344 protein-coding genes, 13 tRNA genes, 1 other RNA gene, 2 pseudogenes and 1 riboswitch are annotated in these 373105 nt (G+C 66.8%); of the genes and pseudogenes, 158 read left to right on the top strand and 202 right to left on the bottom strand.

Features of this window, described 5'->3' with window-relative positions:
* The 10 genes and pseudogenes from U5A56_RS03295 to U5A56_RS03250 all read right to left on the bottom strand — a co-directional run.
* Positions 1 to 354 (bottom strand): annotated as a pseudogene (locus U5A56_RS03295) (c-type cytochrome biogenesis protein CcsB); the annotation flags it as partial.
* 183 nt (positions 355 to 537) lie between these two features.
* Positions 538 to 1218: a c-type cytochrome gene (locus tag U5A56_RS03290; protein ID WP_321812241.1), complete on the bottom strand. Its 681-nt coding sequence runs from the start codon at positions 1216 to 1218 to the stop codon at positions 538 to 540.
* A 43-nt stretch (positions 1219 to 1261) separates the two neighbouring features.
* On the bottom strand, positions 1262 to 2647 hold the full coding sequence (locus tag U5A56_RS03285) for a cytochrome C (protein ID WP_321920907.1): 1386 nt from the start codon (positions 2645 to 2647) through the stop codon (positions 1262 to 1264).
* A gap of 149 nt (positions 2648 to 2796) precedes the next feature.
* A complete protein-coding gene (locus U5A56_RS03280; protein WP_321920906.1) occupies positions 2797 to 4524 on the bottom strand; it encodes a c-type cytochrome in 1728 nt (575 codons plus the stop codon).
* The gene (locus tag U5A56_RS03275; protein ID WP_321920905.1) at positions 4521 to 5351 is read right to left on the bottom strand and encodes a hypothetical protein; all 831 of its coding nucleotides are present in this window, start codon (positions 5349 to 5351) and stop codon (positions 4521 to 4523) included. The genes U5A56_RS03280 and U5A56_RS03275 overlap by 4 nt, the downstream gene beginning before the upstream one ends.
* Positions 5352 to 5356: 5 nt before the next feature.
* A complete protein-coding gene (locus tag U5A56_RS03270) occupies positions 5357 to 6196 on the bottom strand; it encodes an outer membrane lipoprotein-sorting protein (protein WP_193759870.1) in 840 nt (279 codons plus the stop codon).
* A 61-nt stretch (positions 6197 to 6257) separates the two neighbouring features.
* A complete protein-coding gene (locus tag U5A56_RS03265) occupies positions 6258 to 6761 on the bottom strand; it encodes a hypothetical protein (RefSeq protein WP_044849256.1) in 504 nt (167 codons plus the stop codon).
* A complete protein-coding gene (locus U5A56_RS03260) occupies positions 6758 to 15412 on the bottom strand; it encodes a choice-of-anchor Q domain-containing protein (protein WP_321920904.1) in 8655 nt (2884 codons plus the stop codon). The genes U5A56_RS03265 and U5A56_RS03260 overlap by 4 nt, the downstream gene beginning before the upstream one ends.
* Positions 15413 to 15429: 17 nt before the next feature.
* Positions 15430 to 17079 (bottom strand): multicopper oxidase family protein, encoded by a 1650-nt coding sequence (locus U5A56_RS03255; protein WP_321920903.1) that lies wholly within the window; start codon positions 17077 to 17079, stop codon positions 15430 to 15432.
* A 65-nt stretch (positions 17080 to 17144) separates the two neighbouring features.
* Positions 17145 to 18728: a multicopper oxidase family protein gene (locus U5A56_RS03250; RefSeq protein ID WP_321920902.1), complete on the bottom strand. Its 1584-nt coding sequence runs from the start codon at positions 18726 to 18728 to the stop codon at positions 17145 to 17147.
* Between the two features lie 729 nt (positions 18729 to 19457).
* Here U5A56_RS03250 and U5A56_RS03245 point away from each other — a divergent pair.
* The 5 genes from U5A56_RS03245 (at position 19458) to U5A56_RS03225 (ending at position 28849) form a co-directional block, all read left to right on the top strand.
* A complete protein-coding gene (locus U5A56_RS03245) occupies positions 19458 to 20282 on the top strand; it encodes an IclR family transcriptional regulator (protein ID WP_124487387.1) in 825 nt (274 codons plus the stop codon).
* Between the two features lie 273 nt (positions 20283 to 20555).
* Positions 20556 to 21923 (top strand): MdtA/MuxA family multidrug efflux RND transporter periplasmic adaptor subunit, encoded by a 1368-nt coding sequence (locus U5A56_RS03240; RefSeq protein WP_044848931.1) that lies wholly within the window; start codon positions 20556 to 20558, stop codon positions 21921 to 21923.
* Positions 21924 to 21938: 15 nt separating this feature from the next.
* Complete coding sequence (locus tag U5A56_RS03235; RefSeq protein WP_321920901.1) at positions 21939 to 25052, top strand: MdtB/MuxB family multidrug efflux RND transporter permease subunit; 3114 nt, start codon at positions 21939 to 21941, stop codon at positions 25050 to 25052.
* Between the two features lie 3 nt (positions 25053 to 25055).
* Complete coding sequence (locus U5A56_RS03230) at positions 25056 to 28364, top strand: efflux RND transporter permease subunit (RefSeq protein ID WP_321920900.1); 3309 nt, start codon at positions 25056 to 25058, stop codon at positions 28362 to 28364.
* A gap of 101 nt (positions 28365 to 28465) precedes the next feature.
* Positions 28466 to 28849 (top strand): VOC family protein, encoded by a 384-nt coding sequence (locus U5A56_RS03225; protein WP_321920899.1) that lies wholly within the window; start codon positions 28466 to 28468, stop codon positions 28847 to 28849.
* A gap of 94 nt (positions 28850 to 28943) precedes the next feature.
* Here U5A56_RS03225 and U5A56_RS03220 read toward each other — a convergent pair whose 3' ends face one another.
* Positions 28944 to 30479, bottom strand: coding sequence for an NYN domain-containing protein (locus tag U5A56_RS03220; protein ID WP_321920898.1), 1536 nt, complete (start codon positions 30477 to 30479; stop codon positions 28944 to 28946).
* Positions 30480 to 30731: 252 nt separating this feature from the next.
* On the opposite strand from U5A56_RS03220, the gene U5A56_RS03215 reads away from it, so the two are divergent.
* Positions 30732 to 31361 carry an SDR family oxidoreductase gene (locus U5A56_RS03215; protein WP_124487395.1) on the top strand — a complete coding sequence of 210 codons (630 nt, stop codon included), beginning with the start codon at positions 30732 to 30734 and terminating at the stop codon, positions 31359 to 31361.
* Positions 31362 to 31468: 107 nt separating this feature from the next.
* On the opposite strand, the gene U5A56_RS03210 is transcribed toward U5A56_RS03215, so the two are convergent.
* Positions 31469 to 32020 carry a peroxiredoxin gene (locus tag U5A56_RS03210; RefSeq protein ID WP_321798511.1) on the bottom strand — a complete coding sequence of 184 codons (552 nt, stop codon included), beginning with the start codon at positions 32018 to 32020 and terminating at the stop codon, positions 31469 to 31471.
* 279 nt (positions 32021 to 32299) lie between these two features.
* Between U5A56_RS03210 and cdpA the strand changes: the two genes are divergently transcribed.
* Complete coding sequence (gene cdpA, locus U5A56_RS03205) at positions 32300 to 34039, top strand: cyclic di-GMP phosphodiesterase CdpA (protein ID WP_193759872.1); 1740 nt, start codon at positions 32300 to 32302, stop codon at positions 34037 to 34039.
* Between the two features lie 27 nt (positions 34040 to 34066).
* Complete coding sequence (locus tag U5A56_RS03200; protein ID WP_044849132.1) at positions 34067 to 35578, top strand: HDOD domain-containing protein; 1512 nt, start codon at positions 34067 to 34069, stop codon at positions 35576 to 35578.
* Between the two features lie 78 nt (positions 35579 to 35656).
* Here the strand turns inward: U5A56_RS03200 and U5A56_RS03195 are convergent, their stop codons facing one another.
* The 16 genes from U5A56_RS03195 to hpnI all read right to left on the bottom strand — a co-directional run bounded on the left by U5A56_RS03195 (position 35657) and on the right by hpnI (position 53879).
* Positions 35657 to 36451, bottom strand: coding sequence for an ABC transporter substrate-binding protein (locus U5A56_RS03195; RefSeq protein ID WP_044849131.1), 795 nt, complete (start codon positions 36449 to 36451; stop codon positions 35657 to 35659).
* Positions 36452 to 36805: 354 nt separating this feature from the next.
* Positions 36806 to 37840 carry a succinylglutamate desuccinylase gene (gene astE, locus U5A56_RS03190; protein ID WP_321920914.1) on the bottom strand — a complete coding sequence of 345 codons (1035 nt, stop codon included), beginning with the start codon at positions 37838 to 37840 and terminating at the stop codon, positions 36806 to 36808.
* Positions 37841 to 37847: 7 nt separating this feature from the next.
* Positions 37848 to 39188, bottom strand: a complete 1341-nt coding sequence (gene astB, locus U5A56_RS03185; RefSeq protein WP_044849129.1) for an N-succinylarginine dihydrolase — start codon at positions 39186 to 39188, stop codon at positions 37848 to 37850.
* Positions 39189 to 39202: 14 nt separating this feature from the next.
* A complete protein-coding gene (gene astD / locus U5A56_RS03180; protein WP_321798505.1) occupies positions 39203 to 40666 on the bottom strand; it encodes a succinylglutamate-semialdehyde dehydrogenase in 1464 nt (487 codons plus the stop codon).
* Between the two features lie 7 nt (positions 40667 to 40673).
* Complete coding sequence (astA, locus tag U5A56_RS03175) at positions 40674 to 41705, bottom strand: arginine N-succinyltransferase (protein WP_321920897.1); 1032 nt, start codon at positions 41703 to 41705, stop codon at positions 40674 to 40676.
* Positions 41702 to 42754: an arginine/ornithine succinyltransferase subunit alpha gene (aruF, locus tag U5A56_RS03170; RefSeq protein WP_044849126.1), complete on the bottom strand. Its 1053-nt coding sequence runs from the start codon at positions 42752 to 42754 to the stop codon at positions 41702 to 41704. Before aruF ends, astA begins: the two co-directional genes overlap by 4 nt.
* 30 nt (positions 42755 to 42784) lie before the next feature.
* Positions 42785 to 44017 (bottom strand): aspartate aminotransferase family protein, encoded by a 1233-nt coding sequence (locus U5A56_RS03165; RefSeq protein ID WP_044849125.1) that lies wholly within the window; start codon positions 44015 to 44017, stop codon positions 42785 to 42787.
* 955 nt (positions 44018 to 44972) lie between these two features.
* Positions 44973 to 46016, bottom strand: coding sequence for a GlxA family transcriptional regulator (locus tag U5A56_RS03160; protein WP_059815947.1), 1044 nt, complete (start codon positions 46014 to 46016; stop codon positions 44973 to 44975).
* Positions 46017 to 46035: 19 nt separating this feature from the next.
* Positions 46036 to 46836, bottom strand: a complete 801-nt coding sequence (locus tag U5A56_RS03155) for an ABC transporter ATP-binding protein (protein ID WP_044849123.1) — start codon at positions 46834 to 46836, stop codon at positions 46036 to 46038.
* A gap of 20 nt (positions 46837 to 46856) precedes the next feature.
* Positions 46857 to 47570 carry an ABC transporter permease gene (locus tag U5A56_RS03150; RefSeq protein WP_044849122.1) on the bottom strand — a complete coding sequence of 238 codons (714 nt, stop codon included), beginning with the start codon at positions 47568 to 47570 and terminating at the stop codon, positions 46857 to 46859.
* Positions 47567 to 48256 carry an ABC transporter permease gene (locus tag U5A56_RS03145; protein WP_044849121.1) on the bottom strand — a complete coding sequence of 230 codons (690 nt, stop codon included), beginning with the start codon at positions 48254 to 48256 and terminating at the stop codon, positions 47567 to 47569. Before U5A56_RS03145 ends, U5A56_RS03150 begins: the two co-directional genes overlap by 4 nt.
* 266 nt (positions 48257 to 48522) lie before the next feature.
* Positions 48523 to 49080 carry a hypothetical protein gene (locus U5A56_RS03140; RefSeq protein WP_321920896.1) on the bottom strand — a complete coding sequence of 186 codons (558 nt, stop codon included), beginning with the start codon at positions 49078 to 49080 and terminating at the stop codon, positions 48523 to 48525.
* Between the two features lie 88 nt (positions 49081 to 49168).
* The gene (locus U5A56_RS03135) at positions 49169 to 50209 is read right to left on the bottom strand and encodes a lysylphosphatidylglycerol synthase domain-containing protein (RefSeq protein ID WP_044849119.1); all 1041 of its coding nucleotides are present in this window, start codon (positions 50207 to 50209) and stop codon (positions 49169 to 49171) included.
* Positions 50206 to 51090: a hopanoid biosynthesis-associated protein HpnK gene (gene hpnK / locus U5A56_RS03130; protein WP_321920895.1), complete on the bottom strand. Its 885-nt coding sequence runs from the start codon at positions 51088 to 51090 to the stop codon at positions 50206 to 50208. Before hpnK ends, U5A56_RS03135 begins: the two co-directional genes overlap by 4 nt.
* A 3-nt stretch (positions 51091 to 51093) precedes the next feature.
* Positions 51094 to 52536 (bottom strand): hopanoid biosynthesis associated radical SAM protein HpnJ, encoded by a 1443-nt coding sequence (gene hpnJ, locus U5A56_RS03125; RefSeq protein ID WP_308234889.1) that lies wholly within the window; start codon positions 52534 to 52536, stop codon positions 51094 to 51096.
* A 167-nt stretch (positions 52537 to 52703) separates the two neighbouring features.
* A complete protein-coding gene (gene hpnI / locus U5A56_RS03120) occupies positions 52704 to 53879 on the bottom strand; it encodes a bacteriohopanetetrol glucosamine biosynthesis glycosyltransferase HpnI (protein WP_321812226.1) in 1176 nt (391 codons plus the stop codon).
* Positions 53880 to 54520: 641 nt separating this feature from the next.
* On the opposite strand from hpnI, the gene U5A56_RS03115 reads away from it, so the two are divergent.
* Positions 54521 to 55519 carry an LLM class flavin-dependent oxidoreductase gene (locus U5A56_RS03115; RefSeq protein ID WP_044849136.1) on the top strand — a complete coding sequence of 333 codons (999 nt, stop codon included), beginning with the start codon at positions 54521 to 54523 and terminating at the stop codon, positions 55517 to 55519.
* A 42-nt stretch (positions 55520 to 55561) separates the two neighbouring features.
* On the opposite strand, the gene U5A56_RS03110 is transcribed toward U5A56_RS03115, so the two are convergent.
* Positions 55562 to 56623, bottom strand: coding sequence for an alpha/beta hydrolase (locus tag U5A56_RS03110; protein WP_321920894.1), 1062 nt, complete (start codon positions 56621 to 56623; stop codon positions 55562 to 55564).
* Positions 56624 to 56797: 174 nt separating this feature from the next.
* Between U5A56_RS03110 and pdxY the strand changes: the two genes are divergently transcribed.
* From pdxY to U5A56_RS03095, 3 genes are all read left to right on the top strand, one after another.
* Entirely contained in the window at positions 56798 to 57658 is an 861-nt protein-coding gene (pdxY, locus tag U5A56_RS03105; protein WP_044849114.1) for a pyridoxal kinase PdxY, read from the top strand.
* A 307-nt stretch (positions 57659 to 57965) separates the two neighbouring features.
* Positions 57966 to 60110: a phosphocholine-specific phospholipase C gene (locus U5A56_RS03100; protein WP_321920893.1), complete on the top strand. Its 2145-nt coding sequence runs from the start codon at positions 57966 to 57968 to the stop codon at positions 60108 to 60110.
* 358 nt (positions 60111 to 60468) lie between these two features.
* Positions 60469 to 61617 carry a branched-chain amino acid ABC transporter substrate-binding protein gene (locus U5A56_RS03095; RefSeq protein ID WP_044844737.1) on the top strand — a complete coding sequence of 383 codons (1149 nt, stop codon included), beginning with the start codon at positions 60469 to 60471 and terminating at the stop codon, positions 61615 to 61617.
* Positions 61618 to 61837: 220 nt separating this feature from the next.
* Here U5A56_RS03095 and U5A56_RS03090 read toward each other — a convergent pair whose 3' ends face one another.
* Complete coding sequence (locus U5A56_RS03090; protein ID WP_321920892.1) at positions 61838 to 62599, bottom strand: FadR/GntR family transcriptional regulator; 762 nt, start codon at positions 62597 to 62599, stop codon at positions 61838 to 61840.
* 424 nt (positions 62600 to 63023) lie between these two features.
* On the opposite strand from U5A56_RS03090, the gene gudD reads away from it, so the two are divergent.
* Entirely contained in the window at positions 63024 to 64376 is a 1353-nt protein-coding gene (gene gudD / locus U5A56_RS03085) for a glucarate dehydratase (RefSeq protein ID WP_321920891.1), read from the top strand.
* Positions 64377 to 64446: 70 nt separating this feature from the next.
* Here gudD and U5A56_RS03080 read toward each other — a convergent pair whose 3' ends face one another.
* From U5A56_RS03080 to U5A56_RS03070, 3 genes are all read right to left on the bottom strand, one after another.
* On the bottom strand, positions 64447 to 64911 hold the full coding sequence (locus U5A56_RS03080; protein WP_321920890.1) for a DUF2214 family protein: 465 nt from the start codon (positions 64909 to 64911) through the stop codon (positions 64447 to 64449).
* A 37-nt stretch (positions 64912 to 64948) separates the two neighbouring features.
* Positions 64949 to 65752, bottom strand: a complete 804-nt coding sequence (locus U5A56_RS03075) for a hypothetical protein (protein WP_321920889.1) — start codon at positions 65750 to 65752, stop codon at positions 64949 to 64951.
* 238 nt (positions 65753 to 65990) lie between these two features.
* Positions 65991 to 67055: a glycosyltransferase family 4 protein gene (locus U5A56_RS03070; RefSeq protein ID WP_044844742.1), complete on the bottom strand. Its 1065-nt coding sequence runs from the start codon at positions 67053 to 67055 to the stop codon at positions 65991 to 65993.
* A gap of 563 nt (positions 67056 to 67618) precedes the next feature.
* Between U5A56_RS03070 and U5A56_RS03065 the strand changes: the two genes are divergently transcribed.
* Entirely contained in the window at positions 67619 to 69448 is a 1830-nt protein-coding gene (locus U5A56_RS03065; RefSeq protein ID WP_044844743.1) for an ABC transporter ATP-binding protein, read from the top strand.
* 111 nt (positions 69449 to 69559) lie between these two features.
* On the opposite strand, the gene otsA is transcribed toward U5A56_RS03065, so the two are convergent.
* Entirely contained in the window at positions 69560 to 70936 is a 1377-nt protein-coding gene (gene otsA, locus U5A56_RS03060) for an alpha,alpha-trehalose-phosphate synthase (UDP-forming) (RefSeq protein WP_321798481.1), read from the bottom strand.
* Positions 70933 to 71685 carry a trehalose-phosphatase gene (gene otsB / locus U5A56_RS03055; RefSeq protein WP_321920888.1) on the bottom strand — a complete coding sequence of 251 codons (753 nt, stop codon included), beginning with the start codon at positions 71683 to 71685 and terminating at the stop codon, positions 70933 to 70935. The genes otsA and otsB overlap by 4 nt, the downstream gene beginning before the upstream one ends.
* 283 nt (positions 71686 to 71968) lie before the next feature.
* On the opposite strand from otsB, the gene U5A56_RS03050 reads away from it, so the two are divergent.
* Genes U5A56_RS03050 through U5A56_RS03040 form a run of 3 tightly spaced genes read left to right on the top strand, consistent with a single transcriptional unit; the run spans position 71969 to position 73964 of the window.
* Positions 71969 to 72616, top strand: a complete 648-nt coding sequence (locus U5A56_RS03050; RefSeq protein ID WP_321920887.1) for an SCO family protein — start codon at positions 71969 to 71971, stop codon at positions 72614 to 72616.
* Between the two features lie 24 nt (positions 72617 to 72640).
* The gene (locus tag U5A56_RS03045) at positions 72641 to 73081 is read left to right on the top strand and encodes a copper chaperone PCu(A)C (RefSeq protein ID WP_321920886.1); all 441 of its coding nucleotides are present in this window, start codon (positions 72641 to 72643) and stop codon (positions 73079 to 73081) included.
* A 10-nt stretch (positions 73082 to 73091) separates the two neighbouring features.
* A complete protein-coding gene (locus tag U5A56_RS03040; protein WP_321821519.1) occupies positions 73092 to 73964 on the top strand; it encodes a cytochrome c oxidase assembly protein in 873 nt (290 codons plus the stop codon).
* Positions 73965 to 73978: 14 nt separating this feature from the next.
* Here U5A56_RS03040 and U5A56_RS03035 read toward each other — a convergent pair whose 3' ends face one another.
* On the bottom strand, positions 73979 to 74470 hold the full coding sequence (locus tag U5A56_RS03035; RefSeq protein ID WP_321920885.1) for a GNAT family N-acetyltransferase: 492 nt from the start codon (positions 74468 to 74470) through the stop codon (positions 73979 to 73981).
* Positions 74471 to 74598: 128 nt separating this feature from the next.
* Positions 74599 to 75465: a pirin family protein gene (locus tag U5A56_RS03030; RefSeq protein ID WP_321821521.1), complete on the bottom strand. Its 867-nt coding sequence runs from the start codon at positions 75463 to 75465 to the stop codon at positions 74599 to 74601.
* Positions 75466 to 75575: 110 nt separating this feature from the next.
* On the opposite strand from U5A56_RS03030, the gene U5A56_RS03025 reads away from it, so the two are divergent.
* Positions 75576 to 76493, top strand: coding sequence for a LysR family transcriptional regulator (locus U5A56_RS03025; RefSeq protein ID WP_321920884.1), 918 nt, complete (start codon positions 75576 to 75578; stop codon positions 76491 to 76493).
* A 164-nt stretch (positions 76494 to 76657) separates the two neighbouring features.
* Positions 76658 to 77170 carry a GAF domain-containing protein gene (locus tag U5A56_RS03020; RefSeq protein ID WP_124487423.1) on the top strand — a complete coding sequence of 171 codons (513 nt, stop codon included), beginning with the start codon at positions 76658 to 76660 and terminating at the stop codon, positions 77168 to 77170.
* Positions 77171 to 77297: 127 nt separating this feature from the next.
* On the opposite strand, the gene map is transcribed toward U5A56_RS03020, so the two are convergent.
* Positions 77298 to 78104, bottom strand: a complete 807-nt coding sequence (gene map, locus U5A56_RS03015; RefSeq protein WP_044844753.1) for a type I methionyl aminopeptidase — start codon at positions 78102 to 78104, stop codon at positions 77298 to 77300.
* Positions 78104 to 78343, bottom strand: a complete 240-nt coding sequence (locus U5A56_RS03010; protein ID WP_044844754.1) for a ParD-like family protein — start codon at positions 78341 to 78343, stop codon at positions 78104 to 78106. Before U5A56_RS03010 ends, map begins: the two co-directional genes overlap by 1 nt.
* A 140-nt stretch (positions 78344 to 78483) precedes the next feature.
* On the opposite strand from U5A56_RS03010, the gene U5A56_RS03005 reads away from it, so the two are divergent.
* The 3 genes from U5A56_RS03005 (at position 78484) to U5A56_RS02995 (ending at position 80465) form a co-directional block, all read left to right on the top strand.
* The gene (locus U5A56_RS03005; protein WP_321798465.1) at positions 78484 to 79143 is read left to right on the top strand and encodes a helix-turn-helix domain-containing protein; all 660 of its coding nucleotides are present in this window, start codon (positions 78484 to 78486) and stop codon (positions 79141 to 79143) included.
* The gene (locus U5A56_RS03000; RefSeq protein ID WP_257767772.1) at positions 79140 to 79688 is read left to right on the top strand and encodes a GNAT family N-acetyltransferase; all 549 of its coding nucleotides are present in this window, start codon (positions 79140 to 79142) and stop codon (positions 79686 to 79688) included. Before U5A56_RS03005 ends, U5A56_RS03000 begins: the two co-directional genes overlap by 4 nt.
* Before the next feature lie 288 nt (positions 79689 to 79976).
* The gene (locus U5A56_RS02995; RefSeq protein ID WP_321920883.1) at positions 79977 to 80465 is read left to right on the top strand and encodes a hypothetical protein; all 489 of its coding nucleotides are present in this window, start codon (positions 79977 to 79979) and stop codon (positions 80463 to 80465) included.
* Between the two features lie 73 nt (positions 80466 to 80538).
* Here the strand turns inward: U5A56_RS02995 and U5A56_RS02990 are convergent.
* The 6 genes from U5A56_RS02990 to uvrC form a co-directional block, all read right to left on the bottom strand.
* Positions 80539 to 80612: transfer RNA gene (locus tag U5A56_RS02990), tRNA-Cys, on the bottom strand.
* Between the two features lie 101 nt (positions 80613 to 80713).
* Positions 80714 to 80789: transfer RNA gene (locus U5A56_RS02985), tRNA-Gly, on the bottom strand.
* Positions 80790 to 80840: 51 nt separating this feature from the next.
* Positions 80841 to 80916: transfer RNA gene (locus U5A56_RS02980), tRNA-Gly, on the bottom strand.
* 53 nt (positions 80917 to 80969) lie between these two features.
* A tRNA-Gly gene (locus U5A56_RS02975) sits at positions 80970 to 81045 on the bottom strand.
* Between the two features lie 150 nt (positions 81046 to 81195).
* Entirely contained in the window at positions 81196 to 81783 is a 588-nt protein-coding gene (gene pgsA, locus U5A56_RS02970; RefSeq protein WP_006757520.1) for a CDP-diacylglycerol--glycerol-3-phosphate 3-phosphatidyltransferase, read from the bottom strand.
* A gap of 99 nt (positions 81784 to 81882) precedes the next feature.
* On the bottom strand, positions 81883 to 83925 hold the full coding sequence (uvrC, locus tag U5A56_RS02965) for an excinuclease ABC subunit UvrC (protein WP_321810482.1): 2043 nt from the start codon (positions 83923 to 83925) through the stop codon (positions 81883 to 81885).
* Positions 83926 to 84001: 76 nt separating this feature from the next.
* On the opposite strand from uvrC, the gene earP reads away from it, so the two are divergent.
* The 3 genes from earP to U5A56_RS02950 all read left to right on the top strand — a co-directional run bounded on the left by earP (position 84002) and on the right by U5A56_RS02950 (position 87550).
* Complete coding sequence (earP, locus tag U5A56_RS02960) at positions 84002 to 85198, top strand: elongation factor P maturation arginine rhamnosyltransferase EarP (protein ID WP_321920882.1); 1197 nt, start codon at positions 84002 to 84004, stop codon at positions 85196 to 85198.
* Between the two features lie 138 nt (positions 85199 to 85336).
* Positions 85337 to 85894: an elongation factor P gene (gene efp / locus U5A56_RS02955; RefSeq protein WP_044844759.1), complete on the top strand. Its 558-nt coding sequence runs from the start codon at positions 85337 to 85339 to the stop codon at positions 85892 to 85894.
* 270 nt (positions 85895 to 86164) lie between these two features.
* Entirely contained in the window at positions 86165 to 87550 is a 1386-nt protein-coding gene (locus tag U5A56_RS02950; RefSeq protein ID WP_321920881.1) for a sigma-54 dependent transcriptional regulator, read from the top strand.
* 155 nt (positions 87551 to 87705) lie between these two features.
* On the opposite strand, the gene nagZ is transcribed toward U5A56_RS02950, so the two are convergent.
* The 22 genes from nagZ to U5A56_RS02840 all read right to left on the bottom strand — a co-directional run bounded on the left by nagZ (position 87706) and on the right by U5A56_RS02840 (position 107611).
* Positions 87706 to 88734 carry a beta-N-acetylhexosaminidase gene (gene nagZ, locus U5A56_RS02945; RefSeq protein WP_124521372.1) on the bottom strand — a complete coding sequence of 343 codons (1029 nt, stop codon included), beginning with the start codon at positions 88732 to 88734 and terminating at the stop codon, positions 87706 to 87708.
* Between the two features lie 16 nt (positions 88735 to 88750).
* Positions 88751 to 89188 (bottom strand): holo-ACP synthase, encoded by a 438-nt coding sequence (acpS, locus tag U5A56_RS02940; RefSeq protein ID WP_044844762.1) that lies wholly within the window; start codon positions 89186 to 89188, stop codon positions 88751 to 88753.
* A 69-nt stretch (positions 89189 to 89257) separates the two neighbouring features.
* Positions 89258 to 90034, bottom strand: a complete 777-nt coding sequence (gene pdxJ / locus U5A56_RS02935) for a pyridoxine 5'-phosphate synthase (protein WP_321920880.1) — start codon at positions 90032 to 90034, stop codon at positions 89258 to 89260.
* A complete protein-coding gene (gene recO, locus U5A56_RS02930; RefSeq protein WP_014897645.1) occupies positions 90031 to 90870 on the bottom strand; it encodes a DNA repair protein RecO in 840 nt (279 codons plus the stop codon). The genes pdxJ and recO overlap by 4 nt, the downstream gene beginning before the upstream one ends.
* Complete coding sequence (era, locus tag U5A56_RS02925; RefSeq protein WP_006476493.1) at positions 90857 to 91756, bottom strand: GTPase Era; 900 nt, start codon at positions 91754 to 91756, stop codon at positions 90857 to 90859. Before era ends, recO begins: the two co-directional genes overlap by 14 nt.
* A gap of 60 nt (positions 91757 to 91816) precedes the next feature.
* Positions 91817 to 93112, bottom strand: coding sequence for a ribonuclease III (rnc, locus tag U5A56_RS02920; RefSeq protein ID WP_321920913.1), 1296 nt, complete (start codon positions 93110 to 93112; stop codon positions 91817 to 91819).
* A gap of 153 nt (positions 93113 to 93265) precedes the next feature.
* Entirely contained in the window at positions 93266 to 94159 is an 894-nt protein-coding gene (lepB, locus tag U5A56_RS02915) for a signal peptidase I (protein ID WP_124487453.1), read from the bottom strand.
* Between the two features lie 16 nt (positions 94160 to 94175).
* Positions 94176 to 95969, bottom strand: coding sequence for a translation elongation factor 4 (gene lepA, locus U5A56_RS02910; protein ID WP_321798419.1), 1794 nt, complete (start codon positions 95967 to 95969; stop codon positions 94176 to 94178).
* Positions 95970 to 96192: 223 nt separating this feature from the next.
* The gene (locus tag U5A56_RS02905) at positions 96193 to 96429 is read right to left on the bottom strand and encodes a glutaredoxin family protein (protein WP_321920879.1); all 237 of its coding nucleotides are present in this window, start codon (positions 96427 to 96429) and stop codon (positions 96193 to 96195) included.
* 7 nt (positions 96430 to 96436) lie between these two features.
* Positions 96437 to 97939 carry a DegQ family serine endoprotease gene (locus U5A56_RS02900; RefSeq protein ID WP_321920878.1) on the bottom strand — a complete coding sequence of 501 codons (1503 nt, stop codon included), beginning with the start codon at positions 97937 to 97939 and terminating at the stop codon, positions 96437 to 96439.
* Positions 97940 to 97955: 16 nt separating this feature from the next.
* The gene (locus tag U5A56_RS02895) at positions 97956 to 99008 is read right to left on the bottom strand and encodes a MucB/RseB C-terminal domain-containing protein (protein ID WP_044844769.1); all 1053 of its coding nucleotides are present in this window, start codon (positions 99006 to 99008) and stop codon (positions 97956 to 97958) included.
* Between the two features lie 5 nt (positions 99009 to 99013).
* Positions 99014 to 99631: a sigma-E factor negative regulatory protein gene (locus U5A56_RS02890; RefSeq protein WP_321920912.1), complete on the bottom strand. Its 618-nt coding sequence runs from the start codon at positions 99629 to 99631 to the stop codon at positions 99014 to 99016.
* An 87-nt stretch (positions 99632 to 99718) separates the two neighbouring features.
* Positions 99719 to 100318 (bottom strand): RNA polymerase sigma factor RpoE, encoded by a 600-nt coding sequence (rpoE, locus tag U5A56_RS02885; protein WP_006752490.1) that lies wholly within the window; start codon positions 100316 to 100318, stop codon positions 99719 to 99721.
* A gap of 91 nt (positions 100319 to 100409) precedes the next feature.
* Positions 100410 to 100874 (bottom strand): hypothetical protein, encoded by a 465-nt coding sequence (locus U5A56_RS02880; RefSeq protein WP_321920877.1) that lies wholly within the window; start codon positions 100872 to 100874, stop codon positions 100410 to 100412.
* Between the two features lie 12 nt (positions 100875 to 100886).
* The gene (fabF, locus tag U5A56_RS02875) at positions 100887 to 102119 is read right to left on the bottom strand and encodes a beta-ketoacyl-ACP synthase II (protein WP_044844772.1); all 1233 of its coding nucleotides are present in this window, start codon (positions 102117 to 102119) and stop codon (positions 100887 to 100889) included.
* Between the two features lie 164 nt (positions 102120 to 102283).
* Positions 102284 to 102523: an acyl carrier protein gene (gene acpP, locus U5A56_RS02870; RefSeq protein WP_004197638.1), complete on the bottom strand. Its 240-nt coding sequence runs from the start codon at positions 102521 to 102523 to the stop codon at positions 102284 to 102286.
* A 144-nt stretch (positions 102524 to 102667) separates the two neighbouring features.
* Positions 102668 to 103417 carry a 3-oxoacyl-ACP reductase FabG gene (gene fabG, locus U5A56_RS02865; RefSeq protein WP_044844773.1) on the bottom strand — a complete coding sequence of 250 codons (750 nt, stop codon included), beginning with the start codon at positions 103415 to 103417 and terminating at the stop codon, positions 102668 to 102670.
* A gap of 36 nt (positions 103418 to 103453) precedes the next feature.
* Positions 103454 to 104386 (bottom strand): ACP S-malonyltransferase, encoded by a 933-nt coding sequence (gene fabD, locus U5A56_RS02860; RefSeq protein WP_044844774.1) that lies wholly within the window; start codon positions 104384 to 104386, stop codon positions 103454 to 103456.
* A gap of 85 nt (positions 104387 to 104471) precedes the next feature.
* On the bottom strand, positions 104472 to 105461 hold the full coding sequence (locus tag U5A56_RS02855; protein ID WP_044844775.1) for a beta-ketoacyl-ACP synthase III: 990 nt from the start codon (positions 105459 to 105461) through the stop codon (positions 104472 to 104474).
* Complete coding sequence (gene plsX / locus U5A56_RS02850; protein ID WP_044844776.1) at positions 105462 to 106568, bottom strand: phosphate acyltransferase PlsX; 1107 nt, start codon at positions 106566 to 106568, stop codon at positions 105462 to 105464.
* Between the two features lie 129 nt (positions 106569 to 106697).
* Positions 106698 to 106877 carry a 50S ribosomal protein L32 gene (gene rpmF / locus U5A56_RS02845; protein ID WP_006051932.1) on the bottom strand — a complete coding sequence of 60 codons (180 nt, stop codon included), beginning with the start codon at positions 106875 to 106877 and terminating at the stop codon, positions 106698 to 106700.
* A gap of 98 nt (positions 106878 to 106975) precedes the next feature.
* Complete coding sequence (locus U5A56_RS02840) at positions 106976 to 107611, bottom strand: YceD family protein (RefSeq protein WP_044844777.1); 636 nt, start codon at positions 107609 to 107611, stop codon at positions 106976 to 106978.
* Between the two features lie 265 nt (positions 107612 to 107876).
* Between U5A56_RS02840 and U5A56_RS02835 the strand changes: the two genes are divergently transcribed.
* Together U5A56_RS02835 and U5A56_RS02830 are read left to right on the top strand one after the other, a co-directional pair.
* On the top strand, positions 107877 to 108509 hold the full coding sequence (locus U5A56_RS02835; RefSeq protein WP_124487459.1) for a Maf-like protein: 633 nt from the start codon (positions 107877 to 107879) through the stop codon (positions 108507 to 108509).
* On the top strand, positions 108506 to 109228 hold the full coding sequence (locus tag U5A56_RS02830) for an SAM-dependent methyltransferase (RefSeq protein WP_044844779.1): 723 nt from the start codon (positions 108506 to 108508) through the stop codon (positions 109226 to 109228). Before U5A56_RS02835 ends, U5A56_RS02830 begins: the two co-directional genes overlap by 4 nt.
* 63 nt (positions 109229 to 109291) lie before the next feature.
* Here the strand turns inward: U5A56_RS02830 and U5A56_RS02825 are convergent, their stop codons facing one another.
* From U5A56_RS02825 to U5A56_RS02810, 4 genes are read right to left on the bottom strand one after another with little or no spacing between them, the layout of a single operon-like run.
* Entirely contained in the window at positions 109292 to 110284 is a 993-nt protein-coding gene (locus tag U5A56_RS02825) for a S49 family peptidase (protein ID WP_044844780.1), read from the bottom strand.
* A gap of 12 nt (positions 110285 to 110296) precedes the next feature.
* Positions 110297 to 110707, bottom strand: a complete 411-nt coding sequence (locus U5A56_RS02820) for a Rieske (2Fe-2S) protein (protein ID WP_321810493.1) — start codon at positions 110705 to 110707, stop codon at positions 110297 to 110299.
* Positions 110704 to 111363: an HAD-IA family hydrolase gene (locus U5A56_RS02815; RefSeq protein WP_044844782.1), complete on the bottom strand. Its 660-nt coding sequence runs from the start codon at positions 111361 to 111363 to the stop codon at positions 110704 to 110706. The genes U5A56_RS02820 and U5A56_RS02815 overlap by 4 nt, the downstream gene beginning before the upstream one ends.
* Positions 111364 to 111368: 5 nt before the next feature.
* Positions 111369 to 112373 carry an RluA family pseudouridine synthase gene (locus U5A56_RS02810; RefSeq protein ID WP_044844783.1) on the bottom strand — a complete coding sequence of 335 codons (1005 nt, stop codon included), beginning with the start codon at positions 112371 to 112373 and terminating at the stop codon, positions 111369 to 111371.
* A gap of 724 nt (positions 112374 to 113097) precedes the next feature.
* On the opposite strand from U5A56_RS02810, the gene U5A56_RS02805 reads away from it, so the two are divergent.
* The 6 genes from U5A56_RS02805 to U5A56_RS02780 all read left to right on the top strand — a co-directional run bounded on the left by U5A56_RS02805 (position 113098) and on the right by U5A56_RS02780 (position 120330).
* Positions 113098 to 116250 carry an Rne/Rng family ribonuclease gene (locus tag U5A56_RS02805; RefSeq protein WP_044844784.1) on the top strand — a complete coding sequence of 1051 codons (3153 nt, stop codon included), beginning with the start codon at positions 113098 to 113100 and terminating at the stop codon, positions 116248 to 116250.
* Positions 116251 to 116381: 131 nt separating this feature from the next.
* Positions 116382 to 117494, top strand: coding sequence for a GTP 3',8-cyclase MoaA (gene moaA / locus U5A56_RS02800; protein WP_044844785.1), 1113 nt, complete (start codon positions 116382 to 116384; stop codon positions 117492 to 117494).
* Between the two features lie 28 nt (positions 117495 to 117522).
* A complete protein-coding gene (gene mobA / locus U5A56_RS02795; RefSeq protein WP_044844786.1) occupies positions 117523 to 118140 on the top strand; it encodes a molybdenum cofactor guanylyltransferase MobA in 618 nt (205 codons plus the stop codon).
* Positions 118141 to 118245: 105 nt separating this feature from the next.
* On the top strand, positions 118246 to 119535 hold the full coding sequence (gene glp / locus U5A56_RS02790; protein WP_321920876.1) for a gephyrin-like molybdotransferase Glp: 1290 nt from the start codon (positions 118246 to 118248) through the stop codon (positions 119533 to 119535).
* A 37-nt stretch (positions 119536 to 119572) separates the two neighbouring features.
* Positions 119573 to 119848, top strand: a complete 276-nt coding sequence (locus U5A56_RS02785; RefSeq protein WP_006476519.1) for a hypothetical protein — start codon at positions 119573 to 119575, stop codon at positions 119846 to 119848.
* On the top strand, positions 119845 to 120330 hold the full coding sequence (locus U5A56_RS02780; RefSeq protein WP_044844788.1) for a GNAT family N-acetyltransferase: 486 nt from the start codon (positions 119845 to 119847) through the stop codon (positions 120328 to 120330). Before U5A56_RS02785 ends, U5A56_RS02780 begins: the two co-directional genes overlap by 4 nt.
* A 102-nt stretch (positions 120331 to 120432) precedes the next feature.
* On the opposite strand, the gene U5A56_RS02775 is transcribed toward U5A56_RS02780, so the two are convergent.
* The 5 genes from U5A56_RS02775 to pncB all read right to left on the bottom strand — a co-directional run bounded on the left by U5A56_RS02775 (position 120433) and on the right by pncB (position 126407).
* Positions 120433 to 121911: a DNA recombination protein RmuC gene (locus tag U5A56_RS02775; protein ID WP_044844789.1), complete on the bottom strand. Its 1479-nt coding sequence runs from the start codon at positions 121909 to 121911 to the stop codon at positions 120433 to 120435.
* Complete coding sequence (locus U5A56_RS02770) at positions 121908 to 122897, bottom strand: 2-hydroxyacid dehydrogenase (RefSeq protein ID WP_044844856.1); 990 nt, start codon at positions 122895 to 122897, stop codon at positions 121908 to 121910. The genes U5A56_RS02775 and U5A56_RS02770 overlap by 4 nt, the downstream gene beginning before the upstream one ends.
* Before the next feature lie 81 nt (positions 122898 to 122978).
* Positions 122979 to 124409 (bottom strand): sodium:proton antiporter, encoded by a 1431-nt coding sequence (locus tag U5A56_RS02765; protein WP_321920875.1) that lies wholly within the window; start codon positions 124407 to 124409, stop codon positions 122979 to 122981.
* Positions 124410 to 124461: 52 nt separating this feature from the next.
* Positions 124462 to 125124 carry a lactate utilization protein C gene (locus U5A56_RS02760; RefSeq protein ID WP_321798386.1) on the bottom strand — a complete coding sequence of 221 codons (663 nt, stop codon included), beginning with the start codon at positions 125122 to 125124 and terminating at the stop codon, positions 124462 to 124464.
* Between the two features lie 86 nt (positions 125125 to 125210).
* Positions 125211 to 126407, bottom strand: coding sequence for a nicotinate phosphoribosyltransferase (pncB, locus tag U5A56_RS02755; protein WP_321920874.1), 1197 nt, complete (start codon positions 126405 to 126407; stop codon positions 125211 to 125213).
* Positions 126408 to 126688: 281 nt separating this feature from the next.
* Here pncB and fdxA point away from each other — a divergent pair, with 281 nt between their 5' ends.
* The 8 genes from fdxA to U5A56_RS02715 all read left to right on the top strand — a co-directional run bounded on the left by fdxA (position 126689) and on the right by U5A56_RS02715 (position 131065).
* Entirely contained in the window at positions 126689 to 127012 is a 324-nt protein-coding gene (gene fdxA / locus U5A56_RS02750) for a ferredoxin FdxA (RefSeq protein ID WP_011351384.1), read from the top strand.
* A 105-nt stretch (positions 127013 to 127117) separates the two neighbouring features.
* A tRNA-Asn gene (locus U5A56_RS02745) sits at positions 127118 to 127193 on the top strand.
* Between the two features lie 74 nt (positions 127194 to 127267).
* A tRNA-Asn gene (locus U5A56_RS02740) sits at positions 127268 to 127343 on the top strand.
* 107 nt (positions 127344 to 127450) lie between these two features.
* Positions 127451 to 127936: a CreA family protein gene (locus U5A56_RS02735; protein ID WP_044844793.1), complete on the top strand. Its 486-nt coding sequence runs from the start codon at positions 127451 to 127453 to the stop codon at positions 127934 to 127936.
* A gap of 61 nt (positions 127937 to 127997) precedes the next feature.
* On the top strand, positions 127998 to 128903 hold the full coding sequence (locus U5A56_RS02730; protein ID WP_044844794.1) for an AraC family transcriptional regulator: 906 nt from the start codon (positions 127998 to 128000) through the stop codon (positions 128901 to 128903).
* A gap of 117 nt (positions 128904 to 129020) precedes the next feature.
* A complete protein-coding gene (locus U5A56_RS02725) occupies positions 129021 to 129794 on the top strand; it encodes an AzlC family ABC transporter permease (RefSeq protein WP_321920873.1) in 774 nt (257 codons plus the stop codon).
* Positions 129791 to 130129, top strand: a complete 339-nt coding sequence (locus U5A56_RS02720; protein WP_321920872.1) for an AzlD domain-containing protein — start codon at positions 129791 to 129793, stop codon at positions 130127 to 130129. The genes U5A56_RS02725 and U5A56_RS02720 overlap by 4 nt, the downstream gene beginning before the upstream one ends.
* A gap of 159 nt (positions 130130 to 130288) precedes the next feature.
* A complete protein-coding gene (locus U5A56_RS02715) occupies positions 130289 to 131065 on the top strand; it encodes a DUF4088 family protein (protein WP_044844797.1) in 777 nt (258 codons plus the stop codon).
* A 117-nt stretch (positions 131066 to 131182) separates the two neighbouring features.
* On the opposite strand, the gene U5A56_RS02710 is transcribed toward U5A56_RS02715, so the two are convergent.
* Positions 131183 to 131593 carry a hypothetical protein gene (locus tag U5A56_RS02710; protein ID WP_321798377.1) on the bottom strand — a complete coding sequence of 137 codons (411 nt, stop codon included), beginning with the start codon at positions 131591 to 131593 and terminating at the stop codon, positions 131183 to 131185.
* A 280-nt stretch (positions 131594 to 131873) separates the two neighbouring features.
* Between U5A56_RS02710 and U5A56_RS02705 the strand changes: the two genes are divergently transcribed.
* From U5A56_RS02705 to fumC, 3 genes are all read left to right on the top strand, one after another.
* Complete coding sequence (locus U5A56_RS02705; RefSeq protein WP_006753074.1) at positions 131874 to 132092, top strand: RNA-binding S4 domain-containing protein; 219 nt, start codon at positions 131874 to 131876, stop codon at positions 132090 to 132092.
* Positions 132093 to 132221: 129 nt separating this feature from the next.
* Positions 132222 to 133610 carry a multidrug efflux MATE transporter NorM gene (gene norM, locus U5A56_RS02700; RefSeq protein ID WP_124487478.1) on the top strand — a complete coding sequence of 463 codons (1389 nt, stop codon included), beginning with the start codon at positions 132222 to 132224 and terminating at the stop codon, positions 133608 to 133610.
* A gap of 150 nt (positions 133611 to 133760) precedes the next feature.
* A complete protein-coding gene (fumC, locus tag U5A56_RS02695; protein ID WP_321920871.1) occupies positions 133761 to 135155 on the top strand; it encodes a class II fumarate hydratase in 1395 nt (464 codons plus the stop codon).
* A gap of 57 nt (positions 135156 to 135212) precedes the next feature.
* On the opposite strand, the gene U5A56_RS02690 is transcribed toward fumC, so the two are convergent.
* Complete coding sequence (locus U5A56_RS02690; RefSeq protein ID WP_014897688.1) at positions 135213 to 135725, bottom strand: acyl-CoA thioesterase; 513 nt, start codon at positions 135723 to 135725, stop codon at positions 135213 to 135215.
* Between the two features lie 136 nt (positions 135726 to 135861).
* Positions 135862 to 136002, bottom strand: a complete 141-nt coding sequence (locus U5A56_RS02685; protein WP_185500387.1) for a hypothetical protein — start codon at positions 136000 to 136002, stop codon at positions 135862 to 135864.
* Between the two features lie 178 nt (positions 136003 to 136180).
* On the opposite strand from U5A56_RS02685, the gene U5A56_RS02680 reads away from it, so the two are divergent.
* Positions 136181 to 136888 carry a helix-turn-helix transcriptional regulator gene (locus U5A56_RS02680; protein WP_321920870.1) on the top strand — a complete coding sequence of 236 codons (708 nt, stop codon included), beginning with the start codon at positions 136181 to 136183 and terminating at the stop codon, positions 136886 to 136888.
* Positions 136889 to 137050: 162 nt separating this feature from the next.
* Complete coding sequence (locus U5A56_RS02675; protein WP_321920869.1) at positions 137051 to 139588, top strand: DUF6600 domain-containing protein; 2538 nt, start codon at positions 137051 to 137053, stop codon at positions 139586 to 139588.
* Positions 139589 to 139691: 103 nt separating this feature from the next.
* Here U5A56_RS02675 and U5A56_RS02670 read toward each other — a convergent pair whose 3' ends face one another.
* Positions 139692 to 140663, bottom strand: coding sequence for a thymidylate synthase (locus tag U5A56_RS02670; protein WP_044844804.1), 972 nt, complete (start codon positions 140661 to 140663; stop codon positions 139692 to 139694).
* Positions 140664 to 140705: 42 nt separating this feature from the next.
* Entirely contained in the window at positions 140706 to 142103 is a 1398-nt protein-coding gene (locus U5A56_RS02665; RefSeq protein WP_044844805.1) for a sigma-54 dependent transcriptional regulator, read from the bottom strand.
* Between U5A56_RS02665 and U5A56_RS02660 the strand changes: the two genes are divergently transcribed.
* From U5A56_RS02660 to U5A56_RS02650, 3 genes are all read left to right on the top strand, one after another.
* Positions 142083 to 142481, top strand: a complete 399-nt coding sequence (locus tag U5A56_RS02660) for a hypothetical protein (protein WP_185641329.1) — start codon at positions 142083 to 142085, stop codon at positions 142479 to 142481. The two genes, U5A56_RS02665 and U5A56_RS02660, sit on opposite strands and share 21 nt — an antisense overlap.
* A 123-nt stretch (positions 142482 to 142604) precedes the next feature.
* Positions 142605 to 142931: a hypothetical protein gene (locus U5A56_RS02655; RefSeq protein ID WP_321920868.1), complete on the top strand. Its 327-nt coding sequence runs from the start codon at positions 142605 to 142607 to the stop codon at positions 142929 to 142931.
* A 255-nt stretch (positions 142932 to 143186) separates the two neighbouring features.
* Entirely contained in the window at positions 143187 to 143687 is a 501-nt protein-coding gene (locus tag U5A56_RS02650) for a dihydrofolate reductase (RefSeq protein WP_044844807.1), read from the top strand.
* Between the two features lie 90 nt (positions 143688 to 143777).
* On the opposite strand, the gene pmbA is transcribed toward U5A56_RS02650, so the two are convergent.
* The gene (pmbA, locus tag U5A56_RS02645) at positions 143778 to 145148 is read right to left on the bottom strand and encodes a metalloprotease PmbA (RefSeq protein WP_044844808.1); all 1371 of its coding nucleotides are present in this window, start codon (positions 145146 to 145148) and stop codon (positions 143778 to 143780) included.
* 128 nt (positions 145149 to 145276) lie between these two features.
* On the opposite strand from pmbA, the gene yjgA reads away from it, so the two are divergent.
* A complete protein-coding gene (gene yjgA, locus U5A56_RS02640; RefSeq protein ID WP_311766850.1) occupies positions 145277 to 145882 on the top strand; it encodes a ribosome biogenesis factor YjgA in 606 nt (201 codons plus the stop codon).
* Positions 145866 to 146483, top strand: coding sequence for a molybdopterin adenylyltransferase (gene mog / locus U5A56_RS02635; RefSeq protein ID WP_081259227.1), 618 nt, complete (start codon positions 145866 to 145868; stop codon positions 146481 to 146483). Before yjgA ends, mog begins: the two co-directional genes overlap by 17 nt.
* Before the next feature lie 16 nt (positions 146484 to 146499).
* Here the strand turns inward: mog and orn are convergent, their stop codons facing one another.
* Positions 146500 to 147120: an oligoribonuclease gene (orn, locus tag U5A56_RS02630; protein WP_044844810.1), complete on the bottom strand. Its 621-nt coding sequence runs from the start codon at positions 147118 to 147120 to the stop codon at positions 146500 to 146502.
* 117 nt (positions 147121 to 147237) lie between these two features.
* Here orn and U5A56_RS02625 point away from each other — a divergent pair, with 117 nt between their 5' ends.
* From U5A56_RS02625 to U5A56_RS02615, 3 genes are read left to right on the top strand one after another with little or no spacing between them, the layout of a single operon-like run.
* Complete coding sequence (locus tag U5A56_RS02625) at positions 147238 to 148497, top strand: M48 family metallopeptidase (protein WP_321920867.1); 1260 nt, start codon at positions 147238 to 147240, stop codon at positions 148495 to 148497.
* On the top strand, positions 148494 to 149435 hold the full coding sequence (gene rsgA, locus U5A56_RS02620) for a ribosome small subunit-dependent GTPase A (RefSeq protein WP_040143718.1): 942 nt from the start codon (positions 148494 to 148496) through the stop codon (positions 149433 to 149435). Before U5A56_RS02625 ends, rsgA begins: the two co-directional genes overlap by 4 nt.
* Before the next feature lie 57 nt (positions 149436 to 149492).
* Positions 149493 to 149810 carry a putative signal transducing protein gene (locus U5A56_RS02615; protein WP_044844812.1) on the top strand — a complete coding sequence of 106 codons (318 nt, stop codon included), beginning with the start codon at positions 149493 to 149495 and terminating at the stop codon, positions 149808 to 149810.
* Between the two features lie 75 nt (positions 149811 to 149885).
* Here the strand turns inward: U5A56_RS02615 and U5A56_RS02610 are convergent, their stop codons facing one another.
* The 6 genes from U5A56_RS02610 to rpsP all read right to left on the bottom strand — a co-directional run bounded on the left by U5A56_RS02610 (position 149886) and on the right by rpsP (position 154012).
* The gene (locus U5A56_RS02610; protein ID WP_044844813.1) at positions 149886 to 150824 is read right to left on the bottom strand and encodes a CobD/CbiB family protein; all 939 of its coding nucleotides are present in this window, start codon (positions 150822 to 150824) and stop codon (positions 149886 to 149888) included.
* A gap of 119 nt (positions 150825 to 150943) precedes the next feature.
* A complete protein-coding gene (locus U5A56_RS02605) occupies positions 150944 to 151630 on the bottom strand; it encodes a CoA pyrophosphatase (RefSeq protein WP_044844814.1) in 687 nt (228 codons plus the stop codon).
* An 87-nt stretch (positions 151631 to 151717) separates the two neighbouring features.
* On the bottom strand, positions 151718 to 152110 hold the full coding sequence (rplS, locus tag U5A56_RS02600) for a 50S ribosomal protein L19 (RefSeq protein WP_006486838.1): 393 nt from the start codon (positions 152108 to 152110) through the stop codon (positions 151718 to 151720).
* 133 nt (positions 152111 to 152243) lie between these two features.
* Positions 152244 to 153038 (bottom strand): tRNA (guanosine(37)-N1)-methyltransferase TrmD, encoded by a 795-nt coding sequence (gene trmD / locus U5A56_RS02595; protein WP_124487488.1) that lies wholly within the window; start codon positions 153036 to 153038, stop codon positions 152244 to 152246.
* Positions 153038 to 153715, bottom strand: coding sequence for a ribosome maturation factor RimM (gene rimM / locus U5A56_RS02590; RefSeq protein WP_044844816.1), 678 nt, complete (start codon positions 153713 to 153715; stop codon positions 153038 to 153040). The genes trmD and rimM overlap by 1 nt, the downstream gene beginning before the upstream one ends.
* Positions 153716 to 153757: 42 nt before the next feature.
* Entirely contained in the window at positions 153758 to 154012 is a 255-nt protein-coding gene (gene rpsP, locus U5A56_RS02585) for a 30S ribosomal protein S16 (protein WP_006476550.1), read from the bottom strand.
* 153 nt (positions 154013 to 154165) lie between these two features.
* On the opposite strand from rpsP, the gene U5A56_RS02580 reads away from it, so the two are divergent.
* Positions 154166 to 155305: a PQQ-dependent sugar dehydrogenase gene (locus tag U5A56_RS02580; protein WP_321920911.1), complete on the top strand. Its 1140-nt coding sequence runs from the start codon at positions 154166 to 154168 to the stop codon at positions 155303 to 155305.
* A gap of 111 nt (positions 155306 to 155416) precedes the next feature.
* On the top strand, positions 155417 to 155884 hold the full coding sequence (locus U5A56_RS02575) for an NINE protein (protein WP_044844818.1): 468 nt from the start codon (positions 155417 to 155419) through the stop codon (positions 155882 to 155884).
* Between the two features lie 18 nt (positions 155885 to 155902).
* Here the strand turns inward: U5A56_RS02575 and U5A56_RS02570 are convergent, their stop codons facing one another.
* The gene (locus U5A56_RS02570) at positions 155903 to 157081 is read right to left on the bottom strand and encodes a PA0069 family radical SAM protein (protein ID WP_321920866.1); all 1179 of its coding nucleotides are present in this window, start codon (positions 157079 to 157081) and stop codon (positions 155903 to 155905) included.
* A 91-nt stretch (positions 157082 to 157172) separates the two neighbouring features.
* A complete protein-coding gene (locus U5A56_RS02565; protein WP_044844820.1) occupies positions 157173 to 157661 on the bottom strand; it encodes an Lrp/AsnC ligand binding domain-containing protein in 489 nt (162 codons plus the stop codon).
* A 145-nt stretch (positions 157662 to 157806) separates the two neighbouring features.
* On the opposite strand from U5A56_RS02565, the gene U5A56_RS02560 reads away from it, so the two are divergent.
* The gene (locus U5A56_RS02560) at positions 157807 to 159093 is read left to right on the top strand and encodes a D-amino acid dehydrogenase (RefSeq protein ID WP_124521932.1); all 1287 of its coding nucleotides are present in this window, start codon (positions 157807 to 157809) and stop codon (positions 159091 to 159093) included.
* Between the two features lie 323 nt (positions 159094 to 159416).
* Here the strand turns inward: U5A56_RS02560 and U5A56_RS02555 are convergent, their stop codons facing one another.
* From U5A56_RS02555 to U5A56_RS02535, 5 genes are all read right to left on the bottom strand, one after another.
* Positions 159417 to 160352 (bottom strand): electron transfer flavoprotein subunit alpha/FixB family protein, encoded by a 936-nt coding sequence (locus U5A56_RS02555; RefSeq protein WP_321920865.1) that lies wholly within the window; start codon positions 160350 to 160352, stop codon positions 159417 to 159419.
* 16 nt (positions 160353 to 160368) lie between these two features.
* Positions 160369 to 161118 (bottom strand): electron transfer flavoprotein subunit beta/FixA family protein, encoded by a 750-nt coding sequence (locus U5A56_RS02550; RefSeq protein ID WP_321920864.1) that lies wholly within the window; start codon positions 161116 to 161118, stop codon positions 160369 to 160371.
* A gap of 229 nt (positions 161119 to 161347) precedes the next feature.
* Positions 161348 to 162142, bottom strand: coding sequence for a MetQ/NlpA family ABC transporter substrate-binding protein (locus U5A56_RS02545; protein WP_321920863.1), 795 nt, complete (start codon positions 162140 to 162142; stop codon positions 161348 to 161350).
* Positions 162143 to 162169: 27 nt separating this feature from the next.
* The gene (locus tag U5A56_RS02540; protein ID WP_044844825.1) at positions 162170 to 162823 is read right to left on the bottom strand and encodes a methionine ABC transporter permease; all 654 of its coding nucleotides are present in this window, start codon (positions 162821 to 162823) and stop codon (positions 162170 to 162172) included.
* Positions 162813 to 163847 carry a methionine ABC transporter ATP-binding protein gene (locus U5A56_RS02535; protein ID WP_044844826.1) on the bottom strand — a complete coding sequence of 345 codons (1035 nt, stop codon included), beginning with the start codon at positions 163845 to 163847 and terminating at the stop codon, positions 162813 to 162815. Before U5A56_RS02535 ends, U5A56_RS02540 begins: the two co-directional genes overlap by 11 nt.
* A gap of 216 nt (positions 163848 to 164063) precedes the next feature.
* Between U5A56_RS02535 and U5A56_RS02530 the strand changes: the two genes are divergently transcribed.
* Positions 164064 to 164987 (top strand): alpha/beta hydrolase, encoded by a 924-nt coding sequence (locus U5A56_RS02530; protein WP_321920862.1) that lies wholly within the window; start codon positions 164064 to 164066, stop codon positions 164985 to 164987.
* A gap of 22 nt (positions 164988 to 165009) precedes the next feature.
* Here the strand turns inward: U5A56_RS02530 and U5A56_RS02525 are convergent, their stop codons facing one another.
* Positions 165010 to 165933 (bottom strand): histone deacetylase family protein, encoded by a 924-nt coding sequence (locus U5A56_RS02525; RefSeq protein ID WP_321920861.1) that lies wholly within the window; start codon positions 165931 to 165933, stop codon positions 165010 to 165012.
* Positions 165934 to 165976: 43 nt separating this feature from the next.
* Between U5A56_RS02525 and mltB the strand changes: the two genes are divergently transcribed.
* Positions 165977 to 167326, top strand: a complete 1350-nt coding sequence (gene mltB / locus U5A56_RS02520; RefSeq protein WP_321920860.1) for a lytic murein transglycosylase B — start codon at positions 165977 to 165979, stop codon at positions 167324 to 167326.
* Between the two features lie 76 nt (positions 167327 to 167402).
* Here the strand turns inward: mltB and cysM are convergent, their stop codons facing one another.
* The 16 genes from cysM to gyrA all read right to left on the bottom strand — a co-directional run bounded on the left by cysM (position 167403) and on the right by gyrA (position 185157).
* A complete protein-coding gene (cysM, locus tag U5A56_RS02515; protein WP_044844830.1) occupies positions 167403 to 168305 on the bottom strand; it encodes a cysteine synthase CysM in 903 nt (300 codons plus the stop codon).
* 206 nt (positions 168306 to 168511) lie between these two features.
* Positions 168512 to 168856, bottom strand: a complete 345-nt coding sequence (locus tag U5A56_RS02510; protein WP_044844831.1) for a ComEA family DNA-binding protein — start codon at positions 168854 to 168856, stop codon at positions 168512 to 168514.
* A 74-nt stretch (positions 168857 to 168930) separates the two neighbouring features.
* The gene (rfaD, locus tag U5A56_RS02505; RefSeq protein ID WP_044844832.1) at positions 168931 to 169923 is read right to left on the bottom strand and encodes an ADP-glyceromanno-heptose 6-epimerase; all 993 of its coding nucleotides are present in this window, start codon (positions 169921 to 169923) and stop codon (positions 168931 to 168933) included.
* Between the two features lie 58 nt (positions 169924 to 169981).
* Positions 169982 to 170932, bottom strand: a complete 951-nt coding sequence (gene rfaE1 / locus U5A56_RS02500) for a D-glycero-beta-D-manno-heptose-7-phosphate kinase (RefSeq protein WP_321920859.1) — start codon at positions 170930 to 170932, stop codon at positions 169982 to 169984.
* Positions 170933 to 170939: 7 nt separating this feature from the next.
* On the bottom strand, positions 170940 to 172340 hold the full coding sequence (locus tag U5A56_RS02495) for a UDP-glucose/GDP-mannose dehydrogenase family protein (protein ID WP_321798336.1): 1401 nt from the start codon (positions 172338 to 172340) through the stop codon (positions 170940 to 170942).
* Positions 172341 to 172430: 90 nt separating this feature from the next.
* Entirely contained in the window at positions 172431 to 173603 is a 1173-nt protein-coding gene (lapB, locus tag U5A56_RS02490) for a lipopolysaccharide assembly protein LapB (protein WP_321920858.1), read from the bottom strand.
* A gap of 53 nt (positions 173604 to 173656) precedes the next feature.
* A complete protein-coding gene (locus tag U5A56_RS02485; RefSeq protein WP_044844835.1) occupies positions 173657 to 173950 on the bottom strand; it encodes a lipopolysaccharide assembly protein LapA domain-containing protein in 294 nt (97 codons plus the stop codon).
* Positions 173951 to 174160: 210 nt separating this feature from the next.
* On the bottom strand, positions 174161 to 174484 hold the full coding sequence (locus U5A56_RS02480; RefSeq protein ID WP_034187427.1) for an integration host factor subunit beta: 324 nt from the start codon (positions 174482 to 174484) through the stop codon (positions 174161 to 174163).
* A 22-nt stretch (positions 174485 to 174506) separates the two neighbouring features.
* A complete protein-coding gene (gene rpsA, locus U5A56_RS02475) occupies positions 174507 to 176219 on the bottom strand; it encodes a 30S ribosomal protein S1 (protein ID WP_044844859.1) in 1713 nt (570 codons plus the stop codon).
* A 142-nt stretch (positions 176220 to 176361) separates the two neighbouring features.
* Positions 176362 to 177048, bottom strand: a complete 687-nt coding sequence (gene cmk / locus U5A56_RS02470; RefSeq protein WP_044844836.1) for a (d)CMP kinase — start codon at positions 177046 to 177048, stop codon at positions 176362 to 176364.
* Positions 177049 to 177060: 12 nt separating this feature from the next.
* On the bottom strand, positions 177061 to 178365 hold the full coding sequence (aroA, locus tag U5A56_RS02465; protein WP_044844837.1) for a 3-phosphoshikimate 1-carboxyvinyltransferase: 1305 nt from the start codon (positions 178363 to 178365) through the stop codon (positions 177061 to 177063).
* Positions 178366 to 178385: 20 nt separating this feature from the next.
* Entirely contained in the window at positions 178386 to 179312 is a 927-nt protein-coding gene (locus tag U5A56_RS02460; protein WP_321920857.1) for a prephenate dehydrogenase, read from the bottom strand.
* A 187-nt stretch (positions 179313 to 179499) separates the two neighbouring features.
* Positions 179500 to 180582 carry a prephenate dehydratase gene (pheA, locus tag U5A56_RS02455; RefSeq protein ID WP_044844839.1) on the bottom strand — a complete coding sequence of 361 codons (1083 nt, stop codon included), beginning with the start codon at positions 180580 to 180582 and terminating at the stop codon, positions 179500 to 179502.
* Positions 180583 to 180615: 33 nt separating this feature from the next.
* Positions 180616 to 181698 carry a 3-phosphoserine/phosphohydroxythreonine transaminase gene (gene serC, locus U5A56_RS02450; protein ID WP_321920856.1) on the bottom strand — a complete coding sequence of 361 codons (1083 nt, stop codon included), beginning with the start codon at positions 181696 to 181698 and terminating at the stop codon, positions 180616 to 180618.
* 172 nt (positions 181699 to 181870) lie between these two features.
* A complete protein-coding gene (locus tag U5A56_RS02445; protein ID WP_044844860.1) occupies positions 181871 to 182470 on the bottom strand; it encodes a DUF2059 domain-containing protein in 600 nt (199 codons plus the stop codon).
* Between the two features lie 83 nt (positions 182471 to 182553).
* The gene (gyrA, locus tag U5A56_RS02440; RefSeq protein ID WP_044844841.1) at positions 182554 to 185157 is read right to left on the bottom strand and encodes a DNA gyrase subunit A; all 2604 of its coding nucleotides are present in this window, start codon (positions 185155 to 185157) and stop codon (positions 182554 to 182556) included.
* A 536-nt stretch (positions 185158 to 185693) separates the two neighbouring features.
* On the opposite strand from gyrA, the gene ompA reads away from it, so the two are divergent.
* From ompA to ssrA, 4 genes are all read left to right on the top strand, one after another.
* Positions 185694 to 186365, top strand: coding sequence for an outer membrane protein OmpA (ompA, locus tag U5A56_RS02435; RefSeq protein WP_044844842.1), 672 nt, complete (start codon positions 185694 to 185696; stop codon positions 186363 to 186365).
* A 152-nt stretch (positions 186366 to 186517) separates the two neighbouring features.
* Positions 186518 to 187216 (top strand): bifunctional 2-polyprenyl-6-hydroxyphenol methylase/3-demethylubiquinol 3-O-methyltransferase UbiG, encoded by a 699-nt coding sequence (ubiG, locus tag U5A56_RS02430; RefSeq protein ID WP_321920855.1) that lies wholly within the window; start codon positions 186518 to 186520, stop codon positions 187214 to 187216.
* 13 nt (positions 187217 to 187229) lie between these two features.
* Positions 187230 to 187946, top strand: a complete 717-nt coding sequence (gph, locus tag U5A56_RS02425) for a phosphoglycolate phosphatase (RefSeq protein WP_044844844.1) — start codon at positions 187230 to 187232, stop codon at positions 187944 to 187946.
* Positions 187947 to 187963: 17 nt separating this feature from the next.
* Positions 187964 to 188333, top strand: a transfer-messenger RNA (tmRNA) gene (ssrA, locus tag U5A56_RS02420).
* 270 nt (positions 188334 to 188603) lie between these two features.
* On the opposite strand, the gene U5A56_RS02415 is transcribed toward ssrA, so the two are convergent.
* The 3 genes from U5A56_RS02415 to U5A56_RS02405 all read right to left on the bottom strand — a co-directional run bounded on the left by U5A56_RS02415 (position 188604) and on the right by U5A56_RS02405 (position 190738).
* Positions 188604 to 188957: a DUF4148 domain-containing protein gene (locus U5A56_RS02415; protein WP_321920854.1), complete on the bottom strand. Its 354-nt coding sequence runs from the start codon at positions 188955 to 188957 to the stop codon at positions 188604 to 188606.
* A gap of 303 nt (positions 188958 to 189260) precedes the next feature.
* Entirely contained in the window at positions 189261 to 189530 is a 270-nt protein-coding gene (locus tag U5A56_RS02410) for a hypothetical protein (RefSeq protein ID WP_044844846.1), read from the bottom strand.
* Between the two features lie 101 nt (positions 189531 to 189631).
* Complete coding sequence (locus U5A56_RS02405) at positions 189632 to 190738, bottom strand: substrate-binding domain-containing protein (protein WP_321920853.1); 1107 nt, start codon at positions 190736 to 190738, stop codon at positions 189632 to 189634.
* Positions 190739 to 190868: 130 nt separating this feature from the next.
* Between U5A56_RS02405 and U5A56_RS02400 the strand changes: the two genes are divergently transcribed.
* From U5A56_RS02400 to U5A56_RS02385, 4 genes are read left to right on the top strand one after another with little or no spacing between them, the layout of a single operon-like run.
* Positions 190869 to 191369 carry an NAD(P)H-dependent oxidoreductase subunit E gene (locus tag U5A56_RS02400; protein WP_044844848.1) on the top strand — a complete coding sequence of 167 codons (501 nt, stop codon included), beginning with the start codon at positions 190869 to 190871 and terminating at the stop codon, positions 191367 to 191369.
* Positions 191366 to 192943 carry a formate dehydrogenase beta subunit gene (locus tag U5A56_RS02395; protein WP_044844849.1) on the top strand — a complete coding sequence of 526 codons (1578 nt, stop codon included), beginning with the start codon at positions 191366 to 191368 and terminating at the stop codon, positions 192941 to 192943. Before U5A56_RS02400 ends, U5A56_RS02395 begins: the two co-directional genes overlap by 4 nt.
* Before the next feature lie 17 nt (positions 192944 to 192960).
* Entirely contained in the window at positions 192961 to 195912 is a 2952-nt protein-coding gene (gene fdhF, locus U5A56_RS02390) for a formate dehydrogenase subunit alpha (protein WP_321920852.1), read from the top strand.
* 7 nt (positions 195913 to 195919) lie between these two features.
* Positions 195920 to 196171, top strand: a complete 252-nt coding sequence (locus tag U5A56_RS02385; protein WP_124487818.1) for a formate dehydrogenase subunit delta — start codon at positions 195920 to 195922, stop codon at positions 196169 to 196171.
* An 8-nt stretch (positions 196172 to 196179) separates the two neighbouring features.
* Here the strand turns inward: U5A56_RS02385 and U5A56_RS02380 are convergent, their stop codons facing one another.
* On the bottom strand, positions 196180 to 197844 hold the full coding sequence (locus U5A56_RS02380; RefSeq protein WP_321920851.1) for an FAD-dependent monooxygenase: 1665 nt from the start codon (positions 197842 to 197844) through the stop codon (positions 196180 to 196182).
* Between the two features lie 130 nt (positions 197845 to 197974).
* Between U5A56_RS02380 and U5A56_RS02375 the strand changes: the two genes are divergently transcribed.
* Positions 197975 to 199813 (top strand): tetratricopeptide repeat protein, encoded by a 1839-nt coding sequence (locus tag U5A56_RS02375; RefSeq protein ID WP_415749078.1) that lies wholly within the window; start codon positions 197975 to 197977, stop codon positions 199811 to 199813.
* A gap of 75 nt (positions 199814 to 199888) precedes the next feature.
* Here the strand turns inward: U5A56_RS02375 and U5A56_RS02370 are convergent, their stop codons facing one another.
* Entirely contained in the window at positions 199889 to 201184 is a 1296-nt protein-coding gene (locus U5A56_RS02370; RefSeq protein ID WP_124487816.1) for an MFS transporter, read from the bottom strand.
* Between the two features lie 166 nt (positions 201185 to 201350).
* Between U5A56_RS02370 and U5A56_RS02365 the strand changes: the two genes are divergently transcribed.
* Positions 201351 to 202502, top strand: a complete 1152-nt coding sequence (locus U5A56_RS02365) for a hypothetical protein (protein WP_321920849.1) — start codon at positions 201351 to 201353, stop codon at positions 202500 to 202502.
* A gap of 80 nt (positions 202503 to 202582) precedes the next feature.
* Here U5A56_RS02365 and U5A56_RS02360 read toward each other — a convergent pair whose 3' ends face one another.
* Positions 202583 to 203296, bottom strand: coding sequence for a DUF2968 domain-containing protein (locus U5A56_RS02360; protein ID WP_321920848.1), 714 nt, complete (start codon positions 203294 to 203296; stop codon positions 202583 to 202585).
* 114 nt (positions 203297 to 203410) lie between these two features.
* Complete coding sequence (locus U5A56_RS02355; RefSeq protein ID WP_044849226.1) at positions 203411 to 204595, bottom strand: gamma-glutamyl-gamma-aminobutyrate hydrolase family protein; 1185 nt, start codon at positions 204593 to 204595, stop codon at positions 203411 to 203413.
* 279 nt (positions 204596 to 204874) lie between these two features.
* Between U5A56_RS02355 and U5A56_RS02350 the strand changes: the two genes are divergently transcribed.
* From U5A56_RS02350 to U5A56_RS02315, 8 genes are all read left to right on the top strand, one after another.
* On the top strand, positions 204875 to 205555 hold the full coding sequence (locus U5A56_RS02350; RefSeq protein WP_044849232.1) for a GntR family transcriptional regulator: 681 nt from the start codon (positions 204875 to 204877) through the stop codon (positions 205553 to 205555).
* Positions 205556 to 205562: 7 nt separating this feature from the next.
* Positions 205563 to 206939 (top strand): amidase, encoded by a 1377-nt coding sequence (locus U5A56_RS02345; RefSeq protein WP_321810518.1) that lies wholly within the window; start codon positions 205563 to 205565, stop codon positions 206937 to 206939.
* Positions 206940 to 207088: 149 nt separating this feature from the next.
* On the top strand, positions 207089 to 207601 hold the full coding sequence (locus tag U5A56_RS02340; RefSeq protein ID WP_124487811.1) for a disulfide bond formation protein B: 513 nt from the start codon (positions 207089 to 207091) through the stop codon (positions 207599 to 207601).
* 623 nt (positions 207602 to 208224) lie between these two features.
* Entirely contained in the window at positions 208225 to 209229 is a 1005-nt protein-coding gene (xdhC, locus tag U5A56_RS02335; protein ID WP_124487810.1) for a xanthine dehydrogenase accessory protein XdhC, read from the top strand.
* A gap of 18 nt (positions 209230 to 209247) precedes the next feature.
* The gene (locus U5A56_RS02330; protein ID WP_044849230.1) at positions 209248 to 210273 is read left to right on the top strand and encodes an adenosine deaminase; all 1026 of its coding nucleotides are present in this window, start codon (positions 209248 to 209250) and stop codon (positions 210271 to 210273) included.
* Between the two features lie 27 nt (positions 210274 to 210300).
* Positions 210301 to 210729 (top strand): hypothetical protein, encoded by a 429-nt coding sequence (locus U5A56_RS02325; RefSeq protein WP_321920847.1) that lies wholly within the window; start codon positions 210301 to 210303, stop codon positions 210727 to 210729.
* Positions 210726 to 212042, top strand: a complete 1317-nt coding sequence (guaD, locus tag U5A56_RS02320; protein ID WP_321920846.1) for a guanine deaminase — start codon at positions 210726 to 210728, stop codon at positions 212040 to 212042. The genes U5A56_RS02325 and guaD overlap by 4 nt, the downstream gene beginning before the upstream one ends.
* A gap of 94 nt (positions 212043 to 212136) precedes the next feature.
* Positions 212137 to 212274: riboswitch (yybP-ykoY riboswitch) on the top strand.
* Between the two features lie 78 nt (positions 212275 to 212352).
* Positions 212353 to 212925 carry a TMEM165/GDT1 family protein gene (locus U5A56_RS02315; protein WP_044848551.1) on the top strand — a complete coding sequence of 191 codons (573 nt, stop codon included), beginning with the start codon at positions 212353 to 212355 and terminating at the stop codon, positions 212923 to 212925.
* Positions 212926 to 212977: 52 nt separating this feature from the next.
* Here U5A56_RS02315 and U5A56_RS02310 read toward each other — a convergent pair whose 3' ends face one another.
* The gene (locus tag U5A56_RS02310; RefSeq protein WP_321920845.1) at positions 212978 to 213679 is read right to left on the bottom strand and encodes a DUF4136 domain-containing protein; all 702 of its coding nucleotides are present in this window, start codon (positions 213677 to 213679) and stop codon (positions 212978 to 212980) included.
* Positions 213680 to 213865: 186 nt separating this feature from the next.
* Between U5A56_RS02310 and pepN the strand changes: the two genes are divergently transcribed.
* From pepN to U5A56_RS02275, 7 genes are all read left to right on the top strand, one after another.
* Complete coding sequence (gene pepN / locus U5A56_RS02305) at positions 213866 to 216559, top strand: aminopeptidase N (protein WP_321920844.1); 2694 nt, start codon at positions 213866 to 213868, stop codon at positions 216557 to 216559.
* Positions 216560 to 216846: 287 nt separating this feature from the next.
* Positions 216847 to 217860 (top strand): class 1 fructose-bisphosphatase, encoded by a 1014-nt coding sequence (locus tag U5A56_RS02300; RefSeq protein ID WP_321920843.1) that lies wholly within the window; start codon positions 216847 to 216849, stop codon positions 217858 to 217860.
* Between the two features lie 209 nt (positions 217861 to 218069).
* Positions 218070 to 218145 (top strand) — tRNA-Thr (locus tag U5A56_RS02295).
* Between the two features lie 186 nt (positions 218146 to 218331).
* Positions 218332 to 219141 (top strand): helix-turn-helix transcriptional regulator, encoded by an 810-nt coding sequence (locus U5A56_RS02290; RefSeq protein WP_321920842.1) that lies wholly within the window; start codon positions 218332 to 218334, stop codon positions 219139 to 219141.
* 175 nt (positions 219142 to 219316) lie between these two features.
* The gene (locus U5A56_RS02285; RefSeq protein ID WP_321920841.1) at positions 219317 to 221062 is read left to right on the top strand and encodes an FAD-dependent oxidoreductase; all 1746 of its coding nucleotides are present in this window, start codon (positions 219317 to 219319) and stop codon (positions 221060 to 221062) included.
* Positions 221059 to 221271, top strand: coding sequence for a hypothetical protein (locus U5A56_RS02280; RefSeq protein WP_044848545.1), 213 nt, complete (start codon positions 221059 to 221061; stop codon positions 221269 to 221271). Before U5A56_RS02285 ends, U5A56_RS02280 begins: the two co-directional genes overlap by 4 nt.
* Positions 221272 to 221503: 232 nt before the next feature.
* Entirely contained in the window at positions 221504 to 221758 is a 255-nt protein-coding gene (locus tag U5A56_RS02275) for a GlsB/YeaQ/YmgE family stress response membrane protein (RefSeq protein ID WP_044848544.1), read from the top strand.
* Between the two features lie 82 nt (positions 221759 to 221840).
* Here the strand turns inward: U5A56_RS02275 and U5A56_RS02270 are convergent, their stop codons facing one another.
* The 4 genes from U5A56_RS02270 to U5A56_RS02255 all read right to left on the bottom strand — a co-directional run bounded on the left by U5A56_RS02270 (position 221841) and on the right by U5A56_RS02255 (position 226431).
* A complete protein-coding gene (locus U5A56_RS02270) occupies positions 221841 to 222323 on the bottom strand; it encodes a TlpA family protein disulfide reductase (RefSeq protein ID WP_044848543.1) in 483 nt (160 codons plus the stop codon).
* Positions 222320 to 223579: a sialidase family protein gene (locus U5A56_RS02265; protein ID WP_321920840.1), complete on the bottom strand. Its 1260-nt coding sequence runs from the start codon at positions 223577 to 223579 to the stop codon at positions 222320 to 222322. Before U5A56_RS02265 ends, U5A56_RS02270 begins: the two co-directional genes overlap by 4 nt.
* Positions 223567 to 225915, bottom strand: coding sequence for a TonB-dependent receptor (locus tag U5A56_RS02260; RefSeq protein ID WP_321920839.1), 2349 nt, complete (start codon positions 225913 to 225915; stop codon positions 223567 to 223569). The genes U5A56_RS02265 and U5A56_RS02260 overlap by 13 nt, the downstream gene beginning before the upstream one ends.
* A 126-nt stretch (positions 225916 to 226041) precedes the next feature.
* Positions 226042 to 226431 (bottom strand): DUF2946 domain-containing protein, encoded by a 390-nt coding sequence (locus tag U5A56_RS02255; RefSeq protein WP_321920838.1) that lies wholly within the window; start codon positions 226429 to 226431, stop codon positions 226042 to 226044.
* Positions 226432 to 226629: 198 nt separating this feature from the next.
* Between U5A56_RS02255 and U5A56_RS02250 the strand changes: the two genes are divergently transcribed.
* Both U5A56_RS02250 and U5A56_RS02245 read left to right on the top strand, forming a co-directional pair.
* Positions 226630 to 226776 carry a hypothetical protein gene (locus U5A56_RS02250; protein WP_009690993.1) on the top strand — a complete coding sequence of 49 codons (147 nt, stop codon included), beginning with the start codon at positions 226630 to 226632 and terminating at the stop codon, positions 226774 to 226776.
* A 227-nt stretch (positions 226777 to 227003) separates the two neighbouring features.
* Entirely contained in the window at positions 227004 to 227597 is a 594-nt protein-coding gene (locus tag U5A56_RS02245) for a chorismate mutase (protein WP_321920837.1), read from the top strand.
* Positions 227598 to 227628: 31 nt separating this feature from the next.
* Here the strand turns inward: U5A56_RS02245 and U5A56_RS02240 are convergent, their stop codons facing one another.
* Together U5A56_RS02240 and U5A56_RS02235 are read right to left on the bottom strand one after the other, a co-directional pair.
* On the bottom strand, positions 227629 to 228756 hold the full coding sequence (locus U5A56_RS02240; protein WP_321920836.1) for an exonuclease domain-containing protein: 1128 nt from the start codon (positions 228754 to 228756) through the stop codon (positions 227629 to 227631).
* 161 nt (positions 228757 to 228917) lie between these two features.
* Positions 228918 to 229121: a cold-shock protein gene (locus tag U5A56_RS02235; RefSeq protein WP_006476615.1), complete on the bottom strand. Its 204-nt coding sequence runs from the start codon at positions 229119 to 229121 to the stop codon at positions 228918 to 228920.
* Between the two features lie 392 nt (positions 229122 to 229513).
* Here U5A56_RS02235 and U5A56_RS02230 point away from each other — a divergent pair, with 392 nt between their 5' ends.
* Complete coding sequence (locus U5A56_RS02230; protein WP_044848537.1) at positions 229514 to 229783, top strand: hypothetical protein; 270 nt, start codon at positions 229514 to 229516, stop codon at positions 229781 to 229783.
* A gap of 508 nt (positions 229784 to 230291) precedes the next feature.
* Positions 230292 to 231434, top strand: a complete 1143-nt coding sequence (locus U5A56_RS02225) for a porin (RefSeq protein WP_044848536.1) — start codon at positions 230292 to 230294, stop codon at positions 231432 to 231434.
* Positions 231435 to 231542: 108 nt separating this feature from the next.
* Here the strand turns inward: U5A56_RS02225 and greB are convergent, their stop codons facing one another.
* Positions 231543 to 232106: a transcription elongation factor GreB gene (gene greB / locus U5A56_RS02220; RefSeq protein WP_044848535.1), complete on the bottom strand. Its 564-nt coding sequence runs from the start codon at positions 232104 to 232106 to the stop codon at positions 231543 to 231545.
* A gap of 131 nt (positions 232107 to 232237) precedes the next feature.
* On the opposite strand from greB, the gene U5A56_RS02215 reads away from it, so the two are divergent.
* From U5A56_RS02215 to U5A56_RS02205, 3 genes are all read left to right on the top strand, one after another.
* Positions 232238 to 232314 (top strand) — tRNA-Arg (locus U5A56_RS02215).
* A 67-nt stretch (positions 232315 to 232381) separates the two neighbouring features.
* Positions 232382 to 232458 (top strand) — tRNA-Arg (locus U5A56_RS02210).
* Between the two features lie 61 nt (positions 232459 to 232519).
* Positions 232520 to 232596 (top strand) — tRNA-Arg (locus U5A56_RS02205).
* Positions 232597 to 232792: 196 nt separating this feature from the next.
* On the opposite strand, the gene U5A56_RS02200 is transcribed toward U5A56_RS02205, so the two are convergent.
* The 4 genes from U5A56_RS02200 to U5A56_RS02185 all read right to left on the bottom strand — a co-directional run bounded on the left by U5A56_RS02200 (position 232793) and on the right by U5A56_RS02185 (position 237089).
* Positions 232793 to 235159 carry a RelA/SpoT family protein gene (locus U5A56_RS02200; RefSeq protein WP_044848534.1) on the bottom strand — a complete coding sequence of 789 codons (2367 nt, stop codon included), beginning with the start codon at positions 235157 to 235159 and terminating at the stop codon, positions 232793 to 232795.
* Positions 235160 to 235222: 63 nt separating this feature from the next.
* Entirely contained in the window at positions 235223 to 235426 is a 204-nt protein-coding gene (gene rpoZ, locus U5A56_RS02195; RefSeq protein ID WP_044848533.1) for a DNA-directed RNA polymerase subunit omega, read from the bottom strand.
* Between the two features lie 58 nt (positions 235427 to 235484).
* Positions 235485 to 236159: a guanylate kinase gene (gmk, locus tag U5A56_RS02190; protein WP_044848532.1), complete on the bottom strand. Its 675-nt coding sequence runs from the start codon at positions 236157 to 236159 to the stop codon at positions 235485 to 235487.
* 6 nt (positions 236160 to 236165) lie between these two features.
* Positions 236166 to 237089, bottom strand: coding sequence for a YicC/YloC family endoribonuclease (locus U5A56_RS02185; RefSeq protein WP_044848531.1), 924 nt, complete (start codon positions 237087 to 237089; stop codon positions 236166 to 236168).
* A 175-nt stretch (positions 237090 to 237264) separates the two neighbouring features.
* Here U5A56_RS02185 and rph point away from each other — a divergent pair, with 175 nt between their 5' ends.
* The 9 genes from rph to U5A56_RS02140 all read left to right on the top strand — a co-directional run bounded on the left by rph (position 237265) and on the right by U5A56_RS02140 (position 243624).
* Positions 237265 to 238005 (top strand): ribonuclease PH, encoded by a 741-nt coding sequence (gene rph / locus U5A56_RS02180; RefSeq protein WP_124487793.1) that lies wholly within the window; start codon positions 237265 to 237267, stop codon positions 238003 to 238005.
* Positions 237998 to 238627 carry an RdgB/HAM1 family non-canonical purine NTP pyrophosphatase gene (gene rdgB / locus U5A56_RS02175; protein WP_124487792.1) on the top strand — a complete coding sequence of 210 codons (630 nt, stop codon included), beginning with the start codon at positions 237998 to 238000 and terminating at the stop codon, positions 238625 to 238627. The genes rph and rdgB overlap by 8 nt, the downstream gene beginning before the upstream one ends.
* A gap of 34 nt (positions 238628 to 238661) precedes the next feature.
* Positions 238662 to 239876: a radical SAM family heme chaperone HemW gene (hemW, locus tag U5A56_RS02170; RefSeq protein ID WP_321920835.1), complete on the top strand. Its 1215-nt coding sequence runs from the start codon at positions 238662 to 238664 to the stop codon at positions 239874 to 239876.
* Between the two features lie 42 nt (positions 239877 to 239918).
* Positions 239919 to 240006 (top strand) — tRNA-Ser (locus U5A56_RS02165).
* A gap of 153 nt (positions 240007 to 240159) precedes the next feature.
* The gene (locus U5A56_RS02160; RefSeq protein WP_044848554.1) at positions 240160 to 240561 is read left to right on the top strand and encodes a hypothetical protein; all 402 of its coding nucleotides are present in this window, start codon (positions 240160 to 240162) and stop codon (positions 240559 to 240561) included.
* 161 nt (positions 240562 to 240722) lie between these two features.
* Positions 240723 to 241016 (top strand): hypothetical protein, encoded by a 294-nt coding sequence (locus U5A56_RS02155; RefSeq protein WP_044848553.1) that lies wholly within the window; start codon positions 240723 to 240725, stop codon positions 241014 to 241016.
* A gap of 235 nt (positions 241017 to 241251) precedes the next feature.
* Positions 241252 to 241743, top strand: coding sequence for an energy transducer TonB (locus U5A56_RS02150; protein WP_044848527.1), 492 nt, complete (start codon positions 241252 to 241254; stop codon positions 241741 to 241743).
* A gap of 287 nt (positions 241744 to 242030) precedes the next feature.
* Entirely contained in the window at positions 242031 to 243341 is a 1311-nt protein-coding gene (locus U5A56_RS02145; RefSeq protein WP_321920834.1) for an MFS transporter, read from the top strand.
* A gap of 103 nt (positions 243342 to 243444) precedes the next feature.
* Positions 243445 to 243624: a hypothetical protein gene (locus tag U5A56_RS02140; RefSeq protein ID WP_044849275.1), complete on the top strand. Its 180-nt coding sequence runs from the start codon at positions 243445 to 243447 to the stop codon at positions 243622 to 243624.
* 56 nt (positions 243625 to 243680) lie between these two features.
* Here U5A56_RS02140 and waaC (U5A56_RS02135) read toward each other — a convergent pair whose 3' ends face one another.
* Complete coding sequence (waaC, locus tag U5A56_RS02135) at positions 243681 to 244679, bottom strand: lipopolysaccharide heptosyltransferase I (protein WP_321920833.1); 999 nt, start codon at positions 244677 to 244679, stop codon at positions 243681 to 243683.
* Positions 244680 to 244859: 180 nt separating this feature from the next.
* On the opposite strand from waaC (U5A56_RS02135), the gene U5A56_RS02130 reads away from it, so the two are divergent.
* Positions 244860 to 246413, top strand: a complete 1554-nt coding sequence (locus U5A56_RS02130; protein WP_321920832.1) for a chloride channel protein — start codon at positions 244860 to 244862, stop codon at positions 246411 to 246413.
* Positions 246414 to 246529: 116 nt separating this feature from the next.
* Here U5A56_RS02130 and U5A56_RS02125 read toward each other — a convergent pair whose 3' ends face one another.
* From U5A56_RS02125 to U5A56_RS02105, 5 genes are all read right to left on the bottom strand, one after another.
* Positions 246530 to 246931 carry a YXWGXW repeat-containing protein gene (locus U5A56_RS02125; protein WP_321920831.1) on the bottom strand — a complete coding sequence of 134 codons (402 nt, stop codon included), beginning with the start codon at positions 246929 to 246931 and terminating at the stop codon, positions 246530 to 246532.
* Between the two features lie 157 nt (positions 246932 to 247088).
* Complete coding sequence (gene minE, locus U5A56_RS02120) at positions 247089 to 247343, bottom strand: cell division topological specificity factor MinE (protein ID WP_006486661.1); 255 nt, start codon at positions 247341 to 247343, stop codon at positions 247089 to 247091.
* 12 nt (positions 247344 to 247355) lie between these two features.
* On the bottom strand, positions 247356 to 248171 hold the full coding sequence (gene minD / locus U5A56_RS02115; RefSeq protein ID WP_044849298.1) for a septum site-determining protein MinD: 816 nt from the start codon (positions 248169 to 248171) through the stop codon (positions 247356 to 247358).
* A 59-nt stretch (positions 248172 to 248230) separates the two neighbouring features.
* On the bottom strand, positions 248231 to 248998 hold the full coding sequence (gene minC, locus U5A56_RS02110; RefSeq protein ID WP_124522124.1) for a septum site-determining protein MinC: 768 nt from the start codon (positions 248996 to 248998) through the stop codon (positions 248231 to 248233).
* 166 nt (positions 248999 to 249164) lie between these two features.
* On the bottom strand, positions 249165 to 249818 hold the full coding sequence (locus tag U5A56_RS02105; protein WP_321920830.1) for a GNAT family N-acetyltransferase: 654 nt from the start codon (positions 249816 to 249818) through the stop codon (positions 249165 to 249167).
* A gap of 544 nt (positions 249819 to 250362) precedes the next feature.
* Between U5A56_RS02105 and U5A56_RS02100 the strand changes: the two genes are divergently transcribed.
* Entirely contained in the window at positions 250363 to 251523 is a 1161-nt protein-coding gene (locus tag U5A56_RS02100; RefSeq protein WP_321920829.1) for an alkane 1-monooxygenase, read from the top strand.
* Positions 251520 to 251693 (top strand): hypothetical protein, encoded by a 174-nt coding sequence (locus U5A56_RS02095; RefSeq protein WP_321920828.1) that lies wholly within the window; start codon positions 251520 to 251522, stop codon positions 251691 to 251693. The genes U5A56_RS02100 and U5A56_RS02095 overlap by 4 nt, the downstream gene beginning before the upstream one ends.
* Here the strand turns inward: U5A56_RS02095 and U5A56_RS02090 are convergent.
* The 3 genes from U5A56_RS02090 to serS form a co-directional block, all read right to left on the bottom strand.
* A complete protein-coding gene (locus tag U5A56_RS02090) occupies positions 251671 to 253206 on the bottom strand; it encodes a methyl-accepting chemotaxis protein (RefSeq protein ID WP_321821451.1) in 1536 nt (511 codons plus the stop codon). The two genes, U5A56_RS02095 and U5A56_RS02090, sit on opposite strands and share 23 nt — an antisense overlap.
* 289 nt (positions 253207 to 253495) lie before the next feature.
* Positions 253496 to 253586: transfer RNA gene (locus U5A56_RS02085), tRNA-Ser, on the bottom strand.
* Between the two features lie 131 nt (positions 253587 to 253717).
* Positions 253718 to 255019, bottom strand: a complete 1302-nt coding sequence (gene serS / locus U5A56_RS02080) for a serine--tRNA ligase (protein WP_044849213.1) — start codon at positions 255017 to 255019, stop codon at positions 253718 to 253720.
* Between the two features lie 251 nt (positions 255020 to 255270).
* Here serS and U5A56_RS02075 point away from each other — a divergent pair, with 251 nt between their 5' ends.
* Entirely contained in the window at positions 255271 to 255537 is a 267-nt protein-coding gene (locus U5A56_RS02075; RefSeq protein ID WP_124487783.1) for a DUF2164 domain-containing protein, read from the top strand.
* 43 nt (positions 255538 to 255580) lie between these two features.
* Here U5A56_RS02075 and U5A56_RS02070 read toward each other — a convergent pair whose 3' ends face one another.
* From U5A56_RS02070 to U5A56_RS02060, 3 genes are all read right to left on the bottom strand, one after another.
* Positions 255581 to 256891, bottom strand: coding sequence for a replication-associated recombination protein A (locus tag U5A56_RS02070; RefSeq protein WP_321920827.1), 1311 nt, complete (start codon positions 256889 to 256891; stop codon positions 255581 to 255583).
* Positions 256892 to 257124: 233 nt separating this feature from the next.
* Positions 257125 to 257814 carry an outer membrane lipoprotein chaperone LolA gene (gene lolA / locus U5A56_RS02065; RefSeq protein ID WP_044846204.1) on the bottom strand — a complete coding sequence of 230 codons (690 nt, stop codon included), beginning with the start codon at positions 257812 to 257814 and terminating at the stop codon, positions 257125 to 257127.
* A 46-nt stretch (positions 257815 to 257860) separates the two neighbouring features.
* Positions 257861 to 260170 (bottom strand): DNA translocase FtsK, encoded by a 2310-nt coding sequence (locus tag U5A56_RS02060; RefSeq protein WP_044846205.1) that lies wholly within the window; start codon positions 260168 to 260170, stop codon positions 257861 to 257863.
* Between the two features lie 421 nt (positions 260171 to 260591).
* Between U5A56_RS02060 and trxB the strand changes: the two genes are divergently transcribed.
* The 3 genes from trxB (at position 260592) to U5A56_RS02045 (ending at position 263080) form a co-directional block, all read left to right on the top strand.
* On the top strand, positions 260592 to 261554 hold the full coding sequence (trxB, locus tag U5A56_RS02055; protein ID WP_044846206.1) for a thioredoxin-disulfide reductase: 963 nt from the start codon (positions 260592 to 260594) through the stop codon (positions 261552 to 261554).
* Positions 261555 to 261690: 136 nt separating this feature from the next.
* Positions 261691 to 262470 (top strand): Smr/MutS family protein, encoded by a 780-nt coding sequence (locus tag U5A56_RS02050; protein ID WP_321920826.1) that lies wholly within the window; start codon positions 261691 to 261693, stop codon positions 262468 to 262470.
* The gene (locus tag U5A56_RS02045; protein WP_044846208.1) at positions 262457 to 263080 is read left to right on the top strand and encodes a trimeric intracellular cation channel family protein; all 624 of its coding nucleotides are present in this window, start codon (positions 262457 to 262459) and stop codon (positions 263078 to 263080) included. The genes U5A56_RS02050 and U5A56_RS02045 overlap by 14 nt, the downstream gene beginning before the upstream one ends.
* 88 nt (positions 263081 to 263168) lie before the next feature.
* Here U5A56_RS02045 and U5A56_RS02040 read toward each other — a convergent pair whose 3' ends face one another.
* The 4 genes from U5A56_RS02040 to U5A56_RS02025 form a co-directional block, all read right to left on the bottom strand.
* Positions 263169 to 264287: an ABC transporter ATP-binding protein gene (locus tag U5A56_RS02040; RefSeq protein WP_044846209.1), complete on the bottom strand. Its 1119-nt coding sequence runs from the start codon at positions 264285 to 264287 to the stop codon at positions 263169 to 263171.
* A 110-nt stretch (positions 264288 to 264397) separates the two neighbouring features.
* A complete protein-coding gene (locus U5A56_RS02035) occupies positions 264398 to 265255 on the bottom strand; it encodes a carbohydrate ABC transporter permease (RefSeq protein ID WP_044846210.1) in 858 nt (285 codons plus the stop codon).
* The gene (locus U5A56_RS02030) at positions 265245 to 266183 is read right to left on the bottom strand and encodes a carbohydrate ABC transporter permease (protein WP_044846211.1); all 939 of its coding nucleotides are present in this window, start codon (positions 266181 to 266183) and stop codon (positions 265245 to 265247) included. The genes U5A56_RS02035 and U5A56_RS02030 overlap by 11 nt, the downstream gene beginning before the upstream one ends.
* 138 nt (positions 266184 to 266321) lie before the next feature.
* Entirely contained in the window at positions 266322 to 267569 is a 1248-nt protein-coding gene (locus tag U5A56_RS02025) for an ABC transporter substrate-binding protein (protein WP_124487778.1), read from the bottom strand.
* A 432-nt stretch (positions 267570 to 268001) separates the two neighbouring features.
* On the opposite strand from U5A56_RS02025, the gene zwf reads away from it, so the two are divergent.
* From zwf to U5A56_RS02010, 3 genes are all read left to right on the top strand, one after another.
* Entirely contained in the window at positions 268002 to 269471 is a 1470-nt protein-coding gene (gene zwf, locus U5A56_RS02020) for a glucose-6-phosphate dehydrogenase (protein WP_124487777.1), read from the top strand.
* A gap of 86 nt (positions 269472 to 269557) precedes the next feature.
* Positions 269558 to 270238, top strand: coding sequence for a 6-phosphogluconolactonase (pgl, locus tag U5A56_RS02015; RefSeq protein ID WP_044846214.1), 681 nt, complete (start codon positions 269558 to 269560; stop codon positions 270236 to 270238).
* Positions 270216 to 272144 (top strand): bifunctional transcriptional regulator/glucokinase, encoded by a 1929-nt coding sequence (locus U5A56_RS02010; protein ID WP_124487775.1) that lies wholly within the window; start codon positions 270216 to 270218, stop codon positions 272142 to 272144. The genes pgl and U5A56_RS02010 overlap by 23 nt, the downstream gene beginning before the upstream one ends.
* A gap of 101 nt (positions 272145 to 272245) precedes the next feature.
* On the opposite strand, the gene U5A56_RS02005 is transcribed toward U5A56_RS02010, so the two are convergent.
* The gene (locus U5A56_RS02005; protein ID WP_321920825.1) at positions 272246 to 273463 is read right to left on the bottom strand and encodes a Bcr/CflA family multidrug efflux MFS transporter; all 1218 of its coding nucleotides are present in this window, start codon (positions 273461 to 273463) and stop codon (positions 272246 to 272248) included.
* A 247-nt stretch (positions 273464 to 273710) separates the two neighbouring features.
* Between U5A56_RS02005 and U5A56_RS02000 the strand changes: the two genes are divergently transcribed.
* The 9 genes from U5A56_RS02000 to U5A56_RS01960 all read left to right on the top strand — a co-directional run bounded on the left by U5A56_RS02000 (position 273711) and on the right by U5A56_RS01960 (position 281704).
* Positions 273711 to 274163, top strand: a complete 453-nt coding sequence (locus tag U5A56_RS02000) for a hypothetical protein (RefSeq protein WP_321920824.1) — start codon at positions 273711 to 273713, stop codon at positions 274161 to 274163.
* Between the two features lie 174 nt (positions 274164 to 274337).
* Positions 274338 to 275621, top strand: coding sequence for a glutamate-1-semialdehyde 2,1-aminomutase (hemL, locus tag U5A56_RS01995; protein WP_321920823.1), 1284 nt, complete (start codon positions 274338 to 274340; stop codon positions 275619 to 275621).
* A gap of 15 nt (positions 275622 to 275636) precedes the next feature.
* Entirely contained in the window at positions 275637 to 276758 is a 1122-nt protein-coding gene (gene ribD / locus U5A56_RS01990; protein ID WP_044846221.1) for a bifunctional diaminohydroxyphosphoribosylaminopyrimidine deaminase/5-amino-6-(5-phosphoribosylamino)uracil reductase RibD, read from the top strand.
* 14 nt (positions 276759 to 276772) lie between these two features.
* Positions 276773 to 277402, top strand: a complete 630-nt coding sequence (locus tag U5A56_RS01985) for a riboflavin synthase (RefSeq protein ID WP_044846222.1) — start codon at positions 276773 to 276775, stop codon at positions 277400 to 277402.
* Between the two features lie 183 nt (positions 277403 to 277585).
* Entirely contained in the window at positions 277586 to 278104 is a 519-nt protein-coding gene (locus U5A56_RS01980) for a DUF1993 family protein (protein ID WP_044846223.1), read from the top strand.
* A 187-nt stretch (positions 278105 to 278291) separates the two neighbouring features.
* Positions 278292 to 279434, top strand: coding sequence for a bifunctional 3,4-dihydroxy-2-butanone-4-phosphate synthase/GTP cyclohydrolase II (gene ribBA, locus U5A56_RS01975; protein WP_044846224.1), 1143 nt, complete (start codon positions 278292 to 278294; stop codon positions 279432 to 279434).
* Positions 279435 to 279487: 53 nt separating this feature from the next.
* On the top strand, positions 279488 to 280003 hold the full coding sequence (gene ribH / locus U5A56_RS01970) for a 6,7-dimethyl-8-ribityllumazine synthase (protein WP_040143614.1): 516 nt from the start codon (positions 279488 to 279490) through the stop codon (positions 280001 to 280003).
* On the top strand, positions 280000 to 280437 hold the full coding sequence (nusB, locus tag U5A56_RS01965; protein WP_044846225.1) for a transcription antitermination factor NusB: 438 nt from the start codon (positions 280000 to 280002) through the stop codon (positions 280435 to 280437). The genes ribH and nusB overlap by 4 nt, the downstream gene beginning before the upstream one ends.
* Positions 280438 to 280507: 70 nt before the next feature.
* A complete protein-coding gene (locus U5A56_RS01960; protein WP_044846226.1) occupies positions 280508 to 281704 on the top strand; it encodes a pyridoxal phosphate-dependent aminotransferase in 1197 nt (398 codons plus the stop codon).
* A 116-nt stretch (positions 281705 to 281820) separates the two neighbouring features.
* Here the strand turns inward: U5A56_RS01960 and U5A56_RS01955 are convergent, their stop codons facing one another.
* On the bottom strand, positions 281821 to 282948 hold the full coding sequence (locus U5A56_RS01955; protein WP_044846227.1) for a lytic transglycosylase domain-containing protein: 1128 nt from the start codon (positions 282946 to 282948) through the stop codon (positions 281821 to 281823).
* 597 nt (positions 282949 to 283545) lie between these two features.
* On the opposite strand from U5A56_RS01955, the gene U5A56_RS01950 reads away from it, so the two are divergent.
* Positions 283546 to 285102 (top strand): UbiD family decarboxylase, encoded by a 1557-nt coding sequence (locus U5A56_RS01950; RefSeq protein ID WP_124487762.1) that lies wholly within the window; start codon positions 283546 to 283548, stop codon positions 285100 to 285102.
* A gap of 34 nt (positions 285103 to 285136) precedes the next feature.
* A complete protein-coding gene (locus tag U5A56_RS01945) occupies positions 285137 to 285811 on the top strand; it encodes a LysE family translocator (protein WP_321920822.1) in 675 nt (224 codons plus the stop codon).
* Positions 285812 to 285914: 103 nt separating this feature from the next.
* On the opposite strand, the gene U5A56_RS01940 is transcribed toward U5A56_RS01945, so the two are convergent.
* Positions 285915 to 286208, bottom strand: a complete 294-nt coding sequence (locus U5A56_RS01940; RefSeq protein WP_044846230.1) for a hypothetical protein — start codon at positions 286206 to 286208, stop codon at positions 285915 to 285917.
* Positions 286209 to 286720: 512 nt separating this feature from the next.
* On the opposite strand from U5A56_RS01940, the gene U5A56_RS01935 reads away from it, so the two are divergent.
* Both U5A56_RS01935 and U5A56_RS01930 read left to right on the top strand, forming a co-directional pair.
* Positions 286721 to 287650, top strand: a complete 930-nt coding sequence (locus U5A56_RS01935; protein WP_321812489.1) for a Rossmann-like and DUF2520 domain-containing protein — start codon at positions 286721 to 286723, stop codon at positions 287648 to 287650.
* Between the two features lie 76 nt (positions 287651 to 287726).
* A complete protein-coding gene (locus U5A56_RS01930) occupies positions 287727 to 288290 on the top strand; it encodes a YggT family protein (RefSeq protein ID WP_044846232.1) in 564 nt (187 codons plus the stop codon).
* 14 nt (positions 288291 to 288304) lie between these two features.
* On the opposite strand, the gene U5A56_RS01925 is transcribed toward U5A56_RS01930, so the two are convergent.
* Both U5A56_RS01925 and crcB read right to left on the bottom strand, forming a co-directional pair.
* A complete protein-coding gene (locus U5A56_RS01925; RefSeq protein WP_044846233.1) occupies positions 288305 to 288655 on the bottom strand; it encodes a DUF190 domain-containing protein in 351 nt (116 codons plus the stop codon).
* Between the two features lie 24 nt (positions 288656 to 288679).
* Positions 288680 to 289066 (bottom strand): fluoride efflux transporter CrcB, encoded by a 387-nt coding sequence (gene crcB / locus U5A56_RS01920; RefSeq protein ID WP_044846234.1) that lies wholly within the window; start codon positions 289064 to 289066, stop codon positions 288680 to 288682.
* A gap of 54 nt (positions 289067 to 289120) precedes the next feature.
* Here crcB and U5A56_RS01915 point away from each other — a divergent pair, with 54 nt between their 5' ends.
* On the top strand, positions 289121 to 289339 hold the full coding sequence (locus U5A56_RS01915) for a hypothetical protein (RefSeq protein ID WP_321920821.1): 219 nt from the start codon (positions 289121 to 289123) through the stop codon (positions 289337 to 289339).
* Positions 289340 to 289476: 137 nt separating this feature from the next.
* A complete protein-coding gene (locus U5A56_RS01910; protein ID WP_321920820.1) occupies positions 289477 to 290688 on the top strand; it encodes a S53 family peptidase in 1212 nt (403 codons plus the stop codon).
* A gap of 128 nt (positions 290689 to 290816) precedes the next feature.
* Here U5A56_RS01910 and U5A56_RS01905 read toward each other — a convergent pair whose 3' ends face one another.
* Positions 290817 to 291701: an SIR2 family NAD-dependent protein deacylase gene (locus tag U5A56_RS01905; RefSeq protein WP_321920819.1), complete on the bottom strand. Its 885-nt coding sequence runs from the start codon at positions 291699 to 291701 to the stop codon at positions 290817 to 290819.
* A gap of 79 nt (positions 291702 to 291780) precedes the next feature.
* Positions 291781 to 292386: an NUDIX domain-containing protein gene (locus U5A56_RS01900; RefSeq protein ID WP_321920818.1), complete on the bottom strand. Its 606-nt coding sequence runs from the start codon at positions 292384 to 292386 to the stop codon at positions 291781 to 291783.
* Between the two features lie 81 nt (positions 292387 to 292467).
* Between U5A56_RS01900 and U5A56_RS01895 the strand changes: the two genes are divergently transcribed.
* From U5A56_RS01895 to U5A56_RS01885, 3 genes are all read left to right on the top strand, one after another.
* Complete coding sequence (locus U5A56_RS01895) at positions 292468 to 293223, top strand: DeoR/GlpR family DNA-binding transcription regulator (protein ID WP_321920817.1); 756 nt, start codon at positions 292468 to 292470, stop codon at positions 293221 to 293223.
* 129 nt (positions 293224 to 293352) lie between these two features.
* The gene (locus U5A56_RS01890) at positions 293353 to 293964 is read left to right on the top strand and encodes a chromate transporter (RefSeq protein WP_321821438.1); all 612 of its coding nucleotides are present in this window, start codon (positions 293353 to 293355) and stop codon (positions 293962 to 293964) included.
* Positions 293961 to 294497 (top strand): chromate transporter, encoded by a 537-nt coding sequence (locus tag U5A56_RS01885; protein WP_321920816.1) that lies wholly within the window; start codon positions 293961 to 293963, stop codon positions 294495 to 294497. The genes U5A56_RS01890 and U5A56_RS01885 overlap by 4 nt, the downstream gene beginning before the upstream one ends.
* A gap of 83 nt (positions 294498 to 294580) precedes the next feature.
* Here the strand turns inward: U5A56_RS01885 and U5A56_RS01880 are convergent, their stop codons facing one another.
* The gene (locus U5A56_RS01880) at positions 294581 to 295741 is read right to left on the bottom strand and encodes an enolase C-terminal domain-like protein (RefSeq protein WP_321920815.1); all 1161 of its coding nucleotides are present in this window, start codon (positions 295739 to 295741) and stop codon (positions 294581 to 294583) included.
* Between the two features lie 191 nt (positions 295742 to 295932).
* Here U5A56_RS01880 and U5A56_RS01875 point away from each other — a divergent pair, with 191 nt between their 5' ends.
* The gene (locus U5A56_RS01875; protein WP_321920814.1) at positions 295933 to 296064 is read left to right on the top strand and encodes a hypothetical protein; all 132 of its coding nucleotides are present in this window, start codon (positions 295933 to 295935) and stop codon (positions 296062 to 296064) included.
* 62 nt (positions 296065 to 296126) lie between these two features.
* Here U5A56_RS01875 and U5A56_RS01870 read toward each other — a convergent pair whose 3' ends face one another.
* Positions 296127 to 296471, bottom strand: coding sequence for a cupin domain-containing protein (locus U5A56_RS01870; RefSeq protein WP_027783759.1), 345 nt, complete (start codon positions 296469 to 296471; stop codon positions 296127 to 296129).
* Between the two features lie 304 nt (positions 296472 to 296775).
* Here U5A56_RS01870 and U5A56_RS01865 point away from each other — a divergent pair.
* A tRNA-Gly gene (locus U5A56_RS01865) sits at positions 296776 to 296850 on the top strand.
* 84 nt (positions 296851 to 296934) lie between these two features.
* Positions 296935 to 297060, top strand: a pseudogene (locus U5A56_RS01860) (DUF6538 domain-containing protein); the annotation flags it as partial.
* Here U5A56_RS01860 and U5A56_RS01855 read toward each other — a convergent pair.
* The 4 genes from U5A56_RS01855 to U5A56_RS01840 form a co-directional block, all read right to left on the bottom strand.
* Positions 297036 to 297467: a recombinase family protein gene (locus tag U5A56_RS01855; RefSeq protein WP_321920813.1), complete on the bottom strand. Its 432-nt coding sequence runs from the start codon at positions 297465 to 297467 to the stop codon at positions 297036 to 297038. The pseudogene U5A56_RS01860 and the gene U5A56_RS01855 sit on opposite strands and share 25 nt — an antisense overlap.
* Positions 297468 to 297687: 220 nt before the next feature.
* On the bottom strand, positions 297688 to 298620 hold the full coding sequence (locus U5A56_RS01850; RefSeq protein ID WP_321920812.1) for a DUF4435 domain-containing protein: 933 nt from the start codon (positions 298618 to 298620) through the stop codon (positions 297688 to 297690).
* Positions 298613 to 300187, bottom strand: coding sequence for an AAA family ATPase (locus tag U5A56_RS01845; RefSeq protein ID WP_321920811.1), 1575 nt, complete (start codon positions 300185 to 300187; stop codon positions 298613 to 298615). The genes U5A56_RS01850 and U5A56_RS01845 overlap by 8 nt, the downstream gene beginning before the upstream one ends.
* A gap of 751 nt (positions 300188 to 300938) precedes the next feature.
* Complete coding sequence (locus U5A56_RS01840) at positions 300939 to 301241, bottom strand: hypothetical protein (protein WP_321920810.1); 303 nt, start codon at positions 301239 to 301241, stop codon at positions 300939 to 300941.
* 331 nt (positions 301242 to 301572) lie between these two features.
* Between U5A56_RS01840 and trmB the strand changes: the two genes are divergently transcribed.
* Positions 301573 to 302340 (top strand): tRNA (guanosine(46)-N7)-methyltransferase TrmB, encoded by a 768-nt coding sequence (trmB, locus tag U5A56_RS01835; RefSeq protein ID WP_059605632.1) that lies wholly within the window; start codon positions 301573 to 301575, stop codon positions 302338 to 302340.
* Positions 302341 to 302458: 118 nt separating this feature from the next.
* On the opposite strand, the gene U5A56_RS01830 is transcribed toward trmB, so the two are convergent.
* The 3 genes from U5A56_RS01830 to U5A56_RS01820 all read right to left on the bottom strand — a co-directional run bounded on the left by U5A56_RS01830 (position 302459) and on the right by U5A56_RS01820 (position 304410).
* Positions 302459 to 303289, bottom strand: coding sequence for an undecaprenyl-diphosphate phosphatase (locus U5A56_RS01830; RefSeq protein ID WP_321920809.1), 831 nt, complete (start codon positions 303287 to 303289; stop codon positions 302459 to 302461).
* A 78-nt stretch (positions 303290 to 303367) separates the two neighbouring features.
* The gene (locus tag U5A56_RS01825) at positions 303368 to 303949 is read right to left on the bottom strand and encodes a DUF1439 domain-containing protein (RefSeq protein WP_044846254.1); all 582 of its coding nucleotides are present in this window, start codon (positions 303947 to 303949) and stop codon (positions 303368 to 303370) included.
* Between the two features lie 149 nt (positions 303950 to 304098).
* Positions 304099 to 304410, bottom strand: coding sequence for a YkgJ family cysteine cluster protein (locus tag U5A56_RS01820; RefSeq protein ID WP_044846310.1), 312 nt, complete (start codon positions 304408 to 304410; stop codon positions 304099 to 304101).
* Positions 304411 to 304580: 170 nt separating this feature from the next.
* On the opposite strand from U5A56_RS01820, the gene hemN reads away from it, so the two are divergent.
* The 16 genes from hemN (at position 304581) to ureG (ending at position 319375) form a co-directional block, all read left to right on the top strand.
* Positions 304581 to 305972, top strand: a complete 1392-nt coding sequence (gene hemN / locus U5A56_RS01815; RefSeq protein ID WP_321920808.1) for an oxygen-independent coproporphyrinogen III oxidase — start codon at positions 304581 to 304583, stop codon at positions 305970 to 305972.
* Between the two features lie 72 nt (positions 305973 to 306044).
* Positions 306045 to 306302, top strand: coding sequence for a hypothetical protein (locus tag U5A56_RS01810; protein WP_044846256.1), 258 nt, complete (start codon positions 306045 to 306047; stop codon positions 306300 to 306302).
* A 104-nt stretch (positions 306303 to 306406) separates the two neighbouring features.
* Entirely contained in the window at positions 306407 to 307063 is a 657-nt protein-coding gene (locus U5A56_RS01805) for a protein-L-isoaspartate O-methyltransferase family protein (RefSeq protein ID WP_044846257.1), read from the top strand.
* Between the two features lie 11 nt (positions 307064 to 307074).
* The gene (locus U5A56_RS01800; protein WP_044846258.1) at positions 307075 to 307398 is read left to right on the top strand and encodes a rhodanese-like domain-containing protein; all 324 of its coding nucleotides are present in this window, start codon (positions 307075 to 307077) and stop codon (positions 307396 to 307398) included.
* A gap of 548 nt (positions 307399 to 307946) precedes the next feature.
* Positions 307947 to 309254 (top strand): urea ABC transporter substrate-binding protein, encoded by a 1308-nt coding sequence (gene urtA / locus U5A56_RS01795; RefSeq protein ID WP_321920807.1) that lies wholly within the window; start codon positions 307947 to 307949, stop codon positions 309252 to 309254.
* A 140-nt stretch (positions 309255 to 309394) separates the two neighbouring features.
* Positions 309395 to 311014, top strand: a complete 1620-nt coding sequence (urtB, locus tag U5A56_RS01790; protein ID WP_321920806.1) for an urea ABC transporter permease subunit UrtB — start codon at positions 309395 to 309397, stop codon at positions 311012 to 311014.
* 1 nt (position 311015) lies between these two features.
* Entirely contained in the window at positions 311016 to 312203 is a 1188-nt protein-coding gene (urtC, locus tag U5A56_RS01785) for an urea ABC transporter permease subunit UrtC (RefSeq protein ID WP_044846260.1), read from the top strand.
* On the top strand, positions 312200 to 313057 hold the full coding sequence (gene urtD / locus U5A56_RS01780; RefSeq protein WP_124521602.1) for an urea ABC transporter ATP-binding protein UrtD: 858 nt from the start codon (positions 312200 to 312202) through the stop codon (positions 313055 to 313057). Before urtC ends, urtD begins: the two co-directional genes overlap by 4 nt.
* 4 nt (positions 313058 to 313061) lie before the next feature.
* The gene (urtE, locus tag U5A56_RS01775) at positions 313062 to 313754 is read left to right on the top strand and encodes an urea ABC transporter ATP-binding subunit UrtE (protein ID WP_124521600.1); all 693 of its coding nucleotides are present in this window, start codon (positions 313062 to 313064) and stop codon (positions 313752 to 313754) included.
* A 177-nt stretch (positions 313755 to 313931) separates the two neighbouring features.
* A complete protein-coding gene (locus U5A56_RS01770) occupies positions 313932 to 314807 on the top strand; it encodes an urease accessory protein UreD (protein ID WP_321920805.1) in 876 nt (291 codons plus the stop codon).
* A 236-nt stretch (positions 314808 to 315043) separates the two neighbouring features.
* Positions 315044 to 315346: an urease subunit gamma gene (ureA, locus tag U5A56_RS01765; protein WP_006406310.1), complete on the top strand. Its 303-nt coding sequence runs from the start codon at positions 315044 to 315046 to the stop codon at positions 315344 to 315346.
* 14 nt (positions 315347 to 315360) lie between these two features.
* Positions 315361 to 315666 carry an urease subunit beta gene (locus U5A56_RS01760; protein ID WP_044846264.1) on the top strand — a complete coding sequence of 102 codons (306 nt, stop codon included), beginning with the start codon at positions 315361 to 315363 and terminating at the stop codon, positions 315664 to 315666.
* Positions 315667 to 315694: 28 nt separating this feature from the next.
* Positions 315695 to 317401 (top strand): urease subunit alpha, encoded by a 1707-nt coding sequence (gene ureC / locus U5A56_RS01755; RefSeq protein ID WP_044846265.1) that lies wholly within the window; start codon positions 315695 to 315697, stop codon positions 317399 to 317401.
* Between the two features lie 18 nt (positions 317402 to 317419).
* Positions 317420 to 318046, top strand: coding sequence for an urease accessory protein UreE (gene ureE / locus U5A56_RS01750; protein ID WP_321920804.1), 627 nt, complete (start codon positions 317420 to 317422; stop codon positions 318044 to 318046).
* Positions 318033 to 318713, top strand: a complete 681-nt coding sequence (locus U5A56_RS01745; RefSeq protein WP_321920803.1) for an urease accessory protein UreF — start codon at positions 318033 to 318035, stop codon at positions 318711 to 318713. Before ureE ends, U5A56_RS01745 begins: the two co-directional genes overlap by 14 nt.
* Positions 318714 to 318727: 14 nt before the next feature.
* The gene (gene ureG / locus U5A56_RS01740) at positions 318728 to 319375 is read left to right on the top strand and encodes an urease accessory protein UreG (protein ID WP_044846268.1); all 648 of its coding nucleotides are present in this window, start codon (positions 318728 to 318730) and stop codon (positions 319373 to 319375) included.
* A 61-nt stretch (positions 319376 to 319436) separates the two neighbouring features.
* On the opposite strand, the gene waaA is transcribed toward ureG, so the two are convergent.
* From waaA to U5A56_RS01720, 4 genes are all read right to left on the bottom strand, one after another.
* The gene (waaA, locus tag U5A56_RS01735) at positions 319437 to 320801 is read right to left on the bottom strand and encodes a lipid IV(A) 3-deoxy-D-manno-octulosonic acid transferase (protein WP_321920802.1); all 1365 of its coding nucleotides are present in this window, start codon (positions 320799 to 320801) and stop codon (positions 319437 to 319439) included.
* Between the two features lie 37 nt (positions 320802 to 320838).
* A complete protein-coding gene (locus tag U5A56_RS01730) occupies positions 320839 to 321723 on the bottom strand; it encodes a Kdo hydroxylase family protein (RefSeq protein ID WP_044846270.1) in 885 nt (294 codons plus the stop codon).
* Positions 321724 to 321778: 55 nt separating this feature from the next.
* Entirely contained in the window at positions 321779 to 322774 is a 996-nt protein-coding gene (gene waaC, locus U5A56_RS01725; protein WP_415749077.1) for a lipopolysaccharide heptosyltransferase I, read from the bottom strand.
* A gap of 174 nt (positions 322775 to 322948) precedes the next feature.
* On the bottom strand, positions 322949 to 324343 hold the full coding sequence (locus tag U5A56_RS01720; protein WP_321920801.1) for a phosphomannomutase/phosphoglucomutase: 1395 nt from the start codon (positions 324341 to 324343) through the stop codon (positions 322949 to 322951).
* 242 nt (positions 324344 to 324585) lie between these two features.
* Here U5A56_RS01720 and U5A56_RS01715 point away from each other — a divergent pair, with 242 nt between their 5' ends.
* From U5A56_RS01715 to U5A56_RS01695, 5 genes are read left to right on the top strand one after another with little or no spacing between them, the layout of a single operon-like run.
* Positions 324586 to 325842 carry an oligosaccharide flippase family protein gene (locus U5A56_RS01715; protein ID WP_044846273.1) on the top strand — a complete coding sequence of 419 codons (1257 nt, stop codon included), beginning with the start codon at positions 324586 to 324588 and terminating at the stop codon, positions 325840 to 325842.
* Positions 325839 to 326663: a glycosyltransferase gene (locus U5A56_RS01710; protein WP_044846274.1), complete on the top strand. Its 825-nt coding sequence runs from the start codon at positions 325839 to 325841 to the stop codon at positions 326661 to 326663. The genes U5A56_RS01715 and U5A56_RS01710 overlap by 4 nt, the downstream gene beginning before the upstream one ends.
* A 43-nt stretch (positions 326664 to 326706) precedes the next feature.
* Positions 326707 to 327843, top strand: a complete 1137-nt coding sequence (locus tag U5A56_RS01705; RefSeq protein ID WP_321920800.1) for a glycosyltransferase family 4 protein — start codon at positions 326707 to 326709, stop codon at positions 327841 to 327843.
* Positions 327844 to 327857: 14 nt separating this feature from the next.
* Positions 327858 to 328880, top strand: coding sequence for a UDP-glucose 4-epimerase GalE (gene galE, locus U5A56_RS01700; protein WP_044846276.1), 1023 nt, complete (start codon positions 327858 to 327860; stop codon positions 328878 to 328880).
* A 27-nt stretch (positions 328881 to 328907) separates the two neighbouring features.
* Positions 328908 to 330014 carry a glycosyltransferase gene (locus U5A56_RS01695; RefSeq protein WP_321920799.1) on the top strand — a complete coding sequence of 369 codons (1107 nt, stop codon included), beginning with the start codon at positions 328908 to 328910 and terminating at the stop codon, positions 330012 to 330014.
* Positions 330015 to 330096: 82 nt separating this feature from the next.
* Here U5A56_RS01695 and U5A56_RS01690 read toward each other — a convergent pair whose 3' ends face one another.
* The 4 genes from U5A56_RS01690 to U5A56_RS01675 are packed head-to-tail and all read right to left on the bottom strand — an operon-like array spanning position 330097 to position 335213.
* Positions 330097 to 331980 (bottom strand): nucleoside-diphosphate sugar epimerase/dehydratase, encoded by a 1884-nt coding sequence (locus tag U5A56_RS01690; protein WP_321920798.1) that lies wholly within the window; start codon positions 331978 to 331980, stop codon positions 330097 to 330099.
* Positions 331981 to 331992: 12 nt separating this feature from the next.
* Entirely contained in the window at positions 331993 to 333009 is a 1017-nt protein-coding gene (locus tag U5A56_RS01685; RefSeq protein ID WP_321920797.1) for a glycosyltransferase family 4 protein, read from the bottom strand.
* A 4-nt stretch (positions 333010 to 333013) separates the two neighbouring features.
* Positions 333014 to 333979, bottom strand: coding sequence for an NAD-dependent epimerase/dehydratase family protein (locus U5A56_RS01680; RefSeq protein ID WP_321920796.1), 966 nt, complete (start codon positions 333977 to 333979; stop codon positions 333014 to 333016).
* A 49-nt stretch (positions 333980 to 334028) separates the two neighbouring features.
* Positions 334029 to 335213 carry a glycosyltransferase family 1 protein gene (locus tag U5A56_RS01675; protein ID WP_321920795.1) on the bottom strand — a complete coding sequence of 395 codons (1185 nt, stop codon included), beginning with the start codon at positions 335211 to 335213 and terminating at the stop codon, positions 334029 to 334031.
* A 571-nt stretch (positions 335214 to 335784) separates the two neighbouring features.
* Between U5A56_RS01675 and U5A56_RS01670 the strand changes: the two genes are divergently transcribed.
* From U5A56_RS01670 to U5A56_RS01660, 3 genes are all read left to right on the top strand, one after another.
* Complete coding sequence (locus tag U5A56_RS01670; RefSeq protein ID WP_321920794.1) at positions 335785 to 337233, top strand: mannose-1-phosphate guanylyltransferase/mannose-6-phosphate isomerase; 1449 nt, start codon at positions 335785 to 335787, stop codon at positions 337231 to 337233.
* Between the two features lie 79 nt (positions 337234 to 337312).
* Positions 337313 to 338419, top strand: coding sequence for a glycosyltransferase family 4 protein (locus U5A56_RS01665; RefSeq protein WP_321920793.1), 1107 nt, complete (start codon positions 337313 to 337315; stop codon positions 338417 to 338419).
* Between the two features lie 75 nt (positions 338420 to 338494).
* Positions 338495 to 339367: a Stf0 family sulfotransferase gene (locus U5A56_RS01660; protein WP_321920792.1), complete on the top strand. Its 873-nt coding sequence runs from the start codon at positions 338495 to 338497 to the stop codon at positions 339365 to 339367.
* A gap of 56 nt (positions 339368 to 339423) precedes the next feature.
* Here U5A56_RS01660 and U5A56_RS01655 read toward each other — a convergent pair whose 3' ends face one another.
* From U5A56_RS01655 to rfbB, 14 genes are all read right to left on the bottom strand, one after another.
* A complete protein-coding gene (locus tag U5A56_RS01655; protein ID WP_321920791.1) occupies positions 339424 to 340578 on the bottom strand; it encodes an acyltransferase in 1155 nt (384 codons plus the stop codon).
* A 95-nt stretch (positions 340579 to 340673) separates the two neighbouring features.
* The gene (locus U5A56_RS01650; protein ID WP_321920790.1) at positions 340674 to 342737 is read right to left on the bottom strand and encodes an acyltransferase family protein; all 2064 of its coding nucleotides are present in this window, start codon (positions 342735 to 342737) and stop codon (positions 340674 to 340676) included.
* Positions 342738 to 342810: 73 nt separating this feature from the next.
* On the bottom strand, positions 342811 to 343893 hold the full coding sequence (locus U5A56_RS01645; RefSeq protein WP_321920789.1) for a glycosyltransferase family 4 protein: 1083 nt from the start codon (positions 343891 to 343893) through the stop codon (positions 342811 to 342813).
* 29 nt (positions 343894 to 343922) lie between these two features.
* Positions 343923 to 346145 (bottom strand): glycosyltransferase, encoded by a 2223-nt coding sequence (locus U5A56_RS01640; RefSeq protein WP_321920788.1) that lies wholly within the window; start codon positions 346143 to 346145, stop codon positions 343923 to 343925.
* A gap of 166 nt (positions 346146 to 346311) precedes the next feature.
* Complete coding sequence (locus tag U5A56_RS01635) at positions 346312 to 347373, bottom strand: hypothetical protein (protein WP_321920787.1); 1062 nt, start codon at positions 347371 to 347373, stop codon at positions 346312 to 346314.
* A 141-nt stretch (positions 347374 to 347514) separates the two neighbouring features.
* On the bottom strand, positions 347515 to 348120 hold the full coding sequence (locus U5A56_RS01630; RefSeq protein ID WP_321920786.1) for an acyltransferase: 606 nt from the start codon (positions 348118 to 348120) through the stop codon (positions 347515 to 347517).
* A gap of 31 nt (positions 348121 to 348151) precedes the next feature.
* Positions 348152 to 349534: an ABC transporter ATP-binding protein gene (locus U5A56_RS01625; protein WP_321920785.1), complete on the bottom strand. Its 1383-nt coding sequence runs from the start codon at positions 349532 to 349534 to the stop codon at positions 348152 to 348154.
* Between the two features lie 17 nt (positions 349535 to 349551).
* Positions 349552 to 350364, bottom strand: a complete 813-nt coding sequence (locus U5A56_RS01620) for an ABC transporter permease (protein WP_124529023.1) — start codon at positions 350362 to 350364, stop codon at positions 349552 to 349554.
* 188 nt (positions 350365 to 350552) lie between these two features.
* Positions 350553 to 353963 (bottom strand): glycosyltransferase, encoded by a 3411-nt coding sequence (locus tag U5A56_RS01615; RefSeq protein ID WP_321920784.1) that lies wholly within the window; start codon positions 353961 to 353963, stop codon positions 350553 to 350555.
* 86 nt (positions 353964 to 354049) lie between these two features.
* The gene (locus U5A56_RS01610) at positions 354050 to 354745 is read right to left on the bottom strand and encodes a hypothetical protein (protein WP_321920783.1); all 696 of its coding nucleotides are present in this window, start codon (positions 354743 to 354745) and stop codon (positions 354050 to 354052) included.
* A gap of 173 nt (positions 354746 to 354918) precedes the next feature.
* Positions 354919 to 355818: a dTDP-4-dehydrorhamnose reductase gene (gene rfbD / locus U5A56_RS01605; protein ID WP_415749076.1), complete on the bottom strand. Its 900-nt coding sequence runs from the start codon at positions 355816 to 355818 to the stop codon at positions 354919 to 354921.
* Positions 355811 to 356362 (bottom strand): dTDP-4-dehydrorhamnose 3,5-epimerase, encoded by a 552-nt coding sequence (rfbC, locus tag U5A56_RS01600; protein WP_321920781.1) that lies wholly within the window; start codon positions 356360 to 356362, stop codon positions 355811 to 355813. Before rfbC ends, rfbD begins: the two co-directional genes overlap by 8 nt.
* Positions 356347 to 357240, bottom strand: coding sequence for a glucose-1-phosphate thymidylyltransferase RfbA (gene rfbA, locus U5A56_RS01595; protein WP_321920780.1), 894 nt, complete (start codon positions 357238 to 357240; stop codon positions 356347 to 356349). Before rfbA ends, rfbC begins: the two co-directional genes overlap by 16 nt.
* A gap of 11 nt (positions 357241 to 357251) precedes the next feature.
* On the bottom strand, positions 357252 to 358313 hold the full coding sequence (rfbB, locus tag U5A56_RS01590) for a dTDP-glucose 4,6-dehydratase (protein WP_321920779.1): 1062 nt from the start codon (positions 358311 to 358313) through the stop codon (positions 357252 to 357254).
* A gap of 342 nt (positions 358314 to 358655) precedes the next feature.
* Here rfbB and U5A56_RS01585 point away from each other — a divergent pair, with 342 nt between their 5' ends.
* Positions 358656 to 359495: a symmetrical bis(5'-nucleosyl)-tetraphosphatase gene (locus tag U5A56_RS01585; RefSeq protein WP_321920778.1), complete on the top strand. Its 840-nt coding sequence runs from the start codon at positions 358656 to 358658 to the stop codon at positions 359493 to 359495.
* A gap of 33 nt (positions 359496 to 359528) precedes the next feature.
* Here the strand turns inward: U5A56_RS01585 and U5A56_RS01580 are convergent, their stop codons facing one another.
* From U5A56_RS01580 to U5A56_RS01545, 8 genes are all read right to left on the bottom strand, one after another.
* The gene (locus U5A56_RS01580) at positions 359529 to 360386 is read right to left on the bottom strand and encodes a lysophospholipid acyltransferase family protein (protein WP_044846290.1); all 858 of its coding nucleotides are present in this window, start codon (positions 360384 to 360386) and stop codon (positions 359529 to 359531) included.
* Positions 360387 to 360405: 19 nt separating this feature from the next.
* Positions 360406 to 361692 carry a dihydroorotase gene (locus U5A56_RS01575; protein ID WP_321920777.1) on the bottom strand — a complete coding sequence of 429 codons (1287 nt, stop codon included), beginning with the start codon at positions 361690 to 361692 and terminating at the stop codon, positions 360406 to 360408.
* 52 nt (positions 361693 to 361744) lie between these two features.
* Positions 361745 to 362776, bottom strand: a complete 1032-nt coding sequence (locus U5A56_RS01570) for an aspartate carbamoyltransferase catalytic subunit (RefSeq protein ID WP_044846292.1) — start codon at positions 362774 to 362776, stop codon at positions 361745 to 361747.
* 74 nt (positions 362777 to 362850) lie between these two features.
* On the bottom strand, positions 362851 to 363366 hold the full coding sequence (gene pyrR / locus U5A56_RS01565) for a bifunctional pyr operon transcriptional regulator/uracil phosphoribosyltransferase PyrR (protein WP_321920776.1): 516 nt from the start codon (positions 363364 to 363366) through the stop codon (positions 362851 to 362853).
* Positions 363353 to 363802: a Holliday junction resolvase RuvX gene (ruvX, locus tag U5A56_RS01560; protein ID WP_124488742.1), complete on the bottom strand. Its 450-nt coding sequence runs from the start codon at positions 363800 to 363802 to the stop codon at positions 363353 to 363355. The genes pyrR and ruvX overlap by 14 nt, the downstream gene beginning before the upstream one ends.
* Positions 363799 to 364377 (bottom strand): YqgE/AlgH family protein, encoded by a 579-nt coding sequence (locus U5A56_RS01555; protein ID WP_044846295.1) that lies wholly within the window; start codon positions 364375 to 364377, stop codon positions 363799 to 363801. The genes ruvX and U5A56_RS01555 overlap by 4 nt, the downstream gene beginning before the upstream one ends.
* A gap of 182 nt (positions 364378 to 364559) precedes the next feature.
* Positions 364560 to 365861 carry a hypothetical protein gene (locus U5A56_RS01550; protein ID WP_321920775.1) on the bottom strand — a complete coding sequence of 434 codons (1302 nt, stop codon included), beginning with the start codon at positions 365859 to 365861 and terminating at the stop codon, positions 364560 to 364562.
* Between the two features lie 104 nt (positions 365862 to 365965).
* Positions 365966 to 366136, bottom strand: coding sequence for a rubredoxin (locus tag U5A56_RS01545; protein WP_004186709.1), 171 nt, complete (start codon positions 366134 to 366136; stop codon positions 365966 to 365968).
* Between the two features lie 254 nt (positions 366137 to 366390).
* Between U5A56_RS01545 and U5A56_RS01540 the strand changes: the two genes are divergently transcribed.
* Positions 366391 to 367257: a hydroxymethylpyrimidine/phosphomethylpyrimidine kinase gene (locus tag U5A56_RS01540; protein WP_059466951.1), complete on the top strand. Its 867-nt coding sequence runs from the start codon at positions 366391 to 366393 to the stop codon at positions 367255 to 367257.
* 170 nt (positions 367258 to 367427) lie between these two features.
* Here U5A56_RS01540 and groL read toward each other — a convergent pair whose 3' ends face one another.
* The 8 genes from groL to U5A56_RS01500 form a co-directional block, all read right to left on the bottom strand.
* Positions 367428 to 369068, bottom strand: a complete 1641-nt coding sequence (groL, locus tag U5A56_RS01535) for a chaperonin GroEL (RefSeq protein WP_044846298.1) — start codon at positions 369066 to 369068, stop codon at positions 367428 to 367430.
* Between the two features lie 46 nt (positions 369069 to 369114).
* Positions 369115 to 369408 carry a co-chaperone GroES gene (groES, locus tag U5A56_RS01530; protein ID WP_014897904.1) on the bottom strand — a complete coding sequence of 98 codons (294 nt, stop codon included), beginning with the start codon at positions 369406 to 369408 and terminating at the stop codon, positions 369115 to 369117.
* A 372-nt stretch (positions 369409 to 369780) separates the two neighbouring features.
* Positions 369781 to 370290: an SRPBCC family protein gene (locus tag U5A56_RS01525; RefSeq protein WP_044846299.1), complete on the bottom strand. Its 510-nt coding sequence runs from the start codon at positions 370288 to 370290 to the stop codon at positions 369781 to 369783.
* 33 nt (positions 370291 to 370323) lie between these two features.
* Complete coding sequence (locus U5A56_RS01520; RefSeq protein WP_124522837.1) at positions 370324 to 370956, bottom strand: LolA family protein; 633 nt, start codon at positions 370954 to 370956, stop codon at positions 370324 to 370326.
* A complete protein-coding gene (locus U5A56_RS01515; RefSeq protein WP_124488738.1) occupies positions 370953 to 371366 on the bottom strand; it encodes a quinol oxidase in 414 nt (137 codons plus the stop codon). Before U5A56_RS01515 ends, U5A56_RS01520 begins: the two co-directional genes overlap by 4 nt.
* Positions 371367 to 371394: 28 nt before the next feature.
* Positions 371395 to 372180, bottom strand: a complete 786-nt coding sequence (locus U5A56_RS01510; RefSeq protein ID WP_415749081.1) for an anti-sigma factor family protein — start codon at positions 372178 to 372180, stop codon at positions 371395 to 371397.
* On the bottom strand, positions 372180 to 372695 hold the full coding sequence (locus U5A56_RS01505; RefSeq protein ID WP_044846302.1) for a sigma-70 family RNA polymerase sigma factor: 516 nt from the start codon (positions 372693 to 372695) through the stop codon (positions 372180 to 372182). The genes U5A56_RS01510 and U5A56_RS01505 overlap by 1 nt, the downstream gene beginning before the upstream one ends.
* A 46-nt stretch (positions 372696 to 372741) precedes the next feature.
* Positions 372742 to 373101: a hypothetical protein gene (locus tag U5A56_RS01500; protein ID WP_321920774.1), complete on the bottom strand. Its 360-nt coding sequence runs from the start codon at positions 373099 to 373101 to the stop codon at positions 372742 to 372744.
* Positions 373102 to 373105: the final 4 nt, after the last annotated feature.

The following is a 373105-nucleotide window of genomic DNA, read 5'->3' as shown; positions in this document are numbered from 1 at the left end:
CTTGAGGAAGAACGCCGCATCGGCGCGCGCGAGATCGCCCTGGTAGATCTGGATCGACAGCAGCGACAGCACGGCGATCGACGCCATCATCAGCCGCGCGGGCTTCCAGCGCCAGCCGAGCACGACGAGCGCCGGCACGGTGCCGATCATCACCGCCTTGTCGTAGTCATTCATGTGTTCGTTGTAATGCACGAACGCATAGCCCGCGCCGACCACGAGTGCCAGGGCGAACAGCCAGTCGATGACCGACAGGCGCGCGAGGAACGGACGGTCGTCGCCCGGCCCGCACGCGCGAACCGCGGCCGGCGCGCGAAGTCGTCGAGGCAGCCGATACAGCGACGCGGCAACGGACATCATGCCGCCGCGGGACGATTGAATGGCTTTCATGAGCGTCACCAGGATGGAACCATCGGATGCAAATAAAAAGAGGCGCCCCGCCCCGGGGGAGACGAGACACCTAAACGATCGCCGCCGGCGCCGCTCGTCTGCCCGCCCCGCGGCACCTGCCGCATGTGACGCCGGTTCGGCGCCGGCGGCTCATTGCTCGACCGACGGGCTCGCCGGGCTCGCCGGTGCGTCGGCTTCCGGCGGAAAGGCCTCGACATAGGCCGCGACCGCGCGCATGTCCTGTTCGGTCATGTTCGCGCACACGGACTTCATGATCGCGCCGCGTGGCCGCGTATCGGTTTCCCGGAAAACCCTCAGTTGCTTCATCACGTAGTCCGCGTGCTGGCCGGCGAGCCGTGGGAACCCGGTCATGCCCTCGCCATGCTGGCCATGACATCCGACACAGGCCGACACGCCCTTGTCCGGCAGTCCCGACACGAAGATCGCCTTGCCCGCGTCGAGCAGCAAGCGATCGCCGACCTCGCCGAGCACCGCCGGCTGGCTCGAGAAATAATCGGCGAGCTGCTCGATCTGCGCATCGGTCAGATGCGTGAAACCCCACATGTAGCGCTTCGCATTCGGATCGGCGCGCGCGTGATGCTTGAAGTCGGTCAACTGATCGATGAGGTATTCCTTGCGTTGCCCGGCGAGCTTCGGAAACATCGGCGATACCGACACGCCGTTCGCCCCATGGCAGTTCGAGCACACCTGCAATGCAATGGTCTTGCCCGACACGGCCGGATTGTCGACTTCCCGCGACCGCTCCAGGTCGTGACAACCCGATGCCGCCAGCACCAGCGCAAGCCAAGCGAAATGGGTCACCTTGTTCATGTCAGCGCTCTCCCTGCCGCAATGTCCGTCGCCCCGCCGGGTCTCAGAATGAAGCCAGCCATAGATAGATGAACAGCGTGTCGTTGTCCCTTGCATTGCGTCCGTTGCCGTCGTAGTTGGTCGTCGCGCCGAGGAACTTGGTGAAGTGCGTGTACTGGATACCGATTCGTACGTGCTGATCAGGTATCCAGAATATTTCCGGCGTCCACCCCTGCGTATTCGGATGGAAGTTCGCGCTTGCCGCATAGGCGGCGCTGTCCGCGGTCCCCGTCGTATTGAAGAACGACAGGCTGACGCCGTACTTGGCCTGGTAGATGTACGACGCCTTGAGCCGCAACGAATTCAGGTTCGCGGCCGTGTTGTCGCTCACGACGAAGTTGTTGGGATCGTGAATGTTCTCGCGCACGTAGCGCGCTTGCGCGGTGATCGTATGCGGCTCCAGCAGGTACTGGTACTGCGTGTCGAAACCGTAGTCGCGATAGCGCGTCACGCCCGTGCCGAAGATCGGGAAACTGTTCGGGTCGTTCGGATAGACGTTCACGCTCAGCCCGAACGCGCCGACCATCAGGCTGTGCGGCCCCCATTCGCGCGTCAGCGCGATGCGCGCATACGGGTTGTAGCCGCGCAGATAGACCTGCGGGTGATCCGGGTTGCCCGCGTGGTTGCCCTTGCTCAGGAACGACCAGATGCCGTCGGCCGTGCTGTAGGCGGTCAGCTCCGCATAGACCGTCTTGTTCCAGTACAGGTACCCGCCCATGCCGACGACCTGCATCGCGAGACCGCCCTCGATGATCGGCGTGACCGGAACGCCGGCCACCGGGCTGATCGCGGAGCCGATATACGGATAGCTCCAGGCCGGCGCGGTATTGAATACATCCTGCACGGTCGGGTTGTTGTGCAGCGTCAGGCCGAGGATCAGATCGTTGGCCGGAGACATGATCCGGTCGACGAAGCGAAAGTCGGTGTTGTCCGATGCCCACCAGCCTTTCCATTTTCCGTTGGCATCCTGATGATCGTAGTTCGCATAGGTGAACTGTGCGAAGCCGCCGAGATGGTCGGTGATCTTCCCGGCGAGGAACACGCTCGCGAAGTCGAAGATCGGCAGGCCGTTCTTCGGCGTGACCGGATTGCCGCTGGCGTCGCTGTTGGCTCGCGTCTTGCTCATGTCGGCGACGGCCATCGCCGCGAGCGGAATCGTGCGCTCGCCCAACGTATAACCGTTCAGCTTGAACATGCGCCCGTACGGCGTCAGTTCGGGAAACTGGCCGCCGGCGTGACACGCGACGCAACTTTGCCCGGTCTGGCGCGCGAAGATCGGCAGCGCGTGCCCGACGGACGCCTGCAGCAGCGCGAGCGCCGCGACCACGATCATCCCGCCGCGATGCGCCCAGCGATGACGCGTGTCATGCCCGACAAGAAACGTTGTCATGGCGGTTTCCCTCCTCACGCCGTGTGGCCCGCGCTGCGCCGGAACGTCGCGCGATGCCTTCATTGTGCGAAGCGCCCGCGAGACCCGGCATGGGGAGACTTCCTCCATTCGCGGTCTGATTCCTACTCCATCTCGACGCGCGCGGCCGCTCAGGGAACGATCCAGCCTCCGTCGGCGGCAAGCTTCGCGCGATCCGGCCCGGCGAACCGCACGATATAACCGCCCTTCGACGCGAAGCGCTGCCCGGGCGCGAGCGTCAGGCGCGGGTAGTAGCCGGTCAGGATGCGACGTTCGAGCATGTCCTCGATGCGCTCGACGAGATACTCGCCCACGAACGCATCGACCATGTGACTCAGCGTTTCGGCGAGCAGGCCGCATGCGAGATACGTGTCGGCCTGCACCTGCGGCGCGACCATCGGGATGTGCCGGATCGTGAACCAGCCGAATGCGTAGTCGACGCGCACGCGCCGCCCCTCGGGCAGGTCGAACGGATAGGCGACGCGCGTCACGCCGCGCCAGCGCGTCGGCAGCGGCGTGCTGTCGAGCCCGCCGAGCAGCCCCGACATGAACACCGTGTCCGACGCGGGCGGCACATGCTCGAGCGCCGCGAGGTCGGGCGGCCGCAGCCACAGCACGAGCGCATCGTCGCGCGGCATCCCGTGCAACGCATGTGCGACATCCTCGTGAGGCGCAAGCGCGCGATTCGACACCGCGATGCCGTGCGCCTTCAGCGCGGCGGCCAGCGCCTGGGCGCCCCGCTCGCCGTTGTCGCCCGCGCGATAGACCTGCCTGACCGTCTTCACCGGCCGCGCCGCGGCTTCATCCAGGATGCGCTTCGCGATCAGGTCCGACTCGAGCAGCACGCCGCGCGAAAAGTACACGGAGTAGAAATCGTGATCGGTCTCGACGGGCACCTCGACGTTCGGAAACAGGCACGGCACGGCCTGCTGTTCACAGAAGTCGTGAACGGGCGCCCAGTTCCTGCCGCCGAGCCCCGACACGACGGCCAGCACCGGCTGTCGCGCGAAATACTGCCTGAGCTGCTCATGCCACGTGTCGGGCGGGCCGGTGAGCGACCACACATGAAGCTCCCAGCGCCGATTGACCATGAACATCATTTTTCGCGTCGAGCGCAGCGGCGGCGTCGCGCCGAACGGAAACGCGTTCTTGTCCGCGAAGTAGTGCTGCAGGACGTCGAGCATGCCCGCCCGCTTCACCGGGTCCGCGTCCGGCGTGACGATCGTCGCGAAATGCAGCACCGTGTCGGTCACGCCCGGCAGCCTGCGCCGGTCGAGGCGTTTCAGATAGCGGCTCAACGCTGCCATGTCGGCATCGTCGAGCGCGTACTGCGGCATCAGCCTGCCAAGCGGCCGGCCTTCCGAATCGAGCCCTTCGCGCACGGCCCGCGCGAGCCGGTCTTCCGTGTACGGTTCGCGATCGGTGCGCATGCCGGGCACGTACGGAATGTCGAGATCCTCGCCGGTTTGCGCGCGAGGATGCGCCAGGTAGCGCCACGTGATCGGCGGGATCGTATTGTTGCCTTCCTTCGAGCCGAGGCCGCTGCGCCGGTGGCAATTGATACAGGCGGCAGCGGCGCCGCGCAGACGCACGCCGTCCTGATGCACCGCTTCGAGCGGCGCGCCCGAACCGAGGATGCCGCGCCGGTAGATCGCCTCGCCCGCGTCCGCGTCCGCCGGCTCGGCCGATGCAGATGGTGCAGCGGCCGCGGTCGGCACGGCGGGCGCTGGCTCTTCGCCAATCGCCTGCCCTGCGCTCGCGCCGAGCGCGGCCAGCAGCATCCACCGCGCCAGCCGCCTGCGCGACGAAGGCCGGCACGCCCCCGCGAGGGCGCGCAGCCGCCCCCGGATGCCGTTCATGGCCGTACCGTCGGCCCGCCGACACCGGGCAGTATCGGCCACGCGTTCGCATCGATCGCCACCGGACGGCGTCCGCCCGGCGACGCCGGCCGCGCGAAGATCGCGTCGTCGAGCGGCGGATTCAGCGACACCTTGTCGATGAACAGCGTGTCCTTGGTCGCTGCAGCGGCCGTGCCGCTCTCGATCTTCATCGGGATCTGCAGGCCGTCGACGCGCTTGAAGTTGCTGTAGTTCACTTCCACGGTGATCGGGCCGGCGGGCCCGCGCACCACGCGGTCGGCCTTCACGTCCAGGAACGTATGGCTGTCGATCCACACGTGGCGCATCGCGCCGGACGGCAGCTTCACCGCGAGGCGGTACGCGTCGTGACCGCCGAGCGATTCGACGCCGTCCAGCGCCACGCCGATGCCCTTCGCGTCATGGTCGACCAGCGGCCCGTCGATCACCTGCTCGTCGCGCGCGGACGTCAGCTCGCCCGGCGTATACGGCCGCAGGCTCGCCCCGCTGCTGGCGCCCTGCTTCCAGCCTTCGCGGCCGTCGAACACGCGCACGGCCTTCTGGTTCAGCACGGTGAGTTCGAAGCGCGTCTTGTTCGGCCGCTTCATCGCGAGAATGAACGGCATGTCGCGCACGGGCGCGTTCGGGCTGTCCACATGGCCCGACCAGACCATCGTCTGGATCTTGCGCCATGCATCGGGGCCGCCTCGCGCCGCGATGTTCTTCTCGACGACCTGGTCCGCGGTCAGGCCCTGTCCCGGCAATTGCCCGCACGCGCACAGGGCCGCCATCGCGCAGCCGGCGAGCAACCACGATCCGATTCGTCCCATGGCCGTCACCTCGTCGGGCTGTCCGTCGGGTGGCTCGCCACCCGGGCGACGGTGAGCGGCGGCTTGCCGAACAGCGCGTCGTCGGCCGTCTCGTTGAGCGCGACGTGCTCGATCGTGATCCGGTGCGTCTGCCTGACGCCGCTCACGACGGTCTCGAGCGTGTGCGGCATGACGAGCCCGTTCTCCTTGCGGTAATCGCGATAGAGGATGGCGACGCTATGCGTCTTGCCGTCCAGTACACGCGGTTCGCCGTCGATCTTCAGTTCGAGGAAGCTCGACGCGTCGACCCACAGGCGCCGCGTCGCGCCGTCCTTCATCGTCAGCTTCAACACGTACGCGCGGTGCCCTTCCACCTGCTCGGTGCCGAGCGTCTCGATCGTGGTGCCCTTGTTCGCGTAGTCGATCAGCGGGCCGTCGAGCTCGGCGGACGACGCGGCCGACTTGAGCTGCGCCGGCGTATACGGCTCGACGTCGTTGCGGCCCAGGTACGGCCGCACGAGCCAGCCCTGCGAACCGTCGTACACCTGCAGCGCGGTCTGCTGCTCGAACTGGATCTCGAGCCGGCTCTTGCGCGGACGCTTCAGCGTCAGCGTGAACGGCAGCTTCACGTTCTTCTTGCCGCCCGCATCGAGCTGGCCGGTCATCCTGAGCGTCGACACCGCCCGCCACGCCTGCAACCCGCCGCGCGCCGCGGCATTGCGCGCGGCGATCTGCGCCGCGTCCATGTGCGCGGCCGATGCCGCCTGTGCATTCCCCGCCGCCGAGGCCGCGAAGGCGGCCTGACCGAAAGTCAGAAAGACGGCGGCGCACGCCGCCGAAATCGACTTGAAAAGAAACCGGTTCATGACTGCTCTCCCCGCATGCAGGCCGCCCGTTGCCGATGCGCGACGGCACGCGTTTATGTGATTACTCGACCACCAGCCCGTCGATATGCAGCGAATCGATCAGGACGCTGACCCGTTCGCCGCGCTTGATCGGCCCTCCCTTGTTGGAAAACACCATCCAGTACTCCTGACCGGCTATCAGCTGGCCGGTCTGCCGCAGCGCGCCGATCTGGTCCATGACCGGAATCACGAGCATCGCGTGGCTCGTTTCTCCGTACAGGTAGACGGTCGACTTCGTGTCGGCGAGCAGGCGCGCCTTGTCCGGATCGACCACGCGGTAGCTGAAGCGGATCAGGTTGCCCGACGCGGTGCTGCGCACGTGCAGGTCGTCGATGCCCTTCCCCATCTGGTAATAGGCCTTCGCCTCGCGCGGCAGGCTCACCGGCACGTACGGCGAGCGCCGGTGCGCGGCCTCGGCCGGCGCGTCCTGCCCGGCCGCGGCCGGCCGAGGCAGAACCACCACGGCAACGCACGCGCCGCCCGCGAGCAGCAGCGCCGCTGCCGTGCGCCACGCGGCCCGTTTCACCGCAGCGCCCCGGTGAGCGTGGCGGGTGCCGCCTGCGCCGGAATCGGCGCCGGCGGGCGCGGTGCGGTACCCGGTTGGGTACGGGTCTGCGTCTGCGTGCGATTGCGCGGCGGCGTCTGGGTCGGGGCCTGCAGCAGCACGTTCGACGGCGGCCGCGCGAGCGCCGGAGACTGCGTCAGCGCACCGGCCGGCCGCGGCCGCGCCGCCGGTGCGAGCCGCGGCGCGCCTGCCAGCGGCCGCCGCAACGCCGGCGCCTGGATCTGCGTCAGCGGCTGGAGGCCGTTGAGCAGGCCCTGGATCCCACCGGCGCCCGGCAGCCCGGCGAGCAAACCCGCCACGCCGGCCGGCTGGTTCCCGCCCAACGCCAGCGGATCGGTCGGCCCGCCGCCGAGCAGGCCGCCCAGCAGGCCCGGCGTCACGTACTCGACCGCGCCGATGTCGTAGCCGTTGCCTTGCGGCCGCGGCGTGCCGAAGATGTCGTGATTCGGTGCGCCGCGCCCGGTGGCCGCCCCGATCGCCGGCGATGTGCCCTTGATCGAGTAGTTGCCCATCATCACGTTGTAACCCGCACTGCCCGGCGTGAGCGCCTCGTTGAACAGCGACAGCGGCCCATACGACATGTTGATCCACTGGTTGCCTTCATCGGGCGTGGCCGTCGGCATCAACCCGAACAGCGGATTCGGCAGCACCGCGTCGGCGATCCCGGGCGGCACGGCGAAGCCGTTCCCGCCGGCTTCCGGCGGTACCCGCGACCCGTTGCAGTACTGGCCCACCGTCTGCGGATCCGCCGCGATGTTGGTCGTGGCGTAGCCCGCCGTGCTGGTCATGATCGAATGCTGCGGATTCATCGTCAGCCCGGATTGATGATTGGCAGGCCCGGTGTCGCCCCACGCGCCGATGTCCCAATAGAACGGCGGGGTCGTGCCGCCCGTCACGCAGAAGCCTGTCGACTTCCCCTGCTGGTTCAGGACCGGGTTCAACGTGACCGCGTTCTGCACGCCGGGGATGTTCGGGTTCGGCTGCGAACTCACCGAGATGTAGAACGAGCGGTTTTGCCAGAACAGGTTGTTGGTCAGCACCGGGTTCGAGAACTTCGTGCAGTTCGGCTCATCCGCGGGACACCTGACGTTCCCCCTGAAATTCGCGGGCGGCACGAACGCTGCCAGCAGGTTCTGCGTATGGGATGTCGTCTCCAGCCCGGCCGGCTGCTGCGTCGAGGCCTCGATGAAGCTCGTGCACGTCGAGTCCGCGCTGTTCGGGCTGCTCGTGCATCCCGGCGGCGGCACGTTCGACTGCGACGCGGCCGGCGTATTGAACAGCACGCCCGCCGACGCCGTCGCATCGTTCGCGATCACCGTGTTGTTGATGAAGTCCACGCGCACCGCATCCTGCAGCGACACGCCACCGCCCGACCAGCCGGCCACGTTGTCCGCGATGATGTTGTTGATCACGCGCACCTTGTACCACTTGTTCGGGTTGCCGAGGTTGCGCTGCACGTCCGTGCCGTTGACGCTCTGCAGCCGCAGGCCACCGCCCTTGCCGCTCTCCGCGGTATTGCCCATGATCAGGTTGCCGTCGATCACCAGATCCGGGCCGATGCCGTCGGACAGCTGCGGCGCGCAGTCGACGTCGACGAGGCTGTTCTCGCAGAACGTGCCGTCGGGCGGCACGCCCTGCGCGATGATGCCACCGCCGTACGTCGGCAACGTCGGGTTGTTGCTCTGGTTGAACAGCACCACGTTGTGCGACAGGTCGCCGTTGTAGCTGAACCCGAAGTGCGCGACGCCGCCGCCGTCACCGCTGCTGATGTTGCCGCATACCCAGTTGTAGTTGAACTTGTAGTAGTCGGCGCCCGAGCAGAGCGTCACGCCACCTGCCGACGACGGCGTGGTCGAGTTGATCTCGTCGCCGTACGACGCGTTCCCCGTCACCGCGTTGTGATGAACGTTGACGAACGTGTTGTACATGAACGGCAGCTGCGTCACGCCGTCCGCGGCGATGTTGCCGTCGGGCACTTCCACCTGGCCGACCGTGATGCCGCCCGACAGCGTGCCGGCATTGCCGGTCACCCGGTTGTTCGAGACCTCCGTGTAATGGTTCCAGCCGTGCAGGAAGATCCCGCCGCCCCCCTGCGAGCTGTTGGTGACCGTGATCCCGTCGATGCGCGACGGGTTGCACAGGAAGTTGCTGTAGTTCGGGTTGTTCGGATCCGTCGTGCAGTCGTGCCGCGTCAGCAGCGTGCAGACACCGTTCGCGGTGCAGTTTGCGCTCGGCTTCACGCCCTTGCCCAGCACCGTGATGCCCGCGCCTTCATACGCGCCCAGCAGCGACGGCTCCATCAGCAGCTCGCCCAGGTTGCCGTTCAGCGTACCGTCCCAGCCGACCGTCGGCTCGAACGGAATCGGATCCGCGTGCCCCTGCATCTGCGTCGAGCACTGATAGCTGCCTGACGGATCGTACGGGTTGTTGGTCGGCGAGATCGGCTTCGTCGGGTCGTACGCGGCCGAAATCATCCCGCCGTCCAGCGACGTACCGAACAGGCACGAGATCAGCCTGCGCCACGGATCGAGCTTGCCGGACGGATGCGTGTTCGCGTTGACCGTCACCGACCCGGCGCCGACGCCTTGCAGCCGCACCGGCTTCCACATCACCAGCATCTCGTTGTACGTGCCCGGGCCGACGACGATCATGTCGCCCGCGCTCGCATTGTCGATCGCGGTCTGCAGCGCGTTGCTCGCGCCGTTCTCGCCGCCGACGTAGGTCGGCGTCTTGCCGCCGACCGTCACCGTGATCGCGTCGATCGAGCGCTTGCCGTTTCCGGCCGTGACCACGAGCTCACCGCACTGCGTCGCCGGCGCGCCCATCTGCTGGATCGTGCAGGTCGACGGCGCCGTCAGCCCCGGCAGCGTCGGAATGCTCAGGTCGGGCACGGTGACGACGATCTGCGTGTCGCTCCACGACACGACCGGTGCCTTGACGCCCGCGATCGTGACCGTACCGGTGCCCTGCGTGCCGCCGAAGCCGTAGTGGCGCGTGATGAACTTCTGGTTGAACGGCGCCGTGCTCTGGCTCGGCCCCGTGTACGCGTGGTTCGGCACCTGCTGGTCGCCCAGCGCCTTGATCGTCAGCGTCTTGCCGGGCGCACTGACCCACGGGCCCGCGCCCGCGCCGATCGCATCGCCGGTCACGCTCGAGATTGCCGGCGTCGCATCCGGATACGCGCAGTCGGGCTGGTTGTATCCGTCGGCGAACGCCTGCACCGGCACCACCGGCGTATCCATGTACTGCGTCTGTCCGGGCATGAACGGAATCTCGTAACAGAACTGGCTGTAGGCCGGGTTGTACAGCGGATCGGTCATCATCTTGCCCGGATGATTCGGATCGGGGATCGGGCCCGGGTCGTTCATGCACGTGACCATCATCGTCGGCGCATAACCGGTCGGGTTCGGCGGGTTCACTTCCCAGGTCGAGAAGGTCAGCCCGTTGTAGATGCCCCACTGGTCCGAATAAGTGCGCGAGGTTTCGTTGCCGGAGAAATCCTTGAACGAGACCGGCACGTTCGGCACCGCGAACTTCTCGCCGAACTGCGGCGAATACGGGTCGAACTCCGACGAGAAGTCGTCGAGCATGAAGCCCGTGTAGTGCGCCGCAACGTGCGTCGAGCTGAAGATCCAGAACTTCGCCAGCACCGACTCCTCGTCGGTCAGCATCACCTCCTTGCGATCGCACAGATGCCGCGATGCACCCGCGAACGGCGCGACTTCCTTCGATCCCGGGAACAGGCTGATGTAGTCCGGCACGATGCGCAGTTCGCCGACGCACGGCCAGAACCGCTCGACGCTGCCGGTGTCGCCTTCGCCGTGCGGCGTCGAACCGAGGTCGGTGGTCATGTTCTGTGCGTTGTTCCTGTTGTACGTCGAGTTCACCGCGGCCTGGTCGGGCAGGATGAAGATCGCGCCGATCCCGCCGAACTGCTGCGTCACCGGTGCGATGAAGTTGTCGCCGATCAGGATGTTCTTGTCCTCCTCCTTCACCAGTTCGTAGCCCGGCGGCACGATGATCTCGACCACGTACTTGCCGGCCGGCAGCATCGGCGTGCCGTCGACGGGGTTCTTGCCGACGCAGATCGTGCAGTTCGACGCGACCGGCTTGCCGCTCGCGTCCGTCGCCGTCACGCTCGGGAACTTGTACATCCCGTCATACGGCGCCGGCTGGATCTGGTTGAATACGTGCATGCCGTCGTAGCACTTGAACTGCGCGTTCGCCGGCAATTGCCGATGTTGCGGATCGAGCCAGTTGGTGCTGTTCTTCAGCGTGAAGTAGAACGGGTCGTTCGGATCCTGGCCCGGGCAGTTCATGTTCGGCGTCACGCCGTCCGCGCGGAAGCCCTGCGCCCAGTCGTCCCAGCTCGCCGTCTTGGTCGTGTCCACCAGCGTCAGGTTGGTCGTGCCGTCCGTGGCCGTGCCCTCCTGATACAGGTTCACCGTGACGTTCGGCACGTTGGGCGTCCACTTCGTGTGGATCAGCAGCGTCGGATCGTCGAACGGCCGCGTCGACGCATAGATCACCTCGCCGCGAATCCCGCCGTTCTCGCCCTTCGCGAATGGCGTCTTGCCGAACTCGATGAACGAGTTCTGCCCGGAGAAACCCTGCCATGCCTCCGAGTTCACCCACGGCGGATCGACCCGGCCCGTCGAGCCGCTGCCGGTCGACGTGCAATCCGCGTCCGCGCAGTAGCGCGCGCCCGGCACCCGCAGGTTCGGCGGCACGGGCAAGGTTTCGACCGTGTTCGCGAAATTCCCGGCGATCGTCGAGTTGCCGCTGCCGGGCACGCCGGTGCTGTCGACCGGACCGCCCGCGTCGTACACGACGTGCGTGCCGCTCGACTTGTAGCGCGTCTGGTCGTCGTCCACCACGTACCAGTTGAACAACGGGAACACTTCGTTGAACGGCGCGTAGCCATTGCCGTCCGTGTTGTTGAAGCTCGAGAAGCTGCCGTCGCGGAACCGCAGGTTGGTCGACGCCAGCGCGATGCCGGGATCGTCCGGGTGCGAGATGCCGTCGCCGTGCAGGTCGATGAAGGTCCGCGTATAGAGGTTCGTCTGCCACTGCAGCACGGCGAGATCGCCGACGTCGACCGTCGTGCTCCCGTTGGCCGCAGGCAGCTGGACGGCCTTCGCCAGCCCGTCGACGATCTGGTCGTTCCACTGATCGAAGACCGTGATGCGCGTCGTGCCGCTCGGCAACCCGCTGATCGTGAAGCGGCCCTGGCTGTCGCACTTCGTGAAGCCGTAATCCTCGCCGTCCGGATCGCCGACGCTCACGTAACATTGCGAGAACGCCAGCGAATCGTGCGACCCGCTGCTGTACAGATTCTCGTTCGGCGGACGGCCGTAGTGCAGGTTCGTCACGCGGCCCGTGAGCGTGTTCGGGCACGCGCCGGTGTCGCACAGCCCCGTCTTGGCCGCGTTGGTGCGCCGCGCGTTGATCGTCTTCGGATTCGCGAAGCCGATCGACACGTGATAGCCGGCCGGCCCGAACTCCTGGAAGTACGCGGGCCCGCCGACCTTGATGAACGCGTCATGCGCCTTCTGGCCGTCGAGCGTGTTGGTCTGCAGCCATTCCTCGCCGCGACCGATCCGGTCGGCCGCCGGCGTCGCGATCACGCCGTAGCGGCCCGGCATCAGGTTGGCGATGACCGCCTGGCCGACCAGCGGCGACAGCGTCTTGCCGTCCGATTCGAATTTCGGGCAGGTCGGGATCATGCCGACCAGGCCGTCGGTCGCCGTCGTGATCGGGCACGCATTGAGTCCGGTGAGCGGGTCGATGGTGCCCTGCAGCGAATTCGACAGCGGCATGTTGAACATGTCGTAGGTCATCTGCCCGGTCGGGTCGCCGGTGCCGCCGGCGTCGTCCCAGAGCTTGATCTCGAAGCCGCCGAGGCCCGGCTCGCGCGCGGTGCCGAAACCGTCGGTCCCGCCGCTGACATCCACTTCGCCGTTCAGCGGCGCATCGTCCTCGAACACGAACACCGACAGCTTCGCGGTCTGGTACGGGGTTTCCGTCAGCAGCACGTTGAGCTGTCCGGCTTGGCCCGCCGCGGTCTGCCCGGCCTTCGCGGCCGCGATCTGCGCAGGCGAAATCGGCGCGCCGCCCATGCTGTGGCCGCACTTGCCGGTGCCCGGCGCGAAATCCGCGCCGCTCGGGCCCGACGGGCAGTCGAGCGCGATGCTGAATTGCCGCGTGGTGTTGGCGGGCGGCACGCCGCCGCCATTCACGAACGTGTTGCCCGCGTCGCCCGGCAGGATCGAGATGTAGTAATGCTTGGTCGGATCGAGCGCCACGTATTTCGGATCGACCGGCGTCTGCTGCGAAACGTTGGTGCCGGTGCGGCACGCGCCGTTGCCGACGTCGCACACGGTCGGCAGGTGCGTGTTGGACACCGGGTCGTACACGGTCTGCCCGGATTCGCACGCGACGGTGCCGACACAGCCGGCCGCCACCACCGGCATGTAGCTCGTATGGAAGTTCGTGCCGAGACTCGGCACCGGCAGCGGCGGGCAGTTCGCCGGCCGCGACGTCGCCGAGTTCACCTGGCAGGCCGGATCGATCTGCATCGTGCGGTCTTCCTCGATGATCCAGCGATAGTCGGTGAGCTTGACCATCTTGTTCGGCGCGACCGCATCCGGCGCCATGCTCGGCGCATCCATCACGTTCACGACGAGCCCGCTGCCGGGATTGAAGGTCACGGTCACGGTCCCCGCGTTCGCGCTGGTCTGGTTCTGCGTATTGGTGACCTTGTACTGGAACGACATCGTCTGCGCGGATGCGCCGGCCATCGGCGGCGTCATCGGCATCGCGGTAAACGAGCCGTCCGGATTCAGCGTCACGGTGCCGTTCTTCGCGCTCGACGCGACGATCTGCGCGGTGAGCGGCAGCCCGGCCGGATCGCTCGCGCTGGCGAGCACGCCGGGCGCGCCGATCTGAACCTGCGACGCGATGTTGCTCGAGAAGCTCGCATTGCCCGCCGTGGGAATCGACAGGCACTTGTTGCTCGTGGTGCAGGCGGTCAACGTCACCTTCGCCGTCACCGGCGGCGTGCCGTTCGTCGACTGATAGACGAAGCTGTCGTTCGTCGCGCTGCTCGACAGGTACGTGAAGGTACCGTCCGTGTTCAGCTTCAGCGTGCCGCTGGCAGGCGGCGTCTGGACCTTCACGCCGTAGACGCCGGAGTCGTTCGCGATCACGCCCTTGGCCGGATCCGACACGGCGAGTGTCGTGCCCGGCACGAAGTAGTAGTTCGCGCCCGTGGCGGTCGGCGTTTCGCCGATACCGGCGGTCGCGGACGGCTGCGCGTTGTTGACCGCAATGTAGGCCTGCATCCCGCCGTCGCGCAGATTGTTGGTCGACAGGCTCAGCTCGCGGTCGTACACGGGCATCGCTCCGGCGGCCGGCGCGTTCACCATCACGTCGTAGGTCTTGCCTGCAGCCATGAACACCGAGTTCTGGATGCGCTGCGTGCCGGGCAGCACGTTGCCGTCCTCGGCGACCAGCGCGAACCCGGGTACCGACGGATTGCCGGTTTGCGCGCCGACCACGGCCGGGACGTGCATGCGCAGGCCGGCGTTCACCAGGCGCACCAGCACCTGCCCGGTCGACGGCGGCACGTTCACGCTCGGCCGGAACGCCGACGCGTTCGGGTTGGTGCGATCGAAGGCCACGCCGTTGATCAGGTAATAGCGCGGATCGTAGTTCACCACCGGCGGATAGCAGGTGCCGAACGTGATCGACTTCGAGTCGCCGCACCCGCCGGGCTGACCCGACCACGCGGCAGTTTCGCTGAAGCCCTTGGTCGCGACGGCCGCGGCGACCGCCGCGTTCTGCACCGGATCGATCTCGCTCATCACGAGCGGCACGTCGGCGTCATAGCAGGACGCCGAATTCGGATACGCCAGCTTCGTCGACGCGCACGTCGAGCTGGCAACGGCCGGGCTCTTCACGACCAGCACGCCGTACAGGCCCATCGGCCCCTGGATCGACGGGTGCGTGCCCGACTCCAGCAGATAGGTGCCGGGCTTCAGGTTCGGCCACGTGAGCGTGGTGTGCGATTTCGGATCGGTCGACGCCGGCACCTCGGTCCCGAACGACTCGACGCGCGGCCCTTGCGCGGGCGGCACGAACGACGCCATCGGCGCGGTCGAAGTCGCGGTGACGATCGGCCAGGTCGTGGCGGTCTGCGTCGGATGGACCGGGCTCGGCATGGTCGTCGGCTTGTCGCCGAGACCGCCGCCCAACTGCCCGACGATTACGAGCGAGGTCGGCACGGGCGCCGGCAGGTTGTTCGTCAGGTTGATCTGCAGTTGCCCCGCCGGCACGGTGATCACCACCGGCGACCAGTTCGCGCCGGCGGTCGTGTTCGCGGCCGCGCAGGTGGCATTCACGGCTGGCGCCGCCGCGACGCCGGCCGGCGTGCAGCTGTAGCCCCACATCGGCACGGACTGTCCGTCCGGCATCAACGCCGTGGACGCCTTCGCCGTGAGATTGACGACCGCTTGCGCGAAACATGCCTCGCCTGCCGTCAGCAAGATGGATGCCGCGACCCCCGCCTTGAACAGATCAAGGAACGTCGCCGTGAGCTTGGTGGATCTCATCGCCTTTCTCCCCACCCCTAATTGGATTCGTCGATCGGAAATACCGGAGGATCAACGAGCATCATCATCATCATTCCGCCGGGGAAGATGTTGTTCGTCGTGATCTCGCGCTCGTTATGCGAGTGCCACATGAACGCGAAGCCTGCTTCCGTCGCCGGCGGGTTCAAGATCGTGTTGCTCGGCGGCGAGGTGCCTGTCGGCGCCGTCGCACGCACGGTCGCGTCCGGCCCGAGATACGGACTGCCGCCATACCAGAAGCCGTTCGTCAGGATGTTCGAGTCCGGCAACGTGACCGGCCCGCCGCTGCCGACCTTGCCGAACGGCGCCTTCTCGAGCGCCTTGCCGTGGTCCTGGCACCACTCGTAGTAATTCGGCGCGTCGCGGGGGGCCGGCGGATTCGACGCCGTCGTGTAGTAGCCGTTCGCGTCCGGCACGCAGACTGAGCCGTCGCCCGCGTAGTGCGCGTAGACGTCCCAGTTCAGGCCCTTGCCGGTCCAGTAGAAAATCCCGTCGATCGTGGCGCCGGGCGTCGTGGTGGTCGTGAACAGCAGCGGGCCCGCCGGCAGCCGCGGGTTCGCCGGGTGGTTCGGGTCGGCCGGGCTCAGCAACAGGTTGCCGTCGCGCGCCAGCACGCGCACGTGATTGCCGTGCTCGTGGAACGGATGCTGCCAGCGGCCGGTACCGATGATCCGCAGCAGCACCAGTTCGCCCGGATGCATGTGCGGGTTGCCGTTATACGGCTGGTGCGGGTACTGCGGCGCGTAGTTCGGATCCATGTCGTCCGGCATCGAGCGGCCGTTGACCATGAAATACGCCGGGTGATAAGGCTCGGTCTCGACGGTCATGCAGCCGGTCGGCTTGGTGCACGACGTATTCGCGGCGACCTGCTGCTCCGCCTGCTGATGGATGCGCGGATCCATTTCGGAGAACTGAAAAAGATACTCACGATCGTAGCAGGCGGCGCTGTTGTCGTATGCCGCCACAGCGTTGCGGAAATCGTGCTGGCCGAACGGCCTGCCCGAATCCGGCAGCGCCATGCAGCCCGCCGTATTGACCGCCGTATTCGGCAGCACGATGATCGCGCCGTACAGCCCCATCTCGATCTGCAGGTCGCCCTGCGTGCCGCTGTAGTACGTATGCGTGCCCGGCGTCGCCGCGACGAACGAGTAGGTGACCGTCGCGCCGTGCTGCGCTTCCCGCGCCAGCAGCCCGGCAACGCCGGAGGTGCCGCTGCAGGTCTTGCCGTCCGGGCTCAAGGTGCCCGTGCACACGACGAAGCCGGGAAACAGCATCGACGTGTTGCCGGCCGCCGCCGGCAGGTTGTTGGTGAGCGTCACAGTGATGATGTCGCCCTGCCTGACGATCAGCGTCGGCCCGGGAATCTGCATCGTCGGACAGGTCGCGCCGGTAATCGTCGACGGCGAGAAGACGAGCGGCGTCGCGCTGGTGGCCGCGCAGCCGTAGCCCCATGAATAAACGCTCGTGCCATCGGGCTGGGTGATGCGCGCCTCCTGGGCAGTGAGGTTGAATACCTTGCCGGTGATGCCCGGCGCCGCGGCTTGCGCGTGCATCGACAGCAACGCGGCGAGCGTCGCGACGCCGACGCGCGCGAGCCGTCCGAGACGGGCGAGCGTCGCGGTCCACGCATGATGAGTGATGTGTCCCACGGCTTTTCTCCTAGGGCAGGACTTCCCGGCCGGGCCCGCCCGATGACACGGGCAGGCCCCGGTCTTCAAAGAGTGCAATGCTTCGTGACCGGATCCACCGTGCGGCAGATGTGGACCTCGGTCATCAGGCCGCCGAAGTTTTCCTGATCGTTCGACAGGTGATCGAGGTTCGGCGTGTACAGATAGAAAATCTGGCCCGAGTGGTATTTCGTCTTGTCGCTGGCGTCGAGAATCAGGTCGAGCGACTCGCCGCCGCCGAGCGTGATCGAGTTCGTGTCGTAGGCCAGGTTGTTGCCGGCCATGTCGCGCAGCAGGCGGGCATTGATCGCGACCACGTGCATCGGGATGCCGAGCGATGCCAGCGTCTGGTATTCGGTGACATCGAGATCCGAGATCCGCAACAGCGCCCGGCCGCCGGCCGGAATGTTGATCAGCGTCGACAGCGGTTGCGACGGATGCATCGTGCTGTCCGACGCGGGTGTCGACATCGCCCCTTCGGTCACCGTGTCCGGATAGCTGCGGCCGTTCAGCAGGAAGAACTTGTCCTTCATGTCGGTGAACGGCTCCGGATTGAACGTCATGCCGACGAAGTGGAAGTTCGGATCGAAGCCGTGGATCTGGATCGGATACTCGACGTCGTACGCGGTCGAGCCGTCGCCGTCGTTGTACGCGTAGAGCGACAGCGTTTCCGGCGTGGTCGCCGGAATGTTGGCGTTGGCCGCGCGCACGAGGCCGTTGTTCTGCTTCGGCAGCGGCGTCGAGCACAGAATGTCGTTGCCGCAGCGCGTGCGCAGGTCCGACTGCTGCGTGACCAGCGCCTGGTACAGCGACAGGCCTTTCGGCACCCGGTCCTGGCGCGGCCGCACGTAGATCTGGCCGACCATGCCCATCTGCAAGTGCTCCGGCGGCGTGATGTGGCAGTGCCAGAAATAGGTGCCCGCATCCGGCGCGAGATAGTAGTACGTGAAGCTCGCGCCGATGTTGATCGCGACCGACGCGTCCGGTACGCCGTCATAGAACGACGACGCGTTCGGATAACCGTGGAAGTGCACCGTGTGCCGCTCGAACAGGTCCGGGCGCATGATCATCCCGACGTTCGTGAGCGTGAGGAAGAACTCGTCGTCCTCGTCGATCGCCATCATCGGCGCCGGCTGGTTGCCGTTCATCACGCCGATGTCCATGATCGGCCGCGGATCGACGTGGCCGGTCAGTGCGCCGCCGGCATCCGGATCGGGCGCGAGGCCGACCGCGCCGTTGTAGGTCGGGTCCGTCCTGGGGTCGCCGACGGTGTTGAACACCGACGCGAGCTCCGTGCCGGGCAGCCCGGCCTTGATGTCCGCGAGCCCGGACAGCGGGCCGAACGCGAACAGGTAGGTCTGCACGCCATTGGCCATCGTGGCGTAGCCGTCGCCGCCCGAGATCTGCTGGCACTTGATCGCGCCGTTCACGGCGCCGGTCGACGTGGAATTCTGGCCGGTATAGGTCGGCTTCGTGTAAGCGGGTTCGCCGACCCCGGGCGCCAGCGCGGTCGGGTGGGACGGCGTGGTCGACGGGCACTGGACGCGAAACGACTGGGCAAACGAGGGAACGGCGCACATCAGGAGCAACAGTGCCGCCACACTGCTGCAACACGCGCGGGTACTGAACATATGACCTCCATCCAAGGGGTCCGCCAGCGACACGCGCTGGACATCATGCTCTGCTGCAGACGCAGGCCGCGAAGCTTTCACGGCCCGTACCGGCATTCTGCGGACGCGCGCGCAAGGCCGGGATGGGTCACCCTCCTACTTTTGCATAGGGGGTCCCCGGCGAACGGGAGGCATCATTTGCTGCACGATCGGCGCACACGGCGAGCGCATGCCGGCGGCGCGGCCAGCCGATGATTGAAACGACGGAAACGATGGTCGGGCGCCGAACGACGCGGCGATTCGGGGGAGGATGGCTGGCGACGCGGTAGACTTCGCTGTGGCGCAACCGCGGCGTTCGGGCCCTGGTGGCGGGCTTGCCGGCCTGCGACAGGAAAAGACGGGCAAAAAAAAGCGCCACGGAGACCGTGGCGCTAAAAAAGTTCTAGCCATTCCGAGGGCCGTGCTAGAACCTGAGAGACTGCGCGAAACACCGTTGCCGGTTAAACTCCTGAAACGATGTTTCGAAAACGTGAGACATTCTTTCCGTTTCCGCCCGACAAGTCAAGCGGTATTTGCACCGGTTTGTTCACTTTCCGGCAACGCTCATTTGAGCACTTTCCTAATAAACCAAGGGTGAACCCGTAAAATCGCATCGGATGAACGATTCACCCACGGAACATGCATCTTTTGACAATCATCCTACAATACCAACAAAATGAAATCGAGTTTCGGAAATAGAGAGAATCCCTCGTGTCGACATCTGTAACGCCTCCCGCGCCCCGAGACCGCGAATCGTCGCCGGACGAGATCACCGCGCTCGCGCGCGGCCTCGCCGTGCTGCGCCGCATCGCGGCCGCCGACGCCCCGGTCAGCAACCGCGAGCTGACCGAATTGACGGGCATCCCGAAGCCGACCGTGTCGCGCATCACGGCGACGCTCGTCAGCGCCGGCTTCCTGTTCCAGCTGCCCGACAGCGAGCGCTTCGTGCTGACCGCGTCGGTGCTGGAGCTGAGCCACGGCTTCCTGCGCAACTTCGACATCCGCGCGCGCTCGCGGCCGTTCATGATCGAACTCGCCGAGCGCACGTCGCTGTCGGTGCACCTCGCGGTGCGCGACCGCCTCGACATGGTCGCGATCGACGTGATCCGGCCGCGCTCTGCCGTGCTCGTCACGCGCCTCGAGATCGGCTCGCGGATGGACATCGCGCGCACCGCGGTCGGCCGCGCGTATCTCGCGGCGCTGGAGGACGACGAGCGCCGCACGCTGCTCGACGCGCTGCGCGCGACGGCCGGCGACGACTGGCCGCACGTATCGGCGCGCCTGACCCCCGGCCTCGAGGACGCGATGCGCGCCGGCCACGCGATCGCGATCGGCGAATGGCGCGAAGGGCTGAATGCGGTCGCGGCCGGGTTCGTCGGCCCGTCGGGCCAGCGCTATTCGGTGAACTGCGGCGGCGCATCGAGTCAGTGCCCGCCCGAATGGCTGCAGGAACACGTGGTGCCCGCGCTGCACGAGTGCATCGCGAAAATCACCCGCGAGATCGGCGGCGCGCCGGCCCGGCGCAGCGCCGTGTAATCGATCCGTCATCGCCCCGTCGCGTTCTGTAACGACCGTAACCCGTTGAAAGATAGACGACTGGACTGTAACGGGGACGGGACGTAGGATCATGCCCATCGTCGCGCCGCATTCGCGGCGCGCACCGCTCTTTTCTTTTTCCGCGCAGACCGGAAGGGCCCGGACCGAGCCGGCCTTCCGGCACCGCATGCCCCTGCGCCGCCCAGGCCCGTTTTCCAGCCCGGTTTCGAGCCCGTTTCCCGGCCTGCCGAGCCGTCTTCCTGACAGAACCCGATGGACAATCAACAAAAGCCCACGCCCCCTTCGAAGGATCCCGCCTCCCCCGCCGCGCGCCGCCCGCGCCGCCCGCTGGTGATCGGGACGCTCGCGGTCGTCGTCATCGGCGGCCTGCTGTGGTGGCACCCGTGGAACCGCACGCAGGCCGACGCGCAGGCAGCGGCCAGCGCGGCCTCCGGCGCGAGCGCAGGCGGCGGCCATCGCGGCCGCGGCGGCCCCGCCGCGATGGCGAACGTTCCGCAACCGGTATCGGTCGCGACCGCGACGCAGGGCGAGATGCCGATCGTGCTGTCCGCGCTCGGCACCGTGACGCCGCTCGCGAGCGTGACGGTCAAGACGCAGCTGTCGGGCTACCTGCAGTCGGTCGCGTTCCAGGAAGGCCAGATCGTCAGGAAGGGCGACCTGCTCGCGCAGATCGACCCGCGCCCGTACCAGGTCGCGCTCGAGAACGCCGAAGGCACGCACGCGCGCGACTCGGCACTGCTCGCGACGGCCCGCCTCGACCTGAAGCGCTACCAGACGCTGCTGTCGCAGGATTCGATCGCATCGCAGACGGTCGACACCCAGGCGTCGCTCGTCAAGCAATATGAAGGAACGGTGAAGACCGACCAGGCGGCGATCGACTCCGCGAAGCTGAACCTCGCGTACGCGCGCATCACGGCGCCGGTGTCGGGCCGCGTCGGCCTGCGCCAGGTCGACCCCGGCAACTACGTGACGCCGGGCGACACGAACGGGATCGTCGTGATCACGCAGCTGCAGCCGATGAGCGTGATCTTCACGACCTCGGAAGACAACCTGCCGCAGATCGTCAAGCAGGTGAACGCGGGCCGGAAACTGTCGGTCACCGCGTACAACCGCAACAACACGGTACCGCTCGAGACGGGTTCGCTCGCCACGCTCGACAACCAGATCGACACGAGCACCGGCACGGTCAAGCTGCGCGCGACCTTCGATAACAAGGAAGGGCTGCTGTTCCCGAATCAGTTCGTGAACGCGCGGCTGCTGGTCGACGTGATGCGCGATGCAACGATCGTGCCGACGGCCGCCGTGCTGACGGGCTCGATCGGCCAGTTCGTGTACATCGTGAAGCCCGACAACACGGTGACGGTGCGCAAGGTCACGATCGGCCCGGTCGACGGCGAGCGCACGAGCATCGTCAGCGGCGTCGCGCTCGGCGAGCGCGTGGTCACCGACGGCTCCGACCGGCTGCGCGAAGGCGCGAAGATCACGATCCCGGCCGACAAGCCGAAAGGCGCGTCGGGCGCGCACGGCGCCGGCGCGGCGTCCGGCGCATCGGGCGCGGCCGCCCGCCGCGGCGGACACAAGCACGGCGCGTCGCAGGCAGCGGCCCCCGCGGCCCAGTAACGCGCGGGCCGCTCGATGAATCCATCCCGCCTCTTCATTCTCCGGCCGGTCGGCACCGCCCTCCTGATGGCGGCGATCATGCTGGCCGGTCTCGTCGCGCTGCGCTTCCTGCCGCTCGCCGCCCTGCCCGAGGTCGACTACCCGACGATCCAGGTCCAGACCTTCTATCCGGGCGCGAGCCCGGAGGTGATGACGTCGGCGGTCACCGCGCCGCTGGAGCGGCAGTTCGGCCAGATGCCGTCGCTGAACCAGATGTCGTCGCAAAGCTCGGCCGGCGCGTCGGTGATCACGCTGCAGTTCTCGCTCGACCTGCCGCTCGACATCGCCGAACAGGAAGTGCAGGCCGCGATCAACGCGGCCGGCAACCTGCTGCCGTCCGACCTCCCGGCCCCGCCGATCTATGCGAAGGTCAACCCGGCCGACGCGCCGGTGCTGACCCTCGCGATCACGTCGAAGACCCTGCCGCTCACCCAGGTGCAGGACCTGACCGACACGCGTCTCGCGATGAAGATCTCGCAGATCGCGGGCGTCGGCCTCGTCAGCCTGTCGGGCGGCAACCGGCCGGCCGTGCGGATCCAGGCGAACCCGACCGCGCTCGCGCAGTACGGGATGAACCTCGACGACCTGCGCACGACGATCTCGAACCTGAACGTGAACACGCCGAAGGGCAACTTCGACGGCCCGACGCGCGCGTACACGATCAACGCGAACGACCAGCTCACCAGCGCCGATCAGTACAACGACGCGGTCGTCGCCTACAAGAGCGGCCGCCCGGTGATGCTGACCGACGTCGCGAAGATCGTCGCCGGCTCCGAGAACACCAAGCTCGGCGCGTGGGTCAATGCGGAGCCCGCGATCATCCTGAACGTGCAGCGCCAGCCGGGCGCGAACGTGATCGCGACCGTCGACGCGATCAAGGCGCAGCTGCCGAAGCTGCAGGAGACGCTGCCCGCCGCGCTCGACGTGCAGATCGTCACCGACCGCACGACGATGATCCGCGCCGCCGTGCGCGACGTGCAGTTCGAGTTGCTGCTCGCGGTCGCGCTGGTCGTGCTGGTGATGTACCTGTTCCTCGCGAACGTCTACGCGACCATCATTCCGAGCCTGTCGGTGCCGCTGTCGCTGATCGGCACGCTCGCGGTGATGTACATGGCCGGCTTCTCGCTGAACAACCTGTCGCTGATGGCGCTCACCATCGCGACCGGCTTCGTCGTCGACGACGCGATCGTGATGATCGAGAACATCGCGCGCTACGTCGAGGAAGGCGACACGGGCCTCGAGGCCGCGCTGAAGGGCTCGAGACAGATCGGCTTCACGATCATCTCGCTGACGGTGTCGCTGATCGCGGTGCTGATCCCGCTGCTGTTCATGGGCGACGTGGTCGGCCGCCTGTTCCACGAGTTCGCGATCACGCTCGCGGTGACGATCGTGATCTCGGCGATCGTGTCGCTCACGCTCGTGCCGATGATGTGCGCGAAGCTGCTGCGCCATTCGCCGCCGCCGGAGAGCCACCGCTTCGAGGCGCGCGTGCACCGCGCGATCGACTGGGTGATCGCACGCTACGGGGTCGCGCTCGAATGGGTGCTGAACCGCCAGCGCTCGACGCTCGTCGTCGCGGTGCTGACGCTCGTGCTGACCGGCCTGCTCTACGTGTTCATACCGAAGGGCTTCTTCCCCGCGCAGGACACCGGCGTGATCCAGGCGATCACGCAGGCGCCGCAGTCGATCTCGTACGGCGCGATGGCCGAACGCCAGCAGGCGCTCGCGGCCGAGATCCTGAAGGATCCGAACGTCGCGAGCCTCACGTCGTTCATCGGCGTCGACGGCAGCAACATCACGCTGAACAGCGGCCGGATGCTGATCAACCTGAAGGCGCGCGACGCCCGCTCCGAATCGTCCGCGCAGATCATCCGCGACCTGCAGCAGCGCGTCGCGAACGTGACCGGCATCTCGCTGTTCATGCAGTCGGTACAGGACCTGACGATCGACTCGACCGTGAGCCCGACGCAGTACCAGTTCATGCTGACGAGCCCGAACCCGGACGAGTTCGCGACCTGGGTGCCGAAGCTCGTCACGCGGCTGCAAAAGGAGCCGTCGCTCGCCGACGTCGCGACCGACCTGCAGAGCAACGGCCAGTCGGTCTACATCGAGATCGACCGCGCGAGCGCCGCGCGCTTCGGCATCACGCCGGCGACCGTCGACAACGCGCTGTACGACGCGTTCGGCCAGCGCATCGTGTCGACCATCTTCACGCAGTCGAACCAGTACCGCGTGATTCTCGAGTCGGAGCCGAAGGAGCAGCATTACGCCGAATCGCTGAGCGACATCTACCTGCCGTCCGCGGGCGGCGGCCAGGTGCCGCTGTCGTCGATCGCGTCGTTCCACGAGCGGCCGTCGCCGCTGCTCGTCGCGCACCTGTCGCAGTTCCCGTCGACGACGATCTCGTTCAACCTCGCGCCGGGCGCGTCGCTTGGCGAGGCCGTCAAGGCGATCGAGGCCGCCGAGAAGGACATCAGCCTGCCCGCGTCGTTCCAGACGCGCTTCCAGGGTGCGGCGCTCGCGTTCCAGGCGTCGCTGTCGAACCAGCTGTTCCTGATCCTCGCGGCGGTCATCACGATGTACATCGTGCTCGGCGTGCTGTACGAGAGCTACATCCACCCGATCACGATCCTGTCGACGCTGCCGTCGGCCGGCGTCGGCGCGCTGCTTGCGCTGATGATCACCGGGCACGACCTCGACATCATCGGGATCATCGGGATCGTGCTGCTGATCGGCATCGTGAAGAAGAACGCGATCATGATGATCGACTTCGCGCTCGAAGCCGAGCGGGTCGAAGGCAAGCCGCCGCGCGAGGCGATCTACCAGGCGTGCCTGCTGCGCTTCCGGCCGATCCTGATGACGACGCTCGCCGCGCTGCTCGGCGCGGTGCCGCTGATCGTCGGCGCGGGCGCGGGCTCCGAGCTGCGCCAGCCGCTCGGGATCGCGATCGCGGGCGGCCTGATCGTGTCGCAGGTGCTGACGCTGTTCACGACGCCGGTGATCTACCTCGGCTTCGACAGCCTCGCGCGCCGCGTGCGCGGCTGGTTCGAGCGGCACGGCCCCGGCGCCGGCACGCGCACGGGCGTGTAAGCAATGAACCTGTCGCGCCCCTTCATCACCCGCCCCGTCGCGACGACGCTGCTCGCGCTCGGCGTCGCGCTCGCGGGCCTGTTCGCGTTCATCAGGCTGCCGGTGTCGCCGCTGCCGCAGGTCGACTTCCCGACCATCTCGGTGCAGGCGTCGCTGCCCGGCGCGAGCCCCGAGACGGTCGCGACCAGCGTGACGAGCCCGCTCGAGCGGCACCTCGGCTCGATCGCCGACGTCAGCGAAATGACGTCGACCAGCACCGTCGGCAACGCGCGGATCATCCTGCAGTTCGGGCTGAACCGCGACATCGACGGCGCCGCGCGCGACGTGCAGGCCGCGATCAACGCGGCGCGCGCCGACCTGCCCGCGTCGCTCAGGAGCAACCCGACGTATCGCAAGGTCAACCCGGCCGACTCGCCGATCATGATCGTGTCGCTCACGTCGGAAACGTCGTCGCCCGCGAAACTGTACGACGCCGCATCGACGGTGCTGCAGCAGTCGCTGTCGCAGATCGACGGGATCGGCCAGGTGTCGGTGAGCGGCTCCGCGAACCCGGCCGTGCGCGTCGAGCTCGAGCCGCATGCGCTGTTCCACTACGGGATCGGTCTCGAGGACGTGCGGGCCGCGCTCGCGTCCGCGAACGCGAACAGCCCGAAGGGCGCGATCGAGTTCGGCCCGAAGCACTACCAGCTCTATACGAACGACCAGGCGTCGCAGGCGTCGCAGTACAGCGACCTCGTCGTCGCTTACCGCAAAGGCGCGGCCGTGCGGCTGTCCGACCTGTCCGAGGTCGTGGACGGCGTCGAGGACCTGCGCAACCTCGGTTTGTCGAACGGCAAGCGCGCGGTGCTCGTGATCCTCTACCGCTCGCCCGGCGCGAACATCATCGAGACGATCGACCGCGTGCGCGCGGCGCTGCCGCAGCTCACCGCGTCGCTGCCGGCCGACATCACGGTCACGCCGGTGCTCGACCGGTCGACGACGATCCGCGCGTCGCTGAAGGACACCGAGCACACGCTGCTGATCGCGGTCAGCCTGGTCGTGATGGTCGTGTTCCTGTTCCTGCGCAACTGGCGCGCGACGCTGATCCCGAGCGTCGCGGTGCCGATCTCGATCGTCGGCACGTTCGGCGCGATGTACCTGCTCGGCTTCTCGATCGACAACCTGTCGCTGATGGCGCTGATCGTCGCGACCGGCTTCGTCGTCGACGATGCGATCGTCGTGCTCGAGAACATCACGCGCCACATCGAGAACGGCAAGCCGAGGTTGCAGGCCGCGTTCGACGGCGCGCGCGAGGTCGGCTTCACGGTGCTGTCGATGAGCATCTCGCTCGTCGCGGTGTTCCTGCCGATCCTGCTGATGGGCGGCATCGTCGGGCGGCTGTTCCGCGAGTTCGCGCTGACGCTGTCGCTCGCGATCGGCGTGTCGCTCGCGGTGTCGCTCACCGTCACGCCGATGATGTGCGCGCGACTGCTGCGCGAAGCGCACGACGTGCAGGAGGAAGGCCGCCTCGGCCGCTTCCTCGAGCGCTTCTTCACGCGGATGCAGCGCGGCTACGAGCGCTCGCTGTCGTGGGCGCTGCGCCGCCCGCTGCTGGTGCTGCTGATCCTGTTCGCGACGATCGGGCTGAACGTCTACCTGTACATCATCGTGCCGAAGGGCTTCTTCCCGCAGCAGGACACCGGGCTGATGATCGGCGGCATCCAGGCCGACCAGTCGACCTCGTTCCAGGCGATGAAGCTGAAGTTCGCCGAGATGATGCGGATCGTGCAGGCGAACCCGAACGTGAAGAGCGTCGCGGGCTTCACCGGCGGCACCCAGACCAACTCGGGCTTCATGTTCGTCACGCTGAAGGACCGCACCGAGCGCAAGCTGTCGGCCGACCAGGTGATCCAGCAGTTGCGCAGGCCGCTGTCGGACGTCGCGGGCGCGCGCACGTTCCTGCAGGCCGCGCAGGACATCCGCGTCGGCGGCCGGCAAAGCAGCGCGCAGTACCAGTTCACGCTGCTCGGCGATTCGAGCGCCGAGCTGTACAAGTGGGCGCCGCTCCTGACCGAGGCGCTGCAAAAGCGCGCCGAGCTGACCGACGTGAACTCCGACCAGCAGCAAGGCGGCCTCGAGGCGATGGTGACGATCGACCGCGCGAGCGCCGCGCGGCTCGGCATCAAGCCCGCGCAGATCGACAACACGCTGTACGACGCGTTCGGCCAGCGCCAGGTCTCGACGATCTACAACCCGCTGAACCAGTACCACGTCGTGATGGAGGTCGCGCCGAAATACTGGCAGAGCCCGGAGATGCTGAACCAGGTGTGGATCAGCACGTCGGGCGGCAGCGCGAACGGCTCGCAGACCACCAACGCGGCGGCCGGCACCTTCGTCGCGACCTCGGCCGGCACGTCGAGCGCCGGCACGGCCGCGACGAGCGCCGCGGCGATCGCGTCCGATTCCGCGCGCAACCAGGCGCTGAACTCGATCGCGTCGAGCGGCAAGTCGAGCGCGTCGTCGGGCGCGGCGGTGTCGACGTCGAAGTCGACGATGATTCCGCTGTCCGCGATCGCGACCTTCGGCCCGAGCACGACGCCGCTGTCGGTCAACCACCAGGGGCTGTTCGTCGCGACGACGATCTCGTTCAACCTGCCGCCGGGCGTGTCGCTGTCGCAGGCGACCCAGGTGATCTACCAGACGATGGCGCAGATCGGCGTGCCGCCGACGATCGTCGGCAGCTTCCAGGGCACCGCGCAGGCGTTCCAGCAGTCGCTGAACAACCAGCCGATCCTGATTCTCGCGGCGCTGCTGGCCGTCTACATCGTGCTCGGGATCCTGTACGAAAGCTACATCCACCCGATCACGATCCTGTCGACGCTGCCGTCGGCCGGCGTCGGCGCCCTCCTCGCGCTGCTGCTGTTCAAGACCGAGTTCAGCATCATCGCGCTGATCGGCGTGATCCTGCTGATCGGTATCGTGAAGAAGAACGCGATCATGATGGTCGACTTCGCGATCGACCAGACGCGCAACGCCAACAAATCGTCGTTCGATGCGATCCACGAGGCGTGCCTGCTGCGCTTCCGGCCGATCATGATGACCACGATGGCGGCACTCCTCGGCGCGCTGCCGCTCGCGTTCGGCCACGGCGACGGCGCCGAGCTGCGCGCGCCGCTCGGGATCGCGATCGCCGGCGGCCTGATCATGTCGCAGGTGCTGACGCTCTATACGACGCCGGTCGTCTATCTGTACATGGACCGGTTCCGCGTGTGGGGCGAAAAGCGCCGCAACCGCCGCGGCAATTCGGGCGGACCGGCGGTGGCCGGGGAGTAAGCGGACCACGAGCAGGCGGCCGCCTGACTGGCTTGCACGCCGGCGGCGATCGGCTATCGTGTGTCCATGCCCACCCTCGCGCCCCGTCCCGGGGACCCGCCATGAACGTCCAGCTGAACCATACGATCGTCTGGTGCCGCGACAAGCACGCATCGAGCCGCTTCCTGACCGAACTTCTGGAACTGCCGGCGCCGACGCCGTTCGGCGCGATGCTGGTCGTCCAGCTCGACAACGGCGTGTCGCTCGATTTTTATGAAAAAGAGGGAGAGATCACGTCCCAGCACTACGCGTTCCTGACCGACGAGGCCGGCTTCGATCGCGTGTTCGCGCGCATTCGCGCGCGCGGCCTGCCGCACTGGGCGGATCCGGCGAAGCGGCAGCCCGGTGAGATCTACCGCCATGACGGCGGTCGTGGTGTGTATTTCGACGATCCGGACGGTCACTTCCTCGAGGTGATGACGCGGCCGTACGTGCTGAACGGATAACGAAGCGCGTCGGCCGGTGTTGCACCGGCCGACGCGGCGGCGCGGGCAGCGCCCTTGGTCGGACACCGCCCCGCCCTGACGCCCGCTGACTCCGTTACTCGGCCGCGGCGGCCGTCTTGCGCGGACGGCGCGCGCGGGTCGCCGTCTTGCGGGCCGGCTTCTTCGGCTTGGCGCCGGCTGCTGCGTCGGCGGCCGCTTCAACGGTCGATTCGGCGGCCGGTGCGGCTTCGTGCGACGGCTGCGCGGCAGCCGCCGAGGCACCGTACTCGCCGGCCGTCGGCGACGCGTGCTGCGCCGCGACGTGCCGATCCTCACCGTGGTCCGCGTCGCGATGCGTCGCTTCTGCATGCTTGCCTTCTGCATGCTTGCCTTCGGTGTGCTTGCCGTCCGCGTGCTTGTCGCCACCGTGCTTCGCACCGCCGTGCGCGGCCTCGTCCGGATTCGCCGCCGTGTGACGGCCGGCCCCCTTCGCATCGCCCGCCTGCTTCACGCCGGCCTTCTTCGCGCCGGCCTTCTTCGCCGCGGTCTTGCGCGCGCGCTTGCGGCCATCCTTCGCGTCACCGTGCGTCTCGGCCGCCTCATTCGCGTCAGCCGTCGCGGCCGGCACGAGCGCCGCTTCGTTCACGACGTCGACGACGTCCGCCTCGTCGGCATCGGCCCGCACGCTTTCGTCGACAGCCGCTTCCGCCCGCTGCCCGCGGCGCCGCGGCTCGCGCTCGGCCGGTGCGGCTTCCCCGTGGCGCCCGCCGTGGCCGTGCTGGGCGCCGCCCGTATCACGTGCCGCCGCCACCGGCTCGGCCGCCGCCGCGGACTGGCGCGGCCGCGACACGAACGCGCCCGACTTGTCGTCGCGTCCCACCTCGAGCAGGCCGCGCGCCTGCGCTTCGTCGAGCAGGTTGCCGAATGCGCGGAAACCGTAATACGACTCGTTGAAGTCCGGCTTGCGGCGCTTGATCGCGCTCTTGAGCACCGACGCCCAGATCTTGCCGACGTCGTCGCGCTCCGACGCCAGCGCATCGAACGTCTCGACCGCGAGCGCGATCGCCTCGCTGCGGCGCACCTCCAGTTCCGGCTTGCGCGACGGCTCGTCGGCGCGCTTCGCGCCGCCGTTGCCGGTGCGCTGCTGTTCGCGCTTCGCCAGCGCGCGCTGCTGCTCGCGCACCAGGTCGTCGTAGAAGATGAATTCGTCGCAGTTCGCGACCAGCAGGTCCGACGTCGACTTCTTCACGCCGACCCCGATCACCTTCTTCGCGTTCTCGCGCAGCTTCGACACGAGCGGCGAGAAATCCGAGTCGCCGCTGATGATCACGAACGTATCGACGTGCGACTTCGTGTAGCAGAGATCGAGCGCGTCCACGACGAGCCGGATGTCGGCCGAATTCTTGCCCGACTGGCGCACGTGCGGAATCTCGATCAGCTCGAAGCTCGCCTCGTGCATCGAGGCCTTGAAGCCCTTGTAGCGCTCCCAGTCGCAATACGCCTTCTTCACGACGATGCTGCCCTTCAGCAGCAGCCGCTCCAGCACGGGCTTGATGTCGAATTTCTCGTACTTCGCGTCGCGCACGCCGAGCGCGACGTTCTCGAAGTCGCAGAACACGGCCATGCTGACGTTGTCCAGGGGTAATGCCATGTGTACTCCAACCGGTTGGTCGCCGCGTTGTATTGCCTGGCGGCGAAAAATGCATCGCGCACATGATAGCCGGTCGGCGGGGCGATTCCGCGATCCGTGCGCGCGAGCGCGCGGAGACCGGGCGCCGCGCCAGCCGTTTCGGTGCGGTACAGCCCCAATTACCCGAGCGCCGCCGCCCCGATCGACATACACTTGAGTATCGGTCGTCCGTCCCTATCTGGAAGGACGACGCATCGAGCAAGGAGCGGTTTCATGACGACGAAGGTATTGCTGATTGGCGCGACCGGCCGCACCGGCCGGGCCTGCGCGGATCTGCTGCTGGAGCAGCCGGAATTCGAGGTGACTGCGCTGGTGCGCCGGCACGGCTATGCGCTGCCGGGCGCGAAGGTCGTCGAGGCCGATCTGACGGGCGATTTCTCGCACGCGTTCCAGGGCATCACGCACGTGATCTACGCGGCCGGCTCGGCGGAATCGGAAGGCGCCGCCGAAGAGGAGCAGATCGACCGCGACGCGGTCGCGCGCGCGGCCGAGCATGCGCTCGCCTACAACGTGCAGAAGCTGGTCGTGATCAGTTCGCTGACCGCGTACTGGCCGGAGCGCAGCGGCGACGCGCTGCGTCACTACTCGCAGATGAAGCGCGAAGGCGACGACCGCGTGATCGCGTCGGGCATCGATTACGTGATCCTGCGCCCCGGCCCGCTCGCGGACGGCCCGGGGGTCGGCAAGATCGCGCTGACCGAGGAGCCGCTCGACGCAGCGCCGCCGGTGTCGCGCCAGGATGTCGCGTGGGCCGCGATCGAGGCGATCAAGCTGGGCATTTCGCGCAAGGTCATCGGCTTCGTCGGCGGCAGCGTGCCGATCGAACAGGCATTGCGCGCCTGACGCTTGCCCGGCCTGCCCGCGCCGCCACGGGCCGGCCGCGTGTCATCGCGCCTGCGGCCCGCGAAGCGGGCCGCTTTACGGCGGGCTGACCGCCTGCTCGTGGCTGCTTACGGCTTCGGATGCGCGTCGGCCCACGCCTTCACCGCGCCGAGCGTGTTCTCGACATGCTTGTCGGGCGACAGGCTCGTATATTCGTACAACACCTTCCCTTCCGGCGAAATCACGTAGGACACGCGGTTCGCGCGATCGAGCGCGGGCAGCTTCGCGTCGTATTCGCGGATGATCTTCGCGTCGGGATCGGCCGCGACCGGGAACTTGCTGCGGCACTCGCTCACCGAGAACTTCGTCAGCGTGTCGATGTTGTCCGCGGATACGCCGATCACCGTCGCGCCGTAAGCCTTGTAACGATCGACCGCATCCGCGAACGCATGCGCCTCGATGGTGCAGCCCTTCGTGAACGCGGCCGGGTAGAAGTACAGCACGACCGGTCCGTGCTTCAGCGCATCGGCCAGCGAGTACGTGTAAGTCTTGCCGCCCAGCGACGCCTGCGTCGTGAAGTCGGGCGCCGCGGCGCCCGGCTTCAGTTCCGCCTGCGCGACCCGCGCATGGCCGGCCACCAGCAGCGCCGCTGCGGCGCCCACCCATAGTTTTCGCTTCATCTGCGTCCTCATTTCTTATAAAGTCAGCCTCGATGTAGGCCGCATCGGCGTTCGCCTGTCGAACGCCGATGTGCGCGACCCGGTCCAGCGGCCGTGCCAGCCGCGGCCGGCCGGTTAAAGATTTCGCGCAGCCTGCCGTTATTTCTTCCGGACAACCAGTTCCAGCCCTTCACGTCAGCGAGACACATGGAAGCCAACAGGAAACAGACGCCACGCAAGGGCTCCTGGCGCAATGCCTTGCATACGCTGCGCCGCTTCGCCTGGTCGGGCGGCGCGCTGATGCCTGCGCGCGCCGGCGCGCCGCGCCGCGACGACACCGTGCGCAACTGGCTGGAACAGACGGTCGGCACGGTGGACTTCCTCGCCCATGTCGACCGCGAGCTGCGTTTCCTGTACGTGTCCGATGCGAGCCTGCGCTTCATCGGCTATCACCGCGACTACCTGCACACGCTGACGCTGCGCGACCTGATCGCGGAACAGGATACCGCGACGCTCGAAGGCCTGCTTGCACGCGCCGCGCGCTCCGGCCAGGTCGAGAAGGCGACGATGTGCATCGTCAAGTCGCTCACCTATCCGCTCGACGTCGAGGTCCGCGCGTTCAAGAGCCGCCACCACGGCGTCGACGGCTTCGCGATCGCGGCGTTCGACGTGTCGGCCTGGCGTGCGCTCGAGGCCCGCCTGACGTACGAGATGCACCACGACCCGATGACGGGGCTCGGCAACCTGTCCGCACTCGTGCCGGCGCTGATGCGCGCCCAGCAGGCCGCCGACGAAAGCGGCACCTGTGCCGCCCTGCTGCTGCTCGACCTCGACGACTACCAGCGCATCAACCGTGCGCTCGGCTACGACGCCGGCGACACGCTGTTGCGCGACACCGCGCAGCGGCTGCAGGCGCTCGTCGCGCCCGGCGAGCAGCTCGCGCGTGTCGCGAGCGACAAGTTCGCGGTCGTGCTCACCGCACCGGACCGCGCACACGCGAGCAATGCCGCGGACGCGCTCGCGCGCCGGCTGCAGGCCGCGGTGCGCGAACCTTACGCGTACCAGGGGCAGACCGTTCACCTGTCCGCGAGCATCGGCATCGCCGTGTACCCGGACGAACGGGCTGCGCCCCATCGCGCGCAGCATCACAGCCCGCTGCTGCGCCGCGCCGACCACGCCCTCGCGCAGGCGAAGGCATCGGGCGGCAACGCGCTCGCGTTTCACGCGCCGGTCGACGATCCGGCCGACGCCGAGCGGCTCAAGCTCGAAGCCGACCTGTACGACGGCGTGCGCAACGGCGAGTTCTCGCTCCACTTCCAGCCGATCACGCGCAGCCAGTCGGGGGCGGTGGACGGCGTCGAGGCGCTGATCCGCTGGCGTCATCCGGTGCACGGCCTCGTGCCGCCGGCGACCTTCATTCCGCTCGCCGAATCGATCGGCCTGATCAACTATCTCGGCAACTGGGTGCTCAAGGCCGCGTGCATGCAGCTCGTCGCCTGGGATCGCCAGGGGCTCGCGCTGCAGTACGTGGCGGTCAACGTGTCGCCGCAGCAGTTCCGCGACCCGCGCTTCACGCAGAGCGTGCGCGAGGCGATCGCGCTGACGGGCATCGACCCGCGCCGCATCGTGCTGGAAATCACCGAAAGCCTGCTGATGCACGACCCCGTGCAGGCGAAGGGGCTGCTCGAGGAGCTGACCGAGCTCGGCATCCGCTTCGCGATCGACGATTTCGGCACCGGCTATTCGAGCCTCGCGTACCTGCAGCGCTTCCCGCTCGCGAAGCTGAAGATCGATCGCAGCTTCGTCGAGAACCTGCTGACGTCGCGCAACGACCGCGCGATCGTGTCGGCGGTGGTCGGCCTCGCGCAGACGCTCGATCTCGAGCTCGTCGCGGAAGGCGTCGAGACCGAGGCGCAGCGCGAACTGCTGACCGAGATGGGCTGCAACCACATCCAGGGCTGGCTCGTGTGCCAGGCGCTGCCGTCCGAGGAACTCGCACGGCGCTTCGAGGCGCAGCAGCTGCGCCTGCACGCCGCCTGACGCGCGCGGCGAACCGGATAGATCCGTATGTCAATCACCGCACACCTGCCCCGCACGGCGCTGCTCGACAAGCTGTGGGCCCGGATGAACGAACGGGGCGACTTCCCACTGCTGTCGGAATCGCTGCGCGCGACGATGGCCGCGATGAAGAACGACGACCTCGACTTCACCGCGCTCGTGCGCGTCGTGCTGTCGGATTTCGCGCTCACGCAGAAAGTCCTGCGGCTCGCCAATTCCGCGATGTACATGGCGTTCGGCGGCAACATCACGACCGTCACGCGGGCGCTGATGGTGCTCGGCATGGACACGGTCGGCCATCTGGTCGTCGGGCTGAAGCTCGTCGATCACTTCCACCACAGCACGCCGCGCCGCATCGACGCGAAACTCGAGCTGAACCGCGCGCTGCTGTCCGGCTGCGTCGCCCGCAAGCTCACCGAGCACGCGGAGCTGCGCGGCGGCGAGGAAGCCGTCGTCTGCACGCTGATGCGCCAGGTCGGCAAGCTGCTGGTGGTCTGCTATCTCGACAGCGAATGGGACCGGATCCGCCGTCGCGCCGCCGAGCTGGACGGCGACGATGCGGCCGCGTGCATCGACGTGCTCGGCGTCGGCTTCGACGAGATCGGCCTCGAGGCCGCCGCGAGCTGGCGGCTGCCCGACGTGATCCGCGCCGGGATGGCCGACGACGACGGCCGTACCGCGCATGCCGCGAGCCTCGACGAGGACGATGACGACGCCGACCGCCAGCGCTCCCGCGACGCGTGCGCCGACGACAGCCCCGGCCGCGTACGCTGGCTGCGCGCGGTGAGCCGCTGCTCGACCGATGTCGCCGGTGCGCTCGCGATGCCCGCGGGGCCGCAGCGCGACGCGCACATCGCGGTGCTCGCGCAGCACTACAGCCAGGAGCTGGACATCGACGCCGACGCGCTGGTGGCGATCGCCGACCGGCTCGCATCCGAGGAAGCGAGCGACACCGTGATGCGCGAGATCGTCGAGCTGCGCGCGAACGCCGACGCGATCGCGCGGGCGCAGCCCGATCCCGAGGCATGCCTCGAGGCCGGTCTCGCGGACCTGCGCGCGCTGCCGTCCGAGCACGTGCTGACGCCGGTGCTCGCGCTCGCGTCGGAAAGCCTGCTCGCGGGCCTCGCGTTCACGCGCACCGTGATGTTCGTGCGCCGGGAAGACGGCGCGTTCGCCGCGCGTCTCGGCTTCGGCCCGGGCGTCGATGCGGCGCTCGACCGGCTGTGCTTCGACGAGCGCTTCGAGCCGGACGTGTTCCATCTCGCGATCACGAACTCGGTCGGCATCTTCATCGAGCAGGCGCAGGACCCGAAGATGGTGAAGCGCCTGCCCGCGTGGTATCTCGACGCGCTTCCGGACACGCGCGCGTTCGTGCTGCTGCCGGTGCGCGTCGGCGCGAAAACGGTCGGCCTGCTGTACGGCGACTGGGCCGGCGCGCAGCCGGCGCGCAAGATCACGCAGCAGGAGATGAGCGTGCTCAACGAGCTCGCGCGCGAACTGGGGCGGTTCTTTCCCGCGTAATCGGCATGATGCGGGCGGCGCCCCAAAAGCAAACCGGCCGCAAAAGCGGCCGGCTGCAGGTACGACGGATCGAAATGCTTACTTGAGCGTGACCGGCACGCTGAAGTACTTCTTCGCGAGGTTGTCGATCGTGCCGTCGGCCTTCAGTTCCTTCAGCGCCTGATCGAGCGCGGTCTTCAGCGCCGCGTCGTTCTTGCGCAGGCCGAAGCCGACGCCCGAACCGAGGATCTCGGCATCGCTGACCGTGCCGCCGGCGAAGCCGAAGCCCTGGCCTTGCGGCTTCGACAGGAAGCCCTTCGAGCCGGCCTCCGAATCCTGGAACGCCGCGTCGAGACGGCCCGACTTCAGGTCGGCGTAGGCCAGGTCCTGCGTCTGGTACGGCACGACTTCGACGCCGGCCGGCGCCCACTTCTTCTTCGCGTACGCTTCCTGGATCGTGCCCTGCAGCACGCCGACGCGCTTGCCCTTCAGTGCTTGCGGGGTCGGCTGCAGGCCGCTGCCCTGCTTCGCGATCAGCTGGTTCGGGATCGTGTAGATCGGATCGGTGAACGCGATCGCGTGCTTGCGCTGGTCGGTGATCGTCATGTCCGAGTTGATCGCGTCGAACTTGCGCGCCTGCAGCGCGGGGATCAGGCCGTCGAAGTCGTTCTCGACCCACACGCACTTCGTCTTCAGCTTCGCGCACACCGCGTTGCCGATGTCGATGTCGAAGCCGGTCAGCTTGCCGTCGGGCGTCTTGTATTCGAACGGCGCGTACGAGGCCTCGACGCCGAACCGGATCTCCTTCAGATCCGCTGCCATCGCGCTGCCTGCCGCCACGGCCGATGCCGCCACTACCGCGTGCGCGGCCACTTTACGCCAATCCAACTTCATCAGGTGTTCTCCTCGATACTCGAATGTTCCGGAACTACGGGCGCATGCATCATCGCAGGGTCGGATGACGACGCCAATGCCGATGCCGCGCCTTGATGCGGCGCAACAGCCGCAAGGCCGCGATTGTACCAATCCGCGCGGCCGGCACGGCAAAGCGGCCGCCGGCCCGCGATGCTGCGCTGCGTGCACGATGACGGCAGGATGCGCCGTCGAACTTGCAAGACGATGTCGCAAATACGCAAGCGCGACGCACGGGCCGTCTGCGCGGCATGCGGGCGTCGATCGCAAAAAAGGGAAATGCGGCCGGACGATGCGCGGGCCGCGGCCCCGCAGCCACGCGCCACCAGCCTTGGATCAGACGAGTGCGGCCAGCGTCTCGCGCGTCGTATCGACCACGAGCAGGCCCGCGCGCAGGCCCGGCTTGACAGCCGGATTCGGAAACACGATGCGCTCCTCGTCGTGCTGCACCGTGTAGCGGTATTCGCCGTCCTGCGCGAGCACGGTGCCGCGCGCGAACGCGGTGAAATTCGCGACGTCGGCCGCGACGAACAGCTCGAGTGCATCGCTCTGCTTCGTGATCTGGTCGATCACGGTGAACACGCGCGGCAACTTGGCGTCGACGTCGCGCGGCGCACCTGACACGAGCTTGCGCACCGCACGGTCCGCCGGCGCGAAGCGCGACAGGTCGTTCTGGCCGAACGGCCGCACCTTGCCGAGTTCGAGCGTGCACGCGAGCGCGCCGCAGTGCTCGGCCGTGTAATGCGAATACGTGTTGCCCTTCGCGGTATGCAGCAGCACGGCCGCGATGCGCGCATCGCCGAGCCATTCGACCATCTTGCGGGCAGGCGGCGTGCCCGTGTGGGGCAGCAGCGCGAACTGTTCGAACACCGATGCGCGGATCGCCGTGTGCATGTCGACGTGCCAGCGCGCGCTGCCTGCCGGCGCGGCCGCGAAGAACGCGGCGGCCGCCGCTTCGAGCTGCACCGCGCGCGGCGCTTCGCGGCTCGCGGGCACTTGTGCGTGACGGCCGCTGAACAGGCGGTTCAGGTCGTCGTCGAGATAGCGTGCGCCCGCGCGCATCGCCGGCACGTTGCCGAGCACGACGAGCAGGCGGCACGCGAGCGGCAACGTGCCCGCCGCGAGATCGCGCACGAGCATCGACAGCAGCTCGATCGGCGCGGTCTCGTCGCCATGCACGCCGGCCGACACGAGCACGCTCGCACGCGCCGCAGCGCCCGCTTCATCCGCTGCCGGCTCGAGCGCGAGCAGCCCGTCGCCGAGCCATTGCCAGTGCACCGCACCGTTCGCGCACGTGCCGACCTTCACGGCCGGCGCGTCGCCCGCGAGCGTGAACGCTAGGAAGTCGTCGAGCAGCACGGCGGCCGGCATGCGGGACTCAGCGCTGGAAGTCATACAGCGACCCGACGCGCAGGATCTGCGTGAGCTCGTCGAGCGCCGTGCGCGATTCGTCGAGCAGCGTCGGATCGGCGAGGTCTTCCGGTGCGAGACGGTCGCGGTAGTGCTTTTCGATCCACGCGTCGAGCGACGCGAACAGCGTGTCGTTGATCCACACGTTCGACGTGACGGCCGCACGCTCGGCGTCGTTCAGCACGACGCGCAGGCGCAGGCAAGCCGGGCCGCCGCCGTTCTTCATGCTTTCGCGCAGGTCGAACACGAGCACGTCGCGGATCGGGCCGTTGCCGGCCGCGAGCTGGTCGAGATAGGCGGCAACGTTCGCGTTCTCGCGGCATTCCTGCGGCACGACGAGCACTTGCGAGCCGTCCGCGCGCGACAGCAGCTGGCTGTTGAACAGGTACGACGTGACCGCATCGTTCACGCTCACGGCCGCATCGGGCACCTCGATCACGTTCAGCCGCGCGCCGCGCGCGTCGAGCGTGGCCGTCAGCGTGTCGTAGATCGCCTGCTTGTTGACGAACGCGCGCTCGTGCGTGAACAGCGTGTCGCGGTTGCCGACCGAGATCACGTCGTTGTGGAACACGCCTGCATCGATCACGTCCGGATCCTGCTGCGCATAGACCGTCGCCGTTTCGGCGAGACCGTGACGATGCGCGACCGCGCGGCTCGCCTCGAAGGTCTGGCGCGCCGGGAAGCGCTTCGGCTCCACGCCGCGGCGGTATTCCGCGCGACCGTACACGAAGAACTCGACGCCCGGCAGGCCGTATTCGGCGCAAAAGCGCGTGTGGTTGGCCGCGCCCTCGTCGCCGAGTGCCGGCGTGCCCGTCAGCGCCTCGTGCACCGCGAAGTGCGCGGGATCGGCGAACAGCGTCGACAGCGTGCGGCGCGTCGCTTCGTGCTCGATCGCGCGATGCAGCTTGCTGCACAGGTTGGCCGGCGTGAAGTGCACGCGGCCGTCGCTCGTGTCGGCCGACGGGCTGACGGTCGCCGCGTTCGCGGTCCACATCGCCGACGCCGAGCTCGCCGCGGCGAGCAGCTCGGGCGCCTGCTTCGCGGCCTTCGCGATCACGTCCGCGTCCTTGCCGGAGAAGCCGAGCTCGCGCAGCAGGCGCAGCGACGGGCGCTCCTGCGGCGGCAGCACGCCTTGCGCGAAGCCGAGATCCGCGAGCTGCTTCATCTTGCGCAGCCCCTGCTTCGCGGCGGCCTTCGGATTCGCGGCCGACTTCTCGTTGTTGAGCGACGCCACGTTGCCGAACGACAGCCCGGCGTAGTTGTGGGTCGGGCCGACGAGTCCGTCGAAATTGGCTTCTTGTGCGTTCATCGTCGTTCCCTCGATCAGAAATGCAGGCCCGGCGACAGGCTCGCGGGCAAGGTCAGTTGGGTGCTTTCCACCGACGCCATCGGATATGCGCAATAGTCGGCCGCGTAGTACGCGCTCGGCCGATGGTTGCCCGAGCGGCCCGTGCCGCCGAACGGCGCGGCGGACGATGCGCCGTTGGTCGGGCGGTTCCAGTTGACGATCCCGGCACGAATCGTGCGGCGGAAGTGGTCCCATGCGTTGGCGTCGTCGGCGAGCAGGCCGGCCGACAGGCCGAACGCCGTGTCGTTCGCGCGCTCGATCGCTTCGTCGAACGTCGCGTAGCGGACGATCTGCGCGAGCGGGCCGAAGTGCTCTTCGTCGGGCAGGTTCGCCACGCCGGTCACGTCGATGATCGACGCGTTCACGAAGCCCAGGCGCGGATCGCGCTGCGTCATCGCGATGATCGGCTGCGCGCCCTGCTCGATCAGGCGCGACTGCGCGTCGACGAGCTTGGCGGCCGCGCGTGCCGAGATCACCGCGCCCATGAACGGCTGCGGATCGGCGTCGAACACGTCGGCCGTGATCTTCGACGTGACGTCGGCGAAGCGTGCGAGGAAGCGGTCGCCGAACGCGCCCTGCGGCACGAAGATGCGGCGTGCGCACGTGCAGCGCTGGCCTGCCGACAGGAACGCCGACTGGATCGTGTGATGCACGGCCGCGTCGACGTCCTCGACTTCGCCGATCACGAGCGGGTTGTTGCCGCCCATCTCGAGCGCGAGCACGATTTCCGGACGGCCGCCGAACTGCTTGTGCAGCAGCGTGCCGGTATCCGAGCTGCCGGTGAAGAACAGCCCGTCGATCTGCCGGTGATTCGCGAGCGCGATGCCGGTGTCCTTCTCGCCCTGCACGAGGTTCAGCACGCCGGCCGGCAGACCGGCTTCCTGCCACACCTCGACCGTCGCGCGCGCGACGCCCGGGGCGAGCTCCGACGGCTTGAACACGACCGTGTTGCCCGCGATCAGCGCCGGCACGATATGACCGTTCGGCAAATGGCCGGGGAAGTTGTACGGGCCGAACACCGCGACGACGCCGTGCGGGCGATGGCGCAGCACCGCGACGCCGTCGGCCATGTCCTGGCGCTTCTCGCCGGTGCGTTCCTGGTAGGCCTGGATCGAGATCCCGACCTTCGCGGCCATCGCCGCGACTTCGGTGCGGGCTTCCCACAGCGGCTTGCCGGTCTCGCGGCCGATCGCGGTCGCGATCGCTTCCTTGCGTTCGGTGAGCAGCGCGGCGAAGCGCTTGACGATTTCACAGCGCGCTTCGAAGTCGAGCGCCGACCAGCCGGCGAACGCGCGGCGCGCGCTCGCGACCGCGCGGTCGACGTCGGCCGCCGACGCGCTTTCGCCCTGCCATGCGATCGCGTCGGTGCCCGGGTTGCGCGAAGCGAAGACGGGGCCCGAGCCTGCGACCCAGGCGCCGTCGATGAAGAGTTCCGTCATGATTCGTTTATCCCTGTTTGACTTTGAGCGGCAGCACGCGGACCGGATCGCCGGCCTTCACGTCGAGCGCGGCGGCATCGTCGGCCGACAGCACGAACGACCCGTTCACGACCACGCCCGGCGCGACGCCGACGCGGAAATCGCCGAGCGACGTGTTCGATACGAGCGACTTCGGCATATCTTCCCGCACGTCGGGCACGCCGATCGCGACCGGCACGACGACGCTCTCGCGCACCGTGCGCAGGTCGTTGACGTGGCATTCGAGCACCGGGCCCGCGTCGAAGATGTCGACGTGGTTCTGGTAGCGCAGCCCTTCGGCCTCGAGCATCTTGCGGGCCGGCAGCGTGTCGCGGTGCGTGAGGCCGACCGCGTCCTGCGCGTCCTGCGGCAGCAGGTCGACGTACACCGGATAGCGCGGCATCAGTTCCGCGAGGAACGACTTGCGGCCGTGCGAGCTGAGGTAGTCCGCCGCGTTGAAATCGATCTGGTAGAAATGCGAACCGACCGCGCGCCAGAACGGCGACGTGCCGTCCTCGTCGAAGTGGCCGCGCAGTTCCGCGCAGATGCGTTCCGGGAAGCGTTCGCGGAACTGCGCGATGAACATGAAGCGCGAGCGCGACAGCAGGCCGCCGACGCCGCCCGTGCGGTAACGCGGGCTCAGGAACAGCGAGCACACTTCCGCGTAGCCCGTCAGGTCGTGCGAGATGTTGAGCGCGGACATCCGCGTCCACACGCCGAGTTCCTGGCTCGCGTGCACGACCGTGCTCACGCGATAGTTGTAGAACGGCTGTTCGAGGCCGACCTGCGTCTCGATCCCGCACACGCCCGCGATGTCGCCCGTCTTCGATTCTTCCATCACGAAGAAGTAGCCGGCCTCGCCCGGCGCGGCCTCGCCGTCGAGCGTGCGGCGCGTGCGTTCGATGCGCGCGGCGAGCGCGTCGCGATCGGGCTTGAACGTGGTCAGGCCCGGCCCGGTTTCCTTCGCGAGCGACACGAGCGCGTCGACGTCGCCCGTTTGTACGACCCGAACGACGATCATGCTGCGTCTCCCTTCATGTCTTCATCGTCGCGGCGGTGCAGCGGCACGCAGCGCACGACATCACCATCCTTCACATCGAGCGCCGCGCGCACGTCGCCGGCGAGCGGCGCGTCGGCCGTATCGCCCGGCAGGTCGGCCAGCACGCAGCGGAACGATTCGCCGCTGCCGGTCGACACCATGTATGCGACGTCGCCCTGCTGATGCGCGGCTTCGCGCACCGTGCGCTCCGCGCCGTGCTTCACGCATGCGGTGCGGTCGACCTGCGCGGTCAGCACGGGGCCCGCGTCGAAGATGTCGACGAAGCGGTCCGGCTCGAAGCCTTCCTCGAGATGGATGTCGTACGCGAGCAGCGCCGTTTCGTTCGGCTCGCCGAGCACGCGCTGCGCGGCTTCCGGCAGCAGCGGTACGTAGAGCGGATACGCCGGCATCACTTCCGCGATGAACGTGCGGCTGCGGCCGCCCGACGCGATGTCGACGTCGGTGAAGTTGCGGCCGAAGAACTTGCGGCCCACCGCTTCCCAGAACGGCGATGCGCCCGTGCTGTCGCTCACGCCGAGCAGCAGCGTGAACACTTCCGGCGTGAAGCGGCGGCGGTTCGCGGCGATGTACATCATCCGCGCACGCGAGATCAGGTGCGCGGCCGCGTCGCCGCGCAGCGACGGATCGACGTAGAAGCCCGCCAGCCGGCTCTTGCCGGTCAGCTCGTGCGACATCGTGAGCGCATGGATCTTGCGGTTCACGTGCAGCTCGCGCGACGCGTGGATCAGTGCATCGTTGCGGAATGCGTAGAACGGTTCCGAGTAGCCGGCCGCGGCCACGATGCTCGCCGTGCCGAGCAGCTTGCCCGTCGACGAATCCTCGAGCACGAAGAGATAGAACTCCTCGCCGGCGAAGTCGACGTCCGCGCGAAACGAATCCTCGGAGAGCGCCACGCGCGCTTCGAGCGCCGCGCGATCGTGCGGCAGCGAGTGCAGGACCGGCTGCGCGGTGCGCGCCATGTGCGCGAGCGCATCGAGATCCGTGAGTTTGCCGGGGCGAACAAATAGCATCGTCGTTCCTGTCTGCGATGGGCGCGCCGATCAGCGCGCGGTGGCTTCCTGGGCCGCGAGCACCTGCTCGACTGCCTTCTCGAAGCGCTTCACGCCTTCGTCGAGCAGGTCGAACGGGATCACGAGCGACGGCACGAAGCGCAGCACGTTCGGGCCTGCGATCAGCATGATCAGGCCGTTCTCGGCGGCGGCGGTGACGAAGTCCTTCGCGCGGCCGTCGAATGCGGCGGTGAGTTCCGCGCCGACCAGCAGGCCCTTGCCGCGGATGTCCTTGAAGATGCCGAAGCGTGCGTTGATGCGCTCCAGCGCGCCCTTCAGGCGCACGCTGCGTTCGCGCACGCCTTCGAGCAGCGCAGGGTCGCCGATCAGCTCGACGACCTTGTCCGCGATCGCCGACGCGAGCGGGTTGCCGCCGTACGTCGTGCCGTGCACGCCGACCTTGAAGTGGGCGGCCAGTTCGTTCGTCGTCAGCATCGCGCCGATCGGGAAACCGTTGCCGAGTGCCTTCGCGGTCGTGAGGATGTCCGGCGTGACGCCCGTGTCCATGTATGCGTAGAACTGGCCCGTGCGGCCGACGCCCGTCTGCACTTCGTCGAAGATCAGCACTGCGTCGTTGGCGTCGCACGCTTCGCGCAGTGCCTTCAGGAACGCCGGATCGGCCGGGATCACGCCGCCTTCGCCCTGCACCGGCTCGACGATCACCGCGCAGGTTTGCGGGCCGATCGCGGCCTTGGCCGCTTCGATGTCGTTGAACGGCAGGTGCTTGATGCCTTCCGGCACCGGGCCGAAGCCTTCCGAGTATTTCGGCTGGCCGCCGACGCTGACCGTGAAGAACGTGCGGCCGTGGAACGACTGGACGAACGACACGATTTCGTATTTGTCGGCGCCGTGGCGGTCGAATGCGACGCGGCGCGCGAGTTTGAGGGCGGCTTCGTTCGCTTCCGCGCCCGAGTTCGCGAAGAACGCGCGGTCGGCGAAGGTCAGCGCTTCGAGGCGCTTCGCGAGGCGCAGCACCGGCTCGTTCGTGTAGCCGTTGCCGATGTGCCAGAGCTTGCGGCCTTGTTCGTCCAGGACCTTCAGCAGTTCCGGGTGGCCGTGGCCGAGCGACGTGACGGCGATGCCGCAGGCGAAATCCACGTATTCGCGGCCGGCCGTGTCCCACACGCGCGAGCCCTCTGCACGGTCCGGCACGAACGGCGCGGGGGAGAATACCGGCACCATCACTTCGTCGAATGTCTGGCGGGTCACGGTCGAGGTCGTCATGGTCGTTCCTTTCGGTTTCGTAAGAGGGTTCAACAGGATCAAGTTTAGGTAAGGGTGACGCAAGCGTCTTGCGGAATTGCGACGGGTTCTATCGGAAGCGGATAGGGCGCTTTATTTTGCCTCTCCCCGGCGGGGGGCGTGGCGTTTTGTGCTCGGTTGCTGTTTTCGCGGTTTCTTGGCGGTGCGCTCGCCGTTTGTCGTGAAGCACCTGTGATCGTGTCGGTCTATTAGCGTCGCCCCTGCGCGGGGCGGCGGTTACTTTTCTTTGTCTTGCCAAAGAAAAGTAACCAAAAGAAAGGCGCCCGGATAACGCATGACTTCCCGGTGCCGTAGTCCACCAAGTGGCCCTCGCCTAAGTGTCCGCGCCAGTCGGGAACCCGGAGTGGTTCGAGCAATGGTTCTGACACCACTCCCTACGCAACGGAGCGGTATACCGCCCGCTAGCTCCATCCTCGCTATGCTCGGCTGCAAGGTTCTTCGGCCGCAATTCATCCGCCCGCGCCACACATGGGCACCCACTGATCAGTTCCCCAAATCAGTGAGGTGCCGCTGCACCGCAACGACGATTTCAATTTATTGAATTCATGCGCCACCCGCCGCAATTGTGGATGCCAATCAACCGACAGCTTTCAAAGCGGGACGTGTGGACCTGTCGACCGAGCGAAGCGAGGGCGGAGCTAGCGGGCGGTATACCACTCCGCGGGGTGGTGAGTGGTGTCAGAACCATTGCTCGAACCACTCCGGGTTCCCGACTGGCGCGGACACTTAGGCGAGGGCCACTCCGGTGGCCATGGCACCGGGAAGTCATGCGTTATCCGAGCGCCTTTCTTTTGGTTACTTTTCTTTGGCAAGACAAAGAAAAGTAACCGCCGCCCCGCGCAGGGGCGACGCTAATAGACCGACACGATCGCAGGTGCTTCACGTCAAACGCAAGCGCACCATAAAAAAAACAGAATCAATCCTTAGCCCCCCGCTCAACAAGCGCGCCCCCGCGAGGTTCACTACCACCGCCGGTCTGCTTCTCGAGCCAGGCTCTCCGATCCTCCCGAGGCGTGACCCCGAACCTTTCGCGGTACGCATTGGAAAAGTGCGCAGCAGAAGAAAACCCACAGGCGAGGCTCACCTGAACGACCGACTTGCTGGTCCGCTGCAACTGCGTGCGAGCCTTGAGCAACCGAAGATTGAGGTAATACTTGGAGGGCATCGCCCCGAGATACTGTCGAAAGAGCCGCTCCAGCTGCCGCCGCGACACGCCGACGAGCCCGGCGATCTCATCGGTCGTCAAAGGATCCTCGACATTGGCTTCCATCAAAAGCAACGCATCGTTCAGCCGAGGATGCCGCTCACCGGGCGCGGTCACAAAAGGAATCCGCTGCCGCTCCTCGCCGCTGCGCAGCGTGCCGGCCCCGAGCGCATCGGCAATGCGCTCACCCAGATCCGCCCCGTGTTCCCGGCCGATCATGGCCAGCATGAAATCGACGGTCGCCTGCCCGCCCGCACAGGTCGCCCGATCGCGATCGATCTCGAAGATCTGCTGCGTGACGATCGAGCGCTCGAACTGTTCTGCGAACTGCTGATACGTCTCCCAGTTCACGCTCACGCGATATCCGGAAAGCTGCCCGGCCATCGCGAGCCACCACACGCCGTGGTGAATCCCCGTGACGACCGGCGTGCGCTGCCCCACCCGCGCGAGACTCGCGAGAAACAACCGATAGTCGGCAAACTGCTGAAACCGCTCCGACACGACGATCAGCCAGTCGCACGCGATCGCATCGTTGAACGCCGCATCGGCATGCCACTGCGCGCCGCCGGCGAGCGGCACCGGCCGCCCGTCCCACGAACACACCTGCCAGCGATACAGCAAGCGCCCGTCGATCTCGTTCGCGAGATGCAACGCATCGACGATCGGACCCACACCCGACATCGACACGGGCGGCAATGCAACGATCGCCACCTGCGTCGTGCGGGTGGCGCCTGCGGGACGAGACACCGGTACCACGTATGAAACGCCCTTCGCGTTACTTGAGGCTACCCGACAGGAACTGCTTCAGACGCTCGCTCTGCGGACGCACCAGCACCTCCTTCGGATCACCCTCTTCCTCGGTCCGCCCCTGATGCAGGAACATCACGTGATTCGACACGTTGCGCGCGAACCCCATCTCGTGCGTGACGACGATCATCGTGCGGCCCTCCTCGGCCAGCTTCTGCATCACCTTCAGCACCTCACCGACGAGCTCCGGATCGAGCGCCGACGTCGGCTCGTCGAACAGCATCACGTCCGGATGCATCGCCAGCGCCCGCGCGATCGCGACACGCTGCTGCTGCCCCCCCGACAAATGCGACGGATACTGCTTCTCGACGCGCGGCGGCAAACCGACCTTCTCCAGGTATTCGCGCGCACGCTCCTCGGCTTCCTTCTTCGCAATGCCGAGCACGTGCACCGGCGCTTCCATCACGTTCTCGAGCACGTTCATGTGCGCCCACAGGTTGAAGTGCTGGAACACCATCGCGAGCTTGGTGCGGATGCGCTGCAGCTGCTTGTGATCGGCCACCTCGAGCGCACCGGCGCGGTCGGTCTTCGTGCGCACGGCCTCGCCGTCGACGACGATCTGCCCCGCATTCGGCCGCTCGAGAAAATTGATGCAGCGCAGGAACGTGCTCTTGCCCGAACCGCTGGCGCCGATGATGCTGATGACGTCGCCGGCCTTCGCGTTCAGCGACACGCCCTTGAGCACCTCGTTGTCGCCATAGCGCTTGTGAATGTCGACCGCGGCAAGCTTGGTGGAAGCGGACGCGCTCGTTTGAGTGATCTCGGCCATCTGGCTCTCCTCGAATGAAATCAATGACGGCCGGCCGCGAGATACGCGAGCCAGTGGCGCTCCGCCCGGCGAAATGCCGCGACGAGTGCGAACGATACCGCAAGATAGATCAGTGCGGCGATCCCGAACGACTGGAACGCCATGTAGGTCGCGGAATTGGCGTCACGCGCGACCTTCAGGATGTCGGGCACGGTCGCCGTGAATGCAACGGTGGTCGCGTGCAGCATCAGGATCACCTCGTTGCTGTACAGCGGCAACGCACGGCGCAGCGCCGACGGCAGGATCACCCGGCGGTACATCGTGAACGGCGACATCCCGTACGCACGCGCCGCCTCGACCTCGCCGTGCGGAATCGCACGAATCGCACCCGCGAAGATCTCGGTCGTGTACGCGCAGGTGTTCAGCGCGAACGCGAGGATCGCGCAGTTGAAGCCGCTGCGGAAGAACGCGTCGAGCAGCGAGTGCGAGCGCACGAACTCGAGGCTGTACATGCCCGTGTACAGCAACAGCAGCTGCACGTAGAGCGGCGTGCCGCGGAACACGTACGTGTAGAACCGCACCGGCATCGACAACCACTTCTTCTTCGACACGCGTGCGACCGCGAGCGGCACCGCGCACACGAAGCCGAGCGAAATCGACGCGACGAGCAGCCACAGCGTCACCGCAAGGCCGGAGAGGCGCTGGCCGTCCCAGTAAAGGAACGCCTGGCCGAATTCCTGGAGGATCTCGATCATAGTTCTGCGTGGCGCACGCCCGTGGAATAACGTTTCTCGAGCTGGATCAGCACGAGGTTGGAAACGGTCGTGATCGCGAGGTAGATCAGCGCCGCAACGAGGATGAAGAAGAACATGTTGAACGTGCTCTTGCCCGCGTCCTGCGCCGCCTTCACGACGTCGGCGAGGCCGATGATCGACACCAGCGCGGTCGCCTTCACGAGCACCTGCCAGTTGTTGCCGATGCCAGGCAGCGCGAAGCGCATCATCTGCGGAAACATGATCCGCACGAACACGCGCAGCCCGCTCATCCCGTACGCCGAGCCGGCCTCGAGCTGGCCGCGCGGCACCGACAGGAACGCACCGCGGAACGTCTCGGTGAAGTACGCGCCGTAGATGAAGCCGAGCGTCAGCACGCCGGCGACGAACGGGTCGATGTCGATCTGGTCCCAGCCGACGAGGTCGGTGAACTGGTTCAGCCAGATCTGGATGCTGTAGAACAACAGCAGCATCAGGACGAGATCGGGCACCGAGCGGATCAGCGTCGTATAACCGGTCGCGACCGCTCGCAGCACCCGGTTGTGCGACAGCTTCGCCACCGCGCCGATCAGCCCCAGCGCCACCGCAGCGGCGAGCGACAGCACCGACAGCTCGATGGTCTGCACGGTGCCGGCCCAGAGGACAGGACCAAAGCCGTAAAGGAACACGCGCGTCTCCAGTGTTGATGTGAACACCGGCGCGCATCACTGTCCGGCGCCGGGCTGACGCGGATAGTCGCAAGCGAAATTGATTGCCTCAAATCACCGTGCGCGCGATTGCTGCGTCGCAGCAATTCATCCCACCATTTGCAGGCACGGCCTACCGCGCTGTTTCAAAAGGAAAAAAGCCGCTTCCTGACAGTCGGATGACACGCAGGGAAGCGGACTTTTTGCAATTTTCCGGTCGCTTTTTCGATATAGCGCCGGACGCGGGTTCAGCGCCCTTTCAGGATGTCGGAGCGCGAAGTCATATAGACAAGCCCGTCCGGGCCGAAATGGACGTTGAAGAACGCGTCGGTGTTGACGCCGTCCTCGAGCCAGCGCCAGCTCCATACGGTCTCGGGCTTCAGCGGGTACTGCGCGACGTCGCCCGGCTTGCCGAGCAGGCGCCGCACCTCGTCCTCCGTCATCCCCGGGCGCACCTTCGCGAAGTTCTCGGCGGTCAGCACCTGCGTCGCGCCCGTGTAATACCCGCCCGGGTCGAGGTCGACGAACCAGGTCTGGTTGCCCATCGGGCCACGCGGGTATTCGAGGCGCTTCGAGCCGTCGGTGAACGCGCGCTCGGTCTCGGGCTTGCCCATCGTGGCGCGCACGTCGGCTTCGGTCGAGACGCCGGCCTTCAGCCCCTTGAGCAGCAGCGGCGCCGGCTTGATCGCGTTGAAGAAGTCCCTGATACGTTGCACGTCGAGATTGCCTTGCTTGTCGTCGCAGCCGGTCAGCGCCAGCGCGGCGGCCAGCATCGTGACGGGAAGCAGCCGGAAACGGAAGATCATCGGAAGAAATGCGCGTCGAGAAAACACGCGGCAAGGATACCCGCGCAACGCCAAAAGCGCGAGACGGACCGCGCGGCCCGTCTCGTGATCAATGCGTCGTTTCGGTTTGCACCTGGGCCTCGCGGCCCGCTTGCGGGGCGCGCGGCCCGGCCGGCACCGCCTTGATCCGGCGGCGCGTGCGCACCAGCTCGGCCAGTTGCCACGACCCGAGCGCGAGACAGCCGAACAGCACCTCGCGGCCGCGCTTGACCAGCGCGAGCGACAGCGCCGTCTCGCGATCGACGCCGAACATCTGCGCGAGCAGCACGACGGTCGCCTCCTGCACGCCGAGACCGCCCGGCACCATGAACGCCGCATGGCGCACGGCCTGCGTCATCGCCTCGATCGCGATCGCGCCGCCGATCGAGACCGGATGACCGAGCAGCGCGAGCGCCCAGTAAATTTCGAGCGCGCCGAGCACGTAGCCGGACAGCTGCCAGAAGAACGCACTGAACAGCAGCGGCGTGCGCGACATCAGCGCGTCGATGTCGCCATCGAGGCGGCGGCCGTCGACGCCCTGCAGCAACCGGTGCGAATCGCCGAGCAGACGCCCCGCGAACCGCTCGATCGCGTGGAAGATTCCGCCGCGCCGCATCAGCACGACGCCGAGCACCGGCAGCGGCAGGGTCAGCAGCAGCGCGAGGCCGATCGTGCCGCCGCCCATGTCGTGCGTCGTCGCGAGCAGCAGCACGAGGCCGAGCGCCGCGAACGCATACTGGACGACGATCGTCACCAGCACCTCGACGATCACCGACGCGGTCACGCGGCTCGCGTCGGGCACCTGCCAGCGCGCCATCCGGATCCCGACCAACTCGCCGCCGATCCCGACCACCGGCAGCAGCCGGTTCACCGCTTCACGCACGGTCGCGACCCACCACAGGAACGACAGCGACGCGCGTCGGTCGAGCAGCTGGTGCCACGCATACGCGTCGAGCAGCAGCGGCAGCGCATGGAACGGCACGAGCCACAGCAGCGCGAAGCCGGCACGCTCGAGCATCCGCGTCACGTCGCCGATGCCTTCGTGCAGCCCGAGCGCGAGCAGGATCCCGATGCCGATCGGCCAGCCGAGCCATTTGATCCACTTGGTCATGACGGCTGCGCCCCCGCTTCGCGCGACGCGTGCGTGCCGCGCCGCGCCGCCGGCTGGCCGAACACGTCGGCAAAACCGCCGGTCGCGACGCCCGCGGCCTTCAGCGCGGCCGCGACGCGCGGCGACAGCAGCGCATCCAGTTCGTCGACCGGCCGGTAAGCGGCCATCGTCGGCGTGATCGGGCCGTCGCCGGCTTCCGCCGGATGACAGTAGATCTCGCCGACCCCGGGCGGCAGCGCCGCGAGCGCGTCGAGCAGCACGGCCTCGTCCATCGCGCCCGTATGCTCGATCCCGACCACGTAGTCGTTGTGCGCGAGCCCCGCACGGTCGAGCCGCGCGCGCACCAGCGCGATCCACGGCTTGAGCAGCGCGGGCGCGCGCGTTTCGTACGGCAGCCGCACCGCACGCAGCCCGTAGTCGCCGCCGATCTCGATGATCATCGACAGCACGGTCGGATGCAGGTGGAAATGCTTGTGCGCGTTCACGTGGTCGAGCGGCAGGCCGCTCGCCGCGAACGCGTCGAACTGCGCGCGGATCTCGCGGCGCAGCTGCGCACGCACGTGCGGCAGGAAGAAGAAGCGGCAGCCGTCCTTCGCCATCGCATCGCCGAAGCGCCCGTCGCGGCCGACGAGCGCGGGAATGTCATGCGCGGGCAGCGTGGCCGGCCCGTCCGCGAGGACGAGATGCAGGCCGACCGCGAGCGACGGCAAGCGCCGCGCGCGTTCGATCGCATCCTGCGCCGCGGGCGCACCGACCATCAGGCTCGCGGCGTTCAGCACGCCGTCGCGATGCGCGCGCTCGACCGCCGCGTTGACGCGCGGATGCAGCCCGAAGTCGTCCGCGGTGAAGATCAGCGCCCGCGCCGCCCGCTGCGTCGCCACGAATCAGGCCTCGTGCGCGCGCAGGAAGCGGAAGAACTCGACGCCTTCGCGCAAGCGACGCTTCATCATGTCCCAGCTCGTCAGCATCTCGCGGACGATCTCCCAGATCTTCGACGGGCGGAAGTAGAACTGGCGATAGAACTGCTCGAGATGGTGATAGATCTCGTCGCGCGACAGGTGCGGATAGCCGATCGCCGCGAGCTGCACGCCTTCCTTGCTGACCAGGTTGATGGTCTTGTTCTCTTCCATCCAGCCGTTCTCGACGGCCTGCTTGTAAAGCGTCGTGCCCGGATACGGCGCGGCGAGCGACACCTGGATCGTGTGCGGATTGATTTCCTTCGCGTACTCGATCGTCTTCTTGATGGTGTCCTGCGTCTCGCCCGGCAGGCCGAGGATGAAGGTGCCGTGGATCTTGATGCCGAGCTTCTTGCAGTCCGCGCTGAAGCGGCGCGCGAAATCGGTGCGCACGCCCTTCTTGATGTTCACGAGGATCTGGTCGTCGCCGGATTCGAAGCCGACCAGCAGCAGGCGCAGGCCGTTTTCCTTCATGATCTTCAGCGACTTGTACGGCACGTTCGCCTTCGCGTTGCACGACCACGTCATGCCGAGCTTGCCCAGGCCGATGGCGATCGCTTCGGCGCGCGGCAGGTCGTCGGTGAAGGTGTCGTCGTCGAACATCAGCTCCTTCACTTCCGGCATGTTGTCGCGGATCCACTTCGCTTCCGCGAGCACGTTCTCGACCGAGCGCGTGCGGTAGCGATGGCCGCTGACCGTCTGCGGCCACAGGCAGAACGTGCAGCGCGACTTGCAGCCGCGGCCCGTGTAGATCGACACGTACGGATAGTTCAGGTAGCCGATGAAGTAGTTGTCGATCTTCAGGTCGCGCTTGTAGACGGGCGCGACGAACGGCAGTTCGTCCATGTTCTCGAGGATCGGACGCGCTTCGTTGTGCTCGATCGAGCCGTCCTTCGCGCGCCAGCTCAAGCCCTTGATCTCGGGGAACGGCTTGCCTTCGGCGATTTCCTTGCAGGTGTAGTCGAATTCCTCGCGGCACACGAAGTCGATCGCGTCGCTCGCCGTGAGCGAGTTGTGCGGATCGACCATCACCTTCGCGCCCACCATGCCGACCAGCATCGACGGCTTCATCTTCTTCAGATCCTGCGCGAACATCGCGTCGGTCGGGAACGACGGCGTGCTCGTGTGGATGATCACGAGATCGTAGTCGTTGGCGATCTTCAGCGTTTCCTCGACCGACAGGCCGTCGGCCGGCGCGTCGACGACGCGGCTGCCCGGCACGAGCGCGGCCGGCTGCGCGAGCCACGTCGGGTACCAGAAGGAACGGATTTCGCGCTTCGCCTGATAGCGCGAGCCGGCTCCGCCGTCGAAGCCGTCATACGAAGGGGCCTGCAAGAACAGCGTTTTCATGAATGCTCCGGTAGCCTGCATAGTTCGATTCGTTTCAACGATTCAGTCAATCAACCGCGGGCCGCCCTGCCGGCGCCCGCCTCTCTGTCATGTCGCGTCGCGCGGCGTGGCCGCGCGGCGCGTCTCGGCCCTCGGGCCGGATTCGATCGGGACCGGGCGCATCGCCGGTTCCCTTCGGGGAACGTACGTCAGCGGCCGTCCCCGCCCTCCACGATCACCGTCGCGCGTTCGCCGCCGACGACCGTCATCCGCGCGCCGCGCCACACGACGTGCGTGCCGAACACGGCCGCGAGCCATTCGAGCGCGAGCAGCGTGTCGCGCACCGCGACGAGCGGCAGGTCGCGCCAGAACGCGCGCCAGCCGTCCTCGCCGCGCGCGTGCAGCACCAGCCGCCCGAACGCGCCCACCACGGCCGCGCCACCCGCCAGCGTGCCGGCGACGGTGCCGTCGAGACGCAGCGCGAGCGCCGCGCCGATCGCGAGCCACGGCGCGGTAAACGTGATGAACAGGAACGCGAAGCCGGCCGGGTTCAGCGAACGGATCGTGCGCAGCCAGCGCGTCTCGCGGTGCCAGAGCGGCCCGAACGACGGCTCGATCACGTCGGTCGCGACCTCGACCTCGGACAGCACGGTGCGCCGCCCGAGGCGGCGCGGCAACTCGGCCAGCCAGAAGTCGTCGGCCAGCTCGTCCTTCAACGCGAGAAAACCGCCGATCCGGTCGAGCGTGTCGCGCGTGAGCGCCAGCGTCGCGCCGAAGCCGAAGCGGCTCGAGCGGCCGAGGTGCGTGATCCGTACCGACGGCGCGAACCAGGCATCGACGAACTGCGCGCCGATCCGCGTCCAGAACCCGCCGACGCTGCGCGCATGATACAGGCACGTGACGACCCCGACCGACGCGTCGGCGAGCGGCGCCGTCACGCGCTCCAGATAGTCCGGCTTCACCGCGATGTCGCTGTCCGCGATCACGATGCGGCCGTACTTCGCGCGTTCGGCGAGATTGATCAGGTTGCTGACCTTCAGGTTCTTGCCGTGCACGCGCGCGTCGATCACGAGCGTGATGTCGCATTCCGGATAGTCGGCGCGCAGCCGCTCGACCACGGCGACCGCCGGATCGGAGGCCGACGCGACCCCGAACAGCACTTCATGGCGCGGGTGGCGCTGTTCGCAGAACGTCGCGAGGTTCTCGTACAGGTGCGGCTCGGCGCCGCACAGCGGCTTGAGCACGCTGACGGGCTCGAAACCGTCGCGCGCGGCGGTGCGCGGCGTGCGCGGGCGCGGCGCGAACGCCGCGACGAACGCATAGCCGGCCGCAGCCAGCGTGAACACGGTCAGGAGCCAGTCGAGCAGCGTGACGGTCGGCGTCATGCGCGACGCCCTCCGGCGACGCGGGCGCCCTGCCGACCGATCGAACCGGGTTGAACGTGATTGGGTATTCCGACAGCAACGAACGCGGGCACGACCCGACTCCTTGTTCCAGCAGCGTCTGTGTAAATGGGGAGGCACGGCCCATTTCCCCGAAAGCGGCCATGCCCGGCATCGCGTGGCACATCCTCGCGCGATGCCCGGACGGGATGCGGGAAGATTCTAATGGCTACCGTCGGCACAACATGGACAGGCGCCGGATTTTAGCAGCCCGCGCCACCCCGCGCTTGGCACCACGCGAAACGGACTACTGCGATTTCGGCAAAGCTGTGCGGCCGGGGAACCATTCCGGTGCCACCTCGTTCACGTTAGCGTAAGCACTTTGCAGGCGGATTGCAGTCTTGAAAATCAAACGTTTCGTGGAAATTTGTATGTCGATGCGAAGACATGCCCAATCGCCGTAAAGATCGGTAATTATTCGGCGATTAGATTGATTTTTGCAACAGTTGTCCGCGCCACCTTGCGCCCCTGAAAGGCGCATGGGTATCCGCGCGTCGCCAGCGCGTTCCGGAACCCTTTGGCAAAATCATCGCCATCTGTTGCGCATGCGCATCACCGCGCCCCTCCCTTCCGAAGGCCACCCCATGATTCCGTTTTCCGTACTCGATCTCGCCCCCATTCCCGCCGGCGCCGACGCCGCGCAGGCGTTCCGCAACACCGTCGATCTCGCGCAGCACGCGGAGCGCCTCGGTTATCGCCGCTACTGGCTCGCCGAACATCACAACATGCCCGGCATCGCGAGCGCGGCGACGGCCGTCGTGATCGGCCATGTGGCGGGTGCGACGAAGACGATCCGCGTCGGCTCGGGCGGGATCATGCTGCCGAACCATGCGCCGCTCGTGATCGCCGAGCAGTTCGGCACGCTCGCGTCGCTGTATCCGGGGCGCATCGACCTCGGGCTCGGCCGCGCGCCCGGCACCGACCAGACCACGTCGCGCGCGCTGCGCCGCGACCTGATCGGCAGCGCCGACTCGTTTCCGGACGACGTCGCCGAGCTGCAGCGCTACTTCGCGGAACCGGTGCCCGGCCAGCGCGTGCGCGCGGTGCCCGGCGCGGGGCTGGACGTGCCCGTGTGGCTGCTCGGTTCGAGCCTCTTCAGCGCGCAACTCGCCGCGATGCTCGGGCTGCCGTTCGCGTTCGCGTCGCACTTCGCGCCCGACTACCTGATGCGCGCGCTCGAAGTCTATCGCGCGCAGTACCGGCCGTCGGCCGCGTGGCCGAAGCCGCATGCGATGGTCGGCGTCAACGTGTTCGCGGCCGATACCGACGACGAGGCGCGGCGCCTCTTCACGTCGCTGCAGCAGCAGTTCATCAACCTGCGCCGCGGCACGCCCGGCAAGCTGCCGCCGCCCGTCGACGCGCTCGAGGCGAGCGAATTCGAACTCGCGAACGTCGCGCATGCGCTGTCGTTCGCGGCCGTCGGCTCGCGCGACACGGTGCGCGACAAGCTGCGCGACCGGATCGCGCAAACCGGCGCGGACGAGGTGATCATCACCGCGCAGATCTACGATCACGCCGCGCGCGTGCGCTCGTTCGAGCTGGCCGCGCAGATCCGCGACGAACTCGCGAACGAAACCCGCTGACCCGGCGGGCGACCCACCCAGGCGGGTGCGCCCGCCTGCGCGTCACTGCGGGTGCACCGCCCCCATCCCGTCGAGCAGCGCCTTGTGGAACGCGTCCGGATCCTGGATCTGCGGCGCGTGCCCGAGCGCCGGGAATTCGATGAGCTGCGCGCCGGGAATCGCCGCCTGCGTGCGTTTCGCGAGTTCCGGGTAACGGCCGAGCTTCGCGTGCACGTCCGGCGGCGCCACGTCCTTGCCGATCGCGGTCGTGTCCTTGTCGCCGATCAGCAGCAGCGTCGGCACGCGTATCGCGCCGAGTTCGTAGACCACCGGCTGGGTGAGGATCATGTCGTAGATCAGCGCCGAGTTCCACGCGACCGCGTCGCGGCCCGGGCCGCGATACATGCCGGCGAGCATCTGCACCCAGCGCTCGTAGGACGGCGCCCACTTGCCCGCGTAGTAGGTCGCCTGCTCGTAGCGGCGGATGCCGTCCGCCGTCGTCTTCTGCTCGCGTGCGTACCAGTAGTCGACCGACAGCGGCGGCACGCCGAGCGCCTTCCAGTCTTCGAGGCCGATCGGGTTCACCAGCACGAGCTGCTCGGTCGCCTTCGGGTACATCAGCGCGTAACGCATCGCGAGCATCCCGCCCGTCGAATGGCCGACGAGCGTCGCCGATTTCACGCCGACCGACTCGAGCAGCGCATGCGTGTTGCGCGCGAGCTGCTGGAAGCTGTACTGGTAGCGCTCGGGCTTCGACGACTTGCAGAAGCCGATCTGGTCCGGCGCGATCACGCGATAGCCGGCGCGGCTCAGCACGCCGATCGTGTCTTCCCAGGTCGCCGCGCAGAAGTTCTTCCCGTGCAGCAGCACGACGGTGCGGCCGTTCGGGTGCGCCGGCTGCACGTCCATGTACATCATCTCGAGGGTGTCGCGCTGCGACACGAACGCGTAGCGATGCACCGGCTCCGGATAGGCGAAGCCTTCCAGGCGGGGGCCGTACGCGGGCCCGTCGTTGCCGGCCGGTGCCGGGACGTTGGCCGCGACCGACGTCGCGCATGCGGCGGCGACGCTCGCGCCGAGCACGGCCGCGCGCGCGAGGGAGAACATCTTGCAATTCGAAGGCATGGCGCTCACGGTAATGGGAAATGCACGCGGTCAGCCGGGCGGCTTCACGCCCCGCGATTCTACGCGGTCGGGCTGACGACGGCGCGCAACACTCGTCGGCCGAGCGACTTCCGCGCACGCGACGAACTCGGGTATCGTGTGACGAGACCCTGAAACGCCTGCAGGCGAACGCTCATGAAAAACGTCCTCAGCATTCAGTCGCACGTCATCTACGGACACGCCGGCAACAGCGCGGCCGTGTTCCCGATGCAGCGCCTCGGCGTCAACGTCTGGCCGCTCAACACCGTCCAGCTGTCGAATCACATGCAGTACGGCCACTGGGCCGGCAGCGCGATCGACGCCGCGAAGATGGAGCAGCTGGTCGACGGCGTCGCCGCGATCGGCGCGCTCAAGCGCTGCGACGCGGTACTGTCCGGCTTCGTCGGCTCGCCGGCGCAGGCGCGCGCGACGGTCGAGATCGTGCGCTCGGTGAAGGCGATGAACCCGAACGCGTGGTACTTCTGCGATCCAGCGATGGGCCAGACGGGCGGCATCCGCCCCGAACCCGGCGTCGAGGAATTCATCGTCGCGGAGATGCCGGCGCTCGCGGACGGCATGTCGCCGAACCACACCGAGCTGCAGAAGCTCGCCGGGCGGCGCATCGAGACCGTCGCCGAAGCCGTCGACGCGTGCCGCGCGCTGATCCGCCGCGGGCCGAAAATCATCCTCGTCAAGCACCTGCACGACCGCAGCAGCCCGGCCGACCGCTTCAACATGCTCGCCGTCACCGAGACCGAAGCGTGGATCGGCCAGCGCCCGCTGTATGCGTTTCCGCGCCATCCGGTCGGTGTCGGCGACCTCACCAGCGCCATTTTCGTCGCGCGCCGGTTGCGCGGCGACTCGGTGCGCGCCGCGTTCGAGCACACGCTCGCGGCGGTGCACGCGGTCGTGAAGGCAACCTACGACGCACGCCGCTACGAGCTCGAACTCGTCGCCGCGCAGGACGAAATCGCGCGCCCGAGCGAATGGTTCGGCGCGTGGGTGACGGACGCCTGACGCCGCCGCATCCGCATCGCCGGCGCGCGTCAAGCGCCATTTGCTGTCCTGCTGTCCTGCTGTCCGCTTTCCCGCTTTCCCGCTTTCCCGCTATCCGCGTCCCCGCTGCCCGTTGCACCGCGACCGTCGGCCGTTGTCCGTTCAACGCCGCGCCTGCAAACGTTTCCGGACTTCACATGAATGACACCGATTTCTCGCTATGCTCGCGGCGGCACGACCCGGCGCAGCCGCATCCTGCGCCACGGGGCGCGTCCATTTTCCGCATGTCCCGCCAACCGGCTCCCCCCTTTAACGCACGATAACGACCATGACCCGATCGAACCGTCGTGACTTCCTGCGCGTCGCCGCCGGCACCGCCGGCGCAGCCGCGCTGAACCTGTTCCCGCCCGTGATCCGCGATGCGCTCGCCATCCCCGCGAACCGCCGTACCGGCACGATCCGCGATATCGAACACATCGTGATCCTGATGCAGGAGAACCGTTCGTTCGACCATTACTTCGGCACGATGCGTGGTGTCCGCGGATTCGGCGACCCGCGCCCGCTGCGCCTCGCGAACGGCAAGTCGGTGTTCCATCAGCCGGTCGGCCCGGCCGAGCTGCTGCCGTTCCACCCGGGCGCCGACAAGCTCGGCCTGCAGTTCCTGCAGGACCTGCCGCACGGCTGGCAGGACATGCACGCCGCATGGAACAAGGGCCGCTACGACCAGTGGGTGCCGAACAAGGGCACCACGACGATGGCGTACCTGAAGCGCGACGACATCCCGTTCCACTACCAGCTCGCCGACGCATTCACGATCTGCGACGCGTACCACTGCGCGATCCCGAGCTCGACCGACCCGAACCGCTACTACATGTGGACCGGCTACGTCGGCAATGACGGCACGGGCGGCGGCCCGGTGCTCGGCAACGAGGAAAAGGGCTACGGCTGGACGACCTATCCGGAAGTGCTCGAGCAGGCCGGCGTGTCGTGGAAGATCTACCAGGACGTCGGCACGGGGCTCGACGCGAACGGCTCGTGGGGCTGGACGCAGAACCCGTACATCGGCAACTACGGCGACAACGCGCTGCTCTACTTCAACCAGTACCGCAGCGCGCTGCCCGGCACGCCGCTGTACGACAAGGCGCGCACCGGCACCAACATCAGCGCCGGCGGCACGCTGTTCGACGTGCTGCAGCAGGACGTGAAGAACGGCACGCTGCCGCAGGTGTCGTGGATCTGCGCGCCGGAAGCGTACTCGGAGCACCCGAACTGGCCGGCGAACTACGGCGCGTGGTACATCGAGCAGGTGCTGAAGGTGCTCGTATCGAATCCGGACGTGTGGAGCAAGACCGCGCTCTTCATCACCTACGACGAGAACGACGGCTTCTTCGACCACGTGCCGCCGCCGTTCGCACCGCAGTCGCGCGACAACGGGCTGTCGACGGTCGCGACGACCAACGAGGCATTCGCCGGCGACGCGTCGCACATGGCCGGCCCGTACGGGCTCGGGCCGCGCGTGCCGATGCTGGTGGTGTCGCCGTGGACCAAGGGCGGCTGGGTCTGCTCGCAGACCTTCGATCACACGTCGCTGCTGCAATTCATCGAAGCACGCTTCGGCGCGCAGTACGCGGTCACCGCGGCGAACGTGTCGCCGTGGCGCCGCACGGTGTGCGGCAACCTGACGTCCGCGTTCGACTTCGCGACGCCCGACGCAAGCTGGCCGCAGCTCCCGGACACGAGCGGCTACGCGCCGCCCGACCGCAACCGTCACCCCGACTACATCCCGGTGCCGCCGGTCGTCCAGCATCTGCCGAAGCAGGAGGCCGGCCTGCGTCCGGCGCGCGCGCTGCCGTACGAACTGTTCGTGCACGGCCGGATCGACAATGCGAGCGGCCAGTTCCGGCTGACCTTCGCGAACACCGGCACCGCGGGCGCGGCGTTCCAGGTCCAGGCGCGCAATCGTGTCGACGGCCCGTGGACCTACACGGTCGACGCCGGCAAGCGGGTTTCCGACCTGTGGAGCGCGGCGCCGTCGCTCGGCCTGTACGACCTCGACGTGTACGGTCCGAACGGCTTCTACTGCCACTTCCGCAGCCCCGCGGCGACGGCGGTCGGCCCCGCGAGCATCAACCCCGAGGTGGTCTACGGCTACGACGTCGCGAACGGCAACATCACGCTGCGCCTGATGAACCGCGGCCACCAGGCCGTGCGGCTCAAGGTGACGAGCGCATACGGCCACGGCCATGCGCGCGAGTTCGACCTCAAGCCGGGTACGCACGTCGACGACTACTGGGATCTGCGCGGCAGCCACGGCTGGTACGACCTGACCGTCAGCGACGGCCGCCCGCTCGGCTTCCTGCGCCGTTTCGCGGGCCACGTGGAGACCGGCCGCCCGAGCACGAGCGACCCGGCGATCCGCACGAGCGCGTCGCATGACGACGCCGAAGCCGCGTCGGACGCCCTCTCCGACTGACGACGGCGAACGCGGCGCGGCCCCCTCTGGGGGTTGCGCCGCCCGCCCGCACCCGCCTCCCGTCCGTTCGTGACGGGAAACTCCCGATACCGGCCGCCCGCGCTCGCGCGGAAGCTATGCGCAAATCCGCATCGAATGCGCGGCAAATTGCCAAGACCCGCGCATATCGGCGACCTATATATCGAGACGATCGGGGCTCCTCGCAGAGCCTGACGGGAGGTCCTTTCCGGGAAGCATCAGCAAGCCGACCTCCACGTCCGATTCCGAGAAGCGGTCGAACCGCCCGCCCGTCGCACGCGCCCGGCCCGCCGGCTGCGTGCGGTACCCACCCGCTGGTGTTAGAACAAGAGGAACGAACATGACATTCCGTCATTCCCTGTTGTCGGTATCGGTCGTATCCGCGGTAGCCCTTCTCTCGCAACACGCCGCCCAGGCCGCCGACGCGTCCGACGTGAAGGTCGGCTTTGCCGCGCCGCTCACCGGCGTGAACGCCGGCTACGGCAAGGATCTCCAGAACGGCGTGCAGCTCGCGCTCGACGACGCCGCCGCGCAGAAGGTGCAGATCGCCGGCAAGCCCGTGCATTTCGACCTGGTCGTGCAGGACGACCAGGCCGACCCGCGCATCGGCGTGCAGGCCGCGCAGGCGCTCGTCGACCAGAACGTGTCGGTGGTGGTCGGCCACTTCAACTCGGGCACGACGATTCCGGCGTCGGTGGTCTACGACAAGGCCGGCATTCCGGTGATCGACCCGGCCGCGACCAACCCGACGCTCACGTCGCGCGGGCTCGCGAACATGTTCATGGTGATCGCGACCGACGGCCAGAACGCCGGCAACGCGGGCAAGTACGCGGTCGACGTGACCAAGGCGAAGCGCATCGCGATCATCGACGACCGCACCGCGTTCGGCCAGGGTGAGGCGGACGAGTTCGAGAAGGCCGTGAAGGCGGCCGGCGGCAACATCATCGGCCGCGAGTTCACCAGCAACCAGGCGGTCGACTTCCGCGCGCAGATCACGAGCCTGAAGGGCAAGAACCCCGACCTGATCTTCTTCGGCGGTCTCGACTCGCTCGCCGCGAACTTCATCAAGCAGATGCGCCAGCTCGGGCTGAACGCGCAGTTCGTCGGCGGCGGCGGTGTGAAGGACAACGAGTTCATCAAGATCGCCGGCCCGGCCGCGGAAGGCGCGATGGCGTGGGAATACGGGCGTCCGCTCGACGAGCTGCCGCAGGGCAAGGATTTCGAGCAGCGCTTCAAGAAGCGCTTCGGCGTCGACGTGCTGTCGTACGCGCAGTTCGGCTACGACGCGGCTTGGGCGGCGATCAAGGCGATGCAGGCGGCCAACTCGACCGACCCGAAGGTCTATCGCCCGGCGCTGAAGAAGGTCGACTTCGAAGGCGTGACCGGCCGCATCTCGTTCGCGAACGACGGGTCGCTGAAGAGCGGGATGTCGACGCTGTACCAGGTGAAGAGCGGCGCGTGGAAGACCATCGTGACGAAGGGGGGCTGATCGGGCAGGATCGGCGGTCCGGGTAGCCGGGCCGCGCCCGGGGCGCGGGCGACGGCGGGAACGCCGCCCCGGCGCCCCTCCCACGATGCAGGTGACCGGACGATCCGCAGCCGGCGCTAAAGCGATCGGCGCAATCGCACCGATCTCATACGATGACTGATGTTGCGGCGATATTCGTCAAGGCCTGCGGCGCCGCGCAGGCCATGTCAGCGGCCACGCGTCAGCTGGCCTGCGTGTCGCGTTCCGCCTCGGCCGCCTCGTGCGCACGGCGCAGCCGCTCGCGGCTGTTGGTCAGGTGCGTGCGCATCGCGGCGCGCGCGGCTTCCGGGTCGTGACGCGCGATCGCCTCGTAAATGTCTTCATGCTCGTGATTGAGCCGGCCGACATAGCGCTCGAGGTCGTCGCCGGCGAAGCGCGCCGAATTCACGCGCGTGCGCGGAATGATCGACGCGCCGAGCTGCGTCATGATGTCGACGAAATAGCGGTTGCCGGTGGACTGCGCGATCTGCAGGTGGAACTGGAAATCGAGCGGTGCCGTGTCGCGGCCGCCGCCCGCCCCCGACGCGATCGCGTCGAGCGCACGCCGCAACGCGGCGAGGTCGGTATCGTTCGCACGCTGCGCGGCGAGGCTCGCGCATTCGCTTTCGAGGCTGATGCGCAGCTCGAGCACCGCCAGCACGTCGCGCAGCGTCGTGATGGTCGCGGGATCGATACCGAGCGCCTGCCGGCGCGCCGGCTCGAGCACGAAGCTGCCGATGCCGTGGCGCGTCTCGACGAGGCCGCTCGCCTGCATCCGCGAGATCGCTTCGCGCACGACCGTGCGGCTGACGCCCTGCGCCGCCATGACTTCGGTTTCGGTCGGCAGCTTGTCGCCGGGACGCAGCGTGCCGTTTTCGATCTGCGCGGTCAGCGCGTCGACGACATCTTGTGCGAGGCTGCGTGCGCGACGGCGCGGCGCTGCGGGAAGCGTGGGCACGGACATGAGGCCGGTTCCTTTTTGAATGATCGTAATGTGAGCCGAGGGTTTACGCGGGGTTTGAGCGAACGCCGATGATTCATTATACTGCGTCACAAGTCATCCGACGACTGATGATCGCGACACGGATCTCCTGTCGACCGAGGCTGGCGCTCCAGCGCTGCCCGGTCCCGTGGTTCGCGATCGGCCGGCATTCGCGCTTCTGCGCGGCTGCCGGCGCCCGGTTTCGCGACCGATCGAAGCGCGCTTGCGCGCGTGCTCCGGCCTGTCGCGACACCGGCATCGAGCGGGTCGCCCCCATCCTTTCGGGTTGCTGTCGACATGCGGGGCTTGCGCACCGCGCACGTCGGTTGTCGAATGATCGCACCTCCCGCCGCGCGCAGCAAAGATTTTGCCGCACGGCATTGCCCACTCTTTTGCCATCGCCGCCATGAACGCCGTCACTGCCTCGCCTTCCCATGACACGCCGCGCATCGTCGACCTGCAAGCCATTCCGGTCGCCGGCCACGACAGCATGCTGCTCAACCTGAGCGGCGCGCACGGCCCGTTCTTCACCCGCAACCTCGTGATCCTGAAGGACAGCGCGGGCCGGACCGGCGTCGGCGAGGTGCCGGGCGGCGAAAGCATCCGCCGCACGCTGGAGGACGCGCGCGCGCTCGTCGTCGGTCAGCCGGTCGGCAATTACCATGCGGTGCTCAACGACGTGCGGCGCACCTTTGCCGACCGCGACGCGAGCGGCCGCGGCCTGCAGACCTTCGACCTGCGCACCACGATCCACGCGGTCACCGCGCTCGAAGCCGCACTGCTCGACCTGCTCGGCCAGCATCTCGGCGTGCCCGTGGCGGCCCTCCTCGGCGAAGGGCAGCAGCGCGAGCGCGTCGAGATGCTCGGCTATCTGTTCTACATCGGCGATCGCACGCAAACTGCGCTGCCCTATCGCGACGGCCGCGGCGCGACCGACGACTGGACCCGCGTGCGCGACGAAGCCGCGCTGACGCCCGAGGCGGTCGTGCGCCTCGCCGAAGCCGCGCATGCGCGCTATGGGTTCAATGACTTCAAGCTGAAGGGCGGCGTGTTCGAAGGCGCGCGCGAGGTCGACGCCGTGACGGCGCTTGCCGAGCGCTTCCCCGGAGCGCGCGTGACGCTCGATCCGAACGGCGCATGGTCGCTCGACGAGGCCGTGCGGCTGTGCCGCGACCTGCATCACGTGCTTGCGTATGCGGAAGACCCGTGCGGCGCGGAGAACGGTTATTCGGGCCGCGAGGTGATGGCCGAATTCCGCCGCTCGACCGGGCTGCCGACGGCCACCAACATGATCGCGACCGACTGGCGCCAGATGGGCCACGCGGTGCAGTTGCAGGCGGTCGACATCCCGCTCGCCGATCCGCACTTCTGGACGATGCAGGGCTCGGTGCGCGTCGCGCAGATGTGCCGCGACTGGGGCCTCACGTGGGGCTCGCATTCGAACAACCACTTCGACGTATCGCTCGCGATGTTCACGCACGTCGCGGCCGCCGCGCCCGGCCAGGTCACCGCGATCGACACGCACTGGATCTGGCAGGACGGCGAACGGCTGACGCGCGAGCCGCTGAAGATCGAGAACGGGCTCGTGGAAGTGCCGAAGCGCCCGGGCCTCGGGATCGACATCGACATGGAGGCGGTCGCGGTCGCGCACGAGCTGTACAAGCAGCACGGGCTCGGCGCGCGCGACGACGCGGCCGCGATGCAGTATCTGATTCCGGGGTGGACGTTCAACAACAAGCGCCCCTGCCTCGTGCGCTGAGCGCGGGACGAAACGGGCGGCGGATCCGCCCGGGCGACATGCGCGGCCGGCCGGGCCTGGCCGGCCGCACCTACCCGGCCAGCCCAATCCCCCGCGCCATCCCCGACGCGGCGAGCACGGTCACCATCACGAGCACGGCCTGCCAGTGGCCGATCCGCACGTAGGTCCGTGCGCGGCCCAGATCGGGCATCTGCTGCTGCCGCACGGCGATGCGCCAGCGGATCAGCCCGAGCATCGGCACGATCTCGAGCAGCAGGATCAGCACGAGCGCGGTCATCTTGAGGTGAAAGAGCGGCTGATGAAGGTAATACGCCGAGCCCTTCTCGAAGCCGCCGAATGCGCGCGTGAGCCCGGTCGCGATCAGTACCAGCGCGGACAATCCCCAGGCCGCGTCGGCCTTGAACACGCCGGGCAGGTCGGCGGCCTGCGCCGACGCGATGACCCGGCGCAGCGCACGGTTGCGTCCCGCGATCGCGGCGAACGCAACGCCGAATGCCATCAGGTGAACGGCTGCCAGCAACCAGCGGACGATCATTGCGCCTCCTTGTCGCCCGCGCGCCGCGCAGGCCTTGTCAGACGATCTGCTTGAGCGCCGCGTCGAGCGCGAGCACCGCGACGCGGTCGCCGTCGGTCGCAAGCGGCGCGCGCATCACGATCTGCCGGTTATGGCCGACGGCCGCCGGCGAATCCCACAGCAACTCGACCTTCGGCCGCCGGAACAGGCTGCCGCGACGCGGCGGCACGGCGGCGGCCGGCTGCGCGGTCTCGTCGCCGGTCGCGGGCGCGACCCGGCCGGGCCAGCGCACCGACAGTTCGCGCGCGTCGTATTGACCGACCTTGCGGCTTTCCATCCAGACGATCGCGGTACGCGTGAGCGTATCGAGCGAGATCGCGTAGCGGCCGACCGCGAAGCGGCGCGCGGCCACGTTGGTGCGCCACAGCGGCCGCGGGCGGCACATCCAGACGATCGCCGCATACAGCGCCGGCGCGGCGACGAGCCAGCCGTTGGTCGCCGTCACCGCGTGCAGCGCGCGGCGCCAGCCGGCCGCCCACGCGAACGCGCCGATCGACCACACGGCAAACAGGAAACCGATCAGCGCGAAGACCCGCAGCGCCTGGCGCAGCCACTGCGGCAGCGGATGGAACGGCCGCTCGGCGCGCGCGACGGCGCCCGGCAGCGCGAGCAGCAGGAAGATCAGGACGAGATAGACGAACGCCCAGGGCGACGACACCATCGCCGACAGCGACGCGCGATAGCCCATTTCGGACATCGAGAACAGCCAGCGCGCGAGCAGCACGAGACCGATCGCGCGCAACGCGAAGATCACGCCGGCGCCGGGGGCCGGTGCTGCGCGCGTGGTTTTCGTTCTCGCCAAGACTGCTCTCCTCTCGATGTTCGTGCGGGGCCGGATTTCACGGCACGGCCATTATAGGGACATTACCGTCTGGACAGACGGCCGGATGGCGTGCCGGACCGCTTCCGCGGCCGTTCGCGGCGCCGGGCGCGGCGAGAATACAACAGATCCGCGCCGCAGATGTGACAACGCCCCGCCGGAGACCCGGACGGGGCGTCGATGACGGGGCCTCAGCCGCGGTGCGGCCGGCGGCCCGGCATCAGCCTGCGTTGACTTCGCGCAGGACGGTGCGGCGCTTCTGGCGCAGCAGTTCCTCGTAGCCCTTCACGTAGTTCTGCGCCATCACCTTCGACGAGAAACGGGCTTCGAACGCGGCGCGCACCTTCTCGCGCGGCAGCGTATCGAGGCGCTTGAGCGCCGCGACGGCCGACAGTTCGTCTTCGACGACGAAGCCCGACACGCCGTTCTCGATCACTTCCGGCACCGAGCCGCGCTTGAACGCGATCACCGGCGTGCCGCACGCCATCGCCTCGATCATCACCAGGCCGAAGGGCTCCGGCCAGTCGATCGGGAACAGCAGCGCGTGCGCGTTGCCCAGGAATTCGGTCTTTTCCGACTCGCTGATTTCGCCGATGTACTCGACGTGCGGCAGCGCGAACAGCGGCTTGATCTTCTCTTCGTAGTACGCGCGGTCAGCCTTGTCGAGCTTCGCAGCGATCTTGATCGGCAGGCCGGCCTGCTCGGCGATGCGGATCGCGGTGTCGACGCGCTTCTCCGGCGAGATGCGGCCGAGGAACGCGAGGTAGCTCGGCTTCACGTTCGGGATCGGCGTCAGCAGGTTTTCCGGCAGGCCGTGGTACACGGTCGACAGCCAGTTCGCCTGCGGCAGCGGGATGCGCTGGTTGTCGGAGATCGACACGACCGGCACGTCGCTGAACGCATTGAAGATCGGCTGCAGTTCCGGCAGGTCGAGACGGCCGTGCATCGTCGTCAGATGCGGGACCGGCTGGCGCGAGAACAGCGAGAACGGGTAGTAGTCGATGTGGCAGTGCAGCACGTCGAACTCTTCCGCGCGGCGGCGCACCTGCTCGAGGAGCAGCATGTGCGGAGCCATCACGTCGCGGATCGTCGGGTCGAGGCGCAGTGCCTGCGGCCAGCACGCTTCGAGCTTCGCCGACGTTTGCGAATCGCCGCTCGCGAAGAGCGTGACGTCATGCCCCATCTCGACAAGTGCTTCGGTGAGGTAGGACACCACTCGCTCGGTACCACCGTACAGTTTCGGGGGCACCGCTTCGTGCAACGGAGCGATTTGGGCGATTCGCATGCGTAACTCCTAAAAAATCGGCTAAAAACCAGGTATGGGTCGGCAACCTGCCGGCGGTCCGGGCTGGATGCATTTCATCCGAAAAATCGGACGAATCAGCCTGCCGGGGGCGTCGAACCCGCGCTGCTCAAGGAGCGTCGGCGACGCGACAGGCATAGAACGTTTGAAACGAAGACCCGTTGACAGGGGTTCGTAAAAACCTGGAATCGAACCCGGAGCCGATTATCTAGGGTTAATCCCGATACGGCGCACAACATTTCAAACTCTTTGCTTTGTTACAAAGGCGCAACACTTTGCAACCCGCGGACTTGGGTGTCCGTTCTAGAGTGGAAGGCTCTTTTTGGCGTTCCGAGTCATCCGCCACGGCCGGCATCGTGATTCCGGTGCACGCGGCAGGACGGATGCCGGATTTTATCTCAAAATTGATCGCGCGCCCCTGACCAAGGCAAGATTCGCGCTGCGCAATGCACGGCCTTGTTTACAATGCCGGATTATTCAGTCCGGGCGGCCGTGGGCTGCGATCCTGACGATCCGCTCAACCACCGAATCACCGCACGCATATTTTGGAATCTCTCACCCCTGCCCAGCGCAACGCCCACAACGCGAAGCTGTCGAGCTACGCGCATCGGCCGATCGCGTTCCTGTTCCGCTACATCCGCCTGCATCCGGTCGCGCACCTGGTCGTGCTCTGCAGCGTGCTGGCCGCCGTCGGCTGCGCGCTCGGCTCGCAATACGCGATCAAGCACCTGATCGACGTGCTCGCGACCGGGCGCCATCATCCGGGCCCGCTGTGGAGCGCGTTCGCGCTGCTCGTCGGCCTGATCGCGGCCGACAACCTGCTGTGGCGCGTCGGCGGCTGGGCCGCCGCGCACACGTTCGTCGCGGTCACCGGCGACCTGCGGCGCGACCTGTTCCAGTACCTGATCGGCCATTCGCCGACCTACTACTCGGAAAAGCAGCCGGGCACGCTCGCGAGCCGCATCACCGCCACGTCGAACGCCGTCTATACGTCGGAGAACACGATGGCCTGGAACGTGCTGCCGCCGTGCATCGCGGTGATGGGCGCGATCCTGATGATCATCGTCGTGAACCCGCTGATGGCCGCCGGCCTGCTCGGCTGTTCGGCCGTGCTCTCCGTCGTGCTGTTCAAGCTCGCCGGGCGCGGCTCCGCGCGCCATCACGCGTTCGCGTCGAAAGCCGCCGCGGTCGACGGCGAGCTCGTCGACGTGATCGGCAACATGGGCCTCGTGCGCGCATTCGGGATGACGCTGCGCGAACAGAAGCGCTTCGGCGCGACGGTGAAGGCCGAGATGGACGCGCGCCAGCAAAGCCTGTTCTACCTCGAGAAGCTGCGCCTGCTGCACGCGGTGATCACCGCGATGCTGTCCGCCGGCCTGCTCGGCTGGGCGTTGTGGCTGTGGGACCAGGGCCGCGCGACCTCCGGCGACATCGTGCTCGTCAGCTCGCTCGGCTTCACGATCCTGCACGGCACCCGCGACCTCGCCGTCGCGCTCGTCGACGTCACGCAGCACGTGGCACGCCTGTCCGAAGCCGTGAAGACGCTGCTCGAGCCGCACGGGATGCCGGACCGCTCCGACGCGCAGCCGCTGTCGGCCAAGGGCGGCCGCGTCGATTTCGAACGCGTGACGTTCGCGTATCCGCATCGCCGCGCGATCCTCGACCACTTCGATCTCCATATCGAACCGGGCCAGCGCGTCGGCCTGATCGGCAAGTCGGGCGCCGGCAAGTCGACCGTGCTCGCGCTGCTGCAGCGCTTCTACGACACGCAGGACGGCGCCGTGATGGTCGACGGCCAGGACGTGAAGGCGATCACGCAGGACAGCCTGCGCCATGCGATCGCGCTCGTGCCGCAGGACATCTCGCTGCTGCACCGGACCATCTACGACAACATCGCGTACGGCCGCCCCGAGGCGACCCGCGAGGAAGTGCTCGCCGCCGCGCGCGACGCCCGCTGCTCGGAGTTCATCGAGGCGATGCCGGAAGGCTATGACACGATCGTCGGCGACCGCGGCGTGAAACTGTCGGGCGGCCAGCGCCAGCGCATCGCGATCGCGCGCGCGATCCTGAAGGACGCGCCGATCCTGCTGCTCGACGAAGCGACCTCCGCACTCGACAGCGCATCCGAGGAAGCGATCCAGAGCGCGCTCGACCGCCTGATGGTCGGCCGCACGGTGATCGCGATCGCGCACCGGCTGTCGACGCTGCGCAACTTCGACCGGATCATCGTGATGAGCAACGGCAAGGTGATCGACGACGGCAGCCCCGACGTGCTGCGCAATCGTCCGGGCCTGTACCGCGACCTGCTCGCGAAGCAGCACGGCCGCCATCACGCCCCCGACGGCACCGCGCCGACCGGCGAACGCGTGGCCTGACGCCGCCCAGGCAGCATCCCGTCCTGGCAGCCGATAAAAAAAGCCGCCGTGCGCGAAGCACGGCGGCTTTTTTTCACGGCATCGCGCGACCGTCGCCGCGCTGCACGCGGATCACACGCGCTGCAGGTCGCGCAGGAAGTTGTCGCGCCACACCGACACGTTGTTCTCGCGCAGCTGCGCGATCATGTCCGCATAACGCGCGCGCCGCTCCGCGAGCGGCATCGTCAGCGCCTGCGACAGCGCATCGGCCATCCCGTCGATGTCGATCGGATTGACGATCAACGCGCCCGTCAGCTCGCGCGCGGCGCCCGCGAAGCGCGACAACACCAGCACGCCCGGATCGTCCGGATTCTGCGCGGACACGTACTCCTTCGCGACCAGGTTCATCCCGTCGCGCAGCGGCGTCACGAAGCCCACGCGTGCGAGGCGATACAGTGCGGCCAGCACCTGCCGATCGTACTGGCGGTGGATGTAGAGGATCGGCGCCCAGTCGAGCTCCGCATAGCGGCCGTTGATGCGCCCCGACTCCGCTTCGAGCTGCAGGCGGATGTCCTGGTACGCGCGCAGGTCGGCGCGCGTCGACGGCGCGATCTGCAGGAACGACACGCGGTTGCGGATCGAGGTCTGGTGCTCCAGCAGCTTCTCGAACGCGCGGAACCGCTCGACGAGCCCCTTCGAATAATCGAGCCGGTCGACGCTCATGATCAGTTGGCGCCCGCGCAGCGACGTGGCCATGCGCGCGGCCTTGCCGTGCTCGCCCGCCTGCGCGAGCGACGCGATCTCGTCCGGATACACGCCGATCGGATAGGCGGCCGCGCGCAGCGTGTTGCCGAACGCGCTCACGCGCACCGTGTGCCCTTCGCGCGCCACTTCGCCGCCGGCCTCGAACTCGATGTAGTCGCAGAACGCGCGCAGGTCCGGCTCGGTCTGGAAGCCGAGCAGATCGAACGCGCACAGCGACTCGACGAGCTCGCGATGCGGCGGCACGTTGACGAGCACCTGCGCGGCCGGAAACGGAATGTGCAGGAAAAAGCCGATGCGGTTCTTCACGCCGGCCGCACGCAGCGCACGCGCGAACGGGATCAGGTGATAGTCGTGCACCCAGATCACGTCGTCGTCCTGCAGCAGCGGCACGAGCTGCTGCGCGAGCCAGACGTTCACGCGGCCGTAGCCGTCGAACTCGTGGCGGTCGTACTGGATCAGGTCCGCGCGGTAATGGAACGCGGGCCACAGCGTCGCGTTCGAGAACCCGCGGTAGTACTGGTCGTAATCGCGGCGCGACAGCCCGACGGTCGCGAACGTCACGGGGCCGCGCTCCTCGATGCGGATCTGCGGCGCACCGGACGCGACCACCTCGCCGCTCCAGCCGAACCACATGCCGCCCGTCTCCTTCAGCGCATCGTAGACGCCGATCGCGAGACCGCCCGCCGCCGGCTCGCCTTCCGAAATCGGGGCGACGCGGTTCGAAACGATAATGAGTCGACTCATGCGCCCTGCTGCTCCGCGCCGAGCCAGCGGGCGATCTGCGCGTGCAGCGCGTCGACCGAGTCGAGCCGCGTGCGGGCCGACGTCTCGCCCGCGCCGACCTTGATCGACAGGCCGCCGCGCGCGTTGACCACCGCGAAGCCCTTCTCGTCGGTCAGGTCGTCGCCCGCGAACAGCGGCACGCGGCCCGCGAACGGCGGCTCGTCGAGGAACGCGGCCAGCGCGCGCCCCTTGTCGACGCCCTTCGGCTTGATCTCGAACACCATCTTGCCGGGCTGCAGCACGTACGCATCCGCGTATTCGGCGACGAGGCGCTCGGCCGCCGCGCGCGCGGCGGGCTCGCGCTCGGGCGCGTTGCGGTAGTGCAGCGCGACGGCCGCCCCCTTGATTTCGAGCAGCATGCCCGGATGACGGTCGACGACGGCCGCGAGCTCGCGCTCGATGCGCAGCAGCCGTTCGTCGTTGAAGCCGATGCGCTGCGTGTCGCCGTTCGCGTCGCGCCGCTCGGCGCCGTGCAGGCCGGCGATCGGCAGGTCCGGCATGTTCAGGAACGTGTCGAGGTTGTCGATGCCGCGCCCCGACACGATGGCGACTGCACCGTGCGAACGGCGCCGCAGTTCATCGAGCAGCGTCAGCAGCGACGGCGGCACGTGAATGCTGTCGGGCGTCGGCGCCAGCTCGACGAGCGTGCCGTCGAAGTCGAAAAAGAACGCGGTATCGGTCAGGGACAGGGAAGCCGGAACGGATTGCATCGATTCGATGGTCTGAGAGCGGCCTGCCAACGCGGGGGCCGCCGCTGCGAGAATGGAATTGTGCGCATCTTACCGCGCCTGCGTACCGAGATGGGCGAAACCGGTGCGGGGCTTGCCTCGCGCCGCCGCCCGCGTCAACTGCGACATATTGCCCCGCTCGCCCGTGCCGTACGGGTTTCGAAAGGACGCGGGCGCGGGAATTGCGCTACAGTCGGCAACCGCCGGCCGCGCGACGCATGGCGCCGCGCCGGCCGACGACCGTTCCGTCCGATCGAGCCCCAGGATGTCGTCTGCCCGTCCCGCGCCGCACTGGCGCTTCCTCAGCCTGACCCGCCTCGTCCGCGCTGCCGCGGCGCTGACCGCCGCCGTCGCGCTCGCGGCCTGCACGCACGACGAGCCGGGCTGGCGCCTGACCAACGTCACGGGCCACCTGCCCGACCTGTCGTTCACGCTCACCGGCGGCGACGGCCGCCCGGTCGACGCGAACGCGTTTCGCGGCCGCATCGCGCTCGTCTACTTCGGCTACACGCACTGTCCCGACGTCTGCCCCGAAACGATGGCGCGGCTGATGGAAGTGCTCGCGAAGCTCGGCCCGCAGGCGAACGGCGTGCGCATCCTGTTCGTCTCGGTCGATCCCGCGCGCGACACGCCGCAGGCGATGCAGTCGTACGTCGCCGCGTTCGATGCCGCACACGCACGCGGCCTGACCGGCACCGACGGCCAGATCGAATCGCTCGCGAAACGCTATCGGGTCGCGTACCAGATGGAAAAACGCGACCCGTCCGGCGGCTACGAAGTCACGCACAGCTCGGCCGTGTACATCTTCGACGCGACCGGCCGCGCGCGCCTGCTCGCGACCGACCGCGATTCGCCCGACGCGATCGCCGCCGATGTACGCCGGATCATCGACACTGCCTCCACCTCCTCCTGAATTCCGAACTCCGACATCTCCGACATGAAGACGACCCTCAAGACGCTCGCCCTCCTCGCCGCGCTGTGCACCGCTGCGCAAGCCTGTGCCGCGGGCGCGATCACCGCGCAGAATGCATGGGTGCGCTGGCTGCCGAACCGGCTGCCCGCGGGCGGCTACGTGACGCTCGTCAACACGGGCGACAAGCCGGTCGATCTCGTCGACGTCGACAGCCCCGACTACGGGATGGCGATGCTGCACCAGACCGTGTCGAACGGCTCGACGCAGAAGATGGAAATGGTCGACAAGCTGACGATCCCCGCGCGCGGCAAGGTCGACATCGCACCGGGCGGCTATCACTTCATGCTCGAGGAACCGAAGCACGCGATCAAGCCCGGCGACACCGTGCGCCTGCGCCTGAAGTTCTCCGACGGCGAAACGGTCGACACGCCGTTCGCCGTGAAATCGCCGGCCCAGGCGAAGTGATGCGCGCGCGATGAACGTCCTGTACTGGCTCGATCCGTGGGAACCGTCGCCGACCGTGGTCATCGCGGTGCTGGCGGCCGCCGTGCTGTTCGCGCGCGGCGTGAAGAAGGCGAAGGTGTCGCCGCTGCGGCAGTTCTCGTTCTGGCTCGGGCTGACGGCGCTCTACATCGCGCTGCATACGCGGCTCGACTACTTCTTCGAGCACGAATTCTTCCTGCACCGCGCGCAGCACCTGGTGCTGCATCACCTCGGGCCGTTCTTCATCGCACTGGCCTACCCGGGCGCCGCGATCCGCGCGGGCATTCCGTTTCGCTGGCGGCAGCGCTTCGTGCGCCCCGCGCTCGCGTGGGCACCCGTGCGCGCGACGCTCGACGTGGTGTTCCATCCGGTCGTCGCGGTCGTGCTGTTCGTCGGGCTGATCTATTTCTGGCTGCTGTCGCCGATCCATTTCGTCGCGATGCTCGACTGGCGCCTGTATCGCGTGATGAACTGGAGCATGGTGATCGACGGGCTGCTGTTCTGGTGGCTCGTCGTCGATCCGCGTCCCGCGCCGCCCGCGCGGCTGTCGCCGGGCCGCCGGATCCTGATCGTCGTCGCGGCGATTCCGCCGCAGATCGCGCTCGGCGCGCTGATCTTCTTCACGCCGCACGAGCTGTATCCGATCTACTCGATCTGCGGACGCGCGTTCACGTGGCTCAGCCCGCTGCGCGACCAGCAGATCGGCGGCCTGCTGCTGTGGATTCCGGGTTCGATGATGAGCGTGATCGGCGCGCTGATCGCGCTGCGGCACTGGTTGCGGTTGTCCGCGCGCGGCCGCTTGATCGAAGAGCGGGCTGCCGCCCTGCACGCAGCACGCCCGCCGGTGACGCGCGCCGCCCACTGACGGCGCGCCGCGCGTCAGCCGCGCGCGCTGGTCATCCACACGTGCGGGATGCCGTCCTCGTCGTGCACGTCCGAACTCGGCGTGAAGCCGAATGCCCCATAGAAGCGCTGCAGGTGCGCCTGCGCATGCAGGCTCACCTGCGCATCCGGCCACTGCGCGCGGATGTGCCCGAGCGCGCGAGAGAGCAACGCGTTACCGAGGCCGGCGCCGCGGAACGCGGCGGTCGTCAGCACGCGGCCGATGCGCACGTCAGGGTGCTGCGCATCCGGCAGCAGCACGCGCAGGTAACCGGCGAGACGGCCCGCGGGATCGTATGCGGCCAGGTGCCACGCAGCCTCGTCCGCACCGTCGATGTCGCGATAGACGCAGTTCTGCTCGACGACGAACACGGCGCTGCGTGCGTCGAGGATCGAATAGACTTCGCGCGCCGTCAGCGCGTCGAAGAATTTCCAGTGCCAGTCGAGATCGTCGGCATGCAGGGATGCGGCGGGTGCGGAAGCATTCATGGTCGGTCCTGATTCGGGCGCGCCGGCCGGCGCGCGGCAACCGTCGATTATGCCTCGAAGCGCACCCGGCACGCGTGCCGCCCTTCCGCGCGTGAAAAAAAGGCCCCGCATCGCGCGGGGCCTGTCCGTCATGCCGGCATCTGGCCGAAGCGGCCGTTGTTGAAATCGTCGATCGCGGTCCGGATTTCCTCTTGCGAGTTCATCACGAACGGCCCGTAACCGACGACCGGTTCATCGATCGGCTCGCCGCTCAGGATCAGCAGCTTGGCGTCGCCGTTCGCTTCGATCTCGACGTCGCGGCCGTCGCGGCTCAACTGCACGAACTGCGCTTCACGGGCGACCGTCTCGCCGTTCACCAGCAGCGTACCGCTCAGCACGACCACCGCGAGTGTGCGCCCTTCGGCGATCGGGAACCGCGCACGGCCGCCGGCGGCGAGCCGCACGTCCCACACGTCGATCGGCGTGTGCGTGCGGGCCGGGCCGCGCCGCCCGTCGAATTCACCCGCGATGATCCGCGCGCGGCCTGCGCCGTCCGGCAGTTCGACCACCGGGATGTCCGCGTCCAGAATCGTCTGATAGCCGGGCGCACCCATCTTGTCGGCGGCGGGCAGGTTCACCCACAGCTGCACCATCTCGAGCGGGCCGCCCCGCTTCGTGAACGCTTCCGAGTGGAATTCCTCGTGCAGGATCCCGCTCGCGGCCGTCATCCACTGCACGTCGCCCGGGCCGATCACGCCGCCCGCACCGGTCGAGTCGCGGTGCGCGACTTCGCCGTCATAGACGATCGTCACCGTTTCGAACCCGCGGTGCGGGTGCTGGCCCACCCCGCGCGGTGCCGAAGCCGGCTCGAAGTTCGCGGGACCCGCGTAGTCGAGCAGCAGGAACGGGCTCAGGTGCGTCCCGTGAGACTGGTAGCTGAACATCGAACGCACCGGGAAACCGTCGCCGACCCAATGACCGCGCGGCGCACTGTACACACCCTGGATCTTCTTCATTTGCCTTCTCCGAATTGCGGCGAAACACGTGTTTCGCAACCTGAGTACGAATATAGAGGTGGAACGATCGATCCGGTAGACTGCCAAAATCGCACTCAGCGTTCTATTTCATGAACGATAACGAACGGGATCTGAACGATCTCTATTACTTCGTGCAGGTGGTCGAGCACGGCGGCTTCGCGCCGGCCGGCCGCGCGCTGAACATGCCGAAGTCGAAGCTGAGCCGCCGCATCGCGCTGCTCGAGGCACGGCTCGGGATGCGGCTGATCCAGCGCTCGACGCGCCGTTTCACCGTCACCGATGTCGGCCAGACCTACTACGCGCATTGTCGCGCGATGCTCGTCGAGGCGGACGCCGCCGACGAGGCGATCGCGCTGCTGCACGAGGAGCCGCGCGGCATCGTGCGGGTCAGCTGCCCGGTCGTGCTGCTCGATTCGCTGGTCGGCACGATGATCGCCGCGTTCATGGTCGCGTGCCCGCGCGTCGAGATTCACCTGGAAGCGACCAACCGGCGCGTCGACGTGGTCGGCGAAGGGATCGACGTCGCGATCCGCGTGCGCCCGCCGCCGCTCGAGGACAGCGATCTCGCGCTGCGCGTGCTGGCCGAGCGCGGCCAGTGCCTCGTCGCGAGCCCCGCGTTGCTGCGCGAGCGCGGCGTGCCGGCCGTCCCCGCCGACCTGCCCCGCCTGCCGAGCCTCGATCACGGCGTGCCGCAGGCCACGCACGTGTGGCGGCTGCGCGGCCCCGACGGCGCGCAGGCGGAAATCCACCATCAGCCGCGGCTCGTCACGGGCGGCATGCTCGCGCTGCGCGCGGCCGCCGTCGCGGGAGTCGGCGTCGTGCAGTTGCCGACGATGATGGTGCGCGACGAAGTTGCGCGCGGCGAACTGGCGACCGTGCTGCCGGACTGGGCGCCGCGCCGCGAGATCGTGCATGCGGTGTTCGCGTCGCGGCGCGGGCTGCTGCCCGCGGTGCGCGCGCTGCTCGATTTCCTGGCAGAGCGGTTCGCCGAACTCGAGCCCGATTGAGCGGCATCGCAACGGCGGTCGCCCCGCGCTCGGCGTTCGGCGTGTGCGTCGCGAACCGGACGCTGCAGACCGGCCGCGCGTGCCGTAGACTGCGGGACGCGCATCGCGCTTTTCACGCCGTTTTCACAACCCCGCTGTTCACAACCTCTTTTCGCCTTTCAGCCATGTTCACGCTGTCCACCGACCCTCACGCCTCCAAGGCCGAACTCTATGCGACGCTCGTCGAGCAGGCACGCGCGCTCGTCGAATCGGAACGCGACCTGACCGCGAACGCCGCGAACTTCTCCGCGCTCGTCTATCACTCGCTCGACCGCCTGAACTGGGCCGGCTTCTATTTCTTCGACGGTTCGGAACTCGTGGTCGGGCCGTTCCAGGGCAAGCCCGCGTGCGTGCGGATCGCGCTCGGCAAGGGCGTGTGCGGCACGGCTGCGCAGACCCGCGAGACGCAGGTCGTGCGCGACGTGCATGCATTCCCCGGCCATATCGCCTGCGATGCCGCGTCGGAATCGGAAATCGTCGTGCCGCTGGTCGCTGCCGACGGCACGCTGATCGGTGTGTGGGACGTCGACAGCCCCGTCGCCGCGCGTTTCGACGACGAGGACCGCAACGGGATGGAAGCGCTGTGCCGCGTGTTCGTCGAACACGCGTGGCAGAAGGCGCGCGGTCGAGCCGCGTGACGCTGCCGGCGGCGGCTGCGGAGGCCGCAGCCTGCTGATCGCGCCGCTTGGCCGCCAACGAAAACGGGCCCCGCTCATTCACGCGGGGCCCGTTTTCGTTGCGTCGCTGCGCGCGGCGCGCCGCGTGTCAGGCCGCGTGCGTGCCGGAAAGCGCCGCGAACGCCGGCGGCTTCACGTCGTCCGACAGGATCTCGAAGCCCTGCTCCGTCACGACGACCATGTGCTCCCACTGCGCGGACAGCGAATGATCCTTCGTGACGACCGTCCAGCCGTCCGCCAGCACGCGCGTATCGCGCTTGCCCGCATTCAGCATCGGCTCGATCGTGAAGATCATCCCCGGCCGCAGCGGCACGCCGGTGCCCGGGCGGCCATAATGCAACACCTGCGGCTCGTCGTGGTACACGTCGCCGATCCCGTGCCCGCAGTACTCGCGGACCACGCTGAATCCCTCACGATGCGCGACCTGCTGGATCGCATAGCCGACGTCGCCGAGCGTCGCGCCGGGACGCACCGCGCGGATGCCCGCATGCATCGCCTCATAGGTCGTCGCGACGAGGCGCCGCGCGAGTTCGCCCGGCTCGCCGACGAAGTACATGCGGCTCGTGTCGCCGAACCAGCCGTCCTTGATCACCGCGATGTCGAGATTCACGATGTCGCCGTCGCGCATCGGCCGCGACGACGGAATGCCGTGACAGACCACGTGATTGACCGACGTGCACAGGGTTTTCGGATAGCCGTGATAGCCGATATTCGCCGGGATCGCGCCGAGCACGTCGACGATATATTCGCGGCAGCGCACGTCGAGCTCGTCGGTGGTGACGCCCGGTTTCACGTGTTCGGTGATCATCGTCAGCACCTGGGACGCGAGCTTCGCGGCCTCGCGCGACTTGGCGATTTCCGCGGCACCGCGGATCGGGATTTCGCGCCTCGCCATTACGCCACCTGCTCGATGCCGTGGGCGACGACCGATTCCGTGCCGCCGGCATCGCCGCCGCGCGCTTCGGTCTCGATCAGCAGCCGGCAGATATCGCCGTAGGACAGCGACGGATTGAGTTCCGCCAGCATCCCGACGCGCAGCCAGTGCTCCGCCTGCGCGTTGATCGAACGGCTCAGCGCGGTACTGGTCGAGCGCAGCCGTTCGTGCATGTGCTCGGATATCTTGATGATTCCCATATGTCTCTAATTAAACGAAATATAGTCGTTTCGTATATTACGCTCACCTCGGTCGCCGGGCAAGCGCCCGGCTGCCGGCGAATCGCCGATCCGGGATCCCGTTGACATCGAATTCCAACTTGCTGGAAAATAAATCCATCATGAAAGAATCAACCGACGCCCCTGGCGACGACACCGGCATCAACGAACGCATCGCCCGGCGCGTGCGCGAGCTGCGTACGCTACGAGGCTACACGCTCGATGCGCTCGCCGCGCGTTCCGGCGTCAGCCGTTCGATGATCTCGCTCATCGAGCGTGCGTCGGCGAGCCCGACGGCCGTCGTGCTCGACAAGCTCGCGGCCGGTCTCGGCGTGTCGCTGGCCGGGCTGTTCGGCGGCGATCGCGACGACGCGCCCGCGCAACCGCTGGTGCGGCGCGCGCAGCAGGCGGAATGGCGCGATCCGGCGTCCGGTTACGTGCGGCGCAATCTGTCGCCGCCCGGCTGGCCGTCGCCGATCCAGCTCGTCGAGGTCGATTTCCCGCCCGGCGCGCGCGTCGCGTACGACTCCGGCGGGCGCGAAAGCGCGCTGCATCAACAAATATGGGTCGTCCACGGGCGCGTCGACGTCACGTGCGGCGACCAGCTTCACGAACTTCACGAAGGCGACTGTCTGGCCATGCGCGTCGATCAGCCGCTGATTTTCAGCAATCCGTCGTCGCACGTCGCGCGCTATGTCGTCGCGATCTGCGATGTCCCCGCCGCCGCCGGCGCGCGGAGTGTTTCATCCGTTCAAGGCCGACAGGCGCAGGAGCCCGCATGAATTCCCCGAAACCGCGCGAAGACGTGCGCCTGATCGATTGCAGCGAGGCCGAGCATGCCGCGGCCATCCTCGACATCCTGAACGACGCGATCGTGAATTCGACCGCGCTGTACGACTACCGGCCGCGCCCGCCGGAAGCGATGGTCACGTGGTTCGCGACGAAGCGCGCCGGTGGTTTTCCTGTCGTCGGCGCGGTGGATGAATCGGGCATGCTGGTCGGCTTCGCGAGCTGGGGCACGTTCCGCGCGTTCCCCGCGTTCAAGTACACGGTCGAACACAGCGTGTACGTCCACCGCGACCATCGCGGCCGCGGGCTCGGCGAACTGCTGCTGCGCGAGTTGATCCGGCGTGCGCGTGAAGCCGAAGTGCATGTGCTGGTCGGCTGCATCGATGCGACCAACGGCGGCAGCGTCGCGCTGCACACGCGCCTCGGCTTCGTGCACTCGGGCACGATCACCGAAGCCGGCTTCAAGTTCGGCCGCTGGCTCGATGCGGCGTTCTATCAGCTGAGGCTCGACACGCCGGCTCGGCCGGTCGATGGCTGATCGGCATCGCAGAATGGTCGGCACGCTCGTGATGACGCGGGCGGCGTAGACGGCGCCGCAGCGCCACCATCACTTCTCTCCCGCGACAACGCGCGATCGAGCCGCGTTGCCGCGTTGTCGCCCCGCCTTCAGGCTTTCCAGACGCATCCCGGGCCCCGGGCCCGCACCTTTGCCCCGTGACCGCGCGTGTGACGTTCGCCGCATTCTCGCGCGAGAACGGTAGCGATACGGTATTCCCCAGCGGCCGCAGCACGGTCGCATACCGATCCATCACCCGGAGAATGCCGTATGAAAACGCCCCATGCCCTGCCGCACCATCCTGGCTCGCGACGCGATGCCGGCCTCGCGCGACGCGCGGCCCGATGTGTTGCGTGGTCGCTTGCCGCCCTCCCGCTGTTCTGCGGAGAAGCGTTCGCGGCCGGCGCATGTCCGACGCCGTTTGCGCTGAGCGGCAACACCGATCTGCTGTGGAAGGAAGTCACCAACAACCAGTGGCGTAACATGCTGCCGCGCGGCTGGACCGACAACGGTTTCCATTTCTACAGCCGGGTGCGCAGCCGCGGTCCGGAAAACGGCATCAACACCCCGTCGGATCTCGAATCGGAAATTCGCAAACAGGTTTCGGACGAACCGGCCGGCGGCAACAGCCCGAATCGCCGGACGATCACGCTGCCGATCCTGAACAGCAAGGGCCAGCATCTGCTCGCGATTTACGACTACGACGGCAAGAGCACGTCGAAGTGCGAGCTGGTGACGCTGACGTATCCGGCGGAGTAGCCGCGCGGATGAAGTGCGGATCGAGCGCGAAAAAAAGAAAAGCCCCGCCGAAGCGGGGCTTTTCTTTTCTTGCTGGAGGCGCGAGCCGGAGTCGAACCGGCCTAAACGGCTTTGCAGGCCGCTGCATAACCGCTTTGCTATCGCGCCAAAAGCGGACTGTCCGGATGCCGTTGAGGCAAGCGACAGATTTTTTATTCGAGGACCATCAGTCCATCAAATAAAAAGGGAAGCGTGGCTTCCCCATGACTTGGAGCGGGAGACGAGTCTCGAACTCGCGACCTCAACCTTGGCAAGGTTGCGCTCTACCAACTGAGCTACTCCCGCATTGTCCTGCACCTGCAGCGCTTTGCCTTACAACACGCTGCCAGAAAAATCTGGAGCGGGAGACGAGTCTCGAACTCGCGACCTCAACCTTGGCAAGGTTGCGCTCTACCAACTGAGCTACTCCCGCATGTGTCCTGCATCTGCAGCGCTTTGCCGTACAACACGCTGCCAGAAAAAATCTGGAGCGGGAGACGAGTCTCGAACTCGCGACCTCAACCTTGGCAAGGTTGCGCTCTACCAACTGAGCTACTCCCGCGTATTGCTGCGCTACTTCTACTGCTTCCCCGTCACACACTTACTTCGTCGTGCAGCGGAGAAGCGAGATTATGTCGAAGGCACATTCGTGTGTCAAGGGCTTTTCCAGCCCTTTTTCCAAAAAACTGCGAACCGACCGTGCACGGGCCGGTCACGCGCCGCCGCGCTCGCGAATCTGCGGCCATGCGAGCTTCATGTAGTACAGCATCGACCAGATCGTCAGCACCGCGGCGAGGTACATCAGCCACTCGCCCCACACGCGCGTGTCGATCGTCGCGATGCCGAGCGGCAGCGGGCCGTAGTACAGCAGCATCGGAATCGCGACCATCTGGCACGCGGTCTTGAACTTGCCGAGCTGGTTCACCGCGACGCTCTTCGACGCACCGATCTGTGCCATCCATTCGCGCAGCGCCGAAATCGCGATCTCGCGGCCGACGATCACGAGCGCGATCGCCGCGTCGACCCGCGAAATCTGCACGAGGATCAGCAGCGCGGCCGTCACCATCAGCTTGTCCGCGACCGGATCGAGGAACGCGCCGAACGACGACGTCTGGTTCCACTTGCGGGCGAGAAAGCCGTCGAACCAGTCGGTCAGCGCGGCGAGGATGAAGATCGCCGCCGCCGCGAGGTTGCGGTGCGCGCCGCCCATCACCGTGTCCGGCAGATAGAACACGCCGACGACGAGCGGGATCAGCACGATCCGTACCCACGTCAGGAAAATCGGGAAATTGAACGGCATGGCATGCGGGTCAGTAAAGGATTCGCAATTGTGCCGTGTCGACCGGCCTGCCACAAGAACGCGAGATCGCGCTCGGGCGCGGCCGGTCGCACGGCCGGATCAGTGAAGCTGCTTGTAGATCTGCTCGGCGAGCGCGTGCGAGATGCCGTCGACGCTCGCCAGCTCCTCGACGCTCGCCGCGACGACACCGCGCAGCCCGCCGAACCGCGCAAGCAGCCGCTGCCGGCGTTTCGCACCGACCCCTTCGAGCTCCTCGAGCCGCGAGGTCTGGCGCGCCTTCGCCCGTTTCGCGCGCATCCCGGTGATCGCGAAACGGTGCGCCTCGTCGCGGATCTGCGCGACGAGCATCAGCGCGGCGCTCTCCTTGCCGAGTTCGAGCGGCGTGCGGCCGTCCGCGAACACGAGCGTCTCGAGGCCGACCTTGCGCCCCTCGCCCTTCGCGACGCCGACCAGCATCGACGTATCGAGCCCGAGCTCGGTGAACACCTGGCGCGCGATCTCGACCTGCCCCTTGCCGCCGTCGATCAGCACGATGTTCGGCAGCAGGCTCGATGCCTCGGCCTGGCGCGTCGATTCGCCGTCGATGCCGGCCGCATCGTCGGCGGCCGCCGCCTGCGCGGCCTGCTCGACCATCTTCTCGTAGCGGCGCGTCAGCACCTGCCGCATGGCCGCGTAATCGTCGCCCGGCGTGATGCCGGTGATGTTGTAGCGACGGTACTCGCCCGACTGCATCTTGTGATGGTGATAGACGACGCACGACGCCTGCGTCGCCTCGCCCATCGTATGGCTGATGTCGAAACATTCGATCCGCAGCGTCGCGAGATCGTCGCTTTCGAAGCCGAGCGTTTCCGCGAGCGCGCGCGTGCGCGCCTGCTGCGAACCCTGCTCGGACAGCAGCCGCGCGAGCGCGATCTGCGCGTTCTGCTCGGCCATCGACAGCCACGCGCGCCGCTGCCCCTGCGGCTGCCGCACCAGCGAGACCTTGTGACCGGCCTGCTCGGACAGCAGCTCGAGCAGGTCGCGGCTCGCGGGCGCGTGGCTCACGACCAGCACGGGCGGCACGCGATTGCCGAGATAGTGCTGCGCGATGAACGCATCGAGCACCTCGGCCTCCACCGACGCGCCCGCGTCACGCGCGGCGGCAGCGTCTTCCGCGGGCCGGTCAGGCAACGCCGCAGCGGTGTCGCCGGCAGCCTCCGCTGCGTCGGCCTCGCCCTCGGCCTCGTCGCCGAGCCCGCCTTCGGCCAGCGTCAGCGCACTTTCGACGTGCGCCGGGAAATAGGCCTTGTCGCCGAGATGCCGGCCGCCGCGCACCATCGCCAGGTTCACGCACACGCGTCCGCCCTGCGCGACCACCGCGAGGATGTCGACGTCGCTGTCGCTGCCGACCTCGATCGCCTGCTGGTGCAGCACCGTCGCGAGCGAGCTCATCTGGTTGCGCACGGCGGCCGCCTGCTCGAACTTCAGCTCGGCCGCAAACGCGTGCATCTTCTGCTCGAGTTCCTTCATCACTTCCGATTGCCGGCCGAGCAGGAAGCGCGCGGCGTTCGACACGTCGATCGCGTAGTCGTCCTCGGAAATCGCGCCGACGCACGGCGCCGTGCAGCGCCCGATCTGATGCAGCAGGCACGGCCGCGTACGATTGTTGAAGACCGAATCCTCGCAGGTGCGCAGCTGGAACACGCGCTGCAGGATCTGGATGCTCTCGCGCACGGCCCACGCGCTCGGGAACGGCCCGAAATACTGGTTCTGCTTGTCGACCGAGCCGCGGTAGTACGCCATGCGCGGAAAGCGGTGCGCGGTGAGCTTCAGGTACGGATACGACTTGTCGTCGCGAAACAGGATGTTGTAGCGCGGCGCGAGCGCCTTGATCAGGTTGTTCTCGAGCAGCAGCGCCTCCGCCTCCGAGCGCGTGACGGTCGTCTCGATGCGCGCGATGCGCGTGACCATCATCGCGATGCGCGGCGACAGCTGCGTCTTCGTGAAATAGCTCGAGACGCGCTTCTTCAGGTCGCGCGCCTTGCCGACGTAAAGCACGGCGCCCGCCGCATCGTAGTAGCGGTAGACGCCCGGCATGTGCGGCAGTTGCACGAGGATCTTCTTCGGTTCGAACGGGGTGTCGGCGGCTTCTGGGGATGTCATGCGCGATTCGGGTGCCTTGTGGCGCGGAACGGGTCCATTAGAATCGCCAGTTTAGAGCATTCACCGGTCCGCTTCGATGCCCCGCACCGCCCCCGCCTCCCCTGCCTCTCCTGCGCCGCTCGCACCCGACGAACCGATCGCGTGCGACCTCTTCTGCACCGTGATCGACAACTTCGGCGACATCGGCGTGTGCTGGCGCCTCGCCCGCCAGCTCGCGCACGAGCACGGCTGGCAGGTGCGCCTGTTCATCGACGACCTGCGCACGTTCGCGCGGCTGCTGCCGGGGGTCGATCCCGATGCGGGGCGGCAGACGCTCGACGGCATCGTGATCGAACACTGGCATGCGGAAGTCGGCGACGCACTGGAGATCGCCGACGTCGTGATCGAGGCCTTCGCGTGCGAGCTGCCCGGCGCCTATCTCGCCGCGATGGCGCGCCGCGCGCGCCGCCCGGTGTGGATCAACCTCGAATACCTGAGCGCCGAGGACTGGGTCGCCGATTTCCATTTGCGGCCGTCGCCGCATCCGCGCTATCCGCTGCTGAAGACGTTCTTCTTCCCGGGACTGTCGGCCGGCACGGGCGGCGTGCTGAAGGAACGCGACCTCGACGCGCGCCGCACGGCCTTCGAAGCCGACGCGGCGGCGCGCACCGCCTGGTGGCGGCATGCGACGGGCGACGCGCCACCGGCGCCGGGCACGACCGTCGTCAGCCTGTTCGCGTATGAGAATCCGGGCGTCGACGCGCTGCTCGCGCAGTGGCGCGACGGCCCGTCGCCCGTCGTCGCGCTCGTACCCGCCGGCCGCGTGTCGCCGGCCGTCGCCCGCTTCTTCGGGGTCGAATCGTTCGGCGCCGGCGCGCGTGCAAGCCGCGGCAATCTGACCGCGTACGGGCTCGCGTTCGTCCCGCAGGCCGACTACGACCCGCTGCTGTGGGTGGCCGACGTCAACTTCGTGCGCGGCGAGGACTCGTTCGTCCGCGCGCAATGGGCGCGCAAGCCGTTCGTGTGGCACATCTACCCGCAGGCCGACGATGCGCACCTGCCGAAGCTCGACGCCGCGCTCGCGCATCTGTCGGCCGGCCTCGCCGATGCGCCGCGCGCGGCGCTCGCGCGCTTCTGGCATGCATGGAACGGCGCCGGCACGCCCGACTGGGCCGATTTGCTGCAACACCGTGCCGCACTGGACGCGAACGCGGCGTGCTGGGCCGACGCGCTGGCGAGCGTCGGCGATCTCGCCGGAAAGCTGGCGGAATACGTAAAATCTCAGTTAAAATAAGCGGTTATCCGACGGCTGACCACGCAAGCGCTCGCGTTTGGGGCTCTTGGCACCTACCGGAACGCACCGCCGCTTGCGCCGTCAGCCGTTGCGCAACGCTCAGGCACCTATTTATTTGATTGGATCAGGACAGTTTTTATGAAGACCGCACAGGAACTCCGCGTAGGCAACGTCGTGCAGATCGGCAGCGAAGCATGGGTCATCGCAAAGGCGGAATACAACAAGTCGGGCCGCAACTCCGCCGTCGTCAAGATGAAGATGAAGAACCTGCTGACGAACGCAGGCCAGGAATCGGTCTACAAGGCTGACGACAAGTTCGACGTCGTCGTGCTCGACCGCAAGGAAGTGACGTACTCGTACTTCGCCGATCCGATGTACGTGTTCATGGACGCCGACTACAACCAGTACGAAGTCGAAGCGGAAATGATGGGCGAAGCGCTGAACTACCTCGAAGACGGCATGGCGTGCGAAGTCGTGTTCTACAACGAGAAGGCGATCTCGGTCGAACTGCCGACGATCCTGGTTCGCGAGATCACCTACACGGAACCGGCCGTCAAGGGCGACACGTCGTCGGGCAAGGTGCTGAAGAACGCCAAGCTCGCAACGGGCTTCGAACTGCAAGTGCCGCTGTTCTGCAATACCGGCGACAAGATCGAAATCGATACGCGTACGAACGAATATCGCAGCCGCGCGTAATCGCCTGCGATTGCCGGATCGAACAAAGCGCCCTTCGGGGCGCTTTTTGTTTGTCTGGCGTCAACAGCAACGGGCGTCGGCACCAGGGACAGCACGAAATCCAGCATTAAAGGTATTCAATTTGTATCATCGGTAACTGTTTTATAGCGTGAAAGAAATAATGCACGTCAGGCGTTCAGCGGGGCATAAAATCAGTTTTTAATCTGACATGCGGCTGCGGCCGGCTCGATGGCCGACAGCCCGCCTCTCTTGACTCGACTCGCGTCCACCATGCCACACGCCCTGATTGTCGAAGACGATCCCAACAGTCTGTCCGGCCTGACCGCGCTGCTCGCCGCAGACGGCTTCTCGGTCGACACGGCCACGTCGCTCGCCGAGGCACGCACGGCGCTCGGCCGCTCGATTCCCGATGTCGTCCTGGTCGACCTGAACCTGCCGGACGGCAGCGGATTCGACCTGCTCCAGCACCTGCCGCAGCAGCAACCGAACGGCTCGCTGCCGGTGATCGTGCTGACGGGCAACGCGACGGTCGAGAGCGCGATCGAAGGCCTGCGTCACGGCATCTGGGACTACCTGCTGAAGCCGATCAACATTCCGCGCCTGCGCAGCCTGCTGGCCCGGATTCCGCGCCCCTACGAACTGATCGACGAAGTGCGGACGCTGCGCGCGTCGCTGCGCCACCTCGGCCGCTTCGGCGCGCTGGTCGGCCGCAGCGAGGCGATGCAGCACGTGTACGACATGATCGAGCACAACGCGGGCACCGAAACGGCCGTGCTGTTCACCGGCGAAGCCGGCACCGGCAAGAAGCTGGCCGCGCGCACGCTGCACGACCTGAGCCGGCGCCGCAAGGGGCCGTTCGTGTCGTTCGACTGCCGCACGATCGCCCAGGCCGGACGCCACGGCGCGTCGCTCGACAGCGTGCTGTTCGGCCATGAACGCGGCGCGTTCGATGGTGCCGAGCGGCGCGAGTCGGGCCTGTTCGAACAGGCCGGCGGCGGCACGCTGTTCCTCGACGAGATCACCGCCCTGCCGCTCGTGCTGCAGGAAGCGCTGCTGCATGCGCTCGACTCGCAGAACTTCATGCGGATCGGCGGCACGAGCTCGATCGCGAGCGACTTCCGGCTGATCGCGACCACGCGCCGCCCGGCCCGCGAGGCGGTCGCGAACGGCATGCTGCGCGAGGATCTGTGGCTGCGTCTCGATGCGGCGTCGATCACGATGCCGCCGCTGCGCGAACGCGACGGCGATGTCCTCGCCATCGCGGACGCGCTGATCGACGACCTCAACCGCGAAGCGCGCGGCACCGGCCGCAGCACGACTGACAAGCGCGCGGCGTCGGGCTTCGTGCGCGAATGCGTGTCCTACGAATGGCCCGGCAACGTGCGCGAACTCCAGGAGCGCGTGCGCTTCGCCTATGACGCATCCGGCGATTTCATCGAAACGCTGCGCGCGGGCGAAGCAAGCTTCGCGGCCGGCGCCGCGCTGAACGGCAGCAGCGTGCAGATCAAGGTCGGCACCCCGCTGTCCGACGTCGAGGATCTGCTGATCCGCGCGACGCTCGACGCGGTCGGCGGCACGCGCCATCGCGCGGCGACGCTGCTCGGCATCAGCCCCAAGACGCTGTACAACAAGTTGCAGCGGATGAAGGTCAACTGACCGCGCCGCCGTTGTTCGGGGCGCCGGCCGGAACTGACGGTTAGTTGCGCAAAGACGTGTCGCCCCGCGCTTCGCCGTCAAAGCAAAAAGCCGCGCTCTTGCGCGGCTTTTTGCTTTCGGCAACGGGACCGGCGGCCTCGCGCCGCCCTTCCCGCTTACGCCAGTGCGCTGCTCAACAGCGCCTGCGCCTGCAGATACTCAGGCTGCGCGATCAGCTTGTCCCACTTGAGCGGCTTGCCGCGCGCCCGCATCCGCTTGATGCGCCGCACCGACTCGGCCGACGCCTGCGCCTTCAGGCCGTTCAGCACGACTTCGGCCGCATCCGGCTGGTTGCAGACGAGCACCATGTCGCAACCGGCGGCGAGCGCCGCGTCGGCCGCCTGCGTGAGCGTGCCGCCCTCCCGTGCCGCCTCCATCGACAGGTCGTCGCTGAAGATCGCGCCCGTGAAGCCGAGCTGCCCGCGCAGGATGTCCTGCAGCCACACGCGCGAGAAGCCGGCCGGCCGCTTGTCGACCTGCGTGTAGATCACGTGTGCGGGAATCACCGCGGTCAGCGCGAGGCCGAGCCAGTCGTACGGCGCGACGTCCTGCTTGAGGATCGCGTCGAGCGGCCGGTCGTCGGTCGGCAGCGCGACGTGCGAATCGGCTTCCGCGAAGCCGTGCCCCGGGAAATGCTTGCCGCAGTTCGCCATGCCCGCGAGCGACAGCCCGTGGTTGAGGCTCTTCGCGAGCAGCGTGACGACGCGCGGGTCGCGATGGAACGCACGATCGCCGATCACCTTCGAGTGCCCGTAGTCGAGATCGAGCACCGGCGTGAAGCTCATGTCGATGCCGCATGCGCGCAGCTCGGCCGCCAGGATGTAGCCGACCGCGGTCGCGACCTTCGTCGCGAGCAGCACGTCGCGGTCCCACAGTTCGCCGAGGCGGCGCATCGCCGGCAACACCGTGAAGCCGTCGGTGCGGAATCGCTGTACGCGGCCGCCTTCGTGATCGACGGCGATCAGGATGTCCTCACGCACCGCGCGGATCGAGTCGGTCAGCGCGGTGAGCTGCGCACGGTTCTGGAAATGCCGCGCGAACAGGATCACGCCGCCGGTGTTCGGATGCGCAAGGCGCCGCGCATCGTCGCGCGACAGGGCCGTGCCGACGACGTCGAGCATGACCGGGCCGGGAGTCGTTTTCATCGAATCGGAAAGTCCGTCAGGGAGTGGTTCGGGAAACAGGTGCGGGTGCAGGCGGCGCTGCGTCGGTCTCGGCGACCACGAACGACACCGCGTAGTCGCGTTCGTCGCTGACCGTCACGCGCGCCGTGATGCCGCGCGCGGCGAGCCAGTCGGCCAGTTCACCCGACGCGACGACGTACGGTTCGCCGCTGCGCTGGTTGAGGGTCTGCAGCGCGCGCCACGTCATCGGCCAGTGCATGCCGAGCCCGATCGCCTTCGAGAACGCTTCCTTCGCGGAAAAGCGCGTCGCGAGAAACGCGATGCCGCGCGCCTCGGAGCGCGCGCGGCGCGCATGGAACACGCGCAGCTCGTCGGGGCCCAGCACCTTCTCGGCAAACCGGCCGCCCGTGCGCTCGAGCACGGCCGCGATGCGGCTCACCTGGACGATGTCGGTACCGATGCCGTAGATCGCCATGTCAGCGCCCGCCGTGACGCACGGACGACGCCGGGTGACGAGCGAAGCGCGCGCGCACGGAATGCATCGTCAGCGCGCGCCGCCGTGCAGCGCGGCCACGCGCGCGGCGACCATGATCGCCTTCATCTCGCGCACCGCGTTGTCCCAGCCCGCGAAGATCGCGTGCGCGACGATCGCGTGGCCGATGTTCAGCTCGACGATGCCGTCGATCGCGGCGATCTGCTGCACGTTCGTGTAATGCAGTCCGTGACCGGCGTTGACCTTCAGGCCCAGTTGCGTGCCGGCCTGCACGCCCGCGACGATGCGTTCGTATTCGCGCTGCTGCTCGACTTCGTCGTGCGCATCGGCATAGCGGCCGGTATGCAGCTCGACCACCGGCGCGCCGGCTTCGTGCGCGGCACGGATCTGTGTTTCGTCCGGATCGATGAACAGCGACACGCGCACGCCGGCGTCGGCGAGCTGCCTGCATGCCGCACGCACGGCCTCGAAGCGGCCGGCGACGTCGAGACCGCCTTCGGTCGTCAGTTCCTCGCGCTTCTCGGGCACGAGGCACGCGTCGTGCGGACGCACTTCGCATGCGATGTCGAGCATCTCGGCCGTCACCGCGCATTCGAGGTTCATCCGCGTCTTCAGCAGCGGGCGCAACGTGCGCACGTCGGCGTCGACGATGTGGCGGCGGTCCTCGCGCAGGTGCAGCGTGATCGCGTCCGCACCGGCCTCTTCGGCGGCGAGCGCCGCGCGGATCGGATCGGGATAGGCCGTGCCGCGCGCGTTGCGCAGCGTCGCGACGTGGTCGATGTTCACGCCGAGGTCGATGACGGTGGGCGTTGTCAGGAAGAAGCTCATAGGTTTTGCAGGTCGATCAGGATCTGACGCGTGGCAAGCGGCGTACCGCCGAGATAGGTGTTCAGCAGGAAGCGCATCAGCGTCTTGCTTTGCGCGACCGTCTGGGCTCGATGGTAATCGTCCTGCTCCATGTCGAGCAACGTCTGTCCGGTAATCACCGGCCAGTGCGACGGCACGTCGTCGTCCGCATTGCGCACGCCGCGCTCGGGATCGAACACGTAGCGGCGATCGGGCTCGACCGCCCGGCGCGCGACCGTGCGGTTCAGCGCCATCGCATAGCCGGTCTCGCGCAGCAGCACGCGCTCGAACGAGCGCAGCACCTGCACCGCGGGCTCGCCGTGCGCGAGGCGCGTCAAGGTCAGCACGTAATGATTGAAGAGCGGCGGCTGCGGATCCTCGCGCGCGCAGAATTTCACGAGCAGCTCGTTCGCGTAGAAGCCGCACAGCAGCCCGTCGCCGCCGAGCGGCAGCATCCCGCCGACCCATTCGGCGCCCGTCAGCGTGCGCACTTCGGATTTGCCCGACCAGGACAGCAGCAGCGGCTGGAACGTCTGCAGCACGCCGCGCAGCGCGGAGTGCGGGCGCTTCGCGCCCTTCGCGACGAGCGCGAGCCGGCCGTGATCGCGCGTCAGCACGTCGATGATCAGGCTCGTTTCACGGTACGGATAGCTGTGCAGCACGAACGCCGGCTGCTCGGCGACGCGGAAATCGGACGTGCGAGAGGTCGCGCGCCGCGCCTTGCGACGCGGCGGTTCGGGCGGTGCCGGCAACGGCGCGTCGTTCGCGCCGGCGGTCACCGCATCTTCGGTCGACGTCAGCGCGTCATTCGTACCCATAGGCGCGCAGCCCCGCCTCGTTGTCGGCCCAGCCGCTCTTCACCTTCACGAAGGTCTCGAGGTACACGGGGCCGTCGAACAGCTTCTCCATGTCCATCCGCGCCTCGGTGCTGATCTGCTTGAGCTTCTCGCCCTTCTTGCCGATCACCATCGCCTTGTGCGAATCGCGTTCGACGAGGATCGTCGCGAAGATGCGCTTCAGGCGCCCTTCCTCCTCGAACTTGTCGATCAGGACGGTGCTCGTGTACGGCAGTTCGTCGCCGGTCCAGCGGAACACCTTCTCGCGCAGGATTTCGGCCGCGAGAAAGCGCGAGCTGCGGTCGGTCAGCTCGTCCTCGCCGTAGATCGGCTCGCCTTCCGGCAGGTACGGCTTGATCGTGTCCAGCAGGCGCTTGATGTCTTCCGGCTTCTGCGCCGACAGCGGCACGAGCTCGGTGAATTCGCGCAGCTCGCTCACCTTCTGCATGAACGGGAACAGCGTGGCCTTGTCGTTCACGCGGTCGATCTTGTTCGCGATCAGCAGCGTCGGCATGCCGGGCGGGATCAGGTCGAGCACCTTCTGGTCGTCGGGCCCGAAGCGGCCGGCCTCGATCACGAACAGGATCACGTCGACCGACGTGAGCGTCGACGTGACCGCGCGGTTCAGCGAGCGGTTCAGCGCGGTGCTGTGACGGGTCTGGAAGCCCGGCGTGTCGACGAACACGAATTGCGCGTCGTCGAACGTGTTGATGCCGGTGATGCGATGGCGCGTGGTTTGCGCCTTGCGCGACGTGATGCTGATCTTCTGGCCGACGAGTGCGTTCATCAACGTCGACTTGCCGACGTTCGGGCGGCCCACGATCGCGATCATGCCGCAACGGAAACCAGTAGGAGCGGGAGTGTTCATATCGTTTGGGAGACAGGTTCGGAAACGGCCGCGCGACGCGCGGCACGATCGATGGGCAATTCAGTGATCGGCATCGGCCACGCGCGCCTGCGCGGCAGCGAGGCTTGCGCCGCCCTGCGGCGCCTCGGGGCCGGGCGCCGCGGCGTCGCGGGCGCGCGGCGTCGCACGCGAAGCGGCGTCGGAACCGGCAGCAGGCTTGTCGGTGGGCGACACGGCCGGATCGGTCGCCTGGCCCGCCGGCTTGTCGGCTGCACGGGGCGCGCCTTCGGCTGGCTTGTCGGCGCGTTCGACAGGCTTGTCCGCCGCGCGCGCGCCGGGTTCGCTGCGATCCGCGGGCTTGTCTGACGGTTTGTCGGTCGCCTTGTCGGCAGGTTTCTCGGCAGGCTTGTCGGCCGTCGGTTTCGCGGGCCGGTCGGCCTTGTCCGCGGCTGTATCGACATGCGCCGCGCGAATCGCGGCCATCGGCGCCTGCGCCGGCCGGTCGCCCGGCTGTGCGCCGGCATCGGCCGCTGCGGACGCGGCAGCGGCCGCCTTCGCGTCGCGCGCCGCCGCACGCTCCTTGCGTTCCGGAGAACGCAGGTCGAGCGCTTCCTGCACACCCTTCACGCCGGGCACGATTTCAGGCTCGACATGCTTCGACCCGCGTGCGTTCTTCGAACGCTTCGGCTTCGAAGCGAGCATCGGCGCGGCTGCCAGCACCTCGTCGAGCGCCTTCTTCGCGGCGGCCTGCTCGGCCGCCCGCCGGCTCGCGCCGGAGCCCGACACCTTCACGTCGAGCTTCGGCACCGTGCATTCGACCTCGAACTGCTGATTGTGCGCCGCACCATGGGTCGCGACGACCGTGTAGGTCGGCAGCGCGATCTTGTGCCCCTGCAGGTATTCCTGCAGCAGCGTCTTCGCGTCCTTGCCGAGCGTGCGCGGATCGATGTGGTCGAGAATCGGGATATAGAGGCGCTTGATGACCCCTTGGGCGGCTTCGAAGCCGCCATCGAGGAATACCGCCCCGATGATGGCTTCGAACGCGTCCGCGAGGATCGACGGGCGACGGAAGCCGCCGCTGCGCAACTCGCCCTCGCCCAGCCGCAACCCTTCGGAAATATTCAGGGCCTGAGCGATTTCATACAGCGACTGCTGCTTGACGAGGTTGGCGCGCACGCGCGACAGGTCGCCTTCGTCCAGCTTGCTGAAACGCTGGAACAAAAGGGCGGCCACCGCGCAATTCAGAACGGAATCGCCGAGAAACTCGAGCCGTTCGTTGTGCGTGGCACTGTGACTGCGATGGGTCAAAGCCTGGCGCAACAATTCCGCATTGCGAAATTCGTAGCGCAGCCGGCTTTCCAACTGGGATAGGGGCATGTGCAGGAGTATAACGCGGGCGCCGGTCGGGCCGAAACGGCACGGCCGGACGCGAAAAGGCGTGACGAGGCGGTGTTGCCGCCGGTTCTTAAAGTAGTTCGGCAATACGCGACGCGGCCCGTGCGTCGCGCATTGCGTGCGAGTCGAATACGGTCAGTTGAAGGAACCGATGCGCTTCAGGTCGCCGAAGTTCATCCAGATGAAGAACGCACGGCCGACGATGTTGTTGTCCGGCACGAAACCCCAGTAGCGGCTGTCCGCGCTGTTGTCGCGGTTGTCGCCCATCATGAAGTAGTGACCGGGCGGCACCTTGCAGATCACGCCGCGGCTGTTGTACGTGCAGTTGTCGCGATACGGATAGTCGTAGGCGCCCATCACGAACGGCGGCACGGCGGGATTGTTGAGGATCGCGTTCTTCTTCGTGCCGATCGTTTCCTCGAACTGCTTCGCATAGTTCTGGCGCTCGTCGTCGAAGAAATCCGGCAGCGGCGTTTCGGGCACCGGCTGGCCGTTGATCGTCAGTTGCTTGTCCTGGTAAGCGACCGTGTCGCCCGGCAGGCCGATCACGCGCTTGATGTAGTCGACCGACTCGTCCTTCGGATAACGGAACACGACGACGTCGCCGCGCGACAGCGGGCTGCCCTGCGTGATCTTCGTGTTCGTGATCGGCATGCGCAGGCCGTATTCGAACTTGTTGACGAGGATGAAGTCGCCGACCAGCAGCGTCGGCACCATCGAGCCCGACGGGATCTTGAACGGCTCGACGATGAACGAACGCACGACGAACACGGCCAGGATCACCGGGAAGAAGCTCGCGGTGTACTCGAGCCACCACGGCTGGCGCAGCTTTTCGTCGCGCAGCTTCGAACGCGTCTGCCCCGCGTTTTCGTCCGCGAAACGCTTGTCGATACGCGACTGCTGACGATCGAACTCCTCGATCGCCGCGTCGGCCGCCTTGCGCCGCTGCGGCAGGAACACCAGTTTGTCCAACACCCACGCTACGCCCGTCACGACGACGAGCACAAAAAGAATCAGCGCAAAATTCATAAAAGGATCAGTCCTGTTATTTGTCTTCGACGCGCAAGATCGCGAGGAACGCCTCCTGCGGGATCTCGACCGAACCCACCTGCTTCATGCGTTTCTTACCTTCTTTCTGCTTCTCGAGCAGTTTCTTCTTTCGCGTGATGTCGCCGCCGTAGCACTTCGCGAGCACGTTCTTGCGCAGTGCCTTGATGTTCTCGCGTGCGACGATGTGCGCGCCGATCGCGGCCTGGATCGCCACGTCGTACATCTGGCGCGGAATGATCTCGCGCATCTTCGCGGCGACCTCGCGACCGCGGTATTGCGACTGCGACCGGTGCACGATGATCGACAGCGCGTCGACCTTGTCGCCGTTGATCAGCATGTCGACCTTCACGACGTCCGACGAACGGTATTCCTTGAACTCGTAGTCCATCGACGCGTAGCCGCGCGACACCGACTTCAGGCGATCGAAGAAGTCGAGCACGATCTCGGCCATCGGGATTTCGTACGTGAGCTGCACCTGGCGGCCGTGATACTGCATGTTGATCTGCGAGCCGCGCTTCTGCTCGCACAGCGTGATCACGGAACCGACGTAGTCCTGCGGCATGTACAGGTTCACGGTGACGATCGGCTCGCGCACTTCGGCGATGCGGCCGGGCTCCGGCATCTTCGCCGGGTTCTCGACCATGATCGTCGAGCCGTCGCTCTGCACGACCTCGTAGACGACCGTCGGTGCGGTCGTGATGAGGTCCATGTCGAACTCGCGCTCGAGTCGCTCCTGCACGATTTCCATGTGCAGCAGCCCGAGGAAGCCACAGCGGAAACCGAAGCCGAGTGCCTGCGACACTTCCGGCTCGTACTGCAGCGATGCATCGTTGAGCTTCAGCTTCTCGAGCGATTCGCGCAGCGCATCGTACTGGTTCGCCTCGACCGGGTACAGCCCCGCGAACACCTGCGGCTTCACTTCCTTGAAGCCCGGCAGCGGCTCGGCGGCCGGCTTGGTCGCGTGCGTGACGGTGTCGCCGACCTTCGCGGCCGTCAGTTCCTTGATGCCGGCGATGATGAAGCCCACCTGCCCCGCCGACAGCGAGTCGAGATTGCGCGACTTCGGCGTGAACACGCCGACGTGCTCGACCGGATACTGCGCGCCGGTCGCCATCATCTTGATCTTGTCCTTCGGACGCAGCGTGCCGTTGACGATCCGCACGAGCATCACGACGCCGACGTAGTTGTCGAACCACGAGTCGATGATCAGCGCCTGCAGCGGCGCGGCCGGATCGCCCTTCGGCGGCGGCACCTTCGCGATCAGCGCTTCGAGCACGTCCTCGACGCCGAGACCCGTCTTCGCGCTGCAGCGCGTCGCGTCGGTCGCGTCGATGCCGATCACGTCCTCGATCTCCTCGATCGCATTCTCGGGGTTCGCGGCCGGCAGGTCGATCTTGTTCAGCACCGGCACGACCTCGACGCCGAGCTCGATCGCCGTGTAGCAGTTCGCGACCGTCTGCGCCTCGACGCCCTGGCTCGCGTCGACCACGAGCAGCGCACCTTCGCACGCGGACAGCGAACGGCTGACTTCGTACGAGAAGTCGACGTGCCCCGGCGTATCGATCAGGTTGAGGTTGTAGACCTTGCCGTCGCGGGCGCGATAGCTCAGTGCAGCCGTCTGCGCCTTGATCGTGATGCCGCGCTCGCGCTCGATATCCATCGAGTCGAGCACCTGCGCTTCCATTTCACGGTCGGCGAGGCCGCCGCATACCTGGATGATGCGATCCGCGAGCGTCGACTTGCCATGGTCGATGTGCGCGATGATCGAGAAATTGCGAATATGATCCATTCAGTGCCGATCAAGCGAAAAAGGCGCGCTCGACGACTGCGGAGCACGCCTTGTAAGTCGGTGAAAAAACGGCTTATTTTAGCCGAAAAGGCCTTTGCCGGGCGGTAATTTGGGACGCCCGGTCAGGGACGCCCCGCCAGGGACGCCCCGCCGGAGGCCCTGGCCGGCGGGTCCGCCGCCGGAACCCCGCGCAACGCGCGGCCGGCCGGCAGCGGAGCCGGGTTCAGCGCCGGGCCGCGAGCGCGCCGCGCACCCTCGTCTCGTCGAACCGGTGGCGGCACACTTCCGTGCCATCCAGCAACAGCACCGGCACGTCCTCGTCGTAACGCGCAACGAGTGCCGGATCCGCATCGATGTCGACGTAGTCGACCGCGATGCCGAATTCGGCCGCCACCGGCGCCAGCGCATCGCGCAGGTCGTCGCACAGATGGCACCAGCCGCGGCCGTAGAGCGTAAACATCGGCGCGTTACTTCTGAACCGCGCGCGGGCGCACCGGCACGAACTGCGTGTTGTCGCCGCGCCGCACCAGCACCGCGACCGCCTTCTGCGGATCGAGCTGCGCGGTCACGTCGGCGAACTGCTTCGCGCTCGTGATGTCGGTGTCGCCGACGCGCAGCACGATGTCGCCGCGCTGCAGCCCCGCTCGGGCCGCCGGGCCGTCGACGCCGTCGATCTGCACGCCGTTCTTCAGCTTCAGCGACTTCAGCTGATCCGCGGAAAGGTCGCTGACCGTCAAGCCGAGCGAATTCGCCTGGCGCGGCTTCTGCGGCGCGCTCTTGCGCTGCTCGGCCTTCGCCGTCGTCTCGGCCGGCGTCTCGGCGATCGTGATCGGCAGATCGCGCGCCTGACCCTTGCGCCACACGCTGACGGTCGCCTTGGTGCCCGGCTTCGTGTCGCCGACCATGCGCGGCAGATCCGACGCCGTATCGACCGGACGGCCGTTGAACTTCAGGATGATGTCGCCCGGCTGGATACCGGCCTTGTCGGCCGGACCGCCCGGTTCGACGCTGCTGACGAGCGCGCCTTCCGCCTTCGGCAGCCCGATCGAGTCGGCCACGTCCTTCGTCACCTCGCCGATCGCCACCGCGATGCGGCCGCGCGTGACCTTGCCGGTCGCCTTCAGCTGGTCGGCCACGCGCATCGCCTCGTCGATCGGGATCGCGAACGAAATGCCCATGAAACCGCCGGTGCGGCTGTAGATCTGCGAGTTGATGCCGATCACCTCGCCCTGCATGTTGATCAGCGGGCCGCCCGAGTTGCCGGGATTCACCGCGACGTCGGTCTGGATGAACGGCAGGTAATCGCCCGTATTGCGGCTCTTCGAACTCACGATGCCGGCCGTCACGGTGTTGTCGAGGCCGAACGGCGAACCGATCGCGACGACCCACTCGCCGACGCGCACCTTGTTCGAATCGCCGATCGCGACGACCGGCAGGTTCGACGCCTGGATCTTGACGACCGCGACGTCCGTGCGGTCGTCGACGCCGATCAGCTTCGCCTTGAATTCGCGCTTGTCGGTCAGCGTCACGTAGATGGTGTCCGCGTCGTCGACGACGTGCGCGTTGGTCATCACGTAGCCGTCAGCCGACACGATGAAGCCCGAACCGACACCGCGGTTCTGCTCGGTGTCGGGCGGATTGTCCGGCGCCGGCGCGTTCTTCGGATTGCCATTGCCGCCACCACCGTTGCCGGGCGCCTGCGGCAGCGGAATGCCGAAGAAGCGCCGGAAGAATTCCGACATGTCGCCATTATCGAAGCCTGGCGGGAGCACGCCGCGCGGGCCGGGCGTCGGCACGTTCGCGGTGGTCCGGATGTTCACGACAGCCGGCCCGACCTTTTCGACCAGATCGGCGAAATCGGGAAGGCTGGCAGCGGGAGGCGTGACCGCGGCCGCGGTATGCGGGGCGAGCGGCAGGCAGGCACACAGCACCGCCGCCGCGAACACTTTGCGCAGCGTGAGTTTCGTCATGTCGGAAGCCGTAGCGTTACTTGGAAGCCTTGTATTCTATGGCAGACGCGAACTGCTGCAACGTGGCCGGCGGCACTTCGCCGAGCACGGTGATCCAGTAGTCGCCGCGACGCTTCACGAGCACGTGGGTCGCGCCGGTGCTGCCCGCGCCTTCCTTGCGCGTATTCTTTTCGGCCGGCTCGATGAAGACGGAGATCGTCGCGAGGCCGTCGGTGAAGACGGCCTGGTCGACCGGAATCGGCGGATCGCCGGCGTCGCGCGCGGCCATCGGCCGGCGCACCTCGCGAATCTTCCGGAAGCCGGCGATGGTCGGCGCGATCTGCCAGCCCTGCGCCTCCATGTCGACCGCCGCGACCGGCGGGCGGACCACCGTCCAGCCGCTCAGGTTGCGCATGCCGGCCGCGATCGCGGATTTGTCACCGGTCGCGCCGCCCGTCTGCAGCTGCGAAAACGCGACCTGCTCGAGCACGTGATCGCTCGCATCGAGCGTCTGCGAACGCAGCAGCAGCCCGGTGCGGGCGTCGGCCCACAGCTTGTAGGTGAAGCGGTACGCGTCCTTCGGCACGAGCTCGACCACCTGCGCGTCGATCCCGGCCACACGGTCCTTGCCGAGCAGCTTCGCGTCGTAGACGGACATTACGTGCTCGCCGCCGGCACCGAGCAGCGCGGGGAACGAATCGCGCGTCTGGCGGCGCTCGACCACGCACAGCTTGCGCTCGGGCACGAACGTGTACAGCTCGTCGTTATGCCGCAACACCTTGCGCGGCTTGCCGTCGAGCGACTCGATCCGCTCGAATTCGCCGTCGCGGGACGCCACGTGCGCGATGCGCGACGACTGGACATACCCGCCGCGCTGGTAGACGAACGTACCCTCGTAGCTCTGCTGCTGCGCCGCCTGCTGGATGCGGTCGAGCCAGTCCGCCGCACCCTTGCGGGTCGCGACGGGATCGTCCGGTTGCTGGGCACTGGCAGGCAGGGATTGAACGGACAACAGGGCGGCTGCGCAAAGCAGGAGAGCCGGCAGCCGCTTCCATCCGGAGATGGCGTGATTCAACTGCAATGTCCGCATCGGGTTTATTGGCCTGGCGTGGTGGTCACGGCAGCGCGGATCAGCGGCATCGAGCCCGTGACGACGGGCTGCTGCGCGAATTGCTGGTGCGCTTCAAGGTATTGGTCGAGACTTGCGTCGCGGATGATGTTGACGTCCTGCAGGCCCGGCTGCGCGGATGCCTGTGCAACCGTCACGCGCTGCAGGTTGCCGCCTTGCGGCGCGCCTGCCGATGCGACCTGGGCGGCGCCCGGCACACCGGCCGTCTGCATCTGCGGGACGACGATCCACGTCAGCGTGGCTGCCGCGGCGGCCACCGCGAACGCGGGCACGACACGCCGGCGCAGCGACAGCAGCTTGCGCGCGACCGGCGCGGCGGCCGGCGCGAGCAGGTGCGGCTCGCTTTCGAGCGCGGCGGACATGCGCGCGGTGAACGCGACGCTCAGCGCGGGCGACAGCGCGAGCTCGTCCGAGCGCAGCGCATCGCCGATCAGGTGGTAATGGGCCCACGCAGCGCGATCCGCGCGGTCGAGCTCAGCCAGAAACTGCCCGTGATCCGGGCCGTCGAACAGTTCACCGTCGACCAGAGCGGAAAGGCGCTCGCCGCGCGAGCACGCTTGCGACTGCGTATTGACCGACCCCATGATGCTCCCCATCTTGCACACACCCCGTCGTGATTTCACGACTCTATCCGTAATAGACCCCGACCCGCGTCGTTGCACCCGTCGCGCTTACCAGCGCTTGCCTTCGGGCGTATCGAGCAGCGGACGCAATTTCGCAGCGATTGCCTCGCGCGCCCGGAAGATCCGCGACCGGACCGTCCCGATCGGACAATCCATCATTTCCGCGATCTCTTCGTAGCTCAAGCCCTCGATCTCGCGCAGCGTAATCGCCTGGCGCAGCTCTTCGGGCAGGACGGCCATTGCAGCGTTGACCGTCTCGGCAATCTGCTTGCTCATCAACATCGACTCAGGCGTGTTGATATCCCTTAGTTGGTCTGCGTCGGAGAAAGTTTCCGCTTCCTCGGCATCGGCCTCGGTGGAGGTCGGTGCCCGCCGGCCCTGCGTCGCAAGGTAGTTCTTCGCCGTATTGACGGCAATCCGGTACAACCACGTGTAGAACGCCGACTCGCCGCGAAATTGCGGCAGCGCACGATACGCCTTGATGAACGCGTCCTGGGCCACATCCTCGACCTCGGCGGGATCCCGCACGAGGCGCGAGATCAGCCGAATGATCTTGCGGTGGTATTTGGAGACCAGGAGTTCGAACGCTGCCTTGTCGCCTTTCTGTACGCGCTCGACCAGAGCCTGATCGATTTCTTTTTCACTCACCTGACAAATCCGTTAACTAGGGATGCAACGCGGAGCGTTATTGTAGCGTTCCGGCGCCGGCCGCTGGTTACGGCTGGTAACCGCGCCGCCGTCATGCCCGCCCCGCCGTGCCGGCGGTACGCGCCAGCACGGACAGCGCGCTGAACGACGCGGCGTCGAGCGCATCGGCCGGAATCAGCAACGGCCGCGCGCGCCGGGCGCCCTGCCCGACCGACAGCACGAGCAGCAGGCTGCTCCAGTGCGCATGGCCCGTCACGCGGCCCCGGGCCAGCAAGCGCCCGGTGCGGCCAAACGCCGCAATCTCCCCGAATGCATCGATCCGCACCTCGGCCGGCAGCCGGCGGGCACAGGCCCGTGCGGCACACACGGCAAGCAGCGCGGCCGTCGCCGCCGACACGCACGCGCCGGCAGCGGCACCGGCCCGCGGCGCCCAGAACAGGTACGCGGAGGCGGCCGCCGCCGCGACGAACGCGGCCAGCACCACATACGACACGGCCGAGGCCCGCAATGCAAAGCATTGCGGACGCCCGGCCGGAGCATCGAATGGACTCGTCAAGCGATTTCAGCGTCAGACGCGCTTGAACACCAGCGTGCCGTTGGTACCGCCGAAGCCGAAGTTGTTCTTCACGGCCACGTCGATCTTCATGTCACGCGCGGTGTTCGCGCAGTAGTCGAGATCGCACTCGGGGTCCTGGTTGAAGATGTTGATGGTCGGCGGCGACACGTTGTTGTGCAGCGCCAGCACCGTGAACACCGACTCGAGGCCGCCCGCGCCACCCAGCAGGTGACCCGTCATCGACTTCGTCGAGTTCACCACGAGCTTGTACGCGTGCTCGCCGAATGCCGCCTTCACCGCATCGGACTCGTTCTTGTCGCCGAGCTGCGTCGACGTGCCGTGCGCGTTCAGGTACTGGACCTCGTCCGCGTTCACGCCGGCGTCGCGCAGTGCCGCGACCATGCAGCGGCGCGGACCGTCCATGTTCGGCGCGGTCATGTGGTACGCATCGCCCGTCATGCCGAAGCCCGAGACTTCCGCATAGATCTTCGCGCCGCGTGCCTTCGCCGCCTCGTATTCCTCGAGCACCATCACGCCTGCACCCTCGCCCAGCACGAAGCCGTCGCGGTCCTTGTCCCACGGACGGGACGCGGTGGCCGGATCGTCGTTGCGGGTCGACAGCGCGCGCGCGGCCGCGAAACCGCCGATGCCCAGCGGCGACACCGTCGATTCGGCGCCGCCCGCGACCATCACGTCGGCGTCGCCGGCCTGGATCAGGCGCGCCGCGAGGCCGATGCTGTGCAGACCGGTCGTGCAGGCCGTCACGGCCGCGAGGTTCGGGCCCTTCAGGCCGAACATGATGCTCAGGTGACCCGAGATCATGTTGATGATCGAACCCGGCACGAAGAACGGCGAAATCCGGCGCGGGCCGCGATCGACGTAGGTCTGGTGCGTGTCTTCGATCATCGGCAGGCCGCCGATACCGGAGCCGACCAGCACGCCGATGCGTTCCGCATTGGCTTCGTTCACTTCGAGGCCGCTGTCCCGGATCGCCTGGACGCCGGCTGCGATGCCGTAATGGATGAACGTATCCATGTTGCGGGCTTCCTTCGCCGGGATGTACTCCTCGGCGCTGAAACCCTTCACTTCGCCCGCGAAATGGCAGGCGAGGTTCGACGCATCGAACTTCGTGACGGTGGCGATACCGGACTTGCCGGCGACGAGATTGGCCCAGCCGTCGGCAACATTATTGCCAACAGGCGAAATCAGCCCCAGGCCTGTAACAACAACACGACGGCGGCTCACGGTAACCTCTTTTCCATTATTGGATGACAAAAACAAAAGCCACAGTGGCCACAGGAACCAGCCCTGCGAGCCCTGTGGCTGTTAGTCCGTCCGGCACGAAGCCGGCAGGATGGCGCGTCAATCGCGAAGATCGCGGCGACGTGGCGGACAAGCGCGAAAGGCGCTTACGCCTTGACGTTTGCGCGAGCGTAGTCGATCGCTTGCTGAACGGTCGTGATCTTCTCTGCTTCTTCGTCCGGGATTTCCATGCCGAACTCGTCTTCCAGAGCCATCACCAGTTCGACCGTGTCGAGCGAATCCGCGCCCAGATCGTTCACGAACGATGCTTCGTTCTTGATCTCGGCTTCCGCGACGCCCAGTTGCTCAGCGACGATCTTCTTGACACGTTGTTCGATGTTATCCATTACCCCTCCGAGGGAAAGTTCAGATTTACAAGTGCGCGCATTTTATCAGGTTTGCTGACGGCAAAACGCGCGTTGGCTTGATGGTCGATCCAGCACCGATCCGCCTGAAAAACGGGATACGGCGCGGATGGTAAACGAAAACCGTTACGACATGTACATGCCGCCGTTCACGTGCAGCGTCGTGCCGGTGATATAACCGGCCTGCGGCGATGCGAGGAACGCGACGGCATGGGCGATGTCTGCCGGGCTGCCGAGGCGGCCGAGCGGAATCTGGGTCTTGAGCGCAGCCTGCTGTTCTTCCGGCAGCGTCTTCGTCATGTCGGTGTCGATGAAGCCCGGCGCGACGCAGTTCACCGTGATGCCACGGCTGCCGATTTCACGTGCAAGCGCACGCGTCATGCCCGCGACGCCGGCCTTCGCGGCCGCGTAGTTGACCTGGCCCGGGTTGCCGGCCGAGCCGACCACCGACGTGATGTTGATGATGCGGCCGCCGCGGGCCTTCATCATCGGGCGCAGCACCGCGCGCGACAGGCGGAACACCGACTTCAGGTTGGTGTCGATCACCGCATCCCAGTCCTCGTCCTTCATCCGCATCGCCAGCTGGTCCTGCGTGATCCCCGCGTTGTTGACGAGCACGTGGAGCGCGCCGAATTCCTTCACGGTCGCGTCGATCAGCGCTTCGGCTGCCGCCGCGTCGTTGACGTTCAGCACCGCGCCGCGGCCCGTCACGCCCGCTTCCGCGAACCCGGCGGTAATCGCGGCAGCGCCCGATTCGCTCGTCGCCGTGCCGATCACCGTCGCGCCCAGGCGCGCGAGTTCGAGCGCGATCGCCCGGCCGATGCCGCGCGATGCGCCGGTCACGATCGCGACCTGTTTATCGAGAGTCTTTTCCATGAATCGAATATCCGTCTCTTGAGGAAAGGCGCCGCGTCAGGCGGTCGCCAGCTTCAGTGCTTCGTCGAGCGAAGCCGGATCGAACACCGATGCGCCGACCAGGTTGCCGTCGATGCGCTTCGTCAGGCCTGCCAGCACCTTGCCCGGACCGCACTCGATCACGTGCGTGACGCCCGTGCCCGCGATGTGCCGCACGCATTCGACCCAACGCACCGGGCCCGCGGCCTGGCGCACCAGCGCGTCCTTGATCGCGGCCGGATCGCTGACCACCGCGACGTCGATGTTGTTGACGACCGGAATCTGCGGCGCCTTCACGTCGACGTTCGCCAGATAGTCGCGCAACTGGTCCGACGCCGGCTTGAGCAGCGACGAATGGAACGGCGCCGATACCGGCAGCGGCAGCGCGCGTTTCGCGCCCTTCGCCTTCGCGATCTCGCAGGCCTTCTCGACGGCCGCCTTCGCGCCCGCGATCACGACCTGCGCCGGCGCGTTGAAGTTCACCGCTTCGACGATGCCCGCTTCCGCGGCTTCGGCGCACACGGCGCGCACCGTGTCGTCATCGAGACCCAGGATCGCCGCCATGCCGCCCTGGCCGACCGGCACGGCCGTCTGCATCGCCTGCGCGCGGAAGCGCACGAGCGGCACCGCGTCCTTGAACGCGATCGCGCCCGCGGCGACGAGCGCCGTGTATTCGCCGAGGCTGTGGCCCGCGACGATCGACGGCGCCGGACCGCCGGCCTGCTGCCATGCGCGATAGCACGCGTAGGCGGCCGTCAGCATCACGGGCTGCGTGTTGGTGGTCAGATTCAGCTCTTCGGCCGGACCTTCGGCGATCAGCTTGCCGAGATCCTGATTGAGTGCATCGGATGCTTCCTGGAGCGTCTCGCGCACGACGGCGAGATCGGCGAATGCGTTGAGCATGCCGACCGACTGCGAGCCCTGCCCCGGAAAAACGAATGCGAATTTCATATCGTCCCCAATTGAATCGATTCGGACGGCGCGCGCGAACGGCGCGCCGGTTCGGGATCCGCGCGCAGCAGTTGCGCGCCGCGGATCAGTAGCGGAAGACGGACGCGCCCCACGTGAAGCCGCCGCCGACGCCTTCGATCAGCACGTGCTGACCGCGCTGGATGCGGCCGTCACGCACCGCGGCGTCGAGCGCCAGCGGGATCGACGCAGCCGACGTGTTGCCGTGCTGGTCGACCGTCACGACCATGCGCTCCTGCGGCAGGCCGAGCTTGCGGCAGGTGCTGGTCATGATGCGGATGTTGGCCTGGTGCGGAATCAGCCAGTCGACCTGCTCGGGCGCGAGATTCGCCTTGGCGAGCGCCTCGATCGCGACCTTTTCGAGCACGTTGACCGCGAGCTTGAACACGGCCTGCCCATCCATGTACAGGAACGCGCTGCCGTCGATCACACCGCGATTGACGTTGCCCGGCGTGCAGAGGATGTTCGAATAGCTGCCGTCCGCGTGCAGCGCGCTGCCGAGCACGCCCGGCTCTTCCGATGCGGACAGGATCACCGCGCCCGCGCCGTCGCCGAACAGCACGCAGGTCGTGCGGTCCTTGAAATCGAGAATGCGCGAGAACGTCTCCGCGCCGACGATGAGCGCCGTGCGGTGCTGGCCGCTGCGGATGAAGCTGTCGGCCGTCGCCATCGCATAGGCGAAGCCCGAGCACACGGCCTGCACGTCGAATGCCGCGCCGCCGTTCTTGATGCCGAGCTTGTTCTGCAGCAGGCAGGCCGTGCTGGGGAACACGAAATCGGGGGTCGAAGTCGCGACGATGATCAGGTCGATCGACTGCGGATCGATATCGGCCGCCTCGATCGCACGGCGCGCCGCTTCGAGCGCGAGATCGCTCGTCGTGACGTCCGGTGCGGCGAAATGGCGCGCATGGATGCCCGTGCGCGCAACGATCCACTCATCGCTCGTCTCGATGCCTTCCTTCGCGAGACGGTCGGCGAGCTGCTGGTTCGTGACCCGGTCGGGCGGCAGGTAGCTGCCCGTGCCGAGCACGCGGGAATAGAGAGTCGATTGGGCCATTTATGCTTTAGAGGATTGCGCAGCGGAAGGTTCGGCGTGGTGGCCTGCGGCCGGGCTCGTCGGGCCTGCGCCGCCCGCGTCGTGTTCGCCGTCGCCGAGCGACACCGAATTGTCCGCCATCGCACGCGTGAGGCGCTCCAGCACGCCGTTTTTGACGGCATCATAACCCCGTTTGATCGCCCACTCAAACGCGTAGGCGTCGGCCGAACCGTGGCTTTTGATCACGAGGCTCTTCAGCCCCAGCAGCGCCGCGCCGTTGTACTGGCGGTGATCGACGCGCTTCTTGAAACGCATCAGCACCGGCAGCGCGAGCAGCGCCATCAGCTTTGACATCAGCGACCGGCCGAACTCCTCGCGGATGATGTCGGACAGCATCTGCGCGAGCCCTTCGGACGTCTTCAGCGCGACGTTGCCGACGAAGCCGTCGCAGACGATCACGTCGACCGTGCCTTTGTAGATGTCGTTGCCTTCGACGTTGCCACGGAAATTCAACGTGCTGGCGCGCAGCAGTTCGCCGGCGCGCTTGATGGTCTCGTTGCCCTTGATGACCTCTTCGCCGATGTTCAGCAGGCCGATCGTCGGACGCTCCTTGCCTTCGAGCGCGGCGACGAGCGCGTGCCCCATCTCCGCGAACTGCAGCAGGTGCTGCGGCTCGCAGTCGACGTTCGCGCCGAGGTCCAGCATCATCGTGTAGCCGGTCGGGTTCGGCAGCGCGAACGCGATCGCAGGCCGCTCGATGCCGGGCAGCGTCTTGAGCACATAACGGGAAACGGCCATCAGCGCGCCGGTGTTGCCGGCGGAAATACAGGCCTGGGCCGCGCCTTCCTTGACGTGGTTGAGCGCGACACGCATCGAAGAATCCTTCTTCTTGCGCAGCGCCACTTCGACAGGGTCGTCCATCGCCACGACTTCGGTGGCGGGCACGATGGTCAGCGCGGGATCGTCGAGGGCTTTCAGCTTTTTCAGCTGAGCGCGGATCGCGCTTTCGATGCCGACGAGCATCAGGTGCGCATCGGGATGCGCGCGGACGAACTTGACTGCCGCGGGAACGGTCACGGACGGGCCGTGGTCGCCTCCCATGCAATCGATTGTGAGCTTTACGGTCATGGAATGCGACGAATTTCAGGCACAAAAAAGCGGCAGTTGAATGCCGCCTTTTTGTTGCGCCAGGAAAGTGTCAAGCGAACCAGTTGTCACGCGAACGGCGATCGTAGCGCGCAACGCGTGACTTGACGCTTAGTCGTTCTTCGTCTTGACGACTTTCTTGCCGCGATAGTAGCCGTTCGGGCTGACGTGATGACGCAGGTGAACTTCACCCGTGCTCGGCTCGACTGCCAGCGGCGCTGCCGTCAGGAAATCGTGCGAACGATGCATGCCGCGCTTCGACGGCGACTTCTTGTTTTGCTGGACTGCCATGACTAACTCCTAAATAATTTTCCGGATTCTAACACAGCCCGATCCGGCGCTTAACTACCCTGGCCCAAAGCCCTTACGCCTTCCCGCGCCACAACTGCTTAGTGTTTCTTGCTGCCGTCCCCGTCCTTCTTCAGCGCTTCCAGCGCTGCGAACGGATTCGGCCGTTTGCCTTCGTCCTCGTCTTCGGCGGACTCGTCGTCCGCGTCTTCCGAAGGACCGCTCGCACCCGACACGAGGCTTTCGTGGACTGCCGGGCAAACCTCGTGCTTGGGCACGAGCGGCAACGAAAGCAGCAATTCCTCTTCGATCAAGTCGACGAGATCGAACTGGCGTGAGCCCACGATCACATCGGCTTCATCGTCGTCGAGCGGAAATTCTTCAGCTTCTTCTTCGGTCGCAACGACCCGGTACGTCATGTCGACGTCGAACGTCTGGTCGTACGGGGTCATGCAGCGCTGGCACGTGAGCCAAGCATGGCCATGCACCGCGAGGCGCAGATACGGCTGCTGCCCATCGGCGCCGTCGTCCTGCAACTCCTTCTGGGTGAACCCTTCGGCCTGCCACGTGAAGACCGTGTCGCGATCGGGCGCGTCCGCCGGCACTTCGTTCAGCATGCGCGGCAGTTGCGACAGGCGCACGGCACCCGCTGCCTGCCGCCCGCTGCGGGCGAATTCGAACAGGTCGACCGCGTGCGGATCAAGCGCTGCCGCAGGCTTGCCAGAAGAAGTGTTCATGTTGCGCTCCTGCCTACAGGCTGACTTGCGGGATCCGGCTTGCTGGCGCCACTCATTTGACGCCGCGCACGTACGCGATCCACGCCACGTACGCCTCGCACGATTACGTACTTTACTTCCGAAGACCCGGCAGGCGCCACCACTGCGGAAAGCCTGCCGACGAAAAGCGGGAAAGCATACCTGTTTTACCTTTTGCGGTCAATCACTTATGCTTGCGCCCTTGCAACACCGCGCCACACCCGACGACTCACCGACCCAACCGACCATGCCGGATACCGTTTGCCGCCCGCCGCGGCTGATTCTCGCCTCCAGTTCCCGCTACCGCCGCGCGCTCCTCGAGCGCCTCGGCCTGCCGTTCGACGTCGTGTCGCCCGACCTCGACGAAACCCCGCTCGCGGGCGAAGCGCCGGCCGCGACCGCGCTGCGCCTCGCCGGTGCGAAGGCGCGCGCGGTCGCCGCGACGATCGACGCGCCGGACGGCGTGCTCGTGATCGGGTCGGACCAGGTCGCGACGTTCGACGGCCACCAGATCGGCAAGCCCGGCACGCACGAGCGCGCGCTCGCGCAGCTGCTGTCGATGCAGGGCCGCGACGTCGAGTTCCACAGCGCGCTCAGCCTGTACGACAGCCGCACCGGCGAAACGCAGAGCGAGGACGTCGTCACGCACGTGCGCTTTCGCTCGCTGCCCGAGGCCGAACTCGATGCGTACCTGCGCGCGGAAACGCCGTACGACGTCGCCGGCAGCGCGAAGTCCGAAGGGCTCGGCATCGCGCTGCTGGATGCCATCGACTCCGACGACCCGACGGCGCTCGTCGGCCTGCCGCTGATCGCGCTCACGCGGATGCTGCGCGCCGTCGGTTATCCGCTGTTCGCCGCACCCCAAGGAGACCGCGCATGACCGCCGGCACGCTCTATCTCGTCCCGAACACGCTCGGCGAGGGCGACGCATCGATGCTCGCCGCCGTGCTGCCCGCCGCCGTGCAGGCGCGCGCCGGCACACTCGGCTATTACATCGGCGAAAACGCGAAAACGACCCGCGCGTTCCTGAAGAAGATCGGCACGACGCGGCCGATCCAGGAAATCGAGATCAGCGAACTGAACGTCAATACGCCGGCCGGCGCCATCGACCGGCTGCTCGCGCCCATACTGGCCGGCGCGGACGCCGGCCTCGTGTCGGAGGCCGGCTGCCCGGCCGTCGCCGATCCGGGCGCACTGCTGGTGCGCCGCGCGCACGAACGCGGCGTGAAGGTCGTGCCGCTCGTCGGGCCGAGTTCGATCCTGCTCGCGTTGATGGCGTCGGGCCTGAACGGCCAGAGTTTCGCGTTCAACGGCTACCTGCCGGTCGACGCGGCCGCGCGTGCGAAGCGCTTGCGCGAACTTGAGCAACTGTCACGCAAGGCGCGCCAGACGCAGATCTTCATCGAGACGCCGTACCGGAACCAGGCGATGCTGGATACGCTGATCGCGACCTGCGCGCCGTCGACGCAGATCTGCGTCGCGGCCGACCTGACCCTCGAGACCGAGACGATCGCCAGCCGCTCCGTGGCGGACTGGAAAAAGACGCCTCCGCCGAATCTGCAGAAGCGCCCCGCCATCTTCCTGCTGCTCGCGAACTGAAGCCGGCGGTCGCGCGACCCGGGGCGCCCTGCCCCGTTCGCCGCGGCGCCGGCCGGCCGCCGCTCAGCGCAGGCTGAACGACGTGCCGCCCGCGGTGAGCGCCTTCATCGCGGCACCGCCGACCGCCGCGCCGAACTTGCGCGCGACGCGGTTCGTCAGGCTTTCCTTCACCGTATAGTCGACGAGATCCGGCGCCTTCAGCACGTCGCGCGCGACCGTGTCGGTCGTGCCGTAGCCGTCGGCGAGCCCGAGCTCGACGCTCTTTTCGCCGGTCCAGAACAAGCCCGAGAACATGTCGGGCGTTTCGTGCAGCCGCTTGCCGCGGCCGTCCTTCACGGCCTTGATGAACTGCGCATGAACCTGGTCGAGCAGCGCCTGCGCGTGGGCATCCATCTTCGGCGTCTCGGGCGAGAACGGGTCGTAGAAGCCCTTGTTTTCGCCCGACGTATGCAGGCGGCGATCGACGCCGAGCTTGCCCATCAGGCCCGTGAAGCCGAACCCGTCCATCAGCACGCCGATCGAGCCGACGATGCTCGCCTTGTCGACGAAGATCTTGTCGGCGGCGGACGCAATGTAATAACCGCCCGATGCGCACATGTCGGTCACGACGACGTACAACGGCTTGTCCGGATACTTCTTGCGCAGCCGGCGGATCTCGTCGTAGACCATCCCGGCCTGCACCGGGCTGCCGCCCGGGCTGTTGATCCGCAGCACGACGCCGGCCGTGCCGCTGTCGTCGAAAGCGGTATCCAGCGCCGTGTTGATGTCGTCGGCGTTCGCGTTGGTGCCCGCCGCGATCTCGCCGTCGATCGTCACGAGCGCCGTGTGGCGCCCGCTCGCCGAGAATTTCGAGTCGCTCGAGAAATCGATCAGCGCGAACGCGAGCAGCACAAACACGCCGAGGAACGCGAAGCGGAAGAAGATCTTCCAGCGCCGCGCGGCGCGCTGTTCCTTGACGGCCGCAAGCGCGATCCGCTCGAGCGCCGCGCGCTCCCAGTTCGGTTCGCGGCTGTCGGGACGGGACGAGGAATCAGGAAGGTTCGGTTGGTCGGCCATGCAGTGGTGTCGTCAGTCGGTCGTGGCGGGAGGGGGCGGAGCGGCGGGACCCAGGTCGGCATCCGGCACCCAGAATACCGCACGCCCGTCCGGCGTGTCGCGCTCGTCGACCTCGACCGGCCGCAGGCGGCCGCCACGGCACGGGCCGCCGACGCACTTGCCGGTATCCGGCGCGTAGATCGCGCCGTGCGTCGCGCACATCAGGTACAGGCCCGACGACTCGAAGAACTGCCCTTCGGCCCAGTCGAGCTCCATCGGCACGTGCGCGCAGCGGTTCAGGTAGCCGTATGCACGGCCTTCGTAGCGCACGAAGAACACGACCGCCTGCTCGCCGCGCAGCGTCGCATCGATGCGCACGCCGGCGCCGCCGTCGGCCAGCGCGTCCGATGCGCACACGCGCACGGCATCCGGCGCCGCGCTCATGCGTGCTCCCGCAGCCACGCGGCCAGTGCGCCGACGTCCGGCGCGACGAAGCGCGGTGTCAGCGCGGCCAGCGCATCGGCCGTGTGCGCGCCGTACGCGACGCCGATGCCGGCCGCCCCCGCACTCGCGGCCATCTGCAGGTCGTGCGTGGTGTCGCCGATCATCACGGTACGCGCGAGATCCTGCCCCAATTCACGGGTCAGTTCGTGCAGCATTGCCGGATGCGGCTTCGAGAACGTTTCGTCCGCGCAGCGCGTCGCATCGAACAGGCTCGTGAGCTTCGACTGGTCGAGCACGCGGTTCAGCCCGACCCTGCCCTTGCCGGTCGCGACCGCGAGCAGGTAGCCCGTATCGCGCAATTCCGCGAGCAGTTCGCGCACGCCGGCGAACAGCTCGATGCGCTGATCGTCCAGCAGGTAGTGATAGCGGTAGCGTTCGGCCAGCCGCGGATAGTCGGACGGATCGAGGGTCGGAGCAGTAATCTGCAGTGCATCGCGCAGGCCGAGGCCGATGACGTAGCGGGACGCCTCGTCCGACGGCGTGGGCAGGCCGAGATCGCGGCAGGCGGCCTGGATGCTGTGCGCGATGTGCGCAGTCGAATCCATCAGCGTGCCGTCCCAGTCGAAGACGATCAGATCAAATTGCTGTCGGGCCATGCGAGTCAGGCGGTATCGCGCAGAGCGCTGAGTTGATCGAGGAAGCGCCGGCATTCGTCCGGCAGCGGCGCATCGAACTGCAGCGCCTCGCCGGTCAGCGGATGCGCGAGCTTGAGCCGGTGCGCATGCAGGAACATCCGCTTGAGCGACGGTTGCGCGTTCGCGCGCGCCAGCGCCTTGTTCAGTGCGAAATCGCCATACTTGGCGTCGCCGGCGATCGGCAGGCCGAGATGCGCGAGGTGCACCCGGATCTGATGGGTCCGACCCGTTTTGAGTTCCGCTTCAACCAGCGCGTAGTCCGGCCAGCGCTCGATCAGGTTGAACACCGTGTGCGACGGCAGGCCATCGTCCTGTACGCGCACGCGCCGCTCCCCTTCCGGGGTCGAATACTTGAACAGCGGGACCTTCACCACGCGACGGCGGCCCCAGTCGGGCTGCCATTCGCCGTGTCCGCACGCGAAGTAGCGCTTGTCCATCCGGTTCTCGCGGATCTGCTCGTGCAGGCCGACGAGCGCCGTGCGCTTCTTCGCGAGCATCAGGATCCCCGAGGTCTCGCGGTCGAGCCGGTGCACGAGTTCGAGGAATTTCGCGCGCGGGCGGGCCTGGCGCATCTGCTCGATCACGCCGAACGCGACGCCGCTGCCGCCGTGCACGGCGACGCCGGCCGGCTTGTTGATGACGAGCAGCGCGTCGTCTTCGTACAGCACCTCGAACTGCGCGGGCGGCACGATCGGCGTGTCGGCACGCGCGAGGTCGGCCGCCGCCACCCGCACGGGCGGCACGCGGACGAGGTCGCCGAACGCGAGACGGTACTGGGCGTCGACCCGACCCTTGTTCACGCGGACTTCGCCGCTGCGCAGGATCCGGTAAATATGGCTTTTGGGCACGCCTTTACAGACGCGCAACAGGAAGTTGTCGATCCGCTGACCGGCCGAGTTTTCGTCGATCTGGATCATCGATACCTGGCCGCTTGCGACTGAATTCTGGGATATTTTGCCTAACTCATTCATACTGAATATAATTTTGCCCAGCCTGACGTTGAGGGTGGCCTGACAGGCCGGTCCCGACGGAATCGGGCAAGGCGCAAGCGCAAACCGTTATTTTACTTGCGCCGGGGGTCTGCTGCTCGCCCCTAATCAAAGAGATGCAGCAAGTTGCACGCACGGCGCCGGCCGTCGGCAAGGATCGCGCCCACAGGCGGATTCGGTCGACCAGGCGCCGCGGTAACGGAAAGTTGGTTGAAAAGAATTTGATCGGCAGCCCGACGGCGCGAGGTGCGTCCGCAGGCTGCCGGTTGCGAAAATTACGGCGTTGCGCCCGATTTGGCCCCGCGAAGCGTGCGGGGCTTGGCGACGTCAAACCAGGGAAGTACACCCCAGGCGGGAAAGTCGGGCTGGATTCGATACTCCCCGCTGCGGCCCAAGCCGCAGCATCTGCCGCCCGTCGGCGCGCGCGACGCATTGCGCGCGCCCCGTGGCAGTGCCCCGGTCTCAGGCTTAGCGCGCTTTCGCAGCGTGCGGTGTGTGGACGCCGTGCTTTGAAGCCGTGTTCGCAGGTGCCCTATGGCCGCCGGCCCCGTCTTTCGGGCCCAAGCGCCTCTTCAGGCAATTCTCCCCGCCATCCTTCCCGCTCCAGCGTGCTTGTGACAACACAACAAGGCGCGGCCTGCCGTCGTTCCCGCCCTCGCGACTGACAACCGCGAGGCGCCGGCAGCAGAGCCGCCTGGAGTCGTTCATGAAACGCATGCTGTTCAATGCGACGCAGCAGGAGGAGCTGCGCGTCGCCATCGTCGATGGGCAAAAGCTCATCGACATCGACATCGAGACAGCCGGGCGCGAACAGCGCAAAGGCAATATCTACAAAGGTGTCATCACGCGCATCGAGCCGTCGCTCGAAGCGTGCTTCGTCAACTACGGCGAAGACCGCCACGGCTTCCTGCCGTTCAAGGAAGTCGCCCGCCAGTACTTCAAGGAAGGCATCGACATGCGCTCCGCGCGCATCCAGGATGCCCTGCGCGAAGGCCAGGAGCTGATCGTCCAGGTCGAGAAGGAGGAGCGCGGCAACAAGGGCGCCGCCCTCACGACCTTCATCTCGCTCGCCGGCCGCTACCTCGTGCTGATGCCGAACAATCCGCGCGGCGGCGGCGTGTCGCGCCGGATCGAAGGCGACGAGCGTCAGGAACTGCGCGAAACCATGGCGCAGCTGCAGATTCCGGACGGCATGAGCATGATCGCCCGCACCGCGGGCATCGGCCGCAGCGCCGAGGAACTGCAGTGGGACCTGAACTACCTGCTGCAGCTGTGGCGCGCGATCGAAGCGGCGTCGCAAAGCGGCAATGCCGGCCAGCCGATGCTGATCTATCTGGAATCGAGCCTCGTGATCCGCGCGATCCGGGACTATTTCCAGCCCGATATCGGCGAAATCCTGATCGACACGACCGAGATCTACGATCAGGCCCGTGCGTTCATGGACATCGTGATGCCGGACAACGTGTCGAAGGTGAAGCGCTACCACGACGACGTGCCGCTCTTCTCCCGCTTCCAGATCGAGCACCAGATCGAGACCGCGTACTCGCGCACGGTGCCGCTGCCGTCGGGCGGCGCGATCGTGATCGACCACACCGAGGCGCTCGTCGCGATCGACGTGAACTCGGCGCGTGCGACCAAGGGCGCGGACATCGAGGAAACGGCGACCCGCACGAACCTCGAGGCGGCCGACGAAGTGGCCCGCCAGCTGCGCCTGCGCGACCTCGGCGGCCTGATCGTCATCGACTTCATCGACATGGAGTCGGCGAAGAGCCAGCGCGAAGTCGAGCAACGCCTGAAGGACGCGCTCAAGCACGACCGTGCGCGCGTGCAGATGGGCAAGATCTCCCGCTTCGGCCTGATGGAACTGTCGCGCCAGCGCCTGCGTCCGGCCCTGTCGGAAGGCAGCCACGTGACGTGCCCGCGCTGTAACGGCACGGGCCACATCCGCGATACCGAATCGTCCGCGCTGCAAGTCCTGCGGATCATTCAGGAAGAAGCGATGAAGGAAAACACCGCGGCGATCCATTGCCAGGTGCCGGTCGAGGTGACCGCCTTCCTGCTCAACGAAAAGCGCCAGGAAATCAACAAGATCGAGTCGCGCTTCAAGGTCGGCATCGTGCTGATCCCGAACAAGCACCTCGATACGCCGCACTACAAGCTCGAGCGCCTGCGCCATGACGACGCGCGCCTCGACGATCCGCGCGCGTCCTGGAAGATGGCCGAGGAAGCCGCCCGCGAACTGGAGTCGGAAACCGGCTACAGCAAGCGCGCGGCCGACGTGAAGCCGAAGCAGGAAGCGGCGGTCAAGGGCATCACGCCCGAGCGTCCGGCGCCGAGCCCGGCACCGCAGCGCCCGGTCGAGCCGGTTGTGGCACCCGCACCGGTCGCCGCGGCGAGCGGCGGCTTCATCGGCTGGCTGAAGGGTCTGTTCGGCATGTCGCCGGCTCCGGCGCCCGCGCCGGTCGCACCGGCACCGGCCAAGGAACAGGCTGCCCGTCCGGCCCGCGAGCGGACCGAGAAGACCGAGCAGCGCGGCGGCGATCGCAACCGCAATCGTCGTGGCGGCGCCCAGCAGGCTCAGGGTGGTCGCGACCAGGCAGCGGCAGGCCGTGGCCAGTCGCAACGCCAGGAGCGCGAAGGCAAGGAAGCGCGCGAGCCGCGTGAACCGCGCGAGGGTCGCGAACCGCGTGAAGGCCGCGAGCCGCGCGAAAGCCGTGAAGGTCGTGAGGGCCGCGAAGGTCGCGAGGGCCGTGGCCCGCGCGAAGGCCGCGAACCGCGCGAGCCGCGTGAAAGCCGTGAGCCGCGCGAACCGCGCGAGAACCGCGAACCGCGCGAGCGCACCGAGCAGCCGGAAGCCGTCGAGGCAGCCGGCCGCGGCGAGCGCCAGGAACGCGGCGAACGTCGCGAGCGCGGTGAGCGCCGCAAGCCGACGCAACACGCGGCTACGCTCGAGACCGTCACCCGTGGCGAGAACCATCCGGAAGCGGAAGCCGACCAGGCCGCAGCCGTCGCCCTGCCGGGCGCCGATGTCGCAGCCGACGCGGAAGCCGGCGCACGTGACGGCGAGGAACGTCGTCGCCGCCGCCGCGGTCGCCGCGGCGGTCGTCGCGAGCGCGAGGACGAAGGCGCAGTCGTCGACCACGCCGAGCAAGGCGCGGACGGCGAAGCCGTGCAAGCTGTGACGACGGAAGCCCCGCGCGCGGTCGAGCCGGCCCATACGGCCGCACCGGTCGCCGTGGCAGCGGTCGCCGCAGCGGGCGCCGTGGCAGCCGAGGCCGCAGTCGAACAGCGTGCCGAAGCGGTCGAGCCGGCCGTGGTCGAGCCGCAACCGGCACCGGTTCGCGTCGAAGCGACGCCGGTCGCGCCGATCGAGCCCGCCCCGGTTGCACCGGTCGCCGAATCGGTACCGGTCGCGCCGGCCGCTGCTCCGGAAGCCGGCCCGGCACCGGTCGCGGTGTCGCCGACCGATGCGTTCGAAGTGCCGGCTGCCGTCGAAGCGCCGCAGTCCGCGCCCGTCGAGCAAGCCGCACCGGCACCGGTCGCCGCGGTTGAAGTCGCACCGGCACCGGTCGCCCCAGCACCGGTCGCGCCGGCAGCCGTCGAACCGGCCCCGGTCGAAGCCGTTGCCGCGCCCGCGCCGGCGCCGGTTGAACCGGCCGCTGCGCCCGCTTCGGCGAGCCTCGACGTCGTGCTGGAACAAGCCGGCCTCGTGTGGGTGAACACGGATGCCGACAAGTTCCGCGCTGCCCAGGAAGCCGCGTCGCGCCTGCCGCGTCCGGCCCGCGTGCCGCGCGAGCGCAAGGCGCTGCCGCCGGTCGATACGACCCCGATGCAGCAGGTCGAGACGTCGCACCATTAAGCGGCGCATCGCCCGACCAGGAAAAGCCCGCCTCCGGCGGGCTTTTTCATGTCCGCGCTGCGGGTTTCCGCCCACCGGCCCGGCCGGCCGCTTGCGGCTAAAATAGAAGACTGGCTCGCACTTCTTTCAACATGTCCCGACGCATCATTCCCCTCGCCGACGTCAGCGGGATGCCGGATATCTCCGGCGTCGCGCATACCCCTGACGGCGCCCTGGCCGACACGTTCGCCAGGCCGCTGCGCGACCTGCGCATCTCGGTGACGGATCGCTGCAACTTCCGTTGCGTGTACTGCATGCCGCGGGACGTGTTCGACAAGGACTACCCGTTCCTGCCGCACAGCGCCCTGCTCACGCACGAAGAGATCGAGCGCGTGGCACGGCTGTTCGTCGCACACGGCGTCGAAAAGATCCGGATCACCGGCGGCGAGCCGCTGCTGCGCAAGAACCTCGAATTCCTGATCGAGCGCCTCGCGCGCCTGACGACCCACGACGGCCGCCCGCTCGACCTGACGCTGACCACCAACGGTTCACTGCTCGCGCGCAAGGCGCGCGCGCTGAAGGATGCCGGCCTCACACGCGTGACGGTCAGCCTCGACGCGCTCGACGACACGCTGTTCAAGCGCATGAACGACGCCGACTTCGCGAGCGCCGACGTGCTCGACGGCATCTTCGCCGCGCAGGCCGCGGGCCTCGCGCCGGTCAAGGTCAACATGGTCGTGAAGCGCGGCACCAACGACGGCGAGATCCTGCCGATGGCCGAGCGCTTCCGCGGCACCGGCGTGATCCTGCGCTTCATCGAATACATGGACGTCGGCACGTCGAACGGCTGGAACATGACCGAAGTGCTGCCGTCCGCGGACGTCGTCGCACGGATCGCCGAGCAGTTCCCGCTCGTGCCGCTCGAGCCGCACACGGCGGCGGAAACCGCGCAGCGATGGGGCTACGCGGACGGCAGCGGCGAAATCGGCGTGATCTCGAGCGTCACGCAGGCATTCTGCGGCGACTGCACGCGCGCGCGGCTGTCGACCGAAGGCAAGCTGTACCTGTGCCTGTTCGCGTCGACCGGCCATGACCTGCGCGCACTGGTGCGCGGCGGCGCGAGCGACGCCGAGATCGCGACCGCGATCGCCCGGATCTGGCAGGCCCGCACCGACCGCTACTCGCAGCTGCGCGGCAGCGCGGCCGCCGACGCCGCGCCCGACGGCGCCGGCAAGCGCGTCGAAATGTCGTACATCGGCGGCTGACGCGCGCCGCCCGCCCCACTTTCCCGCGATGTCCGCTTCCGCCTCGCCTTCCATCACCGGCCTGCTGCTCGCGGGCGGGCGCGCGACGCGCATGGACGGCGCAGACAAGGGCCTGCAGCTGCTCGACGGTACGCCGCTCGCGCTGCACGTGCTGCGCCGGCTCGCACCGCAGGTCGACGAGACGCTGATCAGCGCGAATCGCAACGCCGCGCGCTACGCCGAACTCGGTGCGCCGTTCGACGCGCGCATCGTGCCGGACGAAACCCCCGATTTCCCCGGCCCGCTCGCGGGCCTGCTCGCCGGCATGCGCGCGGCGCGCGCACCGCTCGTCGTGTGCTCGCCGTGCGATACGCCCTATTTGCCGGCCGACCTCGTCGCGCGGCTGCACGCTGCGCTCGACGCGCGGCAGGCCGACATCGCGATGGCGGTGACCGTCGACGCGCACCACGCGCGTTCGCCGCAGCCGACCTTCGCGCTGCTGCGCGCGTCGCTCGCCGACGATCTCGCGGCCAGGCTCGCGGCCGGCGAGCGCAAGGTGCGTGCGTGGTACGCACGCCACAAGACGGTCGAAGTCGAGTTTCGCGACGAGCGTGCGTTTTACAATGCCAATTCCTGGCAGGAACTCGCCGCGCTTGCCCGCCGCTGACGGCACCGGCATCCGTTCCCGCCCGCCGCATGCGCCTTCGCGCTTCGGCGCCCTCCGCGCGCCACCGGCCACGAACCCGATACGCCTTGCGGCGCAGTCCGACTGATGATCACGCAATCCTCGCCCGCCTCCCGAACCGCACCCGATTCCGCGGCCCCGCTGTCGCTCGCCGATGCGCAGGCGCTCGCGTGCCGGTTCGCGGTGCCGGTCGACGCGTGCGAAACGGTGCCGCTGCATGACGCCCTCGACCGCGTGCTCGCGGCCGACGTGAATGCGCCGTTCGACATTCCCGCATACGACAACTCGGCGATGGACGGCTACGCATTCGACGGCAGCGCACTCGCGCTGGCAGCGGCCGCCGACATCGCGCTGACGGTCGCCGGCACGGCACTCGCCGGCCATCCGTTCGATGGGGCCGTGGTGCCCGGCACGTGCATCCGCATCATGACCGGCGCGGCGATGCCGGCCGGATGCGACACGGTCATTCCGCAGGAGCGCGTGCGCGTCGACGGCGACGTCATCCGCTTCGCCGCACACGAGGTCGCGCGCGGCGCAAACTGCCGCCGGGCCGGCGAGGATCTCGCGCGCGGCGCCTGCGCGCTTGCCGCCGGCCGCATCCTGCGCCCGTCCGATCTCGGCCTGCTCGCATCGTTCGGATTGCGCGAAGTCACGGTGCGCCGCCGCGTGCGCGTCGCCGTGTTCTCGACCGGCGACGAACTGCGCGAACCCGGCGAGCCGCTCGGCCGCGGCACGCTGTACGACAGCAATCGCGGGATGCTGGTCGCGATGCTCGAAAGGCTGCACATCGACGCACTCGATCTCGGGATCGTCCGCGACGATCCCGCCGCGCTCGAACGCGCATTGCACGATGCGATCGCCGCACAGGCCGACGCGGTGATCACGTCCGGCGGCGTATCGGTCGGCGAAGCCGATTTCACGCGCGACCTGATGGCGCGGCTCGGCGACGTGACCTTCGCGAGCCTCGCGCTGCGGCCCGGCCGGCCGCTCGCGTGCGGCACGCTCGCGCGCACGGGCGACGGCCATGTGCTGTTCTTCGGGTTGCCCGGCAATCCGGTCGCCTCCGCCGTGACGTTCTACGCGATCGTGCGCCCCGCGCTGCTGACGCTGGCCGGCGCGCACACGCCGCCGCCGGCGATGTACACGGCACGCAGCACGCAGGCGCTGAAAAAGCGTCCGGGCCGTACCGAATACCTGCGTGCGATCGCGACGCGCGCCGCCGACGGCCAGTGGGACGTCGCGCCGGCCGGTTCGCAGAGTTCCGCATCGCTGAGCGGCCTTGCGGCCGCCAACTGTTTCATCGTCCTGGGCCACGATTCCGCGGCAGTCGACGCGGGCGCCCCGGTCGACATCCTGCCGCTCGACGGCCTGATCTGAATTCCAATCGGTATATTTCTACGGGGGCAATCCGCACATGAAGAAACAAATCTCGTCGATCGCCGCGGGGCAGACCGCGAAGGCGCTGATCCTCGTCTACCTGACGTTCAGCGTGCCGATCGTGCTGCTCGGCATCCTGGTCGCGTACATCCGTTACGGGATGGTCGAACTGAGCACGATCCTGAGCGCGCTGTTGCTGAACGCGATCCTCGGTTTCGTGCTGCTGTGGATCGCCTGCCACGCGTACAACTGGGTCGCGTCGCGCTTCGGCGGCATCGAGATCGTGCTGTCCGATCCGCCGGAGGAAGCGTGAGCGGCGCACCGCTGATCCGCGCGGCCGAAACGCGCGACGTCGGCGCGATCCTCGCGCTGATGCGCGAGCTGGCCGAGTTCGAAAAGCTCACGCACCTGTTCGTCGCGAGCGACGCCGACCTGGCCGACGCGCTGTTCGGCGAACGCCCCGCCGCCGAAGCGCTGGTGGCCGAGCGCGACGGCGCGATCGTCGCGTATGCGCTGTTCTTCCACAACTATTCGACGTTCCTCGGCCGGCGCGGGCTGTATCTCGAGGATCTGTACGTGCAGCCGTCGCAGCGCGGCACGGGCCTCGGCACCGCGATGCTGCAGCACCTCGCGGCACTCGCCGTCGAGCGCCGCTGCGCTCGCTTCGAATGGTCGGTGCTCGACTGGAACCAGCCGGCGATCGACTTCTACGAGAAGATGGGCGCGACCGTGCTGCCGGAGTGGCGCATCGTACGCGTCACCGGCGACGCACTGGACGCGCTCGCCGCACGCTGAACGCGCGCCGGCTACGCCGGTCGCCGTGTCAAAGGAAAACGGGCGCCGCGGCGCCCGTCTTCGTTCCAGCCGGTTTCGGCTGCGTGCATCATGCGGGATGCGTCATGCGTCGTCCGCATCGGCGCCGTCGGCGGCTTCCGCGCCGAGCAGCCCGGCCGCCGTCTCGCCCGGCAACGCCTCGACCTGTTTCAGCTTGCGGTTCATCACGCGGGTGCGCTGCTCGGCGGCCTCGATCGAACGCGTGACCGTCTCGAGCTGCGCCTTCGTGCGTGCGAGCACGTCGCCGAACTTGCCGAATTCGGTCTTCACCGCACCGAGCACCTGCCACACCTCGCTCGAGCGCTGCTCGATCGCGAGCGTGCGGAAGCCCATCTGCAGGCTGTTCAGCAACGCGGTCAGTGTGGTCGGCCCGGCCACCGTCACGCGATAGTCGCGCTGCAGCAGGTCGGTCAGCCCCGGGCGGCGCAGGATCTCCGCATAAAGCCCCTCGGTCGGCAGGAACAGCAGCGCGAAATCGGTCGTATGCGGGGGTGCGACGTACTTCTCGGCGATCGTACGCGCCTCCATCCGCACGCGCGCCTCGAGCGCACGGGCCGCCTCCTCGACCGCCACCGAATCGGCACGCTCCTGCGCATCGATCAGCCGCTCGTAGTCCTCACGCGGAAACTTCGCGTCGATCGGCAGCCACACCGGCGGCGCGTCGCGCGTGCCGGCTTCGCGGCCCGGCAGCCGGATCGCGAATTCGACGCGTTCGCTGCTCTTCGGCACCGTCGCGACGTTCTTCGCATACTGGTCGGGCGTGAGCATCTGTTCGAGCAACGCTTCGAGCTGCACCTCGCCCCAGGTGCCGCGCGTCTTCACGTTGGTCAGCACCTTCTTCAGGTCGCCGACGCCGGCCGCGAGCGTCTGCATCTCGCCGAGCCCGCGGTGCACCTGCTCGAGCCGGTCCGACACGAGCTTGAACGATTCGCCGAGCCGTTGCTCCAGCGTCGCATGCAGCTTCTCGTCGACGGTGCGGCGCATCTCCTCGAGCTTCGCCGCGTTGTTCGTCTCGATTTCCTTCAATCGCTGTTCGAGCGTCGCGCGCACTTCGCCGATCCGGCGATCGTTGGCCTCGGTCAGTTGCGTGAGCTGCCGGTTCAGCGTGTCGCCGAACAGCCGCAGCGCGACCGTCTGCTCTTCGCGCGCCTGCTGCGCCTGGCGCTGCACGCTCTCGCGCATCGCGTCGAACTGCTGCGCGTTGCCGGCGACCAGTTTGCCGAGCTGCTGCGCGAAACCGTCGATCTGGTTGTTCTGCACGGTCGCGATGCTCGTCAGCTGCGTCGCGAGCGTCTGCTGAAGCTGCGAGAAACTGCCGGCCAGCTCGGTGCGCGAACCGCGCGCGTTCTCGACGATCTCGCCGCGCAGCTCGCGTTCGAGCCGCTCGACCGCAAGCGCCTGCGCGTGCGCGGCGTCCTCGATCTGGTCGCCGAGCACGGCCGCGTCGTCGTGGCGGCCGCCGCCGCGCACGATCGCGACGATCGCCACCGCCAGCGCGACGGCCAGCACGACGACAGCCGCCAGCAACAACATCGTCGTCATGCGCGCGGCTTCCCGATCACGTCAGGGTTGATCGGATTCGGCGGCTGCCCCGCGCGCGGCCCTTCGCCCAGCGCGGCGATCAGGTTGTCGGCCGCGAGGTTCGCCATCGCGCGGCGCGTCTTTTCGGTCGCGCTCGCGATATGCGGCGTCAGCACGACGTTCGGCACCTCGAGCAGCGCCGGGTGCACGCTCGGCTCGCCTTCGAACACGTCGAGGCCGGCCGCGGCGATCGTCCCGTCGCGCAGCGCGACGGCCAGCGCCGCGTCATCGACGATGCCGCCGCGCGCGATGTTGGTCAGCGTCGCGGTGGGCTTCATCTTCGCGAGTTCGGCCGCGCCGATCGTGTGATGGTTCTCCTTCGTGTACGGCAGCACCAGCACGACGTGATCGGCGCGCGCCAGCAGCGCATCCTTCGACACGTATTCGGCGTTCAGCTCGGCCTCGATCTCGGGCGCGACCCGCGACCGGTTGTGATAGATCACCTGCATCCCGAAGCCGCGCGCGCGGCGCGCGAGCGCCTGGCCGATGCGCCCCATGCCGATGACGCCGAGCGTCGAGCCGTAAATGTCGCCGCCGAGGAAACCGTCGTACGCCCACTTCTGCCAGTGCCCGGCGCGCAGCCAGTGCTCGGATTCGGCGATCCGGCGCGCGGCGGCCATCATCAGCGCCCAGCCGAAATCCGCGGTCGACTCGTTCAGCACGTCGGGCGTGTTGGTGCCGAGCACGTTCGCCGCGTTGAACGCGGCCATGTCGAAGTTGTTGTAGCCGACCGCCATGTTCGACACGACGCGCAGGCGCGGCGCCGCCGCGAGCGCCGCCGCGCCGACCGGGTCGCCCGCCGTCAGCGCGCCGTCCTTGTCCGCGAGACGCGCGGCGAGCGCATCGGGGGCGAGCGCGTCGCCGTTGTTCCAGTCGACTTCGAAATACTGCTCGAGCCGTTCGATCACGTCCGGAAAGATCGGACGTGCGACCAGGATCTTCTGCATCGCCATCTCCGCATGCCGCGGCCGGAACGCGGCGCATCGTGCGCCGCCGGAACCGTCCGCGCTTGGTTGAAAATCGTCAGCCTACGCCGTGAAGAAGATCCACGACGTCAGCAGGAATACAGGTACCAGGATCACGAGCGCCCAGCCGAGATACGCGAAGAAGCTCGGCATCTTCACGCCGCGCGATTCCGCGATCGCCTTCACCATGAAGTTCGGCGCGTTGCCGATGTAGCTGTTCGCGCCCATGAACACGGCCCCCGCGGAGATCGCGGCGAGCGTCGTCGCGCCCGCCGTCATCAGCGCTTGCGCGTCGCCGCCCGCGAGGTTGAAGAACACGAGGTAGGTCGGCGCGTTGTCGAGGAACGACGACAACAGGCCGGTGGCCCAGAAGTACATCGCATCGATCGGCTTGCCGTCCGACCCCGTCACGAGATGGACGATCTGCGCGAACGCACCGTCCGCCCCCGCGCGCAGGATCACGATCACCGGCGCGATCGTCACGAAGATCCCCGCGAACAGCTTCGCGACCTCCTCGATCGGCGCCCAGTTGAACGCGTTGCCTTCGCGCGCGGAGCGCGGCGTCAGCGCGAGCGACGCGAGTGCCACGACAACCAGCGCGACGTCGCGCACGAGATTCTGCAGCGCGACGTGTGTGCCCCACACGTCGAACGCGATGCCCGGCTTCCAGATGCCGCTCATCAGCACGAGGCCGACCACGGCCGCGAGCAGCACGAAGTTGACCTTGCCGTCGATCGACAGCGCGCCATCGTCGGGTGTCGGGTCGAGCACGACCGGCCGCTCCTCGCCGCCCTTCCGGTAGAAGTACGTATCGAGCACGAAGAACAGCGTCAGCAGCACCGCGCAGATGAACAGCATCGGCAGCGCGAGATGCGTGGTCGTCCAGAAGAAGCTCACGCCGTTCAGGAAGCCGAGGAACAGCGGCGGATCGCCGAGCGGCGACAGCGAGCCGCCCGCGTTCGCGACGAGGAAGATGAAGAAGATCACGACGTGCACGACGTGCTTGCGATTGTCGTTCGCGCGCAGCAGCGGCCGGATCAGCAGCATCGCGGCGCCCGTCGTGCCCATCACGCTCGCGAGCAGCGTACCGAGCGCGAGGATCGCGGTGTTCAGCTTCGGCGTGCCGTGCAGATTGCCGTTGACGCAAATGCCGCCGGCGACCGTATACAGCGCGGTCAGCAGCACGATGAACGGGATGTACTCCTCGAGCAGCGCGTGCACCAGCGTTCCGAACGCCGTGCCCGCGCCGAACGCGACCGCGAACGGGACCAGAAACGCGATCGCCCACGCCGCGGCGATCTTGCCGAAGTGGTGATGCCAGAACACCGGCGCGACGAGCGGGAACACCGCGATGGACAGCAGGACCCCGGCGAACGGAATGCCCCAGAGTGCGGACAGCGTGGCACCGTCGAGCGTGGCGGCCGATGCGAGCGCGGGAACGGCGCCAAGCGCGGCTCCCGACGCCATGCCCGCCCAGGCGGCATGTCGTTTCATGCAGAACTTCCTTGTGCGAGTGAGTCGAGTGAGGATCGATCGGACGCGATCGTCATGCACCGCGCACGACGATCGCGTGAACGCGGTACGGGCCGTGTGCGCCGAGCACGATGGTCTGCTCGATATCGCCGGTGCGCGACGGGCCCGATACGAAATTGACCGCGCGCGGCAATTCGCCGCGCTCCGCGCGAATCAGCGCGAATGCGTCTTCATGGCCCGCGACGATCCGCGACGCCGGCACGATCGCGATGTGGGTTTCCGGCAGCAGCCCGGCCGATGCATAGGTGTCGGGGCCGGACAGCAGCACCAGCGAGCCCGTTTCGGCGGTGGCGCAAAAGCACCCGGTGAGGCCGACGAGGTCGCCGTCGCGCGGCTTGCGGCATTCGACCGACAGGCCGGCGCCGGCCCAGTCTAGCTCGGCCAGCGTGCGCCATGCGACGGCCTGCATCGGCAAGCCGTGAGCGGAAAGATAGCGGGCAACGGCGGCGGGCGCGTCGGCCAGCGTCGCGACTTCGTCGACCGTCGTCGACAGGCGCGCCGCTTCATCGACGAATGCGGCGACGAGGTCGGCCGGCATCGGCGGGCGCGGCCCCTCGGGATGGCGGGCGAGATAGTCGGCGACGCCGTCGCGCTCCGCTGCATCGGGCTCGGGCGCACGTCCTTGCGCCGCGCGAATGCGTGCGAGGATCTGGCGACGGGCAGCGGAAGTGTCCATGAACGGTCCTCGTGACGTTGGCGTGCGATACCGTCGGATTATACCGGCCGCCCCCGCCGCGACGCACCTGGCCGCATGGCCGACGCTTACTGCGATGCGTCGTCGGCCGGCTGCGCGATGCCGAACACCTGGCGCAGGTACGCGAGATACGCCTTGTCGTCGCACATGCTCTTGCCCGGCGTATCCGACAGCTTCGCGACCGGCTGGCCGTTGCAGCGGACCATCTTGATCACGATCTGCAGCGGCACGTAGCCGAGATCGTTCGTGAGGTTGGTGCCGACGCCGAACGCGAGCTTGCAGCGGCCGCGGAACCGTTCGTACAGCTGCATGACCCTCGGGATGTCGAGCGCGTCCGAGAACACGAGCACCTTGGTACGCGGATCGCAGCGGTTCGCCTCGTAGTGGCGCAGCATGCGCTCGCCCCACTCGAACGGGTCGCCCGAATCGTGGCGCGCGCCATCGAACAGCTTGCAGAAGTACATGTCGAAGTCGTTCAGGAACGCGTCCATCCCGTAGACGTCCGACAGCGCGATCCCGAGGTCGCCGCGATACTCCTTTGCCCACATCTCGAAACCGTAGGTCTGCGAATCGCGCAGCCGCGGGCCGAGCGCCTGGCAGGCCTGCAGGTATTCGTGCGCCATCGTGCCGAGCGGCGTCAGGCCGTGCTTCATCGCGTAGAACACGTTGCTCGTGCCCGCGAACTGCGGCCCGAGCCCGTCGCGCAGCGTCAGCGCGACCTCTTCGTGCCAGACCTTCGAGAAGCGCCGGCGCGTGCCGTAGTCGGCGATCTTGCAGTCGGCGAACTCGGGCTTCGCGCCGAGCAGCTTGATCTTCTCGCCCAGCCGCTCGCGGCCTTCGCGATAGTCGGGCTCGCGCTGCGTGTTGCGGAAATAGACCTCGTTGACGATCGCGAGCACCGGGATCTCGAACAGGATCGTGTGCAGCCACGGCCCTTCGATCACGATGTCGATCTCGCCGTTGCCCTTCGGCGAAGGCGTGATCGAGATGTACTTCTCGTTCAGGTGGAACAGCGCGAGGAAGTCGACGAAGTCGCTCTTGATGAAGCGCATGCGCCGCAGGTAGTCGAGTTCGTCGTCGGTGAAGCGCAGCGCACACAGGCCGCGCACCTCGTCGCGGATCTCGTCGATGTACGGCACGAGATCGACGCCGGGCGTGCGACACCGGAACCGGTACTCGACGTTTGCGGCAGGAAAGTGATGCAGGACGACCTGCATCATCGTGAACTTGTAGAGATCCGTGTCGAGCAGCGAAGTGATGATCATGTTTGCGGCACCGCCAATATCGTGACAGGCCCGGCGCACCGCGCGCCGCCCGGTCTGTCGGCCATGTTACCCGAATGCGGGCCCGACCATCGTGAAACCGCCCTGCCCGACGCGCCGGGCGCACGGCCGCACGCGCCGCGCCCGCCGCCAGCCCCATAAACTAATCACGAAACGATATAAGCCGGAAAGCCGACCACGCCATGCGGGTTTTGCGCTTCAGTTACAATGCCGCTTTTGGCGCACACGCCACCCCATATATACCGCCAAGCAGGAGCGTTTTAATGACTCACGTTGTGACCGAAGGCTGCATCAAGTGCAAATACACGGATTGCGTGGATGTGTGCCCGGTGGATTGCTTCCGTGAAGGTCCCAACTTTCTCGCCATCGATCCGGACGAGTGCATCGACTGCGCCGTGTGCGTCGCCGAGTGCCCGACCAATGCGATCTATGCCGAAGAAGACGTTCCGGGCGACCAGCAGCAGTTCACCGCGCTGAACGCCGAGCTGGCGAAGGACTGGCCGTCGATCACGAAGACCAAGCCGGCACCGGCCGACGCGGACGAGTGGAAGGACGTGCAGGACAAGCTGCACCTGCTCGAGCGCTGATCGCGCAGCGGCGCTGCAAAAATTTTTTGGTGCGCCGCCGCTCAAAAGTGTTGACAGGTTAGCGAACACTCCATACAATCTCGTTTCTCTGCTGTTGTTGTTTGTTCCCCGATAGCTCAGTCGGTAGAGCGCCGGACTGTTAATCCGTAGGTCCCTGGTTCGAGCCCAGGTCGGGGAGCCAAAAAACAAAGGCCCGTTGAAAGTGGACGGGTTTTTTGTTGGTTACCGAACACGCAAGCAGATGTACCGATTTATTCCCCGATAGCTCAGTCGGTAGAGCGCCGGACTGTTAATCCGTAGGTCCCTGGTTCGAGCCCAGGTCGGGGAGCCAGACAGCGAAAGGCCCGTCATTCGACGGGCCTTTTGTTTTTCCGGCGCCCGCCGGTCACCGCCGCGCATGCTAGAGTTTCTGTCCCGCATTCGCATCCGGTTCCGTCGATGAAGCACCGCCTCCTTTCCGCCGCGTCGCTCGCCCTTCTGCTCTCCGCCTTTGCCACCGCGCCGCTCGCGCACGCGGAGGAAGTCGGCAGCGTCAACACCCATTTCCGCGTGACGGGCTCCGACCGCGTGGTCGTCGAAGCGTACGACGATCCGCTCGTGACGGGCGTCACCTGCTACGTGTCGCGGGCGCGCACCGGCGGGATCAAGGGCACGCTCGGCGTCGCCGAGGATCCGAGCGAAGCGTCGATCGCGTGCCGGCAAGTCGGCCCGCTCAGCTTCAAGGAGCCGCTCAAGCAGCAGACCGACGTGTTCAGCGAACGGATGTCGTTCATCTTCAAGACGCTGCACGTCGTGCGCGTGGTGGACAAGAAGCGCAACACGCTCGTCTATCTGACCTACAGCGACCGCATCGTCAGCGGCAGCCCGAAGAACGCCGTGACCGCCGTGCCGATGCCGGCCGGCACGACGATTCCGGTCAAGTAAGCCCGCGCCGGCCGGGCGCGCGAGCGCTACACTGTCGATTCGACCGCCCTCGCGCCCGACCATGTCCGCCCCCCGCCTTCTTCCGGACTCCGCACGTTACTGGCGCACGCCGCTGCTGCCGGACGCGGATCTGCTCACCGCCACCTATCGCGACCATACATTCGCGCCGCACTGGCACGACGCGTACACGATCCCCGTGATCCTCGAGGGGGCGGAGCGCTACACCTGTCGCGGCAGCGGCCACGTCGCCGAAACGGGCACCGTGCCCGTGATCAATCCCGGCGAAGTGCACACCGGCTCGCGCGCGACCGACGAAGGCTGGTGCTATCGCGTGAGCTACGTGCCGGTCGACTACATTCGCGCGCTCGCGAGCGCGATCGCGGGGCGGCCGCAGGATGCGCCATGGTTCCCGTCCGACGTGATCCGCGACACGGATCTCGCGGCACGGCTCGCGCTGGCCCACCGGATGATGGAGGCCGGCAGCGAACGCATGCCGCCGTTCCACCCCCACGAGCAGCCGGCCGCCAATGATCCGGCCGCCGCGGCACAGCGCGCGTACGATCCGCTCGCCGCCGAAACGGCGATGCTCGATGCGCTGTCGACACTGATCGCGCGCCATGCCGACGCGCGGCTGCAACCGGCGGCGCTCGCGGCCGACGAACCGCGCGTCGACGCGATGCGCGAGCGGCTCGCCGCCGATCTCACGGGCACGGTCACGCTTGACGACGTCGCGCAGGCCGCCGGCCTGTCGCCGTTTCACGCGGCGCGCCTGTTCACGCGCACGACCGGGATGCCGCCGCATGCGTGGCGCAACCAGCTGCGGCTGCAGCGCGCGCTTGCGCCGTTGCGCGCGGGCGTGCCGATCGCCGATGTCGCCGCGGCCAGCGGCTTCGTCGACCAGAGTCACTTCACGCGGCATTTCAAACGAATGTTCGGCGTGCCGCCCGGACGCTGGCAGGCGCGCTGACGCCTTTCCCTGCATTCGACGACGGACCGCAACCCGCACGCACGCAGCGCCATCGGCACCCGCGCGGGCGCAAGAACATACAAGCCGCCGCTGCATCACCCCGCTATCCTCCATTTCATGGAGACGCGCCCCTTGAACCCCACACCCACACCTACGCCCCCGCCTCGCCGCCCGCTCAACGAATGGCTCGACGGCGCACGCGACACGATCCCGATGATGATCGGCGCGGCACCGTTCGGCGTGATCTTCGGCACGCTCGTCGGCGGCGGCCCGCTCGCCGCATGGCACGGCGCGCTGATGTCGCTCGCGGTGTTCGCGGGCTCCGCGCAATTCATCGCACTCGGCCTGATCGCGGGCAGCGCGAGCTTCGTCGTCGTGCTCGCGACGACGCTGATCGTGAACCTGCGTCACCTGCTGTACAGCGCGACGCTCGCGCCGTACGTCGCGCACCTGCCGCTGCGCTGGCGCGCGACGCTCGGCGCGCTGATGACCGACGAGGTGTTCGCGGTCGCCTACGCGCACTACCGCCACTTCCCGCCCGGCGCGATCGGCCCGCACTACTTCTTCGGCTCGGGCCTCGCGATGTATCTGAACTGGCAGATCTGGACGCTCGCGGGCATCGGCTTCGGCGCGGCCTTCCCCGGCCTCCAGTCGCTCGGCCTCGATTTCGCGATGGCGGCCACCTTCATCGCGATCGTCGTCCCGCAGCTCGGCACGCTGCGCTATCTGGCGGCCGCCGCGACGGCCGGCACGCTCGCGTACTTCTGGCAGGGCTGGCCGTACAAGCTCGGGCTGCTGGGCGCGGTCGCCGCCGGCGTCGTGGTCGGCGTCGCGCTCACGCTGCTGCACGAGCGTTCGCGCACCGCTTCACGCACGGAGGCCGCATCGTGAGCTACGCGCTGCTGATCCTCGGGATGGCCGTGATCACCTATGCGATCCGGACGACGCTGTTCCTGTTCGGCGAGCGGCTGACCTTCCCGCCGCTCGTGCGAACCGCGCTCGGCTTCGTGCCCATCACCGTGCTGACCGCGATCATCGTGCCGATGACCGTCTCGCCGCACGGCGGCACGGCCGAGCTGACCTGGCGCAATTCGCAGCTGGTCGGCGCGCTCGCCGCCGTGCTCGTGTCGGCGACGACACGCCGGCCGCTCGTGACGATCGCGGTCGGGCTCGCGGTGTTCTTCTTCTGGCAAGGGGTCGTGATGCCGCACTGGCTGCCGGCCTGAGCGGACCTCGCCGGCCGCGCTCAAGTTTCCGTCCGGCGCGCCGATATAGGAAGTGAAGACCCGCCATCGGCCTCGGCGCGAACCGGTCCGTCGACGCCGCGCCCGCACCGGTGCGCGATGTCGGCCGCCGGCCCGCGCGGGCCGCCATCGAGACGATTCATGGGCCAGATCACCCTTTCCCTCAAGGACGACACGCTTGCGTCCCTGCGCAAGGACTACGACGCGTTCGTGCGCGTGTCGCTGAAACTCGACCCGCAGTTCGCGACGCCGTCGTTCGAGGATTTCCTGCGCGCCAAGCTGCTCGACAACATGGTGCCGCTGACCGAGCACGCCGTGCAGCGGATGCTCGAGGGCGGCCAGTACGCGTGGGCGAAGCGCACGCTCGACAAGGAATTCCCGGACGTCGTCGCGATCCTGATGCGGCAGGCCGGCGAATTCGGCTTCGGCTTCGCGTCGCGCTCCGAATGGACGCCCGACGAGCTCGCGAAGGCGTGCCGCGACTGGGCCAAGGCGATCGTCGCCGAAGCGCAGGGCGATGCGTCGCTGGTCGATCCGCTCGCGGCGCAGATCAAGAGCGCGGTCCACGACATCCAGGCGCTCGAGGAATCGATGCAGACGCCCGCGTGGCGGCTCGCGGAATCGCTGCGCCAGCGCATCTACGAGGCGAAGCTCGCGTGCGAGATGAGCGTCGGCAGCGCCGCGCGCGACAAGCTCGGCGAACTGCGCGGCCTGCTGCGGCTCGGGCTCGCGCACGGCTCGTTCCAGAAACAGGAAGCGCAGCAGATCATGGAATACCTGCGGCTGCTGAAGCCCGAGATCTTCGTCGACGAGCCATACGACGTATTCACGCGGCTCGCCGCGTGGCTGCGCAGCGTATTTACCCCGTCCGCGGCACGACCGGCGCACGGACCGGGGCCGGAGCAGCGCCGGCCGTGACGGCCCGCGTCCACGCATGAAGAACGGCCCGGTTCGCGCGAAGCGAACCGGGCCGCCGGTCGATCGCCGTCACGACGCGCCGTCCGGGGCGAGCGTCGTGCGACGTCGGGGTGCCGCTTACTGCGCGGCACCCGAGGCCGATGCACCGCCCTGCACGCCGGCCGACGCACTGCCTTCGACCGCTTCGTCCCCCACCTTCGACTTCGCCGAGCCGGCGTGATGCTTGGCCGACTTCGCCGCATGCTTCGCGTGCTTCTTGGTCGAGTGGACCGACGACGCCGCCGTATCCTTCGCGCCGTCCGCTGCCGCGCCAACCGCATCGGTTGCGCCGCCGACCGCGTTGCCCGACGCATTCGCGCCGGCACCACCCTGCATACCCGCGTCTGCGCCTGCCCCCGCTGCCGGCGCCTGCGTCTGCACGCCGGCGCCTGCGGCGCCTTGCGCCGCGACGCCGGTCTGCGCGAATGCGGCCGAAGTGGCGAACGCCGTCAGCGCGGCACCGATCAGCATCGTACGAATTTTGGACATGACAATCCTCCTCAAGAAGTTGTGGGCGCGGAGCGCATCGATACGCTCCGTCGCGTCCCCTGCCGCGACACGCAGCAGGTACGATGAAAGACCCGCGGGCGGCACGGCCGGTTCTCGAATCTCTCAGACTGTTACCCACCGTTTCATTTGCTGACGAATCGCTCACAGTCCTTAACAGCTACGGGGCGCAAACATGCGCGCGCGGCCGCACTCGCGCGCGGGCCCGCGGTGCCGTATGATGCGGGGCGATTCCTCCCGCGCGTCGCGCGCCTCCTTCGTCATGCCCAACCTGGATTTCACGCTGACCGGCGAATACGTCGAGCTGCACAACCTTCTCAAGATCACCGGCCTCGCCGACAGCGGCGGCACCGCGAAGATGTTCGTCGCGTCCGGCGCGGTGAAAGTCGACGGCGTGGTCGAACTGCGCAAGACCTGCAAGATCCGCGCGGGCCAGGTCGTGCTGTTCGGCGATACGCGGATCGCGGTTCACGACGCCTAGCGGTTCCCCCTGACCGTGACATGGCCATCGGCGCGCGCGTTCGACACCGTTCGAATAAAGCCGTAAGCTAGCCGTCTCTCAAAATAAATACAGACAGCGCGGGCCCGCACCCGCGCGAGCGCCCATTCCATGTCGCATTCCGGTCTTACGCGGACGGCCGCCGCGCCGCCGTCGCTGTCCAGTCATGCCGCCGATACCGCGCGCCTCGCCGCGCCGCTCGCGATCGCACAACTCTCGCAAATGGCGATGAGCGTCACCGACACGGTGCTGCTCGGCTCGCTCGGCCCCGATTCACTCGCGGCCGGCGGCCTCGGCGCGAACTTCTTCTTCGTCATCGTGACCGTGCTGCAGGGTGTGCTCTCGTCGGTCAGCGTGAGCGTCGCGCATGCGCGCGGCGCGCAGGCGGAACACCGCGTGCCGCACATCTACTGGACCGGCTTCGTGCTGTCCGTGCTGCTCGCGATTCCGGCGATCGTCGCGCTGTCGCTGTCCGAACCGATCCTGCTGATGTTCCACGAGCCGCCCACGCTCGCGCGTCACGTCGGCGAGTACACCGGCATCCTGCGGTTCGCGGCGCTCGGCAGCCTGATCGGCGTCGGGCTGATGCGCGCCTTCCTGCCGGCGATCGGCGCCGCACGGCGGCTGCTGTGGGTATCGATCGGCGGCGTCGGCGTGAACGGCGTGCTGAACTACGGACTGATCCACGGCGCCTTCGGCTTGCCGCGGCTCGGCTTCCTCGGCTCGGCGGTCGCGACGACCATCACCATCTGGCTCACCGCGCTCGCGCTGATCTGGCTGCTGCACGGCCGCCAGCGGTTCCGCCATTTCGTGACCGCCGCTCGCCCGAAACTGCCGATGATGGGCGAGCTGATCGGCATCGGCTGGCCGGTGGCGATCACATACGGGGTCGAATCGACGCTGTTTCTCGCCACGGGCCTGACCATCGGCGTGCTCGGCGCGACGTCGCTTGCCGCGCACCAGATCGCACTGAACGTCGCGTCGGTGGCGTTCATGGTGCCGCTCGCGATCGGCCAGGCCGCCAACGTGCGGGTCGGCTATTGGGTCGGCGCCGGCCAGCCGGTCGCCGCGCGGCATGCGGGCTTCGTCGCGCTCGGCCTCGGCGTCGCGTTCATGTCGCTGTCGGGGCTCGTGCTGATCGTCGTGCCGCATGCGATCGTCGGCCTGTACCTCCAGCTCGACGATCCGGCCAACGCGGCGACCGTGTCGCTGGCCGCGTCGCTCCTCGGCATTGCCGCGGTGTTCCAGATCGTCGACGGCATGCAGACCGTCGGCTCGGGCGCGCTGCGCGGACTGCGCGATACGCGCATCCCGATGCTCGCGGCGACCCTCGGCTACTGGGGCATCGGCTTCCCGACCGGTTACTGGCTGGCGTTCCATGCCGGCCTCGGCGCACGCGGCCTGTGGTGGGGGCTCGCGGCTGGCCTCGCGAGCGTCGCCGCGCTGATGGCCTGGCGCTTCCATCTGAAGAGCGCATCGCTCGTCGCATCGACGCGCTGAGCGCGACACGACGCAAAATCGCGGCCGGCGCTATGCTTGTCGATTGAAGAGATCGAAGACCCAGGACGCCGCAGCAGCGGCGCGACTGCCTCACGATACGCCCGACGCCGCGCGACGCGCGGCCTTTCCCCTTCCCAAGAGGAGTGCATCATGAACGAAGCAGTTCGGATGGAACGCGACACGTTCGGCGAGATCGCCGTGCCGGCCGACCGGCTCTGGGGCGCGCAGACGGAACGCTCGCTGCAGAATTTCCGGATCTCGACGGAGAAGCAGTCGCCCGAGCTGATCCACGCGCTCGCGATCGTCAAGCGCGCCGCGGCCGCCGTGAACCAGTCGCTCGGCGTGCTGGCCGACGACAAGGCGCGCGCGATCATCGACGCGGCCGACGAGATCATCGCGGGCAAGCATCCGCGCGAATTCCCGCTCGCCGTATGGCAGACGGGCTCCGGCACGCAGACCAACATGAACCTCAACGAGGTGATCGCGAACCGGGCGAGCGAACTGCTCGGCGGCGAGCGCGGCGAAGCACGCAAGGTCCACCCGAACGACGACGTGAACCGCGGCCAGTCGTCGAACGACGTGTTCCCGACCGCGATGCACGTCGCGGCCGCGTACGCGATCGTCAACCATCTGCTGCCCGCGCTGCGCACGCTGCGCGCGACGCTCGACGCGAAGTCGAAGGCCTTCGCCGATATCGTGAAGATCGGCCGCACGCACCTGCAGGACGCGACGCCGCTCACGCTCGGGCAGGAATTTTCCGGTTACGTCGCGCAGCTCGACCAGGGCATTCGGCACGTCGAATCGGCGCTGCCGCACCTGTACGAACTCGCGCTCGGCGGTACCGCCGTCGGCACCGGGCTGAACGCGCATCCGGAGTTCGCTGTGCGCGTCGCCGACGAGATCGGCCGGCTGACGACGCTGCCGTTCGTGACCGCGCCGAGCAAGTTCGAGGTGATGGCGGCCGCCGACGCGCTGGTGTTCGCGCACGGCGCGCTGAAGACGGTCGCGGCCGGCCTGATGAAGATCGCCAACGACGTCCGCTGGCTCGCGAGCGGGCCGCGCTGCGGGCTCGGCGAACTGTCGATTCCGGAAAACGAGCCGGGCAGCTCGATCATGCCGGGCAAGGTGAACCCGACGCAGTCGGAAGCCGTGACGATGCTGTGCTGCCAGGTGTTCGGCAACGACGTCGCGGTGAACGTCGGCGGCGCGAGCGGCAACTTCGAGCTGAACGTGTTCCGGCCGATGATCGCGCACAACGTGCTGCAATCGGTGCGGCTGCTCGCCGACGGCGCGCAGAGCTTCAACGACCACTGCGCGGCGGGCATCGAGCCGAACCGCGCGCGCATCGACCTGCTGCTGAACGAATCGCTGATGCTCGTGACCGCGCTCAATCCGCACATCGGCTACGACAAGGCCGCGCAGATCGCGAAGAAGGCGCACAAGGAAGGCACGACGCTGAAGGCCGCCGCGCTTGCGCTCGGCTACCTGACCGAGGCGGAATTCGACGCGTGGGTGCGCCCCGAGGAAATGATCGGATCGCGGTAATCGCGGGGGCGACGCGATGATGCGACGGGCGCGGCGCGAACGCCGCGCCCGTTGTCGTCAGACGGTGCCCTTCGCCACTTCCTCGGGCTTCATCTCGACGATCTTGTCGAGCGCGGCGCGCACGTCGGCCGCATACTTCGCGAGCACCTTCTGCTCGTCGGTCTCGGGCACGAACGGCGGCACCGGCACCGGGTTGCCGTTCTCGTCGACCGCGACGAACACGACTAGGCAGTCGGTCGTCTGGCGCAGCACGCCGCCCTTCGGATCGCCGGCGTGCACGGACACATGGATGTGCATGCTGGTGCGGCCCGTCGCGACGACGCGCGCCTTCAGCTCGACCAGGTTGCCGACGAGGATCGGACGCTGGAAGCGGATGTTGCCGACGCTGACCGTCACGCAATAGCGGCTCGACCAGACCGCCGCGCACGCATACGCGACCTCGTCGATCCACTTCATCAGCGCGCCGCCATGCACCTTGCCGCCGAAGTTCACGGACGACGGCTCGGCGAGGAAGCGGAATACGGTTTCGGTGCGGTCGAGGGCGGCCGGTACGGGGGATGGTTGGGACATCGTGGTAGCTCCAGGCGGCGGGGGTACGGCAATCGGCGCATTATACGTTGCACTGCGGCAACACGTCGCAGCGCCCGCCGCACGGCCGGCCGCGGCCGTGCGCCGAGCCGGCATCGGCACCGGCGATCGACGTCCGTCAGCGGCGCACCGTGATGCCCTGATCGATCGTCCCGTACATCTCGAGGCTGCCGCCCCGCTCGCCGGCGGCGCCCGCACCGCCCTGCGCACAGGCCGCGCAAAGGAACGCGGCGGCCAACAGGCAGAAAATCGTCTTCATCGTTGCATCGTGTCGCATCCGGCGGCCCAGTGCCGCCGCGTCCGGCCATTCTACGCGTGCGCGGCCGGCGACCGCGGGTCGCGCACCGCCCCGCCGCATCCGACATTTCACCCGAACCCGAAACATCGAATGTGCGCAGCACCTACACTGCAGCCATTCCGCCTGACGAGACACGACGATGATCGATCAAGACGACCACCACTTTCCGGGCCTGAGCCGGATCGGCGCACTGATCGCCGATCCGGGGCGCGCCGCGATGCTGTGGGTGCTGATGGACGGCAGCGCGCGGCCGGCCGGCGAACTGACGATGATCGCTGGGCTGTCGCCGTCCGCGGCGAGCGCGCACCTCGCGCGCCTGACCGAAGGCGGCCTGCTCGCGCTCGACGTGCGCGGCCGGCACCGCTACTACCGGCTCGCGTCGGCCGACATCGCGGCGTCGCTCGAGGCGCTCGCGAACGTGGCCCGCGCGGCCGCGCCGAACCGTCCGGTGCCGCCGCCGTCGCGCGCGGTGCCGGCCGAACTGCGCTACGCGCGCACCTGCTACGACCACATGGCCGGCGAACTCGCGGTCCGCATCTTCGACGGGCTCACCGCACGCGGCTGGCTGCAGGCGGACGGCGACGCGATCGAAGCCACCGAACTCGGCACCCAGGCGCTCGCGCGCTGGGGCATCGACGTCGCGCAGCAGCGCACGCGCCGCCGCCGCTTCGCATGCGGCTGCCTCGACTGGAGCGAGCGCCGCCCCCATCTCGGCGGCGCGCTCGGCGCGGCACTGCTCGACAGCTTCTGCGCCCACGGCTGGATCGAGCGCACCGCACGGCCGCGCGTGCTGCGCGTCACCGTGCCCGGACAGCAGGTTTTCGACGACTGGCTTACGTCCGCTTGACGCATACATTGCGACGGGACGACAACGGCGCGCGGTGGACAGGTTTTGTTACATCGCGTGCCATTCGACTTACAAAACACCGAGCACTGAAACAGGCCGAGCGGATATCGTGAATTCAACGGCACGAATCGACGCGCCGCGATAACGACGAAGACGCTCACCATGGCTTCCCTGTTCACGCTCAAGCGAACCGCCCGCTGCACGCTGCTCGCGTTCGCCGCGCTGGCGACCGTGCCCACCGCATTCGCGCAAACGACCGAGGCCGCCGCGTATGCGGCCGCCGCCCGGCAACCGGGCGGCGATCCGCCGAGCCGCGTCGCCCGGCTCAACTACAAGTCGGGTGCCGTGACGACGGAGCCCGCCGGCACCGATACGTGGTCGTACGCCGCCGTGAACCGGCCGCTGACCACCGGCGACCAGTTGTGGAACGATGCCGGCGCGCGCTCGGAACTGCACATCGGCTCGACGGCGGTGCGACTCGGCGAATCGACAAGCCTGTCGGTGCTGAACCTCGACGACACCACGACGCAGCTGAAGGTCGGGCTCGGCACCGTATCGACGCACGTGCGCGATCTGCCGTCCGGCGGGTCGTACGAAATCGACACGCCCAATCTCGCGCTCGGCATCTCGGGCCCGGGCGACTATCGCGTCGACGTCGCGCCGAACGGCGCGAGCACGACGGTCACCGTGCGCAGCGGCAGCGCCACCGTCTACGGCAGCAACGGGCAGTATCCGCTGTCGCCCGGACAGCAGGTCGTGTTCACCGGCACCGACCTGCAGGTCGCGCAGCAATCGGCCGCGCCGGCCCCCGATGCGCTCGACCAGTGGGCCGCCGGCCGCGATGCGGCCGAGCAGCGCTCGGTGTCGGCCCGCTACGTATCGCGCGACGTGCCCGGCTATCAGGATCTCGACGCGAACGGCACGTGGCGCGAAACCCCGAATTACGGCGAGGTCTGGGTGCCGAACGACACGCCCGCCGACTGGGCGCCGTATCACGACGGTCACTGGATCTGGCAGGCGCCGTGGGGCTGGACCTGGGTCGACGATGCGCCGTGGGGCTTCGCGCCGTATCACTACGGCCGCTGGGCCTATGTCGACGACAGCTGGGCGTGGGTGCCCGGCCCGATGGTCGTCAGCCAGCCGCCCGTCTACGCGCCGGCGCTCGTCGCCTTCGTGGGCGGCGGCGGCGGTCCCGACTGGAGCGTCGCGCTGACGGTCGGCGGCGTCGCGGCGGCCGGCTGCGCATGGTTCGCACTCGGCCCGGGCGAACCCTGGCATCCCGGCTGGGGCGGCTGGAGCCCGCATTACTACGATCGCGTGAACCGGAACATCGTGGTCAACAACGTGACGGTCAACAAGACCGTGAACGTGACGAACATCACCAACATCACGAACATCAACAAGACGTACGTGAACTTCCGCGCGCCGCATGCGATCACGGCCGTGCCGGCGTCCGCGTTCGTGCACGGCCAGCCGGTCGCGCACTTCGCGCAACGCGTCGATCCGCAGCAGTGGCGCAACGCGCACGTGATGCCGGGCACGCCCGGCATTGCGCCGGTACGCCAGAGCTTGACCGGCGGACTGCGCACGGCCAGCTACCGTCCGCCGGCGGCGCTCGGACAGCACACGTTCGTCGCGACGCGCAATCCGGCCGTGCCGGCCGCCTATCGTGACCAGGCGGCCGCGCACCTCGCACGGCAGGGCCAGCACGTGCCGGGCGCAGGCGCACCGGTCGCGAGGACGAGCGTGCCGGCCGACTACCAGGCGCGCCCGGTCCGCGTTCCGGGCAACCCGAAAACCGGTGCGTGGGCGATGCGCAACGTGCAGCTCGTGAATCCGCACGGTCCCGTCGTGCAACCGGCGCACGCACCACGCGATGGCCAGCCGGCACCGGCCCAGGCCGCGCGGCCTGGTGCGCCGATGCCGGTCGTGGCGGACGGCGCACGACCGACGAACGGCGAAGCCCCCAATGCGCCGCGCTTCGCCAACGGTGCGATGCCGCAGGCGCCGGGCAATCCGGCTCCGCATCAGGCGTTGAGCCCCGGAAATGGCGTCCCGCATCCGCCGGCGGCCGCCAACGGGGCGGCCGGGCGCGACAACACGCATGCGGCCGCGGCGCCCGCGCCCGCGTGGATGCAGCCGCACACGCCGATGGAGCGTCAGCGCCCGACGCCGCCGACGGCACTCCACGCAGCGGGACAGAACGCGCTGCCGCCCGTGCGCAGCGCGGCGCCGGTCCCGCATCCGGAAGCCACGCCCGGTGCGCAGCCCGCCCGTCGGCAGGAAACGCCGCGCGCGTTGCCGCAACCGCGACTCGACATGACCGCGCAGATTCCGCAGCAGCGTCCGCGCCCCGATTTCGCGGCACCGGCCCAGCATGCGCAGCCGCGGCCCGAGCGGACCGCTCCGGCACCGCAACCGCGCCCCGAATTCGCGCAACCGGCACCGCGCCGCGAAGTCGCGCCGGCGCACGTGAACGAGTACCGTCCGCCCGCGCCCGCCGTGCATGACATGCCGCGACCGCAGCCGCAGGCCCCGCGCATGGAGCCGCGGCCGTCGATGCCCGCGCCGCACATGGAACCGCGGCCGTCCATGCCCGCGCCGCGCATGGAACCGCGGCCGCAACCGGCACCGCACGTCGAGGCGCCGCACCCGGGCAATCCGCCGGCCGGCGGCCACGACGAGCGGCGCCACCAGTAATCCGACCGCTGAAACGGCAAGGCCCGACCCGGCGAGTGCCGGTCGGGCCTTCTTCATGCTGCCTGGCGCGGGTCGCGTCACCCGCCGCCGTCGCAGGCCGGGCTCAGACCGCCATCGGCGCGGTCAGCGGCTCATGGTGACGGTAGCCGACGAGCGAGAAATCCGACGGCTCGATCTGCTCGAGCCATTCGGGCGCATAAACGCCGGTCTTCGCGTAGTCCGGCACGCGCTCGGCAATTTCGAGCCGCGGGCTGTCGTACGGCTCGCGCGTGAGCTGCTGCTGCAGCATGTCGAGCTGGTTCTCGTAGATGTGCGCGTCACCGATGAAGTACGTGAACCAGCGCGGCGTGTAGCCCGTCAGCCGGCCGACGAGCGACAGCAGCGCGGCCCCTTCCGTCAGGTTGAACGGCGTGCCGAGCCCGACATCGTTGCTGCGGATGTACAGGCACAGCGAAATCTCGCGCTTCGTGACGTTCGGCAGGAACTGGTACAGCAGATGGCAGGCGGGCAGCGCGATCTGGTCGAGTACGGCCGGATTCCATGCGTGAAACAGGATGCGGCGGTCGGCCGGGTTCTCCATGATCGTGTCGAGACACTGGCGCAGCTGGTCGATTGCCTTGTACAGCAGCACCTTCGGCACCCCGTCCTCGTCGAAACGCGTGACGATCCGGAAACCGCGGCGCGTCGCGTCGGCGATCTGCGCCTCGGCGCCCGCGTCGAGCACCTTGTAGCCGGGCCACTGGCGCCATTGCACGCCGTACACGTCACCCAGGTCGTCGACGCCCTGGCGGTACGGGTTCGCGAGCCACTGCGCGTTGTCGTTCGCGTTCGCGTCCCACACCTTGCAGCCGAGCGCGCGGAAATCGGCCGCGCTGCGCGATGCGCGCAGGAAACCGACCAGTTCGCCGATCGCGGACTTGAACGCGAGCTTCTTGGTCGTGACCGCCGGGAAACCTTGCTGCAGGTCGAACCGCAGCATCGCACCGGGCATGCTGATGGTGCGGATGCCCGTGCGGTTCTCCTGCCAGGTGCCGGTGTCGAGGATGGTGCGAACGAGGTCGAGGTACTGTTTCATGCGGGTTCCTTCGGCCGCGAGGGCGACCGTTACCCGCCAATTCTAGCAAGCGTGATGCCGAACCTCCGGCAACGGCGCCGAAAACCCGCCCAGCGGGTCGCCGCGATCGCGCATGCCATGCGCGCACATCAGCCGGTACAGCGTGACGCGCGACACGCCCAGTTCGCGCGCCGCGTCGGCAAACCGGCCGCGGTGACGCAGCAGCGCCTGCTCGATCACCTGCCGTTCGGCCGCTTCGCGCGCCTCGGTGAGCGAGACGGGCGCCAGTACCGCGAATTCGTTGAGTTCGAGATCGGCCGCGGTAATCATCCGGCCCTCCGACATCACGATCGCGCGGCGCACGCGATTGATCAGCTCGCGCACGTTGCCCGGCCACGAATAGCCGTACAGCGCGGCGATCGCGTCCGGCGAGAAGCCGCGCAGGCGGCGATGCGCATCCCCCTTGAAACGCTCGAGCATGTGGCGCGCCAGCAGTTCGATATCCTTGCCGCGTGCGCGCAGCGGCGGCTCCTCGATCTTCAACACGCACAGCCGATGAAACAGGTCCTCGCGGAACCGCCCTTCGCGCAGCGCCGCTTCCATGTCCACGTGCGTCGCACAGATCACGCGCACGTCGACCGGCACCGATACATGCGCGCCGAGCCGTTCGATCTTGCCTTCCTGCAGGAACCGCAGCAGGCTCGCCTGGCTCTCGAGCGGCAGGTCGCCGATCTCGTCGAGAAACAGCGTGCCGCCGTTCGCGGCCTCGACCCTGCCGATCTTGCGCTGGTTCGCGCCCGTAAACGCGCCGCGCTCATAGCCGAACAGTTCGGCCTGGAGCAGCGTCGACGGAATCGCACCGCAATTGATCGCGACGAACGGCGCTTGCGCGCGCGCCGAGCGCTCGTGGATCGCCACGGCCGTCAGTTCCTTGCCGGTACCCGATTCGCCGGAGATGAACACCGGCGCATCGGTCGTCGCCACGCGCCGGATCGTCCTGAACAGCCCGAGTATCGCGTCGCAGGTGCCGACCATCTCGCCTTCGGCGCGTCCGGCACCGACGGGTGCGGCTACCGGCTCGGTCAGCGCGATCATGCCGTGCGCATGCCCGATGGTCTCGACGATGCGCGCCGCCTCGTACGGCATCGTGACGTAGTCGAAGCAATAGTCACGAATGAGATGCCGCAGCGTGGCGTCCTGCAGCTGGCCGCGCCGGGTCGCCGCGATCCAGCCGATGTGCTGGATGCTCAGACACGCTTCGAGTTCGCGCAGATCCGCGGGTCGAAAACCCGGCGAGAAATCGAGCAGGCCGGCCGTTGCCACGCCGTGCTGCACGACACGCCGCACGTCGCGTGCGCTTTCCGCAAGATCGACGCGCCACCCGCATTCGTCGAAATGCCCGCGCAACGCGTCGTTCGGCTCGCGCGAGAAGTAGATCACATGCCGCTGCTCGGCTCCCATATGCTCACCCCGTTCATCAACCGTCTAACGATTGCCGTACACGCCAAGTCGCGTGCAAAAGGATCGAACCGGGTCAGCCGAAGCGGCTCGATTCGCCATGCCGATGCGCGGCGACGACAGGCCTCGCATGATGGCGCTCATCTCGCGTCCAGTTATTTTTTTGATCAAGACAGCTTAGTTATAGGCGCCGAATACGACAAACCGATTGCAGCGCGGATGAGCGAACGGTCGAATCGCTCAGTGGTCGACGTTGATCAATCGTCTGCACATAGAAACGCGCAGCGACGCGTACCTGCATCGACACACGCGCAAATTTTCATCCTTGAAGCGTATCGATTGAATCCGCAGTATTCCCGAGCCCCCTCGTTTCACGCCTGAAACATTTCCCGGCGTTTTCGATCGCTAGTCACGACGCTTCCCCGCAAATCGCAGACGCGGCAATGCGCTTCGCCCGATGGCATGCATTTCGCTGAACGCGTAACGGATCGGGAGAAGGCGGCCATGCGAACAATTTTTTTGCAGTCTTGTGTGCAGATGACGATTGCATTCGCACTCGCCTGCCACTTCATGCCGGCACGCTCGGAAGAAAGCACGAGGCCCGAACGCGCGATGCCGCTTGCCGGTAACGCGCCGCGCATGCAACAGGACCACCGCTTCCGAATCGTGCCCGTCGCCGCGCCGCGAGCGCGTTCGTCAGACAAGTCGTCGGTGACGCTGTGGGACGAACTCGTCCCGCCGGCCCGGCTGCCGATACCGATTCCTGTGGCGCTCCCCGGCAACGTGCAGCATGCTATGGAAGGACACGCAGGGAACCGCATGCATCAATAATCCGCACACGACTCCATCATGCCGCTTGATCGATGAGGATTGCAGAATAAAATGAACGGCGCAGGTCCTTTCCTGCAGCGTCGACTTCGCGACGCGAACCGTTTTTTGTGTCCGTCCCCCGGCGGGCACTCTTTTTATTCAGGACATCACGGAGCAAACGCCGCACCTACGCCCGCGCATCCGCCCCGGCGCGGTCGCGCGCCGCCATTCCGGTAGAATCGGCGCCATTCCGGTTCTCCTCTTCCCCCGACCTTCATGACGACGTTGACCCTGATCGTCGCGCGCGCCCGCAACGGCATCATCGGCCGCGACAACCAGTTGCCCTGGAAACTTCCCGAGGACCTCGCGTTCTTCAAGCGCACGACGATGGGCGCGCCGATCGTGATGGGCCGCAAGACCCACGAGTCGATCGGCCGGCCGTTGCCGGGCCGCCGCAATATCGTCGTCACGCGCGACGCAGCGCGCCGCTTCGACGGCTGCGACACGGTCACGTCGCTCGCCGACGCGCTCGCGCTCGCCGCGCGCGACGGCGCGCCCGAAGCATTCCTGATCGGCGGCGCACAACTCTATGCGGAAGGCCTCGCGCTCGCCGACAAGCTGGTCGTCACCGAGATCGATGCCGACTTCGACGGCGATGCGTCGTTCCCGGCGCCCGATCCCGCGCACTGGCGCGAAGTCTCGCGCGACCCGCACCAGGCCGCCACGCCCAATACGTTCGGCTATGCGTTCGTCGTGTACGAGCGCAAGCGCGGCTGACACTCGGCACGCGGCACGCGACAAAAAAGCCCGACCGGCTCATGAACGCCGGTCGGGCTTTTCGTTTCCTGGCGGCCGATGCCGCGCCGCTTACTGCCCGGCGATCGTCATCTGCTCGATCAGCACCGAGCCCGTTTCCTTCGTACCGCGCACGATCGAATCCGCGCCGATCGCGACGATATGCCGGAACATCTCCTGCAGCGTGCTCGCGACGGTGATTTCCTCGACCGGATACTGGATCACGCCGTTCTCGACCCAGAAGCCGGCCGCGCCGCGTGAATAGTCGCCGGTCACGTAGTTCACGCCCTGCCCCATCAGCTCGGTCAGCAGCAGGCCCGTGCCGAGCTTCTTCAGCATCGCGTCGAAATCGTCGCCCGGCTGCGTGTTCGAGCTGCGCAGCGCGAGGTTGTGCGAGCCGCCCGCGTTGCCGGTGGTCTGCGTGCCGAGCTTGCGTGCCGAATAGGTCGACAGGAAGTAGCCTTCGACGACACCGTCGTTGACGACGCTGCGCGCACGCGTGCGCACGCCTTCCTCGTCGAACGGCGCGCTGCCCATCGCGCGCGGCACGTGCGGATCCTCGACGACCTGCACGTGCGGTGCGAACACCGGCTTGCCGAGGCTGTCGACGAGGAACGACGTCTTGCGGTACAGCGCGCCGCCGCTGACGGCCTGCACGAACGCGCCGAGCAGGCCGGCCGCGAGCGGTGCCTCGAACAGCACGGGCACCTTGCGGGTGTCGAGACGGCGCGCGCCCATCCGCGCCAGCGCACGCTCGGCCGCATAGCGCCCGACGGCTTCCGGCGCCGCGAGATCGACCGCGCTGCGCTTCGACGAATACCAGTCGTCGCGCTGCATGTGGCGGCCGGTGCCCGCGATCGGCGCGCACGCGATGTAGTGGCGCGAGTACGGGTAGCCGGCGAGGAAACCGCGCGACGTCGCGAGCACGAACTGCGAATGCTGCGCCGACACGCTCGCGCCTTCCGAGTTGCGGATCTGCGGGCTGACCGCGAACGCGGCGTCCTCCGCGCGGCGGGCGAGCTCGACGGCCTCGTCGGCCGTCAGCGCCCACGGGTGATAGAGGTCGAGGTCGCGCGGGTCGGTTTCGAGCAGTTCGGCCTCGGCGAGGCCGGCCGCGTCGTCCTCGGCCGTGAAGCGCGCGATGTTGTACGCGGCGGCGACGGTATCCTTGATCGCGGCCGGCGAGAAGTCCGACGTGCTCGCGTTGCCGCGCTTCTTGCCGATGAACACCGTCACGCCGACCATCTTGTCGCGGTTGTGTTCGATCGTCTCGACCTCGCCGCGGCGCACCGACACCGACAGGCCGTCGCCTTCGGAGATTTCGGTCGCGGCGTCCGTCGCGCCGAGCGCCTTCGCATGGCGAAGGATGTCCGAGGCAATTTCTTTGAGCTGGTCCTGCGTGTGCGGGAAATAGCGCGCTTGTACGTCGAGATTGGCTGCCATCGTCGTGATATCCGGTGGCGGGCGATCCGCCCGCATGGTCAAAATGTTGCGTATCCCGCGATCATAGCAAGGTCCGGGGCCATATACCGACAAGCTTGGGGCGTCCGCGCCGCGATACAATGCCGCCCATGACACGCAAAACCCGAATCCAGCCGATCGAGCACGCCGACGACGACGCCGGCAATGGCTACGATCGCCCCAGCAAATCCCAGTTGAAACGCGAGATGCACGCGCTGCAGGAGCTCGGCCAGGCCCTGGTCGACCTGCCGAAGGACGCGCTCAAGCGCATGCCGATGCCCGAGGACCTCGCGGACGCCGTGCGCGAGGCACGCCGGATCACCGACCACGAAGGCAAGCGCCGCCAGCTCCAGTACGTCGGCCGCGTGATGCGCTCGCTGACCGACGACGAAACGGCCGCGCTGCGCACCGCGCTCGACGCCCAGCGAGGCGTGAACAAGGCCGCGACCGCCCGCCTGCACTGGATCGAGCGCACGCGCGACCAGCTGCTCGCGAACGACGACGCGCTGACCGAATTCCTCCGCCAGCACCCCGAAGCCGACATCCAGGAAGGCCGCACGCTGATCCGCAACGCGCGCAAGGAAGCGCAGCAAGGCAAGCCGCCGCGCTATTTCCGCGAGCTGTTCCAGTGGATCAAGACCGCGAGCGGTACCGACGAGGCGGAGGCAGACGAAGCGCCGGACGACGCCGGAGACGACCATGACGACGAAGCGTAACCACCCGGACGAACTCGTGGTCGGCCTCGTGTCGATCAGCGACCGCGCCAGCACGGGCGTCTACGAGGACAAGGGCATCCCGGCACTGCAGGAATGGCTCGCCGGCGCGCTGCGCTCGCCATGGCGCGCCGAAACCCGGCTGATCCAGGACGACGCGCCGACGATCTCCGCCACGCTGGCCGAACTCGTCGACGTCGCCGGCTGCGATCTGGTGCTGACGACGGGCGGCACCGGCCCGGCGCGGCGCGACGTGACGCCGGAAGCCACGCTGGCCGTGGCGACGAAGGAAATGCCGGGATTCGGCGAACAGATGCGGCAGATCAGCCTGAATTTCGTGCCGACCGCGATCCTGTCGCGGCAGGTCGCGGTGATTCGCGAGACGGCCGACCACGCGGCGCTGATCATCAACCTGCCCGGCCAGCCGAAGTCAATCCGGGAAACGCTCGAAGGGCTGCGCGACGCCGACGGCAAGTCGACCGTGCCCGGCATCTTCGCGGCGGTGCCCTACTGCATCGACCTGATCGGCGGCCCGTACATCGAGACCGACGCCGCGGTGGTCGCGGCGTTCCGGCCGAAGAGCGCGCAGCGCGCGCCACGCTGAGCGCGTGCCGGCCCGCTCAGGCGGCCGGCGCGGACTCGCCTGCCGGCGCCGACGCGGCCGGAATCAGGAAATGCTCGCGGTAGTACTTCAGTTCGTCGATCGACTCGTGGATGTCCGCGAGCGCCGTGTGCATCGCACGCTTCTGGAAGCCCTTGTAGATCGCCGGCTGCCAGCGGCGGCACAGCTCCTTGAGCGTGCTGACGTCCAGGTTGCGGTAGTGGAAGAATCGTTCGAATTCCGGCATCCAGCGCGCCATGAAGCGGCGATCCTGGCAGATCGAGTTGCCGCACATCGGCGACTTGCCGGGCGACACGTACTGCGAGAGGAACGCCTGCAACTGCGCGGCGGCGTCCGCCTCGGTCACGGTCGACGCGCGCACGCGGTCGATCAGCCCGGAACGGCCGTGCGTCGACTTGTTCCAGTCGTCCATCTTCGCGAGCGTTTCGTCGCTCTGGTGGATCGCGAACACGGGGCCTTCCACCGCGATGTCGAGCGTCGAGTTGGTCACGACGACCGCGATTTCGATGATGCGGTCGTTATCCGGGTCGAGGCCGGTCATCTCCATGTCGAGCCAGACGAGGTTCAACTCGTTGCGCACGAGCGCGGGCTGGCTGGCGGAAGCGGCGGTATCGGTCATGAGTCATCCTGGAAAATGGCGGACGGCGCATGGCGCCGCCCGGGCGGCCGGCATCGCGTGAGCGGGCCCGGTCCGCAAGAACATATAATTCTCCCATAGAACCCTTTGGCGCCTTCGATGTCACCCTTTTCGTTCACCCTGCTGTTCGCGATCGCCGTGCTCGCGATGGTCGTCACCAAGCTGTGGCTCGCGTCGCGGCAGATCCGCTTCGTCGCCGCACATCGCAACAGCGTGCCCGCGCAGTTCAGCGCCACCATTCCATTGACTGCCCATCAGCGTGCGGCCGACTACACGGTCGAGCGCACCCGGCTGGCGATGTTCGAGATCGTCGTCAGCGCGGCCGTGCTGGTCGGCCTCACGCTGCTGGGTGGCGTCGGCGCGCTCGACACGCTGCTGACGGGCTGGTTCGGCCGCGGCTACGGGCAGCAGGTCGCGCTCGTCGCCGCCGTGCTCGCGATCACGAGCGTGATCGACGTGCCGTTCGAGTATTACCGCCAGTTCGGGATCGAGCAGCGGTTCGGCTTCAACCGGATGACCAAGCGCCTGTTCTTCACCGACATGCTGAAGAACACGCTGCTCGGCGCCGTGCTCGGCCTGCCGCTGCTGTTCGTCGTGCTGTGGCTGATGAACCAGGCCGGCACCCTGTGGTGGCTGTGGACCTGGATCGTCTGGGTCGCGTTCCAGATGCTCGTGCTGCTGATCTATCCGACCTTCATCGCGCCGATCTTCAACAAGTTCGAACCGCTGAAGGACGAAGCGCTGCGCGCGCGCATCGAGTCGCTGATGAAACGGTGCGGCTTCGCGGCGAAGGGGCTGTTCGTGATGGACGGCAGCCGCCGTTCCGCGCACGGCAACGCGTACTTCACGGGCTTCGGCGCATCGAAGCGGATCGTGTTCTTCGACACGCTGCTCGCGCGGCTGACGGGCCAGGAAATCGAGGCCGTGCTCGCCCACGAGCTCGGCCACTTCAAGCGCCGCCACGTGATGAAGCGGATGCTCGTGTCGTTCGTGCTGAGCCTCGTGCTGCTCGCGCTCCTCGGCTGGCTCGCGCAGCGCACCTGGTTCTATACGGGCCTTGGCGTCACGCCGTCGCTCGACACGAGCAACGCGGGCGCCGCGCTCGTGCTGTTCTTCCTCGCGATCCCCGTGTTCCTGTTCTTTGCAACTCCGTTCAGCAGCCTGACGTCGCGCAAGCACGAATTCGAGGCCGACGCGTTCGCGGCCAGCCAGACCGACGCGCAGGATCTCGTCAGCGCGCTCGTGAAGCTTTATGAGGACAACGCGTCGACGCTCACGCCGGACCCCGTCTACACGGCCTTCTACTACTCGCATCCGCCCGCGTCGCAGCGGATCGACCGCCTGATGCAGCACGCATGAGCCGGCCGACCTCCCGCAAGCCGGCCCCGCGCGCGTCGGGCGCGCCGCGTGTCGAAGGCCGCGTGATCGCGGCGCACGGCCGCCACTACATCGTCGCGCCCGACGACGGCGGCCCGATGCTGCAGTGCTTCCCGCGCGGCAAGAAAAGCGAGATCGCGGTCGGCGACCGCGTCGTGTACGAGCAGGCGTCGGCCGACCAGGGCGTGATCGTCGAGATCGGCGAGCGGCGCAACCTGCTGTACCGCTCCGACCAGTTCAAGTCGAAGCTGTTCGCGGCCAACCTCGACCAGCTGCTGATCGTGCTCGCGACCGAGCCCTATTTCAGCGAGGACCTGCTCGGTCGCGCACTGATCGCGGCCGAAGCGAACGAACTGAAGCCGCTCGTCGTGCTGAACAAGATCGACGTCGAGGCCGCGCTGCCGGTCGCCCGCGAGCGCCTCGCGCCCTACCGCGCGCTCGGCTACGACGTGCTCGAGCTGTCGGTGAAGGGCGCGCCCGACGATGCGCGTGCGCAGCTGATGCCGCATCTGGCCGGCCATTCGACCATCCTGCTCGGCCAGTCCGGGATGGGCAAGTCGACGCTCGTGAACCTGCTCGTGCCCGATGCCGAGGCCGCGACCCGCGAAATCTCGGCCGCGCTCAACAGCGGCCGCCACACGACGACGTTCACGCGCCTCTACCCGCTCGACGGCGGCGGCGCGCTGATCGATTCGCCGGGTTTCCAGGAATTCGGCCTCTACCACCTGACGGAAGGCCGCCTCGAGCGCGCGTTCCCGGAATTCCGCCCGCTGCTCGCGGACTGCCGTTTCTATAATTGCCATCATCTGCACGAGCCGGGCTGCGCGATTCTCGAGGCCGTCGCCGACGGCCGCATTGCACCGTCGCGGCATGCGCTTTACGCGCAGCTCGTGCACGAGGCAAGCCAGATCGTCCGCTGACCGCGGCGGGCAGAAGGCGGCCGGTGCCCCGCCCGGCCTTCACCGACAGGAGCCGCGATGCGTTTCAAGGCCCCCGATCTCGCCACCGCGCAGCATTGGGCGAACGTGCTGCAGGTGGCCGGCATCGGCTGCGAGTTGCACAACTGCTACGCGACCGGTGCGCTCGGCGGCCTGCCCGCCGACGCGTGCACGCCCGAGCTGTGGCTCGACGACGAGCGCGACGATGCGCTCGCGCGGCGGCTTCTCGATGCCGCGTCGCACGGCCCGTCGGCCGGCGCCGCGCCGTGGCGCTGCCGTCAGTGCGGCGAGGCGCTCGAGGCCCAGTTCACCGCCTGCTGGCAATGTGGCGCCATACGCGATCCGCTCGACGACTGAGCGAATGGGTCACGCACAGCAAAAAGGCCGGCATGAAGCCGGCCTTTTCGTTTCATCGCGCACTGCGCTGCCGCGTCACGATACCCAGACGGCCAGCGTCAGCATCAACAGCAGGATCATCCACAGGATCACGGCGCGCCACACCAGGCCAACCGCGGACTGCAGCGTGCGCGGCGTGCAATCGTCACCGACCGTCAACGGGCCGCTGTCGCCGACCGCCAGTGCGTCGAGGCTCGATGGTTCCGCGAGCGGCCCCGCGAGACGCGCGCCGAGCGCGCCGCTGCCGGCCGCGAGCAGCACGCCGTCGTTCGGGTCGGGCCACTGGCGCGTGTGATTGCGCCACGCGTAGATCGCGTCCTCGAAGTTGCCGACGATCGCGAAACCGAGCGCGGTCAGCCGCGACGGAATCCAGTCGATCACGAAGAACGCGCGCTGCGCGAACGTCGAGAACGCGGCCGTGCGATCGTCGCCCGGCGTCGACCAGCTGCGCGCGAGATATTCGGAGATGCGGTACAGCACGGCGCCGGCCGGACCGATCGGCAGCACGTACCAGAAGAACACGCCGAACACGTGACGATGCGACGCAACGACCGCATGAATCAGCGTATGACGGACGATTTCGCCGACCGGCATGTCGACCGTGTCGAGGCCCGTCCACTCGTGCAGGATTTCACGCGCGCGCGGCACGTCGTCGTTGTTGAGCGCGAGATGGATATCGGTGAAGTAGTGGCTGAACTGGCGGAAACCGAGCGTGAAATACACGACGGCGACGTTCCAGATGAACGCCAGCACGAAGCTCACCTTGTACAGCAGGAAGTAGATCAGCGCGACGATCAGCACCCACGGCAGCACGACCGCGAGCCATGCGAGCACGCCATGCTTTTGCTTGCCGGCGTCGAGGCCATGCGCGACGGTTTCCGCGTGAAACTGGAACAGCGCGAACACCGGATTGCTCGGCGACAACGCGCGGACCTGTTCGATGATGAGAGCGAGGAGAACCGAAAAGAAAGTCATGCGTGCGCCGTCTTCGGAGTTATGTCATTTTTTGCGTAACGATAGCACAGCGTAAGCGACGCATGGCTGACGATGCGATCGCCCGGCGGCCGGCCGCGCGCGCCGCACAGCGCGGGAAGTCAGCCGGCTGCCAAGAAGCGGTAGAGATTGCGCAACATGCCGGCAGTTGCGCCCCAGATGAAGTAATGCCCGGCTGATTCGCCACTGGGATAGGGCATCGCAAAAAAACGACGCTCGCCGCCTTCCCAGCGGAACACGCGCACCTGGTGGTTCGCGGGGCTCATCAGGAACGCGAGCGGCACCTCGAAAATCTCGGCGACTTCGAACGTGTCGGCCTGCACGGTGAACGGCGGATGCACGAGCGCCACGACGGGCGTCACGCAGAAACCGGTCCCCGTCAGGTAGTCGGGCAGCGCACCGAGAATCTCCACCGGCTCGGCGGCCAGTCCGATTTCTTCCTTCGCCTCGCGCAACGCGGTTGCCGTCGCATCGCGATCGAACGGCTCGCGACGGCCGCCGGGGAAGCTGATCTGCCCGGCATGGTCGTTCAGGTGATCGGCGCGCTGGGTCAGCAGCACGGTGAGGCCGCTCTCGCGAACGACGAGCGGGATGAGGACGGCGGCGCTGCGCGGGTCGACGCCCTCCTGCAGCCGCGCCTCGCCGGGCTCGACGCTCCATTCGAGCGTGCGCGCAAAACGCTCGCGCAGCCCGGGCGGCGTCATCAGGCGGGACTCGATGGACGGCAGGCCCGCGCCGGTGCCTTCAACCGGCAGCACTTCGGGATCGATGATGGGGCGGCGATTCAATGGGGCTCTCGTGTTCGTGACATAACGAGCATATTGTCGCGCCAGAATGAAAAAAGCACCCGGGTGGGTGCTTTTTCCTTACAGCTCTTACTCTTGGGAAGCTGCTGCGGCGCGATCCTTCGACACCAGCTTTTCCTTGATACGAGCCGACTTGCCCGAACGCTCGCGCAGGTAGTACAGCTTCGCACGACGCACATCACCGCGACGCTTCACGACGATGCTCGCCAGCAGCGGCGAGTACGTCTGGAACGTACGCTCGACGCCTTCGCCCGACGAGATCTTGCGGACGATGAAGTTCGAGTTCAGGCCGCGGTTGCGAATCGCGATCACGACGCCTTCGTAAGCCTGAACGCGCTTGCGGTTACCTTCAACCACGTTCACGTTCACGATCACCGTGTCGCCCGGGGCGAAATCGGGGATCGTCTTGCCGGCGAGCGCGCGCTCGATCTCTTCCTGCTCAAGTTTTGCGATCAGATTCATTACTGACTCCTTATGCCATCTTGTCGGCGTTTGCACCCGCCCGTTTCCAGGCCTGGCCCCGATAGAGGATGGATTCACATCAGGCACCGCACACACATGCACGGCACCGCCATTTCCCGTCCGCGACGCCGCCTCAGGAGGCGTTCTTCGCTTCGCGTGCGAGGTTCGCAAGCCACGCCTCGTCGGCACGACTCAGCAACTTCTCGCGGCGCGCCCGGACGATCAGGTCCGGCCGCTTCCGCAACGTATTCTTCAATGCTTCCTGCCGCCGCCACTTCTCGATCTCGGCATGATGCCCGCCGAGCAGCACGTCCGGCACGCGCATTCCCTCGTATTCCTCGGGGCGCGTGTAGTGCGGGCAATCGAGCAGCCCGTCGGCGAAGCTGTCCTGCACGGCCGACTGCGCATCGTTCAGCACGCCGGGCAACAGGCGCACGACGGCATCCATCATCGCCATCGCCGGCAGTTCGCCGCCGGACAGAACGAAATCGCCGAGGCTGATTTCCTCGTCGACACAACGGTCGAGCAGACGCTGATCGATCGCCTCGTAGCGACCGCACAGCACGATGACACCGGGCTCCTGCGCCATCCGCACCGCACGTTCGTGCGTGAACGGCGCACCTTGCGGCGACATCATCACCACCCGCGTGCTCGCGACGCCCTGCTCCGCCTGCGCGGCTTTCGCAGCACCGATCGCGGCCTCGAGCGGCCTGGCCAGCATCACCATGCCCGGACCGCCGCCGTACGGGCGATCGTCGACCGTGCGGTAGTTGTCCGTCGTGAAATCACGCGGATTCCAGGTGCGCAACCCGAAGCGCTCCTGCTTCACGGCCCGGCTGGTGATTCCCCAGTCGGTCAGCGCGCGGAACATTTCGGGAAAGAGCGTGACGACGTCGAACTGCACCGCGCTCTCCGTAACCTGGTTCATTAGTAATCGGCTTCCCAGTCGACGACGATGCGACGTGCCGCCTGATCCACCGTCTTGACGTAGACGCCGACGAACGGAATCAGCCGCTCGTCGGTGGTCGGCCGACCATCCTTGCCGACTGCCGGATACTCGACGCGCATGATCGAATGCACGCCGTTGTCGATCATCCCGCTCACCGTCCCGAGCGCCACCGATTGCTCGTTGACGACCTCGAGGCCGATCAGGTCGACCCAATAGAATTCGTCCGCGGACAATGCCGGGAAATCTTCCCGGCGCACGAACACGCGAAAGCCGCGCAAAGCCAGTGCGGCATCGCGGTCGCTGACACCCGCGGTATGCGCGACGACCGTGTCGCCGTGCGTCTTCGACTGCAGGATGCGGGCGGACAACCGCTCCCCACCCCGTTCCAGCCACCAGCGGCGCGCTGTGAGCAGCGCATCGCCGCCGCGACCGGCGTCGGCATGCGTCGCCACCTTGACCCAGCCTTTCAGGCCGTAGGCGTCGACTACTGCACCGACCTCGACAGCATCGTCGGGCCAGGCTTGCACCGCTTCGAGACTGCCCTGCTCGGCAGCCGTACCGGCGCTCGCGACAGTGTCGCGCTCGACCGGCTTGCGGACGAATGCGCCAAACGACGCTCGCCCGCGCCTTGCGTTACCGGAATCGTGACCGGACATCAATGCTCCTTGCAGCCGGCACGACCGGCACACCGCGCCATGTTAGGCAGCCGGTTGCGCCTTTTGCGCTTCCTTCACGAGACGCTGGACGGTCGGCGACAGTTGCGCGCCAACGCCTTGCCAGTACGTCAGGCGGTCCTGAGCGATACGCAGCGATTCGCCCTTCGTGGCGACCGGGTTGTAGAAGCCGACGCGCTCGATGAAGCGGCCGTCACGACGGTTGCGCGAATCGGTAGCAACGATGTTGTAGAACGGGCGCTTCTTCGAGCCGCCGCGAGCCAGACGGATGATAACCATATGAAATCCTTCGGGAAAACCGGGTTCGAAACTACTGAAACGTGCGATTATAGCCGGAAACCAAAGCCACAACAAACACTTACGCGCAAAAATTCCGCAGACGCCCTGTTCGCCGGGCATACAATCGTCGTGTCCACGACGCTCCCCGCCGCCATGCCGCTATTTCGCGTCACCCCGGCGCGCCGCGCGCAGCACCGCCTCGCAGGCTTGCTGACCGGCCTCGTCACCTGTCTCGCATCCGCCTCGGCTTGCGCCGCACCACCGGTGGACGAACTCGTCGTGCCGCCCGGCTTCCATGTCGACGTGCTGACCAACGCCGTGCCGACCGCCCGTGAAATGGCGTGGTCGCCGCGCGGCATCCTGTATGTCGGCTCGCAGGAAGGCCGCGTACATGCCTTCGTGATGCAGGCGGGCCGGATCACTGCCCGCCATGTAATCGCGTCGGGGCTCGACACGCCCGTCGGCGTCGCATATCGCGATGGCGCCCTCTATATCTCCGCCGTGTCGCGCATCCTGCGCCTCGACCACATCGACGACCGGCTCGCCAGGCCGCCCGCGCCGGCGGTCGTGACGGACGCGCTGCCGACCGATCATCATCACGGCTGGAAATTCATCGCGTTCGGCCCCGACGGCAAGCTCTACGTGCCGGTCGGCGCACCGTGCAACGTCTGCCTCGCCGATCGCAGCCGATACGCGATCATCGCACGCATGCACGCCGACGGCAGCAACCGCGAAGTATTTGCCCGCGGCGTGCGCAATACCGTCGGCTTCGCGTGGCACCCCGATTCGGGCGAGCTATGGTTCACCGACAACGGGCGCGACATGATGGGCGACGACGTGCCCGACGACAAGCTGAACCGTGCGCCGCGCGCGGGCCTCGATTTCGGCTTTCCGTACTGCCATGGCGGCGACACGCCCGACCCCGAATTCGGGAGCCCCGACGTGTGCCGGCGCTACGCGCCGCCCGCGCTGAAACTCGGCGCGCACGTCGCGGCGCTCGGCATGCGCTTCTATACGGGGCCGATGTTTCCGGCGTCGTATCGCAACAACATCTTCATTGCCGAGCACGGTTCGTGGAATCGCAGCACGAAGGTCGGCTACCGCGTGATGCGCGCTGTCGTGTCGGCCGACGGCAGTCATACGCGCCAGACGCCGTTCATCACGGGCTGGCTGCGCGCGGACGGCAGCGTGTGGGGACGCCCGGCCGACGTACTGCCGCTACCGGACGGCTCGCTGCTCGTCAGCGACGACTACGCGGGCGCCATCTACCGTGTCACCTATGCGGCACCTTGACGCAGCGGAGGGGTGACCGGGCCCGACCGGGCATCGTAGAATGCGTGCCGGGCCCGAGCGCCCTGCGCCGGCCTGCCGGCCGCCCATGCCACCGATAATCCGCCACCACCCATGTCCAGCAGCACCGCATCGCCCCGCCGCTTCCGCTCCAAGACGCTCACCGCCGCCCTCGCGTTCCTGTTCGGTTCGCTCGGCGCGCACCGCTTCTACCTGTACGGCTTGCGCGACGTGTACGGCTGGGCGCACCTGCTCGCGACGATTGTCGGCATCCCGGGTTTCCTGCTGCTCGCCGCGACCCAGCGCAGTGCCGGCCTCGGCTGGTGGCTCGCCGTGCCGGGTGCGATCTCGCTGCTGGCCGCGTTCCTCGCCGCGCTCGTCTACGGCCTGCGCCCCGACGAGAAATGGGACGCGCAATTCAATGCCGACACGGGCAAGCACAGCCGGTCAGGCTGGACGGTGATCTTCATCGTGATCTTCTCGCTGCTGATTGGCGCGTTCCTGCTGATGACCGCGCTCGCGCTGTCGTTCCAGACGTATTTCGAGTCGCAAGTCGAAGCGGCGAAGCAAATCTCGCAGTAAGCTGCCGACGCGGGTCGGTCAGAACAGGCTCATCTGCAAGTCGTCGCGCGATTTCGCGCCAGTTGCGCCCTTCACCGTGCGCGGCGCGGCCGCCCCGGCCGCCGGCGCACCGCGAAACTGCGACAGATCCAGAATGCCGTTCCTGCGCTCGTTCAACCCGAGCCGCTTCACGGCCTGACGGAAACGCTGCCGCAACAGGTCGGCCCAGATCCCCTCGCCCTTCATCCGTTTCGAGAAATCCGAGTCGTAGTCCTTCCCGCCGCGCATGTCGCGCACGCGATTCATCACGCGCTCCGCTCGATCGGGGAAATGCGCGGCAAGCCAGTTCTTGAACAGTGGCGCGACCTCCCACGGCAGCCGCAGGATGATGTAGCTCGCGTGCGTCGCGCCGGCTTCCGCACAGGCTTCCAGCACACGCTCCATGTCCGGCTCGGTGACGAACGGGATTATCGGTGCAATGCTCACACCCACCGGCACGCCCGCGTCGCGCAGTGCGCGGATCGTACGCAGCCGGCGCGCCGGTGTCGCCGCACGCGGCTCGAGCGTGCGCGCGAGATCGGCGTCGAGCGTCGTGATCGTGACTGCGGCCATCACCTGCCCGCGCTCGGCCATCGGGGTCAGCAGATCCAGATCGCGCTCGATCAGCGACGATTTCGTGATCGCGGCGAACGGCAGCCCGTAATCGTGCATCACCTGGATCACGCTGCGCGTGATGCGCAGATCGCGCTCGACGGGCTGGTATGCATCGGTGTTGACGCCGAGCGCGATCGGCTCCGGCACGTAGCGCTTGCGCGAAATCTCGCGCTCGAGCAGTTCGGCCGCGTTGACCTTCGCGTAGATGCGGCTCTCGAAATCGAGCCCCGGCGACAGGCCGAGATAGCTATGGGTCGGCCGTGCGAAGCAGTAGATGCAGCCATGCTCGCAGCCGCGATACGGATTGAGCGACACGCTGAACGGAATGTCCGGCGACTGGTTGTGCGTCAGGATGCTCTTCGCGCGCTCCTCGAACACCTGGGTACGCAGCGGAGCAGGCAGATCGGTGTCGTCCGATTCGTGCGTCCAGCCGTCGTCGACCGCTTCGCGCAGTGCCGTTTCGTACCGCCCCTGGAGATTGTCGACCGCACCGCGCCCCTTGCGGGGCGCCGGCGGCGCTATCGGAAACTCGTTGTCGGACCGACCGTCCATGTGCTCACCCATTCGCCTGCACCCAATACTGTATATTTATACAGTATTGGGTGCAGCATGCCAAGGGCGAGATAGCGGGGCCGGCAGCAGGCCCCCGCCGCGCTCATTCGCCGACCGAAATCGTCAGCGTCTCCTTGATTTCCTCCATCACGACATAGCTCTTCGACTGCACCGCGCCGGGAAGTTGCAGCAGGATGTCGCCGAGCAGCTTGCGATAGTCGGCCATTTCACCGATCCGCGCCTTGATCAGGTAGTCGAAGTCGCCGGACACGAGATGACATTCGAGCACCTCGTCGATCTTCATCACTTCGCGGCGGAACTGCTCGAACATGTTGCCGCCCTTGTGGCCAAGTGTGATCTCGACGAACACCAGCAGCGCGGCATCCAACTGGTGAGGATCGACACGCGCGTGGTAGCCGGTGATCACGCCGTCGCGCTCCATGCGCCGCACGCGCTCGATGCACGGCGTGACGGTCAGTCCGACCTGTTCCGCGAGGTCCTTCATCGCCATCCGGCCGTCGTCCTGGAGCAGTTTCAGGATGCGCCGGTCGAGCTTGTCGAGCGAGCGTACTGGCTGGCGTTGCGTTCTCATTTGTTTATGCTGAAAACCTGAAAAATACGATAACAAAACCTACACATTCGACAATAACATAGCGCAAAAAACTAGATCAGCTAGAGGTTACACGGAGACGCAGGTGCGCCCGGCCTCGACCTGATCCCTTCCATCTGGAGCAGCTATGCGAGTCGTCATTCTGGGCAGCGGTGTGGTGGGCGTGGCAAGCGCGTATTACCTCGCGCGCGCCGGTCATGAAGTCACGGTGATCGACCGGGAAGCCGGCCCGGCGCTCGAGACGAGCTTCGCAAACGCAGGTCAGATCTCGCCCGGCTATGCGGCGCCGTGGGCCGCGCCCGGCGTGCCGCTGAAGGCCGTCAAGTGGATGTTCGAGAAGCACGCGCCGCTCGCAATCCGCCTCGACGGCACGCGCTTCCAGCTCCAGTGGATGTGGCAGATGCTGCGCAACTGCACGGCCGAGCGCTATGCGGTCAACAAGGGCCGCATGGTCCGCCTCGCCGAATACAGCCGCGATTGCCTGCAGGCGCTGCGCGCCGACACGGGCATCGAGTACGAAGGGCGCACGGGCGGCACGCTGCAGCTGTTCCGCACGCAACAGCAACTCGACGGCGCGGCGAAGGACATCGCGGTGCTGCAGGAAGCGAACGTGCCGTTCGAACTGCTGTCGCCGGCCGAACTGAAAAATGCCGAACCGGCGCTCGCCGCCGTGTCGCACAAGCTGACCGGCGGCCTGCGCCTGCCCGGCGACGAAACGGGCGACTGCCAGCTGTTCACGACGCGCCTCGCGGCGCTCGCGGAATCGCTCGGCGTGAAGTTCCGCTACAACACGCCGATCGACGCGCTCGCGATCGCGGGCGGCAAGATTGCCGGCGTGCAGTGCGGCAGCGAGACGGTGCGCGCGGATGCGTACGTCGTCGCGCTCGGCTCGTACTCGACCCGCTTCGTCTCGAACCTGATGAAGATTCCGGTCTATCCGCTGAAGGGCTATTCGATCACCGCGCCGATCGTCGACGAGGCGGCCGCCCCCGTGTCGACGGTGCTCGACGAAACCTACAAGATCGCGATCACGCGTTTCGACCAGCGCATCCGTGTCGGCGGCATGGCGGAAATCGTCGGTTTCGACAAGAACCTGCGCGCAGCGCGCCGCGAAACGCTGGAAATGTGCGTGAACGACCTGTTCCCGGGCGGCGGCGACACGTCGAAGGCAACCTTCTGGACGGGCCTGCGCCCGATGACGCCGGACGGCACGCCGATCGTCGGCCGCACGCCGGTCTCGAACCTGTTCCTGAACACCGGCCACGGCACGCTCGGCTGGACGATGTCGTGCGGATCGGGCCAGTTGCTCGCCGACCTGATCTCGGGCAAGAAGCCGGCGATCCAGGCCGACGACCTGTCGGTGCATCGCTACCTGAAGGACGTGGCCGGCCAGACGCGCCCGGCATACGCATAAGTCGGGACGGCCCGCGGCGACGCAGGCCGGTCGGTATCAATGGAGAAGGCGCCCGTCAGGGCGCCTTTTTCGTTTCAGCGCATGCGATACCGGCTCGGAAAGGGGGCTTGCGTCAACGCGCACGCGCGTTGCCCCTTCGCTCCGGCGATCGATGCTTCGGTCCCATCTGCTCGCACAAAAACTGTTCCGTACGGCATGGTGCGATGGCGATGCGCTGCATCGAAGACAGATGCGTCCCCGCCCCTTCTGCCATTGCACAAAAAAAGGGCGCTCATCGCGCCCCTTTCGTACGACTTGCTGCCGAAGCATCAAGTCACGCAGCGTCAGCCCAGCTCGTTCACGAGCTCCGGCACGAGCGCGAACAGATCGCCGACGAGGCCGTAGTCGGCCACGCTGAAGATCGGTGCTTCCGGATCCTTGTTGATCGCGACGATCACCTTCGAATCCTTCATGCCGGCCAGATGCTGGATCGCACCCGAGATGCCGACCGCGATGTACAGCTGCGGTGCGACGATCTTGCCGGTCTGGCCGACCTGGTAGTCGTTCGGCACGTAGCCGGCGTCGACTGCCGCGCGCGATGCGCCGAGTGCGGCGCTCAGCTTGTCGGCCAGCGGCTCGAGAACCTTCGTGTAGTTCTCGCCGCTGCCCAGGCCGCGGCCACCCGACACGATGATGCTCGCCGACGTCAGTTCCGGACGGTCCAGCTTCGTCACTTCACGGCTCACGAACTGCGACTTGCCTGCGTCCGCCGCCGCGTCGATCTTCTCGACCGCTGCGCTGCCGCCTTCCGCTGCCACCGGATCGAAACCCGTCGCACGCACCGTGATGACCTTGATCGGGTCGCTCGACTGCACCGTCGCGATCGCGTTGCCCGCGTAGATCGGGCGCTCGAACGTGTCGGCCGAATCGACCGCCGTGATGTCCGAGATCTGCGCGACGTCCAGCTTCGCGGCGATACGCGGTGCGATGTTCTTGCCGTAGGCGGTAGCCGGAGCCAGGATGTGCGAATAGTCCTTCGCGATGTTCAGCGCGGTCGCCTCGACGTTTTCCGCGAGGCCCGCTTCGAGTTGCGGCGCATCGGCCAGCAACACCTTCGACACACCTGCGATCTTCGCTGCTGCATCGGCAGCCGCTTGCGCGTTGTGGCCCGCGACCAGCACGTGGATGTCGCCACCGATCTTCGCTGCCGCCGCCACCGTATTCAGCGTCGCGGCCTTGATCGACGCGTTGTCGTGTTCTGCAATCACCAGAATCGTCATTTCTTTCCGCTCCCTCTTACAGCACCTTGGCTTCGGTCTTCAGCTTCTCGACCAGCGTCTTCACGTCCGGCACCTTCACGCCGGCCGCGCGCTTCGGCGGCTCGGCCACCTTCAGCGTCTTCAGACGCGGCGTGACATCCACGCCGAGGTCTTCCGGCTTCACCGTTTCCAGCGGCTTCTTCTTCGCCTTCATGATGTTCGGCAGCGTCACGTAGCGCGGCTCGTTCAGGCGCAGGTCGGTCGTCACGACCGCCGGCAGCGACAGCGACAGCGTTTCCGCGCCGCCGTCGACTTCGCGTGCAACCGTTGCCTTGCCGTCGGCGATCGTCACCTTCGACGCGAACGTCGCTTGCGGCAGGCCAGCCAGCGCAGCCAGCATCTGGCCCGTCTGGTTCGAATCGTCGTCGATCGCCTGCTTGCCGAGGATCACGAGTTGCGGCTGTTCCTTGTCGACCAGCGCCTTCAGGATCTTCGCGACGGCCAGCGGCTCGACGCTGTCGTTCGACTCGACGAGGATCGCGCGATCCGCGCCGATCGCCAGCGCCGTGCGCAGCGTTTCCTGCGCTTGCGCGACACCGACCGACACGGCGATCACTTCAGTCGCCACACCGGCTTCCTTCAGGCGCACGGCTTCTTCAACGGCGATTTCGTCGAACGGGTTCATCGACATCTTCACGTTCGCGATGTCGACGCCCGTGTTGTCCGACTTCACGCGGACCTTCACGTTGTAATCGACCACTCTTTTCACTGGCACCAGGATTTTCATGCACACGCTCCAAAGTTACGAATACGACCAGAGGCCATTCTATAGCGAGGCCTCATGACTGCGCGGCCAAGCGGACCAATCCATCGCGGCTATCGAGGATAGCGCGCCTCTTCGGCGCGCCGGCAATAGCGAACGGTCGTTCTATTTTAAAAGAGAAAAAACCCGGACGCAAAGCCCGGGTTTTCGATCATCGACTCTAATCGTCACCGGGCGCGCCCCGCATCACGTGTTACCAGGCAGCGATCACCGCGCCGCCGAACTTCTGTTCGATGAACTGCTTCACTTCCGCGGAATGATAAGCCGCGACCAGCTTCGCGACCCACGGCTTGCCCCGGTCGGCCTCGCGAATCGCGAGAACGTTCGCGTACGGGCCGGTCGGGCCCTCGATCGCGATCGCATCCTGTTTCGGTTTCAACCCCGCTTCCATCGCGTAGTTGGTATTGATCGCCGCCGCGTCGACGTCGCCGAGCGAGCGCGGAATCTGCGCCGCATCGAGCTCGACGATCTTCAGCTTGCGCGGGTTGTCGACGATGTCGAGCGGCGTCGCCTTCAGCCCGGCGTCCGCGCGCAGCTTCAGCAGCCCCTGCTTCTGCAGCAACAGCAGCGCACGGCCGCCGTTGGTCGGATCGTTCGGCACCGCGATGCGCGCGCCCGGCTTCAACTCGGCCAGCGACTTCACCCGCTTCGAATAGATGCCCATCGGGAACGTGACGGTCTCCGCGACCTTGATCAGCTTGTAGCCGCGATCCTTCACCTGCGCCTGCAGATACGGATCGTGCTGGTAGCTGTTCGCGTCGAGATCGCCGGACGCGAGCGCCGCGTTCGGTTGCACGTAATCCGAGAATTCGACGACGCGGATGTCGAGGCCGCCCTTGGCCGCGACCTTCTTCACCACCTCCATGATCTGCGCGTGCGGGCCGCCCGTCACGCCCACCTTGATGATTTCGGTCTGCGCGTGCGCGCTCGCGAACAGTGCGGCCGCGCCGAATGCGGCCGCGAACTTCAGCATGAAGCGTCGTTGCATCCTATCCCCCAACGAATGAATGTCGTTTTACTTGTGGCTCAGCCGGCGCACGAGCCAGTCGCCGAACGACTGCACGATCTGCACGAACACGATCAGGATCGCGACGACCGTCCACATCACTTCCGGCAGATAGCGCTGGTAGCCGTAGCGGATCCCGAGATCGCCGAGCCCGCCGCCGCCGATCGCACCCGCCATCGCCGAATAGCCGACGAGCGACACGAACGTGATCGTCAGGCCCGCGACGATGCCCGGCAGCGATTCGGGCAGCAGCACCTTGAACACGATCTGCGAGGTCGTCGCACCCATCGACTGGGCCGCCTCGATCAGCCCGCGGTCGACTTCGCGCAGCGCGGTCTCGACCAGCCGCGCGACGAACGGTGCGGCCGCGAGCGTCAGCGGCACGACCGCTGCGGCCGTGCCGATCGACGACCCCGTGACGAGCCGCGTGAACGGAATGACCGCGACCAGCAGGATGATGAACGGCGTCGAGCGCACCGCGTTCACGATGCCGCCGAGCACGCGATTCACGCCGAGGTTCTGCAGCACGCCCTGGCGGTCGGTCAGGTAGAGCAGCACGCCGAGCGGCAGCCCGACGAGCGCGCCGACCGCCCCCGAGATGCCGACCATGATCAGCGTCTCCCAGAACGACTGCACGAACATATCGAACATCTCACTCAACATACGAAAGCTCCTCTACCACCACACCTTGCTCGCGCAGGAACGCGAGCGCCTGCCCGACCTTGCCCGGTTCGCCGCCCGCGAGCACCGCGAGCGACCCGAACGCCTGCCCCTGGATCTCGTCGATCTGGCCATGCAGGATGTTGAAATCGAGTTCGTACCGGCGGATCGTCTCCGACAGGATCGGCTGGTCGACACCCGAGCCGGTGAACGCGAGCCGCAGCAGATGCCCGCTGCCCGTCTTCAGCCGCTCGGCCACGCGTGCCTTCAGCGCGGGCGGCAGTTCCTGCGCGATCACGTCGCCGATCAGCGCGCGCGTCACTTCGTGATGCGGCTGCAGGAACACGTCGATCACGCGGCCCTCTTCGACCACGCGGCCCGCGTCGAGCACCGCCACGCGATCGCACACCTGCTTGATGACTTCCATCTGGTGCGTGATCAGCACGATCGTCAGGCCGAGCTCGCGGTTGATGCGCTTCAGCAGGTCGAGGATCGCGCGCGTGGTCTCGGGGTCGAGCGCCGACGTCGCTTCGTCCGACAGCAGCACCTTCGGCTTGCTCGCGAGCGCGCGGGCGATGCCGACGCGCTGCTTCTGGCCGCCGCTGATCTGCGCCGGATAGCGATCCTTCTGCGCGGACAGCCCGACGAGGTCGAGCAGCGGCAGCACCGCCGCCTCGATCTCGGCACGGCTCGCGCCGGCCAGCTCGAGCGGCAGCGCGACGTTGTCGAACACCGTGCGCGACGACAGCAGATTGAAGTGCTGGAAGATCATGCCGATTTCGCGGCGCGCTTCGCGCAGCGCGCCGGACGACAGCAGCGTGAGATCGCGTCCCCCGACGACGACATTGCCTTCGGTCGGCCGCGTGAGCAGGTTGATGGTGCGCACGAGCGTGCTCTTGCCGGCGCCGCTTCGGCCGATGATGCCGAACACCTCTCCCTGCGGGATCGTCAGATTGACGTTGTGCAATGCGTCGACCCAGCCGGTCGGCCCGGGAAAACGCTGCGACAGATTGCGTAATTCGATCATGTAAACAAAACGGCGGCCGGCTGGCGAGGCCCGCCAGTCGGCCGCCGAAGCATCTGGAATAGCCGGCGATTTTACCGCAAACCCCTCATTCCACTTAATAATCGATTTCGATCTTTTCATAACCAGACGAAATTAGAGGGGCGCTGCTGGCCCGCCGCGCGGGTACCGCGACTATGATCCGGAACACCGATGCCAACGAGACAGGGGACCCGCCAGATGACCGCCACCACCACGCAGGCCGCCGCACCCGCCGCCACCTCGGCATCGGGCCCGGTATCGCCGCCCGCCCCACGGATGGGCCGGCTGCGTACCGCGGACGGGCTCGAACTGGCGTCGTATCGCTGGCCGGCCGGCGACGGCACGGTGCCGCCGCTTGCGACGATCGCGCTCGCCCACGGCCTCGCCGAGCATGCGGGCCGTTACGCGGCGCTCGCGGCCAGATTGAACGCGGCGGGCATCGACGTGCTGGCGATCGATCTGCGCGGGCACGGCCAGTCGCCCGGCAAACGCGCATGGGTCGAGCGTTTCGACGATTACCTGAACGATGCGGATGCGCTGGTTGCCGAAGCCGCCCGCGGCGCCATGCCGCTCTTCCTGATGGGGCACAGCATGGGCGGCGCCGTCGCGGCGCTGTATGCGATCGAACGCGTGCCGGCTCGCGGCCACGCGCTGGCGGGCCTCGTGCTGTCGAGCCCGGCGCTCGCGCCGGGACGCGACGTGCCGCGCTGGATGCTCGCGATGAGCCGCTTCATCAGCCGCGTGTGGCCGAGCTTCCCTGCAATCAGGATCGATGCGGCGCTGCTGTCGCGCGATCCGGCCGTCGTCGCGGCCAATCGGGCCGATCCGCTCGTGCACCACGGCGCGGTGCCGGCGCGCACCGGCGCCGAAGTCCTCGATGCGATGGCGCGCATCGAGCGCGGTCGCGGTGCGCTGCGCGTGCCGGTGCTCGTCTATCACGGCACCGAGGACAAGCTGACCGAACCCGACGGAAGCCGCGCGTTCGGCGCCCGCGTCGGCTCGCCCGATCGCACGCTGACGCTATACGAAGGCGGCTTCCACGAAACGATGAACGATCTCGAGCGCGACCGCGTGATCGATGCGCTGATCGCGTGGATTCACGCGCACGTGCCGGCGCGCTGAGCGCGCGCCGATCCGCTGCCGGTCAGATGCCGGCCAGCACGCGCAGGTGCGCGACGACGCTGCGCCCGAGTGCCGACAGGTTGTAGCCGCCCTCGAGACAGCTCACGATGCGACCCTGCGCATGCCGGCGCGCGACGTCGACGACCTGCGCGGTCAGCCATTCGAAATCGGATTCGACGAGACCGAGGTTGCCGATGTCGTCCTCGCGATGCGCGTCGAAACCGGCCGACACGAACAGCATTTGCGGCTTGAACGCGTCGAGACGCGGCAGCCAGAACATGTCGACCGCTTCGCGGATCGCCATCCCGTTGCTGCGCGCAGGCATCGGCAGGTTGACCATGTTCGGCGCCTGGTGATCGGCGCCCGAGAACGGGTACAGCGGATGCTGGAAGAAGCTGCACATCAGCACGCGCTCGTCGTTCGCGAACGCGGCTTCGGTGCCGTTGCCGTGGTGCACGTCGAAATCGATGATCGCGACCCGCTCAAGGCCGTGCACGTCGAGCGCGTGCCGCGCGGCGATCGCGACGTTGTTGAAGAAGCAGAAGCCCATCGCGCGCGCGGGTTCCGCGTGATGGCCGGGCGGCCGAACGCTGCAGAACGCATTCGCGTAGCGGCCTTCGATCACCGCGTCGGTCGCCGCGACCGCGGCGCCGGCCGCACGCAGCGCGGCGCGCCACGTGTCGCGGTTCATCAGCGTGTCGGGATCGATCTCGACGTAGCCGTCGACGGGCATCATGCTGCGGATGTAGTCGATATGGGCCTGCGTATGCACGCGGCCCAGCGCCACCTCGCTCGCGAATGGCGCGGTTTCGTGCACGATCAGGTCGTCGATGCGGCTCGCGATCAGCTGATCCTGGATCGCCGACAGTCGGGCCGGGCATTCCGGATGCCATTCCCCCATCTCGTGCAGCATGCAGTCGGGGTGCGTATAGAAGGCGGTTGCCATAAGCTGTCATCCGCGACGCGGGTTGCGCCGCAGGTCTCCATCAATGATGTCCATCGTCTTCCGCGAATTCGCCGCTAACTTACCACAACGGTGCGCTGCTACGCCCCGGCACGCAAGGTGCGTCGGGTATACTGCGCCGAACCCCATCGCCCTGTCCGCCCGCTTCGACATGAATTCCAGCAAGCCTGCCGCCCTTCTCTCCGCACTGTTCCGCGTTCGCGTTCCGCTCGTTGCCGCTGCCGTCGCCGCTACCCTGGCCGCCGCACCCGCCGCCGCGCAAACACAGCCTGCGAAGTCTCCCGGCACGCTCGTCGCGCAGGCGCAACCGCAGCAGCCGACGCCGCCGGGCCAGACCTTCGAAGAGGAGATCGTTCCGCAGCGTTACGCGAGCAACGCGAAGGTCGATGCGTTCATCGACGAGATGGTGAGCCGCAACGGCTTCGATTCCGCGAGCCTGCACGCGCTGTTCTCGCGCGTCAGCTACTCGGCCACGGCCGTGAAACTCGTGAAGCCGGCGCCGACGCCTTCGGTGAAGAACTGGAGCGTCTATCGTTCGCGCTTCATCGAACCGATCCGCATCAACGCGGGCGTGAAATTCTGGAAGGCGAACCGGGCAACGCTGCAGCGCGCGTCCGAGGAATTCGGCGTGCCGCCGGAGGTGATCGTCGGCATCATCGGCGTCGAAACGATCTACGGCCGCTACATGGGCAACTTCCGCGTGCTGGATGCGCTGACGACGCTCACGTTCGACTACCCGGACACGCCGAATCGCGACAGCCGCCAGGCCACGTTCCGCAAGAACCTCGAGGACTTCCTCGTCTGGACCCGCGACAACCAGCTCGACCCGACCACCGTGCTCGGCTCGTACACGGGCGCGATCGGCATCCCGCAGTTCCTGCCGAGCAGCATCCGCGAGTATGCGGTCGACTACGACGGCGGCGGCCACGTCGATCTGCGCAGCAGTCCTGCCGATGCGATCGGCAGCGTCGCAAACTACCTGAAGCAGCACGGCTGGGAAACCGATCGCCCGGTGGTCTGGCGGATCACGCCCGACACGGGCAGCCTCGGCATCGCCCAGGCGGCCGCGGACGGCCAGCCCGAACCGCACTGGGCACTGTCGCAGCTGCTGCGCGCCGGCATGACGCTCAACGAGCCGACGGTCAATATCACCACCGAAGCCGGCACGCCGGTGACCGTGGTCGATCTGCCGTCGCCGGGGCGCGCAACCGAGTACATGCTCGGCCTCAAGAACTTCTACGTGCTGACGCGCTACAACCGCAGCTTCTTCTACGCGCTCACCGTGTACCAGCTCGGCGAAGCCGTGAAGGCGCAGATGGAAGCGAGCGGCGCGCTGCCGCTGCCCGCGGCGGACACGGAAGCGCCGGCGCAGTAAGCTCGGCCCGCGCAAAGAAAAAGCGCCGCTCGTGCGGCGCTTTTTTATCGCGTGATCCTGCCGATGCCGTTCCGGCTCAGGCAGGAAACACGCCGGTCGACAGGTAGCGGTCGCCGCGATCGCAGACGATGAACACGATCGTCGCGTTCTCGACCTGGCGCGCGATACGCATCGCGACTTCGCATGCGCCACCCGACGAGATGCCGGCAAAGATGCCTTCGACGGCCGCGAGCCGGCGCGCCATCGTTTCGGACGCGGCCTGACTCACGCTCTCGACGCGATCGACGCGGCTGCGATCGAAGATCGTCGGCATATAGGCCTCCGGCCACTTGCGAATGCCCGGGATGCGCGACCCTTCTTCCGGCTGCGCGCCCACGATCTCGATCGCCGGATTCTGTTCCTTCAGAAAACGCGACGTGCCCATGATCGTGCCCGTCGTGCCCATCGCCGACACGAAGTGCGTGACGCGCCCCTCGGTGTCGCGCCAGATCTCAGGGCCCGTGCCTTCGTAGTGCGCGATCGGGTTGTCGGGGTTCCCGAACTGATCGAGGATCACGCCCTTGCCTTCGCGCTGCATCTGCTCCGCGAGGTCGCGCGCCAGTTCCATCCCGCCCTTTACCGGCGTCAGGATGATTTCGGCACCGTAAGCGGCCATGCTCTGGCGACGCTCGACCGACAGGTCCTCCGGCATGATCAGCACCATCTTGTAACCGCGGATCGCCGCGGCCATCGCGAGCGCGATGCCCGTATTGCCGCTCGTCGCCTCGATCAGCGTATCGCCCGGCTTGATGCGGCCGCGCGCCTCGGCCTTGCTGATCATCGACAGCGCCGGGCGATCCTTCACGGAACCGGCCGGATTGTTGCCTTCCAGCTTGGCGAGCAACACGTTGTTGCGTGCGCGAATCTCGTCGTCCGGCAGGCGGACCAGTTGCACGAGCGGCGTGTTGCCGATCGTGTCTTCGATAGTTTTGTAAGCCATGGAGATACCGTGAGTGCGAGGCTGATCAATCGATTGATTGTAAACCAGCGCCGGGGCTCGCGCCGGCAACCCCCATTGCGACGGTGGAATAGGCGTGCCCGCGATTCACGATCGTGCGCGTGCGGCATGCACGCAAAAAACCCGCGGCATGCCGCGGGAAGCCGTCGCAACGACGGCGACTGAAGGAGCCCTTCGCCTCGCGAGCGTTACTTCTGCGCAGTGCGGGCGGGCGCCGCGGCAGGTTTCACTGCCGCGGGCTTGCCCGCGGCGGGTGCCTGCGCACCCGAGCCTGCTGCGCCGATCGTCAACCCCTCCTGCTGAAGGCGCTCGACCGTATGGCCGCCCATGCCTTTCACGCGCGACGCAAGATCGTCTGCATTCCTGAACGGGCCGCGTGCGCCGCGCTCGTCGAGAATCGCCTTTGCCCGCGCGGGACCGATGCCCTTGATGCCGACGAGTGCATCCTCGTTCGCGGTGTTGACGTCGACGGCCGCCCAGGCCGACGCGATCGCGCCGAACATCGCTGCGGCGGCAAACCATTTCCTGATCATGTGCTGGATCTCCGATGAAAAACGGTCGGCGGCTGCCGACCGTGAGACCCAGTCTAGCGATGCGACGCGCGGACTTAAACCTGGCCGGACAGCCAACGCACGTAGCGGTCGACACCTTCCTGCACCGTCAGGAACGGCGCATCGTAGCCGGCGGCACGCAGCTTCGTCTGGTCGGCCTGCGTGAAGCACTGGTACTTGCCGCGCAGCGCATCCGGGAACGGCACGTATTCGATCAGCCCCTGCTCGACCTGCTGCGCGAGCGTCAGCGGCGGCAGGCCGTCGAGCGCGCGCAGCGTGTTTACGACCGTCGACGCGATGTCGTTGAACGGTTGTGCGCGGCCGGTGCCGAGGTTGAAGATGCCCGACTTCTCCGGATGATCGAAGAAGAACAGGTTCACCTTCGCGACATCCTCGATCGAGACGAAGTCGCGCGTCTGCTCGCCCGGCGCATAACCGTTGTACTCGCCGAACAGCTTGACCTTGCCTTCCGCGCGGAACTGGTTGAAGTTGTGGAACGCGACCGACGCCATGCGGCCCTTGTGCGTCTCGCGCGGGCCGTACACGTTGAAGTAGCGGAACCCGGCGATCTGGCTCTTCGCGCTCGGCAGCACGCGCCGGATCACCTGGTCGAACAGGAACTTCGAATAGCCGTAGACGTTCAGCGGCGCCTCGACCTCGCGCTCCTCGACGAAGCGCGTCGAGCCGCCGTAGGTCGCCGCCGACGACGCGTACAGGAACTGCGCGCCCTGCGCGAGGCACGCATCGAGCACCGCGCGGCTGTAGCGGAAGTTGTTGTCCATCATGTAGCGGCCGTCGGTTTCCATCGTGTCCGAACAGGCGCCTTCGTGGAACACCGCGCGTACCTTGCCGAAATCGCCGCGTGCGAAGCGTTCGACGAATTCCGTCTTGTCGAGATAGTCGTCGATCTCGCAATCGACGAGATTGCGGAACTTTTCCGCGCGCGTCAGATTGTCGACCGCGATGATGCGCGACTCGCCACGCTCGTTGAGCGCCTTGACGATGTTCGCGCCGATAAAACCGGCTGCGCCGGTGACGATGATGGTCATGGTCGTCCTGCCTGAAAAATGGGAGCCGTCCGGCCGGCGCGTGCGCCGCCCGATGCGCTCAGTGAAACAGTTCGTCGTAGCCGACGGTCGCCGTGCCGAGCTTGCCGACCACGATACCCGCGGCACGGTTCGCGAGCACGACGGCGTCGACGAGCGGCACGCCTGCGCCGAGCATCGTCGCGACGGTCGCGATCACGGTATCGCCCGCCCCCGACACGTCGTACACCTCGCGCGCGAGCGCCGGCGCGTGCAGTTCGCCCGCGGCCGAAAAGAGCGTCATCCCCTCTTCCGAACGCGTGAGCAGCAACGCATCGAGATCGAGTTCCGCGCGCAGCTTCGCGACGCGCGCGCGAAGGTCGTCTTCCGAATGCCACTGACCGACGACTTCGCGCAACTCCGCGCGGTTCGGCGTGATCAGCGAGGCGCCGCTATAGCGCGCCCAGTCGCCGCCCTTCGGATCGACGAGCACCGGCTTGCCGGCCGCGCGCGCCTTCTCGATCATCGTCGTCACGTGCGTCAGCCCGCCTTTCGCGTAATCCGACATCAGCACGATGTCGTGCTGCGGCAGCAGCGCGTCGAACCGCGCGAGCCCGGCGAGCAGCACCTCGTGCGTCGGCATCGCTTCGAAATCGACGCGCAGCAGCTGCTGCTGGCGCGCAAGCACGCGCAGCTTGATCGTCGTCGGCAGCGCCGCGTCGCGCTCGAGATGGGGCGTGACGCCACTGCTGCCGAGCAGCTCGACGATCCGCTCACCGGGTTCGTCGCAGCCGACCACGCACAGCAGCCCGGCCTGGGCGCCGAGCGTCACGGCGTTGCGCGCGACGTTGGCCGCGCCGCCGAGCCGCTCTTCCTGGCGCTGCACGTGCACGACGGGCACCGGCGCTTCCGGCGAAATACGGTCGACGTTGCCGAACCAGTAGCGGTCGAGCATCACGTCGCCGACCACGAGCACACGCGAACGCGCGAGCTGCGCGCGCGGGACCGGCACCACTTCGCGAAGGGTCGTCATCGTGCGCTCATCCACGGGAGGAGGACTGCGGATCGACATGCGGACGCCCGATCGCATGGTAGTCGAAGCCGAGTTCGGCCATCGCGTCCGGTTCGTACAGGTTGCGTCCGTCGAAGATCACCGGCGCCTTCAGTTCGGCCTTCAGGCGCGTGAAATCCGGGCTCCGGAATTCCTTCCACTCGGTGACGATCACGAGCGCATCCGCGGCGCTCACGGCCGCGTCCTGGGTATCGACGAAATGCAGACGCGCAAGCGCGTCGGAAGCCTCGCCGAGATCGAGCGCGAACACGCGGCGCGCCTCGTCGATCGCGACCGGATCGTACGCGCGCACGATCGCGCCGCGCCCGAGCAGCGCGCCGATCAGCCGACGGCTCGGCGCCTCGCGCATGTCGTCCGTATTCGGCTTGAACGCGAGGCCCCAGACCGCGAATTCGCGACCGGTCAGGTCCGCGCCGAAGCGCTGCTCGATCTTGCCGATCAGCACGTCCTTCTGCGCGGAGTTGGCCGCTTCGACGGCCTCCAGGATGCGCAGCGGCTGGCCGTTCTCGCCGGCGGTGCGGATCAGCGCCTGCACGTCCTTCGGGAAGCACGAGCCGCCGTAGCCGACGCCCGCGTACAGGAAGTGATAGCCGATGCGCGGATCGGAACCGATCCCGCGGCGCACGGCTTCGATGTCGGCACCGACCTTGTCGGCGAGATTCGACATCTCGTTCATGAACGAGATGCGGGTCGCGAGCATCGCATTCGCCGCATATTTCGCGAATTCCGCCGAACGCACGTCCATGTAGATCGTGCGCTCGTGATTGCGGTTGAACGGCGCGTACAGCTTCTTCATCCTCTCGCGCGCCACCGTGCCCGTCTCGTCGTCGTCGACGCCGATGACGATCCGGTCCGGGCGCATGAAGTCCTCGACTGCCGCGCCTTCCTTCAGGAACTCCGGATTCGATACGACCGAGAAACGGTGCGCGACGCTGCCCGCGAGCCCGCGGGCGCCGAGCGCCTCGTCGACCACCGCGCGCACGCGCTGCGCGGTGCCGACCGGCACCGTCGACTTGTCGACGATCACCTTGAAACCGGTCATGTAACGACCGATGTTGCGCGCGGCCTCGAGCACGTATTGCAGGTCGGCCGAACCGTCCTCGTCGGGCGGCGTGCCGACGGCGATGAACTGGATCTCGCCGTGCGCGACGCTCGCCTCGATGTCCGTCGAGAAGCGCAGACGCCCTGCCGCGCGATTGCGCGCGATGATGTCCAGCAGGCCCGGTTCGTGAATCGGCATCCCGCCGTTGTTCAGGATCTCGATCTTGCGCGGATCGACATCCAGACAGAAGACGTCGTGGCCGATCTCGGCGAGGCAGGAGCCTGTGACAAGACCGACATAGCCGGTGCCGATGATGGTGATTTTCATAGATGTTCCGGTACGTCCCGGTAATTGACTAACTTGCCCGCCGAGCCAGACCCGGCGGGAACCGCAGTGCGTCGGCGCCGCGCGCCGGGATCAACCCGGCATCGCAGGTTCGACGCGGCGCGGCGCATAGGTTTCCCAGCCGCTGCATCCGGGGCACTGCCAGTAGAAGAGCCGTGCCCGGAAACCGCAATTCTGGCACGTATAGCGTGGCAGATTTTTGGTGCGCTGCTTGATCAGCGCGCGCATCATTTCAAGTTCCTTACGGCGCGGCTCGTCGGCGGCCGCGATCTGCGCATCGAGCAGGTGCAGCATGCCCGACAGGTTCGGCGACTTCTCCATCTGCGTGCGCGCGAGCGTATGCGCCGCTTCCTGGCCGCGCAACCCGGCGATGTGCTGATACGCAGTATCGAGCAGGTCGTTCGACGGATAGCGATCGACGTAGCCCATCAGCAGCTCGGCGCCCTCGACCGGCTTGTCGAGCGCGACATAGGCCTTCATCAGCTTGTCGGCGACGAGCGGCAGATAAGCGGGATTTTGCGCCTCGACGCGCTTCCAGTGCTCGATCGCGGCCGCGTGATCGCCCGCCGCCTGCGCGGCATCACCGGACAGGATCGTCGCGCGGACGTTCTGCGGGTTCGCGGCAAGCGCGAGCTTCAACTGGTCGGCCGCGGCCGTGGCGTTCTTGCGTTGCAGCGCGTCCTGCGCGAGTTCGCAGTGGAACTGCGCGATTTCGGTGCCGAGCGGCTTGTCGCTCATCGATTCGATGCGCTTCGCGGTGTCGATCGACTTGTTCCAGTCCTTCTCGATCTCGTAGATCGTCAGCAGCGCCCGCTGCGCGCCCAGCGCGTAGTCGCCGTCGGCGAGCCGGTGGAAGGCCTCCTCGGCACGATCGAGCAGGCCGGCCTTCAGGAAATCCTGGCCGAGCTCGTACAGCGCATGGTCGCGCTCGTTGACCGGCAGGTCCGTACGGCTCAGCAGATTCTGGTGCACGCGGATCGCACGGTCCGTTTCGCCGCGACGGCGGAACAGGTTGCCGAGCGCGAAGTGCAGCTCGACCGTCTCGGGGTCGAGTTTCGCGACCTCGATGAACGCGTCGATCGCCTTGTCCGGTTGTTCGTTCAACAGAAAGTTCAGGCCGCGGAAATACGATCGCGGCAGGTTGGCGCTCTCCGACAGGAGGTTCTTCAGGTCATAGCGTGACGCCGCCCAGCCGAGCGCGAACGCCACCGGAATCGCGAGCAACCACCAGAAATCCAGATCCATGCGAAATATCGAAGCAGAGACGAAAACCGCGCGGGAGTCGCGCGGCGTCCGTGTTAAATGACGGGCGGCATCGGCGGCTGGTCGACGATGGCCGGGGTTTCGCGCGCCGCACGCAGGTCGCGCTTCAGGCGCCCGTTCTCGAGGCGCAGGCGGAACATCGCCGGCAGTGCCGACAGCAGGCCGGCCAGCAGCCCGACGACGAAGAACGCGAGACCGATCAGGATCAGCGGCGCCTGCCATGCGTAGCCGGCAACGAAATTCAGCGTCGCGGTTTGCGTATTGGCCAGTGCGAGCACCAGCAGCAGCACGAACACCAATACCCGGATCAGCCAGACGATAAACTTCATGTAGCCCTCTCTTTGTTGAGGTTTGCCGCGGCGCGCGACTCCCCTTCGCGGCGCCGAATCGACCCGTATTGTAAAGGAAGCGTTTCCGCGTCACCGCACATCCTGCGGATGCGCATTGCCGCACGGCAGCCGGAAATGAAAAAAGCGCCCGCAAGGGGCGCTTTTTTCTTCAGCCTTCGCCGGACGGATTCCGGGCAAGCCGGACGACGTTCAACGTTCGTCGTCCGGATCATCAGCTTTCAGCGGCTCGCCGGCGCGGCCGTCGACGCGTTCACGCAATTCCTTGCCGGGCTTGAAGTGAGGCACGAACTTCTCGGGCACCTGCACTTTCTCTCCCGACTTCGGGTTGCGTCCGACGCGTGCCGGGCGACGGTTGAGGCCGAAGCTGCCGAAACCCCGAATTTCGATGCGATGCCCTTTCGCCAGGGCGTCGGACATCGCATCGAGCATCGTTTTCACCGCGAAATCCGCATCCTTGAGGACAAGTTGCGGAAATCGCAGTGCCAGCTGCGCGACCAACTCGGATTTGGTCATACTTCAGCAGACCTCGTGAGGCTTACTGGTTCTGGCCGTCGAGCTTCGCCTTCAGCAGCGCGCCGAGGTTGGTCGTACCGGTCGCAGCGGCGCTGGTGTCCGACTGCAGGCCGCGGATCGCTTCCTGTTGTTCAGCCGAATCCTTCGCCTTGATCGACAGGTTGATGCCACGCGACTTGCGATCGATGTTGATCACCATCGCGTTGACCTTGTCGCCTTCCTTCAGCACGTTGCGTGCGTCTTCGACGCGATCCTGCGAGATTTCCGAAGCACGCAGGTAGCCTTCGATGTCGCCCGTCAGCGTGATGACAGCGCCCTTCGCATCGACCGACTTCACCACGCCGTCGACGATCGAACCCTTGTCGTTCATTGCAACGTAGTTGCTGAACGGGTCGCCTTCGAGCTGCTTGATGCCGAGCGAAATGCGCTCCTTCTCGACGTCGATACCGAGCACGATCGCTTCGACTTCGTCGCCCTTCTTGTACTTGCGAACGGCTTCTTCGCCGGCTTCGCTCCACGACAGGTCCGACAGGTGGACCAGGCCGTCGATGCCGCCCGGCAGACCGATGAACACGCCGAAGTCGGTGATCGACTTGATTGCGCCCGTGATCTTGTCGCCCTTCTTGAAGTTGCGGCTGAAGTCATCCCACGGATTCGGCTTGCACTGCTTCATGCCGAGGCTGATACGACGACGGTCTTCGTCGATCTCGAGGACCATGACTTCGACTTCGTCGCCCAGCTGGACAACCTTCGACGGTGCAACGTTCTTGTTGGTCCAGTCCATTTCCGACACGTGGACGAGGCCTTCGATGCCCGATTCCACTTCGACGAATGCGCCGTAGTCGGTGATGTTCGTGACCTTGCCGAACAGGCGCGTGCCCGACGGGTAACGGCGCGAGATGCCTTCCCACGGATCGTCGCCCAGTTGCTTGATGCCCAGCGAGACGCGGTTCTTCTCTTGGTCGAACTTGAGGATCTTCGCGGTGACTTCCTGGCCAACCGACAGGACTTCGCTCGGGTGACGCACGCGACGCCATGCGATGTCGGTGATGTGCAGCAGGCCGTCGATGCCGCCGAGGTCGACGAACGCGCCGTAGTCGGTGATGTTCTTGACCACGCCGTTGACGATCGCGCCTTCCTTCAGCGTCTCGAGCAGCTTCGCGCGCTCTTCGCCTTGCGTTGCTTCGATCACTGCACGACGCGACAGCACGACGTTGTTACGCTTGCGATCGAGCTTGATCACGCGGAACTCGAGCGTCTTGCCTTCGTACGGGGTCGTGTCCTTGACCGGACGCGTGTCGACCAGCGAACCCGGCAGGAACGCGCGGATGCCGTTGACCATCACGGTCATGCCGCCCTTCACCTTGCCGGTGATCGTGCCGGTGACGAGTTCGTTGTTGTCGAGGGCCTTTTCCAGCGACAGCCACGATGCCAGGCGCTTCGCCTTGTCGCGCGACAGGATCGTGTCGCCGTAGCCGTTTTCGAGTGCGTCGATCGCGACGGACACGAAATCGCCCGACTGCACCTCAACCTCGCCCTGATCGTTCAGGAATTCCTCGATCGGAATGTAAGCCTCGGACTTCAGGCCTGCATTGACGACCACGAAGTTGTGGTCGACGCGCACGACTTCGGCGGAAATCACTTCGCCGGCGCGCATGTCTTGACGGGTCAGCGACTCTTCGAACAGAGCCGCAAAGGATTCGGTATTCGGGGTGGAGGTTTGCAGGTCGGACATAAAAATCTGATTGTGCATGGCTCGCTGTGCCACGCCGGCCGGAATGGCAGGCTGAAAGGGCCAGATCGAGGTCCATACGGGGTTAAGGGTTCGAAACACGCTCCGCGCTGCTCGCGCGAAGCACCTACTGCCGCCCGCCTTCTCAGGCGGGCTGGCCGAGCGCCCGGTACCACTGCAGCACCTGGTCGACCGCTTCATCGACCGAAAGCGCCGACGTATCGAGCAGCTTGGCATCTGCCGCGGGCTTCAGCGGCGCGGCGGCGCGATTGCTGTCGCGCGCATCACGTTCACGAAGATCCCGGAGCAAGTCATCTATATTAGCAGAAAAACCTTTTTGCATCAATTGCTTATGCCGTCTGGCCGCGCGCGCCTCGGCGCTGGCCGTCAGAAACACCTTCAGCACGGCGTCCGGGAAGATTACGGTGCCCATGTCGCGCCCGTCGGCGACGAGGCCCGGCGTCTTGCGGAATGCGCGCTGGCGCGCGACCAGCGCGGTACGCACCGGCCCGTGCACGGCAATCGCCGACGCGCGGTTGCCGACCGCTTCGGCGCGGATGTCGTTCGACACGTCGACGCCGTCGAGCTGCGCGCAGCCCTCGCGAAACGTGATGTGAAGATCGTCGATCAGCTTCACGAGCGCGTCGATGTCCTCCGCCGCGATGCCGTAGCGTACGCTCGCGAGCGCGGCGAGACGATACAGCGCGCCGCTGTCGAGCAGGTGGAAGCCGAGATGCGCGGCGACGAGCGCGGCGACGGTCCCCTTGCCGGAAGCGGTCGGACCGTCGATCGTGATGACGGGGGTCGGGTGAAAGGGTCGGGTCGATTTCATCGGTACGGTGGGTCAGGCCTTGGCGAGCGCGGCGAAGCGGTCGAAATAGTCGGGGAACGTCTTGCCGACGCACTTCGGATCGTTGATTCGCACGGGCACGCCGCCCAGACTGACGAGCGAGAAGCACATCGCCATCCGGTGATCGTCGTACGTGTCGATCGCGGCGTTCGGCGTGAGTTGTTGCGGCGGCGTGACGACCAGATAGTCGGGGCCTTCCTCGACGATCGCGCCGACCTTGCGCAACTCGGTCGCCATCGCGGCGATGCGGTCGGTTTCCTTCACGCGCCAGCTCGCGATGTTGCGCAGCGTGCTCGTGCCGCTCGCGAACAGCGCCGCGACCGCGATGGTCATCGCCGCGTCGGGAATCAGGTTGAAGTCCATGTCGATCGGCTCGAGCTTGCCATGGTCGTGGCCGATGCCGCGCACCTCGATCCAGTCGTCGCCCATCGATACGTTCGCGCCCATCTGCATCAGCGCATTCGCAAAGCCGACGTCGCCCTGGATGCTCGCGCGCCCTACGCCCTCGACGCGCAGCGGGCCGCCGCCGAGCGCGCCGGCCGCGAGGAAATACGAGGCCGACGACGCATCGCCCTCGACCATGATGCGCCCCGGCGAACGGTAGCGGACGCCGGCCGGCACGACGAAGCGCTGCCAGCCGTCGCGCTCGATGGTCACGCCGAAGCGCTCCATCAGCCGGATCGTGATGTCGATGTACGGCTTCGAGATCAGTTCGCCGTCGACTTCGACGACGATCCTGCCGTCCTTCGCCTTCACGAGCGGCAGCGTCATCAGCAGCGCGGTGAGGAACTGGCTCGACACGTCGCCGCGAACGCGGATCGGCGCGTCGACCGTGATCGCCGCAGGCTTGATCCGCAGCGGCGGAAAACCGTCGTTCTGCTCGTAGTCGATCTGCGCGCCGATCTGCCGCAGGCCGTCGACGAGGTCGCCGATCGGCCGCTCGTGCATGCGCGGCACGCCATGCACGCGATAGTCGCCGCCATTGACCGCGAGCGCCGCCGTCAACGGTCGCACCGCGGTGCCCGCGTTGCCGAGGAACAGGTCGGCGGTCTTCGCGGTGAACGCGCCGCGCGTGCCGGTGACGACACAGGTGTCGCCGTCGCGCGCGAGCTTCACGCCGAGCTTGCCGAGCGCATCGAGCATCACGCGCGTGTCATCGGAATCCAGCAGGTTGGTGATCGTCGTATCACCTTCGGCAAGCGCCGCAAGCAGCAGCACGCGGTTCGAGATGCTCTTCGAGCCGGGCAGGCGCACGGTGCCCGACGCACTGGAATACGGGCCGAGATCGAGATAGTCCATGGGAATCGTCCTGTTTCCTGTTATTTCTTGACCGGTTCGGCAGCGGGCTGCGCGCCGCGTTCCTGCCATGCCTTGCGGGCCGCGCGCGAGCGCGTGAACACGGCTTCGAGCGCCGCGCCGTCGCCGGCGTCGATCGCCGCACGCAGCCGGGCGAGCACGCGCGTGTAGCCGTCGAGCTCGTCGAGCAGCGCCGCGCGATTCGCGACACACACGTCGCGCCACATCTCCGGGCTCGACGCCGCGATCCGCGTGAAGTCGCGGAAGCCGCCCGCCGCATACGAGAATTTCAGTTCGGCATCCGTCTCGCCGAGGATCTGCTCGACGAGCGCGAACGACAGCACGTGCGGCAGATGGCTGATCGACGCGAACACGCGATCGTGCTGCGCCGTGCTCATCGTGCGCACGTCGGCGCCGGTCGCCCGCCACATCGCGTCGATCCGCGCGACCGCGTCGGGCGAGTTCTCCGACAGCGGGCACAGGACGACGTTGCGGCCGACGTACAGATCCGGCAGCGCGGCCTCGACGCCGCTCGACTCGCGCCCGGCGATCGGGTGGCCCGGCACGAATTGCGCGATCCGCGCACCGAGCACGTCGCGCGCCGCCGCGACGACATCGGACTTGGTGCTGCCCGCGTCGGTGACGAGCGTCGCGGCGTCGAGCCACGGCGCGATGCGCGCGAGCAACGGGCCCGTTTGCGCGACGGGCGCGGCCAGCAGCACGAGATCGGCGCCGGCAAGCGCGTCGCGCAGTTGCGCATCGTCGTCGAGCGCCGCCGCGCGATCGATCACGCCGAGCGCGAGCGCGCGCTCGACCGACGCACGGGAACGGCCGACGCCGACGACTTCGCCCGCGCTGCCCGGCGCGCGCTCGCGCAGCGCGCGCGCCAGCGATCCGCCGATCAGGCCGACGCCGAAGATGACCAGTTTGTTGAATGCAAAGCCTGACACGACAAGAGCCAAGTGACGCGCGCGGAACGATGCACCGCGCGCGGAAGTCCAGATTCCGGGCAACGGGCCCGCACCCGGCACGACCTGCACCGGATACCGCCCGAGCCCGCCTTGGGCAGCGCCGCCCGGCCTGCCCTGCCCGCTTCGCCGCGCCGCCTGCGCGGTGCAGGCGACGGGCCGCTGCGCGTCAGCGCGCGCGCGGATACGAACCGAGTACCTTCAGGAACGCGGCCTTCTGGCCGAGCTCCGCGAGCGCGGCGGCCACGGCTGGCTCGTCCCGGTGCCCTTCGATGTCGATGTAAAAGTAATACTCCCACGTGCCGACGCGCGCCGGGCGCGACTCGAAGCGGGTCATCGACACCCCGTGCCGCGCGAGCGGTTCGAGCAGCTTGAACACCGCGCCCGGCTCGTTCTTCACCGACACGATCAGCGAGGTCTGGTCGTGACCGCTCGGTCCGGCCGGCTGCTTGCCGATGATCACGAAGCGCGTGCGGTTGTGCGGATCGTCCTGAATCAGCGAGAACGCGATCTGCAGCCCGTAGTGCGCGGCCGCGCGGTCGCCCGCGATCGCCGCGACGCTCGGGTCGGCCGCCGCGAGACGCGCGGCCTCCGCGTTGCTCGACACCGCTTGCCGCTCGAGCTGCGGTGCGTTCGCGGCGAGCCACTGCTGGCATTGCGCGAGTGCCTGCGCATGCGCGCAGACGCGCTTCACGCCGTCGAGCGTGCCGCTCTGCGTGAGCAGGTTGTGATGGATCGGCAGCGCGAGTTCGCCGCTGATCAGCAACTGCGTCTGCAGCAGCAGGTCGAGCGTGCGCGACACCGCGCCTTCGGTCGAATTCTCGACCGGCGCGATGCCGAATGCGGACGCGCCCGCCTCGACCGAGCGGAACACCTCGTCGATCGACGGACACGGCAGCCCCTCGATCGACTGGCCGAAATACTCGAACATCGCCTGTTCGCTGTACGTGCCGACCGGCCCGAGGAACGCGACGTGGATCGTCTGCTCGAGCGCGCGGCTCGCGGCCATGATCTCGCGCCAGATGGCGCTGATGTGCTCGCTCGCGAGCGGCCCCGCGCTCATGTCCTGCAGGCGCGCGATCACCTGCAGCTCGCGTTCCGGCCGGAACACCGGCGCATTGAAATGCTTCTTGACCTCGCCCACCTCGAGCGCCACCGCGGCGCGCTGGTTGAGGAGCGCGATCAGCTGCGCGTCGATCGCATCGATGCGGTCGCGCAGCGGTTTCAGGCGGGAATTCAGTTCGTCGTCCATGCGTTTTGCCGTGCTGTTTGAACAGCGCCGCCGTCAGGCGCCGCGCCGTTCGAAGTCCTTCATGTACTCGACGAGCGCTTGCACGCCCTCGAGCGGCACCGCGTTGTAGATCGACGCCCGCATGCCGCCGACGGACTTGTGGCCCTTCAGCTGCAGCAACCCGCGCGCCTTTGCGCCGGCAAGGAAGTCTTCATTGCGCGTTTCGTCGGCCAGGAAAAAGGGCACGTTCATCCGCGAACGCACCGCCGGCTCGACCTTGTTCAGATAGAAGCTGCTCGCATCGATCGTGTCGTAGAGCAGCTTCGCCTTCTCGATATTGCGGGCCTCGATCGCCTCGAGGCCGCCCTGCCGCTTCAGCCACTGGAACACGAGGCCCGCGACGTAGATCGCATAGGTGGGCGGCGTGTTGTACAGCGAGTTGTTCTCGGCGACGGTTTTCCATTCGAATGCGGACGGGCAGATCGACAGCGCGCGATCGAGCAGATCCTCGCGCACGATCACGACCGTCACGCCGGCCATCCCGATGTTCTTCTGCGCGCCGCCGAACAGCACGCCGTACTTCGCGACGTCCATCGGGCGCGACAGGATGTGCGACGAGACATCGGCGACGAGCGGCACGTCGCCGATGTCGGGAATCTCGAACGTCTCGACGCCGTCGATCGTCTCGTTCGTGCACAGATGCACGTAGGCCGGATCGTCCGACAGCTGCCATTCGGCACGGGCAGGCGCGCGCGTGAAACCGTCGGCCGTCTTGCCGGAGGCGGCCAGATGCGGCGTGCCGTATTTCTTCGCTTCGTTGAACGACTTCTGCGACCACGAGCCCGTCACGACGAAGTCGGCGGTCTTGCGCGCGCCGAGCAGGTTCATCGGCACGATCGCGTTCTCGGCGATGCCGCCGCCCTGCAGGAACAGGATCCGGTGGCTGGCCGGCACATCGAGCAGGTCGCGCAGGTCGGTCAGCGCCGCCTCGTGGATCGACATGAATTCCTTGCCGCGATGGCTCATCTCCATCACGCTCATGCCGCTGCCGTGCCAGTCGAGCATTTCGTCGGCGGCCTGCCGCAGCACTTCCTCGGGGAGCGCCGCAGGACCGGCGGAGAAATTAAAGACGCGCATCGTGAAAACCTCGGGAGGGACGCGACCGGCTTGCGACCGGCTTGCTGCCGGCAGAAAGAACCGCGCCTGAAAAGAAATGGCCGCTTGCGCTCGCGCGCAAACGGCCATTATCGCACTGTCATCAGGCTCCCGCCAAACCCGGCCGAATGGCCGGGTGGCGTGCCCGGACGGCTTACTTGCCCGGCTTGACTGCCGCGACTTCCTTGTCAGCCTGCGCGCGCGTCGCCTGGATCGCTTGCGGCATGTACTTCTGCATCAGGCCGTTGACCACGTCGCGGCCGACCTGATCCTGAACCTGGATGAACTTGCGGCCCGTCGGGCTCTTGTAGAACGTCGTCAGATCCTTGATCTCCGACGTGCTGTAGTACTTCGCGTAAGCGTCGTACTGAGCCGACATCGCATCGTTCTGGAACTGCTGCGAGCCGAACACCTTGCCCGCGCCGTCAACCAGCTTCGGCACTGCGTTCTTCTGCAGCGTCGGCACGGCAGCTTGCTTCTGCTTGTCGTTCAGCGACTTGTTTTCCGACAGCGCGTCCGACAGGATCGCCGGCACGAGCTGCTTTGCCTGCATCTCGGCGCTGTTGCCGATAGCCGACACGAGCTTCGGCGCGTCGATCGCGTCGAGCAGATCCTTGATCGCTGCCTTCTTGTCGGCGTCGATCGGCGCAGCTGCCGCGGTCGCAGCCGGTGCGGAATTCGACAGCGCTTGCGCCATCGCGAACGTCGGCACCAGTGCAGCCAGCAGAACCAGTTGCTTGAATTGCTTTTGCATCATCACTCCCTTTTGGAAATATGAATGGTTGCTCGCCGACCGCGGCGCTTTTCGCCCGCGGCGGCTCGAGTCTCATCCGTTCTTCAGGCTTCGCCGTCCGACGCCTCGTCGGCCTCGCCATCGCCCTCTTCGGCTTCCGCGATCTGCTGCAGGCCGGAGAGCTTGGTACCCTCATCGAGACTGATGAGTGTAACACCTTGCGTGGCGCGCCCCATTTCGCGAATCTCGGACACACGTGTCCGGATCAACACGCCGGCGGTCGTGATCAGCATGATCTGATCCTCGGCGTCGACGAGCGTCGCGGCGACGACCTTGCCGTTGCGCTCGGACGTCTGGATCGCGATCATCCCCTTCGTGCCGCGGCCGTGACGCGTGTACTCGGTGATCGGCGTGCGCTTGCCGTAGCCGTTTTCGGTCGCGGTGAGCACGGTCTGCTCCTCGCTGCCGGCAACCAGCAGCGCGATGACCTGCTGCCCGTCCTCGAGCTGCATGCCGCGCACGCCGCGCGCTTCCCGGCCCATCGGGCGCACGTCGTTCTCGTCGAAGCGCACGGCCTTGCCGGCGTCGGAGAACAGCATCACGTCGTGCGCGCCGTCGGTGATCGACGCGCCGATCAGGTAATCGCCCTCGTCGAGGCCGACCGCGATGATGCCCTTCTTCATCGGGCGGCTGAATGCCTCGAGCGGCGTCTTCTTCACGGTGCCGAGCGACGTCGCCATGAACACGAACTTGTCGGCCGAGAACTCCTTGACCGGAAGCACGACGTTGATCTTCTCGCCTTCCTGCAGCGGGAACATGTTGACGATCGGACGGCCGCGCGAGTTGCGCGAGCCTTGCGGCACTTCATAGACCTTGACCCAGTACACGCGGCCGCGGTTCGAGAAGCACAGGATGTAGTCGTGCGTGTTCGCGATGAACAGCGTCTCGATCCAGTCGTCTTCCTTCATCTGCGTCGCCTGCTTGCCGCGACCGCCGCGCTTCTGCGCGCGATACTCGGACAGCGGCTGCGACTTCACGTAGCCCGCGTGCGACATCGTGACGACCATGTCCTGCGGCGTGATCAGGTCTTCGGTATTCAGCTCGGTCGCGTTCAGCTCGATCTTCGAGCGGCGCGCGTCGCCGAATTCGGCCTTCACCGACGTCAGCTCTTCGCCGATCATCGTCGTGATCCGCTCCGGGCGCGCGAGGATGTCCAGCAGGTCGGCGATCTGCGCCATCACTTCGCGGTACTCGCCGATGATCTTGTCCTGCTCGAGACCGGTCAGGCGCTGCAGACGCATCTGCAGGATTTCCTGCGCCTGCGTGTCGGACAGACGGTACAGCCCGTCGGTCTGCATCCCGAACGCCGGGTTCAGGCCTTCCGGACGGTACGCGGAGCGGCCGCCCGCGGATGCGTTCTCGGTCTCGGCGCGCGTCAGCATCTCGCGCACGAGCGACGAATCCCACGGCTTCGCCATCAGTTCCTGCTTCGCGATCGGCGGCGTCGGCGCGGCCTTGATGATCGCGATGAACTCGTCGATGTTCGCGAGCGCGACCGCGAGACCTTCGAGCACGTGGCCGCGTTCGCGGGCCTTGCGCAGTTCGTAGATCGTGCGGCGCGTCAGCACTTCGCGTCGATGCGACAGGAAGCACTGCAGGATTTCCTTCAGGTTCAGCAGCTTCGGCTGGCCGTCGACCAGCGCGACCATGTTCATGCCGAACGTGTCCTGCAGCTGCGTCGCCTTGTACAGGTTGTTCAGCACCACTTCGGGCACTTCGCCGCGCTTCAGCTCGATCACGACGCGCATGCCGCTCTTGTCGGACTCGTCGCGGATGTCGGAGATGCCCTCGAGCTTCTTCTCGTTGACGAGCTCGGCAATGCGCTCGAGCAGCGAGCGCTTGTTCACCTGGTACGGCAGCTCGTCGACGATGATCGCCATCCGCTGGCCGCGGTCGATCTCCTCGAAGTGCGTGGCCGCGCGCATCACGACGCGGCCGCGCCCGGTGCGGTAGCCGTCGCGCACGCCGGCGACGCCGTAGATGATGCCGGCCGTCGGGAAGTCCGGCGCCGGGATGATCTCGATCAGCTCGTCGATCGTCGCTTCCGGGTTGCCCAGCAGGTGCTGGCACGCGTCGACGACTTCGTTCAGGTTGTGCGGCGGGATGTTGGTCGCCATGCCGACCGCGATGCCCGACGAGCCGTTGATCAGCAGGTTCGGGATGCGCGACGGCAGGACCGACGGCTGCATCTCGTTGCCGTCGTAGTTCGGCTCGAAGTCGACCGTTTCCTTGTCGATGTCGGCGAGCAGCTCGTGACCGATCTTCGCCATGCGAATTTCGGTGTAACGCATCGCCGCGGCGTTGTCGCCGTCGATCGAGCCGAAGTTGCCCTGCCCGTCGATCAGCATGTAGCGCAGCGAGAAGTCCTGCGCCATCCGCACGATCGTGTCGTACACCGCGGTATCGCCGTGAGGGTGATACTTACCGATCACGTCACCGACGATACGCGCCGATTTCTTGTACGCGCGGTTCCAGTCGTTGTTCAGTTCGTGCATCGCGAACAATACGCGCCGGTGCACGGGTTTCAGGCCATCGCGGACATCCGGAAGGGCACGTCCGACGATCACGCTCATCGCGTAATCGAGATACGAACGGCGCATTTCCTCCTCTAGGGAGGTGGGCAGGGTCTCTTTGGCGAATTGATCCATGTATCCGTATCGTTTCGGAGCGAAGACGGCGAACGCCTTTCGCGTGGGCGCTGCATGCGCAACGCAACGCGAGATTCTAACATGCGCCCATCAGCCGCCGATTCGCCACCCCCTCTATATGTAAACAGCAAAAATCGCGACCACGGCAGCGGCACGGCGAACCGGCCGCGATCGCGCCCCTTCAGGCGGCTCGGGGGCCGCGCGGATCCGAGTCGCGCACGCGGGTAAACATTTGCGGCCTTTCGCGCAATTTCGCGGACCCACTCTTGACAATCTCTAAAAGTTACGGCAGGCCGGTGTTGCGCATGCACCACAAAGTTGAAGCGATCTTAGGGTGGGGAGGATTTTTTTTCGTAGGAAGGGAACGATATGGCAAAATGCCAACGCACTGAAAGTTAGACGCTGCTCGAAGTCTACACAGAGCGGTGCCGCGTTTTTTGTGCCGCACCAATGTTATACTTCGAGCAATGTATGACTTGTCACCGTCAACAGGCTCGCAGTAAACCTGCGGTAATCTCAATTTCGAGAGGAGAAATATGAATAAACTTTCAAAGCTCGCGTTCATTGCAGCTACCGCAGTTATGGCTGCATCCGCTTCGGCACAGTCGGTGCCGGCGTCGCGTCAAGCCGTCAACGACAACTGGGTGAACGGCACGGGCGAATGGGTGTGGATGAACGGCACGAACGAGCTCTGCTGGCGTGACGCGTTCTGGACGCCGGCCACCGCCAACGCGAAGTGCGATGGCGCACTGGTCGCCCAGGCACCGGCACCGGCTCCGGTCGCACCGGTCGCTCCGGCAATCACGAGCCAGAAGATCACGTATCAAGCCGACGCACTGTTCGACTTCGACAAGGCAACGCTCAAGCCGCTGGGCAAGCAAAAGCTGGACGAACTGGCTTCGAAGATCCAGGGCATGAACACGGAAGTGGTCGTCGCTACGGGCTACACGGACCGCATCGGTTCGGACAAGTACAACGACCGCCTGTCGCTGCGCCGTGCGCAAGCCGTCAAGTCGTACCTGGTCAGCAAGGGTGTCCCGGCCAACAAGATCTACACGGAAGGCAAGGGCAAGCGCAACCCGGTCACGACGGGCTGCAACCAGAAGAACCGCAAGCAACTGATCGCCTGCCTCGCACCGGACCGCCGCGTGGAAGTCGAAGTGGTCGGTACGCAAGAAGTCCAGAAGACGACCGTTCCGGCACAGTAAGCCGCGGTTTTCGACTGCTTCAAAGCCCCGCTCCGGCGGGGCTTTTTCTTTGACGCCCGCCCAGGCGCTCGCTGGCCTCGTTGTGCGCCCCCTTATATACTCGGGGCTGACGTACCGACGCATCGCCCTCCTTCCGTAGCCCGTTTGCCGACATGACCAACGCCGATCCGCACGAACTCCAGAAATTCAGCGACCTCGCCCATCGGTGGTGGGATCCGAATGCCGAATTCAAGCCCCTGCACGACCTGAACCCGGTCCGGCTCGGCTGGATCGATTCGCATGCGCACCTCGCCGGCAAGCGCGCGCTCGATATCGGCTGCGGCGGCGGCATCCTGTCCGAATCGATGGCCGAACTCGGCGCGCAGGTGAAAGGCATCGACCTGTCGACCGAAGCGCTCGGCGTGGCCGACCTGCACAGCCTCGAAAGCGGCATCACGGTGGATTACGAGGCGATCGCCGCCGAAGCGATTGCCGAACGCGAGCCGGGCACCTACGACGTCGTCACGTGCATGGAAATGCTCGAGCACGTCCCGTCGCCGGCCGGCGTCGTCGCCGCGTGCGCGACGCTCGTGAAGCCGGGCGGCTGGGTGTTCTTCTCCACGCTGAACCGCAACCTGAAGTCCTACCTGTTCGCAGTGATCGGTGCGGAGTACATCGCGCAGATGCTGCCGAAGGGCACCCACGACTACGCGCGCTTCATCCGCCCGTCGGAACTGGCGAGCTTCGTGCGCGGGACCGATCTGCATATCGTGGAGATCAAGGGCATCACCTATCACCCGATCGGCAAGCGCTTCGCGCTGTCGAACGATACCGACATCAACTATCTCGTCGCGTGCCGCCGCGGCGCGTGACCTTCCGACCGGCATGACGACTCCCCTTTCGACCGGGCGGCCCGCACTCGACGAGCCGCGCCTGCTGCACTGCGATGCCGTGCTGTTCGACCTCGACGGCACGCTCGCCGACACGGCGCCCGATCTCGCCGCCGCCGTCAACAAGATGCAGCGCGTGCGCGGCCTGCCCGAAACATCGCTCGACGTGCTGCGGCCGCTGGCATCGGCCGGTGCGCGCGGCCTGCTTGGCGGCGCATTCGGCATCGACCCGCAATCGGCCGGCTACGAAGCGATGCGCGACGAGTTCCTGACCAATTACGCGACGGACATCTGCGTGCACACCGTGCTGTTCCCCGGCATCGGCGACGTGCTCGACGAACTCGATGCGCGCGGCGTGCGCTGGGGCATCGTCACGAACAAGGCGATGCGCCTCACCGCGCCGCTCGCCGACCTGCTCGGCCTTGCGCCGCGCGCGGCCTGCATCGTCGGGGGCGACACAACGCCGCACTCGAAACCGCATCCGGCCCCGCTGCTGCACGCGGCCGGACAGATGACGCTCGCGCCCGAGCGCATCGTCTATGTCGGCGACGACCTTCGCGACATCCAGGCCGGCAGCGCTGCAGGGATGGCAACCGTCGCGGCTGCCTATGGCTACTGCGGCGACGGTGCCGCGCCGGCCGACTGGCAGGCACAGCATCTCGTCGGCTCGACGCAGGAACTGCGCGAACTGCTGCGCGATGTTGGGCTATAATGCTTGATCTTATCCGCGGGGGCGACCTGGTTTCGACAGGGGTTGTGAAGCGGCTAGGGCATGTCGAGGACCCGTCACCTCGTTAATCAATGGGAAAATCGTAACTGCAAACGACGATACGTTCGCACTGGCAGCCTAACGGCCGCCGTCCTCTGCCTAGTTCACTGACGGGCTAGTGTCGCAAGACCGGTAGCAATACCGCCAGAGGTCATTTACGTCAGTTAAGCCCTGTCGGCGTCGCGACGCCGGGGTCGAAAACCTAGCGAATCGCCGTAGTGCAGCGTGTTCGTCCGCGTCGCTGCGGTTAAATCAAATGACTGAACTAAACATGTAGAACTAGTCGTGGAGCGCTTCTGGACGCGGGTTCGATTCCCGCCGCCTCCACCAAATTCCGCGCTTGACGCACGAACCCCGCACGACGCGAGTCTGCGGGGTTTTTTGTTGCCGGTGCGCCCCACCTCCCGCGCCCTCCGAAAAAGCGCCCGGCCCGGGCGGGCCAGGCGGAATGCCACCGATACGCCGGCGACAGGAGGTGACGGAGGTTCGGCGCCGTTCCGCGCAGCGTTTGAGCGCAGTGGACGGCACCTGCCCGGCACCGCGACCGGGACGCGATGCATCGTCGCACCGGCCCCGTGGCCCCGCCAGGCAATGCGCAGCTTAGCTGCCGCGATACAGCGACTTCATTTCTTCCGCGCTGGCCGGACGCACGCCGGTCGCACGCGAGCCCGCTGCCGATGCGCCCTGCACCTGCGCGCCGTAGCCGCTGGCGTCAGCGCCTTGCGCCTGGGCCAACGCGCTGCGCTGCTGTTCTGCAACACGCGCGGTTGCGGCCTGGATCGCTTCCGGATAGTGCGGATCTTCGCCGCGGGCGGTGTTGTAACCGGCCTGCTGGAGCTGAACCAGTTCGGCGCGAACCTGTGCGCGGGTGAGTGCCGAGCCGGACTGTGCAAACGAAACGACCGGAGCAACGAGAGCGGCAGCAACGACAACGGCTTGAACGAGCGACTTCATGATGACCTACCTCCAGATTTGTCTGATTTCGCGGTGAACACCCGTTCATCGCTGACAAACCGAAGTTTATGTAGGCGGATGCTTAAGAATAAGGCAGGTTTCAGGAAGACATCCTTCCTGGATTACGGGTTAACCCTAGAATCCCGACAGGCGCCCGATCCGGCATCGCACGATCGCACTGGACTGCGACCGGCCATAAAGCACGAGCCCCGCAAGGCAGCATGCCCTGCGGGGCTCGAAAAGAACCGCGCGGCATCGGCGCGGCCGGACAGACGCGTCGACGACCCGCGCGCCTGCGTTGGTTTATTGAGTGTCCAGCGGGCACTTCAGGTTGCAGCCGTTCGGATCCCCCATATCGCCCTTGCGGCGCAATGCCGACTTCTTGCCGCTCTGGTATTTCTGCGACGGCGCAGACGCCGCGAACGGCATCTGCGGATGCTCGTTCAAGCGGAACTGTTCGCTCAGGATGCCGCCAGGCACGCCCGGGGAATTCTGCGCAAGCGCAAACGGCGAAACAGCGACGAGAAGCCCTGCGGTCAACGCTGCCGCGGCGAAGGGAACGGAAAGTTTCATGGCGGGATGACGCCTGAACGGCGTGCTTGTTGGAACGTTGATCAAGCGGCAAGCGTAGCGCAAATCCCTCGCTGCTGCAGCGCGGCTCGCGTGCATTCCCGTTACCGTGCGTTGCCGTCCGGCGTACCGGCCGCGACCGTACCGGCGAAGCCCTCCGCGACACCGGCCAGCGTCCCGCACGCCGCCGGATCGTAGCCGTCGAGATGCGCGACGCGCTCGACGAAACGTGCATCGCGCAGCAAGGCGAGCACGCCGGCGAGCGGCCGCGAGTCGAGCTGCGCGCGTTCGCACGCGAAGTAGTAGTCCTCGTCGACGACCGGGATGAAATCGAGCCCGAAATGACGGGCGGCCGGCTCGACGCCGAAGCCGAGATCGGCCATCCCGCTCGCGACGAACGCGGCGATCGCCGAGTGCGTGAGCTCGGCCGACGCATAACCGTCGATACGCTCGGGATCGATGCCGATCGCGCGCAACGCGAGATCGAGCAGCATGCGCGTGCCCGACCCCGGCTGCCGATTGACGAAGCGGATGTCGTTACGGGCGAGATCGGCCAGCCCGCCGACCTGCTTCGGGTTGCCGCGCGGCACGAACAGCCCCTGCTGGCGACGCGTCAGATGAATCAGCACGTGACGCGTGTCGTCGAGCCACGGCCGGTAGATCTGCGCGCACCGTTCGCGGAACGCGCCGCGCGGCAGATGGAAGCCGGCCAGCTCGCATTCGCCGCGCGCGAGCGCCTGCACGGCCTCGACGCTCTCGCGATACTTGATGTCGACGGCGGCCTGCGCATCGACGAGCGCGGAAACGAGCGCCGCAACCGCATAGCCGTGCGACGCATGGATGCGCACGGCGCCGTCGCGCTGTGCGAGCCGCCGGTTCAGGTCGCTCGCCACCTCGGCCGCCAGCGCGCGCAGGTTCCCGTCGAGACGACTGCGCGCGAGCCGCTGCGCGTCGACGACCGCCTGCCCCAGCTCGGACAATGTCGATCCCTTGCCGCGCGCGGTCTCGATCAACTCGCCGCCGACGCATGCCTCCAGCGCCCGCAGCATGCCCCACGCGTGCCGATACGACAGCCCTTTCGCCTGCGCGGCCTGTGCAATGCTGCCCGTATCGGCCACGAGCTCCAGCAACGGGGCGACATCCGACAGGCTCGCCGTGCGGCCCACCGTGTCGCGTACGGTCAGATACGCGTCGCATTCGATTCGAATCAATTATGTACTCCGATTTCCTATTGCGACTGCGAAATCTTCCGCTTATCGTTGCTCAAAATCAATCAGGACGAAGTCCCGGTGTGCACTATATGAATCAAGGGCACATATGAGACTTTGGAGGAGCACAACGATGTCCCCGAATTCCCCTGCGCCCGACGCGCTCGTCGAGCGTCATGCGCGCGCCGGCCGCTCGCTCGTCGCGATCCTGCATGCGATCCAGGACGAGGCCGGCTACGTACCGGCAGGCTGCGTCGCGCCGCTCGCGAAGGCGCTGAATCTGTCGCGTGCCGAAGTGCACGGCGTGCTCACCTACTATCACCACTTCCGCACCGCGCCGCCCGCGCGCGTGACGATCCAGATGTGCCGCGCCGAGGCGTGCCGCAGCATGGGCTGCGAAGCGCTGGCCGCACACGCGGAAGCGCGCACGGGTTGCCGGTTCGACGCCGCGCACGGCGATGGCGCCGACGCGCACGCGCCGGGCGACGTCGCGCTCGAGTCGGTCTACTGCCTCGGGCTGTGCGCACAATCGCCGTCGATGACGGTCAACGGCGTGCTGCACGCAAAGGTCACGCCGGAGAAGTTCGACGCCCTGCTCGCCGACGCGGCCGCCCATACCCCGGAGGCCGCATGACGACCCGCATCTACGTTCCGCGCGATTCGTCCGCGCTGGCGCTCGGCGCCGACGCCCTCGCCGCCGCGATCGTCGCGGAAGCCGAGCGGCGCGGCGTCGCGATCGAACTGATCCGCAACGGTTCGCGCGGGCTGCTGTGGCTCGAGCCGCTCGTCGAGGTCGGCACGGCCGCCGGGCGCGTCGGCTACGCGAACCTGTCGGCGGCCGATGTGCCCGCCCTGTTCGACGCAAACTGGCTCGACGGCGGCACGCACCCGAGCGGCGTCGGCCTCGTCGACGCGCTGCCCTATCTCGCGCGCCAGCAGCGCCTCACGTTCGCGCGCATCGGCCTGACCGATCCGCTGTCGATCGACGACTACCTGAAGCATGACGGCCTCGCCGGCCTGAAGAACGCGCTCGCACTCGACGGCGACGCCGCGTGCGAGCAGCTGATCGAATCGGGGCTGCGCGGCCGCGGCGGCGCGGCCTTCCCGGCCGGCATCAAGTGGCGCACGGTCCGGCAGGCGCGCGCCGCGCAAAAGTACATCGTCTGCAACGCGGACGAAGGCGATTCGGGCACGTTCTCCGACCGCCTGCTCATGGAATGCGATCCGTACTGCCTGATCGAAGGGATGATCATCGCGGGCATCGCGACGGGCGCGACGCTCGGCTACATCTACGTGCGCAGCGAGTACCCGCATGCGATCGCGGCACTCGAAACGGCGATCGAGCGGGCCCGCGAAGCCGGCTGGCTCGGCGAACGCGTGCTCGGCTCCGCGCATGCGTTCGACCTGCACGTCGCGAAGGGCGCCGGTTCGTACGTGTGCGGCGAGGAAACGGCGCTGCTCGAATCGCTCGAAGGCAAGCGCGGCGTCGTGCGCGCGAAGCCGCCGCTGCCGGCGCTCGCCGGCCTGTTCGGCCAGCCGACCGTGATCAACAACGTGATCACGCTCGCGACCGCGCCGGTGATCTTCGCGCGCGGCGCCGCGTTCTATCGCGACTACGGGATGGGCCGCTCGCGCGGCACGCTGCCGTTCCAGCTCGCGGGCAACATCCGCCACGGCGGCCTCGTCGAGCTCGCGTTCGGCGTCACGCTGCGCGAGCTGCTGTTCGACTACGGCGGCGGCACGGCCAGCGGCCGGCCCGCGCGCGCGGCCCAGGTCGGCGGCCCGCTCGGCACCTACCTGCCCGAACACCAGTGGGACGTGCCGCTCGACTACGAGGCGTACGCGGCGATCGGCGCGGTGGTCGGCCACGGCGGCATCGTGCTGCACGACGACACGTCGAATCTCGCGGAGCTCGCCGAATACGCGATGAAGTTCTGCGCGATCGAATCGTGTGGCAAGTGCACGCCCTGCCGGATCGGCTCGACGCGCGGCGTCGAGACGATCGCACGGATTCGCGAAGGCGACACGTCGGAGCGCCAGGTCACGCTGCTGCGCGACCTGTGCGACACGATGCTCGCCGGCTCGCTGTGCGCGATGGGCGGGATGACGCCGTATCCGGTGCTGTCCGCGCTCGACCATTTCCCCGAAGATTTCGGGCTCGCCGCCGGCAAGCAAGCCGCGTCGGGTCCGGTCAAGGCTGCGGCCTGACCCAGAAGGAGCCCTGCATGTCCCTCGACACGAACAACGTCCGCCAAGGCGGCTGCGGCTCGGGCCAATGCGCGTGCAAGAGCGCCGCTGAGGCGCGCGTGCGCGATCCGTTCGACGAAACCGACTACGGCACGCCGCAACGGCATGCCGATACCGACGTCACGCTCGAAATCGACGGTCAGCCGGTCACGGTGCCGGCCGGCACGTCGGTGATGCGCGCCGCGATCGAAGCCGGCGTCAACGTGCCCAAGCTCTGCGCGACCGATTCGCTCGAACCGTTCGGCTCGTGCCGTCTGTGCCTGGTCGAAATCGAAGGCCGGCGCGGCTATCCGGCATCGTGCACGACGCCCGCCGAAGCCGGGATGAAGGTGCGTACGCAGTCGGACCGGCTGCAGTCGCTGCGCCGCAACGTGATGGAGCTGTACATCTCCGACCATCCGCTCGACTGCCTCACCTGCCCCGCCAACGGCGACTGCGAACTGCAGGACATGGCGGGCGTGGTGGGCTTGCGCGAAGTGCGCTACGGCAACGACTGCGCCAATCACCTGCGCGACCAGAAGGACGAATCGAATCCGTACTTCACGTACGATCCGTCGAAGTGCATCGTCTGCAACCGCTGCGTGCGGGCATGCGAGGAAACGCAAGGCACGTTCGCGCTGACGATCGCCGCACGCGGTTTCGAATCGCGCGTCGCCGCCGGCGAAAGCGAATCGTTCATGGCATCGGAATGCGTATCGTGCGGCGCGTGCGTCGCCGCGTGCCCGACGGCCACCTTGCAGGAAAAGACCGTCGTCCAGCTCGGCCAGGCCGAGCATTCGGTCGTCACGACCTGCGCGTACTGCGGCGTCGGTTGCTCGTTCAAGGCCGAGATGAAGGGCACGCAGGTCGTGCGCATGACGCCGCACAAGAACGGCCTCGCGAACGAAGGCCACGCGTGCGTGAAGGGCCGCTTCGCGTGGGGCTACGCGACGCACAAGGACCGCATCACGAAGCCGATGATCCGCGAGAAGATCACCGACCCGTGGCGCGAAGTCAGCTGGGAAGAGGCGCTCACCTATGCGGCGACGCAGTTCCGCAAGCTGCAGCAGAAGTACGGCCGCGATTCGATCGGCGGCATCACGTCGTCGCGCTGCACGAACGAGGAAACCTACCTCGTGCAGAAGCTCGTGCGCGCCGCGTTCGGCAACAACAACGTCGACACCTGCGCACGCGTGTGCCACTCGCCGACCGGCTATGGCCTGAAGACGACGCTCGGCGAATCGGCCGGCACGCAGACCTTCGCGTCGGTCGGCCAGTCCGACGTGATCGTCGTGATGGGCGCGAACCCGACCGACGGGCACCCGGTGTTCGGCTCGCGCATGAAGCGGCGCATCCGCGAGGGCGCGAAGCTGATCGTGATCGACCCGCGCCGCATCGACGTGGTCGACGGCCCGCACGTGAAGGCCACGCATCACCTGCAGTTGCGCCCGGGCACCAACGTCGCGATCGTCAACGCGCTCGCGCACGTGATCGTCACCGAAGGGCTCGTCGCCGACGCATTCGTCGCCGAACGCTGCGACACGCGCGCGTTCGAGCAATGGCGCGACTTCGTATCGCGCGCCGAGAACTCGCCCGAAGCGACCGCCGACGTAACGGGCGTGCCGGCCGCGCTGGTGCGCGAAGCCGCGCGCCTCTATGCGACGGGCGGCAACGCCGCGATCTACTACGGCCTCGGCGTGACCGAACACGCGCAAGGCTCGACGACGGTAATGGGCATCGCGAACCTCGCGATGGCGACCGGCAACATCGGCCGCGAAGGCGTCGGCGTCAATCCGCTGCGCGGCCAGAACAACGTGCAGGGTTCGTGCGACATGGGCTCGTTCCCGCATGAACTGCCCGGCTACCGGCACATCAGCGACGAAGTCGTACGCACGCAGTTCGAACAGGCATGGTCGGCCACGCTGCAGCCGGAACCGGGGCTGCGCATCCCGAACATGTTCGACGCGGCGCTCGACGGCAGCTTCAAGGGCCTCTACTGCCAGGGCGAGGACATCGTCCAGTCGGACCCGAACACGCAGCACGTCGCGGCCGCGCTGTCGTCGATGGAATGCATCGTCGTGCAGGACATCTTCCTGAACGAAACCGCGAAATACGCGCACGTGCTGCTGCCGGGCTCGACGTTCCTCGAGAAGGACGGCACGTTCACGAACGCGGAGCGCCGCATCTCGCGCGTGCGCAAGGTGATGCCGCCGCTCGCGGGCTACGCGGACTGGGAAGTGACGCTGCTGCTGTCGCGGGCGCTCGGCTACGACATGCACTACACGCATCCGTCGGAAATCATGGACGAGATCGCGCGGCTCACGCCGACCTTCTCGGGTGTGTCGTACGAGAAGCTCGATGCGCTCGGCAGTATCCAGTGGCCGTGCAACGAGCAGGCGCCGGACGGCACGCCGACGATGCACATCGACGCGTTCGTGCGCGGCAAGGGCCGGTTCGTGATCACGCAGTTCATTCCGACGCCGGAAAAGGTCACGCAGCGCTATCCGCTGATCCTGACCACGGGCCGCATCCTGTCGCAATACAACGTCGGCGCGCAGACGCGCCGGACCGAGAACGTGCAGTGGCACGAAGAGGACCGTCTCGAGATCCATCCGCACGACGCGGAGGACCGCGGAATCCGGACCGGCGACTGGGTCGGCATCGAATCGCGGGCGGGCCAGACTGTGTTGCGCGCGCTCGTGTCCGACCGCATGCAGCCGGGTGTCGTGTACACGACGTTCCACTTCCCCGAATCGGGCGCGAACGTGATCACGACGGACAGCTCCGACTGGGCGACGAACTGCCCGGAATACAAGGTGACGGCCGTGCAGGTGATGCCGGTCGCGCAGCCGTCGGACTGGCAGCGCGCGTATGCGCGCTTCAACTCGGAGCAGCTCGACCTGCTCGAGCGCCGCGCCGCCACGCCGGCCGCCGTGACGACGGGCAAGTGAGGACGCGATGGACAACGGACACCTGGTCGACATGGCCAACCAGATCGGCGCGTTCTTCGAATCGATGCCCGATCGCGAAGAAGCGCTGAGCGGGATCGCCGAGCATATCCGGCGCTTCTGGGAACCGCGGATGCGTCGTGCATTGCTCGCGGCGCTCGACGATCCGTCGAGCGAGGCCGGACAACGCGCGGCGCCGATCGTGCGCGACGCGATCGCCGCGCACCGCGCATCGCTCGTACCGGCCGCGGCCTCCGCCTGAGCGCCCCGCTACGCAGGCACCGACATGCCCGCGAACCAGCTTTCGCAGTGGCGCAGCAGCGCGTTCGCGTCGGTGGCGGTACGGCCGCGCACCGCGATGTAGCCGTCGGGCCGCAGCAGGTAGAACGACGGCCTCGAGCGGCCGTATACCTGCGCAAGCCCGTCCGTGCCGTCGCTTTCGGCATCGGCGACGCGCCATGTTCGCACGGCGCCCGGCATGATCCGCTCCAGCCCCTGCACCAGCGCCTGCGCATCCGCGGGCATCGGCGGCACGTCGCCCGTCTCGCCGGCGTCGGCACCTGCCGGTTCCTCGAGCAGCAGCAGCGTAAAGCTCGCGGGGTCGTGCAGGTCGTATAGCCGCGCGGTTCCGGGCGCCCGCCCGAGCGGCCCGTCGACCACGTGCACGAGCGCGTCGGGCGCGCGCTCGCCGGCGCGCGGCCCGCCGTCGAGCACGCGTTCGAGCGTGAGCGGGCTTTTCCGGTATTGCACGCCGAGCTCGCTGACGGTGCGGCGCACCGCGTCGCGCACCGGCCCGAACGACGCCAGCAGCGGCACGACGTGATCGCGCAGCAGCTTCATCGCGCCGTGGTCGGCTTCGACGATCTGCGTGACGAGGCCGGTCTGCCGCAATACATCACGCTCGATCGGGTGGCGCTCGGCGTGATACGTGTCGAGCAGGCGCTCCGGCGTGCCCGCGCCGAGCACGCGCGCGAGCTTCCAGCCAAGATTGAACGCTTCCTGGATGCCCGTGTTCATGCCCTGCGCGCCCGCCGGGCTGTGAACGTGCGCGGCGTCGCCCGCGAAGAATACCCGCCCGTGACGCAGTCGCTCGACCATCCGGCTATGCAGGCGGAAATACGTCGACCACGCGAGATCGCTCGGCGCAATCGACGCACCGACGCGCGCGCGCACGATCGCCTCGCATTCGTCGAGCGACGGAGTCGAGGGCGTGAGTCCGTCGGGCGATGCGTCGCTGCCGGGCGGCCGGTCGGCAACGAGCCGGTAGCGGCCGCCGCCCATCGGAAACAGCCCCGCGATGCCGTCGGGCGTCGTGAACAGATGGATCTCCTCGTCCGGCCAGTCGGGTATCGCCGCGAAATCGGCGAGCAGGAAAGTCTGCTCGAACGCATGCCCGGCGAAGCCCAGGCCAAGCAGGTGGCGCACCGTGCTGTGCGCGCCGTCGGCGGCGATCAGGTACGAGGGCGCGAACGCCTGTTCACGACCGTCGGCATCGCGGATCGTCACGTCGAGCGACGGTCCGCCCGCATCGCATGCGGTGAGCGTGACGCCGCGTTCGACGATCACGCCGAACCCGGCCAGATGCTCGGCGAGCAGCCGCTCGGTGATGCTCTGGTCGAGAAACAGCAGATACGGATAACGCGTTTGCAGCGGATCGAAATCGAGCCGCGCGATCACGCGGCCGTCCGCATGCAGCGCGGCCGCATGGGCGCGATGCCCCAGCGCGAGAAACGGTTCGACCGCGCGATGCTGCTCCAGCAGTTCGAGCGTGCGTGCCTGGATGCCGATCGCGCGCGAATACGGCGCGGGCACGGCGAGCCGGTCGATGATGCGCACCGGCACGCGGGCGCGCGCGAGACTCATCGCTGCGGCAAGGCCGGTGGGGCCTGCGCCGACGATCAGCACGGGCGGGATATCGAGCAGTGTGTCAGCCATGAGAACCTCGATGACACGCGATTGTGCAAGTCTACGCCGCTCCGCGTGACGGGGCCATATGCCGACCGGCCGATCTGGGGTGCCCGCGCGCAGTGTGGGAAAATACGCGCTTTCCGTCAGTTTTCGCGTCATGGAATCCGCATTCGACCGAGCGTATGCCGCGCACCGCGCGGGCCGCCTCGCCGAGGCCGAGCACGGCTATCGCGCCGCACTCGCCACCCATCCCGCCGACGCCGACGCGCTGCATCTGTTCGGCGTGCTGCGGCATCAGCAGGGCCAGCATGCCGAGGCGGCCGATCTCGTCGGGCGTGCGGTCGAGTTGCGCCCGAACGACGCCGCGCTGCAGCTCAATCTCGGCAACGCGCTGAAGGCGCTCGGCCGGCTCGACGAAGCGATCGACCGCTTTCGCAACGCGCTGACGCTCGCGCCCGAATTTCCGCTCGCGCACTACAACCTCGGCAACGCCTATGCGGCACTGCAGCGCCACGAAGATGCGGTCGACGCATTTGCCCGCGCACTTCGGCTCACACCGGACGACGCATCGATCCACAACAACCTCGGCAACGCGCTGAATGCGCTCGGCCGTCACGACGATGCGCTCGCCGCCTTCCATCGAGCGCTCGAGCTGCGGCCCGGGCATGCCGGCGCGCACAACAATCTCGCGATGGCGCTGAACGCGATGGGCCGGGCCGACGACGCGATCGCCCATTTCCAGGCGGCGATCGCCGCACAGCCACGCTTCGTCGCCGCGCATTTCAATCTCGGCAACACGCTCGAGGCGCTCGGCCGTCATGGCGAAGCCGCCGCCGCATTCGAAGCCGCGCTCGCGCTGCACCCGCCGTTTCCGCTCGCCCTCTTCGGGCTCGCGAACGCGCTGTGCGCGCAGGCACGCCACCGCGACGCGCTGCCCTACTACGAACGCGCGGTCGGTCTCGATCCGTCGTTCAGTCTTGCGTGGTTGAACCTCGGCAACGCGCATCACGCACTCGGCGCGCACGAGATGGCGCTGCGCGCGTTCGACCAGGCGCTGCGCGTCGCCCCCGACCTGAAACTCGCGCAGCTGCACCGCGCCGTCACGCTGCTGACGCTGGGCGACTTCGCCCGCGGCCTGCCCGCGTACGAAACGCGCCACGACACGCCGGGCGCGACGCCGCTCGGCACGCTGCCGCGCTGGCAAGGCGAGCCGATTGCCGCGCGCACGCTGCTGATCCGCGCGGAACAGGGCTTCGGCGACACGCTGCAGTTCGTCCGCTTCGTGCCGCTCGCCCGCGCGCGCTGCGCGCGCGTCGTGCTCGAAGTGCAGCCGGAACTCGTCGCGCTGCTCGCACCGGCCGCGGCACGCTGGCGCGTGACGCTCGTCGCGCAGGGCGCCGCGAAGCCGCCGGCGGCGGACATCGCATGCACGCTGATGAGCCTGCCGTTCCTGCTCGGCCTGCAGCCGGCCGACATCGTCGCGGGCACACGCTACCTCGACGTGCCGGACAGCACGCAGCGGCGCTTTCGCGGCTCGCTGGGCGGCCAGTCGAAGCGCAAGTTCGGCCTTGCGTGGACGGGACGCCGGCAGGCACAGGAAAACCGCTCGATGCCGTTCGACGCGCTCGCACCGCTGCTCGCGCTGCCGGACATCGACTGGATCGTGCTGCAGCCGGCGCTCGACGACGACGAACGGGCACGCGTCGACGCGCATCCCCGCATGCATCGCCTCGACGGGCGGCTGAACGACTTCGCCGACACGGCAGCGCTGATCGAACGGCTCGACGGCGTCGTCACGATCGATACGGCGGTCGCGCACCTCGCGGGCGCGCTCGGCAAGCCGCTGTGGATCATGCTGCCGTTCGCATCCGACTGGCGCTGGTTCACCGGCGACGACTGTCCGTGGTATCCGCGAGCGAGGCTCGCCCGCCAGTCCGCACCGGGACAATGGCTCGACGTGGCGGCGGCGGTCGCCGCCGCGCTGCGCGACGCCTGAATACCCGAGCGCAGACAAAAAAGGGAGCGCGGCGCGCTCCCTTTTTTCAGTCGACGTGATGCGATACAGGCGGCGTCAGGCCGACTTGTACTGGTTGCGCGCTTCGCGCGTGCGATACAACACGAGCGTCGCGATCAATCCGCAGAATGCGGCGACGCTCAGCCACAGCCCCGGTGCCGCCTTGTTGCCGGTCTGGTGGATCAGCAACGTCGAGATCGCCGGCGTGAACCCGCCGATCGTCGTCGCGAGGCTGTACGCGAGCGAGAAGCCGGCCGTGCGCACATCGGCCGGCATCACTTCGGTCAGCGCGACGACCATCGCGCCGTTGTACGAGCCGTACAGGAACGACAGCCACAGCTCGACCGCGAGCAGCCGCAGGAACGACGGATCCGCCACGAGCCACAGCACGGCCGGATAGGCCGACAGCAGCGTGAGCACCGTGAACGCGATCAGCACCGGGCGGCGGCCGATGCGATCCGACAGCGCGCCGGACAGCGGCAGCCAGACGAGATTGGACAGGCCGACGCAGACGGTCACGACGAGTGCGTCGAGCGACGACAGGTGCAGCACTTCCTTGCCGAACGTCGGCGTGTATGCGGTGATCATGTAGAACGACACCGTCGTCATGATCACCATCCCCATGCCGGCGATCACGACGCCCCAGTTTTCGAGCATCGAGCGCATGATCTCGCCCATCGTCGGACGGTGACGCTTCGCGAGGAATTCGTCGGTTTCCTTCAGCGAACGGCGGATCAGGAACAGGAACGGAACGATCAGGCAGCCGATCAGGAACGGAATGCGCCAGCCCCACGCGGTCATGTCCTCGGCCGGCAACGCGCGGTTCAGCAGCACGCCGACGAACGCGGCGAACACGACCGCCACCTGCTGGCTGCCGGATTGCCACGACGTATAGAACCCCTTGTGGCCCTTCGTCGCGATCTCCGACAGGTAGACGGACACGCCGCCGAGCTCGACGCCCGCGGAAAAGCCCTGCAGCAGCCGGCCGAGCAGCACGAGCACCGGCGCGAGCACGCCGATCGTCGCGTAACCCGGTATCGAGGCCACCGTGAGCGTGCCGAGCGCCATCAGCCCGAGGGTCAGGATCAGCCCCTTGCGGCGGCCGTGATGGTCGATGTACGCGCCGAGCACGATCGCGCCGACCGGGCGCATCAGAAAGCCCGCGCCGAACACCGACAGCGACAGCATCAGCGACGCGAACGCGTTGCCGCTCGGAAAGTACGTTTTCGCGATGGCCGACGCGTAATACCCGTAGACCATGAAGTCGTACATTTCCAGAAAGTTGCCGCTGACGACCCGGAACACGGTACGGAATTTCGATTCCTGCGCGACGGCGTGTGTGGCTGTGGACATGGCGTTCTCTCGGCTCGGAAGGCGCGACCTGCGCGCCGTGGGGATCCGACGATGCGTCGCGCCGGGCCGGCGCGCACGGGCATCGCTGCCAGCCGGCGGCGCCGCGCGCAACGATGCGCATGCCGGCATGGTTGGCGAATGATGACACGCGAAGCCGACAATTGCCTTGTACCGGGCCGGCGTTGCGGACGCCGCGTCCGGCTCGTACGAATCGCCGCGAAAGGCGCATCAAAATCAGATTGATCCGATCGACCGATCGCGATCGCCTGACCACAATGTCACGATTTGCGACGCACTCCGCGCCGCGGCCGGCCACGCGGCCCGCGTCGCACCGCGTACCGCCCTCATGATTCCATCGCCCCTCGTTTCCGTCGAAGGCTCGATCGCCCGCCCTCGCGTCGCGCCGCTCGACGGCGTGCCGCCGTTCGGCCGCGAATGGCGGTTCGGCGCCGCATCCGGCAGCCGCTCCGACATCCGCTGCGTGGCAACGTTGACGACTTCGTGCATCGACGTCGACGCGCCGCATCGCACCTGCCGCTGGCAACCGCTGTCCGCCGAACAGCCATCGTCAGCGGGCGTACCGGCCGTTGCGGCCGGCGCCGCCGGTCGGCATCGGCACATCGCACGTGCCGTTGATCGAGCACACGACCGGCGGGCACGGCATGCCGCCTGCTGGAGCATCGGCGCACTCGCGATCATCGGCGGGCTGATCGTCGCCCACGAACCGTTTCCGGATGTCGCGCGTTCGCCGGTCATGCAAATCGCCGGCGCCGTGCCGGAGCACGCGACGGAATTCACGGGTCGAGTGCGGAACGCCGGGGCCGAGCCGGCCACGGCCATCACGCCGGCACGGCACCACTCGGCGCGGGCCGTTGCCAGTACACCTATCACATCGTCGCAGCCCGCACGCGACGCTGCGCTCGCGCCGTCGCCGCGACTCGCCGACGCCAACGCCGCGCCGGACGTACGACGCGCCGCCACCGCGGCGGCACCGTCGCCGAATCGACCGAACGGCACGCACGCGACAGCCGCGCAAGTCCACCCGCCTTCCGCGCCGCGGTTCGCCGGCCGCCCATCGATCGCGCACGTCGCATCGCGCATGCCAACACCTGGTCGCGCCGGTTCACTACCGGTTCCGGACACCCGGCACGACCAGCATGCTTCGCTCGACGATCCGCTCACGCTGATCGCGATGGCGAACGCGCTGCACGCCGAACGCCCGGCTCGAACAACCGCTGCGCCCGCCGCCGGTTTCGACTGGACGACGCACCTGTCCCACCGCCGCCTGACCGACACACCCACCTCGCTCACCCGCTGACGCGCGGGCAATAAAAAACCCGGCGAAGCACGCTGCGCCGGGTTTTCGTTCGTCGACCGGTCCGTCGGGCCGGCCGCTCGTCACTTGTGCGCGGGCAACCCCGTTTCGGCCTGCCGCTCGAGTTGCCGTACCTGCTCCTGCAGTTCGCGCAACTGCAGCTGTGCCGCCCGCTTCTCGACCTGCAGCGCCTGCGCCTGTTCGTGCGCCGACTTCTGCCGCTGCACGACCTCGGCCTGCTGGCTGCGCGCGACGCTCAGATCGGCCTGCAGTTGCTGCGCACGATTCGCCTGCAGCGCGATCACGCGCTCGAGAAACGCCTTCTGCGCCTGCAGTTCGGTGCGGCGGATTTCGACGTCCGCGAGTTGCGTCGTCTGCTGGACGAAGTTCGCGTACACCATTTCCGCGCGGGTCTTCTCCTGCGACTTGACCACGCGCCACAGATGCTTGTCCTGGAACAGCGCGACGTAATACGTCATCTCGCGCGGATCGAACATCAGGCTCGCGCCGTAGCTGCCGTTGTAGGTGGTGCGCATCTCGACGATTCGCCCGTCGTGCAGCATCTGCGTGAGCTCGGCGACGTTGCCTTGCGCGGTCGCATCCGTCGCGGAGGCGGCGGACGCGTCGGAAGGAGAAGCCGCCTGCGCGGCATCGCCGCGCAGGCTCGTCACCGCGGGGCGCGAGCCCGCGACCGGCGCGGTCGCGTCGACGGACCACGCCGCGCCCGCGTGCACGCAGGCGGCCAGCGCAACGATCCACGTTGCGCACCGTGCAGGGGAAAAATCTCGGAAGGCCAACGTCAGACTCCGGCGAACGAATCGAGAGTCGCGATTATCGTTCAAAACGAAACGGCCGCATCTCGAATTTAACGGGATGCGGCCGGCCTTCCTGCTCGGTACTGCAAACGCCGGCTACAGGCGCGTTTCGCGTGCCGCGCGCAGGAATGCATCGAGCAGCGGCGTGCAGTCGAGCAGTTCGGCGCCGCCCGCGCGATGAAACTCCGGGTGCCATTGCACGCCGACGACGAACGGCGCGCGCCGGTAGCGAATGCCTTCGATGATCCCGTCGCCGGCCGACACGGCCTCGATGTTCAGATCGCGGCCGAGATCGCGGATCGCCTGATGGTGGATCGAGTTCACGATCGCTTCGCTGCGCCCGGGAAACATGCTCGCCAGCGTCGACGAGTCCGGGAAGCGGATCGCGTGGCGATGCTGGTCGTAATGCTCGCTCACGTGCGCGTTCGCGGTCGGTACGTCGGTCGCGATGTCCTGGTACAGCGACCCGCCGAACGCGACGTTGATCAACTGGCAGCCGCGGCACACGCCGAGCACCGGCTTGCCGGACTCGACGAACTCGTGAAACAGCTCGAGCTCGTACATGTCGCGCACGCGATCGCCCGGCCATTCGGGGCGCGCGTCCGACGCCGCGTAGGTTTGCGGCGACACGTCGGCGCCGCCTTGCAGCAGCAGGCCATCGAGATGCTTCGCGTAGTCGCGCAGGCGGATGTTGCTCGGATGCAGCATGCCCTGGTGACCGACGGTCGGGATCATGAACACGAGCACGTCGCGCGACATCACCCAGTGCGCGATCGATTCCTCGAGATACTGCAGCGTCTTGCCGCGCAGCCCCTTCGCGCCGGGCTCCGGATGGAAGATCCGCGCCGACACGCCGATGCGCAGCGTGCGCTGCGTGATCCGCTGGCCGGCGCGATCGAACATCCGGCGTGCGCGCGCCGCGATGATCCGGCCGAATACCGACCACGGCGTGTCGCTTTGCTTCAGGTAAGCCGGCGGCACGTTCTGCGCGCTCGCGGGCGGCGGGCGCGGTGTGTCGAAATCCGGCTGCGCGCCGAAACCGGGTGGCGCCGCACCGGGTTTCGGCGGCGCTGCACTGCCTTCGGCGGCGGCCGTCGTGCCCGCGGCGCCCGGCTCGGACGCCGCCGCGACCGGCGCTGCGCCATTCGCCGCGGCGACCTGCGCAGCGGCAGCCTGCGTGGCGGGCGCCTCCGGCGTGGGCGCCGGACCGGAACGGGGGGAATCGGTGGAAGCGGAAGAAGTGCCGGGCAGACCGGCCGGGGAAGGCGTGTTTTCGCTCATGACGATGGTCTGGTACGTCGCTCGCGCGTATTGGATTGACGAGGATTCATTATGCTTCAGTGCACGATCGCGCGGTAAACCTGCAACATCCTGTCGAAATTGTTGCAAGTCGTCGCATCCCCCGCCGGACGTGCCACCGGCCTCCATTCGATGGTATCGAAGGTCGTCCGGGCAAACTGGACATCAGTGATATATCACAATAATATTCACGGATCGTCCACGTTGCCCGATCGCCCGCGCCATGACCGCGCGCTGTCCGGCCACCGCGCCCCCGCCTGCATGAACGCCCTGACCGACGCCCTCCACGACCGGCCCGCCGCATCGGCGGTCAGCCTCGCCGACCGCGCGTACGCGCTGATCCAGCGCGACATCATCACGATGCGCTTGAAGCCGGGCGCCGCGCTCAACGAAGCCGACCTCGTGGCCCGCACCGGCATCGGCCGCACGCCCGTCCATCAGGCCGTCCACCGGCTGGTGCTCGAAGGGCTGCTGTCCGTGATGCCGCGCAAGGGGCTGATGGTGCAACCGCTGTCGCTCGACGACATCGCCGCGGTGATCGACGTGCGCCGCATCAACGAAGCGCATTGCGTCGAACTCGCCGCCCGCCACGCAACGCCCGACGATCTCGCGCGCATGGCCGCGCTGCTCGACGACGGCCAGGCCTGCGTCGACTCGCACGACGTCGAGGGCATGATGGAGCTCGACCGCGCGTTTCATCAGACGATCGCCGCGGCGGCACGCAACACGGTGCTCGCGGAAATCCTGCGCGCGCTGCACGAACGCTCGCTGCGCTTCTGGTTCGTCACGCTGTCCGAGCCGCATCACCTGTCCGACGTCCAGCACGAACACCGCGAACTGTTCGAGCGGCTGTCCGCGCGCGACGCCGCCGGCGCACGCACGGCCGTCGAACGCCACATCGATTCGTTTCGCGCCACCCTTGTCCAACACCTTCGCCCCTGAGCCGCCCATGACCACCTTCACGCCCTTCCCTCCGCTCGCCCAGCTCGCCGCCGACCTCGCCGCCGGCCGGACCACGAGCCGCGCGCTCGTCGACGTCGCGCTCGACCGGATCGCCGATCCGGCCGGCCAGGGTGCCGCCGTCTTCACCGAAGTCGACGCCGACAACGCGCGCGCGGCCGCCGACGCGCACGACCGCCTGCGTGCCGCGGGCACCGTGCTGTCGCCGCTCGCGGGCATCCCCGTATCGGTGAAGGATCTGTTCGACGTCGCGGGCCAGGTGACGCGCGCCGGTTCGCGCGTGCTCGACGGGGCGCCGCCCGCCAAGGCCGACGCGGTCGCCGTCGCACGGCTCAAGCGCGCGGGCGCGGTGCTGGTCGGCCGCACCAACATGAGCGAGTTCGCGTTCTCGGGCCTCGGGCTGAATCCGCACTTCGGCAATCCGCGCTCGCCGTACCACCGCGACGTGCCGGGCGATGCACGGATTTCCGGCGGCTCGTCGTCGGGCGCGGCCGCGTCCGTCGCCGACGGGATGGCCGCCGTCGCGCTCGGCACCGACACCGGCGGCTCGATCCGCATTCCGGCCGCCCTGTGCGGGCTGACCGGCTTCAAGCCGACCGCGAGCCGGATCCCGACGCAAGGCGGCGTGCCGCTGTCGACCACGCTCGACTCGTTCGGCCCGATCGGCCTGACGGTTGCCTGCTGCGCACTCGTCGACCGGATGCTCGCGGGCCTCGAACCGCACGTGCCGGCCGCGCGGCCGCTCGAAGGCGTGCGGCTCGGCGTGCTGACCAATTACGTGACCGACGGCGTCGACGCCGACGTCGCCGCCGCGCTCGACGCATCGCTGAAGCACCTCGAAGCCGCGGGCGCGATCGTCACTGAAGTGCGCTTTTCCGCGCTCGACCGGCTGCCGGACATCAACCGCTTCGGCTTCTCGCCGATCGAGGCGTACGCGTGGCATCGCCCGCTGCTCGCGCAGCACCGCGACCAATACGACCCGCGCGTGCTGTCGCGCATCCTGAAGGGCGAGCCGGCGAGCGCGGCCGACTATCTCGACCTGCTCGCCGCCCGCCACGCGATGCTGGAAGAAGCGGCACACACCGTCTGGTCGCGCTTCGACGCACTCGTCGCGCCGACGGTGCCGGTCGTGCCGCCGCGCATCGCCGAACTCGAAGCGGACGACGCCGCGTTCACGCGCACCAATGCGCTGATCCTGCGCAATCCGAGCGCCTTCAACTTCCTCGACGCGTGCGCGCTGTCGCTGCCGTGCCATCCGCGCGACGCGGCGCCGGTCGGCCTGATGCTCGCGGCCGCGCCGCATCGCGACGACGCGCTGCTCGCGATCGGCCAGGCGGTCGAGGCCGTGCTGAACACGATCCGGTGACCGCCCGCGCGGCATGACGGCGGGCTATGGACCGGACGAAGCGACGGCGGCCGGATGCCGCACGCGCGCTGTCAGTTTCGTGCCAGATCGTTCGCGCTAAAATCGCGCGATTGTTTATCGGACCGACCAACGACAGGAATCCCGCCGACATGAACGACTCCACGCTCGCACTCCGCCGTGAACGCCGCCTGCTGATGCTGCTCGGCTGGGTGTGCATCGCCCTGCTGGCCGGCGCGCTGTATCTGCAGTACGTGAAGAACGAAGATCCGTGCCCGCTGTGCATCATCCAGCGCTACTTCTTCGCGGCGATCGGGATCTTCGCGTTCCTGGCCGCGGGGATGCGCAACTGGCGCGGCATCTGGGTGCTCGAGCTGCTGATCGCGATCGCCGCGGCCGGCGGCGTCGGCACCGCCGCGCGGCATCTGTCGATCCAGATGAATCCGGGCTTCAGCTGCGGCTTCGACACGCTGCAGCCGATCGTCGACAGCCTGCCGCCCGCCCAGTGGTTCCCCGGCATGTTCAAGGTTGCCGGCCTGTGCGAGACGGTCTACCCGCCGATCTTCGGGATCCTGCTGCCCGGCTGGGCGCTGATCGGCTTCGCCGTGATCCTGATTGCCGTCGCCTCGAGCCTCTGGCGCCATCGCCGCAAGCTGGCGGGCTGACCGGCCGCGCCGCGCGAACCGGCCGACCGGTCGAGGCCACGTGGCCGCGTGGCCGCTTCGTCCGGCTCGGCCCACGACACCGGCGCGACCCCGATGCGGCCGCACTCTGCCGGCCGCGCGTAAACACCTATCCCCGCCGCCGTCCCGATTCACGGGCGAACGCGCGTCGCGCGACATCCGCGCGCACGCCCCGCCACACATGCGTTTCGGCCCGACGCCCGCGCATCGGCGCCCGGATCCCGCGCGGCGGGCCTATGATCGACATGATCGCCGTCTGATAGCCCGGATCACCGCCCGGCAATGTTCCCGCCGCCTTGCGGTGCTATCTTCACGACTGGATGGCGATCTACGTGCGCGAGGCCAGGCGGTCTCACCTCCTGCGTAACGCGCGCCCGATCCGCAATGTCGACTGGATTCATCATGACAACGCAAACCATCCGCATCCGTCACCCTCATGGCGTCCGCACGTTGCGCGGCGTCGTTCGCGTGCGCCTTCGGCGCACGGCCACCGCACTGAACCCGTCGTGCGGCCGGCCCGCCTCGCTCCCGTCCGTCCTCGTTACCGCCGCGCCCGCCAGCCCGCGCCGCGCGTCGTGCCGAATCGTCCGGAACGGAGCGTGCTGATGGAAGCCTGGCTCGGCGATCTGCAGCAACTGCTCGCACACGGCGAAGCGGCCGTGCTCGTGACGGTCGCGCATACCGACGGCTCCGCGCCGCGCGAGGCCGGCACCAAGATGCTCGTCACGCGCGACACGGCCCGCCATACGATCGGCGGCGGTCATCTGGAATGGAAGGCGATCGAGATCGCGCGGCACCTGCTGAAGGACGGCGCGCACGTGCCCCACGCGCGCCGGCTCGAACGGCTCGCGCTCGGCCCGAGCCTCGGCCAGTGCTGCGGCGGCGCGGTCGTGCTCGCGTTCGAGCGGCTCGACGTCGGCGACCTCGGCTGGATCATGTCGCTCGCGAAGCGTGTCGCGGCCGGCGCCGCGACCGTGCGTAGCGTATCATTCGGCCCCTCGCCGGGCGCGCCGCTGCTGAGCGAGCCCGAATCGCCGGCCGCGCGTGCCGATTGCCTGCTGTGGGAAACCGGCGGTGTAGCGCTGATGACCGAAACGATCGCGCCGTATGCGTTCCCCGTCGTGCTGTTCGGCGCCGGGCACATCGGCACAGCGCTCGTGAAGGTGCTGGCGACGCTGCCGTGCCACGTGCGCTGGATCGACGGCCCCGATGCGGTGTTCCCGCCGGCCGAGGCACTCGCCGGGATCGGCAATCTCGCGATCGACGCGCTTGCCAGCCCGGCCGATGCCGTCGACACGGCGCCGCCGCACGCGTACTTCGTCGTGATGACGCACGACCACGCACTCGATTTCATGCTGGCCGAGCGCATCCTGCGGCGCGGCGACTATGCATACTTCGGGATGACCGGCTCGCACACCAAGCGCGCGCAGTTCGATCATCGGCTGGCGGCGATCGGCATCGACCCGGCCCAGGTCGCGCGGATGCGCTGCCCGATCGGCGTCGAAGGCATCATCGACAAGGCACCCGAAGTGATCGCGATCTCGGTGGCCGCGCAGTTGCTGCAGGCCGTCGAGGCGAACGCACCCGTGCAGGCTTCCCCAACATTCTGACCGACCAAGAACAACGCCATGACCCCGACATTCAAGGACAAGATCGCCCGCGCTCCGAAAGCGGAGCTGCACATCCATATCGAAGGCTCGCTCGAGCCCGAACTGATTTTCGCGCTCGCGCAGCGCAACGGCGTGAAGCTCGCGTACGAATCGATCGACGCACTGCGTGCCGCATACGCGTTCACCGACCTGCAGTCGTTCCTCGACATCTATTACGCCGGCGCGAGCGTGCTGCTGACCGAGCAGGATTTCTACGACATGACGGCCGCGTACTGCGAACGCGCGCTCGCCGACAACGTCGTCCACACCGAGCTGTTCTTCGACCCGCAGACGCACACCGAACGCGGCGTGCCGATCGAGACGGTGGTGGCCGGCATCGACCGCGCGCTCGCCGATGCCGAGCAGCGCGGGCTGTCGAGCAAGCTGATCCTGTGTTTCCTGCGCCACCTGCCGGAAGAAGATGCGCTCGCGACGTTCGACGCCGCGCTGCCGCTGTTCGAACGCTATCGCCATCGGCTGATCGGCGTCGGGCTCGACTCGTCCGAACTCGGCCATCCGCCGACGAAGTTCGCGCGCGTGTTCGAGAAGGCGCGCGCGCTCGGGCTGAAGCTCGTCGCGCATGCGGGCGAGGAAGGCCCGCCCGCCTATATCTACGAAGCGCTCGACGTTCTGAAGGTCGACCGGATCGACCACGGCGTGCGCAGCATCGAGGATGCGGCGCTCGTCGAACGCCTCGCGCGCACGCGCACGGCGCTGACCGTATGTCCGCTGTCGAACCTGAAGCTGTGCGTGTTCGACGACATGGCGAAGCACACGCTGAAGGCGCTGCTCGATCGCGGCGTCGCGGTGACGATCAACTCCGACGATCCGGCCTATTTCGGCGGCTACGTCAACGACAACTACTTCGCGACGGTCGACGGGCTGCAGCTGACCGATGCCGAAGTGCACGCGGTGATTCGCAACGGCTTCGAGGCGTCGTTCGTCGACGCCGCGCAGCGCGATGCGCTGATCGCGCGTCTCGATTCGTACTGGCAGGCCGCGTGACGGCCGGCATCGAGGTTCGCTAGACAGATGAAACACCGCAACGACATCCGCTTCGCGACGACCGGCCCGGCGTCGTGCCGCACCGGCCGCCTGCGTGCGCCGGGCACGCAGGCCGGCATCGCGTCCGTCGTACGCGTGGCGACGGTGTTGTGCGTCGTCGCGCGCCGAAGCCTGCCGCTGCGCGTCGTGCAACGACTGTTGCGGCTCGCGATGCCGGTCGCCGGCGAGCCGGTCGCCGTGATCGCGATCGCCATCGCGATGGCGGCGCTGTCCGCCGGTACGTCGGCCATCGCGGCGACGGCCGCCGCGCTTGCGTACGCGATCGCAGCGCGCGCCGCCGCCTGCGCGGCTCGCCGCATCGCGCACGCCCGGGCCGCCCCCGCCGCGTCGTCGCCCGCGCGGCACCGACCGTTTTCTTCTGTTCGCCTTACCTTGATGCAGGACCCTTCGTCATGACGCAAACCGCTTTCCGTTCCCAGCTGCTGACCTTCAACGGCGACCCGGCGCAGTCGAGCCAGGCCGCGAACCACGAGACCGACGGCCTCCTGATCGTCGACGACGGCAAGGTCGTCGCAGCCGGCCCGCATGCGCGGCTGGCCGCGACGCTCGCGCGCGACGCGGTCGTCCACGACCTGCGCGACAAGCTGATCGTGCCCGGCTTCATCGATACGCACATCCACTATCCGCAGACGGACATGATCGCGTCGCCGGCCCCCGGCCTGCTGCCGTGGCTCGACAAGTACACGTTCCCGACCGAGCGCCAGTTCGGCGATCCGGAACATGCGCGCGAAGTCGCCGACTTCTTCGTCGACGAATTGCTCGCGTGCGGCACGACGAGCGCGCTCGTCTACTGCACCGTGCACCAGCAGTCGGCCGACGCGCTGTTCGCGGCGAGCGACGCGCGCGACCTGCGGATGATCGCGGGCAAGGTGCTGATGGATCGCAACTGCCCCGAGTTCCTGCGCGACACCGCGCAGTCGGGCTATGACGACAGCGCCGAGCTGATCGGCCGCTGGCACGGCAAGGGCCGTCAGATGTACGCGCTCACGCCGCGCTTCGCGCCGACCTCCACCGAGGCGCAGCTCGAGGCGTGCAGCGAACTCGCACGCCGCCATCCGGACGTGTTCGTGCAGAGCCACGTCGCGGAAAACGTCGACGAAGTGAAATGGGCGGCCGAGCTGTTCCCGGGCCACCGCAGCTATCTCGACATCTACGATCGTTACGGGCTGCTGCGCCCGCGCGCGGTGTACGGCCACTGCATCCATCTCGACGACGAGGACCGTCGCCGGATGGCCGAGACGCGCACCGTCGTCGCGCACTGCCCGACGTCGAACTTCTTCCTCGGCAGCGGGCTGTTCGACTTCGACAAGGCCGGCGAATACGACGTGCCCGTCACGCTCGCCACCGACGTCGGCGGCGGCACGTCGTTCTCGATGCTGCAGACGATGAACGAGGCGCACAAGGTGGCGCGGCTGTCGGGCCACCACCTGAGCGCGACGCGGATGTTCTGGCTCGCGACGGCCGGCGCCGCGCAGGCGCTCGATCTCGCCGACACGGTCGGCACGCTCGCGCCGCGCACCGAAGCCGACTTCGTCGTGCTCGACCCGCAGGCCACGCCGCTGCTCGCACGCCGCACGAAGCGCGCGGAGTCGCTCGAGGAACTGCTGTTCGCATTCGCGCTGCTCGGCGACGACCGCGCCGTGTACCGCACGTACGCGGCCGGCCGGCTCGTGCACGAGCGCGGTGCCGCACGCCGCGCCGCCGCGTAACCGGCGCACCTGGGCCCCACCCTGCGCCGGCATGCGCTGCGGCGCATGCCGGCGCCGTCGAATTCGCCGCGGGCAGCACGCGCCGTGCTAGAATTCGCCGCTCATTGGGGAGTAGCCGCTCCGCTCGATGTCCCGCGCCCCCGGCGCGCATCGTGACGGAGGCGTCCGTCAACAGACTTGGCCGTTCGGCCATGGCGGGCGCAGCCACCAAGGCCTGGCGAGACCGATGGTTCACTGCGCGCCGCATCAGGGCCCGGCGCGCGGCGGATCGTCGCTCGCACGCACAACATCGGCCCGTGGAACCCCATACGTGTCCCAAGCATTCCTGATCTCCACCGGCGCCGTCGCCCTCGCTGAAATCGGCGACAAGACCCAACTGCTGTCCCTCGTGCTGGCCGCGCGCTATCGCAAGCCCGTGCCGATCATTCTCGGCGTGCTGGTTGCGACGGTCGTGAACCACGGCTTCGCCGGTGCGCTCGGCGAATGGCTCGGCATTCTCGTCACGCCGTCGATCATGCGCTGGGCGCTCGCGTTCTCGTTCATCGCGATGGGCTTGTGGATCCTCGTGCCGGACAAGCTCGATGCGGACGAAGCCAATGCGAACCGCTCGCGGCTCGGCGTGTTCGGCGCGACGCTCGTCGCGTTCTTCCTCGCGGAAATGGGCGACAAGACGCAGATCGCGACCGTCGCGCTCGCCGCGCGCTTCCAGGATTACATCGGCGTGGTGGCCGGCACGACCTTCGGGATGATGCTGGCGAACGTACCCGCGATCCTGCTGGGCGACCGTTTCGCGCACCGCCTGCCGACCAAGCTGGTGCACGGCATCGCGGCCGTGCTGTTCGTCGTGCTGGGGGCGCTGGCGCTGCTGGGCGTCGGCGTCTGACGCACGCAGGCAAGTGGCGCGGCCGGGCGGCCGCGCCGGTGTCGATACCGCGTTACTTCGCGACCGCCGCACCCGATGCCGGCGCCGCCGGCACCACGCGCTCGTTGGCGGCCGGCGCGGCCGGCCCGCCGCGCTTGTCGACCGGCAGCCGCACCGTGCGGATCGCCCCGTTCGACAACGGGAAATCGGCGAGCGCGCTACGCGCGAGAAACGGCATCGCATACAGCAGCGCGCCGTTGTCGCCCGTGGTGCGCGCGGTCACGTTATAGACCTCCTTGCCGGTCGCGCGCTCGGTGATCCGGATGCCGAGCGTGTAGTCGAACACCTGGTAGGTCTGCGCGACGTAGCCGGCCGGCATCGGCCCCCAGGGCCCCCACGGGCCCCACGGCCCGCCCCGCCAGTACGGCCCCGGCCCCATGAACCACGGGTCGTAGTAGACCGGCTGCGGCACCGTCACCAGATCGCTGCCGACCCCGTAGGCCAGCCCGACCAGATAGCGTGCCTGCGCGGCCGGCACCTGGCGGAACGCATACGCGGACAGTTCGTTCGCGACGATCGGCTCGTAGGTCGACTGCTCGATGCTGTGCTTCTGCGCGTCGCTGCGCGTGAAGGCGTAAGTGCGCGTCGCGTCGCTGCCGCTCCAGTCGGAGAAGGCCGTGACCTGGGTCGTCACGTAGCTGGTGCAGCCCGTCAGCAGCGCCACGCACAGCGCCGCCGCCCAGCCCGCACCGCGTTGAATCCATTCATGTTTCATGTCGATCCTCGTCGATCCGTCACCCGTTCGTCGCACCGCGCGAACCGCACGGGATGCCGATAATACGCGGACTGCCGGAACCGGTAAAAAGTTCGCGCGGCACGCGGCCGCAAGCCTTTGTACAATGGCCCGGTTCAGCCGGCCCGCGCTGCGGGCCCGATCCCCACTCCACCGATCTCGACGACCATGTCCGACAACGCCTCCTCCACCGTGATCCGCCGCGCCGACTACACGCCGCCGGCCTTCCTCATCGATTCCGTCGCACTCGAATTCGATCTCGCGCCGGCCCGCACGATCGTCAGGAACACGATGCGCGTGCGCCGCAATCCGGACGCGGCGCCCACCCCGCATCTGGAGCTGATGGGCGAAGCGCTCGAATTCCTCGGCGCACGGCTCGACGGCGCGCCGTATGGTCCGGTGCGCGCGCACGACCACGGGCTGACCGTCGAAAACGTGCCCGATGCGTTCGAGCTTACGCTCGACAGCGCGTGCGCGCCGGACCAGAACACGACGCTGTCCGGGCTGTACGTGTCGAGCGGCAACTTCTTCACGCAGTGCGAGGCCGAAGGCTTTCGCCGCATCACCTACTTCCTCGACCGCCCCGACGTGATGGCGTCGTACACCGTCACGCTGCGCGCCGACAAGACCGCGTACCCGGTGCTGCTGTCGAACGGCAATCTCGTCGACTCGGGCGAGCTGGCCGACGGCCGCCACTTCGCGAAATGGGAGGATCCGTTCCGCAAGCCGAGCTACCTGTTCGCGCTGGTCGCGGGCAAGCTCGTCGCGATCGAGGAGAAGATCACGTCCGGCTCCGGCAAGGAGAAGCTGCTGCAGGTGTGGGTCGAACCGGCCGATCTCGACAAGACCCGTCACGCGATGGATTCGCTGATCCATTCGATCCGCTGGGATGAAAAGCGCTTCGGCCTCGAGCTCGATCTCGACCGCTTCATGATCGTCGCGGTCGGCGACTTCAACATGGGCGCGATGGAAAACAAGGGGCTCAACATCTTCAATACGAAGTACGTGCTGGCGAACCCCGAGACCGCGACCGACACCGACTTCGCGAACATCGAATCGGTGGTCGGCCACGAGTACTTCCACAACTGGACCGGCAACCGCGTGACCTGCCGCGACTGGTTCCAGCTGAGCCTGAAGGAAGGGCTGACCGTGTTCCGCGACCAGGAGTTCTCGGCCGACATGGCCGCGGGCGACGACGTCGAGTCGGCGGCCCGCGCGGTCAAGCGCATCGAGGACGTGCGCGTGCTGCGCCAGCTGCAGTTCGCCGAGGATGCGGGCCCGATGGCGCATCCGGTGCGTCCGGAAAGCTACGTCGAGATCAACAACTTCTACACGATGACCGTCTACGAGAAAGGCTCGGAAGTCGTGCGGATGTACCAGACGCTGTTCGGCCGCGACGGCTTCCGCAAGGGGATGGACCTGTACTTCCAGCGCCACGACGGTCAAGCGGTGACGTGCGACGACTTCCGTCACGCGATGGCCGACGCGAACGGGCGCGACCTCGCGCAATTCGAGCGCTGGTACAGCCAGGCCGGCACGCCGCGCGTGTCGGTGCGCACCGCGTACGACGCGGCTGCACGCCGCTACACGGTCACGCTCGCGCAGGGCTACGGCGACGCGTCGCCGGCCGCGCGCGAGACGCAGCAAGGGCCGCTGCTGATTCCGTTCGCGATCGGCCTGATCGGCCGCGACGGCCGCGACCTGCCGTTGCGCCTCGACGGCGAAGCCGCCGCATCGGGCACGACGCGCGTGCTCGACTTCACCGACACCGAGCAGGCCTTCACGTTCGTCGACGTGCCGGAGGAGCCGCTGCCGTCGCTGCTGCGCAATTTCTCCGCGCCGGTGATCGTCGAATACGACTACGGCGACGACGACCTCGCGTTCCTGCTCGCGCACGACAGCGACCCGTTCAACCGCTGGGAAGCCGGCCAGCGCCTCGCGACACGCGCGCTGCTGACGCTCGCCGCGCGCGCCGCCGCGAACGAACCGCTCACGCTCGGCGCGAATTTCGTCGCCGCGTTCCGCCGCGTGCTGACCGATGAAAACCTGTCGCCCGCGTTCCGCGAGCTCGCACTGACGCTGCCGTCGGAAACCTATCTGGCCGACCAGATGGCGGAAGCCGATCCGGCCGCCGTGCATCGCGCGCGCCAGTTCGTGCGCCGCCAGCTCGCGACCGCGCTGCACGCCGAGTGGCTCGCCGCGTACGAGCAGCACCAGACGCCGGGCGCGTACGAGCCGACGCCTGAAGCCTCCGGCCGCCGCGCGCTGAAGAACCTCGCGCTCGCGTATCTCGCCGAACTCGAGGATCCGGCCGACACCGTGCGCATCGCGACCGCGCAGTACGACGCGGCGAACAACATGACCGATCGCGCCGCCGCGCTCGGCGCGCTGCTGTCCGCCGCGGCGGCCGGTGCGAACGACGCGGCCGCGCGCGCGCTCGACGACTTCTACCGCCGCTTCGAAAAGGAAGCGCTCGTGATCGACAAGTGGTTCGCGATGCAGGCCGCGCAGCGCGGCACGCCGGCCCAGCCGACGCTCGCGAAGGTCCGCACGCTGATGGCCCACCCCGCGTTCAACCTGAAGAACCCGAACCGCGCGCGCTCGCTGATCTTCAGCTTCTGCGCGGCGAACCCGGCGCAATTCCACGCGGCGGACGGCTCGGGCTACGCGTTCTGGGCCGAACAGGTGCTCGCGCTCGACGCGATCAACCCGCAGGTCGCCGCGCGCCTCGCCCGCTCGCTCGAACTGTGGCGCCGCTTTACGCCGGCACTGCGCGACCGGATGCGCGAAGCGCTCGAGCAGGTCGCGGCCGGTGCCAAATCGCGCGACGTGCGCGAGATCGTCGAGAAGGCGCTCGCGTAACGTCACGCACGCGACTCGCCGCGCGCGCGAGCGCGACGAAGCCGGTGCCGCCCCGTTGCGGCGCCGGCTTTTTTGTCGTCTGAAGGTTGGCGGCCAGGCGCCGGACCACGCGTTCGGCCCCCCGGTTTTACCGCCGCTGCCCGGCCGATCCGCCGCGCCGTGCACGCCGGAGCCCGGCCGAACCGCGCGACCGACCATGTAACCGGACGAAAAAAGGCGGCGGCTCGGGAGGCGCGCCGGGTAAAATTGCGGCAATTCAAGGATTCTTTGGCCTCTCGGAGTCTGTCATGTCCATTGCCCGCCGCACCACGCTGTCCAAGTTTCTGATCGAGCAGCAGCGTGAGACCAACAACCTCCCCGCCGACCTCCGCCTGCTGATCGAAGTCGTCGCCCGCGCGTGCAAGGCGATCAGCTACAACGTGTCGAAGGGCGCGCTCGGCGATGCACTCGGCACCGCCGGCAGCGAGAACGTCCAGGGCGAAGTGCAGAAGAAGCTCGACATCCTGTCGAACGAGATCCTGCTCGACGCGAACGAATGGGGCGGCAACCTCGCCGCGATGGCATCGGAGGAAATGGAAACGTTCTTCCCGATCCCGGCGAACTACCCGCGCGGCGAATACCTGCTCGTGTTCGACCCGCTCGACGGCTCGTCGAACATCGACGTGAACGTGTCGATCGGCACGATCTTCTCGGTACTGCGCTGCCCGGACGGCAAGCTGGCCACCGAGGAATCGTTCCTGCAGCCGGGCACGGAGCAGGTCGCGGCCGGCTACGCGGTGTACGGCCCGCAAACCGTGTTCGTACTGACGACCGGCAACGGCGTGAACTGCTTCACGCTCGACCGCGAAGTCGGCTCGTGGGTGCTCACGCAAAGCAACATGCAGATCCCGGCCGATACGCGCGAATACGCGATCAACTCATCGAACGCACGCCACTGGTACGAACCGGTCCAGCGCTACGTCAACGAACTGAACGCCGGCAAGGAAGGCCCGCGCGGCGACAACTTCAACATGCGCTGGATCGCGTCGATGGTGGCCGACGTGCACCGGATCCTGAACCGCGGCGGCATCTTCATGTACCCGGCCGACAAGCGCACACCCGATCGTCCGGGCAAGCTGCGCCTGATGTACGAAGCGAACCCGATGTCGTTCATCGTCGAACAGGCGGGCGGCGCCGCGACGACGGGCACGCAGCGCATCATGGAAGTGCAGCCGACCGGCCTGCACCAGCGCGTGCCGGTGTTCCTCGGTTCGAAGAACGAAGTCGAGCGCGTGACCGGCTATCACAACGAAGGCAAATAAATTTGCAGTGCAGCACTAGACGGAGGTGCGAGACGTCAGTACAATCGCGCCTTCGCGATGTGGCCCTGACAGGCTGCATCGCAGTGAAGTGAAAGCGGGAAGTCCGCCGGATCGAGGGTGTCGCGAAGCAGCAGCAGCAAGCTGAAAAAAAATTCGCAAAACCTATTGCCAAGATCTCGGATTTGACCATATAATTTCATTTCTCTGCTGCCGGTGTAGCTCAGTTGGTAGAGCAGCGCATTCGTAATGCGAAGGTCGTAGGTTCGACTCCTATCTCCGGCACCAAGATATAAAGGCCTGACAAGCATCGTTTGTCAGGCCTTTTCTCTTTTCTGGCCGCAATTCCGATTCCGGCCACGATTTCCGATTCGCGAAGTCGTGCGCCGTCATTTCCGCTTGCGGGCATCCCCCGACTCCCGCACCGCGCGCCGCCGATTACAATCGCCGGACCACCGGCCCCTCCCCAGCATCATGCGCACCTGGCGTCTCGAGCGACCGAACCTCAGCGGACAACTGGACGTGTCCCGTGCGACCGGTCTCGTCGCCGCGATCGGCGGCAGCGAGCCGAACGCGTTCGCCGCGGAAATCCTGAAGCTGTTCGACGATGCGCTGGCCATCACGCAGTGCACGATCTTCGCGTACGAGTTCGGCAACCGGCCGCGCACCGTCTCGGTCGCCGATCATCGCGGCGGCCGCTACCTGCGCGACGTTGCCGACACCTACGCGCGCCATTTCTATGCGCTCGACGGCAACCAGCGAATCGTCTCGGCCGCCGGTCACCGCACGCAGCGCCGCGACGTGCTGCTGCATCAGCAGGCCGGCGACGAGATCGGCCACGACGCGTATCGCACGGCCTGCTACCGCGGCCCCGACGTCTCCGATCGCCTCGCGTTGCTGATGCAGCCGAACGACTCGACCTGGCTGTCGATCAATCTGTATCGCGCGCACCGCAGCGGCACGTTCCAGCCGCGCGAGATCACGGCCATCGAAACGCTCGCACCGCTGATCGCGCAGGCCGCGCAGCATCACTATGCGCTCGCGGGCTCGGCGCAGATCGGCATCCCGCAACAGATGCTCGCGCGGCTGCGCGGCGCATGCCCGACACTGTCCAAGCGCGAGCTCGACGTGCTGCGCGGCGTGCTCGAAGGCCAGACCGCGCAGGAGATCGGCGAGACGATCGGCGTGAAGGCTTCGAGTGTCGTCACCTATCAGAAGCGCGCGTACCGGCGCCTCGGCATCTCGAGCCAGCGCCAGCTGTTCGCGCTGTGCCTGCAACCCTGAACGTCGCCTGCCGATCCTGAACGCGTCGGGGTAAATCCCGGCCCGCCGCCAGCCGTTCGCCGTACCCGGAATGGGGACAGCGGTGTCCGGCGCGGCTTCCATACTGCATCCAACCTGCCGCACGCATCGCGTCGCCGAGCGTGCGCGTTCGATCAGCGCAACCTGGAAGCCAACGATGGGCATCGAATTCAAACCCTACCCGTTCGTCGCCGTGCATCATCCCCCGCACCTGCCGACCTGCAGCGCCGGCGTCGATACGCAGCGGCACCGCGTCGCGATCGTCGGCGGCGGCCCGGTGGGCCTCGCTGTCGCACTCGGCCTCGCCAATCACGGCATCCGCAGCGTGCTGCTCGAAGCCGATGATTCGGTCTGTCACGGCAGCCGCGCGATCTGCATCTCGCGACGCAGCCTCGAGATCATCGAGCGGCTCGGCGCGCTCGACAGCTTCATGCGCGTCGGACTGCCGTGGAGCGGCGGACGCAGTTTCCATCGTCACGACGAAGTGCTGCATTTCACGATGCCGCAGGACGAGAACCAGAAGTTGCCGCCGATGGTGAACCTCGCGCAGTATCACATCGAGCAGTTCCTGCTCGATGCCGCGCTGCGCCGCCCCGAGCTCATCGAGATCCGCTGGCAGACGAAAGTCGCGGGCGTCACGCAGCACCCGGACGGCGCGCGCCTCGACGTCGATACGCCGCTCGGCCGCTATGCACTCGATGCCGACTGGGTCGTCGCAAGCGACGGCGGGCGCAGCACGATACGCGATGCGCTCGGGCTGTCGCTGCAGGGCACAAGCTATGAAGGCCGCTACGTGATCGTCGACATCGCGCTCGACAGCGACCGGCCGACCGAGCGGCTCGCGTACTTCGACCCGGCGTCGAACCCCGGCTCGACGGTACTCGTCCACAAGCAGCCGGACAACGTATGGCGGATCGACTATCAACTGCGCGACGATGAGGATCCCGAAGCGGCCGTGAAACCCGAGAACGTGATCCCGCGCGTGCAGAGCCTGCTCGACATGATGGGCGAGCGCGGCGACTGGTCGCCGATCTGGATCACGATCTACAAGGCGAACGCGCTGACGCTCGAACGCTATCGGCACGGCCGCGTGCTGTTCTGCGGCGACGCCGCCCACCTCGTGCCGATCTTCGGCGTGCGTGGCGCGAACTCGGGCATCGACGACGCCGACAACGTCGCGTGGAAACTCGCGTACGTGATTCGCGGCCTCGCGTCGGACGCGCTGCTCGACAGCTATTCGGACGAGCGCGTGTTCGCGACGCACGAGAACCTGCGCTACGGCACCAAGAGCACCGAGTTCATGGCGCCGCCGTCGTTCGCGTTCGACCTGATGCGCAAGGCCGTGCTGACGCTCGCGGTCCGGCATCCGGCGTTGCGTTCGCTGATCAATCCGCGCCAGACGTCGGCCATCGCGTACACGGCGTCACCGCTCAATGCGGACGAGCGCGATGCGTTTTCGGCCGGGCCGTCGCCCGGCATGGTACTCGCGGAATGTCCGCTGATGCTGCACGCGTCGGGCGACATCGGCACCGACGAAGGCATGCGTCGCGGCCACCTGACGGATCTCGTCGGTCCGCGTTTCACCGCGTTCCGCTTCATGCGTGACGGTGCGCCCGATCCGTCGTTCGCCGATCTCGAACGACACCTGCACGACGCCGGCATACCGTTCACGCTGGTCACGCTTGCACGGCACGCGGCACCGCAACAGCCGGGATGCGGCGGCTACGATGCCGACGGCCGGCTGTTCGACCTGTACGGCGCGCGCGACGGCACCCTCTATCTCGTACGTCCGGACGGACACGTGCTCGGCCGCTGGCACGATGCACGCGCCGCCGACGTGACCGCCGCACTCGAACGCGCGCTGCACCCGCGCACGCCGGCCAACATTCAGGAGCACGCATGATCACCGACACCGAACGCGACATCCTCTATACCGACCTGTGCCGCACGATGACCGGTATCGGCGAAGCCGATGCGGCGCTCTTTCTTGCCCGCTTCGCGTTGCTGGCGATCGAGGCGATCGGCGATACGGCAACCGTCAACCGCCTGATTGCCGACGCCGGCGACGGCCTGCCCGACACGGGCACACCGGCGCCGACGCACGGACGATGACGCATGACGCATGACGCACCATCGTGCGCCCCTCCTTACAGATTCATTTCGAATGACAGACGAATCCTCTGGAAAAACCCGTTAAGGGTGCATAACATTACTTAACGATTCCGACCCGTCTATCGCGTTACATTGCGTGGGCGGCGCGGCGAGTCGCATGCCGCCTTCATGCAGGTTGCGGCGAAACAGCCGACGTCCGGTCATTTCGACTCAACACAAGGAGAGGATCACCATGACTCATGGCTTGATTATGTGGCTCATCATCGGCGCGATCGCCGGCTGGCTGGCGGGCGTGCTCGTCAAGGGCGGCGGGTTCGGCCTGATCGTCGACATCATCGTCGGTATCGTCGGCGCGGTGATCGGCGGCTGGCTGGCCGGGTTGCTCGGCATCACCCTCGGCAGCGGCTTCATCGGCTCGGTGATCGTCGCGGTCATCGGCGCCGTGATCCTGCTGTTCGTGATCCGGCTGTTCAGGCGCGCGGCCTGACGATCTTCTCGCGCGCCTTCGAGCGCGCCTTCGTTGTCGCATCGAAGCGGCGCGCGGGGCATCCCCCGCGCCGCCGTCCGTTTCAGCGGCGCTTGCCGCGCTGCAACCAGCCGTCGAGCACGTCGGTCGTCAGCAAGCCGCTGCGCGCATCGCGTGCGCCGTCGCGGCCAACCCACACGGTACGCGGCATTTCTCCCCGCCATCCCGCATCGAGCGCCGCCCGCAGACGCTCGGGCATCGGCTCGGCGTTCGCATACTGCGCGACCTGCGGCGGCAGGTTCATTTGCGCGAGCGCCTGTGCGATTGCCGCACCGTTGTCGTCGTACGCGTCCATCGAGACCATCGCGAGCTGCACGTCCGGATGGCGGCGCTGCCACGCGACCAGATGCGCGGCGTTCTCGCGGCAGTAGCCACAATCGAGCGACCAGATCTCGACTGCGAGCGGCCGTTCGTGCGCCGTCGCGTACACCTTCGCGACCTCGGCCGCGCGCAGCGGCTGCAGTTCGCCGGCCCATCCCGGCAGGCTTGCGAACACGGCGCCCATCAACACGATCAGCCGTTTCATGGCGCCCCCTCCACGGCAATCAGCCGGTAGCCGTCGTTACGCGTACGCCACGACAGGTAGATGCGGCCCGCATCGTCGAGCAGTTGCGGGTTGTCGCTCGCGCCCGACGTCGACGCGATCACGCGCGGCGCCGACCAGTGCTCGCCGCGATCGTCCGAGCGGCGCAGCTTGATCTGCATCGTGTCGCCGTCGAACGCCTTCCATGCGAGCCAGACGACCTCGCCGCGCACGACGAGCGCCGCATGCGATGCCTGCTCGGCCGGCACTGCCGGATTCGCGCCGAACGCCCACGGCGTGCCGCTCGGCCGGCCATCGGCGCCGATGCGCGAATAGAACACGTCGGCGCGGCCGTCGACGACGCCGAACCACGCAAGATGGCGCGTGCCGTCCGGCGTGATCGCGAGCGCCGGCCCGTGCTCGGGGCAAGCCTCGACATGCCAGTTCGAGAACGTCGCACGCACCGGCACGACGGACTCCGATGCCGAAACAGGCAACACCGCGAGCGCATGGTCGCGGATCTGCCCCGGGAACACGTTGCGCCACACGGCTTCGATGTGCCCGGCCGGATCGATCGCCATCGCGATGCGGCAGCATTCGCACGTGTGATCCGTCACCTTGCGCTCGGGCTCGAACGACGCGCCGCCGTCGCGCGACACCGCGTAGTAGACGGCCGCCCCTTCGTACGCCTGCCCCGCCGCCTTCGCCGCGACGAGATCGCGCTTGTCGATCCACGCGATCGCGATGTTGCCGGCCGGATCGACCGCCATCATGTCGAAGCGGTGCGTGATCGCCTGCCGGTCGCGATGCACGGTGACCGGCACGCTCCAGGTCGCGCCACCGTCGAGCGAACGCGCGAAGCGCACCATGCCGGTGTACGGCGCATCCAGCGGCATCGACCACGATACGTACACCGCGCGACCGTCCGGGCTCGTCGCGATCTTCGGGCGATTCTCCGCGCTCGTGTAGATCGGCTCGGGCATCGCGTTGACGGTCACGGGCGCGGACAGCGTGCGGCCCGCATCGTCCGAGTGCGCGACGACGACGTGCGCGCCTTCGACCCATGCGACCCACAGCCGGTGCCGCGCGTCGAACGCGGCGCCGGTCGCGAGCGGCTGCCTCTGTTGCGCCGGTGCGGCCTGCATGCTCATGTGCGCCGCATGCGGATCGGCGGCTTTCGGCGCGTCGTGCGCGCCGGCAGGCGACAGCGCCGCGAGCCACAGCGCGCAGCCTGCCGCGAGCGATTTCACAGCGACCATTTCAGTTCTCCAAAGAAAGTGCGGCCCGGATACGGATGGAACACGTAGTAGCGGCGGTCCGTCAGGTTGTCGATGCCGACCGACGCAGTCCAGTGACGATCGAACCGGTAACGCGCCTTCAGGTCGACGACCGTGAAGATGCTCGTGCCGCCGTACACGTCCGGATTCACGTCGCTGTTGTCGAGCGTGTTGAACTGGCGGCCCGAGTAGCGGACGCCGACGCTCGCGAGCCAGTGCTCGTCGAAGCGGTACGACGCGAGCAGGTTCGCGCGCATGCGCGGGATGCGCGGAAAGCGCGAGCCGACGTACGCGGGATTCGCGGTGTCGGCCAGGATCTGCGCGTTGCTCGCCGACACGTTCGCGTCGATGTCGAGCCCGCGCAGCCCGACGTTCTGGCCGCTGAATGCGAGTTCGACGCCGCGCACGCGCACGCGATCGACGTTCGAGATGTTGGTGACGGTCGACGCGCCCGACACCGTCGTCTGGCTGTAGATCGAATCGCGCAGGTCGCTCTGGAACACGCTCGCGCGCACGACGCCGACGCCCACGTCGCGCTCGGCCGTGAAGTCCCAGTCGATCGCCTTTTCCGGCCGCAGGTTCGGGTTGTTGTTGACGATCGCGTTGTTCGAGATCGTGCCCTGGAACAGCTCGCCGACCGTCGGGAAGCGGGTGCCGGTCGCGAACGACAGCCGGAAACGCCAGACGTCCGTCGCGTCCCATTGCAGCGCGACTTTCGGCGACAGCGCATTCGCGCCGCGGTCCGCGTAGCCGAGCGTGCCGTTCGCGTTGCCGAGCGCGCCGCCGTACGCATCCCAGCGCTCGTAGCGCAGCCCGAGGGTCGCGAGCCAGCCGGGCGCGAAACGCCACGCGTCCTGCGCGAACAGCGCCTGCGTGCGCGTGTCGCCCCGGTAGACGCTTGCGAGCGACGTGGTCGGCCCGGCCAGCCAGTCGGCCGTGTTGTACGTGACGTTGCGCAGGAAGTAGTTGTCGTAGTGATAGCCGAACGTGAGCGTGTGCCCCTTCACTTCCGGCGCCTCGGCCTTCAGGTCGAGCGTGCGCCAGCCCGTGCCGTCGCCCTGGAACAGCGTGCCCGCCCCGCCCTGCACGGTCGATGCCGCGCGCAGCACGTCGCGCGACACGTCGTAGGCGGAAACCACGCCCGACAGCCGCCAGCCCGAATCGAGCCGGCCGTTCAGCCCGAGCGCGTACAGCCAGTTCTCCTGGTCGCCGCGCTGTGGCGCGAACGCGCTCGGCGCGACGGTCACGTTCCGGCCGCCGAGCGACACGTTGCCGCCGTACACGGGATTGCCGGCCGCGTCGCGCAGGAAGGTTTCGCCGTGCTGCCGGAAATGGTTCTCCCAGTGCCCGAGCGTCAGCGTCGCGTCGACGCGGTCCGTGAACGCATAGCCCATCCGGACCGTCTCGTTGAGCTGCTCGGTCCGCTCGATGTTCTGCGCACCGACGATCGTGCGCGGCTTGCCGTTGGGGCCGATGTCGGTGGCCGCGCCCGTCACGGGCACCGCGGCACCCAGCCGCGGGTTGTAGGTGGCGTTGGGACTCGCATATTGCATCGGCTGGCCGTCGTTCTCCAGCCGGTCGAGCGACAGCGAGAACCAGAACTTGCCGACGCGGTTCGCGATCCGCGCGGTCTGGTGATTGCCGCCGAAGCTGTCCGCGAACCCGTAGCCGTCGTGATAGCGCTGCGTGAAGAACTGCGTCGACAGGGACGCCTCGAGCTTGTCGGGACGCCGCGTCGTCAGCAGCACGGTCGAGCCGATCGCATTGCCGGGATACAGCGCGGAAAAGGGACCATACAGCACGTCGACGCGCGCGATATCGTCGGGCGCGATCAGCGACCAGCGCGGCGGATACGCATAGCTCGAGCCAAGCAGGTTCGACAGCAGCAGGCCATCGGCGTACACGAGCCCGCGCGCACTCTGCAGTTCGTTGAAGTCGCGGCCGGCGAACACGCTGTTGCGGTCGCCGATGTAGCGCCTGCGAACCATCAGGTTGGGCGCGTACTTCAGCGCGTCCTCGGTGGTGACGTTGGTGTGCGCGTCGATCTGCTCGCGCGTGATCGACTCGACGACGGCCGGCGTGTCCGGATCGACGGGTTGCCGGCTTGCGGTGACGCTGACGGCGGTCAGCGTGTCGCCCGCAGAGGCGAGCGCGGCGACCGGCGCGGCACGGCCGGCCGGGTTGCCGGCGCCGGCGGGCACCGGCGCGGCGGATGCGCCATCGATCGAGGCCGCCTGCGCGGCCGGCCAGGCAAAAGCGGCCGCGCAGGCTAGCGCGAGCCGGCCGCGCGAGGGCCGCGCGGCGAAGGTGAACGACATGGATGAATTCCTGAAAACGTGACCGGACGCCGCCGCACGCAAGCCAACGCGCCGCGCGCAGACGGCACGGCGCGCGGACCGGGCCGCGGGCGGCACGCGCGCCACCGGGCGCGCGAACGATATCAATCAGATCGGGACGTTTTCAGGCGGACCGCGCGGCTGCGCGAGACGGATGCCCGTGCGGGGAACATCGGGAACGGCCGGGGCAGCCGCCCGGTACGCGAACGCGCGCACGAAACCCGGCAATGCGGGCAGGCTCGTGCCGAGCGCGACGTTCGCCGCGAAGCCGGGACAGTACACGCAGTGCGGCACGCCGGCATGATCGAACGACGCCGCGCCGCGGTCGTCGCCGGACTGCGCGAGGACGACCTGGCGAGCGCCTGCCGCACTGCACAACTCGAGCGTGAGCCCGCCGGAACCGCTCGATGCGAGACGCGCGTAGCCGACGACGGGCGACAGTACGTTCAGTACCAGCGCCAGCCATACGAGGCCGATCCATCGCGTCGTTCGTTTCATCGCGGTCCAGGAAAAAGTGCGCGCAAGTATAGCAAGCGGCTCGATTGTTGCCGATCGTGCAGGGTGTGATAGTCGGCATTGCTCGGCGCGCAGCAGCGCATGTGCCGTTAATACAACAGAGACAAAATCTAACGATTCGCCACTGGCATAAATCCAAGCGCGAGGTTGATAATCATTGAACCCGCTGGAGAAACGAACATGGACGAAAGACCAACCCGCATGCCCCCGCCCGAGCAAGTGATGAGCCCGGATCCGGAACCCGTCGGCGTGGAATTCCTCGCCGAATTGCCCGAGCACGTCCGGGCATTCTTCGACGAGCAGCACAAGCTGTACTCGCCGAAGTGAACCTACGTTCCGTCCTGTAACCGCCACGTGTCGATCGATATCGTGCGGTTCATCGCTGCGTTTTCGGCGCAGATCGCTTCGCACCCCGGCTGCAACGGCCTGACGGTGCCGGATCAGCGCGTCCGCTGATTCTTCTGTCGCGTCGTTCCGCCGCGCGACTGTCTTCGTCTATCCTTCTGGTTTTCCACCTCCGGCCCGTCCGGCTCGCCCCTCTCCCGATCGTTCCGATGAAACAAGCCATTCGTGCCAGCGTCGCTGTCGCCGCGCTCGGCGTCGCCCTTTTTTCGTCACCGCATGTCGCGCACGCGGACGGCGACGACACGGCGCTCACCAATCTCGTCGCGCTCGCATCGCAGCGGCTCGCGCTTGCCGAACCCGTCGCACGATGGAAATGGGCGAACCACCAGGCGATCGAGGATCGGCCGCGCGAAGCGGCACTGCTCGCATCGGTGGAGAAGCGCGCCGCACAGTCCGGCGTGGATCCGGCGTTCGCGCGCACGTTTTTCGAGGATCAGATCGCGGCCAGCAAGGACGTGCAGAACGCGCTCTTTGCAAAGTGGCGCGCGACGCAGCCGCCGGAAGGCACGCCGCCCGACCTCGCAACCAGCACGCGGCCGGCGCTCGACCAACTCACGCAAAAGATGCTGACGGGCCTTGCGCAAGTCGCACCGCTGCGCGACGCACCCGACTGCCAGGCGCGGCTCGCACGCAGCATCGCGAACTGGAAGACGCTCACCCGCTACGACTCCACCCAGACGCAGGCGCTCGGCACCGCGCTGTCGCACGTTTGCGCCGCAGGCGGCGCCAGCGCGATCGGCTGACGGCGGCGTCGCGCGCCGCGGCCCGCGCTGCTCAGTCGGCAGGCGTAAGTGCCGCGAGCGGAATGAGTTGCAGGCCGCGCGCGAGATGCGTCTGCAGAAGACGATGGGTATGGGGTTCGAACGCGCCGTCCGCGCCGTCGGCCACGAGCCGCACGGCCGCGTCGAGCGATTCGGCCGTACCGAGGTAGCGCCAGCCGTCGATCACATGAAACAGGCGGCGCTCGCCGCTCGCTTCGAAAGCGACCGCACCGTCGAACGGCCAGGGCGCATTGCCCGCACGGGCGTGATCGGCTGCGGGACGCCGGTTGTATGACGGACGCAGGCGGGCGATCCACTGCGCTTCGGCGAGCATCGCGCCTAGTTCGTTGCCGGTCTCCCGCCACTCGACCCGCCGTACCTGCTGCGCGATCCGCATTTCCTTCGACGAGCGCCGCTCGCCGGTCAGCAGCGCGCGCAAGCGCTGCCGCACGCGCACGCTGCGGCCGACATACAGCGCTTGGTCGTCCTCCCCGAACAGCGCGTACGCGCCGCATCCGGCCGGCGCGGTATCGAGCCACGCTTCGGTCATGCCGCCCGCGAGACGGAAGTGGCGCGTCGTACGCGCAATCTGGTCGCGCAGACGCTCGAGCGGCACGATCTCGTGCAATTGCCGCCAGAACTGCCAAAGCAGATCGGCATCCGCGAGTGCCCGGTGGCGGGCGAATGGAACGAGGCCATGCCGCTCGATCAGCGCATCGAGTCCGTGCCGCGCCTCGCGCGGAAACAGCGCGCGCGACAGGCGCACCGTGCACAGCACGTCCGGATTGAACGCGATGCCGGCGCGCTCGAATTCGGCGCGCAGGAAGCCACGGTCGAAGCTCGCGTTGTGCGCGACGAACAGCTTGCCGTCGAGCCGCTCGAACAGCGCGGGCGCGAACGACGCAAACGACGGCGCGTCGCGCACCATCTCGTCGGAAATGCCCGTCAGCTGCTGGATGAACGGCGGAATCGACTGTCCCGGATTGACCAGCGTCGTCCATGTCGATACGCCGAGCGGACCGAGTTCGACCACGCCGATTTCAGTGATGCGGTGCTCGGCGGACGAGCCGCCGGTGGTTTCGAGGTCGACGAAGACGAGCGGCTGGTCGCAGGCGGGATCGGACGGGCGGGAATCGGACATGAAAAGACGGGGGAAACGATGCTTTCGTGAGTATGCACCGGCAGGCGTGTTCGCGACCAGTCCGAACCCGAATCGATTCGCCGGCCGCCGGTTTTCGTGCCCCGGAAAGCAAAAAGCCCCCGCGATGCGGGGGCCGGACGTGATCGGCGAAGCGTGGCGCGTCAGACCGCCTGGATATTCGCTGCCTGCTTGCCTTTCGGCCCGACTTTCACGTCAAAGGAAACGCGCTGGTTTTCCTTCAGCGTTTTGAAGCCGTCCATCCGGATTTCGGAAAAGTGCGCAAACAAATCTTCGCCGCCATTGTCGGACGTAATAAAGCCGAAACCTTTAGCATCGTTAAACCATTTTACGATACCGGTATCCATACCTTCGTTCCCCACTCGTTTAGATCAAAAAAGCTACTGTTATAGCCGCTTCCCGAAATCCCGCAACGGCGCGCCGACACTCCCCCCAGCGCTCCGCCCGGGGACGGAGTGCTGACTTTATAAATTGGACAATCCGGGTGCGTCAAGGGAATTTTTAGGGCTTTCTTTATCAAAAAACGCTAATGCCACTGGAATCGGTACACGATCGCCTTTTATTAATTGATTCGCATCAAGAACCTGTCAATATTACCGGGATCGGATCGCCAATAATCGAAATCGTGAAAAACATACCGGGGACGAATCGCTTCGGTAAATTCCTCGGGTTTTTTCCGGGTTGCGGAAAACGGGGGACGTTGCGATGCTGGTGCAAAGGCAATGGGAAGGAGAAGGCCATGTGGCTGGACGGATTCAAGCGCTTCGCGAGCCGGCTTGCACGCGTACGCCGCAAGTCCCGCGCGCTGGCCGAGACCCGTGAAGCGCCGTGCGACACCGAGTTCGACCCGACCTGGCACGGCGATCATTGGCAGAACCTGCTGGCGTCACCGCTGGACGCCCGTCACTACGTAATGGAAGACTGGACGTACACGCCGCCGCAGGCCGAAGCCGACGACACGCAGCCGACCGGCAAGCGCAAGCGCAAACGGCGCTCGTACGCGCAGTAGGGATCGGAACGACAGGGCAAAAAAAAGCGCGACTGGGAAGTCGCGCCGACAAAGGTTTGGAGATCTTTTCCGTCAACGAAAAAGTCTGCTTCGGAAAGCAGAGATCGCAGTATAGCGAGAGAACATCCTTTCATTATCCATGCCCCGCACAAACCTCTATTGCCGATGTGTCAATAATCGCGCTAGGCCTGCTCTCGCCCGTCATTGATCGCCTGTCGCGATCGCGCAACGCCCGCGACACCCGATACGCAGTCCTGATTGCTTTTTTTGCGTGCTGCATTGCCGCAAAGTCTTGATGGCCGGGCCTCTCGGCGCATATGCTGATTCTTGCCGGATTCAAAATACAGTATTGCGGGAAGCAATTTTCTTCTACGCCCGGACCGATCCGTACACTGCAAATGGATATCCGACGAGGGTGCCGCGCCCAATGCGCACGGCGTCGCCAGCCTGCGACGCCGCCGATGCCCGTAGCAGGTTCGATCGACATCATCCTGTTTGGAGACAGATCATGAAAAAGACCCTGATCGTCGCGGCATTGGCGGGCGCGTACGCCACCGGCGCCCATGCGCAAAGCGCCGTCACGCTGTACGGCCTGATCGACGCCGGCATCACCTACACGAACAACCAGGGTGGTCACAGCGCGTGGCAGGAGACGAGCGGCTCGATCAACGGCAGCCGCTGGGGCCTGCGCGGCACCGAGGATCTCGGCGGCGGCCTGAAGGCGATCTTCACGCTGGAAAACGGCTTCGGCATCAATAACGGTTCACTCAAGCAGAACGGCCGCGAATTCGGCCGCCAGGCGTTCGTCGGGCTCGCGCACGAGAGCTACGGCTCGCTCACGCTCGGCCGCCAGTACGACAGCGTCGTCGATTTCCTCGGCCCGCTGTCGCTGACCGGCACCCAGTACGGCGGCACGCAGTTCGCGCACCCGTTCGACAACGACAACCTGAACAACTCGTTCCGGATCAACAACGCGGTCAAGTACCAGAGCGCGAACTACGGCGGCCTGAAATTCGGTGCGCTGTACGGCTTCTCGAATTCCAGCAATTTCTCGAACAACCGCGCGTACAGCGTCGGCGCGTCGTACAGCTACATGGGCTTCAACGTCGCGGCCGCGTACATGCAGCTGAACAACAACGTCAACGCGCTGGCGCTCGCGGCCAGCGACCCGGGCGCGGTAGCCGGCGACTGGACGTTCGGGGCCAGCCGTCAGCGCACCTGGGGCGCGGGCCTCAACTACGCGTTCGGGCCCGCGACGGCCGGCTTCGTGTTCACGCAGACACGCCTGACCGATTCGGCCAGGATCAGCGCCGGGCAGTCCGGCGTGTCGGGCGGCATCCCGCTCATCGGCGGCACGCGCTTCAACAATTACGAAGTGAACGGCCGCTACGCGCTGACGCCGGCGTTCTCGCTCGCCGGCTCGTACACGTACACCGACAGCCGCCTCGACGGCCAGACGCCGAGCTGGCACCAGTTCAACCTGCAGGCCGACTATGCGCTGTCGAAGCGCACCGACCTGTACCTGCAGGGCGAATACCAGCGGGTCAATGCGGACGGCCTGGCGATCGGCGCGAACATCAACGGGCTCGGCACCGCGTCGTCCACCAACAAGCAAATCGCCGTCACGGCCGGCATGCGCCATCGCTTCTGAGCGATGCGCGTGAGCCCGGTCGTTCGGCCAGGACCGTCATGACGAAGCGCCCCACCCGGGGCGCTCGTTCGCTTCAGCGCTGCACCGCACGCATGCGCCGCGCCATGCTCACGCGCTGCCCGACGCCGGATAGCGAACGTCGAGCACGTCGATCGGCTGGGGACCGGCCGGCGTCATCAGCGTAACGGTATCGCCGATCTTCGCCTTGATGAGCGCCCGCGCGACCGGCGAGATCCAGCTGACGCAACCGCGATCGAGATCGACCTCGTCGATCCCGACGATGGTAACGGTATGATCCTCGCCGTCCGGCGTCGCGTAATCGACGGTCGCGCCGAAAAACACCTGGTCGACGTTCTCCTGGCGGCTCGCGTCGACGACTTCGGCGAGATCGAGCCGCTTCGTCAGGAAGCGGATCCGGCGGTCGATCTCGCGCAGCCGCCGCTTGCCGTAGATGTAGTCGCCGTTCTCCGACCGGTCGCCGTTCGACGCGGCCCACGACACCAGCCGCACGACCTCGGGACGCTCGACGTCGATCAGGTTCAGGAGCTCGTCCCTGAGCCGCTTGTGGCCGGCCGGGGTGATGTAATTCTTCGTGCCCGCCGGAATCGCGGGCTGACTCGGGTCGAGATCGTCGTCGTCGCCGTCCGACTCTTTGACAAACGCCTTGTTCATGATGCAGATTCAACACATGGATGACTGATGCTTCAAGGGTACACGAAGGCGGCCTTCCCAAGATCGGGTGACATTTTTTGCGAATAAGGCTTCCCTTTTTATACAACCCTGCTATACTTCCGCTTCTGCGTGCGGCTGTAGCTCAGTTGGATAGAGTACTTGGCTACGAACCAAGGGGTCGTGGGTTCGAATCCTGCCAGCCGCGCCACCTTTTTCGAGGGCCTTCCCAACCGAAGGCCCTTTCAGTTCGATGTTGTAGCGTTTTGTTGTTGCGTGCGGCTGTAGCTCAGTTGGATAGAGTACTTGGCTACGAACCAAGGGGTCGTGGGTTCGAATCCTGCCAGCCGCGCCACCTTTTTGGGAACCTTCCCACCGTAGAAGGTTCCGACAGTTGAAGTAGTACCGCTTTGCGTGCGGCTGTAGCTCAGTTGGATAGAGTACTTGGCTACGAACCAAGGGGTCGTGGGTTCGAATCCTGCCAGCCGCGCCACCTCAGAAGGGCCTTCCTCCGGGAAGGCCCTTTTTTCTTTTCCGCTTCCCCTCTTCGCCTCTCCTCCTCTTCCCGGCAACACCGATCGCGCCCGAATCGTGCGGGAGCTGCCGCCACACAACGCCAAGCCCACATCACAAACGAAAACGGCGGCCCGTGGCCGCCGTCTCATTCCGCTGCATCGCAACGCGCAGCGTCAGTAATCCTGCCGCTCGCGCTCGATGCGCATGCCGCCGTCATGACGCGCGTGCACGCTGTCGTCGGTCGAGCGCTCGCGCATGATCCGCATCACGTCCGGATTGGTCCGCACGCGCCGCATCACGTTCGCGAGATGCACGCGATCGCTCACCTGGATCACGAAGCGCAGCACCGTCGATTCGTGCGTCAGATCCTCGTCCATCGCGATGTGAACGATGTTCGCGTCCGCCGACGTGATATCCGCCGCGACGCGCGCGAAGATGCCCTTCGTATTCTTCACGAGCGCCTTCACCGCGACGTCGAACAGACGACCGGGCTGCGGCGCCCATTCGACGTCGATCCAGCGACCCGGGTCGCGGCGATGGATGCGCTGCGCGACGCGGCAATCCGTCGTATGAATCGCCATCCCGAGACCGATGCCGATATAGCCCATGATCGCGTCGCCCGGAATCGGCCGGCAGCACGCCGACAGCTGCACGGACATCCCTTCGGTGCCGGTAATCACGACCGGCGGCGCATTGTGCGCGGGGTGCCGCTCGGACTTCGGCAGATCGTCGTCCGCATCGCGGCCGCTCATCAGCACCTCGATGCGCTTGGCCATCACCGCGGCGACGCGGCGGCCGAGGCCGATGTCCGCGAAGATTTCCTGGCGGCTCTTGTTGCCCGTCCACTGGACGAGCTTCTCCCACACTTCCGGCCCCACATCGGCCAGCGCGAGCCCGTAACCCTTCAGGCTCTGGTCGACGAGCCGCTCGCCGAGCTGCACCGACTCGTTCAGGCGCATCGTCTTCAGGTAGTGACGAATCGCCGAACGCGCCTTGCCGGTGCGCACGAAGCCGAGCCATGCGGGGTTCGGCTTCGAATACGGCGCGGTGATCACCTCGACGATGTCGCCGCTCTTCAGCTCGGTACGCAGCGGCAGCAACTCGTTGTTGATCTTCACGGCCACGCACTGGTTGCCGAGATCGCTGTGGATCGAATACGCGAAATCGAGCGCCGTCGCGCCGCGCGGCAGCGCCATGATCTTCGACTTCGGCGTGAACACGTAGACCGCATCCGGGAACAGGTCGATCTTCACGTGTTCGAGGAACTCGCTCGAATCGCCGGCTTCGCTCTGGATGTCGAGCAGCGACTTCAGCCACTGGTGCGCGCGCTTCTGCACGTCGTTCAGGTCCGCGCCGCCGTTCTTGTACAGCCAGTGCGCGGCCACGCCGGCCTCGGCGATCTCGTGCATCTTGCGCGTGCGCACCTGGAACTCGATCGGCGCGCCGAACGGGCCGACGAGCGTCGTGTGCAGCGACTGATAGCCGTTGATCTTCGGGATCGCGATGTAGTCCTTGAACTTGCCGGGCACGGGCTTGTACAGCGCGTGCAGCGCGCCGATGCACGTGTAGCAGTCGAGCGGGCTCTCGACGACGACGCGAAAGCCGTACACGTCGAGCACCTGCGAGAACGACAGCTGCTTGTCGCGCATCTTGCGATAGATGCTGTAGATCGTCTTTTCGCGGCCGGTGATCTCGGCGTCGAGCTTCGCGTCGCCCATCGCGCGCTGGGCGGCCTCGAGGATCTTGCTGATCACTTCGCGGCGGTTGCCGCGCGCGGCCTTCACGGCCTTCTCGAGCGTCGCGTAGCGATGCGGGTTGAAGTTCGCGAAGCTCATGTCCTGCAGCTCGCGATACGTGTTGTTCAACCCGAGGCGGTGCGCGATCGGCGCATAGATGTCGAGCGTCTCGCGGGCGACGCGGCGGCGCTTTTCCATCGGCACCGCGCCGAGCGTGCGCATGTTGTGCAGACGGTCGGCGAGCTTGACGAGGATGACGCGCACGTCGCGCGCCATCGCGAGCAGCATCTTGCGGAAGTTTTCCGCCTGCGCTTCCTCGCGGCTGCGGAACTCCATCTTGTCGAGCTTCGACAGGCCGTCGACCAGTTCGGCGACCTTCGGGCCGAACCGTTCGGCCAGCTCGCTCTTGGTCACGCCCTGGTCTTCCATCACGTCGTGCAGCAGCGCCGCCATCACGGCTTGCGCGTCGAGCTTCCAGCCGGCGCAGATTTCCGCGACGGCGACGGGATGGGTGATGTAGGGTTCGCCGCTCTGGCGATATTGACCGAGGTGGGCTTCGTCGCTGAAATGGAACGCCGCCTTGACCTCTTTGATTTCTTCCGGAGGGAGATACTCCGCAAGCACGCCCGTCAGTTTCGCGATCGAAACGACGCCGTGCTTGCGCGGCTGCTCCGGCGTGGCGGTCGGCCCGAACAGGTGCCGAAAGGACTGTTCGAGGACCGCGTCGATGTACTGGCGCGCAGGCGACTGGGCCGTGGCTTCGGTGGTCGAATCCGCGGAGGCGGACGATGGGGTGGTGCTCATATTCGCCTCCAGGTCGAGTCGTTGCGCGCGTGGACTACATGGCTGGAACGGGCCGGATGCGCGTTACACCGGCACCTTCTTCAGCATCTCGACGCCGACCTGGCCGGAGGCGATCTCGCGCAGCGCGACGACGGTCGGCTTGTCGCGACTCTCGATCTTCGGCGTATGGCCTTGCGCGAGCTGCCGCGCGCGGTAGGTGGCGGCGAGCGCCAGTTCGAAGCGGTTGGGGATTTGCTTCAGGCAGTCTTCGACGGTAATGCGAGCCATGTTGGAAATTCCTTCTGAATATAGTCGTTATTCTACCTTATGTCCCTCTACCCTCGCGTCATTCCGCGTGGGGCAGATGGATGCCGAGCTCGATGAACAGCTCCGCGTGTCGCGCGTACTGCGAAGCAAAGCGCAGGCGCGTGGCCGCGACGATGCATTCGAGTTCGGCGAGCGCACGATCGAAATTCTCGTTGATCACGACGTATTCCGCTTCCGACGCGTGCGCGATCTCGCTGCCGGCAGCCAGCAGGCGCCGCGTGATCACGTTCGGCTCGTCCTGGCCGCGCTTCTTCAGACGTTCCTCGAGCGCATCGAGCGACGGCGGCAGGATGAAGATGCCGACCGCGTTGCGGAACTGCTTCTTCACCTGTTGCGCGCCCTGCCAGTCGATCTCGAGCAGCACGTCGTGGCCGTTCATCATCTGCTCTTCGATCCAGACGCGCGACGTGCCGTAATAGTTGCCGTGCACTTCCGCGCTCTCGAGGAATTCGTGCGCGGCGTGGCGCGCGCGGAAATCCTCGACGCTCGTGAAGTGATAGTGCTGGCCGTCCTGCTCGCCCGGGCGCGGCTTGCGCGTCGTGTACGAAATCGACAGGCAGATGTCGCTGTCCTTCGACAGCAGCGCGTTCACGAGCGTCGACTTGCCGGCACCCGACGGCGCGATGACCATGAACAGGTTGCCGGGATAGACGCCCGCGTGAAGCGTATGTGCGTCGTGAGTGGGGTGGATCATCTTGCTTTACTCCAGGTTTTGCACTTGCTCACGCATCTGCTCGATCAACAGCTTGAGCGCCATCGATGCGTCGGCGAGTTCCTTCGCCGCCGCCTTCGAGCCGAGCGTGTTTGCTTCGCGATTCAGTTCCTGCATCATGAAGTCGAGACGCTTGCCGACGCGGCCGCCCTTCTCGATCACGTGACGCGTTTCGTTCAGGTGCGCGGTGAGTCGCGACAGCTCTTCCGCGATGTCGATCCGGATGCCGTACATCGTCACTTCCTGACGAATGCGTTCCGCGGCTTCCTCGCGCGTGACGATCGGCGCGCTGCCTTCGGGCGCCGCGATGCCGAGCGCTTCCTGCAGCCGCTCGACGATCTTCTGCTGATGCTTCGCGATCAGCTCAGGCACGAGCGGCGTGATGCGCGCGACGATCGCTTCCATTTCGGTGACGTTCGACAGCAGCATCGTCGCCAGCTGCGCGCCTTCGCGCGAACGCACGACGACGAGCTCGCCGATCGCTTCCTTGCCGCACGCGAGCACCGCGTCGCGGATCGCTTCGGCCGACACGCCGCTCTCGGCGATCACGCCCGGCCAGCGCAGGATCTCGCCCGCGCGCAGGCGGCCGACGCCCGGGAACGAATCGAGCACCGCGCGCTCGAGATCGGCCAGCTGGCCGAGCGCCGACTGGTTCAGCGCGCCCGCGCCGATGCTCTGCTCGCCGCGCTGCAGGTTGATGCGCACGTCGACCTTGCCGCGCGACAGCTTGTTCATCAGCATTTCGCGCAGCGCGGGTTCGCACGCGCGCACATCGTCCGGCATGCGGAAATTCAGGTCGAGGAAGCGCGAGTTCACGGTGCGCAGTTCGACCGACACGCTGGTGCCGCCGTTGCCGGTGGCCGTCGCGAGTTCGCGCGTCGCGCTCGCATAGCCCGTCATGCTGTAGATCATGGTTCGTCTCGCCGTCTGGGTGCCCTTCACGGGCGGGAATATGTCGAGGCGCCCGGCGCATTGCAAGGCGCGGGGCGGGAAGCGCGCATTATCCCATTTTTGCGCCCCACCCCGCCGGGCACGCCTGCCGTTCGGCGCTAAAATCGGGGTTTCCTCTTCCGTCCACGATTCCCCCATGACGTCTTCCCTGTCCCGCCCGAGCGGCCGCCGCGCCGACGAACTGCGCAAGGTCGCCCTCACGCGCCACTACACGAAACACGCCGAAGGCTCGGTACTCGTCGAATTCGGCGATACCAAGGTGATCTGCACCGCGAGCGTCGCCGAGCGCGTGCCCGAATTCCTGCGCGATCGCGGCCAGGGCTGGCTGACGGCCGAATACGGGATGCTGCCGCGCGCGACGCACACGCGCAGCGACCGTGAAGCGGCGCGCGGCAAGCAGACGGGCCGCACGCAGGAAATTCAGCGCCTGATCGGCCGTGCGCTGCGCGCGGTGTTCGATCTGGAGGCGCTCGGCCCGCGCACGATCCACATCGACTGCGACGTGATCCAGGCCGACGGCGGCACGCGCACGGCCAGCATCACCGGCGCCTTCGTCGCCGCGCACGACGCCGTGTCGAAGCTGATCGCGGCCGGCAAGCTCGCGCGCTCGCCGATCACCGACCACGTCGCCGCGATCTCGGTCGGCGTGTACGAAGGCGCGCCCGTGCTCGATCTCGACTACGCCGAAGATTCGCAGTGCGATACCGACATGAACGTCGTGATGACGGGCGCCGGCGGCTTCGTCGAAGTCCAGGGCACCGCCGAAGGCGTGCCGTTCTCGCGCGCCGAGATGAACGCGCTGCTCGACCTCGCGCAAAACGGGATCGGCCAGCTCGTGCAGCTGCAGAAGGACGTGCTGGGCGCCGGCCATGTCTGATGATCGCACCCTCGCGCCGCTGTCGCGCATCGTGCTCGCGTCGAACAACGCCGGCAAGCTGCGCGAATTCACCGCGCTGTTCTCGACGGTCGGCATCGAGATCGTGCCGCAGGGCGACCTGGCCGTGCCCGAGGCGGAAGAACCGTTCGGCACGTTCATCGAGAATGCGCTGACGAAAGCGCGGCACGCGTCGCGGCTCACCGGCCTGCCGGCGATCGCCGACGATTCGGGGCTGTGCGTGCGCGCGCTGCGCGGCGCACCGGGCGTCTATTCGGCGCGCTACGCGCAGCGCGCGGGCGGCGCCAAGGGCGACGCGGCCAACAATGCGTACCTCGTCGAGCAGCTGCGCGGCGTCGCAGACCGACGCGCATACTATTGCTGCGTGCTCGCGCTGGTGCGCCACGCGGACGATCCCGAACCGCTGTTCGCCGAAGGTCGCTGGGTGGGCGAGATCGTCGACACGCCGCGCGGCGAGCACGGATTCGGCTACGACCCGTATTTCCACCTGCCGTCGCTCGGCGCGACGGCGGCCGAACTCGAGCCGGCCGTGAAGAACACGCACAGCCATCGCGCGCTCGCGCTGAAGGCGCTGCTCGCGCGGCTCGCGGAGGAACCGGCATGATCGTCTTCGTCACGCATTCGCAACCGGAGGCCGCATGAGCCAGGCGGCGGAAACCGGCGCGCGCGTCGTCACGACCTTCACGTCGCCCGGGCAGGTACGGCTCACGTCGCTGCCGCCGCTCGCGCTGTACGTGCATTTTCCGTGGTGCGTGCGCAAGTGCCCGTACTGCGATTTCAACTCGCACGAGTGGAAAGGCGAGCGGTTTCCGGAAACCGAGTACCTCGATGCGCTGCGCGCCGATCTCGAACAGGCGCTGCCGCTCGTCTGGGGCCGGCAGGTGCATACGGTGTTCATCGGCGGCGGCACGCCGAGCCTGCTGTCCGCGGCCGGCCTCGACCGGCTGCTGTCCGACGTGCGCGCGCTGCTGCCGCTCGATGCCGACGCCGAGATCACGCTCGAGGCGAACCCGGGCACGTTCGAGGCCGCGAAGTTCGCGCAGTTCCGCGCGAGCGGCGTGAACCGCCTGTCGGTCGGCATCCAGAGCTTCAACGAAGGCCATCTGAAAGCGCTCGGCCGCATTCACGACACCGCGCAGGCGCGCGCGGCCGTCGAGATCGCCGCGAAGACGTTCGACAACTTCAACCTCGACCTGATGTTCGCGCTGCCGAACCAGACGCTCGACGAATGCCGGGCCGACATCGAGACCGCGCTGTCGTACGCGCCGCCGCATCTGTCGCTGTATCACCTGACGCTCGAGCCGAACACGCTGTTCGCGAAGTTTCCGCCCGCGGTACCCGACGACGACGCGTCGGCCGACATGCAGGAATGGATCCACGCGCGCACGGCCGAGGCCGGCTACGACCGCTACGAAGTGTCGGCGTACGCGAAGCCGAATCATCAGTGCAAGCACAACCTGAACTACTGGCGCTTCGGCGACTATCTCGGGATCGGCGCGGGCGCGCACACGAAGCTGTCGTTCCCGAACCGGATCCTGCGGCAGGCACGCTACAAGCATCCGGCCACCTTCATCGAACAGGCGATGGCCGGCACGCCGGTGCAGGAAGAGCGTGAAGTCGGGGCGCGCGACCTGCCGTTCGAGTTCATGCTGAACACGCTGCGGCTCGTCGAGGGCTTCCCGGTGCACAGCTTCGTCGAACGCACGGGTTTGCCGATCGGCACGATCGAGCCGGCACTGAAGGAAGCGGAACGACGCGGGCTGATCACGCGCGATTTCGCGCAGATCGCGCCGACGCCGCTCGGCCAGCGTTTCCTCAACGACTTGCAGGAATTGTTCCTGCGTGACGATTGAAGCGGAACGAGGCGGCATTTCGGTTACAATGCCGCCTCGTGTGGAAGCGTGGCCGAGCGGTTTAAGGCACCGGTCTTGAAAACCGGCGACGGGAAACTGTCCGTGAGTTCGAATCTCACCGCTTCCGCCAGGAAGTTCGCCCAACCCCGTCCATTCATCGAATGACGGGGTTTTTGTTTGTCCGCGGCGCGCCGCGCACGCTGCCCGCCTCCGCCTGCCGACGCATCTCGCCCGATGCCGTTACAATCCGGCGCTCCGATTCGCGAAACGGGAAATCCACGTCATGAAGCCCTTCATCGCCTCGTCGCTCGTCGCCCTGCTGGCCGCCGTCGGCACGCACGCAGCGGCCGCCGATTCCGCCTCCGGCACCGACGCGCAAACACCGTCGTGCGCGATCGCGTACGTGAAGGGCGTCGGCGGCTCGCCGCGCGGCCTGCGCGAATATCTCGCGAGCCCGACGCCGTACAACTACCTGAAGGAAAACGAGCTCCAGTGCAAGGTATCGGATGACGGACGCGCGACGAACTGCACCGGCGTGACCTACATCCGCAACGAGCAGGTCAGCGTGTACGACGATTCCGACCCGGCGACGCTGACGGTCGTCGCGCCGGTGGAACTCGAGCACGGCCAGAAGTATCCGGTGATCCTCGTGGTGCAGCGCAAGGACGCGCGCTGCACGCGGTAACACGCACCGCCTGCGGCACGCTCGACGTCGCCGCAGGCGACGCGCGCAGCCCTCACGGGCCGGGCCGCCATCGCCTAGAATTCGATCAGCACGGCGACACGACCGCCGCCGCGATTCGATGCCGCCCGCACCATCCGTGCGTGCGGCACACGGAGACCGCCATGACCGAACTGTCGACAGCGCCCGATCACGTCGATTACGAAGGCTTCGAGATCCATGTGGTGCCGGGCCTCGTCCCCGGCAGCGACGCGCGCTACACCTACACCGGCTATGTCTGCCATCCGGGCGTGAACCCCGCGCTGCCGGATCATGCCGTGCCGTTCCATGCGGACGGCGAAGAAAGCTTCGCGAGCGTCGAGGAAGCGGTGCATGAAGCCGTGCACATCGGCAAGACCATCATCGACGGCACGCATCCGGACCTGTCCGTTCTATCGCTCGTGACACACGGCTACTGAGCCGGTCGAGCACGCCGCTGCCGTTGCGTCCGGCACGCGCCGCGCGTGCGCAATCGTCGTGCCCGCATGGTCACGTGTCATGTCACATCGCGCCGCGATGCGCGCCGGAAGCCCCGCCGAATCGCCATCCTCCGCGAATCGGCACATCGCGCTTCGCGTGCTATGCGTTTGTCCCGATAACGCGCCGCGCGCAGACGCCTATCATTTTTTTATCGTCACCCTCCGGCACTCCCCCATGCCTTCTCTTCCCTGCCCGGGCGTCGACCGGCTGCGCATTGCCGCGCTGGTCGCCGCCGTCATGCTTGCCGCCTGCACGATCACACCGCCCCCGTCGCTGCGCTCGATCCTGACGATTCCGTCGGTCATCCGCAGCGCGAATCGCGACCAGTACCGCGTGGAAGTCGCGCAGTGCGTCGCCGAGCACAATCCGTCCGCCGTGTCGCACGGGATGCCGCAGGCGATGCTGCGCTCGCTCGTCGTCGTCGCGTTCACCGTCGATCGCAGCGGCCAGCTCGTCAACGCATCCGTCTATCGCAGCAACGGCGACAGTGAAGCGGAAGCGCTCGCGCTCGCGTCGCTGCGCCGCTCGGCGCCACTGCCGCCACCGCCGTCGAAACTGCTGGACGGCAATGGCCGGCTCGAGATGATGGAAGGCTGGCTGTTCAACGACGACGGCCACTTCCAGTTGCAAAGCACCGCATCCGCGCAGGCGCAATCGATCGACTGAGCCCGCGCCCGCCCGCGATTGCCGCCATGTCGCGGCGCTGGCTATAATTTTCCGCAATCGCGCGGCCACCCTCCCGCGCGCGTTCGCGCGCCGCACCCGGCGTGCGAGCCGACCACGCCGGCACCGGGCGGCGGCGACCTATCCGTCTCCATCGTCGACCGGCGGGTGACGTCCGCGCCACGCCGCGCGTCCACGCCGCCGCCTCATCCGCTCGGCCGCTCCCGGCAGGCGTCCGCCTGCCCGAGCGCTCACCCGGCCGACCGCCCAACGACAAAACGGAGACATCCATGTCCGCATCTCCCCCGGCCGTTGCACACGCAACCGGTTCGGCCGGCGCCGTCAGCCACCGGCGCATCGTGTTCGCGAGCTTCATCGGCACCGCGATCGAGTTCTACGACTTCTACGTGTACGCGACCGCCGCGGCACTCGTCATCGGCCCCGTGTTCTTTCCGCACGGCTCCGCGACCGCACAGGCGCTGTCCGCATTCGTCACGTTCGGCATCGCGTTCATCGCGCGGCCGATCGGCTCGTTCCTGTTCGGCCACTTCGGCGACCGCATCGGCCGCAAATCGACGCTCGTCGCGTCGCTGCTCGTGATGGGCGTGTCCACCACCGCGATCGGCTTCGTGCCCGGCTACGACACGATCGGTGCGCTCGCACCGGTGCTGCTGTGCGTGCTGCGCTTCGGCCAGGGGATCGGCCTCGGCGGCGAATGGGGCGGTGCGGCGCTGCTCGCGACCGAGCACGCGCCGCAAGGCAAGCGCGGCTGGTTCGGGATGTTCCCGCAGCTGGGCCCGTCGGTGGGCTTCCTGATGTCGAACGGGTTGTTCTTCGCGCTCGCGCTGTCGCTGTCCGACGAACAATTCCGCAGCTGGGGCTGGCGCATCCCGTTCCTCGTCAGCGCGGTGCTCGTCGCGCTCGGCCTGTACGTGCGGCTGAAGATCACCGAGACACCGGCGTTCCAAGCCGCACTCGAGCGCAACGAGCGCGTGCGCGTGCCGGTCGCGACGCTCGTCTCGCAACACTGGCAGCCGACGCTGCTCGGCGCGCTCGCGATGGTGGTCTGCTACACGCTGTTCTATATCTCGACGGTGTTCTCGCTGTCGTACGGCGTGTCGACGCTGCATATTCCGCGCCAGAGCTTTCTCGGCCTGCTGTGCTTCGCGGTCGTGTTCATGGGGCTCGCGACGCCGCTGTCGGCGTGGGCCTCCGACCGCTTCGGCCGCAGGCCGGTGCTGGTCGTCGGCGCGATCGCCGCGCTGTTGTCCGGCTTCGCGATGGAGCCGCTGCTCGGCAGCGGCTCGATGCCGCTCGTCGCGTTGTTTTTGACGCTGGAGCTGTTCCTGATGGGTGTGACGTTCGCGCCGATGGGCGCGCTGCTGCCCGAATTGTTCCCGACCAACGTGCGCTATACGGGCGCGGGCGTCGCGTACAACCTCGGCGGGATCCTCGGCGCGTCGATCGCGCCGTACATCGCGCAGCTGCTCGCCGCGCGCGGCGGCCTGTCGTGGGTCGGCGGCTACGTGTCGGTTGCGGCGGCAATCAGCCTGGTCGGCGTGCTGCTGATGCGCGAAACCCGCGACGCATCGCTCGTCTGAGCCCTCGGGGCGCCCCGGGTTGTGCGGCGGGGGCCGCCGCTTACGTTCGATCCGGGGGCGCCGTCACGCACCCCGGGCTCCCTCCGCTGAAGGAGCCGCCGCAATGGACCTCCGCCTCGACAACGCCGACCTCGTCCTGATCCTGGCGCTCGCGCCGGGTGGCGCCCTGCTGCTCGCGGCGCGCTTCCGGCCGAAAACCTGGCGCGGCCTCCTGTTCGAGGTGCTTCTCGCCAACCTGGCCGCCGTCGCCGCGGTGATGACGGTCGAAGCGCTGCTCGCCTGAACGCGCGGCCCGCTTCCCCCGGGCCGGTTCATGCCAATAGCGGGCTCGCGCTGGCCCTAGGCCGTCAGCCGGTCACGCAGCGCGCCATAGGCCGGCCCGACCGCATCGATCGCATCGAGTGCCTGCGCAACCGACGGCGGCGCGCCCGGTTCGCCGATCGACAGCGCGTTCGGCGCGCCGCCGATGCCGCAATGGTGACGCGACGTCGCGACGAAAATCATCACGGTCGGCCGCTGCAGCGCGTGCGCCATATGCACGAACCCGGTATCGACGCCCACCACGAGCGCGGCCCGGCCGATGGCCGCACCCAGTTCGCGCACCGACATCGCCGGCAGCACGATCGCGCCCGACGCACGCGCGGCAATGTCCTGCGCAGCGTCGTGTTCGGCTGCCGATCCCCACGGCACCAGCACGCGCACGCCGCGCGCCATCATCCGCGTAGCCAGCGCGGCCCAGTGGTCGGCGGGCCATTGCTTGTCCGGATTGGACGTGGCGTGAAACAGCAGCATGAACGGCGCGCCGTCGGTCACGGCGGGCGGCAGGTTCGCATCCTGCGGCGGGACGATCCCATAAGCGGCGCTGCCCTCGGGGACATAGCCGAGCGCCTCGCCGGCGCTCACGCGCATCCCGTGCCACGCGTCGCAGTCCGGCCGCGGGCCGAAGCGATGCGAGTAGGCGAGGCGGGCACCCGCCTCGCCGAGATCCTGAGTCTGATAGCCGACGCGGCGCGCGGCACGCGCGAGTGCCGAGATGATCGCGCTCTTGTAGACGCCGTGCAGGTCGATGACCGCATCGTAGCGGTGCGCGCGCAGCGCGCCGATCGACGCCGAGATCGCCTTCAGGTCGCCGCCGTTCCGGAGCTTCTTGAACCGCCGCAACGGCGCGCAAAGCACCTTGCTCACACCCGGATGCCAGCGCACGACCTCGGCGCACGATTCGTCGACGGCCCAGTCGACCGTTACGCCCGGAAAGGCACGGTGGAGGTCCGCGACGACAGGCAGCGTCTGGACGACGTCGCCGAGCGACGTCACTTTCACGATGAGGATGCGTTTCACTTTTCTTATGATGAATGGGGTGGGCCGGCCATTTGGTGATGCTAACGACGGTTGCCGCGTTGATACATTACGTCGACATTACATTTGCAACAAAGTGCGACGCTTGGGTGAGGATTTGTCGAGCCCCGGCTGCATCAGGTTCTTTTTATAATGCGCTCTTTGCCCTCCCGGCTTCCGCCGATGCAACGCCCCGCCCTTCCTGCCCTGCTTTCCGGGTTGTTTCCCGCCCTCACCCGCCGCTCGCTGCGGATCTGGCGCCAGTACGGCGTGTTCTGGCTCGGCGCGATCGCCGTAGGCCTCGCGGCCGTGCTGTACGCGCGGCTGATCGACTGGGGCTACGACACGTTCCGCACGATGCGCGACCACGCCGCGTGGCTGCCGCTGCTGCTGACGCCGTCGATCGCCGCCGCGTCGGCATGGCTCACGCGCCGCTTCTTCCGCGGCGCCGAGGGCAGCGGGATCCCGCAGGTCATTGCGACGCTGCATGCGAGCCCGGGCGCGTTCGGCGCGCGGCTGCTGACCCTGCGCATCCTGTTCGGCAAAGTCCTGATCTCGTTCATGGGCATTCTCGGCGGCTTCACGATCGGACGCGAAGGCCCGACCGTGCAGGTCGGCGCGGCGCTGATGTTCAACCTGCGGCGCTTCTACCCGCGCTCGAACGCGCAGATCGAACGACAGCTCGTACTCGCCGGCGCGGCGGCCGGCCTGTCGGCCGCGTTCAATACGCCGCTCGCCGGGATCGTGTTCGCGATCGAGGAGCTGACCCGCAGCTTCTCCGCCCGCGCAAGCGGCGTGCTGATCACCGCGATCATCCTCGCCGGTGTCGTCGCGCTGGGCCTGAACGGCAACTACACGTACTTCGGCACGATCGACGCCGGCCAGCATTTCCCGAAGATGCTCGCCGTCGCCGTGCTCGTCACCGCGCTCGTGACCGGCGTCGCGGGCGGCCTCTTCAGCTGGCTGCTGCTCAATACCGGGCGCTGGCCGCCCGCGCGCCTGCTCGGCCTGTATCGCGAGCGCCCGATCGCGTTCGCGGCGCTGTGCGGTTTCGTGATCGCCGTCGTCGGCCTCGTGTCGGGCGGGACGACGTTCGGCAGCGGCTATGCCGAGGCGCGCGGCCTGCTCGACGGCCATGAACGGCTGTCGGTGCTCTATCCGTTCCTGAAGATGGTGTCGATGGTCGCGTCGTACCTGCCGGGCATTCCGGGCGGGATCTTCGCGCCGTCGCTGTCGATCGGCGCCGGGTTCGGCAACCTGCTGCACCTCGTGTTCGGCGACATGAGCCTGCCGATGCTGATCGCGCTCGCGATGGTCGGCTACCTCGCGGCGGTCACGCAGTCGCCGATCACGTCGTTCGTGATCGTGATGGAGATGATCAACGGTCACGCGCTCGTGATTTCGCTGATGGCGACCGCGCTGGTGTCGAGCCGGATGGCGCGCTTCTTCGCGCCGCCGCTCTACGAAACACTCGCGCAGCGCTATCTCGCGCCGCCCGCGGCCGCCGCTGAACCCGCCGCGGCGCCGGCGGTTGCGGCCGGCGTCGTCGAGCCGCAGGACGCGGCCGCCGCGCCCGCCGATCCGCTCGACACGCTGCGCGAACGGGACGGTGGCGAGCCGCAGGCCCCGGCGGCCGGCAACGCCGCCACGCACACGCCCGCGACGTCGCACGACGACGGACCGTCCGCTTCCGGCACGAGCGGCCCGGCGCAGACGGGCCCGCGTACCCCTCAGTAGATCACCACCGGGGCGGGCCGATAGTAGACGGGCCGCGCCGGCACAACGATACAGCCGGCGAGCGTGATCGCGACGAGCACAATGGCAAGGGCGGTTCGTTTCATCGCGCGCTTCCGTCAGGCCCAATGTCCGCGCGTCCAGAACCAGTTCGGGCCGCGCTGATCCCAGTGGCCCGGCACCCAGTGCATGCCGATACGCTCGGTTTCCCAGCGGCCGCCGATCCAGACGTAGCGGCCATGATCCCAGTGCCAGTGACCGCGCTCCCACACATAGCCGACGCGTGCGTCGGGCACGACCTCGTAGCGCACCGGCGGCGGCGCGTTCGGCGCGACGACGACGATTTCCTCGGCGGGCGCGGCCACCGGTTCGGCGACGAGCATCCGGCCCGACTGCACCATCACCGGCGTACCGACGAGGATTTCGTCGGCGCGTGCGGCGAGCGGCGCGGCGACGGCGGACAGGCCCGCGGCGAACAGCGCGAGCGAAACGATACGGCGTTGAACGGTAGAGACAGCCATCACAACCTCCTGATTGACGAATGACGCGAGCGTATTCGTTCAATGCGGGAGATCGACCAACGGCCGACAGACGCCGTGTTACGGCGCGCCCGAAAGTGCAACAGGGCGTAAGACGCGCACGGCGGCAGGCGCCACCGTGCGGGGGGACGGACAGCGGTCAGGCTTGCGGAATCTCGATCTTCACTTCGAGGACTTCGAGATCGTCCTGGCGCTCGAGGCTCACGCGGATGTCATCGTTCGAAATATGGACGTACTTCGAGATGACCGCGACCAGCTCCTTCTGCAGCGCCGGCAGGTAATCGGCCGGCGGCCGGCCGCCGACCCGCTCGTGCGCGATGATGAGCTGCAGGCGCTCCTTCGCGACCGATGCGGACTTCTTCTTCTCGCCGAGGAGAAACGAAAGGATGGACATGGGCGGCCTCCGTTACTTGCTGCCGAAGAGGCGCTGCAGCAGGCCCGGCTTCTGATAATCGGTGAAGCGCAGCGGCTTGTCCTCGCCGAGGAAGCGCGCGACGACGTCCTTGTACGCTTCCGCGACGTCGGTGCCGTCGATGTGCACAGCCGGCAAACCCTGGTTCGATGCGTGCAGCACGGCTTCCGATTCCGGCACCACGCCGATCAGCTTGATGCGCAGGATCTCGCTGATGTCCTCGAGCGACAGCATTTCGCCTTCGCTCACGCGCTTCGGGCTGTAGCGCGTGATCAGCAGGTGTTCCTTGATCGGATCCTTGCCTTCGGCCGCGCGCTTCGTCTTCGACGACAGGATGCCGAGAATGCGGTCCGAGTCGCGCACCGACGACACTTCCGGGTTCGTGACGATCAGCGCTTCGTCCGCGAAGTACATCGCGTGCAGCGCGCCCGCCTCGATACCGGCCGGCGAGTCGCAGACGATGTATTCGAAGTCCATCGCGACCAGGTCGTTCAGCACCTTCTCGACGCCGTCACGCGTGAGCGCATCCTTGTCGCGCGTCTGCGATGCCGGCAGGATGAACAGGTTCTCGCACTTCTTGTCCTTGATCAGCGCCTGGTTCAGGTTCGCTTCGCCCTGGATCACGTTGACGAGGTCATACACCACGCGACGCTCGCAGCCCATGATGAGATCGAGGTTGCGCAGGCCGACGTCGAAGTCGATCACGGCCGTCTTGTGGCCGCGCAGCGCGAGGCCGGACGCGAAGCTAGCGCTGGTCGTCGTCTTGCCCACGCCGCCCTTGCCCGAAGTCACCACGATGATTTTTGCCATTTACCCAATACCCTGTGTTCGTCAATGAGAGCCGATCGACCCGGAGCGTGCCGCGTGAATCACGTCAGGCGCAGCGGTTCGATCATCAGTTTTTCCTCTTCGAGCCGGATCTGCACCGATTTGCCCAGTATGTCGGCGGGCAACGGGTTCTCGGTCGTTCGATAGATACCCGCGATCGAAATCAGTTCCGGCTCCAGACACGTGCAGAAAATGCGCGCGTCGTGATTGCCGTGCACGCCCGCGAGTGCGCGGCCGCGCAACGGCGCGTAGATGTGGATGTTGCCTTCCGCGATGATCTCGGCGCCGTGACTGACCGGCGCCAGCACCACGAGGTCTCCTTTCGCGTAAATCTGCTGCCCCGAACGCAGCGGCCGGTCGATCACCAGCGTCTGGCCGCCCGCCGCAACCGGCGTCGGCGCAGGTTCCGGCGCCGGTTCGGCTGCCGCGGCAGCGGCCGGCGCCGCGACGGGCGCCGCCTCCGCTTCCTCGGCCGGCTTCGCGGCCGACACGCGGCGATCGCGCGCCTCGAGCAACGGCAGGCCGGCTTCCCCCGCCCAGCCCTGCGTCGCCAGCGCGACGACGCCCACCGGGCGCATCCGCACGTCGTTCAGCATCTGGCGGATGTCGGCGAGCGCGACGCGTTCGCCGTCCGCGAGGCGGCGGACGTCGATCGCGACGACATCATCGGCGAAAAACTCGGGAGTCGCTTCGAAGCGCTTGACCAGTTCGGTACGCAACGCATCGAGATCGGTCGTCTTCACGGTGAACAGCAACGTATCGACCGATCCGCTGCGCAGCTCGAAGAATGGCGATTTTTTAAGCGACATGGACACTCTGCAAAAAATTTTTGCGTATTTTACAGGCGTCCACGCGTGCGGCCATTATTTTTGGGGAGCCGGGGGGCGACGGTCGCGGCGAGCGCGCAACCGGCAGGCGGGCAGTCGGGCGGGCGGCCGGGCCTTCATCACGCCGTGCGGCCCGCGCGTTCATGCGTCAGGGTGTGTTGAAGTGCGACACGAACAACGACTTCATCGCGCCGGGCATCCGCGCGATCGGCGCATGCTCGCCCGTGTTGCCGAAGCCCGCGCGTTCGTAGAAACGGATCGCGTTGCGGTTCGCATCGGCGATCCATGCGTAGACGTCCCGCGCCCCGCGTTCGGCCAGCCACGCGGTAGCCGTTTCCAGCAACAGCACGCCGCCGCGCAGGTGGCGGACCGCATGCGCGACCCACAGCTCGCTGACGAACGCGCGCCGCTCGGGCGTCGTGTCGAAATACGCGCCGATCATGCCGGCCGGATGGCCTTCGGTGTACAGCAGGAAAGTCGTCGACTCGTCGGACGCGGCACGCAGCGCGGCGATGGCCGCCGCCGCGTCGGAATCGACGTTCAGCAATTCGGCCTCCGGCGCTTCACCGGGCGCGTAGGGCTCACGCAGCGATGCGGCGCGGAGTTCGCGATACACGCCGCCCTGATCGGCAGCGATACGACGAACGGTCAAGGTCGAACTCATGCAGGCACAGCCCCCTTCGGACAGCAAGCTACTAGCTTCAACCGAAAGCGGGGCATGAGTCAAATCGTAATTTTCAAATGACAGCGCGGATCGAAAGGCAGCACGCGTCGCGCACGCGCGGGTGTGCGGGTGCAGCATCGACGCGTCGACGGGCCGCGACGCATGGCAGTCCGAACGGCGAAGTCGGACGCGTCGCCCCGCTCGCCTTGTCATGCGTGGCATTCATGTGGTCAAGGTCCGACGTTACCCCGCAGCGGCGTCGTAATGATCCGTAATATATGTATCCCAAAAAGCCTCGCCGCCCCGCGATGTCGCGTCGCATTTATTGCATTGCAACATTCGTTGCGGACCGCGCCGCCGCATACTCGCGCGTGTGGCCTCGCGTATTCATCCGACGAGAATACCGGCTGCGCGAGCGGATCGGGCCCGCTCCGGCCTGTTTCAATCACCGTGGCGCAGGCCCCTCCCGGCCCGCGTCCTGCACGGCCCGCCGTTTGGAGTTGCCCGCCTAGCGGCGGGGTTTGGAAAGCGCGCGCGACGGTCGTATAACTGGCACAACCGGACCACCGATCCGGTGCCGCGCGCCGTGCCGCGGACCCACGACGATTCGACCGACGACAAGCGCGTCACTCGGCCGCCGCACCCGCACACGCGGGAGCCGGCCCCGAAAAGGAGGGAGACAATGGCAATGACCGACGCATCGGCCTCGGGCTGGTCGGATGGCAAACGTTATCTGTGGCTGCTCGGCGCGGTGACGATCACGCTGCCGATCCTCTCGGCCCAGCTCGCGCTGTCGACGGGCCTCCACGTGTTCTGGTGGTTCGGCCCGCTGTTCGCGTTCGGCGTGATCCCGGTCCTGGACACGCTGATCGGCGACGATCGCGACAATCCGCCCGAAGCCGTCGTCCCGCATCTCGAACGCGAGCGCTACTACCGCTGCATCGTCTATCTCGCGACGCTGGTCGAATACATCGCGTTCTTCATGTGCGTGCGGATCGTCGGCACGCATGCGCTCGCGTGGTACGACTACGTCGGCTTCGCCCTGTCGCTCGGCGCCGCAACGGGCATCTCGATCAACACCGCGCACGAACTCGGGCACAAGACCAGCCGCTTCGAGCGCTGGCTCGCGAAAGTCACGCTCGCGCCGGTGGCGTACGGGCACTTCTTCGTCGAGCACAACCGCGGCCATCACGTGCGCGTCGCGACGGCCGAGGATCCGGCGAGCGCGCGCTACGGCGAATCGTTCTGGGCCTTCCTGCCGCGCACGGTGACGGGCAGCATCCGCTCGGCGTGGCGGCTCGAGAAGGCACGCCTCGAGCGGCTCGGGCATTCGCCGTGGACCTGGCGCAACGAGGTGCTGCACGCGTGGGCGATGACCGTCGTCGTGTGGGCCATCGCGATCGCGATGGCCGGCAAGATCGTGATCCCGTTCCTCGTGATACAGGCCGTGTACGGCGCGTCGCTGCTCGAAGTCGTCAACTACGTCGAGCACTACGGGCTCGGCCGCCGCAAGCTGCCGAGCGGCCGCTACGAGCGCTGCACGCCGCAGCATTCGTGGAACAGCAATCACGTCGTCACCAACCTGTTCCTGTACCAGTTGCAGCGGCACGCCGACCATCACGCGAACCCGACGCGCTCGTACCAGGCGCTGCGACACTTCGACGACTCGCCGCAACTGCCGGCCGGCTACGCGACGATGATCCTGTTCGCCTATGTGCCGCCGCTCTGGTATCGCATGATGAATCCGCGTGTCGTCGCGCACTATGGCGGCAACATGGCGCAATCGAACATCAAGCCATCGATCCGCGCTCGCGTGCTCGCGCAGTATTCGGCCGCGGGGTGACGCAGGACGGCGCGGTTGCGGTTGCGGTTGCGGTCGCGGTCGCGGTCGCGGTCGCGGTCGCGGTCGCGGTCGCGGTCGCGGTCGCGGTCGCGGTCGCGGTCGCGGTCGCGGTCGCGGTCGCGGTCGCGGTCGCGGTCGGCAATATCGTCACGCGGCCTGCGGCAGCCTGAACACGGCGACCGCGTGCCGCAGCGCGCTCGCCTGCTCGGCCAGCGCCTGCGTCGCCGCCGACGCCTGTTCGACCAGCGCCGCATTGCGCTGCGTCGCTTCATCCATCTGCGTGACCGCGACGTTCACCTGCTGGATGCCGCCGCTTTGCTCCTGCGAAGCGGACGAGATCTCGCCGACGATCGACGTGACCCGCTGCACCGCGCCGACGATCTCGTGGATCGATTCGCCCGCGCGCGCGATCAGCACGGCGCCCTCGTCGACCCGCCGCGTCGATTGCTCGATCAGCGCCTTGATCTCCTTCGCGGCGGCCGCGCTGCGCTGCGCGAGCGTGCGCACCTCCGACGCGACGACCGCGAAGCCGCGCCCCTGCTCGCCCGCGCGCGCCGCCTCGACGGCCGCGTTCAGCGCGAGGATGTTGGTCTGGAATGCGATGCCGTCGATGACCGCGATGATCTCGCCGACCTTCGCCGCGCTGGCGGCAATCCCGCTCATCGTGCCGACCGCGTCCGTCATCACGCCACCGCCCGCGGACGCGATGTCCGATGCGTCGCGTGCGAGCTGCGCCGCATGCTGCGCGTGTTCGGCCGACTGGCGCACGATGCCCGTCAGTTCGGTCATGCTGGCCGCGGTTTCCTCGAGCGACGCAGCCTGCGCCTCGGTGCGCGACGACAGGTCGTGATTGCCCGCCGCGATCTGCGCACTCGCGGTCGCGACGGCTTCGGCATGCGTACGCACCTCGAGCACGACACCCGACAGGCTCGCCTGCATCGTCTTCAATGCGCGCAGCAGATCGGCGATCTCGTCGCGGCCGGCCGCGTCGACGTCGCGCGTCAGGTCGCCGCCGGCCACCGCCTGTGCACAGGCCACGGCGCGATCGAGCGGCCGCAGGATCGCGCGGCTGAACAGGAATGCACCGATCATCGCGATGCCGAGCACGATCAGCATCAGCACGACGCTCGCCGCGGTCGCGTGGCGCGCATCGCGGCTCGCTTGCGCCGACACGGCAGCACTCTCGTCGGCGATCGCCTTCGCCGCGCGCTCGAGCAGCGCGGCGGGCGCCCGGTCGACGCCCGCCACGGCCGCGTCCCCGGCCGTCGGTTCGAAGCCCGCAGCCTTGAACGCGTCGAACCCGCGCCGGTAGCCGTCGCCCATCGCCGCATGCGCGCGCATGAACTGCTCGACGAGCGTCCGGCTCTCTCCGGGCGGCAGCTCGCCGACGAGTTGCGCGGCCAGCGTGTCGACCGTGCGCTCACGCGTCTGGAATGCCTGCCAGTACTTGTCGAGCTTGTCGGGCTGCTTGCCGCGCAGCAGCGTGTCCTTCCATTCCTGCACCTGCAGCTTGAACTGCACGAGCGTGGCCGATACGAGCCGCTCGTCGGCAACGTGCGTCTGCACGTCGTTCGCGAACGTGTCGATCGAGCGATTGAGAATGCGGATGCCGTACAGCGCGCCGCAGAACATCAGCAGCAGCGCAATGGCGAATGCGAGGGGAATCTTGTAGCTCAGCTTCATGGGACCTTGGATCGTCGGAGAACGGCGACCGCGCACAAAGCGCGAGCCGCCGACCGCTCTGTTAACGGCGCGCGAGGTCAAGGCTGAAGCGGGCAAGCGGCGGCGGGAAACGTGCGGGTCGAGCACGAAGCCCGTGGCGATCCGTGGGCGGCGGGAACCGAGGCAACAACGCCCAAGCGGGTGCCGGCCGATCGGTACGCGCGCGTACCGCACATCGCATCCACGCTCGCCACCGGGCGACCAAAACGAAAAACCCCGTGATCCTTCCGGATCACGGGGCTTCGTATTTTGGCGGAGAGGGTGGGATTCGAACCCACGGTACGGGGAAACCGTACGCCTGATTTCGAGTCAGGTACATTCGACCACTCTGCCACCTCTCCTTCCTTGCTGCTTCATTTCCCGGTTGGTCGTGTCCGGGAAAGAAAAGATTATAGAACGATCTCTTCGAAACTCACAAGCGTTTTTTGCAAAATTTTTTGCGAGCCCGTCGAAGACCGATCGCGCAGCGATCTCACGACGCCTGCGCAGGCGCTTCGATTCGCTCCATGCCGCCCATGTACGGACGCAGCGCCTCGGGCACCGTGACCGAACCGTCGGCATTCTGGTAGTTCTCCAGCACCGCGACGAGCGTGCGACCGACCGCGAGGCCGGACCCGTTCAGCGTATGCACGAGTTCCGGCTTGCCCTGCGCGTTGCGGAAACGCGCCTGCATCCGGCGCGCCTGGAACGCCTCGGTGTTCGAGCAGCTCGAGATCTCGCGATAGGTGTTCTGCGCGGGCAGCCACACTTCGAGGTCGAACGTCTTCGCGGCCGAGAAGCCCATGTCGCCCGTGCACAGCGTGATCACGCGGTACGGCAGGCCGAGCTTCTGCAGGATCGCCTCCGCGTGGCCGACCATCTCGTCGAGTGCCGCATACGACGCGTCCGGCGCGACGACCTGCACCATCTCGACCTTGTCGAACTGGTGCTGGCGGATCATCCCGCGCGTGTCGCGGCCATACGAGCCGGCTTCCGAGCGGAAGCACGGCGAATGCGCGGTCAGCTTGATCGGCAGCGCGGAGCCTTCGACGATCGACTCGCGCACGGTGTTCGTCAGCGAAATCTCGGACGTGGAGATCAGGTACTGCGTGATCGTGTTTTCAGCGCCGCCCTTCTCGACGCGGAACATGTCGTCCGCGAACTTCGGCAGCTGGCCCGTGCCGTACAGGATCTCGGGATTCACGATGTACGGCGTGTACGTCTCGCTGTAGCCGTGCTGCAGCGTGTGCGTGTCGATCATGAACTGCGCGAGCGCGCGGTGCAGGCGTGCGATCGAGCCGCGCAGCATCGTGAAGCGTGCGCCGGCGAGCTTCGCGCCGGTTTCGAAATCGAGGCCGAGCGGCGTGCCGACGTCGACGTGATCCTTCACCTCGAAGTCGAACTGGCGCGGCGTGCCCCAGCGGCGCACTTCGACGTTGTCGGCTTCGTCCTTGCCGACCGGCACGCTTTCGTGCGCGATGTTCGGCATGCCCAGCATCAGGTCGGACAGGCGCGTCTGGATCTCGCCGAGCTTGGCCTCCGACGCCTTCATTTCGTCGCCGATCCCGCCGACTTCGGCCATGACGGCCGACGTGTCCTCGCCCTTCCCCTTCATCGCGCCGATCTGCTTCGACAGGCTGTTGCGGCGCGCCTGAAGCTCTTCGGTACGGGTCTGGATCGCACGGCGTTCCGCTTCGAGGGCGGAGAACGCGGCGACGTCGAGGGTGTAGCCGCGATCGGCGAGGCGCTTCGCGACGCCGTCGAGGTCTTTGCGCAGCAACTGGATGTCGAGCATGGGAGGACTTGGAAAATCGTTGTGTAAGACGGGAATTCTAACGCACCGCGGGGCCGCCACGGCATCGGCCGGATGGACAGTGCCGCAAACGCGCGACGGGCGTGGCAGTATCGCATTGCCGGCCTGCGCGCCCGCAGCCGGCGAAGCGCGTTGCGCGACGCCGCGGCGCAGCGCGCGACAGCCGCCCCGGCCGGGCGCAACGCGGCGGGCAACGCACCCGTCTTCGCGTCACCATCACCCGAGGGAACCCGATGGCCATCGAACTGGACAAGGATGTCCGCGACCGCGCGATCGCGTCGCTGCAACGCTATTTCACAGAAAACATGGACGAGCCGATCGGCAACATCCAGGCCGGAGCGCTGCTGCACTTCTTCGTCGAGGAAATCGCGCCGGCAATCTACAACCTCGCGATCGCCGATGCGCAGGAGCGCCTGCACGCACGGGTCGCCGAGCTCGACATCGACTGCCACGAGGAGCCGTTCGAGTACTGGAAGAAGCAGCCAGGCCGCCGGCGCTGACACGCCCCCACGCAGCGCCGGCCGTCGGGCCGCGCGCGGCCGGTCAGTTCTTCTTGCCGGCCTCGCGGTCGAGCTCGCGCAGCCACGCGAGCTTGTCGGCGATCTTCGATTCGAGCCCGCGCGGCACCGGCTTGTACCAGCGCGGTTCGCGCATCCCTTCCGGAAGATACGACTCGCCGGCCGCATAGGCATTCGGCTCGTCATGCGCGTAGCGATACGCGTGACCGTAGCCGAGTTCCTTCATCAGCTTGGTCGGCGCATTGCGCAGATGCACGGGCACCTCGCGCGACTTGTCCTGCTTCACGAACGCCATCGCCTGGTTGAACGCGTTGTAGCCCGCATTGCTCTTCGCCGCGCACGCGAGATAGATCACCGCCTGCCCGAGCGCCAGCTCCCCTTCGGGCGAGCCGAGCCGCTCGTAGGTCTCGGCCGCGTCGTTCGCCACCTGCAGCGCGCGCGGATCGGCGAGGCCGATGTCTTCCCACGCCATCCGCACGATGCGCCGCGCGAGATATTTCGGATCCGCGCCGCCGTCGATCATCCGGCAGAACCAGTACAGCGCGCCGTCCGGGCTCGAACCGCGCACCGACTTGTGCAGCGCCGAGATCTGGTCGTAGAAGTTGTCGCCGCCCTTGTCGAAGCGCCGCGCGTTCAGCGTCATCGCGCTGCTGACGAACTCGGCATCGATGGTCGTGACCTTGGCGGACGCTGCGGCCGTCTGCGCCTGCTCGAGCAGGTTCAGGAAGCGCCGCGCGTCGCCGTCCGCATAACCGATGAGCGTATCGATCGCCTTGTCGTCGAACGCGAGCCCGTCGAGCGCGATTTCCTGCGCGCGCTTGAGCAGCTGACGCATCTCGTCGTCGTTCAGCGACTGCAGCACGTACACCTGCGCCCGCGACAGCAGCGCCGAGTTGACTTCGAAGCTCGGGTTCTCGGTCGTCGCGCCGATGAAGGTCACGAGCCCCGACTCGACGAACGGCAGCAGCGCATCCTGCTGCCCCTTGTTGAAGCGGTGGATTTCGTCGACGAACAGGATCGTGTGGCGGCCGGTGCGATTCAGCGTGTCCTTCGCCTGCTCCATCGACTCGCGGATGTCCTTCACGCCGCCGAGCACCGCGGACAGCGCGATGAACTCGCAGTCGAATGCGAGCGCGGTGAGGCGCGCGAGTGTCGTCTTGCCGACGCCGGGCGGCCCCCACAGGATCATCGAATGCGGCTTGCCGGATTCGAACGCGAGCCGCAGCGGCTTGCCTTCGCCCAGCAGATGCGTCTGGCCGATCACCTCGGCGAGCGTCTTCGGCCGCAGCGCCTCGGCGAGCGGCCGGCGCGGCTCGACTTGAAACAGGTCGGACATGAACCCTCGCTCCAGATCAAACGATGGCGGCCGAACGGGCCGCCGGACCCGACATTATGACAGCCGCGCGACTGCACCGCCGCGCCTGGTGCCTGGTGCCTGGTGCCTGGTGCTTAGTGCCTGCGCCTGCGCCTGCGCCCGCGCCCGATGCCCGCGCCCGGTGCCCGCGCCCCAAAACAACACGGGCCTGCCGTCGCCGGCAGGCCCGTGTCGGGAAAACGGCGTGGTGCCGGTCAGCCGTTGATCACGTCCGCGCCCTTCGGCACGACGAACTTGAACGTATCGCTCTTCAGCGGCGGGTTCGTCTGGATGTTCGTGAACGTGAGCAGCGTGACGTTGCCGAACACGTCGTGCAATTCCATCGCCGCGAGCGTGCCGTTGCGGAAGCCGATGCCGATCCGCTGGAATTGCGTGTCCTGCGCCTTCGGCAGCATCTCGAGCCACTCGATGCCGCCCTTCTCGCCGGCATCGCGCAGCGTGTAGTTCTTGTCGAGATCGTTGCTGCCGAACAGGATCGCGGCCGGGCTCGCGCCCAGCGCGCCGTTCAGCTTGCGTTCGGTGACCTGGTTCAGGTCGCGGTCGTACACGTAGAGCTTGTCGCCGTCGGCCTGCAGCACCTGCTGGTACGGCTTCTGGTACGTCCAGATGAACTTGCCCGGACGCGAGAACACGAACGTGCCGCTCGAATTGTCGTTCGGCTTCGGCGCGGCCTGCACGGCGCTCGCGCCCTTGGCCGGTGCCTTGACGATCTGCTGCGTGAAATCGCCTTTCGCCGAGCGCACCTGCGACACGAAGGCCTTCAGCTGCTCGGTGCCGCCCGCGAACGCGTGCGTCGCCGCGAGCATCAGCGATGCGCCGGCGAGCGCCGCGCCGAGCCAGCGCCGCGTCGAACGAAGGGACACTGCGAACGAATGTTGCTGCATATTGCGGTTTTCTCCCTGGGTGGCCGGCGCTGCGGGCGCCGCGGACTCATTCCGCGTCGCGCGCCGGCACAAGAATTTCGCGGTTGCCGCTCGACGACATCGCCGACACGAGCCCCGATTGTTCCATCTGTTCGAGCAGCCGCGCCGCGCGGTTGTAGCCGATCCGCAGATGGCGCTGCACGAGCGAAATCGACGCGCGGCGGTTCTTGATGACGATCTCGACCGCCTGGTCGTACAGCGGATCAGACTCCTCGCCGCCTTCGCCGGTTCCCGCGCCGGCCGAGCCCTCGTCGCCGTCGGCCGTGCCTCCTTCGAGCAGCCCTTCGACGTAGTTCGGCTCGCCCTGCTCCTTGAGCTTCTCGACGACGCGATGCACTTCGTCGTCGGCAACGAACGCGCCGTGCACGCGCACCGGCAGCCCGGTGCCCGGCGGCAGGTACAGCATGTCGCCCATCCCGAGCAGCGATTCGGCGCCCATCTGGTCGAGAATCGTGCGCGAGTCGATCTTCGACGACACCTGGAACGCGATCCGCGTCGGCACGTTCGCCTTGATCAGGCCGGTAATCACGTCGACGGACGGACGCTGCGTCGCGAGGATCAGGTGGATGCCGGCCGCGCGCGCCTTCTGCGCGATCCGCGCGATCAGTTCCTCGACCTTCTTGCCGACGACCATCATCAGGTCGGCCAGCTCGTCGATCACGACGACGATGTTCGGCAGGCGGCCGAGCGGTTCAGGATCGTCCGGCGTCAGGCTGAACGGATTCGGAATCTTTTCTTCACGCTTCGCCGCGTCGTCGATCTTGTTGTTGTAGCCCGCGAGGTTGCGCACGCCGAGCTTGCTCATCAGCTTGTAGCGGCGCTCCATCTCCGCGACCGTCCAGTTCAGCGCATGGCCGGCCTGGCGCATGTCGGTGACGACCGGGCACAGCAGGTGCGGAATGCCTTCGTAGACGCTCATTTCGAGCATCTTCGGATCGATCAGGATCAGGCGCACCTGCTCGGCGGTGGCCTTGTACAGCAGCGACAGGATCATCGCGTTGATCCCGACCGACTTGCCCGAACCGGTCGTGCCGGCGACCAGCAGGTGCGGCATCTTCGCGAGGTCCGCGCAGACCGGCTTGCCGCCGATGTCCTTGCCGAGGCTCAGCGTCAGCGCCGACGACGCGGCCGCATAGACTTCCGAGCCGATGATCTCGGACAGGTGGACCGTCTGGCGGCGCTGGTTCGGCAGCTCGAGCGCCATGTAGTTCTTGCCGGGGATCGTCTCGACCACGCGGATCGACACGAGCGACAGCGAACGCGCGAGATCCTTCGCGAGGTTGACGATCTGGCTGCCCTTCACGCCGGTGGCCGGCTCGATCTCGTAGCGCGTGACGACCGGGCCCGGATACGCGGCGACGACGCTCGCCTCGACGCCGAAGTCCTTCAGCTTCTTCTCGATCAGGCGCGACGTGAATTCGAGCGTATCGGCAGAAATCGCTTCCTGCGTCTTCGGCGCGGGATCGAGCAGCGACACCGGCGGCAGCGTCGAATCGCCCGGCAGGTCGGTGAAAAGCGGCACCTGGCGCTCGCGCTCGACGCGCTCGGACTTCGCCGGCGTGACGACCGGCGGCACGATCGTTACGGGTTCGTGATCCTCGATGCGCACACGCTCCTCTTCGACCTTGCCTTCGCGGCGCACGGCCGCGGCCTCGCCGAGCTTGCGGTCGCGCTCGGCCTCGCGGCGCAGCTTCGCGACGTTGACGGCGGACAGGATCGCCCCGCCCACGCGCTCGGCGACCGACAGCCACGAGAAGCGGAAATACAGCGACAGGCCGATCGCGAGCAGGATCAGCAGCAGCAGCGTGCCGCCGGTGAAGCCGAACGCGTGCGACATCGCACCCGCCACGGCCTCGCCGATCACGCCGCCCGGTGCGCGCGGCAGCTGCACCTTCAGCGACCACATGCGCAGCGCCTCGATGCCGTCGCACGCGAGCACGACGAGCACGAACGCCAGGATCTCGGTGAGCCAGCCGATCGGCCGCTCGGGTTCGTCGGCGACCGCCTCGTGACGCGTGATGCGCCGGTAGTTGACCGCGATGCGCCGCCCGAGCGGCACGATCAGCCAGTAGGCCGACAGGCCGAACAGCAGCAGGATGATGTCGGCCGTCCACGCGCCGACGCGGCCGGCCCAGTTCGAGATGTGGTCCACCTGCGCGGCGTGCGTCCAGCTCGGATCGCGCCGGCTGTAGCTCAACAGGGCCATCACCAGAAAAGCGCAGAGCGCGACCTGGAGAATCCAGCGGATCTCCGTGAGGAGCTTCGACATCCGGTGCGGCAACGCCTGTGCCTGGGCGGAATAAGGAGCTTTTGCCATGAATCCGTATAAAGAGGACGGGCCGCGCGCCCGCCTGTCGTTCGATCGCGCTTATTGTAAACGCTGCACCGGGGCGCCAAGTGTAAATGACGGTTACATAAGAGGGTCGGGGCGGCCGACGCCGATAGCCGCGCATGCGATCCGGCCGCCGGTCGGCCCGTGACGCCGGGCCGCGGCAATGCGCGCCACGGGCCGCAGCCGCCCGCCTCTCCCACGCCGACCCGCCCGCCCAACCTGCCCCGCGGCTGCGGGCGCCCCACCGAGAAACGCTATCGCCACGATTGAAACTCTCGTTCGGCAGCGCAGCAACGGGGCCTTTATAATGCGCGTCTGATACCCATCTACGACGGCATCCCGGTCAACCCAGACCGTCCGGCGAGCCTTACCCCGCCCGCCGCGGCCGCCCTTTACGGATTCGCACATGTCCACGCCCAAACACGCCAAAGTCCTGATTCTCGGTTCCGGCCCCGCCGGCTACACGGCTGCCGTCTATGCGGCTCGCGCCAACCTGTCCCCGGTGCTGATCACCGGCATCGCGCAGGGCGGCCAGCTGATGACCACGACCGACGTCGAAAACTGGCCGGCGGACGCGAAGGGTGTGCAAGGCCCGGAACTGATGGCGCGCTTCCTCGAGCACGCCGAGCGTTTCAACACCGAAATCGTCTTCGACCACATCCACACCGCGAAACTGCACGAAAAGCCGATCCGGCTGATCGGCGATTCGGGTGAATACACGTGCGACTCGCTGATCATCGCCACCGGCGCATCCGCACAGTATCTCGGCCTGCCGTCCGAAGAATTGTTCATGGGCAAGGGCGTGTCGGCCTGCGCGACCTGCGACGGCTTCTTCTACCGCAACCAGGAAGTCGCGGTGATCGGCGGCGGCAACACGGCGGTCGAGGAAGCGCTCTACCTGACGGGCATCGCGAAGAAGGTCACGGTGATCCACCGCCGCGACAAGTTCCGCGCCGAGCCGATCCTGATCGACCGCCTGCTGGAGAAAGAAAAGGAAGGCGTCGTCGACATCAAGTGGGATCACGTGCTCGACGAAGTGACGGGCGAGGATTCGGGCGTCACGGGCCTGCGCATCAAGAACGTGAAGACCGGCGAGAAACAGGACCTCACCGTGCAGGGCGTGTTCGTCGCGATCGGCCACAAGCCGAATACCGACCTGTTCCAGGGCCAGCTCGAGATGAAGGACGGTTACATCCTGACGAAGAGCGGCCTGCAGGGCAACGCGACGTCGACGAGCGTGCCGGGCGTGTTCGCCGCCGGCGATGTGCAGGACAACGTGTACCGCCAGGCGATCACGAGCGCCGGCACGGGCTGCATGGCCGCGCTCGACGCGCAGCGCTACCTCGAAAGCCTGCACGACAAGAAGTAAGCGTCGAGCCTTCGCGCGCCGGGCGCTACAATGGCGTCCGCTGCCGCGAAGCGGGCTTGACCGGAAAGCCGCTGCCGTCGCGCAGCGGCTTTTTTTGTGCCCGCGCGCCCGAACGCGCCTGCCCGGTTACCGAATCATGGCGAAGAACCAGCCCCATCCGAGCGATCCCGCGAAGCGGAAGATCGCCGCCCGTCCCGCGAACCCCGCGCCGGCCGCCCCGCCGCCCGCGCCCGATCCGGCCGCGTTGCGCGGCCAGGGCCTCGCGGGCCTCGGCGCGTTGCGCAAGTCGCTGCAAGGCGAAGCCGATCGCCGCGACCGCGAGCGCATCGAAACCGCGAAGGCCGAACGCAAGGCCGAAGCCGACGCGAACCTGTTCCGCAACGAAATCGGCGCGATCCAGCAGCTCAACGCGCCGCCGCGCGCGAAATCCGGCCGTACGCCGCCCGACCCGGTGCCGAAGCAGACGCAGCGCGACGAGGAAGCCGTGCTGAACGCGACGCTATCCGACGAATTCGATCCCGAGACGCTGCTCGACAGCGACGAATCGCTGTACTACCACCGCCCCGGCATCAGCCGCGACGTCGTGCGCAAGCTGAGGAGCGGCGCGTGGATCGTGCAGGCGCAGATCGACCTGCACGGGATGCGGCGCGACGAAGCGCGCGATGCGCTCGCCGAATTCATCCGCGAAGCCGGCAAGAAGGGGCTGCGCTGCCTGCGCGTGATCCATGGCAAGGGGCTCGGCTCGATCGGCAAGGAACCCGTGCTGAAAGGCAAGGTGCGCGCGTGGCTCGTGCAGAAGGAAGAAGTGATCGCGTTCTGCGAGGCGCGTAGCCACGACGGCGGCGCGGGCGCGGTGCTCGTGCTGCTGCAGCCGCTCGCGGCGCCCGCCGATCGGGGGCCGCGTGCCGCATCCTAGGCTGACGCTCGCGATCGCGGTGCTGGAGGCGATCGCGACGCTGGCGTTCGCAATCTCGGGCTTCATCGAGGCGCGCAAGAACCGTCTCGACTCGGTCGGCACGTTCGTCGTCGCGCTCGCCACCGCATTCGGCGGCGGCACGCTGCGCGACATCCTGCTCGAACGCCGCCCGTTCTACTGGGTCGTGCACGACGACTACGTGATCGCGATCTTCGTGCTCGCGCTGTTCGCGCCGTTCGTGTTGCGGATGCTGTCGCGGCTGTCGGCCGAGCGGCTGCTGCTGGTGGCCGACGCGATCGGGCTCGGCATCTTCAGCATCTCGGGCACCGCGATCGCGCTCGATGCAGAGATGCCGCGCTTCATCGCGGTGATGATGGGCGTGATCACGGGCGTGGTCGGCGGGATCATCCGCGACGTGCTGTGCAACGACATCCCGCTGATCCTGCGCGATTCGCGGCCGTACGCGACCTGCGCGTTCGTCGGCTGCTGGTTCTACCTGCTGCTCGCGTGGCTGCAGTTCGACTCGGTGTACAGCGTACTGCTCGCGACCGGCTTCATCCTCGTCGCGCGGCTCGCGACGTTCAAGTTCGACGTGCGGTTGCCGCACTGAGCGCCGCCGCGACACCAGACGCACCGCCAGAAACAAAAGGGGCCGCTCCTTCGAGACGGCCCCTTCTTCATTCAGCGCAACCGCGGCCTCACGCGATCCGCTCTTCCGACGCCGGATCGAACAGCACCGCCTTCGACACGTCGAACAGCAGCGACTGCGTCTGCCCCGGCTGCGGGTTCGCGGCCGGATGCACGCGGCTCACGATCCGCTTTCCGTTGACCTGCGCGAACACGTGCGTGTCCGGCCCGGTCGGCTCGGTCACGTCGACGCGCACGTCGATCGGTTGCAGCTTCGACGCCTCGCCGTGGTGCGCATTGCGCGCGTCGGTGATGCGCTCCGGACGCAGGCCGAGGATCACCTCGCGGCCCACATGGCCGTTCATCCGCTTCGCATCGAACGGCAGGTTCAGCGCGCTGCGCGCGAGGCCCGTGTCGATCTCGAGCGCGATCCCGCTGCCCTGCTCGACCAGCTTGCCGTTGATGAAGTTCATCGGCGGCGCGCCGATGAAGCCCGCGACGAACAGGTTCGACGGCGAATCGTAGATTTCCTGCGGCGCGCCGAACTGCTGGACCACGCCGTCCTTCATCACCGCGATCCGGTCGCCGAGCGTCATCGCCTCGATCTGGTCGTGCGTCACGTAGACGATCGTCGTGCCGAGGCGCTGGTGCAGCAGCTTGATTTCCGCGCGCATCTCGATGCGCAGCTTCGCGTCGAGGTTCGACAGCGGCTCGTCGAACAGGAACAGCGACGGATCGCGCGCCAGTGCGCGGCCCATCGCGACGCGCTGGCGCTGGCCGCCCGACAGCTGGCCCGGCTTGCGGTCGAGCAGATGCTGGATCTGCAGCATCGCCGACACGCGCTCGACGATCTGCTGCTGCTCGCTCTTCGGCACCTTGCGGATGTTCAGGCCGAACGAGATGTTCTCGCGCACCGTCATCGACGGGTACAGCGCGTACGACTGGAACACCATCGCGATGTCGCGATCCTTCGGCGACAGGTCGTTGACGACCTTGCCGTCGATGCAGATCTCGCCGCTCGTCACGGTCTCGAGACCGGCGATCATGTTGAGCAGCGTCGACTTCCCGCAGCCCGAGCCGCCGACCAGGATCAGGAACTGTCCGTCCTCGATCTCGATGTCGACACCCTTCAGGACCGGCACCCCGTTCGGGTAGGTCTTGTACACGTCACGGATGGAAAGGCTTGCCATGCTGTGAATCCTCTGTCTCGTCTCGCGCGGCGCTACGGCGCCGCGTCGGGTTCGTTTCGATGCGCCGCGCGTCGTGCGCGGCCGGTTCGTCGTATCGGATGAAGCCGCGCTTACCCCTTCACCGCGCCCGCCGTCAGCCCGCGCACGAAGTAGCGGCCGGCGACCACGTAGACGAGCAGCGTCGGCAGCGCGGCGATGATCGCGCCGGCCATGTCGACGTTGTATTCCTTCACGCCCGTCGACGTGTTGACGAGGTTGTTCAGCGCAACCGTGATCGGCATCGAGTCGACGCCGGAGAACACGATCCCGAACAGGAAGTCGTTCCAGATCTGCGTGAATTGCCAGATCAGGCACACCATGAAGATCGGCAGCGACACCGGCAGCAGGATCTTCGTGAAGATCGTGAAGAAACCCGCGCCGTCGATGCGTGCGGCCTTCACGAGCTCGGCCGGCACGCTCACGTAGAAGTTGCGGAAGAACATCGTCGTGAACGCGATGCCGTACACGACGTGCACGAACACCAGGCCCGGAATCGTGTTGGCGAGGCCGAGCATCCCCTGCAGGCGCGCCATCGGCAGCAGGATCACCTGGAACGGGATGAAGCAGCCGACCAGCATCATCGTGAACAGCGCATCCGCGCCGCGAAAGCGCCAGTGCGTGAGCACGTAGCCGTTGAACGCGCCGATCAGCGACGAGATCAGCACGGCCGGAATCACCATCTGCAGCGAGTTCAGGAAGAACGGCTTCATGCCGTCGCAGCGCACGCCGGTACACGCGCCGCTCCACGCCTTCACCCACGGATCGAAGGTCCAGTGCGTCGGCGGCGTCAACAGGTTGCCGGTGCGCAGCTGGTCGAGGTCCTTGAAGGAGGTCGACAGCATCACGTAGATCGGGAACAGGAAATACAGCGCGAACAGGATCAGCGCCGCATAGATCACTGCCCGGCTGATCGTCACTTTAGGCTGCATTGCGGGTGCTCCTCGATTCCATATACATCAGCGGCACCAGCACCGCGACCACGGTCGCGAGCATCATCACCGACGACGCCGCGCCGAGCCCGAGCTGGCCGCGGTTGAACGAAAACGTGTACATGAACATGGCCGGCAGCGACGACGACGTGCCGGGGCCGCCGGCCGTCAGCGCGACGACCAGGTCGAAGGTCTTGATCGTGATGTGGCAGAGGATCAGCAGCACCGAGAAGAACACCGGGCGCATGCTCGGGATCACGATCTTGCGGTAGATGGTCGGCAGCGTCGCGCCGTCGACCTGCGCGGCCTTGAAGATCTCGCCGTCGACGCCGCGCAGCCCGGCGAGGAACAGCGCCATCACGAAGCCGGTCGACTGCCACACGGCGGCGATCACGATACAGAAGATCGCCTTGTCCGGGTCGTCGAGCCAGCCGAACGAGAAGCTCGTCCAGCCCCAGTCGTGCATCACCTTCTCCAGGCCGAGGCCCGGGTTCAGGATCCACTGCCATGCGGTGCCCGTGACGATGAACGACAGCGCCATCGGATACAGGAAGATCGCGCGCAGCGCGCCTTCGTTGCGGATCCGCTGGTCGAGCAGGATCGCGAGGAACAGCCCGAGCGCGACGCAGATCGCGATGAACGGAATCCCGAACCAGCCGAGGTTCGCGGCGGAGGTCCACCACACGTCGTTCTGGAACAGGTCCGAATAACGGCCGAAGCCGTCGAATTCGTAGTTCGGCAACAGCCGCGAATTGGTCAGCGACAGATAGCCGGTAATCAGGATGAAGCCGTAGATGAACACCACGGCGATCGCGAGGCTCGGCGCGAGCACGAGCTTCGGAATCCAGCGATCGGCGAAGGCCGACATCGGCGACGTGCGCCGTGCGGCGGCAGCGCCGGATCCGTTTCCGCTAAGAGGGGCAGCCACTTGATTCGACTCCTGGAACGAGGGTGACGCAGGCCGGGCCGGCGCCGGGTACGGCACGGGCCCGCGCGCGAGCCCGTTTGCTGCACATGCAGGAACGCCCGGCCGATCCTGCGTTTCCGGCCGGGCGCCGGTCGCGCTTTACTTCACCTTCGCGGCCTTCGCGAGCGCGGCGACCGCGCTCTTCGAATCCTGCTGCGAGTTCATGAACTTCGTCACGACGTCGGTGATCGCGCCGGCCGTTGCATCGCCCTGCGCCATCCCGTGCGCGAGCGACGGCACGAAGCCGCCCGACTTGATCGCGGTCTGCTCGTCGGCATACGACTTCTTCGCGCAGTCGTCGAACTTGTCCATCTTCACGCCGAGGCGCACCGGCACCGAGCCCTTCAGCAGGCTGAACTGCTCCTGGAAGTCCGGCGTCATGATCGTCTTCGCGAGTGCGACCTGGCCCGGCGTCGCGTCCTTCTGCCCCTTCTGCTGGAAGAACACGAACGAGTCGACGTTGAACGTGTACGAATTCGCGGTGCCCGGCACCGCCGCGCAGATGTAGTCCTTGCCCGCCTTCTTGCCGGCGTTCTCGAACTCGCCCTTCGCCCAGTCGCCCATGAACTGCATGCCGGCCTTGCCGTTGATCACCATCGCGGTCGCGAGGTTCCAGTCGCGGCCGTTGCGGCCCGTGTCGAAGTAGCCCTGGATCTTGCGGACCGTGTCGAACACCGACAGCATCTGCGGCGACGTCAGCGTGGCCTGGTCGAGATCGACGAGCGCCTTCCTGTAGAACGCCGGACCCTGCGACAGCACGACGTCTTCCCACAGCGTCAGGTCCTGCCACGGCTGGCCGCCCATCGCGACCGGCTGGATGCCGGCAGCCTTCAGCTTGTCGGCCACCGCGAAGAATTCGGGCCAGGTGGTCGGCACCTTCGCGCCGACCTTGTCGAGCGCGGCCTTGTTGATATAGAGCCAGTTCACGCGGTGCACCGAGAACGGCGCGGCGACGGTGTGGCCCTTGTACTTGATGATCTTGTCGATTTCCGGCGGCAGGTTCTGCTTCCAGTCGCCGGCGGCGGAATCGATGTTGACGAGCACGCCCTGGTCGGCCCAGTCCTGGATCAGCGGGCCCTTGATCTGCGCGGCCGACGGTGCGTCGCCGCTGATCACCTTGGTCTTCAGCGCGGTCATCGCCGCGGCGCCGGCGCCGCCCGCGACCGCGAAGTCCTTCCACACGTAGCCCTGCTTCTGCACGTCGTCCTTCAGCACGCCGACGGCCTTCGACTCGCCGCCCGAGGTCCACCAGTGCAGCACGGTTACGTTCTCGGCCGCCTGCGCCGCCACGGCGCCAGCCATCAGACCCGCGGCGCAGAGCGCGCCCATGATCGAGCGAACTTTCATTACTTATCTCCTCCAGACTGAATCAACTCGTGAGGTTCCCTGACGGGGAACCGGCTTCTTGATAAACGACGGGGAAATCGAGCCGCGGGACGCATTGCAGCGTACGGGGCCGATGACCGGCCGGGCTCTTACAGAAAGCGTGAATCGAGATTCAACGGCGTGTCTCCTCTTTGTGTTTCTGGCCCGCCGCGATGCCGCGGCGCGAGCCCGGGGGCGACGATGCGCGGACGATGCGCACCGTCAATGTCCGATAACATTCGGCACAAGGCGCTCCCGAAGGCGAAGCTCGCGCAGTTCATCGACCGCGCTTCTTTTTTTCTTCGCCCAGGTGCTACCCCTTGCGGCGGATTGTAGTTAAACTACAATTCAGTGTCAAAAATATTTTTATCGCACTACGGATTGCTTCCCAGCACCCCCAATCGGCGGAGACACATGCATACCGATTCCAGCTTTACCTTCGTACTTTTCGGCGGCACCGGCGACCTGTCGATGCGCAAGATCCTGCCCGCGCTGTTCGAAGCGCACCGCGGCAACATGCTTGCGGAAAGCGGCCGGATCGTTGCCGTAGCGCGGCACGAATCGGATCGGGCCGGCTATCTCGAGTGGGTCGACACGCACGTGAAGCCGCATGCGGCGAAGGCGGCCGGCAAGGCATTCGACGAAAGCGTGTGGAAATCCTTCCTTGAGCGCATCGAATACGTGAAGCTCGACCTCGGCCGTGCGGAGGACTACGTCGTGCTGCGCGATGCGGTCGCGCAGCTGTCCGGCATCCGCGTGTTCTATCTCGCCACAGGGCCGTCGCTGTTCGTGCCGATCTGCAAGGCGCTCGCGTCGGTCGGCCTGAACGAAGGCGCGCGCATCGTGCTCGAGAAGCCGCTCGGCTACGACCTGAAATCGTCGAACGCGATCAACGACGCGGTGGGCGAGATCTTCGCGGAAGACCAGATCTACCGGATCGACCACTACCTCGGCAAGGAGCCGGTACAGAACCTGCTCGCGCTGCGCTTCGGCAATGCGCTGTTCGAGCCGCTGTGGCGCCGCGAATGGGTCGAGAGCATCCAGATCACGATCGCCGAGGAGCTCGGCGTCGAGGCGCGCGGCGATTTCTACGACAATACGGGCGCGCTGCGCGACATGGTGCAGAACCACCTGCTGCAGCTGCTGTCGATCGTCGCGATGGAGCCGCCGCATTCGATGGATTCCGACGCGGTGCGCGACGAGAAGCTGCGCGTGCTGCGTGCGCTGAAGCCCATCGATCCGCGCGACATCGGCAAGGTCGCGGTGCGCGGCCAGTATCATGCGGGCGTGATCAAGGGCGCGCAGGTGCCGGCCTATGCCACCGAACCCGGCGTGAAACCCGACAGCCCGACCGAAACCTTCGTCGCGCTGAAGGTCGAGATCGAGAACTGGCGCTGGGCCGGCGTACCGTTCTTCCTGCGCACCGGCAAGCGTCTGGCCGACCGCGTCGCGGAGATCGTCGTGAACTTCCGGCCGGTGCCGCACTCGGCGCTGGGCCCGACCGCGCTGCGCCCTGGTTCGAACCGCCTCGTGATCCGGCTGCAGCCGAACGAGACGATTCGCCTGTACTGCCTCGCGAAGCAGCCCGGCGAAGGGATGAACCTCGCGAGCGTGCACCTCGACCTCGCGTTCGACCAGTTCTTCAAGGAAGGGCAGATGGAGGCGTACCAGCGCCTGCTGCTCGACGTGATCAACGGCCGCCTCGCCCTCTTCGTGCGTCGCGACGAGCAGGAAGCCGCGTGGCGCTGGGTCGAGCCGATCCTGAACGAATGGGCACGCTCGCTGAAGCCGCCGAAGCCGTACGCGGCAGGCACGTGGGGGCCGGCCGCGGCGAGCGCGATGCTCGCGCAGCACGGCACCTGCTGGCTCGAAGAAGAAAACTGATGCAAACCGTTGTCGTGCGCGCCAGCGCGCGGCAACGTGCCCCACGATTCGCACGAATTGAACAGACAAAGCAGTCCGGAGGAGATGTGATCGAGATCCACGCTTTCGACACCCAGGAAGCGCAAAGCGAAGCGCTCGCGCGCGCCGTCGGCGATGCGCTGCGCGCCGCGCTCGCCGGCCCCGCGCGCCCGACGCTCGCGGTGTCCGGCGGCACGAGCCCGCGCCCGTTCCTGCACACGCTGTCGCATGCAGCGCTCGACTGGGCCGGCGTCGACGTCACGCTGGTCGACGACCGCTGGGTGCCGGAGAACGATGCGGCCAGCAACGCGCAGCTCGTGCGCGACACGCTGCTGCAGCACGCGGCGGCCCCTGCCCGCTTCCTGCCGCTCGTCGACACGCGCGCATCGCTCGATGCGCACGTCGCCGCGCTCAACGCCAACGCCGACTACCGCGTGCCGAACGTCGCGGTGCTCGGCATGGGCGAGGACGGCCACACGGCGTCGATCTTCGCGGACGCGCCCGAATGGGACCATGCGATCACGACGCCCGAGCGCTTCGTCGCCGTGCATCCCGGCGCCGCGCCGCATGCACGCGTGAGCTTTTCGCTCGATGCGCTGAAGCGCGTCGACCGGCTGTTCCTGTTGATCGCGGGCACCCGCAAGCGCGACGTCCTCGACGCCGCGGCCGCGACGCTGCAGAAGAACGCGATTTCCCAACTGGCCAACGACAAGGGGACCCAGCTCGATGTCTACTGGTGCGCAAAGTAAGGCTGTCGTCGCGGGCCAGCATGCCGACGGCCCGCGCCTGCTCGCGGACGTCGGCGGCACCAACGCGCGTTTCGCGCTGGAAACCGGCCCCGGCGAGATCACGCAGATCCGCGTCTATCCCGGCGCCGACTACCCGACGCTCACCGACGCGATCCGCAAGTATCTGAAGGACGTGAAGATCAGCCGCGTGAACCACGCGGCGATCGCGATCGCGAACCCGGTCGACGGCGACCAGGTGACGATGACCAATCACGACTGGAGCTTCTCGATCGAGGCGACGCGTCGCGCGCTCGGCTTCGACACGCTGCTCGTCGTCAACGACTTCACCGCGCTCGCGATGGCGCTGCCGGGCCTGACCGATGCGCAGCGCGTGCAGATCGGCGGCGGCGCGCGCCGCCAGAACAGCGTGATCGGGCTGCTCGGGCCCGGCACCGGGCTCGGCGTGTCCGGCCTGATTCCGGCGGACGACCGCTGGATCGCGCTCGGCAGCGAAGGCGGTCACGCGTCGTTCGCGCCGCAGGACGAGCGCGAGGATCTCGTGCTGCAGTACGCGCGCAAGAAGTTTCCGCACGTGTCGTTCGAGCGCGTGTGCGCGGGGCCCGGCATCGAGATCATCTATCGTGCGCTCGCCGCGCGCGACAAGAAGCGCGTTGCCGCGACCGTCGACACGGCCGAGATCGTCGAACGTGCGCATGCGGGCGACGCACTCGCGCTCGAGACGGTCGAATGCTTCTGCGGGATCCTCGGCGCGTTCGCGGGCAGCGTCGCGCTGACGCTCGGCGCGCTCGGCGGTGTGTACATCGGCGGCGGCGTCGCGCTGAAGCTCGGCGAACTGTTCACGCGCTCGTCGTTCCGCGCACGCTTCGAGGCGAAGGGCCGCTTCACGCAGTATCTCCAGAACATCCCGACCTACCTGATCACCGCCGAATATCCGGCGTTCCTCGGGGTATCGGCGATCCTCGCGGAGCAGCTGTCGAACCGTTCGGGCGGTGCGTCGTCGGCCGTGTTCGAGCGGATCCGCCAGATGCGCGACGCGCTGACGCCGGCCGAGCGCCGCGTCGCCGATCTCGCGCTGAACCATCCGCGCTCGATCATCAACGACCCGATCGTCGACATCGCGCGCAAGGCGGACGTGAGCCAGCCGACGGTGATCCGCTTCTGCCGCTCGCTCGGCTGCCAGGGGCTGTCGGACTTCAAGCTGAAGCTCGCGACCGGCCTCACCGGCACGATTCCGATGAGCCACAGCCAGGTCCATCTCGGCGACACGGCCACCGACTTCGGCGCGAAGGTGCTCGACAACACGGTGTCCGCGATCCTGCAGTTGCGCGAACACCTGAACTTCGAGCACGTCGAGAACGCGATCGAGATCCTGAACGGCGCGCGCCGCATCGAGTTCTACGGGCTCGGCAACTCGAACATCGTCGCGCAGGACGCGCACTACAAGTTCTTCCGCTTCGGAATCCCGACGATCGCGTACGGCGACCTGTACATGCAGGCCGCATCGGCCGCGCTGCTCGGCAAGGGCGACGTGATCGTCGCGGTGTCGAAGTCGGGGCGCGCGCCGGAACTGTTGCGTGTGCTGGAGGTCGCGATGCAGGCCGGCGCGAAGGTGATCGCGATCACGTCGAGCAACACGCCGCTCGCGAAGCGCGCGACCGTCGCGCTCGAGACCGATCACATCGAGATGCGCGAATCGCAGCTGTCGATGATCTCGCGGATCCTGCATCTGCTGATGATCGACATCCTCGCGGTCGGCGTCGCGATCCGTCGCGCGTCGACCAACGGCGAGCTGCCGGAGGCCGTCGCGCAGGCGCGCGCGCGGGCGAGCGACGACGAAACGGCCGACGTGCTCGACTGGCTGAGCCACGGTGCGTCGCCGGCGGCGAAGGATGTCGCGCGGGATTGACGCCCGACACGGTACGGCGGCTGCCGCTTTCCGCCCGCCCGAGAAAAAACGCCACCGACGCATCGCGCGGTGGCGTTTTTTCATGCCGCGACCGCGCCGGCTCAAGCCCCCGCTTTCACCGGCCGGCCATGCCAGCGCAGCACGAGGTAACGCCCGACGAAACACAGCGCGCCGCAGACGCCGATCGTCACGCCCATCGCGAACGGCGTGCCGTCCGCCAGTGCGCCGATCGCGACGCTCGCGAGCGCGCCGAGCGCGAGCTGCATCGCGCCGAACACGGCCGCCGACGCGCCCGCGTTGTGCGGATAGCGATGCATCAGGTCGGTCGTGCAGTTCGCGGACAGGATCCCGACCACGCCGACGACGAAGAACAGGCACACGACGATCGACCACAGCCCGCCCCACCCCGTCAGCGCGACCAGCGCGACCGCGAGCGACGCGACGCAGCTCACGAGCGACGCCGCCGCGATGATCCGCAGCGAGCCGATGCGCCCAACGAGCCGCGTGTTCGCGAAGTTGCCGATCATGATCCCGACGACGTTCAGGCCGAACAGCAGCCCGTAATGCTGCGGCGACACGTGGAAATACTCGATGTACACGAACGGCGTCGCGGTGATGTAGGAGAACATCGACGCGAACGCCATCCCGCCGCACAGCATGTGCCCCCACGCGACCGGATCGGACAGGATGCGCCCGTACGACGCGAACGACGCGAGCACGGCCGTGCTCTTGCGCCGCTCCTTCGGCCAGGTTTCGGGCACGCGCAGGTACGCGGTCGCCGCGCACAGCGCACCGAACGCGGCCAGCACGACGAACACGCCGCGCCAGCCGGCGAAGCGCAGGATCTGGCCGCCGATCAGCGGCGCGAGCAGCGGCCCGACCGCGGTGACGATCGCGACCATCGACAGTACCTTCGCCGCATCGGTCGGCTCGTGCGCGTCGCGCGCGATCGCACGGGCGAGCACCGACGCGGCGCCCGCGCCGAGCGCCTGCAGGAAGCGCACGAGGATCAGCATGTCGATCGAGCCCGACACGAAGCAGCCGACACTCGCGAGCGTGAACAGCGCGATGCCGCCGAGCAGCACGGGCCGGCGGCCCCACGTGTCGGACAGCGGACCGTACAGCAGCATGCCGATCGAGAAGCCGGCCATGAAGCTCGTCAGCGTGCGCTGCGCGGCGCCGGGGCTCACGGAGAAGCCGTCGGCGATCGACGGCAGGCTCGGCAGGTACATGTCGGTGGCGATCGGCCCGCAGGCGGCGAGCGCGCCGAGCAACAGGATCAGCCGGGCATCGGGCCGGCGCCGGACGACGTGGGACATGGGTATCCGCAATGGAGGCCCGCGCGCATCGGGGCACGCGTGGCGGTGAAGACGGGAGGCTACGCCGCAAGCGGCGCGTTCGAGCACATGATTGTACGCGCAACTTTTTCGCGTGCCGCGCGCGGTCTGCCGCGCCAGGTTGGAACACGCGCGAATGACCGGCGTCGCGGCAGACCGCGCTCGGATTCGATTAAGCTTGCTGCTCCCCGCCTCTCTTGTCTGATCAATCCGACGCACGACCGACCCGATGACCGCCTTCCTGCTGATCTGGAGCCCCAAGAAATGGCCGTGGCCCGAGCTGCCCGACGTCGCCGCGCGCGTGAAGGCCGGCGAGGCCGTGCACGACGTGTGGGGCTGCGGCTTCGCGCGCGGCATCCTGCCGGGCGACCGTGTGTTCCTGCACCGCGTCGCGCAGGAGCCGAAGGGCGTGTTCGGCTCGGGCTACGTGACGCGCGCGCCCTACGAGGTGCCCGACCCGGCGACGAAGCGCGGCTACCGGCTGTGCATCGATTTCGTCTACGACTGGCTGGTCGACGCCCACCAGGACGTCGTGATCCCGCGCGACGCGCTGCGCGTGCATCCGTACTCGGTGCAGACCTGGGACGCGCAGTCCTCCGGCACGTCGATCAAGCCGATGGTCGAAGGCCCGCTCGAGAAGCGCTGGGCCGAGCTGACCGGCAAGCGCCGGTCGCCACGATAAGCGGGCCGGATCGGCCGCGCGCCGTTCGCGCCGGCCAATCTCCCACGCGCGCAAAGGCCGCAGACCGGGCCGCCGGCCCGCCGCGCGCGTCTCCGGTACAATCAGACGATCGTTCCGCTCAGGCGCCGCGGCCCGTGCACAGGCCCCCGCGCCCTTCTCTCGCAGGTTTCGCACATGTCCAACAATCAGATCCTCTTCGAACGCGCCCAGAAGACCATCCCGGGCGGCGTCAACTCGCCGGTGCGCGCCTTCCGTTCGGTCGGCGGCACGCCGCGCTTCGTGTCGCGCGCGCAAGGCCCGTACTTCTGGGATGCCGACGGCAAGCAGTACATCGACTACATCGGCTCGTGGGGCCCGATGATCGTCGGCCACGTCCATCCGGAAGTGCTGTCGGCCGTGCAGAGCGTGCTCGCCGACGGCTTCTCGTTCGGCGCGCCGACCGAAGCGGAAATCGAGATCGCCGAGGAAATCTGCAAGCTGGTGCCGTCGATCGAGCAGGTGCGGATGGTGTCGAGCGGCACCGAGGCCACGATGAGCGCGCTGCGTCTCGCGCGCGGCTTCACGGGCCGCAGCCGCATCGTCAAGTTCGAGGGCTGCTACCACGGCCACGCGGACAGCCTGCTGGTCAAGGCCGGCTCGGGCCTGCTGACGTTCGGCAACCCGACGTCGGCCGGCGTGCCCGCCGACATCGCGAAGCACACGACCGTCCTCGAATACAACAACGTCGCCGCGCTGGAAGAAGCGTTCGGCGCGTTCGGCGACGAGATCGCCGCGGTGATCGTCGAGCCCGTCGCGGGCAACATGAACCTCGTGCGCGGCACGCCCGAGTTCCTGAACGCGCTGCGCGCGCTGTGCACGAAGCACGGCGCCGTGCTGATCTTCGACGAAGTGATGTGCGGCTTCCGCGTCGCGCTCGGCGGCGCGCAGGCGTACTACGGGATCGCGGCCGACCTCACCTGCCTCGGCAAGGTGATCGGCGGCGGGATGCCGGCTGCCGCGTTCGGCGGCCGCCGCGACATCATGACCCACCTCGCGCCGCTCGGCGGCGTGTACCAGGCCGGCACGCTGTCGGGCAACCCGATCGCGGTCGCCGCGGGCCTGAAGACGCTGCAGCTGATCCAGGCGCCCGGCTTCTACGACGCGCTCACCGCGCAGACGAAGCGCCTCGCCGACGGCCTCGCGGCCGAAGCGCGCGCGGCCGGCGTGCCGTTCGCGGCCGACTCGATCGGCGCGATGTTCGGCCTGTACTTCGCCGAGCGCGTGCCGACCAGCTTCGCGGAAGTCACGAAGAGCGACACCGAGCGCTTCAACCGCTTCTTCCACCTGATGCTGGACGAAGGCGTGTACTTCGCGCCGTCCGCGTATGAGGCCGGCTTCGTGTCGAGCACGCACGACGACGCGGTGATCGACGCGACGCTCGCGGCCGCGCGCCGCGCGTTCGCGGCGCTGGCCGCCTGACCCGGGTCCGCACGCATGTTCTCGGATACCGATTTCGCCCACATGCAGCGCGCGCTGACGCTCGCGGCGCGCGGCATGTATACGACCGCGCCGAACCCCCGCGTCGGCTGCGTGATCGTCAAGGACGGCGACGTGATCGGCGAAGGCTTCACGCAGCCGGCCGGCCAGGACCACGCGGAAGTGCAGGCGCTGAAGGACGCGCGCGCGCGCGGCCACGACGTCGCCGGCGCCACCGTGTACGTGACGCTCGAGCCGTGCAGCCACTTCGGCCGCACGCCGCCGTGCGCGAACGCGCTGATCGACGCGCGCGTCGCGAAGGTCGTCGCGGCGATGGAAGACCCGAATCCGCAGGTGTCCGGGCGCGGCCTCGGAATGCTGCGCGACGCGGGCGTCGACGTGCGCTGCGGGCTGCTCGCGCATGAAGCGGGCGAACTGAACATCGGCTTCGTGTCGCGGATGACGCGCGGCCGCCCGTGGGTGCGGATGAAGACGGCCGCGTCGCTCGATGCACGCACCGCGCTGCCGTCCGGCGAAAGCCAGTGGATCACCGGCGAGGCCGCGCGCCTCGACGGCCACGCATGGCGCGCGCGCGCGTGCGCGATCCTCACCGGGATCGGCACCGTACGCGAGGACAACCCGCTCCTGACCGTGCGCGGCATCGACACGCCGCGCCAGCCGCAGCGCGTGCTGGTCGACAGCCGCCTCGACCTGCCGCTCGATGCGCGCCTGCTCGAGGGCGCGCCGCTGCTGATCTTCTGCGGCCGGCTCGATGCCGCCGGCGAAGTGCGCGCGAACGTGCTGAAGTCGCGCGGCGCGGAAATCGTGCCGCTCGCGAATGCGCACGGCAAGGTCGACCTGCCCGCGATGCTGGCGGCGCTCGGCGCGCGCGGCGTCAACGAACTGCACGTCGAGGCCGGCCACAAGCTGAACGGCTCGCTGCTGCGCGAGCAGTGCGTCGACGAGCTGCTGGTCTATCTCGCGCCGAGCCTGCTCGGCAGCGACGCGGCCGGCATGTTCGACCTCGCCGCGCCGGCGAGCCTCGACGCCCGCACGCGGCTCGCGTTCCACAGCGTCGAGCGGATCGGCGACGATCTGCGGATCCTGGCGCGTGTCGCGCCGCCCCCTGCCACGCATTGAACGGAGCCGTCACGATGTTTACCGGAATTGTCGCGGCCGTCGGCCGCATCGAATCGATCACCCCGCTCGGCGCGTCGCCCGACGCGGGCGTGCGGCTGACCGTACAGGCCGGCGGGCTCGACCTCGCCGATGTCGCGCTCGGCGACAGCATCGCGATCCAGGGTGCGTGCATGACGGTGATCGCCAAGACCGGCACCGGATTCGACGTCGACGTGTCGCGCGAAAGCCTGAACCGCACGGTCGGCCTCGCGCAACCGGGCGAAGTGAACCTCGAGAAGGCGCTGCGCGCGCACGACCGCCTCGGCGGGCACATCGTGTCGGGCCACGTCGACGGCCTCGGTACCGTGACGCGCTTCGCGCCGGTCGGCGAGTCGCACGAGCTGCGCATCGTCGCACCGCGCGAGCTCGGCCGCTATCTGGCGTACAAGGGCTCGATCACGGTCAACGGCGTGAGCCTGACCGTCAACACGGTCGACGATCGCGCCGACGGCTGCGAATTCTCGATCAACCTGATCCCGCATACGGTCGATGTCACGACGCTGCGTCACGTGAAGGCCGGCGACAAGGTCAATCTCGAAATCGACATGATCGCGCGGTATGTCGAGCGGATGATGTCGGCATCGCAGGGCGTGCATCAGGACTGATCCGGCGGTTCCGCCCTCCGGGCAGGGATTGGCGGCTGGCGGCTCGGCGCGGCACCTGGCCTGATGGCCAACGACGCGCACGCGCCATCCCGTCGCGCTAAGATGCAACGGCAGCGTTTTCGGCGCCGCGACGCACGGTGCGCCGCGTACCGGCTGCCCCCTTTTCCTCCAGGAGTCGTCCCCATGTCCATCTCGATGTACCAGGCTTCGCTGCCCGTCCTGATCCGCGGCCTGACCAACCTGCAGCACATCCTCGGCAAGGCGCAGGCGCACGCGGCCGAGAAGCAGATCGACCCGTCGGTGTTCATCGGCGCACGCCTCTATCCGGACATGCTGCCGCTCGTCCGCCAGGTGTACATCGCGACCGACACGGCCAAGGGTTGCGCCGCGCGGCTCGCCGGCGTCGACATCCCGAGCTTCCCCGACGTCGAGCAGACGTTCGACGAACTGCATGCGCGCATCCAGAAGACGATCGACTACCTGAAAGGCTTCGACGCCGCGCAGATCGACGGCAGCGAAGCACGCCAGGTCGTGCTCAAGATGCGTGTCGGTCCGATCGAGTTCACCGGGCAGTCGTACCTGCTGAACTTCGTGCTGCCCAACTTCTTCTTCCACGTGACGACGGCGTACGACATCCTGCGTCACAGCGGCGTCGAGCTCGGCAAGCTCGACTACCTCGGCGGCCGCAACGACCACGCGTGACGCACGGCGGGGCCCCGGCCAGCCTGCGGCTGCCTGACATCGGGCGGGCCGCGGCGGCCCGGGCAGGCCCGCCTCGCAGGCCGGTCGCACCGCGTTTCGGCGCGCTCGCCGGCCGCGCGCAGCCGGTGCCAGCCGAAACGCGGTCCGGCTGGCGTAAAATACGCACTTTCCTCTTTCTCGCCCCCTTATGACGCTCGCCTCCACGCTCGACATCATCGCGGAGTTGAAAGCCGGCCGGATGGTGATCCTGGTCGACGAAGAAGACCGCGAAAACGAAGGCGACCTCGTGATCGCCGCCGAATTCGTCACGCCGGAAGCGATCAACTTCATGGCCAAGTACGGCCGCGGCCTGATTTGTCTGACGTTGACGCAGGAACGCTGCAAGCAGCTGCACCTGCCGCTGATGACCTACCGCAACGGCACCCAGTACGGCACCGCGTTCACGGTCAGCATCGAAGCGGCCGAAGGCGTGACGACCGGCATCTCGGCCGCCGATCGCGCGCACACGATCGCCACGGCGGTCGCGCACGACGTCCGTCCCGAGCACATCGTGCAGCCGGGCCACGTGTTCCCGATCATGGCGCAGCCGGGCGGCGTGCTCGTGCGCGCCGGCCACACCGAGGCCGGCTGCGACTTCACCGCGCTCGCCGGGCTCACGCCGGCCGCGGTGATCTGCGAGGTCATCAAGGACGACGGCACGATGGCGCGCCTGCCCGACCTGCTCGAGTTCGCGAAGGAACACGGCCTGAAGATCGGCACGATCGCCGACCTGATCCAGTACCGCAGCCGCACCGAATCGATCATCGAGCGGATCGCCGAGCGCACGATGCAGACCGCGCACGGCACGTTCCGCGCGGTGCTGTACCGCGACCAGCCGAGCGGCTCGCCGCACATCGCGCTGGTGCGCGGCACGCCGTCGCCCGACGTCGATACGCCCGTGCGCGTGCACGAGCCGCTGTCGGTCCTCGACCTGCTCGAGACGGGCGTCTCGACGCACTCGTGGACGCTCGACGCGGCGATGCGCGACATCGCGGAACGCGACCTCGGCGTGATCGTGCTGCTCAACTGCGGCGACACGAAGGAACATCTGATCGACGTCTTCAAGGCGTTCGACGAGGAAGAAAAGGCCGCTGCGCTGAAGCGCCGGCCGGTCGATTTCAAGACGTTCGGCATCGGCGCGCAGATCCTGCGCGATGTCGGCGTCGCCAGGATGCAGGTGCTGTCGAATCCGCGCAAGCTGGGCAGCATGTCCGGCTACGGCCTCGAAGTCACGGGCTTCATTCCGATGCCCGGCGGCGAAGCCAAGTCCTGCCCGGCGTCCCACGCGTAACCCGCCACGACGCTTTCGCCCTATAACCGTTCATCCACACCACGGACCAGATCATGGAAATCGGACAATACCAACCGAATCTCGAAGGCGACGGCCTGCGTATCGGCATCGTGCAATCCCGCTTCAACGAACCCGTCTGCAACGGCCTCGCCGATGCGTGCGTCGAAGAACTCGAGCGCCTCGGCGTCTCCGGTGAAGACGTGCTGCTCGTGTCGGTGCCCGGCGCGCTGGAAATCCCGCTCGCGCTGCAGAAGCTCGCGGAAAGCGGCCAGTTCGACGCACTGATCGCGCTCGGCGCGGTGATCCGCGGCGAGACGTACCATTTCGAACTCGTGTCGAACGAAAGCGGCGCGGGCATCACCCGCATCGGCCTCGACTTCAACCTGCCGATCGCGAACGCGGTCCTGACGACCGAAAACGACGAGCAGGCCGTCGCGCGCATGACCGAAAAGGGTCGTGACGCCGCACGCGTCGCGGTCGAGATGGCCAACCTGACGATGGCACTCGACCAGCTCGGCGACGACGAGGACGAAGAAGAAGACGAAGACGACGAAGAGGAGCGCGCATGAAGAAGAGCGCCCGCCGACAATCGCGCGAGCTGGCGACGCAGGGCCTGTATCAGTGGCTGCTGTCGAACGCGGCCCCCGGCGAGATCGACGCGCAACTGCGCGGCGCGCTCGGTTACGACAAGGCCGACAAGGAGCTGCTCGACGCGATCCTGCACGGCGTGATTCGCGAGCATGCGACGCTCGTCGAAGCCCTCACGCCGTCGCTGGACCGTCCGGTCGACCAGCTGTCGCCGGTCGAACGCGCCGTGCTGCTGATCGCGACGTTCGAGCTCACGCATCATGTCGAAACGCCGTACCGCGTGATCATCAACGAAGCAGTCGAACTCGCGAAGACGTTCGGCGGCTCCGACGGCTACAAGTACGTCAACGGCGTGCTCGACAAGCTCGCCGCGAAGCTGCGCCCCGCCGAAACGCAGGCGCGCCGCAACGGCTGATTCCGCAGGTAGACGGGCGCGCGAGCGCCCGTTTTTCGTTCTCCCTCCCCCTCCCCGCTCCGCCCGACCGATGAATACCACCGCCGATTCGCTCGTCACGCTCGCCGCACGCGTCGACGCGATCCAGCCCTTCTACGTGATGGAACTGATGAAGGAGGCACAGCGGCTCGAGTCCTCCGGGCGCGACGTTATCCACATGGGCATCGGCGAGCCGGACTTCACCGCACCGGAGCCCGTCGTCGAGGCGGCGGCGGCCGCGTTGCGCCGCGGCGTCACGCAGTACACGAGCGCGCTCGGCATCGCGCCGCTGCGCGAAGCGATCGCCGCGCACTACGCGCGCGCGTACGGCCTCACGATCAGCCCCGAGCGGATCGTCGTGACGGCCGGCGCGTCGGCCGCGCTGCTGCTCGCGTGCCTCGCGCTCGTGGGCCGCGACGACGAGGTGCTGATGCCCGACCCGTCGTACCCGTGCAACCGGCACTTCGTCGCGGCGGCCGAAGGCCGCCCGGTGCTCGTGCCGAGCGGCCCGGAAGCGCGCTTCCAGCTCACCGCGGACGACGTCCGCACGCGCTGGGGCAGCCGCACGCGCGGCGTGCTGCTCGCGTCGCCGTCGAACCCGACCGGCACGTCGCTCGAGCCGGACGAACTGAAGCGGATCGTCGCAGCCGTGCGCGCACGCGGCGGCTTCACGATCGTCGACGAGATCTACCAGGGGCTCAGCTATGACGCGGCGCCCGTGTCGGCGCTGTCGTACGGCGATGATGTCGTCACCGTCAACAGCTTCTCGAAGTACTTCAGCATGACCGGCTGGCGGCTCGGCTGGCTGGTCGTACCGCCCGCGCTCGTGAGCACGTTCGAAAAGCTGTCGCAGAACCTGTTCATCTGCCCGTCCACGCTCGCGCAGCACGCGGCGCTCGCGTGCTTCGAACCGGCGGCGCTCGACATCTACGAGGCGCGCCGCCTCGAATTCAAGCGTCGCCGCGACTTCATCGCGCCGGCGCTCGAACGGCTCGGCTTCACGGTGCCCGTGATGCCGGACGGCGCGTTCTACGTCTATGCGCACTGCGGCGGCGTCGCCCATCCGGCGGCCGGCGACAGCGCGGCGCTCACGCAGGCGATGCTGCACGACGCGGGCGTCGTGCTGGTGCCGGGCATGGATTTCGGCGTGCATGCGCCGCGCGACTATATCCGGCTGTCCTATGCGACCGCCTATTCGCGCCTCGAAGAGGCCGTCGAGCGGCTCGCGACGCTGTTCGGCCAGCACTGACGTCCGAGCGGCCCTCCCGGCCGGCGTGCCGGGCGCTACCGTCCGCGCCAAAACAAAAAGGCACCCGAATCGGGTGCCTTTTTGCTTGAGTCCTGCCGGAACCGCGGGGCGTTGCGTTACGCGCCGAGCTCCGAATGATCGCCGTGCGCCTGCTTCGCGGTGTCGACGCTTGCGTCGTCCTGCTGCGGCGCGCCCTTCGGCGCCGCCGCGGCCTTCGCGGCGATCGGCTGCGCGGTGTCGAGCGTCGCGTGCACGCGCTTCGTGCTGCCTGCCGCTGCCGTCACGGCCGCGGTGACGATCGGCTTCGACGGCTGGGCCGGCGCCTGCGGCGCATTGACCGGCACGCTGCGGCCGTGCGCGACGTCGCGCAGGCGGCCGCGCTCGGCCATGACCTTCGAGCCGTACACGGTGTCGTCCGGGTTGGTCGAGCCGTTGTACAGACGCAGGCCGTTCGCAAGCGAGCCGCCGCGGGCGATGCAGTCCTTCAGCACGAGCGCGCCGACCTGCAGGTTCGCGAGCGGCTGCAGCGCGGTGTCGGTACCGCCGAAATATTCGAACTTGTCGGAATGGACCTTCGACATGACCTGCATCAGGCCTTGCGCGCCGACGCCGCTTTCCGCGTACGGGTTGAAGCCCGATTCGATCGCCATCACGGACAGCAGCAGCAGCGGATCGAGGCCGACGTCGTGGCCGGTCTGGAACGCGGCCTTGACGAGCTGGCCGAGCGGCTCCTGGGCGACCCGGTAACGGCGCGACAGGTAGGTGGCGACGAGCGCCTGCTGGCGGTTCGACGCGAGCGCACGGTCGTCGCGCGCATCGGCCGGGACCCGCTGGGACGGGATCAGTTTCGCGAGCGCCACAGGCGACGGGCCGTTGCGGGCCGGATCGGACGCATCGCTTTGCGCGGCGGTTTCCGGTGCCACGTCAAGACCGACGGCAAGCGCATCCGTCTCGGGAGCCTCTTCCTGCTGCGGCTGCGCGCCGGCGGGCGCGAAGTTCGGCAGCGGATGGCCGGTCAGCAGACGGGCCGGACCGGCCTGCACGGCCGCGGATACGACCGGCATCAGCTTCGCGGCGAGGTTCCCGCGCACGGTCGGCAGCAGCCACAGGGCCAGTGCGATCGCGACGGCGAAACAGCCGACGACGCTGAATAAATGGTGACTGACACGCGTCCCGCGACGCAGCATGTTGCGCACGATCTGTGCATGCTGCTCACTGGGACGCCACGATAACCAAGCGTTCATTCAGATCATCTCCCATGAACATGACTCGTGCGGCTCGCTCGGCTCGATGGCGAGACAGAAAACGCGCCGCGGAATCACGACGCCGCACGCCTTGGTCGGGGCATGCAGGCATCGGGGAAACGGTATAAGTACCGTTCGAGGCCACGGTATAAGACGGCCGGCACCTTCGCACATTGGGCGAGGCGGGCATACGCGGTGGCACCCACGCAAAAAACCAGCGTCTGGTGGCGCTGGCTGGGACTACGACAAAGGCCGTCGAATACGCCGTGCAGGTTTCGGCGGACGGTGACGCGCTGCGTCAAAGATCGGTGATTGGCGGCTCGAAGCCTTTTACCCTGCAGCCAATGTGAGCGGATTCTAGCAGGGTTTTATAGATCGTCAACACTATAAAACCTCAAAATTATAACAAAAAGTAATTTTGAACCACCCTTCAGATCGCGAGCCCCCTGCCGTAGGGGCTCTCCGCGCGGTCCACTTTTTTCTCCGCCCGGGCGTGCGCGCGGCGGCCCGGGTAAAATCTGCGCTCGATTCGGGGCCGCAGCCGGCCGCTGCGCCCGCCCATCGCTGCCCGCCTTGCGGGCGGCCCGGACCTTGTTCATGAAATACAAAGACTTACGCGATTTCATCCAGCGCCTCGAGGCGCTCGGCGAACTGCGGCGCGTCACGCAACCCGTGTCGCCCGTGCTCGAAATGACCGAGCTGTGCGACCGCGTGCTGCGCGCCGGCGGCCCGGCGCTGCTGTTCGCCGCGCCGCCCGGCAATGCGTTCCCGGTGCTCGGCAACCTGTTCGGCACACCGCGCCGCGTCGCGCTCGGGATGGGCGTCGATGCGGGCGACGACGCCGCGCTCGGCTCGCTGCGCGACCTCGGGCGGCTGCTGTCCGCGCTGAAGGAGCCCGATCCGCCGAAGAGCCTGAAGGACGCCGGCAAGCTGCTGTCGCTCGCGAAGGCCGTATGGGACATGGCGCCGAAATCGGTGTCGTCGCCGCCGTGCCAGGAGATCGTCTGGGAAGGTGCCGACGTCGACCTGCACAAGCTGCCGATCCAGACCTGCTGGCCCGGCGACGCGGGGCCGCTCGTCACGTGGGGCCTCACGGTCACGCGCGGGCCGAACAAGCCGCGCCAGAACCTCGGCATCTATCGCCAGCAGCTGATCGGCCGCAACAAGTTGATCATGCGCTGGCTCGCGCATCGCGGCGGTGCGCTCGACTTCCGCGAATTCGCGCTGAAGAACCCCGGCAAGCCGTATCCGGTCGCGGTCGTGCTCGGCGCGGATCCGGCCACGACGCTCGGCGCGGTGACGCCGGTGCCCGATTCGCTGTCCGAGTATCAGTTCGCCGGCCTGCTGCGCGGCAGCCGCACCGAGCTCGCGAAGTGCCTGACGCCCGGCGTCGACACGCTGCAGGTGCCCGCCCGCGCGGAGATCGTGCTCGAAGGGTTCATTTATCCGCAGGAAGGCGCGCCCGCCCCCGCCCCGGCCGGCGCACCGCCGCGGCCGGCCGGCAACGCGTCGGCCGCTTATGAGCACGCGCTCGAAGGCCCGTACGGCGACCACACCGGCTACTACAACGAACAGGAGTGGTTCCCGGTGTTCACCGTCGAGCGCATCACGATGCGCCGCGACGCGATCTATCACTCGACCTATACGGGCAAGCCGCCCGACGAGCCGGCCGTGCTCGGCGTCGCGCTCAACGAGGTGTTCGTGCCGCTGCTGCAGAAGCAGTTCACCGAGATCACCGACTTCTACCTGCCGCCGGAAGGCTGCAGCTACCGGATGGCGATCGTCCAGATGAAGAAGAGCTACGCCGGCCATGCGAAGCGCGTGATGTTCGGCGTGTGGAGCTTCCTGCGGCAGTTCATGTACACGAAGTTCATCGTGGTCGTCGACGAGGACGTGAACATCCGCGACTGGAACGAGGTGATCTGGGCGATCACGACGCGCGTCGACCCCGTGCGCGACACCGTGATGGTCGACAGCACGCCGATCGACTATCTCGATTTCGCGTCGCCCGTCGCGGGCCTCGGCTCGAAGATGGGGCTCGACGCGACCAACAAGTGGCCCGGCGAGACGAACCGCGAATGGGGCCGCCCGATCGAGATGGACGCCGCCGTGAAGGCGCGCGTCGACCGCCTCTGGCAGGAGATCGGACTGTAAGTCCGCGCGTTGAACGCACCCGATAAGAACGACGATGAGCTTTCCTCCCGCCTCGATGCTGTCCGACGGATTCTTCCTGTCGCTGTCGCTGTGTCTCGACATCGGCCTCGTCAACGTCGCGATGCTGTCGCTGACGCTGTCGCACGGCTTCCGGCCCGGCTTCTGGCTCGGCGTCGGCTCGTGCGTCGGCGACCTCGTCTACGCGGCGCTCGCGCTCGCCGGCATGGCCGTGCTGCTGCAGTTCGAGGCCGTGCGCTGGATCGTCTGGATCGGCGGCGGTGCGGTGCTGCTGTTCCTCACGTGGAAGATGACGCGTGAAGCGCTCGCGCCGGCCGGCGGCACCGACGACGGCGATGCGGACGACACGCCGCAGCCGCGTGCCAGTGCGCGGCGCAGCTTCATGCGCGGGATGCTGCTCGCGATGTCGTCGCCGAGCGCAATCCTGTGGTTCGCGGCGGTCGGCGGCGCGCTGATCGCGAAAGCCGGCGCGACCACGCCGGCCTCGGCGTCGGTGTTCCTGTCCGGCTTCTTCCTCGGCGGCCTCGCGTGGACGCTCTTCATGTGCACGCTCGCGAGCCAGGGCCGCAAGCGCGCGGGCGCGGGGCTGATGCGCGCATGCCACGTCGCGTCGGCGCTGCTGTTCGCGTATTTCTCGTACAGCGTGATCGTCGGCGGCTATCGCGACCTGATTGCGCACGCCGTGGCGTAACCGGCGCGCACAGGATCGCGCGCCCAATGAAAAACGGCGCAACGCCCCACGCGGGACGTTGCGCCGTTTTGCCGCGCGCGGTCAGGCCGCCGCGCGGAATGCGTCAACGACGCCAGTAGCCGTGGTGGCCCCAGCCGCCGTAACCGTGACGCCAGTACGGACGGCCGTAGTAGCCGCCGACGACCACGGGGGGCGGTGCATAGTAGGCCGGCGCCGGCGCGTAATACACGGGCGGGGGCGGCGGTGCGTAGTACACGGGCGGCGGCGCCGCATACACGGGATACGCAGGTGCGATCGGAACCCCGATGCCGACCCCGATCGACACGTGGGCCTGCGCGGCGCTCGCGGCACCCAGGCCCAGCGCGGCGGCGGCGATGAACGGAATGAGCTTTTTCACTTCGATTCTCCTGCTGGAGCGGTAATTTGTGCGCCCCTGTCGGCAACGGCGGGCATGCACGTCGCATGCAAGCAATGTAGCGAAAACCCGCCGCGCGCGTATCGCGCATTTGTTGCAAATTGCAATTCCACCCGGCTGCAAACACCGTGCGGCGTGGCCTTGCGGATCCTCGACATCGCTTGCCGGTCGCGTGATTCCGTCCGACCAGTGAAAGCGCGACACATTGTCCGGTCAGTCTTACCGGATCCGGCAAGCACGGCGGGCATGCTTCCGTAATGAACGATTACAAATTTGAGACAAGACGCCGACAATTCAACGGCGATGCGGCCCCCGCGTGATTCGGGGCCGAATCACGCGGGGGCCGCGGGCAGCGAAAGCGGCCGCGCGAATTTACCGGTACCCGGTGTCGAACGCCGCCGTCCAGATCGGCCTCGCCCGGCGCCGCCCTTGCGCGGCCGCCCCGTCATTCCTGCGATACTGGCGGCTGCTCCGTTTTCGCTTCGTCACCCACCATGTCCCTTCCCGACACGCCCCGCCTCGGCTTCATCGGCGCCGGCCGCCTGGCGCGCTGCCTCGCGCTGCGTTTCGCGGCCGCCGGCTTTCCGGTCGTCGCGATCGCGAGCCGCACGGCGGAATCGGCCACGGCGCTCGCCGCGCGCATCGACGGCTGCCGCGCGGTCGACACGCCGCAGCAGGTCGTCGACGCCGCCGACCTGATCTTCCTCACCGTGCCCGACGACCATCTCGCGTCGACCGCCGCGGCGCTGCGGTTCGACGCGGCGCGCGCGGCGAGCCAGGCGCTCGTCCACTGCAGCGGCGCGTCGGCGGTCGAGCTGCTCGATCCGGCCAAGCGGCAAGGCGCGGCCACGGGCGGCTTCCATCCGCTCTACCTGTTCGGCGGCACCGACGCCGATCTCGCCCGCATCGACGGCTGCTCGGTCACGCTCGAAGCCGACGGCGCGCTGCACGCGACGCTGCTGCGGCTTGCTGACGCACTCGGCTGCCATCCGCTGTCGATTCCGGCCGGCGGCCGGATGCTCTATCACGCGGCCGCCCATTACGCGGCGAGCTTCGCGCTGTGCGGGCTGTCGGAGGCGGTCGAGCTGTGGCGCGGCCTCGGCTTCGACGAGGAAGCGGCGCTGCGCGCGCTGCTGCCGATGCTCGCCGGCACGATCGAGACCGCGCGCGACAAGGGCCTCGCGAACGCACTCGCGGGCCCGGTATCGCGCGGCGACACCGGCATCGTCGAGCGTCAGCTCGCGCTGCTCGAGGCGCGCGGCGGCGATCACGCGACGCTGTACGCGCTGATGACCCGCCGCGCGGTCGCGCTCGCGGCGAAGCGCGCCGCGCCGCCGGCCGCGCTGCCGGCGCTCGCGCAGGCCGTCGAAACGTCGCTCGCGCGCACGACCGGGCACCCCTCCCCGCCGCGGGACGAGGCGTGATAAGGTGTCGGCCGATGCGCCGCCATCCGGCGTTGGCGGCCGCACGCTACTCGACTGTATAAAAAGGATGCCAACGATGTTCGGCGAGATCGCCCGTTTTCTGCTCAATACCGTCTTCACGCTGTTCGGCGCCGCGCTGATCCTGCGCGTCTGGATGCAGGCCGTCCGCGTGCCGCCGTACAACCCCGTCACGCAGGCCGTGCTGCAGGCGACCAACTGGCTCGTGCTGCCGCTGCGCCGCGTGATCGCGGGCGTGCGCGGCATCGACTGGGCAAGCGTCGTCGCAGCGCTGCTCACCGCGCTCGTCTATGTGGTGCTGATGGTCGTGATGGCCGGCTTCGACCCGGCCTCGGTGATCGCGACGCTCGTCGTGGTCGCGCTGCTCACCGTCGTGAAGTGGGCGCTCAATCTCGTGATCTGGATGACGATCCTGATGGCGCTGCTGTCGTGGCTCAATCCGCGCTCGCCGGCGATGCCGATCCTCTACCAGCTCACCGCACCGTTCCTGAACCCGCTGCGCCGCGTGATCCCGAACCTCGGCGGCATCGACCTGTCGCCGATCCTGCTGTTCGTGATCGTGCAGGTGCTGCTGATGATCGTCACGCGCGCCGCCGTGTCGCTGACGATCTTCGGCATCTGATCCGACGTGTCGCGCTACGCTGCCGGCCCCTGCGCCGGCGGCGCCTCGAGCGTGTCGATCACGCCGAAATTCGCCGGAATCATCGCGTAGCACACGCGCACTTTCTCGCGCGACACGCGCTCGAGCAGCCGCTGCGCCTCGTCCTCGGTGACGATGAACTCGACCTCGACCGCGAGCGAACCCTGCAGTTCGAAAAAGCGGTCCTCGTGCAGCACCCGATGCCGGCCGAAGCCGGCCATCGCGCGAAACGCCGAACCGCCCGCGACCCCCATCCGGTTTCCCTCCTCCAGCAACCACTCCCACAGCGGCTTCCAGTGCAGCCGGTGCTGCTCGTGCACGTAGAAGCGCAAGAAGACCCTGTCCATCGCGTCCTCCCGGTGCCGGCGCGCTCAGGCCGCCGCGAACCACGCGCGCGCGGTCCACATGCCGAGCGCCGTCAGCGTGAATGATCCAGTCAAGTGTAGGGCAGCCACCGCGAACGCCCATCCGAATTCGCCCTGCACCGCGTGCGTCATCACTTCGACCGAATAGGTCGAGAACGTCGTGAGGCCGCCGAGGAAGCCGGTGATCACGAACAGCCGCCACTCGGGCGGCAGCCCGACGCGGGTGGTAAAAACGACGGCGGCAACGCCGATCACGTAGCCGCCGATCAGGTTCGCGGCGAGCGTGCCGAGCGGCACGGCGGGAAAGAACGCGTTGAGCGCAAGGCTCAGGAACCAGCGCAGCAATGCGCCGAGTCCGGCGCCGACGAAGATCGCGACCATCGAATAGAACAAGGGAACTCCTCGCTGACGAGCCCGCATCGCCGGATGCGGCCTACGCCGAACTGTATGCGCAATCGCGCCGCGGCGGCAATGCCGGAGGACCGGCGGACGCGGCCCGGATCGCGTCGCACCGGCATCACGCATTTCGTTATTCCGGCATCCGTGCCGCAATCGATGTTTTCCAATCGATTACGCCGGACATTACAAATCAAACCGGCGTCGATTATTTATCAGATTTTTAATACCGGAAAGATCAGCTTCATCGGGCGGCACGCCAGCGCTTGAACGCCGCATTCCATTGGTATTTCACGTATTTACCCTCATCAGATATTCCCGTATTCGTTCGATATCCGATGCAATTTACGCAGCCGATTTCGTAGAATTGTTTCGCCCCCTACTCCATCGACATGGAGATTCGAAGAATGAACAATATCCGCCTGTCTTCCATGTTGATACCGGCGCTGTGCGCGTCGCTGCTCGCGTCGAGCGTCGCGCTCGCCGGGGACAACGGGCCGCCGCCCTACGTCGAGGGCGCCCGTGCACCCAAGGGATTCGCCCGTCCGCCGTTCCATACGAAACCGCGCGCAAGCACGGCCACGGTGGCCGGCCTCACGCCGGCGCTCACCCGGCACGCGTACGGATTCGACACGATCGCCAACCAGGGCGACGGGATGGTCGTTGCGATCGTCGACGCGTACGACGACCCGCGGATCGAGTCCGATCTCGGCGTGTTCAGCAACGCGTTCTCGTTGCCGGCCTGCACCACGGCGAACGGTTGCTTCACCAAGGTATATGCACGCGGCGCACGGCCCAGGGCCGATTCGGGCTGGGCGCTCGAGATATCGCTCGACGTCGAATGGGTGCATGCGATCGCGCCGAAGGCGAAGATCGTGCTCGTCGAGGCCGCGTCGGCCAGCTTCAACGACCTGATGGCCGCGGTCGACGTCGCGGTCAAGCGCGGCGCGTCGGTCGTGTCGATGAGCTTCGGCGGCAACGAGTTCATCAGCGAAACCGGCTTCGACAGCCACTTCAACGTATCGGGTGTCACGTTCGTCGCGTCATCCGGCGACAGCGGCACCGGCACCGAGTACCCGGCGGCGTCGCCCTACGTGGTGGCGGTGGGCGGCACGACGTTGTCCACCGACGCGTCCGGCGCCTACGTCGGCGAGGCCGCGTGGAGCGGCAGCGGCGGCGGCGTGAGTTCCGTCGAGGGCGAACCGGCCGGCCAGACCGCCTGGCCGGTGCCGGTCGCCGGCAAGCGCGCCGTGCCCGACGTCAGCTACGACGCGAACCCGTCCAGCGGTTTCGCGGTGTACGACTCGGTCACCTACCAGGGGCAGGCGGGCTGGTTCCAGGTCGGCGGCACCAGCGCGGGCGCGCCGCAATGGTCGGCACTCGTCGCAATCGCGAATTCGCTGCGCGCGGCAGCCGGCAAAAGCCCGTTGAGCGGTACCTACAACACGCTCTATACGGTCGGGAAAAACGCCTACGGCAGCGACTATCACGACGTCACGACCGGGTCCAACGGCAGCTGCGGCAGCATCTGCAACGCCGCGGGCGGCTACGACTACGTGACCGGCCTCGGTTCGCCGCAAGCACCGGCACTCGTGCAGGCGCTCGTCGGCCAGCCGTAACGGGTGAACGCAGGCCGTGCCGGGGTGCGGCGTTCAATCGCCGTGCCGTGCGACAAGCCCCGGCACTCGTGCAGGCGCTCGTCGGCCAACCGCAACGGGCGAACGCAGGCCGTGCCGGGGTGCGGCGTTCAACCGCCGTGCCACGCGCGGTCGAGCGCGGCGAGCGTCGCGAGCGCGCCGCCCTTCAGCCCGATCACGTCCGCGCGGCGCGCATGGGCTTCGCGTGCGTTGATGCGGATCACGTCGGCGCCGAGCCGTTCGCTCAGCAGCCGCACGGTTGGAATCGCGGTGCCCGCGCCGATCTCGACGACGCTCACCCGTCCTGCCTGCGCGATCCAGTCGTGCAGCGCCCGCTCCTGCGCGTCGTAGCGTTCGCCAAGCCAGCCGTGGTCGCCGAACATCAGGATGTTCGGCCGCGCGAGGCCGCCGCACCGCGGGCAGCGCGGCAACTCGCCGACCAGCCGGCACGCGGCCGCGTCGACGTCGGGCGTAAACGGCGCGGCGTCCCACGTGTCGTCCGAGCAGGGTCGCAGGCATTGCATCGAATGAATCGAACCGTGAATCTCGACGACACGCGCCGGATCGAAGCCGGCCTTCTGGAACTGGCCGTCGACATTGCTCGTCAGCACGAAGCCGCCGTTCGGCATCGCGTCCATCCAGCGCCGCAGGATCGCAAAGCCCGCGTGCGGCACCGTCCGACGGTAGAGTTCGAGACGGTGCCCGTAGAAGCCCCATGCGAGCTGCGGATGCGCGCGGAACGCCTGCGGCGACGCGATCTCGTGGAATTCGAAACGCGCTTGGCGCAGCGCCGGATACGCGCGCCAGAAGCCGTCCGTGCCGCGGAAATCGGGCAGCCCCGAATCGACGCCGATGCCGGCGCCGGCCGTCACGAGCAGCGCATCGGCCCGCGCGAGCGCCTCGACGGCGGACGCGACCAGATGCGCCGGTAGTGGCGCGGCAGCGGCGTTGGAATCGGCGGAACCGGTGGAGTCGGGCGAATCGGAAATCGGCATGATGGCGCTGCGGTAGCGTCGAACGTTGTACGAATGGCGTCGCGCGATCATACGCCCGTTCGAGTGCCGCGCCACGGCCTCATCCCGTCGTTGCGCGCCCGCCCGCGGGTTCACGCAGCGCGACGTACTGCAGCAGCATGATCGTCTTGGCGTCGACGATCTCGCCGCGCTCGACGGCATCCAGCGCCGCATGCAGCGGCATCTCGACGACCTCGAGATCCTCGCCCTCCTCCACGATCCCGCCGCCATCGCCCGTGCGCAGCGACGCATCGTATTCGCCGACGAAGAAATGCAGCTTCTCGGTCACCGAGCCCGGGCTCATGAACGCCTCGAACACCTTGCGCACGCCGCGCACGCGATAGCCGGTTTCCTCTTCGGCCTCGGCACGGATGCGTGCGTCGGGCGTCGCGTCGTCGAGCAGGCCCGCGGCGGCTTCGAGCAGCATCCCGTCGTGCCCGTTGACGAACGCCGGCATCCGGAACTGCCGCGTGAGCAGCACGTCGCCCGTCGCCGCGTTGCGCAGCAGGATGGTCGCGCCGTTGCCGCGATCGTAGGTTTCGCGGCTCAGGCGCTGCCACGTGCCGTCGCGGCGCAGGAAATCGAACGTGACCTTCTTCAGCACATACCAGTCATCGGACAGCACCGTCGTATCGACGATGCGGACGCGGTCCCGCGTTGCGGCCATGGCGGCCTCCCATTCGACAAGTGATGGCACTCATGGTAACGTGCATATTCGTGCACTTTCAAGAAATTTCGTGCAACCACGATGCTGACGACCCAACGCAAGAAAGCGATCCTCGACGCGCTCGCCCGCGACGGCCAGGTGCTGGCTGTCGAACTGAGCGCGCAATTCGGCGTGTCCGAGGACACGGTGCGCCGCGACCTGCGCGAGCTGGCGGCCGAAGGCCTGCTGCAACGCGTGCACGGCGGCGCGCTGCCGGCGTCGCCGGCCGTCGCGCCGTTCGCGCAGCGCGAGACGCTCGACACGGCGGAAAAGCGGCGTATCGCACGCCGGGCCGCGCAGATGATCGCGCCCGGACAGGTCGTGATCGTCGACGGCGGCACGACCTCGGCCTTGCTCGTCAGCCAGTTGCCGCCCGACCTGCGCGCGACGATCGTCACGCACAGCCCGAGCGTCGCCGTCGCGCTGGCCGCGCATCCGTCGATCGACGTGATCCTGATCGGCGGACGGTTGTACAAGCATTCGATCGTCGCGGTAGGCGCCGCGGCGATGGAAGGCATCGCGCGCATCCACGCCGACCTGTATTTCATGGGCGTCACGGGCGTTCATCCGGTCGCGGGGCTCAGCACCGGCGACTTCGAGGAAGCGGCAATCAAGCGCGCGCTGGCCGCGCGAGCCGGCGAGATGATCGTGCTGGCGTCGCAATCCAAGCTGCGTGCGGCGTCGCAGTTCGTGATCGGCGAGCTCGCGCTCGCACAGGCCATCGTGGTCGAACGGGAAACCGATGCGGCGCTGACCGAGCCGATCGAGGCCGCGGGCGTGACGGTCGTGCGGGCCTAGCCGCGCGCCGGTTTCGGCGGGCGCGCCGACGTCGTTGCGCAAGCATCCTCGCCGGCCCGATGTCAGCGTGCTGACAGGCACCGCTTGCTACCATGGGCGACTGCCCACCCGCCGCGCCTTGTCCGTCCGATGTCTTCGCCCGCCACCCCGATCGCACCCGCGCCGCCCGACGGCGCTGCCCCGCCCCCCGGCGTCCTCGCCCTGTTCATCGCGTTCGCGCAAATCGGCCTCACCAGCTTCGGCGGCGGGCTGAGCGGGCGCATGATGCGCGACTTCGTGCACGAGCGGCGCTGGCTCGACGAAGAGGCGTTCCTCAACGGCCTCGCGCTGTCGCAGGCGCTGCCGGGCGTCAACGTGAAGAATCTCGCGATCTGGATCGGCTACCGGCTGGCCGGATGGCGCGGCGCGGTGGCCGGCTTCACCGGCATCATCGCGCCGCCGGCCGTGCTGATCGTGCTGTTCGGCGTCGCGTTCTCGACGCTCACGCGCTTTCCACTCACGCATGTCGCACTCGCGGGCGCGGCCGCTGCGGCAATCGGGCTGTCGATCTCGATGGCGATCACCGCGGTGCGCCGGCTGCCGCGCCGCGCGCTGCCGTTCGCGGTGACGACGCTCACGTTCGTGTCGGTGGCGGTGCTGCACTGGCCGCTCGTCTGGACCGTGCTGATCGGCGGCACGCTGAGCGTCGCGCTCGAATACCGCCGTGCGGGCGCCGCCGCGGCCGGGAGCGCCGAACGATGACGACCCCGTCACGCTATGCCACCCTGTTCGGCGTATTCGCACCGCTGTCGATCGCGACGATCGGCGGCGGCCAGGCGATCATCGCCGACATCCAGCGGCAGGTCGTCGACGTGCATCACTGGATGACGGCCACGCAGTTCGTGAACGACTTCGCGATCGCGCGGATGGCGCCCGGCCCCGGCTCGCTGCTCGCGACGCTGATCGGCTGGCAGGTGGCGGGCTTCTGGGGCGCGGTGATCGCGACGCTCGCGCTGTTCGGGCCGACCGCGTTCCTGATCTACGGCGTCGCGCATCTGTGGCGGCGGCACCAGGGCGCACGCTGGCAGATCGCACTCGAAGCCGGCCTGCGCCCGGTCGCGGCCGGCATGATCCTCGCGTCGGTCTGGGTGCTGCTGCGCGCGCTCGACGGCGGCTGGGCCGCGCGGGCGATCGCGGTCGGGTCGACCGTGTGCGTGATGGGCACGCGCATTCATGCGTTGCTGCTGATCGTCGTCGGCGCGTTGCTGCTGGTCGGCGTGCACGCGATCGGCTGACGGCAGCATCGACGCCAAGCCGGCCCGCCAAAGCATGCACGGCCCGCTTCGCGATCGACGCACGCCGACACCGGCGGCGCCGGTCAGCGGCCCGCGACCGCGCGAAACGCGCGACAGGCATCGGCATGCAGCTCGAAACCGATGCCCGGCGCCTGCGGCACGGGCGTGTAGCCGGCGTCGACCGTTGCGCCGTCCGCCAGCCCGCTGAACGGATGGAACGCGAACGGGCTGACTTCCGAGCCGCCGAGCCCGAGCGCCGACACGACGTGCAGCGAGAACAGATGACCGCCATGCGGCCAGAACGCATCGCGCCGCCAGCCATTCGACACGAAATGGTCGACGATCTGCAGGTAGCCCGGCAGGCCATAGCAATGCACCGGATCGAACACGAGGACGTCGCGGTCCGGGCGCAGGCCGCCGTAGCGCTCGAGCAGCTTCGCTTCCGCGAGCGAGAACAACGCCTCGCCGGCCGCGACCGGCGGCGCGTATTGCGCAGTCAGGTCCGCGTGAAGCGGCAGGTCGAGCGGGTCGCACAGATCCTCGAACCACCAGAGTTCGAACGGGGCCAGCCGGGCGGCGGCGGCGGGGCCGCTCGTCGCGTCGTACGCGTTCATCGCGTCGACCGCGAGATGCGAGCTGTCGGCAAGACAGGCCGCGGCGGCTTCGATGCGGCGTATGTCCTGGTCGATATCCGGGCCGCCGATCTTGATCTTCGCGTGCGTGTAGCCGAGATCGGCGATGCGGCGCATCTCGTCCGACAGGTGCGGGAGATCGTCGTGCGGATAGCGGTAGCCGCCACCCGCGTAGACGCGCACGCGGGGCGCCGCGTGGCGCGCGAGCCGGTCGGCGACGAAGCGATGGAGCGGCAGGCCCGCGATCTTCGCGGCGGCATCCCAGATCGCCATGTCGAGCACGCCGACCGCGACGCAGCGTTCGCCGTGCCCGCCGGGCTTCTCGCCCGCCATCATCGCGCGCCATGCGCGAAACGGATCGAGGTTCGTGCCGGCGTCGTCGGCGATGGCGTGCGCGGCGGCCAGCAGACGCGGCGCGAACCGTTCGCGAATCAGCCCGCCCTGCGCATGGCGGCCGACCGACGCGTAGCCGTAGCCCGTGACCGGCCGGCCATCGCGCACGACATCGGTGACGATCGCGACGACGCTCGTCGTCAGGCCGCCCGACGGAATCGCCGGATCGGCATAGCGGGAAACCGGGATCGCCTGCTCGCGGATGTCGGTGATGCGCATGGTCGGGGTTCCGGGAAAACGTTCGGCGTTCGCGGGCCATGCACGCGCGGCAGCCGGCGTGACGGGCGGATCGCTGCATCATAGGCGCTTGCGCGATGCCCTGCAGGCTCGCGATCGTCGCGACGCGGTGAACTCATGCGACTCGATCGACAGCGTCCGAATCGCGCCGTACCGCATCGGTGTGCGGACGCGTGCTCCGTAGTGCCGGGCGTGCGACCACGCTCGGCGAGCTGTTTCCGAACCGGAATGCGTTTTATTTTATTGGGCCGGTGTTCGCTGCTGGCGATCCCCGGCTGAATCCGCTGTTCGTCGATATCGGCTGAAGGTGCGGCTCAACGCGTAGGTGCGACCGGCGCGTTGGCGCAGCCCGAACCGATCCACACGCTCACGCGAAGACGAAGTACTTGCGCACCGTCTCCACCACTTCCCACGTTCCTTTCATGCCGGGTTCGATCACGAACACGTCGCCGGCCTTCAGGTGCACCGGCTCCTCGCCTTCCGGCGTGATGATGCAGTAGCCGTCGAGGAAGTGGCAGTACTCCCATTTCTCGTAGTTCACCTCGAACTTGCCCGGCGTGCAGATCCAGGTGCCCATGATCTTGCTGCCGTCCTTGGAGACGTAGGCGTTGAGGTTCACGGTGTGCGGATCGCCGCCGATGCGCTTCCACTTGGTCGCGTCGAGGACCGGGGTCGGGCAGGTTTTGCGCAGAACGGTGATGAAATCGGACATGTCAGCTCCAGACTAACGATCGGGTAAGAGGTCTGTCACGTTAGTTCGAAAGCTGCGCCGCAGCTTGTATGGGTCCGACACCGACTCGTTCATTTTCGACACGGGCCCGCATGCGGGCGCGCCGCCAGCGCATTTTCCGGACGGCCTTACGTTGACGGACCGCTGCAGACCGATCCTTGACGCTCATTACGGGCGATCAATCGCACCGCCACCGGGCCATGCCGGTTTCAAGGCCGGCGGCCAAAACGCCTCAAAACGCCTCACTTGCAACATCCGCGCCAAACCCTGTAGAATTACGCGTTCTGCGGGCGTCGTATAATGGCCATTACCTCAGCTTCCCAAGCTGATGACGTGGGTTCGATTCCCATCGCCCGCTCCACATACCACCTAGCCCCTTGATTCCACTGGGTTATGTGCGTGCCTCACGAGCATTGCCGCAAGACTCCTACATTGGCGTCCTACGGTGGCTCAAACCTCCTGCCTCTATCGTCGCCCCAGCGGCATCTACGTCGTTCGTCTTGTCGTCCCGCATCGGTTGCGCGTAGCAGTCGGCAAGACCGAAATTCATGCGTCCACCCGACTCCGGGATTGGGAAGCCGCTAAACTCGTCGCCCATCGAATTCTGTCGCACTGGCGCGAGCACTTCATGACGTTGGACATCGAAAAACTGAGGGCGGAAAATCCGCTGATCGACGGCGCGGGCAACTGCATCACAATGACCTTGATCGACCGACGTTCGAGCGCCCGAATGGTTTGCAGCACGTCCACGGCATCACGTCCGAGTCGATCGAGCTTTGCGACGACGAGCGTTTCGCCGTCCCTGATCTTGTCGAGCAATCGCCCGAACTCCGGGCGCTCACTGGCGCAGGTCTTTCCGCTGATCCCGTGGTCCGAGAACCAGTAATCCACGACGAACCCCGCCCGCTCAAGTTCAAGCCGTTGGTTCTCGGTCGTCTGCTGCCCCGTCGAGACTCGTCCGTATCCAAAGATCGCCATTTGCACCTGCCCCTGTCAGAAAACCCTGCCAGGTTAGGATGGCCTGTCACAAAAGCCAATGGCTATATTTCCGACATCCTGACACCCGCTATCGGAGAGGTGCCGGAAATCGGTCGTTTGTTGGCGACGGTGCGATGATCAAACAAAGCGTCCACTTCGCTTCAGAGACAGTTTTGGCCGATCACATCGACTTATTTAATCATCGCACTAATAGGCCGAATCAAATCGTGCTTAGGAAAGCGGGCAATCCGTCAGGAACCATGGCCTTTGGGGCCAATGAAGCAAGCGAAAAACCTCCGTTGACAGCGAACTCCGTTTGCGGAACCGATGAGAACAAGATAGACCCCGAAGAAATCCGGTCTTCACGGAGTAAACCCAGCCATTTAATGAAAAAAACAAGAGCAAATTTACCCCGATATCCATGCTCTGGGGGAATTGCTTCGAATTCCGCAGCTAGGGCTGCTGTCTCCTCTTGCGTTGGTTCGCGCTCCAGCTTCACCAAATCGTTCACCGAACCTCCCCCCTCTCGCACAGTTTCAAGTTCTACGTGAGCCAATTGATTAATTCGCTCCGGAAGGTCATCCAATTGCCTTATTCTGAGCTTCCTAGCTAGGAATATTCTAAAATTCAGCTTTTTTGTAACATCGAGAAATTGACGATACACATCATTAAACACATCGACAACTCGCGTCCTAACAACCGGATACCCATGGCAATGAAAATCAATGGTAAGCATGTCCTCAAGCACCCTTGAAGACACCAAAAAATTCTCCACCGAATATCTGTCAGAACAGAATATTCTGAAGTGCGGCGGTCGCCCCTGAAGTCCATCGAAATCGTGATCCACAAAATAGTAGACGCGATCTCCCAGCCCGGTCAAATCCTCACTCAATACATCAAACAGATTCAAAGTATTTCTTTTGTTTTTGCACACATAGGGCTCGCAGGCAATATCCAATCCAACCTTTGCAAGCCAATGATAATAAATTATCTTATCCGCAACACCCTCATATGCGAAAATTTTCACATCATCCGGGATAGCCGATGCAAACGCAGCAAATTCGACCTTCGTAACCGCGACCGCATCCTTCGCGGCACTCAATGCACGCAAATATCCATCATCACGCAGACCGTCGGCTTCATTATTATTCATTGAAGTCTTCCCCGGCATCGATATCAAGGCGCCTGATCCCCATCGGCCTCGATTTCCGATTGACTCTGAATTTCAAAGAACCAGCAAACGGCTCCAGTTCGTTATCGAAAATAAACGGCGAATGCGTTATTGCGATAGCTTGTTGACACAGCGGGGCTCTAAGGATGTCAGGCAAGATCTGCCTTTGCCAGTCCAACGACAAAGACAACTCCGGCTCATCTATCAATACAATCTTTTTACCGGGGTATAGATATAGTCTCGCGAAAAGCGAAATCATTTGCTTTTCACCTGACGATAGCGCATCCAACGGAATTTCGTCCTCATCGCCACCCCTATCAGACATTATGGCACTAACAACCTTAACATCCAGATTCCGGCGATTGAACTTCAACTCCTTGAAATCGAAAATATCGCTATCACCACTCGAAAACACGTCCGCGGAATGATCACCGCCGGACAAATATTTATTACAGCTACCAATAAATGCCTCAACCAACTCTTCGTAACCGCGCGTCTGCTGAATGACGGAATTTAGCTGATTCAGAAAATATCCCAAGAAGGGACGCGCATCCTCGGGAACGTCACCTCTGTAGACTCGCGCCAAATCAGGAGTAACAAAAAACCCACCATAGGCCATTCCTCGCCCGTATTCCCTAGACGCATCTTTAATTCGCGAGAAGAAGATTTCCAATGATTCCTGCGACGGAAGCACTGAAGGACTTGAGCCGTCCCTTCTGTATCCACCAGATATCAGGTCATTGATAACATTGGCACTTACCTTACCATAGCCCTGATTCGAGAGAAAAAGCATCTCGGAATATATCGCCTTTAACCGATCGGAAATATCCCCAAGACCAAACTGAATATCAGCGGTATGCAATCCACTCCGCGCAACACCAAGCTTCGAGAGAACACTTTTCCGTCGCTCTCCGCGCCGCGATTCAGGCTCCGGAAGAGAAAGCTCAATACGCCTATACGTCGGAAGATATACAATCTGAGTATCCCCCAACACCAACCTGAGATTATTTCGAAGAAAAAATATACTTTTATATTTTTTCTCCATTACCTCGGAAAGCTGCAGGCATTGCTTCCTCGCCACATCCCAACTATAACCCGATTTGGTATATATACTATAAAATGTCGGATCATCCATTAACTCTGGATACGTCGATGTTTTCGACACACTCTCAACCAGAGCCAATAATGCCAATGGGCTTACATCCCATCCTTTCGCGCGAGCAGCAATTTCGCGATTGATCGAAAAGTCAGAAAGCTGTTCAACATCAACCCGACTCAAAATCAGCGGCTCTGCGCACCCCCGCAAGCGACATGTAATCGTTTCAAATTGCAACCCTACGAAGCGCGAGAATTGGCCTCGCAAAAACGCGTCAAGCGCAGCGAGCAGCGTGGTTTTGCCGGACCCATTCCGAGCAATGAGGACGGTGGCAGCGAACTTTGAAGATAGGCTTATCGATCGATATCCAAAAAGTCCCTCTATGCCAAAATACTCTACGATTGATGGCTGCATTGCAGCAAGCTTTGCGTCTTGAGTTGTCGACTGTTCCATTTGCTTTTCTCACCCCGGTTAGCGTCGCACGAGCATACATGAGAATGCGCCGGTCGCGCTGCCGCCCTGGTCGACGGGATCTAGCATCGAACCAAACAAAGAGCGGCAGCGACGCCCTAGCAGAATCGGCGGGTCATGGTAAATTCTCACCATCATGACAAGATTCGTGAGCTTCCTTGCTTTTCGGCGATAGAACGGTCGGGCAAGGTCGTAAAGCTGCGAGAAAGACATGCAGCGGGGCATAGATGGGATCGTCATAGTGCTCACCGGTAGAGTTGCCTCGCAAGAGGAAGACGCAGCCGGGACGATGGGGAGAGGTTCGATTGGCTCAGCTTTGGATCCAGCCTCTCCTGACATAATGCGTCACGACCAAAGCGAGGGATTACCCATAGGGAAGAATTTGGGAGCGCCGATGCCTCCAACTAGGTTTCTCCTTTGAGAGAAGCCTAAGGAGAGAGTATTGGCTCTCCCACGGGAAGGGTCTAAACAACAAACACAAAACAAAGGGAATAACTTGGGATAAGTTGCTCCTCGATTGATCCCGTTCCCCTACTCCAATCGCCGACACACAAGCTCGTGTCAATCCCATCCACCTGCGGAACACCGAGCAACCCACGAGCAGCCGTCATCGGCGGTAGGACCTCCTAGGAAATCCGCGATCGCCCCAAGGTATCGCGTCCTTCAATCGAGTCCACGGATTGTCAATCCTTATACGAGCCGCTCGGTGCCGAGCTGTCTGCTTCGCGACAAGTTAGGCGCGATTTCGCTGTGACTCCAACACACGCTCTGCCTCTGAAGGCAAGATGCCCACAATCACATAGAACCCGGTCTCTGACAAACGTGCGCTAGCACCTTCATGCGGCTCGACCTCAAGCACGACGTTCTTGATCGCATGTGAGGGCCGGTCTGCGTTGATACTAGGCGCGTCGACCCCGGCGAATATCGCCCGTCGTGAGCCGATGATCGCTTCAACTTCTTCAAAGGTGATCGATACCCCCGGTCCGGACTGACTGTTCGGGCGCGGGCCATCCTTCGCAAACCACATTGTCGGCATAGTTGGAGCTCCGTCAGCGGAAGTTCATGGCGTTTATGATACATCCCACGAAACCCCGGACGGTTGCATAGCGCAGTGCTCTGGTAAACTCCTACACTTGTATCCGACATGGGGTTGGGTTGCCCGCTCCATGTTCCTTTTAAATCAAAGTGTTGCGGATGCGCGTGGAGGAGCCTTCGATTCCCATCGCCCGCTCCACCTTCGGCTGCTCGGCAGCCTGCGCAAGAGCCGCCTCGTCGAAGGCGGCTTTTTTGTACCATCTGCCTGTCCATCCGGCAGCACCGCTGCGCGTAACGGGCCCGCGCCCGAACCAAGCCTTTCTCTGTCACCGATGATGCACGACGATCCGAACGAAGCCGGCCTGCCGCCGGACGACGCCGCCCTTCCCGACGAAGCCGCCGACGGCGCCGACGAAGTCAATCCGCTGCACCGACGCCGCATCCGCAGCTTCGTGACGCGCGCGGGCCGCGTGTCGACCGGCCAGCGCCGCGCGCTCGACGATCTGGGCCCGCGCTTCGTCGTGCCGTACGCCGCTGAAATCCCCGACTGGGACGCCGTGTTCGGCCGCCGCGCGCCGCGCATCCTGGAAATCGGCTTCGGGATGGGCGCGTCGACCGCGGAAATCGCCGCGCATCGCCCGGGCGACGACTTCCTCGGCGTCGAGGTGCACGAGCCGGGCGTCGGCGCGCTGCTGAAGCTGATCGGCGAGCAGGACCTGCCGAACATCCGCATCATCCAGCACGACGCGGTCGAAGTGCTCGAGCACATGCTCGCGCCGGAAAGCCTCGACGGCGTGCACATCTTCTTCCCGGATCCGTGGCACAAGGCGCGTCATCACAAGCGCCGGCTGATCCAGCCGCCGCTCGTCGCGCACCTCGCATCGCGCCTGAAACCGGGTGCGTACCTGCATTGCGCGACCGACTGGCAGAACTACGCGGAACAGATGCTGGAAGTGCTCGGCGCCGAACCGACGCTCGAAAACACGGCCGCCGACTACGCGCCGCGCCCCGACTACCGCCCCGTCACGAAGTTCGAACGGCGCGGGCTGCGGCTCGGCCACGGCGTGTGGGACCTGGTGTTCCGCAAGCGCGCCGGCTGACCACGGCTCGCGGCAGCACGACGCACGCTGCGCGCCGCGCAATGACAAACGGCCCGACCGGCATCTGCTGCCGATCGGGCCGTTTGTCATTGGAAGCGCCCTCGCCCCCGCACCGGCATCACGCCCAGTTCAGCCACCCGCTGTAGCCCACCAGCAGCACGAACAGGCCGAACGCGATCCGGTACCACGCGAACACGGTGAAGTCGTGCGTCGCGACGAAGCGCAGCAGCCAGCGCACGCACACGAACGCGCTGACGAACGCGGCAACCAGCCCGAGCGCGAACAGGCCGAGCGAGTCGACCGTGAATGCCTGCCAGTCCTTGACGGTTTCATAGAGCGTCGCGCCGAAGATGATCGGAATCGCGAGGAAGAACGAGAATTCGGTCGCGACGCGCCGGTCGAGGCCGAACAGCATCCCGCCGATGATCGTCGAGCCGGAGCGCGACATGCCCGGCACCAGCGCGAAGCATTGCGCGAGGCCGACCTTCAGCGCATCGAGCGGCGTGAGCGCATCGACCGACTGCACGCGCGGCGGCTCGCTGCGTTCGCGCTGCCGCGCCTCGGCCAACAGGATGATCGCGCCGCCGACGACGAGCGCGAATGCGACCGGCACCGGCGAGAACAGCACGGCCTTGATCTTCTTCTCGAACAGCAGGCCGAGCGCGATCGCGGGAATGGTCGCGATCACGACGTTCAGCGTGAAGCGCTGCGCGTCGGGCCGGCTCGGCAGCCCGGACACGATGGACACGATCCGCTGCCGGTATTCCCAGCAGACCGCGAGAATCGCGCCGAACTGGATCACGACGTCGAAGGTCTTCGCGTGCGCATCGTTGAAATTCAGGAAGCTGCCCGCGACGATCAGGTGGCCGGTGCTCGACACCGGGAGGAATTCCGTCAGCCCCTCGACGACGCCGAGGATCAATGCCTTGCAGATCAGGATCCAGTCCATCCGTGGCCCAACTCCGAAGTAGTCGAAAGAAAGGGCCGCGTCACCGCCGCGGCCCGCCCGGCCGCGCGCGGTGCGCCGTCACTTTTCGACGATCGCCACGCGTATGCCGTTTGTAAGAATCGTAATTGTACCGGGTTCGTAGTTCACGCCGGCAAATTGCAGTTGCTCGGGCTTGAACGTATAGATCGGATAATTGGTCAGCACCTGCGTCGCGAGCAGGCCGGCGGCCGCGCCGACCTGTTGCGCGTACATCTGCGCGTTGCCGTCGAGCACGAGGCTGTCGACGGCCGGCGCCTTCAGCACGACCGAGCGGCTCGGCGCGTCGTAGGCCAGCTGGCCCGACACGGTGAACTTGCCGCTCACCGGTTCGCTCAGGAACGGACTCGCGAAATGCGCATCGAGCTGCACCGCGACGCGGTTCTGGTCGGGCAGCAGGTTGACGGCCGGATTCGCCAGCGACACGTCGACGACCTGCGCGACCGTCTTCTGGTACGGAAACTTGCGCGCGACGGCCTTCTGCACGTCGCCGCGCGAGAACGTGTAGTGATCGGGAATGAACGGAAACGTCGACGCACAGGCGGCGAGCGATACCGACACGCCGATGGCGCCGGCGCAAGCGGCGAGGAAGCGGCGCCGGCCTGGCGTGCAAGATGCGGTCATGCTGGACAATCTCCTGTATCGGGCGAAGCGGCAGTCCGGTTGTCGGCTCCGCCCCATGTAGCGCTGGGGACCGAAGTTAGTGCTTCGACGCGCGTCGCCGGTTCCATGCGCGCGCCGGCAAACGACAGCGCGACAGCGCGGGCAGCACGTCAGCGGGCCGCGCCGGGCGACGGCTGCGTCGCGATCTCGAGGCGCGTCAGCCACGCGAGCGCGTCGTCGCGCGACGCACCGCACATCTCGGCGGACGGCTGCAGCCCGGAACAGCACGCGGGCCGCTCGGGCCGGCCGAAGATCCGGCAGCGCAGGTCGTCGCCGAGCTGCACGCAGCGCACGCCGGCCGGCTTGCCGTCGGGCATCCCCGGAATCGGCGAGGAAATCGACGGCGCGATGCAGCATGCGCCGCACCCCTCGCGGCACGCATGCGGCGGCGGGACCTCGGCGGGCGCCGGACGGACAGGCATTTCGACGGACACTCGGCTCTCTCACGAACAACAAAAAACGGTGCGGCAACCGGACGCAGCGTGCGGCAGCCCACCGCGCATTGTGCCACCGCCGGCTGCGACGTTATTACACAATGCAGCCGAAACGCGCGTTCATATACTCCAGAGCATCCAAAAAGCGCGAGACCATCATGAGTTCCGGTTCTGCCGACACACTGTTCCGCCCCGATTTGCTCGCGAAGTACGGCGCGAACGGGCCGCGCTATACGTCCTACCCCACCGCGCTGCAGTTCCGCGACGAATTCGACCCGGCCGACTACGTGCGCGCCGCGGGCGATCCCGGCGCGTCGGCGAGCGACCTGTCGCTGTACTTCCACATCCCGTTCTGCAACACGGCCTGCTTCTATTGCGGCTGCAACAAGATCGCGACCAACAACCGCCGCCGCGCGCGCCCGTATCTCGAGCAACTGAAGCGCGAACTGGCGCTGCAGGCCGCGCTGTTCGATCCCGCGCGCCCGGTCACGCAGCTTCACTGGGGCGGCGGCACGCCGACCTTCCTGTCCGACGACGAAACGGCCGAGCTGATGGCGGCCACCCGCGAACATTTCGCGCTCGCGCCGGACGCCGACGCCGAGTTCTCGATCGAGATCGACCCGCGCACGGTCACGCCCGCGACGCTCGTCCACCTGCGCAACATCGGCTTCAACCGGCTGAGCCTCGGCGTGCAGGATTTCGATCCGGTCGTGCAGCAGGCGATCAACCGGGTCCAGCCGCTCGAGATGACGGCCGACCTGCTGTCGGCCGCGCGCACGACGGGCTTCCAATCGGTCAGCGTCGACCTGATCTACGGGCTGCCGCACCAGACGGTCGCCGTGTTCGCGCGCACGCTCGAGACGATCATCGAGCTCGCGCCGGACCGACTGTCGGTATTCGGCTACGCGCACATGCCGCACCTGTTCAAGATGCAGCGGCAGATCGACGACGCGACGCTGCCGCCGCCCGCAACGCGCATCGCACTGCTCGGCCTCGCGATCGACATGCTGACGCAGGCCGGCTACGTGTACATCGGGATGGACCACTTCGCGCGGCCGTCCGACGAACTCGTGCGCGCGCAGCGCAACGGCACGCTGCAACGCAATTTCCAGGGCTACAGCACGCGCGCGGATACCGACCTGGTCGGCTTCGGCGTGTCGTCGATCGGCAAGGTCGGCGACGTCTACGCACAGAACGCGAAGGACCTGCCGGCCTATGGCGCCGCGCTCGACGCGGGCCGGTTGCCGATCGCGCGCGGCGTGCGGCTCACGCCCGACGACCGGCTGCGCCGCGACGTGATCACGCAGCTGATGTGCAACCTCGAACTGCCGTTCTCGCATATCGAGGCGGCGCACGGGATCCGCTTCGCCGATCACTTCGCGCGCGAGCTCGACGCGCTGCGCGGGTTCGAGCAGGACGGCCTGCTGACCGTCGCAGGCGACCGCCTGACGATCCATCCGGCCGGCCGGATGGTCGTGCGCAACATCGCGATGGCGTTCGACGCATACCTCGGCCAGACGCCGCGGCAACGCTACTCGCGCACCGTCTGACGGCGCACGGCCGCATGCGGGCGGCCGGTTTGATAAAGTAAGGGGCTCCACGCCCCTGCAAGAACCCGCACGATGCGCACCACCAAAGCAACCCACGCGGTCGAACGCCTGAAGACCCGTTCCGGCAACCCGCAGTTCGCCGCCGTCGCGATGGCGGGCGGCCTGTTCTACCTGGTCGACCGCTCCGGCGGCACCGCCGAGAAACGCAGCGAGCCGCTGCCGCTCGACGAATTCGTCAGGTTCGTCGACGAATTCGGCCCCAAAAAGCCGCGCAAGGCGAGCAAGCTCGACCTCGCGTTCGAGGCGCAGATCAAGAAGAGCAAGGCGTAAAGGTCTGTTGCAGGCCGTCTGAAGGCTTCGCCGCCGCCCCGTTTGGTACAATTACGAAGTTTCTCTATCCCCGCTGATGGCCGACCTGGCTGCGTGACCACACCATGAATATCGAAAACGCGCGTTTCAACATGATCGAACAACAGATCCGGCCGTGGGACGTGCTGGATCTGGACGTCCTGGGCCTGCTGTCGATCGTCAAGCGTGAACACTACGTGTCGCCCGAACACCGCGATCTCGCGTTCGCCGACCTCGAGCTGCCGCTGCCCGGCGGCCGCAGCAAGATGCTGTTCCCGCGCGTCGAAGCGCGCGTGCTGCAGGAACTGGCGGTCAAGAAGCACGAGAACGTGCTCGTGATCGGCGCGGGTTCGGGCTACCTGGCCGCGCTGTTCGCGCATCGCGCGCAGCACGTGACGGCCGTCGAGATCGATCCGGCCATCGCGAAGTTCGCGGCCGACAACCTGCGCAACGACGGCGTGACGAACGCGGAAGTCGCGCTCGGCGACGGCTCGCTCGGCTGGCCCGACAAGGCGCCGTACGACGTGATCTGCGTCGCGGGCGGCCTGCCGGTCGTGCCGCAGCAGATGCTCGAACAGCTGAAGATCGGCGGCCGCCTGTCGGCGTTCGTCGGCGGCCGTCCGGTGATGAAGGCGCAGGTCATCACGCGCATCGACGACAAGCAGTACCGCGTCGCCGACGTATTCGAAACCTACGTCGACCACCTCGTCAACGCGATCGAACCGTCGCGTTTCAAGTTCTGAGCGGCGGCCCCATGCAGATCCTGACGCCCGCGATGCTCGCGGAATGGCTTCACGATCCGGCGCGCCCCGCGCCGGTCGTGCTCGACGTGCGCGAGCCGTGGGAAATCTCGACCGCGCAGATCGCCGGCAGCGTGTCGATCCCGATGCAGCAGATCCCCGCGCGCAGCGAGGAGCTCGACGACGAAGCGGAAATCGTCTGCGTGTGCCATCACGGGATGCGCAGCGCGCAGGTCGCGATGTTCCTCGAATCGCGCGGCTTCACGAAGCTGTACAACCTGCAGGGCGGCATCGACGCGTGGTCGCGTGACGTCGATCCGTCCGTACCGCGTTACTGACCTTCCCGGCGGCGCATCGCGCGCCGCCGCGGCGACCGGCGAGTAATAGCCGATCGCTCCAGTCCCGCCGAACGGGCGCGCATCGCGCGCCCGTTTGCGTTTCTGCTGCACCGCTCCATCCTCTTTCGTTTGTTTCCGCACGCCGGCCATCCGCGTCCGCTCGATGACGCGAGGCGGCGAGAACCCGGGCAACGCACCCGTCGAGCGGAGCGCCTCGCCCTTCCCCTGGCACTTCATGACCAAGCCGTGTGCACGCGACGCCGACACGACACGCCGGATGCGTGCGCATCGATCACGCGCCGCCCCCCTTCGACGTGCGGCGCACGCGCTCGAACACGGGCCCCCGCCGTGCACCATTTGCGCCCGCACGAGCGCACCGCAACGGATCGCGCATGCTGCACGACGCGTCATGCGCACCGCGCCGGCGCCCCGCGCCGCCCCGCACAGGCACGCCTGGCGTGCATCGGCGCGACTGGCACATGCCTTGCGTTACTCCGATGCCGGCGCCGCCACGGCGCACGCACATCCAACATGACAAGGGGATCCCGATGAAACGTCGCAGTCTGTTGAAGTTCGGTTCGATGGCCGGTGCACTCGCGCTGGCAGGCAAGAGTCCGTTCGCTCACGCGGCCGATGCGGGCACGGGCCCGATCAAGGTCGGCATCCTGCATTCGCTGTCGGGCACGATGGCGATCTCCGAAACGTCGCTGAAGGACACGGCGCTGATGACGATCGCCGAGATCAACAAGAACGGCGGCGTGATGGGCCGCAAGCTCGAGCCGGTGGTCGTCGATCCCGCATCGAACTGGCCGCTGTTCGCGGAGAAGGCGCGCCAGCTGCTCACGCAGGACAAGGTCGCGTGCGTGTTCGGCTGCTGGACGTCGGTGTCGCGCAAGTCGGTGCTGCCGGTGTTCGAGGAGCTGAACGGCCTGCTCTACTACCCGGTGCAATACGAAGGCGAAGAAATGTCGCGCAACGTGTTCTACACGGGCGCCGCGCCGAACCAGCAGGCGATCCCCGCCGTCGAGTACCTGATGAGCGCGGAAGGCGGCGGCGCGAAGCGCTTCTTCCTGCTCGGCACCGACTACGTGTATCCGCGCACGACCAACAAGATCCTGCGCGCGTTCCTGAAATCGAAGGGCGTGAAGGACGCCGACATTCAGGAGGTCTACACACCGTTCGGCCACAGCGATTACCAGACGATCGTCGCGAACATCAAGAACTTCGCCCAGGGCGGCAAGACGACCGTGGTCTCGACGATCAACGGCGATTCGAACGTGCCGTTCTACAAGGAACTTGGCAACCAGGGGATCAAGGCGACCGACGTGCCGGTGGTCGCGTTCTCGGTCGGCGAGGAAGAGCTGCGCGGGATCGACACGAAGCCGCTCGTCGGCCATCTCGCCGCGTGGAACTACTTCATGTCGGTGAAGAACCCGACCAACACGAAGTTCAAGGACCAGTTCGCCGCGTGGGTAAAGGCGAACAACCTGCCGGGCGGCACGAAGCGCGTGACGAACGATCCGATGGAGGCAACCTACGTGGGCATCCACATGTGGAAGCAGGCCGTCGAAAAGGCGAAGAGCACCGACGTCGACAAGGTGCGCGTCGCGATGATCGGCCAGACGGTTGCCGGCCCCTCGGGCTTCACGCTCTCGATGGACGGCAACCATCACCTGCACAAGCCGGTGATGATCGGCGAGATCCGCGGCGACGGGCAATTCAACGTCGTGTGGAAGACGAAGACCGCGGTGCGCGCGCAGCCGTGGAGCCCGTTCATCGCAGGCAACCAGGGCAAGCCGGACATCGTCAGCTCGATCCCGGCGTTCCTGCGCCGGCAGCGCGCGGCGCTGGCCTGATGCGATGCGGGGCGCGGCGCACCGGCGTGGCGCTCCCGCTTGCAGGCAGGTGCGCGAATGCCGGTACTCACCGTAACGCATCGCACGCGCCCGCGCACCGCCGCACGAACCCGCTTTCCCACGCCCGACAGGATCTCCCGATGCCTACACGCTTTCGCCGCGCCGCCGTCGCGGTCGTCGCCTGTGCCGCGCTGGCGGGCGCACTGCCGCGCGCCGCGTTCGCCCTGACGGCCGCCGATACCGCCGCGCTCGCCGGCGACGACTTCGACGCGAAGACGGCCGCGGTCGACCATCTCGCCGCCGATGCCGACCCGCGCGCCGTCGCGTTGCTCAATGCGCTGTCGAGCGGCGACGCGCTCGCGACCGGCGACGGCCGCCTGCTGATCCAGACCGGCGACACCGCGCACGACGCGCTCACGCAAGCCGCGACGCCGGCCGGCGACGCGCAGCCCGTGATGCTGAACAACCTGCTGCGCACGAAGATCGCCGGCGCGCTGTCGGGCCTCGCCCTCGCGTCGCCCGACGTCGCCGCGCGCCGCGACGCGATCGATGCGCTGCTGAAGTCGCCCGACCCGGCGCTCAAGCCGATGATCGATCGCGCGCGCGCGAAGGAAACCGATCCCGCGCTGAAGCGCCGCCTCGACGCACTGTGGGCCATCGCCGCGCTGCACGACGCCGATCCGGCGAAGCGTCTGGAAGCCGTGCAGGTGGTGGCCGCGCGCCGCGACCTCGACATGATCGAGCAGTTGCGCCCGCTCGTCGCGAAGAATGCCGACGGCAGCTACACGGAACCCGACGCGCGCGTGCGCGACGCCGCGCAGCAAGGCCTCGACGCATTGCACGCGCTGCAGCGCCGCGGCGAAATCGCCGGCACCGTGTTCGCGGGCCTGTCGCTCGGCAGCGTGCTGCTGCTCGCGGCGCTCGGCCTCGCGATCACGTACGGGCTGATCGGCGTGATCAACATGGCGCACGGTGAATTCCTGATGATCGGTGCGTACGCAACCTATGTCGTGCAGACGCTGATCCAGCGCTACGCGCCGGCCGCGTTCGACTGGTATCCGCTCGTCGCGGTGCCCGTCTCGTTCGCGGCGGCCGCGCTGGTCGGCGTCGTGCTGGAGCGGCTCGTGCTGCGGCACCTGTACGGCCGCCCGCTCGAGACGCTGCTCGCGACCTTCGGCGTGAGCCTGATCCTGATCCAGGCGACGCGCATGCTGTTCGGCGCGCAGAACGTGCAGGTCGTGAACCCGTCGTGGATGAGCGGCGGCGTCACCGTGATGCAGAACCTGATCCTGCCGTACAACCGGCTCGCGATCCTCGCGTTCGCGCTCGCGGTCGTGTGCGTCGCGTGGGGCGTGCTGACGAAGACGCGGCTCGGCCTGTTCGTGCGCGCGGTCACGCAGAACCGCCGGATGGCCGCGTGCGTCGGCGTGAAGACCGCGCGCGTCGACGCGTATGCGTTCGCGTTCGGCGCGGGCATCGCAGGCCTCGGCGGCTGTGCGCTGTCGCAGATCGGCAACGTGGGCCCCGACCTCGGGCAGAACTACATCATCGATTCGTTCATGGCGGTCGTGCTCGGCGGGGTCGGCCAGATCGCCGGCACCGTGCTCGGCGGCTTCGGGCTCGGTCTCGTCAGCAAGGCGATCGAGCCGTTCTGGGGCGCCGTGCTCGCGAAGATCGCGGTGCTCGTGATGATCGTGCTGTTCATCCAGAAACGTCCGCAGGGCATGTTCGCCCCGAAGGGACGCAGCGCGGAGGCCTGACATGACTTCAATCACCGATTCGTTGTCGAAGCCGATCGCCGACGCGCCGAAGCCCGCTGCCGCCGCACGTGCGGAGGAAAAGTTCGCGCTCGGCCTGCCGCCCCGCCCCGCGCTACTGTCGCGCCGCGCATGGCTCGCGCTCGTCGCGCTGTGCGTCGCGATCGGCATCGGCGTGCCGCTCGCCGCGCTGGTCGCGCCCGAGTCGAGCGCGTTCCATCTGTCCGCGTATGCGATGACGCTCGCCGGCAAGCTGATGTGCTACGCGATCGCCGCGCTCGCGCTCGATCTCGTGTGGGGCTACTGCGGCATTCTCAGCCTCGGCCACGGCCTCTTCTTCGCGCTCGGCGGTTATGCGATCGGCATGTACCTGATGCGCGAGATCGGCCGCGACGGCAAGTACGGCAGCGACCTGCCCGACTTCATGGTGTTTCTCGACTGGCATCAACTGCCGTGGTACTGGAGCGGCACGCAGCATCTCGCGTGGGCGCTCGCGCTGGTCGTGCTCGTGCCGGCCGTGCTCGCGTGGGTGTTCGGCTTCTTCACGTTCCGCTCGCGCGTGAAGGGCGTGTACCTGTCGATCATCACGCAGGCGCTGACGTTCGCGGCGATGCTGCTGTTCTTTCGCAACGAGACGGGCTTCGGCGGCAACAACGGCTTCACCGACTTCAAGCGCATCGCCGGGTTTCCGATCACGTCGCCCGGCACACGCACGGTGCTGTTGCTGCTGACCTTCGCGACGCTCGTGCTCGCGTTCATCGTTGCGCGCGCAATCGTCACCAGCAAGCTCGGGCGGGTGGTCACCGCGGTGCGCGACGGCGAGACGCGGCTGATGTTCCTCGGCTACAGCCCGCTCGCGTACAAGCTGTTCGTGTGGACGCTGTCGGCCGTACTGTGCGGGATCGCGGGCGCGTTGTACGTGCCGCAGGTCGGCATCATCAACCCCGGCGAGATGTCGCCCGGCAACTCGATCGAAATGGCGATCTGGGTCGCGGTGGGCGGGCGCGGCACGCTGATCGGGCCGATCGTCGGCGCGTTCGCGGTGAACGGCGCGAAGAGCCTCTTTACCGCGTACTTCGCCGAATACTGGCTGTTCTTTCTCGGCCTGATCTTCGTGCTCGTGCCGCTCCTGCTGCCGCGCGGCATCATGGGCCTCGTCGACACGCTGCTCGCAAAGGGGAAACGCGGATGAACGGCACCGCCCTCTACCAGTTCACGCCACCGCCCGAGGATGAGCTGCTGGCCGTCAGCGGCAGCGCATCGATGGGCCGCGTGGCGCCGCCCGGCATCGACACGTCGCACGGCACGATCCTCTACCTCGAGGACATCGAGGTGAGCTTCGACGGCTTTCGCGCGCTGAACAAGCTGTCGCTCGCGATCGACGCGGGCGAACTGCGCTGCGTGATCGGCCCGAACGGCGCGGGCAAGACGACGATGATGGACGTGATCACCGGCAAGACGCGGCCCGATGCGGGCAAGGTGTTTCTCGGCCAGACCATCGACCTCGCGCGAATGAACGAACCCGGGATCGCGCGCGCGGGGATCGGCCGCAAGTTCCAGAAGCCGACCGTGTTCGAACAGCATCCGGTGTGGGAAAACCTCGAGCTTGCGATGCAGACCGACAAGGGCTGGCTCGCGTCGCTGCGCGCGCGGCTCGACCGCGCGGCGCAGGCGAAGATCGAGGAGACGCTCGCGCTGATCGGCCTCGAAAGCGACGCGTATCGCGCGGCCGGCGAGTTGTCGCACGGGCAGAAGCAGCGGCTCGAGATCGGCATGCTGCTGATGCAGCGCCCCGCCCTGCTGCTGCTCGACGAGCCGGCGGCCGGGATGACCGACCACGAGACGATGGAACTCGCGAAACTGCTGAACACGCTGCGCGGCACCTGCTCGATGATGGTCGTCGAGCACGACATGGAGTTCGTCGCGGCGCTCGCGGGCGACACGGGCCGCGTGACGGTGATGGCCGAAGGCGCGGTGCTCGCGCAAGGCACGCTCGACCAGGTCAAGCGCGACGACGCGGTGATCGAGTCTTACCTCGGACGGTGACGCAATGCTGAAGATCGATGCACTGAACCAGTACTACGGCGGCAGCCACATCCTGCGCAACGTGACGCTGGCCGCCGACGACGGCAAGCTCACCGTGCTGCTCGGCCGCAACGGCGTCGGCAAGAGCACGCTGCTGCGCTGCCTGATGGGCGTCGTCGCCGCGAAGAGCGGCAGCGTGTCGTGGCGCGGCACCGCGCTCGGCGCACTGCCGCCGTATGCGCGCGTCGCGGCCGGGCTCGCGTACGTGCCGCAGGGCCGCGACATCTTTCCGCGGCTCACCGTCGAGGAGAACCTGCTCGTCGGCGCGGCAAGCCGCAAGGCGCCATCGAAAGTGCCCGACCGCATCTACGACCTGTTCCCGGTGCTGAAGGACATGCGCGCCCGGCGCGGCGGCGACCTGTCGGGCGGCCAGCAGCAGCAGCTCGCGATCGGCCGCGCGCTGATGAGCGAGCCGCAGTTGCTGATCCTCGACGAGCCGACCGAGGGCATCCAGCCGTCGATCATCCAGGACATCGGCCGCACGCTGCGCCAGCTCGTCGACGAATCGAAGATGACCGTGCTGCTCGTCGAACAGTATTACGACTTCGCGCGCTCGATCGCGGACCATTACTGGGTGATGAGCCGCGGCGAGGTCATCGCCGGCGGCGATGCGCGGGACATGGAGACGAACGGCGTGCGCGAGCTGATCGCGGTGTAGCGCGCCACGCAGCGCATGATTGCGCCCACGCGTGGCGCCGACGGTCGACGCATGTCACGCACGCGATGACCGGCGCCGTCGCCGCTCCCCTTCGCCACGTTCGGCAACCCGAACACCCAAGCGTATAGTGTTGCGGTAGCATCCTCGATCACCGCGCCCGTTCCCTGCTTCCCGCCGATGTCCGCCCTCGATTCCCACGCCCCGCTGTCCCGCCCCGCCGTCGCCAAGTCGTGGCGCGGCCGTCTCGAACTCGGCTTCGAACGGCACGGCGCGCGCACGACGCTCATCCATCGGCTGCACGACGGCCCGCTGCGCGTGCAGCGGCCGCTGTATCCGGAAGGCGACGCGATCTGCCACGCGGTCATCGTCCACCCGCCGGGCGGCGTCGCGGGCGGCGACCGGCTCGACATCGACATCGCGCTCGGCGACGGCACGCACGCGGTGCTGACGACGCCCGGCGCGACCAAGTGGTACAAGTCGAACGGCCTCGACGCGACGCAACGCATCGGCATCACGGTCGGCGCGCACGCGAAGCTCGACTGGCTGCCGCAGAACAACCTGTTCTTCGACGCGGCCCACGCCGCGCTGGACTTCACGGTGACGCTCGGCGCGGGCGCGAGCGCGATCGGCTGGGACGCGACGCAGCTCGGCCGGCAGGCGGCCGGCGAAACGTGGTCGGCGGGCCGCATCGTGTCGGGTTCGGCACTCGTCGACGCCGACGGCCGGCCGCTGTGGACCGAGCGCGCGCTGCTCGACGCACACGATCCGCTGCGCGGCGCGCTGCAGGGCCTCGCCGGCTTTCCCGTGTACGGCACGCTGTGGGCGGCCGGCGCCGCGTGCGATGCCGCGCTCGCCGAAACGCTTGCCGCGCGGATGCCGTTCGACGACACGCTGCGCGCGGGCGCGACCTGCGTGACGCCGGGCGTCGTGCTGGTGCGCGCGGTGTCGACGTCGATGGAAGCGCTGCAGCGTCACTTCACCGGCTGCTGGCTCCGCCTGCGCCCGCTCGTGCACGGCATCGACGCGCGACCGCTGCGCCTCTGGCAGACCTGAGCACGCGGCCCGGCACGCACCGTTTCGGCGCAACAGCGCCGCCCGCGCTGCCCACGATCCATGCATCGCGCACCACGATCGCGCATCGACGCACGCCGCACCGACATGGCACGCACCTTGCTGCTTACATATCGGATACACGACGCAGGAACGACGGCGCGGTGCTACGATGAACCGCGCCCCCGCCGGCATCCCGCGCACCGATAAAAATTACGTTTTCCTGAACGACTGCCTTCATGAAACTGACTCCCCGAGAAAAGGACAAGCTGCTGATCTTCACGGCAGCGCTGCTGGCCGAGCGCCGCCGCGCGCGCGGGCTGAAGCTCAACTATCCGGAAGCGGTCGCGTTCATCACCGCCGCGCTGATGGAAGCCGCGCGCGACGGCAAGACCGTCGCCGAGGTGATGCACTACGGCACGACGCTGCTCACGCGCGACGACGTGATGGATGGCGTGCCGGAGATGATCCCCGACATCCAGGTCGAGGCGACCTTCCCGGACGGCACCAAGCTCGTCACCGTCCACCACCCGATTCCGTGACCGAGGTAGCACGCATGATCCCCGGCGAAATCCTCACCGACGACGGCGAGCACGAACTGAACGCGGGCCGCGCGACGATCTCGCTCGTCGTCGCGAACACCGGCGACCGCCCGGTGCAGGTCGGCTCGCACTACCACTTCTTCGAAGTCAACGACGCGCTGTCGTTCGATCGCGCGGCCGCGCGCGGCTTCCGGCTCAACATCGCGGCCGGCACGGCCGTGCGCTTCGAGCCGGGCCAGACGCGCACCGTCGAGCTCGTCGAGCTGGCCGGCGAACGCGCCGTCTATGGTTTTCAGGGCAAGGTGATGGGGCCGCTGTAAGCCGCGCCCCGCTCTTCAGGAACAGCACATGACACTACGCTTGAGCCGCCGCGCGTACGCGGAAATGTTCGGGCCGACGACGGGCGACCGCGTGCGGCTCGCCGATACCGAACTGCTGATCGAGATCGAACGCGACTTCACGACCTACGGCGAGGAGGTGAAATTCGGCGGCGGGAAGGTGATCCGCGACGGGATGGGCCAGTCGCAGCGCGTGGCCGCCGACGTGCCCGACACGATCATCACGAACGCGGTGATCCTCGATCACTGGGGCATCGTGAAGGCCGACATCGCGATCAAGCACGGCCGGATCGCCGCGATCGGCAAGGCCGGCAATCCCGACATCCAGCCCGGCGTGACGATCGCGATCGGCGCGGCGACCGAAGTGATCGCCGGCGAAGGGCTGATCGTGACGGCCGGCGGCATCGACACGCACATCCACTTCATCAGCCCGCAGCAGATCGACGAAGCGCTCGCGTCGGGCGTCACGACGATGCTCGGCGGCGGCACGGGGCCGGCCACCGGCACCAACGCGACGACCTGCACGCCGGGCCCGTGGCACATGGAGCGGATGCTGCAGGCCGCCGACGGCTGGCCGATCAACCTCGGCTTCCTCGGCAAGGGCAACGCGAGCCTGCCGCAGCCGCTCGTCGAGCAGATCGCGGCCGGCGCGATCGGCCTGAAGCTGCATGAAGACTGGGGTACGACGCCCGCCGCGATCGACAACTGCCTGTCGGTCGCCGACGATACCGACACGCAGGTCGCGATCCACACCGACACGCTGAACGAAGGCGGCTTCGTCGAATCGACCGTCGCCGCGTTCAAGGGCCGCACGATCCACACGTACCACACCGAAGGCGCGGGCGGCGGCCATGCGCCCGACATCCTGAAGGTGTGCGGCGAAGCGAACGTGCTGCCGTCGTCGACCAACCCGACGCGCCCGTACACGATCAACACGCTCGACGAGCATCTCGACATGCTGATGGTGTGTCACCACCTCGATCCGTCGATCGCCGAGGATCTCGCGTTCGCCGAATCGCGGATCCGCCGCGAGACGATCGCGGCCGAAGATATCCTGCACGATCTCGGCGCGCTGTCGATGCTGTCGTCCGACTCGCAGGCGATGGGCCGCGTCGGCGAAGTGATCATCCGCACCTGGCAAACCGCGCACAAGATGAAGGTGCAGCGCGGCGCGCTGCCCGAGGACGGCGCGCGCAACGACAACTTCCGCGCGAAACGCTACGTCGCGAAGTACACGATCAACCCGGCGATCACGCACGGCATCGCGCACGAAGTCGGTTCGATCGAACCCGGCAAGTGGGCCGACCTCGTGTTGTGGGAGCCCGCATTCTTCGGGATCAAGCCGTCGATGATCCTGAAGGGCGGGATGATCGCGATGGCGCAGATGGGCGACCCGAACGCGTCGATCCCGACGCCGCAGCCGGTCCACTACCGCGAGATGTTCGCCACGCGCGGCGGTGCGCTCGCGCGCACGTCGCTGACCTTCGTGTCGCAAATGGCCGCCGACGCGGGCATCGCCGAACGCTACGGGCTCGCGAAGCGCGTCGTGCCCGTGCGCAACTGCCGCAACGTGACGAAGGCCGACATGATCCACAACGCATGGCGCCCGTCGATCAGCGTCGATCCCGAAACCTACGACGTGATCGCCGACGGCCAGCTGCTCACCTGCGAGCCGGCCACGGTGCTGCCGATGGCGCAGCGCTATTTCCTGTTCTGATTTCCGGTTTTCCGTTCCATGCGCACCCTCGACAAACGCATTGCCCCGAACGTGAAGCTCGCCGCGTCGCTCGTCGCGCGCGCGCCGACGCTCACGCTCGCCTATGACGCCCGCTGCAAGAGCCGCCTCGCGGCCACGCTCGACACCGGCGAGGACGTCGCGGTCCTGCTGCCGCGCGGCACCGTGCTGCGCGACGGCGACGTGCTCGTCGCCGACGACGGCGCGCTCGTGCGCGTCGCCGCTGCCTCCGAGACCGTGCTGCTGGTGCGCGCGGCCGACCCGCTCACGCTGATGCGCGCCGCGTATCACCTCGGCAACCGTCACACGCCGGTCGAGATCGGCGACGGTTACCTGAAGCTCGAGGCCGATCCGGTGCTCGCTGACATGCTGCGCCGGCTCGGCACGCAGGTCGAAGAAACGAGCGCACCGTTCCAGCCGGAAGCCGGCGCATATGGTGGCGGCCACAAGCACGGGCACGATGCGACGTTCGCCGAGGACTACGCGCTCGCGCAGCAGGTCTTCGGCGAACACCACGGCCACTCGCACTCGCACTCGCACGATCACGATCACGATCACGATCACGATCACGATCATCAGCATGGTCCCGGCTGCTCGCACGGCCACCACGGTCATGACCACCACTGAGCTCGTCGCGCTGCTGCATCTCGCGTCGCCCGCATTGCCGATCGGCGCGTTCAGCTATTCGCAGGGACTCGAAGCCGCGCTCGACGCGAACCTGATCCGCGACGCCGACACCGCGCGCGACTGGATCGCGAGCGGGCTGACCGACGTGCTCGCACACGGCGAGCTGCCGTTCCTCGCGCACCAGCTCGCGCGCTGGCACGCGCACGACGCCGACGCGCTGGCGCGCGAGAACGCATGGTTCGTCGCGAGCCGCGAATCGGCGGAGCTGCGCCGCGAGACCGAACAGATGGGCTGGTCGCTCGCGCAACTGTGCGCGTCGCTCGAATGGGGCGATGCCGCACGCCGCGCGACGCTCGCATCGCTCACGCCGGTCGCGCTGCCGACCGCATTCGCATACGCGGCCGCCGCACACGGTGCCGGCGCCGACGCCACGCTCGCCGCGTACGCGTTCGGCTGGGTCGAGAACCAGACGTCGGCCGCGCTGAAAGCGGTGCCGCTCGGCCAGCTCGCCGGCCAGCGCATCATCGTCGCGCTGCGCGGCGCGATCGACGCGGCCGTGCGCCGCGCGCTCGCGACGCCGCCCGACGCCATCAACACGTTCGCGCCGCAGCTCGGCATCCTGTCCGCGCGGCACGAAACCCAGTATTCGCGGTTGTTCCGCTCCTGAACCCGATCCACGCCATGAACGCACCCGCAACCTCCTCCGCCCGCCGCACCAAGAAACTGCCGCCGCTGCGCGTCGGCATCGGCGGCCCGGTCGGCTCCGGCAAGACCACGCTGCTCGAAATGCTGTGCAAGGCGATGCGCGAGCGCTACGACCTCGTCGCGATCACGAACGACATCTATACGAAGGAAGACCAGCGCCTGCTGACGGTCGCGGGCGCGCTGCCCGAGGAACGCATCATGGGCGTCGAGACGGGCGGCTGCCCGCACACGGCGATCCGCGAGGATGCGTCGATCAACCTCGAGGCCGTCGACCGCATGCTGTCGCGCTTCCCCGACGCCGACATCGTGTTCATCGAATCGGGCGGCGACAATCTCGCGGCGACCTTCAGCCCCGAGCTGTCGGACCTGACGATCTACGTGATCGACGTGGCCGGCGGCGAGAAGATTCCGCGCAAGGGCGGGCCCGGCATCACGAAGTCCGACCTGCTCGTGATCAACAAGACGGATCTCGCGCCGCTCGTCGGCGCGAACCTCGACGTGATGGCGTCCGACACGAAGAAGATGCGCGGCGAGCGGCCTTACGTGATGACGAACCTGAAAGCGCTCGAGGGCGTCGCCGATGTCGTCGCGTTCATCGAAAGGAAAGGATTGCTGACGGTGTGAGCGACGCGGCGGCGACATGCCGCCGCCACGTCGGCCCGGGGGACGGCCTTGCGCCGCCCGCTCAGTCGTCGGATGCGTCGGATGCGTCGGCCGCGCCGTGCATCGCACGCCCGCCGCGCTCGACGGGCGGCAGCAGCGCCGCGAGCACGTCCACCGAGCGCGCGGTCGCGCCGCGATGGCGCGACGCGAACGCGGCGCCGGCCGCGCCCATCGCGACGCGCCGCGCGTGGTCGGCGAACAGCGCATCGAGCACGTGTGCGAGATCGAGCGGATCCGCGACCTGCGTCGCCGCGCCGGCCGCGACCGCATCGGCGGTCGCCTGCGTGAAGTTGAACACGTGCGGGCCGATCAGCACCGGCACGCCGACCGCACACGCCTCGATCAGGTTCTGCCCGCCGAGCGGCAGCAGGCTGCCGCCGATGAACGCGACGTCGGCGGCCGCATAGTACGCGCCGAGTTCCCCCATCGAATCGCCGAGCAGCACCGTCACGTCGGCGGCCAACGGTTCGGCGGCCGGCCGGCCGGCCGCGAGCGCCGCGGCGTCGGCGGCCCACACCGAGCGCCGCACGCACTTGAGCCCATTGCGCGCGACCAGCGCTTCGACTTCGGCGAAGCGCTGCGGATGACGCGGCACGAGAATCAGCAGCGCGCCGGCCGTCTTCATCGCGGCGAACGCCTGCAGCACCAGCGCCTCCTCGTTCTCGCGCGTGCTGGCCGCGACCCACACCGGCCGCGTGCCGATCGCGTCGCGCCATGCGTGGCCGCGCGCCGCCAGCTCCGGCGGTGTCGTCATGTCGAACTTCAGGTTGCCGAGCACCGCCACGTTGCGTGCACCGAGCGACGTCAGCCGCTCCGCGTCGGCCGGGCTCTGCGCGAGCACGCGCGAGAATCCGCCGAACACGTCGCGCGTCGCCGCGCCGAACTTCGCCGCGCGCCGATGCGAGCGCGCGGACATCCGCGCATTGGTCAGCACGAGCGGCACGTCCGCGCGGCGGCACTCGTCGATCAGCGTCGGCCACACCTCGGTTTCCATCACGAGGCCGAGCGTCGGCCGCCAGGCGCGCAGGAAGCGCCGCACCGCGCCCGGCATGTCGTACGGCAGGTAGCAGCGCAGCACGCGCTCGCCGAAGATCTGCTCGCCGGTCGCGCGGCCGCTCGGCGTCATGTGCGTGAGCAGGATGCGCGCATCGGGGCGCGCGCGCATCAGCGCGTCGATCAGCGGCTGCGCGGCGCGCGTCTCGCCGACCGACACCGCATGCACCCAGATCAGCGGCGCGCGATCGTCCGGCGAACGGCCGGCGACGTGGCCGAAGCGCTCGCCGATGTGCTCGCGATAGCCGCGCTCCTTGCGCGAGCGCACGAGGAGCCGGATCACCGCGATCGGCGCGACGAGCCACCACAGCGCGCGATAGATCGCCCTCAGCATGCAGCAGCCCTCGTATTGCGTCGGTGAAAAGGCGCGCTCAAACCAGCGCCCTGCCCTGCAGGCGCTCGAGAATCCCGAGCGGCGCGCATTCGCGACGCACCATCGCGTCGACCGGCAGGAAGAAGGTCTGCTCGAGCATGAACTGGCCGGACATCACAGCGTGCGAAGTCTGATCCGAGAAACATATCCACACGCTGCCCGGCGGAAACGGCATCGTCTGCTGTGGACAAGTCTTCTGGTAGTCGAGGTCGGCTTTCATCCCGTCGTGCAGGTTCAGCATCAGGTGGTCGTACGCGCTGCGCGGCGACTTCGTCACGTGCAGCAGGTTCAGCAGCCACGCCGAACCCGGCAACTGCGGCCGGATCTTCGGCAGGAAGCGCTTCGCGACGTCCTCGAACGGCTCGCCGACACGCCACACGCGCGGCTGGCCGGCCGGGTTCACGTTCGTGAACACGCGCAGGATCCGCTCGCCGTAGTTCGGCCGCGACGGGAACGCGTCGACGTGCAGCCGGCTGTCGTCCTTGCGCCAGGATGTCTGGCGCGTCTCGACCTGCATCAGCCGCAGGCTCGTCGGCGCGACGCGCAGCTTGCCGCGATATTCGGGAAACAGGCCGTCGACGAGCGTGCCGGCCTGCTGCTGGAAGCGCGCGACCAGCGCGCGCACGGCCGATTGCGTGACGCTGTCGCCGAGCACACCGACGAGCGCGCCGCCGTTCGGCGCGAGGCTGATGTTCTTGCGTTTCGGATCGGCGAGCGCCGGATCGAGCAACGCTTCCTCGCCGCCTTCGATCGCGAAGCGCAGGTGCGGGAAATACAGCACCTTGCCTTCCTCGACCGCGGCGAGCAGTTGCTCGCGCGGCGTCGACAGGTTGTGTCCGCTCCAGTCGGCGGACGGGACTTCGATGATCTGGGATTCGCTCATGATCGGTTCGCTTGGGTTCGCGCGGGTTCGTGCGGGTGCGTGCGTATGGCGGGCGTTACAGGAGACCGAAGCCCGCGAGCGCCGCCTTCACCTGCGCGATCGACGGCGGTTGCCCCGCCGTGCCGAGATTGACGACGTTCGGCGACCAGTATCCGCCGGTGCGCCAGGCCGTCGCGAAATTGTACAGTTCGACCGTCGGACGCTTCAGCGCCGCCGCGATGTGAACCAGACCTGTGTCAACCCCGACGGTGGCGGCCGCGCCGTCGATCAGGCCGACCACGGCCGGCAGCGACAGCTTCGGCGGCACGATCGCCGCCGCGCCGAATTCCTTCGCGAGCCGCTCGCTGGTCGCGCGCTCCGCGTCGTTGCCCCACGGCAGCACGAGCGATGCGCCGCGCCGCACGAGCGCCTGGCCGAGCTCGATCCACGCGGCATCCGGCCACTGCTTGTCGGCACGGGACGTCGCGTGGACGAACACCACGTACGGCACCGGCAGGTTCAGGCCGAGCGCGGCCACCGCGAGCGCCGCCGCGCGCGTATCGAGGCCGAAGTCGATCGGATCGGCCGGCGTCGGCGCCGGGTCGCCCAGCGCGGCCGCGACCAGCTGGCGCGAACGCTCGACCACGTGCGTGCGCGGCGCGATCGGCACGCGCTTGCGATAGAAGAAGCGCACCGGCCATTCGTAGCCGGCGCCGTCGGTGCGATTGCCGAGGCCGGCGAGCGGGCCGCGCGCCCAGCTCGCGACCCAGGCCGTCTTGATGAGCCCCTGGCAGTCGATCACGAGGTCGTACTGCTCGGCCGCGAGGCGCTTGCGAAACGCGCGGATCTCGCGCCACGTCGAGCCCGAGAGCGGCTTCTTGCGCCAGCGGCGCAACGAGAACGGCAGCACGTCGCGCACGCCGTCGACGAGCCGCACGAGGTCGACGAAGCTCTCCTCGACGAGCCAGTCGATCTGCGCGTCGGGATGGCGACGCCGGATATCGGCGATCACCGGCATGTTGTGCACGACGTCGCCCAGCGACGACACGCGCACGATCAGGATCTTTTGCACGCTGAAAAAACGCCGGCGGACAGCCGGCGACAGGCATAAAGACGCGATTTTATCGCGCCCGGGGAGGCACACAGGCAAAAAGCGGCCGCACGCCGTCAGCGTGCGCCGCTTTTCGGGGATGGTGCGACGATCCTTCGACTGTCGCGCCGGCAGCGGCCCGCAGGCCGCCTGCGCTCAGAACGGCAGCTTGACGTCCGGTTTCGCGGCCGTCAGCACGCGGCGGAAATCCGCCTGGATGCGCTCGAGCCCTTCCTTGGTCTCCGATTCGAAGCGCATCACGACGACCGGCGTCGTATTCGACGAACGCGCGAGGCCGAAGCCGTCCGGGTACTCGACGCGCAGCCCGTCGATCGTCACGACTTCGTCGGCGCCGTCGAACTTCGCTTCCTTCTGCAGCTTCTCGATCAGGCGGAAGTTCTCGCCTTCGTCGAGCCAGAGCTGCAGTTCCGGCGTGCTCATCGCGTCCGGCAGGCCGTTGAGCAGCGCGCTCGGATCGGCCGTCTTCGCGAGGATCTCGAGCAGGCGCGCGCCCGTGTAGAGACCGTCGTCGAAGCCGTACCAGCGATCCTTGAAGAACACGTGGCCGCTCATCTCGCCCGCGAGCGGCGCGCCCGTCTCGCGCAGCTTCGCCTTCACGAGCGAATGGCCCGTCTTCCACATCAGCGGCTCGCCGCCCTTCGCCTTCACCCACTGCGCGAGATGGCGCGTGCACTTCACGTCGTAGATGATCTGCGCGCCCGGGTTGCGCGACAGCACTTCCTCCGCGAACAGCATCAGCTGGCGGTCCGGGAAGATGATCTGGCCGTCCTTCGTGACGACGCCCAGGCGGTCGCCGTCGCCGTCGAACGCGAAGCCGAGCTCGGCGTCGGTGTCCTTCAGCGCCTGGATCACGTCCTGCAGGTTTTCCGGGTGCGCGGGATCGGGGTGGTGGTTCGGGAACGTGCCGTCGATGTCGGTGAAGCGCTCGACGAGCGTGCAGCCGAGCGCCTTGAACAGGCGCGTCGCGAGCGGGCCCGCGACGCCGTTGCCGGCGTCGACGACGAGCTTCAGCGGGCGCGCGAGCTTGATGTCGCCAACGATGCGCGCGATGTATTGATCAGCGACGTCGAACTGCTCGAACGCGCCGCTGCCCGTTTCGAAGCGCTCGTCGACGATGCGGCGGTACAGCGCCTGGATCTGCTCGCCGTAGATCGCCGCGCCGCGCAGCACCATCTTGAAGCCGTTGTAGTCGGGCGGGTTGTGGCTGCCGGTGACGACGATGCACGAATCGACGCGGCGCTCGCCGCCCTTCAGCGCGAGCGGCACGCTCGCCGCGAAATAGCCGACCGGCGTGGGCACCATGCCGACGTCGACGACGTCGACGCCCGCCGCACGCAGGCCATCGGCGAGTGCGCCGACGAGCTCGGGCCCCGACAGGCGGCCGTCGCGCGCGACGACGACCGCGTCGCCGCCCTGGGCGCGCACTTCGCTGCCGAAGGCCCGGCCGATCGCGCGCGCCGTGTCGGCGTCGAGCGTCTTGCCGACCACACCGCGAATGTCATATGCCTTGAAGATGGATTGGGAGATCATCGATTCTCTCTGGGTTGCGTGCATGGAAAATAGTCTGGCCGCCTTTCGCGCATGCCGGCCATCGTACATGCGGGCCTTGCGGAACAAGGAACGGGACGGCTGGAGCGGCCCCGATCCCACTTATAATCGCGGGTTTTGATGACGCGTATTTTGTCCATTTTAATGCCTAGCCGCTCCGCCGCCGCCAACCCGCCGCCTTCGGGCGCCCTGCCGGCCGCCTCCCGCTCGCGCGGCTGCCCCGCATGCTGAAGCGATTCGGCAACCCGGACGTCGCGAAGGCCGTCGCGAATCTCGTCTGGCTGGGGCTCGAACGGCTCACGCAGATCGGCGTCGCGATCGCGATCAGCGGTCTTCTGGCCCGTTATTTCGGGCCGGACGTGTTCGGCAAATGGCAGTATGCGAATACGCTTCTCCTCGTACTGGCGCCGCTCACCTGGGTGTGCGGCGCCGAAATCCTGGTTCCGACCATCGTCCAGCGCCCGCCCGCGCAACTGGGCGCGGTGCTCGGCAGCGCCTTCGTGCTGCGCATCGGCGTGTCCGCCGTCGCGCTCGTCGCGACCTGGATCGCGATCGGCGCCGGCGCGTTCGACCCGCTCGTCGGCGCGATGCTCGCGGGCCTCGCGGTCACGATGGTGTTCCGCGAGCCGTTCGTCGGCGTGATCAACGCGTGGCTGCAGAGCCTGACCTACAGCAAGCCGCAACTGGTGACCAGCATGCTCACCGCGCTGGCGAAGGCGCTGCTCGTCTGGCTGCTCGTCCGCGCGGCCGCCGGCCCTGCCCGCTTCGCGTGGCTGTGGGCGCTCGAGGCCGCCGTGATCGGCTTCGCGCTGCTGCTCTACTTCCGCCATCGTAACGGCGGCGCGCTCGGCTGGACGTTCGACAAACCGCTGTTCAGGCACTTTGCCACCGCCGGCACCGTGTTCTGGCTCGGCCTGATCTGCATGTACCTGTTCCTGAAGCTCGACCGCCTGATGCTCGAGCGTCACGTGTCGTTCGCCGACCTCGGCCGCTACTCGGCGGCCCAGCAGCTCAACGAGAACTGGATCACGCTCGCGCTGATGCTCGCGCAGACCATCGCGCCCGCGTTCGTGTACCGCGTGCAGGACGTCGCCCGGCTGCGCCGCAACATCGTCCGGCTGATCGCGATGACCGCCGGCCTGATGACGGCCGGCGCGCTGGTGCTGGACGCGGCCGCGCCGCTCATCGTCGGCAAGGTGTTCGGCCGCGGTTACGAGGCGTCGGTCGACATCTTCCGCTGGGCGGTCTGGCTGTCCGTGCCGGCCGGCATCGAGGCGATAGGCAATCTTATCGTTCTCAAATATCAAGCAAAATTCGTGTTGCTGGCGAAATGGGTGCTCGCGCTCGCGATCGCCGCGCTCGTCAACGTGTTCGCCATCCCCCGGCTCGGCCTGTACGGCGCGCTCGTCGGGCTGGCGGCCGGCTATCTCGCCGCCGCCGCCGTTAATTTTTATTACATTCGTTTCAAGCTGCGCCCATGACGTCTCCCGATTGCCCGCCCCCGCTCGACGACGTGGCCGTGCTGATGCCGGCCTACAACGGCCACGACGACGTCGTGCGCACCCTCGCGTCGTTTCGCGAGGACGCGCCGGTGCACGTGCTGATCGTCGATGACGGCAGCACGCCGCCGATCGTGGCGCCCGACCTGCCCGGCTTGGCGGTCGAGGTGCTGCGCATGCCGCGCAACGGTGGCATCGAGCGCGCGCTCGAGGCCGGCATCGACGCGCTCGCGGCGCGCGGCTTCCGCTTCGCGGCCCGCATCGACGCCGGCGACCTCGCCGCGCCGCGGCGCCTCGCGAAACAGCGCGCGTATCTCGATGCGCACCCGCGCGTCGCCTGCGTCGGCATGTGGACCCAGGTCGTGTCGCGTGCCGGCGAGCCGCGCTTCATGCTGACCCCGCCCGCCGACCCGCGCACGCTGCGCCGCACGCGCTTCCTGCGCTCGCCGCTCGTGCATCCGTCGGTCATGCTGCGCATCGACGCCGTGCGCGAAGTCGGCAATTACCGCGCGAAGTATCGCGCGGCCGAGGATCTCGATCTTTTTTTACGGTTAATGCAACGCTACGATTGCGCGAACCTGCCCGAGCTCGGCCTCTACTACGAGCTCAACGAGGGCGGGATCAGCGCGACCAAGCGCCGCCGCCAGCTGATATCGACGCTATCGCTGCTGCTGCGGCACTTCAACGTGCTGAACCCGTACGACTGGGCCGGCCTCGCCAAGAACCTGCTGCATTTCGTGACGCCGTACCGTACGCTGCAGCGGATCAAGCAGACGCTGTTCGCGGCGCGGCCGTCCGCGTAGCCCGCCTCCGGCATTTTCGACGCTTTATTTTTTGCTTTTTTTCATGTCCGCTACCTCCTCGCTGCGCATCGCGCTCGTCTGCAACACGGCCTGGGCGATCTACACGTACCGCCACGGGCTGATCCGTGCGCTCGTCGCGCGCGGCGCCGAGGTCATCGTGATCGCGCCGCACGACCGCACGGTGCCGCTGCTCGAGCAGATGGGCTGCCGCTACGTCGCGCTCGCCGTCGCGTCGAAAGGCACGAGCCCGCGCGAGGATCTCGGCACGCTTGCCGCGCTGGTGCGCCATTACCGCGCACTGAAGCCCGATCTCGTGTTCCATTACACGATCAAGCCGAACATCTACGGGTCGATCGCCGCGTGGCTCGCGCGCGTGCCGTCGATCGCGGTCACGACCGGCCTCGGCTATGTGTTCATCCAGAAAAGCCGTGCGGCGAGCGTCGCGAAGCGCCTGTACCGGTTCGCGTTCCGCTTTCCGCGTGAAGTCTGGTTCCTGAACCGCGACGATCTCGCGACCTTCACCGACGAGCAGCTGCTCGCGCACCCCGAGCGCGCGCGGCTGCTGCACGGCGAAGGCGTCGATCTCGACCAGTTCGCGCCGGTGCCGCTGCCCGCCGGCCGTGGCCCCGTGTTCATCCTGATCGGCCGGCTGCTGTGGGACAAGGGCGTGCGCGAATACGTCGAGGCCGCACGCGTCGTGCGGGATCGCTACCCGGATGCGCGCTTCCAGCTGCTCGGGCCGCTCGGCGTCGACAATCCGAGCGCGATCGGCCGCGCGGACGTCGACGCGTGGGTCGGCGAAGGTGTCGTCGAGTATCTCGGCGAGGCGCACGACGTGCGCCCGCACATCGCGGCGGCCGACTGCGTCGTGCTGCCGTCGTACCGCGAGGGCGTGCCGCGCACGCTGATGGAAGCATCCGCGATGGGCCGCCCGATCGTCGCGACCGACGTGCCGGGTTGCCGCGACGTCGTCGCCGACGGCGAAACCGGCTTCCTGTGCCGCGTGCGCGACAGTGCGAGCCTCGCGGAGCAGCTGATCCGCATGATCGAACTCGGGACCGCCGGACGCGACGCGATGGGCGCGCGCGGCCGCCGCAAGGTGAGCGCGGAATTCGACGAGCAGCAGGTCGTCGAACGCTACCGGCAGACCATTCATACATTGACCGGCATCACACTCTGAAGGAGCGCATCAGCATGACCGCTAAAGGCACCATCCTCGTTACCGGCGGTGCGGGCTATATCGGCTCGCACACGGCCGTCGAGCTGCTCGACAACGGCTACGATGTCGTGATCGTCGACAACCTCGTCAACAGCAAGGCCGAGTCCGTCCGGCGCATCGAGCGGATTACCGGCAGGACGCCCGCGTTCCACCAGGTCGACGTGTGCGACGAAGCCGCGCTCGCGAAGGTGTTCGACGCGCATCCGATCACGGGCACGATCCATTTCGCGGCGCTCAAGGCGGTCGGCGAATCGGTCGCGAAGCCGCTCGAGTATTACCAGAACAACCTTGGCGGGCTGCTCTCGGTGCTCAAGATCATGCGCGAGCGCAACGTCCGGCAGTTCGTGTTCAGTTCGTCGGCGACCGTGTACGGCGTGCCGGAGCGCTCGCCGATCGACGAATCGTTCCCGTTGTCGGCCACCAACCCGTACGGCCAGTCGAAGCTGATCGCCGAGCAGGTCCTGCGCGATCTCGAGGTATCGGACCCGTCGTGGCGCATCGCGACGCTGCGCTACTTCAATCCGGTCGGCGCGCATGCGAGCGGGCTGATCGGCGAGGATCCGGCCGGCATCCCGAACAACCTGATGCCGTACGTCGCGCAGGTCGCGGTCGGCAAGCTCGAGAAGCTGCGCGTGTTCGGCTCCGACTACCCGACGCCGGACGGCACCGGCGTGCGCGACTACATCCACGTCGTCGATCTCGCGAAGGGGCACATCGCCGCGCTCGACGCGCTCGCGAAGCGCGATGCGAGCTTCGTCGTGAACCTCGGCACGGGCCAGGGCTACAGCGTGCTGGAAGTCGTGCGCGCGTTCGAGAAGGCGTCGGGCCGCCCGGTGCCGTACGAACTCGTCGCGCGCCGCCCGGGCGACATCGCCGAGTGCTACGCGAATCCGCAGGCCGCGGCCGACCTCATCGGCTGGCGCGCGACGCTCGGGATCGACGAGATGTGCGCCGACCACTGGAAATGGCAGGAGGGGAACCCCCGCGGTTTTGTATAATCCGCTGTCCATTTTTCGAGCGATCCCATGCTCAGCTTCGCGTCCGGCTTCATCGTCTCCCTGCTCGTCACGTTGTTCATCGTGCGCTATGCGCATCTGCACGAGAAATTCTCGGTCGACAGCGACCTGGCCGGCGTGCAGAAATTCCACGTGCGGCCGGTGCCGCGTGTCGGGGGCATCGGGATCCTCGCCGGGGTCGTCATTGCCGCGCTGCTCGTGTCGCGGCGCTATCCGACGATCGCCGGCAGCATTCTCGGGATCGTCGCGTGCGGGATGCCGGCGTTCCTGTCGGGCCTCGTCGAGGACCTGACCAAGCGCGTGTCGCCGCGCGCGCGGCTGCTCTGCACGATGGGCGCGGCCGCGCTGGCGTTCTGGCTGCTGGGCATCGCGGTCAAGCGGATCAGCGTGCCGCCGCTCGACTTCCTGCTCGGCTACGTGGCCATTTCGGCGTTCATCACGGTGCTCGCGGTCGCGGCGCTGGCCAACGCGATCAACATCATCGACGGCTTCAACGGCCTCGCGTCGATGGTCAGCTTCATGATGTTCGCGTCGCTTGCGTATGTTGCGTTCCACGTCAACGACCCGGTCGTGATGTCCGCGTCGATCATCATGATGGGCGCCGTGCTCGGCTTCTTCCTGTGGAATTTCCCCGCCGGGCTGATCTTCCTCGGCGACGGCGGCGCGTATTTCATCGGCTTCATGCTCGCCGAACTCGCGATCATGCTCGTGATGCGCAATCGCGAAGTGTCGGCGTGGTATCCGGTGCTGCTGTTCATGTATCCGATCTTCGAGACGTGTTTCTCGATCTACCGGAAGAAGTTCATCCGCGGGATGTCGCCCGGGATTCCGGACGGCGTGCATCTTCATATGCTCGTGTACAAGCGGCTGATGCGCTGGGCCGTCGGGACGAAGCATGCGCACGACCTCACGCGGCGCAATTCGCTGACGTCGCCTTATCTTTGGCTGCTGTGCCTCGTTGCGGTGATTCCGGCGACGCTGTTCTGGCGGCACACGGTGCATCTGTTCGTTTTTGTCGTGCTGTTCGCGCTGACGTATGTGTGGCTTTATCTCAGCATCGTCAGGTTCAGGGTGCCGCGGTGGATGGTGGTGAGGAAGGAAAGGCGCGGGCAGTGAGTCCAGCACCCAAAACGAAAAAAGCGCCTCGCGGGGCGCTTTTTTCATACTCGGGGCCAACGTGGGCGGCGTCCGCGAGCGCTCATTCGTTCGATACGGCTCGCGCCATCGGCACGCTCTGCAGCACCGGGGCGACGGTCGTCTGATATTCCGGCACCCAGCGCCGCAGATCCCGACGCACCTCGTCGTCGCTCAGCACGCGGTGCTGCATCAGCCACGGCAACAGCTCGTCGAGCAGATGGTCCGGCACTTCCCGGGCCCGCGCGATCCGCAGCTTCGGATGCGGCGTGCGCGTGGTCGTCTCGTCATCCGCGAGCAGTTCCTCGTAGAGTTTCTCGCCCGGACGCAGCCCCGTGAATTCGATCCGGATCTGCCCTTCCGAGAAGCCGTAGAGACGGATCAGATCGCGCGCGAGATCCACGATCTTGACCGGCTCGCCCATGTCGAGAATGAAGATCTCGCCGCCGTGCCCCATGCTCGACGCCTGCAGCACGAGTTGCGACGCTTCCGGAATCGTCATAAAGAAGCGCGTGATCTCGGGATGCGTGACCGTCACCGGGCCGCCCTTCGCGATCTGCTGCTGGAACTTCGGGATCACGCTGCCGGCGCTGCCGAGCACGTTGCCGAAACGCACCGTCTCGAACTGCGTGCCTTCGCTCGTCTGCTGCAACGCCTGGCACGCCATCTCCGCGAGCCGCTTGCTCGCGCCCATCACATTGGTCGGATTGACGGCCTTGTCGGTCGAAATCAGCACGAAATGGCGCACGTTGTGGCGGATCGCCGAGCGGGCGACGCGATAGGTGCCCAGCACGTTGTTGCGCAGCGCCTGCCACGCGTTGTGCTCCTCCATCAGCGGCACGTGCTTGTACGCGGCCGCGTGGAAAACGATATGCGGCGCATAGCGCGACATCACCTGGTCGAGCAGCAGCGAGTCCTTCGCGTCGCCGATGATCGGCACGATGGGCTGGTCGGGGAAGCGCTCTCGCAGTTCCTCGGCGAGCCGGTACATCGCATATTCGGAGAGATCGAACGCGACCAGTTGCGCCGGCTTGAAACGTAGGATCTGCCGGCACAGCTCGGAACCGATCGAACCGCCCGCGCCGGTTACCATCACGACGCGACCGCGCAGCAGCGCCTCGACGTGCGGCGTGTCGATCGTCACGGCATCGCGTCCGAGCAAGTCCTCGAGATCGATATTGCGCACCTGCGACAGGAACCCCTGCCCCGGCATCAGCGCGGTCAGCGACGGCAGCACCATCGCCTTCACGCCGGCGCGCACACACAATGTCGCAACGCGGCGCTGTGTTTCAACGGATGCCGACGGAATCGCGATGATCGCGTATTCGACCTTCATTGCATCGGTCCAGTGCTTCAGGTCGTTGAACGAGCCGAGCACCTTGTAGCCGTAGATCTCGCGCCCCTGCTTGGTCGGATCGTCGTCGAGGAGGCCCACCAGACGCCATTCCCCCGAACGCGACAGTTCGCGCGCGAGGCTCGCGCCGGCCGTGCCGGCGCCGAGCACGAGCACCGGCTTGCCCTGCCCGACGAGCCCGCCGTACAGGTAGAACTCCTTCGTTGCGCGGTACAGCGCGCGGGCGCCGCCCATCGCGAGGAACAGCATCAGCGGCGACACGAGCAGCACCGAGCGCGGAATGATCGGCGACGGCTGGAACATCACGGCGCCGATCATCACGATCACGCCGCCGCCAATCACTGCCTTCGAAATCCGAACCAGGTCCGGAAGGCTCGCGAACACCCACAGGCCGCGATACAGGCCGAACACATGGAACATCAGCGCGTAGACCGGCAGCACCCAGACGAGCGCCGTCAGCGCGCCGCCCATGAAATCGGACGGAACGCTGCCGTTGAATCGGACGAGATAGGCGAACAACCACGCGGCGGTGACCGCCGTCAGGTCAAATAGGAAAGCGCTCAGCGAAAGCCATGATGCTTTGGATCGCAACATCGGCAGGAAACCTCAAGAGTTATTTTCGGCGGCCGACTGAAACCGGCGCCAGCGCATGTCGATTACCAGTCCGATACATGCCAGGACGCCGTACCACGCGAAGAACGACAGCCACTGCTGCAGTTCCGGGCGGCCCTTTGCCCACACGGCGACGATTATGCCCGCGAGCATGATGAGGTACCAATAAAGAGCGGTCCGGCGGTGACCTACGCCCGCCCGGACCATCCTTTGATAATAATGCTCCCGGTGCGCTTGCCAGAACTTTTCGCCACGTAACAGACGTCTCAAAAGTGTTACAGATGCGTCGGCAATAAAGGGCGCGAACACCAGCGCCGGAAACCAGATCGGCCAGACGCCGGCCCGCCAGCCCCAATAGCCGAGCGCACCAGCCAGGAATCCGAGCGGAATCGAACCCGCGTCGCCGAGAAACAGCCGCGCCGGATGGAAGTTCAGCAGCAGAAAGCCGAGCGCGGCGCCGGCGACAGCCGAGCCGGCCACGGCCAGATCCGGTGACGGCATCGGGCCGGTCAGCGCCGCGACCGCATATGCGCCGAAGCCGAACAGCGCCATGCCGCCCGCGAGGCCGTCGGCGCCGTCCATGAAGTTGTAGAGGTTCGTCAGCCACACCATCGCGAAGCCGATGCCGACCAGCAGCCACCACGGTGCGTCGGCCGGGAACACGGCGATCAGCGCGACGACCGCCGCGAGGTGCGCCGAGAACCGCACGCGGGCGGGCAGCCCGCGCCGGTCGTCGATCTGCGACATCGCGGCGAGTCCGGCGGCGGCGACGGCGATCAGCCACAAGTGCGGCGCCAGCGCGAACAGCGCAACGACGCAGACCGGTACGATGCCCCATCCGCCGACGCGCGGCGTCGGCAGCGTATGGAGCGAACGGTCGTTCGGAATGTCGGTGGCAAGGCGCCACGCGAGGCCGGTCGCGAGCAGCATGCGCAGGATGGCCGTGGACGCAAGTACGGTGGCCAACGTCACCGCAGCTGCAGTGATCCATGAGGGAGTTGCGAGAAGCATGTGTTTATATTTGGGTACCGCGCGAACGATACCATGTAGCGGTCGCTTCGAGTCCCTGCTGCGTCGTGAACGGAGGTTGCCAGTCCAACGTGCGTTTCACGTGGGCGGTATCGAGCCGCAAGCTACCCGTTAGACGATCGACAGCAGCATGTCGACCAGTCAGTTTGCCAAGCGCATGCAACGCCGCAACCGGCACTGGAAACAGCCTCGTCGGCCTGCCGAGCACATCGCCGAGCGCGCGCAATAGCTCCACGATGGAAAGAGCGTCGTCATCGGCGATATGAAAGCACTCACCGGCAGCGCGTGGATCGCTTGCGCATCGCAGCAGGCTGTCGGCCAGATTTTCGATATACACGAGACTGCGGCGAGCGGTGACGCTCGCCAGCGGAAGCGGAATCGCCATGTCGACCGCTTTCATCAGCCCCAGAAAATTGGCGCCGACGCCTGGGCCATAGACGAGGGGCGGTCGCACAACGACGACTTCAAGACCTTGCGTTTGCCCGAATTCCCGGATCGCCAGTTCAGCCTCGAGTTTTGACATGCCATACGGATCTGTCGGCATCGGCTCGTCGTCCTCGCGCCACGGCCGTCCCGGCTCCCCCTCTCCCAGCGCCTTGATACTGCTTACCAATACCAAGCGGCGGGCACCAGCTCGCAATGCCGCCCTTGCGACGTTCAAGGACCCTTCGACATTTACTGCCCTGAAGGCGGCAAGCGGGTCTGCCACTCGATCCCGCATAACATGGACGCGAGCAGCTAGGTGAATAACGGCATCGCAACGGTCGAGCGCGGGGAAACCATTCGCAACACCGGCAAAGTTGTCGTCGCCAATCACACACTCATGAACGTAGGACTCGCACACACCGGGCCGACGCACCAGTCCGATCACGTGATTGCCTTGTGCGTTGGCACGTAAACTGACGGCGCGCCCCACGAATCCGTTTGCACCGCTGATCGCAATTCGCATCACACATACCTTCCAATGAACGGCACGACTGCATGTCGCGCTGTTGCAGTATTCATGCCACCACCGAACGGTATACGTCGCAGGTTTTCTCGACCGTCGCGGACCAGGTAAAGGCGGTTGCCCGGCGCAAGCCCTTTGCAACCAGTTCGCCACGCAGTGACTCATTGTCCAGCGTGCGTTCGAGACCATCCGCGATGGCGTCAACAGCATACGGATCGACCTCCCATGCCGCTCCTCCAGCCACCTCGGGTAACGAAGTGACGTTCGAGGTCAGTACGGGTACGCCGCTCGCCATCGCTTCCGCCACCGGCAGACCAAATCCTTCGTAAAGCGAAGGGTACGCAAATACCGCCGCGGATGCGAACAACTGCACGAGATCGTTGCGGGACACATATCCGGGTGCGATCAATTGACCGCGCTTGGCCAAAGGTTCGATTTCCCGCATCAGCTCCGAATTCATCCAACCCTCCGCGCCAATCAGTACGAGGGGAAACGCCTGGCGGACCGCAGCCGGCAAGCGCGAGAACGCCTCCACGAGACGGCGCAGGTTCTTCCGGGGCTGAAGTGTGCATACCGATAGTGCGAAGCCCCGGTAGCGCAATCCAAAACGCGATAGCACCGACTCGCATTCGTCCTCGCCCCGAGGCCTAAAACAGGGCTCCACGCCAAGATGGATCGCGATCACCTTGTCGTCCGGCAAGCCGTAGATCTCATGAATGGCCTGCTTCGTGTAGTGGCTCACTGCAATCACGGCCCGCGCCTGCTCCAGAGTCCGAGGTAGTCCGTCGTCTACGTATTTAACGGCGGCTTTGGGATGAAATTCCGGATGGCGGCGATGCGATAGATCGTGAATCGTAACGACGGTCGGTCCGCGATACCGGGACGCGATGAAATTTGTCTCGTGATAGATATAACCGCGAGCTGCAAATTCATCGCGCGGCCGCGCCGAAGCAAATCCCCTGAGCAATGTGCGCGCCTCATAGACTCCTGGAACATTCCGCGCCGCACGAACTGCGGACGCTACCGGCCCGCGGGTCAGCCGAGCCGCCTTTTTCAGGGCGGATTGATCGCACATCAATTCGCTAAGGCTGTCGTCCTCGTATACTTTCGGACCGATCCATCCTGCCAGAGCTTCGATATCCCGTTGCGTTCGCAGTCCTTCCAGCAAATGCTGGGTGTAGTAACCGACACCGCTTCTAGGAGGTCGCAGAGAATTCAGATCAAAAACGAGCTTCATGCGGTCCACTAACGCCTGATTGGAGACTGTTTGAGGTTTGCCAGAGGAGGCAGTTAACCATCGATCGCCGCGCTTTTGCCTCGATTGCGAGATCCTCGTCGTGCCGCACCCGCAACGGATTCTGCCGAGTGGGAACGAAACGCACGGAATACCGAGGTCATGTCAAGCAATAGCGGCCACGGACGGGGGCAATAGCTTAACACCCAGCCTGTCATGAAAGCGTGCCCGACAATCACCTTGCACACCGCACCACTTCTACGTAGTGCACGACGCCCCCCGTTCCTCCGACACGGACGGCGCGCTTACTTGTGGCGCGGGTCAGACTCGAAAAGGGCACGATTATGTCGCCAAATGCAGTCAATGATCGTGCGAGCCGGTGTATCCCTAGTCGACGCGAATACAGAAGCCGCCGAAGCGGTCCGGTGTAGCTCCGGTTGGGCTAGTACAGGACTCGCGCCCCGTCGACGAACCACAAAAAGTTTGTAACCTATTGCGTCGGATAGGGCGGGAGCCAGCGGAATCTCGGCTACAATCGCCCATTGCACCATAGATTCCTGCCGCTTACGTTCACATGAGCATTGTTCCCATCATCATCTGCGGTGGCGCGGGCACCCGCCTTTGGCCGGTATCGCGCGAAGCGTTTCCGAAACCCCTGCTCAAGCTGGCGGACGGTCAATCTCTACTGCAAAAGACTTACCTTCGCGCGTGCGGCATTCCAGGCGTCGAGGAAATCGTCTTCGTCACGAATCGCGATACATACTTCCTGACCAAGGACGAGTGCACTGAAATTCGCCACGACGGTGTGAAGATGGGGTTCGTACTCGAACCGGTGCCGCGCAATACCGCGGCAGCGATCGAAGCCGCTGCGCTGGTCGTGCGTGAGCGCCATGGTCCGGAAGCGGTCATGCTCGTCATGCCGGCGGACCATTTGATCAACGATCTCACAGCGTTCAATGCGGCGGTCCAGAAGGCATCGGAAGCAGCCAATGCCGGCAAGGTGGTGGCGTTCGGCGTGAAGCCGACCCGCGCTGAAACGGGCTTCGGCTATATCCAGTACGAACGCGGCACGCGTGAAGAAACCGACGCTTGCGACATCGTCAGCTTCGTCGAGAAACCGAACGCCGAAGTGGCTGCAAAGCTTGCGAGTGACGGTCAACATGCGTGGAATGCCGGCATTTTCTGTTTCGCGGCCCAGACGATGCTCGACGAAATGGAAACGCTGGCGACCGACGTTGCCGAGCCGGTCAAGCAAGCCATCCCCGATGGAAGCTGGACCTCGAGCGGCGAGGATTACGTCGTGGAACTCACGCGCACAGCATTCGAAACGGCAAAGGACATCTCGATCGACTACGCCGTGATGGAGCGCACGAAGAGGGCGGCAGTCGTGCCGTGCGACATCGGCTGGAGCGACATCGGCTCCTGGCTCGCCATCAGCGACCTGACCCAGCCCGACGATCAAGGCAACCGGATTGAAGGCGCCGCCCTTCTGCACGATACGTCGAACTGCTATTTCCGTTCCGAAGACCGGATGATCGGTGCAGTGGGTGTCGAGGATCTCGTGGTCGTGGACACCCCCGACGCACTGTTGATCGCCCGGCGCGACCGCGCGCAGGACGTCAAGCAAATCGTCGCGCAGTTGAAGCAATCGAATCACGACGCGTATCGAATACATCGGACGGTTCATCGTCCGTGGGGCACTTATACGGTGCTCGAAGAAGGTGATCGCTTCAAGATGAAGCGCATCGTCGTCAAGCCCGGGGCGTCGTTGTCGTTGCAGATGCACCATCATCGCAGCGAACACTGGATCGTCGTGCGCGGATGTGCAGATGTCGTCAACGGTGAACGCGTCATTTCGCTACAACCGAACGAGTCGACATACATTCCCGCTGGGCACAAACATCGGCTGATCAATCCGGGTGTCGTCGACCTCGTACTCATTGAAGTGCAGTGCGGAGAATATCTCGGGGAAGACGATATCGTCCGCTTCGAGGACGTCTACGGACGGGCGCCTGCAACCTGACACCAAGCGGCGCAATACTCAAGGGGGCGATACGATATCGCCCCCTGCCGTTTGCGCTCCTTTGGTGACCTGAAGCGATATGCACGTTTTACATTTCTACAAGACCTACCGCCCGGACTCGATGGGAGGGGTAGAAGAACTCATCGGCCAGGTATGCTCGGGCGCTAGCAAGCATGGAATCACCAGTGAAGTCCTGACCGTTAGCACGGACACGACTTCCGTCGACTTTGGCGACCATGTTCACCATCGAGCCAAGGTGAACGTCCAGATTGCGTCCTCTCCATTCTCGATTGCGGCATTCCAGCGCTTTGCCGAACTGGCCCGACGGGCCGATGTCATCCATTACCACTTTCCGTGGCCCTTCATGGATGTCGTCCATTTCGCCACGCGTTGTCGGAAGCCGTCTGTCGTCACGTACCATGCCGACATCACGCGGCAGAAGGTTCTGCTTCAGGCTTACAAGCCACTGCAGCGCCTCTTTCTGCGCGACGTCGATCGAATCGTGGCGACATCGCCAAACTACCTCGAGACAAGCCCCGTATTGCGTCAATTCAAGGACAAGGTTGACGTCATTCCGATCGGTCTCGATGAAACTCGCTACCCTACGGTCGACCCAGAGCGAGTCGCCTATTGGCACAACCGGGTAGGTTCAAAATTCTTCCTGTTCGTCGGCAATTTGCGCTACTACAAAGGCCTGCACATCCTCTTGGATGCGCTCGTCAATACGTCGATGAAGGTGGTAATCGTCGGAGCCGGGCCAGTCGAGAGCGAGCTGAAGGCCCAAGCCGCACGCCTCGGGCTGGGTGACCGTGCGATATTCGTCGGCGCGGTGCCCGACGAAGACAAGGTTGCCCTTCTGAGTATGTGCCACGGGCTCACGTTTCCGTCGCACCTCCGCGCCGAGGCATTCGGCATCTCGCTAGTCGAAGGAGCAATGTTCGGCAAAGCGTTGGTTTCCACCGAGATTGGCACGGGTACCTCGTATGTGAATGTCGCGGGCAAGACGGGACTGGTTGTTCCCCCGAACGATCCCGCCGCCCTGCGCGCTGCAATGACCACCCTGTGGAACGATTCCGACCTGGCTGCAACACTTGGTAAACATGCACGCCAGCGATTCGAGCAAAATCTAACCGCCGGACAGATGATCGATCGCTACGTCGATCTTTACCATCAATTGTCCCGGTAAGGGTGCGACGGCGACGGCGGAGACACCAGCGCGGCCGAATCGCCTCAGGCCAATCAATTCCCTTGCAAGCAAACGATGTCGCAGCGCATTGATAAAACAACGCTCCTGAGCCGGCTGGAACAAGCCGGCATAAACAGAACCTTTACGATCGCATTTACCCCTCGCTGCGGCAGTACCGTCTTGTCCAATGCATTGACCGGCGCCGGCATTGGACGACCGACCGAGTACTTCCAGTATCCCTACTCCGAACAGTCACCATTTGGTGTAACACCTGGGGAACGTTTCGAAGAAAATTTTGAAACGCTGGTGCTCGATCGAAGTGCCAATGGTATTTTCGGTTCAAAGATCATGCACGATCATCGTGCGCACCTCGATGACTGGTTGGCAAGCAGCGTTGACGGCTACGCAACGCTGGACGACATCCTGCCCAACCATCGCTGGGTTTATATCCGGCGAGAAAATTCGATCAAGCAAGCCGTATCCCTCTACATTGCGGACGAAACCGGTGTATGGCACATGCCGACAGGCAGTGATTCAGGCATATCTCTGCCGGAAGTTCGATACGACTTCTTCGCGATCCTGACGAAGCTGATGATGCTTTTATCACATGAAGCTAACTGGGACGCGTATTTCGACAAGACCGGCATCCAACCGCTGCGGATGACGTACGAATCACTAATAGCTTCTCCGTCCAAGTTCCTTACGGCGATGGCCGATCATCTCAACGCTCCCGCGCACGAGATAACCAGCGCCCATTTGAGCCGCAGCGGAGGCCTGGATAAAATATCCGACCGATTGAGCGACGTTTATCGAGATATTCGTGAGCGCTTTACTAAAGATTTTCTCAACATCGGACGGCGTGATAATCGTGCAATGCTCGGCGCCGGCCTAGAGCGCTGGGTCGATTTCTTCGGCAACCAACGATGGCGAACCGAGGATCCCAAATAAGCGAGATATCTGCCGACGCGCAGGTACCCTGCAATCTACACAATAGCTACCTGAGTTCATCCTCCTGCGCCCCTGATCATCGAGCGCATTCGGTCTTCGCGCGGCTCAGCAAGAAAGAGCTGCCGCCACGAATTGACAGTCCTGAACTCCACGAAACGATACGTCATCGCGGAAAGAAATACCGTCGCCCCAATGAAGCAGGCGATACGTATCGCCCCCGCCCCGCCGAGATCGATCTGCAACGCGCGCAGTACGGGCAGATGCCAAAGATAGACGCTATAGCATCCCATGCCGAACACCTGCAACACACGGGAACGCAATAACCTTGCGAGCAGCGACCGGTCGCTCAGTGCAGTGACGATAAACAGCGCCAACGCGATATCGAGCACGTTGTTCAGGACGGCCGTCCATTCCGCCGGAATCCGTTTGTCGAAGCACCCGGTAAAACCGCAAGTTGCCACAACCAGCAACGCCGTCGCAACAAGAGGCAGAACGCGGTGACCATGCGGCCATTGTCCGATCACATAAGAGCGCGCAAGCCACATGCCGATAACGAACTCATCGAGTCGGCCAACGAGAAGTGCGTCGATGATCCAGTCCGGCCCGAAGAATACCGGGTAGTAAATTCTCCGGAGCAGCCGGACGCACAATGAGAAAACAATTGCAAAGCCAAGCAGTCGCGTCAAGCCGATCCGCTCTGCAATCGCGACCAAGAGTGGAAATATCAGGCTGAACAGCACTTCTGTTCCAACGGACCAGAGCGCCCAATTCGAAGATGGCGAGTACGTATCCGGAAAAAGCGGGAACGTAAAGGTCAGGCACCGGACGATCTCACGGATCGCCCGTTCATTTGCATTGACGAATTGTCCGCTCAGAGCGAACGTCGCCACCACGACAAGAAAATACATTGGCATCAGGCGAAGGAAGCGATGCCTGTAGAACTGAGCAACATCTTCGCGCCCGGTGAAGCTCCGTTTACCGGCTGCATACGGCAAATAGAGCACGAAACCCGAAAGGATGAAGAACAGGTTCACGCCCATCCAACCATTCCATAGTACCAGCTCGGTAGGCATGCCCCAAAGGCGCGGCGGCGTCGGCACAAGCACAAAACTCAAGTGATGCCAGACAACCGCAAGAATGGCGATTCCGCGCAGCCCATTGATCTCAGCAAGGCGAGGGATTCGAACTCCGTGCTCCGGAACAGTGGCCATGATTTCCGCCGATCACCCTTTGCCGCTACGTCACGCGTAGCGCAAATATCTGCGATACGCGTGACGCACGACTCAAATTTGCCGACTCGAAACTATTACAACAACTTCAACATTAGCGATTCGAAGCCCGGTAGTACGCGCAAGTTGCCGTATCCGCTAATATGGTCTCCGTCGAAGAACAGGGGTCTTCTGCCGTCATATGCTGAACACGCCTTATCCGAACACAGCATCGGCAGCGGATCCCAAGTATATACATTCGGCACCTTCGCTTCCATCTGCTCATACGATTTCAGAATCGGAGCTCGCATTTCATCGATTTCACTACGACTGATCAACGGACCGCGCTCACAAATCGGATTGTGCCGATTGAACCAATCCGAGCAACGATATGGAACCATACGGAAAATCGGCTTTGGTGCTTCCAGCACAACTTTGCCACCACGCTTCTCTATATCCTGCAGTATCGGAATGGCCTCTTCGACTGATCGAGTTCGGCCTTTGACTGCCTCGTCACCAAACAACTGATTCCGCGCAGTCTCGTCGCCAAAATAAGCCCATTGATCGATCATTCGGGGCAAACGCAATGAGGGCAGGAAAACCACGTCACCAGGCTGCAGCTTCGCCAGCATATCCTTCAACGCCGAATCGCCGTACTGATGGCAGACCGGGTTTCCGTTCTCGCGCCACGGCTGCAAACTAATAAACGGACAACCGGCATTGTTGTAAGCGTAAACCGTTACACCTGTTTGCACGACGAATTGCTTGAACATTCCCGAATAGGCCATCGCATGAGAGTCGCCGATTACGAAGACCCGATGCGAACTCTTCACCGGCAGATCGCAGTTTTTACGCGAATAGACCCAGAGCTGCCCACCTTGCACGTCCTGAGGCGCGACGTCGGTATGACAACCGGGGAAAGCGGGATTCGTGTCGGTTCCATACGGATACCAATCGTCTCCGTGTCTAGTCACGGTGCTCAGGGAAAACTTGGGTTGAGCTTCAGCCATCATTGAGGACAGCCCCGCGCCGCCAATCATCAGGCAAAGTCCGCATCCCACGATGACGAGGCGCGGAATTCGGGCTGCCGACAACCCATGTCGAAACGGTTCCTCAATGAATCGGTATGACGCCATCGCCAACGCGAACGTCAGCACAATGGCGCAAACGATCGCGAGCGGCGACTCAAGCCCCGCCGTCCAGCGCAACACCACGTAAACTGGCCAGTGCCACAAATAGAGCGAATAGGAAATTCGCCCCACAAACCGAGCCGGACCACTTTCAAGTACCGTCGAGATGAAACCCGCATGCTCGCGACGATACAAAAATCCCAGCAAGCCGACCGTGCCGATCACTGGAATGATCGCACCAGGAAACGGATAATGATCTGACTTCGAAATCACGAGTCCGGCCATCACCGTCGCTAACGAGATCCATGCCCCTATCTTGGCGCCCGCGGTAGCAGGCGCTCGAGCCGATTCATTCGTGATGAACCCCGAGAGCACGAAACATTGGTACAGCAAAACGCCAGCGGCCAGCTCCCAGAATCGACCAAAAATGAAGTAGAACGCTTGCGTTTGATTCGCCTGCCCGAGCCAGTGCCCCCACACGAAGGACGCACCGAACGCCGCAGCAATCAGAATGACCGACAGATGTCGCCAGTTCTTTCGTGCGAGCCAAGCCCAGAACAAAAACGGAAAGGCCAGATAGAACTGCTCCTCAACGCCAAGCGACCAAGTGTGCGTGTATGGATTGAATTCAGCGGTCGGAGAAAAATAGTCGTTGCCGACCGAGCCCAAAATGAAGTTGCTCAGACCGAAGAATGCATAGAGACCGGTCTTTTGGCTCTTATCACTCAGATACGACGACGGGATGAACAATGCGGAAACGAGTCCCGTCACCAGCAACACGACGATCAGTGCAGGCAAAATTCGCCGCATCCGCCGTGCATAGAACAACAGCAGAAATCGCCCGATCGAGATCGAACCGAGATTCGCGACCGAGGAACTGACGACGAATCCGGAGATCACGAAAAAGATATCGACCCCGGAAAAGCCACCTGGAAGCCAATGGGCGTTCAGATGGAAAAGCATGACGGACAATACCGCCAATGCACGTAGGCCGTCGATATATGGAAAATAGGCTGTCTTCGCACTCGCCATTGCTAGTTATCTTAAAAATTGGGCGCCTTTATCACTGCCCGAGCGACATCCCACGCAGGCAGGCCGCCTTGAATTATTGGATCTTGCTTACGAGATTGACGAAATTCCTTGCTACCCTGGTCGGCGAAAACTGCTCAGCATACCGGGTCGCATGTCTAACAAACGTCTCATAACTCTCGCCACCCTGACCGCGCCATGCAGCCGACGTGACTTTCTCCACTGCTTGAGCAAGCTCTGCGGAAAGACTGTTAATGCAGCCCGTGTCGACGAGTCGACCGAAGCCGTTCGTCACCGACGGTACGTTGGAGTTGTCGTAGGCGATGACATAGCATCCGTTGGAGATCGCCTCGACAATCGGAACTCCGAATCCTTCGTGATAGGTCGGCAAGACGAACAAATCGGCATCCTGCAGGATCTCGTGCTTCTGCTCTTCCGAAGCGTTACCATGAATGTTAACGTCGACGCGTCGGCCATACTGTCGCACCAGCGCGGCAATGATCGTCTCGATCTGCGCCAGAAGTTCAGGATCCGAAAACAACAGATTGCCGACCATATCGACTTTGAGTCCGCATGTCGGGTTCGATGCCAATACGTTGCTGAGCGCCATCAGCAACTCATGCGGCCCTTTCGACTTCACGAACCTGCCTATGAACGCGATGCGTACGATATTGTCCACAACGCTCGGCTTTCTCGATGGAGGGTGCGACATCGAGTGAATTGCAAGTGGCAACACCGTGGCAGGCGTGTTGATACCGGCCTTGCGGAGCACCTCGAGATTCGTATCGCTCACGCAGATGACGTGATCGGCCCACGCAATATTCGACATCTGCGAAAAGGACTGGTCGATCAGTGCACGACTTTCCGGTTTGACGAACTCCCGCGGCGTGACATTATGAAACACCACCAGACGTCGTGCGTTCGCCGGAACGATCGACAACAGATCGAACAGCGGATAGTAGATGCCGAAGTGAAAGATGACGACATCACTCGTCAGAAAATGCGGATCGAACGCAATATCCCTGACGTCAGACACCACCGTCGACGGAATGTCTTCATACTCGCATGCGTACGCGTACAAGCGAATGTCGTCGACACCGCTCTTGCGCAAAGCGCGTACTTCGTCACGGATGCTGTTGGAAATTGCGTCGTTCTTCACGCAAATTCCGTTCACGTATGAGACTTTCATTACGCAACCGAATTGAGGTGGTTGTTGATCGCAAGCGAATAAAGTGCCGAGCTCTCGGATGCCATACGCGTTGCCGTAAACCGCTCCGCGAACAGGCGTTTTCCGGCAGCCCCCATACGCTCACGCAGTTCGGACGAGTCGACAAGCCGCCGAATTGCTTGCGCAAGCGACTTCGCGTCACCTGGTGTCACTAGTAATCCGTTGACATCGTGCGAAACCACCTCCGGCATCCCGCCCGCGGCGCATCCGATCACAGGCTTTCCTTCGCGCATGGCCTCGAGGAACACGAGACCAAACGATTCGAATCGACTCGGGGCGATAAAGACGTCGCATTCGGCATAAGCCGCGCGCACCACCTCATCCGGCACACGGCCCTCGAACGACAAACGATCGCCCCACTTGCGCCCAGCATCCGAATCGATAAAAACGTCCTTGAAGGGACGTCCGGTCGGACCCGGCAGCGTGTCATCACCGATCACCCGCACCTTCAGGTTCGGTGTTTCTGAGAGTACATCCGGAAGCGCCTCCAATAACACGTCAATGCCTTTGCGCGGCTCAAGTCGACCGACAAACAGCAGCGTGACAACATCGGGGTTTGACGTAGGCTTCCCCTTCGACGTGGGCGCATTTGCCGCAAGACCGTGCGGCACGACGATCGTCTTCTGTTGATCGAATTTGAATCCGTACGCGGCCTCGATCTCGGTCACGATCGCGCGACTATTGGCGCGAACCGCATTTACGCGAGTCATCATTTCCTGCTCCAGCGCGAGCATCGGCTTGCCGAACGACTTCATCCACGCGGCATCGGCGGCGTACTCGGGATGCGTCTGAATCCAGAAGTGCAGCGTCGTGTGCAAACTCGTCACTACCGGCCAACGACCGTCGAACAGGAATGCGCATCCCTCGCAGTCCCAGATCGGCGCTTCGATCACGCCGATCTTGCGATGCGACGCAATGCGCTCGACTTCCTCGAGCGCCGTTGCCGACCAGTTCCAGATGTGGGCGGGAATATTCCTCTCGACGGCATCGCTGGAACGCCCCATCTCTTTCGTTACGATACGGTGAATCCACGCGCCATTTTCGAAATCGACACGATTGAAATCCGGGCTCTGTGTAATCACGTGAACGATTCGGCCTTCCGAGCCGAGCCCTTCGGCAAGATCCTTGTTGAACGTGGCAATTCCACCTGCTTGAGCCGGCGGATAATCACGCGCGATCAACACAATTGCGTCCTGACTCGAATCACCGAATGTCTGGAATTTCTTGAATTCGCCAGCGACACGCGCCTTCTTTTCAGCGGTGATCAGTTCCGCGTGCCCGTTCAATCCATGTTCAACGCCGGTATCCCAGGCGCGGGCATTCTCCTCCTTGAATTTGTCGAGTTCCGACTTGTCAAGACGGCCGCCGTCTATATGGAAGCGAATATCGTTTTGGTGTCCTTGCGAAAACTTCCGGTTGTCGTCGAAGATCTCTTCCAGCGGCAGATATTTGCGTGCGTGCTTGAGCGAAAAATAGATCTTGTTCTTGATCACCGGATACCGGTAACGCGTGATCTTGTGATCGTCGCGAACATGGCTCGGCGCAAATTTATGGTGCACGTACGCATTCGACAACTGACGAATGACGTATCCGGCGTCGACCAATCGGCAGCACAGCTCCGTTTCATCGAGGTAGTACTCGATCTCCTCGTCGAAGCCGCCCACCTCCATCAGGGCTGACCGCCGAAATGATGCGTTTGTCCCCTGAAGGTAAGGAAATTCATAGGATCCCGGGAAACACAGATGCTCGGCACTCTTCTTTGCGGCCCAGTTCGAATTTCCCAAGCGATTGGCGGTACTGTACTCATACTGGAATGTGTAACCCGTCTGATCGAACACGAGTCCACCCGCACCGCCGATTTCTGGAGAGTCGTAGGCTGCCGCGAGTTGCGTGAGCCATTCCGGCTCCGGGATCGCATCGTCATCGATAAAGGCAACGACGTCACCTTCGGCCATGCAGATGCCGACGTTTCGAGAAACCGACAGGTTCGCGACCGGACACGTCCCGGCGCGGATGAACGACGACCAGGACGAAATCACGTCCGCCGACCCATCAGTCGACGGCCCGTTGACTACGATGACTTCGAAGTCACCAGCGTACCGAATCCAGCGAAAACTCTCTAACGTCTTCTGCAACAATTCGGCACGATTGAGCGTATTTATGACAATCGAAAAGCTCAACATGGGTTACCTCGATCTTTCGGTACAGTGTTTGATGGTGATACTCGACAAAGCGGCGTCGTTCGCACATTCGATGGTTCGGTATGCTTGCCGTTTCGTTTCGTCGCGGCCATCGAGGGCCTGACCGAACGAAGGCGGGCGACGACTGCGCTCGATCGCAGACGTTGCATTAGGCCGGTATCGCACGTTTCGCCACGATCTCAAACTCGTAGCAGTTCCCATTGCGGCGCCCAGTCTCGATCACCGAAATATCGACAAACCCCGCCTCCTTCAGAAGACCCGACATGGATTCAGGGGTGAACATATTGAAGTGAAAATCGCCGTCGTAATCCTGACCACCGAACGTCACCTCGCGCAGGTATGTGTACGGATAGTCACCATCGATGTAGTTCTTCATCATCGCCTGTGCATCGGGAACGACGGCGTGGAACTCGCCGCCCGGCTTCAGAAGGCCGAACCAGTATGGCAGCAACTCGCGGGCCATCTGCTCCTGAGGAAAATGCTCAAGCAGGTGCGCGGAGAAAATTTCAGTCAACTCACCATTCTCGAAGGGCAGTTCGTCGACCTCCGAGACGATATCGACACCCGGCAATGCTCGGCGGTCGACATTCAAATAGCCATCGAGCGCGATATGGCCGCAACCCAGATTAAGCCGCAACTGACCGTTGCTGGCTGCTGCGGCCACCTTCTCCTTCGCGATGATTTCTGTCTTCGCCTTCAGCGTGTCTTCCTTCTCGCCCGGCGACGAAGCGCCGTAGCGCATTTCGAACATCAATTCCCGGCGAACGAATTCGACGCGGCCAAGCAGATACCGAACAGAGTCGTCCATGCCGCCCAAGCGCTCGTCCAGTCGATGTGCAAGCGCCTCGACTTCCGACAGGCGTGCGTCCGCACTTTCGCGCAGCTTCGCCAATGCGTCATGGTCCGCGGCCTTGCGTTCTTCGAGTACGGCCTTCAGTTGTTTGACGTCCGCATGAAGCCGTCGCAACGCAACGGGCACCGATCGTACGAGGTTGTCTTGGTCGTTATCGATCAACCGTTGACGATCGTTCAGCTCCGACAACGTGCGCAAGAGCATCGGAAGCTGATCTCGTTCATAAACGTCCTGACGATGCATGACGTCAGCGCGGAACTCTGGGAGTCGTATCGCGGCGACCACGATGCGTACGAGTCGGCCCACTACCGGCCAGTTCGCAACGGCTCGCACCACCTTTCTAATTTCAGCCTTCATATTCAGTCAACTCTCAAAATACGCTCAATGATTCTCTGCCGCGACCAGGCGCGGTGCTCACGAAGTTTCCGTCCTCGGCTTTCGTTCGACAGTGCGAAAGGTCTGCTGTATCGAGGTCGCCCTGAAGCTCCGCGCGTACACTCAAATCAACTTCCGGATCTTGCGCGCTGGAACGCCACCATACAGCCAACCCGCCTCGACTTCATCGCACGTCACGACTGCGCCCGCGGCGATCACCGCATGGTCGCCGATCGTACACGGGCCCGCGACGATCGCGTTGGATGCAATCCAAACGCCTTTCCCGATCACGATATCGCGCCCTGCCCGCGGATAGTCGTGCCGGGCGGACATCTGCTCAGTCAACGGATGCGTACCCGTAATTAGACTGACGTTATGACCGAAGAACGTTTGATCGCCAATGACGATGCGCCCTGATGACACATTCATCAGCGTGTTCACCAATTGCACGCCCTCTCCGAGCGAGATGCGATCCCATTCACCTCCGAACACGACCGGCGTCATGACCAGTCGCTGCGCGATTCCCGGTGTCATCCGCTCGATGAGGCGCTCGACGACGGAATCTGACTCCCATGGCACGGACTGCGACGCGTTGGGCGAATGCTCGGCTACCACGCGCCGGGCAACCTGAGCCGTGAAGTCCGCTGATTCAGCAAGACGCGAGATCACACGATCGGTCACGGCTTCAATCAATCGTTCCCGGATTTTTGTCCTAAGACGCTCAAACATGTGAATATCCGACTGGCAACGACGCGATCGCTCAATCGAGCGAATGCATCGAAACATCGTAGTCCACGTGCACAACGCCCCACAAATCCCGCTTTACCACTTCGTCGGGGAATCGCACTGCGAACCGTGCGCCGCCTACGCAGTAATCAATCACGGTCGTGACGAGACTCTGCCCTCGATTTTCGGGATGCTCCGTGGTCACACCGACCCCCGCGATCAATCCATACTCGCCAGGACACAGCGGGTTCGCGAAGGTGAATTCCATCATATGCTGGATATGCGGTGTCGCCTCCGACGGGAACACGTCCTGTACTGCGGAACTGAAATGCAGGATTTGTCGCCCCGATGAATCGGTGATGCCAAGCGCGAGGGAACTGCGCTCGGGAGGCGGCGATACCACGTGAAAGAAAACGCGAACGCGCATCTTCTTCTCGATGTCGATGGTGTCGCACTCATTGCCCTCCGGATCGATTACGCTGATATCGTCAATCCGGATCTCGCCGGTGCCGGTACGCAACGGCTCGACACGCGATGAAAATGCGCGCGTCCGGGCCTTGTCGGGGCGCACATGCGTACGCGTCGTCACCGTTTCGCCGGCCGTGGCTTGCGTATCCGCCGAGACGTCGTCGTCATCGACTTCGGTGACGTCGATACCAGCTCGCACCATCCGGCTGAACACTTCACTCTGGTATGCGGCGCCGACCTGCTTCGAACTGCCGAGCAGTCGAACGCGCCCTTTCTCGAGCCACAGGCCTCGATTGCAAAGTGCACGCACCGAATCCGCAGCGTGCGTCACGTAGATGAACGTCGTCCCTTCATCAAGCATCGTGCGGATCTTGTGCAGGCACTTGTTCTGAAAGTATGCATCGCCGACGCTCAGCGCCTCGTCAACGATCAGAATGTCGGGTTGCACGTAGACTGCGCATGCAAACCCGAGCCGCACTGCCATCCCGCTGCTGTATGTCTTGACGGGATGATCGACTGCATCGCCCAGTTCACTGAACCTGATGATTTCCGGCTGAGCGGCAATGGCCTGCTCTTGCAGCATGCCATGCAGCATGCAGAACTGGACGATGTTTTCACGTCCAGACAGTTCCGGATTAAACCCTGCGCCCAGTTCGAGAAGCGCCGATACGCGCCCGGAGACATTGACCAAACCGGTACTCGGATTGAGTACGCCGGCCAGGACCTTCAGGAGCGTACTCTTGCCGCTGCCGTTTTCCCCTACTACACCGAATCGGTCGCCTTTCTCAAGCGAGAATGAAACGTCGTCCAGCGCACGAGTTTCGCGAAAATATTGCCTCTTGCCCGCCGACATCAACTCGAGCAAGCGATGTCGCGGCGAAGAATACGAACGGTAGATCTTGCTGATATTGCTCAGCTCGATAACCTTGGAGCGATCTTGTGTCGACATGAACTAACTCTTGACCTTTAAAGGACGTCTGCGAAGCCAGGCTTCAGCTTGCGAAAAATATATGCACCGATCGCAACGGCACCCACCGCTACAACGATCAGAATTCCGACATATTCCCAATTGAACGGAATCCCGGGAAACACGGCTTGCCGAGATGTCTCCACCATGTAGTAGAACGGATTGAGCGTCATTACGATGTTGCGCATCCAGATCATGCGCGATGCCTCCACCATCGTCGCCGGATACAGGATCGGCGTGAGCCAAAAGATGATGTTCGTGCACAGCGGAACGATCGGCACCATGTCCGGGACATAGACCGAAATGGCCGAGATGCCATAGGCAAAGCCGATCGAAATCGCAAGCGAGAGCGCCCAGATAATGGGAAACATCCAGATCATGGCTCCCGGCACGACACCCTTAATGATCAACAGGCCGATTACGAAAACAAAAATGATGCCCTGACTGATCAGCGCCGACGTGAGTGGAATCAGCGGCAAGACCCAGACCGGAAACGCGATCTTGCTGATGAGATAGCTGTATTCCCGCAGGATGCCGGTGCTGCGCCCCGTCACTTCGGTGAATACTGTCCACAGCGAGAATGGCACGAAATAGAAAAGGGCAAACGGAATGTCACCGTATTGGGCCCCCATTCGTCCCCGCATCAGGATCGAGAACACGACCACGTTGATGAGGGAGTAAAGCAGCGGTACGCCGACGTTCCATGCCGTACCCGCGTACGAGCTGGCGTAGCGATTCTTCAGATCTCGCTTCGCAAGCATCCACGCCAACCTCAGTGAACTCCCGACGGAGTGATGTGCTTTGTCCTGCATCGGTTTTCGATACCCAATTAATTAGAGTCCCTTCGAAGGCGGACTCGAATGACACGCGCCTCGCGAACGTGTTGCGCGACGAACTCAGGCGCCTTTTAGCCCTTTTGCACAGCGCCGACGGAGATGGCGATCAACAGCGGTGACACGCGTCCCTTGCCCAGCTGCCGCTTGGCAAACCCGTCATTTTATCAGCCACCTCGGCTGACAGACGACCGCTCGGCGACGAGCCCGCGGACAATCCCGCCGAGCCGCGCCGACATCTCGTCCCACGACCTGGCTTGGATCCACGCCGCCTGAGCACCGGCCTTGCTTCGCAGCAGCGCGGAATCGCCGAGCAGCGTAGCCAGATCAGCGGAAATCGCGCGCGCATCAGTGCCCGAGAACCGATGTACGAGGTCGCCGAGATCGTCAAAGATCGGTATCGGTGTGCAGGCAACCGGCCGATTGGCAGCCAGTCCGTACCGCACGGCACCGCTCGCCGATTCGGCCGTATCCTGATATGCAAACACGACAAGGTCGGCCGCATCCAGATACGCGAAGCTCTCGCGATCGGGCAGGAAATCGGTAATCATCTGCACACGGTCTTCGAGATTGAACGTCTTGATCAGATTGCTGCATCGTTCCGCCGTCAACTCCGAATCGCGCACCGGATACAGCGCGTTGACCATTAACAAACGCGCCTGCGGCAGCTCTTTTGACACCATCGAGAACGCTTCGATGATCTCCTCCAAGCCTTTGTGCGGAAGCAGGAACCCATACGTCGCAATTACCGGAGCATCGGCGGGAATGTTCAGCGCTGTCCGGCACGCAAGCCGGTCGGACGACTCGCGTGCATGCACACCATGCGGAAACAGCGCCGCGTTATCAACGAGGCCCAATATCCGCAGCCGATTCAGGTCGTCGACACTATGCACGAGCAAGCGGTCGGCACCACGCAGCGTGTCAGCGATCTCAGACAGCGATGCCTGATAGTCCGGCGCATCGACATCCTTCGTCGAGTGAAAGGTAATCACGATCGGAATGTCGTGTGCGTTCGCATACTCGACGATTCGGGACGTCGAAGGCATGCTGAAGAAGCCAAAGTTGTGCTGCAACATGATCGCGTCCGGGCGGCATCGATCGAGCTCTGCCAGCAAGTCGTCGATGCGGCCACGCTGATCCGTCCAGCAGCGTGTCACTTCCGGACCGTCCTCGATGACGACGGCAGGATCGCGCGAGGCGAGAATCCTGACATCGAACCATGCCGGATCGAGACCACCGACCAGGAATGATGAATAGGTCGCGATTCCGCATTTCGTGTTCCACGACGAAATCCATGCGAGCCGCATTCGCCGAGCGGACCCAGGCTCCAGACGCCGGACCGACGCTTCCAGCGCCATCAGTCGCTCGGCACAACGGTCCCACGTGAAACGCGACTCGAGCAATGCACGACCGCGCTCCGCCTTTTCGGCACGTGTTTCAGCCGTCGCTTCACGCACCGCTTTCAGTTGAGCGACAAGACTGTCGACGTTGGGTTCCGCCCAGACGGAGTCGAACAACCCAAGGTGCGTCTTGGCGCGCTCGAACGTAAAGTCGACAAGCCACGCGGTCTCGGCCGTACAGAAGTCGGCCTGGCCACCAAACGCCGTGGTGATAACGGGTAGACCGAACCACATCGCCTCGCCCATGGGCAACCCAAAACCCTCCCCGCGAGACGGCGCCACGAATGCGTGGCACCGTTGGTAAAGGTCCACGATCTCGCCAGCGTTCAGGTCTTCCTCGACGAGGACAATCTCCGGACAGTCGGGGTAGCGCCGGCGCAAAGCCTGGATCTGGGCAGAAACCTTATTGTGAGGATTGGGAAACGTCTTGATAGTCAGCGATACATCGTCGCGCGTGGTGAAGGCCTTCGCGAACGCGTCGAGCAACACGTCGACACTTTTGCGCGGAAAGCAGGATGATATGTGCAGAAAACGAAAGCCCTTTCCGAGCGGGCCGCGATATTCGAGCCGCTCGGCTCGGGTGACATGATCGACGCCGTTGCCGACAGAAGCAATCAGCCCCGCATAGCCATTGTCTCGCATGACCTTTGCGACGAACGTCGATATCGCGGCCACTCCATCGAGATGCTCGTTGAATGCACCGACCCAGGCAGCAGGCAGTTCCGACTCTTCCCATGCGAAATGCAGGAAATTGTACAGTCCGTCCATGTCGTGAACGCGCGGCGGATAGAGGTCGCGGACCACGACGTCCGCACCACTGCGCTTGCTGCCACGCGCCGCGAGCTCGGGAAGCCCGCGGATCGCGCTGATTTTTCGAACGTCAGGCGCATAGTCGCCCGGCCCCTCAGTCGCAAACAAACCGACTTCACCCGGATTTGCACGGTCCAGTGCGAAAGCCAGTTCGCGATTGGTCAGCGCAAGACTGTATGACGTCTCGAACGGCCCCTCGACTTGATAGTGTGGTGGACGCTCCCGATCAGTACGAGTGCACGTGTCGATCGGCTGCGGAATCTCGATACCGTGCTGACGCAGGAACTGCTGCAACTGCTCCAGCAGCGCGGGACGTTCAAATTGTCGAACCCGCTTGCGCTGCTCGACAACTATCGCGCGACGCAGCGCGCGGTCTTCGGATACGGCGCGCAAAAGCGCGGCGACGGCTTGCGGGTGCTTGTCGTGAATGAGCAGCCCGGCGCCGCCAAGCGTCGACTCGATATTGCTACTCGCATATGCGATCACCGGCACATCGAAAGTCATCGCCTCGATTAGCGGAACGCCAAACCCCTCATGATCGCTGAGACACAGAAACGCGCTTGCCGCCCGGTACCAGCCATAGAGATCCGCATCAGGCACCTTCCCCGCAAACCGAACGATCTCGCCCAACTCGAGCTCGTCGATCAGTTGCCGCAGTTCGAGATAGTAAGGCTCCTCTTCTCCGTACCCCCCGACAAACACGAACTGGAACGGCCGGGGCATCATTGCCCGCAGTTGGGCCGCTGCTTCGACGAGATCCCGATGCGCCTTGTTCGGCGAGATGCGGCCGACGAACAAGACCGTCATCACCTGTGACTGCTCCTGAACGAGCACATCGTTCCATTCTGCCGAGCGAATCTTTGCCGCATCGATCAGGAGCGGAATCGTCGTAACCTTTTCGTAGCCGCGTTCGGTCAGCTCTCGCGCATTGAGATCGGACACCGCGATTGCTGCCGCGAAGTGCTCACGAAACGCGTCGAGTTGGGCACGGCCCTTGGCCGAATAATGTCTGAAAGGGGAACGCTCGTCGAAAAACGATTCGGGCGTAATGTTGTGATAGATCAGAATCGTCGTGCACGGCAGATTCATGACCCACTCATCCTGATCATGTCCCATCGAATGATGCAACAGCATCACGTCTTCTTTGGACTCGGCGTACTCCCTGAAATAGCGGATGCTGCCCGTCAGTTCCGGCGCAACGTGTTCGGCAAAGATATCGGATTCGAAACCCAGCTCGCGCAGCAGCGCCTGGATCATGAACATACTGTTGGTCACGGCATCCGCAACCGCACTTCCGGAATGAAACTGATGGATGGCGCCCGTTCGCCGTGACTGCGCAGGGAGGGACTTCCCCTCGATGTCGGCCATGATTCCCGATACGGTGTTTGATGAACCCACTGCGCGTGTTACTCCGTTGTGCATGATGTAAGAGGTGCTACCTGATTTCGTCGCCGTCAAGGCGCAGCCGTTCCGCCATCGCGGCCCGGCATGGTAGCGGCACAGATTTCGGCAAGGCGTCCGGCAAGCTTTCGGGAGTCGACGCCTCTCATGCTTGCGTCGAGAAAACCATCGATGGTGGCTCGATCACATTGCGGCGCGCGTGCGGCAACCAGTTCAGCGTAGTTCCGGCGAGACACGCTCCCTTCCTTCCAGCGTGTAACCGAGATGGACTGCGCCCCTGCGAAGCGAGGAGCCGCCAGCGGCGCAAGTCGCGCCCAAAGTTGCGGATGGCGATCGCGCACCCAAAACACCACCGCCCGCGCCAATGCGCTCCGGCGCGCAGCTTCGCGAAGAAGCGAGATACTGCGCCGCTTCAATGCCGACCACGATGGATCACGCGCGAACCGGATTGCAGATTTCGCGACGTGCGCCACAACGCGAACCGGAGCGGTGATGCGCCAGGACGAACTGGACAGAACCGAACTCAGTTGACGCTCTGCCGCATCTGCATGCGCCTGCGCGGCGGATGCCTGATAACTGTTCCGCCGCGCACGCATCGTTGCCTCACGAGCCTGCGCCCGCGCTTGGACAAGCTCGGCCTCGAGTTCCTCTATGCGAGTCTGCAGCACCGCGAGAGCATCGGCCGACTGAGCAGGCTCGCCGGAAGCAAAATTTTGTGACGTTGAGTCCATCGCTACAGCACCATTCATTGAATCGATTCGCCGGGCATTGTCTCCCATCCACAATGCCGACGCATCCGACCTCGAGACATCCGCACGCAATTGCGGCGCACTCGCCGGCGGACCGACAGGGCAACGCACACGGAGCCGATCAGTTTATCGCAACGGTCGCTTTGCCCAACCGCAACCAGATCATCGTCCATTCAGGAATCCAGACATAGTCTGAGCGCCTCATTCCATGCCGGCATCCGTATGCCGAACGTATCGGCCAGTTTCGCTCCGGACATGCGCGAGTTTGCGGGGCGCCGCGCCGGCGTCGGGTATTCGCTCGCGGCGATCGGCAACACTCGCGGCGCCTTGTCGCCCAGCGCCAGTCGGAAAATTTCCTGCGCAAAGCCATGCCATGATGTCTCCCCGCCGGCAGCAAGATGATAGACACCCGATTGTGGCGCCCGAACGTTACCAGCATTCGGTGCCAGGCACTGCGCCAGAATATGTGCGGTCGCAGCGGCAATCGAATTCGACCAGGTCGGCGCCCCGAGTTGATCGACCACAACCCGCAGCTCGGATCGCTCGGCAGCAAGCTTGAGCATCGTGAGCAGGAAGTTCTTGCCTCGACGCCCGTAGACCCAGCTCGTGCGCAATATCAAGTGATCGCAACCCGTCGCTGCAATGGCCCGCTCGCCGTCAAGCTTGGTCAGGCCATACACATTCTGCGGATTGGTCTCGTCCGTTTCGACATAGACGCCGTCCTTCGTACCGTCGAACACATAGTCGGTCGAGTAATGAACGAGCAACGCGTTGAGCCGCAACGCCTCCTCCGCAAGCACGCGCGGCACATCGGTATTCAGGCGCCGGGCGGCATCGATGGCCGTTTCGGCCTGGTCCACGGCGGTATAAGCCGCAGGATTCACGATGACCGCCGGCTTCAGGTCACGTATGACGGCCCGCACCTGATCCAGATCCGACAAATCGAGCATCGTCCGGTCGCACGCCACCACACGGCCGAGCCCCTGCAGCGTACGCAACAGTTCGAATCCCACTTGCCCGTTGACACCCGTCACGAGAACTGTCGGGGCAGCACGCATGTGGCCCTCACGCATAGACTTCGGCCTCGCTCAGACGTTTGCCCGCCGCATCTTTCGCTGCCAGTAGCGGCTCGCCATCGATGGGCCACTCGATGCCGATCTCCGCATCGTTCCATACAATGCAGCGCTCGTGCTCGGCGAACCAGTAATCGGTCGTCTTATAAAGGAACTGCGCTGCCGCCGATAGCACAACGAAGCCGTGCGCGAAGCCGGGCGGCACCCAAAGCTGGCGATGGTTGTCCGCCGACAGCATCACGCCAACCCACTTGCCGAAGTTCGACGAACTGCGACGGATATCGACCGCGACATCGAATACCTCACCTTCCACAACACGCACGAGCTTTCCTTGCGCGTGCTCGATCTGATAGTGCAGCCCGCGCAACACGCCCTTCGTCGAACGCGAATGATTGTCTTGAACGAATTCGATGCCTGGCCCGATCTGCTCCGCGAATTCGCGCGCATTGAAGCTCTCGTAGAAATACCCTCGCGCGTCGCCGAACACCTTCGGCTCGATGACCTTGACTTCGGGCAGCGCCGTTGCCGTTACCTGGATAGCCATGCGACCTGATTCGTGAGAAGGTTCCTGAGGTACTGCCCGTAAGCGTTCTTCGACAGCGGTTGCGCCAGCTTCAGCACCTGCTCCGCGTCGATCCAGTGCCTGCGATACGCAATCTCTTCAGGGCATGCAACGACCAGTCCCTGCCGCTTCTGCAATGTCGCGATGAAGCTTGCCGCTTCGATCAGCGAATCGTGGGTGCCCGTGTCGAGCCATGCGTAACCGCGCCCCATGATCTCGACATTCAGCGCACCGTCCGCGAGATATCGCGAGTTGATGTCGGTAATTTCCAGTTCCCCGCGTGCCGACGGCTTGATGTCGGCGGCGATGTCGCACACGCGGTTGTCGTAGAAGTAGAGACCGGTCACGGCGTAGTGCGAACGCGGCCTGGCCGGCTTCTCTTCGATCGATACGGCACGGAAGTCCTGATCGAATTCGACGACGCCATAACGCTCGGGATCGTGCACGTGGTAGGCAAACACCGTAGCCCCGGCCTCGGCCGCATATGCCCGCTCGAGTTGCTTCGCGAGATCGTGCCCGTAAAAGATGTTGTCGCCGAGGATGAGCGCCGAAGGATCGTTACCGACGAAATCCCGGCCGATGATGAACGCCTGCGCAAGACCGTCCGGTGACGGCTGCACTGCATACTGGATGTTCATCCCCCACTGGCTGCCGTCGCCGAGCATGGCTTCGAAACGCGGGGTGTCCTGCGGCGTCGAGATGATCAGGACGTCACGGATGCCCGCTACCATCAGCGTCGACAGCGGGTAATAGATCATCGGCTTGTCGTAGACCGGAAGCAGCTGCTTCGAGACCGCATGCGTGATCGGGTAGAGCCGTGTGCCGGAACCGCCGGCGAGAATGATGCCCTTGCGTGCCATCGTTCGACTCCTCAAGCGCGTTCCGCGTAGTTGGTTTCAACCCACTTGAGGTATTCGCCCGAGGCCACCTCGTCGACCCACACCTGGTTGTCGAGATACCAGCGCACCGTCTTCGCGAGACCGGTCTCGAACGTCTCGGCGGGCTTCCAGCCGAGTTCGCGCTCGAGCTTGCGCGCATCGATCGCGTAACGACGATCGTGGCCGGGACGGTCCGTCACGTAGGTGATCTGATCACGGTACGAACCGGTTGCCTTCGGACGCGCCTGATCGAGCAAATCGCACAGCGTATGCACGACCTCGAGGTTCTTCTTCTCGTTCCAGCCGCCGACGTTGTACGTCTCGCCGGGCACGCCGCGCGCGAGCACTTCACGAATCGCGCTGCAGTGGTCGCCGACGTACAGCCAGTCGCGCACGTTCTGCCCGTCGCCGTAGACGGGCAGCGGCTTGCCGGCGAGCGCATTGGCAATCATCAGTGGAATGAGTTTCTCGGGGAACTGGTATGGGCCGTAGTTGTTCGAGCAGTTCGTGGTGAGCGTGGGCAGGTCGTACGTATGATGATAGGCGCGCACGAGATGATCGGAGCCGGCCTTGGTCGCCGAATACGGGCTATTCGGCGCATACGGCGTGGTTTCCGAGAACTGCGGATCAGTCGCCGACAACGAGCCGAACACTTCATCCGTCGATACGTGCAGAAAACGAAAGGCCAATTTGTCCGCTTCGCCCAGGCCGCTCCAGTAGGTCCGTGCGGCTTCGAGCAGCGTGAACGTGCCCACCACATTGGTCTGAACGAAATCCGCCGGCCCGTGAATCGAGCGATCGACGTGGCTTTCCGCGGCGAAATGCAGCACTGCGCGAGGCTTGTGTTGCGCAAACAGCGCATCGAGTGCCGCTCGGTCGCAAATATCGGCCCGTACGAACACGTGTTTCGGGTTCCCGTCCAGCGACTGCAGCGTGCGACGGTTGCCGGCGTAGGTCAACTTGTCGACATTGAGCACGGCCTCGTCGGATTGACGCAGCCAGTCGAGTACAAAATTGGCGCCGATAAAACCCGCGCCCCCCGTCACCAGGATCATGAGGCTCCCTCTAGTCATACGCGGCAGGCCTCAAGTACGAGCCGCCGTCATTTCGAACTGCGACGGCATCAACGTACGCGTCGCTCAAGGCGGGAATTCTAACTTCTCACCGTGACCGTCAAAGTCATGAAATGCTAATTTTGTCGAGGAAGCGGCAATTATAGGAAGCAAGCCTCTGCAAAAGCCACGCTGCTAACAACTTGAAACAGTGGTCCGCATCGGCAGAACGCACGAAATTATGTTCTAAATCAATACGTTAAACTGGCACAATATCGTGCATGAGCGCGCTTCCGCAGCGCGCCTTTTCCCATCCAGTGTCAAGACCTGTAACAACTGCCTCTCATGCCGCCCACCCCCATCGCCATCGGCGACATCCAAGGCTGTCATTCAGCTTTCCAGTCGCTATCCGAAAAGCTTTCAGCCCCCGCCGACACCCCGCTCTGGATCGCCGGCGACATCGTCAACCGCGGCCCCGACTCCCTTGCCGCGCTGCGCGCGCTGGTCGACCTCGGCCCGCGCGCGACCGTCGTGCTCGGCAACCACGACCTCCATCTGCTCGCGGTGTCAGCCGGCATCCGCACCGAACGCCCGGGCGACACGATCGGCGAAATCCTCGACGCCCCCGACGCCGACGCACTGCTGGACTGGGTCCGCCACCGCCCGTTCGCGCACTTCGAAAACGACATGCTGCTCGTGCACGCGGGCGTACTGCCGCAATGGGACACATCGCTCGCGCTCGAACTCGCGGACGAACTCCAGCGCGCACTGCGCGCCCCCGACTGGCGTGACACGCTTCAAGGCCTGTACGGCAACGAACCGAATCAATGGAATCCGAACCTGAAAAAACGCGACCGGATGCGTGTCGCGTTCAACGCGTTCACGCGCTTGCGGTTCTGCACGCCCGATGGCGCGATGGAGTTCAAGACGAACGGCGGCCCCGACAGCGCGCCACCGGGCTACCTGCCGTGGTTCGACGTACCGGCGCGCCGCACCGAAAACGTAACGGTCGTGTTCGGGCACTGGGCCGCGCTCGGCCTGATGCTGCGCGACAACGTCGTCGCGCTCGATTCGGGGTGCGTATGGGGAAATCAATTGTCGGCCGTGCGACTGACGGCCGATCCGGCGCAGCGTACGGTCACGCAGGTGCAGTGCGAGGCGTGCCGCACGCCGGGCGGCGAATGACCCGCACGCGCGGCGCGCGGGCGGAATGAAGCATCACCCCTCCCGCCCCGGCACCGGCTCCTCGGCCGCCGCCTCACCCGCCGCACCGCCACCGAGCTCGGTCGCCGGATACGCATGCTTCTGCAGCTCCGCGAGCGACTCGGCCGACGGCTTGCCGACCTTCTCCTGCAACGTCGCCAGCGCGGCGGCGATCGCATCGCGGGCCGCCGCCGACGTCGTGCGCCGATCACCGCCCGGCGCGATCGGCTCGCACACGTAGAGATGCGCGACGAGCGGGCCGCCGCGCAACACCATGTCGAGCGACGTCCCGAGCGACAGTTCGCCCGTATAGGCCGGCGCGACCGACTGCCGCCGCTGCGCGTCCTCGTACATCAGGCAGACCGGCTGCACCGCGCAGCCGGCCGACACCGCAGCCTGGAACAGGTTCGCATGGAATGGCAGCAGCCCCTGCCCGTCCGACGTGGTGCCTTCCGGAAACACGCACATCAGCCCGCCGCCGCGCAGGCGCTCGGCCATCTCGTGCATGATCCGCATCGCCTCGGTACGCTTCTCGCGCTGCAGGAACACGGTATCGAGCTTCTCGGCGAGCCAGCCGACGACCGGCCACTGCCGCACCTCGGCCTTCGACACGAACGGCGTCGGCCGCCATGCGTTGATCGCGTAGATGTCGAGCCACGACACGTGATTGCCGACCACGAGCGCGCTCGCGTCGAGCCGCGCGCCGTCGTTGTGGACGACGAGGCGCATCCCGCAGATCCGCAGCATCTTGAGCGACCAGCGGCGCGTCATTTCGGCGCGGCGCGCGGGCGTGACATGCGAAAAGCGCAGCGCGACGATCGCCATGCCGCGCAGCAGGTGAAAGACGAGACGCAGCTTGCGAAGAGCGGTCATGGCGAAGATCCGGCTGGGTTCAGTGACGCTCGAACGCGACCTGCCCCGCCACGAGCGTCGCACGCACGCAGGCCGGCAGTTCGTAGCCGAGGAACGGCGAGTTGTGGCCCTGGCTCTTCAGCACGCGCGGCTCGACGCGCCAGTGCGCGCGTGGATCGAACACGCACAGGTCGGCCGCGCCGCCTTCGGCCAGGCGGCCCGCCGGCAACTGCAGCACGTCGGCCGGCGCCGCCGTGATGCGGCGCAGCGCCTGCGCGAGCGGCGTGTTCGTTTCATCGGCCCACTTCACGGTGAGCGACAGCAGCAGTTCGAGCCCCGTCGCGCCCGGCGTCGCTTCGGCGAACGGCAGCAACTTCTCGTCGTCGTCGACCGGCGTGTGATCGGAGCAGATCGCATCGATCGTGCCGTCGGCGAGCGCCGCGCGGATCGCTTCGCGATCGCGCTCGCCGCGCAGTGGCGGGTCCAGCCGGAACTGCGAATCGAAGTAGCCGATGTCGACGTCGATCAGGTGCAGGTGGTTCACGCCGACGTCGCACGTCACGGGCAGCCCCTCGGCCTTCGCTTCACGCACGAGCGCAAGGCCGGCCGCCGACGACAGGCGGGCGAGGTGCACGCGCGCGCCCGTCACGCGCATCAGTTCGAAGATCGTGTGCAGCGCGATCGTCTCGGCCGCGACCGGCACGCCGGACAGCCCGAGCCGCGACGCGAGCGCGCCGCTCGCGGCGACGCCGCCGCGGCCGATGAACGCATCGAGCGGACGCAGCCACGTCGTGTAACCGTAGGTGCTCGCGTATTGCAGCGCGCGCAGCAGCACCTGCGTGTCGCGCACCGGCACGTTCGCATGCGTGAAGCCGACGCAGCCCGATTCGGTCAGCGCGACCATCTCGGTGATCACTTCGCCCTTGAGGCCGACGGTGAGCGCGCCGAGCGGATGGACGTTCGCCTGGTGCAAGTTGCGGGCACGGAACTTGAGCATCTCGACGAGGCCCGGCTCGTCGAGCACGGGGTCGGTGTCCGGCGGGCACACGAGGGTCGTCACGCCGCCCGCGACGGCCGCGGCCATCTCGGACGCGAGCGTCGCCTTGTGCTCGTAGCCGGGCTCGCGCAGCCGCGCGCACAGGTCGACGAGACCGGGCGCGACGATCTGGCCCGACGCGTCGATCGTCTTGTCCGCGTCGAAACCGGCCGGTGCCGCACCTGCTGCCGCGAGCGCGGCGATCTTGCCGTCCGCGACGAATACGTCGGCCTGCCGCTCGGTGCCGGCGACCGGGTCGATCAGCGTGCCGCCTTTGATATGAATCTTCATGCGCTGTCTGTAAATGCGTTGATTGCGTGAATAAGGATGCGCGAAAGCGGGCTCAGTCGCTGTTGCCGGCGACGATGCCCATCACCGCCATCCGCACGGCGATGCCGAACGTGACCTGGTTGAGGATCACCGACTGCGGGCCGTCGGCGACCTGCGAGTCGATCTCGACGCCGCGGTTCATCGGGCCCGGGTGCATCACGATCGCGTCGGGCGCGGCGAGCGCGAGGCGCTCGGGCGTCAGGCCCCAGGTCTTGAAATATTCCTGCGCGGACGGCAGCAGCGCGCCGCTCATCCGCTCGTTCTGCAGGCGCAGCATGATGATCACGTCGACGCCCTTCAGGCCTTCGTCGAGGTTGTGGAACACCTTCACGCCCATCTGCTCGAGGCCGCCCGGCAGCAGCGTGCGCGGGCCGATCGCGCGCACTTCCGGCACGCCGAGCGTGGTGAGCGCGTGGATGTCCGAGCGCGCGACGCGCGAATGCAGGATGTCGCCGACGATCGCCACGCGCAGCTTCGTGAAGTCGCGCTTGTAGTGACGGATCGTGTACATGTCGAGCAGGCCCTGCGTCGGGTGCGCGTGCCGGCCATCGCCCGCGTTGATCACGTGCACGTGCGGCGCGCAGTGCTCGGCGATCAGGTACGGCGCGCCGCTCGACGCATGGCGCACGACGAACAGGTCGGCATGCATCGCCGACAGGTTGTTGATCGTGTCGAGCAGCGACTCGCCCTTGCTCGTCGACGACGCGTTGATGTTCAGGTTCAGCACGTCGGCCGACAGACGCGTCGCGGCGATCTCGAAGGTCGTGCGCGTGCGCGTCGAGTTCTCGAAGAACAGGTTGAACACCGACTTGCCGCGCAGGAGCGGCACCTTCTTCACCTCGCGGTCCGTCACGCTGACGAACTGCTCGGCCGTGTCGAGGATGTGGTTGACGATCGAGCGCGGCAGGCCCTCGATCGACAGCAGGTGTTTCAACTCGCCGTTTTTCGTGAGCTGCGGGTTGCCCTTCAGGAAACCGTAGCGGAACCGCTCGGGGCTCGCGGCCGCGGCGGGATTGCCGGTGCGGCCAGTGGTGTCGGTGGTCATGGTGTGCGTGATTCCAACTATGCAAACGGGCCGCGGTACGAACCGGCGGCCCGGGATACGGTTGCGCGGTTCGCTCAGGCGCCGTGGGCCTCGATGCGCAGCGTGAGCTGCGCGGCTTCGTCGCGCGCGAGCACGAGCGTCGCATCGGCCGGCACATCGACGGTGCCGCCCGCGAAACGCGCGGCGACCGGCAGTTCGCGGCCGCCGCGATCGGCGAGCACCGCAAGCTCGACCGCGGCCGGACGGCCGTAGTCGAACAGTTCGTTGAGCGCGGCGCGCACGGTGCGGCCGGTGTACAGCACGTCGTCGACGAGCACGATGCGCGCGCCGTCGACCTCGAACGGCAGCGACGTGGGGCTTGCCTGGCTGTGCAGCCCCTTCTTCGCGTAGTCGTCGCGATGCAGCGCGACGTTCACGACACCGAACTCCGGCGCGCCGAGATCGCGCGCGAGGCGCTCGGCGAGCCAGGCGCCGCCGCTGTGAATGCCGGCGAGCCGCGGGCCGCCCGGCTCGGCGAAGGCCGTGCCGTACGCGTTGCGGATCTGGTCGAGCAGGACGCGGTAGAGCGCGTCGGCATCAATGGTGCTCATGGTCGGACAATTGATCGAGATACTGTTGAAGGATCACGCGCGCGGCCTCGGCATCGAGTATCTCGGCGCGTGCGCGCCCGCGCACGTTGCGCTCGCGCAGCCCGGCCTCGGCCTCGACCGACGAATAGCGTTCGTCGACCCACGTGACGGGCAGCCCGAAGCGGCCGTTCAGCTGGTTGCCGAAACGCTTCGCCTGCTGCGTCATGTCGTGCGGCGTGCCGTCCGGATGCATCGGCAGGCCGACGACGAGCGCGTCCGGCCGCCATTCGGCCAGCAGTTCGCCGACCGCCTTGAAGCGGTGCTCGCGGTTCAGGTTGGGAATCACGACGAGGGCACGGGCCGAGCGCGTCAGCGCGTTGCCGATCGCGACGCCGATCCGCTTCTCGCCGTAATCGAACGCCAGGAGCGTCGCATCGCGCGCGCTCGCGCCGCTCATGCGTGCCCTGCTTCGCCGGACAGCATCGACGAGCTGACGCCGAGCAGGCCAAGTGCGGCTTCGAAACGCTCCTCGGCCGGCGTGTCGAACACGATGCGCGGATCGGCGGCGACCGTCAGCCAGCCGTTGCGGGAAATTTCTTCCTCGAGCTGCCCGGCGCCCCAGCCGGCGTGGCCGAGCGTCAGCAGGAAGCGCTTCGGGCCGGTGCCCGTCGCGACCGCCTCGAGTACGTCCTTCGACGTCGTCATCTCGAGCCCGCCCTCGACCGACATGGACGAGTTGTAGTTCGCGCCCTCGACCGGCTCGTGCAGCACGAAGCCGCGCTCGGTCTGGACCGGGCCGCCGAAGTACACGGGAATGTGCAGCAGCGGCTCGATGTCGAGCTTCAGGTCGATGCGGCTGAACAGCGATTCGAGGTCGATGTCGGTCGGACGATTGATGACGAGGCCGAGCGCACCGCGCTCGCTGTGATCGCAAAGATAGACCACCGTTCCCGAAAACGTCGGATCCGCCATGTTCGGCATGGCGATCAGGAACTGGTTGGTGAGATTGATGCGATCGGAAGGCTTTGACATGGTTTGAATTTTAGCAAAGACGCCGCGGCCTGACCGGGCCGCGATCAACAAGCAACGCCGCACGACGCTGGCAACGACACGCGCGGATCACATGGCACTCTAACACGCGCGCGGGCGCTGTCGGCAGCGTGTTGCCGGCCCGCGTGGCAAGGGCTGCCGCCGCGGTCGCGCCCCGTTGCGCATCAGGTCCGGGCGAGCGCCGCGCCGAGCGCCTCGGACGCCGCGGTCAGGTCCGGCGGCGCCACCCCTGCGGCGATCTTCAGCAGCGCGCCGCGCAGCAGGTCGGATGCCCGGCCGTGCGCGTCGAGCCCGCCGTCGGCGAGCGGCAGGCCGTGTGCGGCACGGCGCCACGCGAGCCCGAGCGTGTCGGCCAGCAGCGCCGCGTGACCGAGCCCGAGCGCGCATGCGGCCGTACCGACCCGGTAGGCGGCCGCGGATGCGCGCCATGCGGCCCCCGCATCGGCCGCACCCGCATCGACGGCCAGATCGGCCATCGACGCGTCGGCCGTCTGCAGGAAATCCTCATACGCATGCGCGTTGACGGTCACGACGCCGAGCATGCGGGTGGGTGCCGCCGCGACCGCCTCATGCTCGGCCTGCGCCGCGCCGGCTTCCCACAGCGCCTCGGACGCGGGCGTGCCGGCGACGTGCCAGTCCACGGTCAGCCCATAGTCGTGCAGCACGTCGACGAGCGCGACGTCTTCCGCGGCCGCGCCGAACAGCGCGAAATCGCGCCACAGCAACGCAACCGTCTCGCGCACGAGCGCCGGCGGCGCGCTGCGCCTGCCCTGCGCGTGCTCGCCGAGCAGCAGGTTGGTCCGTGCGAGGAAACGCTTCAGTTCGGGCGCAGCGCACGCGCGCAGTGCGCGCAGGCACGCGGCGGCGAGTCGCCAGAAGTCATACGGCGCGTCGTCGGCCAGGGCGGTCAGGGTCGTGTCGAGCTCGTCGAGCGCCGCGTCCGGCGTGCCGTGCGGCGCGCGCAGCACGCCGAGCAGCGCCTGCTCGTAACGGGCCCGCGCGCGGCTCGCGAATGCGTCGGGCAGCGCGCGCAGCGTCGCCGGCGGCATCGCGCGCCCGACGAGTGCCAGCGCGTCGAGCGGCACGCTCGCGTGCAGGTCGGCCGAGCTTTGCGCACGCAGCGCACGGAAATGGTCGAACAGGACGGGCGAGCAGGCCAGCTCGCGCAGATTGTGGCGCCCGACCGCCGCGCTGAAATCGCGCAACGCGAGGCGCCAGGCGGCGCAAGCCGGTTCGGCGGCGACGAGCGGCACCGCGGCGGCCAGTTGCCCCGCGAATCGGGCGGCCGGCAGCCAGCCGGCCTCCGCCAGCACGGCGGCAGCGGCCGACAGCGGCGCGGCCGCGTCGTCGCGACGCTCGAATGCGTCGGCGGCCGCCGCGAGCCACGCGTCGGCCGCGCGCACGGCCCCGCCGCGCGGGTTGGGTAATGCGTCAGGGTGGGGAACGTTCGCCGGATCGGCCGTCATGGACACGCGCGCCTGTCATCGTCAAGTCGCTCGCGCCGGCCTCGGCGCGCAAGCACCGGGCAACCGCGAGGCCGCAGCCGGGTGTCCGTTGGCCAAGGGTCCGGTCAGATCTGGACCATCTCGAAGTCTTCCTTGCGAGCGCCGCATTCGGGGCACGTCCAGTTGATCGGGACGTCTTCCCAGCGCGTGCCCGGGGCGATGCCCTCTTCGGGCAGCCCGGCTTCTTCGTCATAAATCCAGCCACAAATCAGGCACATCCAGCTCTTGTATTCCATCTTAAGCCGCGTCGGGAAAAGTCGGTAAATTCGGGAGCCATGATGGTACCGTGTCGGGGCCGGACTGCCTAGCAATCGCGCTGGAGTACGGCGACTACGTTGCGCTGCGCTAAAAAATCCGTCGTGCGGGCCGGATTCCGCCGCATAATGGCTGGAAAGTGCGGCCTGCCGGGCAACACAGGGCCCAAAGGCCCACTTCGCCTCGCCGTCCGCAGTTCCGTCGCTTCCCCGTTTTTTTCTTGCCCCATTTTTACATGTCCAGCAACGCCCCTCCGATCGTCCTCACCTTCGGCCTGTCCGATCCCACCGGCGGCTCCGGCCTCCAAGCCGATCTGATGACACTGGCGAGCATGGGCTGCCACGGCGTGTCCGTCCTGACGGGCTATACCGTGCGCGACTCCGCCGCCTGCGACGAAGTGACCGGTCTCGATCCCGATGTCGTCGCCGCCCAGGCGCGCATGCTGCTCGAGGACATGCCGGTCGCCGCGTTCAAGATCGGCGCGGCGACGCGCGCGGAAGTCGTGAGCGCGATCGCCGAAGTGGTCGCCGACTACGACGGCGTGCCGCTCGTGCTCGCGCCGGACTTCACGCTCGACGACGAGCACGTGCTCGCCGCCGACGACCTGCGCGAATCGATCGCCGACCTGCTCGCGCCGCAGACGACGCTGCTGGTCGCCGACCACGCGACGCTGATCGCGCTCGCGCAGCCGGACGGCGATGCCGAGGCGCCGAATCTCGACGCGGCCGTGTCGCACCTGCTGTCGCAGGGCTGCGAGTACATCCTGTCGTCGGAGACGGGCTCGCACCGGCTCGTCAACACGTTGTACGGCGAGGAAGGCCAGCTTCGCGAAGACATGTGGGATCGCTCGCCGCACCGGTTGATGGGCATCACCGATACGCTCGGCGCGGCGATCGCGGCACTGCTCGCGAATGGCCAGGAACCGCCCGAGGCGGTGCGCGAGGCGCAGGAATACCTGTACCAGGCCGTGCGCGACGCGTTCCGGCCCGGCATGGGCGCGTACCTGCCCGACCGGTTCTTCTGGGCCCGCAGCAACGATGAGGAAGGCGGGCGCCCGGTGACGGAAAGCAGCAAAAGCTCACCGCGGATCGCCCGGCATTGAACCCGCACGGCGGCCCTGCGCCGCCGTTGCACGCGACTCACCCTCGCGCCGGGGCGGCATGTCCGCCCCTTTTTACGCGCACATAAAAAAAGACCCGCATCGCTGCGGGTCTTTTTCTTTGGCTGGAGCGCGCATCGCTGCGCGCCCCGGACACCATCGACCGAAGTCGATTACATGTCCATGCCCATGCCGCCCATGCCGCCCGGCATGCCGCCCGGCATCGGTGCGTCTTCCTTCGGCAGTTCTGCGACAGCTGCGTCCGTCGTCAGCAGCAGGCCAGCAACCGAAGCTGCGTTCTGCAGTGCGGTGCGCGTGACCTTGGTCGGGTCGACGACGCCGGCTTCAACCATGTCGACGTACTCGCCCGTTGCTGCGTTGTAGCCGTAGTTGCCCGTGCCTGCAGCCACTGCCGCCACCACGACGCTCGCTTCTTCGCCGCCGTTCGTGACGATCTGGCGCAGCGGCTCTTCCATTGCGCGCAGCACGATCTTGATGCCGGCGTTCTGGTCGGCGTTCGCGCCGGTCAGGCCTGCGATCGCGGTGCGAGCGCGGATCAGCGCAACGCCGCCGCCTGCCACGATGCCTTCTTCCACAGCTGCGCGCGTTGCGTGCAGTGCGTCTTCGACACGTGCCTTCTTTTCCTTCATTTCGACTTCGGTCGCAGCACCGACCTTGATCACTGCCACGCCGCCGGCCAGCTTGGCCACGCGCTCTTGCAGCTTTTCACGGTCGTAGTCCGACGTCGCTTCTTCGATTTGCGTGCGAACTTGCTTGACGCGCGCTTCGATGTTCACGGCTTCGCCTGCGCCGTCGATGATCGTCGTGTTTTCCTTGCCCACTTCGATGCGCTTCGCCTGGCCCAGTTCTGCCAGCGTTGCCTTCTCGAGCGTCAGGCCGGTTTCTTCCGCGACGACTTGACCGCCGGTCAGGATCGCGATGTCTTCCAGCATCGCCTTGCGACGATCGCCGAAGCCCGGCGCCTTGACCGCAACGGTCTTCAGGATGCCGCGGATGTTGTTGACGACCAGCGTTGCGAGCGCTTCGCCTTCGACGTCTTCAGCGATGATCAGCAGCGGACGGCCAGCCTTCGCGACTTGCTCGAGCACCGGCAGCAGATCACGGATGTTCGACACCTTCTTGTCGTGCAGCAGCACGAACGGGTTGTCGAGGACGGCGACTTGCTTGTCCGGGTTGTTGATGAAGTACGGCGACAGGTAGCCGCGGTCGAACTGCATGCCTTCGACGACGTCGAGTTCGTCAGCCAGCGACTTGCCGTCTTCGACGGTGATCACGCCTTCCTTGCCGACCTTGTCCATCGCTTCAGCGATGCGATCGCCGATCGACGTGTCGCTGTTCGCCGAGATCGAGCCGACCTGTGCGATTTCCTTGTTCGTCGTGCACGGCTTGCTGATCTTCTTCAGCTCTTCGACAGCCGCTGCGACTGCCTTGTCGATGCCGCGCTTCAGGTCCATCGGGTTCATGCCCGATGCGACGTACTTCATGCCTTCGCGAACGATCGATTGCGCGAGGACGGTTGCCGTCGTCGTGCCGTCGCCTGCGTTGTCGCTGGTCTTGGAAGCGACTTCCTTGACCATTTGCGCGCCCATGTTCTGGAGCTTGTCCTTCAGCTCGATTTCCTTCGCGACCGACACACCGTCCTTGGTGACCGTCGGGCCGCCGAAGCTGCGCTCGAGCACGACGTTGCGGCCCTTCGGACCCAGCGTGACCTTGACTGCGTTGGCGAGAATGTTCACGCCTTCGACCATCTTCGAACGGGCGGAATCGCCGAATACGACGTCTTTAGCTGCCATCTTCTAACTCCTTGAATTCTTGGGAATATGTACCGTCGGTGGACGCTTACTGCGCGTTGACCACGGCCATGATGTCTTCTTCGCGCATGACCAGCAGTTCCTGGCCGTCGACCTTGACGGTCTGACCAGCGTACTTGCCGAACAGCACGCGATCGCCGACCTTCACGTCGAGCGCGATCGCCGCGCCCTTGTCGTCACGCTTGCCCGGGCCGACCGCGAGGATCTCGCCTTGATCCGGCTTCTCAGCAGCAGCTTCGGGGATCACGATGCCCGAGGCGGTCTTGGTTTCCTGATCCAGGCGCTTGACGATCACGCGATCGTGCAAAGGACGAAGGTTCATATTCACTCCTCTCTTGACTGAGATTGAAGAACGCTTAGGGAATCTGCCCGGCGGGTCGCCCGGCAGAGAATTGTTAGCACTCTCGTGCAGCGAGTGCTAATTATATGGACGGGTTTTGACAAATTCAAGAAGGGGAGCCGGAGGTTTTTTCGTGCGGGGCGGAACGGCGGAAAAACGGGGATAAATCAAAAAAAGCCATTCAAAACAATCACATACACATCAACCTCGCACACCGGGAGCGGACGGGATACGGGATATCCCGACCATCGCCCCAATTTGACACGGGGCAGGCACCGAGTTCCCGCGGTCGTCCGGTATCGCATGAAAAGGGCCGCTCGGACGCCAAGGAGGCCGGGACAGAACGCGAGATCGTCACATGTCCGGACAGCCGGCGACCGGCTGGAACGTCCGGCCGTCGGTCTCGACCGTCGCGCCAAGCCGGCGCGCGAGCCCTTTCGCGCCTTCGCGCATCACGACGTCGTGATTCCAGGCGAACAGCGGGCGCGCGACCGGCTCCAGCCAGTTCATCCAGCGCTCGCGCGTGCGGATGTGCCAGTCGTAGCGCACGACGGTGCGCGTGCCGTCGCCGGCGAACGACCAGCGGCCGTCGCCTTCGATCGCGCCGCTCGCGCGGCCTTCGAGCACATGCAGCCGCTCGACGCGCAGCACGCGCATGTCGAAGGTCAGCCGGTACGGCAACGCGCCTTTCCACGTGTAGCGCTGCAGCGCGCCGACGCCGCGCGCATCGCCGGGTTCGATCTCGACGGTCCGCACGGCGCTCTTCCACCAGTCGGGCCAGCGATCGACCTGGTAGATCGCGTCCCAGACCGCCGCGAGCGGCGCGTCCACGCGCCACGTCGTCGAAAACCGGTATTCCGCCATGCTGCCTCCGGCAGGAGTCGTCGGGATCAGGAATCAGGGGGAGAAAAAGCGGGCGGGAAACGCGACGTCGATCTCGACGTCGTCGAGCGTGACCGTCTCGAGCGGCGCGCCGTCGTCGTCCGCGAAGCTGACCACCTTCAGCGGAAAGCCGTCCTCGGTGTCCAGCCACAGACGATAGCGATGCACGCCGTCGACCACGTGCGCGGGTGCGCCCGTCACCGACACGCGCAGCGTGGTGCGGCCGCCGACGGTTTCCTGGCCCTCCGTCACCGTCGCACCGCCCTGCTGCAGCGCATGCACGTTGCGCAGCAGCACGCCGACGTCCGACCGATCGACGCGATGGCCGCTGCGATTGCGCAGGAGCGGATTGGACGGCGACAGCGTCAACGCGGGCAGCGCATGCTCGCCGAACGGGCGCAGCCGGACCTTGCCGTCGCCGGGATCGTACGCGAGCACCGCGCCGTGATGCGGCGACACGAAGTCCATCCGGACGAAACCGGGTTTCAGGTACGCATAGTGGAATTCGGCGTGCTCGCCGCTTCGCGCCGACGAGCGGATCGTCGCGCGATACGAGTGGACCTGGTCGAAATGCGTCTGCGCGACGGTCACGGGGTCGGCTGTCATGCTCGCTCCTATCAGGCTCGCGGCCAGCAACGCGGCGATCATGGCGCCGCCTCGACGTCGAGCACGCCTTCCATTCCGCGCTCGCGATGACTGCGCAAGAACAGCAGCCGATGCGTGCAATAGTAGGCGAAGCGGCCGGGCGTCGTCGGCGTGAAGCGCAACGTGCGCGGCGTCGTGCCGAGTTCGGTGCGCACCGCGATGCCGGCCTGCGGCGCGTCGATCGCGAAACTGTGCGGCACGACGCCCGGTTCGGCCGATACGGTCAGCTCCACCGGCACGTGCGCGCGGACGATCACGTGGTTCGGGCGAAAGAAATAGCTGCCGCCGACGATCGCCACCCGCTGCACGCCGTCGGCGTCGACCGGCACGCGCACCGGGGCATCGCCATCCGCCCGCGCGAGCCCGGCGCATGCCGCGAGCGCCACCGTCACCATCGCCACCTTCGCGTTCATCATTGGCTCCCTGCCGATACCGCGTGCATCATCCCTTCCACGCGTCGGTCGGCCCGCCGAGCGCGCCGCATGCCTCGATCGCGAGTTCGCGCAGGCGTCGTTCGTCGGCGCGCCCGGAGAGCGCAAAACCCATGCCGCGATCCGACCAGAAATACGTATGGCGGCCGTCGGCCGACATCGCCTGGGGCGCGAAACGCCGCGCGTCGTAGGCCGTCATGTAGAGCGTCACGCGCTTGCCGTCCGCGCGCTGGTACATGAGTTGCGCCGCCGGCCCCGCGTCGCCCGGCAGCAGCCGGCCGCCCAGCAATGCATAGCCGTATTCGTCGAGCGACGGCGCGCGCACGGGCCGCCCGAGACGCGCGGACAGCCACGCGGCAAGGCGCGCCGGATCGCGTGCGTCGACCTCGACCGGATGCTCCCGCTCGGCCGCGTACACGGCGTAAGCGACGTCCGCGCGTGCGGCGAATGCCGGCTCGGCGCCGAACGTCGTCCAGCCCGCGTGCAGCGCGATGCCGATCACCAGCCCGGCCGCCAGCCCCGCGAACGCATAGGCAAGGCCACGCCAGCGCGGCGCGCGCCGCTGCACGAACAGCGCGGGTGCGGCAGCCGGCAGCGGGAACAGCGCGTGCAACGCATCGCGCTGCGCGCCGTAATGCGCGAACCGGTCGGCCTCCCGCGGATCGGCCCGCAGCCGCTCGAGCACCTCGCGGCGCTCCTGCCCGGACAGCTCGCCGTCGAGCAGCGCCGACAGCAGCTGGGCCGACACGGCATCGTCCCGATCGTTCGAAGGTTTGCGCGGATCGTCGTCGTCCATCATGTCTTCCCGATCACCCGTAACGCGGCCGCGCCGTGCGCCGGCGGCTCGCCGGACAACAGCGCACGCATCTGTTCACGCGCCCGTGACAGCCGCGACATCACCGTCCCCACCGGCACGCCGAGCACCTGTGCGGCGTCGCGGTAACTCAGCTCCTCGAGCGCGACCAGCAGCAGCACCTCACGCTGCTCGACCGGCAACCGGTACAGCGCGCGCTGCACGTCGCGCAGCAGCAGGCCGCCGATCTCGTCGTTCGGCGCGGCCATCGTCTGCCACGGCGCGGTCGCATCGTCGACCGCGATCTCGCGCCGCGCGCGCAACTGGTCGATGAAGCGGTGGCGCAACAGCGTCAGCAGCCACGCGCGCAGGTTGCCGCCGTCACGCGGCGGCCGGTTCAGCGCGCGCTCCAGCGTGTCCTGCACGAGATCGTCCGCCCAGGCCCGATCGCCCGTCAGCGCGCGCGCATACCGGGTGAGATGCGGCAGCCACACCAGCAGGTCCGATTCGTAGCTCATCCGGATGCCTTGCGCGTCGCCGCGCCGTCAGCCCGTCAGTCCGTTCTCAGGGGCGCGCAACGTGCCACATGCCGCCGACGCCGTCGCCGCCCGCGTCACCGGCCTTGTGGTCCATCTTCCAGCGGTATAGCGGACGGCCGCGGTACGCCCATTGCTTCTTGCCGTCGTCGCGCGTGACGAAGCTCAGTGCGCCCGACGCCTTGTCGTATCCGTCGGCGAGCGCCGGCGGCCAGTTGGCCGCGCAGGTACCGGTGCACGTGCTCTTGCCCGGCGCGTCGTGATCGAACACGTACAGCGTCATGTGATCTTCGTCGACCAGTTTCCCGTCACCGGCCTGCGGCGGCTCGGCGGCCGCGGGCCGCGCGATCGCGGCCGTCAGCGCGATGGCGAACAGCATCGTCTTCATTCCC

Origin of the sequence: Burkholderia sp. BCC1998 (genome assembly GCF_905339875.1) — a bacterium.
Classification (GTDB): Bacteria; Pseudomonadota; Gammaproteobacteria; order Burkholderiales; family Burkholderiaceae; genus Burkholderia.
This window is presented reverse-complemented; position numbering and strand designations above follow the sequence as displayed.

Coding starts and splice junctions, on each gene's coding strand:
- U5A56_RS03290 (WP_321812241.1), bottom strand. CDS start 1,218: ATGAACAAGGTGACCCATTTCGCTTGGCTTGCGCTGGTGCTGGCGGCA.
- U5A56_RS03285 (WP_321920907.1), bottom strand. CDS start 2,647: ATGACAACGTTTCTTGTCGGGCATGACACGCGTCATCGCTGGGCGCAT.
- U5A56_RS03280 (WP_321920906.1), bottom strand. CDS start 4,524: ATGAACGGCATCCGGGGGCGGCTGCGCGCCCTCGCGGGGGCGTGCCGG.
- U5A56_RS03275 (WP_321920905.1), bottom strand. CDS start 5,351: ATGGGACGAATCGGATCGTGGTTGCTCGCCGGCTGCGCGATGGCGGCC.
- U5A56_RS03270 (WP_193759870.1), bottom strand. CDS start 6,196: ATGAACCGGTTTCTTTTCAAGTCGATTTCGGCGGCGTGCGCCGCCGTC.
- U5A56_RS03260 (WP_321920904.1), bottom strand. CDS start 15,412: ATGAGATCCACCAAGCTCACGGCGACGTTCCTTGATCTGTTCAAGGCG.
- U5A56_RS03250 (WP_321920902.1), bottom strand. CDS start 18,728: ATGTTCAGTACCCGCGCGTGTTGCAGCAGTGTGGCGGCACTGTTGCTC.
- U5A56_RS03240 (WP_044848931.1), top strand. CDS start 20,556: ATGGACAATCAACAAAAGCCCACGCCCCCTTCGAAGGATCCCGCCTCC.
- U5A56_RS03235 (WP_321920901.1), top strand. CDS start 21,939: ATGAATCCATCCCGCCTCTTCATTCTCCGGCCGGTCGGCACCGCCCTC.
- U5A56_RS03230 (WP_321920900.1), top strand. CDS start 25,056: ATGAACCTGTCGCGCCCCTTCATCACCCGCCCCGTCGCGACGACGCTG.
- U5A56_RS03225 (WP_321920899.1), top strand. CDS start 28,466: ATGAACGTCCAGCTGAACCATACGATCGTCTGGTGCCGCGACAAGCAC.
- U5A56_RS03220 (WP_321920898.1), bottom strand. CDS start 30,479: ATGGCATTACCCCTGGACAACGTCAGCATGGCCGTGTTCTGCGACTTC.
- U5A56_RS03215 (WP_124487395.1), top strand. CDS start 30,732: ATGACGACGAAGGTATTGCTGATTGGCGCGACCGGCCGCACCGGCCGG.
- U5A56_RS03210 (WP_321798511.1), bottom strand. CDS start 32,020: ATGAAGCGAAAACTATGGGTGGGCGCCGCAGCGGCGCTGCTGGTGGCC.
- cdpA (WP_193759872.1), top strand. CDS start 32,300: ATGCCTGCGCGCGCCGGCGCGCCGCGCCGCGACGACACCGTGCGCAAC.
- U5A56_RS03200 (WP_044849132.1), top strand. CDS start 34,067: ATGTCAATCACCGCACACCTGCCCCGCACGGCGCTGCTCGACAAGCTG.
- U5A56_RS03195 (WP_044849131.1), bottom strand. CDS start 36,451: ATGAAGTTGGATTGGCGTAAAGTGGCCGCGCACGCGGTAGTGGCGGCA.
- astE (WP_321920914.1), bottom strand. CDS start 37,840: ATGCCGGCCGCCGTGCTGCTCGACGACTTCCTAGCGTTCACGCTCGCG.
- astB (WP_044849129.1), bottom strand. CDS start 39,188: ATGAACGCACAAGAAGCCAATTTCGACGGACTCGTCGGCCCGACCCAC.
- astD (WP_321798505.1), bottom strand. CDS start 40,666: ATGACGGAACTCTTCATCGACGGCGCCTGGGTCGCAGGCTCGGGCCCC.
- astA (WP_321920897.1), bottom strand. CDS start 41,705: ATGATCGTCGTTCGGGTCGTACAAACGGGCGACGTCGACGCGCTCGTG.
- aruF (WP_044849126.1), bottom strand. CDS start 42,754: ATGCTATTTGTTCGCCCCGGCAAACTCACGGATCTCGATGCGCTCGCG.
- U5A56_RS03165 (WP_044849125.1), bottom strand. CDS start 44,017: ATGACGACCTCGACCGTGACCCGCCAGACATTCGACGAAGTGATGGTG.
- U5A56_RS03155 (WP_044849123.1), bottom strand. CDS start 46,836: ATGGCCGAGATCACTCAAACGAGCGCGTCCGCTTCCACCAAGCTTGCC.
- U5A56_RS03150 (WP_044849122.1), bottom strand. CDS start 47,570: ATGATCGAGATCCTCCAGGAATTCGGCCAGGCGTTCCTTTACTGGGAC.
- U5A56_RS03140 (WP_321920896.1), bottom strand. CDS start 49,080: ATGATCTTCCGTTTCCGGCTGCTTCCCGTCACGATGCTGGCCGCCGCG.
- U5A56_RS03135 (WP_044849119.1), bottom strand. CDS start 50,209: ATGACCAAGTGGATCAAATGGCTCGGCTGGCCGATCGGCATCGGGATC.
- hpnJ (WP_308234889.1), bottom strand. CDS start 52,536: ATGCAGGCTACCGGAGCATTCATGAAAACGCTGTTCTTGCAGGCCCCT.
- hpnI (WP_321812226.1), bottom strand. CDS start 53,879: ATGACGCCGACCGTCACGCTGCTCGACTGGCTCCTGACCGTGTTCACG.
- U5A56_RS03115 (WP_044849136.1), top strand. CDS start 54,521: ATGATTCCGTTTTCCGTACTCGATCTCGCCCCCATTCCCGCCGGCGCC.
- U5A56_RS03110 (WP_321920894.1), bottom strand. CDS start 56,623: ATGCCTTCGAATTGCAAGATGTTCTCCCTCGCGCGCGCGGCCGTGCTC.
- pdxY (WP_044849114.1), top strand. CDS start 56,798: ATGAAAAACGTCCTCAGCATTCAGTCGCACGTCATCTACGGACACGCC.
- U5A56_RS03100 (WP_321920893.1), top strand. CDS start 57,966: ATGACCCGATCGAACCGTCGTGACTTCCTGCGCGTCGCCGCCGGCACC.
- U5A56_RS03095 (WP_044844737.1), top strand. CDS start 60,469: ATGACATTCCGTCATTCCCTGTTGTCGGTATCGGTCGTATCCGCGGTA.
- U5A56_RS03090 (WP_321920892.1), bottom strand. CDS start 62,599: ATGTCCGTGCCCACGCTTCCCGCAGCGCCGCGCCGTCGCGCACGCAGC.
- gudD (WP_321920891.1), top strand. CDS start 63,024: ATGAACGCCGTCACTGCCTCGCCTTCCCATGACACGCCGCGCATCGTC.
- U5A56_RS03080 (WP_321920890.1), bottom strand. CDS start 64,911: ATGATCGTCCGCTGGTTGCTGGCAGCCGTTCACCTGATGGCATTCGGC.
- U5A56_RS03070 (WP_044844742.1), bottom strand. CDS start 67,055: ATGCGAATCGCCCAAATCGCTCCGTTGCACGAAGCGGTGCCCCCGAAA.
- otsA (WP_321798481.1), bottom strand. CDS start 70,936: ATGAGTCGACTCATTATCGTTTCGAACCGCGTCGCCCCGATTTCGGAA.
- otsB (WP_321920888.1), bottom strand. CDS start 71,685: ATGCAATCCGTTCCGGCTTCCCTGTCCCTGACCGATACCGCGTTCTTT.
- U5A56_RS03050 (WP_321920887.1), top strand. CDS start 71,969: ATGTCGTCTGCCCGTCCCGCGCCGCACTGGCGCTTCCTCAGCCTGACC.
- U5A56_RS03045 (WP_321920886.1), top strand. CDS start 72,641: ATGAAGACGACCCTCAAGACGCTCGCCCTCCTCGCCGCGCTGTGCACC.
- U5A56_RS03040 (WP_321821519.1), top strand. CDS start 73,092: ATGAACGTCCTGTACTGGCTCGATCCGTGGGAACCGTCGCCGACCGTG.
- U5A56_RS03035 (WP_321920885.1), bottom strand. CDS start 74,470: ATGAATGCTTCCGCACCCGCCGCATCCCTGCATGCCGACGATCTCGAC.
- U5A56_RS03030 (WP_321821521.1), bottom strand. CDS start 75,465: ATGAAGAAGATCCAGGGTGTGTACAGTGCGCCGCGCGGTCATTGGGTC.
- U5A56_RS03025 (WP_321920884.1), top strand. CDS start 75,576: ATGAACGATAACGAACGGGATCTGAACGATCTCTATTACTTCGTGCAG.
- U5A56_RS03020 (WP_124487423.1), top strand. CDS start 76,658: ATGTTCACGCTGTCCACCGACCCTCACGCCTCCAAGGCCGAACTCTAT.
- map (WP_044844753.1), bottom strand. CDS start 78,104: ATGGCGAGGCGCGAAATCCCGATCCGCGGTGCCGCGGAAATCGCCAAG.
- U5A56_RS03010 (WP_044844754.1), bottom strand. CDS start 78,343: ATGGGAATCATCAAGATATCCGAGCACATGCACGAACGGCTGCGCTCG.
- U5A56_RS03005 (WP_321798465.1), top strand. CDS start 78,484: ATGAAAGAATCAACCGACGCCCCTGGCGACGACACCGGCATCAACGAA.
- U5A56_RS03000 (WP_257767772.1), top strand. CDS start 79,140: ATGAATTCCCCGAAACCGCGCGAAGACGTGCGCCTGATCGATTGCAGC.
- U5A56_RS02995 (WP_321920883.1), top strand. CDS start 79,977: ATGAAAACGCCCCATGCCCTGCCGCACCATCCTGGCTCGCGACGCGAT.
- pgsA (WP_006757520.1), bottom strand. CDS start 81,783: ATGCCGTTCAATTTCCCGATTTTCCTGACGTGGGTACGGATCGTGCTG.
- uvrC (WP_321810482.1), bottom strand. CDS start 83,925: ATGACATCCCCAGAAGCCGCCGACACCCCGTTCGAACCGAAGAAGATC.
- earP (WP_321920882.1), top strand. CDS start 84,002: ATGCCCCGCACCGCCCCCGCCTCCCCTGCCTCTCCTGCGCCGCTCGCA.
- efp (WP_044844759.1), top strand. CDS start 85,337: ATGAAGACCGCACAGGAACTCCGCGTAGGCAACGTCGTGCAGATCGGC.
- U5A56_RS02950 (WP_321920881.1), top strand. CDS start 86,165: ATGCCACACGCCCTGATTGTCGAAGACGATCCCAACAGTCTGTCCGGC.
- nagZ (WP_124521372.1), bottom strand. CDS start 88,734: ATGAAAACGACTCCCGGCCCGGTCATGCTCGACGTCGTCGGCACGGCC.
- acpS (WP_044844762.1), bottom strand. CDS start 89,188: ATGGCGATCTACGGCATCGGTACCGACATCGTCCAGGTGAGCCGCATC.
- pdxJ (WP_321920880.1), bottom strand. CDS start 90,034: ATGAGCTTCTTCCTGACAACGCCCACCGTCATCGACCTCGGCGTGAAC.
- recO (WP_014897645.1), bottom strand. CDS start 90,870: ATGGGTACGAATGACGCGCTGACGTCGACCGAAGATGCGGTGACCGCC.
- era (WP_006476493.1), bottom strand. CDS start 91,756: ATGAACACTCCCGCTCCTACTGGTTTCCGTTGCGGCATGATCGCGATC.
- rnc (WP_321920913.1), bottom strand. CDS start 93,112: ATGCCCCTATCCCAGTTGGAAAGCCGGCTGCGCTACGAATTTCGCAAT.
- lepB (WP_124487453.1), bottom strand. CDS start 94,159: ATGAATTTTGCGCTGATTCTTTTTGTGCTCGTCGTCGTGACGGGCGTA.
- lepA (WP_321798419.1), bottom strand. CDS start 95,969: ATGGATCATATTCGCAATTTCTCGATCATCGCGCACATCGACCATGGC.
- U5A56_RS02905 (WP_321920879.1), bottom strand. CDS start 96,429: ATGTTTACGCTCTACGGCCGCGGCTGGTGCCATCTGTGCGACGACCTG.
- U5A56_RS02900 (WP_321920878.1), bottom strand. CDS start 97,939: ATGACGAAACTCACGCTGCGCAAAGTGTTCGCGGCGGCGGTGCTGTGT.
- U5A56_RS02895 (WP_044844769.1), bottom strand. CDS start 99,008: ATGCGGACATTGCAGTTGAATCACGCCATCTCCGGATGGAAGCGGCTG.
- U5A56_RS02890 (WP_321920912.1), bottom strand. CDS start 99,631: ATGGGGTCGGTCAATACGCAGTCGCAAGCGTGCTCGCGCGGCGAGCGC.
- acpP (WP_004197638.1), bottom strand. CDS start 102,523: ATGGATAACATCGAACAACGTGTCAAGAAGATCGTCGCTGAGCAACTG.
- fabG (WP_044844773.1), bottom strand. CDS start 103,417: ATGGAAAAGACTCTCGATAAACAGGTCGCGATCGTGACCGGCGCATCG.
- fabD (WP_044844774.1), bottom strand. CDS start 104,386: ATGAAATTCGCATTCGTTTTTCCGGGGCAGGGCTCGCAGTCGGTCGGC.
- U5A56_RS02855 (WP_044844775.1), bottom strand. CDS start 105,461: ATGGCCCAATCGACTCTCTATTCCCGCGTGCTCGGCACGGGCAGCTAC.
- plsX (WP_044844776.1), bottom strand. CDS start 106,568: ATGACCGTAAAGCTCACAATCGATTGCATGGGAGGCGACCACGGCCCG.
- rpmF (WP_006051932.1), bottom strand. CDS start 106,877: ATGGCAGTCCAGCAAAACAAGAAGTCGCCGTCGAAGCGCGGCATGCAT.
- U5A56_RS02840 (WP_044844777.1), bottom strand. CDS start 107,611: ATGAACACTTCTTCTGGCAAGCCTGCGGCAGCGCTTGATCCGCACGCG.
- U5A56_RS02835 (WP_124487459.1), top strand. CDS start 107,877: ATGCCGGATACCGTTTGCCGCCCGCCGCGGCTGATTCTCGCCTCCAGT.
- U5A56_RS02830 (WP_044844779.1), top strand. CDS start 108,506: ATGACCGCCGGCACGCTCTATCTCGTCCCGAACACGCTCGGCGAGGGC.
- U5A56_RS02825 (WP_044844780.1), bottom strand. CDS start 110,284: ATGGCCGACCAACCGAACCTTCCTGATTCCTCGTCCCGTCCCGACAGC.
- U5A56_RS02820 (WP_321810493.1), bottom strand. CDS start 110,707: ATGAGCGCGGCGCCGGATGCCGTGCGCGTGTGCGCATCGGACGCGCTG.
- U5A56_RS02815 (WP_044844782.1), bottom strand. CDS start 111,363: ATGGCCCGACAGCAATTTGATCTGATCGTCTTCGACTGGGACGGCACG.
- U5A56_RS02810 (WP_044844783.1), bottom strand. CDS start 112,373: ATGAATGAGTTAGGCAAAATATCCCAGAATTCAGTCGCAAGCGGCCAG.
- U5A56_RS02805 (WP_044844784.1), top strand. CDS start 113,098: ATGAAACGCATGCTGTTCAATGCGACGCAGCAGGAGGAGCTGCGCGTC.
- moaA (WP_044844785.1), top strand. CDS start 116,382: ATGTCCCGACGCATCATTCCCCTCGCCGACGTCAGCGGGATGCCGGAT.
- mobA (WP_044844786.1), top strand. CDS start 117,523: ATGTCCGCTTCCGCCTCGCCTTCCATCACCGGCCTGCTGCTCGCGGGC.
- glp (WP_321920876.1), top strand. CDS start 118,246: ATGATCACGCAATCCTCGCCCGCCTCCCGAACCGCACCCGATTCCGCG.
- U5A56_RS02785 (WP_006476519.1), top strand. CDS start 119,573: ATGAAGAAACAAATCTCGTCGATCGCCGCGGGGCAGACCGCGAAGGCG.
- U5A56_RS02775 (WP_044844789.1), bottom strand. CDS start 121,911: ATGACGACGATGTTGTTGCTGGCGGCTGTCGTCGTGCTGGCCGTCGCG.
- U5A56_RS02770 (WP_044844856.1), bottom strand. CDS start 122,897: ATGCAGAAGATCCTGGTCGCACGTCCGATCTTTCCGGACGTGATCGAA.
- U5A56_RS02765 (WP_321920875.1), bottom strand. CDS start 124,409: ATGAAACGACATGCCGCCTGGGCGGGCATGGCGTCGGGAGCCGCGCTT.
- U5A56_RS02760 (WP_321798386.1), bottom strand. CDS start 125,124: ATGGACACTTCCGCTGCCCGTCGCCAGATCCTCGCACGCATTCGCGCG.
- pncB (WP_321920874.1), bottom strand. CDS start 126,407: ATGATCATCACTTCGCTGCTCGACACGGATCTCTACAAGTTCACGATG.
- fdxA (WP_011351384.1), top strand. CDS start 126,689: ATGACTCACGTTGTGACCGAAGGCTGCATCAAGTGCAAATACACGGAT.
- U5A56_RS02735 (WP_044844793.1), top strand. CDS start 127,451: ATGAAGCACCGCCTCCTTTCCGCCGCGTCGCTCGCCCTTCTGCTCTCC.
- U5A56_RS02730 (WP_044844794.1), top strand. CDS start 127,998: ATGTCCGCCCCCCGCCTTCTTCCGGACTCCGCACGTTACTGGCGCACG.
- U5A56_RS02725 (WP_321920873.1), top strand. CDS start 129,021: ATGGAGACGCGCCCCTTGAACCCCACACCCACACCTACGCCCCCGCCT.
- U5A56_RS02715 (WP_044844797.1), top strand. CDS start 130,289: ATGGGCCAGATCACCCTTTCCCTCAAGGACGACACGCTTGCGTCCCTG.
- U5A56_RS02710 (WP_321798377.1), bottom strand. CDS start 131,593: ATGTCCAAAATTCGTACGATGCTGATCGGTGCCGCGCTGACGGCGTTC.
- U5A56_RS02705 (WP_006753074.1), top strand. CDS start 131,874: ATGCCCAACCTGGATTTCACGCTGACCGGCGAATACGTCGAGCTGCAC.
- norM (WP_124487478.1), top strand. CDS start 132,222: ATGTCGCATTCCGGTCTTACGCGGACGGCCGCCGCGCCGCCGTCGCTG.
- fumC (WP_321920871.1), top strand. CDS start 133,761: ATGAACGAAGCAGTTCGGATGGAACGCGACACGTTCGGCGAGATCGCC.
- U5A56_RS02690 (WP_014897688.1), bottom strand. CDS start 135,725: ATGTCCCAACCATCCCCCGTACCGGCCGCCCTCGACCGCACCGAAACC.
- U5A56_RS02685 (WP_185500387.1), bottom strand. CDS start 136,002: ATGAAGACGATTTTCTGCCTGTTGGCCGCCGCGTTCCTTTGCGCGGCC.
- U5A56_RS02680 (WP_321920870.1), top strand. CDS start 136,181: ATGATCGATCAAGACGACCACCACTTTCCGGGCCTGAGCCGGATCGGC.
- U5A56_RS02675 (WP_321920869.1), top strand. CDS start 137,051: ATGGCTTCCCTGTTCACGCTCAAGCGAACCGCCCGCTGCACGCTGCTC.
- U5A56_RS02670 (WP_044844804.1), bottom strand. CDS start 140,663: ATGAAACAGTACCTCGACCTCGTTCGCACCATCCTCGACACCGGCACC.
- U5A56_RS02660 (WP_185641329.1), top strand. CDS start 142,083: ATGCCGCTGCTCGGCTCCCATATGCTCACCCCGTTCATCAACCGTCTA.
- U5A56_RS02665 (WP_044844805.1), bottom strand. CDS start 142,103: ATGGGAGCCGAGCAGCGGCATGTGATCTACTTCTCGCGCGAGCCGAAC.
- U5A56_RS02655 (WP_321920868.1), top strand. CDS start 142,605: ATGCGAACAATTTTTTTGCAGTCTTGTGTGCAGATGACGATTGCATTC.
- U5A56_RS02650 (WP_044844807.1), top strand. CDS start 143,187: ATGACGACGTTGACCCTGATCGTCGCGCGCGCCCGCAACGGCATCATC.
- pmbA (WP_044844808.1), bottom strand. CDS start 145,148: ATGGCAGCCAATCTCGACGTACAAGCGCGCTATTTCCCGCACACGCAG.
- yjgA (WP_311766850.1), top strand. CDS start 145,277: ATGACACGCAAAACCCGAATCCAGCCGATCGAGCACGCCGACGACGAC.
- mog (WP_081259227.1), top strand. CDS start 145,866: ATGACGACGAAGCGTAACCACCCGGACGAACTCGTGGTCGGCCTCGTG.
- orn (WP_044844810.1), bottom strand. CDS start 147,120: ATGACCGATACCGCCGCTTCCGCCAGCCAGCCCGCGCTCGTGCGCAAC.
- U5A56_RS02625 (WP_321920867.1), top strand. CDS start 147,238: ATGTCACCCTTTTCGTTCACCCTGCTGTTCGCGATCGCCGTGCTCGCG.
- rsgA (WP_040143718.1), top strand. CDS start 148,494: ATGAGCCGGCCGACCTCCCGCAAGCCGGCCCCGCGCGCGTCGGGCGCG.
- U5A56_RS02615 (WP_044844812.1), top strand. CDS start 149,493: ATGCGTTTCAAGGCCCCCGATCTCGCCACCGCGCAGCATTGGGCGAAC.
- U5A56_RS02610 (WP_044844813.1), bottom strand. CDS start 150,824: ATGACTTTCTTTTCGGTTCTCCTCGCTCTCATCATCGAACAGGTCCGC.
- rplS (WP_006486838.1), bottom strand. CDS start 152,110: ATGAATCTGATCGCAAAACTTGAGCAGGAAGAGATCGAGCGCGCGCTC.
- trmD (WP_124487488.1), bottom strand. CDS start 153,038: ATGAACCAGGTTACGGAGAGCGCGGTGCAGTTCGACGTCGTCACGCTC.
- rimM (WP_044844816.1), bottom strand. CDS start 153,715: ATGTCCGGTCACGATTCCGGTAACGCAAGGCGCGGGCGAGCGTCGTTT.
- rpsP (WP_006476550.1), bottom strand. CDS start 154,012: ATGGTTATCATCCGTCTGGCTCGCGGCGGCTCGAAGAAGCGCCCGTTC.
- U5A56_RS02580 (WP_321920911.1), top strand. CDS start 154,166: ATGCCGCTATTTCGCGTCACCCCGGCGCGCCGCGCGCAGCACCGCCTC.
- U5A56_RS02575 (WP_044844818.1), top strand. CDS start 155,417: ATGTCCAGCAGCACCGCATCGCCCCGCCGCTTCCGCTCCAAGACGCTC.
- U5A56_RS02570 (WP_321920866.1), bottom strand. CDS start 157,081: ATGGGTGAGCACATGGACGGTCGGTCCGACAACGAGTTTCCGATAGCG.
- U5A56_RS02565 (WP_044844820.1), bottom strand. CDS start 157,661: ATGAGAACGCAACGCCAGCCAGTACGCTCGCTCGACAAGCTCGACCGG.
- U5A56_RS02560 (WP_124521932.1), top strand. CDS start 157,807: ATGCGAGTCGTCATTCTGGGCAGCGGTGTGGTGGGCGTGGCAAGCGCG.
- U5A56_RS02555 (WP_321920865.1), bottom strand. CDS start 160,352: ATGACGATTCTGGTGATTGCAGAACACGACAACGCGTCGATCAAGGCC.
- U5A56_RS02550 (WP_321920864.1), bottom strand. CDS start 161,118: ATGAAAATCCTGGTGCCAGTGAAAAGAGTGGTCGATTACAACGTGAAG.
- U5A56_RS02545 (WP_321920863.1), bottom strand. CDS start 162,142: ATGCAACGACGCTTCATGCTGAAGTTCGCGGCCGCATTCGGCGCGGCC.
- U5A56_RS02540 (WP_044844825.1), bottom strand. CDS start 162,823: ATGTTGAGTGAGATGTTCGATATGTTCGTGCAGTCGTTCTGGGAGACG.
- U5A56_RS02535 (WP_044844826.1), bottom strand. CDS start 163,847: ATGATCGAATTACGCAATCTGTCGCAGCGTTTTCCCGGGCCGACCGGC.
- U5A56_RS02530 (WP_321920862.1), top strand. CDS start 164,064: ATGACCGCCACCACCACGCAGGCCGCCGCACCCGCCGCCACCTCGGCA.
- U5A56_RS02525 (WP_321920861.1), bottom strand. CDS start 165,933: ATGGCAACCGCCTTCTATACGCACCCCGACTGCATGCTGCACGAGATG.
- mltB (WP_321920860.1), top strand. CDS start 165,977: ATGATGTCCATCGTCTTCCGCGAATTCGCCGCTAACTTACCACAACGG.
- cysM (WP_044844830.1), bottom strand. CDS start 168,305: ATGGCTTACAAAACTATCGAAGACACGATCGGCAACACGCCGCTCGTG.
- U5A56_RS02510 (WP_044844831.1), bottom strand. CDS start 168,856: ATGATCAGGAAATGGTTTGCCGCCGCAGCGATGTTCGGCGCGATCGCG.
- rfaD (WP_044844832.1), bottom strand. CDS start 169,923: ATGACCATCATCGTCACCGGCGCAGCCGGTTTTATCGGCGCGAACATC.
- rfaE1 (WP_321920859.1), bottom strand. CDS start 170,932: ATGACGACCCTTCGCGAAGTGGTGCCGGTCCCGCGCGCGCAGCTCGCG.
- U5A56_RS02495 (WP_321798336.1), bottom strand. CDS start 172,340: ATGAAAATCACCATCATCGGCACCGGCTATGTCGGTCTTGTCACAGGC.
- lapB (WP_321920858.1), bottom strand. CDS start 173,603: ATGGATCTGGATTTCTGGTGGTTGCTCGCGATTCCGGTGGCGTTCGCG.
- U5A56_RS02485 (WP_044844835.1), bottom strand. CDS start 173,950: ATGAAGTTTATCGTCTGGCTGATCCGGGTATTGGTGTTCGTGCTGCTG.
- U5A56_RS02480 (WP_034187427.1), bottom strand. CDS start 174,484: ATGACCAAATCCGAGTTGGTCGCGCAGCTGGCACTGCGATTTCCGCAA.
- rpsA (WP_044844859.1), bottom strand. CDS start 176,219: ATGTCCGACCTGCAAACCTCCACCCCGAATACCGAATCCTTTGCGGCT.
- cmk (WP_044844836.1), bottom strand. CDS start 177,048: ATGAAATCGACCCGACCCTTTCACCCGACCCCCGTCATCACGATCGAC.
- aroA (WP_044844837.1), bottom strand. CDS start 178,365: ATGGACTATCTCGATCTCGGCCCGTATTCCAGTGCGTCGGGCACCGTG.
- pheA (WP_044844839.1), bottom strand. CDS start 180,582: ATGGACGACGAACTGAATTCCCGCCTGAAACCGCTGCGCGACCGCATC.
- serC (WP_321920856.1), bottom strand. CDS start 181,698: ATGCGCGTCTTTAATTTCTCCGCCGGTCCTGCGGCGCTCCCCGAGGAA.
- U5A56_RS02445 (WP_044844860.1), bottom strand. CDS start 182,470: ATGCAAAAGCAATTCAAGCAACTGGTTCTGCTGGCTGCACTGGTGCCG.
- gyrA (WP_044844841.1), bottom strand. CDS start 185,157: ATGGATCAATTCGCCAAAGAGACCCTGCCCACCTCCCTAGAGGAGGAA.
- ompA (WP_044844842.1), top strand. CDS start 185,694: ATGAATAAACTTTCAAAGCTCGCGTTCATTGCAGCTACCGCAGTTATG.
- ubiG (WP_321920855.1), top strand. CDS start 186,518: ATGACCAACGCCGATCCGCACGAACTCCAGAAATTCAGCGACCTCGCC.
- gph (WP_044844844.1), top strand. CDS start 187,230: ATGACGACTCCCCTTTCGACCGGGCGGCCCGCACTCGACGAGCCGCGC.
- U5A56_RS02415 (WP_321920854.1), bottom strand. CDS start 188,957: ATGAAGTCGCTCGTTCAAGCCGTTGTCGTTGCTGCCGCTCTCGTTGCT.
- U5A56_RS02410 (WP_044844846.1), bottom strand. CDS start 189,530: ATGAAACTTTCCGTTCCCTTCGCCGCGGCAGCGTTGACCGCAGGGCTT.
- U5A56_RS02400 (WP_044844848.1), top strand. CDS start 190,869: ATGTCCCCGAATTCCCCTGCGCCCGACGCGCTCGTCGAGCGTCATGCG.
- U5A56_RS02395 (WP_044844849.1), top strand. CDS start 191,366: ATGACGACCCGCATCTACGTTCCGCGCGATTCGTCCGCGCTGGCGCTC.
- fdhF (WP_321920852.1), top strand. CDS start 192,961: ATGTCCCTCGACACGAACAACGTCCGCCAAGGCGGCTGCGGCTCGGGC.
- U5A56_RS02385 (WP_124487818.1), top strand. CDS start 195,920: ATGGACAACGGACACCTGGTCGACATGGCCAACCAGATCGGCGCGTTC.
- U5A56_RS02380 (WP_321920851.1), bottom strand. CDS start 197,844: ATGGCTGACACACTGCTCGATATCCCGCCCGTGCTGATCGTCGGCGCA.
- U5A56_RS02375 (WP_415749078.1), top strand. CDS start 197,975: ATGGAATCCGCATTCGACCGAGCGTATGCCGCGCACCGCGCGGGCCGC.
- U5A56_RS02370 (WP_124487816.1), bottom strand. CDS start 201,184: ATGTCCACAGCCACACACGCCGTCGCGCAGGAATCGAAATTCCGTACC.
- U5A56_RS02355 (WP_044849226.1), bottom strand. CDS start 204,595: ATGAGCGAAAACACGCCTTCCCCGGCCGGTCTGCCCGGCACTTCTTCC.
- U5A56_RS02350 (WP_044849232.1), top strand. CDS start 204,875: ATGAACGCCCTGACCGACGCCCTCCACGACCGGCCCGCCGCATCGGCG.
- U5A56_RS02345 (WP_321810518.1), top strand. CDS start 205,563: ATGACCACCTTCACGCCCTTCCCTCCGCTCGCCCAGCTCGCCGCCGAC.
- U5A56_RS02340 (WP_124487811.1), top strand. CDS start 207,089: ATGAACGACTCCACGCTCGCACTCCGCCGTGAACGCCGCCTGCTGATG.
- xdhC (WP_124487810.1), top strand. CDS start 208,225: ATGGAAGCCTGGCTCGGCGATCTGCAGCAACTGCTCGCACACGGCGAA.
- U5A56_RS02330 (WP_044849230.1), top strand. CDS start 209,248: ATGACCCCGACATTCAAGGACAAGATCGCCCGCGCTCCGAAAGCGGAG.
- U5A56_RS02325 (WP_321920847.1), top strand. CDS start 210,301: ATGAAACACCGCAACGACATCCGCTTCGCGACGACCGGCCCGGCGTCG.
- guaD (WP_321920846.1), top strand. CDS start 210,726: ATGACGCAAACCGCTTTCCGTTCCCAGCTGCTGACCTTCAACGGCGAC.
- U5A56_RS02310 (WP_321920845.1), bottom strand. CDS start 213,679: ATGAAACATGAATGGATTCAACGCGGTGCGGGCTGGGCGGCGGCGCTG.
- pepN (WP_321920844.1), top strand. CDS start 213,866: ATGTCCGACAACGCCTCCTCCACCGTGATCCGCCGCGCCGACTACACG.
- U5A56_RS02300 (WP_321920843.1), top strand. CDS start 216,847: ATGTCCATTGCCCGCCGCACCACGCTGTCCAAGTTTCTGATCGAGCAG.
- U5A56_RS02290 (WP_321920842.1), top strand. CDS start 218,332: ATGCGCACCTGGCGTCTCGAGCGACCGAACCTCAGCGGACAACTGGAC.
- U5A56_RS02285 (WP_321920841.1), top strand. CDS start 219,317: ATGGGCATCGAATTCAAACCCTACCCGTTCGTCGCCGTGCATCATCCC.
- U5A56_RS02280 (WP_044848545.1), top strand. CDS start 221,059: ATGATCACCGACACCGAACGCGACATCCTCTATACCGACCTGTGCCGC.
- U5A56_RS02275 (WP_044848544.1), top strand. CDS start 221,504: ATGACTCATGGCTTGATTATGTGGCTCATCATCGGCGCGATCGCCGGC.
- U5A56_RS02270 (WP_044848543.1), bottom strand. CDS start 222,323: ATGAAACGGCTGATCGTGTTGATGGGCGCCGTGTTCGCAAGCCTGCCG.
- U5A56_RS02265 (WP_321920840.1), bottom strand. CDS start 223,579: ATGGTCGCTGTGAAATCGCTCGCGGCAGGCTGCGCGCTGTGGCTCGCG.
- U5A56_RS02260 (WP_321920839.1), bottom strand. CDS start 225,915: ATGTCGTTCACCTTCGCCGCGCGGCCCTCGCGCGGCCGGCTCGCGCTA.
- U5A56_RS02255 (WP_321920838.1), bottom strand. CDS start 226,431: ATGAAACGAACGACGCGATGGATCGGCCTCGTATGGCTGGCGCTGGTA.
- U5A56_RS02250 (WP_009690993.1), top strand. CDS start 226,630: ATGGACGAAAGACCAACCCGCATGCCCCCGCCCGAGCAAGTGATGAGC.
- U5A56_RS02245 (WP_321920837.1), top strand. CDS start 227,004: ATGAAACAAGCCATTCGTGCCAGCGTCGCTGTCGCCGCGCTCGGCGTC.
- U5A56_RS02240 (WP_321920836.1), bottom strand. CDS start 228,756: ATGTCCGATTCCCGCCCGTCCGATCCCGCCTGCGACCAGCCGCTCGTC.
- U5A56_RS02235 (WP_006476615.1), bottom strand. CDS start 229,121: ATGGATACCGGTATCGTAAAATGGTTTAACGATGCTAAAGGTTTCGGC.
- U5A56_RS02230 (WP_044848537.1), top strand. CDS start 229,514: ATGTGGCTGGACGGATTCAAGCGCTTCGCGAGCCGGCTTGCACGCGTA.
- U5A56_RS02225 (WP_044848536.1), top strand. CDS start 230,292: ATGAAAAAGACCCTGATCGTCGCGGCATTGGCGGGCGCGTACGCCACC.
- greB (WP_044848535.1), bottom strand. CDS start 232,106: ATGAACAAGGCGTTTGTCAAAGAGTCGGACGGCGACGACGACGATCTC.
- U5A56_RS02200 (WP_044848534.1), bottom strand. CDS start 235,159: ATGAGCACCACCCCATCGTCCGCCTCCGCGGATTCGACCACCGAAGCC.
- rpoZ (WP_044848533.1), bottom strand. CDS start 235,426: ATGGCTCGCATTACCGTCGAAGACTGCCTGAAGCAAATCCCCAACCGC.
- gmk (WP_044848532.1), bottom strand. CDS start 236,159: ATGATCCACCCCACTCACGACGCACATACGCTTCACGCGGGCGTCTAT.
- U5A56_RS02185 (WP_044848531.1), bottom strand. CDS start 237,089: ATGATCTACAGCATGACGGGCTATGCGAGCGCGACGCGCGAACTCGCG.
- rph (WP_124487793.1), top strand. CDS start 237,265: ATGACGTCTTCCCTGTCCCGCCCGAGCGGCCGCCGCGCCGACGAACTG.
- rdgB (WP_124487792.1), top strand. CDS start 237,998: ATGTCTGATGATCGCACCCTCGCGCCGCTGTCGCGCATCGTGCTCGCG.
- hemW (WP_321920835.1), top strand. CDS start 238,662: ATGAGCCAGGCGGCGGAAACCGGCGCGCGCGTCGTCACGACCTTCACG.
- U5A56_RS02160 (WP_044848554.1), top strand. CDS start 240,160: ATGAAGCCCTTCATCGCCTCGTCGCTCGTCGCCCTGCTGGCCGCCGTC.
- U5A56_RS02155 (WP_044848553.1), top strand. CDS start 240,723: ATGACCGAACTGTCGACAGCGCCCGATCACGTCGATTACGAAGGCTTC.
- U5A56_RS02150 (WP_044848527.1), top strand. CDS start 241,252: ATGCCTTCTCTTCCCTGCCCGGGCGTCGACCGGCTGCGCATTGCCGCG.
- U5A56_RS02145 (WP_321920834.1), top strand. CDS start 242,031: ATGTCCGCATCTCCCCCGGCCGTTGCACACGCAACCGGTTCGGCCGGC.
- U5A56_RS02140 (WP_044849275.1), top strand. CDS start 243,445: ATGGACCTCCGCCTCGACAACGCCGACCTCGTCCTGATCCTGGCGCTC.
- U5A56_RS02130 (WP_321920832.1), top strand. CDS start 244,860: ATGCAACGCCCCGCCCTTCCTGCCCTGCTTTCCGGGTTGTTTCCCGCC.
- U5A56_RS02125 (WP_321920831.1), bottom strand. CDS start 246,931: ATGGCTGTCTCTACCGTTCAACGCCGTATCGTTTCGCTCGCGCTGTTC.
- minE (WP_006486661.1), bottom strand. CDS start 247,343: ATGTCCATCCTTTCGTTTCTCCTCGGCGAGAAGAAGAAGTCCGCATCG.
- minD (WP_044849298.1), bottom strand. CDS start 248,171: ATGGCAAAAATCATCGTGGTGACTTCGGGCAAGGGCGGCGTGGGCAAG.
- minC (WP_124522124.1), bottom strand. CDS start 248,998: ATGTCGCTTAAAAAATCGCCATTCTTCGAGCTGCGCAGCGGATCGGTC.
- U5A56_RS02105 (WP_321920830.1), bottom strand. CDS start 249,818: ATGCTGCACCCGCACACCCGCGCGTGCGCGACGCGTGCTGCCTTTCGA.
- U5A56_RS02100 (WP_321920829.1), top strand. CDS start 250,363: ATGGCAATGACCGACGCATCGGCCTCGGGCTGGTCGGATGGCAAACGT.
- U5A56_RS02090 (WP_321821451.1), bottom strand. CDS start 253,206: ATGAAGCTGAGCTACAAGATTCCCCTCGCATTCGCCATTGCGCTGCTG.
- serS (WP_044849213.1), bottom strand. CDS start 255,019: ATGCTCGACATCCAGTTGCTGCGCAAAGACCTCGACGGCGTCGCGAAG.
- U5A56_RS02075 (WP_124487783.1), top strand. CDS start 255,271: ATGGCCATCGAACTGGACAAGGATGTCCGCGACCGCGCGATCGCGTCG.
- U5A56_RS02070 (WP_321920827.1), bottom strand. CDS start 256,891: ATGTCCGACCTGTTTCAAGTCGAGCCGCGCCGGCCGCTCGCCGAGGCG.
- lolA (WP_044846204.1), bottom strand. CDS start 257,814: ATGCAGCAACATTCGTTCGCAGTGTCCCTTCGTTCGACGCGGCGCTGG.
- U5A56_RS02060 (WP_044846205.1), bottom strand. CDS start 260,170: ATGGCAAAAGCTCCTTATTCCGCCCAGGCACAGGCGTTGCCGCACCGG.
- trxB (WP_044846206.1), top strand. CDS start 260,592: ATGTCCACGCCCAAACACGCCAAAGTCCTGATTCTCGGTTCCGGCCCC.
- U5A56_RS02050 (WP_321920826.1), top strand. CDS start 261,691: ATGGCGAAGAACCAGCCCCATCCGAGCGATCCCGCGAAGCGGAAGATC.
- U5A56_RS02040 (WP_044846209.1), bottom strand. CDS start 264,287: ATGGCAAGCCTTTCCATCCGTGACGTGTACAAGACCTACCCGAACGGG.
- U5A56_RS02035 (WP_044846210.1), bottom strand. CDS start 265,255: ATGCAGCCTAAAGTGACGATCAGCCGGGCAGTGATCTATGCGGCGCTG.
- U5A56_RS02025 (WP_124487778.1), bottom strand. CDS start 267,569: ATGAAAGTTCGCTCGATCATGGGCGCGCTCTGCGCCGCGGGTCTGATG.
- zwf (WP_124487777.1), top strand. CDS start 268,002: ATGCATACCGATTCCAGCTTTACCTTCGTACTTTTCGGCGGCACCGGC.
- U5A56_RS02010 (WP_124487775.1), top strand. CDS start 270,216: ATGTCTACTGGTGCGCAAAGTAAGGCTGTCGTCGCGGGCCAGCATGCC.
- U5A56_RS02005 (WP_321920825.1), bottom strand. CDS start 273,463: ATGTCCCACGTCGTCCGGCGCCGGCCCGATGCCCGGCTGATCCTGTTG.
- U5A56_RS02000 (WP_321920824.1), top strand. CDS start 273,711: ATGACCGCCTTCCTGCTGATCTGGAGCCCCAAGAAATGGCCGTGGCCC.
- hemL (WP_321920823.1), top strand. CDS start 274,338: ATGTCCAACAATCAGATCCTCTTCGAACGCGCCCAGAAGACCATCCCG.
- ribD (WP_044846221.1), top strand. CDS start 275,637: ATGTTCTCGGATACCGATTTCGCCCACATGCAGCGCGCGCTGACGCTC.
- U5A56_RS01985 (WP_044846222.1), top strand. CDS start 276,773: ATGTTTACCGGAATTGTCGCGGCCGTCGGCCGCATCGAATCGATCACC.
- U5A56_RS01980 (WP_044846223.1), top strand. CDS start 277,586: ATGTCCATCTCGATGTACCAGGCTTCGCTGCCCGTCCTGATCCGCGGC.
- ribBA (WP_044846224.1), top strand. CDS start 278,292: ATGACGCTCGCCTCCACGCTCGACATCATCGCGGAGTTGAAAGCCGGC.
- ribH (WP_040143614.1), top strand. CDS start 279,488: ATGGAAATCGGACAATACCAACCGAATCTCGAAGGCGACGGCCTGCGT.
- nusB (WP_044846225.1), top strand. CDS start 280,000: ATGAAGAAGAGCGCCCGCCGACAATCGCGCGAGCTGGCGACGCAGGGC.
- U5A56_RS01960 (WP_044846226.1), top strand. CDS start 280,508: ATGAATACCACCGCCGATTCGCTCGTCACGCTCGCCGCACGCGTCGAC.
- U5A56_RS01955 (WP_044846227.1), bottom strand. CDS start 282,948: ATGAACGCTTGGTTATCGTGGCGTCCCAGTGAGCAGCATGCACAGATC.
- U5A56_RS01950 (WP_124487762.1), top strand. CDS start 283,546: ATGAAATACAAAGACTTACGCGATTTCATCCAGCGCCTCGAGGCGCTC.
- U5A56_RS01945 (WP_321920822.1), top strand. CDS start 285,137: ATGAGCTTTCCTCCCGCCTCGATGCTGTCCGACGGATTCTTCCTGTCG.
- U5A56_RS01935 (WP_321812489.1), top strand. CDS start 286,721: ATGTCCCTTCCCGACACGCCCCGCCTCGGCTTCATCGGCGCCGGCCGC.
- U5A56_RS01930 (WP_044846232.1), top strand. CDS start 287,727: ATGTTCGGCGAGATCGCCCGTTTTCTGCTCAATACCGTCTTCACGCTG.
- U5A56_RS01925 (WP_044846233.1), bottom strand. CDS start 288,655: ATGGACAGGGTCTTCTTGCGCTTCTACGTGCACGAGCAGCACCGGCTG.
- U5A56_RS01915 (WP_321920821.1), top strand. CDS start 289,121: ATGCGCAATCGCGCCGCGGCGGCAATGCCGGAGGACCGGCGGACGCGG.
- U5A56_RS01910 (WP_321920820.1), top strand. CDS start 289,477: ATGAACAATATCCGCCTGTCTTCCATGTTGATACCGGCGCTGTGCGCG.
- U5A56_RS01905 (WP_321920819.1), bottom strand. CDS start 291,701: ATGCCGATTTCCGATTCGCCCGACTCCACCGGTTCCGCCGATTCCAAC.
- U5A56_RS01900 (WP_321920818.1), bottom strand. CDS start 292,386: ATGGCCGCAACGCGGGACCGCGTCCGCATCGTCGATACGACGGTGCTG.
- U5A56_RS01895 (WP_321920817.1), top strand. CDS start 292,468: ATGCTGACGACCCAACGCAAGAAAGCGATCCTCGACGCGCTCGCCCGC.
- U5A56_RS01890 (WP_321821438.1), top strand. CDS start 293,353: ATGTCTTCGCCCGCCACCCCGATCGCACCCGCGCCGCCCGACGGCGCT.
- U5A56_RS01885 (WP_321920816.1), top strand. CDS start 293,961: ATGACGACCCCGTCACGCTATGCCACCCTGTTCGGCGTATTCGCACCG.
- U5A56_RS01880 (WP_321920815.1), bottom strand. CDS start 295,741: ATGCGCATCACCGACATCCGCGAGCAGGCGATCCCGGTTTCCCGCTAT.
- U5A56_RS01870 (WP_027783759.1), bottom strand. CDS start 296,471: ATGTCCGATTTCATCACCGTTCTGCGCAAAACCTGCCCGACCCCGGTC.
- U5A56_RS01855 (WP_321920813.1), bottom strand. CDS start 297,467: ATGGCGATCTTTGGATACGGACGAGTCTCGACGGGGCAGCAGACGACC.
- U5A56_RS01850 (WP_321920812.1), bottom strand. CDS start 298,620: ATGAATAATAATGAAGCCGACGGTCTGCGTGATGATGGATATTTGCGT.
- U5A56_RS01845 (WP_321920811.1), bottom strand. CDS start 300,187: ATGGAACAGTCGACAACTCAAGACGCAAAGCTTGCTGCAATGCAGCCA.
- U5A56_RS01840 (WP_321920810.1), bottom strand. CDS start 301,241: ATGCCGACAATGTGGTTTGCGAAGGATGGCCCGCGCCCGAACAGTCAG.
- trmB (WP_059605632.1), top strand. CDS start 301,573: ATGATGCACGACGATCCGAACGAAGCCGGCCTGCCGCCGGACGACGCC.
- U5A56_RS01830 (WP_321920809.1), bottom strand. CDS start 303,289: ATGGACTGGATCCTGATCTGCAAGGCATTGATCCTCGGCGTCGTCGAG.
- U5A56_RS01825 (WP_044846254.1), bottom strand. CDS start 303,949: ATGACCGCATCTTGCACGCCAGGCCGGCGCCGCTTCCTCGCCGCTTGC.
- U5A56_RS01820 (WP_044846310.1), bottom strand. CDS start 304,410: ATGCCTGTCCGTCCGGCGCCCGCCGAGGTCCCGCCGCCGCATGCGTGC.
- hemN (WP_321920808.1), top strand. CDS start 304,581: ATGAGTTCCGGTTCTGCCGACACACTGTTCCGCCCCGATTTGCTCGCG.
- U5A56_RS01810 (WP_044846256.1), top strand. CDS start 306,045: ATGCGCACCACCAAAGCAACCCACGCGGTCGAACGCCTGAAGACCCGT.
- U5A56_RS01805 (WP_044846257.1), top strand. CDS start 306,407: ATGAATATCGAAAACGCGCGTTTCAACATGATCGAACAACAGATCCGG.
- U5A56_RS01800 (WP_044846258.1), top strand. CDS start 307,075: ATGCAGATCCTGACGCCCGCGATGCTCGCGGAATGGCTTCACGATCCG.
- urtA (WP_321920807.1), top strand. CDS start 307,947: ATGAAACGTCGCAGTCTGTTGAAGTTCGGTTCGATGGCCGGTGCACTC.
- urtB (WP_321920806.1), top strand. CDS start 309,395: ATGCCTACACGCTTTCGCCGCGCCGCCGTCGCGGTCGTCGCCTGTGCC.
- urtC (WP_044846260.1), top strand. CDS start 311,016: ATGACTTCAATCACCGATTCGTTGTCGAAGCCGATCGCCGACGCGCCG.
- urtD (WP_124521602.1), top strand. CDS start 312,200: ATGAACGGCACCGCCCTCTACCAGTTCACGCCACCGCCCGAGGATGAG.
- urtE (WP_124521600.1), top strand. CDS start 313,062: ATGCTGAAGATCGATGCACTGAACCAGTACTACGGCGGCAGCCACATC.
- U5A56_RS01770 (WP_321920805.1), top strand. CDS start 313,932: ATGTCCGCCCTCGATTCCCACGCCCCGCTGTCCCGCCCCGCCGTCGCC.
- ureA (WP_006406310.1), top strand. CDS start 315,044: ATGAAACTGACTCCCCGAGAAAAGGACAAGCTGCTGATCTTCACGGCA.
- U5A56_RS01760 (WP_044846264.1), top strand. CDS start 315,361: ATGATCCCCGGCGAAATCCTCACCGACGACGGCGAGCACGAACTGAAC.
- ureC (WP_044846265.1), top strand. CDS start 315,695: ATGACACTACGCTTGAGCCGCCGCGCGTACGCGGAAATGTTCGGGCCG.
- ureE (WP_321920804.1), top strand. CDS start 317,420: ATGCGCACCCTCGACAAACGCATTGCCCCGAACGTGAAGCTCGCCGCG.
- U5A56_RS01745 (WP_321920803.1), top strand. CDS start 318,033: ATGACCACCACTGAGCTCGTCGCGCTGCTGCATCTCGCGTCGCCCGCA.
- ureG (WP_044846268.1), top strand. CDS start 318,728: ATGAACGCACCCGCAACCTCCTCCGCCCGCCGCACCAAGAAACTGCCG.
- waaA (WP_321920802.1), bottom strand. CDS start 320,801: ATGCTGAGGGCGATCTATCGCGCGCTGTGGTGGCTCGTCGCGCCGATC.
- U5A56_RS01730 (WP_044846270.1), bottom strand. CDS start 321,723: ATGAGCGAATCCCAGATCATCGAAGTCCCGTCCGCCGACTGGAGCGGA.
- U5A56_RS01720 (WP_321920801.1), bottom strand. CDS start 324,343: ATGATCTCCCAATCCATCTTCAAGGCATATGACATTCGCGGTGTGGTC.
- U5A56_RS01715 (WP_044846273.1), top strand. CDS start 324,586: ATGCTGAAGCGATTCGGCAACCCGGACGTCGCGAAGGCCGTCGCGAAT.
- U5A56_RS01710 (WP_044846274.1), top strand. CDS start 325,839: ATGACGTCTCCCGATTGCCCGCCCCCGCTCGACGACGTGGCCGTGCTG.
- U5A56_RS01705 (WP_321920800.1), top strand. CDS start 326,707: ATGTCCGCTACCTCCTCGCTGCGCATCGCGCTCGTCTGCAACACGGCC.
- galE (WP_044846276.1), top strand. CDS start 327,858: ATGACCGCTAAAGGCACCATCCTCGTTACCGGCGGTGCGGGCTATATC.
- U5A56_RS01695 (WP_321920799.1), top strand. CDS start 328,908: ATGCTCAGCTTCGCGTCCGGCTTCATCGTCTCCCTGCTCGTCACGTTG.
- U5A56_RS01690 (WP_321920798.1), bottom strand. CDS start 331,980: ATGTTGCGATCCAAAGCATCATGGCTTTCGCTGAGCGCTTTCCTATTT.
- U5A56_RS01685 (WP_321920797.1), bottom strand. CDS start 333,009: ATGCTTCTCGCAACTCCCTCATGGATCACTGCAGCTGCGGTGACGTTG.
- U5A56_RS01675 (WP_321920795.1), bottom strand. CDS start 335,213: ATGAAGCTCGTTTTTGATCTGAATTCTCTGCGACCTCCTAGAAGCGGT.
- U5A56_RS01670 (WP_321920794.1), top strand. CDS start 335,785: ATGAGCATTGTTCCCATCATCATCTGCGGTGGCGCGGGCACCCGCCTT.
- U5A56_RS01665 (WP_321920793.1), top strand. CDS start 337,313: ATGCACGTTTTACATTTCTACAAGACCTACCGCCCGGACTCGATGGGA.
- U5A56_RS01660 (WP_321920792.1), top strand. CDS start 338,495: ATGTCGCAGCGCATTGATAAAACAACGCTCCTGAGCCGGCTGGAACAA.
- U5A56_RS01655 (WP_321920791.1), bottom strand. CDS start 340,578: ATGGCCACTGTTCCGGAGCACGGAGTTCGAATCCCTCGCCTTGCTGAG.
- U5A56_RS01650 (WP_321920790.1), bottom strand. CDS start 342,737: ATGGCGAGTGCGAAGACAGCCTATTTTCCATATATCGACGGCCTACGT.
- U5A56_RS01640 (WP_321920788.1), bottom strand. CDS start 346,145: ATGTTGAGCTTTTCGATTGTCATAAATACGCTCAATCGTGCCGAATTG.
- U5A56_RS01635 (WP_321920787.1), bottom strand. CDS start 347,373: ATGAAGGCTGAAATTAGAAAGGTGGTGCGAGCCGTTGCGAACTGGCCG.
- U5A56_RS01630 (WP_321920786.1), bottom strand. CDS start 348,120: ATGTTTGAGCGTCTTAGGACAAAAATCCGGGAACGATTGATTGAAGCC.
- U5A56_RS01625 (WP_321920785.1), bottom strand. CDS start 349,534: ATGTCGACACAAGATCGCTCCAAGGTTATCGAGCTGAGCAATATCAGC.
- U5A56_RS01620 (WP_124529023.1), bottom strand. CDS start 350,364: ATGCAGGACAAAGCACATCACTCCGTCGGGAGTTCACTGAGGTTGGCG.
- U5A56_RS01615 (WP_321920784.1), bottom strand. CDS start 353,963: ATGGCCGACATCGAGGGGAAGTCCCTCCCTGCGCAGTCACGGCGAACG.
- U5A56_RS01610 (WP_321920783.1), bottom strand. CDS start 354,745: ATGAATGGTGCTGTAGCGATGGACTCAACGTCACAAAATTTTGCTTCC.
- rfbD (WP_415749076.1), bottom strand. CDS start 355,818: ATGCGTGAGGGCCACATGCGTGCTGCCCCGACAGTTCTCGTGACGGGT.
- rfbC (WP_321920781.1), bottom strand. CDS start 356,362: ATGGCTATCCAGGTAACGGCAACGGCGCTGCCCGAAGTCAAGGTCATC.
- rfbA (WP_321920780.1), bottom strand. CDS start 357,240: ATGGCACGCAAGGGCATCATTCTCGCCGGCGGTTCCGGCACACGGCTC.
- rfbB (WP_321920779.1), bottom strand. CDS start 358,313: ATGATCCTGGTGACGGGGGGCGCGGGTTTTATCGGCGCCAATTTTGTA.
- U5A56_RS01585 (WP_321920778.1), top strand. CDS start 358,656: ATGCCGCCCACCCCCATCGCCATCGGCGACATCCAAGGCTGTCATTCA.
- U5A56_RS01580 (WP_044846290.1), bottom strand. CDS start 360,386: ATGACCGCTCTTCGCAAGCTGCGTCTCGTCTTTCACCTGCTGCGCGGC.
- U5A56_RS01575 (WP_321920777.1), bottom strand. CDS start 361,692: ATGAAGATTCATATCAAAGGCGGCACGCTGATCGACCCGGTCGCCGGC.
- U5A56_RS01570 (WP_044846292.1), bottom strand. CDS start 362,776: ATGACCACCGACACCACTGGCCGCACCGGCAATCCCGCCGCGGCCGCG.
- pyrR (WP_321920776.1), bottom strand. CDS start 363,366: ATGAGCACCATTGATGCCGACGCGCTCTACCGCGTCCTGCTCGACCAG.
- ruvX (WP_124488742.1), bottom strand. CDS start 363,802: ATGAGCGGCGCGAGCGCGCGCGATGCGACGCTCCTGGCGTTCGATTAC.
- U5A56_RS01555 (WP_044846295.1), bottom strand. CDS start 364,377: ATGTCAAAGCCTTCCGATCGCATCAATCTCACCAACCAGTTCCTGATC.
- U5A56_RS01550 (WP_321920775.1), bottom strand. CDS start 365,861: ATGACGGCCGATCCGGCGAACGTTCCCCACCCTGACGCATTACCCAAC.
- U5A56_RS01545 (WP_004186709.1), bottom strand. CDS start 366,136: ATGGAATACAAGAGCTGGATGTGCCTGATTTGTGGCTGGATTTATGAC.
- U5A56_RS01540 (WP_059466951.1), top strand. CDS start 366,391: ATGTCCAGCAACGCCCCTCCGATCGTCCTCACCTTCGGCCTGTCCGAT.
- groL (WP_044846298.1), bottom strand. CDS start 369,068: ATGGCAGCTAAAGACGTCGTATTCGGCGATTCCGCCCGTTCGAAGATG.
- groES (WP_014897904.1), bottom strand. CDS start 369,408: ATGAACCTTCGTCCTTTGCACGATCGCGTGATCGTCAAGCGCCTGGAT.
- U5A56_RS01525 (WP_044846299.1), bottom strand. CDS start 370,290: ATGGCGGAATACCGGTTTTCGACGACGTGGCGCGTGGACGCGCCGCTC.
- U5A56_RS01520 (WP_124522837.1), bottom strand. CDS start 370,956: ATGATCGCCGCGTTGCTGGCCGCGAGCCTGATAGGAGCGAGCATGACA.
- U5A56_RS01515 (WP_124488738.1), bottom strand. CDS start 371,366: ATGAACGCGAAGGTGGCGATGGTGACGGTGGCGCTCGCGGCATGCGCC.
- U5A56_RS01510 (WP_415749081.1), bottom strand. CDS start 372,180: ATGGACGACGACGATCCGCGCAAACCTTCGAACGATCGGGACGATGCC.
- U5A56_RS01505 (WP_044846302.1), bottom strand. CDS start 372,695: ATGAGCTACGAATCGGACCTGCTGGTGTGGCTGCCGCATCTCACCCGG.
- U5A56_RS01500 (WP_321920774.1), bottom strand. CDS start 373,101: ATGAAGACGATGCTGTTCGCCATCGCGCTGACGGCCGCGATCGCGCGG.